The 461373-nt window shown below is 57.6% G+C and carries 426 protein-coding genes, 6 tRNA genes and 2 pseudogenes (2 of these 434 running past the window's edge); 231 read left to right on the top strand and 203 right to left on the bottom strand.

What is annotated here, in order from left to right; all coding sequences use genetic code 11:
* The 47 genes from LKE65_RS11915 to LKE65_RS11685 form a co-directional block, all read left to right on the top strand.
* A protein-coding gene (locus tag LKE65_RS11915; protein WP_278741462.1) for a DNA recombination protein RmuC crosses the window boundary here: on the top strand, positions 1 to 664 show its 3' portion. The gene continues 608 nt to the left of window position 1, outside the view; only the last 664 of its 1272 coding nucleotides appear in the window; the start codon falls outside the window, past its left edge; it ends in the stop codon at positions 662 to 664.
* Between the two features lie 21 nt (positions 665 to 685).
* Positions 686 to 1399: a response regulator transcription factor gene (locus LKE65_RS11910; protein WP_086647116.1), complete on the top strand. Its 714-nt coding sequence runs from the start codon at positions 686 to 688 to the stop codon at positions 1397 to 1399.
* Entirely contained in the window at positions 1386 to 2759 is a 1374-nt protein-coding gene (locus tag LKE65_RS11905) for a sensor histidine kinase (protein WP_086647117.1), read from the top strand. The genes LKE65_RS11910 and LKE65_RS11905 overlap by 14 nt, the downstream gene beginning before the upstream one ends.
* Before the next feature lie 119 nt (positions 2760 to 2878).
* Positions 2879 to 6052, top strand: coding sequence for an efflux RND transporter permease subunit (locus tag LKE65_RS11900; RefSeq protein ID WP_278741459.1), 3174 nt, complete (start codon positions 2879 to 2881; stop codon positions 6050 to 6052).
* The gene (locus LKE65_RS11895; RefSeq protein ID WP_095348980.1) at positions 6049 to 7362 is read left to right on the top strand and encodes an efflux RND transporter periplasmic adaptor subunit; all 1314 of its coding nucleotides are present in this window, start codon (positions 6049 to 6051) and stop codon (positions 7360 to 7362) included. Before LKE65_RS11900 ends, LKE65_RS11895 begins: the two co-directional genes overlap by 4 nt.
* A gap of 41 nt (positions 7363 to 7403) precedes the next feature.
* Positions 7404 to 8972 carry an efflux transporter outer membrane subunit gene (locus LKE65_RS11890; RefSeq protein WP_278741861.1) on the top strand — a complete coding sequence of 523 codons (1569 nt, stop codon included), beginning with the start codon at positions 7404 to 7406 and terminating at the stop codon, positions 8970 to 8972.
* A 106-nt stretch (positions 8973 to 9078) separates the two neighbouring features.
* Positions 9079 to 9513 (top strand): 50S ribosomal protein L11, encoded by a 435-nt coding sequence (rplK, locus tag LKE65_RS11885; RefSeq protein ID WP_095348979.1) that lies wholly within the window; start codon positions 9079 to 9081, stop codon positions 9511 to 9513.
* Between the two features lie 4 nt (positions 9514 to 9517).
* Positions 9518 to 10210, top strand: a complete 693-nt coding sequence (gene rplA / locus LKE65_RS11880) for a 50S ribosomal protein L1 (protein ID WP_086647121.1) — start codon at positions 9518 to 9520, stop codon at positions 10208 to 10210.
* 282 nt (positions 10211 to 10492) lie between these two features.
* On the top strand, positions 10493 to 11011 hold the full coding sequence (gene rplJ, locus LKE65_RS11875) for a 50S ribosomal protein L10 (RefSeq protein WP_048852972.1): 519 nt from the start codon (positions 10493 to 10495) through the stop codon (positions 11009 to 11011).
* Between the two features lie 98 nt (positions 11012 to 11109).
* Entirely contained in the window at positions 11110 to 11484 is a 375-nt protein-coding gene (gene rplL / locus LKE65_RS11870; RefSeq protein ID WP_086647122.1) for a 50S ribosomal protein L7/L12, read from the top strand.
* A gap of 213 nt (positions 11485 to 11697) precedes the next feature.
* A complete protein-coding gene (gene rpoB, locus LKE65_RS11865; protein ID WP_095348977.1) occupies positions 11698 to 15870 on the top strand; it encodes a DNA-directed RNA polymerase subunit beta in 4173 nt (1390 codons plus the stop codon).
* A 93-nt stretch (positions 15871 to 15963) separates the two neighbouring features.
* On the top strand, positions 15964 to 20139 hold the full coding sequence (gene rpoC / locus LKE65_RS11860) for a DNA-directed RNA polymerase subunit beta' (protein WP_278741457.1): 4176 nt from the start codon (positions 15964 to 15966) through the stop codon (positions 20137 to 20139).
* Positions 20140 to 20477: 338 nt separating this feature from the next.
* A complete protein-coding gene (rpsL, locus tag LKE65_RS11855; RefSeq protein WP_003622698.1) occupies positions 20478 to 20849 on the top strand; it encodes a 30S ribosomal protein S12 in 372 nt (123 codons plus the stop codon).
* A 14-nt stretch (positions 20850 to 20863) separates the two neighbouring features.
* Entirely contained in the window at positions 20864 to 21340 is a 477-nt protein-coding gene (rpsG, locus tag LKE65_RS11850; protein WP_059023537.1) for a 30S ribosomal protein S7, read from the top strand.
* A gap of 90 nt (positions 21341 to 21430) precedes the next feature.
* Complete coding sequence (tuf, locus tag LKE65_RS11845) at positions 21431 to 22621, top strand: elongation factor Tu (protein ID WP_086647124.1); 1191 nt, start codon at positions 21431 to 21433, stop codon at positions 22619 to 22621.
* 105 nt (positions 22622 to 22726) lie between these two features.
* Positions 22727 to 23035 (top strand): 30S ribosomal protein S10, encoded by a 309-nt coding sequence (rpsJ, locus tag LKE65_RS11840; protein ID WP_007282720.1) that lies wholly within the window; start codon positions 22727 to 22729, stop codon positions 23033 to 23035.
* Positions 23036 to 23045: 10 nt separating this feature from the next.
* A complete protein-coding gene (gene rplC / locus LKE65_RS11835) occupies positions 23046 to 23726 on the top strand; it encodes a 50S ribosomal protein L3 (RefSeq protein ID WP_086647125.1) in 681 nt (226 codons plus the stop codon).
* Between the two features lie 4 nt (positions 23727 to 23730).
* Positions 23731 to 24345: a 50S ribosomal protein L4 gene (rplD, locus tag LKE65_RS11830; protein WP_048852978.1), complete on the top strand. Its 615-nt coding sequence runs from the start codon at positions 23731 to 23733 to the stop codon at positions 24343 to 24345.
* Entirely contained in the window at positions 24342 to 24677 is a 336-nt protein-coding gene (locus LKE65_RS11825; RefSeq protein ID WP_048852979.1) for a 50S ribosomal protein L23, read from the top strand. The genes rplD and LKE65_RS11825 overlap by 4 nt, the downstream gene beginning before the upstream one ends.
* A gap of 16 nt (positions 24678 to 24693) precedes the next feature.
* Positions 24694 to 25524 carry a 50S ribosomal protein L2 gene (gene rplB / locus LKE65_RS11820; protein WP_278741454.1) on the top strand — a complete coding sequence of 277 codons (831 nt, stop codon included), beginning with the start codon at positions 24694 to 24696 and terminating at the stop codon, positions 25522 to 25524.
* A 13-nt stretch (positions 25525 to 25537) separates the two neighbouring features.
* The gene (gene rpsS, locus LKE65_RS11815) at positions 25538 to 25816 is read left to right on the top strand and encodes a 30S ribosomal protein S19 (protein WP_012812769.1); all 279 of its coding nucleotides are present in this window, start codon (positions 25538 to 25540) and stop codon (positions 25814 to 25816) included.
* Positions 25817 to 25824: 8 nt separating this feature from the next.
* The gene (gene rplV / locus LKE65_RS11810; protein WP_086647127.1) at positions 25825 to 26235 is read left to right on the top strand and encodes a 50S ribosomal protein L22; all 411 of its coding nucleotides are present in this window, start codon (positions 25825 to 25827) and stop codon (positions 26233 to 26235) included.
* Positions 26236 to 26238: 3 nt separating this feature from the next.
* Entirely contained in the window at positions 26239 to 26916 is a 678-nt protein-coding gene (gene rpsC, locus LKE65_RS11805) for a 30S ribosomal protein S3 (RefSeq protein ID WP_086647128.1), read from the top strand.
* Between the two features lie 17 nt (positions 26917 to 26933).
* A complete protein-coding gene (gene rplP, locus LKE65_RS11800; protein WP_025826957.1) occupies positions 26934 to 27350 on the top strand; it encodes a 50S ribosomal protein L16 in 417 nt (138 codons plus the stop codon).
* A gap of 1 nt (position 27351) precedes the next feature.
* Positions 27352 to 27588, top strand: a complete 237-nt coding sequence (gene rpmC, locus LKE65_RS11795; RefSeq protein WP_086647129.1) for a 50S ribosomal protein L29 — start codon at positions 27352 to 27354, stop codon at positions 27586 to 27588.
* A 13-nt stretch (positions 27589 to 27601) separates the two neighbouring features.
* Positions 27602 to 27871, top strand: a complete 270-nt coding sequence (gene rpsQ, locus LKE65_RS11790; protein WP_086647130.1) for a 30S ribosomal protein S17 — start codon at positions 27602 to 27604, stop codon at positions 27869 to 27871.
* Positions 27872 to 27889: 18 nt separating this feature from the next.
* Positions 27890 to 28258 carry a 50S ribosomal protein L14 gene (rplN, locus tag LKE65_RS11785; RefSeq protein WP_025826951.1) on the top strand — a complete coding sequence of 123 codons (369 nt, stop codon included), beginning with the start codon at positions 27890 to 27892 and terminating at the stop codon, positions 28256 to 28258.
* A complete protein-coding gene (gene rplX, locus LKE65_RS11780) occupies positions 28258 to 28578 on the top strand; it encodes a 50S ribosomal protein L24 (protein ID WP_086647131.1) in 321 nt (106 codons plus the stop codon). Before rplN ends, rplX begins: the two co-directional genes overlap by 1 nt.
* Before the next feature lie 10 nt (positions 28579 to 28588).
* A complete protein-coding gene (rplE, locus tag LKE65_RS11775) occupies positions 28589 to 29158 on the top strand; it encodes a 50S ribosomal protein L5 (RefSeq protein ID WP_048852987.1) in 570 nt (189 codons plus the stop codon).
* Positions 29159 to 29229: 71 nt separating this feature from the next.
* Positions 29230 to 29535 (top strand): 30S ribosomal protein S14, encoded by a 306-nt coding sequence (rpsN, locus tag LKE65_RS11770; RefSeq protein WP_025826945.1) that lies wholly within the window; start codon positions 29230 to 29232, stop codon positions 29533 to 29535.
* Between the two features lie 9 nt (positions 29536 to 29544).
* Positions 29545 to 29943 carry a 30S ribosomal protein S8 gene (gene rpsH, locus LKE65_RS11765; RefSeq protein WP_086647132.1) on the top strand — a complete coding sequence of 133 codons (399 nt, stop codon included), beginning with the start codon at positions 29545 to 29547 and terminating at the stop codon, positions 29941 to 29943.
* 10 nt (positions 29944 to 29953) lie between these two features.
* Positions 29954 to 30487 carry a 50S ribosomal protein L6 gene (gene rplF, locus LKE65_RS11760; RefSeq protein WP_086647133.1) on the top strand — a complete coding sequence of 178 codons (534 nt, stop codon included), beginning with the start codon at positions 29954 to 29956 and terminating at the stop codon, positions 30485 to 30487.
* Positions 30487 to 30849, top strand: a complete 363-nt coding sequence (rplR, locus tag LKE65_RS11755) for a 50S ribosomal protein L18 (RefSeq protein WP_086647134.1) — start codon at positions 30487 to 30489, stop codon at positions 30847 to 30849. Before rplF ends, rplR begins: the two co-directional genes overlap by 1 nt.
* Positions 30850 to 30864: 15 nt before the next feature.
* Positions 30865 to 31440, top strand: a complete 576-nt coding sequence (gene rpsE, locus LKE65_RS11750; protein ID WP_048852990.1) for a 30S ribosomal protein S5 — start codon at positions 30865 to 30867, stop codon at positions 31438 to 31440.
* Positions 31433 to 31618 (top strand): 50S ribosomal protein L30, encoded by a 186-nt coding sequence (gene rpmD, locus LKE65_RS11745; protein WP_086647135.1) that lies wholly within the window; start codon positions 31433 to 31435, stop codon positions 31616 to 31618. Before rpsE ends, rpmD begins: the two co-directional genes overlap by 8 nt.
* Position 31619: 1 nt before the next feature.
* Positions 31620 to 32108, top strand: a complete 489-nt coding sequence (gene rplO / locus LKE65_RS11740) for a 50S ribosomal protein L15 (protein ID WP_086647136.1) — start codon at positions 31620 to 31622, stop codon at positions 32106 to 32108.
* A 140-nt stretch (positions 32109 to 32248) separates the two neighbouring features.
* Positions 32249 to 33601 (top strand): preprotein translocase subunit SecY, encoded by a 1353-nt coding sequence (gene secY, locus LKE65_RS11735; protein ID WP_278741452.1) that lies wholly within the window; start codon positions 32249 to 32251, stop codon positions 33599 to 33601.
* On the top strand, positions 33598 to 34266 hold the full coding sequence (locus LKE65_RS11730; RefSeq protein ID WP_086647138.1) for an adenylate kinase: 669 nt from the start codon (positions 33598 to 33600) through the stop codon (positions 34264 to 34266). Before secY ends, LKE65_RS11730 begins: the two co-directional genes overlap by 4 nt.
* 121 nt (positions 34267 to 34387) lie before the next feature.
* On the top strand, positions 34388 to 34765 hold the full coding sequence (gene rpsM, locus LKE65_RS11725) for a 30S ribosomal protein S13 (RefSeq protein WP_086647139.1): 378 nt from the start codon (positions 34388 to 34390) through the stop codon (positions 34763 to 34765).
* A 63-nt stretch (positions 34766 to 34828) separates the two neighbouring features.
* Positions 34829 to 35221 carry a 30S ribosomal protein S11 gene (gene rpsK, locus LKE65_RS11720; RefSeq protein ID WP_025826926.1) on the top strand — a complete coding sequence of 131 codons (393 nt, stop codon included), beginning with the start codon at positions 34829 to 34831 and terminating at the stop codon, positions 35219 to 35221.
* 110 nt (positions 35222 to 35331) lie between these two features.
* Positions 35332 to 36351, top strand: coding sequence for a DNA-directed RNA polymerase subunit alpha (locus LKE65_RS11715; protein WP_025826924.1), 1020 nt, complete (start codon positions 35332 to 35334; stop codon positions 36349 to 36351).
* Positions 36352 to 36382: 31 nt separating this feature from the next.
* Positions 36383 to 36808 carry a 50S ribosomal protein L17 gene (gene rplQ, locus LKE65_RS11710; protein WP_025826922.1) on the top strand — a complete coding sequence of 142 codons (426 nt, stop codon included), beginning with the start codon at positions 36383 to 36385 and terminating at the stop codon, positions 36806 to 36808.
* 195 nt (positions 36809 to 37003) lie between these two features.
* Entirely contained in the window at positions 37004 to 38044 is a 1041-nt protein-coding gene (locus LKE65_RS11705) for an ABC transporter substrate-binding protein (protein ID WP_278741450.1), read from the top strand.
* 65 nt (positions 38045 to 38109) lie between these two features.
* Positions 38110 to 38805 (top strand): ABC transporter permease, encoded by a 696-nt coding sequence (locus LKE65_RS11700; RefSeq protein WP_278741859.1) that lies wholly within the window; start codon positions 38110 to 38112, stop codon positions 38803 to 38805.
* Positions 38793 to 39608: an ABC transporter ATP-binding protein gene (locus LKE65_RS11695; RefSeq protein ID WP_278741449.1), complete on the top strand. Its 816-nt coding sequence runs from the start codon at positions 38793 to 38795 to the stop codon at positions 39606 to 39608. Before LKE65_RS11700 ends, LKE65_RS11695 begins: the two co-directional genes overlap by 13 nt.
* 85 nt (positions 39609 to 39693) lie before the next feature.
* Positions 39694 to 39927, top strand: coding sequence for a hypothetical protein (locus tag LKE65_RS11690; RefSeq protein ID WP_086647141.1), 234 nt, complete (start codon positions 39694 to 39696; stop codon positions 39925 to 39927).
* Positions 39928 to 39980: 53 nt separating this feature from the next.
* Positions 39981 to 40157 (top strand): DUF1328 domain-containing protein, encoded by a 177-nt coding sequence (locus LKE65_RS11685; RefSeq protein ID WP_086647142.1) that lies wholly within the window; start codon positions 39981 to 39983, stop codon positions 40155 to 40157.
* An 82-nt stretch (positions 40158 to 40239) separates the two neighbouring features.
* Here the strand turns inward: LKE65_RS11685 and LKE65_RS11680 are convergent, their stop codons facing one another.
* The 5 genes from LKE65_RS11680 to LKE65_RS11660 form a co-directional block, all read right to left on the bottom strand.
* Positions 40240 to 41793, bottom strand: a complete 1554-nt coding sequence (locus tag LKE65_RS11680) for an efflux transporter outer membrane subunit (protein ID WP_278741447.1) — start codon at positions 41791 to 41793, stop codon at positions 40240 to 40242.
* Positions 41794 to 45096, bottom strand: coding sequence for an efflux RND transporter permease subunit (locus LKE65_RS11675; protein WP_278741446.1), 3303 nt, complete (start codon positions 45094 to 45096; stop codon positions 41794 to 41796).
* The gene (locus tag LKE65_RS11670; protein ID WP_253527293.1) at positions 45093 to 48272 is read right to left on the bottom strand and encodes an efflux RND transporter permease subunit; all 3180 of its coding nucleotides are present in this window, start codon (positions 48270 to 48272) and stop codon (positions 45093 to 45095) included. The genes LKE65_RS11675 and LKE65_RS11670 overlap by 4 nt, the downstream gene beginning before the upstream one ends.
* Positions 48269 to 49477: an efflux RND transporter periplasmic adaptor subunit gene (locus LKE65_RS11665; RefSeq protein ID WP_278741444.1), complete on the bottom strand. Its 1209-nt coding sequence runs from the start codon at positions 49475 to 49477 to the stop codon at positions 48269 to 48271. Before LKE65_RS11665 ends, LKE65_RS11670 begins: the two co-directional genes overlap by 4 nt.
* Positions 49478 to 49655: 178 nt before the next feature.
* On the bottom strand, positions 49656 to 51050 hold the full coding sequence (locus LKE65_RS11660) for an MFS transporter (protein ID WP_086647147.1): 1395 nt from the start codon (positions 51048 to 51050) through the stop codon (positions 49656 to 49658).
* Positions 51051 to 51162: 112 nt separating this feature from the next.
* Between LKE65_RS11660 and LKE65_RS11655 the strand changes: the two genes are divergently transcribed.
* The 3 genes from LKE65_RS11655 (at position 51163) to LKE65_RS11645 (ending at position 53322) form a co-directional block, all read left to right on the top strand.
* On the top strand, positions 51163 to 51468 hold the full coding sequence (locus LKE65_RS11655) for a DUF883 family protein (RefSeq protein ID WP_165925029.1): 306 nt from the start codon (positions 51163 to 51165) through the stop codon (positions 51466 to 51468).
* Between the two features lie 124 nt (positions 51469 to 51592).
* Complete coding sequence (locus LKE65_RS11650; protein ID WP_095348972.1) at positions 51593 to 52222, top strand: ribonuclease HII; 630 nt, start codon at positions 51593 to 51595, stop codon at positions 52220 to 52222.
* Positions 52219 to 53322 (top strand): site-specific DNA-methyltransferase, encoded by a 1104-nt coding sequence (locus LKE65_RS11645; protein ID WP_086647149.1) that lies wholly within the window; start codon positions 52219 to 52221, stop codon positions 53320 to 53322. The genes LKE65_RS11650 and LKE65_RS11645 overlap by 4 nt, the downstream gene beginning before the upstream one ends.
* An 89-nt stretch (positions 53323 to 53411) precedes the next feature.
* On the opposite strand, the gene LKE65_RS11640 is transcribed toward LKE65_RS11645, so the two are convergent.
* The 5 genes from LKE65_RS11640 to LKE65_RS11620 all read right to left on the bottom strand — a co-directional run bounded on the left by LKE65_RS11640 (position 53412) and on the right by LKE65_RS11620 (position 60992).
* Complete coding sequence (locus tag LKE65_RS11640) at positions 53412 to 54005, bottom strand: hypothetical protein (RefSeq protein ID WP_095348970.1); 594 nt, start codon at positions 54003 to 54005, stop codon at positions 53412 to 53414.
* A gap of 70 nt (positions 54006 to 54075) precedes the next feature.
* On the bottom strand, positions 54076 to 56226 hold the full coding sequence (locus tag LKE65_RS11635) for a VWA domain-containing protein (RefSeq protein WP_278741442.1): 2151 nt from the start codon (positions 56224 to 56226) through the stop codon (positions 54076 to 54078).
* A complete protein-coding gene (locus tag LKE65_RS11630) occupies positions 56223 to 58973 on the bottom strand; it encodes a DUF4159 domain-containing protein (protein ID WP_278741441.1) in 2751 nt (916 codons plus the stop codon). Before LKE65_RS11630 ends, LKE65_RS11635 begins: the two co-directional genes overlap by 4 nt.
* A complete protein-coding gene (locus LKE65_RS11625; RefSeq protein WP_278741439.1) occupies positions 58970 to 59968 on the bottom strand; it encodes a DUF58 domain-containing protein in 999 nt (332 codons plus the stop codon). The genes LKE65_RS11630 and LKE65_RS11625 overlap by 4 nt, the downstream gene beginning before the upstream one ends.
* Before the next feature lie 4 nt (positions 59969 to 59972).
* Entirely contained in the window at positions 59973 to 60992 is a 1020-nt protein-coding gene (locus LKE65_RS11620) for an AAA family ATPase (RefSeq protein WP_086647154.1), read from the bottom strand.
* 191 nt (positions 60993 to 61183) lie between these two features.
* On the opposite strand from LKE65_RS11620, the gene LKE65_RS11615 reads away from it, so the two are divergent.
* The 5 genes from LKE65_RS11615 (at position 61184) to LKE65_RS11595 (ending at position 67684) form a co-directional block, all read left to right on the top strand.
* Positions 61184 to 61693, top strand: a complete 510-nt coding sequence (locus LKE65_RS11615) for a DUF1285 domain-containing protein (RefSeq protein ID WP_233129198.1) — start codon at positions 61184 to 61186, stop codon at positions 61691 to 61693.
* Positions 61680 to 62903 (top strand): CCA tRNA nucleotidyltransferase, encoded by a 1224-nt coding sequence (locus tag LKE65_RS11610; RefSeq protein ID WP_278741437.1) that lies wholly within the window; start codon positions 61680 to 61682, stop codon positions 62901 to 62903. The genes LKE65_RS11615 and LKE65_RS11610 overlap by 14 nt, the downstream gene beginning before the upstream one ends.
* Before the next feature lie 46 nt (positions 62904 to 62949).
* Complete coding sequence (locus LKE65_RS11605) at positions 62950 to 64734, top strand: ABC transporter ATP-binding protein (protein ID WP_278741436.1); 1785 nt, start codon at positions 62950 to 62952, stop codon at positions 64732 to 64734.
* 167 nt (positions 64735 to 64901) lie between these two features.
* Entirely contained in the window at positions 64902 to 66110 is a 1209-nt protein-coding gene (locus LKE65_RS11600; protein ID WP_165925022.1) for an HlyD family secretion protein, read from the top strand.
* Complete coding sequence (locus LKE65_RS11595; RefSeq protein ID WP_086647159.1) at positions 66107 to 67684, top strand: DHA2 family efflux MFS transporter permease subunit; 1578 nt, start codon at positions 66107 to 66109, stop codon at positions 67682 to 67684. Before LKE65_RS11600 ends, LKE65_RS11595 begins: the two co-directional genes overlap by 4 nt.
* A gap of 130 nt (positions 67685 to 67814) precedes the next feature.
* On the opposite strand, the gene LKE65_RS11590 is transcribed toward LKE65_RS11595, so the two are convergent.
* The 9 genes from LKE65_RS11590 to carA form a co-directional block, all read right to left on the bottom strand.
* Positions 67815 to 68321, bottom strand: coding sequence for an RNA pyrophosphohydrolase (locus tag LKE65_RS11590; protein WP_095348964.1), 507 nt, complete (start codon positions 68319 to 68321; stop codon positions 67815 to 67817).
* A complete protein-coding gene (locus LKE65_RS11585) occupies positions 68321 to 69436 on the bottom strand; it encodes a divergent polysaccharide deacetylase family protein (protein ID WP_165925020.1) in 1116 nt (371 codons plus the stop codon). The genes LKE65_RS11590 and LKE65_RS11585 overlap by 1 nt, the downstream gene beginning before the upstream one ends.
* 26 nt (positions 69437 to 69462) lie before the next feature.
* Positions 69463 to 70911, bottom strand: a complete 1449-nt coding sequence (locus LKE65_RS11580; protein ID WP_086647161.1) for a S41 family peptidase — start codon at positions 70909 to 70911, stop codon at positions 69463 to 69465.
* A 182-nt stretch (positions 70912 to 71093) separates the two neighbouring features.
* A complete protein-coding gene (locus LKE65_RS11575) occupies positions 71094 to 72539 on the bottom strand; it encodes a murein hydrolase activator EnvC family protein (RefSeq protein WP_278741434.1) in 1446 nt (481 codons plus the stop codon).
* Positions 72540 to 74078, bottom strand: coding sequence for a 2,3-bisphosphoglycerate-independent phosphoglycerate mutase (gene gpmI, locus LKE65_RS11570; protein ID WP_278741433.1), 1539 nt, complete (start codon positions 74076 to 74078; stop codon positions 72540 to 72542).
* 171 nt (positions 74079 to 74249) lie between these two features.
* Positions 74250 to 75446, bottom strand: a complete 1197-nt coding sequence (locus tag LKE65_RS11565; protein ID WP_086647164.1) for a threonine ammonia-lyase — start codon at positions 75444 to 75446, stop codon at positions 74250 to 74252.
* Between the two features lies 1 nt (position 75447).
* On the bottom strand, positions 75448 to 75921 hold the full coding sequence (gene greA / locus LKE65_RS11560) for a transcription elongation factor GreA (RefSeq protein WP_025827198.1): 474 nt from the start codon (positions 75919 to 75921) through the stop codon (positions 75448 to 75450).
* Between the two features lie 143 nt (positions 75922 to 76064).
* A complete protein-coding gene (carB, locus tag LKE65_RS11555; RefSeq protein WP_278741432.1) occupies positions 76065 to 79319 on the bottom strand; it encodes a carbamoyl-phosphate synthase large subunit in 3255 nt (1084 codons plus the stop codon).
* A 16-nt stretch (positions 79320 to 79335) separates the two neighbouring features.
* Positions 79336 to 80742 (bottom strand): glutamine-hydrolyzing carbamoyl-phosphate synthase small subunit, encoded by a 1407-nt coding sequence (gene carA / locus LKE65_RS11550; protein WP_278741431.1) that lies wholly within the window; start codon positions 80740 to 80742, stop codon positions 79336 to 79338.
* A 181-nt stretch (positions 80743 to 80923) separates the two neighbouring features.
* Here carA and LKE65_RS11545 point away from each other — a divergent pair, with 181 nt between their 5' ends.
* The 8 genes from LKE65_RS11545 (at position 80924) to LKE65_RS11510 (ending at position 88793) form a co-directional block, all read left to right on the top strand.
* Positions 80924 to 81379, top strand: coding sequence for a GatB/YqeY domain-containing protein (locus LKE65_RS11545; protein ID WP_278741430.1), 456 nt, complete (start codon positions 80924 to 80926; stop codon positions 81377 to 81379).
* A 24-nt stretch (positions 81380 to 81403) separates the two neighbouring features.
* A complete protein-coding gene (gene dnaG / locus LKE65_RS11540; RefSeq protein WP_278741428.1) occupies positions 81404 to 83239 on the top strand; it encodes a DNA primase in 1836 nt (611 codons plus the stop codon).
* 155 nt (positions 83240 to 83394) lie between these two features.
* A complete protein-coding gene (gene rpoD / locus LKE65_RS11535; RefSeq protein WP_095348957.1) occupies positions 83395 to 85380 on the top strand; it encodes an RNA polymerase sigma factor RpoD in 1986 nt (661 codons plus the stop codon).
* Positions 85370 to 85948, top strand: a complete 579-nt coding sequence (locus tag LKE65_RS11530; protein WP_341461197.1) for a GNAT family N-acetyltransferase — start codon at positions 85370 to 85372, stop codon at positions 85946 to 85948. The genes rpoD and LKE65_RS11530 overlap by 11 nt, the downstream gene beginning before the upstream one ends.
* A gap of 157 nt (positions 85949 to 86105) precedes the next feature.
* Positions 86106 to 86561, top strand: coding sequence for a 30S ribosomal protein S6 (gene rpsF, locus LKE65_RS11525; protein ID WP_086647171.1), 456 nt, complete (start codon positions 86106 to 86108; stop codon positions 86559 to 86561).
* 5 nt (positions 86562 to 86566) lie between these two features.
* Entirely contained in the window at positions 86567 to 86842 is a 276-nt protein-coding gene (gene rpsR / locus LKE65_RS11520) for a 30S ribosomal protein S18 (protein ID WP_025827191.1), read from the top strand.
* 11 nt (positions 86843 to 86853) lie between these two features.
* The gene (rplI, locus tag LKE65_RS11515) at positions 86854 to 87444 is read left to right on the top strand and encodes a 50S ribosomal protein L9 (protein ID WP_086647172.1); all 591 of its coding nucleotides are present in this window, start codon (positions 86854 to 86856) and stop codon (positions 87442 to 87444) included.
* A 122-nt stretch (positions 87445 to 87566) separates the two neighbouring features.
* Positions 87567 to 88793, top strand: coding sequence for an SAM-dependent methyltransferase (locus LKE65_RS11510; protein WP_278741423.1), 1227 nt, complete (start codon positions 87567 to 87569; stop codon positions 88791 to 88793).
* Here the strand turns inward: LKE65_RS11510 and rsmA are convergent.
* From rsmA to LKE65_RS11480, 6 genes are all read right to left on the bottom strand, one after another.
* Positions 88790 to 89614 (bottom strand): 16S rRNA (adenine(1518)-N(6)/adenine(1519)-N(6))-dimethyltransferase RsmA, encoded by an 825-nt coding sequence (gene rsmA / locus LKE65_RS11505; RefSeq protein WP_278741856.1) that lies wholly within the window; start codon positions 89612 to 89614, stop codon positions 88790 to 88792. The two genes, LKE65_RS11510 and rsmA, sit on opposite strands and share 4 nt — an antisense overlap.
* Before the next feature lie 2 nt (positions 89615 to 89616).
* On the bottom strand, positions 89617 to 90987 hold the full coding sequence (locus LKE65_RS11500; RefSeq protein WP_086647175.1) for a peptidylprolyl isomerase: 1371 nt from the start codon (positions 90985 to 90987) through the stop codon (positions 89617 to 89619).
* A gap of 81 nt (positions 90988 to 91068) precedes the next feature.
* On the bottom strand, positions 91069 to 93396 hold the full coding sequence (locus LKE65_RS11495) for an LPS-assembly protein LptD (protein WP_278741422.1): 2328 nt from the start codon (positions 93394 to 93396) through the stop codon (positions 91069 to 91071).
* Between the two features lie 6 nt (positions 93397 to 93402).
* Entirely contained in the window at positions 93403 to 94515 is a 1113-nt protein-coding gene (gene lptG / locus LKE65_RS11490; protein WP_086647176.1) for an LPS export ABC transporter permease LptG, read from the bottom strand.
* Between the two features lie 16 nt (positions 94516 to 94531).
* Positions 94532 to 95680 (bottom strand): LPS export ABC transporter permease LptF, encoded by a 1149-nt coding sequence (gene lptF, locus LKE65_RS11485; RefSeq protein ID WP_086647177.1) that lies wholly within the window; start codon positions 95678 to 95680, stop codon positions 94532 to 94534.
* 91 nt (positions 95681 to 95771) lie between these two features.
* Positions 95772 to 97481, bottom strand: a complete 1710-nt coding sequence (locus tag LKE65_RS11480; RefSeq protein WP_253527321.1) for a porin — start codon at positions 97479 to 97481, stop codon at positions 95772 to 95774.
* 492 nt (positions 97482 to 97973) lie between these two features.
* On the opposite strand from LKE65_RS11480, the gene LKE65_RS11475 reads away from it, so the two are divergent.
* Both LKE65_RS11475 and LKE65_RS11470 read left to right on the top strand, forming a co-directional pair.
* Entirely contained in the window at positions 97974 to 99896 is a 1923-nt protein-coding gene (locus LKE65_RS11475; RefSeq protein WP_278741420.1) for an ABC transporter ATP-binding protein, read from the top strand.
* The gene (locus LKE65_RS11470; RefSeq protein ID WP_086647180.1) at positions 99893 to 100585 is read left to right on the top strand and encodes a GntR family transcriptional regulator; all 693 of its coding nucleotides are present in this window, start codon (positions 99893 to 99895) and stop codon (positions 100583 to 100585) included. The genes LKE65_RS11475 and LKE65_RS11470 overlap by 4 nt, the downstream gene beginning before the upstream one ends.
* A 132-nt stretch (positions 100586 to 100717) precedes the next feature.
* Here LKE65_RS11470 and minE read toward each other — a convergent pair whose 3' ends face one another.
* The 3 genes from minE to minC form a co-directional block, all read right to left on the bottom strand.
* Positions 100718 to 101002: a cell division topological specificity factor MinE gene (gene minE, locus LKE65_RS11465; RefSeq protein ID WP_086647181.1), complete on the bottom strand. Its 285-nt coding sequence runs from the start codon at positions 101000 to 101002 to the stop codon at positions 100718 to 100720.
* Positions 100999 to 101814: a septum site-determining protein MinD gene (gene minD, locus LKE65_RS11460; RefSeq protein ID WP_086647182.1), complete on the bottom strand. Its 816-nt coding sequence runs from the start codon at positions 101812 to 101814 to the stop codon at positions 100999 to 101001. Before minD ends, minE begins: the two co-directional genes overlap by 4 nt.
* 149 nt (positions 101815 to 101963) lie before the next feature.
* On the bottom strand, positions 101964 to 102659 hold the full coding sequence (gene minC, locus LKE65_RS11455; protein ID WP_086647183.1) for a septum site-determining protein MinC: 696 nt from the start codon (positions 102657 to 102659) through the stop codon (positions 101964 to 101966).
* Positions 102660 to 102844: 185 nt separating this feature from the next.
* On the opposite strand from minC, the gene LKE65_RS11450 reads away from it, so the two are divergent.
* Entirely contained in the window at positions 102845 to 103513 is a 669-nt protein-coding gene (locus LKE65_RS11450; protein WP_095348950.1) for a glutathione S-transferase family protein, read from the top strand.
* Between the two features lie 28 nt (positions 103514 to 103541).
* Positions 103542 to 104720, top strand: a complete 1179-nt coding sequence (locus LKE65_RS11445; protein WP_086647185.1) for an NAD(P)/FAD-dependent oxidoreductase — start codon at positions 103542 to 103544, stop codon at positions 104718 to 104720.
* Between the two features lie 44 nt (positions 104721 to 104764).
* On the opposite strand, the gene rsmI is transcribed toward LKE65_RS11445, so the two are convergent.
* Positions 104765 to 105730: a 16S rRNA (cytidine(1402)-2'-O)-methyltransferase gene (gene rsmI / locus LKE65_RS11440; protein WP_278741418.1), complete on the bottom strand. Its 966-nt coding sequence runs from the start codon at positions 105728 to 105730 to the stop codon at positions 104765 to 104767.
* Between rsmI and LKE65_RS11435 the strand changes: the two genes are divergently transcribed.
* A complete protein-coding gene (locus tag LKE65_RS11435; protein ID WP_341461211.1) occupies positions 105718 to 107175 on the top strand; it encodes a penicillin-binding protein activator in 1458 nt (485 codons plus the stop codon). The genes rsmI and LKE65_RS11435 overlap by 13 nt on opposite strands.
* Before the next feature lie 71 nt (positions 107176 to 107246).
* Here the strand turns inward: LKE65_RS11435 and LKE65_RS11430 are convergent, their stop codons facing one another.
* The 3 genes from LKE65_RS11430 to LKE65_RS11420 form a co-directional block, all read right to left on the bottom strand.
* Positions 107247 to 108845 carry a tetratricopeptide repeat protein gene (locus LKE65_RS11430; protein ID WP_278741415.1) on the bottom strand — a complete coding sequence of 533 codons (1599 nt, stop codon included), beginning with the start codon at positions 108843 to 108845 and terminating at the stop codon, positions 107247 to 107249.
* A 139-nt stretch (positions 108846 to 108984) separates the two neighbouring features.
* The gene (locus LKE65_RS11425) at positions 108985 to 109575 is read right to left on the bottom strand and encodes a CarD family transcriptional regulator (protein ID WP_086647188.1); all 591 of its coding nucleotides are present in this window, start codon (positions 109573 to 109575) and stop codon (positions 108985 to 108987) included.
* A gap of 66 nt (positions 109576 to 109641) precedes the next feature.
* On the bottom strand, positions 109642 to 110517 hold the full coding sequence (locus LKE65_RS11420; RefSeq protein WP_086647189.1) for a bestrophin family protein: 876 nt from the start codon (positions 110515 to 110517) through the stop codon (positions 109642 to 109644).
* A 156-nt stretch (positions 110518 to 110673) separates the two neighbouring features.
* Here LKE65_RS11420 and fghA point away from each other — a divergent pair, with 156 nt between their 5' ends.
* Complete coding sequence (gene fghA, locus LKE65_RS11415; RefSeq protein WP_278741414.1) at positions 110674 to 111534, top strand: S-formylglutathione hydrolase; 861 nt, start codon at positions 110674 to 110676, stop codon at positions 111532 to 111534.
* Positions 111535 to 111552: 18 nt separating this feature from the next.
* On the opposite strand, the gene LKE65_RS11410 is transcribed toward fghA, so the two are convergent.
* The 3 genes from LKE65_RS11410 to LKE65_RS11400 are packed head-to-tail and all read right to left on the bottom strand — an operon-like array spanning position 111553 to position 113785.
* Complete coding sequence (locus LKE65_RS11410) at positions 111553 to 112161, bottom strand: YdcF family protein (RefSeq protein WP_086647190.1); 609 nt, start codon at positions 112159 to 112161, stop codon at positions 111553 to 111555.
* Positions 112161 to 113108: a cell division protein FtsX gene (locus LKE65_RS11405; protein WP_165925010.1), complete on the bottom strand. Its 948-nt coding sequence runs from the start codon at positions 113106 to 113108 to the stop codon at positions 112161 to 112163. The genes LKE65_RS11410 and LKE65_RS11405 overlap by 1 nt, the downstream gene beginning before the upstream one ends.
* Positions 113105 to 113785: a cell division ATP-binding protein FtsE gene (locus LKE65_RS11400; protein ID WP_278741413.1), complete on the bottom strand. Its 681-nt coding sequence runs from the start codon at positions 113783 to 113785 to the stop codon at positions 113105 to 113107. The genes LKE65_RS11405 and LKE65_RS11400 overlap by 4 nt, the downstream gene beginning before the upstream one ends.
* Before the next feature lie 266 nt (positions 113786 to 114051).
* Here LKE65_RS11400 and LKE65_RS11395 point away from each other — a divergent pair, with 266 nt between their 5' ends.
* Positions 114052 to 115110: a zinc-ribbon domain-containing protein gene (locus LKE65_RS11395; protein WP_278741412.1), complete on the top strand. Its 1059-nt coding sequence runs from the start codon at positions 114052 to 114054 to the stop codon at positions 115108 to 115110.
* A gap of 56 nt (positions 115111 to 115166) precedes the next feature.
* Here the strand turns inward: LKE65_RS11395 and LKE65_RS11390 are convergent, their stop codons facing one another.
* A complete protein-coding gene (locus LKE65_RS11390; protein ID WP_278741411.1) occupies positions 115167 to 115580 on the bottom strand; it encodes a hypothetical protein in 414 nt (137 codons plus the stop codon).
* Positions 115581 to 115837: 257 nt separating this feature from the next.
* On the opposite strand from LKE65_RS11390, the gene LKE65_RS11385 reads away from it, so the two are divergent.
* From LKE65_RS11385 to LKE65_RS11365, 5 genes are read left to right on the top strand one after another with little or no spacing between them, the layout of a single operon-like run.
* Complete coding sequence (locus tag LKE65_RS11385) at positions 115838 to 117634, top strand: ATP-binding protein (protein WP_278741410.1); 1797 nt, start codon at positions 115838 to 115840, stop codon at positions 117632 to 117634.
* Positions 117618 to 119612: a response regulator gene (locus LKE65_RS11380; RefSeq protein ID WP_086647194.1), complete on the top strand. Its 1995-nt coding sequence runs from the start codon at positions 117618 to 117620 to the stop codon at positions 119610 to 119612. Before LKE65_RS11385 ends, LKE65_RS11380 begins: the two co-directional genes overlap by 17 nt.
* Positions 119613 to 119657: 45 nt before the next feature.
* Positions 119658 to 120257 (top strand): ATP-dependent protease subunit HslV, encoded by a 600-nt coding sequence (hslV, locus tag LKE65_RS11375; RefSeq protein ID WP_086647195.1) that lies wholly within the window; start codon positions 119658 to 119660, stop codon positions 120255 to 120257.
* Entirely contained in the window at positions 120257 to 121570 is a 1314-nt protein-coding gene (hslU, locus tag LKE65_RS11370) for an ATP-dependent protease ATPase subunit HslU (protein WP_086647196.1), read from the top strand. The genes hslV and hslU overlap by 1 nt, the downstream gene beginning before the upstream one ends.
* Positions 121570 to 122010, top strand: coding sequence for a SufE family protein (locus tag LKE65_RS11365; protein WP_095348939.1), 441 nt, complete (start codon positions 121570 to 121572; stop codon positions 122008 to 122010). Before hslU ends, LKE65_RS11365 begins: the two co-directional genes overlap by 1 nt.
* 143 nt (positions 122011 to 122153) lie before the next feature.
* Here the strand turns inward: LKE65_RS11365 and LKE65_RS11360 are convergent, their stop codons facing one another.
* The 3 genes from LKE65_RS11360 to LKE65_RS11350 are packed head-to-tail and all read right to left on the bottom strand — an operon-like array spanning position 122154 to position 126302.
* Complete coding sequence (locus tag LKE65_RS11360; RefSeq protein WP_165925004.1) at positions 122154 to 124484, bottom strand: xanthine dehydrogenase family protein molybdopterin-binding subunit; 2331 nt, start codon at positions 124482 to 124484, stop codon at positions 122154 to 122156.
* Positions 124477 to 124953, bottom strand: coding sequence for a (2Fe-2S)-binding protein (locus LKE65_RS11355; protein WP_278741408.1), 477 nt, complete (start codon positions 124951 to 124953; stop codon positions 124477 to 124479). The genes LKE65_RS11360 and LKE65_RS11355 overlap by 8 nt, the downstream gene beginning before the upstream one ends.
* Before the next feature lie 20 nt (positions 124954 to 124973).
* The gene (locus tag LKE65_RS11350) at positions 124974 to 126302 is read right to left on the bottom strand and encodes a c-type cytochrome (protein WP_095348937.1); all 1329 of its coding nucleotides are present in this window, start codon (positions 126300 to 126302) and stop codon (positions 124974 to 124976) included.
* 546 nt (positions 126303 to 126848) lie between these two features.
* Here LKE65_RS11350 and rpmI point away from each other — a divergent pair.
* The 5 genes from rpmI (at position 126849) to pstS (ending at position 132178) form a co-directional block, all read left to right on the top strand.
* The gene (gene rpmI / locus LKE65_RS11345; protein WP_048853984.1) at positions 126849 to 127049 is read left to right on the top strand and encodes a 50S ribosomal protein L35; all 201 of its coding nucleotides are present in this window, start codon (positions 126849 to 126851) and stop codon (positions 127047 to 127049) included.
* Between the two features lie 14 nt (positions 127050 to 127063).
* On the top strand, positions 127064 to 127423 hold the full coding sequence (gene rplT / locus LKE65_RS11340) for a 50S ribosomal protein L20 (protein WP_025824929.1): 360 nt from the start codon (positions 127064 to 127066) through the stop codon (positions 127421 to 127423).
* A gap of 154 nt (positions 127424 to 127577) precedes the next feature.
* Entirely contained in the window at positions 127578 to 128648 is a 1071-nt protein-coding gene (gene pheS, locus LKE65_RS11335; RefSeq protein ID WP_086647200.1) for a phenylalanine--tRNA ligase subunit alpha, read from the top strand.
* A 4-nt stretch (positions 128649 to 128652) separates the two neighbouring features.
* Positions 128653 to 131112, top strand: a complete 2460-nt coding sequence (gene pheT, locus LKE65_RS11330; protein WP_278741407.1) for a phenylalanine--tRNA ligase subunit beta — start codon at positions 128653 to 128655, stop codon at positions 131110 to 131112.
* Between the two features lie 28 nt (positions 131113 to 131140).
* Positions 131141 to 132178, top strand: a complete 1038-nt coding sequence (gene pstS / locus LKE65_RS11325) for a phosphate ABC transporter substrate-binding protein PstS (RefSeq protein WP_253527344.1) — start codon at positions 131141 to 131143, stop codon at positions 132176 to 132178.
* A gap of 83 nt (positions 132179 to 132261) precedes the next feature.
* Here the strand turns inward: pstS and LKE65_RS11320 are convergent, their stop codons facing one another.
* From LKE65_RS11320 to LKE65_RS11310, 3 genes are read right to left on the bottom strand one after another with little or no spacing between them, the layout of a single operon-like run.
* Complete coding sequence (locus tag LKE65_RS11320) at positions 132262 to 133989, bottom strand: ABC transporter substrate-binding protein (RefSeq protein WP_278741405.1); 1728 nt, start codon at positions 133987 to 133989, stop codon at positions 132262 to 132264.
* Positions 133976 to 134149, bottom strand: coding sequence for a hypothetical protein (locus LKE65_RS11315; RefSeq protein ID WP_158093064.1), 174 nt, complete (start codon positions 134147 to 134149; stop codon positions 133976 to 133978). Before LKE65_RS11315 ends, LKE65_RS11320 begins: the two co-directional genes overlap by 14 nt.
* Entirely contained in the window at positions 134139 to 134396 is a 258-nt protein-coding gene (locus LKE65_RS11310) for a hypothetical protein (RefSeq protein ID WP_233129195.1), read from the bottom strand. Before LKE65_RS11310 ends, LKE65_RS11315 begins: the two co-directional genes overlap by 11 nt.
* Before the next feature lie 252 nt (positions 134397 to 134648).
* On the opposite strand from LKE65_RS11310, the gene LKE65_RS11305 reads away from it, so the two are divergent.
* Positions 134649 to 137291 (top strand): cation:proton antiporter, encoded by a 2643-nt coding sequence (locus LKE65_RS11305; RefSeq protein WP_095349160.1) that lies wholly within the window; start codon positions 134649 to 134651, stop codon positions 137289 to 137291.
* Between the two features lie 32 nt (positions 137292 to 137323).
* Here LKE65_RS11305 and LKE65_RS11300 read toward each other — a convergent pair whose 3' ends face one another.
* On the bottom strand, positions 137324 to 137854 hold the full coding sequence (locus LKE65_RS11300) for an HdeD family acid-resistance protein (RefSeq protein ID WP_086647205.1): 531 nt from the start codon (positions 137852 to 137854) through the stop codon (positions 137324 to 137326).
* 302 nt (positions 137855 to 138156) lie between these two features.
* Here LKE65_RS11300 and rpsD point away from each other — a divergent pair, with 302 nt between their 5' ends.
* From rpsD to LKE65_RS11280, 4 genes are all read left to right on the top strand, one after another.
* Complete coding sequence (gene rpsD, locus LKE65_RS11295; protein ID WP_025824941.1) at positions 138157 to 138774, top strand: 30S ribosomal protein S4; 618 nt, start codon at positions 138157 to 138159, stop codon at positions 138772 to 138774.
* Positions 138775 to 138873: 99 nt separating this feature from the next.
* Positions 138874 to 140421, top strand: a complete 1548-nt coding sequence (locus tag LKE65_RS11290) for a peptide chain release factor 3 (RefSeq protein ID WP_095348932.1) — start codon at positions 138874 to 138876, stop codon at positions 140419 to 140421.
* Positions 140422 to 140436: 15 nt separating this feature from the next.
* Positions 140437 to 141342: a LysR family transcriptional regulator gene (locus LKE65_RS11285; protein ID WP_278741403.1), complete on the top strand. Its 906-nt coding sequence runs from the start codon at positions 140437 to 140439 to the stop codon at positions 141340 to 141342.
* Between the two features lie 115 nt (positions 141343 to 141457).
* The gene (locus LKE65_RS11280) at positions 141458 to 143377 is read left to right on the top strand and encodes an FUSC family protein (protein WP_242005675.1); all 1920 of its coding nucleotides are present in this window, start codon (positions 141458 to 141460) and stop codon (positions 143375 to 143377) included.
* 80 nt (positions 143378 to 143457) lie between these two features.
* On the opposite strand, the gene LKE65_RS11275 is transcribed toward LKE65_RS11280, so the two are convergent.
* The 4 genes from LKE65_RS11275 to LKE65_RS11260 form a co-directional block, all read right to left on the bottom strand.
* Positions 143458 to 144489, bottom strand: a complete 1032-nt coding sequence (locus LKE65_RS11275; RefSeq protein WP_086645832.1) for an isocitrate/isopropylmalate dehydrogenase family protein — start codon at positions 144487 to 144489, stop codon at positions 143458 to 143460.
* Positions 144490 to 144587: 98 nt separating this feature from the next.
* Positions 144588 to 146369, bottom strand: a complete 1782-nt coding sequence (locus LKE65_RS11270) for an aminopeptidase P family protein (RefSeq protein WP_278741400.1) — start codon at positions 146367 to 146369, stop codon at positions 144588 to 144590.
* 84 nt (positions 146370 to 146453) lie between these two features.
* Positions 146454 to 147368: a 50S ribosomal protein L11 methyltransferase gene (locus tag LKE65_RS11265; protein WP_165924999.1), complete on the bottom strand. Its 915-nt coding sequence runs from the start codon at positions 147366 to 147368 to the stop codon at positions 146454 to 146456.
* Positions 147368 to 149593, bottom strand: a complete 2226-nt coding sequence (locus tag LKE65_RS11260; protein WP_278741399.1) for an ATP-dependent helicase — start codon at positions 149591 to 149593, stop codon at positions 147368 to 147370. The genes LKE65_RS11265 and LKE65_RS11260 overlap by 1 nt, the downstream gene beginning before the upstream one ends.
* 45 nt (positions 149594 to 149638) lie before the next feature.
* Here LKE65_RS11260 and LKE65_RS11255 point away from each other — a divergent pair, with 45 nt between their 5' ends.
* Entirely contained in the window at positions 149639 to 150400 is a 762-nt protein-coding gene (locus LKE65_RS11255) for a JAB domain-containing protein (protein WP_278741398.1), read from the top strand.
* Positions 150397 to 151110: a JAB domain-containing protein gene (locus tag LKE65_RS11250; RefSeq protein WP_278741396.1), complete on the top strand. Its 714-nt coding sequence runs from the start codon at positions 150397 to 150399 to the stop codon at positions 151108 to 151110. Before LKE65_RS11255 ends, LKE65_RS11250 begins: the two co-directional genes overlap by 4 nt.
* 32 nt (positions 151111 to 151142) lie before the next feature.
* On the opposite strand, the gene LKE65_RS11245 is transcribed toward LKE65_RS11250, so the two are convergent.
* The 3 genes from LKE65_RS11245 to LKE65_RS11235 all read right to left on the bottom strand — a co-directional run bounded on the left by LKE65_RS11245 (position 151143) and on the right by LKE65_RS11235 (position 153115).
* The gene (locus LKE65_RS11245) at positions 151143 to 152315 is read right to left on the bottom strand and encodes a 5-(carboxyamino)imidazole ribonucleotide synthase (protein ID WP_278741394.1); all 1173 of its coding nucleotides are present in this window, start codon (positions 152313 to 152315) and stop codon (positions 151143 to 151145) included.
* Entirely contained in the window at positions 152312 to 152785 is a 474-nt protein-coding gene (gene purE, locus LKE65_RS11240) for a 5-(carboxyamino)imidazole ribonucleotide mutase (protein WP_434734881.1), read from the bottom strand. The genes LKE65_RS11245 and purE overlap by 4 nt, the downstream gene beginning before the upstream one ends.
* Before the next feature lie 123 nt (positions 152786 to 152908).
* Positions 152909 to 153115, bottom strand: a complete 207-nt coding sequence (locus LKE65_RS11235; protein ID WP_025824960.1) for a YdcH family protein — start codon at positions 153113 to 153115, stop codon at positions 152909 to 152911.
* 230 nt (positions 153116 to 153345) lie between these two features.
* Here LKE65_RS11235 and LKE65_RS11230 point away from each other — a divergent pair, with 230 nt between their 5' ends.
* Entirely contained in the window at positions 153346 to 153510 is a 165-nt protein-coding gene (locus LKE65_RS11230) for a YdcH family protein (protein WP_086646044.1), read from the top strand.
* A gap of 60 nt (positions 153511 to 153570) precedes the next feature.
* On the opposite strand, the gene LKE65_RS11225 is transcribed toward LKE65_RS11230, so the two are convergent.
* The 3 genes from LKE65_RS11225 to rpmE all read right to left on the bottom strand — a co-directional run bounded on the left by LKE65_RS11225 (position 153571) and on the right by rpmE (position 155319).
* Positions 153571 to 154161, bottom strand: a complete 591-nt coding sequence (locus LKE65_RS11225; RefSeq protein WP_086645837.1) for a DUF1013 domain-containing protein — start codon at positions 154159 to 154161, stop codon at positions 153571 to 153573.
* A 204-nt stretch (positions 154162 to 154365) separates the two neighbouring features.
* On the bottom strand, positions 154366 to 154914 hold the full coding sequence (locus LKE65_RS11220) for an Hsp20 family protein (RefSeq protein WP_278741391.1): 549 nt from the start codon (positions 154912 to 154914) through the stop codon (positions 154366 to 154368).
* Between the two features lie 174 nt (positions 154915 to 155088).
* Positions 155089 to 155319: a 50S ribosomal protein L31 gene (gene rpmE / locus LKE65_RS11215; protein ID WP_086638545.1), complete on the bottom strand. Its 231-nt coding sequence runs from the start codon at positions 155317 to 155319 to the stop codon at positions 155089 to 155091.
* A 302-nt stretch (positions 155320 to 155621) separates the two neighbouring features.
* On the opposite strand from rpmE, the gene mscL reads away from it, so the two are divergent.
* Together mscL and LKE65_RS11205 are read left to right on the top strand one after the other, a co-directional pair.
* The gene (mscL, locus tag LKE65_RS11210) at positions 155622 to 156113 is read left to right on the top strand and encodes a large conductance mechanosensitive channel protein MscL (RefSeq protein WP_086645838.1); all 492 of its coding nucleotides are present in this window, start codon (positions 155622 to 155624) and stop codon (positions 156111 to 156113) included.
* Positions 156114 to 156200: 87 nt separating this feature from the next.
* Complete coding sequence (locus LKE65_RS11205; protein WP_253527361.1) at positions 156201 to 156599, top strand: hypothetical protein; 399 nt, start codon at positions 156201 to 156203, stop codon at positions 156597 to 156599.
* 66 nt (positions 156600 to 156665) lie between these two features.
* Here LKE65_RS11205 and secF read toward each other — a convergent pair whose 3' ends face one another.
* The 3 genes from secF to LKE65_RS11190 are packed head-to-tail and all read right to left on the bottom strand — an operon-like array spanning position 156666 to position 159384.
* The gene (gene secF / locus LKE65_RS11200; RefSeq protein WP_086645840.1) at positions 156666 to 157613 is read right to left on the bottom strand and encodes a protein translocase subunit SecF; all 948 of its coding nucleotides are present in this window, start codon (positions 157611 to 157613) and stop codon (positions 156666 to 156668) included.
* A gap of 17 nt (positions 157614 to 157630) precedes the next feature.
* The gene (secD, locus tag LKE65_RS11195) at positions 157631 to 159190 is read right to left on the bottom strand and encodes a protein translocase subunit SecD (protein ID WP_165924993.1); all 1560 of its coding nucleotides are present in this window, start codon (positions 159188 to 159190) and stop codon (positions 157631 to 157633) included.
* A 2-nt stretch (positions 159191 to 159192) separates the two neighbouring features.
* Complete coding sequence (locus tag LKE65_RS11190; RefSeq protein ID WP_278741388.1) at positions 159193 to 159384, bottom strand: hypothetical protein; 192 nt, start codon at positions 159382 to 159384, stop codon at positions 159193 to 159195.
* A gap of 69 nt (positions 159385 to 159453) precedes the next feature.
* Between LKE65_RS11190 and LKE65_RS11185 the strand changes: the two genes are divergently transcribed.
* The 3 genes from LKE65_RS11185 to LKE65_RS11175 all read left to right on the top strand — a co-directional run bounded on the left by LKE65_RS11185 (position 159454) and on the right by LKE65_RS11175 (position 163657).
* Complete coding sequence (locus tag LKE65_RS11185) at positions 159454 to 160434, top strand: Gfo/Idh/MocA family protein (RefSeq protein ID WP_278741387.1); 981 nt, start codon at positions 159454 to 159456, stop codon at positions 160432 to 160434.
* 191 nt (positions 160435 to 160625) lie between these two features.
* Positions 160626 to 162563 (top strand): ribonucleoside-diphosphate reductase subunit alpha, encoded by a 1938-nt coding sequence (locus LKE65_RS11180; RefSeq protein WP_086646045.1) that lies wholly within the window; start codon positions 160626 to 160628, stop codon positions 162561 to 162563.
* Positions 162564 to 162640: 77 nt separating this feature from the next.
* Positions 162641 to 163657 (top strand): ribonucleotide-diphosphate reductase subunit beta, encoded by a 1017-nt coding sequence (locus tag LKE65_RS11175; RefSeq protein ID WP_086646046.1) that lies wholly within the window; start codon positions 162641 to 162643, stop codon positions 163655 to 163657.
* A 20-nt stretch (positions 163658 to 163677) separates the two neighbouring features.
* Here LKE65_RS11175 and LKE65_RS11170 read toward each other — a convergent pair whose 3' ends face one another.
* Entirely contained in the window at positions 163678 to 164433 is a 756-nt protein-coding gene (locus LKE65_RS11170) for a tRNA1(Val) (adenine(37)-N6)-methyltransferase (RefSeq protein WP_341461195.1), read from the bottom strand.
* Positions 164434 to 164534: 101 nt separating this feature from the next.
* On the opposite strand from LKE65_RS11170, the gene LKE65_RS11165 reads away from it, so the two are divergent.
* Positions 164535 to 165605: a polyprenyl synthetase family protein gene (locus LKE65_RS11165; protein ID WP_278741383.1), complete on the top strand. Its 1071-nt coding sequence runs from the start codon at positions 164535 to 164537 to the stop codon at positions 165603 to 165605.
* Positions 165606 to 165698: 93 nt separating this feature from the next.
* Here LKE65_RS11165 and LKE65_RS11160 read toward each other — a convergent pair whose 3' ends face one another.
* Both LKE65_RS11160 and LKE65_RS11155 read right to left on the bottom strand, forming a co-directional pair.
* Positions 165699 to 166562 (bottom strand): glutamate racemase, encoded by an 864-nt coding sequence (locus LKE65_RS11160; protein WP_278741381.1) that lies wholly within the window; start codon positions 166560 to 166562, stop codon positions 165699 to 165701.
* Between the two features lie 4 nt (positions 166563 to 166566).
* Positions 166567 to 167319 carry an orotate phosphoribosyltransferase gene (locus LKE65_RS11155; RefSeq protein WP_086645846.1) on the bottom strand — a complete coding sequence of 251 codons (753 nt, stop codon included), beginning with the start codon at positions 167317 to 167319 and terminating at the stop codon, positions 166567 to 166569.
* Positions 167320 to 167588: 269 nt separating this feature from the next.
* On the opposite strand from LKE65_RS11155, the gene LKE65_RS11150 reads away from it, so the two are divergent.
* The gene (locus LKE65_RS11150) at positions 167589 to 167828 is read left to right on the top strand and encodes a hypothetical protein (protein ID WP_086645847.1); all 240 of its coding nucleotides are present in this window, start codon (positions 167589 to 167591) and stop codon (positions 167826 to 167828) included.
* Positions 167829 to 168023: 195 nt separating this feature from the next.
* Here LKE65_RS11150 and gltA read toward each other — a convergent pair whose 3' ends face one another.
* The 4 genes from gltA to LKE65_RS11130 form a co-directional block, all read right to left on the bottom strand.
* A complete protein-coding gene (gene gltA, locus LKE65_RS11145) occupies positions 168024 to 169334 on the bottom strand; it encodes a citrate synthase (protein ID WP_086645848.1) in 1311 nt (436 codons plus the stop codon).
* Between the two features lie 150 nt (positions 169335 to 169484).
* The gene (locus LKE65_RS11140) at positions 169485 to 170030 is read right to left on the bottom strand and encodes a SixA phosphatase family protein (protein ID WP_278741380.1); all 546 of its coding nucleotides are present in this window, start codon (positions 170028 to 170030) and stop codon (positions 169485 to 169487) included.
* A gap of 14 nt (positions 170031 to 170044) precedes the next feature.
* The gene (locus LKE65_RS11135; RefSeq protein ID WP_369823018.1) at positions 170045 to 170365 is read right to left on the bottom strand and encodes a chorismate mutase; all 321 of its coding nucleotides are present in this window, start codon (positions 170363 to 170365) and stop codon (positions 170045 to 170047) included.
* Between the two features lie 69 nt (positions 170366 to 170434).
* Positions 170435 to 171178 (bottom strand): metallophosphoesterase, encoded by a 744-nt coding sequence (locus LKE65_RS11130; protein WP_095349157.1) that lies wholly within the window; start codon positions 171176 to 171178, stop codon positions 170435 to 170437.
* Between the two features lie 308 nt (positions 171179 to 171486).
* On the opposite strand from LKE65_RS11130, the gene LKE65_RS11125 reads away from it, so the two are divergent.
* Positions 171487 to 173004, top strand: coding sequence for an acetyl-CoA hydrolase/transferase family protein (locus tag LKE65_RS11125; RefSeq protein ID WP_095348916.1), 1518 nt, complete (start codon positions 171487 to 171489; stop codon positions 173002 to 173004).
* 130 nt (positions 173005 to 173134) lie between these two features.
* On the opposite strand, the gene LKE65_RS11120 is transcribed toward LKE65_RS11125, so the two are convergent.
* The 8 genes from LKE65_RS11120 to LKE65_RS11085 form a co-directional block, all read right to left on the bottom strand.
* On the bottom strand, positions 173135 to 173845 hold the full coding sequence (locus LKE65_RS11120; protein WP_233129075.1) for a hypothetical protein: 711 nt from the start codon (positions 173843 to 173845) through the stop codon (positions 173135 to 173137).
* Between the two features lie 52 nt (positions 173846 to 173897).
* Positions 173898 to 178445: a chromosome segregation protein SMC gene (locus LKE65_RS11115; protein ID WP_278741378.1), complete on the bottom strand. Its 4548-nt coding sequence runs from the start codon at positions 178443 to 178445 to the stop codon at positions 173898 to 173900.
* A 47-nt stretch (positions 178446 to 178492) separates the two neighbouring features.
* Positions 178493 to 179113 carry a DsbA family protein gene (locus tag LKE65_RS11110; protein WP_165924985.1) on the bottom strand — a complete coding sequence of 207 codons (621 nt, stop codon included), beginning with the start codon at positions 179111 to 179113 and terminating at the stop codon, positions 178493 to 178495.
* Between the two features lie 70 nt (positions 179114 to 179183).
* On the bottom strand, positions 179184 to 180131 hold the full coding sequence (locus LKE65_RS11105) for a hemolysin family protein (protein ID WP_278741376.1): 948 nt from the start codon (positions 180129 to 180131) through the stop codon (positions 179184 to 179186).
* Entirely contained in the window at positions 180128 to 180670 is a 543-nt protein-coding gene (gene ybeY / locus LKE65_RS11100; protein ID WP_278741374.1) for an rRNA maturation RNase YbeY, read from the bottom strand. The genes LKE65_RS11105 and ybeY overlap by 4 nt, the downstream gene beginning before the upstream one ends.
* Positions 180654 to 181751 carry a PhoH family protein gene (locus LKE65_RS11095; RefSeq protein WP_369823019.1) on the bottom strand — a complete coding sequence of 366 codons (1098 nt, stop codon included), beginning with the start codon at positions 181749 to 181751 and terminating at the stop codon, positions 180654 to 180656. The genes ybeY and LKE65_RS11095 overlap by 17 nt, the downstream gene beginning before the upstream one ends.
* A complete protein-coding gene (gene miaB / locus LKE65_RS11090) occupies positions 181748 to 183133 on the bottom strand; it encodes a tRNA (N6-isopentenyl adenosine(37)-C2)-methylthiotransferase MiaB (protein WP_278741373.1) in 1386 nt (461 codons plus the stop codon). The genes LKE65_RS11095 and miaB overlap by 4 nt, the downstream gene beginning before the upstream one ends.
* Positions 183134 to 183338: 205 nt before the next feature.
* A complete protein-coding gene (locus LKE65_RS11085) occupies positions 183339 to 184427 on the bottom strand; it encodes a lysophospholipid acyltransferase family protein (protein ID WP_408744067.1) in 1089 nt (362 codons plus the stop codon).
* Between the two features lie 319 nt (positions 184428 to 184746).
* On the opposite strand from LKE65_RS11085, the gene LKE65_RS11080 reads away from it, so the two are divergent.
* Together LKE65_RS11080 and LKE65_RS11075 are read left to right on the top strand one after the other, a co-directional pair.
* Positions 184747 to 186612, top strand: coding sequence for an autotransporter assembly complex protein TamA (locus LKE65_RS11080; RefSeq protein WP_408736151.1), 1866 nt, complete (start codon positions 184747 to 184749; stop codon positions 186610 to 186612).
* Positions 186612 to 190850 carry a translocation/assembly module TamB domain-containing protein gene (locus tag LKE65_RS11075; protein ID WP_278741372.1) on the top strand — a complete coding sequence of 1413 codons (4239 nt, stop codon included), beginning with the start codon at positions 186612 to 186614 and terminating at the stop codon, positions 190848 to 190850. Before LKE65_RS11080 ends, LKE65_RS11075 begins: the two co-directional genes overlap by 1 nt.
* A 184-nt stretch (positions 190851 to 191034) precedes the next feature.
* On the opposite strand, the gene LKE65_RS11070 is transcribed toward LKE65_RS11075, so the two are convergent.
* The gene (locus LKE65_RS11070) at positions 191035 to 191796 is read right to left on the bottom strand and encodes a class I SAM-dependent methyltransferase (protein ID WP_278741370.1); all 762 of its coding nucleotides are present in this window, start codon (positions 191794 to 191796) and stop codon (positions 191035 to 191037) included.
* Between the two features lie 185 nt (positions 191797 to 191981).
* Positions 191982 to 192782 (bottom strand): exodeoxyribonuclease III, encoded by an 801-nt coding sequence (locus LKE65_RS11065; protein ID WP_253527382.1) that lies wholly within the window; start codon positions 192780 to 192782, stop codon positions 191982 to 191984.
* A 116-nt stretch (positions 192783 to 192898) separates the two neighbouring features.
* Between LKE65_RS11065 and LKE65_RS11060 the strand changes: the two genes are divergently transcribed.
* From LKE65_RS11060 to LKE65_RS11035, 6 genes are all read left to right on the top strand, one after another.
* Positions 192899 to 193981, top strand: coding sequence for a dipeptidase (locus LKE65_RS11060; RefSeq protein WP_278741369.1), 1083 nt, complete (start codon positions 192899 to 192901; stop codon positions 193979 to 193981).
* Positions 193982 to 194228: 247 nt separating this feature from the next.
* A complete protein-coding gene (gene uvrC / locus LKE65_RS11055; protein WP_278741367.1) occupies positions 194229 to 196142 on the top strand; it encodes an excinuclease ABC subunit UvrC in 1914 nt (637 codons plus the stop codon).
* A 121-nt stretch (positions 196143 to 196263) separates the two neighbouring features.
* Positions 196264 to 196833 carry a CDP-diacylglycerol--glycerol-3-phosphate 3-phosphatidyltransferase gene (pgsA, locus tag LKE65_RS11050; RefSeq protein WP_086645862.1) on the top strand — a complete coding sequence of 190 codons (570 nt, stop codon included), beginning with the start codon at positions 196264 to 196266 and terminating at the stop codon, positions 196831 to 196833.
* Positions 196834 to 196903: 70 nt separating this feature from the next.
* Positions 196904 to 197437: a hypothetical protein gene (locus LKE65_RS11045; protein WP_095349153.1), complete on the top strand. Its 534-nt coding sequence runs from the start codon at positions 196904 to 196906 to the stop codon at positions 197435 to 197437.
* A gap of 72 nt (positions 197438 to 197509) precedes the next feature.
* Complete coding sequence (gene moaD / locus LKE65_RS11040; protein ID WP_165924975.1) at positions 197510 to 197773, top strand: molybdopterin converting factor subunit 1; 264 nt, start codon at positions 197510 to 197512, stop codon at positions 197771 to 197773.
* Positions 197774 to 197780: 7 nt separating this feature from the next.
* Complete coding sequence (locus LKE65_RS11035; protein ID WP_278741366.1) at positions 197781 to 198245, top strand: molybdenum cofactor biosynthesis protein MoaE; 465 nt, start codon at positions 197781 to 197783, stop codon at positions 198243 to 198245.
* 34 nt (positions 198246 to 198279) lie between these two features.
* On the opposite strand, the gene LKE65_RS11030 is transcribed toward LKE65_RS11035, so the two are convergent.
* Positions 198280 to 199551, bottom strand: coding sequence for an adenosylmethionine--8-amino-7-oxononanoate transaminase (locus tag LKE65_RS11030; RefSeq protein WP_278741364.1), 1272 nt, complete (start codon positions 199549 to 199551; stop codon positions 198280 to 198282).
* Between the two features lie 58 nt (positions 199552 to 199609).
* Between LKE65_RS11030 and LKE65_RS11025 the strand changes: the two genes are divergently transcribed.
* Genes LKE65_RS11025 through bioD form a run of 3 tightly spaced genes read left to right on the top strand, consistent with a single transcriptional unit; the run spans position 199610 to position 202910 of the window.
* The gene (locus tag LKE65_RS11025) at positions 199610 to 200824 is read left to right on the top strand and encodes an aminotransferase class I/II-fold pyridoxal phosphate-dependent enzyme (RefSeq protein ID WP_278741363.1); all 1215 of its coding nucleotides are present in this window, start codon (positions 199610 to 199612) and stop codon (positions 200822 to 200824) included.
* Complete coding sequence (locus tag LKE65_RS11020; RefSeq protein ID WP_278741362.1) at positions 200821 to 201513, top strand: alpha/beta fold hydrolase; 693 nt, start codon at positions 200821 to 200823, stop codon at positions 201511 to 201513. The genes LKE65_RS11025 and LKE65_RS11020 overlap by 4 nt, the downstream gene beginning before the upstream one ends.
* Positions 201510 to 202910, top strand: a complete 1401-nt coding sequence (bioD, locus tag LKE65_RS11015; protein WP_278741360.1) for a dethiobiotin synthase — start codon at positions 201510 to 201512, stop codon at positions 202908 to 202910. The genes LKE65_RS11020 and bioD overlap by 4 nt, the downstream gene beginning before the upstream one ends.
* A 69-nt stretch (positions 202911 to 202979) precedes the next feature.
* On the opposite strand, the gene lexA is transcribed toward bioD, so the two are convergent.
* A complete protein-coding gene (gene lexA, locus LKE65_RS11010; protein ID WP_095348904.1) occupies positions 202980 to 203633 on the bottom strand; it encodes a transcriptional repressor LexA in 654 nt (217 codons plus the stop codon).
* Between the two features lie 85 nt (positions 203634 to 203718).
* Complete coding sequence (locus tag LKE65_RS11005) at positions 203719 to 204990, bottom strand: molybdopterin molybdotransferase MoeA (RefSeq protein WP_278741359.1); 1272 nt, start codon at positions 204988 to 204990, stop codon at positions 203719 to 203721.
* A gap of 69 nt (positions 204991 to 205059) precedes the next feature.
* On the opposite strand from LKE65_RS11005, the gene rpmG reads away from it, so the two are divergent.
* The gene (gene rpmG / locus LKE65_RS11000; protein ID WP_003623017.1) at positions 205060 to 205227 is read left to right on the top strand and encodes a 50S ribosomal protein L33; all 168 of its coding nucleotides are present in this window, start codon (positions 205060 to 205062) and stop codon (positions 205225 to 205227) included.
* Positions 205228 to 205339: 112 nt separating this feature from the next.
* On the opposite strand, the gene LKE65_RS10995 is transcribed toward rpmG, so the two are convergent.
* Both LKE65_RS10995 and eno read right to left on the bottom strand, forming a co-directional pair.
* Positions 205340 to 205669 carry an FtsB family cell division protein gene (locus LKE65_RS10995; RefSeq protein WP_086645870.1) on the bottom strand — a complete coding sequence of 110 codons (330 nt, stop codon included), beginning with the start codon at positions 205667 to 205669 and terminating at the stop codon, positions 205340 to 205342.
* Positions 205670 to 205846: 177 nt separating this feature from the next.
* Complete coding sequence (gene eno, locus LKE65_RS10990) at positions 205847 to 207127, bottom strand: phosphopyruvate hydratase (protein WP_086645871.1); 1281 nt, start codon at positions 207125 to 207127, stop codon at positions 205847 to 205849.
* 180 nt (positions 207128 to 207307) lie between these two features.
* On the opposite strand from eno, the gene LKE65_RS10985 reads away from it, so the two are divergent.
* The 5 genes from LKE65_RS10985 to LKE65_RS10965 all read left to right on the top strand — a co-directional run bounded on the left by LKE65_RS10985 (position 207308) and on the right by LKE65_RS10965 (position 210464).
* Complete coding sequence (locus tag LKE65_RS10985; protein ID WP_278741358.1) at positions 207308 to 207784, top strand: DUF3429 domain-containing protein; 477 nt, start codon at positions 207308 to 207310, stop codon at positions 207782 to 207784.
* A 106-nt stretch (positions 207785 to 207890) separates the two neighbouring features.
* Positions 207891 to 208859 carry a glycine oxidase ThiO gene (gene thiO / locus LKE65_RS10980; protein WP_086645873.1) on the top strand — a complete coding sequence of 323 codons (969 nt, stop codon included), beginning with the start codon at positions 207891 to 207893 and terminating at the stop codon, positions 208857 to 208859.
* 20 nt (positions 208860 to 208879) lie between these two features.
* Positions 208880 to 209077, top strand: a complete 198-nt coding sequence (gene thiS, locus LKE65_RS10975; RefSeq protein ID WP_086645874.1) for a sulfur carrier protein ThiS — start codon at positions 208880 to 208882, stop codon at positions 209075 to 209077.
* Positions 209078 to 209082: 5 nt separating this feature from the next.
* Positions 209083 to 209859: a thiazole synthase gene (locus LKE65_RS10970; RefSeq protein ID WP_165924968.1), complete on the top strand. Its 777-nt coding sequence runs from the start codon at positions 209083 to 209085 to the stop codon at positions 209857 to 209859.
* Entirely contained in the window at positions 209856 to 210464 is a 609-nt protein-coding gene (locus tag LKE65_RS10965; RefSeq protein WP_278741355.1) for a thiamine phosphate synthase, read from the top strand. Before LKE65_RS10970 ends, LKE65_RS10965 begins: the two co-directional genes overlap by 4 nt.
* A gap of 42 nt (positions 210465 to 210506) precedes the next feature.
* Here LKE65_RS10965 and recG read toward each other — a convergent pair whose 3' ends face one another.
* Positions 210507 to 212654 (bottom strand): ATP-dependent DNA helicase RecG, encoded by a 2148-nt coding sequence (gene recG / locus LKE65_RS10960; RefSeq protein WP_278741354.1) that lies wholly within the window; start codon positions 212652 to 212654, stop codon positions 210507 to 210509.
* A 68-nt stretch (positions 212655 to 212722) separates the two neighbouring features.
* Between recG and LKE65_RS10955 the strand changes: the two genes are divergently transcribed.
* Both LKE65_RS10955 and mfd read left to right on the top strand, forming a co-directional pair.
* Positions 212723 to 213052: an FAD assembly factor SdhE gene (locus LKE65_RS10955; protein WP_278741353.1), complete on the top strand. Its 330-nt coding sequence runs from the start codon at positions 212723 to 212725 to the stop codon at positions 213050 to 213052.
* Between the two features lie 50 nt (positions 213053 to 213102).
* On the top strand, positions 213103 to 216579 hold the full coding sequence (mfd, locus tag LKE65_RS10950) for a transcription-repair coupling factor (protein ID WP_278741351.1): 3477 nt from the start codon (positions 213103 to 213105) through the stop codon (positions 216577 to 216579).
* 65 nt (positions 216580 to 216644) lie between these two features.
* On the opposite strand, the gene LKE65_RS10945 is transcribed toward mfd, so the two are convergent.
* Positions 216645 to 217571 (bottom strand): hypothetical protein, encoded by a 927-nt coding sequence (locus LKE65_RS10945; RefSeq protein WP_278741350.1) that lies wholly within the window; start codon positions 217569 to 217571, stop codon positions 216645 to 216647.
* Between the two features lie 65 nt (positions 217572 to 217636).
* On the opposite strand from LKE65_RS10945, the gene LKE65_RS10940 reads away from it, so the two are divergent.
* Both LKE65_RS10940 and LKE65_RS10935 read left to right on the top strand, forming a co-directional pair.
* The gene (locus tag LKE65_RS10940) at positions 217637 to 218617 is read left to right on the top strand and encodes a bile acid:sodium symporter family protein (protein ID WP_278741349.1); all 981 of its coding nucleotides are present in this window, start codon (positions 217637 to 217639) and stop codon (positions 218615 to 218617) included.
* A gap of 51 nt (positions 218618 to 218668) precedes the next feature.
* The gene (locus tag LKE65_RS10935; RefSeq protein ID WP_278741348.1) at positions 218669 to 220144 is read left to right on the top strand and encodes a pyridoxal phosphate-dependent decarboxylase family protein; all 1476 of its coding nucleotides are present in this window, start codon (positions 218669 to 218671) and stop codon (positions 220142 to 220144) included.
* Here LKE65_RS10935 and cobT read toward each other — a convergent pair.
* From cobT to LKE65_RS10920, 3 genes are all read right to left on the bottom strand, one after another.
* Complete coding sequence (gene cobT / locus LKE65_RS10930) at positions 220141 to 222051, bottom strand: cobaltochelatase subunit CobT (protein WP_086645882.1); 1911 nt, start codon at positions 222049 to 222051, stop codon at positions 220141 to 220143. The two genes, LKE65_RS10935 and cobT, sit on opposite strands and share 4 nt — an antisense overlap.
* Before the next feature lie 30 nt (positions 222052 to 222081).
* Positions 222082 to 223089 carry an AAA family ATPase gene (locus LKE65_RS10925; protein ID WP_278741347.1) on the bottom strand — a complete coding sequence of 336 codons (1008 nt, stop codon included), beginning with the start codon at positions 223087 to 223089 and terminating at the stop codon, positions 222082 to 222084.
* A 66-nt stretch (positions 223090 to 223155) separates the two neighbouring features.
* On the bottom strand, positions 223156 to 223767 hold the full coding sequence (locus LKE65_RS10920) for a J domain-containing protein (protein WP_086645884.1): 612 nt from the start codon (positions 223765 to 223767) through the stop codon (positions 223156 to 223158).
* 51 nt (positions 223768 to 223818) lie between these two features.
* On the opposite strand from LKE65_RS10920, the gene LKE65_RS10915 reads away from it, so the two are divergent.
* Positions 223819 to 224157, top strand: coding sequence for a BolA family protein (locus LKE65_RS10915; protein WP_086645885.1), 339 nt, complete (start codon positions 223819 to 223821; stop codon positions 224155 to 224157).
* Positions 224154 to 224711 (top strand): LolA family protein, encoded by a 558-nt coding sequence (locus LKE65_RS10910; RefSeq protein WP_278741346.1) that lies wholly within the window; start codon positions 224154 to 224156, stop codon positions 224709 to 224711. The genes LKE65_RS10915 and LKE65_RS10910 overlap by 4 nt, the downstream gene beginning before the upstream one ends.
* Here the strand turns inward: LKE65_RS10910 and lipB are convergent.
* The gene (gene lipB / locus LKE65_RS10905) at positions 224689 to 225399 is read right to left on the bottom strand and encodes a lipoyl(octanoyl) transferase LipB (RefSeq protein ID WP_278741345.1); all 711 of its coding nucleotides are present in this window, start codon (positions 225397 to 225399) and stop codon (positions 224689 to 224691) included. The genes LKE65_RS10910 and lipB overlap by 23 nt on opposite strands.
* Before the next feature lie 74 nt (positions 225400 to 225473).
* On the opposite strand from lipB, the gene LKE65_RS10900 reads away from it, so the two are divergent.
* The 4 genes from LKE65_RS10900 (at position 225474) to moaA (ending at position 229348) form a co-directional block, all read left to right on the top strand.
* Positions 225474 to 225559 (top strand) — tRNA-Leu (locus LKE65_RS10900).
* A 336-nt stretch (positions 225560 to 225895) separates the two neighbouring features.
* On the top strand, positions 225896 to 226780 hold the full coding sequence (galU, locus tag LKE65_RS10895; protein ID WP_086645888.1) for a UTP--glucose-1-phosphate uridylyltransferase GalU: 885 nt from the start codon (positions 225896 to 225898) through the stop codon (positions 226778 to 226780).
* Positions 226780 to 228189 carry a phosphoglucomutase/phosphomannomutase PgmG gene (gene pgmG / locus LKE65_RS10890; protein ID WP_278741344.1) on the top strand — a complete coding sequence of 470 codons (1410 nt, stop codon included), beginning with the start codon at positions 226780 to 226782 and terminating at the stop codon, positions 228187 to 228189. Before galU ends, pgmG begins: the two co-directional genes overlap by 1 nt.
* Positions 228190 to 228331: 142 nt before the next feature.
* On the top strand, positions 228332 to 229348 hold the full coding sequence (moaA, locus tag LKE65_RS10885; protein WP_278741343.1) for a GTP 3',8-cyclase MoaA: 1017 nt from the start codon (positions 228332 to 228334) through the stop codon (positions 229346 to 229348).
* Between the two features lie 30 nt (positions 229349 to 229378).
* On the opposite strand, the gene LKE65_RS10880 is transcribed toward moaA, so the two are convergent.
* A complete protein-coding gene (locus LKE65_RS10880; RefSeq protein WP_278741852.1) occupies positions 229379 to 230245 on the bottom strand; it encodes a methyltransferase domain-containing protein in 867 nt (288 codons plus the stop codon).
* Positions 230246 to 230308: 63 nt separating this feature from the next.
* On the opposite strand from LKE65_RS10880, the gene LKE65_RS10875 reads away from it, so the two are divergent.
* The 4 genes from LKE65_RS10875 (at position 230309) to LKE65_RS10860 (ending at position 232582) form a co-directional block, all read left to right on the top strand.
* Entirely contained in the window at positions 230309 to 231091 is a 783-nt protein-coding gene (locus tag LKE65_RS10875; RefSeq protein ID WP_278741342.1) for a double zinc ribbon domain-containing protein, read from the top strand.
* 76 nt (positions 231092 to 231167) lie between these two features.
* Complete coding sequence (grxC, locus tag LKE65_RS10870) at positions 231168 to 231428, top strand: glutaredoxin 3 (RefSeq protein WP_086645892.1); 261 nt, start codon at positions 231168 to 231170, stop codon at positions 231426 to 231428.
* A 42-nt stretch (positions 231429 to 231470) separates the two neighbouring features.
* Positions 231471 to 231950 carry a DUF1178 family protein gene (locus LKE65_RS10865; RefSeq protein WP_095348891.1) on the top strand — a complete coding sequence of 160 codons (480 nt, stop codon included), beginning with the start codon at positions 231471 to 231473 and terminating at the stop codon, positions 231948 to 231950.
* 113 nt (positions 231951 to 232063) lie between these two features.
* On the top strand, positions 232064 to 232582 hold the full coding sequence (locus tag LKE65_RS10860) for a DUF2147 domain-containing protein (RefSeq protein ID WP_278741341.1): 519 nt from the start codon (positions 232064 to 232066) through the stop codon (positions 232580 to 232582).
* Positions 232583 to 232633: 51 nt separating this feature from the next.
* Here the strand turns inward: LKE65_RS10860 and ubiG are convergent, their stop codons facing one another.
* Positions 232634 to 233374 carry a bifunctional 2-polyprenyl-6-hydroxyphenol methylase/3-demethylubiquinol 3-O-methyltransferase UbiG gene (ubiG, locus tag LKE65_RS10855; RefSeq protein ID WP_278741340.1) on the bottom strand — a complete coding sequence of 247 codons (741 nt, stop codon included), beginning with the start codon at positions 233372 to 233374 and terminating at the stop codon, positions 232634 to 232636.
* A gap of 172 nt (positions 233375 to 233546) precedes the next feature.
* Here ubiG and LKE65_RS10850 point away from each other — a divergent pair, with 172 nt between their 5' ends.
* The 6 genes from LKE65_RS10850 to prfA all read left to right on the top strand — a co-directional run bounded on the left by LKE65_RS10850 (position 233547) and on the right by prfA (position 240899).
* Entirely contained in the window at positions 233547 to 234800 is a 1254-nt protein-coding gene (locus LKE65_RS10850) for an aspartate kinase (RefSeq protein ID WP_086645896.1), read from the top strand.
* The gene (locus LKE65_RS10845) at positions 234793 to 235881 is read left to right on the top strand and encodes an NAD(P)H-dependent flavin oxidoreductase (RefSeq protein WP_095348888.1); all 1089 of its coding nucleotides are present in this window, start codon (positions 234793 to 234795) and stop codon (positions 235879 to 235881) included. The genes LKE65_RS10850 and LKE65_RS10845 overlap by 8 nt, the downstream gene beginning before the upstream one ends.
* 37 nt (positions 235882 to 235918) lie before the next feature.
* A complete protein-coding gene (locus tag LKE65_RS10840; RefSeq protein ID WP_278741339.1) occupies positions 235919 to 237172 on the top strand; it encodes a helix-turn-helix domain-containing protein in 1254 nt (417 codons plus the stop codon).
* Positions 237173 to 237310: 138 nt separating this feature from the next.
* Positions 237311 to 238471: a flavodoxin-dependent (E)-4-hydroxy-3-methylbut-2-enyl-diphosphate synthase gene (gene ispG, locus LKE65_RS10835; protein WP_086645898.1), complete on the top strand. Its 1161-nt coding sequence runs from the start codon at positions 237311 to 237313 to the stop codon at positions 238469 to 238471.
* 122 nt (positions 238472 to 238593) lie between these two features.
* On the top strand, positions 238594 to 239841 hold the full coding sequence (gene hisS, locus LKE65_RS10830; RefSeq protein WP_278741337.1) for a histidine--tRNA ligase: 1248 nt from the start codon (positions 238594 to 238596) through the stop codon (positions 239839 to 239841).
* Entirely contained in the window at positions 239841 to 240899 is a 1059-nt protein-coding gene (gene prfA / locus LKE65_RS10825) for a peptide chain release factor 1 (protein WP_165924952.1), read from the top strand. The genes hisS and prfA overlap by 1 nt, the downstream gene beginning before the upstream one ends.
* Before the next feature lie 5 nt (positions 240900 to 240904).
* Here prfA and LKE65_RS10820 read toward each other — a convergent pair whose 3' ends face one another.
* Positions 240905 to 241249 (bottom strand): hypothetical protein, encoded by a 345-nt coding sequence (locus LKE65_RS10820; RefSeq protein ID WP_373321578.1) that lies wholly within the window; start codon positions 241247 to 241249, stop codon positions 240905 to 240907.
* Positions 241250 to 241408: 159 nt separating this feature from the next.
* Between LKE65_RS10820 and prmC the strand changes: the two genes are divergently transcribed.
* Positions 241409 to 242287 carry a peptide chain release factor N(5)-glutamine methyltransferase gene (gene prmC, locus LKE65_RS10815; protein ID WP_278741336.1) on the top strand — a complete coding sequence of 293 codons (879 nt, stop codon included), beginning with the start codon at positions 241409 to 241411 and terminating at the stop codon, positions 242285 to 242287.
* A 93-nt stretch (positions 242288 to 242380) separates the two neighbouring features.
* Here prmC and LKE65_RS10810 read toward each other — a convergent pair whose 3' ends face one another.
* Positions 242381 to 242521, bottom strand: a complete 141-nt coding sequence (locus tag LKE65_RS10810; RefSeq protein ID WP_165924879.1) for a hypothetical protein — start codon at positions 242519 to 242521, stop codon at positions 242381 to 242383.
* A gap of 38 nt (positions 242522 to 242559) precedes the next feature.
* On the opposite strand from LKE65_RS10810, the gene LKE65_RS10805 reads away from it, so the two are divergent.
* Positions 242560 to 243003: a DUF4167 domain-containing protein gene (locus LKE65_RS10805; RefSeq protein ID WP_086645904.1), complete on the top strand. Its 444-nt coding sequence runs from the start codon at positions 242560 to 242562 to the stop codon at positions 243001 to 243003.
* Between the two features lie 159 nt (positions 243004 to 243162).
* Here LKE65_RS10805 and LKE65_RS10800 read toward each other — a convergent pair.
* A tRNA-Met gene (locus LKE65_RS10800) sits at positions 243163 to 243237 on the bottom strand.
* Between the two features lie 96 nt (positions 243238 to 243333).
* Positions 243334 to 243792: an MlaD family protein gene (locus LKE65_RS10795; RefSeq protein WP_095348883.1), complete on the bottom strand. Its 459-nt coding sequence runs from the start codon at positions 243790 to 243792 to the stop codon at positions 243334 to 243336.
* A 130-nt stretch (positions 243793 to 243922) separates the two neighbouring features.
* Between LKE65_RS10795 and LKE65_RS10790 the strand changes: the two genes are divergently transcribed.
* Together LKE65_RS10790 and LKE65_RS10785 are read left to right on the top strand one after the other, a co-directional pair.
* The gene (locus LKE65_RS10790) at positions 243923 to 244771 is read left to right on the top strand and encodes an undecaprenyl-diphosphate phosphatase (RefSeq protein WP_086645906.1); all 849 of its coding nucleotides are present in this window, start codon (positions 243923 to 243925) and stop codon (positions 244769 to 244771) included.
* Between the two features lie 12 nt (positions 244772 to 244783).
* Complete coding sequence (locus tag LKE65_RS10785) at positions 244784 to 246328, top strand: amino acid permease (RefSeq protein ID WP_278741334.1); 1545 nt, start codon at positions 244784 to 244786, stop codon at positions 246326 to 246328.
* On the opposite strand, the gene LKE65_RS10780 is transcribed toward LKE65_RS10785, so the two are convergent.
* Positions 246318 to 247388 (bottom strand): ATP-binding protein, encoded by a 1071-nt coding sequence (locus tag LKE65_RS10780; protein WP_194301251.1) that lies wholly within the window; start codon positions 247386 to 247388, stop codon positions 246318 to 246320. The genes LKE65_RS10785 and LKE65_RS10780 overlap by 11 nt on opposite strands.
* An 8-nt stretch (positions 247389 to 247396) precedes the next feature.
* Positions 247397 to 247963, bottom strand: a complete 567-nt coding sequence (locus tag LKE65_RS10775; protein ID WP_278741332.1) for a DedA family protein — start codon at positions 247961 to 247963, stop codon at positions 247397 to 247399.
* 234 nt (positions 247964 to 248197) lie between these two features.
* Here LKE65_RS10775 and LKE65_RS10770 point away from each other — a divergent pair, with 234 nt between their 5' ends.
* Genes LKE65_RS10770 through LKE65_RS10735 form a run of 8 tightly spaced genes read left to right on the top strand, consistent with a single transcriptional unit; the run spans position 248198 to position 255995 of the window.
* A complete protein-coding gene (locus tag LKE65_RS10770; protein WP_278741331.1) occupies positions 248198 to 249178 on the top strand; it encodes a lytic murein transglycosylase in 981 nt (326 codons plus the stop codon).
* Positions 249179 to 249231: 53 nt separating this feature from the next.
* A complete protein-coding gene (locus LKE65_RS10765; protein ID WP_278741330.1) occupies positions 249232 to 250026 on the top strand; it encodes a septal ring lytic transglycosylase RlpA family protein in 795 nt (264 codons plus the stop codon).
* Between the two features lie 3 nt (positions 250027 to 250029).
* Complete coding sequence (locus tag LKE65_RS10760; RefSeq protein ID WP_278741851.1) at positions 250030 to 251241, top strand: D-alanyl-D-alanine carboxypeptidase family protein; 1212 nt, start codon at positions 250030 to 250032, stop codon at positions 251239 to 251241.
* Between the two features lie 3 nt (positions 251242 to 251244).
* Positions 251245 to 251883 (top strand): dTMP kinase, encoded by a 639-nt coding sequence (tmk, locus tag LKE65_RS10755; RefSeq protein WP_095348877.1) that lies wholly within the window; start codon positions 251245 to 251247, stop codon positions 251881 to 251883.
* Positions 251876 to 252835, top strand: a complete 960-nt coding sequence (locus LKE65_RS10750; RefSeq protein ID WP_278741329.1) for a DNA polymerase III subunit delta' — start codon at positions 251876 to 251878, stop codon at positions 252833 to 252835. The genes tmk and LKE65_RS10750 overlap by 8 nt, the downstream gene beginning before the upstream one ends.
* Positions 252832 to 254370 carry a methionine--tRNA ligase gene (gene metG / locus LKE65_RS10745; RefSeq protein ID WP_278741328.1) on the top strand — a complete coding sequence of 513 codons (1539 nt, stop codon included), beginning with the start codon at positions 252832 to 252834 and terminating at the stop codon, positions 254368 to 254370. The genes LKE65_RS10750 and metG overlap by 4 nt, the downstream gene beginning before the upstream one ends.
* A gap of 11 nt (positions 254371 to 254381) precedes the next feature.
* Complete coding sequence (locus tag LKE65_RS10740) at positions 254382 to 255170, top strand: TatD family hydrolase (RefSeq protein ID WP_278741850.1); 789 nt, start codon at positions 254382 to 254384, stop codon at positions 255168 to 255170.
* An 18-nt stretch (positions 255171 to 255188) separates the two neighbouring features.
* Positions 255189 to 255995, top strand: coding sequence for an MBL fold metallo-hydrolase (locus LKE65_RS10735; protein ID WP_278741327.1), 807 nt, complete (start codon positions 255189 to 255191; stop codon positions 255993 to 255995).
* A 30-nt stretch (positions 255996 to 256025) separates the two neighbouring features.
* Here LKE65_RS10735 and LKE65_RS10730 read toward each other — a convergent pair whose 3' ends face one another.
* Together LKE65_RS10730 and pdxH are read right to left on the bottom strand one after the other, a co-directional pair.
* Entirely contained in the window at positions 256026 to 256904 is an 879-nt protein-coding gene (locus tag LKE65_RS10730) for a universal stress protein (RefSeq protein ID WP_278741326.1), read from the bottom strand.
* 66 nt (positions 256905 to 256970) lie between these two features.
* Positions 256971 to 257609 (bottom strand): pyridoxamine 5'-phosphate oxidase, encoded by a 639-nt coding sequence (gene pdxH, locus LKE65_RS10725; protein WP_165924938.1) that lies wholly within the window; start codon positions 257607 to 257609, stop codon positions 256971 to 256973.
* Between the two features lie 190 nt (positions 257610 to 257799).
* On the opposite strand from pdxH, the gene fabI reads away from it, so the two are divergent.
* Both fabI and aroC read left to right on the top strand, forming a co-directional pair.
* A complete protein-coding gene (gene fabI / locus LKE65_RS10720; RefSeq protein WP_086645918.1) occupies positions 257800 to 258639 on the top strand; it encodes an enoyl-ACP reductase FabI in 840 nt (279 codons plus the stop codon).
* Between the two features lie 8 nt (positions 258640 to 258647).
* Entirely contained in the window at positions 258648 to 259721 is a 1074-nt protein-coding gene (aroC, locus tag LKE65_RS10715) for a chorismate synthase (protein WP_086645919.1), read from the top strand.
* A gap of 6 nt (positions 259722 to 259727) precedes the next feature.
* On the opposite strand, the gene LKE65_RS10710 is transcribed toward aroC, so the two are convergent.
* Entirely contained in the window at positions 259728 to 260162 is a 435-nt protein-coding gene (locus LKE65_RS10710) for an OsmC family protein (RefSeq protein WP_165924937.1), read from the bottom strand.
* Between the two features lie 279 nt (positions 260163 to 260441).
* On the opposite strand from LKE65_RS10710, the gene LKE65_RS10705 reads away from it, so the two are divergent.
* A complete protein-coding gene (locus LKE65_RS10705; protein WP_255375215.1) occupies positions 260442 to 261941 on the top strand; it encodes a malate:quinone oxidoreductase in 1500 nt (499 codons plus the stop codon).
* A gap of 60 nt (positions 261942 to 262001) precedes the next feature.
* On the opposite strand, the gene LKE65_RS10700 is transcribed toward LKE65_RS10705, so the two are convergent.
* From LKE65_RS10700 to bioB, 4 genes are read right to left on the bottom strand one after another with little or no spacing between them, the layout of a single operon-like run.
* A complete protein-coding gene (locus tag LKE65_RS10700) occupies positions 262002 to 262523 on the bottom strand; it encodes a 6-pyruvoyl trahydropterin synthase family protein (RefSeq protein WP_278741323.1) in 522 nt (173 codons plus the stop codon).
* Positions 262516 to 263244, bottom strand: a complete 729-nt coding sequence (queC, locus tag LKE65_RS10695) for a 7-cyano-7-deazaguanine synthase QueC (RefSeq protein WP_278741322.1) — start codon at positions 263242 to 263244, stop codon at positions 262516 to 262518. Before queC ends, LKE65_RS10700 begins: the two co-directional genes overlap by 8 nt.
* Before the next feature lie 2 nt (positions 263245 to 263246).
* Positions 263247 to 263885, bottom strand: coding sequence for a 7-carboxy-7-deazaguanine synthase (gene queE, locus LKE65_RS10690; RefSeq protein ID WP_278741321.1), 639 nt, complete (start codon positions 263883 to 263885; stop codon positions 263247 to 263249).
* Positions 263886 to 263895: 10 nt separating this feature from the next.
* Entirely contained in the window at positions 263896 to 264894 is a 999-nt protein-coding gene (gene bioB / locus LKE65_RS10685; protein WP_086645924.1) for a biotin synthase BioB, read from the bottom strand.
* A 195-nt stretch (positions 264895 to 265089) separates the two neighbouring features.
* On the opposite strand from bioB, the gene LKE65_RS10680 reads away from it, so the two are divergent.
* The gene (locus LKE65_RS10680; protein ID WP_086645925.1) at positions 265090 to 265368 is read left to right on the top strand and encodes a putative hemolysin; all 279 of its coding nucleotides are present in this window, start codon (positions 265090 to 265092) and stop codon (positions 265366 to 265368) included.
* A gap of 16 nt (positions 265369 to 265384) precedes the next feature.
* Positions 265385 to 265849: a nuclear transport factor 2 family protein gene (locus LKE65_RS10675; RefSeq protein ID WP_165924933.1), complete on the top strand. Its 465-nt coding sequence runs from the start codon at positions 265385 to 265387 to the stop codon at positions 265847 to 265849.
* Positions 265850 to 265881: 32 nt separating this feature from the next.
* Here the strand turns inward: LKE65_RS10675 and LKE65_RS10670 are convergent, their stop codons facing one another.
* Entirely contained in the window at positions 265882 to 266946 is a 1065-nt protein-coding gene (locus tag LKE65_RS10670; RefSeq protein WP_278741320.1) for a YeiH family protein, read from the bottom strand.
* Between the two features lie 86 nt (positions 266947 to 267032).
* Between LKE65_RS10670 and LKE65_RS10665 the strand changes: the two genes are divergently transcribed.
* From LKE65_RS10665 to LKE65_RS10585, 18 genes and pseudogenes are all read left to right on the top strand, one after another.
* A complete protein-coding gene (locus tag LKE65_RS10665) occupies positions 267033 to 267929 on the top strand; it encodes a LysR substrate-binding domain-containing protein (RefSeq protein WP_434734879.1) in 897 nt (298 codons plus the stop codon).
* 163 nt (positions 267930 to 268092) lie between these two features.
* Complete coding sequence (locus LKE65_RS10660; protein ID WP_095349146.1) at positions 268093 to 269052, top strand: threo-3-hydroxy-L-aspartate ammonia-lyase; 960 nt, start codon at positions 268093 to 268095, stop codon at positions 269050 to 269052.
* A gap of 86 nt (positions 269053 to 269138) precedes the next feature.
* Positions 269139 to 269468, top strand: a pseudogene (locus tag LKE65_RS13580) (hypothetical protein); the annotation flags it as partial.
* Positions 269445 to 269840, top strand: coding sequence for an RNase A-like domain-containing protein (locus tag LKE65_RS13575; protein ID WP_408744102.1), 396 nt, complete (start codon positions 269445 to 269447; stop codon positions 269838 to 269840). The pseudogene LKE65_RS13580 and the gene LKE65_RS13575, both read left to right, overlap by 24 nt.
* 840 nt (positions 269841 to 270680) lie before the next feature.
* On the top strand, positions 270681 to 271379 hold the full coding sequence (locus tag LKE65_RS10650; protein WP_341461192.1) for a phosphoadenylyl-sulfate reductase: 699 nt from the start codon (positions 270681 to 270683) through the stop codon (positions 271377 to 271379).
* Between the two features lie 60 nt (positions 271380 to 271439).
* Positions 271440 to 272234, top strand: coding sequence for a sulfate adenylyltransferase subunit CysD (cysD, locus tag LKE65_RS10645; protein ID WP_048853880.1), 795 nt, complete (start codon positions 271440 to 271442; stop codon positions 272232 to 272234).
* Positions 272235 to 272260: 26 nt separating this feature from the next.
* A complete protein-coding gene (gene cysC, locus LKE65_RS10640; RefSeq protein WP_086645930.1) occupies positions 272261 to 274141 on the top strand; it encodes an adenylyl-sulfate kinase in 1881 nt (626 codons plus the stop codon).
* A 121-nt stretch (positions 274142 to 274262) separates the two neighbouring features.
* On the top strand, positions 274263 to 275114 hold the full coding sequence (gene cysT, locus LKE65_RS10635; RefSeq protein WP_086645931.1) for a sulfate ABC transporter permease subunit CysT: 852 nt from the start codon (positions 274263 to 274265) through the stop codon (positions 275112 to 275114).
* Positions 275111 to 275914, top strand: coding sequence for a sulfate ABC transporter permease (locus LKE65_RS10630; protein WP_086645932.1), 804 nt, complete (start codon positions 275111 to 275113; stop codon positions 275912 to 275914). The genes cysT and LKE65_RS10630 overlap by 4 nt, the downstream gene beginning before the upstream one ends.
* The gene (locus tag LKE65_RS10625) at positions 275911 to 276975 is read left to right on the top strand and encodes a sulfate/molybdate ABC transporter ATP-binding protein (protein ID WP_095348861.1); all 1065 of its coding nucleotides are present in this window, start codon (positions 275911 to 275913) and stop codon (positions 276973 to 276975) included. The genes LKE65_RS10630 and LKE65_RS10625 overlap by 4 nt, the downstream gene beginning before the upstream one ends.
* 81 nt (positions 276976 to 277056) lie before the next feature.
* Positions 277057 to 277404, top strand: a complete 348-nt coding sequence (locus LKE65_RS10620; RefSeq protein ID WP_095349145.1) for a DUF2849 domain-containing protein — start codon at positions 277057 to 277059, stop codon at positions 277402 to 277404.
* A 23-nt stretch (positions 277405 to 277427) separates the two neighbouring features.
* Positions 277428 to 279119 (top strand): nitrite/sulfite reductase, encoded by a 1692-nt coding sequence (locus tag LKE65_RS10615; protein ID WP_278741317.1) that lies wholly within the window; start codon positions 277428 to 277430, stop codon positions 279117 to 279119.
* Positions 279106 to 279597 (top strand): DUF934 domain-containing protein, encoded by a 492-nt coding sequence (locus LKE65_RS10610; RefSeq protein ID WP_086645935.1) that lies wholly within the window; start codon positions 279106 to 279108, stop codon positions 279595 to 279597. Before LKE65_RS10615 ends, LKE65_RS10610 begins: the two co-directional genes overlap by 14 nt.
* Positions 279598 to 279601: 4 nt before the next feature.
* Positions 279602 to 281593, top strand: a complete 1992-nt coding sequence (locus LKE65_RS10605) for a glycosyltransferase N-terminal domain-containing protein (RefSeq protein WP_278741316.1) — start codon at positions 279602 to 279604, stop codon at positions 281591 to 281593.
* Between the two features lie 2 nt (positions 281594 to 281595).
* Positions 281596 to 282573 (top strand): tetraacyldisaccharide 4'-kinase, encoded by a 978-nt coding sequence (lpxK, locus tag LKE65_RS10600; RefSeq protein ID WP_408744101.1) that lies wholly within the window; start codon positions 281596 to 281598, stop codon positions 282571 to 282573.
* Positions 282570 to 283481, top strand: coding sequence for a lysophospholipid acyltransferase family protein (locus tag LKE65_RS10595; protein ID WP_278741314.1), 912 nt, complete (start codon positions 282570 to 282572; stop codon positions 283479 to 283481). The genes lpxK and LKE65_RS10595 overlap by 4 nt, the downstream gene beginning before the upstream one ends.
* A 176-nt stretch (positions 283482 to 283657) precedes the next feature.
* Entirely contained in the window at positions 283658 to 284458 is an 801-nt protein-coding gene (locus LKE65_RS10590; protein WP_095348857.1) for an inositol monophosphatase family protein, read from the top strand.
* A gap of 88 nt (positions 284459 to 284546) precedes the next feature.
* The gene (locus LKE65_RS10585) at positions 284547 to 285383 is read left to right on the top strand and encodes a lipid-binding SYLF domain-containing protein (RefSeq protein WP_278741313.1); all 837 of its coding nucleotides are present in this window, start codon (positions 284547 to 284549) and stop codon (positions 285381 to 285383) included.
* A gap of 46 nt (positions 285384 to 285429) precedes the next feature.
* On the opposite strand, the gene mltG is transcribed toward LKE65_RS10585, so the two are convergent.
* The 8 genes from mltG to LKE65_RS10545 all read right to left on the bottom strand — a co-directional run bounded on the left by mltG (position 285430) and on the right by LKE65_RS10545 (position 293014).
* On the bottom strand, positions 285430 to 286464 hold the full coding sequence (mltG, locus tag LKE65_RS10580; protein WP_278741312.1) for an endolytic transglycosylase MltG: 1035 nt from the start codon (positions 286462 to 286464) through the stop codon (positions 285430 to 285432).
* Positions 286454 to 287722: a beta-ketoacyl-ACP synthase II gene (gene fabF, locus LKE65_RS10575; protein ID WP_278741311.1), complete on the bottom strand. Its 1269-nt coding sequence runs from the start codon at positions 287720 to 287722 to the stop codon at positions 286454 to 286456. The genes mltG and fabF overlap by 11 nt, the downstream gene beginning before the upstream one ends.
* A gap of 105 nt (positions 287723 to 287827) precedes the next feature.
* A complete protein-coding gene (locus tag LKE65_RS10570) occupies positions 287828 to 288067 on the bottom strand; it encodes an acyl carrier protein (protein WP_025825175.1) in 240 nt (79 codons plus the stop codon).
* Positions 288068 to 288356: 289 nt separating this feature from the next.
* Entirely contained in the window at positions 288357 to 289097 is a 741-nt protein-coding gene (fabG, locus tag LKE65_RS10565) for a 3-oxoacyl-[acyl-carrier-protein] reductase (RefSeq protein WP_278741310.1), read from the bottom strand.
* Positions 289098 to 289113: 16 nt separating this feature from the next.
* The gene (fabD, locus tag LKE65_RS10560; RefSeq protein WP_278741309.1) at positions 289114 to 290058 is read right to left on the bottom strand and encodes an ACP S-malonyltransferase; all 945 of its coding nucleotides are present in this window, start codon (positions 290056 to 290058) and stop codon (positions 289114 to 289116) included.
* Between the two features lie 381 nt (positions 290059 to 290439).
* Positions 290440 to 291699: a class I SAM-dependent methyltransferase gene (locus tag LKE65_RS10555; RefSeq protein ID WP_278741307.1), complete on the bottom strand. Its 1260-nt coding sequence runs from the start codon at positions 291697 to 291699 to the stop codon at positions 290440 to 290442.
* Positions 291700 to 291713: 14 nt separating this feature from the next.
* Positions 291714 to 292463: a glycine betaine ABC transporter substrate-binding protein gene (locus tag LKE65_RS10550; protein ID WP_086645945.1), complete on the bottom strand. Its 750-nt coding sequence runs from the start codon at positions 292461 to 292463 to the stop codon at positions 291714 to 291716.
* 194 nt (positions 292464 to 292657) lie between these two features.
* Entirely contained in the window at positions 292658 to 293014 is a 357-nt protein-coding gene (locus tag LKE65_RS10545) for a hypothetical protein (protein WP_086645946.1), read from the bottom strand.
* A gap of 810 nt (positions 293015 to 293824) precedes the next feature.
* Between LKE65_RS10545 and LKE65_RS10540 the strand changes: the two genes are divergently transcribed.
* Positions 293825 to 294514: a cold-shock protein gene (locus tag LKE65_RS10540; protein WP_086645947.1), complete on the top strand. Its 690-nt coding sequence runs from the start codon at positions 293825 to 293827 to the stop codon at positions 294512 to 294514.
* 121 nt (positions 294515 to 294635) lie between these two features.
* Here LKE65_RS10540 and smpB read toward each other — a convergent pair whose 3' ends face one another.
* The 4 genes from smpB to LKE65_RS10520 are packed head-to-tail and all read right to left on the bottom strand — an operon-like array spanning position 294636 to position 297674.
* Positions 294636 to 295133 carry an SsrA-binding protein SmpB gene (smpB, locus tag LKE65_RS10535; protein ID WP_086645948.1) on the bottom strand — a complete coding sequence of 166 codons (498 nt, stop codon included), beginning with the start codon at positions 295131 to 295133 and terminating at the stop codon, positions 294636 to 294638.
* 2 nt (positions 295134 to 295135) lie between these two features.
* Positions 295136 to 296026 (bottom strand): 4-hydroxy-tetrahydrodipicolinate synthase, encoded by an 891-nt coding sequence (gene dapA / locus LKE65_RS10530; protein ID WP_095348852.1) that lies wholly within the window; start codon positions 296024 to 296026, stop codon positions 295136 to 295138.
* Between the two features lie 11 nt (positions 296027 to 296037).
* Positions 296038 to 296934: a prephenate dehydratase gene (locus tag LKE65_RS10525; RefSeq protein WP_086645950.1), complete on the bottom strand. Its 897-nt coding sequence runs from the start codon at positions 296932 to 296934 to the stop codon at positions 296038 to 296040.
* Between the two features lie 5 nt (positions 296935 to 296939).
* The gene (locus LKE65_RS10520; RefSeq protein ID WP_278741845.1) at positions 296940 to 297674 is read right to left on the bottom strand and encodes a 3-deoxy-manno-octulosonate cytidylyltransferase; all 735 of its coding nucleotides are present in this window, start codon (positions 297672 to 297674) and stop codon (positions 296940 to 296942) included.
* Between the two features lie 108 nt (positions 297675 to 297782).
* Here LKE65_RS10520 and LKE65_RS10515 point away from each other — a divergent pair, with 108 nt between their 5' ends.
* From LKE65_RS10515 to LKE65_RS10500, 4 genes are all read left to right on the top strand, one after another.
* Positions 297783 to 298301, top strand: coding sequence for a c-type cytochrome (locus LKE65_RS10515; protein ID WP_278741306.1), 519 nt, complete (start codon positions 297783 to 297785; stop codon positions 298299 to 298301).
* Positions 298298 to 299089: an inositol monophosphatase family protein gene (locus LKE65_RS10510; RefSeq protein WP_278741304.1), complete on the top strand. Its 792-nt coding sequence runs from the start codon at positions 298298 to 298300 to the stop codon at positions 299087 to 299089. Before LKE65_RS10515 ends, LKE65_RS10510 begins: the two co-directional genes overlap by 4 nt.
* Positions 299090 to 299196: 107 nt before the next feature.
* Positions 299197 to 300456 (top strand): phosphoglycerate dehydrogenase, encoded by a 1260-nt coding sequence (serA, locus tag LKE65_RS10505; protein ID WP_086645954.1) that lies wholly within the window; start codon positions 299197 to 299199, stop codon positions 300454 to 300456.
* 22 nt (positions 300457 to 300478) lie between these two features.
* Positions 300479 to 301972, top strand: coding sequence for a YifB family Mg chelatase-like AAA ATPase (locus LKE65_RS10500; protein ID WP_278741303.1), 1494 nt, complete (start codon positions 300479 to 300481; stop codon positions 301970 to 301972).
* 3 nt (positions 301973 to 301975) lie between these two features.
* Here LKE65_RS10500 and metC read toward each other — a convergent pair whose 3' ends face one another.
* Both metC and LKE65_RS10490 read right to left on the bottom strand, forming a co-directional pair.
* Positions 301976 to 303187, bottom strand: coding sequence for a cystathionine beta-lyase (metC, locus tag LKE65_RS10495; RefSeq protein WP_278741302.1), 1212 nt, complete (start codon positions 303185 to 303187; stop codon positions 301976 to 301978).
* Complete coding sequence (locus LKE65_RS10490; RefSeq protein WP_278741300.1) at positions 303184 to 304032, bottom strand: sulfurtransferase; 849 nt, start codon at positions 304030 to 304032, stop codon at positions 303184 to 303186. Before LKE65_RS10490 ends, metC begins: the two co-directional genes overlap by 4 nt.
* A gap of 216 nt (positions 304033 to 304248) precedes the next feature.
* On the opposite strand from LKE65_RS10490, the gene LKE65_RS10485 reads away from it, so the two are divergent.
* Together LKE65_RS10485 and LKE65_RS10480 are read left to right on the top strand one after the other, a co-directional pair.
* Positions 304249 to 305337, top strand: a complete 1089-nt coding sequence (locus LKE65_RS10485; protein ID WP_095348846.1) for an AI-2E family transporter — start codon at positions 304249 to 304251, stop codon at positions 305335 to 305337.
* Entirely contained in the window at positions 305334 to 306041 is a 708-nt protein-coding gene (locus LKE65_RS10480) for an endonuclease/exonuclease/phosphatase family protein (RefSeq protein WP_095348845.1), read from the top strand. The genes LKE65_RS10485 and LKE65_RS10480 overlap by 4 nt, the downstream gene beginning before the upstream one ends.
* On the opposite strand, the gene cls is transcribed toward LKE65_RS10480, so the two are convergent.
* Positions 306032 to 307459, bottom strand: a complete 1428-nt coding sequence (cls, locus tag LKE65_RS10475) for a cardiolipin synthase (RefSeq protein WP_408744065.1) — start codon at positions 307457 to 307459, stop codon at positions 306032 to 306034. The two genes, LKE65_RS10480 and cls, sit on opposite strands and share 10 nt — an antisense overlap.
* Positions 307460 to 307529: 70 nt before the next feature.
* Here cls and LKE65_RS10470 point away from each other — a divergent pair, with 70 nt between their 5' ends.
* Entirely contained in the window at positions 307530 to 307910 is a 381-nt protein-coding gene (locus tag LKE65_RS10470; protein ID WP_306460208.1) for a YraN family protein, read from the top strand.
* A gap of 56 nt (positions 307911 to 307966) precedes the next feature.
* Here LKE65_RS10470 and LKE65_RS10465 read toward each other — a convergent pair whose 3' ends face one another.
* The 9 genes from LKE65_RS10465 to purB form a co-directional block, all read right to left on the bottom strand.
* Positions 307967 to 308284 (bottom strand): hypothetical protein, encoded by a 318-nt coding sequence (locus LKE65_RS10465; protein WP_086645960.1) that lies wholly within the window; start codon positions 308282 to 308284, stop codon positions 307967 to 307969.
* 70 nt (positions 308285 to 308354) lie between these two features.
* The gene (gene grxD / locus LKE65_RS10460) at positions 308355 to 308693 is read right to left on the bottom strand and encodes a Grx4 family monothiol glutaredoxin (RefSeq protein WP_086645961.1); all 339 of its coding nucleotides are present in this window, start codon (positions 308691 to 308693) and stop codon (positions 308355 to 308357) included.
* Positions 308694 to 308732: 39 nt separating this feature from the next.
* Positions 308733 to 308963 (bottom strand): BolA/IbaG family iron-sulfur metabolism protein, encoded by a 231-nt coding sequence (locus tag LKE65_RS10455; RefSeq protein WP_025825210.1) that lies wholly within the window; start codon positions 308961 to 308963, stop codon positions 308733 to 308735.
* A 15-nt stretch (positions 308964 to 308978) separates the two neighbouring features.
* Positions 308979 to 311183: a phosphoribosylformylglycinamidine synthase subunit PurL gene (gene purL / locus LKE65_RS10450; protein WP_278741298.1), complete on the bottom strand. Its 2205-nt coding sequence runs from the start codon at positions 311181 to 311183 to the stop codon at positions 308979 to 308981.
* On the bottom strand, positions 311180 to 311881 hold the full coding sequence (gene purQ, locus LKE65_RS10445; RefSeq protein WP_086645963.1) for a phosphoribosylformylglycinamidine synthase subunit PurQ: 702 nt from the start codon (positions 311879 to 311881) through the stop codon (positions 311180 to 311182). The genes purL and purQ overlap by 4 nt, the downstream gene beginning before the upstream one ends.
* On the bottom strand, positions 311878 to 312249 hold the full coding sequence (locus LKE65_RS10440) for a Rap1a/Tai family immunity protein (protein WP_278741297.1): 372 nt from the start codon (positions 312247 to 312249) through the stop codon (positions 311878 to 311880). The genes purQ and LKE65_RS10440 overlap by 4 nt, the downstream gene beginning before the upstream one ends.
* Positions 312246 to 312488 carry a phosphoribosylformylglycinamidine synthase subunit PurS gene (gene purS / locus LKE65_RS10435; protein WP_086645965.1) on the bottom strand — a complete coding sequence of 81 codons (243 nt, stop codon included), beginning with the start codon at positions 312486 to 312488 and terminating at the stop codon, positions 312246 to 312248. The genes LKE65_RS10440 and purS overlap by 4 nt, the downstream gene beginning before the upstream one ends.
* A gap of 28 nt (positions 312489 to 312516) precedes the next feature.
* Positions 312517 to 313284, bottom strand: coding sequence for a phosphoribosylaminoimidazolesuccinocarboxamide synthase (gene purC / locus LKE65_RS10430; RefSeq protein WP_086645966.1), 768 nt, complete (start codon positions 313282 to 313284; stop codon positions 312517 to 312519).
* Positions 313285 to 313436: 152 nt separating this feature from the next.
* Positions 313437 to 314786, bottom strand: coding sequence for an adenylosuccinate lyase (purB, locus tag LKE65_RS10425; protein ID WP_086645967.1), 1350 nt, complete (start codon positions 314784 to 314786; stop codon positions 313437 to 313439).
* Between the two features lie 162 nt (positions 314787 to 314948).
* Between purB and LKE65_RS10420 the strand changes: the two genes are divergently transcribed.
* From LKE65_RS10420 to LKE65_RS10405, 4 genes are all read left to right on the top strand, one after another.
* Complete coding sequence (locus LKE65_RS10420) at positions 314949 to 315557, top strand: YjbE family putative metal transport protein (RefSeq protein WP_253527523.1); 609 nt, start codon at positions 314949 to 314951, stop codon at positions 315555 to 315557.
* Positions 315558 to 315640: 83 nt separating this feature from the next.
* Positions 315641 to 317617, top strand: a complete 1977-nt coding sequence (locus tag LKE65_RS10415; RefSeq protein WP_278741296.1) for a lytic transglycosylase domain-containing protein — start codon at positions 315641 to 315643, stop codon at positions 317615 to 317617.
* On the top strand, positions 317614 to 318096 hold the full coding sequence (locus LKE65_RS10410; RefSeq protein WP_278741295.1) for a phosphatidylglycerophosphatase A family protein: 483 nt from the start codon (positions 317614 to 317616) through the stop codon (positions 318094 to 318096). The genes LKE65_RS10415 and LKE65_RS10410 overlap by 4 nt, the downstream gene beginning before the upstream one ends.
* A gap of 12 nt (positions 318097 to 318108) precedes the next feature.
* The gene (locus LKE65_RS10405) at positions 318109 to 318624 is read left to right on the top strand and encodes a CinA family protein (RefSeq protein WP_278741294.1); all 516 of its coding nucleotides are present in this window, start codon (positions 318109 to 318111) and stop codon (positions 318622 to 318624) included.
* A 4-nt stretch (positions 318625 to 318628) separates the two neighbouring features.
* On the opposite strand, the gene LKE65_RS10400 is transcribed toward LKE65_RS10405, so the two are convergent.
* The 13 genes from LKE65_RS10400 to LKE65_RS10340 all read right to left on the bottom strand — a co-directional run bounded on the left by LKE65_RS10400 (position 318629) and on the right by LKE65_RS10340 (position 332389).
* Entirely contained in the window at positions 318629 to 318925 is a 297-nt protein-coding gene (locus LKE65_RS10400) for a hypothetical protein (protein WP_278741293.1), read from the bottom strand.
* A gap of 51 nt (positions 318926 to 318976) precedes the next feature.
* Entirely contained in the window at positions 318977 to 319468 is a 492-nt protein-coding gene (locus LKE65_RS10395; protein WP_278741292.1) for a type II toxin-antitoxin system RatA family toxin, read from the bottom strand.
* Positions 319468 to 320442 (bottom strand): lipoyl synthase, encoded by a 975-nt coding sequence (gene lipA / locus LKE65_RS10390; RefSeq protein WP_095349144.1) that lies wholly within the window; start codon positions 320440 to 320442, stop codon positions 319468 to 319470. The genes LKE65_RS10395 and lipA overlap by 1 nt, the downstream gene beginning before the upstream one ends.
* A gap of 140 nt (positions 320443 to 320582) precedes the next feature.
* On the bottom strand, positions 320583 to 321995 hold the full coding sequence (lpdA, locus tag LKE65_RS10385) for a dihydrolipoyl dehydrogenase (RefSeq protein WP_165924901.1): 1413 nt from the start codon (positions 321993 to 321995) through the stop codon (positions 320583 to 320585).
* A gap of 30 nt (positions 321996 to 322025) precedes the next feature.
* Positions 322026 to 323288 (bottom strand): pyruvate dehydrogenase complex dihydrolipoamide acetyltransferase, encoded by a 1263-nt coding sequence (locus tag LKE65_RS10380; RefSeq protein ID WP_278741291.1) that lies wholly within the window; start codon positions 323286 to 323288, stop codon positions 322026 to 322028.
* Positions 323289 to 323299: 11 nt separating this feature from the next.
* Positions 323300 to 324658: a pyruvate dehydrogenase complex E1 component subunit beta gene (locus LKE65_RS10375; protein WP_278741290.1), complete on the bottom strand. Its 1359-nt coding sequence runs from the start codon at positions 324656 to 324658 to the stop codon at positions 323300 to 323302.
* 7 nt (positions 324659 to 324665) lie between these two features.
* A complete protein-coding gene (pdhA, locus tag LKE65_RS10370) occupies positions 324666 to 325676 on the bottom strand; it encodes a pyruvate dehydrogenase (acetyl-transferring) E1 component subunit alpha (protein WP_086645977.1) in 1011 nt (336 codons plus the stop codon).
* A gap of 132 nt (positions 325677 to 325808) precedes the next feature.
* Positions 325809 to 326285: a cyclic pyranopterin monophosphate synthase MoaC gene (moaC, locus tag LKE65_RS10365; RefSeq protein ID WP_278741289.1), complete on the bottom strand. Its 477-nt coding sequence runs from the start codon at positions 326283 to 326285 to the stop codon at positions 325809 to 325811.
* A 2-nt stretch (positions 326286 to 326287) separates the two neighbouring features.
* A complete protein-coding gene (gene trpC, locus LKE65_RS10360) occupies positions 326288 to 327154 on the bottom strand; it encodes an indole-3-glycerol phosphate synthase TrpC (RefSeq protein WP_086645979.1) in 867 nt (288 codons plus the stop codon).
* Positions 327151 to 328281 (bottom strand): anthranilate phosphoribosyltransferase, encoded by a 1131-nt coding sequence (gene trpD / locus LKE65_RS10355; RefSeq protein ID WP_278741288.1) that lies wholly within the window; start codon positions 328279 to 328281, stop codon positions 327151 to 327153. Before trpD ends, trpC begins: the two co-directional genes overlap by 4 nt.
* The gene (locus LKE65_RS10350) at positions 328274 to 328870 is read right to left on the bottom strand and encodes an anthranilate synthase component II (protein WP_278741286.1); all 597 of its coding nucleotides are present in this window, start codon (positions 328868 to 328870) and stop codon (positions 328274 to 328276) included. The genes trpD and LKE65_RS10350 overlap by 8 nt, the downstream gene beginning before the upstream one ends.
* 58 nt (positions 328871 to 328928) lie before the next feature.
* A complete protein-coding gene (trpE, locus tag LKE65_RS10345; RefSeq protein ID WP_278741285.1) occupies positions 328929 to 330464 on the bottom strand; it encodes an anthranilate synthase component I in 1536 nt (511 codons plus the stop codon).
* Between the two features lie 8 nt (positions 330465 to 330472).
* Positions 330473 to 332389, bottom strand: a complete 1917-nt coding sequence (locus LKE65_RS10340) for a peptidylprolyl isomerase (RefSeq protein WP_278741284.1) — start codon at positions 332387 to 332389, stop codon at positions 330473 to 330475.
* A gap of 232 nt (positions 332390 to 332621) precedes the next feature.
* On the opposite strand from LKE65_RS10340, the gene tpiA reads away from it, so the two are divergent.
* From tpiA to kdsA, 4 genes are all read left to right on the top strand, one after another.
* The gene (tpiA, locus tag LKE65_RS10335; RefSeq protein ID WP_278741283.1) at positions 332622 to 333362 is read left to right on the top strand and encodes a triose-phosphate isomerase; all 741 of its coding nucleotides are present in this window, start codon (positions 332622 to 332624) and stop codon (positions 333360 to 333362) included.
* Between the two features lie 27 nt (positions 333363 to 333389).
* Complete coding sequence (gene secG, locus LKE65_RS10330; RefSeq protein WP_278741282.1) at positions 333390 to 333734, top strand: preprotein translocase subunit SecG; 345 nt, start codon at positions 333390 to 333392, stop codon at positions 333732 to 333734.
* Between the two features lie 143 nt (positions 333735 to 333877).
* The gene (locus LKE65_RS10325; protein ID WP_278741281.1) at positions 333878 to 335512 is read left to right on the top strand and encodes a CTP synthase; all 1635 of its coding nucleotides are present in this window, start codon (positions 333878 to 333880) and stop codon (positions 335510 to 335512) included.
* Entirely contained in the window at positions 335509 to 336345 is an 837-nt protein-coding gene (kdsA, locus tag LKE65_RS10320; protein ID WP_278741280.1) for a 3-deoxy-8-phosphooctulonate synthase, read from the top strand. The genes LKE65_RS10325 and kdsA overlap by 4 nt, the downstream gene beginning before the upstream one ends.
* Before the next feature lie 79 nt (positions 336346 to 336424).
* Here kdsA and gyrB read toward each other — a convergent pair whose 3' ends face one another.
* The 6 genes from gyrB to mutM all read right to left on the bottom strand — a co-directional run bounded on the left by gyrB (position 336425) and on the right by mutM (position 344411).
* The gene (gyrB, locus tag LKE65_RS10315; RefSeq protein ID WP_086645986.1) at positions 336425 to 338863 is read right to left on the bottom strand and encodes a DNA topoisomerase (ATP-hydrolyzing) subunit B; all 2439 of its coding nucleotides are present in this window, start codon (positions 338861 to 338863) and stop codon (positions 336425 to 336427) included.
* A gap of 93 nt (positions 338864 to 338956) precedes the next feature.
* Positions 338957 to 340090: a DNA replication/repair protein RecF gene (gene recF, locus LKE65_RS10310; RefSeq protein ID WP_278741844.1), complete on the bottom strand. Its 1134-nt coding sequence runs from the start codon at positions 340088 to 340090 to the stop codon at positions 338957 to 338959.
* Between the two features lie 50 nt (positions 340091 to 340140).
* Positions 340141 to 341265: a DNA polymerase III subunit beta gene (gene dnaN / locus LKE65_RS10305; RefSeq protein ID WP_095348826.1), complete on the bottom strand. Its 1125-nt coding sequence runs from the start codon at positions 341263 to 341265 to the stop codon at positions 340141 to 340143.
* 117 nt (positions 341266 to 341382) lie between these two features.
* A complete protein-coding gene (dnaA, locus tag LKE65_RS10300; protein ID WP_165924890.1) occupies positions 341383 to 342822 on the bottom strand; it encodes a chromosomal replication initiator protein DnaA in 1440 nt (479 codons plus the stop codon).
* A 341-nt stretch (positions 342823 to 343163) separates the two neighbouring features.
* Positions 343164 to 343433, bottom strand: coding sequence for a 30S ribosomal protein S20 (gene rpsT / locus LKE65_RS10295; protein WP_086645988.1), 270 nt, complete (start codon positions 343431 to 343433; stop codon positions 343164 to 343166).
* 138 nt (positions 343434 to 343571) lie between these two features.
* Positions 343572 to 344411, bottom strand: coding sequence for a bifunctional DNA-formamidopyrimidine glycosylase/DNA-(apurinic or apyrimidinic site) lyase (gene mutM, locus LKE65_RS10290; RefSeq protein WP_278741279.1), 840 nt, complete (start codon positions 344409 to 344411; stop codon positions 343572 to 343574).
* A gap of 29 nt (positions 344412 to 344440) precedes the next feature.
* Between mutM and LKE65_RS10285 the strand changes: the two genes are divergently transcribed.
* The 5 genes from LKE65_RS10285 to LKE65_RS10265 are packed head-to-tail and all read left to right on the top strand — an operon-like array spanning position 344441 to position 350088.
* Entirely contained in the window at positions 344441 to 345223 is a 783-nt protein-coding gene (locus tag LKE65_RS10285; RefSeq protein WP_086645990.1) for a class I SAM-dependent methyltransferase, read from the top strand.
* Positions 345224 to 345229: 6 nt separating this feature from the next.
* Positions 345230 to 346456: a bifunctional phosphopantothenoylcysteine decarboxylase/phosphopantothenate--cysteine ligase CoaBC gene (gene coaBC, locus LKE65_RS10280; protein ID WP_278741278.1), complete on the top strand. Its 1227-nt coding sequence runs from the start codon at positions 345230 to 345232 to the stop codon at positions 346454 to 346456.
* 39 nt (positions 346457 to 346495) lie between these two features.
* On the top strand, positions 346496 to 346975 hold the full coding sequence (dut, locus tag LKE65_RS10275) for a dUTP diphosphatase (protein ID WP_086645992.1): 480 nt from the start codon (positions 346496 to 346498) through the stop codon (positions 346973 to 346975).
* Positions 346972 to 348717 (top strand): ABC transporter permease subunit, encoded by a 1746-nt coding sequence (locus LKE65_RS10270; RefSeq protein ID WP_278741277.1) that lies wholly within the window; start codon positions 346972 to 346974, stop codon positions 348715 to 348717. Before dut ends, LKE65_RS10270 begins: the two co-directional genes overlap by 4 nt.
* A 15-nt stretch (positions 348718 to 348732) precedes the next feature.
* A complete protein-coding gene (locus LKE65_RS10265) occupies positions 348733 to 350088 on the top strand; it encodes an ABC transporter ATP-binding protein (protein ID WP_278741276.1) in 1356 nt (451 codons plus the stop codon).
* Here the strand turns inward: LKE65_RS10265 and msrA are convergent, their stop codons facing one another.
* The 5 genes from msrA to LKE65_RS10240 form a co-directional block, all read right to left on the bottom strand.
* Positions 350089 to 350631 (bottom strand): peptide-methionine (S)-S-oxide reductase MsrA, encoded by a 543-nt coding sequence (gene msrA, locus LKE65_RS10260; RefSeq protein ID WP_278741274.1) that lies wholly within the window; start codon positions 350629 to 350631, stop codon positions 350089 to 350091.
* A gap of 62 nt (positions 350632 to 350693) precedes the next feature.
* A complete protein-coding gene (locus tag LKE65_RS10255) occupies positions 350694 to 353390 on the bottom strand; it encodes a valine--tRNA ligase (protein ID WP_278741272.1) in 2697 nt (898 codons plus the stop codon).
* Positions 353391 to 353526: 136 nt separating this feature from the next.
* Positions 353527 to 354147 carry a DUF2497 domain-containing protein gene (locus tag LKE65_RS10250; RefSeq protein WP_278741271.1) on the bottom strand — a complete coding sequence of 207 codons (621 nt, stop codon included), beginning with the start codon at positions 354145 to 354147 and terminating at the stop codon, positions 353527 to 353529.
* A 30-nt stretch (positions 354148 to 354177) separates the two neighbouring features.
* Positions 354178 to 355617 carry a TolC family outer membrane protein gene (locus tag LKE65_RS10245; protein WP_086645998.1) on the bottom strand — a complete coding sequence of 480 codons (1440 nt, stop codon included), beginning with the start codon at positions 355615 to 355617 and terminating at the stop codon, positions 354178 to 354180.
* A gap of 125 nt (positions 355618 to 355742) precedes the next feature.
* Entirely contained in the window at positions 355743 to 356411 is a 669-nt protein-coding gene (locus LKE65_RS10240; RefSeq protein ID WP_278741270.1) for a protein-L-isoaspartate O-methyltransferase family protein, read from the bottom strand.
* A 195-nt stretch (positions 356412 to 356606) separates the two neighbouring features.
* Between LKE65_RS10240 and LKE65_RS10235 the strand changes: the two genes are divergently transcribed.
* Positions 356607 to 356680, top strand: a tRNA-Cys gene (locus LKE65_RS10235).
* 131 nt (positions 356681 to 356811) lie between these two features.
* Here LKE65_RS10235 and LKE65_RS10230 read toward each other — a convergent pair.
* Positions 356812 to 357309 carry a peptide deformylase gene (locus tag LKE65_RS10230; RefSeq protein WP_278741269.1) on the bottom strand — a complete coding sequence of 166 codons (498 nt, stop codon included), beginning with the start codon at positions 357307 to 357309 and terminating at the stop codon, positions 356812 to 356814.
* Positions 357310 to 357588: 279 nt separating this feature from the next.
* On the opposite strand from LKE65_RS10230, the gene LKE65_RS10225 reads away from it, so the two are divergent.
* Positions 357589 to 358920, top strand: a complete 1332-nt coding sequence (locus LKE65_RS10225; protein ID WP_086646001.1) for an Nramp family divalent metal transporter — start codon at positions 357589 to 357591, stop codon at positions 358918 to 358920.
* A 30-nt stretch (positions 358921 to 358950) separates the two neighbouring features.
* Here LKE65_RS10225 and LKE65_RS10220 read toward each other — a convergent pair whose 3' ends face one another.
* The 4 genes from LKE65_RS10220 to LKE65_RS10205 all read right to left on the bottom strand — a co-directional run bounded on the left by LKE65_RS10220 (position 358951) and on the right by LKE65_RS10205 (position 363314).
* Positions 358951 to 359787: a transporter gene (locus LKE65_RS10220; protein ID WP_086646069.1), complete on the bottom strand. Its 837-nt coding sequence runs from the start codon at positions 359785 to 359787 to the stop codon at positions 358951 to 358953.
* 379 nt (positions 359788 to 360166) lie between these two features.
* Positions 360167 to 361288 (bottom strand): acetoin dehydrogenase dihydrolipoyllysine-residue acetyltransferase subunit, encoded by a 1122-nt coding sequence (locus tag LKE65_RS10215; RefSeq protein WP_278741268.1) that lies wholly within the window; start codon positions 361286 to 361288, stop codon positions 360167 to 360169.
* 3 nt (positions 361289 to 361291) lie between these two features.
* Positions 361292 to 362323: an alpha-ketoacid dehydrogenase subunit beta gene (locus LKE65_RS10210; protein ID WP_278741266.1), complete on the bottom strand. Its 1032-nt coding sequence runs from the start codon at positions 362321 to 362323 to the stop codon at positions 361292 to 361294.
* 25 nt (positions 362324 to 362348) lie between these two features.
* Positions 362349 to 363314, bottom strand: a complete 966-nt coding sequence (locus tag LKE65_RS10205; protein WP_086646004.1) for a thiamine pyrophosphate-dependent dehydrogenase E1 component subunit alpha — start codon at positions 363312 to 363314, stop codon at positions 362349 to 362351.
* A 237-nt stretch (positions 363315 to 363551) separates the two neighbouring features.
* Here LKE65_RS10205 and LKE65_RS10200 point away from each other — a divergent pair, with 237 nt between their 5' ends.
* Positions 363552 to 364493, top strand: coding sequence for a helix-turn-helix domain-containing protein (locus LKE65_RS10200; RefSeq protein ID WP_278741265.1), 942 nt, complete (start codon positions 363552 to 363554; stop codon positions 364491 to 364493).
* A gap of 107 nt (positions 364494 to 364600) precedes the next feature.
* Positions 364601 to 364708 (top strand): helix-turn-helix domain-containing protein, encoded by a 108-nt coding sequence (locus LKE65_RS10195; RefSeq protein WP_278741264.1) that lies wholly within the window; start codon positions 364601 to 364603, stop codon positions 364706 to 364708.
* Here the strand turns inward: LKE65_RS10195 and LKE65_RS10190 are convergent, their stop codons facing one another.
* From LKE65_RS10190 to LKE65_RS10180, 3 genes are all read right to left on the bottom strand, one after another.
* Complete coding sequence (locus tag LKE65_RS10190; RefSeq protein WP_278741262.1) at positions 364709 to 365914, bottom strand: acetate/propionate family kinase; 1206 nt, start codon at positions 365912 to 365914, stop codon at positions 364709 to 364711.
* A gap of 27 nt (positions 365915 to 365941) precedes the next feature.
* The gene (locus LKE65_RS10185) at positions 365942 to 366925 is read right to left on the bottom strand and encodes a bifunctional enoyl-CoA hydratase/phosphate acetyltransferase (RefSeq protein ID WP_278741261.1); all 984 of its coding nucleotides are present in this window, start codon (positions 366923 to 366925) and stop codon (positions 365942 to 365944) included.
* A 77-nt stretch (positions 366926 to 367002) separates the two neighbouring features.
* Entirely contained in the window at positions 367003 to 368121 is a 1119-nt protein-coding gene (locus tag LKE65_RS10180; RefSeq protein ID WP_278741260.1) for a L,D-transpeptidase, read from the bottom strand.
* A gap of 70 nt (positions 368122 to 368191) precedes the next feature.
* On the opposite strand from LKE65_RS10180, the gene LKE65_RS10175 reads away from it, so the two are divergent.
* The 5 genes from LKE65_RS10175 (at position 368192) to LKE65_RS10155 (ending at position 370928) form a co-directional block, all read left to right on the top strand.
* Positions 368192 to 368437 carry a hypothetical protein gene (locus LKE65_RS10175; protein ID WP_278741259.1) on the top strand — a complete coding sequence of 82 codons (246 nt, stop codon included), beginning with the start codon at positions 368192 to 368194 and terminating at the stop codon, positions 368435 to 368437.
* Between the two features lie 134 nt (positions 368438 to 368571).
* The gene (locus tag LKE65_RS10170) at positions 368572 to 368784 is read left to right on the top strand and encodes a hypothetical protein (protein WP_278741258.1); all 213 of its coding nucleotides are present in this window, start codon (positions 368572 to 368574) and stop codon (positions 368782 to 368784) included.
* Positions 368784 to 369065: a hypothetical protein gene (locus tag LKE65_RS10165; RefSeq protein ID WP_278741257.1), complete on the top strand. Its 282-nt coding sequence runs from the start codon at positions 368784 to 368786 to the stop codon at positions 369063 to 369065. The genes LKE65_RS10170 and LKE65_RS10165 overlap by 1 nt, the downstream gene beginning before the upstream one ends.
* The gene (locus LKE65_RS10160) at positions 369058 to 369357 is read left to right on the top strand and encodes a hypothetical protein (RefSeq protein WP_278741256.1); all 300 of its coding nucleotides are present in this window, start codon (positions 369058 to 369060) and stop codon (positions 369355 to 369357) included. The genes LKE65_RS10165 and LKE65_RS10160 overlap by 8 nt, the downstream gene beginning before the upstream one ends.
* On the top strand, positions 369354 to 370928 hold the full coding sequence (locus LKE65_RS10155; RefSeq protein WP_278741255.1) for a PepSY-associated TM helix domain-containing protein: 1575 nt from the start codon (positions 369354 to 369356) through the stop codon (positions 370926 to 370928). Before LKE65_RS10160 ends, LKE65_RS10155 begins: the two co-directional genes overlap by 4 nt.
* Positions 370929 to 370991: 63 nt before the next feature.
* On the opposite strand, the gene LKE65_RS10150 is transcribed toward LKE65_RS10155, so the two are convergent.
* The 7 genes from LKE65_RS10150 to LKE65_RS10120 all read right to left on the bottom strand — a co-directional run bounded on the left by LKE65_RS10150 (position 370992) and on the right by LKE65_RS10120 (position 376227).
* The gene (locus LKE65_RS10150; RefSeq protein ID WP_278741254.1) at positions 370992 to 372101 is read right to left on the bottom strand and encodes an S-(hydroxymethyl)glutathione dehydrogenase/class III alcohol dehydrogenase; all 1110 of its coding nucleotides are present in this window, start codon (positions 372099 to 372101) and stop codon (positions 370992 to 370994) included.
* A 15-nt stretch (positions 372102 to 372116) separates the two neighbouring features.
* A complete protein-coding gene (locus LKE65_RS10145) occupies positions 372117 to 372392 on the bottom strand; it encodes a metal-sensing transcriptional repressor (RefSeq protein WP_086646015.1) in 276 nt (91 codons plus the stop codon).
* 128 nt (positions 372393 to 372520) lie between these two features.
* Positions 372521 to 372808 carry a hypothetical protein gene (locus tag LKE65_RS10140; RefSeq protein ID WP_278741253.1) on the bottom strand — a complete coding sequence of 96 codons (288 nt, stop codon included), beginning with the start codon at positions 372806 to 372808 and terminating at the stop codon, positions 372521 to 372523.
* A complete protein-coding gene (locus LKE65_RS10135) occupies positions 372801 to 374246 on the bottom strand; it encodes a PepSY-associated TM helix domain-containing protein (protein ID WP_278741252.1) in 1446 nt (481 codons plus the stop codon). The genes LKE65_RS10140 and LKE65_RS10135 overlap by 8 nt, the downstream gene beginning before the upstream one ends.
* Positions 374243 to 374503, bottom strand: coding sequence for a hypothetical protein (locus LKE65_RS10130; protein ID WP_278741251.1), 261 nt, complete (start codon positions 374501 to 374503; stop codon positions 374243 to 374245). Before LKE65_RS10130 ends, LKE65_RS10135 begins: the two co-directional genes overlap by 4 nt.
* Before the next feature lie 227 nt (positions 374504 to 374730).
* Positions 374731 to 375300, bottom strand: a complete 570-nt coding sequence (locus LKE65_RS10125; RefSeq protein ID WP_278741250.1) for an NADPH-dependent FMN reductase — start codon at positions 375298 to 375300, stop codon at positions 374731 to 374733.
* Between the two features lie 57 nt (positions 375301 to 375357).
* A complete protein-coding gene (locus tag LKE65_RS10120; protein ID WP_278741249.1) occupies positions 375358 to 376227 on the bottom strand; it encodes a pirin family protein in 870 nt (289 codons plus the stop codon).
* 112 nt (positions 376228 to 376339) lie between these two features.
* Here LKE65_RS10120 and LKE65_RS10115 point away from each other — a divergent pair, with 112 nt between their 5' ends.
* Positions 376340 to 377281 (top strand): LysR substrate-binding domain-containing protein, encoded by a 942-nt coding sequence (locus tag LKE65_RS10115; RefSeq protein WP_278741248.1) that lies wholly within the window; start codon positions 376340 to 376342, stop codon positions 377279 to 377281.
* Positions 377282 to 377290: 9 nt separating this feature from the next.
* Here LKE65_RS10115 and LKE65_RS10110 read toward each other — a convergent pair whose 3' ends face one another.
* Both LKE65_RS10110 and hmpA read right to left on the bottom strand, forming a co-directional pair.
* Complete coding sequence (locus LKE65_RS10110; protein ID WP_086646020.1) at positions 377291 to 377524, bottom strand: hypothetical protein; 234 nt, start codon at positions 377522 to 377524, stop codon at positions 377291 to 377293.
* A 366-nt stretch (positions 377525 to 377890) separates the two neighbouring features.
* Entirely contained in the window at positions 377891 to 379105 is a 1215-nt protein-coding gene (gene hmpA / locus LKE65_RS10105) for an NO-inducible flavohemoprotein (RefSeq protein ID WP_278741247.1), read from the bottom strand.
* A gap of 204 nt (positions 379106 to 379309) precedes the next feature.
* Here hmpA and LKE65_RS10100 point away from each other — a divergent pair, with 204 nt between their 5' ends.
* The 4 genes from LKE65_RS10100 to LKE65_RS10085 all read left to right on the top strand — a co-directional run bounded on the left by LKE65_RS10100 (position 379310) and on the right by LKE65_RS10085 (position 384447).
* Positions 379310 to 380527, top strand: coding sequence for a cation:proton antiporter (locus LKE65_RS10100; protein WP_165926130.1), 1218 nt, complete (start codon positions 379310 to 379312; stop codon positions 380525 to 380527).
* A gap of 137 nt (positions 380528 to 380664) precedes the next feature.
* Positions 380665 to 381858 (top strand): MFS transporter, encoded by a 1194-nt coding sequence (locus tag LKE65_RS10095; protein ID WP_278741245.1) that lies wholly within the window; start codon positions 380665 to 380667, stop codon positions 381856 to 381858.
* Between the two features lie 22 nt (positions 381859 to 381880).
* Complete coding sequence (locus LKE65_RS10090; protein ID WP_341461210.1) at positions 381881 to 383227, top strand: amidohydrolase family protein; 1347 nt, start codon at positions 381881 to 381883, stop codon at positions 383225 to 383227.
* A 68-nt stretch (positions 383228 to 383295) separates the two neighbouring features.
* Positions 383296 to 384447 (top strand): L-dopachrome tautomerase-related protein, encoded by a 1152-nt coding sequence (locus tag LKE65_RS10085; protein ID WP_278741243.1) that lies wholly within the window; start codon positions 383296 to 383298, stop codon positions 384445 to 384447.
* A gap of 26 nt (positions 384448 to 384473) precedes the next feature.
* Here LKE65_RS10085 and fdhD read toward each other — a convergent pair whose 3' ends face one another.
* Together fdhD and mobA are read right to left on the bottom strand one after the other, a co-directional pair.
* Positions 384474 to 385304: a formate dehydrogenase accessory sulfurtransferase FdhD gene (gene fdhD / locus LKE65_RS10080; RefSeq protein WP_408744100.1), complete on the bottom strand. Its 831-nt coding sequence runs from the start codon at positions 385302 to 385304 to the stop codon at positions 384474 to 384476.
* Entirely contained in the window at positions 385297 to 385935 is a 639-nt protein-coding gene (gene mobA / locus LKE65_RS10075; protein WP_278741241.1) for a molybdenum cofactor guanylyltransferase, read from the bottom strand. Before mobA ends, fdhD begins: the two co-directional genes overlap by 8 nt.
* Positions 385936 to 386034: 99 nt before the next feature.
* Between mobA and mobB the strand changes: the two genes are divergently transcribed.
* On the top strand, positions 386035 to 386562 hold the full coding sequence (gene mobB, locus LKE65_RS10070) for a molybdopterin-guanine dinucleotide biosynthesis protein B (RefSeq protein WP_278741842.1): 528 nt from the start codon (positions 386035 to 386037) through the stop codon (positions 386560 to 386562).
* Between the two features lie 17 nt (positions 386563 to 386579).
* Here the strand turns inward: mobB and LKE65_RS10065 are convergent, their stop codons facing one another.
* The 7 genes from LKE65_RS10065 to aspT all read right to left on the bottom strand — a co-directional run bounded on the left by LKE65_RS10065 (position 386580) and on the right by aspT (position 397211).
* On the bottom strand, positions 386580 to 387842 hold the full coding sequence (locus tag LKE65_RS10065) for a molybdopterin molybdotransferase MoeA (protein ID WP_278741240.1): 1263 nt from the start codon (positions 387840 to 387842) through the stop codon (positions 386580 to 386582).
* Between the two features lie 19 nt (positions 387843 to 387861).
* On the bottom strand, positions 387862 to 388782 hold the full coding sequence (gene fdhE / locus LKE65_RS10060; RefSeq protein WP_278741239.1) for a formate dehydrogenase accessory protein FdhE: 921 nt from the start codon (positions 388780 to 388782) through the stop codon (positions 387862 to 387864).
* The gene (locus tag LKE65_RS10055; protein ID WP_086646029.1) at positions 388782 to 389435 is read right to left on the bottom strand and encodes a formate dehydrogenase subunit gamma; all 654 of its coding nucleotides are present in this window, start codon (positions 389433 to 389435) and stop codon (positions 388782 to 388784) included. The genes fdhE and LKE65_RS10055 overlap by 1 nt, the downstream gene beginning before the upstream one ends.
* Positions 389435 to 390370, bottom strand: a complete 936-nt coding sequence (gene fdxH, locus LKE65_RS10050; protein WP_086646030.1) for a formate dehydrogenase subunit beta — start codon at positions 390368 to 390370, stop codon at positions 389435 to 389437. Before fdxH ends, LKE65_RS10055 begins: the two co-directional genes overlap by 1 nt.
* 9 nt (positions 390371 to 390379) lie before the next feature.
* Positions 390380 to 393433 (bottom strand): formate dehydrogenase-N subunit alpha, encoded by a 3054-nt coding sequence (gene fdnG / locus LKE65_RS10045; RefSeq protein WP_095350100.1) that lies wholly within the window; start codon positions 393431 to 393433, stop codon positions 390380 to 390382.
* Positions 393434 to 393902: 469 nt separating this feature from the next.
* On the bottom strand, positions 393903 to 395495 hold the full coding sequence (locus LKE65_RS10040; protein WP_278741237.1) for a bifunctional aspartate transaminase/aspartate 4-decarboxylase: 1593 nt from the start codon (positions 395493 to 395495) through the stop codon (positions 393903 to 393905).
* Positions 395496 to 395528: 33 nt separating this feature from the next.
* Positions 395529 to 397211: an aspartate-alanine antiporter gene (gene aspT, locus LKE65_RS10035; protein ID WP_278741236.1), complete on the bottom strand. Its 1683-nt coding sequence runs from the start codon at positions 397209 to 397211 to the stop codon at positions 395529 to 395531.
* Between the two features lie 328 nt (positions 397212 to 397539).
* Here aspT and LKE65_RS10030 point away from each other — a divergent pair, with 328 nt between their 5' ends.
* Positions 397540 to 398445 (top strand): hypothetical protein, encoded by a 906-nt coding sequence (locus LKE65_RS10030; protein WP_233129088.1) that lies wholly within the window; start codon positions 397540 to 397542, stop codon positions 398443 to 398445.
* A 64-nt stretch (positions 398446 to 398509) separates the two neighbouring features.
* On the opposite strand, the gene LKE65_RS10025 is transcribed toward LKE65_RS10030, so the two are convergent.
* The 3 genes from LKE65_RS10025 to LKE65_RS10015 form a co-directional block, all read right to left on the bottom strand.
* Complete coding sequence (locus LKE65_RS10025) at positions 398510 to 400009, bottom strand: globin-coupled sensor protein (RefSeq protein WP_278741235.1); 1500 nt, start codon at positions 400007 to 400009, stop codon at positions 398510 to 398512.
* Positions 400010 to 400127: 118 nt separating this feature from the next.
* Positions 400128 to 402311 carry an EAL domain-containing protein gene (locus LKE65_RS10020; RefSeq protein WP_278741234.1) on the bottom strand — a complete coding sequence of 728 codons (2184 nt, stop codon included), beginning with the start codon at positions 402309 to 402311 and terminating at the stop codon, positions 400128 to 400130.
* A gap of 664 nt (positions 402312 to 402975) precedes the next feature.
* Positions 402976 to 403049: transfer RNA gene (locus tag LKE65_RS10015), tRNA-Gln, on the bottom strand.
* Positions 403050 to 403243: 194 nt separating this feature from the next.
* On the opposite strand from LKE65_RS10015, the gene LKE65_RS10010 reads away from it, so the two are divergent.
* The 13 genes from LKE65_RS10010 (at position 403244) to LKE65_RS09950 (ending at position 416344) form a co-directional block, all read left to right on the top strand.
* On the top strand, positions 403244 to 404374 hold the full coding sequence (locus tag LKE65_RS10010) for a Ppx/GppA phosphatase family protein (RefSeq protein WP_278741233.1): 1131 nt from the start codon (positions 403244 to 403246) through the stop codon (positions 404372 to 404374).
* Positions 404371 to 405156 carry an RlmE family RNA methyltransferase gene (locus LKE65_RS10005; RefSeq protein WP_086646038.1) on the top strand — a complete coding sequence of 262 codons (786 nt, stop codon included), beginning with the start codon at positions 404371 to 404373 and terminating at the stop codon, positions 405154 to 405156. The genes LKE65_RS10010 and LKE65_RS10005 overlap by 4 nt, the downstream gene beginning before the upstream one ends.
* 70 nt (positions 405157 to 405226) lie before the next feature.
* Positions 405227 to 405460 (top strand): sulfurtransferase TusA family protein, encoded by a 234-nt coding sequence (locus LKE65_RS10000; RefSeq protein ID WP_095350597.1) that lies wholly within the window; start codon positions 405227 to 405229, stop codon positions 405458 to 405460.
* Between the two features lie 87 nt (positions 405461 to 405547).
* Entirely contained in the window at positions 405548 to 405802 is a 255-nt protein-coding gene (locus LKE65_RS09995) for an exodeoxyribonuclease VII small subunit (protein ID WP_172793731.1), read from the top strand.
* 1 nt (position 405803) lies between these two features.
* Entirely contained in the window at positions 405804 to 406739 is a 936-nt protein-coding gene (locus tag LKE65_RS09990) for a polyprenyl synthetase family protein (RefSeq protein ID WP_278741232.1), read from the top strand.
* A 4-nt stretch (positions 406740 to 406743) separates the two neighbouring features.
* The gene (gene dxs, locus LKE65_RS09985; RefSeq protein ID WP_278741231.1) at positions 406744 to 408735 is read left to right on the top strand and encodes a 1-deoxy-D-xylulose-5-phosphate synthase; all 1992 of its coding nucleotides are present in this window, start codon (positions 406744 to 406746) and stop codon (positions 408733 to 408735) included.
* 4 nt (positions 408736 to 408739) lie between these two features.
* Positions 408740 to 409480, top strand: coding sequence for a TlyA family RNA methyltransferase (locus tag LKE65_RS09980; RefSeq protein ID WP_095350293.1), 741 nt, complete (start codon positions 408740 to 408742; stop codon positions 409478 to 409480).
* 144 nt (positions 409481 to 409624) lie between these two features.
* Positions 409625 to 410212, top strand: a complete 588-nt coding sequence (locus LKE65_RS09975) for a hypothetical protein (protein ID WP_278741230.1) — start codon at positions 409625 to 409627, stop codon at positions 410210 to 410212.
* 119 nt (positions 410213 to 410331) lie between these two features.
* A complete protein-coding gene (gene rlmN / locus LKE65_RS09970; RefSeq protein WP_086646754.1) occupies positions 410332 to 411546 on the top strand; it encodes a 23S rRNA (adenine(2503)-C(2))-methyltransferase RlmN in 1215 nt (404 codons plus the stop codon).
* Between the two features lie 118 nt (positions 411547 to 411664).
* Positions 411665 to 412906 (top strand): argininosuccinate synthase, encoded by a 1242-nt coding sequence (locus LKE65_RS09965; protein ID WP_086646755.1) that lies wholly within the window; start codon positions 411665 to 411667, stop codon positions 412904 to 412906.
* 42 nt (positions 412907 to 412948) lie between these two features.
* Positions 412949 to 413449 carry an FKBP-type peptidyl-prolyl cis-trans isomerase gene (locus LKE65_RS09960; RefSeq protein WP_086646756.1) on the top strand — a complete coding sequence of 167 codons (501 nt, stop codon included), beginning with the start codon at positions 412949 to 412951 and terminating at the stop codon, positions 413447 to 413449.
* Positions 413450 to 413783: 334 nt separating this feature from the next.
* Positions 413784 to 414785, top strand: a complete 1002-nt coding sequence (gene trpS / locus LKE65_RS09955; protein ID WP_086646757.1) for a tryptophan--tRNA ligase — start codon at positions 413784 to 413786, stop codon at positions 414783 to 414785.
* Between the two features lie 128 nt (positions 414786 to 414913).
* On the top strand, positions 414914 to 416344 hold the full coding sequence (locus LKE65_RS09950; RefSeq protein WP_278741229.1) for a tetratricopeptide repeat-containing glycosyltransferase family protein: 1431 nt from the start codon (positions 414914 to 414916) through the stop codon (positions 416342 to 416344).
* A gap of 234 nt (positions 416345 to 416578) precedes the next feature.
* On the opposite strand, the gene LKE65_RS09945 is transcribed toward LKE65_RS09950, so the two are convergent.
* Positions 416579 to 416746, bottom strand: a complete 168-nt coding sequence (locus tag LKE65_RS09945) for a hypothetical protein (protein ID WP_278741228.1) — start codon at positions 416744 to 416746, stop codon at positions 416579 to 416581.
* Positions 416747 to 416846: 100 nt separating this feature from the next.
* Between LKE65_RS09945 and LKE65_RS09940 the strand changes: the two genes are divergently transcribed.
* On the top strand, positions 416847 to 418163 hold the full coding sequence (locus LKE65_RS09940) for an MFS transporter (protein WP_253531176.1): 1317 nt from the start codon (positions 416847 to 416849) through the stop codon (positions 418161 to 418163).
* A 191-nt stretch (positions 418164 to 418354) separates the two neighbouring features.
* Here LKE65_RS09940 and fumC read toward each other — a convergent pair whose 3' ends face one another.
* On the bottom strand, positions 418355 to 419800 hold the full coding sequence (gene fumC, locus LKE65_RS09935) for a class II fumarate hydratase (RefSeq protein ID WP_278741227.1): 1446 nt from the start codon (positions 419798 to 419800) through the stop codon (positions 418355 to 418357).
* A gap of 390 nt (positions 419801 to 420190) precedes the next feature.
* On the bottom strand, positions 420191 to 421657 hold the full coding sequence (locus LKE65_RS09930) for a mannitol dehydrogenase family protein (RefSeq protein ID WP_278741226.1): 1467 nt from the start codon (positions 421655 to 421657) through the stop codon (positions 420191 to 420193).
* A 209-nt stretch (positions 421658 to 421866) separates the two neighbouring features.
* On the opposite strand from LKE65_RS09930, the gene LKE65_RS09925 reads away from it, so the two are divergent.
* Both LKE65_RS09925 and LKE65_RS09920 read left to right on the top strand, forming a co-directional pair.
* Positions 421867 to 422913 carry an aldo/keto reductase gene (locus LKE65_RS09925; RefSeq protein ID WP_278741225.1) on the top strand — a complete coding sequence of 349 codons (1047 nt, stop codon included), beginning with the start codon at positions 421867 to 421869 and terminating at the stop codon, positions 422911 to 422913.
* A 101-nt stretch (positions 422914 to 423014) separates the two neighbouring features.
* A complete protein-coding gene (locus tag LKE65_RS09920; protein WP_278741224.1) occupies positions 423015 to 423494 on the top strand; it encodes a Dabb family protein in 480 nt (159 codons plus the stop codon).
* 13 nt (positions 423495 to 423507) lie between these two features.
* Here LKE65_RS09920 and LKE65_RS09915 read toward each other — a convergent pair whose 3' ends face one another.
* The 4 genes from LKE65_RS09915 to LKE65_RS09900 all read right to left on the bottom strand — a co-directional run bounded on the left by LKE65_RS09915 (position 423508) and on the right by LKE65_RS09900 (position 428437).
* Positions 423508 to 424476 (bottom strand): helix-turn-helix domain-containing protein, encoded by a 969-nt coding sequence (locus LKE65_RS09915; protein ID WP_095350285.1) that lies wholly within the window; start codon positions 424474 to 424476, stop codon positions 423508 to 423510.
* Positions 424477 to 424629: 153 nt separating this feature from the next.
* The gene (locus LKE65_RS09910) at positions 424630 to 425520 is read right to left on the bottom strand and encodes a transporter (RefSeq protein ID WP_095350284.1); all 891 of its coding nucleotides are present in this window, start codon (positions 425518 to 425520) and stop codon (positions 424630 to 424632) included.
* A gap of 70 nt (positions 425521 to 425590) precedes the next feature.
* Positions 425591 to 428047 carry a membrane-bound PQQ-dependent dehydrogenase, glucose/quinate/shikimate family gene (locus LKE65_RS09905; protein ID WP_278741223.1) on the bottom strand — a complete coding sequence of 819 codons (2457 nt, stop codon included), beginning with the start codon at positions 428045 to 428047 and terminating at the stop codon, positions 425591 to 425593.
* 313 nt (positions 428048 to 428360) lie between these two features.
* Positions 428361 to 428437, bottom strand: a tRNA-Ile gene (locus tag LKE65_RS09900).
* Positions 428438 to 428851: 414 nt separating this feature from the next.
* Between LKE65_RS09900 and LKE65_RS09895 the strand changes: the two genes are divergently transcribed.
* On the top strand, positions 428852 to 429697 hold the full coding sequence (locus LKE65_RS09895; protein ID WP_278741840.1) for an energy transducer TonB: 846 nt from the start codon (positions 428852 to 428854) through the stop codon (positions 429695 to 429697).
* 230 nt (positions 429698 to 429927) lie between these two features.
* Here the strand turns inward: LKE65_RS09895 and LKE65_RS09890 are convergent.
* Positions 429928 to 430002, bottom strand: a tRNA-Val gene (locus LKE65_RS09890).
* 122 nt (positions 430003 to 430124) lie between these two features.
* Between LKE65_RS09890 and LKE65_RS09885 the strand changes: the two genes are divergently transcribed.
* Positions 430125 to 430859, top strand: coding sequence for a YoaK family protein (locus LKE65_RS09885; RefSeq protein ID WP_278741222.1), 735 nt, complete (start codon positions 430125 to 430127; stop codon positions 430857 to 430859).
* Between the two features lie 81 nt (positions 430860 to 430940).
* On the opposite strand, the gene LKE65_RS09880 is transcribed toward LKE65_RS09885, so the two are convergent.
* The gene (locus LKE65_RS09880) at positions 430941 to 431648 is read right to left on the bottom strand and encodes a response regulator transcription factor (RefSeq protein ID WP_086646772.1); all 708 of its coding nucleotides are present in this window, start codon (positions 431646 to 431648) and stop codon (positions 430941 to 430943) included.
* Positions 431649 to 431793: 145 nt separating this feature from the next.
* On the opposite strand from LKE65_RS09880, the pseudogene LKE65_RS09875 reads away from it, so the two are divergent.
* Both LKE65_RS09875 and LKE65_RS09870 read left to right on the top strand, forming a co-directional pair.
* Positions 431794 to 432297, top strand: a pseudogene (locus LKE65_RS09875) (L,D-transpeptidase family protein); the annotation flags it as partial.
* 103 nt (positions 432298 to 432400) lie between these two features.
* A complete protein-coding gene (locus LKE65_RS09870) occupies positions 432401 to 432619 on the top strand; it encodes a transposase (protein ID WP_408744099.1) in 219 nt (72 codons plus the stop codon).
* 701 nt (positions 432620 to 433320) lie between these two features.
* On the opposite strand, the gene LKE65_RS09865 is transcribed toward LKE65_RS09870, so the two are convergent.
* The 5 genes from LKE65_RS09865 to LKE65_RS09845 form a co-directional block, all read right to left on the bottom strand.
* Positions 433321 to 434424, bottom strand: coding sequence for an asparaginase (locus LKE65_RS09865; protein ID WP_278741221.1), 1104 nt, complete (start codon positions 434422 to 434424; stop codon positions 433321 to 433323).
* A 122-nt stretch (positions 434425 to 434546) separates the two neighbouring features.
* A complete protein-coding gene (locus LKE65_RS09860; protein ID WP_278741220.1) occupies positions 434547 to 436364 on the bottom strand; it encodes a cation:proton antiporter in 1818 nt (605 codons plus the stop codon).
* 131 nt (positions 436365 to 436495) lie between these two features.
* The gene (locus tag LKE65_RS09855; protein ID WP_278741219.1) at positions 436496 to 437794 is read right to left on the bottom strand and encodes an RsmB/NOP family class I SAM-dependent RNA methyltransferase; all 1299 of its coding nucleotides are present in this window, start codon (positions 437792 to 437794) and stop codon (positions 436496 to 436498) included.
* A gap of 9 nt (positions 437795 to 437803) precedes the next feature.
* Complete coding sequence (guaB, locus tag LKE65_RS09850; RefSeq protein ID WP_086646776.1) at positions 437804 to 439282, bottom strand: IMP dehydrogenase; 1479 nt, start codon at positions 439280 to 439282, stop codon at positions 437804 to 437806.
* A 240-nt stretch (positions 439283 to 439522) separates the two neighbouring features.
* Complete coding sequence (locus LKE65_RS09845) at positions 439523 to 439732, bottom strand: hypothetical protein (protein ID WP_095349895.1); 210 nt, start codon at positions 439730 to 439732, stop codon at positions 439523 to 439525.
* A gap of 285 nt (positions 439733 to 440017) precedes the next feature.
* Here LKE65_RS09845 and LKE65_RS09840 point away from each other — a divergent pair, with 285 nt between their 5' ends.
* Positions 440018 to 441709: an ABC transporter substrate-binding protein gene (locus LKE65_RS09840; protein ID WP_278741217.1), complete on the top strand. Its 1692-nt coding sequence runs from the start codon at positions 440018 to 440020 to the stop codon at positions 441707 to 441709.
* On the opposite strand, the gene LKE65_RS09835 is transcribed toward LKE65_RS09840, so the two are convergent.
* Positions 441701 to 442786: a zinc-binding metallopeptidase family protein gene (locus LKE65_RS09835; protein ID WP_278741216.1), complete on the bottom strand. Its 1086-nt coding sequence runs from the start codon at positions 442784 to 442786 to the stop codon at positions 441701 to 441703. The genes LKE65_RS09840 and LKE65_RS09835 overlap by 9 nt on opposite strands.
* Before the next feature lie 55 nt (positions 442787 to 442841).
* Positions 442842 to 443681, bottom strand: a complete 840-nt coding sequence (locus tag LKE65_RS09830; protein WP_278741215.1) for a transglutaminase family protein — start codon at positions 443679 to 443681, stop codon at positions 442842 to 442844.
* Between the two features lie 264 nt (positions 443682 to 443945).
* Between LKE65_RS09830 and LKE65_RS09825 the strand changes: the two genes are divergently transcribed.
* The 4 genes from LKE65_RS09825 (at position 443946) to LKE65_RS09810 (ending at position 448458) form a co-directional block, all read left to right on the top strand.
* Positions 443946 to 445418 (top strand): circularly permuted type 2 ATP-grasp protein, encoded by a 1473-nt coding sequence (locus tag LKE65_RS09825; protein WP_278741214.1) that lies wholly within the window; start codon positions 443946 to 443948, stop codon positions 445416 to 445418.
* On the top strand, positions 445400 to 446431 hold the full coding sequence (locus tag LKE65_RS09820) for an alpha-E domain-containing protein (RefSeq protein WP_278741213.1): 1032 nt from the start codon (positions 445400 to 445402) through the stop codon (positions 446429 to 446431). Before LKE65_RS09825 ends, LKE65_RS09820 begins: the two co-directional genes overlap by 19 nt.
* Before the next feature lie 65 nt (positions 446432 to 446496).
* A complete protein-coding gene (locus tag LKE65_RS09815; protein ID WP_278741212.1) occupies positions 446497 to 447081 on the top strand; it encodes a peroxiredoxin in 585 nt (194 codons plus the stop codon).
* Between the two features lie 72 nt (positions 447082 to 447153).
* Complete coding sequence (locus LKE65_RS09810) at positions 447154 to 448458, top strand: lactonase family protein (protein WP_278741211.1); 1305 nt, start codon at positions 447154 to 447156, stop codon at positions 448456 to 448458.
* Between the two features lie 48 nt (positions 448459 to 448506).
* Here the strand turns inward: LKE65_RS09810 and LKE65_RS09805 are convergent, their stop codons facing one another.
* The 6 genes from LKE65_RS09805 to sodC form a co-directional block, all read right to left on the bottom strand.
* Positions 448507 to 449541, bottom strand: a complete 1035-nt coding sequence (locus LKE65_RS09805; protein WP_086646784.1) for a sulfate ABC transporter substrate-binding protein — start codon at positions 449539 to 449541, stop codon at positions 448507 to 448509.
* Positions 449542 to 449569: 28 nt separating this feature from the next.
* Entirely contained in the window at positions 449570 to 451252 is a 1683-nt protein-coding gene (locus LKE65_RS09800; RefSeq protein WP_086646785.1) for an OprO/OprP family phosphate-selective porin, read from the bottom strand.
* Positions 451253 to 451464: 212 nt separating this feature from the next.
* A complete protein-coding gene (locus LKE65_RS09795; RefSeq protein ID WP_086646786.1) occupies positions 451465 to 451674 on the bottom strand; it encodes a hypothetical protein in 210 nt (69 codons plus the stop codon).
* 246 nt (positions 451675 to 451920) lie between these two features.
* On the bottom strand, positions 451921 to 452931 hold the full coding sequence (locus LKE65_RS09790) for an MBL fold metallo-hydrolase (RefSeq protein WP_278741210.1): 1011 nt from the start codon (positions 452929 to 452931) through the stop codon (positions 451921 to 451923).
* Between the two features lie 95 nt (positions 452932 to 453026).
* Positions 453027 to 454055: an MYG1 family protein gene (locus tag LKE65_RS09785; RefSeq protein WP_278741209.1), complete on the bottom strand. Its 1029-nt coding sequence runs from the start codon at positions 454053 to 454055 to the stop codon at positions 453027 to 453029.
* A gap of 231 nt (positions 454056 to 454286) precedes the next feature.
* Positions 454287 to 454811: a superoxide dismutase[Cu-Zn] gene (gene sodC, locus LKE65_RS09780; RefSeq protein ID WP_253529582.1), complete on the bottom strand. Its 525-nt coding sequence runs from the start codon at positions 454809 to 454811 to the stop codon at positions 454287 to 454289.
* Positions 454812 to 455288: 477 nt separating this feature from the next.
* Between sodC and LKE65_RS09775 the strand changes: the two genes are divergently transcribed.
* Positions 455289 to 457037 carry a Na+/H+ antiporter gene (locus tag LKE65_RS09775; protein ID WP_278741208.1) on the top strand — a complete coding sequence of 583 codons (1749 nt, stop codon included), beginning with the start codon at positions 455289 to 455291 and terminating at the stop codon, positions 457035 to 457037.
* Between the two features lie 21 nt (positions 457038 to 457058).
* On the opposite strand, the gene LKE65_RS09770 is transcribed toward LKE65_RS09775, so the two are convergent.
* The 4 genes in view from LKE65_RS09770 to LKE65_RS09755 are tightly spaced (at most 16 nt apart) and all read right to left on the bottom strand, a layout consistent with a single transcriptional unit that may run on beyond the window.
* A complete protein-coding gene (locus tag LKE65_RS09770) occupies positions 457059 to 457790 on the bottom strand; it encodes a hypothetical protein (RefSeq protein ID WP_278741207.1) in 732 nt (243 codons plus the stop codon).
* Positions 457791 to 457799: 9 nt separating this feature from the next.
* The gene (locus LKE65_RS09765) at positions 457800 to 459323 is read right to left on the bottom strand and encodes an efflux transporter outer membrane subunit (RefSeq protein ID WP_278741837.1); all 1524 of its coding nucleotides are present in this window, start codon (positions 459321 to 459323) and stop codon (positions 457800 to 457802) included.
* A 4-nt stretch (positions 459324 to 459327) separates the two neighbouring features.
* Complete coding sequence (locus LKE65_RS09760) at positions 459328 to 460404, bottom strand: HlyD family secretion protein (RefSeq protein ID WP_278741206.1); 1077 nt, start codon at positions 460402 to 460404, stop codon at positions 459328 to 459330.
* 16 nt (positions 460405 to 460420) lie between these two features.
* On the bottom strand, positions 460421 to 461373 hold the 3' portion of the coding sequence (locus LKE65_RS09755; protein ID WP_165925803.1) for an MFS transporter. Its footprint extends 685 nt past the window's final position; the window shows 953 of its 1638 coding nt (coding positions 686-1638); its start codon lies beyond the right edge, outside the window — the gene reads right to left on this strand; it ends in the stop codon at positions 460421 to 460423.

The following is a 461373-nucleotide window of genomic DNA, read 5'->3' as shown; positions in this document are numbered from 1 at the left end:
GCGGCTGGGACCGGGGAATGATGTGGTGGAGTTCGCCATTCGCATGCCGGTCAAAACCCAGACACCCCCCCTTATGCCGGTGGACAGCAAGTTCCCGACCGAAGCGTACGAAAAACTGCTCAACGCGGCAGAAGAGGGCGATGTGGTGGGTGAAAAGGCCGCCCGCAAGTCTTTGGAGAACACTGTGCGGGTGGAAGCACGCAAAATTGCCACGAAATACATTCAGCCTCCCGCAACTGTTGAATTCGCAGTGCTTTATCTGCCAACTGATGGGCTTTACACGGAAGTGGCCCGCATTCCGGGTTTGATAGATGATGTCGGGCGGCAGTACCGGGTTATGGTCATGGGGCCAGCCCTTATGCCTGCCATGCTGCGTACCATTCATCTGGGCTACGTGACTCTGGCCCTGGAAGAACGGACGGAAAGCATTGCCCGCCTGCTGGGTGCAACCCGGCAGGAAATGCTGAAAATGGACGGAGTGCTGGACAAGCTGGCGCGGAATGCGCAGGCTATGTCGTTCTCAATTGAGGAGGCCAGACGGCGCACCAGAGTGGTTACCCGCAAGCTCAAGGAGCTTGATAACCCGGTTGCAAGTGAGGACGAAGGCGAAGAGTCTGAAATTGAATTTAGTGGCCATATCAAGGGTAGCACTGCAACAGGGTAGAACACGAGCAAGAGGGCAGGTATGTCTGAAGATGATACACTACCCCCTTTTCTGGAAGGGCGGACGGTTCTCCTTATCGAGGATGACGGCAGGATTGCCGAGGAAATTGTAGGGGAACTCACAGGGCGCGGCTTTAACGTCCATCATGAGGAAACAGGCAACGCCGGGCTGGATGCAGCCGTAAAAGGCGAGGCCGATGTGATGGTGGTGGACCGGCTTTTACCCGGGTGTGATGGGCTTTCTGTTATAGAAGCCATGCGCCAGCAGGGGATTCGCGTGCCTGTGCTGGTCCTGTCTGCCCTGTCTGCTGTGGATGACCGGGTCACGGGTCTTAAGGCTGGGGGGGATGACTACCTGACCAAGCCTTTTGCCATGGAAGAGCTTGTTGCACGGATTGAAGCGCTGCTGCGGCGGCCTGATGATACGCGCAACACCAAGCTGCGTACCGGCCCGCTGGAAATGGACCTGATTGAACGCCGCGTCTGGCGGGATGGCCGCGAGATTGACCTGCTCCCGCGTGAATTCCGGCTGCTCGAATACCTTATGCGCCGCCCCGGACAGGTGCTGACGCGCTCCATGCTGCTGGAGGATGTCTGGCAGTACCGTTTTATCCCGCGCACCAACCTGGTTGATGTGCATATCGGCAAGCTACGCCGGAAGGTTGATGCTCCGGGCGAGGAACCGCTTATCCAGAGCATTCGTGGTACGGGGTTCCAGTTGCGTGTTTCTGACTGAGGTTTTTCGGACAGCCACATTCCGGATCACCCTTATGGCGCTGGCGGCTATGGCTGGTGTCATGCTCATGCAGTTCGGGCTGGTTTACGCCCAGATGGAGGCGGTGGAATCCCGCCGCTCCACCGAACTGCTACAGGGGGAGGCGGAACTGCTGGCCCAGATGTCGCCCGAGCATCTGGAATATGTTATCCGCCGCCGCGCAACGGATGACCTGCGCCTGATCATCAACAGTGCCGGGCTGTTTGACGCCGGGCATGCGCTAATTGCGGGTGACCTGCATACCTGGCCCCGTGGGCTCAAGGCAGATGGTAAGCCCCATAATATCGAGATTTACCCCGAGGAAGGGGCTGCTTACCCCCTGCGCCTGCTGGCGGTGACCTTGCCAGACCACACCATTCTGGTGCTGGGGCGCAGTTTTCATCTGCTGGCGGAGCAGAAGTTCATGCTCCGCCATGCCATGCTGGTGGCGGCGGTGCCCACGTTTTTGTTCGCGCTGTTCCTTGGGGTGGCACTCAGCCATCGTGCCCTCTCCCGCGTGAAGGAAATGCACGAGGCCATAGACCGGATTATGGCGGGCGATATTCATGAACGTCTGCCAGCCAACCGTGAGCGGGATGATCTGGAGCGGCTGGCGGGGAGCGTGAACCGCATGCTCGACCGGCTGGAACATCTGATGGACGGCATGCGTGCGGTGGGTAATGATATTGCCCATGACCTGCGCACCCCGCTCTCCCGCGTGCGGGCAAAGCTTGAGCGTGCCCAGTCGGGCGAGCGTGATCCGGAGCAGCTTGAAGCCGCCATAGGTCGCGCGGTGGATGACCTTGATCAGTGCCTAGGTATTATTACCGCCCTGCTCAGGATTGCCGAGATAGAGAACAGCCGCCGTATGGCTGGTTTTGCGCAGGTAAGGCTGCGTGAGTTGATGGATGATGTGTTCGACCTTTACGAACCCATTGCCGAAATGGAAGATAAAAAACTACAGGCTCTGCCCTCTGCGGATGAGGGGCCAGTATGGGGGGATCGGCATCTTCTGATCGAACTGCTCGCTAATCTGGTTGATAATGCTATCAAATTTACTCCTGAAGGCGGTAGTATTGTGCTGGATGTGCAACAAAAGGATGATGCGGTCCTGCTGATCGTGACCGATACGGGCACGGGCATTGCCCCTGAGGAAAGACAGAATGTGTTGTCCCGCTTCTATCGCTCGGACAAGAGCCGGCATGTGCCCGGCAGCGGTCTGGGGTTGAGCCTTGTTTGCGCCATTGCGCATCTGCATGACGCAAACGTTAAGATAGAGAGCGGCCCCAATGGCAGGGGTACATGCTTCAGCATTGCTTTTCCGGTCCCGGTACTGGGCTAGAGCAATGGTTTGTAAAGATAATGTCACAAGCGGGAGAGGGATGTGCGGGTATCTACTGGCAAAATGACGACCATTTCCAGAATGATGACCGGACCCGTTTTCAGCCAAGGGTCAGGTGAATGAACCAGATTGTTCTTATAGCACTCAAAAAACCGTACACTTTTGTTGTGCTGTCCATCCTGATTCTTGTTTTTGGAATTAAGGGTATTTTCTCAACCCCGACGGACGTTTTCCCGAGTATCCGCATCCCTGTTGTGGCCGTTATCTGGCAATATACAGGGCTGATGCCCGAGGATATGTCTGGCCGTGTGGTCTATTATTACGAGCGCGCACTTACCGCGACCGTGAATAATATCGAACACATTGAAAGCCAGTCCTATTACGGGCGCGGGATTGTTAAGATCTTTTTCCAGCCCGGTACAAACACATCCGTTGCTCAAACCCAGATCACCTCTGTCTCCCAGACCGTGATCAAGCAGATGCCTACCGGCTCCACGCCGCCACTTGTTCTGGCGTATGACGCATCCTCCGTGCCGGTCATTACGTTGCAGGTCGCATCCACGTCCATGACGGCGTCCGAGATTTATGACATGTCCTCCAACCTTATCCGGCCTGCGCTGGTGTCGGTTGCAGGGGCGGCCATTCCCAACCCGTATGGGGGTAAGCCGGGTAACGTCATGGTCGATCTGGACCCGGTCAAGCTGCTGGCACACAGTCTTTCTCCGGTGGATGTCTCCCGCGCACTGAACAGCCAGAACATTGTGCTGCCTGCGGGGGACCAGCGTATTGGCCCGTTTGACTGGATGGTGCAGACCAACGCAGCCCCGCGGGAGCTGGATGAACTGAACGATATTCCCATCAAGCAGGTCGGGCACGCCGTGGTCCGCCTGCGCGACGTGGCGTGGGTGCATCAGGGTGGTCCACCGCAGACCAACCTTGTGCTGGTCAAGGGCCAGCAGGGTGTGCTGATCGTGGTCATGAAGAGCGGGGATGCCTCAACACTGGATGTGGTGGCAGGCATTAAAAAACTGCTGCCCGGCATTGTGCAGACCCTCCCGCCGGGTGTGAGCATTCGCGTGCTCAATGACGCCTCGACCTTTGTTAAGGAGTCCGTGGAGGACGTGGTGCGCGAAATGATAACCGCCGCCTTCCTGACCGGGCTTGTCGTGCTGCTGTTCCTTGGGTCGTGGCGTTCTACGGTTATTATTGCCACTTCCATTCCGCTGGCCATGCTGTGCTCGATCATCGGGCTGGGCTGGGCCGGGCAGACCATCAATGTCATGACTTTGGGCGGGCTGGCGCTGGCCGTTGGTATTCTGGTGGATGATGCCACGGTCATGATCGAAAACATTGATGCACATCTGGAAATGGAAAAGGATCTGGAAACCGCCATTGTGGACGCGGCCAACCAGATTGTTATTCCAACCTTTGTTTCCACGCTGTGTATCTGCATCGTGTGGATGCCGCTGTTCCAGCTGACCGGTGTTGCTGGCTGGCTGTTCATGCCCATGGCCGAAGCCATTATTTTTGCCATGCTGGCATCGTTCATTCTCTCGCGCACGCTGGTGCCAACCATGGCCAAGTACATGCTGGCCGCACAGGTGGCCGCCCATGCGCACGGTCCGCAGGAGCCCAAAACGGTTTTTGGCCGTTTCCAGCGTTCCTTTGAGCGTGGGTTTGAGACCTTTCGCCACCGCTACCACGCCCTGCTCACGTATCTGATTGAGGTGCGGGGGACGTTTATTCCGGTATTCGTGCTGTGCTCGTTCGGGTCTTTGGGGTTGCTGTTCTTTGTCGGACAGAACTTTTTCCCCGAGGTCAATTCGGATGTTATCGCCCTGCATATGCGCGCACCTATTGGCACGCGGCTGGAGGAAGCCGGCAAAATTTCCCAGCTGGTGGATACGGAGGTCGAGCGCACGCTGTCCGGGCAGGTGGAAGGAATTGTCAATAACTGCGGTCTGGCGTTCAGCCCGCTCAACATGGCTTATATTCCAACCCCCACCGTGGGTACGCAGGATTGCGACATTACCATTTCGCTCAAGGATGAAGCCGCCCCTGTTGCGGAATACCGCCGCCTGCTGCGCCGCAACCTGAATGAAAAATTCCCCGGGACCCAGTTCTCCTTCCTGCCGGGGGACCTGACAGCCAAGATCCTGAACTTCGGCCTGCCATCCCCGATTGATGTGCAGGTGGTCGGGCGTGACCTGCCAGCCAACTTCCGATTTGCCAACCGCATTGCAGAGCGGCTGCGGCATGTAACCGGGCTGACCGATATTTCAGTGCAGCAGCCCATGACCACGCCAACCCTGCGCGTGAATGCACGCCGCATGTACGCGCTGGGCACGGGTATCCGCGAGGCGGACGTGGCTGACAACGTGCTGGTTTCGCTTTCGGGCAGTTCGCAGGTCGGGCAGGTTTACTGGCTGGATACCAAGACTGGCGTCTCGCATCTGATCGACATCCAGACCCCGGCCTCCTTCCTCCAGACCATGAATGATCTGGAGATCACCCCGATTGATAAAGGGGATGGTAATCCCAGCGGGCAGACCCCGCAGATTCTGGGCGGGCTGAGCCAGATCGAGCAGGTCGGGACCCCGGCCGAGGTTGCGCACTACAACATCATGCCCGTGTTCGATATCTATGCCTCAAACGAGGGGATCGATCTGGGCACCGTCTCGCGCGAGGTGGAGCGGATTGTGGATGAACTCCGGCCCGACCTGCCGCGCGGCGCATCGCTGACCGTGCGCGGGCAGGCCGTGACCATGAACAGTGCGTATGTGCAGCTTCTGGCCGGGCTGGCTATGTCTGTTCTGCTTGTTTACCTACTGATTGTGGTCAACTTTCAGTCCTGGCTGGACCCGTTCATTATCATCACGGCGTTGCCCGGCGCGCTGGCGGGTATTTCGTGGAGCCTGTTCCTCACACATACAACCCTGTCTGTTCCAGCGCTTACGGGTGCGATCATGTGCATGGGCACGGCCACGGCCAATGCCATTCTGGTTGTGGCCTTTGCGCGTGAGCGGCTTGATGAGCATGGAGATGCCATTCTGGCAGCGCTTGAGGCAGGCTTTGAGCGTATTCGCCCGGTTATGATGACGGCTTCCGCCATGATTATTGGCATGTTGCCCATGTCTTTGAGCAACTCGCAGAATGCGCCTTTGGGCAAGGCGGTCATGGGGGGGCTGCTGGTGGCAACGGTGGCTACGTTGCTGTTTGTTCCCTGCGTGTTTGCAATGTTGCACAACAAAAAAGAAGTGCCGACGACAAAAGAAGAGGAAGCTGGCGTATGACCCCGGAACACGACAATACGGGTGGCGTGGACGCCAAGGTAAAAGCTGCGGCAGCTGCCCGTAAAAGAAAAATGGGGTTTGCTATTGTCGCTGGCGTGGCAGGCTTTCTGGTTATCATGGGGCTTGTGCAAAGGCATTCGGCCTATGTGCAACTGGCGCAGGAAACAGCCCATGATGCGGTGCCCGTTGTGCAGGTCATTTACCCGCAGCACGCCCCCGATGAGCGCGAGCTCTCGCTACCTGCCAATATTGCGGCATGGTACCAGGCCCCGATTTACGCTCAGGTCTCGGGCTACGTCAAAATGTGGTACAAGGATTTTGGCGCGCGCGTAAAAGCAGGGGACGTGCTGGCCGAAATTGACACACCGGGGCTGGACGCCCAGTACGCCGCCGCCAAGGCCAACTACAACGTGGCACTGGCCCGCTACAAGCTGGCCCAGATTACCGCACGACGCTGGAAGGCGTTGCAGGGCACGCAGGCTGTCTCCCAGCAGGAGGTGGACGTGCAGGCCGCCAATGCCGAGGCCCAGAAGGCGCAGGTCGAAGCCGCCCAGCATGATGTGGAACGCTACGCCGCCCTTGAAGCGTTTAAAAAGATCGTGGCTCCGTTTGATGGTATTGTCACATCCCGTATGGCCGATGTGGGGGATTACGTTAACGCCGGACGGGGCGATGTGGATTCCCGCGGGAATGCCACGGAACTGTTCAGCGTTGCGGACGTGCACGCCATGCGTGTGTTTGTAGCTGTGCCGCAGGACTACGCGGATATTATCTCACCCCGCCTGCAGGCCGATCTGATTGTGCCGCAATACCCCGAGCGCACGTTCAAGGCGCGTTATCTGGCAACCGCAAGCGCCTTTAACCCCAACACCCGCACGGTTACGACCGAACTGGTGTTGGATAACAAGAGCGGCGAGCTGTGGCCTAATTCCTATGCCACGGCCACCTTCCGCGCTCCGGCCGACCCGGACCAGCTTATTCTGCCTGAAGGCGCCATTGTGTTCCGGCAGGAAGGAACGCAGGTCGCGCTGGTGGATGACAGCAACCACGTGCATCTGGTCAACGTAGCCCTTGGGCGCGATCTGGGCACAACGGTGGAAGTGCAGCGTGGGGTTAAAAAGAGCGACAGGGTCATCAATAACCCATCCGCCGGCCTGCTGGACGGGCAGCTGGTACGGATTGTTAAAGGCACTCCCGGTTACAATATTCCCCCAGCCCCCCCCGCAAAGGCTGCAGGCGCAGGCAAGAACGATACCCGCGCCATGCCCGAAGATAACCGGCCCATGCCGGAATCCGGGGGGCGTCAATGAAGGGCAGGGCGCAGGGTAGCCGGGTTTTTGCCGCACGCTTTATGCTGGGGAGCTGCCTCCTGTCCGTTCTGGCAGGGTGCGACATGGCGCCACGCTATAAGCCAGCCAGGTTTATCTACCCCGACAACTGGCAGGGTGGTGGCGTTATGCAGCCCGCAGGTGGGGTGGATACAACATTAAACCCCAACTGGTGGACTGTGCTGGGAGACCCCGTACTGAATGATCTGGAGGAACAGGCCATGCGCCTTAACCCCGATCTTCAGGCGCAGGCGGAGGCTTTCCTTCAGGCGCGGGATCTGGCCATGGAGGCCAAATCCAAGCTCTACCCACAAATTGGCGGTATGGCTGGCGGGGCAAAATACAAAGGGTCGGACCATCGGCTGTGGCGTGGGGCCGGCTCCACCGGGCCCATGTATATGTCCTCCGAGCAGTATTCGGGTTCTGCAACGTGGGAGCCGGATTTCTGGTCCGCCATTCGTAACAAAACACGCATGGCCAAGCAGAACGTGCAGGAGCGCGCGGCAGACTATGCCGCAGCAAGGCTGAGTTTGCAGGCCGAGCTTGCCAGCGATTACGTTGTGCTGCGTGGGCTGGATGCGCAGGGCGCGGTTTACCGGGATTCCATCCGCTACTACAAAACAGCTGTGCAGATTACCAATATGCGTCTGGCAGGGGCCATTGCGCCGGGTATGGATGTCTCCCGCGCTCAGGCACAGCTTTATGCCACGCAGGCGCAGGAAACCGACATCCGCACCCAGCGTGACGTTATGGAGCATGCCATTGCGGCACTGGTTAATCAGGCCCCGGCCTCCTTCCACATTGCGCCGGTGGATACACTGAACTTTGCACAAGGCCCGTTGCCGGTTGCCCTGCCATCCACACTGCTGGAAAGGCGGCCCGATATTGCTGCGGCAGAGCGGCGCATGGCGCAGGCCAACAGGGCCATAGGCGTGTCCCGCGCAGCGTTCTACCCGCATGTGACCTTTAACGCCACGACCGGGTTTATGGATAACGGGTTCGATCTCGCATCGCTCTCCAACTCCATGTACCAGTTTGGTGCGCAGGCACTTCTTCCGCTCTTTCAGGGTGGGTTGCGGCGTGCGGACCTGCAACGCAGCTGGTCGCAGTACCGCGAGAAGGAGGACCTGTACCGCAGCACGGTGCTAGACGCCTTCAAGGAGGTTGAGGACGGGCTGACCCGGGTCAACAGGCTCAAGGTGCAGGTGGGGCAGCAGTCTAACGCAGTAGATGCCGCATTGCGCACACAGGGCATGACCATGGCGCTGTACACGGGTGGGCTTACCAATTATCTGGATGTCGTGGTGGCACAGGTTGCAGCCCTGAATGCCCGGATCGCACTGGTGCAGACCGCCACGCGCGCCATTGATGCCCGCGTGGAGCTGATTCGCGCTCTGGGTGGCGGGTGGTCCCGTGGTCAACTGCCTACGGGTGAAAGTGTGCTCATGCCCTTCAAGCCCTTGCAGTACAGCAATCTGCGTCAGGCACCGGCTGCGGGCGGCATTACAACCGTGCGTGACCCTGCCAGCACGGATCTGAGTGGTAGCACAAAAGCACGTGCCCCTCTTGACAGCCATGCTGCGCACAGGTAAGCGCGCCTTTCCTGATCGGAACGCGGGAGGTTTCTGCCAACACCTTGTGTGCAGGCTGGAATCGTTAAGAACCGCGGTCCGGGTACATTTTTGAGGAGTCCCGGATATGGCCAAAAAAGTTGTTGGCTACATCAAGCTTCAGATTCCCGCTGGTAAAGCAAACCCTTCGCCGCCGGTTGGTCCGGCTCTGGGTCAGCGCGGTCTGAATATCATGGAATTCTGCAAGGCATTTAATGCCAAGACCCAGGGCCTTGAACCTGGCATGCCGATTCCTGTGGTGATCACTGCCTATGCTGACCGTACGTTCAGCTTCATCACCAAGACCCCCCCGAACACCTACTTCCTGCTCAAGGCCGCCAAGATTTCCAAAGGCAGCCAGACAGTTGGTAAGGGCGGTTCCGTGGGTAAGGTAACCATGGATCAGCTGCGTGAAATTGCTGCCCAGAAGCAGCAGGACATGAACGCAAACGACATTGATGGCGCTGTACGCATGCTGGTGGGTTCTGCCCGCTCCATGGGTCTTGATGTGGTGGAGGGCTAAGATTATGGCTCAGAACAAGCGTCTTGCAGCTGCTCGCGCCAAGGTTGTTGCCGGTAAGGCATACGGTCTGGACGAAGCTGTTTCCCTCGTCAAAGACAATGCAACTGCAAAGTTTGACGAAACGGTTGAAATCGCCCTGAACCTGGGTATCGACCCGCGTCATGCTGACCAGATGGTTCGTGGTTTTGTGTCCCTGCCCAATGGCACGGGCAAGACCCTGCGCGTTGGCGTGTTCGCACGTGGCCCCAAGGCTGAAGAAGCCAAGGCTGCCGGTGCTGACGTTGTTGGTGCAGAAGATCTGATGGAGCAGGTGCAGGCTGGCGAAATCGCTTTCGACCGCTGCATTGCAACCCCGGACATGATGGCTCTGGTGGGTCGTCTGGGTAAGATCCTCGGCCCGCGTGGCCTGATGCCTAACCCCAAGCTGGGTACCGTGACCATGGACGTTAAGGGTGCCGTTCTGGCAGCCAAGTCCGGTCAGGTTGAATACCGCGCTGAAAAGACCGGTATCATCCACGCTGGCGTTGGCAAGGCTTCCTTCGGTGCAGACAAGCTGGCTGAAAACGTACGTGCATTTGTTGATGCCGTGCAGAAGGCTCGCCCGACTGGCGCCAAAGGCACCTACCTGAAGAAGGCTGCCCTGACCTCCACAATGGGTCCGGGTGTACAGCTGGACGTCTCTGCCTTCGCAGGCTGAGCAAGAATGTTGCCGGGCTGGCCCTTGTGGCTGGTTTGGTGCATAAGGGAGTGGTTTACCACTTCTTATACCTGTCCGAGACCACACGTGAGTTTGCTCTTAATCGGCCTTTCGGGGCCGGCGCGTGGTAAGACGGGGATGCTGGTTGCAGGCTGAGAATTTTCGGCAGTGCCAGATATTCCGTTTATCAAGGACAGGCGAGCGGGTTCTGTTTGTTGCAGAACCTAAAGGGCAACCCGTTCTGTCAGGTTTAGATCTGATGGAACAAGACGGAGACGGGATTTGGACCGTACGGAAAAGAAGGCCCTTGTTGCCTCTCTGGCCGCCGTGTTCGCCGAAACGTCCATGGTTGTGGTTACCCGTAATAACGGGTTGACCGTGGCTGATGTGACGGATCTGCGACGCAAGGTGCGGGCAGCGGGTGCAAACTACAAGGTTGCCAAAAACCGGCTGGCAACTCTCGCCCTGGATGGGACCCAGTTCAGCGGCATCGCGCCGTTGCTGACGGGACCGACCGCGCTTGCGTGGGCGGACGAACCTGTATCAGTGGCGAAGGTGATCGTTGAGTTCGCCAAAACCAATGACAAGCTTGAGCTGCTTGGTGGTTCTCTTGGTTCTCAGGTACTTGATGTAGCTGGGATCAAGGCTCTCGCCGAGCTGCCGTCGCTCGACACGCTGCGCGCGCAGCTCGTGGGTCTTATCTCCACGCCCGCTACGCGCATCGCCAGTGTTGTTCAGGCGCCGGCTGGCCAGCTTGCTCGTGTTTTTGGGGCCTATGCCAAAACGGGTGAAGCTGCCTGACCACACGCTCCCATATGGGGGTGTGTACAAGAAATACGCGTAGCCTCTGTGTAGAGGTTGCGTTTTGCTAACCAGTGTTTATATTAGGAAGTCTGACTATGGCTGATCTTGCTAAGCTTGTTGACGAACTGTCCGCTCTGACCGTTCTTGAAGCTGCTGAACTTTCCAAGCTGCTCGAAGAAAAGTGGGGCGTTTCCGCTGCTGCTCCTGTTGCAGTTGCTGCTGCTGCTCCGGGCGCTGCTGCTGCTCCTGCTGAAGAGCAGACCGAATTCACGGTTATTCTGGCCGCCGCTGGCGAAAAGAAGATCAACGTGATTAAAGAAATCCGTGGCATCACGGGTCTGGGTCTGAAGGAAGCTAAGGACCTGGTTGAAGGCGCTCCCAAGACCGTTAAGGAAGGCGTCAGCAAGGACGAAGCTGCCAAAATCAAGAAGCTTCTTGAAGATAACGGCGCAACCGTCGAAGTTAAGTAAGATTGCCTTGATCCCGCCCATATGTGGTGGGGTGAAGGAAATTGAGGTTCTCGGGTGGGGGTGTATGCCTCCGCCCGTTTGCCTGTTTCAGGTTGATCTGAGGCAGGTGGCCGGGTAAATCCGGTATGGTTTTGGCCGAAATAGGTCGGACCATCAGGCTCGCGGCAGACCACGAGCCTGATGGTCCGAGATAAGGGCGGGGCAGGAGCGACGATGAACGCAATCACCAAATCGTTCACAGGACGGAAGCGGATTCGCAAGAGTTTCGGGCGGATTCCCGAAATCGCCCCGATGCCGAACCTGATAGATGTGCAGCGCGCGTCTTACGAGACGTTTCTTCAGGCCAATGTGTCGCCTGATGCGCGCACTCCTACGGGTTTGCAGGAGGTATTCCGCTCCGTATTCCCGATCAATGACTTTGCTGGTCGTGGTCGTCTGGAATTCGTAAGCTACGAATTTGAAGATCCGAAATACGATGTTGAGGAATGCATCCAGCGTGGCCTCACGTTCTCCGCACCGCTGAAGGTCATTCTGCGCCTTATCGTGTGGGATGTGGACGAGGACACCGGTTCGCGCTCCATCCGCGACATTAAAGAGCAGCCGGTTTACATGGGCGACATGCCGCTCATGACCGATAACGGGACCTTTATCGTTAACGGCACCGAGCGCGTTATTGTCAGCCAGATGCACCGCTCCCCCGGCGTATTCTTTGACCACGACAAGGGTAAAACCCATTCGTCGGGCAAATACCTGTTTGCTGCGCGCGTTATTCCTTACCGTGGCTCCTGGCTCGATTTCGAATTCGACGCCAAGGATCTGCTGTACGTCCGTATCGACCGCAAGCGTAAACTGCCCGTCACCACGCTCCTTTATGCACTCGAAGGTGCTGCCTCCGCCGCTGCGCGCAAAGCGAAGCTGGCTGAAGGTGGGGATGTGGATGCGCTGGATATTCATGGCATGGATGCCAATGAAATCCTCGGCTACTTCTACGACACAGTCACTTTCACCAAGTCTGCCAAGGGCTGGGCGCGTCCGTTCGATGCGGACTCTTTCCGTGGCCTCAAGCTGCTGGCGCCGCTGGTGGATGCCGAAACCGGCGAAGTTGTGGCTGACGCTGAAACAAAGCTGACGGCACGTCTGGTTCGCAAGATTGCTGAAAAAACCCGTGAAGTGCTGGTGGGTGAAGTTGATCTGATCGGGCGCTTTATCGCCCACGACATGGTCAACATGAACACCGGTGAAATTTACGGTGAAGCCGGTGAGGAAATCACCGAAGCCCGTCTGGCTGCGCTTGAAGAAGCCGGAATTACCGAACTGCCGGTTCTGGCTATTGATTCCGCCAAAGGGCCGTGGATCCGCAACACGCTGACCGTTGATAAAAACAGCGGCCGTGATGAAGCGCTGATCGACATTTACCGCGTCATGCGCCCCGGTGAACCGCCAACGGCGGAAACGGCGGAAGCCATGCTGCAGGGCCTGTTCTTCGATGCAGACCGCTACGACCTGTCGGCTGTTGGTCGTGTGAAGATGAACATGCGTCTGGACATTGATGTGCCAGACACCGTGCGCGTTCTGCGTAAGGATGACATCCTGCGCACCATCAAGGTTCTGTGTGACCTGAAGGACGGCCGCGGTCAGATCGACGATATTGATAATCTGGGTAACCGTCGCGTGCGCTCCGTGGGCGAACTGATGGAAAACCAGTACCGTATCGGCCTGCTGCGTATGGAACGCGCTATTCGTGAGCGTATGGGCTCGGTCGATATTGATACGGTCATGCCGCATGACCTGATCAACGCCAAGCCTGCTGCTGCTGCTGTGCGTGAGTTCTTTGGCTCTTCCCAGCTCAGCCAGTTCATGGACCAGACCAACCCGCTGTCCGAAGTCACGCATAAGCGTCGTCTTTCAGCGCTGGGTCCGGGTGGTTTGACGCGTGAGCGCGCAGGCTTTGAAGTCCGTGACGTTCACCCGACCCATTACGGCCGTATCTGCCCGATTGAAACACCTGAAGGCCCGAACATCGGTCTGATCAACTCGCTGGCCACATACGCCAAGGTGAACAAGTACGGGTTTATCGAAACGCCGTATCGTCTGGTCAAGGACGGCGTGCTGCAGGACGGCTGGAAGTACCTCTCCGCCATGGAAGAGGAAAAGCTGGTTGTTGCTCAGGCTGACGCCAAGGTGAACGACGAAGGGGCGCTGACCAGCGACCTGATATCCGTCCGCCGTAACGGTGACTTCCGTCTGGTGCCCCCGACCGAAGTAACGGCCTGCGACGTATCGCCCAAACAGCTTGTTTCTGTTGCAGCAGCGCTCATTCCGTTCCTTGAGAACGATGACGCGAACCGCGCACTCATGGGCTCCAACATGCAGCGTCAGGCTGTGCCGCTGGTGCGCTCGGATGCGCCGCTGGTTGGTACGGGTATGGAAGCTGCTGTTGCACGTGATTCCGGTGCAACCATTGTTGCCAAGCGCAACGGTATTGTGGACCAGATTGACGGTGCACGTATTGTTGTGCGCTCGACGGATGCCAGCGGTGCCACACAGGGCGTCGATATCTATCGTCTGCGTAAATACTCACGCTCCAACCAGTCCACCTGCATTAACCAGCGTCCGCTGGTCCATGTGGGCGATCAGGTCAGCGCGGGTGATATTATTGCTGACGGTCCTTCCACGGAGCTGGGTGAACTGGCTCTGGGCCGTAACGTGCTGGTCGCGTTCATGCCCTGGAACGGTTACAACTTCGAAGACTCCATCCTGATTTCCGAACGGATTGCCAAGGATGACGTGTTTACCTCGATTCATATCGAGGAATTCGAAGTCATGGCCCGTGACACCAAGCTGGGTCAGGAAGAAATCACCCGTGACATCCCCAACGTTGGTGAGGAAGCTCTGCGCAACCTCGACGAAGCCGGGATTGTCTATGTTGGTGCCGAGGTTAACCCCGGCGATATTCTGATCGGTAAGGTTACGCCAAAGGGCGAAAGCCCGATGACGCCGGAAGAAAAACTCCTCCGCGCCATTTTTGGTGAAAAAGCATCTGATGTGCGTGACACATCCCTGCGTCTGCCGCCCGGCACAACGGGCACCATTGTTGATGTGCGTGTGTTCTCCCGCCGTGGCGTGGATAAAGACGAACGCGCAATGGCCATTGAACGCGCAGAAATTGAACGTCTGGCCAAAGACCGTGATGACGAACGGGCCATTCAGGAGCGTTCCTTCTACAGCCGTCTGCGTGAAAAGCTGCTCGATCAGACTGCTGGCGCTGGCTACAAGGGTATCCGCTCCGGCACGGTGATCACGCAGGAAGTTCTGGACGAACAGCCCCGTGCTACGTGGCGGCACATTGTTGTAACATCTGACAGCGTTATGGCTGAGCTTGAAACCCTGCGGCGCGAGTTTGATGCGGCTATTGCCCGTATTCAGGCCCGTTTTGAAAGCAAGGTTGAAAAACTCCAGCGTGGTGATGAACTGCCGCCTGGCGTGATGAAAATGGTCAAGGTGTTTGTCGCGGTTAAGCGTAAGCTTCAGCCGGGTGACAAAATGGCCGGTCGTCACGGGAACAAGGGGGTTGTCTCCCGCGTGGTTCCGGTTGAAGACATGCCGTTCCTGGAAGATGGAACGCCGGTTGATCTGGTTCTGAACCCGCTTGGCGTGCCATCGCGCATGAACGTCGGTCAGATTCTGGAAACGCATCTGGGTTGGGCATGTGCCAATATCGGCCGTGGTATTGGCGAACTGGTGGACGACTACCAGCGCACGGGCGAAAAACGTCAGGACCTGCTGGACCGTCTGAAAGACGTGTATGGCGACAAGGTCTATGATGACGCCATTGCGAACATGAACAACAACGAACTGGTGGAACTGGCCAATAACCTGCGCAAGGGCGTGCCTATTGCGACCCCGGTGTTTGATGGCGCTTCCATCCCCGATATTGAAGCCATGCTGGAAAAGGCTGGCGTTAACAAATCGGGCCAGTCGCAGTTGATTGACGGGCGGACAGGCGAACAGTTTGAGCGCAAGACGACTGTCGGTTACATTTACATGCTGAAGCTGCATCACCTTGTCGATGACAAGATCCATGCCCGTTCCATTGGTCCATACTCGCTTGTTACGCAGCAGCCGCTGGGTGGTAAGGCGCAGTTTGGTGGCCAGCGCTTTGGGGAAATGGAAGTGTGGGCGCTTGAAGCCTACGGTGCTGCTTACACGCTGCAGGAAATGCTAACCGTGAAGTCGGATGACGTGTCTGGCCGAACAAAGGTTTATGAAGCGATTGTACGCGAACAGGATGACTTTGAAGCCGGTATTCCGGAAAGCTTCAACGTGTTGATCAAGGAACTCAAGTCCCTTGGCCTCAATGTGGAGTTGGAGCAGGGGGCAGACTAACGGTGATTTTCCCCGCCACAATCCGTACTTATTTCAAGAAGGAGGCTGGAGCCATTGCTCCAGCGCTCCATTTCCCTTTGGGGGCTTCTGCACATGAATGAACTCATGAAAATTCTTGGCCAGACCGGCCAGGCAATGACCTTTGACCAGATCAAGATCCAGCTTGCATCGCCTGAGCAGATCCGGTCCTGGTCTTTTGGTGAAATCAAGAAGCCCGAGACCATTAACTACCGTACGTTCAAGCCTGAACGTGATGGCCTGTTCTGCGCTCGGATTTTTGGCCCGATCAAAGACTACGAATGCCTTTGCGGCAAATACAAGCGGATGAAGTTCCGCGGTATTATCTGCGAAAAATGCGGCGTTGAAGTCACACTGGCCAAAGTCCGCCGTGAGCGCATGGGTCATATTCAGCTTGCCAGCCCTGTTGCGCATATCTGGTTCCTGAAATCCCTGCCAAGCCGCATCGGCCTGATGGTCGATCTGACGCTCAAGGATCTGGAAAAGGTTCTGTATTTCGAGAACTATCTGGTTCTTGAACCGGGCACGTCTCCCCTCAAGCAGTATTCTCTCCTGAGCGAAGAGCAGTATCTCGACGCAATGGACGATTATGGCGAGGAAGGGATTGAAGTCGGGATCGGTGCCGAAGCGATCAAGAAGGTTCTTGAACGCATTGAGTGTGATGCCGAAAAGGTAGAGCTGCGTCAGGCGCTCAAGGAAACCACGTCCGAAGCCAAACGCAAGAAGCTCGTCAAGCGCCTCAAGCTGGTCGAAGCTTTCTCGGAAAGCGGTGCACGCCCCGAGTGGATGATTCTGGACCTGGTTCCGGTTATTCCGCCTGAACTGCGCCCGCTTGTGCCGCTTGATGGTGGGCGTTTTGCAACGTCCGATCTGAACGATCTGTATCGCCGCGTTATCAACCGTAACAACCGCCTCAAGCGGCTGATGGAACTGCGCGCGCCCGATATTATCGTGCGTAACGAAAAGCGCATGTTGCAGGAAGCTGTGGATGCCCTGTTTGATAACGGTCGTCGTGGCCGTGCGATTACAGGTGCCAACAAGCGTCCGCTCAAGTCCCTGTCTGATATGCTCAAGGGCAAGCAGGGTCGCTTCCGTCAGAACCTTCTGGGTAAGCGCGTTGACTACTCTGGCCGTTCGGTCATCGTGGTCGGGCCGGAACTGAAGCTGCATCAGTGCGGTCTGCCCAAAAAGATGGCGCTGGAACTGTTCAAGCCTTTCATTTACGCCAAGCTGGAAAAGTATGGTCATGCCACGACCATCAAGGCCGCAAAGCGGATGGTGGAAAAAGAACGTCCCGAAGTCTGGGATATTCTTGAAGAAGTTATTCGCGAACATCCCGTCCTTCTGAACCGCGCACCGACCCTGCATCGCCTTGGTATTCAGGCGTTCGAACCTGTGCTGGTTGAAGGTAAGGCCATTCAGCTGCACCCGCTGGTCTGCACCGCCTTTAACGCGGACTTTGACGGTGACCAGATGGCCGTGCACGTACCGCTCAGTCTGGAAGCCCAGCTTGAAGCGCGCGTGCTGATGATGTCGACCAACAACATCCTCAGCCCCGCCAATGGCAAGCCGATTATCGTGCCGTCTCAGGATATTGTTCTCGGGCTGTATTACCTCAGCCTGGAAACGCCTGAATTCAAGGTTACGCCGGATCGGAACGAATACGACGAAACAACGGGTGAACTGGTTAAAGCCGGTGCAGCATCTTTCTCTTCCATCGGGGAAGTGGAATACGCGCTCAATGCCGGGGCTCTCAAACTGCACGACAAGATCCGGGCCCGGTTTGAGCAGATTGATGCAGATGGCAAGCGCGTCTATGAAACAGCCGTGACCACACCCGGTCGTGTGCTGATCGCGCAGATCCTGCCCAAGCATGAAACCATTCCGTTCTCTCTGATCAACCGTCAGCTGACCAAAAAAGCCGTGTCTGACGTGATTGATACGGTTTACCGTCACTGCGGCCAGAAAGAAGCTGTCATTTTCTGCGACCGTCTGATGGCGCTTGGTTTCCGCCATGCTGCCAAGGCGGGTATTTCCTTCGGTAAGGATGACATGATCATCCCCGCTGAAAAGAAAGAACTGGTCGATCGCACCGCAGCCGAAGTTAAAGAGTTTGAACAGCAGTATCAGGATGGTCTGATTACGGCGGGCGAACGCTATAACAAGGTGGTCGATGCTTGGTCACGTTGCACGGACGAAGTGCAGGCTGCCATGACCAAGGAAATTTCCCGTCAGGAAGTTGGCAAGCCCATCAACTCTGTGTGGATGATGAGCCACTCCGGGGCCCGTGGGTCGCCGGCGCAGATGAAGCAGCTTGCTGGTATGCGTGGTCTGATGGCCAAGCCGTCTGGTGAAATTATTGAGCAGCCGATTATTGCCAACTTTAAGGAAGGCCTGTCGGTTCTCGATTACTTTACGTCTACCCATGGTGCACGTAAGGGTCTGGCCGATACCGCGCTGAAAACTGCAAACTCCGGTTACCTGACCCGTCGTCTGGTTGACGTGGCGCAGGACAGCATCATTATCGAAGAAGATTGCGGTAGTGAGCGCGGTCTGACCGTGCGTGCGGTGATGGATGGTGGGGAAGTCGTTGCCTCCCTGTCCGAACGTATTCTGGGCCGCACACTTGCGTCCGACGTTGTGGACCCCACGACTGGCAAGGTCATTGCAGCGCGCAACCAGCTTGTTGATGAAGCTGATGCGGAACGTATTGAAGCCTCCGGTGTGGAAGTTATCCATATCCGCTCCGTGCTGACCTGTGACAGCCGCGTTGGTGTTTGCGGTCGTTGCTATGGGCGTGATCTGGCACGTGGTACGCCGGTTAACATCGGTGAAGCGGTTGGTGTTATCGCGGCGCAGTCCATTGGTGAGCCTGGTACCCAGCTGACCATGCGTACCTTCCATATTGGTGGTGCGGCGCAGCGTGGTGCTGAACAGTCCATGATCGAAGCATCCCGCGATGGTAAGATTGTCATCCGCAACCGTAACGTGGTGCAGAACAGCCAGAACGTGCCAATTGTCATGGCCCGTAACTGTGAAATCCTGCTGACAGACGAAAAGGGCGTGGAGAAATTCCGCTACCGTGTGCCTTACGGTGCGCGTCTGCTCACAACGGAAGGCGCTACCGTGGCACGTGGCCAGAAACTGGCCGAGTGGGACCCCTACACCCTTCCGATCATCACGGAAAAAGCCGGTAAGATCGAATATCTGGACCTCATTGATTCCATCACGCTTGTCGAGCGTATGGACGAAGTGACCGGCCTGACCTCCAAGGTGGTGGTTGACTACAAGCAGGCAGGTAAGGGCGTTGATCTGCGTCCTCGCGTGCAGCTTAAGGATGCCAACGGCGAAGTGGTGAAGCTGGATAACGGTGGTGAAGCCCGCTACTTCCTGTCACCTGAAACACTGCTTTCGATTGAAAACGGTGCGGAAGTGAATGCGGGTGACGTGCTGGCACGTCTGCCGCGTGAAGGTTCCAAAACGCGTGACATTACCGGTGGTCTGCCGCGTGTGGCCGAGCTGTTTGAAGCGCGTCGTCCCAAAGATCACGCTATTATTGCGGAAATGGAAGGGCGCGTTGAATTCGGCAAGGATTACAAGTCCAAGCGTCGGATTGTCGTGAAGAATGATGAAACCGGACATGAGCAGGAATACCTGATCCCCAAAGGCAAGCACATTTCCGTTCAGGAAGGTGACTTTGTGGAAAAAGGCGATCCGCTGGTCGATGGTCCCCGCGTTCCGCACGATATTCTCAAGGTCATGGGGGTCGAGGCTCTCTCTGATTACCTGATCAACGAAATTCAGGATGTTTACCGTCTGCAGGGCGTGAAGATTAACGATAAGCACATTGAGGTTATCGTTCGTCAGATGCTCCAGAAAGTGGAGATTCTGGAACCGGGTGATACGACCTACCTGATCGGTGAGACGGTGGATCGGCTTGAGTTCGATGTCGAGAACACCAAATGCCTCAATGCGGGTGAACGCCCTGCGCTGGCTATGCCGGTGCTGCAGGGGATTACCAAGGCATCGTTGCAGACCCAGTCCTTTATCTCGGCCGCATCCTTCCAGGAAACCACGCGTGTTCTGACCGAAGCCGCAACAGCTGGTAAGGTTGATAAGCTCATGGGCCTGAAGGAAAACGTGATTGTGGGTCGTCTGATCCCGGCAGGGACGGGGAGCGTCATGAAGCGCCTGCGCGCCATTGCCGCAGAACAGGACAAACAGCGCGTGAGCCGTACGGCTGCTGAATAAACTCTTTATTATAAAGAGTTGGAAAAGGCCGGGGCATTGCTCCGGCCTTTTTTGTGGCTCCTGAGTGTGTGCAGTAGAGAATCGCCGGGTAAAGCTTGACTTCTGGTAGGGGGGGCTGTAGTTAGCAGCCCTCAGCTTTGTTTATCTTTATTGATGAGCAGGGCACTCAGGTTCTCTGTATGAGTTTTAGCATGCGGTTGGCTTCCGGGGGGAAGCGGAGCCGGATGCCAATATAGCCCCATCCGGGTTGTTGCCTGATGGGATCTTTTTAATGAAAGTCGGCTAGCCGCAGAAGATGCAGCTGGTCGACCGAACTGTGTAAGGATCGGGAAAGGCGCATGCCGACCATCAACCAGCTCATTGCCAAAGGGCGTAAGCCTGCAGTCAAGCGGAACAAAGTGCCCGCTCTGCAGGGCTGCCCTCAGAAGCGCGGCGTTTGCACCCGCGTTTATACGACGACACCGAAAAAGCCTAACTCCGCACTGCGTAAAGTTGCCAAGGTGCGTCTGACGAATGGCTATGAGGTGGTTAGCTATATTCCTGGTGAAGGTCACAACCTTCAGGAACATAGTGTTGTGCTTATCCGCGGCGGTCGTGTGAAAGATTTGCCGGGTGTTCGTTACCACATCCTTCGCGGTGTTCTCGATACGCAGGGTATCGCCAAGCGGCGTCAGCGTCGTTCGCTGTATGGCGCCAAGCGTCCGAAATAAGAGGAAGTTAAGGTATGAGTCGCCGTCATCGTGCTGTTAAGCGCGAGATCCTTCCCGATCCGAAGTTCGGAGATGTCGTCATTACGCGTTTTATGAACGCGCTGATGTTCGACGGTAAGAAGTCCACAGCCGAAAAGATTGTCTATGGTGCGATTGACGCCATGGCCCGTCGCAATGGTGCAGCATCCGATCCGATCGCGCTGTTCCATAACGCTCTGGATAACGTAAAGCCGGCCGTTGAGGTCCGTTCCCGCCGTGTTGGTGGTGCGACCTATCAGGTTCCGGTCGAAGTGCGCACTGACCGTCGTCAGGCTCTGGCTATCCGCTGGGTCATCGATGCAGCACGCAAGCGTGGTGAAAACACCATGCAGGACCGTCTGTCCAACGAACTTCTGGATGCCGTGAACAATCGTGGTGCGGCTGTGAAGAAGCGTGAAGACACGCATCGTATGGCTGAAGCCAACAAGGCATTCAGTCATTATCGCTGGTAATCCGTGAAAGTTCCGCTTTCCCTCTTGTCGAGGGATTGGGGCGCTTATAACAACTGCATCCCGGACATTTTTTGGGGCATGGAGTAAACAATGGCTAAGGCTAAATTTGAGCGGAATAAACCGCACTGCAACATCGGCACCATTGGTCACGTTGACCATGGTAAGACGTCTCTGACGGCTGCTATTACGAAGACCCTGGCAAAGACCGGCGGCGCTGAGTTCAAAGCATACGACATGATCGACGCCGCTCCCGAAGAACGCGCTCGCGGCATCACCATTTCCACCGCTCACGTGGAATATGAAACCGCAAACCGTCACTACGCGCACGTCGACTGCCCCGGACACGCTGACTATGTGAAGAACATGATCACCGGTGCGGCTCAGATGGATGGTGCCATCCTCGTTGTGTCCGCTGCTGACGGTCCGATGCCGCAGACCCGTGAACACATCCTGCTTGCTCGTCAGGTTGGTGTGCCGGCTCTGGTTGTCTTCTTGAACAAGGTTGACCAGGTTGATGATCCTGAACTGCTTGAGCTGGTTGAAATGGAAGTTCGTGAACTTCTGTCTTCCTACCAGTTCCCTGGCGACGACATTCCGGTAATCAAGGGCTCCGCTCTGGTTACTCTGGAAGACGGCGACCCGGAAGTTGGTGAAAACCGCGTTCGTGACCTGATGGACGCAGTTGATGCGTACATCCCGCAGCCGGAACGTCCGGTTGATCGTCCGTTCCTGATGCCGATCGAAGACGTGTTCTCGATCTCCGGTCGTGGTACGGTTGTGACCGGTCGTGTGGAGCGTGGTGTTGTCAACGTGGGTGACGAAGTTGAAATCGTCGGCCTGAAAGACACCATCAAGACCACCGTTACGGGCGTTGAAATGTTCCGCAAGCTGCTTGACCGCGGCGAAGCTGGCGACAACATCGGTGCTCTGGTGCGTGGTACGAAGCGTGAAGACGTTGAGCGTGGTCAGGTTCTGGCTAAGCCCGGCTCCATTACGCCGCACAAGAAGTTCAAGGCTGAAGCCTACATCCTGACGAAGGAAGAAGGTGGTCGTCATACGCCGTTCTTCACCAACTATCGTCCGCAGTTCTACTTCCGTACGACTGACGTGACGGGTGTTGTGCACCTGCCCGAAGGCACGGAAATGGTTATGCCCGGCGACAACTGCGCCATGGAAGTGGAGCTGATCGCTCCTATCGCCATGGACGAAGGTCTCCGCTTCGCTATCCGCGAAGGTGGCCGTACCGTTGGTGCAGGCGTTGTTGCCTCCATTATCGAGTAATCGATAAAGGATTAGAGACTGAGTGGCCCCGACCGATTATTCGGTTGGGGTCTTACTTGGCGGCCGGGTTATCCCGGACAAGTAAAGTGTTGGACTAAGAAACAGATGGACAACCAGAACATCCGCATTCGCCTGAAAGCGTACGATCATCGGGTGCTTGATAACAGCACGAAAGAGATCGTGAATACGGCGAAGCGTACGGGTGCGCGGGTTCGGGGTCCTATCCCGCTGCCGACGCATATCGAACGGTTTACGGTTAACCGTTCTCCTCACGTTGACAAGAAGAGCCGCGAGCAGTTCGAAATTCGGACTCATCGTCGTTTGCTCGATATTGTTGAGCCCACTCCGCAGACCGTGGACGCTCTCATGAAGCTCGACCTCGCCGCTGGCGTGGATGTCGAGATCAAACTTTAAGGTCCAGACGATGCGCACCGGATTGATCGCAAAAAAGTTGGGCATGTCCCGACTGTTCAAGGAAGACGGCACTCATGTGCCTGTCACCGTTCTGCACGTTGATGACGTGCAGGTGGTAGACGTTCGTACTCAGGAGCGTGATGGTTACGTAGCCGTCCAGCTGGGTATGGGCAACGCCAAGGTGAAAAACGTAACAAAACCCAACCGTGGCCATTTTGCCCGCGTGAAGGTTGAACCCAAGAAAACAGTTCGTGAGTTCCGTGTGGCCGATGACGCTACGCTGGAAGTCGGTGCTGCTCTTTCTGCTTCCCACTTCGTTGTTGGCCAGAAGGTTGACGTGACGGGGACGAGTAAGGGTAAAGGGTTTGCTGGCGCCATGAAGCGCTGGAATTTTGCTGGTCTTGAAGCCTCGCATGGTGTGTCCATTTCGCACCGTTCGCATGGTTCGACCGGTAACCGCCAGGACCCTGGCAAAACCTTCAAGAACAAGAAAATGGCTGGTCATCTGGGTGATGAACGCGTGACCACCTTGAATCTGGAAATCGCAGCGGTCGATCCGGAAAAGAATCTGATCATGATTCGTGGCTCCGTTCCGGGAGCAAAGAATGGTGTCGTTCTCATTCGTGATGCGATCAAGAAAGCCCGCCATAGCGATGCGCCGTACCCGGCAGCTGTGAAGGCGGAGGCCTGAGATCATGGAAATCGAAATCAAGACACTTGATAACGGCACGGCTGGTTCAGCTACGCTTCCGGAAGAACTTTTCGGCGCAGCACCCCGGGCAGATGTAATGGCACGCGTTGTGCACTGGCAGCTGGCAAAGCGCCGCGCTGGTACGCACAAGGTCAAGGGCATGGGCGAAGTGTCCGGCACGACCAAGAAGCCGTATCGCCAGAAGGGCACGGGTAGTGCACGTCAGGGCTCCCTGCGCGCTCCTCAGTACCGTACTGGTGGTGTTGTGCACGGTCCGGTTGTGCGTGATCACGGCTATGACCTGCCTAAAAAGGTGCGTCGTCTGGGCCTGATCTCTGCTCTGTCGCAGAAGGCTGCTGAAGGTAAGCTCGTTGTTCTGGACGCGGCTTCGGGCGTGACCAAGACCAGCGAACTGGCCAAGAAGCTGCAGGGGCTCGGCTGGGGCTCGGCTCTGATTGTGGACGCATCCGTGGACGAAAATTTCGTGCGCGCTGCTCGCAACCTGCCGAAGATCGACATTCTGCCGACCATTGGCGCGAATGTTTATGACATTCTGAACCACGAGGTGCTTGCCATCACGCAGGCAGGCCTTGAAGGACTGAAGGAACGCCTGGCATGACGAATATTCTTGCTATTCGCAAGAAAGCCGAGCGTCTCTCTCGGGAGGCTCTGTACGACATCGTGCGGACGCCTGTCATTACCGAGAAGGCGACTGCGCTTTCTGAAAAAAATCAGGTTGTTTTCAAGGTCGCAATGACGGCTAGCAAGCCTGAAATCAAGGTTGCGGTGGAAACGCTGTTCGGAGTCAAGGTTGTTGGCGTCAACACCCTTGTCCAGAAAGGTAAAACCAAGCGCTTTAAAGGGCGTATTGGTCAGCGTTCTGACGTTAAGAAGGCGTTCGTTCAGCTTGCAGAAGGTCAGTCCATTGACCTGACCGCGAAGCTGGCGTGACCAAGGGTAGAAACTAATGGCACTGAAGCACTTTAATCCTGTCACGCCGAGCCTGCGTGGTACGGTTCTGATTGATCGTGCTGACCTGTGGAAGGGCAAGCCGGTCAAGCAGCTTACGGAAGGTAAGAACAAGTCGGGCGGCCGTAATAATAACGGTCGTATCACGTCTCGTTTCCGTGGCGGCGGTCATAAGCAGTCCTATCGTTATGTGGACTTCAAGCGGCGCAAATTTGATGTGCTGGGCACTGTGGAACGTCTTGAATACGATCCCAACCGCACAGCCTTCATCGCGCTGGTGAAGTACGAAGACGGTGAACTGGCTTACATTCTGGCACCCCAGCGTCTGAAGGTTGGTGACAATGTCATCGCTGGTGCGCGTGTGGACATTAAGCCAGGCAATGCTATGCCGCTTGCTGCTATTCCGGTGGGTACGATTATCCATAACATCGAACTGAAGCAGGGCGCTGGCGGCAAGCTGGCCCGTTCCGCAGGGATGTATGCGCAGTTGGTTGGTAAGGATTCTGGCTACGCCCAGATCAAGCTGCAGTCTGGTGAATTGCGTGTTGTTCGCGGTGAATGCATGGCAACCGTTGGTGCCGTGTCCAATCCGGACAACATGAACCAGCACATGGGTAAAGCTGGTCGTTCCCGTTGGCTGGGTCGCCGTCCGCATAACCGCGGCGTGGTGATGAACCCGGTTGACCATCCGCATGGTGGTGGTGAAGGCCGCACATCTGGTGGTCGTCATCCGGTTACGCCGTGGGGCAAGCCCACCAAAGGTTACAAAACTCGGGTCAACAAGCGGACGGACGGTCTGATTATCCGTCGCCGGAAGACCGGCAAGTAAGGGGCAATAGAAGATGGCACGTTCCGTCTGGAAAGGTCCGTTCGTCGACGGGTATCTGCTGAATAAAGCTGAAGTATCCCGCGCATCGGGTCGGAATGAAGTGATCAAGATCTGGTCGCGTCGTTCAACGATTCTTCCGCAGTTCGTTGGTCTGACGTTCGGTGTTTATAACGGTCAGAAGTTCCTGCCCGTGCAGGTGACAGAGAATATGGTTGGCCACAAGTTTGGCGAATTCTCTCCCACCCGTACGTTCCACGGGCATGGTGCTGACAAGAAGTCTAAGCGGGGCTAAGAGCACAGATGAGCAAGCCGAAGCATCCGCGCACGCTCGCGGAAACAGAAGCGCAAGCTATCACGCGTAACATCCGGGTTAGCCCCCGCAAGCTGAACCTTGTGGCAGGCCTGATCCGTAATAAACCTGCATCTCAGGCAATTGCGACGCTGACATTCTCCAAGCGCCGTATCGCTCAGCAGGTTAAGAAAACGCTGGAAAGCGCGATCGCTAACGCTGAAAACAACCACCAGCTCGATGTTGATCAGCTGGTGGTCAAAACGGCCGAAGTGGGTAAGTCCATTGTCATGCGGCGTTTTCACGCACGTGGCCGCGGTCGTTCCGCACGCGTCGAAAAGTTTTTCAGTCACCTGAAGATTGTTGTAGCCGAGCGGGCCGTTGTGTCTGACACGGCTTCTTCCGAGCAGAAGGCGGCCTGAGCTATGGGGCATAAAGTCAATCCGGTCGGGCTGCGGCTCGGCATCAACCGCACCTGGGACAGCCGCTGGTACGCAGATGCAGACTATTCCCGTCTGCTGCACGAAGACCTTAAGCTTCGTGCATTCCTGCGCCGCAAGCTGGCTGGGGCAGGCGTATCCCGCGTAGTGATCGAACGCCCGGCCAAAAAGCCGCGCGTTACGATTTACGCAGCACGCCCTGGTGTTGTCATCGGCAAGAAGGGTCAGGACATCGACGCTCTGCGCAAGGAACTGACCCGCATGGCGGGTACGGAAGTTGCGCTGAACATCGTTGAAATCCGCAAGCCGGAAATCGATGCGACTCTGGTTGCTGAAAACATTGCCCAGCAGCTTGAACGCCGCGTAGCCTTCCGTCGCGCCATGAAGCGCGCCGTGCAGTCTGCCATGCGTCTGGGTGCCCAGGGTATCCGGATCAACTGCTCTGGCCGTCTGGGCGGTGCTGAAATCGCACGTATTGAATGGTATCGTGAAGGTCGTGTGCCCTTGCACACCCTGCGCGCCGACATTGATTACGGCACGGCAACGGCGAAGACCACCTACGGCACCTGCGGTGTGAAGGTATGGATCTTCAAGGGTGAAATTCTTGCTCATGATCCGTTGGCACAGGATCGCCGGGCGGCCGAACAGGCTCCTCAGCGCTGAGGAGAGGATAAAAAACAATGCTTTCCCCTAAGCGGACAAAATTCCGCAAAGCTCATAAAGGTCGTATTCACGGCCTTGCTAAAAGCGGTACCACACTGAACTTTGGTACGTTTGGCCTTAAGGCTCTGCAGCCGGAACGTATTACGGCGCGCCAGATCGAGGCCTCCCGTCGTGCCATTACCCGCGCCATGAAACGTGCGGGTCGTGTCTGGATTCGGATTTTTCCGGATATTCCGGTCTCGACAAAGCCTGCAGAAGTGCGTATGGGCTCTGGCAAGGGATCGCCTGAATTCTGGGTGGCCCGTGTGAAGCCTGGTCGTATTTTGTTTGAGATCGAAGGCGTACCGCCCGAACTGGCGCGCGAAGCGCTGGCTCTTGGTGCTGCCAAGCTGCCGATCAAGACCAAATTTGTGACCCGAATTGGAGATGCGTGAGATGGTAAAGGCAGTAAAGCCAGCTGATTTGCGCGCTAAAACACCAGACGAGCTTGAAGCCCGTCTGGTTGAACTCAAGCGTGAACAGCTCAACTTGCGTTTCCAGCAGGCCACCGGCCAGACAGAAGCGCAGAGCCGCGTCCGTGTGGTCCGCCGTGAAATTGCGCGCATCAAGACAATTGCTGCGCAGAATGCAAAGAATGCAGCAGGTGCAAAAACATCTGCTGCCAATGCCTGAGGAGAGGTAGCCGATGCCGAGGCGCGTCCTGACCGGACGTGTGACGAGCGACAAGATGGACAAGACCGTTACGGTTCTTGTCGATCGTCGCGTCATGCATCCTGTGTATAAGAAGTTCATTCGTCGCTCCAAGAAGTATGCGGCGCATGATGAAGAAAACATCTGCAAGATCGGTGATTCTGTGCGGATTGTTGAATGTGCGCCTATTTCTCGGCGTAAGACGTGGACCGTGATTTCCCGCAACGGTGAAGCCGTGGGCGTGGAACAAACCGCGTCGGCCTAACGTAAGGATTTCTAGGTTATGATCCATCCCGAGACCAACCTCGATGTGGCCGACAATTCCGGTGCACGTCAGGTGCAGTGCATTAAGGTGCTGGGCGGTTCCAAGCGGAAGTCTGCCTCGGTCGGCGACGTGATCGTCGTTTCCGTCAAGGAAGCCATCCCCCGTGGGAAGGTGAAGAAGGGCGATGTTCACCAGGCCGTTATCGTGCGTACGTCTTACCCGGTTCGCCGTCCCGATGGCAGCGCTATCCGGTTCGACCGCAACGCTGCCGTGCTGATCAACAAGCAGCAGGAACCGATCGGCACCCGTATTTTTGGCCCGGTCGTGCGTGAACTGCGTGCTAAGAAGTTCATGAAGATCATCTCTTTGGCGCCGGAGGTGCTGTAATGGCTGCCCGTATTAAAAAAGGCGATACGGTTGTCGTCATCACCGGCTCTTCCAAGGGTGTGCAGGGTGAAGTTCTGGAGGTTCGTCCTTCCGAAGATCGCGCTGTTGTCCGTGGTGTTGCAATTGCCAAACGTCACCAGCGCGCTAGCCGCATGGGGCAGGAAGGTGGAATTATTGCCCGTGAGGCAGCGGTTCACCTCTCCAACCTGAAACTGGTTGACCCGGCCTCCAAGAAGCCGACCCGCGTTGGCTTCCGTGTGCTGGAAAACGGCAAAAAAGTTCGCGTTGCCAAGGCGACTGGCGAAGTGATTGAAGGTTGAGAGGCCAGGTATGAGTGCGAATCAGGAAGGGCGTTCCCTCCCGCGCCTTCACCAGCGCTATGAGAGTGAACTTCGTGCCAAGCTGCGTGAGCAGTTTGGGTATAGCAACGAAATGCAGGTGCCGCGGCTTGAAAAAATCGTCCTGAATATGGGCGTTGGTGAAGCCGCTGGTGACCAGAAGAAGCTGGATGCAGCCGTTGCAGAAATGACCCTTATCGCAGGTCAGAAGCCGGTCAAAACGGTTGCTAAAAAAGCAATCGCTGGCTTCAAGATCCGTGAAGGGCTGCCGATTGGCTGTAAGGTCACGCTGCGTCGGGCTCGGATGTACGAATTTCTCGATCGTCTTGTGACGATTGCGATGCCGCGCATCCGCGACTTCCGTGGTCTCCCTGCGACAAAAGGCTTTGATGGTCGTGGCAATTTTGCCCTTGGCCTGAAAGAGCAGATTGTTTTCCCTGAAATCGAATACGACAAAGTGGACGAAGTCCGCGGTATGGATGTTGTGTTCGTGACCAGTGCGAAAACGGACGCAGAAGCTAAGGCTTTGCTGAAGGCATTTGATCTTCCCTTCTTGGGATGATACAGGCTGCTTTATTGTGTGATCTTGGAAAACCGTCGAAGGTTTTCGAAGGGTTCCGGAGGTAATGTTGTATGGCTAAAACATCTGCCATCCTGCGTAATGCTAAACGCAAGCGCATGGCGGCACGGGATAATGAGAAGCGTACCGCTCTCAAAAACATCGTAATGGATCGGTCTTTGCCCGTGGAAGATCGGTTCGATGCGTCTCTCAAGCTGGCAGAACTGCCGCGTAACGGTTCCCGTGTACGCGTGCGTCTGCGTTGCAAGCTGACAGGTCGTTCTCGCGGTAACTACCGTAAGTTTGAGCTGTGTCGTATCGCTTTCCGTGATCTGGCTTCTGATGGCCAGATTCCGGGAGTGGTGAAAGCTAGCTGGTAAGGGCTCGAGATGTCGCTTTCAGATCCTTTGGGTGATATGCTCACCCGTATTCGCAACGCTCAGCGTGCACGTCACAACTCTTGTGTTGCTCCGGCATCCAATCTGCGTGTGAACGTGCTTGAAGCTCTGCAGCGCGAAGGTTACATCCGTGGTTACAAGCGCGAAGAAGTGCGGAAGGGTATTTCCCAGTTGCACATCGAGCTGAAATACGCGGAAGGTGAACCGGTTATTCGTGAAATCCAGCGTGTTTCCCGCCCTGGCCGCCGCGTCTATTCCAAAATTAAAGAACTGCCGCGTGTGTGCGCCGGTCTGGGTGTTTCCATCCTGTCCACGCCGCGTGGTGTTCTGTCCGATGTAGAGGCCCGCGCCGCCAATGTTGGTGGTGAAGTCCTTTGCCGCGTATTCTGAGGAGGGATAAATGTCACGAGTAGGCAAGTATCCCGTCGAAGTTCCGGCAGGGGTTACAGTTTCCATCGCGGACGGTGTTTTTAAGGCCAAGGGTAAGCTGGGTGAGCTTTCTCTGCCCATCTCCAGTCATGTTACGGCTGAAGTGAAGGACAATTTGGTTGTTGTGCAGCCAAATGGTACCGAATCTCAGGCACGCATGATGTGGGGTACAACACGCGCACTTATCGCTTGTGCGGTCAAAGGTGTTTCTGACGGGTTCTCCAAGACCCTGGAAATTACCGGGACAGGTTATCGTGCTGCAGTGCAGGGTTCTAACCTCGTTATGAACCTCGGCTTTTCTCACGACGTGATCTATCCGATTCCTGCTGGCATCAAGATTTCTACCCCGCGTCCTACCGCGATTGTGGTGGAAGGGATTGATAAGCAGCGTGTTGGCCAGGTGGCTCTGGATATTCGTAGCTATCGCAAGCCTGAGCCTTACAAAGGCAAGGGTGTTCGTTATGATACGGAAACCATCCGCCGTAAGGAAGGCAAGAAGAAATAATGAGCACTCAGCAGGAATTGCGGAATCGGCGGCGCGCGCGTCTCCGTTTTCAGCTTCGCCGCAAGGCTGGTGGCCGTCCTCGTCTGTCGGTTTTCCGGTCTGGTAAGAACATCTACGCTCAGGTGATTGATGACGCGCAGGGGGTTACCCTTGCTGCAGCATCGACGCTGGATAAAGAACTGCGTGAAGCCCTGAAAAACGGCGCAACGCGGGAAAGCGCTGGTGCGGTTGGTAAGCTGGTTGCCCAGCGTGCTGTTGCGGCTGGTGTGTCTCAGGTCGTGTTCGATCGGGGATCTTATCTTTATCACGGGCGCGTCAAGGCCCTGGCGGAGGCGGCCCGTGAGGGCGGTCTCTCCTTCTGAGGAAAGGATCACGCAATGGCTCGTGAACCAAGAGAAGGCGGTCGAGGCGGCCGTGAGCGTGAACGCGAAGGCGATGAACTGGTTGATAAGCTGGTAACCATCAATCGCGTTGCAAAGGTTGTTAAGGGTGGTCGGCGCTTTGCGTTTGCTGCTCTGGTTGTGGTTGGTGACCAGAAGGGTCGCGTGGGCTACGGCGCTGGTAAGGCCCGTGAAGTTCCTGAAGCGATCCGCAAGGCCACCGAACGCGCCAAGCGTGGGATGATTCGCGTTCCCATGAAAGAAGGGCGCACGCTGCACCATGACGTTGCTGGTCACTTCGGTGCTGGTAAAGTTGTGCTGCGTTCGGCTGAAGCCGGTACGGGGATCATCGCTGGTGGTCCGATGCGTGCCGTGTTCGAAAGCCTTGGCATTAACGACGTTGTTGCCAAGTCCTTGGGGACCCGGAACCCGCATAACATGGTCAAGGCGACTTTTGACGCCCTGACACGTTGTGCCAGCCCCCGTGCTGTGGCAAACCGCCGCGGCAAGAAAGTGGCGGAAATCTTTGGCAAGCGCGACCAGGCTGCTGGTGCGGAGGCTGCAGATGTCTGATAAAAAAACTTTCAAGGTGACACAGATTGCGTCCGGTAACGGACGTAAGCCGGGTCAGCAGGAAACCCTGATCGGGCTTGGTCTGAACAAGATCGGGCGCGAAAAGGTTCTGGAAGATACCCCGTCTACCCGGGGTATGGTCCGCAAAGTGGCCCACCTGGTGAAGGTGGAGGACTAATATGAGACTCAACGAACTTCGTGATAACGAAGGTGCTCGCTACCGCAAAAAGCGGCTCGGGCGCGGTATTGGTTCCGGTAAGGGCAAAACGTCCGGTAAGGGTGTGAAAGGCCAGAAGGCACGTGAGGGTGTTTCCCTCAACGGGTTTGAAGGTGGTCAGCTCCCGATTTACCGTCGTCTGCCGAAACGGGGCTTTAAAAACATCTTCCGCAAGGTCTATGCACCAGTGAACCTTGGTGCAGTAGAACAGGCACTGGCCGATGGTAAGCTGGAAAACGGCGTGACTATCACCGAAGAAGCGCTGAAGAAAGCTGGTCTGGTCGGGACCGGTAAGTACGCAGGGGTTCGCATTCTGGGTGAAGGCGAACTGACAAAAGGCGTTTCTTTTGAAGTGTCTGGCGTTTCTGCTTCTGCTAAGGCTGCCATTGAAAAAGTTGGCGGCAGCATCAAGCTGCTGGTGACGGCACCTGTGGAAGCTAGCGCCTCCTGATTGGCGTGGGGGAGAGAGCAGTGGCAGACCCTGTTCTCTCTTCCGTGTTTAAGTCAGAACAGCTGTCTGATATTTTTCAGGCAATCATGCCAGCGTCTCCACTTTGTGTGGCGGCGCTGTTTGTGTGGAAGGACGGATGCATGGCTTCCGCGGCCGAACAACTGGCTGCCAATTTTAACGTAGGCTCCTTTGCCAAGGCGACGGAACTCAAGAAGCGGATCTGGTTTACGCTAGGCGCGCTGATTGTTTACCGTTTGGGAACGTATATTCCTGTGCCCGGTGTAGATGCTACGGTTATGGGGCAGCTTCTGGCGCAGCATCAGGGCGGCATTCTTGGCATGTTCAATATGTTTTCGGGGGGCGCTCTTGGGCGTATGACCGTCTTCGCGTTGAACATCATGCCCTATATCTCTGCGTCCATTATCGTGCAGTTGATGTCTACGGCGGTGCCCTCTCTTGAAGCCCTCAAGAAAGAGGGTGAGCAGGGGCGCAAAAAGCTCAACCAGTACACGCGTTACCTGACCGTGCTGATTGCGGTTTTTCAGGCCTACGGGATTGCGATCGGGCTTGAGAATGTTCAGAGCGGCGCTGCTGTTGTGAATCCGGGTCCGCTTTTTCTGGTCACCTGTGTAACAGCACTGGTGGGCGGAACAATGTTCCTGATGTGGCTTGGTGAGCAGATTACGTCGCGCGGTGTTGGTAATGGGATTTCTCTCATTATCTTTGCCGGTATCGTGGCCAACCTGCCGCATGCCTTGGTGAGCCTTTTCCAGTTGGGGTACACGGGCGCTCTGTCGTCCTTCTTTGTGCTTCTGTTCCTTGTGCTGGCTGGTCTGACCATCATGTTCATCGTGTTCATGGAACAAGCACAGCGGCGGGTTATTATCCAGTATCCCAAGCGGCAGATGGGGCAGCGCATGTTTGGTGGAGACACCACGCATATGCCGCTCAAGGTGAACACGGCAGGGGTTATCCCACCGATTTTTGCCTCTTCGGTGCTGCTGATTCCTGTTACCCTAGCAGGGTTCATGAACGGTAAGTTATTGCCGGGCTGGTTATCATTTCTGGGTGAAGAACTGGGGCAGGGGCAGCCTCTGTATCTGCTCTTTTACGCATTGATGATTATCTTTTTCTCGTACTTCTATGCTGCGGTGACCTTTAACCCGGCAGAGACGGCAGATAACCTGCGTAAGCAGGGTGGGTTCATTCCTGGCGTGCGGCCTGGTGCTTCCACTGCATCGTACTTTGACAAGATCCTGACGCGTCTGACGACCATTGGCGCGGCTTATATGGTGGCAGTCTGTCTGTTGCCGCAGATACTGATCAGTCGCTATAATGTGCCCTTCTACTTTGGTGGGACCAGCCTGATCATTATTGTGTCGGTTACGATTGATACGGTTACTCAGGTGCAGTCACACTTGGTGGCGCATCAGTACCAAGGGCTTATGCGTAAGTCTCGTGGTGGCAGGAAGCAGAGGATCATCAGACGATGAATATTATTTTTCTGGGCCCGCCTGGGGCCGGAAAAGGTACGCAGTCCAAGCTTCTGGAAGAACGCCACGGACTGATCCAGATTTCCACCGGGGATATGCTGCGTGCCGAAGTGGCGCGTGGCTCCGAGGTTGGTAATCAGGCAAAGGCATTGATGGTCGCGGGCAAGCTTGTGCCCGATGCCCTGATTATTGCCATGCTCAAAGACCGGATTGCCCAGCCGGACTGCCAGAATGGGTTTATTCTGGATGGCTTCCCCCGCACTCTGGGGCAGGCTGAAGAGCTGGATGCCATGCTCGCAGCGGATGGGAAGAGCATTGATGTCGTGCTGTTTCTGGACGTGAATGAAGAGATCCTTGCAGATCGTATTTCTGGACGTTTTACCTGCGCACAATGTGGGCAGACATATAACGAAGCGTCCAACCCGCCTGTAAAGGAAGGGGAATGCGATAGCTGTGGGAGTCATGAGTTCAAGCGCCGGGCAGACGACAAGCGTGAGACAGTTGTTGAGCGCCTGAAAGAATACCGCAATCTGACCGCGCCGATTCTGCCGTTTTATGAAAAAACGGGGCGTTTGCGTAAGGTAAACGGCATGCTTTCGACTGCTGAAGTGACAGCAGAAATTGAAGCAGCGCTTAAGGATAGCGGCGTGATCACGAAGAAGTGATCAGTTTTCGTTGACTTGTAACGGTGGTCGGTATATTTCGCGGCCACCAAGTGAAATCCGCCCAGTCAAGACAGGGCTATGAGCCGTTCGCTGTAAAAGCGGGCGAACAGGAGTATAAGGCGTGGCACGTATTGCCGGCGTGAATGTCCCGACAAACAAGCGGGTTGTGATCGGGCTTCAGTATATTTATGGAATTGGCGCATCTAAGGCGGCAGAAATCTGCAAGTCCTTGGAGATTCCGGAAGCAAAGCGGGTTAACGAACTCAGCGACGATGAAATCATGAAGCTCCGTGAGCTGATTGATGGCACCTATCGCGTTGAAGGCGACCTGCGTCGTGAAATTGCGATGAACATTAAGCGCCTGATGGATCTTGGTTGCTACCGCGGCCTGCGTCATCGTCGTGGCCTGCCGGTGCGTGGCCAGCGGACGCACACCAATGCCCGTACCCGTAAGGGTAAGGCAGTGGCTATTGCCGGTAAGAAGAAAGCAACCCGTTAATCCAATCCGCTAAGGCGCCCAGCCTGCAAACGCAGGCTGGGCAGGGACTGAGGTAGAAAAGACATGGCGAAAGCCGCAACACCGCGTGTTCGTAAAAAAGAGCGTAAGAACATTATTTCGGGCGTGGCGCATGTGCTCTCCACGTTCAACAACACCATGATCACCATCTCTGATGCTCAGGGGAATGCTATCTCCTGGTCTTCTGCTGGTGCGCAGGGCTTTAAGGGCTCGCGGAAGTCTACGCCTTATGCGGCGCAGGTTGCGGCTGAAGATGCAGGCCGCAAGGCCCGTGAACACGGCATGGAAACGCTGGAAATTGAAGTTTCCGGTCCTGGGTCGGGGCGTGAAAGCGCACTGCGTGCCCTGCAGGCTGTTGGTTTCACGATCACTTCCATTCGTGATATGACACCAGTCCCGCACAATGGCTGCCGCCCGCGTAAGCGTCGCCGCGTCTGAGCTTACGAGCGGAAAGGCTGCCTGATAACAAGCCGCCTTTCCATTTGTTGTGTCCACTTCAGAGAAATCGCTGCGCAAGCAGTGGTTTTTCGTATTGAAAGGCCGGTCCATTGGTCCTTCAGAAAAACTGGCAATCTCTGATCAAGCCCGAAAAGCTTGAAGTTGAATCCGGAGTGGAGCCCGCTCGTATCGCAACCGTAGTGGCTGAGCCGCTGGAACGCGGTTTTGGTATGACGCTCGGTAACGCCCTGCGTCGGGTTCTGCTGTCTTCTCTTCAAGGTGCTGCGGTCACGGCAGTTCAGATTGACGGCGTTCTGCACGAGTTTTCGTCCGTTGCCGGTGTGCGGGAAGATGTGACTGACATCGTCCTGAACATCAAGCAGCTGGCGTTGCGCATGCACGGTGAAGGGCCGAAGCGTATGGTGCTGACGGCCACTGGCCCCGGCGAAGTGCGCGCAAGCCAGATCCAGACAGGTCATGACATTGAAATCATGAACCCTGATCTGGTCATCTGCACGCTTGATGACGGCGTCAAGCTGGGCATGGAATTTATTGTTAATACCGGAAAAGGCTATGTTCCTGCGGCGGCTAACCGCCCGGAAGATGCCCCGATCGGCCTGATCCCGGTTGATGCAATCTATTCGCCCGTCAAGCGCGTGTCCTATAAGGTGGAACCGACCCGTGTTGGTCAGGTCACCGACTATGACAAGCTGCTGCTTACGGTCGAAACAAATGGTGCGGTAACGCCCGAAGATGCAGTGGCTCTGGCCGCGCGCATTCTGCAGGATCAATTGCAGCTCTTCATCAACTTTGATGAGCCGCGTCCTGTACAGGCTGAAGAGCCTGAGGATGATCTGCCGTTCAACCGTAATCTGCTGCGCAAGGTGGATGAGCTTGAATTGTCTGTTCGTAGCGCAAACTGCCTGAAGAACGACAACATCATCTACATCGGGGATCTGGTTCAGAAGAGTGAGCAGGAAATGCTGCGCACACCGAACTTTGGCCGTAAATCCCTGAACGAAATTAAGGAAGTCCTGACCTCCATGGGGCTGTCCTTGGGTATGAATGTCCCGGCCTGGCCGCCGGAAAATATTGAAGAGTTGGCAAAGCGGCTTGATGAGCCGTTTTGATTTGACTTTTCCCGATACTAGGAACTGAACCATGCGTCACCGGATTGCCGGCCGAAAGCTCGGCGTTACCTCTTCTCACCGTGCAGCCATGTTCCGCAACATGGCTGTGGCTTTGATTAAACACGAGCAGATCACCACCACGCTTCCCAAAGCGAAGGAACTGCGCCCGTTTGTTGAAAAGCTGATCACCCTTGGCAAGCGTGGCGATCTGCATGCACGTCGGCAGGCATTTGCTGTGCTGCGTGATGATGTGATTGTTAAAAAGCTGTTTGCAGCCGTGGCAGAACGCTACAAGGCCCGCAACGGTGGCTACACACGCGTCCTGCGCGCTGGCGTGCGTTATGGCGATGCCGCTCAGATGGCCGTGATCGAACTGATCGACCGCGATGTGAGCGCAAAAGGGCAGGACAGCGGTCCGCGCCCGGAAGTGGAAGATAAGCAGGATCTTGCTGCTTAATCTTTTGCTCGCAAGTGCGATGAAGGAAGCTGGCTCTCAGGAGCCAGCTTTTTTTATGTCCTGTGTGCGTGCCACGATGTGATGCAAATATGCGTGGAATAAAAATATTTCATGCTTGTGCGTGAGTGATTGACAAAGACAAGAATATATCCACTATTATTTTTGATAAAATATTTCAGTGAAAGAGATAACGTCATGAAACGTGCGTTGCTAAAAATGCTAACGCTTGCCACCGTGGCATTGGGTTGGGCTGTAAGCCCGGCACAGGCAGCGGACAGCATTCGTATTGGCTATATTCCCGTTCTGGGCTCTTCCGCGCTGTTTGTGATTGATGGGGAAGGCTGGGCCAAGCAGGCAGGGCTGGATGTGCAGCTTGTCCGCTTTACCTCTGGCCCGCAGGCTATTCAGGCACTCGTATCTGGGCGGATTGACGGCTACGTAGCAGGGGTGCTGCCCTTGTTGCAGGCACGCGCGCATGGCGTGGATGTTAAGGTTGTCGCCACCGCCTCAATCGAGGAACTCTCGGTTATTGCGCGCGGCGCACTGGCAGAGGGCCTGAAGCCGGATAGTGAGGCCGGGCTGACGCCAGATGCGGTGAAGGACATTTTTGCGCGGTTCAAGCAAGACCAGAAGCGTCTGCCTCGTCTGGCAGCCCAGCCTGCCGGTTCGGTGCCGGACACACTGTTGCGCTACTGGCTGCAAAAGCAGCTTGGTTTTGCGCAGGTCAATACCGTGGCCTCCATTGTCGGGGTGGATATTGATGCGGCACAGCAGGCATTTCTGGCAGGTGCTGTGGATGGCGCGGTTTTGAGGGAACCAGCCCTGACAGTTGTTAAAACCCGTCTGCCGGACGCCCGCATTCTGGCTTCGGGTCATAGCATGATGCCAGACCAGCCGGGCTCCGTTCTGGCAATTGTCAAGCCTGATGCACCTGAGCACAAGGCATGGGCGGGAACACTGACCAGCCTGTTTGTGCGCGCCACAACTTTGCTGGCTCAGCACCCGGATGATGCTGTGCCATTTGTGCAAAAAGCGCTTGGCGGTGGTATGCTGAATGATAGTGTGATGAAAACCGCGCTGGAGCATTCTGCTTCCCGTTTTGTCAGCGACCCGGCGCGCATTGTGGAAAGTGTCAAGCAGTTGCAGGAATTTGAAGTGGCCGAAGGTCTGTTGCGTAAGGCAGAACCTGTTGAAGATCTGTTTGATACGGGTCTGTGGCAGCAGGCCAAGCCGTGAGTGTAAAATTGTCTGGACCCGCTCGCCTGGGGCTTGGGCTGGCGGGGCTTGTTCTGTTCTTTGGCATGTGGGAAGCAGCAGTCCAGTCGGGGCTGCTGCCATCTGGCATGGTGCCAGCACCTTCCTCCCTTGGTCCGGCCTGGCTGGATGAGGTGCGGGGAGGGTTCTGGCAGCAAGCCATTGTGGATAGTCTGAACCATTACCTGTTGGGCCTGCTCATTGGCTCCGTTCTGGGGGCCGGGCTTGGCATTCTGTGCGGTATGCTGGGGCTATTGGATAGTCTGCTGGAAGGCGTTGTTCGCCTGCTGCGGCCTGTACCGGGGCTGGCCTGGGTGCCGTTTGCCATTCTCTGGTTTGGGTTGAGCACGGCTGGGGCCACCTTTGTTATTGCCATATCGGTTTTCTGGATCAATTTTTACGCAGCCCACAGTGCCGTTCGTGGGGTGGACCCCGAGCTGTATGAACTGGCTTCCGCCTTTGGCCATGGTAGTTTTGTGGGGCGGTTGGTCAAGATTGTCCTCCCGGCTTCCGCGCCGGGCATTATGGCCGGGTTGCGTACGGGGCTGGGGCAGGGGTGGATGTCCGTTGTGGCGGCGGAACTGTTTGGCGTGCCGGGTATTGGTGCCCGCATGATGCAGGCTTCCAGCCTTCTGGCGACCGATGTTGTGGTGGTTTACATGCTGACCATGGCCATGCTGTATGCCATTACCGATTTTCTTTTTGGGTTTGTGCGGAAATGGGTTCTCAGGTGGCAACCATGAGCAAGGCGGATGTGGTTGCCTCCTTGCATGATGTTGGCCTCTCTCACGATGGCGGCGCCCATTTTGTGCTGCGACATGTCAGCCTGACGCTGGAGCGTGGGGAGTTTGTTGCACTTCTGGGGCCGTCTGGTGTGGGTAAGTCCACGCTTCTCAGGGTTCTGATGGGGCTTATGCACCCAACGGAAGGGCAGACAGGAGGTTCGGCCTGTGTGGCGGATGCCGGGGCACATGCTACGCGGCGGAGCCGGGCTATGGTGTTCCAGGATGCGCGGCTTCTGCCGTGGCGCTCGGTGTTGCGGAATGTCATGTTCGGGCTGGAAGGCCTACACCTGAGCAAGAGCGAAAAAATAGCCCGTGCGCGGGAGGCCCTGCGTCTGGTCGGGCTGGAGGATGCGCAGGACCGGCTCCCGCGCCGTTTGTCTGGTGGGCAGCGGCAGCGTGTGGGGGTTGCCCGCGCCCTGACCGTGGACCCCGACCTGTTGCTGATGGATGAGCCGTTTGGGGCGCTGGACCCCATTACCCGCACCAGCCTGCAGGAAGAGTTGCAGCGGATATGGCAGCAGACACACAAAACAGTGCTGTTTGTGACGCATGATATTGAAGAGGCTCTTCGCCTTGCCACACGTGTTGTGGTGCTGGCCGGTGGGCCCCCTGCGGGGATTACGGGCGAAATTGTGCTGGATATGCCGCACCGCAACCCCGATACTCCTGCCTTCAGGACCTATGCCGCGCGCTTGCGCGCCATGATTGCAGGTGAGCCTGATCCGGGTGGGGAAGCCTACTGGCGCTCGGCTGAAATCTAGTCTTGAGCAAAAAAATCGTTCACATAGGCATCTTTAGGGGTGCAAGGCGCGTTACCCCTTAATCCAGTATGGAGGACATCCTCGTATGAGTGATGAGAGCAAGGCAGATTTTGGTCTTGAGGATGGTATTGGCAATCTTCAGGACGGTGCCGATGGTTTTTTTGGCAAGGTGTCCAGTTACGATGCCCTTAATCCGGGCAAGCGCAGCACCGCAGTAGAAGCTCTGCGGGATGTTGTTATTGACCAGCCATTGTTGACCGTTGCTACGGCAGGTGTTGTCGGTCTGATTATTGGGATTTTTCTGCGGCGCAGAAAATAAGTTGGCAAGAGCCTTCCGGCTCTGGTCAGGATTGAAATGCAAGGGAGTGCGTTATGCTGAAACTGGCACTGTTTTTTCTGGTTGTTTCACTTGTTGCAGGGCTGTTTGGTTTTGGCGGAATTGCCTCTGCCTCGGCTGGTATGGCTAAAATCCTGTTCTTTATCGCCATTATGCTGTTTGTTGTTTTTCTGGTTGTGGCCCTGCTGGCTGGTCGTGCGGTCATGAAGTAACGGCGCCTGACCACTTTGCAAACGGTATAAAAAAACCTCCGGGGCCAGCGCTCCGGAGGTTTTTTGTTGGGCGGTGGTCCGCCTAGTTTTTGTCTTTTTGAATAAAGGAGGGCAGGAGCGGGTTGTCTGTCTGCATGGAGTTTTTGCTGGGGAGTTCGGAGGCATTCCACCCTCCGCCAAGGGCTTCCACCAGACTGACAGAGTCCAGAATACGGCTTTGCTGGATTTGCAGTGCGGTCTGCGCGTTGGACATGGCCGTCACCTCGGCGGTAATCACGGTCGTGTAAATCTGGGTGCCTGCCATATACTGGTTGAATGCAACCGTAACGGCCTTGTTGGCGGCATCCAGCGCAACATGCTGCTGCTCTGCCTGATCAGCCAGAATACGCAGGTTGGAAAGCTGGTCTTCCACCCCCTGCAGGGCTGTCAGTACGGTTTGCCGGTAGGTGGCCACATAGGCGTTGTAATTGCTGTCGGCCTCATGGACGGCAGCAGTTCTTGCGCCCCCGGCAAACAGTGTTTCCGTAGCCGAGGCGCCAAGGGTCCAGATGCGGTTTGCAACCTGCACAAGAGAGCCAACAGGGTCCCCGCTATAGGAGTATGTCGCCGTGAGTTTGACATCGGGGTAGAACGCCGCCATGGCCGCGCCAATCTGGGCGTTGTATTCCTCCATCCGGCGCTCGGCCGCCGCAATATCGGGGCGGCGCTGGAGCAGACTGGCCGGAACCATAACCGGAATAGCCGGAATGGCCCGTGGCAATGCGCCATGGGGGATGGAAAGGTCCGCAGGGGCTTTACCCATAAGAACAGCAATGGCGTGCTCATACTGTGCGCGGGCTATGCCGGTTGCGGTGGCCTGAGCGCGGGTCTGTTCCAGCTGTGTTTTGGCCTGCAGCAGGGTGGTCGGGTCTGCCGTGCCTGCATCATACTGGTTTTTGGTGATCTGGTACGAGCGTTCATAAAACGCCACGTTTTTGGTCAGCAGGTCATACAGGCTGTCCTGATACCGCAGGTTGAAATAAGCCGTGGCCAATTGTGCCTGATAAGACAGGCGTGCATTGGCAAGGTCTGCGGCTGTGGCCTGTGCTTCTGTAACCTGAGCCTGAATCTGCCGCCTGATCTTGCCCCATAAATCCAGATCCCACGAAACACTTGGCCCCGTGGCATAGGTGTTTTCGGTCGAGTTGGAGGGGGTTGCGCTCGTGCTGCTCGAGCCATCGGAGCCATAATTGATAATGGTGCCGCTGGAGCGCGACCCACGGCCCGAACTCTGTCGGTTGAAGGAGAGCGCACCGCTAAGCGTTGGGTAAAGCTGTGCCCGGATGGAGTTAATGGTGGCCCGGGCGTTACGGTAGCGTGCCTCGTACTGAATGATATTCTGGTTGTTGATGTCTACCTGAGCTTCCAGAGCATTCAACTGCGGGTCGTTATAGATTGTCCACCATGAACCTTTGGGCAGGCTGGCCAGCTGTGGGGTGGCGTACTGCCAGCCCGGTGCCGGACGCAGTTCCTTGAAGGTGGGCGAGATAATGGGCGTAGGCCGTTTGTAATCCGGTCCGACCATGCACCCGGCCAGAACGGCAGGTGCCAGCAGCAGGGACAGGCGAAGGGAAAGGAAGGGACGATAAAAAGGCATTCAGCGGTCCTGCCTGAAGCTGCGGGAAAACGATAACGAGCGGATAAAAGACCCGGCACGGGCCTGCCAGGCATCGAACATCAGATAAATAACCGGCGTTGTATAAAGGGTAAGGGCCTGGCTCACGATCAGCCCGCCAACAATGGCAATGCCCAGAGGGTGCCGCAATTCGGCCCCGTATCCGTTGGCGACCATAAGCGGGGCAGCCCCCAAGGCCGCTGCGACCGATGTCATCATGATCGGGCGGAAGCGGAGCAGGCAGGCGGTGCGTATGGCATCATGGGCGGACATACCCTCTTCGCGTTCGGCCATAATGGCAAAATCCACCAACATGATGGCATTTTTTTTCACAATGCCAATCAGCAGGATCACCCCGATCATGGCAATGAGCGAGAACTCCTCCCCAGCCAGTTGCAGGGCCAGCAGGGCCCCCACACCAGCCGAGGGCAGGGTGGAGAGAATGGTCAGCGGGTGTACGTAGCTTTCGTACAGAACACCCAGTGTAATATAGACGGCCACAAGGGCTGCCAGAATAAGCAGGGGTTCGTCGCTGACCGCTTTCTGGAACTGCGCGGCATTGCCAGCAAAACTGCCGTGGATGGTATTGGGCATATGCAGCGCGACCTGTGCGGTGTTGATGATCTGCGTGGCCGTGCCCAGAGAAACTCCCTTGGCCAGATTGAACGAGAGCGTAGCCGCAACCGCCAGCCCCTGATGGTTGACCGAAAGCGGGGTGCGGCTTGGCACCAGATGAGTAACCAGTGTGAGTGGTACCATGGCTTCGGATGAGGTGCTGACTGCTGAACCATTGGACGCACCAGCCCCCCCGGCCAGCGCATTGGCAATCTGGTTTTTAAAAGACAGGGAACTCTGGCTGGCCTGCGTGCTGGTGGAGCCGGTGCTGGAGGCATTGCGCACCCGAATGGTGTTGGAGCGCGTTCCCCCACCAGCCGAGCCCCCGGCAACGCTTATCCAGACCTGCATCAGACTTTCCGGGTTGGACCAGCTTTTGGGGTCGGCCTCCATGATCACGCGGTACTGGTTGAGCCTGTTGTAGATGACCGAGGCCGCGCGCTGGCCAAACGCATCGTACAGCGTGTTGGACAGGAGCTGGGGGGTAATGTTGACACGGGCGGACGTATCCCGGTCGATCTGGGTGCTAATAGCCGAGCCACCCAGCTGCACGTCGGAGGAAAGGGTTGTCAGTTCCGGGTGGCGGCGCAGCTCTGCCAGTAGGCGGGCGGTCCAAGTGTAGAGCTCGGATGAGTTTTCACCCTCTAGCGTATACTGGTACGCCGCATTGCTCTGCCGTGCGCCGGAACGGATGGCACCGGGCTGCATCAGAAAAAAACTGGCTCCGACCAGATTACGCAATTTGCGGTTAACACGGGCGATCAGGTCGGTCGGGGTATCGTTCCGGGCAGCTTTATCCTTGAGCTGCAAAAACACCCCTGCCTCGTTGGAGGAGCCTCGCCCCCCGATAAAGGAGGATACGCTCTCCACATCGCGGTCGTGCAGCAGCACTTTCTGCACTTCGGTCAGCTTTTTGGCTAACGCCCCGAAGGAGATTGACTGGTCCCCCTGCAGGCGCCCCATGAGCATGCCCGTGTCTTCCACCGGGAAAAACCCCTTGGGCATCAGCATGAACAAGGCTGCCGTAAGGGCCAGTGTAAAGGGCAGGCTGAGCAGGACGGTCTTGTGGTAGCGCAGGGCAAGGTCGAGCGAGCGGGTATAACCGGCCTGCATATGGTCCAAAAATGCAGTCATGGCGGCAATGGCGTGGCGCATCAGGCTGCCAGAACCCGCAGGGGCCGTGCCTGCCGTATGGGGCACAAGCAGGTAAGCCGCCATCATGGGGGTCAGGGTCAGGGACAGCACCATCGAGATCAGGATGGTGATGGAAACTGTCATGGCGAACTCATGGAACAGGCGGCCAGCCAGCCCCCCCATGAGCAGAATGGGCAAAAAGACGGCAATCAGGGAAATGGAGATGGAAATAACCGTAAAGGCCACTTCCGCACTGCCTTTTATGGCGGCATCCCGCGGGGGGAGGCCCTGCTCTATGTAGCGGGCTATGTTTTCCATCACCACAATGGCGTCATCCACCACAAAGCCGGTGGAAACCGTAAGCGCCATGAGCGACATGTTATCGAGCGAAAAACCAAGCAGGCGCATAACGCCAAAGGTCGCCACAATGGAGGTGGGCACAACCACGGCGGGAATAAGCGTCATGCGGAGCGAGTGCAGGAAGAGCAGCACCACCAGCACCACAAGTATGACCGAGATCAGCAGGGTCAGTTGCGTATCCACCAGCGCTGCACGAATGGTCAGTGAGCGGTCAAGCCCCACATGCAGGGCCACACCACCGGGCAGGGCAGATTTAAGCAGGGGCATTTCCGCATTGATCTGGTCCACGGTGTGAATCACATTGGCCCCGGCCTGGGGGAACACCACCGCAATAACCGATGCCTGACCATTATAGTACCCGGCGTTGCGCAGATCTTCCACGCTGTTCTGCACCTGCGCCACATCGGCCAGTCGCACGGGGCGGTTATTGCGCCATGCAATAATCAGGTCACGGTAGTCCTGCGCCGTGCGGACCTGATCATTCGTGTCCAGCGTGTAGCGGACGCCGTTCTGGTCAATAATCCCTTTGGGGGTGTGGGCATTGGCAGAGGCAAGGGCTGCGCGTACGTCCTCAAACCCGATACCGTATTTGAACAGGGGCAGGGGGTTTATTTCCGCCCGGATGGCGGGCAGCGCACTCCCGCTGATTTCCACCTGACCCACCCCCTGTATGGCGGACAGATGCTGCATCAGCACGTTGGTGGCGTAATCATAAAGCTGGGGGCGGGTGTGGGTGTCCGATGTCAGGGTGAGAATAAGGATCGGCGCGCCGTTGGGGTTGGCCTTGCGGTAGCTGGGGTTCTGCCGCAGGGAGGAGGGCATGTCCGCATGGGCGGCCTGAAGGGCGGCCTCCACATCCCGCGCGGCACCGTTAATATCGCGCGAGAGCGCGAACTGGAGCGTAATGCGTGTGCTGCCTTCGGTGGATTGGGATGTCATTTCCGTAACATCGGCAATCTGCCCAAGGTGCCGCTCCAAGGGGGCGGCCACGGCACTGGCAATTTCCTCCGGGGAGCCGCCAGCCTGCCGTGCCTGCACCTGAATAACCGGGAAGTCCACGTTAGGCAGGTCGGCAACAGGCAGGCCACGGTAGCCCAGTAGCCCCCCAAGGAACAGGGCTATGCTTAGCAGGATGGTGGCAACAGGCCGGTCAATAAAAATCCGGCTGATATTCACGGCACGGGTTGCCCGCTAGGGGGGGATGCAGAGCCGGGGGTGCGCAGCCCGCGCCATTTATGCGCCCATGTGTCCAGCGTAAGGTAGATGACCGGTGTGGTGAACAGGGTCAGCAACTGGGAGAGGGCAAGCCCGCCAATAATGGCCAGCCCCAGCGGATAGCGCAGTTCGGACCCCGTACCATGCGAGAGCACCATGGGTACAGCCCCCAGCATGGCTGCCAGTGTGGTCATGAGAATGGGGCGAAAACGCAGTGTGGCCGCCGTGCGAATGGAGCGCAGGCTGTCCATTCCATGTTCACGCTCCGCCTCCAGCGCGAAGTCGATCATCATGATGGCGTTTTTCTTGACAATGCCAATCAGCAGCACAATGCCGATAATGCCCATGATGTCGAGGTTAACCCCCGCAACAATCAGGGTCAGCAACGCGCCAATGGCGGCCGAGGGCAGGGTGGAGAGAATGGTAACCGGGTGGATAAAGCTTTCGTACAGAATGCCCAGCACAATATAGACGGCAATAATGGCGGCAGCGACCAGAAACAGTTCGTTGCTGAGTGAGCCTTCAAATGCCGCTGCTGTTCCCTGGAAAGATGTCTGGAAAGCTGCGGGGAGGTGGATGTCCGCCTCCACCCGGCGGATGGCGGCTGTGGCATCCCCCAGCGCATAGCCGGGTGCGAGATTGAACGAGATGGTCGTGGCCGGGAACTGCCCGAAATGGGTGAGCAGCAGGGGAGCCGTTTCCTGCGTGACTTTTGTCACCGCTGGCAGAGGCACCAGCCCGGAGGTTGGCGAGCGCGTGGGGCCGGATGTGCTCTCCCCCGTATTACCGCTGATACCGGGCAGGTAAAGCTGGTTGAGCGAGGACATCTCTTTTTGAAAGCGCGGTTCGGCTTCCAGAATAACGCGGTACTGGTTGGACTGCGTATAGATGGTGGAAATCTGGCGCTGGCCAAAGCTGTCATACAGCACGTTATCCACGGTCTGGGGGGTAATCGAGTAACGCGCACCTGTGGGGCGGTCGAGCGTTACGCGTGCGACCAGCCCTTCGGCCTGCAGGTCGGAGGTGACATCCGCAAGAGAAGGTTCCTGCCGCAACCGTTCGATCAGCTTGGGCACCCATGTTTTAAAGGCGTCGTAATCGGGGTTTTCAAGCAGGAACTGGTATTGTGTTGCCGATACGGTTGTATCGAGCGAGAGGTCCTGCACGGGCTGGAGGTAGAGCTTTATCCCCGCAACCTGCGCTGTTTCCTGCTCCAGCCGTGCTGCAATTTCGGTGGCGGAGGAGGAGCGGCTGTCATGCTCTTTCAGGTTGATCAGGAAGCGGCCCTGGTTAAGCGTCGCATTCTGCCCGTCCACCCCCACAAAGGAGGAGAGGGAGGCCACATCGGGGTCCTTCAGGATCACTCTGGCCAGTTCCTGCTGATGCACCTTCATGTTCTCGAACGAGATGGACTGCGCCGCAACGGAAATACCCTGAATGACCCCCGTATCCTGCACGGGGAAAAACCCTTTGGGAATGTACCAGCCCAGCAGGCCGGTCAGCACCAGTGTCCCCACGGCCACGCCCAGTGTGAGCTTGCGCCATTCCAGCACCACATCGAGCATGCGGTCATAGGCCGCAATCAGGCGTTCGGTTGCCACTTCCATCCGTGCGGACCAGCGCAGGAACGGGGTGGCAGCCGTGCCTGCGTCATGCGGGCGCTCGGAAAGAATACGGGCGCACATCATGGGAACAAGTGTGAGCGACACCACAGCAGACAGGATGATGGTCGTGGCCAGCGTAAGGGCGAATTCGTGGAACAGGCGGCCCACCACATCGCTCATGAACAGCAGCGGAATAAGCACGGCAATGAGCGATATGGTCAGCGAGATAATGGTAAAGCCAATTTCCCCCGCCCCCTTGAGCGAGGCGCTCATGCGGTCCTCGCCCGCTTCCACATAACGCGAGATGTTCTCGATCATCACAATGGCATCATCCACCACAAAGCCGGTGGCGATGGTGAGAGCCATGAGCGAGAGGTTATCGAGCGAGAAGTCGAGCAGGTACATAATGGCCAGCGTGCCGATAATGGAAAGCGGCACGGACAGGCTGGGAATAATGGTGGCGGGAACATTGCGCAAAAAGACAAAAATAACCGCCACAACCAGCACAAGTGCGAGAAACAGCTCGAACTGCACATCGGCTACGGAGGAGCGGATGGTGGTGGTACGGTCTGTCAGGGGGATAATATCAATCCCCGGTGGCAGGGTCTGGCGCAGGGTGGGCAGGGTGGCCTTGACGTTGTCCACCACGGCAATCACGTTGGCACCCGGCTGGCGCTGCACGTTCATGATCAGGGCCGGGGTCTGGTTGGACCACGCGGCAAGCTGTGTGTTTTCCGGCCCGATTACAACCGTAGCTACGTCGCGGATGCGGACTGGCCCGCTGCTCTGGTAGGCAATGACCTGATTGAGCAGCATTTCCGGGCTGGTAATCTGCCCGTCCACCCGCAATGTGGCCGAGCGCTGTGCTCCATCAAACGTACCCGTGGGGGAGTTGACGTTCACATTGCCAATGGTGGTACGCAGTGTGTCCAGATCAATGCCGTAGGAGGTCAGCTTGGGCACGTTGACCCGCACACGGTAAGCCTTGCGGTTGCCGCCTGAAAGCGTAACCAGCCCCACGCCCGAAATCTGGCTGATTTTTTGTGCCAGACGGGTGTCCACGTAATCTTCCACTTCGGGGAGCGGAATGGTGGCCGAGGTAATGCCCAGTGTGAGCACAGGGGTATCTGCCGGGTTGACCTTGGCGTAAACCGGGGGGGCGGGCAGGTCGGTTGGCAGCAAGGAGTTGGCCTGATTAATTGCGGCCTGCACTTCCTGCTCCGCCACATCCATGGACATGGACAGGTCAAACCGCAGGGTAATGACCGACGCCCCGCCCGATGAGCGCGATGTCATCTGGTCCAGACCGGGCATCTGGCCAAGCTGTGTTTCCAGCGGCGCAGTCACAGAGGTGGCCATAACATCCGGCCCCGCACCGGGGTAGAAGGTTTCCACCGTTATGGTGGGGTAATCAACCTGTGGCAGCGCGGAAATGGGCAGAAAATGGTAGCCCAGCAACCCGGCCATAAAAATGGCCAGCATCAGCAGCGTAGTTGCAACGGGCCTGCGGATGAAAATGGCAGATGGGTTCACGGCGTGGCATGGTCCGGTGCTGGGGTGGGAGCCGTGGTGGGAATGCTCACCTTGATTCCGGCGCGCAAATGGTCTGTGCCGTCCGTAACCACCCTGTCGCCTTCCTTCAGCCCGGAGGTGACAACGCTGAGCGTACCGTTGGAAATGCCGGTGGTTACGGGCTGGACGCTGACCGTGTCATCATCCTTGACAACATATACGAACAGGCCGGAGGGGCCGGTCTGCACAGCGGTTGTGGGCAGGAGCAGAACGTGGTCCAGCGTTTTAACCAGCAGACGTGCGTTAACAAACTGGTTGGGGAAGAGGTGCTCGTCCTCATTGGTAAAAATGGCGCGCAGGCGCACGGTGCCGGTTGCCGTGTCAATCTGGCTGTCCAGCGTGCTGACCGTGCCATCGGCTATTTTTTGTGTGTTGGAACTGTTCCAGGCCGAAACAGGGAGCGATTTGCGCGCCTGTAGCTGGGCAAATACTTCGGGCAACTGGTCCTGCGGCAGCGTGAAAATGACCGAGATGGGCTGCATCTGTGTCAACACCGCCAGCCCGCCGGACTGGCCGGCCGCCACGTAGTTGCCCTGATCCACTGCACGAATGCCAATGCGCCCATCCACTGGCGCAATAATGTGGCAGTAGATCAGTTGCAGCTTCTGGTTATCCACCAGTGCCTGATCAGCCTTGACCGTGCCTTCAAGCTGCTGAACCGTAAACTGCTGGTCGCGTGCGGTTTTGGCGTCAATACTGTCCTGCTTGATCAGGCGCTGGTAGCGCCCGCTGTCAACCCTTGCCTGTTCAAGCTGTGCCTTGTCCTGGGCAAGCTGGCCTTCATACTGCTCCAGTTGCACCTGATAGGGGCGGGGGTCGATCAGGGCGAGCAGGTCGCCCTTATGCACATGCTGGCCTTCGGTAAAAAGCACCTGCATCAGGTAGCCTTCCACACGGGTCTGCACGGTTACGTTGGTAATGGGGACAACCGTGCCCAGTTGGGTCAGTTCCACGGGCATACTGCCGGCGTGCACTGTCTGTACCGCTACAGGCTGGCTCTGGCTGGAATCAGCCGTGCCGTGGTGCGTTTTGTGGCCTGCCTGCGGGCGCAGGAAGGCAAAGCCCAGAATACAGGCGGCCACCACGGCACCACCCGTCAGAAGCAGGCGCTTTTTGGAGGAACGCGGCTTGGCGGGGGAGGCGGAGGGCGGAGAGTTATCGTCCATGAGGTGCGCTGTTCGTTAACCTAAGTTGCGTCAGAAAATGCAGGGGAACGCTGTGCATAGGGGCACCCTGTTTACAGAGGGAACTGTGCTGAACTCTTTGTCCAAGTGCAAGCCTCCTCATTGAAACCGTGCATAAAATAACATTTCGCTATGTAATTTGTGCGTTAAAAGCGTGCGCTTAACGGCGGTTACCGCTCATGTTTGCCCCTGCAGAAGGCGAAAGTGCGGCGCATAGCGGCACGGCCAGCAGGGATATGCCGCCAGTCACAACAAAGCCGAGTGCAAAATCGGTCATGTTTGCAGGGGTGTTATGGTGCAGCCTGCTCAGCACGGTCAGGGTGCCTGCGGCAATGCAGATTCCGGCCGAAAGCATGATCTGCTGCATGGTGGAATACAGGCTGGTGGCCGCACTCATCCGGTCCTGCGGAATGTCGGCATAGGCAACGGTGTTATAAGCCGAAAACTGGAGCGACTGGGCCGCCCCGGCCAGTGTGAGCACAAGCGAGAGCAGCCATAAAGGGTAGCTCGGGCGGAAAAGGGCGATCAAGGCAAAGACCAGTGCCGCGGATGAGCCATTGGCCATGAGAATGGTGCGGAACCCCCAGCGCTTGAGCAGTGCCGGCACAAAGGGGCGCATGGCAATGGCCCCCAGTGGAGCCACAAAGGTGACAAGCCCGCTCTGTGCCGCGCTCAGCCCCGCCCCGATCTGCAGGAAGGACGGGAGCAGAAACGGCAAGGACCCCACCGCAATGCGTGATGCCGCTCCCCCAAAAACGGAAATGCGAAAGGTCTGGAAGCGCATAAGCCGCAGGTCCAGGAGCGGAAAAGACGTACGCCCTGCGTGATGGGTGTAAATGCCCAGCAGCAGCAGGCCTGTGCATAAAAGGGCCGTAACAAGTGCAGGCGAGCCTGTACCGTGGCTGAACAGTTCTGCAAAAACAGACAGCACCGCCAGCCCGCCCCCTGCCAGAAACAGGCCTTTGAGATCAAACGGAGGGGGGGAGGGTTCGCGTACTTCGGGGATAAAGCGGTAGGTCAGGAACAGCCCGACCACACCGACAGGAATATTCAGGTAAAAATTCCACCGCCATGTCAGCCAGGAGGTAATATATCCCCCCACCACAGGCCCCAGCAGGGGGCCGAGGGTGGCTGGCAGCATCATCCATGTCATGGTGCGTACAAGCTGGTCCGCTGGGGTGCTGCGAATAACCGCCAGCCGCCCCACGGGCACCATAAGGGCACCACCAATGCCCTGTATGGTGCGCATGATGGCCAGAAACAGCAGGGAGTGGGCGGTACCGCAAAAAATTGAACTGCCCACAAAAATGCAGATTGCCACCATCAGGATCGTGCGGCTGCCCAGACGGTCAGCCAGCGCACCAGATGCGGGAATAAAAATGGCCAGCCCGATAATATAGGACGTCAGGGCAACAGACGTGGCGACCGTGTCCACATGCAGGCTATGGGCGATGGAAGGCAGGGCCGTTGCCAGAATGGTGCCATCAAGCTGTTCCATAAAAAACATGGAACCAACAATGAGCGCAGTCAGTTGTGTGGACGTCGGAGAAGGCATGCCTAGTCAGAGACGCGTTTTTGCGGTCTGATGCAACAGGCGATCGTGCAGATCTCCGGTCGCTTCCATGCGCGGGCCGTTACGGAATGGTTCAAAAAAGGAGAAAGTCGTCATGGCTAAAGATAAAATCGACATCATCGAAAACAAGATCGATGCCAAGGTTCGGGACGTTCAGGGACATGTCAAGGATGCCGCTGGTGGTCTGACCGGCGATATCGGTCTTCAGGCGGACGGAAAGCTCGACCAGTTCACCGCACACATGCAGGAAGATTTTGCCGATCTGTATGAGGAAGGTGAGGGCGTGGTTGAAAAGGCAGTGACTTTTGTGCGGGATAAACCCTTGCTTTCATTGGGTATTGTCTCGGTTGTGGGTGTTCTGCTCGGCTGGCTCTTCTTCCCCCGTCGTAGCCGTTCCTAAAAATCATTTGACCGGGACTCTTGCGCACCCGGGTAAAAAAATGCTTTTCCTTCCCTACGGAGTCGCAATTGCTGCGACTCGGTAATTTTAACCGAGTCGTTTCAAGCGGACGGGAAGGGATGCAATGCCGGACTTTAGGCGGGAACAACAGCATGGCGGCTTGGTCGCCGGAGTGGATGAAGTGGGCCGTGGCCCGCTTGCCGGTCCGGTTGTGGCCGCCGCCGTGGTGTTTGCCCGTGGCGTGCCGGATGATCTTGCTGCCGTTATTGATGATTCCAAAAAATTAAAACCCGCATTGCGTGAGGCCATTGCCGAGCGTCTGCCCCATGTGCCCGGTGTGGCCATTGGCGTGGGTGCCGCCTCCACGGCGGAAATTGACCGTATCAACATCTACCATGCGTCCCACCTTGCCATGCAGCGTGCAGTTGCCCGCCTGCCGGTCCGGCCTGACCATGTGCTTGTTGATGGCAACAAAATTCCGGATTTCGGGTGTAGTGCAGAGGCCATCGTGGGGGGGGACGGGGTGAGCCTGTCCATTGCCGCGGCCTCCATTATGGCCAAGGTGGTGCGTGACCGCATCATGGCGCGGCTGAATGTGCGCTGGCCCGATTATGGATGGGAAAAAAATGCAGGTTACGGCACGGCGGTTCATCGCCGGGCTCTGCTGCAAACGGGTGTAACCCCGCACCACAGAAAAACATTTGGCACCGTACGCCAGCAGCTAGAACATTTGAAAACGGAGACCCGGGCATGAGCGGCGCAAAAGCAGTTTCCATGGACCTCCCCCTAGACGAAATCCTGCGGGGTGAATGCGTGGAGACCATGCGCACCCTGCCTTCGGGCTCAGTGGACTGCATTTTTGCCGACCCACCGTACAACCTGCAGCTTCGGGGGGAACTCCGCCGCCCGGACGACAGCGTTGTTGATGGCGTGGATGATGACTGGGACAAGTTTTCCGACCTGCAGGAATACGACCGCTTCACGCGGGAATGGCTGAGCGAAGCCCGCCGCCTGCTGCATAAGGATGGCACAATCTGGGTGATTGGTTCCTACCATAACATCTTCCGCCTCGGGGCTATTCTGCAGGACCTTGGGTTCTGGATCCTGAATGATGTGGTCTGGCGCAAGTCCAACCCCATGCCCAACTTCCGTGGCCGTCGCTTTACCAATGCGCACGAAACGCTCATCTGGGCTGCCCGCAGTCAGGATAGCCGCTACCGCTTCAACTATCAGGCCATGAAGGCGCTGAATGATGACGTGCAGATGCGCTCGGACTGGTATCTGCCGCTCTGCACAGGCAATGAGCGCCTGCGGAACGAACATGGGCTGAAGCTCCACCCCACCCAGAAGCCCGAAAGCCTGCTCCATCGTGTGCTGCTGGCGTCCACCACGGTCAATGATGTGGTGCTTGACCCGTTCTCCGGCTCTGGCACTACGGCCGCCATGGCCCGCCGCCTGCGCCGCCATTTTGTAGGCATTGAGCGGCACCCGGATTATGTGGAAGCCGCCAGAGCCCGCGTGGCCAGCGAAGTGCCCCTGGATGATGATGCCATACAGACCACGCAGGATAAGCGCGAAGCCCCGCGTGTGCCTTTTGGCAGTCTGGTGGAGCAGGGCGCGCTTGTGGCCGGAACAGTGCTGAGTGATAAAAAACAGCGTATTCAGGCTACAGTTGCCGCAGATGGCACGCTGATCAGTGGCGCCAAGCGTGGTTCAATCCATAAAATGGGGGCCATGCTGACCAACGCACCCTCATGTAATGGCTGGACATTCTGGCACTTCGAGCGTGAAGGCGTGTTGCTCCCGCTGGATGTGCTGCGGCAGGAAAGTCTGGGGGCTACAGTCGCGCTGTAAAGCCTGACGACATAGCTTGAAGTTATAAAAAAAGGGGCACTTCTGGTGCCCCTTTTTTTATGTGTAGTCCGGCAGGGCAGGCAGGTGGCCTAGCTGCCACCAAACCCCAGAAAGCCGATGGACGGCTGGGCAGCCCCGCCCGTGCGGTCATAACGCGGGTCATGCGTTTTGCTTTTGGTATCGTCTTCCATATCCACGCTGCTGCTGCCTACGTGCAGGTCGGATGTGCTGACCGTTCCCACGCTATCACTCCCCTGCAGGCTGCTGGAATTGCGCAGAGACAGAAGCAGGAAGGTAATGGGGTTACGGTTCAGGTCGATGGACATATCAAGCGGTGTCTGGCCCAGAATATTATGCCCGTTCAGGTCCGCACCACGGTTAATGGCATCACGCGCGGAGGAAACACTCCCCCGGTTTATGGCCTCGAACAGTGCAACCGTGGGTTCCACATCCTTGTTGGGGTGGCCACCGCCCTCCCCTGCTTCATCATCGCTGCCATCGGCACCGGGAATGGCCGTGGGAGGGGCCGCGCGTTTGGCGGCCTTGGCGCTTTCCGATTTTTCGGCGGATTCCGCCGCCGCAGCCTGATCTTCGGCATCATCAGCAAAAGCCGGAACCGCAGCAAACATGGCAAGGCTGCTGAACAGCAGAGCGGATGAAACAAGGCGTGGAAAACGGGTCATTGTCTGTCCATCAATACAGGAGCCTCTAACGTATCACAGCCCATGGGAGCGGAAAAGACGCTCTGGGGGCCTATCGGGTCCGTCCTTCCCGCCACCATGCGCCAAACAGCAGCAAAAGGGCGAGCGCCATGGCTAGAGGAGCGGGCAGGAGGGGTATGGGTGTTCTGCCCGTTACCAGATGTGCATCGCGCCGGGCAAAGCCCAGCCAGTCCGCCCCGTGCAGTGCGCCTGATGCAACCAGTCTTGGCGTGGGGGCATGCAGGCTGGTTGTGCTGTCACCGAGCCAGAAAATACCCCCGCCACTCTGTTTGACCACATCCGCCAGACGGGTTGCGGTCGCGCGCAGGTCGGTTAGCTCACGCGTGTTTTCTGGCTCGGGTGCCGCATAGGTTGTGCGTGTGCCATCGGAAATACGCCAGATACCGGACTCCGTTATGGGCAGTTGTGCTGTCCGGGTGCCTTCCTGCGCGGATGCGTGCATGGGCACGGTGCTGCTCTGCCCGGTGGGGGAGGTCAGGGTAAGGGTGGTGGCCGCAGGTGTGCCCACACTGTGGCGGGTAATGTGGAGCGTATTGGCGCTTATGCTGGCTGTAAGCTGCTCCTCTTCCAGCTCCGGCTCTTTCATCAGCCAGTGCGAAATGCGGCGGAGCAGTTCGGCCTGTGGGCCGCCGCCATCCTCCCCGCGTGACCACAGCCATATCTGGTCAGACAGAAGCAACGCAATCCGGCCCTGATCAACCCGGTCCAGCACCAGCAGGGGGCTGTTATCTGGCCCATTCATCAGTACCTCACCATGGGTGCTGTCGGGGTGCAGGGCGCGGTACCACGGCCCCCACAGGCCCGGTACGGCCGTAGCACTGTTGACCTGCGCACCCGCTTTTGGCGCGCCGGGAAGTGATGCCGTAACAGGGTGCCTGCGCCCGGTATCGGTCAAGGTGGGGCGGAAGCGGCTGACGAGCATGCTGCTCTGGTCAGGGGTTACGTGGGCGGGCAGCACGTCCCCCACCGGAGTATCCTGCAAGGAGCCGGGGCCAATAAATTCGGGGCCCGCGGTCAGGAGCAGGCCACCCCCGCGGCGGACAAAGCCTGCAATGTTTTCCAGATAACTGTGCGGCAGAATATGCCGGTTTTCAAACCCATCAAGGATGATCAGGTCAAACTGGTTGATCTTGTCCTGAAACAGCTCGCGCACGGGGAATGCGATCAGCGCAAGGTCGGACAGGGGGGTGCCATCGTCCTTTTCGGGGGGGCGCAGAATGGTAAAGTGGATCAGATCAACCGAAGGGTCCGCCTTGAGCAGCCTGCGCCAGACCCGCTCCCCCTGATTGGGTGTGCCCGAGATCAGCAGCACCTTCAGTCGGTCCCGTATGCCGGTAATATGGGCTACGGTCTGGTTGTTCAGTTCCGAGACTTCCCCCGGCATGGCCGAGGCGGACAGGCTGACCAGCAGTGGCCCCGGCTGGGTTACGGGCACGGTAATTTCCTGCGGCATCCCGCTCAGGACAGAAATATGCTGCGGTTCTTCCCCATTCACCCGGACCGTCAGCTCCGCCGGTGTGCCTGCCTGCGTGCCCGGTCCCATGTCATCCACCTGCACGCGCAGTTTGGCGTTCTGGCCTGCAATGGCGTAGGGGGGAGCCTGAAGGATGCTCAGCTTGCGGTCTTTCTGCTCCGTGCTGGCGGTGAGCAGAACGTGCAGGGGCAGGGTTGTGCGGCTGCCATTGTCCTGCATGGGGCGCAGGCGCTCGGGCAGGGTAGTGGGAACATCGCTGACCTCTCCATCAGTAACCATCATGGCCCCGGCAAACTGGGCGGGGGGAATGTCGGCTGCGGCCTGATCCAGCGCGTCAAACAGTTTTGTGCCATCACGTGCTGCACCACGCACGGTTACGGTGCGGAGGTTCAGCCCCTCTACCTTGGCCTGTGCCAGTGCGTCCGCCACCTGCCGGGCAATGGCGGCACGCTGGTCCAGCGCCATGGAGGGGGACTGGTCCACTACCAGAAGTGCAGTCTGGGGGAGTGCGCGCCGCTGCTCGTGGTAACGTTGTGGCCCGGCCAGCCACAGCAGCACCATACCTATGGCGCACAGGCGCAAAATGGCTCCCCCCGTGCGCTGGAACAGGCTCCACCCGCACAGGCCCAGTGCCGCAACGCCCAGTATGGCCAGCAGCCACAACGGCAGCAAAGGTGCAAACCCAAAGGAGGCCAGAAGAGTGCTCATGGTTTGTCCTCCAGCCGTTTGAGCAGCATGGGAACATGCACCTGATCAGCCTTGTAGCTGCCTGTTAAGGCGTAAATAACGGTGTTCAGCCCAAAGCGGTACGCCTGCAGGCGCTGGTCACTGCCTCCGGGGATAACGGCAAACGGGGTATTGCCCGCACTGTCCACCGCCCAGGCGTGCGCCCAGTCTGCCGAGCCGATGATAACCGGGCTGACATCATCGTTCTCGGCGTCTCCTTCCTTGGCGACCCAGATCGGCAGGCCTGCATACCGGCCCGGAAAGTCGTGGAGCAGGTAAAAGGTATGTGCCAGCAGGTGGTGGTCGGTCATGACCACCAGTGGTGGCACCGCAAGGCCTGTTGTAACCCGGCGCAGGGCTGCGGCCGTGCCGGGGGCATCGGCGGTAAAGGTGGTGTCGGTTGTGCTGGAGCCTCCGTCCTGCCCCTGTGTGTCAATCAGCAGAATACCACCGTGGGCCATAAAGGTGTTCAGCGCTGCCGTCATGGCCGGCGTGGTGGTGGCGTCTGCGGTAATCGGCCAGTAAAGCAGGGGGTAGTAGGTCAGGTCATCCGTGCCGGGGTGGACGGCATCGGGGTGCCCCATAACAGCGGAGGTGCGGGCGTTTACAAAGTCGGACAGGCCCTGCAACCCCTCGCGGGAGGCGGTGTCCACGTCCTCATGCCCGGTTACAATATACCCCAGTCGGGTTTCCAGCGCTGCGGCGGGAACTGCGGGTGGCGTGCTCAACTCCTGTGCATGCAGGGGGGATGTTAGCGCACCAAGGGTGGCCACCAGCGCAAGCAGGGTAAGGGGCCGTGGTGCAAACAGCCTGCCTGTGCGCATAAGGCCCACAACCACGCCATCGAGCAGTAAAAGCAGAATGGCGGCCAGCAGGCAGTAACGCCCAAGTGGCAGGTCCGGCTTCTGGCCCGAAGCATCCATAATGGTGCCAACAGGGGGAGCTGGTCGCAGGCTTTGCACACCCGCTGCGGTATTGAGTGCGCGGCGTCCATCCGTGGGGCCATACAGGCCGGGCGGGTGGATGGGGGAGGCAGGTGTGGTGGCAAACACATTGCCCTGTATGCCCCGTGCGGTTGGCGGCGGCGGGCCTGCAATGCCCTCGCCGTCCAATGTCAGGGCTGGGGAGAGCAGTATATTTTCGGCCGGAATGTTCAGCCCGTTGGCGTGTTCGGTCAGGCGTTGCAGCATGGCTACAAACAGGCCGGACAGCGGCAGGTTGGACCAGTCCGCCGTGCTGCTGACATGGAACAGAATTACCTCACCCTTGCCCAGTTCGGCATGGGTGACCAGCGGCGTGCCATCAGCCAGCCGTGCCCATACATGCGTGCCCAGATCGGCCGAAGGGCTGGCCAGCACCTGGCGGGAAACCGTTACATCGGTAGGAATATCCAGCCCCCGGAAAGGAGATTCCTGTTCAAAGGGTGCAAGTTTTTGCGGTGTGCCCCATGTCATGGACCCACCGAGCTGGCGGGCTCCATCCAGCAGGGCCACGGGCAGCAGGTTCCGTGCCGTGTCGGCCGGGTCGGAGGGGCTCGTATCCTGCTGGCTGCCAGCAAGTGCCGGGCCTGCAAAGCGAATGAGCGTGCCGCCGTTTTTTATCCATTCCATTACGGTTTTCTGGCTTTGCGCGCCGGCCAGTGTGCCATCGGGCGCGATCAGCACGGACAGAGGGCGGCTGAGCAAGGCGTCCAGTGTTCCTTCATGCAGGTCTGACAGGGGAGCCAGTGCACGGCGGAGGTAAAAGACAGAGCCAATCAGGGGGGTATCGGCCCCACCGCTGGAAAGCAGGCCAACTGGGTGCAGGCGTGTGTTTTCGTCCAGCAGAACGGTTGTGGCGGCACTCGCAATGCCCTGTACGCTCAGCGTATCGATCCGGTTGCGTACGGTTATGGGCAGGTTGATGCGTACATCCGCCTGTGTGGCATTGGCCGCTACGGGCACAGGGATCACGGCCAGCGTTCCCCCATCTGTCGCGCGGGCCACAACATGAACAAGCCGGGGCTGCGCCGATGGGAGTAGGATCAGGCGCGCCATGGTCCCATCCGACGTGGGGGCAACGGGGGCAAGCACCATGCCTGACTGGGAGGAAAAGCGGATTTCCTGCACGGCACCCCGTGCCCGCAGGGCTTGGGCAAAAGCGTTATCCCCGCTCTGGGCAACGCCATCAGCCAGATAGACAATGCGGGCAAAGGGAAGGGCTGGCAGTTGCCCGATCTGCCGGGCAGCCTGTGCCCGGTCCACACTCCATGGGCTGGGGTGGAGACTGTTCAGCATCCGCCGCACAGTAGCGGCTGGCTGTGGCGCAGGCGGTATTGCGGAAGCCTCCGCCTGTGGGGCGGTGGTCAGGAGCTGCAGGCTGGATTTTGTGCGCTCTGCATCGTCCACAATGGTTTGTGCGGTGGTCAGGCGGTCGGTCCAGTCCGCGGCACTGAACATACCGTCATCCACCACCAGCAGAACCGGGCCGGGGGTTTGTGTACTGTCCCTGCTGCCGGGAATAAACGGGCGGGCAAAGCCCGTAATCAGCAGGCCCACAGCCAGCAGGCGCAAGAGCAAGACCCACGGGGGTGAGCGCGCGGCTTCGGTTTCCTTCGGGCGCAGGCGGGCGAGGAAAGCAATGGGGGGAAAAACCTGCTGGCGCGCGCGCGGTGGCGTGGCACGCAGCAGCCACCACACCAGCGGCAGGCAGAGCAGGGCAAACAGCAGGGCAGGGAACTGGAAAATCATACGCGTTGGCTCATCTGGGCATGGAGCGCCAGCAGCGTGGGGAGGGGGGACTGATCGGTTCGGTGGTGTGCCAGCGTGTGGCCGCAATGGCTTGTGGTTTGTTCAAGCCACTGGCTGCGCGCTGCAACAAGGGCTGCGTAGTCCGTGCGCAGGCTCTGCACATGGGGCAACTCCAGCGGGGGCTCGTGCTCAAGCCCGCAAAACTCGGTGCGGCCGGTATAAGGGAGCGTGCTTTCCGCCGGATCGCTAACATGGAGCACATAGGCCCGCGCCGGGTGTGCGGCCAGCTGGTGCAGGCAGTCATGGATATGGGTGTCAGGGCAGAGCAGGTCACTGGCCAGCAGCAGGCGTGCGCGCCGGGGTACAAGGGCGGGCGGGGGGAGTGCTGCATCCATGGGGCTGCTATTGGCTGCCAGCTCGCACAGCCCGAGTGCCAGCCGCTCCAGCGCGTTGGGGGCAGGGGGCAGGGACACAATACCGGAAGGAGAAAGCAGCAGAACCCGCTCGCCATTGCGCAGCAGCAGGGCCGCCATGCTGAGCAGAAGCAGGATGGCGCGGTCCAGCTTGCCGGGCAGGGTATTACCGGAGCGCCATTGCATGGAACCGGAAAAATCGCACCATAGCAGGACTGTCTGCGCCGCTTCGGCTTCGGTCTCACGCACATGGGCGCGGGCTGTGCGGGCGGATTGCCGCCAGTCTATGCGGTTGACCGGTTCACCGGGCTGTGCCGGACGGTACTGCCAGAATGTGTCCCCCCATCCTGCGCGGCGCTGGGGGTGCCTGCCTGCTGCCAGTGTGGTGGCAATGTGGCTGGCATGGAGCAGCAGGTCCGGCAGGCGGGTGGCCAGTGTTTGGGCGGCACAGGCCATGTCCGCCGTAGCGGAAACCGGGGGGCTGGGCGTGGCCGCAGGGCTGAATGGCGCCCCCGCCACGGGCTGGTCCCGGCCCAGAAACCGGCGCAACAGGGTGGTTGGGATCGGTCGGAACCGGCTCACAGGGTCAACCCAGGGTCTTGAGCAGTCGGGTTATAATATCATCCGTGGTGACCCCCTCGGCCCGGGCGGCAAAGGTCAGTGCCATGCGGTGGGCCAGCACCGGGCGGGCCAGTGCGGCTACGTCATCCAGACCGGGGGAGAGCCTGCCATCCAGCAGCGCGCGCGCACGGCTGGCCAGCATAAGCGTTTGTGCTGCACGTGGGCCGGGGCCCCAGGCAATCTGCTCGCGCAATGTGGCATCGGACGTGCTCTGGGGGCGGGCCGCGCGGACAAGGTTTACAATGGCATCGAGCACTTTTTCACCCACAGGCATGCGCCGGACCAGTGCCTGCGCCTGCATAAGGCTTTGCGCGTCCATGACCTGCTGGGCCTGTTTGTTCTGCGCGCCGGTTGTGGCCAGCAGCATGGCGCGCTCGGCCGCAGCATCGGGGAAGGTCAGCCCGATCTGGAGCATAAAGCGGTCAAGCTGGGCTTCGGGCAGGGGGTAGGTGCCTTCCTGCTCCATGGGGTTCTGGGTTGCCAGCACATGAAAAGGCTCGGGCAGGGGGTATTCCACCCCGGCCACGCTCACGCGGTGTTCCTGCATGGCTTGCAACAGGGCAGACTGGGTGCGTGGGCTGGCACGGTTGATTTCATCCGCCATCAGCAACTGGGTAAAGACGGGGCCGTGCACAAAACGGAAGCTGCGGTGCCCGGTTGCATCCTCGTCCAGTATTTCACTGCCGGTAATGTCGGAGGGCATCAGGTCGGGGGTAAACTGCACGCGGCGGGCGTTCAGCCCCAGCACGGTGCCAAGGGTCGTAACCAGCAATGTCTTGCCCAGACCCGGTGCCCCGACCAGCAGGGCATGCCCGCCAGCCAGAACGGTGGTCAGTGTCTGGCGGATAATCTGGTCCTGCCCGAAAATGACGGTTGAAATTTCCTGCTGGACGGCGGCAAGCCGTTCACAGATACGATCTGCCTCCCGCACTTCTGGGGGGGAGGAAGGCTGTTGTGCCGGGAACGGTGCGTCTGATGTGGTCATGGATCCAGTCTGAATTACATGCAGGGCTTACATCAAGCGGGGTAAGCTCCCTATATCATTGTGCACAACACAAGGACACGTATTAACAGGATGGTGAGTCAGTGAAAGGTGAACAGGAAAGCGGCGCGCAGGCCCTTTCGTGCCACGATAAGCACGAGACCGATACCCCCGATACGGCGGAAAACAGGCGTTTGCCGTTTTTGGTCAGGCGGGATGGCGTGTGGCTGTACCGTGGGTCCGAGATCAAACGCAAGGCCATGTCCTGCCTGTTTGGCTCCCTGCTCACGCGGAATGCGCAGGGTGCCTACCTGTTGCGCACACCATTCGAAAGCGGGCTGATCGAGGTTGAGGACGTTCCTTTTCTGGCGGTGGAACTGGACTGGACCGGCATGGGCCGCATGCAGCGGCTGAGTTTTCGCACCAATATGGACGAAGTGGTGGTGGCCGATTCCGAACACCCGATTCGGACTGTGTGGGACATCCCGCCCGAAGCCTGCCCGGAGGGGTGCCCCCCGTACCTGAGCGTACGCGCGGGGGAGGGAGCCTACCCGCTGGAAGCCCGCCTGTCCCGCGCAGTGTGGTACGAACTGGCTGCTCTGGCCGAGCCCGGAGCCTGCCAGGGAGTGCCCTGCATGGGCGTGTGGAGCTGCGGCTGCTTTTTTCCCATAGCGCGGATGGCGGTGGACAATGGGGGCGCGTGACACGCTCATAAACGGGCTGGACCCATCCCGGCAGGCCGCTCTGGCGCGGTTGTGGCAGGTTCTGCCTGCCATGCGCCTTGTGGGCGGGTGTGTGCGCGACCTGCTGGCGGACCGTCCGATTGCCGATATTGATCTGGCTACCCCCGAACCTCCCGAGCAGGTCATGGAGCGTTTGCGCGCATATGGGGCGCATGTTGTGGCGACCGGCCTGCAACACGGAACCGTAACCGCCGTGCTGGACGGCGCTCCGTACGAAATCACCACCCTCCGGCGTGATATGGAAACAGACGGGCGGCACGCCGTTGTCCGCTGGACGCAGGACTGGCAGGCGGACGCACAGCGGCGGGACTTTACAATAAACGCCATGTCGGTCGATCAGGCCGGGGTCCTGTATGATTATTTTGGCGGGCAGGCTGATCTAGCGGCTGGGCATGTGCGGTTTGTTGGCGCGCCCGCATTGCGGATTAAAGAAGACGCTCTGCGTATCCTGCGATTTTTCCGGTTTTATGGACGTTACGGGCACGGCGCGCCAGACCAGCAGGCCGTGCAGGCCATAACCTGCGGCGTTGCCCTGCTTGATGGCCTTTCTGTTGAGCGGATATGGATGGAACTGCGGCGTATTCTGGCTGGCCCCAATGTGGCAGCCATTCTGCGCCTTATGGACAGCACGGGCGTTCTGGCCCGCATTTTGCCAGAAGGGCATACGCTGGACCGGTGCGTACGCCTGCTGGATGATGGTGCCCCGGCAAACGCATTGCTGCGGCTGGCAGGGCTGACAATGCACACCGCAGCCGTAGCCCGCCGCCTTAAACTCTCCCGCGCCGAAACCGGGGCGCTTGCCGCCTTGAGCAGAGCAGCCCCCCTGCCTGACGTGAGCATGAGCGAGGTGGCACTGCGCCGCCTTGTGGCGGAAGAACCGGCGGATGTGCTGGCCGGGCGCATATGGCTGCATCAGGCCGCCCAGCCGCGTACGGCGGAGGAAAAAGCGACATTTGCACAGCTTAGGCACAGGGTGTGCGGGCTGACTGTTCCGGCTTTTCCCGTTGCGGGGCGGGATGTTCTGGCCATGGGGGGGCAGGCCGGGCCGGAGGTCGGGCGTATTGTGGGCCTTGTCCGCCAGTGGTGGCTGGATGGCGGCTGCCATGCGGATGCACAGGCATGCCGGGCACAGATCGCACTGTATCTGGGCACAAAAGCGGCACAAAGCTGAGTTCCGCCCCTTACATGCAGGGCCGGGAGGCTGGTAGAGACAGGGTATGACGTCCCAGCCCCATGCCCCCCGGCCCGCATCCCGCCCGCATCTGCGCCCTGATGATACGCGCACCCTGCTCATGCGGCTGTGGCGAACCCAGATCAGCCGTTACCCCGCCCGGATAGTCACCGTTTTTGTCTTTACGGTGCTTATGGCGGTGTTAACAGCGCTGTACCCGCTGGTTATCCAGCGTGCGCTGGATATGTTTGCCACGCGCGACCCGCGCATTCTGTCTCAGGTCCCGTTGCTGGTGGTGGCAATTACCTTGGCAAAGGCTCTGGCCCAGTATGGGCAGACACTGGCAACTCACGGGCTGGTGCTGCTGGTGATCCGTGGCTTGCAGGGGCAGATGTTTGACCACCTTATCCAGACCGACATCGCCCATGTGGAGCGGGAGGCCCCGGCCAAGCTGGCTGCACGGTTTACAACGGATGCCGTTATTATCCGCGATGCCATGATCCGCGCCGTAAGCGGCATAGGGGACGTGGTTACGGTTGTGGGGCTGATTATCTCCATGGTGTACATGGACTGGGAACTCAGCCTGATAGCAGCAGTGCTGTACCCCATAGCGGCTGTTCCCCTCCAGCGGCTGGGCAAGCGGGTACGCCGCGCCTCCAGCGGCATGCAGGAACGGGTGGGGGAAACGGCTGCCTTTTTAACCGAAAGTTTTGCGCAGGCGCGCACGGTGCGTGTTTACAGGCTGGAGGAAAGCGAGGGCGCGCGGGCGGCTCTGTCGTTCAACCATCTGTATCAGGCCATGCTGCGGATTACCCGTGGCCGAGCAAGGGTGGAGCCCATGCTGGAAACGCTGGGTGGTGTGGCCGTGGCCGCAGTGCTGGGCTTTGCTGGCTGGCGGGCTACCATGGGTGGGGCCACGCTGGGGGATTTTTCCGGCTTTGTGGCGGCTTTGCTGCTGGCCTCGCGCCCGCTGCGTGCCCTTGGTTCGCTTAATGCCGCCTTGCAGGAAGGGCTGGCCGGGCTGGTGCGCATATTTGCCGTGGTGGATGACCCACCAGCCGTAACCGACAGCCCGCAGGCCCGCCCGCTCCCCGCTGGTGGTGGGCACCTTGTGTTTGAGAACGTCCGCTTTGTTTATGCCGATGGCCGCGTGGGCCTTGAGCATTTAAGCTTTGATGCCCGGCCGGGTAGCACGGTTGCGCTGGTCGGCTCCTCTGGGGCGGGTAAGTCCACTGCATTGTCCCTTGTGCCTCGCCTGCATGATGTTTCTGGCGGTCGTATCCTGCTGGATGGAATGGACCTGCGGGATGTGCAGCTGGAAAGCCTGCGGAACAGCATGGCGTATGTTAGTCAGGACCCGCTGCTGTTTGACCTGTCTGTGCGCGATAATATTCTCATTGGTCGGCCGGGAGCTTCCGATGCGGAGGTCGCTGCTGCCGCACAGGCTGCGGCGGCGGAGCAGTTTATTCAGGCCCTGCCCAACGGGTATAATACGGTGGTCGGCCCGGGTGGGCAGCGCCTGTCGGGCGGGCAGCGGCAGCGGGTGGCACTTGCACGGGCCTTGCTGCGCAACCCCCGCCTGCTTTTGCTGGATGAAGCCACGAGTGCTCTGGATAGTGAGAACGAAGCACTGGTGCAGGATGCGCTGGCCACGCTGCGCAAGGGGCGGACAACACTTATTGTAGCCCATCGCCTGTCCACCGTGCGCTCGGCGGACATGGTGGTGGTCATGAAGGATGGGTGTGCCGTGGAGTGCGGCACGCATGATGAACTGATGCAGCAAGATGGGCTTTATGCCCGTCTGGTGAGAACACAGGGGCTGGACCGCTAGAAAACTGCTGGCGGTTTTGCTGGTATAAACGCAAATTATGGGCATGGGGGCCTATGTGGCGCTTGATGCAGGGATATGAACGTGGCACATACTGACCGAACTGGTCGGTCAGAGCATCTGACCGCAAAAATGCCGCGCAGGATGTGTTAGAGAGGGCAAGGAACAGAATGGCCGACGACCATAACGAGCAGTCTTTATCATCCCCCCCTGCGCCGGAGCAGAATAGTGCTGCGGAACAGCCATCGGCCGATAAGCCGCAGGCCAAAAAGAGCAGCCGGGGCAAGGTTATTCTTTCCGGCGTTATTGGCTGTCTGGTTGTGGCAGGCGGGCTATACTGGTTCATGACCCGTAATGAGGTGGAAACGGACGACGCCTTTACCGCAGGGCGCTCCATTACCATTGCACCGCATGTGGGTGGCTACGTAACCGAACTGCTGGTGAACGATAACCAGTTTGTGCGCAAAGGCCAGATTCTGGCCCGCATTGACCCGCGTGACTGGGTGGCGGAAAAAGACAAGGCCGCAGCGCAGTTGGCCAATGCACAGGCCGCCGCACAGGCGAGTGACATGATGCACCGCGTGGCGCTGCTGGAATTCCCCGGTAAGCTGTTGCAGGCGCAGGGCCAGCTGGCGGATGCCAAGGCGCAGCTTTTCAAGGCGGAAACAGACTATCGCCGCCAGCATGGTGTGGAACGTGCCGCAACGTCCCAGCAGGATATAGATTATGCCAAGGCTGCGCTGGAAGCAGCACAGGCACGGGTCATGGCATCCGAAGGTGCGGTGCAGATGGCCCAGCCCGTCCAGCCGAATATTGAAAACGCAGCCGTGCAGATTTCGCAGCAGGAAGCGCAGGTCAAGGCCGCGCAGGCCAGTCTGGTTTCTGCCGCGCTGAACGTGGAATGGACCGTTATCCGCGCCCCGCATGACGGCTGGATTTCCCAGCGTAACATCGAGCAGGGCAATTACGTCCGTCAGGGCCAGAGCCTGTTTGCCATTGTGGAGCCCGAAGTCTGGGTTGTCGCCAACTACAAGGAAACGCAGATCACCAGAATGCGCCCCGGCCAGAAGGTGGACATCCGGGTGGATGCTTACCCCAGCCTTAAACTGCATGGGCATATTGATTCGCTGCAAAAAGGCACAGGGGCGACCTTTAGCGCCTTCCCGCCCGAAAATGCGACCGGCAACTACGTCAAGATCGTGCAGCGTGTGCCTGTTAAAATCCTGATTGATGATGGCCTGAACCCCGACCAGCCACTGGCCCTTGGCCTGTCGGTTGAACCAACGGTGCATGTGGATACGCAGGGCCATTCCGATGCCCCTCCGTCCGATGCGCCTTCCAGCGCAGGCGTGGGTAACGGCGGGCAGACCGCTCCATGAGTGCACAGGCAGGGGCTGTGTCGGCCGGGTGGAAGCCAAAGCATAATCCATGGACCGTTGCGTTTGTGGTGACCATGGCAGCGTTCATGGAGATTCTGGACACCACCATTGTCAACGTGTCTCTGCCGCATATCGCGGGTAGTCTTTCCAGCACGTATGATGATTCAACGTGGACGCTCACAGCCTATCTGGTGGCCAATGGCATTGTGCTCACCATTTCGGGCTGGTTGGGAAAAGTGTTTGGCCGCAAACGCTATTTTCTTATCTGTATTGTCATGTTCACGGTCTCGTCCTTCCTGTGTGGTATGGCGACCAGTCTGGGTGAGCTAGTTGTGTTCCGGCTTATGCAGGGGTTTTTTGGTGGTGGGCTACAGCCCAACCAGCAATCCATTATTCTGGACAGCTTCCCCCCCGCCAAACGCGCGGCAGCCTTTGGGCTAACCGCCATTGCCGCGGTTGTGGGGCCGGTTATTGGCCCAACCCTTGGGGGCTGGATTACCGATAACTTCTCATGGCGGTGGATCTTTTTCATCAACGTGCCATTCGGGTTTTTGACCACCGTAGGGGTCATGGCCGTGGTGGAAGACCCGCCATGGGCACAAAAGCAGAAAGCCCCGGTGGATGTTATTGGCATCAGCCTGATTACTCTGGGCTTTAGCTGCCTCGAGGTCATGGTGGACCGTGGGGAGGATGCAGACTGGTTTGGCTCCACCTTTATCCGCATTATGGGTGTTCTGGCTTTTCTGGGCCTGACAGGCGCTGTTTTCTGGCTGTTGCGTACCGATAAACCCGCTGTGGACCTGCGTGTTTTCAAGGACCGCAATTTTGCCGTGGGCACGGCCCTTATGGGGGCCATGGGGGCATTGCTCTATGCTTCGGCCATTGTGGTGCCGCAGTTTGCCCAGCAGGTTATGGGGTACACGGCAACCTTGTCCGGGCTGCTGCTTTCCCCCGGTGGTATTGCCGTTATCGTGCTTATTCCCGTGGTGGGTAAGCTGATGACACTGACCAGCGTGCGCAACGTGATTGCCATAGGCTTTACGCTTATGGGGGTATCGTTGTTCTATTCAGCCCAGTTGCTGCCATTGCTGGATTTCAAACACCTCATGCTGTATCGCATGAGCCAGACGGCATGCCTGGCTTTTCTGTTTGTGCCGCTTTCCACCATTGCGTATTCCACTATTCCCGAACGGCTGAACCCCGATGCTTCGGCCCTGTTCAGTATGGCGCGTAACGTGCTGGGGTCTTTGGCTATTTCCGGCGCAACAGCCATGCTGACCGAGCGCAAACAGGCGCATCAGTCCTATATGGTGCATTGGATGACGCCGTTTCATCAGCCGTTCAATGAGTATCAGGAACAGGTGCGGCAGGCAGCCATAGCGCGTGGCGCGCCAGAGGGGCTGGCCGATGCGGCAGCACAGCATACCCTGTTTCAGGAATTTTCGCGTCAGGTGGCCATGTTGTCTTATAACGAGGTCTTCATGATTCTGGGCATTGGCGCATTTTTGTGTGTGCCACTCTGCTTTTTGCTTTCCCCCCTTCGGGGTGATGGAAAAGCCAAAGGTGCGCACTAACGCCCATAGGGTGTAAGACCAGCATTAAAAAAAGCCATTGGTTGGAAATGTTTTATTCCAGACCAATGGCTTTTTTGTTTTTGGGGCGTTCAGCTCTGCTCAAAGGTGCAGAGAGTGCAAAGCTTGTGGTTCAGCCTGCCACGGCGTAGCGGGCAAAATCCCTGACCAGTTGCTCGTAAATCGGCTTTTTAAAACCGACTGAACAGTTGGGCAAAGTTTGCAGGTCAATCCACATCCATGCATCAAATTCGGCAGGCAGGTGGCTGTCCAGCTGAATGTCGGCTTCGGTGCCGGTAAAGCGCAGGGCAAACCACTTCTGGGTCTGGCCACGGTAGCGCCCACCAAGGGCATGGCCAATGAGTGCGGCTGGCAGGTCGTAGGCAATCCATTCCGGGTGTTCGGCCAGAATATGGACGTGACTTGTGCCTAGCTCTTCCCCGACTTCACGCAGGACAGCGGTGCGGGGGTCTTCCCCTTCATCTATCCCGCCTTGTGGGCATTGCCATGTTCCTTGCGAAAGCGGACCACCTGCGCCGGGCATGTCGGTCCTGCGGGCAATAAGCACCTGACCTTCGGCATTAAAAATCAGTGCCCCGACATTGGGGCGGTAGGGCAAGGTGTTTGGGTCAACAGGCATTAGTGGCTGCCTCCCATCATGCGGGGGGCCGGGTTGGTCAGGTTGACGTGCATCTGGCCGTTGCTGGCAGGCTGGGGCAGGCTGGCTGGGTCCGGGGGCTGGATCAGCTGGCTGACTGGTACCAGCGTTATGCCCACATCCTTGAGGTGGGGCAGCCATGCCCGCAGGCAGGCCAGAGCAACAGGGCGCAGGGGGCCAAGCACACCAATGGCACGCCCGTTCTGGCGGGCAAGCTGCTGGAGTTTAAGCAACTGGATGTCGATATTTACAATGTCTTCGTCGGTGTTGATGCTTACATCAGCGGTGCCGACTGCATTGCTGCTCTCAATACGGGTATCGGGGCTTGCGTTCAGGTAAAGCAGGCCGCGCTGGTCCAGAGCAGAGAGAATGGATTTGAACCCGCTGGAATTGGGGAACCCGCCACCATTCTGCCCGTCAAAGGCATTGGTAACCCCGACATAGCCCGCCAGATGGGACAAAGACCAGTTCAGGTTTTCCATGTTCTGCTGGGCAGAAAGTAGAACCCCTAATGCTTTGGGGCCTTCGCTGTCGGCCGCGGCATCCTTGCCTGCATCGGCTGTTTTTGCAGCATCCCCCTGCATGGGGAGCGAGAGCAGCAGTTCATGCTGGTGCTGGCGGGCTGCCTCCATAATGGCATCCGGGTCCGCCACATAAGGGGAGACGGCAAGAGATACCTGACCGGGCAAGGCGGCAATGGCTTCTTTTGTCAGGTCTTCAGACTGGCCGACACCATCCACCAGTAGTGCCACCATTGGGGTGCCGGGGGGCACGTCTACTGTGGGGGCTGCGTAAACCTGCCGTGGCAGGGCACCATGTGGCCCCCGCTTGGGTAGGGGAAAGCCGCCCGGTCCAGCGCTCTTGTCCAGCAGCCCGGCCTGCGGAGGGGGAATGTTGACAAGGTGGGCACCAGTGCCGGTTTTGTTGCCCGGTTCTGCCACGGTATCAATATCGTCCCCACCGGCAATCAGGTGGGGTGGTCCCATCATCTGGAGGGCCAGAGCCAGAACAGCCGTTGCAGCAAAAGCCCCCCCCCAAAAGCGGATGAACAACCGGCCATTGGCCGGCAGTTGCTGCCATAAGGGGGGTGTCTGCATGACCACTGCCTTGTACCTGCTACGCGTTAGTTATGGGCTGAACAGTCGGTTTTGGCCGCTGGCTTGACCGGGGGCAGGGATGCCGTGGGGTCGGGGGCAGGCAGGCCAGCCATGGAGCGTACAACACGCAGGCCTTCCTGTAGCTGGAAGTCTGTGTTGGGCTTGTTGTATTCAAACTCCGGCCAGTTGGCGGGTGGCTGGTCGGGAATGATCTTGGCAATGGCGGGCAGGTCCGTACGGGGCTGCGCCTTGGTCTGGTTGCCGCCCTGATTTTTAAGGATATGCTCAAGGTCCGCTTCGCGCAGGCTGAAGGCGGGGTCTTCTCGCGTTTCCTTGACCACAATATCAGGCGTAATGCCCAGTGCCTGAATGGAGCGGCCCGAAGGCGTGTAGTAACGCGCGGTGGTCAGGCGTACGGCCCCGTTGCCGGGAATGGGAATAATGGACTGCACGGAGCCCTTGCCAAAGGTGCGTGTGCCAATAAGCACGGCGCGGTGGTGGTCTTGCAGTGCGCCGGACACAATTTCCGATGCGGAGGCCGAGCCACCGTTGATCAGCACCACCATGGGCAGGCCGTCTGTAATATCCGTACCATGCGCATCCCAGCGCTGGCTGTCCTTGGCGTGGCGCGCACGGGTGGAAACAATCTCGCCCGAGCGGATGAAGCTGGAGGAAACCTCTACCGCCTGATCAAGCAGGCCGCCGGGGTCGTTCCGCAGGTCCAGCACCAGACCGCCAAGCTTGCCACCGGCCTGCTGCTTGAGGGTGTTGTAGCCCTTGAGCAGCTCTTTTTCCGTGGTTTCATTAAACTGGGCGATGCGCAGGTAGCCAATCCGGTCGTACAGAGCGGATTTAACCACGTCGATATGAATGATCTCGCGCGTCAGGGTAACCGTAATGGGCTTGGGGGTTTTTTCACGCACAAGGGTCAGGGTGATTTTGGTATTGGCCTTGCCGCGCATTTTTTTAACCGCTTCATCCAGCGGTGTGCCGTCTATGGTGTGGCCGTCCACGGCAATAATGTAGTCGCCCGGCTTGATCCCGGCGCGAAAGCCCGGTGTGCCATCAATGGGGGATACAACGCGGATGTGGCCGTCCTGCTGCTGGAGTTCCAGCCCAAGGCCGCCAAACTCGCCCTTCATCTGCACCATCATGTCATCATACTGCTTCTGGGTCATGTATGAGCTATGGGGGTCCAGACCGCTGAGCATGCCATTCAGGGCGTTGGTGATCAGGTCCCGGTCGGAAACAGGCTCAACATAATCCGCCCGCACAAGGTCCAGCACCGTGCCAAACAGGGTCAGCAGGCGGTAGGTTTCCGCATGGTTGGTGGTGGGGGAGGCGTCCGGGGTGGTGCTTTCCGCCTGAGCCGGTGTGCTCAGGAACCCAGCGCCATTGTGGTATCCGGGGTGAAAAGTCAGGGCAAGGCCGGTCATGGCTGCGGCGCCGAGCATCAGACCTGTGCGGAACTTCATGCGATCTTGTCTCCTGTCGCAGGGCTTTGCCCGTGCGCTTGTTCTTCCTGTCTTTTCAAATGCGCGCACCAACCATGGTCGGGTGCGTTGCGCGCCGTGCCGGAGCATGGCGGCATATTGCGCAAGACTAGCGTGTTCCGCAACAGAGGGAAACAGCCTGAGCGTGCAACCCGCCTCTCTCTTTACAGAAACGGAGCGGGGTTGACGGTTTTTTGTCCGTTACGCAGTTGAATGAAAAGTGTGGCGGAACTGCCTGCTGCACTCATGTGTCCCACGGGTGCGCCTTTTGTCAAACTCTGTGCCGTGTCCACACTCAGTTCGGAAAGTCCTGCCAGAACAAAGCGGTAATGCCGCCCGCAGTTTAAAATAACCATCTGCCCGTAGCTGCGGAATGCTCCGGCAAAGTCCACGCTGCCAGAACAGGGGGCCCGTACACTTGCCCCCGGTGGGGTGCGGTACGTCATGCCGGTTGTGGGGCCGGAATCGCTGGCAACCCCCCAGCCCGAAACCAGTTTGCCCGCCACAGGTTGTGAGCCCGTGCCTGTGCTGTGTTCAGCCAGACCCGGCCCCTGGTTCTGGCTGAGTGTGGCCTCCTGCTGGCGGGCGGCCCGTACCCGCTCGGCCTGATGGGCCTGCTCGGCGGCGGCAATTTCGCGCTGTAGGGCGGCGCGGGCGGTATCTTCCAGCGCGTCCAGCCGGGCAATCGCATCCTGCAGGCTGGAGGCGCGCTGGGTTGCGGCAAGCAGTTGCTGTGCGGTGTTTTGCGCCAGTTTGCTGGCCTGTTGCTGGGTTATGCGGGCACGGGCAGCCTGCTGGCGTACGGTATCACGCTGCTGGCGCTGGTTCTGCTTTAGCCCCGCAAGGGTTGCGTACTGGGCGGAAAGGTCCGCATCCACAGCACTCAGGCGCGCCTGCTGGGTGCGCATGCCCTGTGCCTGCACTTCCATCTGGCGAGATAACCCCCGCAGGATCAAAAACCCGGTTACGGCCTCCCCCTGTGGTACAGGGGCTGCGAGCAGGGTATCGGACGGGTAAAGGGATAAGCGTTCAGCCAAGGGCAGAATGGGGGCAAGGGCCTGTGCGCTGGTGCGCAGGGCGTTTTGCAGGTTCCGTTGTTCATCCCGGATTGCGTTAATGCGCTCGCTCAGGTCGGAGATCTGCTGTTCCGTATCATGCAACTGGCTGGTTGCGGCCACGGTTGCCGCAGACAGGGCAAGCGCCTGATTTCTGGCCTGCATGGCCGCTGCCTGTGCGGCTTCGTTTTTAAGGCGTGATGCCTCTATGGCTTCTGCCTGCCGTTTTTTTTCCTGCTCCATGGCCAGATGCTGCGCGCGGGCGGCTTCTACCGCCGCCTGAGCCTGCAAAACGGAATGCCCCACCTTGCCGTGGGCTGGGGGGCGCGCATTGGGCAGGGTATCCGGAGCTGGTGTGCCCTGTTGGCTGGCATGCTTTTTTTTGTGCGCGCTGGTGGCGCCGGCCTGCCGGGCGTGGTGTGTGTGCTCTGCTCCCCAGACTGCCTGTAAGGGGCAGAACAGGCCCACCCCCAGCAGCAATGCTGCCCCGACCAGTGTGCCACCTGTTTTGGCAGAGGGGCCTGTGGCGTAAAAAAATGGCCGGGGAGTGCTCATTCAGTGCGCAAGCAGGGACTGGCCTGTCATTTCGGCGGGTTTGGGCAGGTTGAGGGCATCAAGCAGGGTCGGGGCCAGATCAGCCAGTTTGCCGCCATCATGCAGTTTTGTTGCGCTGGCACCGGCAACAATAAAGGGCACAAGGTTAAGCGTATGGGCGGTGTGCGGGCCGCCTGTCTGCGGGTCTTTCATGGTTTCGCAGTTGCCGTGGTCGGCTGTTACCAGCAGGATTCCGTGTTCTTCCTCCAGCGCGCGGGCAATGCGGCCCAGACCGGTATCCACGGCTTCCACGGCGGTAATGGCCGCGGCCAGCACCCCGGTATGGCCCACCATGTCCGGGTTGGCAAAGTTGAGTACGATCAGGTCGTATTCCCGGCTTTTAATGGCGGCTACGGCCTTGTCGGTCAGTTCCGGTGCTGACATTTCGGGTTGCAGGTCGTAGGTGGCCACTTTGGGGGAAGGCACCAGAATACGGTCTTCGCCTTCAAACAGTTTTTCGCGGCCACCATTCATGAAGTAGGTGACATGGGGGTATTTTTCCGTCTCCGCCATACGGAGCTGGCGGAGACCTGCCTGCGCGACTACCTCGCCCAGCAGGTTGGTCAGTTCTTCCGGCGGGAACAGAACGGTCATGCGCCCTGCCAGTGCATCGCTGTAGTGGGTCATGGCCAGAGCTGCGGCAAAATGCACCGTTTTGCTGCGGGCAAAGCCTGCAAAATCCGGCTCCAGCAACGTATCCATTAACTGGCGGATACGGTCTGCCCGGAAGTTGAAGGACAGAATACCATCCCCATCCTGCATGCCCGTATAGCCTGCCAGCACGGTGGGGAGAATGAATTCGTCCGACACATCCTGCGCATAGGCCGCGTCCACAACTTCTTCCGGCGTATTGGCCTGCGGGCCGGTGGCACTGACCAGAGCGTTGTAGGCTTTTTCCACCCGGTCCCAGCGTTTGTCGCGGTCCATGGCGTAATAGCGGCCCGATATGGTGGCAAGCTGCACACTGGCAGGCAAAGCCGCGCGGAGCTGTTGCAGGTAGGTGTGTGCCGAGCGGGGGGCTGTATCGCGGCCATCGGTAAACAGGTGCAGGGCTACGGGTATGCCTGCGTCACTGACAATGCGGGCAAGGGCTGCTGCGTGGTCCTGATGGGAATGGACCCCACCGTTGGAAATCAGCCCCATAAGGTGGCAGGTGCCACCGGTTTTTTTGAGCGTGGCAATAAAATCAGTCAAAACCGGGCTGCGCGCCAAGGACCCGTCCTCAATGGCGGTAAAAATACGCGGCAGTTCCTGCATGACCACCCGGCCTGCGCCAATATTGAGGTGCCCGACTTCCGAATTGCCCATCTGCCCCGCAGGTAGGCCCACGTCCTCCCCGCTTGTGCGCAGGAAGCTGTGCGGGTTGGCCTGCCACAACTGGTCAAAGTTGGGTGTTCTGGCCAGTTGCACCGCATTGTCTGACGAGTCTTCGCGCCAGCCAAATCCGTCAAGAATGACCAGCATGGCAGTGCGCTTGGGGGACTGCGGGGTGGATGGCATGGTGTTGGACCTCATTTTTATGTTTTTTTTGGTTCTGCATGAATAATGCCACCAAAACGTGGGGAAGATAAAGAGGTCGCGCAGCAGGGTAGGCGGGTGGATACAAAAACGGGGTGGTGGAACTGCTTCCACCACCCCGTTCAGGGTTTATTCCAAAGTGCAATAAAGCCTTCAGGCCCTGCGTACGATGTAGGTGCGTTCCAGCGCCTTGGTAATAAGGGCTGCGTGTTCGGGGTCACGCGCTTCTATCATCACCTCAAGCTGGGCAGCCTGCACGGAGGGAGCGGCAAAAAGCCTCTGGTGCGAGACTTCTATAATATTGCCACCAGCTTCCCCGATGGTTTTGGAAATATCGGCCAGCACGCCGGGGCGGTCGGGAATTTCCATAACCAGCCGCAGGATGCGCCCGTCGCGCAGCATGGCGCGCAGGAGGGTGTTGGCCAGAATGCGGCTGTCAATGTTCCCGCCAGAGATGGGAAGAGCCACCTTTTTACCCCGGAACAGGTCGGGGTAGGTCAGCACAGCGGCAAGAGCAGCGGCTCCGGCCCCTTCGCTCACCTGTTTTGCACCTTCGGCCAGCAGGGTAATGGCGTTTTCAATCGCGCATTCGGAAACAACCAGAACCTTGTCCACCTGCTTGCGAATGACCACATCCGTCTGCTTGCCAATCTGGAGTACGGCAATGCCTTCGGCAATGGTGGAACCACCATTGGGGTGTGTGGCCGGGCCGGGGAAAGCCGCAAGAGAATCGTACGATTCAACCTGCACGCCAATCAGCTCCATGTTCGGGCGCAGTGCGCGCGCAGCAATGGAGCAGCCCGCCAGCAGGCCGCCACCCCCAATGGGGGCTACCAGCATGTCCAGCTCGCCCGCATCTTCCAGCAGTTCCAGTGCGCAGGTGCCCTGACCTGCCATAACGGCGGCATCATCATACGGGTGCACAAAGGTCCGGCCTTCGCGCGCCTGCATGTCCTGTGCAAACATCAGGGCTTCGGCAAAAGTTTCACCTTCCAGTATCACGCGCGCACCCCAATTGCGGGTGCGTACCACTTTACCGGTGGGCGTGAACTTGGGCATGACAATAACCGCGTCAATGCCCAGCAGGCTGGCATGGCGGGCCACACCCTGTGCATGGTTGCCAGCAGATACGGCAATAACACCGCGTGCGCGTTCCTCCGGGGTCAGCAGAGCCAGCTTGTTGGCGGCTCCGCGTTCCTTGAAGGAGCCAACGGCCTGAAGGTTTTCCAGCTTGAGCGTAATATCCGCCCCCGTTGCGCGGGAGAGCGCGTGGGAGGGCAGTGTTGGCGTGCGGATAACCTTGCCACGAATGCGCTCGGCCGCGGCGGTGACATCTTCGAGGGAGATCATGTCAGATAAATTTGACGGACAGGATTTCGTAAGTCCGGTCCCCGCCGGGAGCGGGCACGGAAACGGTGTCACCTTCCTGCTTGCCAATCAGGGATTTGGCGAGCGGGGAGGAAATGGAAATCTTGCTCTGCTTGATGTCCGCCTCGTGCAGGCCCACGATCTGGTAGGTGATTTCCTTGTCCGTATCTTCGTCAACAAGGCACACGGTCGCACCGAACTTGATATGACTGCCAGACAGGGAGGAAGGTTCGATCACCTCGGCGGTGGAGATCAGTTCTTCCAGTTCCTGAATACGCCCTTCAATAAAGGACTGGCGCTCGCGCGCGGCATGGTATTCAGCGTTTTCCGAAAGGTCGCCATGGCTGCGGGCTTCCGCAATGGCGCGGATAACAGCTGGGCGTTCTTCTGATCTCAGCTTGCGCAGCTCGTCTTCAAGCTGAAGCAGACCCTTGCCCGTCATTGGAGTTTTCTGCAAGACGTGTCCCCAGAATAAAAGCTGCCGGGCCTGCTGGCCCGGCGCAGTAGTTACACAATAATCGCGTCGGGTGACGCCTCACACTCGTGGGGTTTGGCCCGGCATGGAACGGATGGGGCAGCCCTAAAGGCTACCCCGTGCGCTCAGAACGAACCGCTAAAGTATGACTGAAGTGGCGCAACATCAAGCGGTCCTTCACGCATTGCCGCAATCGCATGGATTGCCGCACGCGCGCCCGCCATGGTGGTGTAGTGCGGAATGCCCAGTACAAGGGCCGAGCGGCGGATGTCAAAGCTGTCTGCCACCGACTGCGCACCCTGTGCGGTGTTGATGACCATCTGCACCTCACCGGAGCGAATGGCATCCACGCAGTGCGGGCGGCCTTCAAGCACCTTGTTGACCACGCTGACCTCAATCCCGGATTCACGCAGTTTGCGTGCCGTGCCCCGTGTGGCCACGATCTTGAAGCCCATGGAAGCCAGCAGGCGGCCAAGTGGCGGCAGCTGGGGCTTGTCGCTTTCCCGCACGGACAGGAACACCGTGCCGCTCATGGGCAGGCGCACGCCAGCCCCAAGCTGGGACTTGGCAAAAGCCCGCTCGAACGAAGTATCCAGCCCCATGACTTCACCCGTGGAGCGCATTTCCGGCCCAAGGATGGTGTCCACTTCCGCAAAGCGGTTGAAGGGGAACACCGCTTCCTTGACGGCCACATGCGGCACCACGGCGCGGTCGTCCAGATTAAAGGTGTTCAGCTTGCTGCCTGCCATAACCCGTGCGCCAATCTTGGCGACCGGCACACCCGTTGCCTTGGCCACAAACGGCACAGTGCGCGATGCGCGAGGATTGACCTCGAGCACAAAGATCTCCTGATCCTTGATGGCGTACTGGACGTTCATCAGCCCCACAATGCCAAGCTCGCGGGCCATGGCTTCGGTCTGGGCCTTGAGCTCGGTCACAATGGCGGGGGAGAGGGTATAGGGCGGCAGGGCGCAGGCACTGTCACCCGAGTGAATGCCCGCTTCTTCAATGTGTTCCATAACGCCGGCGACGTACACATCCGTGCCATCGGCAATGCAGTCCACGTCTGCTTCAATCGCTTCGTTCAGGTAGCGGTCGAGCAGGATCGGGCCGGAGGAAATCTCATGCCCGGCAACCCGCAGCACGTCACGCATGTAACGCTGGAGGGAGGCGCGGTCATACACGATTTCCATCGCCCGGCCGCCCAGCACGTAAGATGGGCGGACAACCACGGGGTAGCCTACGCGCTCGGCTACGCTTTCGGCTTCTTCGGGGCTGCGGGCAATGCCGTTTTCGGGCTGGCGCAGGCCAAGCTTGTGCAGCATGGCCTGGAAGCGTTCACGGTCTTCCGCACGGTCAATGGCATCTGCCGGTGTGCCCAGCAGCGGAATGCCAGCGGCTTCCAGCGCGCGGGAGAGCTTGAGCGGGGTTTGGCCGCCATACTGTACAATGCAGCCCTTGACCGTGCCGTTACGCTGTTCGCAACGGATCAGGGCAATTACGTCCTCGGCGGTCAGGGGTTCAAAATACAGGCGGTCGGAGGTGTCGTAATCGGTGGAGACCGTCTCGGGGTTGCAGTTGACCATAATGGTCTCATACCCAGCCTCACGCAGGGCGTAGGCGGCATGCACACAGCAGTAGTCGAACTCGATACCCTGACCGATACGGTTGGGGCCACCGCCGAGAATAATGATCTTTTCGCGGTCCGTCGGGTTGGATTCACAGGTCGGGGGGGCAAAATGCCCTTCGTAGCTGGAATACATGTACGGCGTTGCGGAGGCGAACTCACCCGCGCAGGTATCAATCCGGCGGTAAACGGGGGTAACGCCCGCTTTTGTGCGGAGCTGGTCCACTTCTTCAGGCTGCGTGCCCGACAGGCGGGAGAGCTGCACATCAGAAAAGCCAAGGGCTTTCAGGCGGCGTAGGCTCTGCGCATCCTTGGGCAGGCCGTGGTGTTCGACTTCCCGTTCCGCATGGATGATTTTTTCCATCTCACGCAGGAACCACGGTTCAAACTTGCAGGCTTCGTGAATGGCTTCAACCGACAGGCCAGCCCGCAGCGCCTGAGCTGCCATGAGAATACGCTCCGGCCGCGGCTGGGAGAGCGCTGCACGGAAGGCATCTTCCCCACCGTCGCCGGGGGCTTCCACGGGGTCCAGCCCATGCAGCCCGGTTTCCATCGAGCGCAGGCCCTTCTGGAGCGCTTCGGAGAAGGAGCGGCCAATGGCCATGGCTTCCCCGACCGACTTCATGGAGGTGGAGAGCAGGGCCGGTGCGCCAGGGAATTTTTCAAACGTAAAGCGCGGGATCTTGACCACAACGTAGTCAATGGTCGGCTCGAAGGAGGCCGGGGTTGTGCGCGTGATGTCGTTTTTCAGTTCATCAAGCGTGTAACCCACAGCCAGCTTGGCTGCGACCTTGGCAATGGGGAACCCCGTAGCCTTGGAAGCAAGGGCCGAGGAGCGCGAGACGCGGGGGTTCATCTCGATCACCACCATGCGGCCGTCGGCGGGGTTTACGCCAAACTGCACGTTGGAGCCGCCCGTTTCCACCCCAATGGCGCGCAGGCAGGCCAGGGAGGCATCGCGCATACGCTGGTATTCCTTGTCGGTCAGCGTAAGGGCGGGGGCTACGGTAATGGAGTCACCCGTGTGGATGCCCATGGGGTCGATGTTTTCGATCGAGCAGATGATAATGCAGTTGTCCGCGGTGTCGCGCACAACTTCCATTTCGTACTCTTTCCAGCCCAGAACGGACTCTTCAACCAGCACTTCCGTGGTGGGGGACGCATCCAGCCCCGAGAGGATGATCCGCTCGAACTCCTCCCGGTTATAGGCGATGCCACCGCCGGAGCCGCCCATGGTAAAGGAAGGGCGGATAATGGTGGGGAAGCCAATCTGCTTGAGCGCTTCGTGCGCTTCGGCCAGCGTATGGGCAATAAAGCTGCGCGGGCTTTCAATGCCAATGGCATCCATGGCCTCGCGGAACTTCTGGCGGTCTTCCGCACGGTCGATCACGTCGGCCTTGGCGCCGATCAGCTCAACATTGTGCTTTTCCAGAAAGCCCGAGGCATGCAGCGCCATGGCCGTGTTCAGGGCCGTCTGCCCGCCCATGGTGGGCAGGACTGCGTCTGGCTTTTCCTTGAGGATAATGCGTTCGACCACTTCTGGCGTAATGGGCTCCACATAGGTGGCATCCGCAAGGCCGGGGTCGGTCATGATGGTGGCGGGGTTGGAGTTGACCAGAATAACCCGGTACCCTTCTTCCCGCAGGGCCTTGCAGGCCTGTGCGCCGGAATAGTCGAATTCGCACGCCTGACCGATAACAATGGGACCGGCGCCGATGATGAGGATGGAGCGGATGTCTGTCCGTTTGGGCATGATGCGTTCGGTCCTGTTAGTGCTTGACGCCGTTGGTGTCGATCAGGGTGACAAACCGTTCAAACAGATAAAAGCTGTCTGACGGGCCGGGGCTTGCCTCGGGGTGATACTGGACGGAAAAAGCTGCGTATTTGTCGGATGCCAGCCCTTCGTTCGAGCCGTCAAACAGGCTGACATGGGTCACATGCGCGTCGTCGGGCAGGGTTTTGGCATCTACGGCAAAGCCGTGGTTCTGGCTGGTAATTTCCACCTTGCCGGTTGCAAGGTCCTGCACGGGCTGGTTGGCGCCCCGGTGGCCGCGTTCCATTTTGTAGGTCTTGGCCCCAAGAGCCTGTGCCAGAAGCTGGTGCCCAAGGCAGATGCCAAACAGCGGTATGCCTGCTTCCAGCACGGTGCGGATGGCAGGAACGGCGTAGGTGGCCGTGGCTGCCGGGTCCCCCGGACCGTTGGACAGGAACACACCTTCGGGCTTGAGGGCGAGGATCTGCTCACCCGTGGTGGTGGCGGGGACTACGGTCACATCACAGCCAGCACTTACAAGGCAGCGCAGAATGTTGCGTTTTGCCCCGTAGTCCACCGCAACAACCTTGCGGCGCTTGCCGGTGGGGGCTGCGGTGTTGTCTGGCCATGACCACACACCTTCGGACCAGTCATAGGGTGCTGCACAGGTGACTTCCTTGGCAAGGTCCATGCCTTCCAGCCCCGGCCATGCGGCAACTTCTGCGGCAATGGCGTCCAGATCGAACTTGCCATCGGCAGGGAAGACAAGGGCTGCGGTCTGTGCACCGCCGTCACGGATTTTCAGGGTCAGGCTGCGGGTGTCCACGCCGGCAATGCCGGGGGTGCCGTGCTGCTTGAGCCACGCATCCAGGCTGCTGGTTGCGCGCCAGTTGGCCTGCTCGGTCGGGTCTTCCTTGACCACAAGCCCAAGGGCTGCGGGGCGTACGGCCTCATCATCCAGCGCGTTCGTGCCAACATTGCCGATATGCGGGAAGGTAAAGGTAATGATCTGCCCGGCAAAAGAGGGATCGGTCAGGGTTTCCTGATACCCGGTCATGCTGGTGGAAAAGCAGATTTCCCCAATGGCGGGTTTGGGTGTGAAGGCGCCAAAGCCTTTCCCCCACAATACGCTGCCATCAGCGAGAACAAGAGCGGCGGTCGCGCCATCCGGGCGGGCTTGAGGCATGGATGATCCTGTCTGGCTGCCTCCCGCAAGCGGGGAGGGTCTGTCTGTAACTGCGGGTGCGGGCTGGAGGTCCTGAAGGGAAAGACCCGTGGCCTGTGCAATGGCTGGCCAATGGCGGGAGGGAATGGCCTGCGCCTGCCGCCATTTGCGAATGGCCTCGGTGCCAACGCCGGTCAGCCGCGCCGTGGCGTCTGCTCCGCCAATGCGGGCTATAATGGAGTCGATTGACATGGGCATGTGCAAAATGGTTCCTCCCGGAGCGCTCTTCTAGCAGCATGTCAGTAAGGTGGGAAGAAATTTCCCACCCGCAAAAACCGAACGCGTGGCGTGCTGGGAAGTTTTTTCCCGTAAAGCTTTTTTCCGTGCCGGGTGGTATGGTGCGCAGCGATTATAAACACATATGGAGCGTAGAAGAAGCATGACCCTTCGTGAAAGCCTGATGGCAGACCTGAAAACCGCAATGAAGGCAGGCGAAAGCGCGCGTGTTGCAACCATTCGCATGGTCACGGCCAAGCTCAAGGATGTGGAAATTGCAGGCCGCGCCAAGGGGCATGAAGGGCTGAGCGAGGAGGAAGGCATTTCCGCCCTGCGCGGTATGATCAAGTCCCGCACGGAATCCGCTACCCTGTACCGGGATGCCGGGCGCCCCGAACTGGCTGAAAAGGAAGAGGCCGAAATTGCCGTGATCCGTGGCTACCTGCCGCCTGAACTGGATGAGGCAACCCTGAGTGCCGCCGTGGCAGAAGCCGTTGCTTCCACCGGTGCTGCATCCATGAAGGATATGGGTAAGGTCATGGGTGTGCTCAAAGGTCGGTTTGGCGCTACCTTGGACATGAGCCGCGCAAGTGCTGCCGTGAAGGCACTGCTGGGTTGAGGCTCGGAGCAGTATAGGCACCCCATGGCCATTGATTCCAACTTTCTGGATGAACTGCGTGCCCGTACGCCCATAACATCCGTCATCGGGCGCAGGGTCAAACTCGCGCGTTCGGGACGAAACTGGAAAGGGTGCTGCCCTTTCCATGGAGAAAAAACCCCTTCGTTTTATGTGTATGACGACCACTTCCATTGCTTCGGCTGTGGTGTGCATGGGGATGTCATTTCCTTTGTCATGCAGATGGAGGGCAAAAACTTCCCCGAGGCGGTGGAGGAACTGTCCACCGCCGCAGGGATGGAAGTGCCAAGGGACACCCGCGCCACGCGTGAGGAGGTGGCCCATGTTCGCTCGCTGGAAGATGTTCTGGAGGCCGCTCAGGCCGTGTGGTCCGCCGCCCTGTACAAGCCCGAAGGGCGTGCAGGGCTGGACTACCTGCTCGGCCGTGGCCTGACGCGTGAGACCATAACGGCTTTTGGGCTGGGCTGGGCCAGTGCGGGGCGTGGGCATCTGGTGGAGGCACTCGCCCCACAGGGCATAACCCCCGAGCAGATGGCGCAGGCCGGGCTCATGCGGGTAGATGAGGATGGCAGGCCAAAGGGCGAGCTGTTCTGGGGGCGTGTGACATTCCCCATCCGTGACCGCAAGGGGCGGCTTGTCTCCTTCGGGGGGCGTATTCTGGGGGATGGGCAGCCCAAATACCTGAACGGGCCGGAAACACCGCTTTTTTCCAAGCGCAGGCTGCTGTTCGGGCTGGACCGCGCCCGTGCGGCCGTGCGGGCGCCAAGGCCCAAAGGTGTGGTGGCCCCGGACCTGATTGTGGTGGAAGGGTATATGGATGTCATAGCCCTGCATCAGGCGGGCTTTACCGGGGCTGTGGCCCCCTTGGGCACCGCCCTGACACCTGAGCAGATGGAAGTGCTGTGGCAGGTCGATCGGGCACCCATATTGTGTTTTGATGGCGATGGTGCAGGCAGGCGGGCTGCCGTAAAAGCGGCGGAAACCGGCTTGCCCCTGCTTGCCCCCGAGCACACGCTGCGCATCTGCCTGCTGCCTGATGGGGAGGACCCCGATAGTCTGGTCCGCCAGCGGGGAGCCGCCTTTGTGGCGGAGTTTTTTGCCGGGGCTTCCCCCTTGTCCAGCGTGCTGTTTGACCTGCTGGCCGCCGGGGTTACCAACCCGGGGCCGGAGGAACGTGCCGCCCTGCGGCGCAGGCTGACCGATGTTGCCGCCCTTATTCCGGACAAGGCTCTGGCATCGGAATATCGCGCGACATTGCTGGACCGGTTTTTTGCCACCTTCCGCCAGCAGGGGCGGGGGAAGGCAAAGTCCGGGGGAGGGAAGTCTGCTTTTGCCAGCCCCGGTGCCGTGCAGGATTCGTACACGGTCAATCTGGACCAGACGCAGGAGCTGCAACGCCTGATGCTGCTCCTGCTGGTGGAGCACCCCCAACTGGTGGCAGAAATGGAAGAAGCCTTGTGCCGCCTTGACTTACCAGTGGATTTTGCGCCATTGCGTGGTGTGCTGCTGGATCTGTCGGCCGATGGTTGTCTGCCCCAAACGGAGGATGACCTGCGGGCATGGCTGAAGGCACACGGGCAGGAGGCAACTCTGGCGCCGCTCATGCGTGTTGATGGCGCAGGCCTGAGCCATGGCGACGTAGAGATTGTTGCTGCCAGAACACGATGGTGGCATTTTTACGGCTTGTTGTACCGTGACCATTTCATACGCGAGGTTATGGACGACGCGGCCCGTTTTTGTTTGGAAAAAACGGGAGATACCAGCCAATGGCAGAGATTACAGGCGCGGCTGGAGGCCATGGAGCGCCTGCGTCGTGGTGGACTGGATGAGGCAGATATCTGAGTAGTGGCTGAATGTTCCTGAGGGTGTTCCTCTTGACTTCGCGCTCAGTATATCCCACGTCCTGCCCGCCCCGAATAACGTGAACAGTGTAGTGTGGTAAACTGGTCGTTCTGTATCCTGTCCGGGATACAGATGGGGGGAGGAGCAGGTCTGGCATGGCGACAAAAACGGCATCAACGAACGCAGCGCAGGAACAGGATGGTGATTCCAGCCTGTTGGATACTCAGTCATCCGCGGTCAAAAAGCTGATCGCAAAAGGGCGCGAGCGGGGATGCATCACGTTTGATGAGCTGAATGCCGTTCTGCCGCAGGATAAAATGTCCTCCGAACAGATCGAGGACATTATGGCCGTCCTGTCCGAAATGGGCATTCAGGTGGTCGAAAGCGAAGAGAGCGAAGAAGGCGAAGCCCAGAAGCCTGCCGAAGACGATGAAGAATCGGATGAGGAAGAGCCCGAAGCCGAGGCCGATGCAGAAGGCCCGGCGGCCGGGAATGTGAACGAAAGCGCAGGCCGCACGGATGACCCCGTCCGGATGTACCTGCGCGAAATGGGCACGGTTGAACTGCTCTCCCGCGAAGGCGAAATCGCCATCGCAAAGCGGATCGAAGCAGGCCGTGATGAAATGATCGGCGGCCTGTGCGAAAGCCCGCTGACCTTCCGCGCCATTATCTCCTGGCACGAGAAAATCCTGAACAATGAAATGCTGCTGCGTGACATTGTGGACCTTGAAGCCATGCAGAGCGGCGGGCCGATGGAGGAAGGGGCTGAGGGTGCCGAAGGCGGAGCCTTTGCCGAATCCGAGTCTGAAACCGAAGAGGCCGAAGAGTCCGACAGCGAATCCGAAGGCGATATTGAAGGTGAAGGCAGCGGCCTGTCACTTTCCGCGCTGGAAGAAAAACTCAAGCCAGAGATTCTGGCCCATTTTGCTGAAATCGAACCCCTGTACGAGGCCCTGCGCAAATTGCAGGTGCACCGGATTGAAGCCCTGACATCCGGTGAGGATGTGGATGGTGCGTTCGAGGACAACTACATCGCATTGCGCGACCAGCTTGTGAGCAAGGTTGAGCAGGTTCACCTGCACAACAACCGGATTGAAGATCTGGTGGCCCAGCTCAAGCAGATGTTCCAGCGCCTGAACGTGCTGGAAGGGCGCATGCTGCGTCTGGCTGAAAGCTGCCGTGTCTCCCGCGATGATTTCTTGCTGAAATACCGTGGCCGCGAGCTGGATCCGGGCTGGATGGACATGGCCTCCGCCCTGCCGGGCCGCTCATGGAAAAACTTTGTGGCCAAGCACGCAGCAACGGTTATTGACCTGCGGAACAACGTTGCTGGGCTGGCGCAGGAAACCGGTTTGCCAATTGGTGAGTTCCGGCGCGTGTATGCAACGGTCGCCCGTGGTGAGCGTGATTCCGCCCGTGCCAAAAAGGAAATGATCGAAGCCAACCTGCGGCTGGTTATTTCCATTGCCAAAAAATACACCAACCGCGGTCTTCAGTTCCTTGACCTGATTCAGGAAGGCAATATCGGCCTGATGAAGGCGGTGGACAAATTTGAATACCGCCGTGGCTACAAGTTCTCCACCTACGCCACGTGGTGGATCAGGCAGGCGATCACCCGCTCTATTGCGGATCAGGCGCGGACGATCCGTATTCCTGTGCACATGATCGAGACCATCAACAAGCTGGTGCGCACCTCGCGCCAGATGCTGCATGAAATCGGGCGCGAACCAGCCCCCGAAGAACTGGCCGAAAAGCTGGGCATGCCGCTGGAAAAAGTGCGCAAGGTGCTCAAGATCGCCAAGGAGCCAATCTCCCTCGAAACCCCGATCGGGGATGAGGAAGACAGCCACCTTGGGGACTTCATCGAAGATAAGTCGGCTGTTATTCCGCTGGATGCGGCTATCCAGACCAACCTGCGCGAGGCAACAACCCGCGTTCTGGCCTCCCTCACCCCGCGTGAGGAACGCGTGCTGCGCATGCGCTTTGGTATTGGCATGAACACCGACCATACGCTTGAAGAAGTCGGTCAGCAGTTCAACGTTACCCGCGAGCGTATTCGCCAGATTGAAGCCAAGGCGCTGCGCAAGCTCAAACACCCCAGCCGGAGCCGCAAGCTGCGTTCCTTCCTGGATGATAACTGATCTAGGCTTGTTGGAACCGGTCACACGCATGCAGGTGCAGGTCACCTTCATGCGTATGGACCGGCCCCCGGCAGCGCCTGCTCTGGCCTTGCCGCCGGGCTGGGTGCTTGATGATGATGTACACCTGTCTGTCAGCCAGTACCGGACCCTGCATTTTGGTGTCGGGCGCAACTGCTGCTGGTGGATGCGGCAGGTTCTGTCAAACAAGGCTTTGGCCCATCTGCTGGCGACAGCTCCCATAAAAGTTGGCCTGCTGCGTGAGCATGAGCATATTCGCGGCTTTTATGAGCTTAATCTGGGTGACCCGCAAAACATCAATCTGGCCTATTTCGGGCTGCTGCCCGAAGCCATAGGACTTGGTGTTGGCCGGGCTTTTCTGGATGGAGTGTTGCGCCGTGCATGGGCTTATGGCCCGCAGAGCGTGCGGGTCAATACCTGCACGGCAGACCACCCCCGCGCCCTGCCACTCTACCGGCAGATGGGGTTTGAGGTGATCCGCCGTGTTGATGAGGAATGGGACGTGCCAGACCGCCTTGGGCTGGATATTCCTGCGCATCTGCGCTGCTAAATATCTTGCATTTTCGGGCTGGGTGTGGTTGACACTCCCTTTCCCTGCCGGGCTCAGGCATTGGTCCGGCTATACCCTCGCTTTCTGGCCAGTTCAGAGGCTCCGCTGCCGAAAGGGTTCGGCGTGGATGGGTTGATTGTATCCGAAGGGAGCAAACATGCCACTTTACGAAAGCGTGCTTATTGCACGTAATGATATTTCTCAGCAGCAGGTAGACGCTATTCTGGACGGCATTGCCGCTCAGATCGAAGCAGACGGCGGTGCCGTTCGCAAGCGTGAATACTGGGGCCTGCGCAGCCTTGCATACCGCATCAAAAAGAACCGTAAGGGCCATTACGCTCTTCTGGGTCTGGAAGTGCGCTCCGAGCTGCTCAAGGAAATTGAACGCCAGCTGTCCCTCAATGAAGACATCCTGCGTCTGCTGACGCTGCGGGTGGAAGAAATTGACGAAGCACCGTCCCCCGTTCTGTCCCGCAAGGGTGAAGATCGTGGCGAACGCGGCAGCTTCCGTGGCGGCGCCAAGCCGGCCGGTGGTCGTTTTGAAAGCGGCCGTGGTGGCCGTCGCGGTGGCGACGACCGGGTTGCTGACCAGCCTGAAAACGCAGCGGAGTAATTCAGATGTCTGAAACAACAGAAATCAACCCCGCCGCCCGTCGTCCGGCTGTTGGCGCTCGCCGTCCGTTCTACCGTCGTCGCAAGTCCTGCCCGTTCTCCGGCCCCAACGCGCCGAAGATCGACTACAAGGACGTGCGTCTGCTCAGCCGCTTCCTTTCCGAACGTGGAAAGATCGTGCCGAGCCGTATTACGGCGGTTTCCGCAAAAAAGCAGCGTGAGCTGGCACAGGCTATCAAGCGTGCCCGCTTCCTGGCTCTGCTTCCTTACGTTGTGAGCTGAGGGGAACAACCATGGCTGCTACAGAAGTAATCCTGCTCCAGCGCGTAGCGCATCTGGGTCAGATGGGTGATGCGGTAAAGGTTCGTCCGGGTTATGCCCGTAACTACCTGCTGCCGCAGGGCATGGCTATTCGTGCGAACGAAGCCAACCGCGCCCGTTTTGACCGTGAACGTGCACAGCTTGAAGCACAGAACATCAAAAACCGCGAAGAAGCAGAACGTCTGTCCGAACGGATGGAAGGTCTGGCGGTTGTTCTGATCCGTCAGGCTGGTGACAGCGGCAGCCTGTATGGCTCCGTGAGCACCCGCGACGTGGCACAGTCCGTAACGGAAGCTGGTTTTACCATCTCCCGCCAGCAGGTCTCCCTTGCTCACCCCATCAAGTCCCTCGGGCTTTATGAGGTCAAGGTTGCTCTGCACCCGGAAGTTGTCGTGTCTGTTATCGTTAACGTTGCCCGTTCGCAGGAAGAAGCTGAACGTCAGGCACGTGGCGAAGCGACCTCCGTGGAAGAAGAAGCCACTCTGGCCGGTGACGAAGCCTTTGTTGAAGGTGAAATCGTTGCTGACGCTGAAGAAGTTGAAGCTCAGGACGCAACGGCCTGATTTTTCGCTTTTGCGAGAGTGTGAAAAGAGGATCGGCTTAGGCCGGTCCTTTTTTTTTGTCGGTTTGTCCGTTTCGTTCTATGTATTTGCTTAATTATTTTTAAGCATAGGGAAACGTGGACATGAAGCGCGTTCTGGGGCCGATCTTGCGGCATTTTGTGGAATCTGGCTCCCTGCGCGTGTTATGGCCAGACGCGACAACCACTGTTTACCATGGTGCAAAACCCGGCCCGCAGGTTGGCGTGCATTTAAAGAATGCAGCTGCCGTTAAATCCCTTGTGCTCAACCCCGGTCTGGCCTTTGGCGAAGCCTATATGGATGGCTTTCTGGAGCCGCTGGACTGCACCCTGTACGACCTGCTGCACCTGCTTATGCTGAATGCCATGAACCCCTCTGGCCACATTGCAGAGCAGCTTTCCGCAGCATTACGCTATGTGCGGCGCGGCTGGATCCAGTTTAATTCCACCTCGCGTTCCAAGCAGAATGTGGCCCATCATTATGACTTGGGGAACAGCCTGTATGAGCTGTTTCTGGATAAGGACTGGCAGTATTCCTGCGCCTACTTCCCCACTGGGGAAGAAACGCTGGATGAAGCACAGGAAGCCAAAAAACACCACATTGCCGCCAAGCTCAAACTCGACCGGCCCGGGCTGGAAGTGCTGGATATAGGCTGTGGCTGGGGTGGCATGGCCCTGACACTGGCCAAGGATTACGGTGCCCGTGTTACGGGGATTACCCTCTCGGAAGAACAGCTGGCTTTTGCACGCCAGCGTGCGCAGGATGCGGGGCTTGCCGGGCAGGTAAGTTTTGAGCTGCTGGATTACCGCCACCTCAAGCGCAAGTTTGATCGGATTGTCTCGGTTGGCATGTTCGAGCACGTTGGGGTCGGGCATTACAAGGCGTTTTTTGAAACCATCCGCAATGCCCTTACCCCCGATGGCATAGCGCTGATTCACTCCATAGGCCGGAGTGATGAGCCGGGTACAACCAACCCGTGGATGAATAAATACATCTTCCCCGGTGGGTATTCCCCTGCATTGAGCGAGGTTTTTTCTGCCGTGCAGCAGACGGGCCTATGGGTAACGGATTGTGAAATCCTGCGCCTGCATTACGCTAGAACCATTGCCATCTGGCGTGAGCGTTTTGCCGCACGCCGCCCCGAAGCCGTAGCCATGTATGACGAACGCTTTGCCAGAATGTTCGAGTTTTATCTGGCTGCAGCCGAGCTGGCTTTCCGTGTACAGGGGCACATGAACTTCCAGTTGCAGCTCTCCCCCTCCATAAGCGCTGTGCCTTATACCCGCGACTATATGGTGGATGCAGAGCGGACCAAAACTGGCGCGAACTAACCCAGCGCCAGATGGGCGCGGGCCAACTGGTCGAACTCTGCAATGCTCAGGGTTTCGGCCCGGCGGGTGCCGTCTATATTGGCGGCATCCAGCAGCTTTGCACCGTTCAGGCTTTTGAGCGAGCCACGCAGCATTTTACGCCTTTGGCCAAAAGCCGCAGCAGTAACGCGCTCCATGGCTTTGAACAGGGCAGGGGTAGGCTGCTCGCGGTGGGGCGTAATGCTGGCCACAGCGGACCAGACCGCCGGGGGAGGCGTAAAGGCCCCCGGTGGCAGCTTCATCACCACGGCGCAATCCGCACACCACTGGCTTAGCACGGCAAGGCGACCGTAATGTTCGCTATCGGGTGCAGCGCAGATACGCTCTGCCACTTCCAGCTGGAACATAAGGGTCAGCCGTCCCCATGCCGTACCCTGCCGCAACCAGCCCACAAGCAGGGGAGTGGCCACATTGTAGGGCAGGTTGGCGATAATCTGCCGGGGGGCAGGGCAGAGGGCTGTCAGGTCCTGTTTCAGGGCGTCAGCCTCGACCACGCTCAGGCGGTCGGGGTAGAACTGGGCCAGCTCCTGAATAACCGCCACAGCGCGGCTATCCAGTTCCACTGCGGTAACGCTGGTAGCCCCAGCCGCCAGCAGGGAGCGTGTTAGCCCCCCCGGGCCGGGGCCAACCTCCACAACATGTTGCCCGTCCAGCGCGCCTGCAAGGGCTGCAATGTGGTCGGTAATGCCGGGGTCGAGCAAAAAGTGCTGGCCCAGCGCCTTGCGGGCGTCCAGTTCATGCCGGCGAATAACGTCGCGCAGGCTTTCCAGTTCGGGAGGCAGGGTTACGCCCCTTTCAGTTTAACGTGCAGGTCGATCATGGCGCGGCGGTGCAAGTCGCTATCCAGCTGGCGGGCAGCCTGTTCCACACGCTCGTTCATCAGCTGGTCAGCAATTTCGCTCGGGGAGCGGTTGGAAAAGTTCTTTTCCGTTTTGGAGCAGACCATCAGCAGATCAATCCCCTCGCGCGAGACCATGGGGCGCGAAACCTGACCAATGGGAAGTTCCGCCAGCACAGACTGCATTTGCGGGTTCAGGCGTTCCAGCGGCAGTTCACCGGGGTTGCTGGGGCGTTTTTCCCCTTCGCCCTTGTTGGCAGCTTCCATTTCCGTGCAGCTATGGGTTGTCTGGGCTATGTGCATGGCCTTCTGGAGAGCAGCTTCCTGCTGGGGGGTCACATGCTGGGGGTCGAGCGGTGTGTCAAACCCGACAAAAACCTGACGGACATCAACCATATGCCCCATTTCCTTGCCCACAACCCGCTTGCCGTTCAGTGTGACAATCAGGAACCCGCCGGGCACGGTAATGGGGTTGGAAACAGCGCCGATGCCCACAGGCATCCGGCGGACAATATCGACCACGCTGGGGTCCAGCTCATCTTCCTGCACCCAGCCCATGGAGCCACCGTCAAGCGCTGTCTGGCTTTGGGAGAACTGGGCTGCAACAATGGGGAAGGGCGCGCCTTTGTGCAGTTCGTCAATAACCGTATTGGTGAAGGCGAGCTCTTCCTCCGCATGGCGGGGGTCGTCCACCTTGACAAAAATTTCGCTGATTTCGTATTCCGTCCGGCCTTCTTCACGCTTGAGCGCGGCCTGTCGCTGCGCAATATCACCAGCGGAGACGCGCGAGCGTGGGCCAAGCTCCTGCCGCAGGACCTGAATCCAGCCGATCTGGACGCGCAACTGGTCGATCAGCGTGGTCAGGGAGACACCATCCTTTGCAAGATGGTTGCGCAGGGTGCCTTCGGGCATGCCATTGCGTTTTTCAATATTGCCAATGGCGGCGGCAATCTGTTCAGGCGCAATATTGATGTGGCGGCTCAGGATTTCCTGCGTGCGCAGCTTTTCATCAATCATCTGGCGGATAATCTGCGGGCGCAGGCGGGCCATCAGGTCATCGGATACGGGCAGGCCGGTGGAAAGGGCAAACAGCTTGCCGCGGTTGTCCACGTCTCTCTTGGTGAGGGGAATGCTGTTGACGACCGCAACGATCATGTCATCCGGTTCGGGCTGTGCCTCGGCAGCAGGCGCCTGCGCGGATTTGGCGGCAGATGAGTGGTGGTGGGTGGCCGCTGCCGCGTGGGGAGCCGCCGCACAGACCGGAAGAGCCAGCGCGGTAAGAGAACAACAAGCCAGTGTTAAGGAGCGCAGACGCATACGGAACGGTCTTTCAGCTTTCTGCCATATCAGAACGATCTGTTTGTGATACCGGAGATGGCACTATTTTTGAAGCGGTTCTTACTTGAGCCCGAAAGCCCCCAGGGTTTTAAGGCTTACCGTGACCAGATAGGTCGAGTTACGCTGCTGCCCACCAATGGTGCTGTATTGCTTCAGATACATGAAGTCGATAGCGAAGCAGTCATTATCATACCCAAGATCCCCGCCGAGAGAGACGAAGTTCTTGCGTGAGAGGCTGCGCCGCGAAAAGCCAGAAGCGTGCCAGTTCTGCCAGTCCACGGAGACCCCGCCACTGAGTTCGCTGGTCTGTGTCGTGTAAAGCTGGTTGGGGGAGTAGGCGCGGTAGTTGGTGGCAAAGTAGTAGTAGGGCGTTACGGGCTCGTAAATATAACCACCACGAATGCGGAAGTGCGGCACACCTGCGCTGAAGAGCGCATCACCAAAGTTGATTTTGGTCTTGTGCGGGTCCAGGCGCATGCGGGCCGTGAAGTCAAAATACTGGCTGGGAATAACGCGTGCGCGTGCCACTACATCCGACGCATGGTGATCCAGCCCGGAGTAGGGGATCATGTCATGTGTAATGTGCTGCTGAAAACTTTCGCCCGCCAGCAGGTCCACAATATGCCCGTCCCATGTCCAGTTGGCATGCACACCCACGTTGCCGCGTAGCCCGCCGTCCAGCCTGTCCGTGCCCTGATACCGGTTGAGGGCAAACAGCGTGCTATCGGTAAATTCGTAGCTCATGCTGTCTTCGTTGGGGATCATGTCGTTGCCGTTGTTGCCGGTATTGGGGGCGTAAATGCCCTGCACAATCGGCTCGATCAGCTGCGTGCCCCGGCCGTGCTCAAAAGTCCGCACAAACGGCCAGTTGGTTTTAAGGGCTATGGTTGGCAGAACCTGCCCGGTTACGGAGGTATGGGACGTATTATAATAGGTTGGCTGCTGGTACAGTTTGCGGGCGCGATAGACCATTGAATCCAGCCGCAGGGTCAGCAGAAACTGCTGGCCCATTTTGGTGTGGAACGGGCGGTTCCAGTTCAGCTGCAACTCGCCACGCTGGTCGGAAACCCCGTTATCGCGCTTTACATTGAAGTCTGTTGTGTTGACGCTCAGACGCCCACCCAGCATGTCGGGCTGGCCGGTAAAGCTGTAGGTATAGCGGGGCAGCACAAGAGGCAGGTCCCTGTTGTGAATGATCCCCTGGTTCAGCCCTTCATAGTACTGCCCGTCCAGCCGGTTGTAGGAGCCGGTGCCAAACCCTTCCAGGTAGGCGTTGGAGTTCAGGGTATCTGCCCCATAACCCTGCACACGGTAGTCACGCATGTAGTTGGCGGAGCTGGTGTAGTTGATGTTCGCACCCGCGCGCCAGTATTTGTTGATGGAGAAGTTGCCGCTGATGAACACATGGCCTTGCAAGCCATGGTTGCCGCCGCTTTTTTCCTGATGGCCGAAGTTGTTGGTATACATTTCGGCCCTGTGCGTATCGTAGGCTACGCCTGCACGCACGCTCAACTGGCCAAAGTTCAGGCGGTTGCGGTAAAGCCCGCTTAGCTGCGGCCCCGTTTTGGTGGCAAACAGCCCCTGTATGTTCATGTCCGACTGCTGGTTGATCACCCAGTAGTAGGGAATGGTAACATAGGTGCCCAGGTAACGGTCATGCGGGGTAAGCCCGGGCATAAGAAAACCGCTGCGCCGCTTGGCCGAGGGGTCGGTCATGGAAAAATAGGGCAGGTAGACGACTGGCACGCCCAGAATATCCAGGTAGGCATCACGGAAGTCTATTTTCTGGTGTTCAAGGTCCTGCGTCGCGTTAAAGGCGCGGAACTGCCAGAAGGGCGGGCGGGTTTTATCTTTTTCACAAATTTCGCAGGCCGTGTACACGGCGCGGCTCATGTCGTTGATCTTGCCGCCGGTGCGCCGCATGCCGTTGGCGGCCAGTTTGGCGTTATCTGGCATGGTGGAGTTCACATGCAGCATGATCCCGTCCTTCATGCCGCCTGTCAGCTCGGCATAATGGGCGTATATGACCGAGCCATTGGGCTGGATCGTGGCCACATTCCCGCGCGCGGCCATAAGGCCTGAATCCCGGTCGTACACGATCTTGTCCGCACGCAGGACGCGGTCGCCCTGCCATACCTGCACGTTGCCGGTCCAGGTTACGGTGTGTTCCACATCGTTGTAATCGACCTTGTCAGCCTGAAAGGTGGCCGGGTCGTTGGGGGATGTCCGCTGCTGGGAGTTGACGTGCATGGACCGGGGCTTGAACTGCGCAAAAGCCGCTTTGGGCTGGCTGATCACCAGACACGCGGCAACGCTCCCCAGCGCTGTTGCAGCACTCAGGGTGGAGCGGCGGCGCAGCAGAGCGCAGCAAAAGGGCCGGAGCGCCACGATCAATCAGCCATCCTCCAGATGAAGAAGTAGTGCAACAGCCAGACAAAGCCCGGCAAGGGTAGGTGCCCATGCAGCCAGAACGGGGGGAAGCGCTCCTGACTTTCCTAACTGCTCAGCGACTTTGGATATGGTGAAAAGCAGAAAACCCGCCGCAACACCAGACCCAACCATTTTGGCAACGCCCCCCCGCCGTGACGGACGCATGGAAAAACCGGCGGAAACCAGTGCCATGGTGCCAGCCAGTATAGGTAATGCCAGAAGAGACTGGAAATGAATACGGTGGCGTATGGATGAAAAACCTGAATGATCCAGCAAGGTTATAAAACCCGGCAGCGCCCAGACGGAAAGCGTGTCGGGCGAGGCAAAGCTTTCCTGCACCCGATCAAGGGTCAGGCTTGTGGGGAGGACGATGACGCCAACAGGCGTTAGAATGTTGTTGGGCCGGACCACAGATGCCTCGGTAAGCTCCCACCCTGCGTTTTTCAAAGCCCCTCTGGGGGATTCGATTCGCATGATCAGCTTGTCTTCATGGTCGAGCCGAAACACGCTGATATCGCGAATATGCAGTTGCCCCTGAGTTACCTGTACGTCCCCCGCATGCAGCATGGTTACGCCGTGCGGGTCGTATTGTGTGTCTGCCTGACGCAGCCACAGTGAACCGCCTGAAAGGCTGAGAGGCCCTCCGTCGGAGCGGAGGTACTGCTGGTCCAGATCCGCAGCGCGGCGGTACATGACGGAGGAAAGGGGGGAGATCACGCATGTGGCCGTAATGCCAAGCAGAATGGCGCAGGCCAGAGGTGCTGCCAGAAACTGCCAGACCGAAAGCCCCGCCGCACGCGCGACTATGAGCTCGGATGAGCGCGTCAGCCGCCAGAAACACACAATGCCGCCCAGCAGAATGCCAAACGGCAGAATTTCCATGGCAAAATAAGGTACGTGCAGCCCGGCAATTTCCGTCACGATGTTGGAGGAAACTTCAGGGCGGGAGGAAACCCGGCGGAACAGGTCAATCAGGTCAAACAGGCAGATAATACCCGTCAGGGCCGCAATCATGGTCAGCACGCACAGCAGGAACTGCCGCGCAATATAACGCGAGAGGGTGACGGCAACGATCATGCGTTCGGGCGTCCTCTCATGCCTGCTGGGGCTGGCGGCGGTTGGCTTTTATTTCCGGCATGAACAGCAGATAGGCACAGACCAGCCCGGGCAGCGTGGCAAAGAGCGGAATAAGGGGAATAAGCCGCATGTTGCGCCCGGCCAGATTTTGCAAAAGCATGGTTACGGCCAGCAACCCGACAACACACAGCACCGCTACAAGCGGGCGCGTTACGCTGCCATGGCGCGAGAATGCGCCCCGGAGCATGGCAAACATGCCGATCATGGCAAAGGAAAAACAGGTTAGCGGGGAGGTCAGGCGCCGCCAGCCTTCCACCTTGAACTTGCCCGTATCCCGTGCCGAGACAGCACTTGGGTCGGGGGAGAGCAGCTCGGAGAGGGACATCTCGGCTGAATCACGCAGATGCTGGCTTGATGGGTGTGCGGTAGAAAAATCCATGGTGTCCTGTTTGAAAACCAGCATGTTCAACCGGCCGGTTTTGCGGTCGAGAACCTGACGGGACCCATCATAAAGCACAACGCGCGGCACGTCATTGACCATGACCATATTGCCGTGGCTGGCCAGAATTGTGGCATGGTTGTCGGGTTGCCGGTCATCTTCCACCAGAATACCCCACAAAACCCCGTTCTGGTCGCGCGAGCGGATATAGACGGTCATGGTGTTTGATACTTTTGTAAAAACACCATCCTGCAGCATAAAAGCCGCCATCTTGTTCCTGATCTGGAGCTCGTACTGGCGGAACGCATGGTAGGAGGAGGGGACAATCCACACGTTGAGCACAAATACAATCAGGGTGGAAAGTGCCGCGCAGATCAGCCCCGGCCGCGCCAGAGAGAAGGGGGAAAGCCCCGCAGCCTGCATGACCGTAAGTTCACGGTCGCTGGCCAGACGCTGGTAAACAAACAGGCTGACAATAAAGGTGGTAATGGGCATGACCACCGCCACAAAGGACGGCAGCAAAAGACTGGTCAGTTCTATGAACACACGCAGGGACAGGCCCCTGTCCACAACCAGCGACACAAAATGCAGGGACTGCATAAGCCAGATCAGTGCCGCCAGCCCGCCCGTAGTGGCTGCCAGCGCCACCAGCAACTGGCGCAGCACGTAGCGGTCCAGCGTTAAAAAGTGGTGTTGGAGCCACAGAAGAAGGGAGCGGACAGTCATGCTCTCGGTTATCTACCTCCGTGGTGTCAGAGGCAACAGCCCGGGCTGTAATCGGTCTATAAAATAGAGACGACAGAACCCCTTGACCGAACTAGAACATCAGCATGACACCGCCAGATGCGGTGTTGTCGCTCTCCTTGCTGCCCCCATGTGCGGAGGAGGACGTGTGGGAATATTCGCCAACCACGGTCAGCCAGTCGGTCATCTGGTAATAGGCGGCCCCGACCTCGGACTGGTTGCGGCGCACAAGCCCCGCAGAACCGGCCTGACTTTCCAGAGCCGTATTTTCCCCACCAGCCAGATACAGGTTGCTTACGCCATAGCTGCCAACCAGACGGAATTTTTTGGTAATATGGTAGGCACCCTGCACGTAATACCCTTCCGAGTCACGTTTGCGGCCACTGGCATCCACACCATCAAAGAACAGGCCGGTCGTGCCCAGCCCGCTGCCACGGTAGTAGTAGGCAACGCCTTCAAGCGGACCATAGGTGACCTTGGTGCCAATATCCCCCGCTTCCACCATCGCGCTGTGGTGCTGATCGGAGCTGAGCAGGGGTGTTTTGCCATCTGCCTGCAGGCTGCTAAGCCCCTGCATGTGCTGGATCAGGAAGCTGGCCCAGATGTGGAACTGCACATCGGAGACGGAAAAATCATACACGGCGCGGCCCTGCACCATGGGGGAGGAATGCTGGGTGGACCCGGCCGAATACTGGCTGGCAGCGGAGGCCGCGGTGGGGTTTGTGGCATCGGCGTAGCCAAATTCATCCAGCGGCTGGAAAATACCCACTGACCCCTGAAAACCGCCCAGCTTGGGGGAGGTATAGGAGATCTGGGGGATCCAGTCCGCGTACACATAACCCACGCCAATACGGCCCAGCGATGTATTGGCAGGGGAGGCATTGCTGCCTGTGGAACCAACACTGAGCAGGGTTGCATCGTTCATGATCGCGTCGCTGGCGAACAGGGCCAGATCACGACCGATCTTGAAGGTCCCCATGTCCTTGTTGCCAAAGGTCATGTACACCTGACGAAGGTCGATGCCTGCCGTGCCCAGCCCAACGGGGCTACCGCCGGAGTTGGCGTTAAAGGCGGCAGGTTTGGCGTTGTCCAGCCCCGGATACATGCCCAGAACAGCGGAAATATCCATACCCTGCTGCACGGTGTTCATTTTGAGAATAAACCCGGCAGGCAGCAGCCCGTTCCTGACTGCGGAGGAATCAAAGCCCGAAGACCCGGAGGAAACACCACCGGCAACAGGGCGGCCACCCGCAGGGCTGTTATAGGTGTAAAAACCGTTCACAAAGCCTGAAAGGTTGATGTCTATGGGGCCAGCTTTAAAGGTCAGCCCCTTGCCCGGCACATATTTGGCAACGCGTACAAAATTGCCGCTATCCAGCGCTTTGGCGGCTTCCTGTGCGGAGCGTGCGCTGGCTTCTGCCCGGGTGGCGGCATCTTCCGCTCGCAGGGATATGTCGTTTTCACCCGCGCCGGGGTCAAAGCGGATACCTGGCTCATAGCCCGATTGCGCACCACGGGCTGCATGCGCCATGGCCGTGCGCGTGCCGCCGGAAGCTACATGGGCCGGGCGTGCCGCACGGGGTTCAGCCGCAAGGGCGGCATGGTGGACATGCTTGGCCAGAAGTGTGTCATATTCATGTCTGGTCAGGCTGCCCTTGGCACGCAGAACATCCAGCAGGTCTGCGTAGTCATCCGCGTAGGCAAGCGTGGGGAGCATATAAGGCACCCCGGCAACTGATGCAGCCATGACAGTAGCCAACAGTGCCTTTTTTCGCGATGCCATGAACTGTGTACTCCCTTGAATTCTCATGTTCTCTGTGGAAGCCAAGGCTTGCTGTCGTCAATATGTGGATAATGGGCGGCAAGGCTGCGCAGGCGGTGCGGTTGCTCCCCGTTTTTGGGCGTTCTGATATGCACGCATTGGGTGGCGTGTGCCCCGGTTGTGTGTGGGGCCCGCTGGATGCTGCGTTATTTCAGTTAAAATAGTGTAATATTTTCAGGGATTTATATAATTTTTAGCATATGTGGGCCGGGAAAAATTCTGTTTGGAGATGAGCCAGCACCGGATAGCCCGCGCCACAGAACGGGGTGGAAAAGTTGAAAAACAGGTGAAGAATGGTTGCCTCGGGTCGTGGCTCATCACGCAATGTTTATCGTTATAACAAGGGGTTCTGGCGCTTCCGGTTGGTTCGGAATCATAACGGGCATGGCGTAGGCCGCGTGTTGGTATGCGTTAAAACCTGTTTGGGATAAGCCGGAAAGACACGTAATGTGGATGCAATACCCGACTGCGGCAGGCAGGATGGGTGCTGTTCCGGTCTGGCTGTTGGGTCAGGCGTATTCTGCCAGGGAAGAAAACCAGAGCGTGTTGGTGGACGACAAAAACAACAAGACCGACGGGGCTAACCCCGTATCCGCCCATGTAACCGTACCCGATGAAGCCTTGCCCGCCTATGCCGGCCGGCCGGTACGCTTTTTGCTGCGCTACATGCGCGCAAGGCCTGTGGGGCACGCACTGGTTTTTGGGGCCGTGGGTGGAGCCATAAGCTGCATTGTGCTCTCCTCCTACGGTATTCGCCATCTGGTGGACCTGATGACCAGCCACTCCGGCGCGGCTGCGGTTTCGGGCGTATGGGCCGCCGTGGGGGTGCTGATCGGGCTGATCGTGGCGGACAACATATGCTGGCGTATTGCAGGCTGGTTTGCCGCCCGGACATTTGTGGCGGTTACGGGGGATATACGGCAGGACCTGTTCCGGTTTTTAACGGGCCACTCTCCAGCTTATTTTGCTGATCGTATGCCCGCATCCCTTGCCGCGCGTATTGCAACGGCGGGGAATGTCAGCTTCACCATTGAGAATATGCTGGCATGGAACGTGCTCCCGCCCAGCCTGAATGTGCTGCTCTCTGTGGTGCTCATGCTCTCGGTCAGCCTGACCATGGGTGGGGCGACCGTTCTGCTGGCTGGCGGTTTGTGCCTGATCATGTTCCGTTTAGCGCTCAAGGGGCGCAGGCTGCATGGGCATTACGCGGTAGCCGCCGCCGGGCTGGAGGGCGAGACACTGGATGTTATGGGCAATATTGCCCTTGTCCGTGCCTTTGGTATGCGCAACCGCGAACGCCAGCGCTTTAATGCCCTGACCGAGCGGGAGATGGGAGAGCGGCTCAAATCCCTGCGCTATATGGAACAGCTCCGTATGATCCATGCGGGCATGACCGCTGTGCTCACGACGGGCCTGCTGGTCTGGGCCGTTCTGCTGTGGCAGTGGCAACAGGCCAGTGTGGGGCAGGTGGTTATGGTGATCACGCTGGGCTTTGCCATTCTGCACGGCACGCGCGATCTGGCTCTGGCACTGGTGGAAACCATTCAGCACAATGCGCGCCTGTCCGAGGTGCTGTCCTCCCTGCTGGTACCGCATGACATGCCCGACCCACAGGTTGCCGCCGACCTGCCCAGTCCCGTGCGGGGTGATGTCCGTTTTGGCGATGTAACCTTTGCCTACCCCGGAGGGGAGCCGGTTCTGGCGCATTTTAACCTGCACATTGCCGCAGGGAGCCGTGTGGGGCTGGTGGGGCGTTCAGGCTCGGGCAAAAGTACGGTGCTGGCCCTGTTGCAGCGCATGCGCTTTGTGCAGTCCGGCTCCATACTGATCGACGGGCAGGACATCCGGGAACTGACAGATGACGCCCTGCGGGCCTGCCTGTCTGTTGTGCCGCAGGATGTCTCGCTTCTGCATCGCAGCGTGATGGAGAACATCCGCTACGGCCGGCCCGATGCGAGTGATGAGGCCGTGCGTGCCGCGGCCGCGGCCGCCGGATGCGCCACGTTTATTGATGCCCTGTCCGAAGGGTTTGAGACAATTGTGGGGGATAGGGGGGTCAAGCTCTCGGGCGGGCAGCGCCAGCGTATTGCCATTGCGCGGGCTTTTTTGCGCAATGCCCCTATTCTGATCCTGGACGAAGCAACCAGCGCGCTGGATACGGAAAGCGAGGAGCACGTCCAGCGCGCACTGGACCGGCTTATGGTCGGGCGCACGGTTATTGCCGTGGCGCACCGCTTGTCCACCCTGCGAAACTTTGACAGAATCGTTGTTATGCAGGATGGCAGAATTGCAGAGGACGGCTCTCCTGCGCAACTTGAGCAGCAGAATGGTCTCTACAGTCAGTTTCTGAACAGGCAAATGGCACATGCGCAATGACATTTAACACCATCACCATTCCAGCGCAGGGTGAGAGCAGGCCCGAAGGGCGGGGCGCTCTGGCGGCGTATGCCTACCAGCAGATCCGCGACCAGTTGATTTATTGCCGGTATCAGGGTGGGGAGCGGCTGGTGCTGCGCCCACTGGCTGCATCGCTGGGCTTAAGCCCAACTCCTGTGCGTGAGGCCCTGCTACGCCTTGTATCCGAGCAGGCACTGGTGCTGGATGAGCGCAATACGGCGTGTGTCCCGCTGACTTCCCGCCCTGTTTTTCTGGATATTCATGGGGTGCGCGAAGTGCTGGAAGAGCGCGTAACCCGCGATCTGGCCGCCCATATCACGCCCGAGCAGATTGCCGTGCTTGAAGAAAAGCACGCGGCGTTTATTGCCGCTTATGAAGCGGGTGAACCGCATGCAACGGCCATAACCAATGTGTATTTCCATAGCACCGGGGCTGGTTTTTCAAGGCTGTCGGTTACTGTGGGGCTGATCCGGGGGCTATGGACCCGCATGGGACCAATTTATGCCGCCGCCAATGGCCTGCCTACCATAAGTCCTGCCAACCCCGACCACCCACATCTGCAACTGCTTCAGGCCTTCCGGGCGGGGGACGCGGATGCCGCGGTAAAAGCTCTTAAACGGGACTTCATGCAGGCTAAGGAATGGCTGGAGCCTCTTCTGCCCGGCTAAGGCGCTTTTATGGCTTGTGTATAAAAAACGCCCTGTTCGCACCATACCAGAGATATGGCGCGAGCAGGGCGTTTGCGTACTGGCAGAAAACAGACCGCCTGGGCCTGCTATGCTGGGGCATAATAGGTGCTGTCAGTCTTTTTTGGCGTTTTCGGCCCTGTCGGTCAGGCCGGGAACTTCCACATCAATTTCCAGCACCGAACACTGCGCGCCACGGTCCATTTTAATCTGAACCTTGTCCTGATCAACCGCGACATGCCGCTTGATCACTTCCATGATCTCACGGTGCAGTTTGGCAAGCAGGTCATCCTTGCCATCACCAACAGCAATACGTTCGTGCGCCAGCAAAATCTGTAGCCGATCGCGCGCAACCGGCGCCGAGGAGCGGCGCTTGAAAATGCTGGAGAGGAATGTCATGCGACTCTCCGTTTGAACAGCCAGTCAAACAGGCCCTTGCGTTCTGTGGGAATGGTGACTTCCACCTTCTCTCCCATCAGGCGGCGAGCGGCTTCGGTATAAGCGCGGGCTGGCGCGCTATCCGGTTCTGCAATGGTTACGGGCGCACCCACGTTGGATGCCTTGAGCACATCTGCGCTTTCGGGGATAATGCCCAGCAGCGGGATGGACAGAATTTCCAGCACATCGTCCGTGCCCAGCATGTCGCCACGGGCGGCACGCTGCGGGTCGTAGCGGGTGATCAGGAGGAACTTCTCCATTTTCTCACCGGCTTTGGCTTTTTCCGTTGTGCTGTCCAGCATGCCGATAATGCGGTCACTGTCACGCACGGAGGAAACTTCGGGGTTGGTCACGATCACGGCCATGTCGGCGTGGTGCATGGCCATTTGTGCGCCGCGCTCAATCCCTGCGGGGCTGTCACAGATCACCCAGTCAAACTTTTTGCTCAGGTCGGCAATAACCTTGGCCACACCTTCTGGCGTCAGGGCGTCCTTGTCGCGCGTCTGGGACGCGGGGAGGAGGGAGAGCGTATCAACCCGCTTGTCCTTGATCAGGGCCTGAGCAAGGTTGGCGTCCCCCTGAATAACGTTGATCAGGTCAAACACCACGCGGCGTTCGGCCCCCATGACAAGGTCGAGGTTACGCAGACCAACGTCAAAATCCACCAGAACCACGCTCTGGCCAGCTTTGGCCAATGCTGCCCCAAGAGCTGCGGTGGTGGTGGTCTTGCCGACACCCCCTTTGCCTGACGTGACGACCAGAACCTTTGCCATCAGTCTTCCTCTTCCTTATGCAAGCCGGTAAAGGCGCGCGCTTTATGCCACGGCCCAATCTGGGTGAGACATTACAATCTGTGCGCGAAAATGAAACGTATAATGTGACATTAATACGGCTTTTGTAGCATGTTTTATTCAAACCCGCATCAGGGTAGGGGTTTGAATACCAGAGTTTCCCCCGCAAGCATGACCTGTGTGGGTTTGCCGGTGCATTTTGCGTCCATTTCTTCCGCCGTAGCGTAGAATCCGTCTATGGCAACAAGCTCGGCGGCAAGGTTGCGGGTAAAAATCCGGGAGTCCGCATTGCCGCCAATGCCAGCAATGGCGCGGCCCCGCAGTGCGCCATAAATATGCACGGACCCGCCAGCCGTGACTTCCGCCCCTGAGGACACGGCCCCCAGAATAACCACATCCCCATCAGGCCAGATAATGTGCTGGCCGGAGCGCACGCTTTCTTCCACCACAAGGGTAGGGGCCAGTGTCGGGGTTTTTTCCCCTTCCGGGATGCTGACCGGGCCGGAGGCGCGCCCACCCATCGGGCTTTCCGGCCATGCCCAGTCGGCCACGGCAGGCCAGGACCTGTCTCCCCCTTCTATGCCCAGCACGCGTATGCCGCGTTCTTGCAGGGCGGGTAGGAGGTGGGGCAGGTCGGGTGTGTCTGCCTGCATGAGGCTGAGGTCCAGAATAACAGGCTTGCCCGCAAAAAAGCCCACTGCGCGCTGGATCTGGTGGTCCAGTGCGGCCAGCCAGTCCACCAGCGGTGTTTCCGGTGTGAGGGTCAGGGCCAGAAAGGAGCGCCCAGACATACGGATGCGGGAGGAATTGGAATGTGTGCCGGACAACGAACAGATGCTCTCTCAAAAACAGGAACGCCAGTTAGCGTGTAGAATAACAGGGTTGTATTGCAACAGAGAAGTTTGTGTTGCGGGTTAGTTTTTGCCGCACAAAAGGAATATGTGGAAATTGATAGGCTCTGCCCGGTTTTCCCTCTGGCGTGGCTGCATGCAATGGCATAAAGCACTAGGGTATGCGTACCCTGTTCCATTTCCCCCTTTCTCCAGCCAGCCGCACGGTGCGCCTTGTGCTGGGTGAAAAACGCCTGCCGTTTGAAGCCATTGTTGAACGCCCGTGGGAAAAACGCCCCGAGTTTCTGGCGCTCAACCCCGCGGGTGATGTGCCCGTTCTGGTGGAAGATAACGGATTGATCGTACCCGATGTGTACGTGATCAGCGAATATCTGGAAGAGGCGTATGCCGATATTCCTCTGCTGGGCCGCACACTGGCCGAGCGGGTGGAAGTGCGCCGTGTTGTTGCGTGGTTTGAAACGCTGTTCGCCCGCGAAGTCTCTGGCCGGTTTATTGATGAACGGGTGATGAAGCGCCTGAGCGGGCGCGGCAACCCCGATGGCGGTGCCCTGCGTGAGGCCTATGCCTCCATGCGTCCGCTCATGAAATACGTGAACGACCTGGCCGAAAACAGGAGCTGGCTGGGGGGGCACTTTTTATCCCTTGCCGATTTTACGGCCGCTGCACACCTGTCCTGCCTCGATTTTATTGGCGACATAGACTGGGCCAAGGTGCCCGCCGTGCGTGACTGGTACGCCAAAATGAAGTCCCGCCCGTGCTTTCGCCCACTGCTGAACGACCGGGTTTCCGGCATTACGCCGCCTGATTACTATACCAATCTGGATTTCTGATATTTTGACACAAAAAAACGTAACGCCGATGTTTGATGTTCTTGTCATCGGTGGGGGAGCGGCCGGGTTAATGGCCGCCCTGACGGCAGGCCAGCATGGCCGCAGCGTAGCAGTGCTGGAGCATGGGCCGGAAGTGGGGCGGAAAATCCTTATTTCTGGTGGTGGGCGGTGTAACTTTACCAACCAGACCATGCGGGCCGACCGGTTTTTGTCTGCTAACCCGCATTTTGTAAAATCGGCCATCAGCCGGTATCAGCCCAGCCATTTTCTGGACCTGCTGGCCAAACATCGCATTGCCTGGCACGAGAAAAAACTCGGCCAGCTTTTTTGCGATAATTCCGCACATGATATTGTGCAGATGCTCCTCAACGAGTGTGCCGCAGCCCGTGTGCGGATCCTGACCGATGTGCGGGTTTATGATGTCAGCAAATCCGATGTGTTCCGGGTCCAGACCTCCCGGGGGGATATGACCGCCCGTTCCGTGGTGCTGGCAACGGGTGGGCTGTCCATTCCCAAACTGGGGGCCAGCCGCTTTGCGTATGAAATGGCGCGGCAGTTTGGCCTTGCTGTCATTCAGCCCGAACCCGCTCTTGTTCCGCTGACCTTTGGTGGGGAGAGCGAGGAATGGGTGCGCTCACTGGCCGGGCTTTCGCTCCCCGTGCGGGTCACATGTGGCAAAACCACGTTTGAGGAAGCCCTGCTGTTCACGCATCGGGGCATGTCTGGCCCGGCCTTGTTGCAGATTTCCTCCTACTGGTCTGCGGGGCAGCCCCTGTTTGTGGACTTTCTGCCGGGGCAGGATATTGCCGCCCTGCTCATGAAGCTGAAAAAGGAAGGCTCCAAAGCCAGGGGCGCCGGGGCACTGGCACGCTGGCTGCCGCAACGTCTGGCCCACGCCATGGTGGAACTGGGTGCACCCGAGCGTACACTGGCGGAGTGGGCCGACCGGGACATCCGGCTTATGGCGCAGCGGGTCCACAGCATGGAGCTTAAACCGCAGGGGACGGAAGGCTTTGCCAAGGCCGAGGTCACGCGCGGAGGGGTAGATACCAAAGCCCTGTCTTCTCGCACCATGGAGGCGCAATCCGTGCCGGGGCTGTATGTGGTGGGCGAAGCCGTGGACGTAACGGGCTGGCTGGGGGGCTACAACTTCCATTGGGCATGGGCCAGCGGCCATGCCGCAGGCGAGGTTGCGGGCGCGCTCTAGCCTGCCGCGGCATCCCGGCCCGCAAGGGAGCCGGGGTGTTTTTCTTATGCTTCTTTTGCTTCTGCCGCCAGTTCCAGTGCGCGCGCATAGACCGTGCGTTTGGGCAGGCCCGCTGCTGCGGCTGCCAGTGCTGCGGCATCCTTGACCGAATGCGTGGCCAGCAGGGCGCGTAATGTGGTGTCCAGATCATCAGCGGACGTTTCAACTTCCGGGGCCGGGCCGAGCAGTACGGTAATTTCGCCCCGTGGTGGGGTCTGGGCATAAAACGTGGCCAGTTCTTCTGCCGTGCCGCGCTTGACCTCCTCAAACCGTTTGGTCAGCTCCCGCGCTACGGCACAGGGGCGGTCGGGGCCGAATACGCTGGCCATGTCTGCCAGTGTTTCCGCCAGACGGTGGGGGGCTTCATGCCAGATCAGCGTTGCGCTCAGCCCGGCGCGTTCGGCTGCGTGCAGCCGGGCGAATGTTTCTTTCCGTGCGGCGGAGCGGGGGGGCGGAAAGCCCACAAACATATACGGGTGGGGCGGCAGGCCGGACAGGACAAGGGCCGTCAGTGCCGCGTTGGGGCCGGGGACAACGGTTACGGGAATATCGGCATCAATGGCGGCGCGCGTCAGCCTGAATCCGGGGTCCGAGAGCAGGGGCATACCTGCGTCGGATACAAGGGCAATCTGTGCCCCTTCGCTTAAGCGGCGGATCAGGTTGGGTACGCGCTGGCGCTCATTATGTTCATGCAGGGCTTCTGTCCGGACAGAAATCCCCCGATCCGCCAGCAGGCGGGCTGTCATGCGGGTATCTTCACACAAAACCAGATCGGCCCGGGCCAGTGCCTCCGCCCCTCTGGGGCTGAAATCCCCCAGATTGCCAATAGGGGTCGCAACCAGCACAAGCCCACCTGAAAAACGCGCATGACTTGGCGCATGTCCTTCGGTATGCAAAGGTTCGATCCCATTGGAAGACGGTGCCTCGGACGGGGTGTTGGTAGAGGATGATCTGGATGATGACGCGTGCATACTCGCTCCTGTCAGGGCTTTCCCGTCAAGGTCTGGCGGCAAACCGGGCATTGTGCAAGACCGGAGTGGCTGCCCTTGGCGTAACAGGGCTGATCCTTGCTGGATGTGCCGACCAGTCCGGAACATCCGGTATGGGTGCGGTGAGCGCGCCAGCCACGCAGGCCACCAGCCACAAGGTTGGGGTGCTGCTGCCGTTAAGTGGCAATAATGCAGCCCTTGGGCACGAACTGCTTGCCGGTGTGCAACTCGCCCTTGGGGGGGAAGGACTGCCCCCCGATATGCAGATGGATGTGCATGATACGGCAGCCATAGGGGGCGCTGCTTCGGCTACGTCTGCCGCCTTGCAGGCCGGGGATGGTATTCTTCTTGGCCCGCTGACCAGTGGAGACACCGCAGTAGCGGCCCCCGCAGCGCAGGCGGCAGGTATTCCCGTGCTGGCCTTTACCAGCGACATTACGCAGGGGCGGCCCGGTGTGTGGGTTATGGGCATTACCCCCGAGGAGCAGGTGCAGCAGCTTGTTGCGCAGGCCAAGCGGGACGGGCGGCAGCATTTTGCTGCCCTGCTGCCCGATAATGCTCTGGGCCACGCTATGGGGAATGGTCTTGTCAGCGCCTGCCGTGATCAGGGTCTGGCAGCACCCACCATAGCCTACCATAACGGCACGGCAGACGGGATTACCCAGACGCTGCGCCAGCTATCGGGCTATGATGCGCGCGTTGCCGCAGTCAAGCAGGCCATGCCTGCAAACCCCGTACCCGGTGCCACCACAACAAGCGGTAACCCCAGTGAAGTATCCGGCCTGACCGAACTGCCAAAGGTTGCGCAGTTGCCTGCCAGTCTGGCAGCAGCCCTTGGGCAGGACCCCAACCAGCCTGCGGCCCCCATTGCCCAGCCGGGGCAGGCACCCAATGGTGCAGCAACCCTTGTAGCTCCGGCAGCCCCGCAGGTTACACTGGGCGCTCCGCCGTTTGATGCCCTGTTGCTGGCCGATATTGGGCTGGGGCTGAAAAACGTGCTGGATGCGCTGGTTGTTACGCAGGTTAATATGCCTGATGTCCGCATTATGGGGCCGGGGTTGTGGGCATCTTTTGCCTCCAAGCTCGGGGCGATCAAGGGGGCGTGGTATGCGGCACCTGACCCCACCTCCCGTCAGGCTTTTGTCACGCGCTTCATGGCGCGTAATCACCACATGCCCAAGCCACTGGCTGACATGTCTTACGATGCGGCAACCGCAGCGCTGACCGTGGCCCGCAGCGGCGTGCCCGGCTACCCCGCTGAATCCCTGACACGCCCGAGTGGTTTTGCCGGGGTGGATGGCACGTTTACCCTGTTGCCGGATGGGCGCGTACGCCGCGCACTTGGGGTGTTTGAGGTTATCGGGAACGGGAGCGACGCCCGTATGATTTCAACCCCGGTGCAGGCACGGACCGGAACATCCGGCTAAACCGTTCCAGCCAGAACAGACCAAAAAAGGCGGCCCGGCATATGTGCGGGCCGCCTTTTTTGTTGGATGGCTCAACGCCGCTGTGCGGCCATGTCTGCCAGCGCCTGCGCGACGCGTACCATAACATCATCCCACTGGCGGGGTGTGGTCTGGCGGATAATGCGTAGGGTTGGGTACCATGGGGTATCCTCCCGCCCATGCAGCCAGCGCCAGCAGTTATCGTAACGGTCCATCAGCAGGACGGGTTTGCCCAGCGCCCCGGCCAGATGAACAACCGAGGTATCGACCGTTACCACCACGTCCAGCCCCATGATCAGGGCTGCCGTGTCATCCAGAGTGTGCAGGCTGTCCGTCGGGTCGTAGAGCATCATACCTTCTGGTGGGTCCATCATCTGTTCAGCGTAAGGGCCTTTTTGCAGGCTGATCAGATTAATGCCCGGTATGGCCCCTAATGGAGCAAGGGTGTGCAGGCTCATGGAGCGTCTGCGGTCGATCATATGGGCAAAGTGGGAGGTCGGGCGTGGCGCACCTCCCCAGACCAGCCCTACATTCAGTTTACCATTCATGGGCAAAAGCGGGGCCAGTGCAGCAACCTTGTGGCTGTTGGCCCGGATATACGGCACGGGGGCACCCCATGGCTGCGATGTTGCGGCAAAAACCCGCGGCAGGCTGATAAAGGGGCAATGCCAGTCATAGGCCGGGGTGGTGCCGCCAACCTGCACCGTGTGTACCCCCGGCATGTTGCGGCACAGGTCCGCCAGTGCTTCTGGCACCCACAGGTGGGTTATGGCGCCACGTTCGGCCAGTGGGCGAACATAGCGCGCAAACATGAGCGTATCCCCCAGCCCTTCCTCGTGCGTGATCAGGATACGCTGGCCGCTCAGGTCGGTGTTGGGGCCAAGGGTTGGCAAAAGGCGTTCCATGGGCAGGCTGGTGTGCCCGGGGAGCTGGAAGCGCCATTCATGCTCGCGCCAGCCCTGAGCGTACTGGCCAGCCTTGAGCAAGGCAACGGAGTGGTTAACCCTGATCCGGGCATCCTGCGGGCGCAGGGCCAGTGCTTGGGCAAAATAGCCAAAAGACTGCTCTATCTGCCCCTGTGCCGCCAGAACGGAGGCAATATTGGCCAGAGTGGGTACATCTTTGGGGGTATGGGGCAGGCATGCCATGAGGCATTGCAGGGCAGTGTCCAGCGCCCCGCTTTCGGTATACGCCATGGAGAGCAGGTTATGGGCAAGCATGTCCTGCGGGTGCTTGGAAGTTGCTTCTGTTAGCGTGGTTATGGCGGCTTCGAACTGGCCTGTCTGGACCAGCAGATCGCCCAGAGCCGTGTGTATGCGTGTGTCTGCCGGGGCAAGCCGGGTTGCCGCGCGGCATACGGCAATAGCGGCAGGGCGCTGGTCCAGAGCAGCCATGATCTCGCTCAGGTCCTGTAAGGGGTGCTGGCTGCTGGGGTTGCGCAAGCCAATGTCCGCCAGAATCTGGGCGGCTGCGTGGCTGTCTCCCTCCCCACACAGGCAGAAGGCGTGCAGGATCAGGGCCTGTTCGTTCTGTTGCGCCACAAGGGGGGCCAGCAGGGCACGGGACTGGCTGAACTGGCCTGCCTGAATGGCCTGCATGGCGTGGCGCAGTGTTGTAAGTTCCGTGCCGGGTGTTGTGGAGGGCGGGCGCATGGTTGTGTTCCGCATGGTTATGGGGCGGGCGGTAAAAACACACGGTTTCTGGCGGGGTATAAAAAACCCGGCAGGGCTGTGTGCCATGCCGGGTCAGGGTAAACTGGACCAGAAGAAAAACGCGCTTTGGCCAAAAAGCTCAGGCGGCTTTCATGACCGCGGTCAGCTCTTCCAGAACCGCGTTGGGTTCTTTCTTTTCCAGCACGGCAACTTCCGCCACAAAACGCTCCTGTGCGGCTTCGAACAGTTTGCGTTCGCTAAAGCTGCCATCCAGACTATCCACGTTGCGGCGCAGGTCACGCAGAACTTCGGCAATCTGTACCAGATCACCGGAGTTGATTTTTTCCTGATACGCAACAGCCCGACGGGCCCACATGCCTTTGCTGACATGCGGCTTGCCTTTGATGATGGACATGGCTTTGTCCACAATCTCGCGCGAGACAATCTTGCGCAGGCCAGACTTGCGGGCCTTGGAAAGCGGGATACGCAAGGTCATCTGGTTGCCGGGGAAGGAAATCTGGATCACTTCCAGCTTTGTCCCGGCAATTTCGTCAATCCCGATCCGGTCTACACGCCCGACGCCGTGAGCGGCATAGACAATGGAATCCCCTTCCTGAAAAGGGTCTTCGTCTTTCACCTTGGTTTTGGCCTGGGCCGCAGTGGTGGCGGCAGCGGTGCGTGCCATTGCATCTGTCACGCCGCCTTTTGGAGGTGTTCTAAACGTGTTCATGGTCAAGACCTGTAGCATAAAATGCGCTGTTTGTCTGCAATATAAAGAATAGGGGCGGCAATGCTCTTATTGCTGGACGCCGTTTTGTGTCTGCAGGGGTGGTGCGGTCTGGTCACCCGTGGGCTGGACCACATCAATTTCAATATTACGGGCCATGGTTGCCATGGGCAGCGCGTGCGGAGTGCCCGAAAAAGGATTTTGCAGGTCGTCTGCACTCTTGTCCAGAATAAGGAACAGGCACCCCACAAGCGAGGACCCAAGGGGGGTAATCCATTCCAGCGTCTGCACCATGGAAAGGGGCAGAACAATACAGAAAATATTGACCAGCGCGCGCGGCAGGGCGGAAAACTGCATGGGCAGGGGGGTGTTGCGAATACGCTCCAGCCCGCCCTGTGCGTTGGCAATGTCGGACAGGATGCGGTCAATCTGGCCATGAACGGCGCCATCTATGCCCTTGCGGGTGACTTCCTCTGTCACGCCCAGACCAATCTGGTAGAGAATGGCGTTGGGTTTGTTGCGGTATGGCTCAATGGCTTTGAGCATGTGGGGGGGCAGCAGGCGCTCCACATCCGCGCTGGCATCAACCGGGCCAAGCGCCATGCGCAGGGCGTGGGGGTAGGCGGCAATGGCGTACATCAGGTCATGCCGGTCGCCTAGCAATGTGCCGGCCTGCCGGCCAAAGGAGCGGCAGTTATTGGTAATGGCGCCCCATAATGTGCGCCCCTCCCACCACCGCGCATACGCACTGTTGGAGCGAAAGCCCATGAACAGCGCCAGTGCCGAACCAATAAGGGAGACGGGCAGGCTGGGCTGTTCCATCCATTCCTGATGGAAAATCTGAAAAAGAATGACAACAACCAGATCCCACGCAGCCATAAGCAGGATGACCATAAGGATTTCCCGCGTGATAATGCGTAAGCCGACCTTCTGGTCAACGATCATTCAAAAATCTCCGGTCTCTGTGTCACTGGGCGGAATGCCCGGTGCCATTTTAACACACAATACATCGCAGGGTTGCCAGTGCGATTATGGTTTGTGCATGCTGGGTAATGGTAAGCATGAGCACGTATGGCTGACCAGATGAAAAGGGTCGTTGGGATGACGGAAACAACAGGGCTGACACTGCTGGAAGAACACCGGGCGCATGGTGGGCGCGTGATGTTTTACGAACATGCCTCCAACGTGCTGGGGTTGCCCGCGCGTTTTGGCGTGTTTTTGCCACCAGCGGCAGAACAGGGTGGCAAAGTGCCGGTTGTGTATGCTCTGGCCGGGCTGACCTGCACACAGGAGACTTTTCTGATCAAGGCAACCGCACTGGCCGAAGCCGCCCGGCTGGGCGTGGCTCTGGTTACGCCAGATACCTCCCCCCGTGGTGCAGGTATTGAAGGTGAGAACACGGACTGGGATCTGGGAACAGGTGCGGGCTTTTACCTGGATGCAACCCGGCAGCCATGGGCGCAGCATTACCGTATGGGCAGTTACATAGCACAGGAACTGCCTTTGCTGGTGGAAGCCGCCCTGCCACTGGATGGTGCAAGGCGGGGGATCATGGGGCATTCCATGGGTGGGCATGGTGCACTGGTGCATGGTTTGCAGGCCCCCCTGTTCTGGAAGTCCATTTCCGCCTTTGCGCCGGTTGTGCACCCTTCTGTTGTGCCATGGGGTAAAAAGGCGCTCTCCACTTATCTGGGGCCAGACCACGCGGCATGGCGCGCGCATGATGCCGTGTGCCTGCTGGAGGATGGCTATACCCATCCCGCTCCCATTCTGGTGGATACAGGGCTGGCCGACCAGTTCCTGCAACGCGAACTCCAGCCGTGGCACCTAGTAACCGCAGCAGAAAAGGCCGGGCAGGCCCTGATCTGCCGCGAGCATGAAGGGTATGACCATTCCTACTGGTTTGTGCAGAGCTTTGTGGCCGACCACCTGCGCCATCATGCGGGGTTGCTGGGAGCATAAGCTCCCGGCTCTGCCCCTTTAAACCTGAAGTGAGGGGTTGTGCTTCATGCCCGCCAGTGCGCCCAGCCACTTCATGTATTCCATGCCCATCAGCCGCAGGGTGGACAGCCGCCACGGGTGGTCCATGGCAGGGGGCATGACCGGGTAAGGTGTTAAGGCAACATCGGGCAATGTGCGCCCGAGTTCGAGCATGGCGCGGCGCATATGGTAGCCTGCGGTAACAATAATCAGGCTGTTGATATGGTGGTCCGCAACCCACGCGGCAGTTTCGGTTGCGTTGCCAATGGTCGAGCGTGCCTGATAGCCCAGTGTAATGCGGGCGGCCATGTCTGGCGGGGTGGAGGCTGGCAGTAATGCGCGCACCGATGTCTGAAGGTCCACGCCGGAAATAAGCAGGCGAGCATCGGGGTTGCTGGCCAGCAGGCGGAGGGATGTTTCCACCCGCCCTGTGCCCCCGGTCAGGGCCACAATACCATCGGCATGCATGGTGGAGGCCGGGGGCTGGCGCGCATCATGGACAAACCAGACAAACCCGGCCAGCCAGAACCCGGCGGCCAGCAGGCAGGTTTTTTGCACCAGAGGCAGGAACCGCCGGCTCAGGCGGGGCAGGGGTGTGGCGTTGCGCATTATGGGAGGCGGAGCAGCCACAGGCGTACCATGACCTGAGTTGTAAACCAGCAGATAAATGCCGCGGCAAAAGGCAGAAGTGCCAGTGCGCACAGCATGTCTGACGGTATGGTGTTTGCCAGTGCCTGCCAGTTCTGGGGCAGCAGCCGGTCGGGCGTGGTGAGCGGCGCACTGGCAAAAGGGGCTGCCATCTGCAGGAGCAGCAACAGCGGCAGGCAGGCCATAAGGGTGCCGCTTAGTCCACCACCAAAGCCAAGGGTTGCGGTCCGCCATGCAAAGCGACCGGCAATATAACTGTCCGACGCCCCAAGCCCGTGCAGGGTTTTAATAATATCCTTGCGTGTGGCAAGGCCGGTGCGTGTGGCAAGGCCTGTTATCATGGTGGCAATGCCGCCCACACTCAGCAGGGCCAGCCCCGCGCAGGCCAGCAGGCTGTTGGCCAGTGCCCGCAGGCGTTCGCCCCAGCGGGCGTTATGCTCCATAATGGTGCCGGGAACATGGGTGCCCAGTGCCTGCTCCAGTGTGGCAGGTACACTGGCGTCCGGTGGAAGTTTAACGCGGATAATTGCAGGCAGCGGCAGGGCAGAGCTATCTGTTTCCCCCAGCCACGGTTCCAGCAGGCGGGCCAGTTCGGGTGGGGTCAACTGGTGTACTTCCGTGCCGTCTGGCAGGCTGGCAAGGTCTGCCAGAACGGCCTGCACACGGGTTGTGGTGGCGCTGCCACCACCTTGTGCGGGCAGTGGGGCATTTGCATCTGGCACCTGAATGGTGAGCAACTGGGCAGCTCCCCCAGACCAGCGGGCGGAAAGTGCCCGCGCACCACTGGCCCCGGCCAGAGTGAGTGCGGCCAGAAAGCCCATCATGGCCACCAGCGCGAACAGGCTGCGATCCGGCAGGGCTTCGGAGAGGGAGAGGCCATCCTTACGGCCGGAAAAAGGCCGCGTCATACCTGTGTATCTCCCTCATCCACCAGCCGCCCACGTTCAAGGAACAGAAAAGGCCGTTCAAGCCTGCGCACCAGAGATTCGTTGTGGGTCGCCACAATAACCGTGGTGCCCATGGCGCTGAGTTCGGCAAACATATCAAGCAGGCGGCAGGCCTGACTTTCCTCCAGTGCATTTGTCGGTTCGTCTGCCAGAATAAGACCCGGTCGGTGGATAATGGCGCGCGCAATGGCGGTGCGCTGCTGCTCCCCGCCTGAAAGCCGGGTGGCGGGAACATCCAGGCGCTCGCCCAGCCCCACCCATTTGAGAATGGCGTGAACCTCGTCCTGAATTTCGTCCTCGGGGCGGTTTTGCAGGCGCAGGGGCAGGGCCACGTTATCGGCCACGGACAGATCGGGCATGAGCTGATAGTCCTGATGCACCATGCCGATTCTGTGGCGCAGGCGCACAAGAGCTGCACGCTTTTCGTCCTGTGCAACGGTTTTACCCAGAATGGTCATCTGCCCGTCGGTGGGCAGGTTTTCAAGATGCAACAGGCTGAGCAGGCTGCTCTTGCCCGCCCCGGAAGGCCCAAGCAGCCAGCGGAATCCGCCCTGCGGCACCGCAAAGGATAAATGGGCCAGAACAGGCCCGCTATCCTTTTTGCCCCGGCGCCAGGATACATTGTCCAGACGAATCATTTACCGCTTTCCGGGCAAAAAGCACAAAGATAAGGCAGCTTAGTCATCCCCCAACTGTAGCGGATTGTTCCGTGCACTGTCGATTGAGAAGCACCATTCAGTGCTGAATTGAAAAAGGCGCTCCGTGCCTTTAGGATCGGGGGCTGGCACGGATTGCCTTTTCCTGTGATAGGAAGGGGGGTTACGTTTGTCTTTCGCCCTGATGCCTAGCCTGCCGTTCCAGCCAGACCGGGGCAACAGGGAGAGGCCCTGCTAAGAGAGTGTTCATGAAGATTGTCTGTCCTTCCTGCGGTGCGGCATATCAGGTTCCCGAAGCTCTTCTGGCTAAAAGGCATACGCTCAAATGTTCGGCTTGCGGCGTTAAATGGCGGCTGACCCCGCCTGATGCACCCGAATATGGCCCAGCAGGCACAATAGCCCCCGCAGCAGCACCCGACGCCCCTCCCGCAGTAACAGCTGCACCTGTTGAGAACACTCCGGCAGAACCGCAGGCTCCATCACTGCCAGCCCAAAGTGATCCGGGTACACCAGAACACACCCCAGAGCCGGCGGATAACAAGGTAGAGCCGGTTGTGGCTCCCTTTGCCGCCCCTCAGGCAGAAGCCAAAAGTGCGCAGGTTGAACCGCAGGAGCCTGTTACCCCCGCTCCTGCACCTGCTCCCTTGGAGGACGAAGCAGCCGGGGAGGAGGATAACGCCAGCGCCCCCCCGATTGTTCCCGCACCATCTGCGCCACAAGGGGATGTGCCCCTTGCATCCTCCCCCGTTCAGGCCGAAATCCAGCCAGAGCCAGAGCCAGAGCCAGAGCCAGAGCCAGAGCCAGAGCCAGAGCCAGAGCCAGAGCCAGAGCCAGAGCCAGAGCGGGAGCTAGAGCCAGAGGTTCCGGCTCCCGCTCCAGTGCCCCCCGCTGCACCGCCGGTTGCGCCTCCCGCACCCGCAACGCCTGTGCCAGAGGTTCCTGTGGCCGAGAGTGCAGCACCAGCAGCCCCTACACCGTCACGCACAGTGCAAACGCCGGGCAGGCTGCCGCTGCGTGCGGAAACAGGCAAAAAAGAGAGCGCACCACTCGCGGCCCATATTGCACGCCCGGCTTATAAGCTGGGCACAGGCTCGGCCTTGCAGATGGTGCGCGAAGCGGTTGCCGGCGTATCCAAACGGGTTGCCGGTACGGATATACGTGCCCTGCTGCAAAGCGAGTTGTTCTGGCGCAGGGCCTGGATTGCGAGTTTTGTGCTGGCTGCACTGGTTGTGCTGGGGGCGTGGCACTGGTGGGCGGCCATTGTGGACGCATGGCCTGCCGCGGCCCGGCTCCACCAGCCGGGCTAACACCGTTTGATGCCCCGCAGGCCGTGCGGGGCAGGTGGAAGCGTGTGGGTGGGCGCTTAAAGCTTGCGGCCGACCAGCATGGCCAGCGTGGCACCTGCCGCGGCCACGGCCATAAGCCCCAGACCATCGCAGATCAGCCCGCTGGCGGTCAGTTCGTGCCCGGCAAGCACAATCTGTTCGGGAATGGCGTTGGCAACGCTGGCAATGGCGTCATGCGCCTGCGGGTCGGCTGATGCGGTGGTGCGGGTCAGGGTTTTGACCAGTGCTGGCAGTGCCGCCCATGCGGCCCCTGCAATGAGCAGGAGAGGGGCAAACAGTTCAGCCATCTGCTGCACAAAATAGAAAACAAAATAACAGGTGGCTCCAATGGCCGTACGCAGCACCCGCAGCCCGGCAGAGGCCGAAGTGTTCTGGCGGGAGGACATGGCAAGAGGTTGCTGGGAAGCGGGTATAGGTGTGCGCGTGTCCATGAACCTGTGTTCCTTCAGGTAATCCGAGGCGGAAATGTCGGTCAATCTGCCAGTGGGGCAGGCTGCTCAAGTAAAGAGCTGCCTTTATACCGTTCTTGTGTGTGTCTTGCCACCATGCTTGCAGCGGGGCAGATGCAGGCAGCAGGAGAGGTAACGCATTCGCGAGCAGACGGCGGATGTTTTTGTTTGGTATGGGTTTAAAATCGGATTTAAGCGCAAAAAGGATGGGCCTAGGCGTCCAGCTATAGGCGGAATTTATGGATTTTCTTTCCTGCTCCATCCTGTTCGCGGGTGTGAATGCAACGTGCGAACAACAGCTTGTGGCCGAGCTGGACAAACGTGGCCTGGGTGTGCGCGTAGCCGCAGATGGCCGCGCGGTTTTTGCCGGGTTTGATACCGAACTCCCAAGCCTTCTGGTGGTGCAGGACCACCTGCCCGATATGTCTGCCGCCCAGCTATGCCAGCGCTTGCGGCTGACATCGGCCACGCGGGGCATACCCGTGGTTGTGCTTGTAGATGAGCATGATGCCGAGCAGGAGCGGGAAATTCTGGAACGTGGGGCAGATGCCTGCTTTTGTGCGACGGATGACCCGGTTTTTCTGATTTTTCGCATATGCGCACTTCTGCGCGAGTTCGGGGATGAAACCGCCGAGCGTGAAGGGGCTGTGTTCCGTCAGCCGCGTGTTTCTGTTGTGACCGCACCGGGGGGCGTTTTATGGGCATGGCCCGATGGGGCGAGTGTTGGCAAAACGCCGCGCCTTGTCCAGATGCTCCGCCAGAATGGCGAGGACGCAACACTGGTGGAAGACCCCGACAGGCTTGAACTCTCCAATGTCAGTGCCGGGCGTATCCAGCCCGACTGCATTGTGGTGGATCTGAGCTGCCCGGCCTTTAACGGCCTTGCTCTGGCACAGACAGTTGCTGCCTTCCGGCGCAGGAGCCGCCAGTGTACGCGAGTGCTGGGGGTGGTCGAACATGGCCAGCTCACGGCCGAAAAAATACGGCTGGCGTTTAACGCCGGTGTGGATGACCTGACGGACTCGGACATAGCCCCCGCACTGCTGGTTGCCCGCATAAGCAGCCTTGTGCGCCGCAAAACCTTGCAGGATGAAGCCCGGCGTGAGGAAGCGCATATAGAAAGTGCCCGCGCCCGTATGGCACTGGCCGATGCCCTACGCCGTGTTAATGCGGATCTGGCAGCGGCTAACCGTAAGTTGATTGATGCACAGGTTAAACTGGTGCAGTCGGCCAAAATGGCGTCTCTGGGGGAGCTTGCCGCAGGTATTGCGCATGAGTTCAATAACCCGCTGGCCTTTGTTCTGGCGCATGAAAACACGGTCAAGCGCAGTATGGCGCAGGCTTTGCAGGCAGTAAGGCAGAACGATATTGGCGTGGCCGAAGCCGCCCTGACCAAAGGGGCCGAGCGTCTGGCCTCCTCCCTTGTCGGGTTATCAAGGCTGCGTGAGCTGGTGGCCAGCCTGCGGCGTTTTTCCCGTCTGGAGGAGGGCGAGTTCCGCCGTCTGGACGTGCCCGAGGCCATTGCCATGGTGCTGACACTTCTGGCCCCCAAACTTGGGCAGGAAATAGCGGTAGAGTGCCGCCTGAAAGCACCGCCGGAACTGGTCTGTCAGGCAGCACTGGTTAATCAGGTGGTCATGAACATTGTCAGCAACGCAGCTGACGCCATTCTGGAACAGCGCGAAACAGCCCGCAAACAGGGTGGTTCTGCACCGGCCAGAGGCAAGGACCAGATTTTGATCGCCTCTTTTTTGGAAAAGGCAGAGGCCGAAGGGGCCGAAAACTACGTGTTGCAGATATCGGATACAGGGCCGGGGGTGCCGCAGGAATTGCAGGAACGCGTTTTTGAACCGTTTTTTACAACAAAACCTGTAGGCTCGGGGACCGGGCTAGGTCTGGCAACGGCATATGGGGTTGTGCAGGCCCATGGCGGGAGTATTGTTATAACAAACTCGGGAGCCTTGGGTGGTGCCTGCTTTACCATTCGTGTGCCCTATAAATCAGGAGAGGAGAGGCGCGGTGAGCACGTTATATGAACCAACACAGCGCCCTTTTGTGCTCGTTGTGGATGACGAGCCGGAAATTCTGGTCGCACTGTCCGACCTGCTGGAAAGTGCCTACACGGTCCTGACCGCTTCCTCGGGGGAGGAAGGGCTTGAGCGCCTGCGCAGTAACCCCGGTGTTGCTGTTATTGTTTCCGACCAGCGCATGCCGGGCATGACGGGCGATGTCTTTTTGGCCCATGCGCGTGACCTGTCTGCGGCGGGGGCAATCCTACTCACGGGGTATGCGGATATTTCCGCCGTGGAAGCAGCCCTTAACCGGGGCCAGATTTCCTTTTTTGCGTACAAGCCGTGGGATGATGAAACCCTGCTGTCCATGGTCGGGCAGGCGGCTGCGCGGTATTTTCTGGAAAAAGAGCTGGAGTGCGAACGCCTGCTTCTGCGCGGGCTGCTGGATAACCTGCCCTTTGGTCTTGCAGTCAAGGATCAGGCGGGCTGCTTTGTGCGGCTTAACCAGCAGATGGCAAGCCAGCTGGGCCACACGGTTGCGCAGTGCATTGGCCAGCGCGAAGAGGATCTGGTGGATGGCCCACGGCTGGAAAGCCTGAAGGAAGCACAGGGCCAGCTTGCCCAGACCGGGCGCGACCAGCAGGTGCTCCAGCTTCCGGCACAGGATGGCCCGGCCCGCTGGCATGACCTGACGCGCGTCAGGCTGGATAGCCTGCGCAACACTCCTGTACAGTCCTCCATGCTCTCGGATTATTCCATCCTGATCGACCGGGATGTGAGCGAGCTTTTAAGTCTGGAGCAGCGGCTGCGGCAGGCGCAAAAAATGCAGGCCATTGGCACATTGGCCGGTGGCATTGCGCATGACTTCAATAACCTGCTCACGGCTATTCAGGGTTCTCTGGAACTGGTGCAGGACCTTGAGCCTCCAAAGGAGGCCTCGGTCGTCCGGCTGTATGAGAACGCCATGGAAGCCGCCCGACGTGGCGCGGTGCTCACCCGCAAGCTGCTGGACTTCAGCCGCCCGAGGCATCTGGTCTGCCAGCGGGTGGATATGCATGATGTGCTGGAAAACCTCCAGACCTTCATGAAGCAGGGCAAAGTACCCGAGGAAATCCGTGGCGCGCTGGATGCATCCCGTCTGGAGGGCATGAGCCGCTTTAGCAGCGTGCGCTTCAATATCCCTCAAGAGCCGCTGCCTCCGGTCTGGACAGATGCCGTGCAGCTTGAACTGGCGGTCTTCAGCCTGTGTGTCAATGCGCTGGATGCCCAGTCGGAAGGGGGCGAAACCTGCGTTTCTGTCCGTCAGGTTGCGCGCCTGCTGGGGCGGCATGTGGGGCGTGAGCATGCCGGTGCATGGGTGGTCGTGCAGGTGACCGACCGCGGCATTGGCATGACGGAGGACATACGCGCCCGTATTTTTGACCCGTTCTTTACCACCAAGGGAACAGGGCAGGGCATGGGGCTTGGCCTGTCCATGATCTATGGCTTTATCAGCCATTGCGGGGGAGAAGTGCGGGTGGATAGTGCCCCCGGTGGAGGGACGTCCGTTGAGCTATGGTTCCCCGCCATGGATCAGGAAATGGCCGCCGCCATTCCCGCCGTGCCAGCCAACACGGTGCAGACCATAGCGCGTGTTCTGCCAGAAAACGGGGCAGGCAGCACCATTCTGGTCGTGGATGACGAACCGGGTGTGCGCGCGGTAACCAGCGGCTTTCTGCGCCGTGCCGGGTATGAGGTCATGGAGGCGGCAAGTGGCGCCGAAGCCGTGGAAAAAGTGCAGTCCACCCCCGGCATTGCCCTTGTGGTCATGGATGTGATGATGCCGGGCATGAACGGGGGCGAGGCCGCACGACGCATCCACGATGTGCGTGCAGACCTGCCGGTTCTGTTTGTTACCGGCTATGCGGATTTTGGCGTGCTGCCAGAAGGGGTTGCCGTTTTGCACAAGCCCTACACGCGTGATGCGTTACTGGGAGATGTAAGGGCTATGCTGGCAGCATAGCCCACCCCCTTGTGTCCTGCGCCAGAACGCCTATTTCTTGGTGTTATGGATAGTTTTCATTCTGCTTCGTCTTCGCATGATCCCGTCGGCTGGCACGGGACCACCATTCTTTGTGTGCGCCGTGGCGCGCAGGTTGCCATGGCGGGGGATGGCCAGGTGACACTGGGCAGCACCGTGATCAAGGGCAACGCCCGCAAGGTCCGGCGCATTGGCCCTTCCGGCACCATTCTGGCGGGGTTTGCCGGTGCTACGGCAGATGCCTTTACCCTGCTGGAGCGGCTGGAAGCCAAGCTGGAGCGCTACCCAAACCAGCTGGAGCGCGCCTGTGTGGAACTGGCAAAGGACTGGCGCACGGACCGCTACCTGCGCAGGCTGGAGGCCATGATGGCCGTGGCCGATGCCGAACACTCCTTTACCCTGACCGGCAATGGCGATGTGCTTGAACCCGAGGACGGTATTATTGCCATTGGTTCGGGCGGGAACTACGCCCTTTCGGCAGCGCGGGCACTGTTGACGGTAGAAGGTCTGGGGGCGGAGGAAATTGTAACCCGCGCCATGAAGATTGCAGGCGATATCTGCGTCTATACCAACCACTCCGTGCGGATAGAAACGCTGGATGCCAAAACGGCGGGAGACAAAGCCTGATGCAAGCCCCCCATCTTTCCCCGCGTGATATTGTTGCCGAGCTTGACCGCTACATTGTAGGGCAGGGCGATGCCAAACGTGCGGTTGCCATTGCCATGCGCAACCGCTGGCGCAGGGCGCAACTGCCAGAAGCCATGCGGGAGGAGGTCGTTCCCAAGAACATCCTCATGATCGGCCCGACCGGCTGCGGCAAAACCGAAATTGCCCGCAGGCTGGCCAAACTGGCGCAGGCCCCCTTCCTTAAAGTGGAAGCCACAAAGTTTACCGAGGTCGGTTATGTTGGCCGGGACGTGGATAGCATTGTGCGCGATCTGGTGGATGCTGCCATTGTCATGCTCAAGGACATGCGCCGCAAGGATGTGGAAGAGCAGGCAGCTCAGGCGGCGGATGAGCGGATTGTCAACGTACTGGCAGGTGAGGGCTCCTCGGCCGATACCAAAAGCAAGTTCCGCACCATGCTGCGCAGCGGTCAGCTTGAGGATAAGGAAATTGACATCGCCATAACCGATCCCGCCCCCACAGGCCCGGCAGATATGCCGGGCATGATGCCGGGGAGCGTGATCAACATTGGCGATATGATGAAAGGGTTTATGAACCGCGCCCCCAAGCAGAAAAAACTCCGGATTTCCGATGCCCGCAAACAGTTGCAGCGGGAGGAAGTCGAGCGTCTGCTGGATAGCGAGAGCCTAACGCGTGAGGCCGTAGCTCATGTGCAAAACAACGGCATTGTCTTTCTGGATGAGATCGACAAGGTCTGTGCCCGTTCATCCGAGAGCGGAGTAAAGGGGGGCGATGTCTCGCGCGAGGGGGTGCAACGCGACCTTCTGCCCCTTATTGAAGGCACGACCGTTTCCACCAAGCACGGGCCGGTCAAAACCGACCATATTCTGTTTATTGCTTCTGGTGCGTTCCATCTGGCCAAACCGTCCGACCTGCTGCCGGAATTGCAGGGGCGTCTGCCTATTCGTGTGGAATTGCAACCCCTCTCACGCGATGATCTGCGGCGTATTCTTACCGACCCGGAACACTCCCTGCTCAAACAGTATACCGCCTTGATGAAAACCGAAGGTGTAAACCTGACCTTTGCCGATGATGCCGTGGATGCGCTGGCCGAACTGGCTGCGGACATTAACGAACGGGTGGAAAATATAGGCGCGCGCAGGCTTGCAACAGTGCTGGAAAAACTGCTGGAAGATATTTCCTTCACCGCACCCGAGCGTGGGGGCGAAAATGTTGTTGTGGATGGCGCCATGGTGCGGGACAAGGTGGCCCCACTGGCCCGCAAGGGCGATCTGAGCAGGTTTATTTTGTAATGGAAGCACCTTTTGTAACCCCGCAGGAAGACACTGCGGCAGAAGCCATCGAAGCCATTGGCGACGAACTGGACGTGTTTGATGACTGGATGGAACGCTACCAGTACATCATAGAAATGGGGCGCAAGCTGCCACCATTCCCACCAGAATGGTGCAATGATGCGCACCGTGTGCCCGGTTGCCAGAGCCAGGTCTGGCTGGAGGCGAAGGAAGCTGATGGCAGGCTCTACTTTGCGGGCCTGTCCGATGCCGCCATTGTCAGCGGGTTGGTGGCACTTCTGCTGCGTGTGTATTCTGGTCGCACGCGGGAGGAAATTCAGGCAACGGACCCCGGCTTCCTGCGTGATCTGGGGTTGGTACAGGCTTTGTCCACCAATCGCGGTAACGGGGTTGAAGCCATGGCCCGCGCCATGCGCTCGGCTGCTGCCGTATCTGCCTGATCAGGCCCGGTTGTCTGTGCCCCCTGAACCTGTCTGTTACAGGCAGGTTTGGTAAGGGGGAATGGAATGCAGGTGCTCAGGCACAAAAAAGCCGGCCCCCATGTGGAGGGCCGGCTTTTTTTAGTGTGGAAAGCCCGGTGCCTTCAGGCGTTCCCTTTTTCCTTCAGCGCTTTCAGCACATCCGCCGGGCGGATGGGCAGGTGGCGCAGGCGCACACCTACTGCGTTGAAAATGGCGTTGCCCACGGCAGGTGCAATGGTTGTAACGCCCGGCTCACCCAGACCCATGGGTTTTTCCGTGCTGGGCAGGAACTCAACATCCATTTCCGGCACATCCGCAATGCGCAGGGGGGTGTAGGTGTTCAGGTTACGGTCGCGCACGTTGCCGTCCACAATTTCCGTTCCTTCAAACAGGGCCATGCTCAGCCCCCACAGGGCACCGCCCTCGGTCTGGGCAGCGGCCCCGTCGGGGTCGATAATTGTGCCAGCATCCAGCACCAGCCAGATTTTCTGGCAGGTTACAACGCCTGTCTTGCGGTCAACATGCACCTGCACGGCACCAGCCGTCCATGTTGGCATGGCGCGTTCCTGCCCAAAGGTGGTGGCAATGCCAATGGCTGTATCCGCAGGCAGGGAAACCTTGCCATAGCCACATTTTTCCACCAGATGCCTGAGCACATTGGCCTGACGGCTAGCCCCACCCACGGAGTTGGGGGCGCTGCCTGCATTGCGGCCTTTGCTGTCCAGCAGGCTCAGGCGGTAGTCCACCGGGTCCAGCTTACGGGCATAGGCAATTTCGTCCAAAAAGCTCTCATGCGCCCATGGGGTCCAGCCGGAACTGACCGAACGGAGCCAGCCGGGGCGGAAGGTTTCGCTTGCCAGTTCATTGTCCAGCGCGCGCACCAGCATGGGGCCGACATCGTACCAGTGGTCGGCACCTGCAATGGCAAACTGGTCATAGGGTTTGCCGTCCGCGCCTTTTTCCATGAACGCGCTGGCCATAACACGGGTTGGCCAGCCAGCGGAGGCATGGTGCTGCCACGCAGTAATTGCGCCGTCCTGCCCCAGTGCCGCACGGACCGTCTGCACGGAGGGGGAACGGATGGAGTCAAACAGCACGTCATCCGAGCGGGTAAAGATCAGCTTGACCGGCTTGCCCCCGATGGCCTTGGAAATAAGGGCCGCAGGCACTGCGTAGTCCCCGTTCAGGCGGCGGCCAAAGCCCCCACCCAGCAGGTAGCTGCGCATGACCACTTCGGATTCAGGCACCTGGAGCGCCTTGGCAATAACGGGCAGGAACAGGGTCTGCCACTGGTTGCCGCAATGCACTTCCCACTTGCCTTCGTGCTGGCGGGCCAGCGCGTTCATGGGTTCAAGCTGGTAATGCAGTACGGAGGAGCAGGTATAGGTCTGCTCCACCACCTTGGTGGCCTTGGCGAATGTTTCGTCCACGCCGGGGTCGTTGAACACGCACGAACCACCGGCTTTGTTTGCAATCTGCTTGCGGCCGTAGTCCAGAATGTCCTGCTCGGTTACGTTGGCGGTCTTGCCCGGGGTCCAGACAACCTTGAGCGCATCCGTTGCGCGGATGGCCGCAGGGTAGGAGGAGGCCAGAACCGCAACCCAGCCCGGTACGGTATCGGACGGGTCTTCGAGCACAATGTAGCGGATGTACCCCTTGACCTTTTTGGCCTCGCTGTCATCCACCGAGACAACTTTGGAGCCATAGCGCGTGGGCGGCAGTTTGGGGCGGGCGTACACCATGCCCTCAAGCTTGGCGTCTATGCCGTAAATGGCGGTGCCGTTGGTTTTGGATGGAATATCCAGCGCCTTGACATCCTTGCCAATCAGCCGGTGCTCGGATGCAGGCTTGAGCGGCAGCTTGGCCATTTCTTCTGGCGTGTAGGTTTTGGTCGGGTGCGCACGGCTGACAATATCGCCGTAGCTGATCGACCGGCCGCCAGCAATAACCTGCCCGTTGCGGGCAATACAGGCAGCGGGGGAAACCCCCAGCAGTTTAGCACCCTGTTCCACCATGACCGTGCGCGCAGCAGCCCCGGCCTGACGGAACTGGTCCCACGTCATCCACACGGACCAGGAGCCACCTGTTACCATAAGGCCCCATTTGGGGTCTGTATCCACATAGGTAATGCGGACCTTGTTCCAGTCGGCTTCCATTTCATCCGCAATAATGCGGGCAAGGGCCGTGCCAATATGCTGGCCCATTTCCGCACGGATGATGTTCACATTCACCCAGCCATCGGGGGCAATGGAGCACCAGATCGTGGGTTCAAAGGCGGCGGCTTCCTTCAGGGCTTCCGGTGCGCCCTGCGGGTAAACCTGCGCTGCCTTGCCCTGACGGGCAAACCCGAACAGAAAGGCAGAGCCTGCTGCGGTGAGCAGAAAACTGCGGCGCGAAGGCCCACGGCCCGCAGCCCGGTCCTGCTGTGCGGCAATACGTTCGAGCTTACCCATTGGATGCCTCCTCCTTGCGCAGGGCGGCAGCTGCTTTTTTAATGGCTTTGCGAATACGGACATAGGTCATGCAGCGGCACAGGCTGCCGCCCATAACACCATCAATTTCCTCATCCGTGGGGTCCGGGTAGTCCTTTAACAGGCTAACGGCCTGCATGATCTGACCAGACTGGCAGTACCCGCACTGCGGAACCTGAATGTCCTTCCAGGCTTCCTGCACGGCATGTTTGCCATTGGGGTCCAGCCCTTCAATGGTGGTAATATCAGCCCCTTCCAGCGAACTGAGCGGAGTAATGCAGGAACGGGTTGCCCGGCCACCAACCAGAACGGTGCAGGCACCACACTGGCCTACGCCACAGCCAAACTTTGTGCCTGTCAGGTCCAGATCATCACGCAGCGCCCACAGCAGGGGGGTGTCGTCCGGCACATCGACAGAAACGTCACGGCCATTGAGTTTGAATTTTACCATCTCGTGCTCCGTGGTCCGTCTTAGTGCGATGAATTGACAGGAATGGTGGTAATGGTCTTGCGCACTGCGGCTGCTTTCTTTTCCAGGTCCGTCCATGGTGGCAGGGTGGTGCGGGTGCGGCGCAGGTAAGCGGCAATCCGCGCCATATCCTGATCGGACAGGGCATTGTAGAAGCTGGGCATGGCTACGCCGGACTGGCCTTCTTCCGCTGTCAGCCCATGCAGGATGACCTGATAGAGGTTGGTGGGTTCATCCAGCCAAAGCGCGTTGTTCAGCGCCAGATCGGGGCGGCCCAGTACGGGGGAAGGGGCTGCATTGTAATGGCAGGCCGCACAGGCCCCCTGATAAAGCTTGGCGTCGGGGTCCACGGTCGGGCCGATCAGGTCGATCTTGGACTGTTCCATGGCGCGGGCAAGGGCGGCCTTGTCGTGCTTTTCACGCTCGGCGGCATGGTCCACATCGGCAAAATAATGCGCGATGGCGTGTACATCTTCTTCCGGTACGGTGGAGAGGAAGCGGTGCGGCACGGGGGACATGGGGCCACCAGCAGGCCCATGGAGCGGTGCCACCCCATAACGCAGGTACTGGAACAGCTCGTCTTCCGTCCACGTGGTGGGGGTTGGGTTATGCTCGTTCAGTGGGGGGGCAATCCAGTTGTCCACCACTGCGCCATCGTAAGGAGCGCTCTTTTTTTCCGCCCCCATGAAGTCACGCGGGGTATGGCATGCGCCGCAATGGGCGTTACCTTCAGACAGGTAAGCCCCACGGTTCCACAAGGCATCATGCCGCGGATCGGGTTTGTACACGCCGGGGGTGAAGTACAGCAGCTTCCAGCCGGCCTGCAGAATACGCAGGCTGAGCGGGAAGGGCAGCTCGTTGGTGCGGTGCGTCATGTGCACGGCAGGGCGTGTCATCAGATAAGCATAAAGATCGGAGACATCCTGCTCGGTCATTTTGGTAAAATGATCAAACGGGAAGGCCGGAATAAGGTGGACCCCCTTGCGGGAAACCCCAAGGTGCATGGTGCGCTGGAAGGCTTCTTCCGACCAGTTGCCTATGCCGGTTTCGGGGTCTGGTGTAATATTGGAAGAATAGATGGCACCAAAAGGGGTCTCCATCTTGTAATCGCCAGCCAGTTCCGGCCCACCGCCCATGTCTGTGCGGGTATGGCACTCTGCGCAGTATCCTTCGGCGGCAACAATACGGCCACGTTCGATCTGCTCGGCAGAAAAACTGCTGCGGTCAGGGGGTTCCACGGGTTCTATGGGGGGGTACCAGGCGTAATAAAGAAAACCCAGGCCACCCACGGCACCAATGGCGGCTGCTCCTGCTAAAAGACGTTTGATCACTCTAATCCCCACCTTATGTGTAAACGTCCCGTCTGACGGGCAGATGGATCAAGTCTGCCCAACACAGCCAGAGGAACAGCATCTGCGGTCTGTCGTTGATTGAGATCAATCTTATCTGGATTTCTGTCACAGATAAACGCATAGAAGCCGCGTTATTACACGACAAAGTGTATATGATTTATCTATATCGCAAGAATATTACAAAAATCGGCCTTTTTTGGTTATTATCTATATTCTGTAAAATATAGACAGGTGAAAATTTGCATGTGCGGCATGCATTTTGCTCGGGCAAACAGAGGGGCCTACCTTATATATGTATGCGGAACAGGCGCTTTGCGTTGCACAGAATCCGACCGGTCGAAGAATCGATTGCCCCTTGTGGAGCAGATTTGTTGCAAGCAAAGGCTTGAAAGCTGCCCCCCTTTCTTTTAAGGAAGCGCATTCGCGCACGCGTCCGGGCCTGTGGGGCATGCCCGGCCGTGCAGAAGCCACTTTATTCCTTCGGGGGTAGGGCGGTTATGTCCAGCGTATTTCAGGAGTAATGAAATGCCCAAAATGAAGACCAAATCGTCGGTCAAGAAGCGGTTCAAGATCACCGCGACCGGCAAGGTGCTCTCCGGCCCGTGCGGTAAGCGTCACGGCATGATCAAGCGTACCCAGAAGATGAAGCGCTCCGCTCGCGGCACGCAGGTTCTTCAGCCGCAGGACGGCCGTACGGTTAAGCAGTGGGCCCCCTACGGGCTGTAAGGAGCATCTAAGATATGGCACGTGTTAAACGCGGTGTAACCACACTCGCTCGCCACAAAAAAGTTCTGGAACTGTCCAAGGGTTACCGGGGCCGGTCTTCCACCAACTACCGCATTGCTCTGGAACGCGTTGAAAAGGCGCTCCAGTACGCATATCGCGACCGCCGCAACAAGAAGCGTGAATTCCGCGCTCTGTGGATCCAGCGTATTAACGCCGCTGTGCGTGAACACGGCCTGACCTACAGCCGTTTCATTAACGGTCTGGCCAAGGCAGGGATCGAGATTGACCGCAAGGTTCTGGCCGCCATCGCATTTGATGACGCAGCAACCTTTGCCGAAATCGTCAAGAAGGCACAGGCCGCTCTGGCAGCCTGATTGCCGGTTCTGACAGATCCGGTATACAAGAAGGCCGTCCCTTACCGGGCGGCCTTTTTGCTTTTTGGCGGATGGTTTTTGGGCCTAAGGGCTTTTCTCCCGGGGCGGGAGATTGTATCCGCCGGGTAGTATTTTTTCCTCAGCGCGGGGTTCCATGAGCGACGATCTAGAAACTCTTCGGCAGGATGTCCTGTCCGAACTGGCTGGTGCCACAGACCTGCGGGCATGGGATGCCGTGCGCGTTGGCACTCTGGGTAAATCCGGCCGCCTGACCGGTTTGCTCAAGGCGTTGGGGAAAATGCAGCCCGATGAGCGCAAGGCGCGGGGTGTTGCCCTGAACCGCCTGCGTGATGAACTGACCCAGGCGGTAGAAGCCCGCGGCAAGGAGCTGGAAGCCGCTGCCCTGCAGGCCCGCCTGATTGCCGAAAAACTGGACGTAACCGTACCCCCGCCGGCAGAGGCCGCAGGCTACATCCACCCGATCAGCCGCACGATCGAGGAAATGACGGCCATTTTTGGTGTCATGGGTTTCCAGGTTGCTGAAGGGCCGGATATCGAGACTGACTGGCACAACTTTTCGGCCCTGAACACGCCCGACCATCACCCCGCCCGGACTGACCACGACACGTTTTACCTCCCGCCTGCGCCGGGGCTGGATGTAACCCGCGTCCTGCGGACCCAGACCTCGGGCGTGCAGATCCGCACCATGCTGGGGCAAAAGCCGCCTATCCGCATTATTGCGCCCGGCCGGACCTACCGCGCTGACCACGATGCAACGCATTCCCCCATGTTCCATCAGTGCGAAGGTCTGGTTGTGGGGCAGGGCATTACTCTTGGGCACCTCAAGGGCTGCCTGATCGAGTTTTTGCGTGCATTTTTTGGCAAGCCGTCCCTGCCAGTGCGTTTCCGCTCATCCTACTTCCCGTTTACCGAGCCGTCTTTGGAAGTGGATATTGGCTGGTCGCGCAAAACGGGTGAAATCGGGGCCGGGGAGGACTGGCTGGAAGTGCTGGGCGCAGGCATGGTCCATGCCCGTGTTCTGGCCAATTGTGGGCTGGACCCGCGTGTATGGCAGGGTTTTGCCTTTGGTATGGGGGTCGAGCGCCTGGCGATGCTGAAGAACGGCATCCCCGACCTGCGCTCGTTCTATGAAAGCGATATCCGCTGGCTGCGACATTACGGGGCAGACCCGCTCGCACCCGCACTGCTGCACGAAGGGGTGTGAGAGTATGAAATTCACGCTGTCATGGCTGTATGAGCACCTGGAAACACAGGCAACGCTGGCCGAAATATGCGCCATGCTCAACCAGATTGGCCTGGAGGTGGAAAGTGTCGAGAACAAGGGCGCCGCTCTCGAACCGTTCCTGACCGCGCGTATTCTGGACGCCCAGCCCCACCCCAATGCTGACCGCCTGCAGGTTTGCCGGGTGGATGCCGGTCCCGGCTTTTCGGATGTGCAGGTGGTGTGTGGTGCCCCCAATGCCCGCAAGGACCTGGCGGTTATCTTTGCACCGCCGGGCGCTTACGTGCCGGGGCTGGATATTACCATCAAAGCAGGCAAGGTGCGGGGCGAACTCAGCGGCGGCATGCTCTGCTCCCTGCGTGAACTGGGGCTGGGGGAAGAAACCAGCGGCATTGCCGAACTGCCAGCCGACACGCTGCCCGGCCAGTCCTACCCCGATTTTGCCGGGCTGGATGATGTGGTGATCGACATTGCCATAACCCCCAACCGGGGCGATGCACTGGGTGTGCGTGGCATTGCGCGCGATCTGGCTGCTGCCGGGCTTGGCACGCTGCGCCCGTGGCTGGCCGAAACGGTGGAAGGTACGTTTGCCTCCCCCGTGGAATGGGCCATTACCTACCCCGAGGCCTGCCCGTGGGTGCTGGGGCGGACCATCCGTGGGGTCAAGAACGGGCCAAGCCCGGAATGGCTGCGTAACCGGCTGGAAAGCATTGGCCTGCGCCCCATTTCCGCACTGGTGGATATTACCAATTACTTCTGTTTCGACCTTGGGCGCCCGCTGCATGTGTTCGATGCGAACACAATTGCCGGTGGCAGGCTGACCCTGTGCCGTGGCGCGGGGGAAACCTTCCGCACGCTGGACGGGCAGGATTGCACCGTAACGGCGGAAGACTGCGTTATTGCGGACCAGAACGGCGTGCAGTCCCTTGCCGGGATTATGGGCGGGGAAGCCACAGGCGCTACTGAAGCCACAACGGATGTGTTTGTGGAATGTGCCCTGTTTGACCCCGTGCGTGTGGCCCTGAGCAGCCGCAGGCTCGGCCTGTCGTCTGATTCGAGCTACCGCTTTGAGCGCGGTGTGGATCAGGCGCTCCCCATAGCCGCTCTGGAAGCGGCCACCCGCATGATTATTGACCTGTGTGGAGGGGAAGCCAGTGAGGTTGTCTCCGCCGGGGAGCAGCCTGCATGGCAGCGCACGGCAACGCTGCGCTTTGACCGGGTGCGCGACCTTGGCGGGCTGGACGTGCCGGCTGATGAGAGCGTCAGCCTGCTGGAAAAGCTGGGCTTTGAAGTGCGCGGGCGGACCGCCGAGCAGGTGGAACTGGGCGTACCTTCCTGGCGGAATGACGTGGCGCAGGCCCCTGTTCTGTCGCAGGGCAAGGACCTGCCCGCCGATGTGGCAGCCCTTGCAGCACAGGGCGTTGCAGGCATTGAAGCTGAGAGCGATCTGGTGGAAGAGGTTCTGCGCCTTAAAGGGCTGGACGCTGTTCCCGCTGTGCCGCTGCCCCCCATCAGCGTGGTGCCCGGTGCATCGCTTACTCCCGCACAGGCCCGTTTTGCGCTGGCACGCCGCGTTCTGGCCGCCCGTGGCCTGACTGAGACTGTGGGCTTCTCCTTTGTCTCGCACGAGGAGGCCATGCATTTTGGCGGCGCACCGGAAAGCTTGCGCCTGCTAAACCCCATTGCTTCTGATCTGGACCAGATGCGCCCGACCCCGCTGGTTAATCTGGTGGCGGCCATCCGGCACAACAGCGTGCGCGGGTGGGGGGATATTGGACTGTTTGAGATTGGGCCGGCCTTTGCCCAGTCCGCACAGCAGACGCTGGCAGCGGGTGTGCGCTCGGGTTCCACGCAACGTTACCCCGGTGTGCCCGGGCATGCGGTGTCGCTCTGGGCCGCCAAGGCGGATGCGCTGGAGGTGTTGCGGCAGTTTGGGGTTAACCCCGATGCCATAACCACCACAGCGGACGCCCCGGCATGGTACCATCCCGGCCGTTCGGGTGTGCTGCGGCAGGGACCCAAAAACGTTCTGGCGTATTTTGGTGAGTTGCATCCTTCCGTGCTTCAGGCTGCGGGGATTGATGTGCCGGTTGTGGCCTTCGAAGTGTTTGTCGAAGGCGTGCCTCAGCCCAAAAAGAAGAAGAAAAGCGCGCCTGTTCTATCCGCCTTCCAGCCGGTGCGGCGTGACTTTGCGTTTGTGCTTGCGCAGGATATTCCAGTGGAAAGCGTGTTGCGTGCGGTACGTGGTGCGGACCGCCAGCTTGTGGCCGATGTCAGCTTGTTTGACATTTATACAGGGCCGCATGTGGCGGAAGGCACACGCTCGGTCGGGGTGGAGGTAACACTCCAGCCTACCGAGAAAAGCCTGACAGATGCCGAACTCGAAGCTGTATCCGAGCGTATTGTGGCTGCTGTCAGCAAAGCAACCGGGGCTGTCCTGCGCTAAGGGCAGGCTGCGGTAGAAGGAGCAGGTCATGGCATGTTATTCCCCCGCCCATGTAAACCGTTGGGTTAAGGCTGGTTTTGCCGCTGTGCTGCTGTGCGGTGGGTTTGCCCTGCCGTATGCCGCACGGGCGGACGAAATTACAGGGGCAGGCTCCAGCTTTGCCGCGCCGCTGTATCAGGCATGGTCCGCGGCGGCTCCTTCTGGCGTGGACGTGCGGGTGAACTACCAGACCATAGGTTCGGGGGCCGGGCAGAACCAGATTCTGGCCGGTACGGTGGATTTTGGGGCATCCGATGCCCCAATGGGTCATGCGCGTCTGGTGGCTGGCGGGCTGGTGCAGGTGCCCACAGCTATTGGCGGTGTGGTGGTAACGGCCAATGTTCCCGGTGTGGCTGATGGTGCCCTGCGCCTGAGCGGGCCTGTGCTGGCTGCCATTTACGCAGGCACCATAACCCAGTGGAACGATGCCCGGATTGCCGCCCTTAACCCCGGAGTTAAGCTGCCAGATCAGGTTATTGCCCCTTTGCACCGGGCGGATGGCTCGGGCACGACCTATGTTTTTACAGATTATCTGGCCCATGTATCCCCCGAGTGGAAAAACGGCGTGGGCAAGGGCACATCTGTGGCATGGCCGGTGGGTGCTGGCGCGCGTGGTAATGACGGCATTGCCGCGTATGTGCAGAATACGGCGGGCAGCATAGGCTACCTTGAATATGCCTATGCCGCACGCAACCATCTGGCTCTTGTGCAGATGCAGAACCATGATGGTTTTTTTGTAAGCCCATCCGCCACAAGCTTTGCGCAAGCAGCCCAGTCCGCACAATGGGATGAGGCCGACCTGACCGCAGCCCTGAGTGATGTGGAAGGGGCGCAAAGCTGGCCCATTATTACCACCACCTATGTACTGTTCCCGGCCACGGCCACCGCCGATAATCAGGGGCAGGCCGTACGGCGCTTTTTCCGCTGGGGGCTGGTTGGTGGGGAGGCCGTGACCGGGCAGCTTGATTACGTGCCGCTGCCTGAGCAGATCCGTGCCCGTGTTCTGCGGCGGCTTGGCGGGGAGTGAGCCATATGCGGGGGTTATCCCGCGCTCATTCCAGACTTGTCCTATATTTCATCCACAGATTCTGTGGATAACCGCCCCGGTGGTTAATGCAGCCAGACCTGAGAGAACAGGATCTGATTGACCTCGGTATAAAAAAAGTTCCGAACACGGGCGGATGTCAGCACCACGTTGTCTTTTTCAATCATGGGAGCGGCGGGTGCCTGCTCCATGATCAGCCTGTTGGCTTCCATCCAGAGCTGGTCGCGCTGGGTTGTGCTCAGGCTGGTATCCGTTTTGGCTCGCTCCATGACAGACTGGGCATGGGGGTCACAAAACCCCGGTATGTTAATCGAGCTGTCGGAATGGGGGTGAAAATTCTCACACCCGAAGAGCGCGTCCACAAAGTTGGAGGCCGAGGGGTAATCGGCTGACCAGCTCGTGAGCGAGATTTGCACATGGTTATCCGTATTCTGGATATAGGGCAGATGCAGGCTGCTGCTTATGGGGCGCAACATGGCCTGATAACCAAGGGATTGCAGCATGTCGCGCACCCAGGCACCCATGGCCATGTCCGCGCTGGTATTGTCCACAACCAGCGTAACCTTCTGCCCCGCAGTGCCACTTGCGTGGACCAAATTACGCGCCACCTGCATGTCTGGCGCAGACCATTGCTGTGCCGGTGCGGTGGGTGATGCCCCGCGTGTATAGGCGCAGTTCTGCCCCGCAACATCCAGAGCAGACGGAACAAGCCCGCATAACGGGCGGGCAATACCCGGTCCACCGTACAGAATAACCAGCGCTTTGCGGTTGAGAGCATAATTAACAGCCTGACGCACCCTTATGTCCGTAAAAGGAGGTTCATGCATGTTCATGGGTAAAAAGTAGATCGAGGGGTGGCGCATGACATGCGTCCGCCCCGCAAAGTGGCTGCCAAGTTCCCCCAGCCGGTCGAGGGGGATGGTATCGGCCATCCAGTCATACTGCCCGTTTTCCACCGCGGTTACGGCGGCCTCTTCGGGAATGCCAAAGGTATATTCAATCCGGTCCGGGTAGCCTGCGGGCTGTGCCTGCGGGTTCCAGACATGGAATGCGGGATTGCGGGCAAGATACAGAAAATTGTTGGGGTCGTAGGCTTCCAGCCGGTAGGGGCCGGTGCCGGGCAGGGGGGTGTTGCCCGTATCGTGGTCGGGGGTGCTGGCTGGCAGAATAACGGCGTGGGTAAAGGCCAGCTTTTGCAGGAACTCGGTATCGGGGTGGGTCAGATGGAAGGTTATGCGCCGGGTGGCTGCATCGGCTTCTATCCCATGTTCGAGTGTGCAGTGTGCAGGGGTACGCAGGCAGGCATCCGCTCCGACAAGAGCGCCATAAAACGCCCCCGCTGTTGGCGCACCAATACGGAAAAGGCGCTGGAAGGAGGCAACAACATCCGCCGTGGTCACGGGCTGGCCGTTGGAGAAGGCAATGTTGGGGCGCAGCGTAAACGTGTAACGCAGCCCGCCATCCTGCGGGGCTGGCAGGGTTTCTGCCAGATCGGGCACGACCTCCTTACCCGCAGGGCCTGTGACCTTACGAAAAGTGGTGAGCCCATCATACACATTGGCAAAAAGGTTTATGTATTTGCCAGTGTAGTTGATCTGGGGGTCCAGTGTGCCGCCAGAAGCAGAGGCAACCAGCCGGAGCGTTCCGCCTGCATGTTCGGGCAGGGGGAGTTCGGGGGGAGGTGCCGGAGGGCTCGCGCATATTCCTAGGGGAATGGGGGAGCCCAGCAGCCCTGCCAGCAGCCCCCCTGCAAGCCGACAGTAAAAAGAAGGGGACTTTTTAGCGGGGCGCATTCTGGCCCATGGTCTGGGCGGGCTGCCCGGGCATGGGTTGGCCGGTCATAAGGGCGGCAAAGCCGGAATACATGGTGGTCAGGACAATAATGCCAACCATGATAGCCCCGGCAATAATGCCCAGACGCACAACTTTCTCCGTCTTGTCATTATCGGTCATATTGAATGCCTTGTGGGGAGCCAACGGCCTGTTTTTCATAGAGCATTGGCGCTTTTTTGTATTTGAAGGTGTTTTGCGGCGTGGCAGGTGGCCTGTACCAGTCTGGTGCTGCCTGCCCCTTGTGGGTGCGGGCATGGTAGTAATGCGCATTGGGGTCTTCCGCACAGGCCGAAAGACCTGTGAGCATCAACACAAGCATGGCAAGCCGGGTGCAGGAGCGCGTGGGTGTTTTCATGGTATGGAGCATACTCTCAATCCTTGTGCCAGAAAAGTCTTGCCGGGTGTGGGTTACACTCATGCCTTGTGGGGCCTGTAAGTTCCGCAAAATACATAGTCATGCGCTGTGTGCATGTTCCTGACCTGTGCTTGCGGGTGTGGCATGGTTGCCTCGGGCCTGTTAAAAGCGGAGCCAAAGAGCAGAGTCTGCCATTTCCTTGCCTTATCATTGTGTTAGCAAGGAAGGAATCAGACAGGTTTTGGCAGTAAAAGGGGCATGAGTATGGCGGTAACAGGGCTGGCTGCGATACTGCTTGTTATTGCGCTTTTGCTGGTTGTGGTGAGTGCGGTACAGCCCATTGCCCGCAAGCTTGAACTTTCCGAAACCGTTCTGCTGGCTATTGTCGGCATTATTATTGGTTCGCTGGCAGATTTTGCGCTGCGCACGTCCTATGCCTCTGCCCTGAGCGGGATAGCCGAAACCCTGCTGGATTTTCCCATAAGCAGTGAGTCGTTCCTGCTTATTTTTCTGCCCGTGCTGGTTTTTCAGGGCGCGCTGGCCATTGATGTGCGGCGTCTGGCGCATGAGGCCGCAACCGTGTTGCTGCTGGCCGTTGTGGCTGTGGCGCTCTCCACCGCCCTTATTGGTTTTGCCCTTATGCCCTTTGCGGGCATGCCGCTTGTGGTCTGCCTGCTGCTTGGCTCCATTGTGGCTACCACGGACCCGTCCGCCGTGGCCGGGATTTTCCGCGATATTGGGGCCTCCACCCGCCTGACCCGGCTGGTGGAAGGGGAAGCGCTGCTCAATGACGCTGCCGCCATTTCCATTTTTTCCATTCTGCTGCCATCGGTTACGCTGCACCGCGCCATCCATCCGGGGGAGGCGGTTGTTTCGTTCGTTGTCTCCTTTGCCGGGGCTGTGGTGGTTGGGGTGCTGTGTGGGCGGCTGACACTGGCCATGATGTCGGCCATTGGCAGTTCCGCTGCCGAAATTACGCTCAGCGTTGCGCTCCCCTATGTTGTTTATATTATTTCAGACGAGTTTCTCGGGGTGTCCGGCGTGGTGGCCACTGCGGCTGCGGGGTTGACGCTCTCAGTTTACGGGCCATCCACCGTGCGGCCACAGACATGGCTGTTCCTTAACCAGCTCTGGCAGCAGCTGGTGTTCTGGGCAGGGTCCTTGGTGTTTGTGCTGGCGTCCATGCTGGTGCCGCACCTGCTGGTGGGCATGACCCGCTGGGACTGGGTACTGATCCTGATCGCCAGTGTGGCCGGGCTTACCGCGCGTGCAGCCGTGGTGTTTGGCATGCTGCCGCTTCTGGCGTGGTCACGCCTTTCTCCCCCCGTGCCAACACCGTTCAAGGTAACCATGGTCTGGGGTGGGCTGCGTGGGGCCATTACGCTGGCGCTTGCTCTGGCCGTGACAGAGAACGAGCACGTGGCAACGCCCATTGCCCACTTTATTGGTATTATCGCCACCGGCTTTGTGCTGATCACCCTGCTGGTCAACGGCACCACATTGCGCTCGCTTGTTCTGTTTTTGAAGCTCGACCAGCTTTCTCCCATTGATGAGGCCATGCGCCATCAGGTGCTGGGCATTGGTCTGGGGAATGTGCGTGAGCGGGCGGAGGAACTGGGGAGCGAACTCGGCTTTAGCGCGGATGCCACGCGCCCCGTGCTGGACCAGATCGAGCGCCGCTCGGAGGAGGAGCAGGCTGCCAATGTATTCGACCAGGCTTTGTCGGATACCCAGCGCGTTAATCTGGCCCTGATCACCATAGCCAGTCAGGAACGCTCCTTACTGCTGGACCTGTTCCGTATGCAGGGGTTGTCCCGCCGGGTGATGGAAACGTTGCTGCGTTCGTCCGAAGCGGCAATTGATGGGGCAAGGTTGGAAGGGCGTCTGGGGTATGTGCGCGCGCTACGGCGGCGGCTTAGCCCTTCCTTCCGGTTTGATCTGGCGCAGTGGGTGCATAATTACCTGCGCTGGGACCGGCCGCTGATGCTGTGCATGGCCGAGCGGTTTGAAATGCTGATGGTGGCGCACTTTATTTCCATCTCGCTGACCCGCTTCATGCGTGAACGACTCGAACCCACGCTGGGCAGCCGTATTGGGGAAATTGTGGCCGAGGTGCTCTCCCGCCAGCGCAAGCTGCTGGATGAGGCGCTCGAAACCCTGCGCCTGCATTACCATGGCTACGCCGAGGCGCTGGAAAACCGTATTTTCCGCCAGATATCCCTGCGTCTGGAAGGGGAGGAATATGACACCCTGCTCGCGGAATCCCTGATCAGTGATGAACTGAACCGTGAGCTGCTCAAGGAACTGGAGCGCCGCAGGCACCGCCTGAACAAGCGCCTGAGCTTTGACCTGCGGAGCGGGATTGAGGACCGGATTAAAAACGCAGCCGTATTCCGTGGGCTGCCGGGCGCGGAGCTACATGATCTGGCGACCACCACATCCCTGCGCTTTGTTGCACCGCAGGAACTGCTGTGCCGCAAGGGGCAGAAGATGCGCTACGTCTATTTTATCAGCGCCGGGCTGGTGGAGGCGCATGTGGCCGGGGTGGATGAACTGTACGGGGCAGGGGACCTGCTAGGCGCGCAGGAAGCTCTCCAGCGCTGGCGTTGTGTTGGCAACGTGCGGGCCGTGCAGTTCGGGCACTTCATGGCGATCAAGGCATCGCGTTTCCGCCGTCTGGTAGATGACTACCCGGTGGTCATGCAGAATATAGAAACCATTCTGCGCAAGCGCGAGGCAGGGGAGCGCCCGACATCGCTCCTGCCAAGGCAGAAAATAGCCGCTATGGATGAGGATGGTCTGGCGGCCAGAGCCCTGCTTGCCCCCGAGGGGGATGTGCTGGCCCTTATGCCGCCGGAAAAGCCCGATGCAGACGCATCAGACGATAAAGAGGCAGGCAAGGCGTAAGCCGCCCGCCTCTTTGGGTGCGCTCAGGCGCTTTAGCGCAGGTTGCTCTGGCGCAGAGCAAGCCCGAACTGCACCCAGCCAATGCCGCTTGCTATCAGTTCAACGGCAATAAAGGTGCCAATCAGCCACAGGCCGGACCAGGGCAGGCTAAGGTACAGGCAAATACCCACCACAAGGCTGATCAGCCCGCTGCCCAGAATAATGCCCCAGCCTGGCAGCCCACGGTACTGGAGCGCCATGACCGAGCGCAGAACGCCCACCACAACAAAACAGACCGAGGCAAACACCGTAATGGCCACGGAGCCGGAGACAGGCTCCTTGATCAGCAGGGCGCCGGCAATAATATAAAGCCCGCCGCAGAGCAGGGAAAACAGAAAGCCCCCCCAGTCCTTGACCGCAAGAGCATGCACGCCCTGCATGATCCCGGCAAAAATAAGCAGGCCACCAATAAACATGGTGCTGGCGAGGGTAACAGACACCGCATCAAGGCAGGCAACAAAGCCCAGTATGACCAGCGCAACGCCCAATCCGACAAAGAGGGCCCATTTGTGTGCAAATGGCATGGAGTATATCCTTGCGTCCCAGAGTGAAGAGTAGTGCTGTCCTGATAGTATGTTGCCGCGTGTTAATACAAAATAAAAACAGCTACAGACGCTTCCTGCACCCCACCCACATGGCTTTTGTTGACAGGCCGGTGACGTTCTCGTAAACCCTGCGACCATTGCCGGGAATGTGGACAGACCGGCCAGCGTCTTTTTGCTGGTAATGCGGTGTGCGCCCGCTCCGATCCGTGGTGGACGGAGACTACCGGTGTAATGACGGGCTGTTTCTCCCAGCCCGCCTGTTGAGAGATGAAGAGCGCACTATGAGCAAGCGCCTTGAGAGCAAGTACAAAATCAACCGCCGCCTTGGCGTAAACCTGTGGGGCCGTGCAAAGTCCCCCGTTAACCGTCGTGAATACGGTCCGGGTCAGCACGGTCAGCGCCGCAAGGGCAAGCCTTCTGACTTCTCCGTGCAGCTGATGGCCAAGCAGAAGCTCAAGGGCTACTACGGCAACATCACGGAAAAGCAGTTCCGCCGCTACTATCAGGAAGCCGTGCGTCGTAAGGGCGATACGTCTGAAAACCTGATCAACCTGCTCGAACGTCGTCTGGACGCGGTGATCTACCGCATGAAGTTCGCGATCACGCCGTTTGCTGCACGTCAGTTCATCAGCCATGGCCACATTCTGGTCAACGGCCGCAAGCTGAACATCCCGTCCTACATCGTTAAGGATGGTGACGTGATCGAAGTGCGTGAAAAGTCCAAGCAGCTTGCCATCGTTCTGGATGCAACTCAGTCCGCTGAGCGTGACGTGCCGGAATACATGGAAGTGGATCATCGCCAGATGAAGGGCACGTTCCTGCGTGGCCCGCAGCTTTCCGATGTGCCGTATCCGGTGCAGATGGAACCGAACCTGGTGGTCGAATTCTACTCCCGTTAATCGGGAACTCCGGTTCGACCTGTGGACGCCGGGTGGAGGGTTTTCTCTCCATCCGGCGTTTGCCGTTTTTATTCATGCCAGAAGCCCCGGAACTGATTTATGTCTGATACCGCCAATCCTGAACTGGGTAAGGAAATTGTCCGCCGTCGTACGTTTGCGATCATCTCGCACCCCGACGCCGGTAAAACCACACTGACCGAGCGTATTCTGCGCGCGGGTGGTGCCATTCAGCTGGCGGGGAACGTGCGGGCCAAAGGCGAGCGCCGCCGCACACGTTCGGACTGGATGGCCATTGAGCGCGACCGTGGTATTTCGGTTGTCAGCTCGGTCATGACGTTTGATTACGGCGGGTGCGTGTTCAACCTGCTCGACACGCCGGGCCATGAAGACTTCTCCGAAGATACGTACCGGACCCTCACCGCCGTTGACTCGGCCGTTATGGTGATTGACGCCGCCAAGGGGATAGAAGACCGGACACGCAAGCTGTTCGAAATCTGCCGCCTGCGCGATATTCCCATTGTAACCTTCATCAACAAGATGGACCGCGAGGCACAGGACCCCTTTGCCCTGCTGGACGAAATTGCCTCCTCTCTAGCACTCGATACATGCCCCGCCACCTGGCCGGTTGGCCGTGCGGCCACGTTTGTTGGCACGTATGACCTGCTGAATGGCAAGCTCAACACGCTCACACCGCTGGCGGAGGACGATGCCCGTCTGGTGCAGATGCGTGAGGAACTGGAACTGGCCGAGGCCGCCCTGCCGGAGTTTGACCGTGCCTCGTTTGATGCCGGGCACCTGACCCCCGTGTTTTTCGGGAGCGCAATCAAGGAAATCGGCGTAACCGACCTGTTGGACGCGCTTGTGGCCTTTGGTCCATCCCCCCGTGCGCAGGCAGCAGAAAACCGCACAGTCACGGCGGATGAGCCGGGCATGACGGCTCTGGTGTTCAAAATTCAGGCCAACATGGACCCCAACCACCGTGACCGCATTGCCTTTGCGCGCATATGCTCCGGTCGTTTAACGCGGGGTATGCGGCTCAAACACACGCGCACAGGCAAAAGCTTTGCCGTGCACACGCCCCAGTTCTTTTTTGCGCAGGACCGGCATCTGGCGGAAGAAGCCTTTGCGGGTGACGTTGTGGGCATTCCCAACCACGGCACCCTGCGTATTGGTGACACACTGACCGAGGGGGAGGACATCCGCTTTACCGGTGTTCCCCATTTTGCCCCTGAAATCCTGCGCCGCGTGCGCCTTGATGACGCCATGAAGGCCAAAAAGCTCAAACAGGCTCTGGTGCAACTGGCGGAGGAAGGGGTCGTGCAGCTCTTCAGGCCGCAGGATGGCGCGCCCCCCATTGTGGGTGTGGTGGGCACACTTCAGCTTGATGTGTTGCAGGCTCGGCTGCGGGCGGAATACGGCGTGGGCATCGGGTTTGATTCCACACCATTCTCCCTTGCCCGCTGGATAACCGGACCGCGGGATAAAATTGAGGCATTTGCCGCCTCCAACCGCTCTGCCATGGCGGATGATCTGGATGATGACCCTGTTTTTCTCGCAACGTCGGGCTTTATGATGCGCCGGACAGAAGAACAGAACCCCGACATCAAGTTCCACGACATTAAGCAGATCGGGATCGAAATCGGCTAAGGGGCGCGCGTACAGGTGTTTTTGCGGCAACTCAGTTACCTGATCGCGCTGGACCAGCACCGCCATTTTTCGCGCGCAGCACAGGTGTGTGGGGTGTCCCAGCCCGCACTTTCCTCTGCAATCAGGCAGTTGGAAAACGAGCTGGGTATTACCATCATCAACCGCAACCGCCGGTTTTTCGGGCTGACGGAGGAAGGCCAGCGTGTGCTGATCTGGGCCCGCCAGACCTTGGCGGATCTGGACAGCCTGCGGCAGGAGGCCGCTTTTGCACAGGATGTGGCGGGCGGGTTTGTCTCCATTGGTGTTATGCCTCAGGGGGTGCAGGTTGTGCCTCTGCTGCTGGAGCATTTTCGCAGCGCCGTGCCCGCTCTGCGGGTTGAGGTTACCGTTTACCCTAATGCGGAAATCCTGCATCAGCTCAGGGAACAGCGTATTCAGCTGGGGTTAATGTATCTGGAGCAGGTGCCCAAGGATGGACCGTTTGAGGTCCAGCGCCTGTACGCCGAGCATTACGTGCTTATTGCAGCCCCTTCCATTCCATTGCCGGCGGAGCACAGGTGTGGCTGGGCAGAGGCGGCTACCCTGCCGCTGGGGCTGCTCAACCGCAACATGCACAGCAGGCAACTGGTGGATGCCTGTTTTGCACAGGCTGGCGTGGTGCCGCAGGTTATGCTGGAAACCAACGTGCTGGAACTGCTGCACGCGGAAATCATGGCAGGCAAGGTTGCGGGTATTATGCCCATATCCGCCTTGCCTGAACGTACGGGCCTTATGCCACCATTGCAGGTGTGCAGGCTGGACCCGTCCCCAGCGCCAGATGTTGGCGTGCTTAGGCTGAACCAGCCTAACTCCACCGCGCTACTTACCCGTCTGTGGCATGTTGCCAGCACTTTGGAACTGGACAGTATTTATACCGTTTAGCGGATTGTGGGTTCATCATAAATTTTGCTTATGATGTGATCAGAACAAACGCTTGGACTTATGCGGGCGACCTGAACATCGTGCGGTTTTTCCGGCTGGCTGAGTACAACACACCATGAGCAATATGGACCCAGACGCAGGCATGCCCGTTGTCCATCGGTGGGGGGGCATGCAGCTGCTGGCTGCGTGGCAGGCTTTGAGCGCGCAATGGGCGGGCAAGCTTAAATGGCTCGTTGCCCCATCCTACGGGGATGTTGCCTTTGCTGTGCGCTCGGCGCTTGCTGCCGGGTTGTCCCTTGTTATCGCCATGGCCATGGAGCTGGACAGCCCCCAATGGGCACCGCTGACCGTGTGGGTGGTTGCGCAGTCCTCCCGGGGGGAGAGCTTATCCAAGGCGCGCTGGCGTATTGCGGGTACAATTCTGGGCTGTTGTGTGGCGGTTGGGCTTATTGCCGCTTTTCCGCAAAGTCCTGCCCTGTTTTTTGGCGTGCTGGCCTGCTGGATTGGCCTGTGCTGTGGCATGGCCACGTTTTTGGAAGGGTATAAAGCCTACGGGTTGGTCCTGACCGGCTTTACCTCCGCCATTGTGGCCACCGGGGCCATTATGCAGCCTGATCAGGTGTTTGACATCGCCATGGCGCGCGGCACGTATATTGTGCTGGGTGTAGTGTGCGAGGCCCTGCTGGCCCTGCTGTTTATGCCCGGCTTGCAGGCCCATGCGCGCGCCCGGCTTAAAACCCGGCTGGAAAGCGCACAGGCACTGGTGCGCAAGCGCGTGACCTGTCTGGTAGAAGGGCACCCGACAACCGAACTGGACCAGAGCCCACTGCTGGGCGAACTGACTGCCGCAGGCAGTCGTATTGAATACGATGCGCTGGAAGCCGGGGGGTATGGCCATATGGCCGACCATGCCCGTGCTGCACTGGCGGGGCTGCTGGTTATGCTGGCCCGGGCAGAAGGGCTGGCGACCCTTAAGCTACTGCCTGCCAGCAAGGTACCAACGTCCATCCGCAAGGATGAGCGCAGTATTGACGAACACGTGCAGGCCTGCCTGACCCACCGGCGGGGGGACCATTTCCGGTTTCGTATCCGGTCGCGCAGGCATACGCTGGAAGCGGTGGAAAACGGTGTGCGCGCCTGTGCGGGTATTCTGGTTGGCTGGTTGCTGTGGGAGGTCACGGCATGGCCCGCAGGGCCAACGTTTATGTCGCTGCTGGCACTTGTGTACGGCCTGCTGGCCACGCGGGAAAACCCGGTTGTGGCTTCGGCTCCGTTCTTTCGAGGGGCTGTGTGGTGTGTGCTTGTCGCCGGGATTTACGTAACGCTGGTGCTACCCGCGCTCAGCACGCCCGAACTGCTGGTACTGCTGCTTATGGTGCCCATGGTTATTGGCGGGCTTGCCGCGCGCAACCCGGCTACGGCGGGCTATGCGTTTTCGTTCAACATGTTTCTGCCTGTTCTTATGGGGCCGAATAATCAGGGGCGGTATGATGAGGTTTCGTTCCTTAATACCGCACTGGCATTTTTGGGGGCTGTGCTGGTGGCGGGGTGGACTTACCGCACGGTTCTGCCGTTCCGCCCCGATTCCCACATGCAGCGCACGGCACGTTGGACCAGCAGGCAACTGCGGGAGCTGGCCTCTGCCAATAACCGGGTTTCGGTTTATCAATGGTTGTCGGGTAATGCGGATAGTCTGGTGCGGATTGTGCGTAATGCCCAGGGTATTGCCCTGCCGCAGCGCAAAGCATTTGCCCGCCAGCAGTTCTCGGGCATGGTGAGCGGAATGCATGTTATTCTGCTGCGCGAGCTTGCTCTGGCCCCCACCACGCCGCGCAATGTGCAACAGGCGTTCCGGGCTTTTCTGCGGCACTGGGAGCAGGATGATGGCGTGGTGGTAACCCGGCAGGCAGCCATAACCGCCCGTTGGCTTGGCAGGCAGGTTGCGCAGATGCCCCCCCAGCAGCAGGAAATATTTGACCACGCTTTGCTCAGTCTCCAGCTTCTGGCCTGCGCGCAGCCTATGGAACTGCCATAAAAAAAGGGGATGCCGGAGCACCCCCTTGTGGTCACCCTCCGCTACCGGGCCTGCCCGTGGCGGAGGAGGTGGCCTGTAACTTAGGCCAGACCCTGCTTGAGGGCTGCCGTCAGTTCCTTGGATGTGGCATTGCCGCCCAGATCCTTGGTGCGGACGCCGCCTTCGGTGATCACTTTTTTGATCGCGGCATCAATCCGGTCAGCCTGCTTGTCGTGGCCAACATGGCGCAGCATCATAACCGCAGCCAGCAGCAGGGCCAGCGGGTTGGCAATGCCTTTGCCAGCAATGTCGGGTGCAGAGCCATGGACGGCTTCAAACACGGCGGCTTTTTCGCCAATATTCGCGCCCGGTGCCATGCCCAGACCACCCACCAGACCAGCGGTCAGGTCGGACAGGATGTCCCCGAACAGGTTGGTGGTCACAACCACATCAAACTGCCATGGGTTGATGACGAGCTGCATGGCGCAGGCGTCTACAATCCGTTCGTTAAAGGCGATGCGGCCTTTGTATTCCTCGGCAACCTTGCGCCCTTCTTCAAGGAAGAGGCCGGTCAGCAGCTTGAGGATGTTGGCCTTATGCACGATTGTAACCGTCTTGCGGTTGTTTTTTACGGCATAATCAAAGGCGTATTTGACAATCCGGCGGCATTCCGCGCGGGAGGTAAAGCCGGAGCTCAGAGCAATACCCTTGGGGTCTTCACCCACGGGAATGTAGTGCTCCATGGCGGCATAATAGCCTTCCAGGTTCTCACGGAAGAGAACGAGGTCAATGTCCTCAAACCGGCCACCGGGGACAATGGTCTTGGTGGGGCGCAGGTTGGCGAACAGGCCGAATTCCTGCCGGAGTGTCACATTGATGGACTTGAAGCCACCACCAACTGGTGTGGTCAGCGGGCCTTTAAGGGCAAGGCCCGTACGGCGGATGCTCTCAATGGTCTGCTTGGGCAGTGGGTCGTTAACCGCATCTACACCAGCCATGCCGGCCAGCTGACGGTCCCATACAAACGGGGCGTCAACCGCGTCCAGAATTTCTATAACCGATTCAACAATTTCAGGGCCAATGCCATCACCGGGAATAAGTGTGGCGGGAATGGTCTTGCTATGTGCTGTCATTCTGAGAAGCTCCCTTTCAACTTCGGTGCCTGTTCTGCGCCTCTTTGGGCGCTCAGGCGATTCCCATTTACGTGACCATTGGTGGCTAGAGCCTGCTATCACGCCTTGTTGAGAGGCGCACAGGCTGTTTGCAGCCAATTTTTTGCATCTGCGGGCAGGTGCGGGCCAATCTGGTGCAAGATTTCTGCATGGTAGCTATCCAGCAGGGCGGTATCTGCTTCTCCCATAAGGGAGAGGTCGATCAGTTTCCGGTCGAACGGGGCCAGGGTCAGGGTTTCAAACTCCAGAAAAGACCGCGTGGAGTCTGCAACTTCGGCCGGGCGGACCAGAACAAGGGTTTCCAGCCGGATACCGTAAGCACCGGGCAGGTAAAAACCCGGCTCGTTGGACAGGACCATGCCCGCCTGCAGCGCAATGGCGGAAACAGCCTTGGAAATACGGGCAGGTCCTTCATGCACCGATAAAAAGCTGCCAACGCCATGGCCGGTCCCGTGGTCAAAATCCAGCCCGGCCTGCCACAGGTCGTACCGTGCCAGTGCATCCAGCGCGTGGCCTTTTGTGCCCGTGGGGAAGCGCGCATGGCCAAGGCGCAGGTTGCCCTTGAGCACGCGGGTAAACGCGGCTTTTAGCGCTGGCGGGGGTGTGTTGGGGCCACACCAGAGCGTGCGGGTGACATCGGTTGTGCCATCGGGGTACTGGCCACCGCTGTCGATCAGGTAAACGTCATTGGCGGCTATGGCGCGGTTGCTCTGCGGGGTTACGCTGTAGTGGATAATGGCCCCGTTTGGCCCCGTGCCTGAAATGGCCGTAAACGAGTCCTCCACATAGTCTGCCGCGGCCCGCCGGAATGTGGCGAGCTGTTTGGCGGCATCCAGTTCGGTTGTGGTGGTGGCGTGGGTGTCCATCCAGTGCAAAAAGCGGCACAGGGCCACGCCGTCGCGCAGGTGGGCTGCGCGCATGCCCTGCTGCTCAACCGGGTTTTTGCAGGCTTTGGGCAGCAGGCACGGGTCGGGCGTGGTGGCAACGGTTGCGTTATGGCGGCCCAGTATTTGTGTAAACCACACGGCATTGCTTGCCGGGTCCACCCCCACGGTGCGCCCGGCCAATGAGGCCAGCACCTGCTCCAGCTCTGCGGGGGCATGGATACGCACCTCCGCCCCCAGCCATGCACGCACGTCTGCGGGAATTTTGTCGGGCTGGATAATCAGGTCAACACTTGCATCGGCATGGATAATGGCAAAAGCCAGCACAACGGGGGTGCAGGGAATATCCGCCCCACGGATATTGAGCAGCCAGGCAATGGAGGCTGAATCGCTCAGCACGGCGGCATCCTGCCCCAGATGGCGCAGGTCGTGCGCAATGCGCTCGCGTTTGCTGGCCGAACTTTCACCTGCATAACGCAGGGGGTGTATAAACGCGGGGCCAGCAGGCAGGGCAGGGCGGTCCTGCCAAAGTGCATCCACCAGATTATGCGCGGTGGGGGTAAGGCAAAGCTGCTCATGTTGCAGGTAGGGGGCCAGTTCCGCGGCACTCATAATGCGTGGGTCGTAGCCAATGCTGGCATCGGGCCGGGCGTTGGCGGCCAGCCACGTGGCGGGGGGCACCTGCCCGCCATGCACACGCTCCCAGCACGCGCCATCCACCTGCTGGTCCATTTGGGTGATGTAGCGACCATCGGAAAAAACGGCGGCCTTGTCTGCCAGCACAATGGCTGTGCCTGCGCTGCCGGTAAAACCGCTTATCCATGCCAGCCGCTGTGCGCAGGCCGGGGTGTACTCCCCCAGAAACTCATCGCCATGTGGAATAATCACGCCATCCAGCCCGTTCTGGCGCAATACGGCACGTAGCGAGGTGAGTCTGCTCATGGATAAGGAAGCCAAGGTACTACTCCGCAGATTTGGGGCTAAGGTCTGGCACAGGGTGGCCCAAGCATAGGCTACCCTGCGCAAAGGTGTGGCAAAAAATCAGGCGGGGCAAGAACCGCCGGGGCGGCGCAGGATCAGGGTTGCCCAGTCTCCTTCGGTCAGGACCTGCTCAAGCACCAGCCCCTGCCTGCGGTGGGCCGCCAGCACCATGCGGATTTGCGTTTGCAGCAGGCCTGCCAGAATAACCGTGCCGCCGGGGGCCAGTGCCTGTGCCAGATCCTTGGCCATAAGGCACAGCGGGCGGGCCAGAATATTGGCAAAAACCAGATCATACGGTGCGTTCTTGCGGATGGCGGGCGTTTGCCAGCCATTGCCAAGGCGGCAGGTAAGGGCACGGTTCAGCCGGTTACGCCGCGCATTCTGGGCGGAAACACGGACCGACCACGGCTCAATATCCACCGCCAGCACCTTCTGGTGCAAAAGGGCTGCTGCGGCCATGGCCAGAATACCCGTGCCACAGCCAAGGTCCAGAATACGGCGGGGGTGGCGGTGGGCAATGCGTTCCAGTGCGCGCAGGCAGCCACGGGTGGAACCATGCTCGCCCGAGCCAAAAGCCACGCCTGCATCCAGCGTGAGCACAATGCGGGTTGCCTCGGGGGCATCGGGCAGATGGGTGCCGCGCACCACAAAGCGTTTGCCCACCTTCTGTTCGGGAAAAGCCTCATAAGTGCGGGCAAGCCAGCCTTCGGCTTCGGTTGCTGCGCGTTCCAGCGGGGCGGATACGCCACTGGTCAGTTCGGCCAGCATAAGGGCCAGTGTCAGTTCGTCTTCACGGTGGCCCGTGTCTTTTACGCCCTCAACCCGCCACTGAGTGCCTTCGGGGTTGGCCTCAAAAATACCAACCGTGGTGCAGACGCTGCCAATGGCGTTTTCGTAAGCTTCCACCGCAGCTTCGGGTACGGTGACAGAAATGGTTTCCAGGCTTGTAGCGTGGCGGCGGGGTGTGGGGGCCATTATAGTTTCTCGATAAAGGAGGAAAGAAGTCGTTTTGTGCCCGCGTCTTCAAACGCGATTTCCAGATGGTTGCGGTCAGCCGCAATAACGATGCCCACACCAAAACGGGGGTGGCGGACCTGCTGCCCCAGTTCAAAGGCTGGTTCCGCTTCGGGCGGGCGTTTGCGGCGGGCCACAACGGGGCCGCTGTCAAACAGGCTCTGTTCGGCAAACAGGCCGCGGCGGGCGGAGCCGCCTTCGTTTTTGCGGCTGATGTGCTCCTCTGGCAGTTCATCCAGAAAGCGGCTGGGCATGGAAGGCTGCCAGTTGGCGTAAATGCGCCGGCTCCCGGCATGGAAGATCATGGCCTGTTTGCGTGCACGGGTAATGCCCACATAGGCCAGACGCCGCTCCTCCTCCAGCCCTTTAAGCCCGCCTTCATCCAGCGTGCGCTGGGAGGGAAAAACCCCTTCCTCCCAACCGGGGAGGAACACCGTATCAAACTCCAGCCCTTTGGCTCCGTGGAGTGTCATGATCGAGAGTTTGGAATCCTGCGCTTTTTCGTCCGTCTCCATGACAAGGGAGACATGCTCCAAAAACTCGCCAAGCGTGCCAAAATCGGCTAGAGCGCGCACAAGTTCCTTCAGGTTTTCCAGCCGTCCGGGGGCTTCGGGCGAGCGGTCAAGGCGCCACATTTCAAGGTAGCCGCTCTCTTCCAGCAGGTGTTCAACGGCCAGCACGTGTCCTTCACGGCTTAGAATATCCCGCGTGGTGTTCAGGGCATTGGTGAGTGTGCGCAACTGGTCGGCCATTTTGCCCTTGAGCTGGCCGGTTTCGAGCATGGTCTGGGTTGCAACACTCACCGGAGTATTGGCAAAGCGGGCCGCCTCGCGCAGTTTTTGCAGGCTGGCCGGGCCAACGCCGCGCTTGGGCACGTTGATGATCCGCTCGAACGCCAGATCATCCGCCGGTTGGCTGACCACGCGCATATAGGCCAGTGCATCGCGGATTTCGGCCCGCTCGTAAAAGCGCACACCACCAACAATGCGGTAGGGCAGGCCGGTCTGTACAAGCCGCTCCTCAAATGCACGGGTCTGGAACCCGGCGCGGACCAGAATGGCCATTTCCGCCAGAGACTGTCCCTTGTGGTGCAGGCGCTCGGCTATGTCGCACACGCTGCGGGCCTCGGCGTCCGAATCCCATACGCTGGTGACCAGCACTTTTTCCCCATCCGAGGGGTCATCCCGCCCCGAGCGCAGGGTTTTGCCCAGCCGTTCCCCGTTATGGGCGATCAGCCCCGCGGCGGCACCCAGAATGTGGCGGGTCGAGCGGTAGTTCCGTTCCAGCCGGACAATTTTTGCGCCGGGAAAATCTTTTTCAAACCGCAGAATGTTTTCCACTTCCGCACCACGCCAGGAGTAGATGGACTGGTCATCATCCCCCACGCAGCAGATATTGGCCGTGCCATCGGCCTGTTTGGCCAGCAGGCGCAGCCACAGATACTGCACGGTGTTGGTATCCTGATACTCATCGACCAGAATATAGCGGAACAGCCGGTGGTACTGGGCCAGCACATCGGGGCGGGTCCGCAGGATTTCGGTCACGTGGAGCATCAGATCGCCAAAGTCGCAGGCGTTGAGCTGTATCAGGCGGGCCTGATAAGCCTCGTAAATGGCGCGGGCGTGATGATTGGCAAAGTCCGTATCTTCGGACGGGGTGACACGCGCAGGCGTTAACCCCCGGTCCTTCCAGCGCTGGATAACCCCAAGCAGGCCGGGGGCGGGCCAGCGTTTGGTGTCAATCTGCCAGGGTTCCATAACCTGTTTGAGCAGGCGGAGCTGGTCGTCCGTGTCCAGAATGGTAAAGCTCTGGGTCAGCCCCACATATTCCGCGTGGCGGCGCAGCATGCGTGCGCACAGGGCATGGAAGGTGCCAAGCCACAGCCCCTCTGCCGGTGCGCCAAGGAGCAGGGCAACACGCTCGCGCATTTCCCGCGCGGCCTTGTTGGTAAAGGTTACCGCCAGTATCTGCCACGGCTTTGCGCGCTCGGTTAGCAGGATATGGGCAAAACGTGTGGTTAGCACACGGGTTTTGCCGGTTCCTGCACCAGCCAGAACCAGCAGCGGGCCATCTGTTGTCTCAATGGCCGCGCGTTGCTCCGGGTTCAGGCGCGCAAGGTAGGAGGAGCCGCTCTGCGGAGCAGCATCGGAGGTGGGGTGAGAAGGGGGCTCGAATGTCGTCACCATTCTCTTATATAGTGATGTCCGCCTCAGGCCAATCGGAGCAATAGGATGGCGAAAACAAAGATGCCACCGCCCCCGGCTTCTTCCGTTCAGGAAGGGGGGAGCGTGTTTGCATCAACCGGGCCTGTGGGGCATCGCAAACGTATGCGTCAGCGGGTGCTGGCCCACGGTGCGGGCGGGCTGGCTGATTACGAATTGCTGGAAATGCTGCTGTTTTACGGCGTCCCCCGGCGCGATACCAAACCCTTGGCCAAAAGCCTGATCAACCAGTTCGGGTCTTTTTCCGCTGTGCTCGATTCCGCACCTGCGGTGTTGCAGGGGGCGGGGGCGCCACGCGGTGCCGCAGCTTTGTGCGCACAATTGCCGGATGTGGCAGCCTGTCTGGTGCGCGATGGCGGCAGTAACCGTGCCTATCTGGGTGATTGGGACAGTCTTTTGCTGTATTGCAACACGGTTTTGCGCGCGGCGGAGAGGCCGCAGATGCGCATGCTGCTGCTGGATAGCCGCAATACCCTGCTGGCGGACGAGCAACTGGCATGGGCCATGCCAACCGCAAAAGCCGAAGCAGAGCGTGTGCAGCAGGCTGTGGCCCATGTTCTGCAACGCGCGCTGGAGGTGCAGGCGAGTGCGGTTGTGAGCGTGTATCTGGCCGAACCGGGGCAGGACGTGCAAACCCTGCTCCAGAATTGCACGCCTTTTGTTGCGAGCCTGCGCAAAGCTGCGCCTTTGCTTGCGGTGAGTGTGCATGACCATATGGTGGTTGGGGCGAGTGCATGGGCAAGTGCACGCCAGATGGCAGCAGACTGGTGAGCCGCCCCCACACCCTACCGGGCATGGCCGATGGCATGGCTTTTCTAACAAGGCCGCCAGAAGGGCTGGTGCCAGGGTTGCCTCAGGCTAAAGCTGTAGGGCCGGATGATAGGCAATGCCTTGCCGCATTGCTCGGGGCGGCAGGTATGGCCCAAGCACAGGCCATTGAGCAGGCTGAAGCTTTGATGGGGGAATACGCAACCCTCTCTGCCGTGCTGGCAGCAGCGGCACAGCACGAGGGGAGTGTAAGCCTGCTCCCCGAAGCTGCGCGCGTGTTGTTAATTCTTGCGCGTGAGAGTGCGTTCCGTCTGCACCGTGCGCGTTTGCAGCAGGGGAGTGTACTGCTCGAACGCCCGGCCCTGAATGCGTATTTGTCTGCCCTTATGGCGCATGAAAAAACCGAGCAGATGCGCGTAGTGTTCCTTGATGCAGCCAATCGGCTTGTGGGGGAGGAGGTTATGGGGCGCGGTACGGTGGACCATGCTCCCGTTTACCCGCGTGAGATTGTCAGGCGCGCACTGGCTTTGCGGGCGCGTGGTTTTGTGCTGGTACACAACCACCCAAGCGGCGATGTTATGCCCTCTGCCGAGGATATGAGCATGACCGCGCAGATCATTGCCGCCGCCCGCGTTGTGGGGCTGCACGTGGCGGACCACCTGATTGTAGGCCGGGAGCGGGTCCTGAGCATGAAGGAGGCAGGGCTGCTGTAGCCGCGCCTCTTCTGCTCAGGCCGTGGAGGTGTTCAGTCTTCGTCCGCAGGTGGGGGGGAGGCACATTTGGTTGCCAGCGGGCCAAGAGCCGCCTGTATGCCCCAGTCCCCGGGGAGTGCGCCGTATGGGAACAGAATATTCACATGCCCCATCTTGCGCCCTTCACGGGCCTCTTTTTTGCCGTACAGATGCGGAATATGGCCCGGATTAGCCAAAATGGCGGGCCACAGGGCCATATCTTCGGGGCCTACAAGGTTTTTCATCACCGCATCCGAATGGCGGGTGGCGTGGGGCAGGGGCAGGCTCGCAACTGCGCGGATGTGCATGTCAAACTGGTCCTGCGCGCAGGCATCCATAGTCCAGTGGCCCGAATTATGGGGGCGAGGTGCGACCTCGTTCACCATGAGTGAGCCATCGCGCACAAGGAACATCTCCACGCCCATAATGCCAACCAGATCAAACCGCTCGGCAATAAGGGCGGCCAGTCGGCCTGCTTCTGCCGCAACGCTTTCAGGCACGGGGGCCGGGGCGAGTGTCAGGTCCAGAATGCCGTGCCAGTGGTGGTTGAGAACCGTGTCAAAGCACCGGGTTGTACCATCTGTGCCGCGGGCGACCATAACGCTCAGTTCGCAGGCAAAATCGACCATGCCTTCGGCCACCAGCGGGTGCGGCGCGAGTGCAGCAAAGGCTTCATCCAGTTCCGCAGCACTTTGCACACGGCGCTGGCCCTTGCCATCATACCCGTTGCGGGTGGTTTTGAGGATAAGCGGAAAGCCCAGCCGGTCTGCCGCTGCGTGCAGGGAGGCATGGTCCGTTACCGCATGCCACGGTGCCAGTGGTACCCCGGCTTCTGCCAGAAAGGTTTTTTCCGCCAGCCGGTCCTGGCTGATGCGCAGGATATTGCCCGACGGGCGCACAGGGCAGTGCCTGCTCAGCCTGTCCAGTGCATCGGCACTAATGTTTTCAAACTCGAAAGTGACCACATCAACCGCTTTGGCAAAAGCGTCCAGTGCTGCGGGGTCATCATACGCACCAAGGGTTATGGCGCTGCAAACCTGTGCGGCCGGGCCATGTGCGTCCTGAGTAAGAATATGCGTTTTATAGCCCAGTCGGGAGGCTGCAACAGCAGACATGCGGCCAAGCTGCCCCCCACCCACAATGCCAATAACGGCATTGGGGGCCAGAGCTGCGTGTGTATGGGTCATTCGTTTTCTGTCACGGGTGTATCGGCAACCGATGCGGTCTGTACCGCGCGCCAGGCTTCCAGCCGTGCGGCCAGTTCGGGGTTTTGCAGGGCCAGAATGGAGGCCGCCAGCAAAGCTGCGTTCTTGGCCCCGGCCGAGCCAATGGCCAGCGTGCCAACGGGTACGCCACCGGGCATCTGCACAATGGAGAGCAGGCTGTCCATGCCCTTGAGTGCGCGGGATTCCACAGGCACTCCCAGCACGGGCAGGCGGGTCCATGCCGCGCACATGCCGGGCAGGTGGGCTGCGCCCCCAGCCCCGGCGATAATAACAGACAACCCCCGATCCGCCGCCGTACGGGCGTATTCCGCCAGCCGGTCCGGTGTACGGTGGGCAGAGACAATGCGGGTTTCGTGCGGGATTTCCAGCGTGTTCAGAATGGCATCGGCATGGCACATGGTTTCCCAGTCTGACTGGCTGCCCATGATAATGCCAACCTTGGGGGGCGCGGCCGCTGCGCTGTTATCTGCAGCGTGGGAGGTGGTGGTCTGGGGGGCTGTTGTGTTCACAGGGGTAGGGTATCCGGTCTTGCTAATGCTGGTCCTGTTGCAAAGTCAGGCAATATTGTCGGGTATCAGCTGGCTTTCAACCCGTGTTATGCGGTCTTTGAGCAGTAATTTCCGTTTTTTCAGCCGCTGAAGGTACAACTGGTCGATAAAGGTTGTCTCATTGGTCATTCTGTTGATGACCGTATCCAGATCACGATGCTCGCTTCGCAGCTCAAGAAGCTGCCCCAGTAGTGACTCGCGGTCTTGCATCATGGCGCTGGTTCTCCCTGTGTGCATCTGACTCGTGCATTCAATCGGATTACTCCGTTGTTGCATTTATGGCGCTCTTTACCAACCATGCATTGCGCGACCAGCTTGCGCAAACGGGAAAAAGTTCCATGTGCACAGCGCATATCGGCATGCAGTGGAATATGAAATTAACATGAAATTTCTGGCCGTCTGTACGCTAGCGTAAAAGAGTCACTAACCGAATGGAGGCAGCCATGGCGCGCCTAGCAAGGATAGAGTCTCTCAAACACCGCCATTCCCATATTGACCAGAAGATTGCTTCCGAAGGGGGTAGGCCCAGACCGGATGAGCGCGTTCTGATGTGCCTGAAGCTGCAAAAGCTCAGGATCAAGGAAGAAATTGAACGGCTGGCGGGCTAAAAACGCAGTGCGGATTTATCTGCCGCATATGTAAAAGCGGCAGATAAATCCGGCAGGATTTTATTCAGCAGAAAAATCAAGATCGCCTGCATCCAGTGCAGGTACGGGAATTTCCGCCCCTTCGCGCTCAAGCCGGGCATTGGCATCGGCTACGGCTGCGTTCAGGTCTGTCTGGCTGCACAGGCCAACGGTCACCGGGTCACGCGGTTTGATGTTGGGTGTGTTCCAGTGTTGCTTGTCGCGCACCTTGGCAATGGTGTCCTTGGTGGTGCCAAGCAGTTTTACAATCTGCTGTTCGCTCAGCTGCGGGTAGTTGCGCAGCAGGAAGGCAATACCATCCGGACGGTCATGGCGCTTGGCAACCGGCGTGTAACGCGCACCCTTGGAGCGGCGGCGCACGGGGTTGTTGGTGGCCAGAATTTTAAGCCGCGCCGTAGGTGTTGCTTCGCAACGGCGGATTTCTTCAAGTGCAAGCTGGTGGTTGGCAACGGGGTCGTAGCCAACAATGCCCTGAGCGACTTCACCATCGGCAATGGCCTGCACTTCCAGCGGGTGCATCCCACAAAAAGCGGCAATCTGTTCAAAGCTGAGCGCGGTCTTTTCGATCAGCCACACAGCGGTTGCTTTTGGCATCAAGGGTAAGGTCGTCATTTGGCTTCTATCCTGTCGTCGGGCGGCGCTCACGCAGGCACCGGTAAATTGACGGCCTGGAACCTCTTCCGAAGCCTGCGTGCCTGCCGACGCGCATCTATGCCCCCGATATGGAGGGAGCAGCCCGTTCAGGTCAAGCTGCAAAAATACAACAAAAGGGAGCGGAACCGGAGTTCCACTCCCTTTTGGGGCTGCAAGGCGGGTTCAGGCCGCGTTTGGCACGCTCTGGTTCTGGGGGGAGGCATGTGTTGCCAGTGTGGAAGTGGACGCAAAGGGAGTATGGGCCTGTTGAGGTGGCGTGGGCACCTTAGCCACGCCATGTGGCCCTTCCGTCTGGCCTGCATTAACAGGAATACGCCGTGGCTTGAGCGCTTCTGGCACAATCTGGCGTACACTGATGCGGAGCAGACCGTTATTCATATCCGCCCCTGTAACCTCAACATGGTCTGCCAGTGCAAAGCGGCGTTCAAAGGCGCGGCGGGCAATACCGCGGTGCAGCACTTCGCCCTCGTCCTGTGGGGCGCTGACCCGGCCGGAGACAACAAGCGTGCTGTCCTGCACCAGCAGTTCAATATCATCCGGGGCAAAGCCTGCTACGGCCATGGTCAGGGCGTAACTGTCGCTCCCGGTCTTGGCAATGTCATAGGGAGGGTAGCTGGGGGTGCCCGTGCTGCGGGCTGCGGTGTCCATTACCTGTGCTAGCCGGTCAAAGCCGATGGCGGTACGGAATAGGGGTGCAAAATCGTAAGTCATGTGGAACCTCCTCGTTCGGCAAGGTTCTGCCGTGCAGCAGGCCCCATAAGGCGGCCTGTGTGGCAGGTCTTTCTGGCTAACCCCCGTGGGGCATCAGCCATGCTCCAAACGTGGAAAGCCCCGCCTCCTTTTTCAAGAGGGCGGGGCCAAAAGCACACGGTAAGGCTAGAAAAATCAGCCTTTGGAACGGGTGCCGATCCCAGCAAAGCGCTTGTTGAACTTGGCGACCTGGCCCCCGGTGTCCATGATGCGCTGCACGCCGGTCCACGCCGGATGGGACTTGGTGTCAATGTCCAGACGGATGGTGTCACCGGCTTTGCCGTAGCAGGAGCGGGTGGTGTATTCCGTGCCGTCGGTCATGATGACGGTGATTTCGTGGTATTCGGGGTGAATGCCGGACTTCATGGGACAGGTCTTTCTTTACAGCAGACGAAGGCCCGATACCGACCGGGCCGAATTGCCGTGCATATAACGGTATGCGGCAGCAGGATCAACCGTTGATTATGCACCTTTTGCCTGCAACTGGCGTTAAGGCCACAGCCCAATGCGGGGTAACGTCCTGAATAGTCTGCACCAATAACGGCGCGGCGGGGGCAGATATGGCAAAGATTTTTGGTTATTCCAATAATAACGCTTGAGAAATAGCCAGCCACACGGATACAGAACAGTATCTTTGCAGAAAACCTTTTAAACAGGACACCGAATTTATGGTTGATCTTAAAACTGATCTTAAGGCCCACGTGCGTACACCGGGCTGGGTGGGCGAGTTCCGCTCCTTCATCATGCGCGGCAATGTGGTTGATCTGGCTGTTGGTGTGGTCATTGGTGCGGCGTTTACAGGGATTGTGAACAGCCTGGTCAAGGATGTGTTCAACCCCGTTATTGGTCTGCTGGTCGGCGGGATTGATTTTTCCAACCTGTTTGTCACCCTTAAAGGCCCGCACGAGGCAACGCTGGACGCCGCGCAAAAAGCTGGCGCGGTTACGCTTAACCTCGGCCTGTTCGTGAACGCTGTTATCCAGTTCCTGATCGTGGCTATGGCCATTTTCTGGATGGTCAAAGCCCTGACCCGCCTGCATGTGCGTGAGGAAGCCAAGCCCGCAGCACCGCCCGCACCAACCCAGACGGAAATCCTGCTGACCCAGATCCGTGATGAACTTGCCGCGCGCAACACGCAGCAGACTACACCGCAGGGCTAAAGGCTGGGCCGTGGGCAGGCGCTGTGGCGTATGCCCCTGGCAAGCACTGTGTTTTCGACAGGCGGAATATGGAGTAGGCTCTCAACCATGAAGCCCTCTGTATTCCGCTTTTTTTATAAAGTGCCTCCGTTTGCCGCCCTGCTTGCCCTTGTTGGCGTGGCGGGGTGCCAGAGTGTGCCGTATCAGCTCAAGGTGGAGCAAACGCCCAGCACGTTGCTGTATAGTTACGCCATAGCCAATGGCATGGCACGCGGGCAGTTGATGAGTGGCGGCCTGAGCCTGCCGCAGATTGTACAGATCGTTACCGCCGACCGGGAGGCGCTGGCCGCCATTCTGGTTTTTCGGGACCATCCGGGCAGCAATACGCTCAAGGTGGCAGGGCTTAAGGTGGAGGCTTTTCTGGCAACCATTGATGAACCTGCCCCATTAGGGAACAGCATGCTGGTGTTACCCAATGGTGTGCCTGTTCCACTCTCCCGCCATTAAGGCGTAAAAAAACGGAGCAGTCAGACTGCTCCGTTTTTTTGTGTCAGTCGTAATTGTCGGGGGGCTTCAGGCCGATGGCGCCGTAGCCTTGCCACTTTTAGCGCCGCGCTTGAGACGACCTTCCCCCATGAACAGCAGCAGAGGTGCTGCGATAAAGATGGAGGAGGACGTGCCAACAACAATGCCAAACAGCATGGTCCACGCAAAACCGGACAACGTGGCGCCTCCCCACAGGGCCAGCGGCAGGGATGCCAGAAAGACCGTGGAGGACGTGCCCAGCGTGCGGTTGAGTGTTTCGTTGATCGAAAGGTTGATCAGGTCGATCAGCGGCATGGTGCGGTATTTGCGCAGGTTCTCACGCACACGGTCATAAACCACCACCTTGTCGTTGGTGGAGTAGCCCAGAATGGTCAGGATTGCGGCAACCATAACCAGATCGAACTCAAAGCCGGTCAGGACCAGAAAACCCACGGTCTTGGTCAGGTCGAGTACAAGTGTGATCACCGCACTCAGGGCGAATTCCCACTCGAACCGGAACCAGATGTAACCCAGAATCATGGCAAGGCTGAGAGCCAGAGCCAGCATGCCGTTGCGGAACAGCTCGGCCGAAACCGAAGCCCCGACCGCATCGGCCCGCAGGATGGTGGTGCCGGGCAGGGATTCGGCTACGGTGTGGCGCACCTTGTCCACAATGGCCTGCGTATCCTGCTCCGAGCCCGCATCCAGCCGGATCAGAACATCATTGGCAGCCCCGAAGGACTGGAAGGAGGCGTGCGATACCCCATGCTCGGCCAGAGCTGCGCGGATTTTGGCAAAATCAGCCGGGCCGGGGGTCTGGGCTTCCACCACAATCCCCCCCCGAAAATCCAGGCCCAGCGTAAGGCCGGGATGGAAGAACAGAACAAGCGATGCGATCGAAAGCACGGCCGAGACAATCAGCCCCATGAAGCGGCCGCGCATGAAGTTGATGTGCGTATCCTTGCGGACAAAACGCAGGAGAGGACGTCCGAACATAAGTAGCGCCTCGTTCTTCAAACAGGCAGGCTGGTCGGGCGCGTACGCGCGTACCAGCGGGCCATGAGCATGCGGGAGAGCAGCAGGGTGGTGAACAGGGTGGTCACAATGCCAATGGTAATGGTGAGTGCGAACCCACGGACCGGACCTGTGCCAAAAACAAACAGCATCACATGGGCCAGCAGGGCCGTGGCGTTACTGTCGATAATGGTGGAGGTCGCTTTTTCAAACCCTGTCTGCATGGCTGCCAGCGGGGTGCGCCCACGGGCAATTTCCTCGCGTATGCGTTCGTTGATCAGAATGTTGGCGTCCACCGCCATACCCAGTGTGAGCAGCATGCCCGCCATGCCGGGCAGGGTGAGTGTTGCCTCAAAAAGCGAGAGAATGGCCACCATGAGCACAAGGTTGGCCAGTAGGGCAAAGTCCGCGTACCAGCCAAAACGGCCGTAGAACAGCACCATAAAGGCCACGACCATAATAAAGCCGACGCCAAGGCTGATCATGCCCGCGCGAATGGAATCCGCCCCCAGTGACGGACCAATGGAGCGCTGCTCAATAACGCTCAGCGGGGCGGGCAGGGCGCCTGCGCGCAGCATAAGGGCAAGGTCGGTTGCCTTTTGTGCATCAAACCCGCCGGTAATCTGGCCATTGCCGCCTGTTATGGGGCTCATGATCACGGGTGCTTCGATAATCTTGTTATCCAGCACAATGGCGAATCGCTTGCCAACATTGGCCTGCGAAACAGCAGCAAAAGCATGCGTGCCGATCGAATCGAAAGAGAAGCTGACTGCCCATTTGCCGCTCTGCTGGTCAATGACCGCACCGGCGTTGGTCAGGTCCGAGCCATCAACATCCACATGGTCAAAAACGGGGAGGGGGCCACCCTCAGCCGGGTCGGCCATTGGCAAAAGGCTGACACCCTGCGGCGGGTAGGTTGCGTGCAGCGGGTTGGCATCGACCAGATGGAAGCTCATCTTGGCCGTGGTGCCCAGCAGTGCCTTGATCCGCTCAGGGTCACTAATGCCGGGCAGTTCCACAACAATGCGGTCGTCACCCTGACGGGTAATTTCGGGGTCAACTGCCCCCGTTCCGTCAATGCGGCGGCGCACGATCTCAATGGACTGGGTTACGGCTTCACGCGCACGGGTGCGAATGGATTCGGGAGCCAGAACAAGGGCTATGCTGCCATCTTCACGCTTGCTGACGCTGAACTCGTTGGGCACTGCACGGGGCAGGGCGTTCAGGGCCGCTATGTCTGCCTCGGTTTCCGCGGCGGAGCGCGGCATGAACGAGATGGTGCCTTTGGCGGCATCCACCGCAATGTTCTGGTAGCCCAGATGCGCGTTCAGCAGCGCATCACGCGTGTTTTCCGAGAGGGTTTGCAACCTGTCATGGGTCAGGCTTTGCAGATCCACCTGCATGAGCAGGTAGGAACCACCCCGCAGATCCAGTCCAAGGTGGATCTGTCGCCATGGTATGGAAGGGAGCGGCTTGCGCATGCCGTTGGGCAGGCACAGCAGCAGGCCTAAAAGGCATACGCCCAGTACCGAGGCCAGTTTGAGGCGGCTGTAATACATTCTTACCTGATCGCTTGCAGTTTTGCTGCCCGGAACATGCCGCTCAACCCTGACAGATGCAACCCGTTCGCGTGCTTATGGGTGGAATGCTTTGCTTTTTCGCTCATTCTGCGTGGCTCAGGCGCATCACCCAGCCGTAAATGGTAGGTGGGCATGGCTGGTAGCGCACGCTCAGGGGCGGGCCTTGTTTGCATTCGGGGGTGGGGCTGCTACCCCTTGGGGGGAACCAAAACACAGGCCAGATCAGGCAGGGGCTGTAACACATGAGCACAACGCTGCGCGTAGGGGTTATCGGGGCAGGGCATTTTGGACGGTACCACGCCCTGAAAATACGTGACGTGCCGGGGGAGAGCCTGTCCGGCCTGTTTGACCCTGACCCCGCCCGCGCCCAGCTGGTCGCGCGCGAGGCCGGGTGCCCGGTTATGGCGGATGTGGACAGCCTGCTTGCCCAGTCCGATGCGGTGGTGGTGGCAGCCCCGGCAGAGTTTCATTTTGAGCTGGCCGTGCAGGTCCTGCGGGCAGGGCGGCATGTGCTGGTGGAAAAACCGGTAGCGGCTACGCTGGAACAGGCAGACATGCTGGTAACGCTGGCGCAGCAGAGCGGGCTGGTCTGCCAGGTCGGGCATTTGCTGCGCTATTCCGCCGAGCACGCCGCCATAAGCGCGCGCATAACCCGCCCGCTCTATATAGAGGCCACGCGCATTGCCCCATACAAACCGCGCGGAACAGACGTGTCGGTTATTCTGGACCTGATGATCCATGATCTGGACCTGGTTCTGGCCCTTGTGGACAGCCCGATTGCACAGGTGGATGCACTGGGTGCTGCGGTCAGTTCCGCGCATGAGGATATTGCGAATGCGCGGGTCCGGTTTGAAAACGGGTGCGTGGCCAGCATTACCGCAAGCCGCATATCGCTCAAGACCGAGCGGCGGATGCGCCTTTTTTCCGAGGAAGGGTATCTGTCGGCTGATTTTGTGAAACGTGAGCTGAGCATGATCGGGCGCGAGCGGGGGCTGCCCCTGCCGGGCACCGGTGGATTCCGGCGTGAGGGCATAAGCTGGGCTGAGCATGATTCGCTGTTCGCGGAGCATCAGGCTTTTGTGGCGTCGTGCGTGCAGGGAGCGCCTGTTGTGGTGGACGCGGTGGCCGGGCGGCGCGCTCTGGCGGCGGCTTTGGCGGTGGCAGATGGAATCACCACCTCGCGTAGTCTTATGGAGCAGTCCGGGCTGATCCGTGGAGGCTGAAAAAAGACACCTTTGAGGAAGCGGGAAGAATCAGCCATTTTTTGGATAAGCAAGTCTAAAATCACGCATTCCGGGCAAAAAAAATCCTAGATATGGGGGCAAAGTAAGGTAAGAAGCGCGATATATGGTGTATGCGGCGGCATCAGCCACATACCAACATGATCGTTCGCAAAAACCGGAGAGTAAGCGCCATGAGTCTGATTGACGTGCATGAGAATGACGTTCGTCGTTCCCATTCAGGAGTATCAGGCTCGGCTGAAGAACCGGACCTGTTCGGCGCTGAGCAGATGCAGGATATGGTGCAGCTCCCCGGGCACCATCAGGTGCGCGTTGACCGCTCGCGCGATGCGCTGCTGACCCCCTTTGGCAAAGCCACGCTTGATAACCGCTACCTGCTGCCTGATGAGAGCTATCAGGACCTGTTCGGGCGTGTGGCGTCCTATTACGGGGCGGATGCGGAGCATGCCCAGCGTATTTACGACTATATCAGCCGCCACTGGTTCATGCCCGCAACCCCGGTGCTGTCCAATGGTGGCACAACGCGCGGTCTGCCTATTTCGTGCTTTCTGAACGAAGCCAATGACAGCCTCAAAGGCATTGTCGATCTGTGGAACGAGAATGTGTGGCTGGCCAGCAAGGGTGGGGGCATTGGCTCCTACTGGGGCAACCTGCGCTCCATTGGCGAGAACGTGGGCCGCAACGGCAAAACCTCGGGGGTTATTCCCTTCATCCGCGTGATGGACAGCCTGACACTGGCTATTTCTCAGGGGTCTTTGCGTCGTGGGTCAGCTGCGGTCTATTTGCCGGTCTGGCACCCCGAGATTGAGGAGTTCATAGAACTCCGCCGCCCCACAGGGGGGGATCCCAACCGCAAGGCGCTCAATCTCCACCACGGTATTCTGGTATCTGACGCATTCATGCGCGCGGTGGAAGCAGATGACGAATGGGCGCTGCTCTCCCCCAAGGATAACTCGGTTATCCGCAAGATTTCAGCGCGTGGGTTGTGGATTCGTATCCTGACCGCACGCATGGAACAGGGCGAGCCTTATATTGTTTACTCCGACCATGTGAACAACGCCCGCCCCGAGCACCACAAACTCGCGGGGCTGGAAGTCAAGACCTCCAACCTGTGCTCCGAAATTACGCTGCCAACGGGCATAGACCATCACGGCAAGGCACGTACGGCAGTGTGCTGCCTGTCCTCCCTCAACCTTGAGACATGGGATGAATGGTCGGATAATCCCCAGTTCATCGAGGATGTGATGATCTTCCTCGATAATGTTCTGCAGGACTTCATCGACCGTGCGCCAGAGGACATGGAGCGGGCCAAATACGCCGCCATGCGCGAGCGTTCCGTAGGACTGGGGGTTATGGGGTTCCATTCCTTCCTTCAGGCCAAGAACGTGCCGTTTGAAAGCGTGATCGCCAAGGTCTGGAACCGTAAGATATTCAAGCACATTCGCGCACAGGCGGATGCCGCCTCCCGCCATCTGGCCGAGCTGCGTGGCCCTTGCCCCGATGCCGAAGAATACGGGATCAAGGAGCGTTTTTCCAACAAGATGGCCATTGCGCCCACGGCGTCCATTTCCATCATTGCGGGGAATGCCAGCCCGGGTATTGAGCCCATTGCTGCCAATGTATTCTTGCAGAAAACCCTTTCCGGCTCCTTTACGGTACGCAACCGGCACCTGCTGAAGCTGCTGGTGGAAAAAGGGCAGGACACGCCGGAGGTGTGGTCCTCCATTACCACCAGCAAAGGCAGCGTGCAGCATCTGGACTTTTTGACCCAGCAGGAAAAGGACGTGTTTAAAACCGCGTTCGAGCTGGACCAGCGCTGGGTGGTGGAACATGCGGCCGACCGGCAGCCCTTTATCTGCCAGGCGCAGTCGGTCAACCTGTTCCTGCCCGCGGACGTGCATAAGCGCGACCTCAACCAGATTCATTTTCAGGCATGGAAGAAGGGGCTGAAGTCCCTCTACTACTGCCGCAGCCTGTCCATCCAGCGGGCGGATACGGTGAGCAACGTGCTCGCCAAGTCCGAGGTGCTGGGGGCAGGCGTTGCCGAACAGGCCGCCGCAGAGCAGGCCGCCGGTGGCAACAATTATGACGAATGCCTGGCCTGCCAGTAAGGGCAGGCTGGTCCGCATCAGTTTTGTAAAAAAGTCGAGAGGCGGCCTCCCGGGTGGTGCCGCCCGATGGAGGCATCATGAGCGAGCATAAAGCTGGCGAGCAGCCGCAGGAAGAACGTTTTGACCTGCTAACAGCCAACCCGGTGTACAAGCCGTTTCGGTACCCGTGGGCGTATGATGCGTGGCTGACGCAGCAGCGCGTACACTGGCTGCCCGAAGAAGTGCCTCTGGCTGATGACGTAAAAGACTGGCACCGCGTGCTCAACGAGAGCGAGCGCCACCTTGTGACCCAGATTTTTCGCTTCTTCACCCAGTCGGATGTGGAAGTGAACAACTGTTACATGAAGCACTACAGCCGGGTTTTCAAACCGACTGAAGTGCTGATGATGCTCTCGGCTTTTTCCAATATCGAGACCATCCATATTGCAGCCTACAGCCACCTGCTGGATACGCTCGGCATGCCCGAGGAAGAATATTCCGCATTCCTTAAGTACAAGGAAATGAAGGATAAATACGATTACATGCAGTCCTTCAATGTGGACAGCAAGCATGAAATCGCAAAAACACTGGCAGCTTTTGGTGCGTTTACCGAAGGGCTACAGCTGTTTGCTTCCTTTGCCATCCTGCTCAACTTCCCGCGCTTTAACAAGCTCAAGGGCATGGGGCAGATCGTGTCCTGGTCGGTGCGGGACGAAACCCTGCATTGCCTGTCCATTATCCGCCTGTTCCGCGTGTTCATTCAGGAAAACCCGCATATCTGGACCGACAGGCTGCGGCAGGAACTGACCGAAATCTGCAAAACCATTGTGGAGCACGAAGAGGCCTTTATTGATCTGGCGTTCGAAATGGGGCCGGTAGAAGGGCTGGATGCCGCACAGGTTAAAACCTACATTCACTTTATTGCTGACCGCCGCCTGACCCAGCTTGGGCTGGATCCGGTTTACAACACGACCACCAACCCGCTGCCCTGGCTGGACGATATGCTCAATGCAGTCGAACACGCCAACTTCTTTGAAAACCGCGCGACTGAATACAGCCGTGCTTCCACCTTGGGCACGTGGGAAGAAGCGTTTGAAAGCTCTGTCTTCTCGTAATATCGGGCAGGTGGAGCGGTTTACAGGCCCGGCAGGGCCGTGCCGTTTTCCAGCACATCACGCGCCTGAGGGGTAAAGGCTCCGTCCGCTTCGTGTAGTGTCAGGCCAGACAGCACGCGGGCGGGGCTTTTAACGCCCAGTTTGGCCTGAATAAGCAGGATGCGTGCCTCCCGGCCTGTTTTGGGCCAGAAGGGGTAAAGGGTTACCCCCCCAAAGCCATGGGCGCTCAGCTCCGCTATGGCCCTGTCGGTCAGGGCTGTGGGGAGAGCGAGCGTCAGGCTGCCTTTGTGGCGCAAAACGGCAGCAGCTCCCTTAATCCAGAGTGGCAGGGTCTGTATGTCCATCCTGCGGGCAAGGTCCCGGCGCGGCTCGGGCGAGGCTGTGCCTGTGGGGGTATGCCATGGCGGGTTGGTCATGCAGTGGTCAAACCGCAGGAGCTCAGGCACCCCTTCGGGGAAAGATGCTGTAATTACCGATGCTTGCACTTTTTTGTTGGCCAGCAGGTTGGTGCGGGCGAGTGCCGCTGTTTCGGAGTCTTTCTCCACCCCTGTTCCGTGCAGGTCTGGTACGCGGTGCATCAGGCATAACAGCCCTGCACCGGCTCCACAGCCGATTTCGAGCACGTGCTGGCCCGGGCGTGCGGCTACGGCCGCAGCCATCAGAATGGGCTCAAGCCCTGTGCGGTAGCCTTGCTGGAACTGGCTGTAAGCGATACGTCCACGCAAAAGAGTGCCTTGCGAGGTCGGTGGAAGGTGGAGAGATGGGGCTTGCTGCATCGCTGTATCTGGCTGGCTTGAATGTGTTGGTGCTTGACCGTTTTTCAGGTGCCTCGCATATAAGAGGACGTCAACTCATCCCGAGGCTGGGGGAATAGCATTTGGGTGTTGCAGTCAGTCTGTCGGAAATGGACAGTGCCGCGAGCCAGGATGGATCTGGAGTTTCTGTGAGTAAACCAGGGGAAGCTGGCCTAAAGGCGCTGGCTGATTATCTCGCTGCGGATATGCAGGCATGTAATCAGGTCATTGTGGACCGCATGCAAAGCTCCGTAGCGCTTATTCCGCAGTTAGCTGCGCATCTTGTGGCCGCTGGCGGCAAGAGGCTGCGGCCACTGCTCACGCTCGCCTCTGCGCGGCTGTGTGGCTACAACAATCAGGACGGGCGCATGCGGCATGTGGAAATTGCCGCCTGTGTCGAGTTCATTCATACAGCAACACTGCTGCATGATGATGTTGTGGACGACAGCCAGCTACGGCGCGGTCTGGCCAGTGCCAACGCCATTTTTGGCAACAAGGCTTCCGTGCTGGTGGGGGACTTCCTGTTCGCCCGGTCGTTCCAGATCCTTACGGCTGATGCTTCGCTGGATGTCATGGCGATTCTCTCCGCTGCATCGGCTACGCTGGCGGAAGGCGAGGTTATGCAGATGACCACGCAGAATGACCTTTCCACCTCTGTTGAGCAGTATCTTCAGGTTATTTATGGCAAAACAGCGGCGCTGTTTGCCGCCGCATGCGAATCTGGTGCTGTCATAGGGGATGTAACTCCCGCCGACCGTGAAGCCCTGCGTGTGTACGGTGCCAATCTGGGCATGGCGTTCCAGCTTGTGGATGATGCGCTGGACTACTCGGCAGATCAGGCCGTGCTGGGTAAAGAGGTCGGGGACGACTTCAAGGAAGGCAAGGTTACACTGCCGGTGCTGGCAGCATACGAGGCAGGCAGCGAGCAGGACCGTGTATTCTGGCGGCGTGTGATTGAGGAGTGCGAACAGCAGCCAGAAGATCTGGATGCCGCACTGGTTCTTATCGCCCAGACCAATGCAATTGGCGTGACCTTGGCCAAGGCGGAAGAATACGCAGCATTGGCCCGTCAGGCGTTGCAGGGCTTCCCTGACAATGACCTTAAAGCCCTGTTGCTCGAAACCGCGAGTTATTCCGCCAGCCGCGCCAGCTAAGCTGGCCTGTGGCCGTTTTGGCAGGATCGGCAAAAATGCTGATTGTAATGCTGAAACGGCCTTTATCTGCCCGCCAGAGCTAGCTCCCGGAGCTCAGGCCGTGCAGGCGGGTTGCTGGCTTGCCTGCTCGGGCCATAATGTAATCTGGTTAAAACCAAAAGCAGGCAGATGCACGCGTAGGGCGTCTGCGTCGGTTGGCATGGCCGTAAACCACGCCTGCTCTGGCTGTGTGCCTAAACCGGGCATGGGGGGCAGAGCTTGCAAAACCGTGCAGGTCTGCCGCGCAACGGCATCTGCCGGGTCCAGCCATACCATACCAGGCGGGGCTATCCTGCGTAGCTGATCAAGCATGAAAGTGTAATGGGTGCACCCTAGGCCCACGGCATCAAGCCGTGCAGAGTCCGGGTGGCTGAGCAGACCTTCAATATCTTTATAAACAAGATCATCAGGTACGGAGCGCCCGCGAAAAACCTGTTCGGCATAGCTTGCCAGATGTGGTGCCGCATGGGCGATGAGCGTGCATTCCGGCGCATAAAGCGTGTGCAGGCGGGACAGGTAGGGGCGGCGGATGGTTGCCCGGGTGGCCAGCAGGCCAATAACGCCGGTTTCTGTCTGGCGTGCCGCCCAGCGGATGGGGGGCACACAGCCAATAAACGGCAGGCTGGGGCATGTGGTGCGCAAGGCATCCAGCGCCAGAGTGCTGGCCGTGTTGCAGGCAATAACAACTGCCTGAGGCCGCAGGCGTTCAACCGCGTGGGAAAGCAGGGAGATAATGCGTTGGGTCAGGACCGCATCATCCTGCTCACCGTAAGGAAAAACGGCGGTGTCGGCCAGATAGTCCACCTTGACCGATGGGGCATGTGCCCGAATGGCCCGCACAATGCCTAATCCACCAATGCCTGAATCAAACGCCAGAACACGGTAGGGACCAGTCAGTGCGGGGCCAGTCGTCTGCACGGTGTTATTTGTCCTTGCGTGCCTTGAATGCGGCGGCTTCTTCAAGGCTGCCTACGCCGCCACGGCGGGCGGACCAGCCACAGGGGTCTTCCAGAAAGCGGCGAACTTCAGATGCCGCTTCTTCGGAAAAGTAGGGGCGGCTCGCGCAGGCTTCAAGCACATCCCACCACGTGCACAGGGAGTGCAGGGCTACGTTCATGTCTGTCAGCGTCTGCTGGGCACCGGGGAAAACGCCGTAGTAGAACACCACAAAGGCGTGGTTCACAATGGCGCCTGCATTGCGCAGGGCATTGGCAAACTGCACCTTGGATGCGCCATCCGTGGTCAGGTCTTCCACCAGCAGGGTCCGCATGTTTTCGGGCACGTCGCCTTCAATCTGGGCGTTGCGGCCAAAACCTTTGGGCTTTTTGCGCACATAGGCCATGGGCAGCAGCATGCGATCAGCCATCCATGCGGCAAACGGAATACCGGCTGTTTCGCCCCCTACAATGGCTTCCAGGCTTTCGTAACCAACGTGGCGGCCAATTTTTTCTACGCCCAGTTCCACAATTTTTGCGCGTGCGCGGGGGAAGAAAATAATCCGCCGGCAGTCAATATAAACAGGGGACTTCCAGCCAGATGTCAGGGTGTAAGGGTCTTCAGGGCGGAAATTGACTGCCTTGATTTCAAGCAGCAGGCGTGCGGTGGTGAGGGCGGCATCACGATCCCATTCGCTGGTCTCTCCGGTGGGAGAGGCAATGCCTGCTGGCGACATCATGGCAGATTCCTTGAAGTTATGGTGGTTAAAGCTGGATTGGCATACCGCTAGCCGGGCCGAAAATCCATGCCCATCTGCCTGATATATGTGATTTGCTGCGTAGTTTTGGCCGGAAAAGGGAGGATTTATGCACAATACAGAAAAACGGCGAATATAAGCAGGTTGTGATTTTATGTGTAAAGTAAAATGGAACTTAATCCTTGCGTTGGGGCTGGATGTGGCGTTTAATTGCGCGAGTTGAGATTGGTTATCAGTTAAGGGTAAATGTCGTGGCTATAGAAGCAAGTCGGATCGCACGGAAATGCGAGCGGGCCGTCATCACGGCTTACACGGAACTACGCGAAGTGGGTACGGCAGACGTAACCGCGTTTAACGCCTGTACCACCCTTTACCGTATCCACCACCCCGAATCGTCCTTGAGCGAAGCGCGCATGCTAGTTTCCGAATGGATTGACCACCATATGGTTCGCAAGGATGATGGCCCGACAGCCGGGTGTAACTGCGGCTGAATAACCGATTTTTACCGGCCAGCAAGTTTAGGCCGGTAGCACCAGACAGTTCTGGCGGATGCTCATGGTCAATGAGCATCCGCTTTTTTTATGGCTGATAACGGCGCAGTATTTATCTGGTTTTGACTGCCGCAAAAAAAAACTGGCCCGCGTTACCACGGACCAGTTTTTTACAAACAACAGGGCAGTCAGCTTTTAGCGTTTGCTGAAGGGGACAAAATCCCGCTCCGTAGCACCCAGATACAACTGGCGTGGGCGGCTGATGCGCTGGCCCGGTTCCTCAATCATTTCTTTCCACTGGCTTACCCAACCGGTGGTGCGGGCAACCGCAAACAGCACGGTGAACATGCTGGTGGGAATGCCCATGGCCTTGAGGATAATGCCGGAATAGAAGTCCACGTTGGGGTAGAGCTTGCGCTGCACAAAGTAGTCGTCGCTGAGCGCAATGTTTTCCAGCTCAACAGCCAGATCAAGCAGCGGATCATCCTTGATGCCCAGTTCCTTGAGAACTTCGTGGCAGGTCTGCTGCATAATTTTGGCGCGCGGGTCGAAGTTCTTGTAAACGCGGTGGCCAAAGCCCATGAGCTTGACGCCGCTGTTCTTGTCTTTGACCTGAGCGATAAAGGCCGGAATGTTTTCTTTTTTGCCAATATGGGCCAGCATTTTCAGCACGGCTTCATTGGCCCCACCATGGGCAGGCCCCCACAGGGCGGCAATACCTGCGGCAATACAGGCAAACGGGTTGGCCCCGGTGGAGCCTGCCAGACGCACGGTGGAGGTGGACGCGTTCTGCTCATGATCTGCATGCAGGATCAGGATCCTGTTCATGGCGCGGGCCAGAACGGGGTTGACCTTGTAGGGTTCGGACATGCGCGCGAACATCATGGACAAAAAGTTTTCCGCGTAGTTCAGGTCATTCCGCGGGTAAATAAAGGCATCGCCCTGCGTGTACTTGTAAGCCCAGGCCGCAATGGTCGGGATTTTGGCAATCAGGCGCATGGCAGCCAGTTCCCGGTTTTCGGGAATGGCGATGTCGCTGGCATCGGGGTAGAAGGCAGAAAGAGCGCCAACCGTGCCACACAGAATGGCCATGGGGTGGGCGTCACGCCGGAAACCGTTAAAGAAGTTACGGATCTGCTCATGGAGCAGGGTGTGGTTTGTCAGCGTGGTGGAAAAAGTATCGTACTGCGTCTTGTTGGGCAGTTCGCCATTGAGCAGGAGGTAGATCACCTCTTCGTAGGAAGCATTTTCCGCCAGCTGGGCAATGGGGTAGCCACGGTGTAGCAGAACGCCCTTATCGCCATCAATAAAGGTGATCTTGCTGTTGCAGGAGGCCGTTTCGCCGTAACCGGGGTCAAACGTAAACACGCCCAGTTCTGAGGGCAGTTTACGAATATCAATAACATCCGGTCCAAGGTTGCCAGAAAGTACGGGCATCTCGGCGGTTTTGCCACCGATCGAAATGGTAGCGGTGGACTGCTTACCCTCGTTCTGCGACACGCTCATGGTGTTTCCTTTTGCATAATGGGGTCACGGTCGCGGCTGCGGCCTGCTGTTTGAGTGTTGTCTCCCATTCAGGAGCAAACAAAAAGGTTCATCCCGATAAACCGCGCGTTATCACGCGTGCACACCGGCAGAAAACCAGGGTTTTTTCTCTCAGGGTCGCGTGAATGTGTGCAATGTAAGGCTCATGCTGTCGCAGTTTGCCCAAGTGGTCGGGTCCGGAACAAGGTCGCTTCCGATCATCTCGAAGACCGCGAGAGAGGCCGGAGCGAATCCCTGATCGAGCTTTTCGTTCCTGCTATCCAGCCAGCGCGCAAACTCTGAAATACCGGGATTATGCCCGACCAGCAGAACCGTACGGGCCTGTGGGGGAGCCTGCCGGAGCGCATTGCTGAGCGCGCCAAGAGCCGCCTCATAGATTTCGGGGCACAACAACACGGTGTCTGGGCTGGCGGGGGGGAGAGCGCTCTGCACGCCTGCAAGGGTCTGCTGCGTTCTTACCGCCGGACTGCACAGGACTGCATCGGGGGTTAGCCCGTTCTGGTGGAGCCACATCCCGCACCGCATGGCGGCACGCTCGCCATTGTGGGTCAAGGGGCGCGCCATGTCTGACTCGACAGAAAAATTGCCCGGATCAGGTGGCACCGCTTCCGCATGACGGAGCAGAATCAGGCGGCGGGGTGTGGGGAGAGCGGGCATAAGATCACATGATGTTATGGGGAGGAGGGGTGAGGAGCCGATTCAAGCGCGATGGCTTCATGGTGGCGGATCACCTCATGGATAATGAAGTTGAGGAACTTCTCCGCAAAGTCGGGGTCAAGGTGTGCATCTTCCGCAAGGCGGCGCAGGCGCGCGATCTGCTGAGTCTCACGCGCGGGGTCCGCGGGGGGGAGCTTGTGGAGAGCCTTGAGTGCCCCCACGGCCTTGGTGCAGCGGAAGCGTTCTGCCAGCATGGCCACAAGAGCTGCGTCAATATTGTCTATGCTGCGGCGGAGGTCCTGCAGGGCTTCCGGGGGGCACGGCTGATTTGTCACGGTGATCAAGGTCTCTGGCTGCTGGAAAAGAACATTATGGGAGCGTTATAAACGCGTAACGCCCTGACGTTAACAGACAAAAAGTTTTTCTTCCACAGGCGGGTAAGGCAGGTCCACCCACGCCAGATGTCCGCCTTTGCCTGCACCCGTATCCACAAATATGGCGCGCCCGCCAGCCCGGCCGGGTATGGTCAGGGGGCAGCCATTGGTCGAACGCTGGTCGTGGCCACAGTAAACCGTGTAGCCGTTGGGAATGTGGTTGACCCAGTTAAGCGTGCGCTCGGGGTAACCATCGGCCTGCACGCGGCTCGTTGTTTCGCCAAACAGTGCGCGTGAGAGCAGGTAGGTTACGCGGCCCAACGGTGGGGGCGGGGGTTCGTTCAGCATGTGCGGCTCAAACGCACCGTGCACAAAAATGGTTCGTCCCATGACCAGCCATGCCGGAGCCTGCTCCAGTGCTGGCAGCACGTCATGCAGGACATCCACGTTATCTGGTGCACTCAACTGGGCCAGTGTTTCATCCAGATGGGGGGAGGAGCGGAGCTTCTTGCCCATAAGCGCACGGCCGAGTTTGCGGTCGTGGTTACCAATAAGGAACAGGCCGCGCCCTTCGCGCTGGACCTGGAGCATCAGGCGCAGAACACCCGCGCTATCTGGCCCGTAATCCACCAGATCACCCAGCTGGATGATAAAACGATCCGTGGCCACGGCATGGCGGAATGCTTCTAAATCCCCATGCACATCGCCCACAATGCGGAGTCCTTTTCGCATTGCGTTCTTCACGTTTTCGTCATGCCTGGTATCCGTGAACATGCCATCCATACCCGTTCTTTCCTAACCTTCATGTAGGCTTTTCGAGCGAAAACAGGAACGGTGCTGGCAAGTTTTTTTTGAAGGGGGCATACACATGCACAAGTATGTGACGCGCCAGAGGCTTCTGTTTGCGCATAGGGTGCAAGAACTTTCAGGGGCGGAAACAAGCCTGAAAATGCGAAAGCAGGGCAGGGCCATTGCCAGATGGCGCACAGCTCCGGACCGGGGCGTGGCGCAGGAACTCTGTGGTGGTTTGCAGCTTTTGTATGTTCGGAACAGTTTGAGAAGAAAAAACAGGAAGGCCTCTCATGACAGAGCGCATTCGGAACGTCGCGCTGCGTAGCAAGGTTTGCCCGGCAGAGGCCGCGGCAAAGCTGATCCGAAACGGTGACGTAGTGGGCACCAGCGGTTTTACTGGCGCAGGCTACCCCAAGGCCGTGCCCATGGCCCTGGCCCAGCAGATGGAAGCCGCCCATAACAATGGGCAGGAACACCGGATCAGCCTGATTACGGGCGCATCCACCGGCCCGCAGCTTGATGGCGAGCTGGGCAAGGTGAACGGTGTTTACTTCCGCTCCCCGTTCAACACCGACCCGGCCATGCGCAACCGCATTAATGCTGGCGAGACGGATTATTTTGATAACCATCTCGGGCAGGTGGCCCTGCGTGCGGCTCAGGGCAATTACGGCAAGTTCGATGTTGCCGTGGTGGAAGCTACCGCCATTACGGAAGAAGGCGGCATTGTACCGACCTCCTCCGTGGGCAATTCGCAGGCTTTTCTCGATCTGGCCGACAAGGTCATTATCGAAGTCAACGAATGGCAAAATCCGGGGCTGGAAGGCACGCATGACGTCTGGGATGGCAACAGCTATGGTGCCGCCCCGCGTGATATTATTCCGCTCTCCCGTGCGGACCAGCGCATTGGCCGCACCTTCCTCAAGGTTGATCCGGCCAAGATTCAGGCCATCGTCCGCACGAATGACAGCGACCGCAACGCACCTTTTGCCGCGCCAGATGGCACAGCAAAAGCTATTGCGGGCTACCTGCTTGATTTTTTTGAGCACGAAGTCAAACAGAACCGCCTGCCGCCCTCCCTGCTGCCGTTGCAGTCCGGTGTTGGCAACGTTGCCAATGCCGTGCTTGATGGCCTGAACGAAGGGCCGTTCGAAAATCTGGTTGGCTTTAGCGAAGTTATTCAGGATGGCATGCTCGCCATGCTGGATTCGGGGCGTATGCGTATTGCCTCGGCAACCTCGTTCTCTCTCAGCCCCGAAGCGGCGGAAGAGATCAACAACCGGATGGACTTCTTCCGCTCCAAGATCATCCTGCGCCAGCAGGACATCAGCAACAGCACGGGCGTTATCCGCCAGCTAGGCTGTATTGCCATGAACGGCATGATCGAGGCGGATATTTACGGTAACGTTAACTCCACCCGCGTCATGGGTTCCAAGATGATGAATGGTATTGGGGGTTCGGGGGATTTTGCCCGTAACGCCTATCTGTCCATCTTCCTGTCACCGTCCACAGCCAAGGGTGGCAAAATTTCTGCCATTGTGCCCATGGCAGCCCATGTGGACCACATCATGCAGGACACCCAGATTTTCGTGACCGAGCAGGGGCTGGCCGATCTGCGTGGGCTTTCGCCCGTCAAGCGCGCCCAGACCATTATCGAAAAATGCGCACATCCGGATTACCGCCCGATGTTGCAGGATTATCTGGACCGTGCATGCCGGGAGTCCTTCGGCAAGCATACACCACATCTGCTGACCGAAGCCCTGTCCTGGCACCAGCGGTTTATTGAAACAGGCTCAATGCTTCCCGCGTAAGCGGGTTGCATCCTACGGCCACGAGGCCCCTGCTCCTGTAATAAAGGGCAGGGGCTTTTTTGTTGGGGCGTTTAAAACGGCAAGCCGACCCGCTACCCGGTTGCAAGGAGCAAAAGGTTAGGGGCAGATGTTATTCGGAATGTGTGGTGGAAGACCCGGGCACAGTAAGGGATGTGGTCAACTGGTACGGTTGGTGGGTAATAACAATATCAACCGGCCTGTTTGCCAGAAAATCCGCCGTAGATATTTTGGCCGAAGGGGTGTCGGTAATAATGGCTTCGGCATCGCGGTGAACCAGAGAGAACAGGCTGGGTGCCGCAGTGGGGGAAAGGTAGGCCGCGTAGGGGTGGCGCCCGGCCATGCGGTGCGCGTTATAGGCATCCCGCTCGGAGTTTATGGGAATGGCCACCATAACCTTGGAATCGGCTTTTAGGGCTGCTGCGGTGCTTTTGTAATCGGCTGGTACAAAAATCACCCGGTCACGCATATGGGCCTTGCTGACCTCATGCGCCACTTCCTTGGGGTCTGCTCCATGCAGGTCAAGCATCAGCAGGGTGTTGGAGTGGCTGGCCGTGTCCAGAATGGTCGCAAGCGTGCTGCTGCCCGGTTCTACGGCAACCTGCCCGTCTGCTCCGCTGGTCAGGCTCAAACGTACCATGCCGGGCCTCCCCATGGAGGAAATGGTCGCTGCCTGTGCCACGCTCTGTGTGCCCGTATTGCTGGCACAAACAATAAGCCCGTGGTGAATGCGTGCCATAATACCACTGGTTTTGGTGTGGTGGATGGCCAGCACGGCGACGGATGCAGCGCATAGGGTTGCTGCAAAGGCAATTTTTTTCAAACACCTGTGCGAGGTGGTGGCACCGCAGCAAACAGATATGTCAGCTCCCTTTTCAGGATGTGACATCAGTGGGTTCCTTGTCCTTCTGACCGACCATGGAGGCCGCTTTAGCCAGATCAACAGAAAGAACGCGGCTCACTCCGCGTTCCTGCATGGTTACACCAAAAAGCTGGTCCATATGGGCCATGGTGAGCTGGTGGTGTGTCACGACCAGAAAACGCGTACCGGCTTCTGCAACCATGTCGCCCAGCAGGGCGCTAAAGCGGCCCACATTGGCGTCATCCAGTGGGGCATCCACTTCGTCCAGTACGCATATCGGAGCAGGGTTACAGCGGAACACCGCAAAAATCAAGGAAAGCGCGGTTAAAGCTTGTTCACCTCCGGACAGGAGCGAAAGTGTGGCCAGCTTTTTGCCCGGTGGCTGGGCATAGATTTCCAGCCCGGCTTCCAGCGGGTCATCACTCCCGACAAGGCCAAGATGGGCGCGTCCACCGCCAAACATACGGGTAAACAGGGACTGAAAATGCTGGTCCACCTGTGTGAACACCGCCATAAGCCGCTCACGCCCTTCCTTGTTGAGCGAGCCTATGGAGCCGCGCAGGCGGTTTATGGCTTCCTCCAGATCACTCATTTCCGCCCCAAGGGTCTGGGCCTGGGTGGAGGCTTCCTCCGCTTCCAGTTCCGCCCGCAGGTTGACCGGCCCCATATCGTCCCGCTCGCGGGTCAGGCGGGCAATCTTGCGGCGCAGGGAGGTTTCGGCCCCTTCTGTCAGGTCGGAAACGGGTTGTCTGGGCGGGTTAGGGGTTTCTACCAGCAACTGGTCCAGAATGGCCTGAGCCTGCTCGCTCTTGCCTTCCGCCTTCAGCAGGTTTTCACGCGCGGTGGCCAGTTCGCCTTCTGTTTTGCGGCGCAGTTCGTGGGCGGTGGTCAGGGCTGCTTCGGCTTCGGCCCGCAGGCGGTCGGTCTGGGCAAAGTGTTCCTCGGCATCTTCCAGCGCCGCCAATGTGCTGGCTTTTTGCTGCTGTGCCGCTGTGGGAAGTTCGGCCACCTTGTTGTGGTTGGCCCGTGCCGCTTCCAACCGCTGGAGGGCATTTGTGGTGTCTGTCCGGGCAAGGCCCTCACGCGCACTCCACTCGGCCTGTGCGGTGTTGAGCGTGTTAATCCGGTCTGCCTGCGTGGTGGATTCGGCCTGCAGGGCTGCACGGAGTTCGCGCGCGGCATCAAGCCTGCCCAGCAGGTCGGCTTTCTGGGCGTGCAGGTTGTCCAGTCTGGCCTGTGCATCTTCTGGCACTGCGGCGCAGGCGGCTTCCAGCGCGGCTTGTGCTGCAAGCAGGTTCTGCTGGGTGTCAGTATGTTCACTGTGTAGTTCGACCTGCCGTGGGGCCAGCCCCGCCAGACGGCTGCGCAGGGTAAGGGCCTGCTCGTGCAATGCGCGGCTGGTCTGCGCAGTTGCGGCCATCTGCGCATCGGCCTGCAAGGTGGTCTGGGTTGCAGCCTGTAGGGTCGTGTTGGCGGCGTTCAGCTTTTCCTGCGCTGCGTGCAGGGCATTCTGGGCCTGCTGCATGGACTGGGCAGAGGCCAGTTTATCTTCCATCTCTGCAACGGTTGTGGATTCCGTTGCTAGATTATGGCGCAGGCGTTCAAGCTCGGGGGTGAGCGTTTCCAGTCGCGTTGTGGCGGAGGCATGCTGCTGTTCGGCGCGGGCCAGTTTGTCCCGGGCCGTTTGCAAGGCCGCCTGTGCTTGCTTGAAGGCGGTGTGTGCCTGCTGCTCGGCGGTTTGTGCTGCGGTGTTTCTCTCACGCGTGGTGGCAAGGGCGCGCTGGGTGTCCTGTAAGGATGGCAGGCTCTCATGCGCGAGCCGGGCTTTGCTGAGTGTGGCCTCGGCTTCGGCTAGAGCAGCCTGTGCGCGCTCATGCTGGGGGAGTGTGGCATCCAGCCTTGCGCGGTAGGAGGCGTAGCGGCGTTCTGTTTCGGTCTCATGCGCGCGGGCCTTCTGGAGTGCTTGTTCCTGCGTGTGGCGGCTGCTGCGCAGTTGCCTGAGCAGGTCCTCATTGGTCTGTACGGCGGCAGCACAGCTTGCAACGCCTGCCTGTATGGCGGGCAGGTCGGCCTGCAGCACGCTCAGGCGGCTTTGGGTTTCGCGCAGAACACGGCGTTGGGCCAGCCTGCGCGCGGCCGTGCTGGTTCCCCCTGCCTGAGTGTAAAACCCGTCCCATCGCCACAGATCCCCTGCGGTGGAGACCAGGCATTGCCCCGGAGCCAGCAAGGGCTGAAGTGCTCGCCCATCCGCACCTTCGGACAGCAGCCCGGTACAAAGCAGAACCCTGTCCAGCTCCGGTGGTGCCGTAATGTGGTTTTTGAGCGGCTGTGCGCCGCCGGGCAGGGCAGGCAGGGATTCAGGCGGGAGGTGCCGCCAGCCTTGGGGGGCATCGGGGGCTGCTGGTGCGTCCAGCCCTTCCGCCAAAGCCGCTGCCAGAGCGTTTTCGTATTCTTCGGGAACGGTAATCTGGGCGGAAACCGGGTTTTCCGCCACAGCACTATCCTGCCCCAGAGCCTGATCCAGCCCTTCGGCCTGTGCCTGCAGGCGGGTCAGTTCGGTCTGGAGTGTGGTCTGCTGGTCCTGGGCTGTTGCGTACTGGGCTTTATGCACACTTAGCGTGTGTTCGGCCTGCTCCAGTTCGGCGCCGGTCTGGGCCAGCGCATTTTCCTGCTGGGTGCGTGCCTGTCGGGCGCTGTCCAGAACCGTGTCAGCAATGGCTTTGGCCCGCACCTTGTCCAGTTCCCGCGTAAGGGTCTGTGCTTCGTGCTGTGCGCGTTGCTGCGTAGTGCTGGCCGTGCGCAGGGCTTCGGCAGCACTACGCTGGTGTGCTTCGGCTTCCTGCGCAGCGCGGCTGGCCTCGGTAAAAGCGGTGCTGGCGGCGCGGCGTTCGGCCTCGGCTTTTTCCTGCGTTTGCGTGGCCTGTTCCAGCGTGGCGGCTGCCTGCTGGCTGCTGGTTTGGAGCGCATCCAGCACATCGGGGCTGATGAGCGCCTCCAGCGCTTCGGCATGGCGCTTTTCGGCCCCATGCAGTTCAGCCTGTAGGGCTGTCAGGCGTTGTCGGGCCTGTTGCAGGGCTTTTTGTTGCTCGTTTTGAGCGGCCTGTGCGGCCTGTGCGTTATTTTTGGCAATGGAGAGGTCAATATTGCATTGCGCACAAAGGCGCTCGGCTTCCTCCTGCGCGGCTTTGGCTGCCTGCTGGGCCTGTGCGGCCTGCTCTGCCTGCTCCTGCGCCATAGCCAGTGCCTGCTCGGAGGGGAGCTGGCTTTCCAGTTCCGCCAGTTCGGCCTGAATGGTGTTGAGTGCGAGAGCAACCCGCTCGTGCCGTGTGCGGGCGTTGTTCAGGCTGTCTTCGGCCCGTTCCTTGCCTGCGCGGGCTGCACTCAGCTCGGCTGTCAGGCTGGCAAGGGCCTGTTCGGTTTCGGTCTGCTGGGTGCCCAGTTGTTGTATCTGCTGCTCGGCCTCGGCTGTGCGGGTGGGGAGCGATGTCTGGGCGGCCAGCACCTCGGCCATATCCGCCTTAAGGCGTTCGAGCGTGTCCAGCACGTCCTGCAGGCGGGTCTGCGCGGCCTGTGCGTCGGCCTCGTGCTGTTGCAGCAGTTCGGCTGCGGCTTGCGCCTGAGCGGCTGCGCGTTCTTCTTCCTTGACCACGCCTTCTGCCAGAACACGGCAGCGTTCCAGTGCCGTGCGGGCGGCATCGGCTTTTTCGCGCAGGGCGGGGAGGGCTTTGGTGGCTTCAAATTCGGCCAGAACAGCGTTTTCGGCCGCTTCTTCATGCGTCGTCAGGGTTTTGCGGGCCTGCACGGCAGCATTTGCCGCGCGCTCCACGGCCAGTCTGGCCCGTGCGTGCAGGACTGCCAGCAGCTCGGTTTCCGCCTCCCGCAGGGCCGCCGAAATTTCGCGGTAGCGCGTGGCCTCGCGCGACTGTTCGGCCAGACCACTCAGCCGTTCGGTCAACTGCACACGGCGGTCTTCCGCACGGGTCAGGTTGCCTTCGGTTGCACGGAGCTTGATCTCGGCTTCGTGCCGGCGGGCATGCAGGCCGGTAATGCCTGCGGCTTCTTCCAGAATGCTGCGCCGCTCTTCCGGGCGGGCACCGACCAGCATGGCCACCCGGCCCTGACTGACCATGGCGGAGGAGCGCGCACCAGATGCCAGATCGGCAAACAGGGTCTGTACATCCCTTGCGCGAACGGGGCGGCCGTTAATGCGGTAATCGCTCCCGGCACCGCGTTCTGCCCGGCGGGTAATCTGGAGTTCATCCAGATCGGCAAAGGCTGCGGGGCCAAAGCCCTTTGTGCCTTCCAGCGTTACGGTGACTTCCGCCAGCGAGCGGGCGGGACGCCCGGCTGTGCCTGCAAAAATAAGGTCATCCATTTCCCCCCCACGTAGGGAGCGGGCGGAGGATTCCCCCATAACCCAACGGAGTGCTTCCACCACGTTGGATTTGCCGCATCCGTTAGGGCCAACAACGCCGGTCAGACCGGGGAGCAGCTCCACGGTTATGGGGTCGGCAAAGCTTTTGAACCCCACAATGCGGAGGCGAACAAAACGAACCGTCATACAGATCTGTGTTTTTCTGGTCGGGAGGGCTGACTGTTAAAAAACAGTCAGCTTGCCTTGTTCAGATATTTAACAAAGTCATCGTAGGAGAGGGCGCTGGACACCTGCTCCTTGTTGTTGAAGCGGAAGGTGGGGGTGGACTCAATGTTGTATTTGTCCTGCGCTTCGCTCTGCTCGGTCATGATGAACTGGAGCAGCTTCTGGTCCGTTACCGCTTTTTCAAACGTTTCGGGTGGCATGCCGGCAAAGGCCGCCATTTTTTGCAGCTCGGCCTTGTGGTCGGCCTCGTTGTTGTACGCCCACCGATCCAAGCTGGAGAGCACGGCCGAGCAGAAGGGCTCGTACCGTTCTTCGGGCAGGGAGCGCGCGACCATGGCAGCAAGCGTTGCAAGCTGGTCGGTGGGGAAGTCATGAAAAACGTAACGGATTTTGCCCGTATCGATCAGGTTTTTCTTAACCTGCGGGAAGGTTTCTTCCGCAAAATGCGCACAGTGGATGCAGGTCAGGGAGAACCATTCCTCCACCACCACCTTGGCGTTGGGGTTGCCCAGCACGCGCGGGGTAAAGCGCGTATCGGCTGCATCGGCCGCAAAAGCCAGCCCGGGGAGTGAACTGGCGGTGAGGGCGGCGCCCGTAGCGACAAGAAAAGAACGACGTGTAAAGGACATGAGGAACCAAGCCTTCCCGATCAATGGACCAAAATGCTGCGAACAGGGATGGCGGCAGAAAGAACTGCCGTCAACCTGTTGTTGTAGGCAGACCTGCCTGAGCCGGTGGATTGGAGGTGTTTTCTCCCTCGCTACCCAGCTTGCGCACCCGCACCCGGCGGATATGCCGTGCATCCGCATCAAGCACGCGGAACAGATAACCGTTTTCGTGCGTCAGCACCTCGCCGCGTGTAGGCACATGCCCGGCCATACGAAAGACAAGGCCACCAATGGTCTCGATTTCGGCTTCTTTTTCGCTATCGGTCAGAATCGGGCCAATTTTTTGCTCGAACTCTTCCACCGGGCAGCGGGCATCCACGTCATATGACCCATCGGGGCGGGGGGTAATCAGCACCGCCTCGGGTTCATCATGCTCGTCGGAAATATCGCCCACAATGGTTTCGATCAGGTCTTCAATCGTTACCAGACCATCAATGCCGCCGTATTCATCAATAACAAGGGCAAGGTGCATGTGGCGCTGGCGCATTTGCAGCAGCAGGTCCAGCACGGGAATTTGCGGGGCAATAAACAGGGGCTGGCGGAGCAGGGGTTCCAGATTGAACGCCTCGCTGGTGCCAACATAGGCAATAAGATCCTTTACGTGGATCATGCCAACAATGTCATCAAGCTGGTCGCGGTACACGGGCATGCGCGAGTGGTTTTCGCGTCGCATCATGGCCAGGGCCTCGTCCAGAGAGATGGAAACCGGCATGGCCACAATATCGGCTCGGGGCACCATTACGTCATCGGCCGAAATATTGCGCAGGCGCAGGATATTGGCGATGAGCGCACGTTCCTGCCTGTCCAGTTCAGGTTTTTCGCCGTCCGGGGCGCTTTCATCTCCTGCTTCGGCGGCCTGCTGCACAAGGGCGGCAATAGAACTGCGCAACCCGCCCGTAGGCTTTTTGCGATGAAAAAACGAAAACAGGCTTCGCCCGGAAGGCTCCGCCCGCTCGGCTGACGTATCGTGTTCGCTCATGACCGGGTCTTCCACGGGTTAGGCACTTTCATGCGGGAAAGCAGGCGGGATTCCAGCATTTCCATTTCCCGTGCTTCGCCTGGGTGGTGGTGGTCATACCCAGCCAGATGCAGGCTGCCATGCACAACCAGATGCGCCAGATGGTGGCTGACTGGCCGCCCAGCCTTACGGGCCTCACGCACAACCGTTTCCAGCGCCAGAATAATATCCCCCCCGCCATAGCCGGGTGGGGGTTCAAAAGTCAGTACGTTGGTGGGTTTATGCTTGCCCCGGTGCCTGCCGTTGAGCAGCCGCACCTCCCGGTCGCTTGCCAGCACAACACTGCCGGGTTCAAGCCCATACCGCGCGCAGGCCGCCAAGGCGCGGCGCACGGTTTTTTCGGGTGCGGGGGCGTAGGAGCGCCAGCGTGCGTCCCGGATAAGCACATCCGGGCCATCCTGCGTCAACTCATCATGAAACCCTGTTGGATACGGGTCCGTATCCACAGGGTCGGCCACGTCCTGCGTCAGGACAGGGCCAAGGCTACTTCGCGGTTCCATTGTTCTCCTGACGGCCCTTGTGGCGGGAGTGCCCTTTTTTATCAGCCGTCGTCGTTTTTGCATCATAAGCTTCAATAATGCGCGCGACCAGCTTGTGTCGCACAACATCAGCCGCTTCAAAACGGCAAATGGTAATTCCCTTGACGTTTTCAAGCGTATCTACCGCATCCTGCAGGCCCGAGGGTGTGTCATGCGGCAGGTCAATCTGGGTCAGATCCCCCGTTACAACCATGCGTGAGCCCGGCCCAAGGCGGGTCAGGAACATCTTCATCTGCGCGATGGTGGTGTTCTGGGCTTCGTCCAGAATAACATATGCGTGCGAGAGCGTGCGCCCGCGCATGAAGGCAAGGGGGGCGACTTCAATCTCACCCGCACTCATGCGGCGCATGACCTGATCACCGGGGAGCATGTCGTGCAGTGCGTCATAGAGAGGGCGGAGGTAGGGGTCGATCTTGTCCTTCATGTCCCCGGGCAGAAAGCCGAGCCGTTCGCCCGCTTCCACCGCAGGGCGGGAGAGAATGATCCGGTCAATGGAGCCTGCCAGCAGGAGGGAGACCGCCTGAGCTACCGCAAGGTAGGTTTTGCCCGTACCCGCAGGGCCAATGCCAAACACAAGCTCCTTGGTGGCAAGGGCGCGCATGTAGCTGGCCTGTCCGGGGGAGCGGGGCTCTATGTTGCCCTGACGCAGCCGGATAACGGGCAGTGTGGGGTCCTGATTGGCAAAGGGCGTTGCCGGAGCAACAGACAGGGGGAGGGTAGGTCTGCTTTCATGTACTCTGGACATGCGTATGGCCGCCTCTACTGCGCTGATGTCTATGGTCTCGCCTGCTGCCAGTTTCTGGTACAGCAGGCTCAGGGTCGTGCGGGCAAGGGATGTGGTTTCTGGCAGACCCCGGATGGAAATGCGGTTGCCGCGTCGCGCAACGTCCACTTCCAGCCCTTCTTCCAGGCAGCGCAGGTGCCTGTCGTGGTCTCCGACCAGTCGGGCAAGCAGCGCGTTGTTTTCAAATTGCAGGGTTACGGGCTGAGCCAGCTCCGCAACCGCGACGGAAGGAGGGGGGGACGTGCGCGTGGTATTCAAGCGTATACATTCTCCTCTTCCAGAATACCGCCCAGCGAGTTTGTCAGGCGTTCTGTTATGCGGACTGGCACCGTCTGGCCGATCAGGCGGTCAGGGCCGATCACATGGACCGGCTGGAGCCAGGGTGAGCGTCCTGCAATCTGCCCGGGCTTGCGCCCTTTGCCAGTAAACAGGACGGGCACGGTCTTGCCAACCATGGATGCGTTAAACGCATCCTGCTGTTCGCGCAGGAGTTTCTGCAGGGCTTGCAGGCGGGCATCCTTTACGTCCTCGGGCACCTGCAGGGGCGCGCCCGCTGCCGGGGTGCCGGGGCGGGGGGAGTATTTAAAGGAATAGGCCAGCGCAAACCCCACATCGCGCACAAGCTGCATGGTGGCTTCAAAATCCTCATCCGTCTCGCCCGGGTGGCCGATAATAAAGTCGGAGGACAGGGCAAGGTCCGGCTTGGCCGCGCGCAGGCGGTGCACAAGGTCGCGGTATTCATCGGCCGTGTGGCCACGGTTCATGGCGCGCAGAATACGGTCGGAGCCGGACTGTACGGGCAGGTGGAGGAACGGCATGAGCTCTGGCAGGTCGCGGTGGGCTGCGATCAGCGCATCGTTCATGTCCCGCGGGTGGGATGTGGTGTAGCGGATGCGGGACAGACCGGGAATTTTCGCCAGCGCATAGGCCAGACGGGTCAGGTCCCATACCGTGCCGTCAGGGCCTTCGCCGTGATAGGCGTTGACGTTCTGCCCCAGCAGACTGATCTCGCGCACGCCGCTTTGGGCCATGCGGCGGGCTTCGGCCAGAACGGACTGCACGCTGCGGCTGCTTTCCGCCCCGCGGGTGTAAGGGACCACGCAGAAGGAGCAGAACTTGTCGCACCCTTCCTGAATGGTCAGGAAGGCTGTGTAATTCCCCGGTGTCTGCGGGGCTTCGGCTTCGGGCAGGAAGTCGAATTTCTGTTCGGTGGGGAAGTCGGTTTCAATAACGGCATTCCCCGCACGGGCCGCGCGGGCCACCATTTCTGGCAGGCGGTGGTATGTCTGTGGGCCAAGAACGATGTCCACATATGGTGCGCGGGCCAGAATTTCCTGCCCTTCGGCCTGCGCCACACACCCGGCCACGGCAATAATGGTGTGCTGGCCTTCCGCCTTACGGGCTTCCTTGATCAGCCGCAGACGGCCGAGTTCGGAAAAAACCTTTTCCGCCGCACGGTCACGGATATGGCAGGTGTTAAGGATGATCATATCTGCCGTATCGGGCGTATCCACCGGCTGGTAGCCCAATGGGCGCAGCACATCCCCCATGCGTGCACTGTCATACACGTTCATCTGGCAGCCCCATGTAATCACATGCAGGGCGCGTGACGGTGCTGTTTGGTCGGGGGTTCGGGTCATAATGGCTGCCACTCCGCTCTACCGCTGGCCCATTCCATGCGGCGGAAAGAGGACATCAGGCGTGCGGGGGCGCAGGTCAAGCCTCTTTTCTCACGGCTTGGAGGGGCGTGGTCAGGAATGGTGCGTAATAAGAGCCATGCCGTGCCGGACAGAGTGGCCTCCCGCCGTGAACAATATGCCGGCCGATTGGGGGCGGCCGCGCTGGTTATGTCCTCTTTTTCAATGAAGCAAAAAATGAGGCCGTTCTGTCAAGCAGCAGTTTTGTTTTCTTCACATGTGCGGGTAAAAAATTGGCGGGCAGGGATGCCGCATTGAACCGGCCGGGCTGCACACGTGGCTCACGGTTCTGTCGCAGGTCGGCGCAGCCATCAGCCACGGCTTGCCATGCGGCCTGTGCCAGCGCCTTGCGGCTGGGGAACAGGTCGGGGTCCAGTGGTTCGTGCAGCACAACGGTTACGCGCGAGCGCTTCCACTGCAAAAGCTGCCAGACATGTGGGCCCAGATCCATATCCCCGTACCATGAGAAAATAGGGCGACGGAACCGGCTGATCGGCAGGCCCTCCAGCTCGTCATAAACAAGGGAGACAGGCTGTATAAGGGGCACCATGCCGGGCTCGTAGGTTACCGGCAGCAGGCTCTTGTCCATGCCATCCTTGAGCTTGGGTAGTTTAGCAATGGCAAAAAAAGCGGACATGAACGGCAGAACGCGCGACCCATCGGAGGATGTGCCCTCGGGGAAGAGGACCAGATTATCCCCGTTCACCATACGCTGGATCATCTGGTCGCGTTCGCGCCCGGTGGTGCTGCGCTGGCGGCTGACAAAAATGGTGCGGCCAATATGGGAGATAAGCCCCATGACCGGCCATTTTTCAATATCCCCCTTGGCCACAAAAACAGAGGGTAGCAGCGTGCCCAGCACAGGCACATCCAGCCATGACATGTGGTTGGAAATATAGATAACAGGCCGCTCACCCCGTTTGCGGGCCTTGATGCCCCCAACCGTGCCCACCCGTTTGCCCACAACGGTAATATGCAGGCCAATAATGCGGCACAGCACACCCCAGATAACCCGCGTCCAGCGGATTTTGGCCGTGCCGGGCACGGGCAGCAGGCAGGCTTCAAACCCGACGGAAAGCGGCACCCATACCAGCAGTCCGGCCAGACGTATGGCCGAGCGGGCCTGCCCCGCACGGCGGAACAGCATATCTACCCATGACGGAAGGGGAGAGATCGGAGCGGTGGCAGGCGTGCCCTGGGGCAGGGACTGCGTAGGTTGGTCAGGCTTGGTGCGCATGGTCCTGCTTCTGCCAGAGGCTGGCCGGTTGGGCCAAGGAGCGGGCAGCAATGTGGAAGAAACACATAAACATGCGTTCTCATACCGCGAAGAGGGGGGAGGGGACAATCCACCGTGTGAGAAGGTTTTTTTGGGCGGAATACCTAATTTTTGTCATGGTATGCTTGTAGGCCGGGAGAAACATGTAAAAATAAGCCCCGATAACGGGCCACATAGCCTACATGCAGCAACAGACAGACAGGACAGAGTGGCCGTTTACAATCGCAACATACTTGGCAGGTTTACTGGTACCGCGAATCGGCTTCTGGCTGGAGCGGCGCTGTGGAGCGTTTTAACATGTGGCGCGCGGGCAGCAGACCCACAGCCCTATGTGACAAACCTCGACCCAACCGGGCAGAGCGATCTGGATACCGCGCTCAAGGCTTCGTCCGACCTGTTAAGCCTGCAATCCACGCGGGCGGTTGGCCCGTTTGCGCTGGCCGGGCGCGTGCGCAACGAATATGACCGCCTGCGCGGCGCGCTGGAAAGCTGCGGGTATTACGATGGCACGGTGCATATCATGCTCCGCAATGGCAAGCAGGGCATTGCCATGGATGGGATGTCCAACGCCCTGGCATCATGGATTGGGACCGTGCCGGAGCATGACAAGGTGGATATTACCGTTAAGGTTGATAAAGGCCCGCTTTTCCACCTTGGTTCGGTCAAGCTGGTGGAAAGTGCCACTGGCGTTGCCCCGCAACTTACCCCCGAACAGCAAAAAGCGTTTGGCCTGCACACAGGTCAGCCTGCCATAGCTGCAGATGTGCTGGCCGCAGGTGGCCGCCTGATGGATGCTTTGCGTGAGAGCGGGCACGCGCTGGCACAGGTTGACAAGCCCATGGCCTACCTGCGCCCGGGCACCAAAACAGTGGATATTGTGTATCCTGTTGTTCCCGGTCCTATACTGGATATTGGCAGGATCAACCTGGAAGGACTCAAGCGGGTGCATCAGTCGTTCGTGCGCAGGCGGCTGACCGTGCATGAAGGGGAACTGTACCAGCCATCCCGCATAGAAGCCGCACGGCAGGACCTGACCACCTTGGGTGTTTTTTCCAATGTTACGGTCAGGGATGCCTCCAACAAGGCGGTTAATGGCACCATGCCGCTGGATTTTTCCTTTCAGGAAGGTAAGCGCCACTCCATTGGGGCAGAACTCGGATACTCCACGGACCTTGGTGCCCGCGTGGGGGCCATGTGGACCCACAACAACCTGCTCGGCAATGCCGAGCGCCTGCGCCTGACAGCCCTGATCACCGGTCTTGGCGGGTCTGCCCAGCAGGGGTTGGGGTATGATGTGTATGCAGATTTTTTCAAACCTGACTTTCTGGAAAGCAAACAGAACCTGAATGCCCGCATAGAAGGCCTGCGGCAGCTCTTCTGGTCCTACCGGCAGACGGCATTGCTGTTGCGTGGGGGCATAACCCGCCCACTGGCCAAGAACTGGAACGGTAATTTTGGCCTTGCCGCAGAGCAGGAAAGAATTGAGCAGTTCGGCGTTTCGCGCAGTTACACCATTCTCTCGGCACCGCTTTCGGGCATGTATGACAATACCGGGGTGGGCAACCCCATAGAGCCCGCAACACATGGCGTGCGTGCGAGCATTAACGTGACCCCCTCGGTCTCTCTGGGGAGCAAGGGGGCGGGTACGTCGTTCTTTACAATCATGAATGCAACAGCCTCCACCTACGTGGACCTGCACAAGCTGGGCATAAGCCGCCCGGGGCGGAGTATTCTGGCGTTCCGTGGAACTATTGGCAGTATTCAGGGTGCAGGCACGTGGGACATTCCGCCTGACCAGCGCATGTACGCGGGGGGGAGTGCTACGGTGCGTGGTTATCGCTGGCAGGGCGTTGGGCCGCAATATGGCCATACCAAATATGCCATTGGTGGCACCTCGCTGGATGCGGGAACGGTGGAATACAGGCAGCGCCTGTTCAAGAGCTTTGGGCTGGCTGCTTTTGCGGATGCCGGGCAGGTGGGGAGCAACAGCATGCCCTTTACCGGAACCCTGCGTGTGGGTGCTGGTGGTGGTGTGCGGTATTATACACCTATTGGTCCGGTCCGGCTGGATGTGGCCGTGCCGCTTAACCGCGCTCCACGTGGGGATTCGTGGGACTTGTACATCGGGCTGGGGGAAACATTCTGATGCCAGAAGCCACACCCGCGCCCCCGAGCACACCCGCGCCTCCACCACCGCGCAGCCTGTGGCGGCGCGCAGGCCGTTTTGTGCTGATAACCGCAGGCTCGCTGGCTGGTATTGGCGCATTGGCGACAACCGTTCTGCTCATAGGTGCCAATACGGGGCCGGGGCGGCGGATGCTGGTGCGCCAGACCGCATCCCTGACCGGGGGCATGGTTACGCTGGATGGGCTGTCTGGCCGTTTTCCCGATAACCTGCGTGTTAAAACGCTGGCGATCCATGACCGGCAGGGAGCCTGGCTAACACTGCATGACGTGCGGTTTGACTGGTCGCCCATGGCCATGGTGTGGCGGCAGGCCCGCATTTATGTGTTTAGTGCAAGCGTGCTGGATATTCCGCGCCTGCCTGTGTCCGACCCAACTCCACAGCCTGCCCAGCCGACCTCGTCCTCCCCTTCTGCCCTGCGTATGGGGGTGGATATTCGCAAGCTGGAGGTCGGGCAGATTAATGTGGGCGCGCCCCTTGCCGGGCAGGCAGCCAGTTTCCGGGTGAGTGGGCATGGCAAGCTTGCCAATATTGACCCGGTTATTAACGGGCTGAGTCTGCCAAAACTCCCCCGTTCCGACATTGCCATACAGGTTACACGGCTGGACCAGACCGGGCAGATCAGCCTGTCCACGGCAACGGGGAAGGGCAAGCTGGCCCTGCACCTGAATGCGAGCGAAGGCGCAAATGGTGGGTTTGTGGCAACCCGGCTGGGCATGCCGCAACTGGCCCCTATAGCGCTCAAGCTGGATATGCAGGGGCCGGTTACGGCCAACACTCTGGCCTTTTCGGCCTCCGCCGGAGCAGTAAGCGCGCAGGCACGTGGTACGCTGGACCTGCTTGCGCAGCAAATGGCCCAGCTGGAGGTTTCGGCCCAGTCACCCCAGCTTGCTCTTACGCCCGAGATCGGGTGGCAGGCCGTGCGCCTTGCTGCCCGGCTGAATGGCAAAATGGCGGCTCCCCATGGCACGGCGCAACTGGATGTGGACCAGCTTGCCGCTTCTGGCGTGCAGGTGGGCACTTTGCGTGTCCGCTTTGCGGGGGAGGGTGGTAATGCTGCCGCACTGGCTGAACAGCTCCACCTGATGCTCACGGCCGATGGGCTGCGCCTGCCGGGTAAAGCCCCCACATTGCTGGCGGCCGCCCCGCTCAAGCTGGATGTTGTGGCCAAGCCAGCCGTGCCGGGGTTGCCGGTGGTCTTTACCCTTGAACATCCTGTTATTGCCCTGTCGGGTTCTGTGCAGGCAGCCGCACCACAGCGTGGCACACTCAGCCTGAACGTGCCTGACCTGCTCCCCGTGGGGGAGGCCGCAGGCGTGCCTCTGCGTGGGCATGCAAGCCTGAATGCCCAGTTTGACCGCCCCCGCGACCCGCAGGGCGAGACACATCTGGCGACCGACGGCCAACTGGCCATAACGGGTGGGCAGGCGCAGGCCGCAGGGCTTATTGGCCCGGATGGGCATTTGGCCCTTGCTGCAGCCATGCACCCGCTGCCAGCGCAGGCGGGTATGGCTGCCGGGCAGCAGATTGACCTGTCCTCACTCACCCTGTCGGGGCAGGCGCTGGATGCCAAGGTGCAGGGCCATGTGCAGACCGGCCGCAATGTGGATATAACGGCCAATATCGGCCTGCCCGCACTGGAAAAACTGGCCCCCACCTTGCGGGGGGATACCAGTATTGCGCTCGCCCTCAAGGGGCCATTGCAGGACTTTGTTGCCACATTGGGGGCAAAGGCCAATCTGGGTACTGCCTCAATGCCCAAGGGAGCTTTGGCGCTGGATGCCTCTGTTGCCCACCTGCCAGTGGCTCCTCAGGGCACACTTGCTCTGGAGGGCACGCTGGATCGCGCGCCCGCGCAACTGGCTGTGGCATTTGGGCAGGCAGCCGATGGCACGCGCCATCTTGACCTGCAAAAACTGGCCTGGAACAGCACCAAAGGGGAAGGCGCGCTTACACTTGCCCCCAAAGAGGTGGTGCCACAGGGGAACCTGGACCTGACAATTGGCCGGCTGGCGGATTACAGCCCTCTGGTTGGCCAGAAAATAGCGGGCTCACTGGCCGCATCGGTCAATACTACCACGGCCGAGGACAAGCCGGTGGTGGCCCTCAAGCTCAAGGGGAATGTGCAGACACCCACATTCAAGGTGGGGTCGATTGCGCTGGCGGGTTCCATAACCGACCCGGTTGCCCACCCCACGCCAGACCTGACCCTGCGCCTTGGCGGGCTGGCTGCCGCCGGGGTAAGCGGGCAGGCGCAGCTGAGTGCTAAAGGGCCGGATACAGGCATGGTGCTGGCCGCGCAGGTGGGGCCAGCTAGCTGGATGAACAGCCCCCTGATGCTGAACACACAGGCTGTGCTGAATCTGCCGGATAAACAGCTTAAACTCCAGAAGCTGAACGCCACGGCAAAGCAGGAAACCCTGCGCCTGCAAGCGCCTGTGCTTGTCTCGTTTGGGGATACGCTGGGAATCGACCGCCTGCGAGCGGTACTGACCACGCCGGGTAGCCAGCCTGCTACGCTGGATGTGGCCGGGCGGATAAAGCCCAGCCTGTCGGTTACTGCGGATATTCGCAATGTAACCCCGGCACTGGCACACCCGTTTATGCCGGACCTGAACGCCACGGGTGTGGTGTCTCTGAACGCCAAACTCTCTGGTGCGCTGGATAAGCCAGAAGGCAAGGTGCAGGTCAGGGGCAGCAACCTGCGTATGGCAGATAGTTCTGCTGCGGCCTCCGTTCCTGCAATGGAGGTGGAGGGTACGGCCACTTTTGCCCGCACGCAGGCACAGGTGCAGCTTGATGCTTCCGCCGGAAGCAAAATGGGCCTGCAGGTGCGTGGCAGTGCGCCCCTGTCCAAAACGGGGCCGCTGGATTTGCGGGCCAATGGCAATCTGGACCTGAGCATCGGCAACGGCATACTTGGCGCGCAGGCCCGGCAGGCGCAGGGCAAGGTGCAACTGGCCCTGCAGGTGCGTGGCACGCCGGCTTCTCCCGCCATTATGGGGGCGGTTGACCTGATTAATGCAGATTTTCAGGATTTTGCGCAGGGGTTCCATCTGAGCGCCATTAACGGTCGTGTGGTCGGGGCGCGGGACCGCATTGTTATTCAGACACTCAGCGCAAAAGCAGGGGATGGCACACTGGGGGCAAATGGCTTTGTGGGTGTTGCCATGCCGGGCATGCCCATAGACCTGCATCTGTTTGCCAAGGATGCACGCCCGGTTACGAGTGACTTGCTGACTGCGGTGCTCAATGCCGACATAACCGTGCGCGGGCAGGTACAAACCCGTATGGATGTGAGCGGTGGGGTCGATCTGCGGCGCGTGGAAATCAATATTCCCAATTCGCTCCCGGCCTCTGTTGCGCGTCTGGACATCATACGCCCCGGCGAGGAAAAAAAGCGGGTGGAGGAAGCCATGGCCGCCTCCACGCACCAGTCGGTTATCGGGCTGGACCTTAAGCTGACATCTCCGGGCAAGTTTTTTGTGCGTGGGCACGGGCTGGATGCGGAAATGGCAGGCCGCCTGAATGTAACGGGCACGGCACAGGCCCCCGTTGTAACTGGTGGGTTTGACCTCAAGCGCGGTAATTTTGATCTGGCGGGGATCTCGCTCAACTTCACCAAGGGCCGGGTTGGCTTTAATGGGTCGGGCGTTGGACACAAGCTTGACCCAACGCTTGATTTTGAAGCCGACCGGGCGGTGGAAGGCCAGACAGCCATGCTGAAGGTAGGGGGCTATGCCAGCGCTCCCAAGATCAGCTTTGATTCCATACCTTCCCTGCCGCAGGATCAGGTGCTGGCCATGCTGCTGTTTGGTACGGATGCCCGCTCGCTTTCTTCCACCCAGATGGTGGAGGTGGGCACAGCGCTGGCAACCCTGACCGGGCTGACCACCTTTGACCCCATGGGCACCCTGCGTAAAACCCTGCATCTGGACAGGCTGGCCGTTGGCGGCGGTTCAGGCGTTGGTAATGGTGGTACCAGCGTGGAAGCCGGCAAATATGTCATGAAAGGTGTTTACGTAGGTGCCAAGCAGGCGACCTCTGGCTCCGGCACGCAGGCGCAGGTGCAGGTGGACCTGACAAACCACCTTAAGCTCAACACCACGGTAGGCACGGGTGGCTCCGTAACGGGCTTTACCACGCCCGAAAACGACCCGGGGAGCAGCGTGGGGCTGGTCTGGCAGTATCGCTACTAGGGTGGGGGTATTTGCGGCACATGGGGCCTCTGGCGGGGCTGTATTGGCTGCGGCGGAGTGTCTTCAGGCCGCAAAGTATGCGTCACTCACAAGACGCGCTCCGCGAGGGGGGCTGTTGTGAGTGACGATAGGCTTTTAAGGGCTGGGGGCGAATGTATGCAGTCGCATGGAATAGGCCAGGATCTTAAATGATCTTGACCGCAACGTGCCCTTTTTCTGATGAAAAGCCGATGTATTCGTATTTTATTTTTGTGTCGGCAACAAATTCCTGAAAAGCCTTGAATTCGTTTTCTTTCCATCCGGGGTAGTTAAAGTATTCATCGAATACTATTACGGTTCCGGATTTTATTCTGTCTTTGGTCAGATCCAGCAGAATTTTTGTTGATTCGTACGTGTCACAATCAACGTGCATATAGGCAATGCTGTTGTCTGTCTGTTTTAGAAAAACAGGAATAACGTCATCAAACCAGCCAATGTGGAGCTGAACATTAGGGCGCACTTTGGGGGGAGCCTTGTTCATATTGAACGCTCCTTTTGTTTCCATCGTGCCTTTCCAGTCGGTCGGGAGGCCTTCAAAAGAATCGAACCCGTGAACGGTCTGCTGGGTAAGGGAGGCTAAGTAATTGATTGAGGCCCCTTTTTCGACGCCAAATTCAAGTATTAGTCCTTCTTTGTCGGCATGTTGGAAAGCGTATTTTAGCAAAGAGTAACGGTCTTTGGAGACAATGGCGCGACCCATATTATTTAATATGTAATCTACAGTTTCCTTCTTTGCATTTATTTTCAAATCTATCCATAGATCATTTGAGTAGTATTTATGTAATAATTTTTTATATATATGGCATAGAATGCCTCTATTATCAAAAATAGACATCGCGACCTTTTTTGAGTGAAAGAAGTTGCCTGTTTGTAAAATAATAGTGGCACTTCTGGCATAAAACGACATTGCCGCACAATTTAAATTTATGCTTGCCGTGCATGGTTCTTGGTCAGCTTATCGGCCCCTTGCGCATGTGTTTCCGCGCAGGTGGCCCGGGTATTTTGCAGGCGGCCTTGGTCGGGCGGCGGGCAGGTGCATCGTGCGAGCACTAAGGGGGCATGAATATAATAGCCCCCTGAGCCTGTTTTTGTTCAGGGCTGAGGGTGAATGTCCATGACCACAGGCACATGGTCGGAGGGGGATGGCCAGTCTCTGGCCTCTTCCAGCACGGACATGCTGGCCAGTTCCGGCACCAGATCGGGGGTGACCCATATGTGGTCCAGCCTGCGGCCCCGGTTGGACTTGCGCCAGTCCTTGTTACGGTAAGACCACCATGTGTACAGCTTGTCGGTGGGGGGTACAAAGCGGCGCATGGCATCCACAAAGCCGGTCTGCTGCCATTGGGTCAGGCGCTGGGTTTCCGGTGGTGTGTGGCTGACAATTTTCAGCAGTTGCTTGTGGCTCCACACATCATGCTCAAGGGGGGCAATGTTCAGGTCGCCTACCAGCACCGTACGGGCTGGTTTTTGCTGAGCAAACCACTGTGTGGCTTCGTCCACAAAGGCAAGCTTGTGGGCAAACTTTGGGTTGGTTTCCGGGTCTGGTTCATCCCCACCTGCGGGGACGTAAAAATCATGCAGGGTGATGTCCCCCCCCGGTGCATGGACGGTGGCGGCAACATGACGGCAGTCTTCCTGAGCGTACCATGTTGGCGTGTCCACAACCGGGCTGAGCGGCAGGCGCGAGAGAATGGCCACGCCGTTATACCCCTTCATGCCCTTGTAGTGCAGGTGTTCAAACCCAAGGGCACGCACGCTCTCATGCGGGAAAAGTTCGTCTGTCACCTTTGTTTCCTGCAGGCAGACAACGTCTGGTTGCAAGGCGGTGGTCAGTTTTTCCAGCAGCGGCATACGCAGGCGGAGGGAATTGATGTTCCATGTCACAAGTCGCATGGGCAGGGCATGGCGTATTGTGTGGGGGAGCGCAAGCAAAAAGACAGGCACCTCCATGAACACAGGGGTGGGAGGAGTCTTGCAATTTCTGGCAACCGCACCATGATATTAGAAGCATGGATACCCAACGCCCCCAGCCAGCCCCCCCGCAGGATGCCGTAGCCCTGCACCGCGCCCTCCTGACACTCGATAGCCATATCGACATTCCATGGCCTGACCGGGCCGATGCGTTTGAGGACACCCCCCAGCGCAAGGTGGATATGCCCAAAATGCAGCGTGGCGGTATGTCGGCAGGCTGCTTTGTAGCCTACACGGCACAGGGGCCGGTTACAGCGCAGGCGCACGCACAGGTGCAGCAGGAATGTCTGGCCATGCTGGACGCCATCAACACCATGCAGGGCACCCATAATGGGGTTACGGCCCGGGTGTGCTCCCGCGTGGCTGATATTCGGGCAGCTCACGCCCAAGGTGTGATCGCGGTTATTCCCGCTGTGGAAAATGGTTATGGCATGGGCGAGGACCCGGCTCTGCTTGGCGCATTTGCCCAGCGCGGCGCGCGGTACGTTACCCTGACCCATAACGGGCATAACGCTCTGGCGGATGCGGCCATCCATCGCCCCAGTCTGGGGGATACACCGCAAAAACACGGTGGGCTTTCCACCCTTGGGCGTGAGGCCGTGCGGGAGATGAACAGGCTTGGCCTGCTGGTGGATGTGTCCCACGCCTCCAGGCAGACCATGTTGCAGGCTGTTGCGGCTTCGGCCACGCCAGTTGTTGCCAGCCATTCCTGCGTGCGCACATTGTGCGATCATCCGCGCAACCTGGATGATGAACAGCTTGATGCACTCGGGGCCAGCGGCGGGCTGATCCAGATAACCGCCATGCCGGCCTTCCTCAAACCCAAACCGGAGGAGGGGCGGCGTTCTGCTGGTGTTGCTGACCTTGTGGACCATATTGACTATGTGGTGCGCAGGCTTGGCCCCGCTTATGTCGGGATTTCCTCCGATTTTGATGGCGGCGGCGCACTGGCGGACTGGCAGGATGCAACGCAGGGTGCCAACATTACCGCCGAGCTGCTGCGCAGGGGTTATGACCGAAGCGAGATAGCGGCCTTCTGGGGTGAGAATTTTTTGCGGCTGCTGGAAAAGGCAGAGCAGGTGGCAGAACAAAGCGGGACTACAGCCCACGCTGCGGACTGAAAATTTTGTCCACTATTCCTCTTGACACGCCCTATTTTCAACAAAGAGTTCAAAAAAGCAAAGATGGGTTAAGGGTGCTTGGGAGTAAAATCCTTTTAAATCAATGGCATGATGTGTTTGATTAAAAAATATGCAATCCGTTGGAAGGGCTGAAAATCTGCGGTTTGCACCCTTTCCGCCCCCCATCGTCCACAGACTTATCCACAAAAACGGTGGATGAAATTGATTGCCCCCCAAAGAGCGCCAGATGACTGCACAAAATTCGCCACAGGATAACGCGGAGGCCCAGACCAACGCCCAGCCTGACCTTCCGGCCAAGGGGGTGGAGGTCATACGCCATGCCCTGCGCACCATGCCTTTTGCTCCTGGCGTTTACCGCATGCTCGGGAGCAAGGGGGAGGTGCTGTATGTGGGCAAGGCGCTCTCGCTCAAAAAACGTGTCACGTCCTATACGCAGGTTGGCCGTCTGCCCGAACGCCTGCGGCGCATGGTGTCAGAAACCGCCTCCATGGAGATCGTGACAACCCATACCGAGGCCGAAGCCCTGCTGCTGGAGGCCAATTACATCAAGCGGATGAAGCCCCGCTTCAATATCCTCCTGCGTGATGACAAGAGCTACCCGTGGCTGATGCTGACCGACGGGCAGGCCTTCCCCCAGATTGCCAAGCACCGGGGCAAGGCGGTCAAGGGGACCAGCCTGTGGGGGCCTTTTGCTTCCGCATGGGCGGTCAACCAGACGCTGAACCTGATCCAGCGGGTATTTTTGCTGCGCTCTTGTGCGGATTCCGTTTTTAACAGCCGCAGCAGGCCGTGCCTCCTGTTCCAGATCAAACGCTGTTCCGCTCCGTGTGTGGAGCGCATAGACCAGCAGGCTTACGGGCAACTGGTGGAACAGGCGCGGGATTTTCTGTCCGGCAAGGACACCGCATTGCGTGAGACACTGGGCGCGGACATGAACCGTGCGGCGGAGGAGATGGATTTCGAGCGCGCGGCCGTACTGCGCGACCGTATCCGCGCGCTGGCGCAAATGCAGGAGTCTAGCGTGATCAACCCCGCGTCCTTGCAGGATGCGGACGTGTTCGGGCTATGGCAGGAGGCCGGGCAGACCTGCATTCAGGTCTTTTTTGTGCGTGGCGGGCGCAACAATGGCAGCCGCTCGTTTTTTCCGGCCCATGCGCAGGATGAGGCCGCGGCTGATATTCTTTCCGCTTTTATCGTCCAGTTTTATGATGACAAACCTTGCCCGGCGCAGATTCTGGTCAACCATGCTCTGGCGGAAAGCCCGCTCATGGCCGAGGCCCTTGCCCTGCGGCGCGGCAAAAAGATGGAGATTCTCAACCCACAGCGCGGTGAGAAAAAACAGGTGGTCGATCACGCCGTAACCAACGCGCGGGATGCGCTCAACCGCAGGCTGGCCGAAACAGCAGGGCAGGCCAAGTTGCTTCAGGGTGTTGCGGATGTGTTTGCGCTGGATGCCCCGCCTGAACGCATAGAGGTGTATGACAACAGTCATATTCAGGGCGCGCATGCCTATGGGGTGATGATTGTGGGCGGCCCGGAAGGGTTCAACCGCAAGGCGTACCGCAAATTCCGCATTAAAGGCCCCATCACACCGGGGGATGACTTTGCCATGATGCGTGAAGTGCTGGAGCGCCGCTTTGGCCGTGCCCTGCGGGAAGCGGAGGAGGGAGATACCTCCAACTGGCCCGATGTGCTGCTGATAGATGGTGGCGCAGGCCAGTATTCCGCCGTGCGGGCCGTGCTGGATGAGCTGGGTGTAACAGGCGTCAAGCTCGTGGGGATTGCCAAAGGGCCGGACCGGGATGCAGGGCGGGAGTGGTTTTATACCGACCATACGGAGCCTTTCCAGCTCCCCCTGCGCGACCCGGTTCTGTATTACCTGCAAAGGCTGCGGGATGAGGCGCACCGCTTTGCCATTACCACGCATCGCTCGGGGCGCTCCAAGGCACTTGTGACATCTGAGCTGGATGACATTCCCGGCATTGGCCCTGCGCGCAAAAAAATGCTGCTCAACACCTTTGGCTCGGCCCGGGCGGTCAAGCAGGCGGGGCTGGAGGCACTGGAGGCGGCTCCGGGGGTTAGCCGGGAGCTGGCACGGGTGGTTTACGGGCATTTTCACCCCGGTTGGTCACCAGACTAAACGGGGTAAGCACTTTTTTACGTGCCGATGGCAGCCCTGCAACCAAATTGTGGATGGGTGACGACTTTGCGATAGGTCAAACCATTCCAGTTTGGTGGAAAATGCGCTAGCATGCATCGCAATGCTGACAGACCTGCCCAACGTCCTGACACTTTCGCGCATTGTGGCCATTCCCATCGTGGTTGGATTTGCCGCATGGGGAACGCCGCAGGCGGATGCGTTGGCCTGTCTGCTGTTCATACTGGCCGGTATTACCGATTATTTTGATGGCAAACTGGCGCGCTCGCGGCATCAACTATCCGATTTCGGGCGTATGTTTGATTCCATAGCGGACAAACTGCTGGTAGGGGCCTGCCTTATGGTGCTGGCGGGCTTTTTGCGCCTGCCATACCTTAGCCTGTGGCCTGCCATTATCATTCTGTGCCGCGAAATTCTGGTATCTGGCATGCGTGAGTATCTGGCCGAGCGGCGCGCCAGCCTGCCCGTAACCCGGCTGGCAAAATGGAAAACCGGATTCCAGATGACCGCCATAGGCTTTTTGCTGGCGGGGGATGGAACGGGCGCGCTGCTGGGTATTCCCTGGCTGCCTGTTGCCCTGATTGGTGCGATACTGCTCTGGATTGCCGGTGTGCTCACAATGATTACCGGCTGGGATTATCTGACCAAGGGTTTGCAGCACGTCGATCTGTAGTAGCCTTTGCGCCAGAATGGGCAGCATTGGTCCTATGGCAGACAATACTGGCGGAATGCGGAGTCTGGGTATGCGAAAAGCCGCTCTTCTTGGAGTGTGCGTGATGATGAGCGGATGTGCTGGCTTTGAAAAAGTCATGTCCGACACCATCTCCCTACCCGGCGAAAACCCCAATGCCCCGGCTGGCTCGGACCTGAACATGCGGCGTGTGCAGGGGCAGGCCACAAAGGAAGTGCCTATTCTGCCCCAGGGGGGCAATATATGGCCCGGTCCGCCAGACCCGCTGCCAACGCTGGAAGATGTCGCCAAAGGCCGCATGAGCAGCCAGACAGGCGCAGAACTGCCAGCAACAGGCCCACAACTGCCAGATGGGCAGGAAATCAGTCTGGGCGAGCAGGAGAGCATCCACAAAGGGGTTGTCAGCCCGACCCGGTACGCTGCGCCAGAACTGGGACACACCAGTGCGCAACCCGCAAACGCAGGCAAGCCCGTGCCTGCACCTATTGAAATTCCCAATGGGGATGGCACAACAACCCTTGTTCATTCGGATGGTTCCATCAGCACCATTGGCACACCCAGCCGCCTGAGGCTGCCTGTGCATTGATGTCAGGCAGGTTCCGCAGCGCAAGCGGTGCACAGGACCTGCTGGTAAGGTAAAAGGTTGGTAAGGCGGATTATGGCAGACCGGGTAACAGTTTTGTTTTTTGCAGCACTGCGTGAGCAGATCGGTCAGGAAAGCCTGAGCGTGACCATACCCGCATCCGGGGTCACGGTTGCCGCCCTGCGTACCCAGATTGAAGGGGCAAACCCCACCATTGCGCAGGCATTGGCGGACCAGCCCAAACTGCGCGTTGCCGTGAACAGAACACTCAGCACATTTGAGCAACTGGTTACGCCGGGGGATGAAGTTGCCTTTTTCCCACCCATGACGGGGGGCTGAGCGGGCCATGGTGGTGCATGTTGCGGTGCAGGCTGCTCCATTTGACGTAGGGGTGGAGACTGAGCGCCTGAGTGCGCTTTCTCCGCTTACAGGTGGGGTGGGGCTGTTCGTCGGGCAGGTGCGTGGCGGGCAGGGACTCCGTGCCATGACGCTTGAACACTATCCGGGCATGACCGAAGCAACCCTGCATGCGCTGGCGCAGGAAGCACTGGCACGGTTTGACCTGACAGGCTGCACCGTAATCCACCGCGTGGGGCGGCTGGAGGTAGGGGCGGGCATTGTCTTTGTCGGGGCCGGGGCTGCGCACCGGGGTGCGGCACTTATGGCCACCTCCTTTTTGATCGACAGGCTAAAAACCGGCGCACCATTCTGGAAGCGCGAAGAATATGACGATGGCCGCACTATCTGGGTCGATGCGCGCGAGACGGATGAAGAGGCCGCCCGCGCATGGATGAATAACCCGACCGCCTGAGCGCGCCCCTTCCTGCCCGGCGTATAAGCCGGGCTTATTCTGCCAGCACGGTATGGATTGTGCGGCACAGGAACCGCAGGTCTGCCTCGGTTATGGTAAAGGCCGGGGTCAGGTACACAATATTCCTGAAAGGCCGTATCCACGCGCCGTGTGCTATCAGCTTCTGGCGCAGCTTGTCCGGGTTGCCCAGTGTTTCCAGCTCCACAACGCCAATGGCACCAAGTGTGCGCACGTCCCGCACACCGGGGAGCGTGCGGCATGGTTCCAGTGCTTCGGTCATGATCGCATTGATCGTGGCAACCTGTTCCAGCCGTGGTTCTGTTTCAAACAGGTCAAGAGCTGCATTGGCACAGGCGCAGGCCAGCGGGTTGGCCATAAAGGTGGGGCCATGCATCAGGGCATGCTCGGGGTTATCGGACAGGAACGCCTCAAACACATGCCGCCGTGCAACGGTCGCGGCCAGGGCCATGGTGCCGCCCGTAAGGGCTTTGGACAGGGTGATGATGTCTGGCGTAATACCGGCCTGCTCGCAGGCAAACAGGGTGCCGGTGCGGCCAAACCCTGTAAAAATTTCGTCCAAAATCAGCAGTACGTCATAGCGGTCCGCTGCCTGGCGGACTGTGCGCAGGACTTCTGGCGCATGGAACAGCATGCCCCCGGCCCCCTGCACCAGTGGTTCCATGATAATCCCCGCCAGTTCATGCGCATGGCGTGCAAGGAGCGCTATAAAAGCCTGTGTGCTGGGGGCATCTACTGGCAGGGGGGCTATAACGTGCTCGGTCAGTGCGGGGCCGTACAGGTGGTGCATGCCTTCCTCGGGGTCGCATATGGCCATGGTGGCCAGTGTGTCCCCGTGGTAGCCGCCCCGAAAAGCCAGTAATCGGGTGCGCTGGCGTTCGCCCCTGTTTAGCCGGTACTGGATGGCCATTTTCATGGCGACTTCCACCGCGACCGAGCCGGAATCGGTAAAAAACACCCGTTCCAGATCGCCGGGCAGTAGCGCGCATAATCTGCTGGCAAGGCGCAAGGCGGGTTCATGCACCATGCCACCAAACATGACATGGGGCATGGTCCCGAGCTGCTCCGTAACAGCCTGGCGGATATGGGGGTGGTTATAGCCGTGGCAGGCCGTCCACCATGCGGCAACACCATCCACCAGCACGCGTCCATCGGTCAGGGTGATGTGGCTGCCCTGCGTGCTCCGTGCCGCCAGAGGCGGGGAGGCTGTTTGCATCTGGCTGTAAGGAAGCCAGATATGGGGCAGGCCCTGCTGGTACCAGTCGGGCATGGAGGCGGGTGCGGACATGCTGTGGTGTTCCTGTAGATGATTGACCCGGAGGGCTGGCTCCGGCACCACAGATGTCATGACGCGGTTTGACAATCTTTTCCAGCAGGGGCTGGCCGGTTTTGCGGAGCAGGGGCGTATGCGCTCCTGCAAACAATGGCATGCGGCAGGCCCCGGCCTTTTGCAGCGCCCCGATACGGGTGCTGTTCTGGTTGATTTTTCGTCCAATGATTATCTGGGTCTGCGCACCCACCCGCGCCTGCTTGAGCGGGCCATTGCATGGGGGCAGGCAGAAGGGAGCGGGAGCGGGGCTTCACGCCTTGTTACGGGCACTCCACCCCAGACCATGGCGCTGGAGCAGCGACTGGCTACGCTTAAAGGCATGGAAGCAGCCCGCATATTTTCCTCCGGCTGGCAGGCCAATGCATCCGTGGTGCCTGCTCTTGCCCGTTTTTCTGCTCAGGTTATGGGGGCGCGGGCCGTTATTGTGGCGGACAAGTTCATCCATGCCAGCCTCTACCATGGGTGTGCTGCCGCAGGGGTAACGCCCAAACGCTTCAGACATAACGATATGGCGCATCTGGATGCCCTTCTGGCGCAGGATGCAGGGGCTGGGCTGAAAATTGTCCTGACCGAGAGCGTTTTCAGCATGGATGGGGACCGGGCGGACATGGCCCAGCTCCGTGCCATAACCCAGCGGCACAATGCTTTTTTGTGTGTGGATGAAGCCCACGCCACGGGTATTCTGGGCACGCAGGGCAAGGGGCTTGCCAATGGGCAGGCGGACCTTGTTGTTGGAACTTTCAGCAAGACGCTGGGCGGAATGGGGGCTTTTGTCGCGGCATCCGATGCTGTGTGCCGTTGGCTGGATAACACGGCCTCTGGCTTTATTTATTCCACGGCACCTTCGGCCATGGTGCTTGGGGCTGTGGATGCCGCACTGGACCTTCTGCCCGATATGGAAGAGGCCCGCACACATGTGGCGGAGCTTGCCTGTGGGTTCAGGCAGCGCATGGGGCAGGCAGGGCTGGAGGTTGGCCCCTCCACGACCCAGATTGTTCCCGTTGTGGTGGGGGCGGAGCAAACGGCGCTCGCACTGGCGCAGGCTGTTGAGCAGGCTGGTTTTCTGGCGGTTGCCATTCGCCCGCCAACGGTGCCACCGGGTGGCTGCCGCCTGCGGGTTGTTTTTCACGCTCACCATACGCAGGAGCAGATGCACGCTCTGGCTACCGCCATTATCAGTGCTGCGGCGCAAAATGGCATTTTGCAGGAGCATGGAGCCTTGGGCGCATGAGCCCGGTTAAACCCGTATTTGTGCATGGCTGGGGGTTTGGTCCGGAATTCTGGGCACCGGTGGTGGATGCTCTGGGGTGGACGGATGCGCTGATTCTGGACCTCGGTTTTCTGGAAGGTTCAACTTCCGCATCCCCAATGCTTGCTGCGCAATTATTGCAGGCCGTGCAGGTGCCGGGGGAGGCATTGCTGGGGATTGGCCACTCGCTGGGTTTTTTGTGGCTGGCCGAGCATATGGCGCTCTCCCCCACAGACCGGTTGGTGGGGATTAACGCTTTTGCCGCCTTTGCTGCGCGGGGGAGCTTTGCCTCTGGCGTGCCTGCCCGGGTTTTGCAGCGTATGCTCAAAGGACTGTCAAACACGCCGGAAAAGGTTCTGGCCGATTTTTACAACCTTTGTGGCGCATCTGGCTCCAGCAAGGTGCCATGTGTACCTAATCTGCGCGACGGGCTGGACCTGCTGCTGGCAGGCGATGCCCGGCCCGCACTGGCAGCCAAGGCCGGTCAATACGGTATTCTGGCTGCCCGGCAGGACCCGGTAGCCACCCCCGCCATGACGGAGCAGAGTTTTGCCGGGTGCGCAGCCGTGCAGTGGGTGGACGGCGGGCACCTGCTCCCGCAAACGGATGTGTCAGCCTGTGTGACGTTCCTACAGGCTGTGCGCAGAACAATGGAACAGGACGTACAATGACAGACCCGCAGCACAGGGAGCGGATACGCCGCAGTTTTGACCGAGCCGAAGGGTATGATGGTGCCGCAACGCTGCAACGCCTTGCCGCCCACAACCTTGCCGCACGGCTTGTCCGTGCGCTGGACGGCAGAAAACCCACCCGTATTCTGGAAATAGGGTGTGGCACCGGCCTGCTGACTGAACTGTTGGCCCGGAACTGGCCGGAAGCACAGATTGTCGCAACCGATTTTGCCCCGCAAATGCTCGAACGCGCCAGATGTCGCGCCATCCCGCGGACAGAGTTCAAACTCATGGATGCTGCCAACCCCACGGTTGAAGGCCCGTTTGATGTGGTCTGCGGTAATCTGGTCATGCAGTGGCTGGAGCAGCCTGAGCAGGTAATGGAGCGGCTGGGTGGGCTTTTGGCTCCGGGTGGCGTGCTGGCGGTTTCTACCCTGCTGGACGGGACATTCGCGGAGTGGAAAGCCGCCTGTGCGAGCGAAGGTGTGCAACCCGCCACACCGCATTACCCGCAGGCCGGGCAGATACAGGCATGGACGCCATGGCTGTTCGCAGGTCTGTGGGAGAGCGAGAGCTGTGTGCAGGCTTTTGGCTCCGGTCTGGAGTTTGTCAGGCACCTCAAGGCAACGGGTGCTTCTGTTCCACAGGCCGGGCGTAAACCAATGGGGGGGGCAGCGCTCCGGCGGGTTGCGCGTAGGCTGGACCACTCCGGAGCCGCCATAACGTGGCAACTGGCCTATGGCTGTTTTCGCAAGCCGCTAGTTGCGGGGGTGTTTGTTACGGGTACGGATACGGGGGTGGGTAAAACCCTTGTTTCCGCCTGTCTGGTCCGGCGCTGGCAGGCCATATACTGGAAACCCCTGCAAAGTGGTCTGGCAGATGAGGCAGGAGATACCACCACCGTTGCCCATCTTGCGCAGGGGGCTGAGTGTTTGCCACCCGCTGGGGCGTTTCAGGCTTCGCTTTCCCCTCAGGCTGCAGCCGAGGCCGAGGGCGCGCATGTAAGCCGCGCCCAGCTTGCCTTGCCGGAAGTTGAGGACGGCAGGCTGCTGGTGGTGGAAGGTGCTGGTGGGGTGATGGTTCCCGCAACGGATGAATTGATGATGCTGGACCTGGCCGCAATATGGGGGCTGCCGGTTGTGCTGGTGGCCCGCAGCGGGTTGGGCACACTCAACCATACACTGCTTAGCCTACAGGCATTGCGTAGCCGTGGCGTAGCCGTGGCGGGGGTTGTGCTGAATGGCCCGCCTAATCCGGCTAATAGCCGCACCATTGCGCAACTGGGCAAGGTCCGTATTCTGGCAGAAGTGGGGCATATGCCTGCACTGTCCTCCGCTTCCGTAGCAGAGGCGGCCGCCACATTCCCGGCGTGGGAGGCCGTTTGCACAAGGCCTTGACGGCATGTGAGTGTTTACAGGCAGGAAAATCACAAAGGCCACGTCCTAATCAGGCGTGGCCTTTGGTGTTTAGTACTGGCGGATCAAACCAGCCAGATGGCCCTGAATAACCAGCCGTTCAGCGGGAACAATGCGGGTTTCGTAGCGGGCATTGGCGGGCTCAAGGGCGATCATGTTGCCTTTGCGGCGCAGGCGTTTGAGTGTGACTTCCTGCCCGTCAATCAGGGCAACGATAATCTGCCCGTTTTCGGCCTGATCCGATTTTTTGATAATGACCTGATCGCCATCCAGAATCCCGGCTTCGATCATGGAATCCCCGGCGACTTCCAGCGCGTAATAATCCCCCGACCCCAGCATGTCCGCGGGGATGGAGAGGGAGTTGGACGTATCTGCCAGTGCTTCAATCGGCAGCCCGGCGGCAATGCGGCCATAAAGCGGGATTTTAACCGGGTCCTGCTTTTGCCGGGTAAAACTGCCACGAATGACGTTGGTTGGCAGTTCCTCCTCCATTTCGGGGAGCTGGATGACTTCCAGCGCGCGGGCACGGTGGTGGTGGCGGCGCAGAAAGCCGCGTTCTTCCAGCCCCGAAATCAGGCGGTGGATGCCGGACTTGGAGCGCAGGCCCATGGCCTCACGCATTTCGTCAAAAGAGGGGGAAAAGCCGGTCTGCTTGAGGTGCGAATCAATAAAAAGAAGAAGCTTGTGCTGTTTTCGGGTCAGCATGTCGCACCTCGAGCTGTCTGTTTGTAATGGAACATCAATCTTATGGTTTGTTCTATGTAAGTTCTTGTTTTTGTCAATATCAAAATCAGGGCAGGGGCATAATCTGGCACGCTTTGCCTGCTTTTTGGGCGGGGTCGTGGGGAGGGCGTATAATCAGCGCCTGACTTTTGGACAGAATGTTCAGCTGTGCAGAATCCTGCGGCCCAAACGGGGTGGCAACAAGCTGGCCTTCCTGCGTGGTCTGGAGTGTGGCGCGCAAAAAATCCTGCCGTTGGTCATTTTCGGGCACATCTGCACCCAGGAGTGCGGTCTGGGTTGGCATGGTGTTAGCCACGGTAATGCCCATAAGCTTGTGCAGGGCTGGCAGCACAAACACCAGACTGCAAACCAGTGCTGCCACGGGGTTGCCGGGCAGGCCAAGCACAGGCATGCCGTGGAGTGTGCCAGACATGAGCGGCTTGCCCGGACGCATGGCAATTTTCCAGAAGTTCTGGACAAGCCCGGCTTTTTCCAGCGTCGGGCGCACCAGATCGTAAGCACCTACACTGGCGCCGCCAATGGTGATCAGCATGTCCAGATCACGGGTATGGGCAAATGCGTTGGAGAGCGATGTGGCGTTGTCACGCGCAACGGGCAGCACAATGGAGTCTGCCCCATTCTGCCCCAGCAGGGCTGCCAGCATGAAGGATGCGGAATTGAAAATACCATCAGGCGGGGCAGTGTCACCGGGCAGGAGAATTTCATCCCCCGTAGCCAGAATCCCCACACGGGGGCGGCGGAACACTGGTAGCCAGACCAGCCCGCCGGCGGCTGCCAGACCTATATCCCGCGGGCCGAGTCTGCTGCCTGCGCTCAACAGCACGGCACCTTGGGCAAAGTCCTGCCCCTGCCGGCGAATAAACTGCCCTGCCTTGGCAGCCTGCGTTAGCGTGATCTGCTGGCCTGCTCGCTGGGTGTTTTCCTGAATAATAATGGCATCTGCCCCGGCTGGTATCTGGCTTCCCGTAAACAGCCGGATACATTCACCCGCAGCCACGGTGCGGGCAGACGGTCTGCCTGCGGGGGCCTCGTCTATAATCTGCAATACAGCGCCGGGCCGGGTATCTGCCGCTCTTACGGCGTATCCGTCCATTGCAGACACACAGACCGGTGGGTTGGCCCTGCGTGCATGCACGTCCTGGGCCAGAATGCGGCCGCATGCAGCACTCAGGGCGACGGTTTCCTGCCCGCACGGCAGCAGATTTTCCAGAATTCTGGCCCGCGCGGTTGCCACATCCAGCATGAATTCGTCTCCTTTTGGCGTCCGTGGCGCCATATTGATGTAAGAAAGCTTGACCTTTTGCCTTTGTATGCGCATTTTGCCGCAACTTGAACACCGCCGGAGCCGTATGGACCGGCTCTGTAAATATGTTCTGCTGAGGAAGTCATGGCCAAGACCAACGTCATCAAGATCCGTCTCGTCTCGACGGCTGACACCGGTTACTTCTATGTGACCAAGAAAAATGCCCGCGCTCACACGGGTAAAATGGAACTGAAGAAGTACGACCCGGTTGCACGCAAGCACGTCGTATTCCGTGAAGCCAAAATTAAGTAATTCTGGCCAGATCGGTATCTTATAAAAAAACGGCGCCATCGAGCGCCGTTTTTTTATGCGGGCATACAGGCTCACGCCCGCTTAACCCGGCTTGGATATATGTTGGGTAGGCTTAAAAAAGCGGATCGCGCCGGTCGTAGGGGATAACCACATCATTGCGGTTGGCCATGTTCAGCATGGCACGGGCGCGTTCATCCAGAATATCTGTATCCAGCGTGTTTTCACGCAGGCCATTGACGCGGCGCTTCCATGCGTTCTGTTCGGCCTGCGCATCTGTACGGGCCTGCTTGGCCTGTTCAAGCAGGCCAAGCTGCTGCTGGTAGGCCTGCATGCCGTGATCGCCCTGTGTGGCGTTCCAGCCAAAATAACCGGCAATGCTTAAAAACGCCAAAGGTGGCACCACGGCGCGTACAACGCGGCGAAAGAAACGGCCAATCTGCACTTTTGGTCAGCTCCTTGCCAGAGTCGTGGTTACCAAGAGACATGAATACAGAGTAATCTGTAGCCCATGTTACGCCAGATGGGGAAGGGCGTTGCATACAAAAAAAGCCGGCCCCAAAAGGGACCGGCCTGATCTGACGTGGCACAGGGGCAGAACAGGCTGCCCGCGGCACAGTTTTTAGCTGTTTTTAAGGATCGTACGGCCTGCATACTGGGCGGCTGTAACCAGTTCCTGCTCAATACGGATGAGCTGGTTGTATTTGGCAGTCCGATCGGAGCGGGAGAGCGAGCCGGTTTTGATCTGCCCGCAGTTGGTTGCAACGGCCAGGTCGGCAATGGTGGAATCTTCCGTCTCACCCGAGCGGTGGCTCATAACGGCGGTGTAGCCCGCCCGGTGGGCCATTTCCACAGCCTGAAGGGTTTCGGTCAGTGTGCCAATCTGGTTGACCTTGACCAGCAGGGAGTTGGCAATGCCAGCCTTGATCCCGCGGCTGAGGCGTTCGGGGTTGGTTACAAACAGGTCATCGCCGACGAGCTGCACTTTTTTGCCCAGTGTCTGCGTCAGCAGTGCCCAGCCTTCCCAGTCATCTTCGGCCATGCCGTCTTCAATGGAAACAATCGGGTAGCGGTTGACCAGATCTTCCAGATAAGCGGCCATGCCTGCGGAATCGAGGCTCTTGCCTTCACCTTCCATGACGTACTGGCCGTTTTTGAAGAATTCCGTGCTTGCGCAGTCCAGTGCAAAGGTTACGTCCTGCCCGGGGCGGTAGCCTGCGGCTTCCACGGCGCGGGTAATAAAGCCCAGTGCTTCATCAGCAGATTTAAGGGCCGGGGCAAAGCCACCTTCATCACCAACATTGGTGTTCAGGCCCGCAGCGCTCAGCGCTTTTTTGAGCTGGGCAAAAATTTCAGACCCCCAGCGAATGGCGTCCGCAACGGTTGGCGCACCCACGGGCTGGATCATGAATTCCTGAATGTCGATCGGGTTGTCCGCGTGCTGGCCACCGTTGACAATGTTCATCATGGGAACAGGCAGGATGTGGGCAAAAGACCCGCCAACATAGCGGTACAGGGGTACTTCCTGCTCTGCCGCCGTTGCCTTGGCCACAGCGAGTGAGACACCCAGAATGGCGTTGGCCCCCATGCGGCTTTTGTTGGGTGTGCCATCCAGATCAATCATGGCGTTGTCGATGTCGATCTGGTCAGAGGATTCTGCACCCTGTAAGGTGGGCAGGATTTCGCTCTCAATGTTTTCAATGGCGCGGAGTACGCCTTTGCCACCATAGCGCCGTGCATCACCATCGCGCAGTTCCACGGCTTCATGTGCGCCGGTTGACGCGCCAGAGGGAACAGCCGCGCGGCCTTTGGCACCGGATGCCAGTTCCACGTCCACTTCCACGGTGGGGTTGCCACGGCTATCCAGAATTTCACGGGCGATAATGTCAACAATGGCGCTCATGGTGTTTGTTCCTGCTTGTCAGTGGCACTGGCTGGGGCCGGTGCCGTCGTTTCTTATTCTTGATCTATGACGCAACCTGCATGGAGCTTTTCCTCCACGCGGTTGCTAGTGGCAGCGTCTTGGGCTTTTCTGTCAACACTGAGAACAAGAAAATACAGAGAAAAGGGTGTCTGTTCCCCTATGAAGAAGCTTCCGTTTCTGGGTGTGGTTCTGATGCTGGCAGGGGTTGTGCCCTATGTCTTATGCACATGCGCCATAGTGTTTTACGATTCCCGCATTCCCGTGCCCAACCTGCTTATGGCCGAACTGTTTTACGGGGCCATCTCCCTTTCCTTTATTGGTGCAGTGCACTGGGGGCAGGCGCTGGAGATGGAACGCACCATTATTGTGGCATCTGCCGCACGCACGGACCATGTGCGTCTGCTGGTGGGTGTTGTGCCCGCCCTGCTGGGCTGGGTTGCAGCCTGCACGGGGTTTATGTGGCAACCATTGGCCGGGATTGCCGTGTTGATAGTTGCATTCGCGCTTGTTGCCGTGGCTGAGCGCGCGGCATGGCGGCGCGGCTGGGTGCCGCCGGGTTATATGGGTGTGCGCTGGATTGTAACGGCGGTTACGGAGTGTTGTCTGCTTATGGTGCTGCTGGTTCGTTTTTTGTGAATGGCAGACGCTGGACCGGTGCGCTAAAAGTTACGCCGGGTATGTTATAACACGCAGGTATCGCATTAAGGCGCGCATATCAGTCAGGAAGTGGAAAGCAGGGCTTATGAACGGCAAACCGCGCATTCTGGTAAAAGGTGCTGGTGTGGCGGGGCTGACCGCCGCCGTAACACTCGCGGAGCGTGGCGGGGTTGTAACCCTGTATGACTGCGCGGAGCGGGTCGGGGCTGGTGCATCGTGGATGGCGGGCGGCATGCTGGCCCCATGGTGCGAGGCGGAATCGGCCCCGGCGGAAGTTACTGCCCAGTCGGTCGATTCGGTGGACTGGTGGGCAACCCATGTTCCCGGTGTTGTGCGGCAGGGCAGTCTGGTTCTGGCCCCCGCGCGTGATGTGGGGGAACTGGCCCGCTTCGGGCGACGTACCTCGCACTACGAAACCGTGGGTGAGGCCGATATTGCACGGCTGGAGCCGGACCTTGCCGGGCGTTTTCAAAAAGGCCTGTTTTTTGCGGATGAAGGGCATGTGGACCCACGCAAGGCTCTGCCTGCACTGGCCCATGCGCTGGAGCAGATGGGAGGGCAGGTTCTGGTGGCTCCCGAGCCAGCCCCGGATGAGGCCGGGTTTGACTGGGTGGTGGACTGCACGGGTCTGAGGGTAAGGGATCAGCTCGACCACCTGCGCGGTGTTCGTGGCGAAATGCTGCTGCTCCATTGCCCGGATGTTATTCTGCACCGGCCCGTACGCATGTTGCACCCGCGTATTCCGGTTTACATCGTGCCGCGTGATAACCATGTGTTCATGGTCGGTGCGACCATGGTGGAAAGTGAGAATGCAGGCGGCATGACCGTACGCTCCATGATGGAGCTGCTCAATTCCGCATGGACCCTGCACCCCGGCTTTGCCGAAGCGGAAATTCTGGAAATGGGAACAGGCCTGCGCCCATCCTACCCCGATAACATGCCCCGTGTGGTGCGGCAGGGACAGCATATTTATGTTAATGGCATGTACCGTCATGGTTTTCTGCTCTCCCCCGCTCGGGCACGGGAGGCCGCAGATCTGGTTTTTGGGTCCTAAACCCCAAGGAGTAATGCCCGATGAAAATAACCGTCAATGACGAGGCACAGGACGTGTCCGCCACAACCCTGGCAGGGCTGATTGATGAGCTGGGATACGCCGGTGCGCGGATTGCCACCGCGCTGAATGGGCAGTTTGTGCCAAAAACCGAGCGCGAGCGTGCAGCACTCGCAGCCGGTGCGCGGGTGGAAATTGTCGCCCCCATGCAGGGGGGATAAAAAGCATGACGGCATTATTTTACGGGCAGGCACTCTCCTCCGCCCTTATGCTGGGCACAGCGCAGTACCCATCCCCTGAAATCCTGCGCGATGCCGTTCTGGCCGCGCGTCCGGGGGTGTTGACCGTATCCCTGCGCCGTGAGTCCGCGGGGGAGCGGGCCGGGCAGGCGTTCTGGTCTTTGGTGCATGAGCTGGGTGTGCCCGTTCTGCCCAATACGGCGGGGTGCCACACGGTCAAGGAGGCCGTAACAACCGCGCATATGGCGCGCGAGGTGTTTGGCACGGACTGGATCAAGCTTGAGGTGATCGGTGAGGCCGATACACTCCAGCCCGACGTGTTCGGGCTGGTGGAGGCCGCACGGATTTTGAACGAGGAAGGGTTTAAGGTTTTCCCCTACACCACGGAAGACCTTGTGGTGGCCGAGCGTCTGCTAGCCGCAGGGTGTGAGGTGCTTATGCCGTGGGGGGCGCCCATAGGCTCGGGCAAGGGGCTGAACAACCTGTTTGGCCTGCGGGCCATGCGGGCACATTTTCCCTCCGTGCCGCTGGTGGTGGATGCAGGTATTGGTGTGCCCTCCCACGCCGCTCAGGCGTTGGAACTGGGGTATGATGCCGTGCTGATCAACACCGCCGTAGCCAAGGCGGGGGACCCCGTGCGCATGGCGCAGGCTTTTGGGCTGGCTGTGCAGGCCGGTATGCTGGCACGTATGGCCGACCCGATGGAAGCGCGCGATATGGCTGCCCCATCCACCCCCGTTGCAGGAAAGGCATTTTTGGGATGAGCGCACTACCACAGAAGTTCTACCCGGTTGTGGATCACGCCCAGTGGGTCAAGCGCCTTGGCGCTGCGGGTGCGCGTTTTATTCAGCTACGGCTCAAGGACCTGCCGGAGGAGGAACTGCGCGCACAGGTGCGTCTGGCGCGCACATATGCGGCAGAGCATGACGTTTGTCTGGTGCTGAACGACTTTTGGCAACTCGCGCTGGAGGAGGGGATTTCCTACATCCATCTGGGGCAGGAAGATCTGGATACGGCAGACATGCCGGCTATTCGCAAAGCGGGGCTGCGCGTGGGCATAAGCACGCATTGCCCGGAGGAACTGGAGCGTGCTCTGGGCCTGACCCCCGATTATGTGGCGCTGGGGCCGATATGGGAAACCCGGCTCAAAAAAATGGCGTTTGGCCCGCAAGGTGTGGATAAACTGCGTGAGTGGAAGCAGCGTATCGGCACCATGCCATTGGTTGCCATTGGCGGCATAACGCTTGAGCGTGCGCCGTTGTGCCTTGCCGCCGGGGCGGATTGCGTTTCGGCCGTATCCGCCTTTACCCAGCACGCGGACCCGGAAGGGCAGGTCCGGGCATGGCTGGAGGCCACCACAGGCGTGTGATGCCAGCGGTGGTGCACCGCTTGCCCGCGCGGTGGGTGCGCCTTAACCGCCGCTAAAAATGCGGGAGGCATCCGCCTTGCCAAAAAGGGTCAGCAGCACACGGGCCGAGGCCCGGAGCCGGTAGGTGCCGGTTGGTCTGGCCCCTGTGTCGGGCAGAATACGCTGGGCTTCGGCGTGGGCGGTGTCGAGCAGCAGGTCAACCAGAATTTCCGGGGCCATGCGGTATTCGGGTAGGCCCGACTGCCTGCGGCCGGTCGCTTCCCCCCCGCCACGTAGGCGAAAGTCCTCATCCGCGATCAAGAAGCCATCTTCCGTCTCGCGCAGGCAGGCCAGCCTGCGGCGGGCTGTCTGCCCCAGCCCGGCATCATGCAGCATCAGGCAGTAAGAGGCCTTGGCCCCCCGGCCCACGCGCCCGCGCAACTGGTGGAGCTGGGCAAGGCCAAAGCGTTCAGCATGCTCAATGACCATGATGGTTGCACTGGGCACATCCACCCCGACTTCGATTACGGTTGTGGCGACCAGAATACGGGTGCGGCCATTGGCAAAATCCTGCAAGGCCTGTTCGCGTGTGTTTGTGTCCTGCCGCCCGTGGGCGATGCCCACCAGATCACCAAACCGGTCGATCAGAGCGGCCTGCCGGGCTTCGGCTGCCGCAATGTCGAGCGCTTCGCTCTCGGACACAAGCGGGCAGACCCAGAATATCTGCGCCCCGGCATCAAGGGCGCGGCTAATGCCGTCAAGCACATCGTCCATGGTGTTCAGGCTGTGCAGGGAGGTGCGGATAGGCTTGCGGCCAGATGGTTTGCCCTCCAGACGGCTGACCTGCATATCCCCAAACTGGGTGAGCAGCAGGGTGCGCGGTATGGGGGTTGCGGTCATGACCAGCATATCCGCCTTGTGGCCTTTTTCTACCAGTGTCAGGCGCTGGTCCACGCCAAAGCGGTGCTGCTCATCCACTACGGCCAGCCCGAGGTCTGCAAATTTTACGCTCTCCTGCACCAGTGCATGGGTGCCGACCACCAGCTTGGCAGTGCCATCCGCCATATCTGCCAGAGCCTGCTTGCGGGCCTTGCCTTTGACCGAACTGCATAAAAACGCAACCGGCACGGGGGACAGGCGCGTAAAAGTTGCAGCATGCTGGCGGGCCAGAATTTCGGTCGGGGCCATAATGGCGGCCTGTGCGCCAGCCTCCACAGCCCGGAGCATGGCCAGCAGGGCAACCAGTGTTTTGCCGGCCCCCACATCACCTTGCAGGAGCCTGCTCATGCGGTGGGGGGCGGCCATATCGGCCTCTATCTGGCGCAGCACATGCGCCTGCCCGTGTGTGAGCGGGTGCCCGAAGGCGGCAAGAGCCTGTTGTTGCAGGTGCCCATTACCCTGCATGCTACGGCCTGGGCGGCTGCGGGTGGCCTGCTGGGCAATGCGCATGGCAAGCTGGTCGGCCAGCAGTTCGTCACAGGCCAGACGGGTCTGTGCGCGGGAGCGTTCTGCCTGCCAGTTGGTGCCTGTGTGGCTGTCGGGAATACTGTCTGGCCTGTGCATCCATGTGAGTGCAGTGACAAAATCGGGCCAGTTTTTTTGTGCGATCAGGGCTGGGGCATGCCATTCGGGCAGGTCCGGGGGGAGCAGGGCCAGCGCTGTGGTCATGGCTTGGCGGACCTGCCCGGCAAACAGGCCCGCAGTCAGCGGCCAGACCGGGTCCAGCAGGGGAATGCGCTCAATCTGGCGGGCGGGAAGCAGGTAGTCGGGTGAGGTCATGCACAGCCGCTCACCAAACCGTTCGATTTTGCCCGATACGGCAATCTCCGCTCCGGTGGTGGCCTGTTTGGCCTGCCATGGGGAGAAAAAAGCAATTTCCAGCAGCCCGGTCCCGTCCGAGAGCGTGGCCCGCCACGGCTGGCGGGTGCGCGGGGCAGGGGCGCGCAGGTCCTGCACCGTGCCGCAAACTGTTGCAATTGTGTCAGCCCTGAGTTGTGCCACAGATGGGCGCAGCCGCCTGTCCGTTACACTTTCGGGCAGGCAGAACAGCAGGTCCGTGACCCTGGACCCACCGGCAATTCTGGCCAAAAGCCGCGAGCGGGCGACATTAACGCCGCTCAGGCTATCGAGCGGGGCAGTCAGGGCCTGCAGGGCAGGCACGTTTGCCCATTGCGGAACCGAAGCGGATGTGAAGGATGGGGGGCTGGACACGGACGGTATACAGGCCTCTGTTTGCAGGCTGACAGACAGGAACAGCCCCGGTATAGGACAGCAACGCCATGCAACACAATTTTACAACGTCTTCGCACACGCTTCCCTCCAATGCATCTGCCGGGGAGGAAGAACCTCTGGCGGCCCGCCGTCGGCGGCTCAAGTTCCGTGCCAACCATCGCGGCACGTTTGAGACCGATATCCTGATCGGTGGCTTTGTGGAGGATACAGCGGATAGCCTGAACGCCGCAGAACTGGCGGATATGGAATCCATACTCGAAATGCCCGACCCCGACCTGACCGACTGGCTGTTTGGCCGTCTGCCCTTGCCGGAGGAAAAAGCAACCCCCATGTTGCGGCGCATGGTTGAGGCATGCCGCGCAAGGTGCGGAAAATAAAATTTTCTTTCCGTAAGGGAAGAGCAGGCAGAACAAGAGAAATAGGGCCTATGACAGCAGACACAGGTGCAGCACCAGACCGTCGGATTGCCACTATTTGGGGCGTGCCGGAGGGGTACGATGCCCTTTTGCTTGCCCGGCGCGCGCGTGAGCATAAGGGGCCTTTGCTGCACATAGCCCGCAACGATGCCTCCATGGCGCGGCTGGCCGAAACGCTGGCTTTTGTTGCGGCCGATGTGGACGTGCTGCGTTTTCCCGCATGGGACTGCCTGCCATACGACCGGGTTTCGCCCAACCCGACAATCGTGGCCGAACGGGTGGCCACACTGACCCGCCTGCTCGAACCCTCGGGGGGGAAGCCGCGCCTTGTGCTGACCACGGTTAACGGCGCAATCCAGCGCGTGGCTCCGCGCAAGACCTTTAAGGGGCAGTCCCTCACTATCCGCACGGGGGAAAGCCTTGACCAGTCCCTGCTGATCGAACTGCTGATCGCCAATGGCTACACCCGCACCGATACGGTGATGGAGGCAGGGGAATTTGCAACACGCGGCGGTATTTTTGACCTGTACCCCGCAGGTGCGCCCGAGCCTGTACGCCTTGATCTGTTTGGGGATGAGGTGGAGAACATCCGCGCCTTTGACCCCGGCACCCAGCGCTCGACCGATAAGCGGGACGGGTTGGTGCTCTGCCCGGTATCCGAATTTTCGCTCGATGCGGCCAGTATTTCCCTGTTCCGCACCGGCTGGCGGGATGCGTTTGGCCCCGCCGCGGCGTCCGACCCCCTGTACGAACATATTTCCGACGGACGGCGTTACCCCGGAATCGAACATTGGCTGCCTCTGTTCCATGAGCAGATGGAAACCCTGTTCGATTACCTGCCCGGCGCTGCACTCTCACTCGACTATCAGGTGGAAGACGTTCTGGCCGCCCGGCTGGATATGATTGCCGACCATTATCAGGCCCGCAAAATGCCTGTGCGGGAGGGGGAAACACCTTACCGCCCGTTACCACCACACCTGCTGTACATGGACCTTAAAGGGTGGGAAGCCTCCATTGCCCGCCTGCCTGCCGTGGCATTCAGCCCCTATGCGCAGCCCGATGGCGCGGCGGGCATGGATGTGGGTGGCAGACCGGGCAAGATGTTCTCCAAGATTGTGCCGGGTGCGCAGCGCGAGCAGGTGTTTACCCTGCTGGGCGAGCAGGTGCGGGAATGGGCGCAGGTTAAACGCCGGACCTATGTGGCCGCATGGAGCAAAGGCTCGCGCGAGCGGATTGGCGTGCTGCTGCGCGAACACGGTGTGGCAACAGATACGTTTGAGACATGGGAGCAGGCGAGCAAGGCCAAGGCTGGTCCCGTAGGGCTGCTGACCCTTGGGTTGGAACGTGGTTTTGTGGCCGAGGATGTGGCGTTTGTGTCCGAGCAGGATCTGCTGGGCGAGCGCATAGGCCGCCCACCACGCCGCCGCCGCCGCGCGGATGAACTGATTGCCGAGGCCAGTGAACTGTCTGCGGGGGATCTGATTGTTCATCAGGACTACGGCATAGGCCGGTATGACGGGCTGGAAACAGTGAGCGTAGGCGTGGCCCCGCATGACTGCCTGCGTCTGTTGTACGATGGTGGGGAAAAGCTCTACCTGCCGGTAGAAAATATTGAACTGCTCAGCCGTTTTGGCTCGGATCAGGCCGGGGTATCGCTCGACCGTCTGGGCGGGGTCGCTTGGCAGAACCGTAAATCGCAAATGAAAAGCCGCATCCGCGATATGGCGGGTGAGCTTATTCGCACCGCAGCGGCCCGCGCGCTTAAGGAGGCGCCTGAACTGCTCCCGCCCGAAGGAATGTGGGACGAGTTCTGTGCCCGCTTCCCCTTTGTGGAAACAGAGGACCAGTCCCGCGCCATTACAGATGTGCTGGAGGATATGTCCTCCGGCCGGCCCATGGACCGGCTGGTGTGTGGGGATGTGGGCTTTGGCAAAACCGAGGTTGCCCTGCGGGCTGCGTTTGTTGCCGCCATGTCCGGCGGGCAGGTGGCCGTGGTTGTGCCCACCACCCTGCTGGCCCGCCAGCACTACCGTACCTTTGCCGCGCGCTTTGAGGGATTCCCCATCAAGGTGGCCCAGCTTTCACGCATGGTAACAGGCAAGGAAGCCACGGAGGTCCGCAAAGGGCTGGCCGATGGTAGCGTGAATGTGGTGATCGGCACCCATGCCCTGCTGGCCAAGACAATCAAGTTCGCAGCCCTTGAACTGCTGATTATTGATGAAGAGCAGCATTTTGGCGTCTCGCATAAGGAAAAGCTGAAGGCCCTGCGCGAGGATGTGCATGTGCTCACCCTTTCCGCCACACCTTTGCCCCGCACACTCCAGCTCTCGCTCTCCGGTGTGCGGGAGATGAGCCTTATTGCAACGCCGCCTACGGACCGCCTTGCCGTGCGGACCTTCATTATGCCGTTTGACAGCGTGGTAATCCGCGAGGCCATACAGCGTGAGCGTTTCCGCGGCGGGCAGATTTTTTGCGTAGCCCCCAGAATTGAAGACCTGGACCAGTTGGCCGAACGCCTGAGCAGCATTGTGCCCGATGCCCGGCTGGTACAGGCCCACGGCCGCCTGTCTCCCACGGAGCTGGAACGGGTGATGACCGAGTTCTCCGATGGGCAATACGACATCCTGCTCTCCACCAATATTGTGGAAAGCGGGCTGGATATGCCTGCGGTTAACACGTTGATCATCCACCGGGCCGATATGTTCGGCCTTGGCCAGCTTTACCAGCTCCGTGGGCGTGTGGGGCGTGGCAAGCAGCGTGGCTACGCGTACCTCACATGGCCGCAGACACACACATTGTCCGCTTCGGCGGAAAAGCGGCTCGAGGTCATGCAGACGCTCGACACACTGGGCGCTGGCTTTACGCTGGCCTCGCACGATCTGGACCTGCGTGGTGCGGGCAACCTGCTGGGGGACCAGCAGTCCGGCCATGTGCGTGAGGTGGGCATTGAGTTGTACCAGCAGATGCTGGAAGACGCCGTAGCCGACCTGCGTAGCGACAAGGGGCGGAGTACGGAAAACGACCGGGACTGGACCCCCAATATTGTTATGGGGCTGCCCGTTCTTATCCCCGATGCATATGTGCCTGACCTGCCAGTGCGTCTGGGACTTTACCGTAGAATCAGTGCTCTGGCGTCTGATGCTGAGCTGGAGGCTATGGAGGCGGAACTGGTGGACCGTTTTGGTACGGTTCCCGAGGAAGTTAAAAACCTGCTCGATATTGTTGATCTTAAAAGACTTTGCAGGCAGGCGGGTGTGGAGCGGGTGGAGGCAGGCCCCAAGGGTATGGTGCTCCAGTTCCGCAACAACAGCTTTGCCAACCCCGGTGGCCTTGTGCAGTGGATGGGCCGCTGGAAAGATGGGGTGGTCCGCCTGCGGCCAGACCATAAAATGGCTGTTGTGCGGGAATTGACCAACGTGCAGCGGATTGACCTAGCCCGTAAGGTGCTGCGTGAACTTGCCAATCTGTGTGAGCGTGAAATGGCCTGACGGAACACCCCACCAGTTGAGTGCCCAGTGCCCTCCGCACGGAATAGCCCATGCGGAGGATGTGGTTATTTGATGGGGAGGGGAAAACCGTTAACTGTAAGAACGCCACCTTCCCATGTGGTGTCCCACGTATTCTGCTCGCCCGCGCGGTGGCTGACCAGCCTGCCCAGCACAAGGCCTGCGGCCAGTTTCATCTGATGTGCAGCGCGGGCTTTTTCTATCAGTTCCTCCAGATTGGAAATTTCCAGATGTCCGGAGGCGGATGTGGCTGCAACATCCCCTGTTAGCGTGGCTTGACCATGCCCCTGTAGCTTGACCGTGCCTTCGGATGCTTCAAAGCTGCTTATGGTGGCATGCACGGCGGGGGCTGCGGTACTCCGCCCGCCTATGGCGCTCATAAGTGCCGGCAGTTCCGATGTGGGGAGCGCAAACGCCGCATGGGCCTCAGTAGGCAGCAGTTGCTGGTTAAGCACGTTGTGGAAGGATAACCCGCTCATGCTCAGGGTTGCTGCACTGGTCCGCGGGGTGGCGGCACCCTGAATCTGGTAGTGCGCCATTGTGGCGTTGACGTGTGCTGCACCCTGTTCAACCGTGGCGTTGTTCCATGTCAGGTCATAATGCCCGCCGGACTGGAGGCTGCTGGTCACCAGTCTGCCCTGTTCCATAAGCCACTGGGTGCAGGCTGCATTGTGGTGCCCGGTCATGGCGGAAACCAGCAGCAGGGATGCTGCCTGCGCCAGATCCTGCGTGGCCTCCGGGCTGGATGCCTGACCGGTAAAGACCAGTTTTTTAACATGCAGGCTGGTTGTGCCACTGGGGGCGCGTACGCTCAGGTCATGGTAAATCAGGCCTTTGGGTGTGTCTTCCTCCGCGCTGGCGCTTACGGTTGCGCATGCGGTGGGAGGGGCGGCTAGGGCGGTTTCTGCGGTGGCGATGGTGCAAAGACTCACGACCCCGAGAAGATGGAGGGAAAAAGGAGAGTTCTGCTTCATTTCATCATGAAGGTGCCGTAAGTAAAAATTGCAGGCAACAAGATTATCATGGAAGAGCCCCAACCGTGCGCTTTTTGAAAATTGACCCCTTTTTGCTGGGGCTGCTGGCCTCTGTTCTGCTGGCAACGCTTGTGCCGTGCCATGGGGCCGCGGTGCCGGTTTTTCACTGGCTGTCTGTCGGGCTGATTGCGCTCATGTTTTTTTTGCAGGGTGCGCGCCTGTCACGCAAGGCCGTGCTGGATGGTATGGTGGCATGGAAGCTGCACCTGCTTATCCTGAGCTGCACGTTTATCCTGTTTCCGCTTTTGGGGCTGGCGGCACATGCCCTGTTCCCCGGTCTGTTGCAGCCGGATATATGGATGGGTGTGCTGTTCCTGTGCTGCCTGCCGTCCACGGTACAGTCCTCCATTGCGTTTACCTCCATTGCCGGGGGTAACGTGCCTGCCGCCGTGTGTGCGGCCACGGCGTCCAACGTGTTTGGTATTTTTATTACCCCCGTGCTGGTGGGGCTGGTGCTGAGCCAGCACGGTCAGGCCACAGGTAACCCGCTGGATATTGTTTACCAGCTGCTGCTCCCGTTTGTTCTGGGGCAGGTGTTGCAGCCATGGCTTGGGGCATGGGCGCACCGGAACAAGAAAATACTGTCTTTTTCCGACCGGGGTTCGGTTCTGGTCGTTGTTTACGCGGCTTTTAGTGATGCGGTCATGCAAGGGCTATGGCACCGCCTGCCCATGGCCGAGCTGGGTATGATTGCCATTGCGGATTCAGTTCTGCTGTTCAGCGTGTTGGGCCTGACCATTTTTGGTGGCCGCCTGATTGGCCTGCCCCTGAAGGACGAAATTGCCGTGGTGTTCTGCGGCTCCAAAAAAACGTTGGCATCTGGTGTGCCCATGGCCAACGTTCTGTTCCCGCCTGCCTCCGTGGGGGTTATTGTTCTGCCGCTCATGCTGTATCACCAGATTCAGCTTTTTGTCTGTGCCGTGCTGGCCCGCAGGTTTGCCCGGCTCAGTCAGGAGCACGATCATGCATCCACAACGCCAGCGTAGCAGTCTGGCGAGGGCGCATTTGTTGATATTATGCAAGAGGAGAGCAAGGTTGTGGCGGGTCTGGATCCTGAAGACTGGGAAGAACTGAAAGCTCAGGGGCACCAGATGCTGGATGATATGCTGGAAAATATCCGCCATGTCTCGCAAGGCCCCGTCTGGCAACCTATGCCTGCTTCTGTGCGCGAGGGGTTCAGGGATGCCCCGCTCCCTGCCAGTGGGCAGGAACTGGGGGCACTGTACCAGCAGTTCACACAAACCGTGCAGCCCTATGCCGTGGGCAACCGGCACCCACGCTTTATGGGCTGGGTGCATGGGGGTGGCACCGCACAGGGTATGCTGGCGGATATGCTGGCCGCAGGGCTAAACGCTAATCTGGGCGGGCGTGACCATGCACCTGTAGAAGTCGAGCGGATGGTTATCCGCTGGGCCGCGGAAATGTTCGGTTTTTCTCCCCAAGCCACAGGGCTGCTGGTAACCGGTTCCTCCATGGCCAACTTTATTGCCATCCTGACCGCCACCCGCAATGTGAGCGGAGGGCAGGACCTGCGGCAGCAGGGGGTTGGTGGCCGCAGGCTGGTGGGTTATGCGGGCGAGAGCGCACATGGTTGCGTAGCCCGTGCGTTTGACATGGCAGGACTGGGCGAGCAGGCCTTGCGCCGTGTGCCAATGGACAGCGCATTCCGCATGGATATGGCAGCCCTTGAGCGCATGATTGCGCAGGACAGGGCCGCCGGGTTTGAGCCGTTTCTGGTCGTTGGTACGGCAGGGACGGTGGATACGGGCAGCATTGACCCGCTGAATGCACTGGCCGATCTGGCTGCGCGGGAGGGGCTCTGGTTCCATGTGGATGGGGCTTTTGGTGCGCTGGCCAAGCTTGCACCTGACCTGGCCCCTTTGCTTGCCGGTCTGGAACGGGCCGATAGTCTGGCCTTTGATTTTCATAAATGGGCACAGGTTCCATACGATGCAGGCTGCGTGCTGGTGCGCGAGCCGGGCAGGCAGGCGGCGGCTTTTGCGCAATCCCTCGCATATCTCTCACGCGAGGATAGGGGGCTTGCTGCAGGTGCCCCATGGTTTTGTGATCTGGGGCCGGATCTCTCACGCGGGTTTCGGGCACTCAAGGTCTGGTTTGCGCTGGCAGGGTTTGGCACCCAAAAGCTGGGGCAGGTAGTAACCCAGTCCTGTGCACTGGCGCAGGAACTGGCACGGCAGGTGCAGGCCACGGCCCAGTTGCAACTGCTGGCACCTGTAACACTGAATGTTGTGTGTTTCCGTGTGGCGGCACCTGATGTGGAGGACCTTGACCGTTTGAATGGGGAACTGGTCAAGGACCTGCAACTGAGCGGCGTAGTCGCGCCATCCACCACCCGGATCGGGGGTGTGCTGGCTATTCGTGTGGCACTGGTTAACCACCGCACGACCAAGGCAGACATCGCTATTCTGCTTGACGCCGTACATTCCTTTACGGAAGTGCGTCTGGCGCATGTGAAGATGATGAAAGAACTGGCGGGTGCGCCGCAGGCTTAAGCCCGCTTGCGCATCCGTTTTTCATCAAACAGGGCGGAAAGGGACTGGAGCATGGTTCCGCCCAGTTCCTCCGCATCGGTAATGGTAACGGCCCGCTGGTAATAGCGGGTTACGTCATGGCCAATACCTATGGCGCTCAGTTCCACCGGGCTGCGGTTTTCAATCATGCCGATCACCTCGCGCAGGTGGTCCTCCAGATAGGAGGCTGGGTTGACGGACAGTGTGCTGTCATCCACCGGAGCGCCGTCCGAGATCACCATAAGAATCTTGCGGGCCTCGGGCCGGCTTTTAATACGTCGCCATGCCCAGAGCAGGGCCTCGCCGTCTATGTTTTCCTTCAGCAGCCCTTCACGTAGCATCAGGCCCAGATTGGTGCGTGCGCGCCGCCACGGTGTGTCCGCACCCTTGTAAACAATGTGGCGCAGGTCGTTCAGGCGGCCGGGGTTTTCGGGCTTGTTGTTCTGTACCCAGAGTTCGCGGCTTTGCCCGCCTTTCCATGCACGGGTGGTAAAGCCCAGAATTTCCACTTTTACACCGCAGCGTTCAAGCGTGCGTGCCAGAATATCCCCGCAGGATGCGGCAACGGAAATGGGGCGACCGCGCATGGAGCCGGAATTGTCGATCAGCAGCGTGACCACTGTATCGCGGAACTCCGTATCTTTTTCCTGCTTGTAGGAGAGGGACAGGCGCGGATTGACCACAATGCGCGACAGCCTGCCTGCATCCAGCATGCCCTCTTCCAGATCAAACGACCAGGAGCGGGTCTGTTGCGCCATAAGACGGCGCTGGAGCCGGTTGGCCAGACGGGAGACAACCCCGTGCAGCGTGGCTAATTGCAGGTCAAGCTGGTGCCGCAGGCGGGAGAGTTCCTCGGGGTCGCACAGGTTTTCGGCCAGAATTTCTTCATCAAAACTGGTTGTGTAGGCGTGGTAGCCTTTGGCGGTCTGGCCCGGTTCTATCTCTTTACGGTTGCCCGGTCCTGCGGCATCCCCCGTGCCTTCGGCAGAGCCGGATTCCTGCTCTACCTCTGGGGTATTGTCGGCTGCATCCGCACTACCCGCCATAAGCTGGGGTTCGGACACCGCATCGGACATATCCGGTGCCGCGCCGGAGGTTTCGTCCTCCTGCTCGGGGGGGGGCTGTTCGCTCTCATCCTCGTTGGTGTCTGGCGCATTGCCCGAATTTTCGTCCTCTTCCTCCTGATCAGAGAGGGAGTCGTCATCGGTTAACGCGCAGGCGGCGAGCAGTTTGCGGGCCGCGCGGGAGTAAGCTTTCTGGCTATCCTGGTCAGCGGCCAGCGTATCCAGTGCGGCCAGTGCGTCTTCCGGCAGGCTCTGCTTCCACTGCTCCATAATGGCACGGGCTGATTCGGGCAGGGGTTCGCCTGTCAGCTTTTCACGTGCCAGAAGTTCCAGCCCTACAACGGGGGAAAGCTGGGCGGCATCGGTCATATGGTCCAGACCAGCGGCGCGGATTTCCTGCTCCAGCCTGTGGCGCAGGTTGGCGGCAACGCCTTTCATGTGGCGGGCCCCTACGGCTTCCACACGGGCCTGCTCCAGTGCGTCATACACTTCGCGGGCAATGGTGTCTGCCGGGCGGCGGGCGGCGTGCAGGTCAAAATCGTGGTGTTTCAGCCGCAGGGCCTGTGCGTCTGCCGCACCACGCAGGCGCTGTGCTTCTTCCTCATTCAGGTTGAGGGAGGGGGAGGAGAGGCGAATTTTCTCCCCCAGACTGATCGGAGCCATGGGCATGTTGCCGCTATGGAAGGAGACATTGGTCTCCTTCCGCCCGCCAAGGGCGCGTAGCGTTGCCTCGGTTGCCTGTTTAAAGGCATCGGCCCGCTTTTCCGCCTCCTCGCGGGAGAGGCGGATGGACGGGTTGCCCGTGTTGTTTGCCTGATCAGCCATAACGCCCCCTGTCTATGTAGATTATTTCTGTCAGGCAGGGCGCTTGGGCAGGGGGCTGCTGTTAAAACAACGCTGGTAATATTCCGCCACCATGCCGCGCTCGGCCTCGTCACACTTGTTGAGGAATGTTACGCGGAAGGCAAAGGCCAGATCCTTGAAAATAAGGTCATTTTCTGCCCACGCGATAACCGAACGGGGGGACATGACAGTGGACAGATCCCCCGCCATGAACCCTGCGCGTGTCAGCCCGGCCAGAGCCACCATATTGCCAATTTTTTCACGCTCGGCCTTGTCGTCCGCCGCAATGCCCAGACGGGAGCAGACAATGCCGACTTCCTGCGCATGGGGCAGGTAGTTGAGCGAGGTCACGATGTTCCAGCGGTCCATCTGCCCCTGATTGATCTGCTGGGTGCCATGGTACAGGCCAGTAGTATCGCCCAGCCCCACAGTGTTGGCCGTGGCAAACAGGCGGAACCACGGGTTGGGGGTAATGACGCGGTTCTGGTCAAGCAGGGTCAGCTTGCCTTCGACTTCCAGAATACGCTGGATAACGAACATGACATCCGGACGCCCGGCATCGTATTCATCAAACACCAGTGCGCAGGGGCGTTGCAGGCACCATGGCAGCAGCCCTTCCTGGAACTCGGTGACCTGCTGGCCATCCTTGACCACAATGGCATCCTTGCCCACCAGATCTATGCGCGAAACGTGGCTGTCCAGATTGATGCGGATGCACGGCCAGTTCAGGCGGGCTGCAATCTGCTCCACATGGGACGATTTGCCCGTACCATGGAAGCCCTGCACCATAACGCGGCGGTTAAAGGCAAAGCCTGCCAGAATGGCCAGCGTTGTATCGTGGTCAAACAGGTAGGCCGTATCAATCGGGGGGACATGCTCGGCACGCAGGGAGAAGGCGGGAACCTTCAGGTCGGAATCGATCCCGAATACCTCACGGACGCTGACTTCCGTATCCGGTACGGAAACCGCCGAAATGGGCGGAAGATCAAGAACTGCTGTCTGGGGGCTGGAATCCGTCATGATTATCCGTCTGATCGTAAGGGGTTCAAAACAAAACCGGCGGGCATACCGGAGCAGGATACATGATCAGCCTGCTTTTTCGAGTTCTTCCGTCTGCAAATGTGCCTTCACAATAGTAAAGGCAACGTTGATCTTTTTCAGACGTTCCTCAGCCGCAAGGTCTCCCTGATTGGTATCAGGGTGATGTTTGCGGGCAAGGGCGCGGTAATGCGTTTTGGCATTTGCCAGCGTAACCGGCCAGTCCAGTCCCAGAACGGCGAGTGGTTCGCGCAGATGGGCAGGAATCCGTGGCTCGGCCTGTGCGCGGGCCCGGTCGGCGCGGGCGCGGCGGTTCTGGCCCAGTATGTCCAGCGGGTCCAGAATATCTTCTTCGTTCGGCATGGTGCGTTTGCTCTGGCCCGGACCCTGGCCAAACGTCCATGTTGGCCGGTCCCAGCTTATATCGGCCCGCAGATGTGCTTCTATCTGGCCGGGAGACATGCCTTTGTAATAGTCCCATCGTGCATTGTATTCACGCACATGCTCCAGACAGAACCAATAATACTGGTTCAGGCTATCGCGGGAGCGGGGCGCGCGGTATCCTGCCGGGCTTGTGCAGTCCGGCATGTCGCAGCAGCGCTGCGGCGCGTTGGGATCAGGATCAAACGCGCGGGGACGGGTGTTCCTTCGCTTCATCATTCATCGTTATTTGCGTTGCAAATGCTTTGGTCGCAAGAGGTGAGTTGCCATATGACCAGTCTTTCAGGCCCAACATCATCCTCCATATCGGGTGCCACGCGCGCCGTACGGGTACGCAAAGTGCTGGAAACAGCGCTTTTTCCGACCAGATTGGACATACAGGACGAAAGCCACCGCCATGCCCACCATGTGGAGCAGACGCGCGGCCCCAATGCCGGTGCGACGGAAACGCACTTCCGCCTTTATATTGTCTCACCTGTGTTTGAAGGCATGAGTCGCGTTGCACGCTCACGCAAGGTGCATGACCTGCTGGCCCCCGAACTGGCCGATGGCCTGCACGCACTGGCGCTAACCCTGCGCACCCCGGCGGAAGAAGAGGCAACTGTATGAGCAAGGGGGGTTTCAGCCGTCGTTCCCTGTTTGCCCTTGCGCCACTTGTGCTTGCCGCCTGTGCAACGCAGCAGGTGGGGGGAGGGCCACAAAACGCCACGGTCAACCGGGTGGAGGCATATTTCCGCACGGTTAACCTGCAGGATGCGCCGTTTACGCAGATATGGCCCAATGGTGCCAGTGGCAGCGGGCTGATCACCTACCGCCCCGGTTATCTGGACATGCGCTTTACCACCCCGCATGAGATGGAACTCAAGGCATCCGAGCGTTCAGCCGTGTTTACGGATGCCGCCAATGGGTCGGTCACTCATATCGGGCTGGGCCATAGTGCGTTGGGAATGTTGTTGAGCAACCCGGTGCGCCTGTCTGGCCCGGTTATGGTTTCCGACGTTCAGCAGCAGCGCGGCCTTGTCCAGATTTCGCTGACCAGAGCGGATAATCCCTCGCAGGGGTTGATCACGCTCCGGTTCAGGGACGAACAGGGCGCTTTAAGCCTGTATGACGTGCGCATTCTGGACGCACAGCGCAAGCTTACGCAAATTCGACTGGACTAGGTGCCAGATCAACAGGTGTCAGGGCAGATGGCGTGCTGCCAAATACGGTGTGCCACGCCGCTGCCAGAGCAAGGTCCAGCTCCTGCATGCTGGCTTTGATGCCCAGTTTTTCAAAACTGGTCACGCCGTATTCCCGAATCCCGCAAGGTACAATGCCCTCAAAGTCAGGCAGGGCAGGGGTCAGATTAATGGCTACGCCATGCCAGCTTACCCAGCGGGAGACGCGTACACCTATGGCTGCAATTTTTTCTTCTATCCCTGTCTGCGGGTTGGTAACCCACACGCCCACCCGGCCTTCCCGCACTTCTCCACGCAGGCCAAAACTGGCGAGTGCGGTAATAATCCACGCTTCCAGCGCCTGCACATAGGCCCGCAGGTCGCGCGCGGGGGTGTTGCCATGGGCGCGTTGCAGGTCAAGCATGACATAGGCCGTGCGCTGGCCCGGCCCGTGGTAGGTCCACTGTCCGCCCCGGCCTGCATGGTAGGTGGGGTATCCCGCAGGGTTGAACAGGTCCTCCGCCTTGGCAGATGTGCCGGCTGTGTACAGGGGGGGGTGTTCAAGCAGCCATACGCGCTCGGCGGCCTCTCCCGCCCTTATGTCTTTGGCAATCTGTTCCATTCTGCTCAGGGCCGCAGGGTAAGGCACCAGTTTTTTGCTTATTTCCCATAAAATTTGTTCTTTGGTCATTGCCGCCTGCTTATGGTTCGGTTATAGGGCTTCCTAACACACGGTATCGCCTTTTTTGATACCGTTTGTCACGTGCGGTCGTGGCGGAATGGTAGACGCGCAAGCTTGAGGTGCTTGTGGGGGAAACCTCGTGGAAGTTCGAGTCTTCTCGACCGCACCATTTTTCTTTCATGACAAAATGTTATGTTATGGACGGCAAAAGGCTAACGCCTTGAGCCGTTTTTTTTTCGTTTACACGCGTTTTTTCTGCAAATTGGGCGGAAGTTGTCATATTCACGCCGTTCTTTTGCGGTCTGTTGCGGTGTAGAAGCATGGTTGTGATTATGTAAAAAAGACTATGCAATCGGCCACGGATACAAGGCACAATGTCAGCTAGCACTGTCGGCCGCCTTGATCTTTTTCCGGCGCAGGCGGGTATTGGGGTGGATGCCTCCATGCTTTGGCCAGGTCAGGTCGGATGGTCTCAGGTTTAACTTGATTTAAAGGTGTTATATTCGTGTCCAATCCCAAGCCTTTACGTAAAGCAGTCCTGCCAGTTGCGGGGCTGGGAACGCGCTTTTTGCCTGCCACCAAGGCCATGCCAAAAGAAATGCTGCCGGTCGTGGACAAACCCCTTATCCAGTACGCAATTGATGAAGCACGCGCCGCAGGCATTGAGGAATTCTGCCTGATTACCGGCCGCGGCAAAGATTCCCTGATCGACTATTTCGATATTGCCTATGAGCTGGAAAGCACGCTCAAGGAACGCAACAAGGTTGATTGTCTGGAGGCGCTGGAACCCAGCAGCATTCAGGCCGGCTCGCTTATTGCCGTGCGCCAGCAGGAGCCGCTGGGGCTTGGGCATGCCATCTGGTGTGCACGCTCCTTTATTGGCAACGATCCGTTTGCCATCCTGTTGCCCGACGACATGGTGATGTCGCAGAAAGGCTGCCTGAAGCAGTTGGCTGAAGCTTATTACGAAACCGGGGGCAACGTGGTTGCCGTGTCCGAGGTGCCGCGTGAGCATACCAACCGCTACGGTATTCTGGACATTGGCAAGGATGATGGCCGCCTTGTGGAAGTTAAGGGGCTGGTTGAAAAACCCAAACCCGAAGATGCGCCGTCCAACCTGTCCATTATCGGGCGTTATATCCTGACCCCTGATGTCATGCCGCATCTGGCCAAGCTGGAAAAAGGCGCCGGTGGTGAAGTGCAGCTGACAGACGCCATGGCCAAAACCATTGGCCATGTGCCGTTCAATGGCCTGCGGTATGAAGGCGTGCGTTACGATTGCGGTAACAAGCTCGGCTTTCTGGAAGCCCAGATCGCCTTTGCACTCGAACGCCCTGAACTGGCCGAAGGCGTGCGCGAATTCCTCAAGAAGTATGAGGGGCAGAACTAATGTCTTTTGCGCATGACTTTGAAGCAACAAGCCTGCGGGAATACGATATCCGCGGCATTGTTGGCAAAACACTGAGCGCTGAAGATGCGTTTGCCATCGGCCGCACATTTGGCAGCCTTGTCCGCCGTAATGGCGGCAAAACGCTGGTGGTCGGGTATGATGGCCGCCTGTCTTCCCCCATGCTGGAAGAAGCCCTTGTAAAAGGGGCTCTGGAGTGTGGTCTGGATGTAACCCGCGTTGGGCGTGGGCCTACCCCCATGCTGTATTATGCATCAGCCACGCTTAATGCGGATGGTGCCATTATGGTGACGGGTAGCCACAACCCGCCCAACTATAATGGCTTTAAAATGATGCTGGCGGGCAAGCCGTTCTTTGGTGCCCAGATCCGTGAACTCGGGGATCTGTCGGCCAAGGGGAATGTGGTCGCAGCAGAACAGGGCACCGTACGCACGATTGATGTGCGTGATGACTACGTCAAACGCCTTGTAAAGGATTATGACGGCGGTACGCGTAAGCTCAAAATTGTCTGGGACAACGGCAATAGCTCCGCAGGCGAAGTGCTGGAAAAAATGGTCGCGGCCCTGCCGGGCGAGCATATTGTGCTCAATGCCGCCATTGATGGCACATTCCCTGCCCACCACCCGGACCCCACGGTTGCCAAAAACCTTGAGCAGCTTATTGCCGCGGTAAAGGACAACCACGCCGATCTGGGCATTGCCTTTGATGGGGATGCAGACCGAATCGGGCTGGTGGACAATAAGGGCGAGATTTTGTGGGGCGACCAGATTCTGGTCCTGCTGGCGCGGGATGTGCTCAAAAGCCATTCCGGGGCAACCATTATTGCCGACGTCAAAGCCAGTCAGGTGCTGTTTGATGAGGTCGCACGCGCTGGCGGCAAGCCGCTCATGTGGCGTACGGGGCATTCGCTCATTAAGTCCAAAATGGCGGAAACCGGCTCCCCGCTGGCGGGCGAAATGTCCGGGCATATCTTCTTTGCCGATAAATGGTACGGGTTTGATGATGCACTTTACGCCGGTGTGCGTGTGCTTGGCATTGTAGCGCGGTCCTCAGAATCGCTTGCCGCATTCCGTGAGGCCCTGCCTGCAACGCTTTCCACGCCGGAAGTCCGCTTTGACTGTGATGACCACCGCAAGTTCAAGGTGATTGAGGAAGTTGCCGAACGCCTGCGTAAAGCTGGCGCTGACGTGTCCGAAATTGATGGCGTGCGTGTTAACACAACCGATGGCTGGTGGCTGCTGCGTGCATCCAACACACAGGCGGTGCTGGTTGCCCGTGCAGAAGGGCGCGACAGCGCAGGACTGGAACGGCTGAAGGATGCTCTGGTGGAGCAGCTTGAGCACTCCGGCCTCTCCAAGCCTGACTTTTCAGGTAACAACGCGGGGCACTAACCTCCGTTTTTTCAACTTGCCTGCTGCATACGGCCCGCTTAAAGCGGGCCGTATGTTTTTTAAGGGCAGGGTGCTGTTTCTGCTGCGCCGGGGTGCTCTTTTGCATTTAAAGCCGTAGAGGTTTCTGATATAAAGTGTACCTATGTTGTCCTCTTTAACGGACCCCGCCGGAAGGCGGATTTCCTACCTCCGTCTTTCTGTAACCGACAGATGCGACATGCGGTGTGTGTACTGCATGTCCGAACAGATGTCGTTTTTGCCACGGGCGGATGTTCTGGATTTTGAGGAACTTCTGCGTCTGAGCCGGGTCTTTGTAATCCACGGCGTGCGCAGGCTGCGCATTACGGGGGGGGAGCCTCTTGTGCGGCGCGACATCGGGCTTTTCTTCAAAGAACTTGGGACATGGTTGCGCCATCCTGAACAGGCAGGGCGGCTGGATGAGCTGACACTAACCACCAATGGCAGCCAGTTGGCGCATTACGCTCCCATTCTGGCGCAGGCTGGGGTCCGGCGTGTGAATGTCAGTCTGGATTCTCTGGACGAGCAGCGTTTTGCCAGGCTGACCCGCCGTGGCAGGCTGGCCGCAACGCTGGAAGGTATCCGCGCTGCCCGTGCGGAAGGGCTGGCCGTGCGTATTAACACCGTGGCCATGGCGGGTGTGAATGATGATGAGTTTGATGCCCTGCTCGCCTGGTGCGGAGAAATCGGGGCCGACCTCTGCCTGATAGAAACCATGCCGATGGGGGAAACAGGGGAAGACCGTGCCGCGCAGTACCTCTCGCTCGACGCGGTACGGCGGAGCCTGTCTCAACGCTGGACGTTAGAACCTCTGGCCTACCAGACCGGAGGGCCCGCGCGTTACGTGCGGGTGGCGCAAACCGGGCAGCGTCTGGGCTTTATTACGCCCATGAGCCACAATTTTTGCGCGACCTGCAACCGCGTCCGCCTTTCCTGCACCGGGCAGCTTTATACCTGTCTTGGGCAGGAGGAGGGGGTGGACCTGCGCCACCTCATGCGCGAGGGGGCAACAGATGCCGCACTGGAAGTGGCCATACAGCAGGCCATAGCCCGCAAACCCGTAGGGCATGATTTTCTGCTGGATGGGCAGACAGGTGCTGTATCCGGCCCGCAAAGGCATATGAGCGTAACCGGGGGCTAACCTAGGCCCGGCTGGGTTGTGGGGGCGAGATTAAGCGGGTGGTTCCTGCGGGTTCAGGGCATCATGCAAGGAGTGCTGGAACTGGCCGGGCTGTAAGGGTACAGGTTGGGTTGGAGCTGGTGCCCAGCCGGATAAAACAGCCATATGCAGGGGCATGGCAAAGCTGTCTGCCCCCGTTTTTTCCAGCTCGGCGGCGGCAGCAGCAAACATCATGCGTGGTGGTATGGTGCGTGTACGCTGGGTCAGGGCATTTGTCTCACCCGCAGCACGCAGGTCGGCCATAAGCGCGCTGAGCGAGCGGTAGCGCAGGTCCAGACATTCGGTATCAATAACAGGAAGGGCAAACCCGGCCCGCTGCATAAGCTGCGCACAGCTCTGCTGCGTGGGAAAGGGCGATACACGGGGCGATACGCCATCGCACACCGCCAGTTCGGCGGCTTCCAGCGCCGTGCGCAGGGGGCGCAATGTGGGGAGTATGGGCATGCTGGCCAGAAAAAGCCCATCGGGCCGCAGAACATGCCGGATCTGGGTAAAAACACCGGGCAGGTCGTTCACCCAGTGTAGGGACAGATTGGCAATGACCAGATCAAAGCTATGCGGGGCAAACGGCAGCCATTCCTCATCCGCACAAACACGCATTCCTCCGGAGCGGGTGACGAGTCTGGGGGAGAGGTCCATGCTGGTAGTGGCAATGCCCCGCGCGGCAAGGCGCGGGCTAATGGCACCACGCCCGCCTATATCCAGTGCCGCGGAAAAACTGCGCACCATATCGTCCAGTCGGTCGAGCAGCAGGTCGGCGGTAATGTCCAGCACGGGCATAATGCCATCCAGCCTGCGTGCCGCACGGTCCCTGTGCTGCCTGACGGCTTTGCGGTCAAAAATAACAGGTGTATCCATAAAGGCAGATGTGCGCGTATCCACACTTTTTGCCAAGCCGCCAGCCATGACAAACCTGTGTTTATGCTAGGCGTGCGCGCTGTAGCGCAACTGCGCGCCCTTGGGCAAATGGGGTTGGGGGTTCTTTACCCGCCCGCCTGCCTGCATTGTGGGGCGGATGTTGCGCAGCATGGCCTGCTTTGCGCTACCTGTTTTGCGCATGTGCGGGTTGTTGTTGCACCATTTTGCAAGGCGTGTGCTGTACCGCAGGTAAGTGCCGCAATGCTGGGAGTGAATGATCTGTGCCCGGCATGCGAGCGGCATCCTCCCGTATGGGGGCAGGCGCGTGCTGCCTTTGTGTACGAAAGCGTGGCAAGGGAGCTGATTTTAAAGCTTAAATATGCCGATCAGACGGAAAACACATCTTTTCTGGCCCAGCAGATGGTGCGGATAGGGCAGGATATTGTGTGTGGTGATGCGCTGGTGGTGCCCGTACCCGTGCATCGCTGGCGGTTGTTCAGGCGGCGTTATAATCAGGCAGCGTTGCTGGCGCACGGTGTGGCCAAACTGGGCGGCCTGCATTGCCTGCCCGATGCTCTGGTTCGTGTCCGCTCCACGGTGCCTCTGGCGTCTTTTTCCCGTCAGGCGCGGCGGGATGAGGTTGCTCAGGCCATGAGTGTGCGTCGCACGCGTGCACACGGGGTGCGGGGGCATGATATTGTGCTGGTCGATGACCTGCTTACAACAGGCGCGACTGCTACAGCCTGCACCAATGCGCTGTTACAGGCGGGTGCGCGCACTGTCAGCCTGCTGGTGGCCGGGGTCGTGCCCGCCCGCCCGGAGGTGGATATTGACCAACCCGGCTAGACAAGGCGCATGAAGCCCATAACATGGCCAGCAAAAGCTGATTGAATCCATAACCCGGAACCAGTAAGGACAATCTATGCCTGAAATCAAAATCTATACCCAGCCCGGTTGCCCCTACTGCATGCGTGCAGTTGCCCTGCTGGAGAGCAAAAAAATTCCGTTTACCGAGATCAATGCCCCACGTGGCACGCCCGAGCGGGACGAGGCCATAAACCTGTCCGGTGGGCAAACAACCGTGCCCCAGACCTTTGTGGATGGCAAAGCCCTTGGCGGGTGTGATGACCTGATGCGGCTTGAACGCACGGGCCAGCTGAATGGCCTGCTCGGGCTGGGCTGAGTATTCATAACGACCAAAGGGTATCTGCCAGGGTAATACACTATGATCTGCTATCGTCTGCGTTGCGCCCATGACCATGTGTTTGAAGGCTGGTACAAAGACAGCAGTACATTTGCCATGCTCAGGCAGAAGAACCTTTTAAACTGCCCCGAATGTGGCACGTCCAGTGTGGATCAGGCCCCCATGGCTCCGGCCATTGTGGGGCGTGCGCCTGAGCGTTTGCCACAAAGTGATCCCACCCCCACACCAGATATGGCAGCGCCCCCGGCGCCCGTAGCAGGCCAGATGCCCCCCGGCCTGCCGGATGCCATGCTGAGTGCCCTGCGTGACGTACGGCGCACAATTGAAGAGAATTGTGAAAACATGGGCAACCGATTTGCCGATGAAGCCTTGCGCATTCATTATGGCGAAGCCCCCGAACGCGGGATTTACGGTGAAATGTCCCAGTCCCAGAGAGAAGAGCTGGAAGAAGAAGGGGTTGCGTTCCAAAACGTGCCCTGGGTGCGGGATACGGATAGTTGAATGTCTGGGCTGACCATATACAAATGGGGGTGGTGCGTAAGAAGGTGATCCCCCACATCTTGGAGGGCTAGGCGGGCAAGCCAGACCGCCGCCCGCTTGAGGGAGAGGCAGATATGACAAAGAACGGAACACGCGGCGCAGTGCATAAAGCCAAGGTGGGGTTTGCTGCCCTGCTGGCTATTTTGCTGGCTGGTGCGCACGTTGTACCTTCATCTGCCGCAGAACCGCCGGTGTCGAACGCTGCCACCTTAACGGGGTACTGGCTTAGTCAGGACCATGACGGCGTGTTTAAAATTGATCGCTGCGGGCAAAATCTGTGCGGCCATCTGGTTGGCCTGCGTTACGATGGTACGGATGTACCCCGTGGGCATGATGGCAAATCCGAGTGTAACCTGCTGATGTTAACGGATTTTCGTCCCATGGGCGAAAGTAATGCAGGGCGCTGGGCCGGACATATTCTGGACCCCGATACGGGGCACCTCTATGATTCTCAAATCTGGCTGGCGCAACCTGATGTGCTCAAGCTGCGTGGCTATATAGGGCTGCCTATTTTTGGCGAAACCCAGACATGGACCCGCTACAATGGCCCCGCCATGGGGCCTGTGTGCAAAATTCCCGATTCAGTCAAATAGGAGGCTGGTCTGGAGTGACTGTAAGCCTCCAGACCATAAAAAACTTTAAAATCAGTATCTTGTAAACGCCGCGATGTAGTTGATGCCGAGGTCGCGGGTTTCCTTCCAGCCCATTGGGCCGGGTGCCATGCCTGCTATCGCGGTCATGCGCAGGCCCGCCGCACGGGCATACTGGCCCAGTTCGGATGGCTGGATAAACTTGCGCCATTCGTGTGTGCCTACGGGTAGCAGCCGCAGAATATACTCGGCGCCAATCTTGCCAACCGCAAGGGAGCGCAGGGTGCGGTTCATGGTGGAAACAATGACCGTACCCTTTGGTCCTGCAAGCTGAGCCAGCATGTCCATAAATGCCGCAGGATCAGTGACATGCTCGATAATTTCTAACGCCACAACCGCGTCAAACTCGCAGCCTTCAGCCACAAGGTCTTCGGCGCTGCCATTGCGGTAGTGCAGTGGCCCCGCATGTTCGGGCAGCGGGCAGGTGGCCAGATGCTCCCTGGCGGCGGCAATACCGTTGGCTGAGGCATCCAGCCCCAGCACGTCGTAGCCTGCTTTGGCCAGGGCTTCACTCGCAAGCCCCGCGCCACATCCGATGTCCAGAATTTTTGCGCGGCGTGTGGTGCGGCCACGCAGGGGCAGGTGGCGGCTTGCCCAGTCTATGCGCAATGCATTCATGGCGTGCAGTGGGCGCATGGGGCCGGAAGGATTCCACCACTGCTCCGCAAGGGCGCTAAACCGTGCGATTTCTTCATCAGAGACGGATGAGGGCGCGTGTGGAGTGGTGGCGTTCATGCAACAAAATCCTTTCCTGCTGGTCTCCCCGCTGGACGAAAGGGGGCCGGGAAGGTTATGTGACGCGCCTTGTAAAGCTGTGCAACCATTCCTGTTCGTCTTTTCTGGCAAAGCTGGGGTCGAACTGGAGCTGGTGGCATGTTCTGCGGCTTGTCTGGTGGAGAATAAAGCTATGTCCGGTTCCGCACCCCGGATTGTCATGAAATTCGGCGGAACGTCTGTCGGCGACCTTGATCGTATTCGAGCCGTGGCCGAGCGCGTCAAAAAACAGAAAGACGCAGGATGTGATGTTCTTGTTGTCGTTTCCGCCATGGCGGGGGAGACAAACAGGCTTGTCGGTTTCTGCCAGTCCCTCTCTCCCCTGCATGACCCCAAGGAATACGATTCCATCGTGGCCACGGGTGAGCAGGTGACCAGCGGCCTGCTGGCCATTGCGCTGCAAAAGCTCGGTGTGCCCTCACGCTCGTTCGCGGGGTGGCAGGTTCCCATTCTAACCGATTCGGCACATGGCAAGGCCAGTCTGGATACAATTGATGGCACAAAGCTGCTTGGCTGCATGGCCGAGGGTATGGTGCCGGTTGTTGCGGGCTTTCAGGGCGTTGCGCCAGACGGGCGTGTTTCCACCCTTGGGCGTGGCGGGTCCGATACCTCGGCCGTAGCTCTTGCCGCAGCAATCAAGGCAGATCGGTGCGATATTTATACGGACGTGGACGGGATTTACACAACCGACCCCCGTATTGTGCCCAAAGCGCGCAAGCTTGATAAAATTACCTATGAGGAAATGCTGGAGCTGGCATCAGTCGGTGCCAAGGTGCTGCAAACCCGCAGCGTAGGGCTTGCCATGCGCGAAGGGGTGCGGGTGCAGGTGCTTTCCAGCTTTGCAGATGGTCCGGCAGTTATGGAAGGGCACCTTCCCGGGTCTTTGGTGGTGGATGAGGACGAAATCGTGGAAAAGAAACTGGTTACCGGCATTGCCTACTCGCGTGATGAAGCCAAGCTGTCGGTCCGGCGCATTCCGGACCGCCCTGGCATTGCCGCAGCAATTTTTGGTCCCATGAGCGAAGCGCATGTGAATGTGGACATGATTGTGCAGAGCACAGGCGCAGACGGCACCACCAACATGACCTTCACAACCAGCAAGAGCGACCTGCCGCAGGCGATCAATGTGCTGGAAAGTGTTCGGGACTCCGTGCAGTACGAAGAACTGGCAACAGACCCGGATATTGTTAAGATCAGCGTTGTTGGCACGGGTATGCGCTCGCATGCCGGTGTGGCCAGCACCATGTTCCGCACACTTTCGGAACGCTCGATTAACATTCAGGCCATTTCCACCAGCGAAATCAAGATTTCGGTGCTGGTGGCGGCGGAATACGCAGAGCTTGCCGTGCGGGCCCTGCATACCGCATATGGGCTGGATAATGTCTGAGCAGAACAACACGGTTGCCGTGACCGACGCCCCCACCCAGCCCGAACTGCAACGCGCGCGCAAGCGGCTGGATGCGTTGTGGCGGCGTGGGACCGACTTTTTGGGAACACAGTACGCCATTCTTGGCGGGGCCATGTCCTGGGTGAGCGAGCGCAATCTTGTGTCCGCCATTTCCAACGCAGGCGGGTTTGGCGTTATTGCCTGCGGGGCTATGGAACCTGCGCGTCTGGCGGAGGAAATTCAGGCAACCCGCGCCCTGACCGACCGCCCGTTTGGCGTAAACCTGATAACCATGCACCCGCAGCTGACCGAGCTGGTACAGGTCTGCCTGGATGCAGGCGTTGGCCATATTGTGCTGGCTGGTGGCATTCCACCCGGTGCGGCCATCAAGGCCATCAAGGATGGCGGGGCAAAGGTTATTGCCTTCTCTCCGGCGTTGGTTCTGGCCAAGCGTCTGGTCAAAATGGGCGTGGACGCGCTGGTAATTGAAGGGGCAGAAGCAGGCGGGCATGTTGGCCCTGTTTCGCTGACCGTTCTGGCGCAGGAAATTCTGCCGCATATCCAGAGTGTTCCGGTTTTTGTGGCCGGTGGTCTGGGGCGCGGGGATGCTCTGGTGTCTTATCTGGAGCTTGGGGCTTCGGGGGGGCAGCTGGGTACGCGCTTTGCCGCGGCGGAAGAAAGTATTGCTCACGAAAAGTTCAAAAAAGCGTTCGTGCGTGCCGCCGCGCGGGATGCCGTAACGTCCGTGCAGCTGGATGACCGTTTTCCAGTTATTCCCGTACGTGCCCTTGGTAACGAAGGTGGGCGGCAGTTTGTTACCCATCAGGCCGATGTGATCCGCCGCTTTCAGTCGGGGGAACTCACGCGTGAGGCTGCCCAGCTGGAAATTGAACATTTCTGGGCTGGTGCGCTGCGCCGTGCGGTTATTGACGGCGATGTTGAACAGGGGTCTGTTATGGCAGGCCAGTCTGTTGGTATGGTAACGTCAGTCCAGCCTGTGGCGCAGATCATTGACGATCTGGTGGAACAGGCGACTGTGGCTTTGGTACGTCAACAACGTCGTATGGATGCGGATGGCTGAATACGCCCAAGGTTCTGATCAAGAGCAAGGCTCGCTTTTGCCTCCGCTTCCCGATGTGGAGGTGCTGGGGGTAGGCGAAGCTTTGCGTAAACGCCGCGAGCAACTTGGCTGGAGCATCGGGGATGTTGCGGCCTGGCTGCGGATTCGCAGCGTTTATCTGGAAGCGCTGGAAAATGGGAATGCCAGCGTATTACCAGCAGAGGTCTATGCTCTGGGCTTTTTGCGGGCATATGGGCAGGCTCTCGGTTTCAATCCCGACCAGATGCTCAAGCTTTATCGTCAGGAAGGGCGGCTGGGTACGCGCAAGCCGGATCTGGATTTTCCCGATCCGCCGCCAGATCGCCGCCTGCCGCCTGCCGTTAGTATTTCCCTTGGGTTGGTCGTTATTCTGGCAAGCTATGTGGGGTGGTACTGTTTTGTGGGGCATGCCCCACCTGTGCCCGAACGCGTGCCGCCCGTTGCAACCCTGATGCCTGGTGAGAGTGCAAAGAATGCGCCCTCGCCACAGGTTGCTTCTATCCTGCCTGATCACAACATGGCGCAGCTTCCTCCCTTGCCGGTGGCCCAGCCTGCACCGGCACAGAGCACCCCAGTGGTGCCCACAGGGGCAGATGCGCCCGCACCAGTTAATGCGACCGGTGTGTCGGACGCACCGATGCCACCACAACCGGATAAGCCGGTTGCAGGGGAAGCCCCCGCCGTTCCTCCTGCGATTGAGCCGCCAACTGCAAGTGTGCCAGAAACGGCCAGTGCCAGTGCCAGTGCCAGTGCGGATGCGCCTCTTATGCTCAAGGCGCAGGCTCCAAGCTGGGTGCAGGTCAGGAATGCGGCCGGTAAGGTCGTGTACGACCATATTCTGCAACCCGGTGATGTCTGGACTGTTCCTGCCGATAACGGGCCGTACAGCCTGACTGTTGGCAATGCAGGCGGTGTAGCTTTTGCCCAAGGGGACATGACAACCCCGCCATTGGGGCGGAATGGTGCGGTTCTGCGGCACATTGCCCTAACGCCGGAAGTGGTTCAGCAGGTCCAAGCCGGTGGGGGAGTAAGTGCCACAGGAGCACCAGTGGTTGTGCCGTCACCTGCCGGGGCGGCTGTGCCTACCAGAACCAGCACGGTTGCAATGCCTGCGGCTGATGCGCCTGTAGCACCAGAAAATGGGACAGGGCATGTTGCCCAGCCTGCGCTCGAGGTGGCCAAACCACCACCGCACCGTCAGGCACCACCGCCTGCCGAACCAAGTGCGGATGACCTGAATGCCCGCCAGTTGAATGGGGCTGGCGCGCACTGAATGGCTCTTTCCATGCTTTATGTGTAGCCAACCGGACTTGATTTTGGCAGGAAAGCACCAAACCTAGAGCGGGAGACACCGCAGCGCCGAACTGCGGCCAGACCTCCCCCAACTGTCGTTTCGACAAAAGGATGCAAGATGAGCGGCTACCGGCCTTACCAGCATATCGAGCGTCGGAAATCTCGGCAGATCCACGTCGGCAAGGTAGCCGTCGGTGGTGATGCCCCGATTTCCGTCCAGACCATGACCAATACCCTGACCAGCGATGCACAGGCGACCATTGAGCAGATTCGTCGTGCCGAACTGGCTGGGGTGGATATTGTTCGTGTTTCCTGCCCGGATGAGGATAGCACGGCAGCACTGGCGGAAATCGTAAGGGAAGTGAACGTGCCGATCGTGGCCGATATTCACTTCCACTACAAACGCGCCATTGAGGCCGCCAAGGCCGGGGCTGCCTGCCTGCGTATTAACCCGGGCAATATCGGCAGTGCCGAGCGTGTGCGTGAGGTGGTTCAGGCTGCCAAGGATTACGGCTGTTCCATTCGTATTGGCGTTAATGCCGGATCGCTGGAAAAGCACCTTCTGGAAAAGTACGGTGAGCCCAACCCCGAAGCACTGGTGGAAAGCGCGCTCGAACACGCCAAGATTCTCGAAGATCATGACTTCCGTGAATTCAAGATCAGCGTAAAGGCATCGGACGTGTTCATGGCCGTTGCGGCTTACCAGCAACTGGCAGATGCGTGCGATTACCCGCTGCACATTGGCATTACCGAAGCTGGCAGCAAGCGCGCAGGTACAGTCAAGTCCTCCATCGGGCTGGGTAACCTGCTCTGGGCTGGCGTGGGCGACACCATGCGTGTTTCCCTGTCTGCCGCCCCGGAAGAAGAAGTGCTGGTCGGGTGGGATATTCTTAAATCCCTTGGCCTGCGGCACCGTGGGGTTAAAATTATTTCCTGCCCGTCCTGCGCACGTCAGGGCTTTAATGTGGTGGAAACGGTGCAGACTCTTGAAGATCGTCTGGCCCATATCAAAACCCCGCTTACGCTTTCCATCATCGGTTGCGTGGTCAATGGTCCGGGTGAAGCCCTTATGACCGACCTTGGGGTGACCGGGGGCGGTTCTGGCCGCCACATGGTTTATTCCGCCGGTAAGCAGGACCATACAATTGCTGCGGATGACATGATCAACCATGTTGTTGATCTGGTTGAAGAGCGTGTGGCTGCCATTGAGGCAGAAGAAGCGCGCGCAAAGCAGGAAGGGGCTACCCCAGAACTGCCGGATATGGCGTCCGCCAACTAAGTTCGCCTATCACCCGCCACGCGCTCCGGGCATGTTCGGGGCTGTGGCGGGTTTTATTTGCCCAATAGACAAAGATCAGGGAGCAGCCCGCAAGGTGCCGCTTCAATCAGGAAAAACAGGCCGTGAGCAGCATTCAGCCCGTAAGAGGAACGCACGATCTTATTGGAGAAGAGCAACGCCGCCATGCGCGCGTGGTCAATACCGCACGCCATATTGCCGGGCTCTACGGGTTTGATGAGTGGTCTACCCCCATTTTTGAAGAAACCCGCGTATTCTCCCGCTCTTTGGGCGATACATCGGACGTGGTTTCTAAGGAAATGTATTCCTTCAATGACCGTGATGGGGATAGCCTGACCCTGCGGCCAGAAGGTACGGCTGCCGTCTGCCGTGCGCTGGTGACCAATGCACTCACCCAGTCACTCCCCCAGAAGGTGTTTTATACGGGGCCCATGTTCCGGCATGAGCGGCCACAAAAAGGGCGTTACCGCCAGTTCCATCAGATTGGTGCAGAACTGCTGGGCGCGGCCGAACCTCTGGCCGATGCAGAAGCTATTGCCCTGGGTTATGCGGTGCTTGAAGCTCTGGGTGTTGCCCAGTACGTAACACTTGAGTTGAACACGCTGGGTGATGCCGCCAGCCGGGATGCATGGCGACAGGCGCTGGTAACGTATTTTTCCGCCCATAGCGCCAGACTGTCTGAAGATAGCCGCATCCGGCTTGAAAAAAACCCGCTGCGTATTCTCGACAGCAAAGATCAGGGTGACCGTGAGCTCGTGGTCAACGCGCCCCTGATGGAAGAGTTTCTGACCCCAGAGGCCCGGACATTCTGGGAGGAACTGCGCCACAAGCTCGACCTCTTTGGCATTGCCTACACGGTTAACCCCGCCATTGTCCGTGGGTTGGATTACTACAACCACACGACGTTTGAATTTGTAACCAACCGCCTTGGCTCGCAGGGTACAGTGCTGGCCGGTGGGCGGTATGATGGTCTGGTCAAGCAGATGGGTGGGCCGGAAGTGCCCGCCATTGGCTGGGCCGCCGGGGTGGAACGCCTTGCCATGCTGCTTGAAGAGGCTCCCTTGGCCCCGCGTTCCGTGGTGCTGATTCCGGTAGGCGCGCCGGATGAAAAAGCCGTGTGCCAGATTTTGCAGGCATTGCGCCAGCAAGGTGTGCGGACCGAAATCGGCTACAAGGGCTCGCTGCGTAAGCGTATGGAGCGGGCAGGCAAGCAGAACGCAAGCCATGTGCTGTTTCTGGGCGAGGATGAACTGGCCCGCGGTGTGTTCCGTGTCAAAAGCATGGAAACCGGGCAGGAAAACGAAGTGGCGACACAGGCGCTTCTTTCTGATGCGCGGAGCATTTTTGCGTAATGAACCTTGATGAACGGCTGGACCGGATTGCCAGTCGCGCGCTTGAACTGGAAGCGCTTCTGGCGAGTGGCCTGAGTGGGGATGCCTTTACTCAGGCATCCCGCGAATATGCGGAAATTGAGCCGGTTGTAAGCTGCATTAACGGCCTGCGTGCAACAGAAAAGGGTATTGCTCAGGCAGAGGCCCTTATGGCCGACCCGGAAATGCAGGAACTGGCGGGGGAAGAACTGGCAGAACTGCGTGAGCAACTGCCAAGGTTGCAGCGCGAAGTGCGGCTGGCACTGCTCCCCAAGGACGTAGCGGACGAGCGCAGCGCCATTCTGGAAGTGCGCCCCGCCGCTGGTGGGGATGAAGCAGCTCTGTTTGCGGCTGAATTGTTTGATCTGTACCGGCGGTATGCGGACCTCAAGGGGTGGCGCTTTACCGTTATGGATTATGACGAGAGCGAACTCGGCGGCCTGCGCTGCGGCATTGCCGAAATTAACGGCAAAAGTGTTTTTGCGCGGCTTAAATACGAATCCGGTGTGCACAGGGTGCAGCGCGTTCCCGCAACAGAAGCGCAGGGGCGTATTCACACATCCACGGTTACGGTAGCTGTTCTGCCAGAGGCGGAAGAGGTGGATGTGACCATTAACGAAAGCGAACTGCGCATAGACGTTTTTCGGGCGTCAGGGGCCGGTGGGCAGCACGTTAACAAAACTGAAAGTGCGGTGCGGATTACCCATCTGCCGACCAACATTGTTGTGTCCATGCAGGAGGAAAAAAGCCAGCACAAGAACCGTGCTAAAGCGATGAAGATCCTGCGGGCCCGCCTGTATGAACGCGAGCGGGAGCAGGCTCATGCCAATCGTGCGGCAGACCGGCGCTCTCAGGTCGGTACGGGGGATCGGTCCGAGCGGATACGCACGTATAACTTTCCGCAAGGGCGGGTTACGGACCACCGGATCAACCTGACCCTGTATAAAATTGATCGCGTTATGCTGGGCGAACTGGATGAGTTTGTGGATGCGCTTGCGCAGGAAGAGCAGGCCGCTCTTCTGGCGGATGCGGGGTTCTAGCGTTTTCAGCTAATCGGGGCGGAGCAGACTTCGCCCCGACCGGGGAGCCGCTCTGCCACCTGCGGAGCCTGTGGGTCCAGTAGAAAGAAATCCTTAAATCCGTATGAGCCAAAAGCATAAAAGTGGTGGCCATCGGGATTGTGCAAAATACCGTTACTGCTCACTTCGTGCGTTTCTGTCCGGCCATCCGCAGTGCGAATGGTAATTTCCCCGCACAACGTATAGGTGTGGTCCACACGGCCCAGTGGGGTAGGGATACGCACGGTTTTGTGCCGCGTGGCATCATCAAGCCGGAACTCGGATACGAGCTTGCCGTCCAGATAAATGCGTGAGACTTCGGAAATTTCCATGTCAGCTTTTCCATCCGTTACCGTAAACTCGCCAGCCAGAGCCGGGCGCAAGGGCACCGCCACAGCCAGCAGGCTTATGGCGCTCAGCAGCACAGCAGTCGGGAGAGTGAATGAAAAGCGTGAAGCAGACATGGATATTGGGTCGGGTGATTTGTTGAAATGACGAGTTCGAGCAAAGCAGAAAAAACCGTACACCACCAGTCTCTACACGACCTGCTGGCCAGTGGTGCGCAACTTTTGCGTGACGCGGGGGTGGAAAACCCCCGGCGGGAAGCACGTCTGCTCTTGCAGCATGCTCTGGGCATAACGCCCGAGGCGCTGTTGGGTCTTTCCCCGCGTGAAGAGGTGGCTACCGAACCGTTTTTGGGCTGGGTTGCCCGCCGGGCAAGGCACGAGCCGTTTGCCTATATTACGGGTAACAAAGGGTTCTGGAGCCTTGATCTGGCAGTCTCTCCGGCGTCCCTTGTGCCAAGGGGGGACACGGAAACCCTGATTACCGCCCTGCTGGACGCTTACCCGGACCGCAATGCACCTTTGTCGTTTCTGGACTTGGGAACGGGGTCTGGCTGCATTCTGTTAGCAGCTCTGGCGGAGTACCGGCAGGCTTGGGGTGTTGGGGTGGATGTTAATCCGGCTGCTGCCAGCTTGGCCCATGCCAATGCCCGGCGCTGCAATATGGCTGATCGTGCTCTGGTTATGGCAGCCCGGTGGGGAGATGCGCTGGCTCCCCAGACCCGGTTTGATGTTGTGTTCAGCAATCCGCCCTACATTCCCACACCAGACCTTGACGGGCTGATGGAAGAGGTAAGGGCGCATGAGCCCGTGCGGGCATTGGATGGCGGGAGTGATGGCCTGGACGCCTACCGCGACCTGTGTGCCCGACTACCTTTGTTGCTGCGTGATGGCGGGGTTGGTATTTTTGAAATCGGGGTAGGGCAGGAGGAGGCCCTGCGGGACATAGCCGCGCAGAACGGGTTGGGTGTGGTGCGTGTACTGGCCGATCTGGCCGGAATAGCCCGCTGTGTTGTGCTGCGTTAAGGGCTGCCATAAGCCGGAATATAAAAAAACCGGTTGGCTTTGTGGTTGTGCGTTGTTATTGTCGTCTGGCTCAGTCCTGCGGCAGTATTCAGATTAGCCAGATCTGCCTCGGTGGATGAGCGGTAAGGGCCTTTCTTCCGGCAATAAAAACAGATTGCCGCCAAAAGCCCATTCCGAAAAAACAATTCGGCCTTCATTCAGGAACATGCCTTTTGTATCGGACTGTTTCTTCATGCAAAGTGCCATGAACAGGAAAGCACTGTGATAAACCCATGAATGTAAAACGGATGCGTACCAGACACCATCGCTCCAACGGGAGCAATGGAGCGTCCAGGCAGTTGAATGGCCAGATTCCAATGAACCGGAATCATGTTTTTGACAGTCATGGCCCCGATGTACGGGTCAGAGGCACAGCACAGCAGCTTTTTGAAAAATATCTCCAGCTCGGCCGTGATGCGACGGGGAGCGGTGACCGCGTGGCGGCTGAAGCCTATTTCCAGCATGCCGAACATTATTTCCGTATTCTGAACGCCATGGCGCAGGCTGCGCAGCAAAGCCAGCAGGAGCGTGCGGAACGTCAGGCCGCCCGCCAGCAGCGTGTTACGTCCAATGCTTCCGAGGACGAGGAAGACGATCAGGCAGAAGCCGAGAACGAAGCTGTGGCCGAGGTCAAGGACCTGTCGAGCGAGCCGCAGCCCGAACTGTCCGAAGGTTAATCCGGCGCTTCGCTACCCTGCATTCGCCCTGCTGACCACGGATGTGGAGCAGGGTGGAGCAGGTTTGCTTCCGTGTGCATATGTACGCACATGTATAACAATGCCTGTTTGGTCTGTTTGACCAAAAGGTAAAGTTAACGCTTTGATTTTTAGGGAATTTGGTAGCGGCGGAAGGATTTGAACCTCCGACCAAGGGATTATGATTCCCCTGCTCTACCACTGAGCTACGCCGCCATTGGTTGGTGGCGGTTATGTATCTGTTCCCGGGGGGGGCGTCAATCCATCTTGTCAGATTTTTTTGAAAAAACTGATTGGTTGGAGGCAATTGGCTTACTGCTCCAGATTGCCCGCGCCAAAAATGTAGTTGCTTACCTGCTGTTCAAGGCTTGAGGGTTCAAGTGTGTGGGTCATTACCTGCCCGGACTGGGCGAGGGTTGTAGCTTTTCCCGGCTCGATCATCAGCGCATTTTCGGAGGAGAGGGTACCGCTGCCAATGGTCAGGGTGCTATCGGTTGGCAGGTGGAGTGCGCTATCCAGCCGGAAACGGACAATAGCCATCTGGGAGGCGGGGTCGAGCACAATGCTGGACACGCGACCAACCTTGACCCCGGCAATATCCACATCTGCCCCGCGCGCCAGACCGTTGGCAGAAACAAAGCGGGCTGTAAGTTCGTAGGATGATTTGCCCGGTGTTTTCTGGGTATTGATCGCGTACATGCCAAACCCTGCTGCCGCAGCCAGAACCAGAGTGCTGCAAATAATAGCGCCTATGTGGTTTTGTCGGCTCATGGTTGGCTCAGGCCCTTATCAAAAAGTGTGCTTGCGCAAAAAGTTAAACAGGACGAAATCCTTGCAGCACTTAGGCGCATGGTGCAAGGACAGCAGTCAGATAACAGACCGTTTGGAACGCTAAACTTACATGTCCCTTTTTCAGGCACTTATCATGGCGCTGCTACAGGGCGCTACAGAGCTTTTTCCTGTCAGCAGTCTTGGGCATGCTGTTGTCCTGCCGTCTTTGCTGCACTGGTCGTATGATCTGCATGACCCGACCTTTCTGCCATTTCTGGTCATGCTGCATATGGGGACATCCGTCGCCCTGCTGATTTTTTTCTGGCAGGACTGGCTGGCCTTGGGCAAAGGGGCGTTTGGGGCGTTCGGGCATCGTATCCAGCTGGAAAGCCTGCATATCCTGTGGCTGATCTGCCTGGCAACTGTGCCTGCGGTTATTGTTGGTGGTCTGTTCGAGCACTGGTTGCGCAGTGTGTTTGGCTCCGCTTCCTCTGCCGCATTATTCCTGTTCCTTAACGGGGTGCTGCTGCTGGTGGTTGAAAAACTGCGGAACCGTGTTGTCCGCAAGGATGTCCGGTATCTGGCCAGCCTGACATCGCGCGATGCGCTGTTTATCGGTTTTTTCCAGTGCTTTGCCTTTTTCCCCGGCCTGTCGCGCTCGGGCGCAACCATTTGCGGGGGGCTGCTGCGCGGACTGCACCATGATGCAGCGGCGCGTTTTTCGTTCCTTATGGCTCAGCCGGTTATTATTGCCGCAACAGTGCGCGAAGCCTTTAAAATGCGCCATACCCCCATTGACCCGGCCCAGATGCATATTGCCCTGTTGGCGGCGGTTGTGTCGGGGGTAACTGCTTTGGCGAGTACGGCTTTTCTGATGCGCTATTTCCGTAAGCATGACAGTTGGGCAATGTCACCTTTTGCATGGTACTGCATGGTGGTTGGCGGGACTGCGTTTCTGATCTTCCATTTCGCACGGTAAGTGGTGGGCGGGATGAAACGGGTGCGTGCTCCCTTGCTGCGCAAGTCACTGGCCAGAATAGAGCTGGAAAACGGGCAGCAGCGCCTGAAAAAAACGCTGGGACCATTGCAGTTGACCATGCTGGGCGTGGGCTCAACCATTGGTGCGGGCATTTACGTCATGACCGGAACTGCCGCCGCCAATTACGCTGGCCCCTCCATTCTGCTGTCTTTTATTATTGCGGGTATTGCCTGCCTTTTTACGGCTCTGTCCTATGCGGAGCTGGCATCTGTTATGCCGGTATCGGGGTCAGCCTACACGTATGCCTACGTATCCATGGGGGAAGGGTGGGCATGGGGCGTTGGCTGGCTGCTGTTGATGGAATACGGTATTTCCTGCGCGGGTGTTGCCGCCGGTTTTTCGGGGTACGCTGCCAGTCTGCTGGAAGATCTGGGGGTGCATGTTCCGCCTGCTTGGCACACGACAACCCTGGAAGTGGTTTCTCAGGGGCTTAACCGGCATATTGCAGGCCATTGGCAATGTGACCTGCTGGGAGCCTTGTCCATTGCGATCGTGACCGGGCTTCTGGTCGTGGGTGTGCGGGAATCCTTTAAAATCAATTCACTCATTGTGGTGCTTAAGGTGGGTGTACTGGCGGTTTTTGTGGCTCTGGGTGTGTGGCAAATGCACCCGGCTTACTGGACGCCGTTCATTCCGGCGTATCAGGGTGGTTTTCGTTATGGTGTTCCCGGTATTTTCCGGGCGGCGTCGGTTATCTTTTTTGCTTATGTCGGGTTTGAGGCCGTTTCTACCGCAGCAGCCGAAGCCAAAAACCCCAGACGGGACGTGCCGGTGGGGATTGTGCTGTCACTGGTGGTGTGCACGGCGGTATATATGGTGGTGGCTGCCGTGCTGATAGGTGTTGTGCCATGGCAGACGCTGGATGTGGCGGACCCACTGGCTATTGCGGTTAATGCCATGCATCAGCCATGGCTTGCCCTGTTTGTTAAAATTGGTGCGGTCGTTGGCCTGTGTTCGGTACTGATGGGTCTGTTATACGCCCAGAGTCGAATCTTTTTTGCCATGGCTGAAGATGGTCTGCTGTTTTCCGTTTTTGCGCGTTTGCACACGCGTTACCACACGCCATGGCTTGGCAGCATCATGCTGGGGAGTGTGGTCGCTCTGGCGACTGCCGTTCTACCAATTGATATTATTGGTGATCTGGTCAGCCTGGGCACGGCAACAGCGTTTGGCATTGTCTGCTTTACCGTAATATGGATGCGCAATACGGCCCCGGACTATAAACGCGCTTTTGTTGTGCCGTTTGGCGGGTTTGTGCTGCGCGGCGTATGGGTTGGGTATGTGCCGTTGCTCGGCATGGTGTTCTGCGGGTTTATGGTTGCCCCGCTCTGTTGGGAAATGGTGTTGTCCCTTATGGGGGGAGACCCCGTACCTGCTCTGCTGCTGGCGGTTTATGCGTTGTGTGGGTGGGGGTGCTACCGCTTTTACGGGCGGCGTCATTCCCGTCTGGCGCAGGAGCACCGGGCTGCAATGGCGCAGGATGCGCTCAGTCATTAAGCGGGTAGGACGCCAGCAGTTTTTTCTGTTCGCGCCACAGGCGTAACCCGTACCACAGGTTTGTGGGTTTCCAGCCTGCGGCCTTGTTTTTGGCCCCTATGCGGTAGCTTTCTCCGTAATGCAGGAACTGTGCCGCATAGGCCTCGCGCAGGGTTGTTCTGGCATCCCAGATATGGATGGCTTCCGCGCCAACACCGTTGATTTCTATGATCTCAAAATTCTCGCCGCGGGCGAGGTCTTCCTCACACCGGAATTTCAGGTCAATGCGCCCGAAATAAAAGTCGGGAATATCCTGCATGATCTGGTCGATCCGCTGGGTCAGTTCCGGCGTAATGTCGGCTATGCCATTGCGAAAAACCGCCCCTTTGCAGTGATTGCCTGCAAAAACCAGATCAATCCTTTCCCCCTGCTCGGGAATGGTGTGCAGGCGGTGCTGCAGGCGTGGGGTGTAAATATGCAGTACCTTGCTGGTGCGGGCGTCCTGTTTGAGCAGTTCCAGAACGGTATTCCGGCCATTACCGATCAGGAAGGGGATGTCCTTGTATGTCAGGGATGTCAGACGGCCTGTGGGTTCATCCGGGTGGCGGATGTAAAACAGCCCGGCTTCATGCGGCCATGTGATCAGTTTTTGAATAACAAGTTCCACATTGCGCGGGAATGATGCACAGACCTGTGCCAGTTCCTCCTGCGTATGTACCAGCTTGACCCCCGTGCCGTTGCACCCGATGTCGGGTTTGACAACAACAGGGAATGCCAGCTCCTTGGCGTGCATGGCCTGCGTGGCCTTGGCCAGATCGTTCTCGCCAGTGGTTAACGTTGCGTATGGCGCAATCCATTGGGTGGCATATGGGCCAGCCATGTCCAGCAGGTCGCTTTTCTTTTCCCCGCACAGGCCACCGGTGGTTATACGGGGGTTGGCGGCGGTGGGGAGTGTGACATCCCTGTAGCGCAGGCCAAGCAGGATCCAGTAAGCCACAACGGGTGTGTAAAATACCCAGCGCGGCCAGAACTCGAAGAGTGAGAGAGGGTTAGGTTGCTTGTCTTGCTGGGAGGGGGGCATGGATAAGGTCATATCTTGTGTTTTTGGGTGCGCGCAACAAGCCGCCCCACCAGAATGATGGCGGCCACAAAGCCCGCCACGCCAACCCAGCGCCATGCGCCAAGATGGGCCAGAAGCGCTCCCCCCACACGCAGGGAGAGCATAAAGAGTGCTGTTGTCCACAACAGGGTGGCGCAGAAGGTGGCTGCCGTAAAAACAGCCAGCCCGGCCCGGAAAAAACCACAGGCCGTATAAAGGGGCAGACGTGAGCCCGGAATAAACCGGCTGACAAATACAACCACGAACAGGTTCCTGCTCAGCCATGCCTGCTGTGTCTGGGCGGAGGGAACGTTAACCCAACGCTGTGCGGGGGGCCATTTGGCGGCTAACGCGCCCAGAGCGTAAAGCCCCACATCGCCCAGAACAATGCCCGCGTACAGGGCGCCCAGGGCCACGGGAATACTGATTGTATGGAGATGAACCTGAATAGCCGTAACAACGGTTGCCGCGTCTTCCAGCACAAAAGTTGCCAGAATAACAATCAGAACCTGCAAAAGAGGTTGTGTGGCAGTCAGTTCCAGAAAATGGTCAAGCACAACGGAGCCTGCTCTCCAACACGGCAGATATGGTCCGGCTTGCGCACAGAACCTGCGGCAACAGGCTCTTTTACGCGTCTCCTGTCAAGTTTTGGGGAGATGCGTATAAAAACCGGCATTGCATATGGTTAGCCGGAGTTCTGGCATGGATTAAAGCGGACAACACGGCCTGACAGGCATGCAAAAGCAGGATAGTGTATTTGCCTGTGTCGTCTGCAAAGCGGATCGTGCCTCATGTTACGTAGAAAACTTTTGCTTGGGGGGGGCGCTTTGCTGGTGGCCTCACCTGTTTGTGTGCGCAATGCAGCGCAGGGTGCGACCGGCAGCTATGCTGCGTTTTTGGCCGGGGTCAGGCGGGAGGCTGTGGGGCAGGGTGTTTCTGCCTCCGTGGTTGCGCAGGCGCTGGCGCCGTTGCATGCCCCGAACCCCAAGGTTTTGCAGGCGGACAGGCACCAGCCGGAATTCACCCTGACATGGGCGCAGTACAAAGACCGCGTTCTGAGCGAGAAAAAACTGAATGATGGTCTGGCCGCCATTCAGCAGCGCGCAGAGCTGCTGGGGCGGATCAGCCGGCTTTACGGTGTTGCTCAGGGCGCTATTGCGGGCATATGGGGGCTGGAATCCGCTTATGGCACCCGCATGGGTACGTTCTCGGTGATCGATGCGCTGGCAACGCTGGCGTATGATGGCCGCCGCGCCAGCTTTTTCCGCACCGAACTGCTCAAGGCGCTCCATGTGGTGGAACAGGCCGGAGTGGCTCCGGCCCATATGCTCGGCAGTTATGCGGGGGCCATGGGACAGCCGCAGTTTATGCCCAGTGCCTATATGCGTTACGCCGCCAGTTACCCCGCAGGTGGGCGGGCGGATATCTGGCATAATGAGGGCGATGTTTTTGCCTCCATTGCCAACTATCTGGCCCGGTGTGGCTGGCAGGCCGGGCAGCCATGGGGGGAGGGCGTTGTACTGCCCGATGCTCTGGAGCAGTCCCTTCTTGGCCGCAACCACGTAAGACCGCTTGCATGGTGGGAGCAGCACGGAGTAAGGCCCCGTGCTGGGGAGTTTGATGCCTCCGTGCAGGAAGGGGCGGTGATCCGCCCTGATGGGCCGGGGGGCGAGGCCTTTATTGTTTACCACAATTTCAACGTGATCCGACGGTACAATCCATCAGATTTTTATGCATTGGCCGTAGGGCTTCTGGGTGATGCCATAACGTGAAAAAAGTCGTTTTCTGGGGCTGTCTGCTGCTGGCGTCGTGTACTCCGGCACCTATGCCCCATTCGGATGTGCATTATACGGTTGGGGCCGCGTGGCATGTGCCGGGCCAGTGGTTTTACCCGCGGGAGGAGTTTGCCTGGCAGGGAACCGGCCTTGCCATACGCCAGGATGGGCGTGAAGGGGAGCTGACCGCCGATGGTGAGGTGCGCAGCATGGCCACAATGACGGCCAGCCACCCCACACTCCAGTTGCCTGCCATTGTTACCGTGACCAATCTGGAAAACGGGCGGCAGGTGCGTGTAAGGGTAAATGACCGTGGCCCTGCGCAAATGGGCCGTGCGCTGGCTTTGTCCACGCAGGCGGCCAATCTGCTTGGCATGGGGGCAGCGCCAGCACAGGTTCGGATTGTGGAAGATGAAGTTGCCAGCCGCCAGTTGGCGGAAACCCTGCCCGGTGGGGTTGCCCTGCAAATTGCGGCAGCGCCGCGCGAGCAGGTTGTTCAGTCCAGCCTTGGCGGGAATGGCGGTGTTTCGGTCGTGGCCGTAGGTGGTGGGGTAGAGAGTGCCCCTGAATCCACTGGCGTAAAGCTGGCGGATCTGCCGGTGGCTTATGCGCAGGGTTATGCGGCTCCGGGCATGCTTTGGGTAGAGACAATGGATTTTACATCCCGCTCCGCTGCGGTCATGCAGGCTGGCGGCCATGGTGGTGTGGTCAGGCCCGTTATGTCTGGCCAAAGCATGATGTGGGCTGTCCGGCAGGGGCCGTTTGCGACTATAAGTGCCGCAGACGCAGCCCTTAAGCGGGCGCTGGCAAATGGTTTTAATGGTTCTCACATCGTCGTCGAATAGGGAATAGCTTTGCAGACTCGACGGTTTTTACTCGCAGGGGGCGCTGCCCTTTTTTCTGGTAGCTTTGTAGGGGGTGCGGTGGCGCGCCCCCGGCACGGGGCTGCCCCTTCGGCCGCGCCCGAGGCACCCGCCGCTACCGTGCCCGAAACGCCAGCCACCACGCCCGTAGGGCCGGTGGATACAATGGCGCGCTGGGCCTGTATTCTGGATTATGGCAGCGGTGCTGCCGTGCTGGAAAAAAATGCGGATGAGCGCATGCCGCCCTCTTCCCTGACCAAGATGATGACGGCTTATGTCACATTTGGCATGCTGCGCGCAGGGCGGCTCAAGCTCGACCAGATGCTGCCGGTTAGCGAGCGCGCCTGGCGCATGCAGGGGTCTAAAATGTTCGTCCCGCTGGGGCAGAGCGTTGCGGTGCAGGACCTTATTCAGGGCATGGTTATCCAGTCCGGCAATGATGCGTGTATTGTGCTCTCCGAAGGGATTTCCGGTTCTCAGGAACAGTTTGTTGCGCTGATGAATGATACGGCCGCCAAGCTGGGGCTGACCAATTCGCACTTCATGAACGCAACCGGCTGGCCTGCGGAAAATCATTACATGTCCGCGCGGGATGTAGCGTATCTGGCGTTGCGCCTGATCCATGATTTTCCCGAATATTATCATTTCTTTTCGGAAAAAGAGTTCGTTTTTAACAAAATTCATCAGGAAAATCGCAACAGTCTGGTGGTCAAAGGTCTGGCTGATGGCCTTAAGACCGGCCACACGGATGCTGGTGGGTTTGGTCTGTGCGCCTCTTCCGAGCGGGATGGGCGGCGGGTTGTCATGGCTATTAACGGCCTGCCGAGTGATGGCGCCCGCGGGCGTGAAGGAGAGCGCCTGATGGGCTGGGCATTTGCGAATTTTGAAACCGCCCAGATCATCAACAAAGGTGAGATCGTAGAGCAGGCCCCTGTCTGGATGGGGGCGAGCCAGACCGTGCCTCTGGTTGCTGCTCAGGAGTTCAAGATGCTGCTGCCACATGGCTGGAAAAACAGCACGCATGTGGCCATAGACTATGACAGCCCACTTATTGCCCCTGTAAGTGAAGGGCAGGTTGTCGGGCAGTTGAGCGTGGTTCTGCCCGGCGGCAGAAAAGCCAGTATTCCGCTTGTGGCAGGGCAGGCGGTGCCTGCTCTTGGCCTGCTCGGCCGGGCGGCCCGACGGCTGCACCTTTAAGCCATGCAGTCTGGTCTGTTCATAACGCTTGAGGGCGGGGAGGGCGTTGGCAAGTCCACGCAGCTCCGCCTGCTCAGGGATGCCCTGCAATCGCACGGGTACAGGGTGCTGGCTACGCGGGAACCTGGCGGTTCCGCTGGTGCGGAAGACTTGCGGCAGTTGCTGCTGTTTGGCAAAAACCCCCTGTCCCTCCGTGCCGAGATACTGACGCATTTTGCCGCACGGTTTGACCATGTGGATACGGTTATCCGCCCTGCCCTGGCAGAAGGGCAGATCGTGCTGTGTGACCGTTTTACGGACTCGACCATGGCGTATCAGGGCTACGGTCGGGCGGAGGGGCAGCCTGCTGTTCTGGACCTGATCGCCGCGTTGCAGGCCCAGTTGGGGCTGATGCCGGATATGACCTTTCTGCTGCAGGCACCAAGGGAGATCACACGGCAGAGGCTGGCCGTACGCGGGGTACCCACAGACCGCTACGAAAAGGCAGATGAAGCCTTTCACGCCCGTATTGCCGCAGGGTTTATGGCAATAGCGGACCAGCAGCCTGAGCGCGTAAAGTGCATTACAACCGCCAATCATAGTCAGGAGGCCGTGAGCAGCCTGATCATGAAGGAAATTTTGCCCAGATTGCCCCATGTCTGATGCGTCCGGCCTGTCCCCCCGCATAGCTTCGCTTCAGTTGCAGGGGCATGAGGCTGAACTGGCATTGTTCAGGGGGGCTCTTGCCAAAGGCCGTATGCCCCACGCCTGGTTGGTGAGCGGGCCGCCCGGTGTTGGCAAGGCTACGTTTGCTTTTACCCTGGCCCGTATCCTGCTGGGTGGCATGGAAGCGGAAAACCCGGTTGCCCGCCGTATTTCTGCCGCCAGTCATGCCGATCTGCTGGTGGTGGAGCGCGGGTATGATGAAAAAAAGCAGCGCTACCGGCAGGAAATTGTTGCCGATGATGTGCGCCCGATTAACGCTTTTTTGCGCCGGACGGCAGCCGAAGGGGGCTGGCGTGTTGTTATTGTGGATGGCGCGGAATGGATGAACCGCAGCGCGGCTAACGCTGTGCTGAAAATTCTGGAGGAGCCGCCGCCCGCCACTGTGCTGATTCTGACCAGTTCCGCACCGGGGCGGCTGTTGCCAACCATCCGTAGCCGGTGCCGCAGGCTTGAGCTTTCCCCCCTGCCAGATGCGGCTATGCAGCGTGTGCTCCAGCTTTTGTGGCCGGACCTGCCCACGCAGGATTTTGCACGGATTGTGTCACAATCACATGGAGCGCCGGGCAAGGCTGTGGCATTGTTGGTAGACACAGGCGGTAACATGGCCGCTCTGGTTGCCGAGGTGTTACAGGGAGTGCCCCCCCTGCGGGGTTACGAAATTGCAGAGGCCGTTTTACGCAAGGATTACGGTTTCAGCCTTTTCTTTGCCCTGTTGGCGGACCAGTTGCAAAGCACGGCACGCCATGCCGCAAAGGCAGGAAACCGCCAGTGTATGGCCCTTGCTGCTGCATGGGAGCAGATTATGCGCGTTCACACCGAGACGGAACGCTTTAATCTGGATAAACAGGAAGCCCTAATTGAAGCCATGACGATTGCGAGCCCAGAATGACCCGTCGTTTCTATGTGACTACCCCTATTTATTACGTGAACGGAGCACCGCATATCGGCCACGCCTACACGTCCATTGCAGCGGATGTTATGGCGCGTTTTCATCGTCTGGCGGGGGATGATGTCTTTTTTCTGACGGGCACGGACGAGCACGGGCAAAAAGTGGAGCAGGCCGCGCAGGTGGCAGGCGTTGCCCCCAAGGAATTTGCGGATAACGTTTCGGCCAACTTCCGCGCCATGGCCGATGCCATGGCCATTTCCTACGATGATTTTATCCGCACGACCGAGCCCCGGCACATTGCCAGCGCGCAGGCCCTGTGGCGCAAGGTTGCGGATAACGGCGCCATTTATCTGGATGCGTACGAGGGCTGGTACGCCCTGCGTGATGAATGTTTTTATGGCGAAGATGAACTGGTCGCAGGGCCGGACGGTAAAAAGGTTGCCCCTACCGGCGCGCCGGTAGAGTGGCTCAAGGAGCCATCCTACTTCTTCCGTCTGTCCGATTATCAGGACCGTCTGCTCGAACTGTATGAGCAGCACCCCGAGTTTTTAGGCCCGCATGGTGCACGCAACGAGATCATCAGTTTTGTCAAACAGGGTCTGCGTAACCTGTCCATCAGTCGCACCAGCTTTAAATGGGGTATTCCTGTTCCCGGTGATGAGCAGCACGTCATGTATGTGTGGTTTGATGCGCTGGCCAATTACCTGAGTGCGCTGGGCTACCCGGATGCAGATGCCCCCCGCATGGCATACTGGCCTGCCAGCCTGCATCTTGTAGGTAAGGATATTGCACGCTTCCATGCCATTTACTGGCCTGCCTTCCTTATGGCTGCGGGTATTGAACTGCCCAAAAAGGTTTTTGCCAACGGCTGGTGGACCATCGAAGGCCAGAAGATGAGCAAGTCTCTGGGCAACGTGGTGGACCCCAGGGAACTGGTTGCAGAGTTCGGGCTGGATGCGGTTCGCTTTTTTGTACTGCGAGAAGTCCCCTTTGGCGGGGATAGCGATCTGTCCCGCAAGGCGCTGATCACACGCAATAACGTGGAACTTGCCAACGATCTGGGGAATCTGGCGCAGCGGACTCTCTCTCTGGTTGCGCGGAACTGTGGCGGTATTCTGCCAGAACGCCGGACGCTGACGGAAGAGGATGAAAAGCTTCTGGGGCAGGTTGTGGTTCTGCCGCAACTGCTGGCCGCGCAGTTTGAGCGCTGTGCGCTCACCGATGCGCTGGAAGATGTGTGGAAGGTCATTCGCGCCTGTAACGCCTATATCGACCATCAGGCCCCATGGGCGCTGCGCAAGACCGATGTGGAGCGCATGGCGGATGTTCTGCGCGTTCTGCTGGATGCCCTACGCGGAATTGCCACCGTGCTCCAGCCCTTTATGCCGGACAGCATGGCCCGTATGCTCGACCAGCTTGGTGTGACGCAGGACGAACGGACATTCGCAGCCCTTGAGGTGGCTCTGCCCGGTGGGCGGCAACTGCCCGCCCCGCAGGGTATCTTCCCCCGTTATGTTGAGCCGGAACAGTCATGAGCGATGTCACCATGCCCGGGCTGATCGACTCCCATTGTCATCTTGATCATTTTTCGGACGAGGAACTGCCCGCCCTGCTTGATGCCGCCCAAGAGGCGGGGCTGGGCGGCATGGTTACCATTGGCACACGCCTGTCCAATGCGGGGGAGCAGAAGCGCCTGACGCAGTTTGCCCGCCCGGATATGCGGATATGGTGCACAATTGGCACGCACCCCGACCATGTGGAAGAAGCCCCGGTACCGCAGGTGCAGGATATTGTAACACTGGCCGACACCCCCGAAGTGATTGGCATAGGGGAGACAGGGCTGGACTACTTCCATGGGCAGGAAGGAGTTCGTCCGCTCCAGCAGGAGAGCTTTCGCAGGCATATTCAGGCTGCCCGTGCGCTGGAGATCCCCGTTATCATCCACGCTCGGCAGGCTGATGCGGATGTGGCGGCCATTCTGGAGGATGAGAGCGCTCAAGGTGCTTTTCCCATCCTGCTCCACTGCTTTGCCTCTGGCCCCGAGCTGGCCAGCCGGGTGGTGGCCCTTGGTGGGTATGTCAGTTTTTCCGGTATTGCGACCTTCCCTAAATGTGAGGAAATCCGCAGTGTTGCGCGTGACCTGCCCATAGAGCGTATTCTGGTGGAAACAGATGCCCCCTATCTGGCCCCTGTGCCGCAGCGGGGTAAACGGAACCAGCCTGCTTTTGTGGCGCATACAGCGCGCCGCATTGCGCAGGAGCGGGGGATGGATGTGGCTGCATTTGCCGAGCAGACAACGCGGAACTTCCACAGGTTGTTTCGTAAGGTGCGTTAAAGCGGGAGTAAGCCGGGTATGAAGGTCAGTGTGCTTGGGTGTGGTGGGTCATCTGGCGTGCCTGCACTCGGTGGGCCAGACGGGCATGGCCAGTGGGGCGCGTGCGACCCGGCTGAACCCCGGAACAGGCGTAGTCGTGCATCCATTTTTTTGCGGATGGAAGATGGATGCGGCGTTCTGGTCGATACCGGGCCAGACCTGCGCGCCCAGTTGCTTGCACATGGTATTAGCGCGTTTGAGAACGTAATCTACACCCATACTCATGCGGATCATGTTTCTGGTCTGGACGAGTTAAGGGGCATTAACCGCCAGATTGGTAAGGCCATTACCGCATACGGTACCGCGGAAGTGCTGGGGGAGTTGCAGGAGCGGTTTGCTTACGTTTTCAAACCCCACACAACGCCGTATTTTTTTCGGGCGGTGCTGGATGCCCAACCCATTCTGTGGGGAGAACAGGTCAATATTGGCGGATACGCCTTTACCCTGTTCGAACAGAACCACGGTTACGTCACGTCCACAGGGCTACGGTGTGGGACGTTTGCCTATAGTACGGATGTGGTGGAACTGCCCGAACAGTCTGTCGCATGTCTGCGTGGCGTCCGTACATGGATGGTGGACTGTTTTCAAAAAACGCCCCATGGCGCGCATGCCTGGCTCGACCGGGTGCTGGAATGGAAAGCCCTGATTCAGCCAGAGCGCGTTATTCTGACCCATATGGGAGCTGAAATGGACTGGGGCTGGATGCGTGAACACCTTCCCCCCGGGGTTGAAGCCGCATGGGACGGCATGAGCTTCGAACTCCCTGACCCTCCCCATGCGGGGTGAGGAGGGTAGGCTGCTTTACACAGGAGCGGTCTAGCGGCTCATCAGCACTGTAATGTCAGCGCTTTCCAGCACGTGGCGGGTAACACCGCCCAGAATGAGCTGGCGCAGGCGGGAGTGTGAATAAGCTCCCATAGCCAGCATATCGGCATCAAACTCGCGGCAGGCTGCCAGCAGCCCTTTCCCGACATCACGCTCGACGGGCTGGAACTCAACGGCATCGGCCTTGATGCCGTGGGCTGCCAGATACTCCACCACGTCTTTTGCGCTGGGGCCACGGCGCTGGTAGTCCCCGCAGTGCAGCACCCGCACGGCTTCGGCCGTTTGTGCCCAGGCCAAGGCACCACGCAGGGCGGAGGAGGACTCAGCCGTGCCATTCCAGCCAATACAGACACGCTTGATCAGCCCGACCGGAGCGGTACGGGGGGCCATTACCACGGGGCGCCCGCTATCGAACAGCACAGCATGTAGTGTTTCGGAAGAGGATACCTCATCACCGGAATCGGGGTGTGGCACCAGAGTGAAGTCCGACAGGCGAGCCTGCGCGGGAATGATCTCGCTTTCCGCACCACGGACCACGGTAAAGCTGATGCTTGGGGCATCCTCGGGGTAGGCGCTGTGCAGGGGCACAACCTTTATGTCGGGGTTGGCGGCGGTGTAGCGCTCGAACAGTGTGTGCACGTCATGGGCATGGCGAGCACTTTCGTGGTCAGCCGAGCGCATCAGGTCTTCCACCATGGCGCCGGACATGCCCTCACCGGCCAGTGGAGCAATGTCCCGCCCATCGGGGCGTACGTGCAGGACGGCAAGGTGCGCGCCAAAGCGGCGGGCAAAATTGCCGCCACGTACCAGAGCGGCCTCGGCATTGGACGTGCTGGGGAGTGGAAGCAGAATTTTGCGGACGTCTTTCATTGTGTCGCTCCTTTAAATATCTGTGCGCGCGGCGCGCTGAAGGGTGCAAAGATTCGGCGTGATCGCTTATGGATATAACCGCGTTACGTCCCATCCGTTCCCGTGGTGTTCCCATATGGCCCGATCATGCAGGCGGTATGGGCGTTCCTGCCAGAATTCAAAATGCTGCGGGCTGACCCGGTAGCCCGACCAGTTCGTGGGGCGGGGAATGGGGCCGTTGCCAAATTCCTTTTCTGCGTTTTTCAGGCGCTGTTCAAAAATGTCACGGTCGGCCAGCGGGCGGGACTGGTCGGAGGCAATGGCCCCAAGCTGGGACATACGGCTCCGACTCGCAAAATAGGCGTCCGCTTCTTCGGGGGAGACCGGTGTTATGTTCCCTTCGATTCGGATCTGGCGGCGCAGGCTCTTCCAATGGAACAGCAGGGCCGCACTGGGGTTGGCCTCAAGCTCGCGCCCCTTGCGGCTGAACATGTTGGTGTAAAAGACAAAACCTCTGTGGTCATGCCCTTTAAGCAGAACAATCCGTGCGGAGGGGCGGCCATCGGCTGTGGCCGTGGCGAGCACCATGGCGTTGGGGTCACAGGGTTCTGATTTTTCGGCGTCTTGCATCCATGCGTCAAAGAGTGCGAACGGGTCTGCACTCAGGTCGATCAGAGGATGATCAACAAAGGGGACAGTGGGGGCGGCTGGGTCTGTTTCCGGCATGGTTCGGACTCTTGTCTAAATGTCATGGAAAGGGGCTGCGCGCGCTTTCCTGTGTGATTCCATACTCCTGCCGGATACGAGTTTAAAGCGTGTCCATGCGTGTTTGGGCTTGTTTCACGCGCCGGTGTATGCGACCACGCCTACAGAAAACCCAGAATTTTTTCCGAAACAAGTAGGTTGAGGTTCCCACATGTCTTCTCCCAACGCCGAGCTGCCCGCAAAAGGTACGCTGATGAAGGGCAAAAAAGGTCTGGTGATGGGTGTTGCCAATGACCGCTCTCTTGCATGGGGTATTGCATCCGCAGTGGCCGCACAGGGGGGCGAGCTGGCATTTACCTATCAGGGCGAGGCGTTGGGCAAGCGCGTACAGCCTTTGGCAGAAAGTGTTGGTGCCAAGCTGGTTCTGCCATGCGACGTGACCGATGATGCCGCCATAGACGAAACATTCGCCACGATCGAACGTGAATGGGGCGAGCTTGACTTTGTTGTTCATGCCATTGGCTGGGCAGACAAGCAGTTCCTGCGCGGGCGCTACGTGGACACCCCCCGTGCCGCATTTCTGACCGCGCTGGATATTTCGTGCTACTCCTTCACAGCAGTTGCACGCCGCGCCGCAGGGCTGATGAAGAACGGCGGCTCGCTGCTGACGCTCAGCTACCTGGGGGCAGAGCGTGTTATGCCGCATTACAACGTTATGGGTGTGGCCAAGGCAGCGCTTGAGGCTTCCGTGCGTTACATGGCTGCGGATCTTGGGTCGGATGGTATTCGCGTGAATGCTGTTTCCGCCGGGCCGGTTAAAACGCTTGCCGCCAGCGGTATTGGGGACTTCCGGTATATTCTGAAGTGGAACCAGTACAACGCACCGCTCGAGCGTAATGTGATGCTTGAAGAAGTGGGCGGGGCAGGGCTTTATATGCTCTCCGACCTCTCCCGCGGTGTTACGGGTGAGGTGCACCATGTGGACTGTGGTTACAATATTGTGGGCATGAAAAACCCGACCGCTCCCGATATTTCTGTTGCTGGAGACTAAACACAGCCGTGTCCTACAATACTTTCGGGCATATGTTCCGGGTTACGACGTGGGGCGAAAGCCATGGCCCCGCGATTGGCTGTGTTATTGACGGTTGCCCACCACGCATTGCATTGAGCGAGGCTGATATTCAGCCTTTTCTCGACCGCAGGCGGCCCGGGCAGTCGGCTTTTACCACACAGCGGCAGGAGCCTGACCAGGTTCGTATTCTGTCCGGTGTGTTTGAAGGGCAGACAACGGGGACACCCATCTCCCTGATGATCGAAAACACGGACCAGCGTTCGCGCGATTATGGGGATATTGCCCAGACCTATCGCCCCGGCCACGCAGACCTTGTTTATGACCTGAAATACGGTATCCGCGATTATCGTGGTGGTGGCCGCTCTTCCGCGCGGGAGACGGCTTGCCGCGTTGCTGCGGGGGCTGTTGCCCGCAAGGTGCTGGGGGATGGCGTGCGTGTACGCGGGGCTTTGGTCCAGCTTGGCCCCAAGGATATTGACCGCACCCGCTGGGACTGGGCGGAGGTGGAGCGTAACCCCTTCTTTGCTCCCGACCCCGGAGTGGTGGAAGACTGGGCGGCCTATCTGGCAGCCATCCGCAAGGATGGCTCATCCATTGGTGCCGTGATCGAGATTGTGGCCGAAGGTGTGCCTGCCGGACTGGGTGCCCCCATTTACGGCAAGCTTGATGCGGATATTGCAGCAGCGTTCATGAGCATTAACGCCGTTAAAGGGGTGGAAATAGGCGACGGTTTTGCCTCTGCCTCCCTAACGGGGCCAGAAAATGCCGATGCCCTGTTCATGCGCAACGGCACGCTGGAGTTTGGCTCCAACCATGCCGGAGGCGTGCTGGGGGGTATTTCCAGCGGTCAGCCCGTAGTGGCCCGCTTTGCCGTCAAACCCACCAGTTCCATGCTAACCCCCGTGCCCTCCATTACCAGAGATGGGGTGGAAACACAGGTTATTACCAAAGGCCGGCATGACCCGTGCGTGGGTATTCGGGCTGTTCCTGTGGGGGAAGCCATGATGGCCTGCGTGCTTGCGGACCATCTGCTCCGCCATCGTGGGCAGGTAGGGGGCTAACGCCTCCTACCCGATCAGGGTGGCATCCAGCGTAATGGGTGCCCTGAAGAGCTTGGAAACAGGGCAGCCTTCCTTGGCTTTGTTGGCCAGTTCTGCAAACTGCTGTTGTGTTGCGTTGGGCACTTTGGCCTTGAGGGTCAGGGCGATGGACGTAATTTCAAACCCTCCATCCTTTTTGCTCAGGCTGACATCTGCCTGAGTATCAATGCTGGTGGCAGTGAGCCCCGCATCCCCCAGAATGAGCGACAGGGCCATGGAAAAACAGGCCGCATGGGCAGCGCCCAGAAGTTCTTCAGGGTTTGTGCCGGGTTGCCCTTCAAAGCGGGTATTAAAACCGTAAGGCTGCTGGTTTAGCGCACCACTCTGGGTGGAAACGGTGCCCTTACCGGTTTTGATTGCACCTTCCCAATGGGCGCTACCATGTTTGATAATGCTGCTCATATGCGCTGTATCCGTCTTTATGTTCGCCTGAGTGGTGGTGCAGGCATCGTATTGCACGAACGCCGGGGCGGTAGATAAAGTTCATGCATGGCTGCCTGCTCTCGCAGAGATGAAAAGGCGTTTTGGGCGGAATGTGCCTATACTGCATTTAACAATATGGCTGTGAACGCTCTGTAAAGCCTTGCAAGCAGGGAGGAGTAGGGGCATTCCGGCTTATTATCTTTGGCCCCGTTTCCATGCGCAGACGCGGCGGCGGGCGAGGCTGATAACGCGGAGACCATAATGAGTTCCACCACGACCGATACCGCTTCTTCTGTTGATGTTGTCCTGATCGGCGGCGGCGTCATGAGCGCTACGCTTGGGACATTGCTGCGTCAGCTCCAGCCGGAATGGAGCATCAGCGTTTTTGAGCGTCTGGGCAGCGTTGCGGAAGAAAGCTCCAACGCGTGGAATAATGCAGGGACCGGCCATTCCGCTCTGTGCGAACTGAATTATACCCCGCAGGGGGCCGATGGCACGGTGGATATTTCCAAGGCCGTGGGGGTAAACGAACAGTTCCAGATTTCCCGTCAGTTCTGGTCCTATCTGGTAGAACGCCAGATTATTGTTTCCGCCAAAAACTTTTTAACGCCCGTCCCGCATATGAGTTTTGTGTGGGGGGAGGATAACGTAGCCTTCCTGCGCAAGCGCTACGAGGCACTTTCCCAGCATCCGCTGTTCTCCGGTATGGAATACACGGAAGATACGGCCCAGATCACACAGTGGGCACCGCTGATTATGCGGGACCGCCCTGCCGGGCAGAAGCTGGCTCTGACCCGTAGCCTCAAGGGGACGGATGTCAACTTTGGTGCATTGACCCGCCTGCTGTTTACCTACCTTGCCAGCACCCCGGCCTGCACGCTGCATACGCAGCACGAAGTGAGCGACATTACCCGCAATGGCAGTGATGGCTGGCGGCTGAAAATACGTGACCTGCGGCAAAATACCCAGCGTGAGGTCAATGCCCGCTTTGTCTTTATCGGCAGTGGCGGGGGAGCCCTTTCCCTGCTGCAAAAAACGGGCATACCCGAAGCGCGTGGCATTGGTGGTTTTCCGGTCAGTGGGCAGTTCCTGCGCTGCACCAACCCGGACCTGATTGCCCAGCACCATGCCAAGATTTATGGCAAGGCATCGGTCGGCGCACCGCCCATGTCCGTGCCGCACCTTGATACGCGCATGATTGACGGCAATCCGGCGCTGCTATTTGGCCCGTATGCTGGCTTTTCCACACGCTTTTTGAAGCAGGGCTCTCTTATGGATCTGCCGCTCTCGGTGCGGGCGGATAATATTGGCCCTATGCTGGCCGTTGCGCGGGATAACTGGGCCCTGACCAAATACCTGATCGAGCAGGTCATGCAGACACAGGGTGCGCGGATTAAAGCCTTGCAGGACTTTATTCCCAACGCGCAGGCCAAGGACTGGGAACTGGTTGTTGCAGGCCAGCGGGTGCAGATTATCAAAAAGGACGCTGCCAAAGGTGGTGTTCTGCAATTTGGTACGGAAGTCATTGCCAGTGAGGACGGCTCCGTTGCCGCATTGCTGGGGGCATCTCCGGGCGCATCCACTGCGGCCCCGATCATGCTGAATGTTCTGCAAAAATGCTTCCCCACCAAAATGCCGGAATGGACGGATAAGCTGCGCGAGATCATCCCCTCATTCGGGCAGAAACTCTCCCGGCATCCCGACATGTGTGAGGAAATTTTTGATAAGACAACGCAGGTGCTTGGCCTGACCCAGTAAACTGCGCCCATCCCCCACATGCTGTTTATGTGGGGGATGGCAAGCTTAAAAGCTGCGGTGTTAGTCGGCTATGCTCATATCCGCCCGGTTCCACCAGTTCTGCTGTAAGCTGGTGTTGGGGATAAAGTCAGCCGGGTTGCCTGCAAAACTGACTGTGTTGGTGGGTGTTTCCTCAATACTGAGTTCCGAGCAGCGTAAAACGCCTCCTTCGGCCAGCAGGAAGGCATTGATCTTGGCCATGAGCAGGCAAACCATCAACTCGGTGGTCGGGTCTCCGGGGGTCACCACAATACGTGCGGCGCGTGCGGGCTCATGTGTTTTAAACCACGCCAGAAGCGGGTCGTCCCCGGCTAGCTGGAGCGCGTGGTCCAGTCGTTCATCCACAAAGCGGTGCCAGGTCTGCTTGGCTTTTTGAAACGAGACAGGCATGTTCCCGCGCCCATCCAACCGGGCGAGGCTGGTGGGTTCAAGCCTTACGGTAACAAATTCGTTGTGACCATGGGGCAGGGCGCAGCTTTCGCTGGCACCGTGAATAAGGCGGTGCCCCATGGAAAAGCGGCGTGTAAAAACAAGGTCAGGCATGTTGGTCTTCTGCTATGTAAGCGTCCCATCCCGCGCGGCGGAGCTGGCAGGCGGGGCAGGTACCACAGCCATACCCCCATGCGTGGCGCACGGTACGGTCCCCCATGTAGCAGGTATGGCTCTCATGGTTGATGAGCGTCACCAGAGGTTCCCCGCCCAGTTCGTCTGCTAACGTCCAGGTTTCGGCCTTGTCCAGCCACATCAGGGGAGTGTGCAGGACGTAACGGCTGTCCATACCCAGATTAAGGGCAACCTGCAGGGCCTTTATGGTGTCATCGCGGCAGTCGGGGTAGCCGGAATAATCGGTTTCGCACACACCGGTTACAATGTGGCGCATGCTCCTGCGGGCTGCGAGAGCCGCAGAAAACGTTAAAAAGATCAGGTTACGGCCGGGCACAAATGTATTGGGCAGGCCGTTCTGGGTCATGGCAATTTCGGCATCGCGTGTGAGTGCCGTATCGGAAATATCATTCAGGGCATGCAGGGGGAGCGTATGGTCTGGCCCCAAGCGCTCCTTCCATTGCGGGTTCAGGGCTGCAAGGCCTTCGCGTATGCTCTGGCGGCATTCCAGTTCAATGGCGTGGCGCTGGCCGTAATCAAAGCCCACGGTTTCCACATGTTTGAAGCGCGCCAGAGCCCACGCCAGACAGGTTGCGGAATCCTGCCCGCCGGAAAAAAGCACAAGGGCGGATTCGGTCTGTTCCTTGGAGGACTGGGGCATGATCAGGGTATTCCCGTCAGCTTGTGGGTTTGCAGGGATAACGCCCATCTGGGGTTTTGCAGGCAGTAGGCAATAGCGGCCTGCGTATTGGCTGCCTGCTCCGGGCCATCCATGGGCTGGAGCCAGAAATTGGTAAAATCCAACCCAGCCAGATCCGCCGGGTCAAGCCCGGGCTGGGGGTAAACCAGCTTGAGTTCGGCCCCGCTGGTTTGCACAAGTGGCGCGCCCGCCTTGGGGCTGACGCACAGCCAGTCGATCCCTTCAGGTGCCAGCATGGTGCCGTTACTTTCCACCGCAATTGCAAAGCCTTTGTCGTGCATGGCGGCAATAAGAGGGGCATCAAGCTGGAGCAGCGGTTCTCCCCCGGTAAACACCACAAGGGGGCGCCCGGGAGAGGCGGATGCAGGCCAGAACCCGGCAATGCGTGCGGCCAGATCCGCCGCATTGTGGAACCGGCCGCCCCCGGTCCCATTGGTGCCAATAAAGTCCGTATCGCAAAACTGGCAAACGGCCTGGGCCCGGTCTTCTTCCCGGCCGGACCATAGGTTGCAACCAGTAAAGCGGCAGAACACGGCCACGCGCCCTGCCTGCCCGCCTTCACCTTGCAGGGTAAGAAAAATTTCCTTGACCGAGTAAACCATTTGTAAAGTCTTACAGGCCAATCCCGATCGTATGCATGCCCAGGCTGTCCAGCAGGGCACGGTCACGCTGTGCCTGCGGGTTGGGGGTGGTCAGCAGCCGTTCGCCATAGAAAATGGAGTTGGCACCGGCGAGAAAACACAAGGTCTGTGTTTCATCATTCATGTTCTCACGCCCCGCGGCAAGGCGTACGCGGCTTTTGGGCATGGTAATGCGGGCTGCCGCAATCATGCGCACAAAGTCCAGAGGCCGGACTTCGTCTGCCTTGGCAAGCGGTGTGCCTTCCACGCGGACCAGCAGATTGATGGGTACGCTCTCGGGGTGGGCGGGCATGTTGGCTAGTGCGGCAATCAGGCCCGCGCGGTCAGTCTCGTTCTCGCCCATGCCGACAATGCCGCCACAGCAGACATTGATCCCTGCATCGCGCACATTGGAGAGAGTATCCAGCCGTTCCTGATAAGTGCGGGTGGTGATGATCTGGCCGTAATATTCGGGCGAGGTGTCGATATTATGGTTGTAAAAATCCAGACCTGCCTGCTTGAGCCGCTGGGCTTGGGAATCATCAAGCATTCCAAGCGTTACGCAGGTTTCCATCCCCAGTTCTTTAACGCCTTCAATCATGGCGCAGACTGTTTCCATGTCCCGTTCTTTGGGGGTTCGCCATGCCGCGCCCATGCAAAAGCGGCTGGCCCCTGCGGCCTTGGCTTTTTTTGCTTCGGCCAGCACGTTTTCAATGGCCATAAGCTTTTCAGCTTTTACGCCATCTTCGTGCAGGGCGCTCTGGGGGCAATAGGCGCAATCTTCCGGGCAGCCACCTGTCTTGATCGACAGAAGGGTGGAGATCTGTATCTCAGTCGGATCAAATGTCGCACGGTGTATGGCTTGTGCCTGAAACATCAGTTCCGGGAACGGGAGGTCAAGCAGCGCCTGCACTTCGGCAACGCTCCAGTCATGGCGGATGTCCATTGCTGGAGTGGCAGGGCGGGAAAAGGAGGGCGAACCATCAGGCATGGAATGTGAACCGAACCAGATATGCTAGAGGGAAGTGCAATGCAGCATATCGTGTTTGTACCGTCAAAGCCAGTTTTTAGCAGAGGGACAAAAGGTGCCCGTATGCGCGCCCCATCTTCACACTTCACAACAGGCGCAAAGTGCTTCCATAGTGGCGCCAAGTTCGTTTGAAGACAAAACCCAAGGGTGAACAAGATGACAAAAAAGAACTCGGTTGTAGGGCTGGTGCTGGCCGTGGGTGCGCTGGGAACACTGGGGGCGTGTGAACAACATTACCCGCAGGAGCGCTCGGGCCGTGGGGTCGGGCTTTTGCGTATGCCCAACCCGGCTTCTGTTTACTGCGTGAAAAAAGGCGGTGAACTGAAGATGGAAATGACCGACAAAGGGCAGGTCGGGTACTGCCACCTGCCAGATGGCCGCGTGATTGAGGAATGGGTTCTGTTCCGGCAGGATAATCCGCGGCAGGGGAACTGATTAAGGCTTAAAGCAGATGTCCCGCCCCCCGTTCCCCCCGTTTGATGCCATAAGTGCTGCATCCAAGGCCCGCATGGCTGAAGATGCATGGAACTCTCAGGAGCCGGAAAAAGTGGCTCTGGCGTACACACCGCAGAGCATATGGCGCAATCGGACCGACTTTGTGCATGGCCGGGCAGAAATTATTGCTTTTCTGGCCCGTAAATGGACGGAGGAACTGGATTACAGGCTGATCAAGGAGGTCTGGGCCTTCAAGGATAACCGTATTGCCGTGCGCTTTGCCTACGAATGGCATAACGCGGCGGGGCAGTGGTTTCGGTCTTATGGTAATGAGAACTGGGAGTTTGATGCCGCCGGGCTGATGCAGAACCGGCATGCCTCCATTAACGATCTGGCCATTGCCAGTGCGGACCGCCTGTTCCTCTGGCCCAAAGGCCGCAGGCCGGACGGGCATCCCGGCCTGAGCGAACTGGGGCTGTAGGCCGTAAGGCGCTGCAAAAGCTTTGGTCAGGCTTATGCTCCAAACAGGAGCCTGACCAGTATCAGGCTGGCCCCGACCAGCCCGAGCAGGGACAGAAATACGTTCAGGGCCAGTGGCCTGCCTGCATGCAGCACAGCCCGTAACTCCACGCTCAGGCCAAGTGCCGCCATGGCCATGGTGGTCAGGCAGGTGGCGGTAGTGCTCAGGGGAGTCAGTGCAACATCTGGCACAAGGTCGCATGAGCGGGCGGTCATCATGGCGGCAAAGCCGGTAATATACCAGGGCACCAGCCGGGCGAAGGAGGCGCCATGCGTGGTGGCCTGCCGGGTCTGGCTTGGTTTTGCACAAAACACAGCGAGGGCAAGGCAGACCGGCCCCAGCATGAGCACGCGCATAAGCTTGACCAGTGTGCCAACATGGAGTGCCGTCTGGCCAAAAGGCGCTGCTGCGGCAACAACCTGTGGCACAGCGTAAACGGTTAACCCTGCCAGAACGCCCTGTGCATTGGGGCTGCCCAGCAAGGCTGGTGCCAGCAACGGCAGGCCCAATACCACCACAAGCCCGCCTGCGGCGGTAAAGGCAATGGTGGTGCCTATATCTTCCTCCTTTGCGCCAATAACGGGGGCTGCGGCCATTATGGCGGAGTTTCCACAAATGGCGTTACCGCAGGCAACCAGCAGGAGCTGATGTGTGGGCAACCCCATTGCGCGGCCAATGAGCAGCGTAAAAACCACGCTGAACAAGACAATCCCCATTACCCCTAAGAGCAGCGCGGGACCGGCGCAAAAAACGGCATGCAGACTGAAGGACGCGCCCAGACAGACAATAGCTACGTTTAGCAGAGGCCTGGCGCATAGTCTGATCCCCCCTGTCCATATGGGGCCGGGCGTTTTGATCGCTCTGATCAACACCCCGAGCAAAAGAGCCAGATTAAGGCTTTCCAGCCAGGCTTTGCCCAGCAGATATGTTTCCGCTGTTTCAAGACATATGGCCAGCCCCGAAGCCAGCAGGCAGAGCAGAACACCCGGCCCGGATGCGCGTAAGAAACTGATAAGCTTGAGGGGACGCATACAGTTGGGGGCGGGGTGTGCTGTCATGGTGTTTTTCCTTCTGTCCACCAGAACTTAGGGAAAACCCAATCCATCAATCCAACTCATAGTTTTTGTTATTCTGATCGTAAATAATGATTGGTTATGTTAGGCAATACGGCATGACACTGGAGCAACTCCGTATTTTTGTGGCGGTGGCCGAGCGGGAGCACGTTACGGCCGCCAGCCGCGCCTTGCACGTGACGCAGTCAGCCGTATCCGCCGCCATTGCCGCATTGGAAGAGCGCCATGGTGTCAAGCTGTTCCATCGGGTGGGGCGTGGAATAGCGCTGACAGAAGCCGGGCGACTGTTTCTGCCCGAAGCCCGTGCGGTTCTGGCTCGCGCCACTATGGCGCAAACCGTGCTGGAGGAGGTGGGCGGGCTTAAACGGGGCAAACTGCGCCTTGTCGCCAGCCAGACCATTGCCGCTTACTGGTTGCCGCCCATTCTGGTCACATTCCGTCGGCTTTACCCCGATATTGAGGTGGAACTGGCAATCAGTAACACTCTGGACGCCGCAGCCCGTGTGCGGGATGGAGACGCGGAACTTGGAGTTGTTGAAGGTCTGGTGGACGACCCCGCTCTGGCGCAATGGCCAATAGGGGAAGACCACCTGACAATTATTCAGGCTGATGCGGAGCTTCCCCACAAAATCAGTCGGGACTGGCTTTGCGCCGCGCAGTGGGTCATGCGGGAGGAGGGATCTGGCACCCGTGCGGCATTGGAGGACTACCTCGCACAGTTCGGGGTTGCGCCGCAGGATATGACCATAAGCCTCGTTCTTCCCTCGAACGAAGCAGTCCGTACAGCCATAGAAGCCGGGGCAGGGATAGGGGCGTTGTCCTCGCTGGTTGTCGCTCCCGCGTTGCTGGCGGGCACGCTCCATGCTGTGCCGCAGGACGTGAAACCCCGCTCATTTTACGGTCTGCGGCATAAGGAACGCTACCGGAGCCGTGCCGCAGATGCTTTGCTGGACCTTATCAAGCAGTAACACGCAATGGAATGACTGCTGTAGGCAGGGGTGTTTTTAGGCGAAATCAGTCGCCCCAACCTGTTTTGGGGCATAACGGTGGGGACATATCTGTGCTAGGTAAGCGTCGTCTCCAACTACCCCGCGTATGCGCATTGCGGTGGATGAAACCGGAAAATTGAAGATGACAGCTCTGCCGACTTTCAGTGATGTGGTTGCGGCTTCGGCCCGGATCAAAGGGCAGGCTCATCGCACACCTGTTCTGAGGTCACGCTACCTGAATGCGCTGAGCGGTGTTGAACTGTTCTTTAAAGCCGAGAATTTCCAGCGGGTTGGGGCCTTCAAGTTTCGGGGGGCCACAAACGCGATTTTGGCTCTACCCGAAGATGTGCGGCAGAAAGGCATTATTGCGTTTTCGTCTGGTAACCATGCTCAGGCCATAGCCTGCGCCGCGCGTGAGGCCGGAGTGCCTGCCGTAATTGTCATGCCCGAAGATGCCCCCGCCGTAAAACTGGCCGCAACGCGGGGCTACGGCGCGGAGGTTGTGACCTATGACCGCTATTCCCAGGACCGGGAAGAAATTGCGGCACGCCTTGTGGCCGAACGGGGTGGAACGCTGCTGCCATCTTTCAATCACCCGGACATTATTGCCGGGCAGGGCACGGCAGCACTGGAACTTATGGAGGAAACAGGACCGCTGGATGCCTTGTTCGTGCCTGTTGGGGGCGGCGGTCTGGCTTCGGGCTGCGCGCTTGTCGCGCATGAAGTGGCACCCGATTGTGCGGTAATAGGGGTGGAGCCTGCAGCGGGGGATGATGCCCGGCAATCCATGGCCGCGGGGCATATCGTAAAAATTGCCGCACCGCGTACAATTGCAGATGGCGCGCAAACAACAAGCGTGGGTAACATAACATTTGCACTCATGCAGCGCTATGTCCGCGACATTGTGACGGTGGACGATGCCGCTTTGGCCGCCACCATGCGTTTGCTGGCAGAGCGGATGAAAATTATAGTGGAACCCACTGGCTGCCTTGCTCCGGCAGCGGCCCTTGCCGCAGCCCCGCAATGGCAGGGGCGGCGTGTGGGTGTACTTTTGTCGGGCGGGAACATCGATATTACCCGATTTGCCCAGCTTGTAGGTTAAGAGGCATGGATATAGAACTTGAGCCTTGGTTAAGGTCGTGCACCACAATAGTATTATCGCATCACACCGATGACGATATTCTTGATATGTTCCCGCGCCTGAAAAACCTTGGTGCGAGCGCATTTGGTGAAGATGCCGATACTTTTGGTGAAACGCTGTACGATGTTATTCACGATGAACCGTACACGCGGGATCTGACGTTTAAAGTTCAGACAGTTCACGAATTAAAGACATTGCTGGCATACAGCAAAGAGGACTTGCAGCGGGTCAGTTCGGTTGTGCTGGGTATAGACCCGACAGCTAAGGTTACAGATCCCCCTGACTGGGGTGATTTGCCCAACCTGTGGGCATTCTGGTGTGCGGTCCTGTTTAGTTTCCAGAATGATCCTGAAGTGGAAGCGGGAAAAGAGATTGATCTGGAGCCGCTCAACCACTTGGGGGCGGGTGGTTATGTGCTGTCCAACCATGTTGCTCTGTCGGATGAACGCATCGCATATCGCTTTACCGTGGAAAAACGGCCGGCTGTCTCATGCTTCGCATCGGCGAAAGAAGCGGAGGATGTGATTGGCCGGGTGCTCCATGAAAACGGCCATAAGATTGATAATTGGCTCAAGACCGCGAGAAAGGGAGCCAAGCTGGAGGTCGAAGGGCGCGTCTCGGAAGAAGGGGCGTTTATTGTCCGTGCCACAGACCGGGAGCGCAGGCGCGCACGATCCATACAAATTGTTATAGTCAATGAAGAATGGAACGGACTGGTCTATTATATCCACACGTTTAGGCTTTATTAAGTCTGGTATTTTCCTGTTTTGCTGGTGTTTGAGGCTGATGTGGTCAAAGGATATTGAAAAGTCTGACCACATTGGAAATTCAGGGCAGGAAGATGCGGAGCAATCCCATGGGATGGGTAGTCCTGCACACATTTGAATCTGCTTCCCAAGATAAACTGTGACGAAAAAATCAGTCCTAACGAGGGGAGGAGGGGTATCAGTGCGGGAGGGGGGCTGTGGATCTGGTCTTTTTGTTCCATTTTGGGCAATCGCAACCTCGCAATTCCAGCAGCTTATGCCTGTGATGGCTTTCCGGTGCAGGATGATGCGGAGTGAGGCTATGGCAGGAAGGATATTTCCGCCCCGCAAAATGGGATTGTCCAAATTTTATGCGCACAGCCAAATATCGCATAAGATATATTATGCCAACAAAAATGGGTGCGCAAATGGGATACTGCGGATCGTTTGTGGTGTTCATGTATGCACATCAGATAGGCCTGAAAACCCGGAATTTGGCGTCGAGTATCCTGTCTTTTGGCTTAACTCTGCCCTGATAAGTGATCGTTCCGATGGATTGAGAGGCATTTCAATTGTTGTTGGCGGTGTACTGGCCGAGATTTGGCCATATCAAGCGTCCAGACAATGTCCTCGCCCTTGCTGGTGAATAAGCCGTGGTTGCAAGTTGATGGTGCGTTGTCCGGTTAGCGTCCCGGAGCAGGCTTGAGGGCGCCAATTGCACAAAATAAAATAGTGCAATGTGGTGCGTGATGGGGAGGATTGTCTATTTTTATATGTTGTTTTTGCGGAAATATATCTATAAGGAGTAGTTATATAAGGTTCTGTCATTCACTGTGATGGGTTGTGGATATTTTGTCTTCTGACAATACAGGTGTTATCGAGCAGTTGCGTGCCGTGCAGGATGACCCCGTTCGTCTGCTGCGCACGGCCCATGCTCTGCTGGGGGACCGGCTGGCGGTTATGTCGTCCTTTGGTGCGGAATCCGCCCTACTGCTCGCCTTTGTAGCGGAGGCTGAACGCGACATGAGGGTGCTGTTCCTTAATACGGGCAAGCACTTCCCCCAGACACTCACATACCGGCGCGAGCTGGCCGACGTGTTGGGGTTGAGTAATGTTGAGGATATTGGCCCGTCCCCCGAACAGGTCAGCGATCGTGACCCAACGGGAGAGCTCTGGGCCTTTGACCCCGATGCCTGCTGCAAACTGCGCAAGGTAGAGCCGCTGAATGTTGCCTCCTTGCCGTACGACGTGCTGGTAACCGGCCGCAAGCGTGGGCAAGCCGCAACACGCGCGGCAATGGAGATTGTGGAAGAGCGTGGCGATGGCCAGATCCGCATCAATCCGCTGGCCTTCTGGAGTGCGCAGGATATTGCTGCAGAAATGCAGCGCCGCGCCTTGCCACCGCACCCGCTGGTGGCCGAGGGATATTTATCCATTGGGTGTGCGCCATGCACGCGTCCGGTGGATGGGCATGAAGATGCCCGGTCAGGCCGCTGGTCTGGCCTGAACAAAACCGAATGTGGGATTCACGTCGCAGGATAACCTGCCGTGCCGCATTCTAAAACATCAGCCTTACCCGTTAAAACTACAGGGTCGTGGAACATGGATCATCTTGATCAACTGGAAGCTCAGAGCGTTTTTATTCTGCGGGAGGCTTATCGTAAGCTAAAGCCGCTTGCCATGCTGTGGTCATTGGGGAAGGACTCCAATGTTATGGTCTGGCTGGCCAAAAAGGCGTTCCTCGGGCGCGTCCCCTTCCCTGTCATGCATGTGGATACGGGTAAAAAATTCCCCGAAATGTACCAGTTCCGGGACGAATATACCAAAAAATGGGAACTGGACCTGCTGCTGGGTGATTGCCCGCCGGTAGAGGAAATGGACCCCTCCCTGCCGCCTGCTGCCCGTTCTGCCGCCCGCAAGACCGCTGGTCTTGCCGCCATGATCGAAAAGCACAAATTGCAGGGTGTTATTGCCGGTATCCGCCGTGATGAGCAGGGCACCCGTGCGAAGGAACGCGTGTTCAGCCCGCGTGGTGCAAGCCATAAATGGGATATTCGCAACCAGCCGCCCGAATTCTGGGACCAGTATGCCACCCCGCACGAGGAAGGTATGCATATCCGTGTGCATCCGCTCCTGTCCTGGCGCGAGATTGACATCTGGCGTTACATTGAGCGTGAAGGCATTCCGCTGGTTGACCTGTATTTTGCTAAAAACGGCAAGCGTTACCGCTCTCTGGGTGATGCGGACATTACCTCCCCCGTGGAAAGCAATGCCGCAACTCTGGCAGAAGTTATTGCAGAGCTGGAAACAACCAAAACGTCTGAGCGTTCGGGCCGGGCCATGGACCATGAATCCGAAGATGCCTTTGAACGCCTGCGCGTGGCTGGTTATCTCTGATAGAGCGTGGATCGGAAAAAACGAAAATGAGTGATACGATTTCTTCCTCTCAGGATGCCGCAACCCCTATCGTTATCGTGGGGCATGTTGACCACGGCAAATCCACGCTTATCGGGCGTCTTTTGCATGACACGGATAACCTGCAGGACGGCAAGGTTGCCCAGATCATTGAATCCTCCAAAAAGCGCGGCCTGAAGATTGAATGGAGCTTCCTGCTCGATTCCTTGCAGATCGAGCGTGATCAGGGCGTTACGGTTGATTCTACCCGTATTCCCTTCCGGCTTGGTTCGCGCGAATACGTTATTGTGGATGCTCCCGGCCACCGCCAGTTCCTGCGGAACATGATCACCGGTGCGGCCGATGCAGAGGCCGCCGTGCTGGTGGTGGATGCCGTGGAAGGTGCGCGTGAGCAGACCCGCCGCCACGCCATGCTGCTGCACCTGATCGGGATCAGGCATGTTATTGTTCTGCTCAACAAGGTGGACCTGCTTGAGTTCGATCAGGCCAAGGTTGAAGCTGTTGAGGTTTCGGTTAACGAACTTCTGGGCAAGCTGGGGCTGGAAGCCGCCTATTTTGTTCCTGCCTCCGCCCGGGATGGGGACAACATTGCCAGCCGCTCCGACCGTATGCCCTGGTACAACGGCCCAACCCTGACCGAAGCACTGGCACGTGTGCCCACGCCCGCTTCCCGCTCGGAACTGGCGCTGCGCCTGCCCGTGCAGGACGTTTATCGCTTTGGGGATAAGCGTTACGTGGCTGGCCGTATTGAGCGTGGCCGGGTGCGTGTGGGCGATACGGTTGTTATTGGTACCCAGAAAACCCCTGCCCGCATTGCCTCGATTGAAGGCTGGCACACTGCCCCGCATGTGAGTGCTTCGGCAGGCCAGTCCATTGCGGTTACGCTGGAGCCGGACGTTATTCCCGATCGGGGCGATCTGCTGCACCATGTGGACACCCCGCCCACTCAGGCATCGCGCGTGCGGACCCGCCTGTTCTGGCTGCGGCAGGAGCCTTTGCGTGTGGGCGAGAGCTTCCGCCTGCGGCTGGCCACGGCCGAACATGCGGTGACTGTCACCAGCATTGAGTCCGTTGTTAATCTGGACGACCTGACCATGCACCCCGGCACGGAAGTGCCACCCGAAGGCTTTGCTGAAATCACGCTTGCCGCAGCAGAGAACATTCAGTTCGATGCCTTTGCTCCGGGCACGCCGGACGGGCGTGGTGTTCTGGTGGACCTGCAGCAGCGCATTGTAGGGGGTGCTCCCCTTATTGGCCCGGCAGAAATTGCCGTGGGCGATAAAGCCATTCACCCAAGTGCTAGTGCTGTGACCACGCAGGACCGCCAGCGCGTTAAGGGCCATAAAGGCAGTGTGTTCTGGCTTACCGGGCTGTCGGGTGCAGGTAAAAGCACGCTGGCACGGGCTGCAGAAAATGCTCTGTTTGCCGCAGGTGTGGACGTGAGCGTGCTGGATGGGGACACACTGCGTGCAGGGCTGTGCAAGGACCTTGGCTTTGCCGAAGCCGACCGGACCGAAAACGTGCGCCGTGCGGCAGAAGTTGCGCGTATTCTGCGCGATGCCGGGCAGGTGGTGCTGGTTGCCCTGATTTCCCCCCTGCGCTCGGACCGCGAACTGGCTCGCCAGATTATTGGTGAAGGGTTTGAGGAAGTGTTTGTGGATGCCGATCTGGGCACCTGCGAACAGCGTGACCCCAAAGGCCTGTATGCTGCGGCCCGTGCAGGGAAAATTAGCGGCTTTACCGGCATTGATGCTCCGTATGAAGCCCCACAGGCCCCTGCCCTGCGTGTGGCAACCGGCAATGGGAGCGTGGAAAAAGCGGTCTCCCAGCTTGTTTCCTTCGTGGAAGGCAGTGTGCGTTCCGGTGGCAGCGCCCGCGCACGGTCCTGATATTATAGCAAGAATGGCCGCTGCGGCATAAAGGTCGTGGCGGCCACTTTTCAGGCGCTCTTGTTCGCCTGTAAGGTACGATTTTTAAAAGGTGGGCAGGCAGATATATGAGTGCCATGTCATGACTCTGTCGCGTCTTGCTTTTTTTAGGGCTGGCGGCTCTGCCCTGCCCGGCTACAGGCTGTCGCTCACGCTAACATTGGCGTGGACGGGCTTTTTTATCATTCTGCCTCTTTCTACCCTGCTGGTTTATCCGTGGCAGGGTGGCACAGGCTCCATGCTGTCTGCCTTGCATGACAGTCGCATGCTGGCGGCATTGTGGACGAGTTTTTCGTGCGCGGCTATTGCCGCAGCATGCAACATACCATGCGGGTTGCTGCTGGCCTGGGCTCTGGCGCGGGGTAACCTGCCGGGGCACCGTCTGGCAGATGCGCTGATCGACCTGCCGCTGGCCCTGCCTACGGCCGTTTCAGGCATTACGCTTGCAACGCTCTATGGGCCGCACGGGTGGCTGGGGTCCCTGCTGGCGGTTTTCGGGGTCAGTGTTTCCTACAACAAGGCTGGCATTGTGCTGGCGCTTATGTTCGTGGGGCTGCCCTTTGTGGTGCGTGCAGTGGAGCCGGTCCTGCGCAACCTGCCGCAGGAACTGGAGGAAGCTGCACATCTGCTGGGGGCAAGGCCATGGCAGATTTTTGTGCGCATTATTGCCGCCCCCGTTCTGCCCGCGCTCATAACCGGGTTTGGTCTGGCTTTTGCCCGTGGCATTGGGGAATACGGGTCCGTTATTTTTATTGCGGGTAACCAGCCGTTTAAAAGCGAAATCGCACCTCTGCTGATCGTGGTCAGGTTGCAGGAGTTTGATTATCCGGGTGCTACCGCCATTGCCCTTGTGCTGTTGTGCGTCTCACTTCTTTCGCTCGCACTGATCGGTGGTGTGCGCCGTCGCTTTGCCGTGTGGAGTGAACCAGCATGACCCGTTATGTGGTATGGGCTGCAAGCTGGCTTTTTATTCTTGTCGTGCTTGTGACCCCCCCGGCACTGGTGCTGACCGAAGCGCTCAAGGATGGCGTTGGGGCCTCTCTGGCCACGTTGTCCGACCCCGATGCACAGGCTGCTATCTGGCTGACACTGCGCGTGAGTGTTGTGGCTGTTGTACTCAATACCCTCTTTGGTATTCTGGCAGCGTGGGTGCTGGTCAAGTTCCGCTTTCCGGGGCGGCAGTTCCTGCAAATTCTGGTGGAACTGCCGCTGAGCATTTCGCCCGTTGTTTCGGGGCTTGTCTGGTTGCTGCTGTTTGGTGCCCAGGGGTGGTTTGGGCCGCTGCTGGAGCGGTGGAATATCCATATCGCTTTTGCCGTGCCGGGTATTATTCTGGCCACATTGTTTGTAACGCTGCCTTATGTCGTACGCACGGTCATGCCGGTCATGGAGGTGCAGGGGCGAGATGCGGAGGAAGCTGCTGTTCTGGCGGGAGCCGGGTTCTGGCAGGTTCTGTGGCATGTCACCCTGCCGGGTGTACGCGGGGCTCTGCTTTCCGGCGTGTTGCTGACAACTGCCCGTGCTCTGGGGGAGTTCGGGGCGGTATCAGTCGTGTCCGGCCATATCCCGGGTGAGACGGAAACCATGCCGTTGCATATTGAAAATCTTTATAACGGCTACCAGTCGGTCGCGGCCTTTACCATGGCCGCTTTGCTGGCGCTTATGGCCATGAGTGCGGTTCTGCTCAGGTCCGCACCGGAATGGCTTGCAAGGTTGCAGGAGAAAAAGGCGTGAGTATTGAGGTCTGCAATCTGGTTCGTCTGGTTCCGGGCGCGCGGCAGCCATTGCTGGATAACGTGTCCCTCAAAGTGCCCGATGGCGCGTTTGTTGCTCTGGTCGGGCCTTCGGGGGCTGGCAAAACAACCTTGCTGCGCGCCATAGCCGGGCTGGATAACTGCAGCAGTGGGTCCATCCTGCTGGATGATAACCCCATGACCAGCGTAAAGGACCGTGCGGGCCGCATGGGGTTTGTGTTCCAGAACTATGCCCTGTTCCCGCATATGACGGTCGCGCGCAACATTGCCTTTGGGCTGGATGTGCAACCCCGTGCGGAGCGCCCTGCCCGCGCCCAGATTGCCCGGCGGGTGGAAGAACTGCTGGAACTGATGCAATTGCAGGGCATGGGGGGCAAGCACCCTGCCAAGCTGTCGGGTGGTCAACGGCAGCGTGTGGCACTCGCGCGCGCGCTGGCAACAGGGCCGCGTGTTCTGCTACTGGACGAACCTTTTGGTGCGCTGGACCCCATTGTACGCCGTTCTATCCGGACATGGCTGCGTGAACTGCATGATACGCTGGGCCTGACCACCATTCTGGTCACGCATGATCAGGAAGAAGCCCTTGAGGTGGCGGACCGTATTGTGGTCATGCAATCCGGTAGAATTGTGCAGGATGCCTCCCCCATGGATCTGGATGAGCAACCCGCGACTGAATTTGTGATGGAGTTTCTGGGGGAAGCCGTGTCTTTCTCCGGGGAAGTCCGGCATGGCCGCATGATCCCGGATGACGCGCTGGTCCTGCCTTTTGCCGTTCCCGAGGGTGTGACAGACGGTCCTGCCGTTGCCATGATCCGCCCGTATGAAATGAACATACAAAAGCCGGCATCGGAACAGGATGTGCTGAGCATTTACGCAGCCCCCCGGGGTACGCGGAATGGCTACAGGCATTATACGCTCCAGCTTGGGGAGCGGGTTGTGCCGTTTTATCGCCCGGTGGATGAGGCCGATGTGCAGGTGCAGGGTGTCGCGCTGGACATCAGCCGTTCCCGCCTGTTCCGTCAGGGACTATTGTGTGCATGATACGCGTCTGATGCGTGATATGTTGATAAAGACGAAAATTTATGTAATTTTCTGTCGTGGAATACGCGGAAAGGTATGAGCGTGGATCGCAGGAATAATCGTCGTGATACTGAAGGCTGTAGTGTTGTTACAGCCAACCGTCTGCTTGATGGCCGGATTGTCTGGCTGGATGCGCAGGGAAAATGGCAGTTGACCATTGGTCAGGCATGCCTGTTCCCCAATGATGGAATGGAAGACCTGCTACGTTCCCAAAATGCCCGTGCAGGGGCGGATAATGTGGTGGGGGTTTACGGTGTGCAGGTGGAAGAGACCGCGCACGGGCCGCGCCCCCGCACTACGCGCGAGCGTATCCGTGCCGCAGGCCCGAGTGTTCATGCTGAATTTACGCCCCTCTGGCAGCCCGCCCCCGCAGCTGCAAGTGGCTCCTGAATAAAACCCGACGGACCAAAACCATGCCCCACTCTCCCCAGCCCCCAGCAGACGTCGGCCGGTATGCGTATGACGCGGTTGACCGTACATTTCTCAAACAGCGGGTCGAACAGTTCCGTGATCAGGTGCAACGCCGGATTTCTGGCGCCCTGAGCGAAGATGAGTTCAAACCCCTGCGCTTGATGAACGGCCTTTACCTGCAACTGCATGCCTACATGCTGCGGGTGGCTATTCCCTACGGTATTGTCAGTGCCAACCAGATGCGCACGCTGGCCCATATTGCCCGGCGGTATGACCGGGATTACGGGCACTTTACCACGCGCCAGAATATCCAGTTCAACTGGATCCGGCTGGAAGATACGCCTGATATTCTGAATATTCTGGCTGACGCGGAAATGCACGCCATCCAGACCAGCGGAAACTGCATCCGCAACGTCACATCCGACCAGTTTGCCGGTGCTGCCCGTGATGAAGTTCTGGACCCGCGCGTACATGCGGAAATCCTGCGCCAGTGGTCCACCCTGCACCCCGAATTTACGTTTTTGCCGCGTAAATTCAAAATTGCCATTTCCGGCAGTGCGCAGGACCGTGTTGCCACCCGTTTTCATGATATCGGGCTGCTCGCACGTAAGGGGGAAAATGGGCGCGCGGTATTCGAGGTCTATGTTGGCGGCGGTCTGGGGCGTACCCCGGTTATTGGCGTAAAACTGCGCGATGACCTGCCAGAAGAAGACCTTATCGCGTATCTGGAAGCTGTTCTGCGCGTCTATAATGCGTACGGGCGGCGCGATAACATTTACAAGGCCCGGATTAAAATCCTTGTGCAGGCTCTGGGCCTTGGCGCGTTCCGTGATGAGGTCAATGCCGAGTTCATGGCCATGGATCGCAGCCGGTACCGTTTGCAGCCCGAAGTCGTGGCTGCCATTCGCGCCCGCTTTGCCACCCCAGTGTTTGAGGATGCCTCTGCCGGTACTGCCCAGCTGGCAGCCCAGACCAAGGTGGACCCAGCCTTTGCCGCATGGGTAGGCACCAATACCCACCCGCATCAGCAGGACGGATATTGCAGTGTAACCATTTCGTGCAAGCCTGCTGGTGGTATTCCGGGGGATGTTACATCTGCCCAGATGGACCTGCTGGCAGATCTGGCGGACCAGTACAGCTTTGGCGAGCTGCGGATTACACACCTGCAGAACGTGGTGCTGGGGCATGTGCGCAAGGATAGCCTGTTCGCGCTGTGGCAGGTGCTCAGCGCCAATGGTCTGGGCACGGCCAATATCGGCATGATAACCGATATTATTGCCTGCCCGGGGCTGGATTACTGCGCACTGGCCAATGCCCGTTCCATTCCCATTGCCCAGAAGCTGAGCCAGCGCTTCTCCAACGCAGCCCTGCAGCAGGAAATTGGCGCGCTGCGGCTGAATATTTCAGGCTGCATCAATGCCTGCGGTCATCACCACGCCGGGCATATTGGTATTCTGGGTGTTGATAAACGTGGAGAAGAAGCGTTCCAGATCACTCTGGGCGGTAATAGCGGGGAAGATGCTTCCATCGGCCAGATTATTGGCTCGGCCATGTCTGAGGATGAAACGGTTGATGCAATTGCCAGAATTGTTGATACCTATCTGGTCCAGCGCAAGCCGGGCGAACGTTTTATTGAAACCTGCCGCCGCCTAGGCGCCGCGCCATTCAAGGACGCAGCTTATGCCACTGCTTGAGAACGGTCAGATTGTACAGGATGGATGGACGCTGGTTGAGGATGGCCAGCCCCTACCTGATGGCGACATTCTGCTGCCTCTTTCCCGGTTGTCCGAAGGGCTTGGGCGGAATGGCAAAGGGCGTCTGGGCATTGTGCTCAAGCCTGACGAGCGGGTGAGCGACCTAAAGGAAGCCCTGCCCCGCCTTGACCTTGTCAGCCTGAACTTTCCTATTTTCCGGGATGGGCGGGCATTTACACAGGCCCGCTCCTTGCGCGAGCATCTGCATTTTGCCGGTGCCGTGCGTGTAACGGGGCATTTTCTGCCGGATCAGTATGAGTTCCTGCTCCGCTGTGGTGTTAGCCAGCTTGTTATTCCCGAGCAGAGCGATCTGGCGGTGTGGCAGCAGGCGCATGAGCGGATAACGGTTGCTTACCAGCCGTCCGTTCTGAACGAACGCCCGGAAGGATTTGCATTCAGGCGGTTCCTGACTCCCTGAGAGTATGGCTGTGCCACGGGTGTGGAAGAGTGCAAGCGGGCTTTTTCGATCCATTGTTGTGGGGGCCATCCGGGCCTACCTCGGGTTCGCATTGCGGACCACGCGATGGACCTTTAAAATTGACCCGCAATCCTACCTTTACCTGACCAGTCAGGAGGGGCGGACAGCCGTTGTGGCTTTCTGGCATGAGGTGCTGCCCCTAACTCCCGCCCTGTGGTGGTGGGCTGAGCGCCAGAATCCTGCAGTGCATCTGCGGGTTCTGGTGAGCCGCAATAGCGATGGCCGGGTGATAGCCGATGTGGTTGCGCCGTGGCGGATCTGGTCCATAGCCGGTTCATCAAATACAAGAGGTAAAAGTAAGGGGGGCGCTGCGGCCATGCTGCGTATGCGCGCCAGCCTGCTGCATGGCTGCCTGGTTGCCATTACCCCCGATGGACCATGTGGGCCACGCAGGCAGACGCAGCAGGGGGCCGAAGCGCTGGCGCGGCTGGTGGGCAAACCTGTCATTCCCATGGGGGCATCCTGCCGGGCCATACGGCTTAAATCATGGGATAAAATGTTTTTTCCCCTTCCTTTTGGGCGCGGTGTGTTTGTGAGTGGTGCACCTTTGTGGCCTACCCCGGATTGCCAGATGCAGGATCCGGCCTTTAACCTGCAAACCCACATGAACAACCTTATGGAGCAGGCTCAGGTGGAGCAGCAGCACGCAGCCGCCGGGCATATTGCTCTCAGGCCGCAGGTCACATGCCCTTCGCATATATGGAAAGGTGTGGGGGCGTTGCTGGCACCAGCCCTTCCGCTTTATCTGCGCTGGCGGCAGAGCAAGGGGAAGGAAGTCGCCGGCCGGGTGCGCGAAAAAATGGGTTTTGCCACCTGCCCTCGCCCGTCTGGCAAACTCTTGTGGTTTCATGCCGCCAGTGTGGGAGAGGCTTTGTCTATTCTGCCGCTGGTGCAGGCTTGTTTGCGGCAGAACGCACATATTACTGTACTGGTGACAACGGGCACGGTTACAGCCAGCACCATTGTGGCGCAGCGCTTTGCGCACGACCGGGTTGTACATCAGTTCATGCCCTTGGATGTGCCAAGGTGGTGCCAGCGGTTTTTAAACCATTGGGCACCACAGGCCGCTGTTTTTACCGAGAGTGAGTTGTGGCCCACGGTACTGGGGGCATGCCACGCCCGTAACCTGCCTGTAGTGCTGGTCAACGGGCGGATGTCTGCATCGTCCTTCCGGTTCTGGCAGCGTGTGCCCGGTGTTGCGCAGCGGATGTTGGCCCCGTTCGCATGGGTTTCTGCCCGGACGGAGGAGGATGCACAGCGCCTGCGGTCTTTGGGAGCGCTCTCACAACTCTCTCCGGGAGACCTGAAAACCGCGGCTCCTCCTTTGCCCGTGGATGCTCAGGCTCTGGCCGATTTGCGGGTAGTTATAGGGGAACGCCCCGTATTTGTAGCCGCCTCCACCCATGCGGGGGAGGAGGGGGTCATAACGCGTGCAGCACACATTATTCGCCAGACATACCCCAACCTGCTGAGCATTATTGTGCCGCGCCACCCCGAGCGCGGGGCAGACATCGCATCCCGTTTAAACTCAGCGCCAAGGCGGGCGCAGAATGCTCTCCCCACAGAGCGGGATGCTTTTTGGGTGTGTGATACGCTGGGCGAACTGGGACTATTCTTCAGGCTGGGGGATTGTACCTTTATTGGCAACAGCCTACCGGTCTGCCCCGGTGGAGGACATAACCCGTTTGAGCCCGCACGCCTTGGCTGTGCTGTAGTAACAGGCCCGCGGGTCCATAATTTTGAGGAGGCCTATCAGGCACTGCATGAGTGCGTGCAGGTTGTGCACGATGAGCAGTCTCTGGCCGCATGGGTTGTAAAGATGCTCTCCTGCCCTGATGAGCGGGCTGTGCTGGCACAGCAGGCACAGGTCGTGGCAACGGTTAACGCAACCCTGCCCGATGATCTGGCCCACCAGATTCTGGAACTCATATGGTAAGGCTGACCCCTCCTGCATTCTGGGGCAATCCTCAGGCCCGCTTCTGGCCCACGCTGCTCGCGCCCCTGGCATGGGGTGTTGCGGGTATTGCGCGCAGCAGAATGCGCAGGCCGGGCCGGCAGGCTCCCGTGCCGGTCTTGTGCTGCGGCAATGTGAGTGTGGGGGGCGTGGGCAAAACCACGGTGGTTATTGATCTGGTGCAGCGCCTGAGCGCGCGGGGGCGTAACCCGCATGTGTTGACGCGTGGTTACGGTGGGCGTGAGGCCAATGGCATCCGGGTTAACCCTGCCCGGCACACTGCGCGGCAGGTGGGAGATGAGCCGTTATTGCTGGCGGAGTATTGCCCTGTCTGGGTTGGTGGGGACCGTAGTGTTACCGCACGCCATGCCGTGCAGGCCGGGGCAGATTGCCTGATTATGGATGATGGGTTTCAAAACCCGTCTTTGCAGAAAACCTTCTCGCTTCTGGTTGTGGATGGGGCAGTGGGGTTTGGGAATGGGCGCGTCCTCCCTGCAGGCCCACTGCGTGAGAGGGTCGGGGATGCTATGGCCCGAGCCGATGCACTGCTGGTGATCGGGGCGGACCAGACCGGAGCTGTTGAGCATACGGCTGTCCTGCCCGTTTTATGGGCTGATCTGGAACAGTGTGCTATTCCACCAAGTGTTGTGCACCGCCCATGTGTGGCGTTTGCAGGCATTGGCCGACCGGAGAAGTTTTTTAAGGGTTTGCAAGGGGTTGGTTTAAGCCTTGCCCGCGCCCTTCCTTACCCCGACCATTACGCGTATAAACGGCGTGATATAGAGCGGCTTCTGGCATTGGCCAACCGGCTGGACGCACAACTTGTTACAACCCCCAAGGATGCCATGCGCCTGCCCCCCGATTTTCGTAAAAATGTGGCTGAGGTTGGCGTGCGGCTGGTCTGGCAGGACCCAACGGTGCCTGAACGCCTGCTGGATATGTTTCTGGCCGCCCCGGCATGAAGGCCCGGAGCGTGGCCGTACGTTATCGGCTGGAAGCCTGGGTAGCATTTGCCCTGCTGTGGCTGCTGGAGCGTTTGCGGCCTGACCATTCTTCCAGCCTGCTTGGCCTGTTGTGCCGGGCTCTTGGCCCGTGGCTTCCTACATCGCGGATTATCAGACGTAATCTGGAGCTGGCCATGCCGGAACTGGATCAACAGGACCACAAGCGCATTGTACGCGGTGTGTGGGAAAATCTGGGCCGGACCATAGGCGAACTGCCGCATCTTTCTGCCTTGCAGGAGAACACTCCCGCAGGGCCGGGGTTTGAGGTGCAGGGGGCGGAACATCTGGCGCAGCAGGCATTGCGGGGTGGGCCTGTTCTGTTTGTATCAGGCCATATTGGTAACTGGGAAATGCTGCCCCCTGCCGTGGCGCGGCATGGCACGCCTTTTGCATCGTTTTACCGTGCTGCGGCTAACCCGCTGGTTGACGCCCTACTCCGTTCGCTGCGGAACAAAGCCATGGGCGCTACGCCTGTTCCCCTTTTTGCCAAAGGGGCAAAGGGTGCTCGGGGAGCCTTGGCCTATGTGTCTGGCGGAGGGCGTGTGGGCATGCTGGTGGACCAGAAAATGAACGACGGGATTGAAGCCACATTTTTCAATCGCCCGAGCATGACTGCCCCAGCCCTTGCCGCCATGGCGTTACGTTACCGCTGCCCGGTTATTCCCGGTTATGTGGAACGTCTGGGGCCTGCCCGCTTGCGTATTGTTGTGGAAGCGCCGCTGGAACTCCCCGATACAGGGGATAAACGGCAGGATTTGCAGATACTGGTGCAGATGGTGAATAACCGCTTAGAAGAATGGATCCGTAAAAATCCATCAAGCTGGCTCTGGTTGCACAGGCGCTGGGCTAAAGAGCTGTACCGTTAAGAGACATTGCCGCAAGCTCGTGCAGTTCGGGTGATTGCTGCCATAGATGGGCTGCCACAAAAGCTGTTTATAAAAATATCAGACATGCAAACGGATGGCGCATAAAGCGGGTCGCCCTGCCACGGGCTTGGCGGTATGGTGGCCGCATGTGAATTTTTGTTGGAGTAGCCATTTCCATGCCAGCCCTCCCCAGCCCCGCCCTAGCCTACCGACTGGAAGCCGCCCGGGCTGTTGTGCATGATGCCGCCCGCCTGGCCATGTCCATGCGGCCACCGCCGGGCGGACCGCAGGGGGAGCTGAAGTCCGCACAGGACTGGCTGACGGAAACAGATGGTGCAGTCGAGGCCTTTATTGCACAGCGCATGCAGGCCCTTTTTCCCGAAGATGGCTTTCAGGGGGAGGAAGGTGGCGTAAGCCGTACAGGGAGCCTGCGCTGGGTTGTGGACCCGATTGATGGTACGTCCAATTACGCCCGTGGCCGTTGCCGGTGGTGTGTCTCCCTCGGCCTGATGGACGGGGACGAACCCGTGGCCGGTGTTATAGATGCCCCGGCATTGGGCGAGGTTTATACGGCATTACGTGGGTACGGAGCATTTTTGAACGGGAAGCCCATCAAGGCTTCCCCCATAAAAGACCCCGCCCGCTCCATGATCGAAATGGGGTGGAGTGGCCGCGTGCCCAAACCCGTGTTCATGGACAAGATGGATGCCATTATGGAACTGGGCACCATGCCCCGTTCTGGCGGGTGTGGCGCGCTGGCACTGGCCGATGTGGCCAGCGGTCGGCTTGATGGATACATTGAAATTGTTATCAACCTGTGGGACGTGGCCGCCGCCCTGCCCCTGCTGGCCGAAGCCGGGGCAGTTGTTTCCCCCTTCCTGCAAAATGGCGGGTTAACAGGTGGGGCGACCATTCTGGCAGCCAACCCGCATATTGGTCCTGTACTGGCCAAGGCTGTGTCCATTCCGCTGGAATAAAAACAAAACAAAAACTGGCCTTTCTCGCGCCACAAAAGCATGCTTTTTTAAACGCTAATTTACCGGACTTATCGTGGAGAAACCCGGAATGCATTTATTTAAACGGCTGTCTTCAGTTTCTCTGGTTCTGGCCGCAACCATGCTGGCTCCCGGCGTGGGGGCGTGTGCGCAGGCAGCGGATACTGCGCAGGCTACTGTTGATAAAGCAGCCCTGACTGTGCAGGATATTTTTCTGGGCGCAACCGGCCAGAGCGCCTTGGTGAGCAATCTGGCCAAGGCGCGTGCGGTTATGGTCTGCCCGTCCATGTTCCGGATGTCCATCGCATTTGGCGGTGCACATGGGGAATGCGTGCTGCTGGCAAAAGATGCGCGTGGTTCCTGGTCTGACCCCGCCTTTTACAAACTGAGTTCTGCTTCCTTTGGCATCCAGTTTGGCGTCCAGAGTTCCCAGATCGTTTTCTTCATCATGACGGATCGTGGCCTTCAGGCACTGCTGGACAGCCAGTTCCAGTTTGGTACCAATGCGGGTGCCTCTTTTGCCAACATGAGTTCTGCTGTTGCCAGTTCCAATGCTGGGGCCAGCAATACGGATATTCTGGTGGCACAGAAGTCTCAGGGCGTTTTTGCCGGGGCATCCCTCGGTGGGAGCAAACTGACTGTTAACAGTGATGAAAACCGGGCGTATTACAAACAAAGCGTTGGCCCGGAAGATATTGTTGTGAGCATGCGCGTTAACAACCCGGATGCAGACCCCCTGCGCAGCATTCTGATGCGTTATGCCCGCAGAGCGCAGACAGCTACCACAACAGCCCCTCGTGCAGCCGCTACAACGGATGCCATTGATAGTGACAGCACGGGTGCAACCGCTCCAAGCGGCGGGATTGTGCAGGAAAATCTTTCCCCTGCCCGTTCAGGCTCCCGCTAACAACATACTTGCGCAGATTGCACCAGCCACTTTACGCCTTGCGGTATTAGTGGCTGGTTTTTTGTTTGCGTAACAACAAAACATTATGGTTGTGGTCACCCAGTGTGGCCGCAAAATTATGCCCGCCCGCTCCATTCGCCACAAAATACAGCATATCGCCTTTTGCAGGATGAGCAGCAGCTTCCAGCGCAGCTTTGCCGGGGGAGCAGATCGGCCCCGGTGGCAGGCCAGTATAAACATAGGTGTTGTAAGGGCTGGCCGTCTGGAGGTCCGTGTGGGTCAAGGGTCGGTCCAGCGGTGGTTTTCCCTGCGTTATGGCGTAGATTACCGTAGGGTCCGTCTGCAGTTTCATGTTCTTTTGCAGGCGGTTGTAAAAGACACGGGCGACCGATGGCCGTTCATCTGGCAGGGCTGTTTCTTTTTCAATAACAGATGCCAGCGTAACCAGCTCTTGCGGGTTGCCAAGCGGTAAACCACTCTCTCTTTCTGCCCAGACCTGTTTTAATGTCTGCGCCATGCTGGTTTGCATATGGGCCAGCAGGTCCTTGCGCGAACTGTTGCGCAGGTAGGTATAGGTCTGCGGGAGAGTGCCCCCTTCCTCAGGTAGAGGGGTGTCCCCCGTTAATAACGGCGCAGCTTGGACCAGAGCTTGAATCTGCCATGCTGTCAGCCCTTCGGGGATGGTCAGCTTATGCTGGACAGGCTTCCCGTGCCGCAAAATCCATAATGTCTGTGCAATGGAGGCATAGGCGGGGAAGTGCAATTCCGCCGCATGCAGTTGTCCATCCCGGCGGGTCAGAGCAACAGCACTTAAAAAAACGCGACCGCTCCACCAGTTTGTGGGAACAACGCCAGCATTTTGTAGGGAAGATAAGGTCGTGGCATAGTTGCCGTGCGGGACCACAATATCCTGATCAGTGGATAACGGTCCGGGGCAGGTATAGCTTTGCCAGCCTAAAAAGGCGGTAAGCCCCATGCCGGCCGCAAGAACAAAAACGCCTCCTCCAGACCACTTGAGAAAACAGGAAAGTTTACTGCGGCCTGAAGGAGGGGAAGATGTTTTTTTACGCTTAGACGCCACGCACGATCAGGCTGGCATTTGTCCCGCCAAACCCAAAGCTGTTGGACAGGGCAATGTTGATCGGACGCTGCTGCGCTGTATGCGCCACGCGGTCGATCATGCTCTCGCGCGAGGGGCTGTCCAGGTTAAGCGTGGGCGGTGCCACGTTATCCCGGATGGCAAGAATGGAGAAAATTGCCTCCACAGCACCAGCCGCCCCGAGCAGATGCCCCGTAGCAGATTTGGTGGAAGACATGGCCAGCTTTTTGGCGTCATCACCAAACAGACGTTCCACAGCTTCCAGCTCAAGATCATCTGCCATGGTCGAGGTGCCATGAGCATTCACGTAGTTGATGTCGGCCGTGGTCAGGCCTGCACTTTGCAGGGCAGAGCGCATGGCGCGGTAAGCACCGTAATGCCCTTCCGAGGGTGCCGTAATATGGTACGCATCGCCGGACATGCCGTAACCGATGACTTCACCATAGATTTTGGCACCACGGGCTTTGGCGTGCTCATATTCTTCAAGCACAACAATGCCCGAGCCTTCGCCCATGACAAAGCCATCACGGTCTTTGTCCCACGGGCGGGAAGCCTGCTGCGGCGTTGCGTTAAAGCCGGTGGAAAGGGCGCGCGCAGAGCAGAACCCGGCAATACCCAGCGGGCAGACCGTGGCTTCAGCCCCACCGGCAACCATAACGTCAGCATCGCCAAACATGATCAGGCGGGCTGCATCACCAATGGCATGAACGCCGGTTGCACAGGCAGTCACAACCGAATGGTTGGGCCCCTGAAAACCGTATTTGATGGAAACGTGCCCGGATACAAGATTGATCAGGGCAGAAGGAATGAAAAACGGCGACAGCCGCTTTGCACGCCCTTCATGCACGGTAATGGAGGCGTCATAGATGGTTTGCAGGCCGCCAATGCCAGAACCGATCATAACACCGGTGCGGCATTTTTCTTCTTCGGTCTGAGGTTTCCAGCCGGAATCCTCAACCGCTTCCGTTGCGGCAACCAAGCCCATATGGATAAAGCGGTCCATCTTGCGCTGGTCTTTGGTTGGCACCCACTCGGATAGCGTGAGTTTACCTTCCTCCCGCGGTCCGTTCGGGACCTCCCCTGCAACCTGTGCAGGTAGATCACTCGCATCGAACTGCGTGATTTTACCAATCCCGCTCTCGCCTGCGATCAGACGTGACCATACGTTTTCGACACCGAGGCCGAGAGGCCCGACGATGCCCATGCCGGTGACGACAACGCGTCTCCGTCCAGAATTCATTCCGGCCGAAAGCAACAAACCAGCCCGCTCCCCATTCGACACATATCTGGTCCCTCAGCCATCTGAGGGACCATAACCCTGTAATTTAAGGCAGATGGCCTGAAATCAGGCGGCTTTCTGCTTTTCGATATAGTCGATGGCGTCTTTCACCGTGGTGATTTTTTCAGCGGCATCTTCAGGGATTTCGACATTGAAGGCTTCTTCAAACGCCATCACCAGCTCAACGGTGTCAAGGCTGTCAGCGCCCAGATCGTCAATGAAAGACGCTTCCGGAGTGACCTTGCTTTCCTCGACGCCGAGATGCTCGACCACGATTTTCTTAACCTTATCAGCGATTTCGCTCATCTGTCTTTCTATCCCATATGCCTGCCTACCGAAAATGGCAGGTTGTTCAGGTGTTTAATCCGCGATGGACCTTGTCGCTGGTAGAGAACCAGGTGGGTAGATGCCCGCCCCATTCCGGTCCAGCAGTAAGGTGTTGCGCGCGATTAGCACGTTTTATCTCTCCACGCCAAGGCAAACCGGACAAATACATCTGTCGTAAGCCCAAAACAGCGTGGTTGCGCTGCATGTGTGGCACATCTTAAAGCATTTTGCACCACCTGTTCTAGCGGTGCATATGCTTTTCGTGTGCTCAGGCCATCACCATGCCGCCGTTAACATGCAGCGTAGCGCCGGTTACCCACCGCGCTTCGTCCGATGCCAGATACAGCACGGCGGACGCAACATCTTCCGGCTGGCCAAGGCGCGCAAGCGGAATGGAGGACAGGAGCTTTTCCTTCTGTGCATCTGGCAGCACGTCCGTCATGGGGGTGACAATAAAGCCCGGAGCCACCACGTTGACCGTGACCCCGCGCGAGCCTGCTTCCTGCGCCAGAGATTTGCTCATGCCCACCATGCCAGCTTTGGCCGCGGCATAATTGGCCTGCCCGGCATTGCCGGTTGTGCCAATAACAGAGGCGATATTGACAATGCGGCCTGCCCGGCGGCGCAGCATACCCTTGAGTGTGGCCCGGCAAAGGCGGAATGGGGCTGCCAGGTCAACATTAAGAACCTGATTCCAGTCCTCGTCCTTCATGCGCAGGGCAAGCGTGTCACGCGTAAGGCCTGCGTTGTTGACCAGAATATCCAGCGGTGCGCCGGCAATTTCTTCTGCTTTTGCAATCAGGGCATCTGCTTCTGATGGCTCGCTCAGGTTGGCAGCGGCATAAAACGCCCCTTCCCCCAGTTCTTCCGCCAGTTCGCGGATAACGGCTTCACGCGTGCCAGACAGAACAACTTTGGCGCCCTGAGCATGCAGTGTTTTGGCAATGGCGCTGCCAATGCCACCGGAAGCACCCGTTACGAGTGCGGTTTTTCCATCCAGTCGGAACATGTTGTGTAAACCTGCTTTAGAGGGATTTCAGAAAGGTTTCGATATCCGCCGGGGTGCCGATGGAAAGGGTCGAAACTTCGGGGTCAATGCGTCGTACCAGACCGGACAGAACCTTGCCTGCCCCGATTTCTACAAACGTATCAACGCCCAGACCGGTCATTGTGGCCACGCTTTCACGCCAGCGGACGCGTCCGGTTACCTGCTGGACCAGGTTGTTGCGAATCGTGTCTGCATCAGTTTCACGTTCTGCGGTCACATTGGCGATCACGGGCACAACCGGTGCTGCAATATCTGCCTTGGCCAGTGCTTCGGCCATGGCGTCCTCAGCGGGCTTCATGAGCGAGGAATGGAATGGAGCAGAAACGGGGAGTTTGACCGCGCGCTTGATCCCCATTTCCTTTGCTATGGCAATGGCGGCATCAATCCCGGCCATTTTGCCCGAAATTACAATCTGGCCGCCGCCATTGTCGTTGGCAATTTCCGTGCTGCCGCTCTCGCTCGCGCGGGTGCAGACCTCTTCCGCCTGAGCCAGCGTGACACCAATAAGTGCGGCCATGCTGCCTTCCCCCGCGGGGACTGCGCGCTGCATGGCCTGCCCGCGCAGGCGCAGCAGCCGGGCTGCCTGTGCAACATCAAAAGCCCGACCAGCCGCCAGAGCTGCGTATTCGCCCAGTGAGTGCCCGGCAAGCAGGCTTACGCGGCCCGCCAGATCCAGCCCACCATCCTGTTCCAGTACGCGCAGAACTGCCATGGAAACAGCCATGAGTGCAGGCTGGGCATTTTCGGTGCTGGTCAGGGTTTCTATCGGACCTTCAAAAATCGTTTTTGACAGATGTTCGCCCAGAGCATCGTCAACTTCCTGAAAAACTGCACGTGCGGCGGGAAAAGCTTCAGCAAGCTCCTGCCCCATGCCAACGGACTGGCTGCCTTGTCCGGGAAAAGTAAATGCGTAAACGGCCATGATACTCACTGTTTCAAAAACGACGCCCAAAGGCGGACAGATTGCAAGGAATGGAAGGAAAGAACGCGGCAAAAAGCGGGCCATCTGTGCCGTGGTGGCCGCATGCTGCCCAGTGGTTCTGCCCTTCCGGCAGGCAAAAGTGCGGGCAGAATAGGGCCTGCGTTAACTGGGCACAATACGCCAGACCTGAAGGAGCCGCACAACCCACGGAATTGCAAAGGTTTTGCTCGTGCTGCAGCACGGTTTTGTGCGCAGGGTTCAGGCAAACCAGCCGGGCTTGGAGTAAAATGGTGCGGTGCGCGCAGGCCGGTAGTGCTGGCGATAGTAGCAGTGCAAGAGTGTGAGCGTATGTGACGGGTAAAGTTATGTGCTCACATACGCTCAGGCTGGAGAGCGGAGCAGAACACGATTCAGCCGTTCCAGAATACCAAAGCTTTCCTGCCAGACATGCTTGAACTTTTCTGCGTTCACGCCGCGTGTGGCCAAGATCTCTGCCAGTTCACCCACGGTTCGGTCTCCATCAATCAGGGGGAGAATACCACGGGTCTGGGGTGGGAGCGGAATAGGCACAACAAGCGTACCAAAGTGGAAGGGCAGCATGTTATCAGGCGTCATCTGCTTGGCCAGTTCCGCGCCCGGAATTTCGCGCATGATCGGCACTGCCTCTGGGTTCAGTGGATCAGGTTTTTCGGGGGCTGCATGTTTGCGTACGACATAGGCAACATGCGTTGCCATGTTGCCAGCAAGGTCCTCGGCAATGGCGGCCTGAGTCTGCCAAGGCAGGGTGGACAGGCGTGCACGCAGGCGTGGGTCGGGCAAAAAGAGACCCGGGTCGTACCGTGCTGGTTCCATAAGGGCCGTGGGTTCAAGCCCGGCCTGATCCAGCAAGGCCAAAAAATCGGTAATGGTGTAGGAGCGGTCTCTGGGGTTGAGGAGCAGATCGTAAAGTCCAGCATCCCCGCCAGAGAGATGATCCCCAAAATTACCGTTCTGGTGTAGCCATGCCGTTGCTGGCAGGGTGCGCATGACGCGGCGGGCCACGTCCAGCCGCTCCTGTGGTGACTGTGCGAGTGGTGCCAGTTTTTCCAGTGCGTCCTGCACCATGTACACGCCGGTACGGCCATAGGGCGCATAAACCATTAGCCCCATGCCGCCATGGGGGGCAAGGTGGTGCTCCAGAGTCTGGAGTGCCGCGACCGGGTCTGGCAGATGGTGCAGTACGCCGCAGCAATCAATATAATCGAATAGTCCCAGTTCAAGCGATTCCAGCTCGGTCAGGGAGCCCTGAACAAACCGGATATTGTTCAGTGAACGGGCTTTGGCACGGGCCTGCGCAATGGAAAGAGCTTTTTCTGAGCGGTCCAGACAAACAACTTCCGCCGGGCGCGCAACCCGTGCCAGCTGCGTTGCCAGCATAATTGCCCCATCGCCCGTGCCGCACCCGGCCACCAGCACCCGCAATGCCTGACTGCGGGGGCGTTGTGCGCCAAAAACCCAGTAATCTACTTCTCGCAGGTGGCTAGGGCTGCCAATGAGCAGCCGGCGGTTTTCGTCCTGTGGGTCGCGCTCCGGGTATGGGTATGCCTCGTACTGGGCGGCTAGCCCGGCATCGCGGTCATCTGCGGCTGTGTTGTGTGTCATGGGCCGGCACCTTTTTAGCGTGGCAGAAGCTTACCGCGCTGCCATGCTTCGGCAGCTTCATCAGCGCTCATGCCTTCCACCCGCATGGCGTAGTCCATGGCGCTGATGATTTTGGCGCTCAGCATCAGCTCATCCAGTTCGTCCACCAGATCTGTTTCCAGCTCATCGCGCAGCCCATCGCGGAGCAGAAGGGTTGCTTCCATCTCCCCGCCCATGGCTTTGTGGGGGTCGTTCAGAATACGCAGCCCCCCCTGATGGAACAGAAAACAGGGCTGGAACAGGGGCAGAAGGCTGGGCTGCTCGGCAGCAAGGGCGGCATTCAGCCTTGCCAGGGCTTCTTCATCCGGGAGTACCTCAAGGGTAAAACCTGCCTCTGCCAGATTGTAGGTGCGCAAAACCTGTTCCATGCGTTTGGCAAGGGACTGGGGCGTTACAATCGTGCGGGCAATGCCCTGCCCTGCCTGCGCCAGATCGCTCAGGGATGTGAGGGTGCTGTTCTCGTCCGAAATGCAGCAGCAGGCTTCGGGCTGGAACAGCCGGCCCAGTTGCGTGGTGCCAGCGCCAAGGAGGTCGGAATCCTCATCCGGCAGCCATGCGGCAACATAGATGTCGATTTCCCCTTTGTGCAGCAGATCAGCCAGAGCCTGCTTGGGGCCGGTTACAATTTCGGGCTCAATATCGTTGGCCTCGAGAACCCGAATGATGGTGGCCGCCGTCGCCTCATGAATGGTGGACTCAGGATAGGCGAGTGTCAGGGATGTCATTTCGGGTTCCTCTGGATCAGTCGGGACAGCAAGATGTCTGCCCTGTCCTTGCCGCACGGCAAAGTGCAGTGGCAATCCCTCAAATGGAAATATCTGCTTCCATCGGGTATTTTGTCAGGCTCAGGATAAAGAAAAACCGCCACCCCGGTAAGGGAATGGCGGCGGAAAAGCACCAGAAAATGGCTTGGGGGCGTTTAGGCGGCAACAATATCCTGTTTGATCGGCAGAACGGGGCGGATCATGTTCAGGGCATCGGCAAAAGAGGCAAACTGGCCCAGAGTATTGTCACGCACGGCGTCCATAACAATCCAGCGGTTGCCGCGGGAATAAACCTTGTAGGCAGGGTTTGATGTTTCGCGCACCCACACCAGAACGTAACCGGATGAAACGCCAGCCTGTTTTTCTTCAGCAGGGAAAATATCGGCGTCGCAAATGCCCATGGGCTGGCTGGCCGCAATCCAGCGGTCCAGATAGTCGCGGTGGCGACACATGATTTCCATCTGGAACGGGATGATCTGACAGACGTTCTGTGTTTCCGACTGGCGCAGCATAAGTTCTGTATCCCCTACATCAAAACCCGGTGGCTCTTTCTGATTTTGAGAGTAAGGGCGAAACTCCTTACCGCGCTATAGGAAAGAGAGGTCTTTCGCCTCATAAACGGGCAGGTTGATAGGGTAGTGACGAAAAAAACACAGAAACGCACGGTTTGATAGGAATTTATGCACAAAAATAAATCTTCTGATTAAAAAATAGGCACGATTTGTGACGAGATAGCGTTACCCTGTGAGTTCTAATTAAACATAAAGCCTGAATTGCAGGCGGGTTGCCTGCATTATGCGCCTACTTATTTAAGCGAATGGTCCAACTTGCCAGACAGCCTGATGTAAAGCGCGCGGTGCGTTATGTGCACCTCACTCTATATAAGGCGTCCGCGCTGCCGCTTGGGATGTGTGGGAGCATAGCGCAGATCGTGTTCGATTCTGCGTATGATGTTCATGCCTGCTTTTTAAACTTGGCTGGATAATCGATAAGGTTGCTCACCGCAGCGTTACGGAATTATGTCATGCGCGCATCAGTTGTGGCGGTGCGAGGGGGTATTCTGGCGGGATGGAAAGGCTTCGGTATCACAACTTTGTGATACGAAGAAAAGTGCGTGAAGCAGGCGCGGTTTTCATGCTTTGCTGTAGCAGCACACTCATGACTGTGCTACGCATGCGTTGGGCATGTTTGCAATATTCAGGAGGGGGAATGATGGGCTTTTTGTTCAAAGCACGTAATCCTGTCAACCCATTCTGGCAGTTTGCCCGTTTTTCAATATCCGGAGAAGTTTCCATCTTCTCCGCACTCCAGGATCAAGACCGTTGAAAAGTAACAGGACCGACCGCAGCCCCCGTTCTCCTCGCCGCGGCGGATTTGATGACGACAATTATATGTCGATGCCTTCTTTCGGTGAACGCCCCTCTTATGGTGGTGGTGACCGTGGTGGGTTTGCTCCGCGTCGCCCCGCTGGCGGTCCGCAGGTTATCGCTTCCGGCCCGGAAGTGGGTGCATCCGTTAAGTGGTTCAATGGCGAAAAAGGCTTCGGCTTTGTCGAACTCGCTGATGGATCGGGCGATGTGTTCCTGCACGCCAACGCGCTGTCTCAGGCTGGTGTTCAGGGTGTAAACCCCGGCGCTACGCTGGTTGTGCGCATTGGTCAGGGCCCCAAGGGGCGCCAGGTTGCCGAAGTCATCTCTGTTGATGAAAGCACGGCTCAGCCGGAACGTCCGCGTAGCCCCGCTGGTGGTCGCCCTGGCTTTGGTGCGCGCCCTGCTGCTCGCCCTGCTCCTGACCTGTCTGATGCTGAAGATACGCGCGGTACCGTTAAGTGGTACAACGCTGTTAAAGGCTTTGGCTTCATCACGCCTGAAGGCGGCGGCAAGGACATCTTCATCCACGCTTCTGCTCTGGAACGTTCCGGTCTGCCGGGCCTGAATGAAGGTCAGGGCGTGAACGTTAAAGTTGTTCAGGGCCAGAAGGGTCCGGAAGCTGCTGAAGTGACCTCTGCCTGAGGCACTGCTTTTTAGCGGTAAGTAAGAAAAAAGCCTCGGTTATAAAACCGAGGCTTTTTTTATGACCGTTTGTATCTGACAAAGTTGCGCAGAGCTGTGCGTATGTAACAGCCGGGGCGGGTTAGTAGTCGCCCTTCCCCTTGTTGCGGATCAGGCGGGCCTTGTCGCGCTGCCAGTCCCGGTCTGCTACGGTCTGGCGCTTGTCTACACTCTTTTTACCAACGCCCAGACCAAGGGTGACCTTGGCTAGTCCGCGGTCGTTGAAGTGGATATCCAGCGGAACAAGGGTCGCCCCCTGCTTGGCAATGGCCCCCATAAACTTCTGGGCCTGCTTGCGGTGCATAAGCAGCTTGCGGGGCGCGCGCGAATCAAAGCGGGACAGCACTCCGCCCTGATATTCAGGGATGTAACTGTTAAACAGCCAGAGTTCACCGTTACGCTCACCAGCAAAGGCCTCGCCAATTGTTGCGCGGCCCAAGCGCAGGCTTTTTACTTCCGGCCCTTTAAGTACAAGCCCGGCCTCGACCGTTTCCTTGATGGTGTAGTTAAAGCGGGCCTTGCGGTTCTGTGCGACCATGCCGTGCGAGATCATGGTGCTTTTGCTGGACTTTGCGGACATGATCAGCCCAGCAACCCGACATCAACCAGAGCCTGCCGGACTTTGTGGCGTGATTCATCGCTCAGGGGAGCCAGTGGCAGGCGGCAGGTTTCCCCCGCAAGGCCCAGCAGGCTTGCCGCGTATTTGGCTGGAGCGGGATTGCTCTCGCAGAACAGGGTGTCATGCAATGGGGTCAGCCGGTCCTGAATGGCAATGGCTTCCTGCGTCTTCCCTGCTTTCCATGCGCTCTGCACGGCAGCACACAGGGCGGGAGCAATGTTGGATGTCACACTAATGCAGCCATCCCCACCGGCTGCGAGAAAAGCGACGGCTGTGCCATCTTCGCCCGAGAGCTGGTTAAAAGGCTTGTCCACGGCCCGGCGTACCTGCAGAGGGCGGAACAGGTTTGCTGTTGCATCCTTTACCCCAACAATATTGCCGTGCTTTGCCAGACGGGCCGTTGTTTCCACATTGATGTCAATAATGGAGCGGCCGGGAATGTTGTACAAAATCACCGGGATGGAAACAGCATCTGCCACGGCCATGAAGTGCCGGTACAGGCCTTCCTGCGTAGGTTTGTTGTAATACGGAGCCACAACAAGGGCGGCGGCTGCCCCGGCCTGCTCTGCATGGCGTGCCAGGTCAACCGCTTCGGACGTGCTGTTGGAACCCGCCCCGGCAATAACCGGTACGCGGCCGTTGGCAACTTTTATGGTGCGTTCAACAACAGCGTGGTGTTCCGTGTGCGACAGGGTTGGACTTTCCCCCGTTGTGCCTACGGCACACAAGCCTGCGGTGCCTTCCTTGATCTGCCAGTCCACCAGTTTTTCAAACGAATCAAAGTCCAGGCTTCCGTCCCGGTTCATGGGGGTGATGAGTGCAGTAATGGAGCCGGAGAAGAATGTATGAGGCATGGAGCGGTCACTTATCCTGGAATGGCATCTGCTGGAGCGGAACGCGGGGTGTCCTGCCCTTGGGTGGAAGCCTGGTGCCTGAACGGCGATTGTTGATAGACGCCTAGAATTGTGGCGTTTTTGGAAAAAAATTCAAGTTCTGCCAAGGCTTTGCCTAGGCGGGAATCGCCGGGGTGGCCCTCTACATCCATCAAAAAACGTGTAGCGGCAAATGTTTCGCCCGACATGTAGCTTTCCAGCCGGGTCATGTTGACACCATTGGTGGCGAACCCCCCAAGCACCTTATACAGAGCGCCGGGGCTGTTTTGCACACTAAAGAGCAGCGTGGTCATGACATGGGGTGTCTGTGGTGTGGGCACCTGCGGTGTGCGCGCGGTAATATAGAACCGTGTCGTGTTGTGGGAGGCGTCTTCCACATTCCGCTGCAGGATTTCCAGCCCATATAGTTCCGCAGCAAGGGCGGAGGCTACGGCAGCCTCTTCGGGCTTTTGCCAAAGTGCGACCAGTTCTGCAGCACCTGCCGTATCAAACTCGGTTACGGGCGTCAGATTATTGTTTTTGAGCAGATTGCGGATCTGGGCCATGGCCACAGGGTGTGTATGTACTCGGCGGATCTGCTCCATGCGGGTGCCGGGCACTACCAGCAGGCAGTGTTCAACACGCTGGAAGTGCTCACCAATAATATGCAGCCCCGCTGCGGGCAGGAGCGAATGAATGTCGGGCACACGGCCTGCCAGACTGTTTTCGCATGCCAGCATGGCCTGTTCGGCCTTGCCTGCATGTACTGCATCTATGGCATCTGCAAAGCTGTGGCATGGCAGGGTGGTCCAGCCGGGCCGCGCTGCGCGGCAGGCCATGTCGGAATACGCACCGTGCATGCCCTGAAAGGCTATAACTTTGTCCATCATGGCCTTTAAGCTCCAAGCAGGCGGCGTGCCCGTTCCAGATCCTGTGGTGTATCAACCCCAAAGGGCGCGATTGCAAGACGTGCGCAGCCAATACGCATACCATCCTCCAGCGCTCGGAGCTGTTCCAGACTTTCACGCTGTTCCAGACCAGATGGAGGAAGCTGGACAAAGCGGGCCAGAGCCGTCCGCCGCCATGCGTAAATCCCGACATGGTGCCATAGAGGCCCCGGCCCTGAGGGAATGGGCTGGCGGGAAAAATAGAGGGCAACTGCATGGTGTGCGGCCTGCGCAAAGTGGCATGCAACCTTGACAACAGAAGGAGCTGTTGCCTCCTCTTCCGTACTAACGGGGGCGACAAGCGTTCCAATATCAAACGCAGGATTATCCATGACCCCGCACACCGTATGCAGGGCATCTGGTGCCAGTGTAGGCAGGTCCCCTTGCAGGTTGATGATGGTGGAGTATTGCCCTTGTGGGTCCAGCGTCTGCACGGCCTGCCAGACCCGGTCCGAACCGGAAGGCAGGTCCGGGTTGGTCAGTACGGCTGTCCCGCCCGCGTTGGTAACAACATCACAGATTTCGGGTTCAGCCGCGGCGACCACAACCGGGCCAATTTCGGCCTTGAGTGCGGCGTTAAGCACATGCACGATCATGGGCAACCCAGCAATATCCGCCAGGGGCTTGCCGGGCAGCCTTGTTGAGGCAAGTCTGGCGGGTATGACAACAAGGGGCGGCATGATCAGCTTGCTCCAGAATACAGCGCGGCTTATAGGCGTGGAAAAGCGCCGCGCAGTCTAGAAAAGCTGCAATGCAAACGCAACCAGTGATCAGCAGGGGCAGAAGTGCGGATGGATGGCAGGTTCCTGAACAGGGTGGCGGTTTCGGTGCTGATAAGTGTGGTGGCCATGGGCGGTGCTCTGGTGGCGGCACGCTCTATTGTGCCGGACACGGCCCCTGCGGCCCCGGTTTTTCGTCTGCCGGACCTGCGGGCGGTTTCTATTGAGCCTTATATGCCGCGTGCCAGTCTGGCCCATGGCACGCTACTGGCCGGGCATATTTGTGCCCAGTGCCATGGCTTTGCCCTTGGGAGCGAAGGCAATGCAGGCCCTGTTCTGGCTGGTGTTGTGGGGCGGAATATCGCCACGCTTCCCGGCTACGCCTATTCCGCAGCGTTGCGCCAGCATGCAGTGCAGATATGGGATGATCAGAAATTATCTGACTGGCTTATGGCTCCTGCCAGATATGCACCCGGTACGCGCATGTCTTTTGCAGGTCTGTCTGACCCGCAGGACAGGGCGGATGTGATCAGCTATTTGCACACACTGCATACCCCTGCCCCCACCCCAATAACAGGAGCACCCAGATGACCCCACAGATAACAGACCAGTTTGTGGATGTGGCAACCATGCTGGCGGATACGGCGCGGAGCGTTGTTCGGCCATGGTTCAGGCGCGGTGTGGGGGTGGAAAGCAAAAAAGATGCAAGCCCGGTTACGGTCGCGGACAGGACGGCAGAACGGGTCATGCGGGCTATTCTGGCAGAACGTCTGCCAGAGCATGGTGTGTTTGGTGAAGAGTTTGGGCAGGACAACGCTCAGGCGGATTACCAGTGGCTGCTGGACCCGGTGGATGGCACGCGGGCATTTGTAACCGGGCGCCCCCTCTTTGGCACCCTGATTGCCCTTTTTTACAAAGGGGAACCTGTGCTTGGTATTCTGGACCAGCCAGTTCTGGGCGAGCGCTGGGTTGGGGTAAAGGGACGTGCAACCGTGTTTACTTCCTCCTTGGGGGGGCAGGCCCACACGCGGCAGGATGTTGCGCTGGCTGAGGCTGAAATGTCATGCACATCGCCCGAAATGCTGGAACTGGCCCCGCATGACCGCTGGAAAATGCTCAAGCAACAGGCCCGCCGCATGACATGGGGGGGGGATTGTTACGCCTATGGGTTGCTTGCTCTGGGCCAGATTGATCTGATTGCCGAATGTGACATGAACCCCTGGGATTGGGGAGCACTTGTGCCCATTGTGCAGGGGGCTGGCGGCGTTATGAGCGCATGGGATGGATCCCCCCTGCGGATGGATGGAGATCGCACGGTTCTGGCGGCCGGTTCCCCTGCCCTGCACAGCGAGGCAGTGCGCATTCTGCAGGCGGGTTAACAAGATTTATTGGTGGGAATAGTGCCAAATCTGGTGGCCCAGACTATGCACTGCCCCTGTTTTGCGATAGGTCTGCGCTTCGGTACAACAGCGATGGTCAGTCCAATATGAGCACGAGCACGCACCTGTCCCTCTCCAAGGACAAGATCCGTATTCTTCTGCTGGAGGGTATCCACGATAGTGCCGTCGCCCTCCTCAAGGCCTGTGGTTACGAGAATGTCGTACGCCACAAAGGCGCGCTTGAGGGCGATGCGCTCAAAAAAGCGCTGGAAGGTGTGCATATTGTTGGCATCCGCTCGCGTACGCAGCTGACCAAGGAAGTGCTTGAAGGTGCTGATCGCCTGATGGCCATTGGCTGCTTTTGCATTGGCACCAACCAGGTTGATCTTGAAACCGCGCGCCTGAACGGGATTCCGGTTTTCAACGCACCGTACAGCAACACACGCTCCGTGGCCGAACTGGTCATGGGGGAAATTGTGATGCTGATGCGTCGGATTTTCCCCCGCTCGGTTGAATGCCATAAAGGTGAGTGGACCAAATCTGCTGCCAATAGCTGGGAAGTGCGTGGCAAAACCCTTGGTATTGTGGGTTACGGCTCCATTGGCTCGCAGCTTTCCGTTCTGGCGGAAGCCTTTGGTATGCGGGTTGTCTATTACGATGTGGTGGACAAACTCGGCCACGGTAACGCCCTGCCGGTGGACACGCTGGATGACCTTCTGGCCCAGAGTGACGTGGTCAGCCTGCACGTGCCCCAGCTGCCAACCACGGCAAACCTGATGGGCGCAGAGCAGATCAGCAAGATGAAGAAGGGCTCCTTCCTCATCAACAATGCCCGCGGCAATGTTGTTGATCTGGATGCGCTGTCCAAGGCGCTGGAAAGCGGGCATCTGCTGGGTGCCGCCATTGACGTTTACCCCAAAGAGCCCAAAGGCCCGGGTGATCTGCTGTCCACCCCGATCATGGGGTTGGATAACGTTATTCTCACCCCCCATATCGGCGGTTCCACGGCGGAAGCTCAGGAACGCATTGGCGTGGAAGTGGCGCGTAAGCTGGTGGAATATTCGGACGTTGGCTCCACCTTTGGTGCGGTCAACTTCCCCGGTGTTCAGCTGCCGCAAAGCCCGCGTGGCACGCGCTTCATGCATGCACACCATAACATCCCCGGTGTTATGATGAAGCTGAATGAAATCTTCCTGCGCGAAACCTGTAACGTAACGGCTCAGTTCCTCCAGACCGATGGAGAGATCGGTTATGTGGTGATCGAAGCCGATACAGGTGGGGATACCGATCTGGACGATCGTCTGCTCAAAGCCCTGCGTGAACTTGATGGCACGGTTCGTGCCCGCCTGATTTACAAGGGTCGCTAAGCATGGGCTGCGGAGCGCGGGAATGATCTATTCCCGCATCCGCAGTTTTGCTTTTTCGGGTATCGAGGCCAGACCCGTATGGGTTGAGGTGCAGGTATCCTCCGGTTTACCCGCATTTCTGATTGTGGGTCTGCCCGACAAAGCGGTGGGTGAAGCGCGCGAGCGCGTTCGGGCCGCCTTGACGGCCATAGGGTTAGCGCTTCCCGCAAAGCGTATTCTTGTTAATCTTGTTCCTGCGGATCTCCCCAAGGAAGGGTCGCATTTTGACCTGCCTATTGCGCTGGCCCTGCTGGCTGCCATGGGTGTGATTCCTGCGGAGGAAGTAGGCCGTTATGCAGCCCTTGGCGAACTCTCGCTTGATGGGCGGCTTAACCCTGTTTCGGGCGTGCTTTCGGCTTCTCTGGAGGCGGCCTCCATGGGGCTGGGGCTTGTATGCCCAGCCCCGCAGGGGGAAGAGGCCCTGTGCGGTGGTGATATTGCCATTCTCGCAGCCCCGGACCTGCTGGCGCTGATCAATCATTTTACGGGTCTGCAAATCCTCAGCGCTCCGGTTTTTTCCAGTCCTGAGCCTCCCTCTGCTGGCATTGAACCTGACCTTGCGGACATCAAGGGGATGGAAATCGGGCGTCGGGCGTTGGAAATTGCGGCTGCTGGTGGGCATTCCCTTCTGCTCTCCGGCCCGCCCGGTGCTGGCAAATCCATGCTGGCGGCCCGGTTGCGTGGGTTATTGCCTGATCTGCTGCCATCGGAAAGTCTCGCTGTTTCACGCATTTACAGCGCGGCCGGGTTATTGCCGGATGGCAGGCCCATCCGCAGGCCACCTGTTAGAGATCCACACCATTCTGCCAGCCTGCCAGCTCTGGTGGGGGGTGGTGCCCGTGCCAGACCGGGCGAAATTAGTCTGGCGCATCATGGTGTGCTGTTTTTGGATGAATTGCCCGAATTTTCGCGCGCAGCACTTGAGGCTTTGCGTCAGCCGCTGGAAACAGGGCAGGTCAGCATCGCGCGTGCCGCCGTGCATGTCACCTACCCTGCCCGCTTCCAGCTGATTGCCGCCATGAACCCCTGCCGGTGCGGGTATCTGGGCGATGCACCGCGCGAATGTAGCAAAGCGCCCCGTTGTGGGGCGGATTATCTGGGGCGGCTGTCCGGCCCGCTCATGGACCGTATTGATCTGCATGTCGCCATGCAGCCGTATGAACCTCTTGGTTATATGACGCAGGCGGATGGGGAGAGCACAGCAACTGTTGCCCAGCGCGTGGCGCAAGCCAGAATGCGCCAGACGGAGCGGCAGGGTGTACAAAAAAATGCCGAGGCAGCGCTGAATAGTCTCTCGCTTACCAAGGACGCACAGGAACTGGCGCAGGCTGTGGCGGAGCGGTTCCGTTTTTCTGCGCGTGGCTACACCCGTCTGCTACGGGTTGCCAGAACCATTGCCGACCTGGCTGCTGCGGCAGATGTAGAGCCACAGCATATTGCCGAGGCTGCTACATTCCGCGCCCGCGCCGCTTCGTAAGGCTTACGCTGTGTGGTGCAGCGCGTTAAAAGCCTGATCCAGATCATCAATCAGGTCCTGCGCATTCTCCAGACCGATCTGTAGCCTGAAAGCGGGGGATTCTGGCTGTTCTGCGCCAAAACTCCGGGTTATGCCCCCCGTGGTCGGGAGTACCAGACTTTCATATCCCCCCCAGGACGCACCAATACCAAACAGACGCATGGCGTTAATCATGCGTTCCATGTTCTGGCATGTGTAGGGGGCGTTCAGGACCACGCCAAACAGGCAACCTGCTCCTGTAAAGTCACGCTTCCACAAGTTATGGCCCGGGCAGTCTGGCAGTGCGGGGTGCAGGACCTGTGCCACTTCGGGACGCTGTTTAAGCCATGTGGCAACCTGTAGGGCGCTGCGGGCCTGCTGCGCCAGACGCACCCCCATTGTGCGCAGGCCGCGCAGGGTAAGCCAGCATTCATCCGGCCCGGCAACCTGACCAAGCTGGATGGAAGCATCGCGCAGGATATGCCAGCTTGCCTGATCCGCCACGGTGATAGCCCCGGCAATAACATCGGAGTGGCCGGAGGGGTATTTGGTCAGCGCCTGAATGGAAACATCCACGCCATGTTCAAACGGGGCAAAAATGCCAAACCCCCATGTGTTGTCCAGAAAAAGACGCGCACCATGCTGGTGGGCAACTTCGGCCAGCATGGGAATGTCCTGCACTTCAAACGTGTGGCTGCCCGGGCTTTCGGTAAAAATAATGCGGGTGTTGGGCTGAATGTACTCTTCCACCTCGGCGCGGCTGGCACAGGGAGGAAAGTAGGAAATATCCACACCAAAGCGCCTGAGCATATTTTCAGCAAAGCGGCGGGTTGGGCCATAAACGCTATCTGCCAGCAGGCAGTGATCACCGGCTTTTAAAAAAGCCAGCAAAGGTGTGGTGCACGCTGCCAGACCAGAGCTGACAATCTGGCAGTCTGTGCCACCTTCTATACGTGCAATCAGTTTTTCCAGCTCATGCTGGGTGGGAGAACCCATGGCACCGTAAATGCTGGTGTGGTCATAACGTTCCTGCCCCTTGCGGTTCATGCTCTTGAGTGAGGGAAAGAGCACGGTGGACCCCCGTTCCAGCGGCGGGTTGACGTATGTACCTGCCTCGGGTGGGGTAGCCCTGCCTGTATGGGTCAGGGATGTGCCAAGTTTGTGCCATCCGGCATCAACACTGTTGCGGTCTGTCATGGATTTTGTCCGTTTGTGATCGGCATATCGGGTGTGCTGCCCCATTCGGCCCAGGAGCCGTCATAAAGCGCGTTGGAGGGAAAACCGGCCAGTTCCAGCGCAACGTTCAGAACTGCGGCGGTCATGCCGGAGCCGCACGTAGTAATGGGGTGCGTGGTGGCAGAAACTCCTGCTTGCACAAACAGGGCTTGCAACTGCGTGGCAGGAAGGAACAAGTCAGCTTCGTCCAGCACGGTTTTGTAGGGAATGTTGCGCGCGCCGGGCATGTGCCCGGATTTTACGCCGGCACGCGGCTCTGGCGCTGTGCCATAAAACCGCGCAGCACTCCGGGCATCCAGTATGGGGCGGTTTTGTAGCCGGACATGTTCCAGCATGTCCCCAAGACCGGCCAGACGGGAATATTCTGTTCTGGGGTAATAGACCTGTGGAGCGTGCGATGCGCCCTCCCCTTGCTCCACGGGCAGGTTCTGCTGCTGCCATGCGTTGAGGCCGCCATGGATGATCTGGGTTTTTTCATGCCCGAACAACCGTGCCATCCACCAAGCCCGGCAGGCAGAAGCCACATTGCCCTGATCGTAAAAAACAACATGGGTTTGCGGTGTAATGCCCATCTGCCCGAACAGATGGGCAAAGCGTGCAGCAGACGGCACGGTATGCGGCAGAGTGCTCTGTGGATCTGAAAAAACAGAGATGTCAAAATACTGGCTGCCCGGAATATGGCCGGCTCTGAACTCAGCCTGCGGGTCAAATGTCTCTCCCGGCAAAGGCGTTGAGGCATCCAGAAAACGGATTGTGGTGTCCTTGGCAAGTGCGGGGAGCAGACTGCCGGGAATGAGAGGAGACATGACCAAAAGCCTCATGGAGTTTTTTTAGCAGGGCAACAACGATCACATAGTCCTTCGGAACTGGCAAATGGGTTATGATATGTGAAGGGAGCTGCACAAAGCCTTTATCCGAACCGACTGGAAACTCGGTGCGGAATGCGCCATACCATAAAGCGGATACGCCATGTTCTTGTAAGCGGAACACAAAATTAAGGCGTTCGGTGGTTTGTTGCGCGCATGACATATGGTCACACATTGACGGCTGAACGTATTCTCCGGTTTTTACTGCTGGCAGGAATTGCATATGGCTGCATAGCCGTGCTGGTTCCTTTTTCCTCTGCCCTGCTTTGGGCGGGGGTGCTGACCTATACCACCTGGCCTCTTTTCCAGTATTTGCGGCGGAGCATGGGGGCCAATGCGGCCAGCCTGATCATGACTGTCCTGTGCGCTGTATGCGTGGTGTTTCCGCTTGCACTTTTAGCATCGGCCTGTGTGGCGTCTGGCCCGCGCTGGGCCGCACAGTTGACTACCCTGTTCGGGCAGGTCAACCAGTTACCGCCCCTGCCGCGCTGGCTGGATAATTTGCCTGTTTTTGGGCCGGATATTCATCACCGCTGGGCATTATGGAGCCGTAACCTCGGGCTTGCTGCGGCCGAACTGCGGCCGTATGCGGGGGGCATTATCCAGTCTGTTCTCAGTGTGCTCATGCAGATGGCCAGCGGGGCGTTGCACCTTGTAACGGCTTTGTTCATTTCCTTCTTTTTCTGGATCAGTGGCTCCATCCTGTGGGATACGTTGCAGGCTGTTATCCTGCGGATTGCCGGGCCACAGGCCGGGCGGCATCTGTCCATCATTGCCAGTACGGTGCGCGGTACCGTGTATGGTATTCTGGGCACCGCCATTATTCAGGGTATTCTAACCGGCTTCGGGCTGTGGTTTTTTGGAGTGGCCGAGCCGGTTATTCTGGGCGGCATTGCAGCCTTTCTGGCCGTATTCCCGGTTGGTGCGCCACTGGTATGGATACCGGCTGCCGTGTGGCTGTTTGCAACGCATCACCAGCTCAAGGGTATTTTGCTTATTGTGTATGGTGTTGCATTTATTTCCGGCGCGGACCATCTGATCCGTCCGCTGTTTATCGCACGCGGGTCCAAGCTGCCTTATCTGCTGACCGTGCTGGGGGTTATTGGTGGGTTGCTGGCTTTTGGGGGCGTAGGTATTTTTCTGGGGCCGGTCCTGCTTGCTATTGGTTTTACGCTCACCATGGAATTTGCGCAGGGCGAACAGGCGCGGCCACCATTGGATGATACAAGGAACATGGTACCATGAAGCGCCGTCTGGCCCGGTTTGTTGAGCTTGCATCCAAAGGGCGGCGCAGGCATGTGGCTGCCAATGATACGCCCGGGGTCCGTATTATCAGCTGGAACCTGCTCCGCCGTACAGGAGCGACCGTGCATGATGTGGCCGCCCTGATTGAGGCGGAACAGCCGGACATCCTGCTCATGCAGGAAGCCACGGTGGAAATAGACGTGCTGCCAGATGTGATTGGTGGCCACTATGCCCGCTCCCCCCTGCCGGGGCGTATTCACGGTGTAGCGTGCTGGAGCCGCCTGCCTTTTGCGCGGCCGCCACGGGCATGCACCATTCCATCCGGGCCAATTGTCAAACGGCATGCCCAGATAATAGATTATCCCCAGTTTTCCTTGGCTAATGTCCATCTTTCGCATGGGCAGATGCTTAACCGCAGGCAGCTACGGCGGATTGCCTCCCTGCTTTCTGCGCCCTGCGCTATTCTGGGGGATTTTAATCTGGTGGGGCCAACCCTTGTGCCGGGGTTTGCCGATGTAGGGCCTAAAGCTCCAACGCACCGGATGGTTGACCTGCTCCCCATTCGTCTGGACCGCTGCCTGGTAGAAGGCATGGTGTGTTCTGATGCACAGGTCCTTCCTGTTTTTGCCTCTGATCATCGGCCAATAGCGGTCACTCTCCAGCCAGAAATTGGCCGGCGCACACTGGCAAGTGCTTACAGGTAAGGCATGAACAGTCTGGCAAAGGAATCCCTTATGCGGGTGGGGAAGTTCCGGTTGTCCAGATCATAATGCGTTAGCCGGTGGTTACGGTGGTGGCATATGAAGTCATCCATGATTTCCGCCATGGTGACGTCATATGTCTCCATATTGATCTCAAAGTTCAGGCGCAGGCTGCGAATATCAAGGTTTGAACTGCCGACAAAAGACCACGCCTTATCCACCACCATGAGTTTGGAATGATTAAAGGGCGGGTTGGCGTGCCAGACCCGTGCCCCCGTATCCAGCAGAGGGGAGATATTGGCCGCACAGGCCCAGTCCAGCGGACGGTGGTTGCTGCGGAGCGGGATAATAATATCCACCTGCACGCCGCGTAAGGCTGCCAGCCCCAGTTCGGATAAAAAGCGCGCTCCCGGTAAAAAATAGGGGGTCATCAGCCGTATGCTTTTGCGAGAAAGCGTAATGGCCTGCAGCATGGTGTATTCAATTTTTTCCAGATCCGTGTCCGGGCCTGCTGTGACAATCCGGGCCAGAGAACTCCCTTTACTGGCATGTTCCTGTAAAAAGAGATCCCGGTTCAGCTGTTCCCCGGTTGTAAAATACCAGTCCCATGCTGCAACCTGTGCCAATTGGTGCACAACAGGCCCTTCAATCCGGAAATGCGTATCGGACACAGGGTGCCGGGGTTTGCGCGCGACCAGATTGTTATCGGCAATGTTGAGCCCCCCCATAAACCCCACGCTGCCATCCACAACCAGAATTTTCCGGTGGTTCCGCAAATTAAGGAACGGCATCCGCCATGGAAGGAGCGAATGCATGAAGCGTGCACAGGGCACCCCTTCCCTTTTCAGGTAACGGTAGATGGGGGATAAAAAATATCCGCTGCCAATACCGTCCACCAGTACACGGACATTGACGCCCCTTTTATGTGCGGCAATCAGCCTGTCTGCAAATAACTGGCCACTGGCATCATGCCGGAAAATATACGAACATAGCAGAATGCTTCTGGTCGCTTTTTCTATGGCGTCCAGCATATGCGGGTATGCACCATCGCCATCATGCAGGCAGGTAATACTGTTATTGCCCACAACGGGGCGGGTTGTCAGTTTGCCCACCATCAGTGCCAGAGGTGCAAACTGGCCATCAAGTTCCCTGTTCCATGAGGAAAGGTCCGCACCATCCGGTCTGTGTGCCGTTCGGTCCCCCACCAGCTTTTTGGCAAGGCGGGTGACACGGTTGATCCCGAACATGAGGTAGAGAGCTGTCCCCAGAAACGGCATGAGAACACATACGCCAATCCACCCGATGGCGGATGCTGTATTCCGTTTTGTAAGCAGAATATGCAAACTTACGCCCGTAACAAGGCTCAGGCGCATACACGCAACTATAAAGGCTGTTGTGGAAAACTGGAGATCAAAAAACATGGTGGAGAGAAGGCTTTCACAACAAGCGGCTGACGTCCACAACATAGCGAATAAGTGTTCTGCACAACAGGTGCCTGCCTCTGCCGCAAAGCGGGCCAGAGGGTATGAATCTTATAAGAGAGGTCTGGCGGCGGAAGAGGCTGTCTGTCAAAGGCTGCGGGCAGCAGGCTGGAGCATTCTGCTCCAAAGAGCAAAAACACGCAGGGGCGAGATAGATATTGTTGCCCAAAATGGTGCAACCATCTGTTTTGTTGAAGTTAAACAACGGCAGACATTGCGGGGAGCTGCGGAATGTCTTTCCGTAACACAGTCCCGGCGGTTGTACAGGGCTGCGGAGTGCCTGCTACAGAGCCACCCCTATTGGCAGTATGAAAACCTGCGCTTTGACCTGTTTATGCTGGACGCACAAGGCCAGATGGAGTGGCTGGAAGATATTATCCGTCAGATGTAAGTCAGGAGCAGGTTACTCTGCCCAAAGGGCAGAACCCGCATAAAGCCAGACGGTAATCAGGTACGGTGGTGGTGCTTGTTGCTGTGTACCACGGTATGCGCGCTAGGGTGGTAGCTAACCAGATGCACCATTTTACCATGCGGAGCAGAGGCCAGAATGACCTTGTGCGAGGCATGGTTTGTTGTGGCTGCATGGCGCACAACATGGCGAACATGCACAACAGGAGGGGGAGCAGTCAGGGAGGCAAAGGTTAACTTGCTGGCTTCCAGGTCGGAAAGAACGCGTTCCGCATGCACTGAAGAACTGGTGGCCATTACACTCAGACCGATACCGGCCAGAGCAAAAAGCCCGCGTACAAACGGAACTCGCGTCATTAACCTTAGCCCCCTGATCTTATGTCTGCCTGAAACTATACAAAGCAATTGCAGGCTGACAACCTATAATTCAGGCGGATGCGTTGCAGGCGATGTTTTTTTCCTGCAGCAGTTTTTGCAGTTCACCGGTCTGGTACATTTCGGTCACAATGTCGCACCCACCAACAAACTCACCTTTGACGTAAAGCTGGGGAATGGTGGGCCAGTTGGAATAGTCCTTAATGCCCTGACGCAGTGCGGAATCTGCCAGAACATTGGCGGCTTTGAACGGCACACCAATCTGCTGCAGAATCTGCACTACACGGGCAGAAAAGCCACACTGTGGGAAATCGGCATCCCCCTTCATGAAAAGCATGACAGGGTTGGAATCAATATCCTGCTGGATGGTCTGTTTGATGGAATCAGTCATCTGTCTGTTGTCCTTGGTCGTATGGAAGCCGGGTTCTGGTCAGGGAGCAGATGTACGGAGGGCCAGCGCATGCAGCTTGCCCCCCATGTGTCCTTCCAGCGCATTGTAAACGAGCTGATGCTGCCTGACGCGCGGAACATCACGAAAAGCTTCGCTTACAATTGAACAGGAATAGTGATCCCCATCTCCTGCCAGATCATCAATCTTGATCTGGGCATCGGGGAACGCCTTCAGAATATAAGCTTCAAGTTCTGTGGCGGACATGGCCATGGTGCTGTCCCTTCCCTATTGGTCCATCAGCGCAGGAAAAAAGGTTTCATGCGCTGATTTAAGGCGTGCTGCAGATATGGTGACGCCGCTGGGAAGAATCAAATCATTTCCACCGGAGCGACCCATCAGGCGTGCAGGCACCCCGGCCTGTGCGGCTTTGGTACAAAAAGACTGGGCATCGGCAACGCACACAAGGTAACGGGCCTGATCCTCACCAAACCAGAAGGCTTCCGGGCGGATGCCGGAATCCGGGCTTTCCAGTTCGCAACCTGTGCCGGATGCCATGACCATTTCGGCCGCGGCAACCAGAATACCGCCATCGGCAATATCGTGGCATGCGCTAATCTGGCCTGCCTGAATTTCGGCCCGGACAAAATCCCCGTTCCGCTTTTCTGCTGCCAGATCAACCGTTGGTGGTGCGCCTTCTTCACGCCCCAGAATCTCGCGCAGCCAGATGGACTGGCCAAGTTCACCCTTGGTCGCGCCAATCAGCACCAGGTCACTGTCAGGCTGCATACCAAGACCCACGGCAGAGGACACATCATCAAACACACCAAGCCCACCAATAGCGGGAGTTGGCAGAATGGCCTGAGTTGTGCCGTCGGGCATACGGGTTTCGTTATACAGGGAGACGTTACCGCTCACGATGGGGAAGTCGAGAACCTTGCAGGCCTCTCCCATACCCTTGAGGGCCGCAATGAACTGGCCCATGATCTCCGGCTTTTCAGGGTTGCCGAAGTTCAGGTTATCCGTCACCGCCAGAGGGCGTGCGCCGGTTGCCGTAATATTGCGCCATGCTTCAGCCACGGCCTGTGCGCCACCTGTGCGCGGGTCCGCCTGACAGTAGCGCGGCGTGCAATCCGTTGTCAGTGCAAGACCGAGCTGCGTATCTTCCACCTTAACAATGGCGGCATCCGCAGCGCCGGGGCGGCGGACGGTCTGGCCCCCAACGGTGCTGTCATACTGGTTCCAGACCCATGCGCGCGACGCCAGATCGGGCGAGGCTACAAGCTGGAGCAGCATGGCATCAAGCGAGAGCGGTGCGTGAACACTGCCTAGCTCTGCGGGTTTTTCCGGGGCGATGGAAGGACGGTCATAAACCGGCGCTTCATCCGCCAGAGGTTCAAGCGGAATGTCAGCCTCAAGCTGGCCTTTGTGCTTGATCACAATATGGCCGGTTTCGGTCAGGTGACCGATAATGGCAAAGTCCAGCTCCCACTTTTCAAAAATCTGGCGTGCCAGTTCTGTCCGGTCAGGGCGCAGGACCATGAGCATGCGTTCCTGACTTTCAGAAAGCATCATCTCATATGCGGTCATGTTGGGTTCGCGCTGGGGCACGGCATCGAGGTCAAGCTCGATACCCACGCCACCTTTGCCAGCCATTTCCACGGCGGAAGAGGTCAGGCCTGCTGCACCCATATCCTGAATGGCAACAATGGCATCTGTTGCCATCAGTTCCAGACAGGCTTCGATCAGCAGTTTTTCAATGAAGGGGTCGCCAACCTGCACGGTCGGGCGCTTGGAAAGCGCGTCTTCATCAAACTCGGCGGAGGACATGGTGGCACCATGGATACCGTCCCGCCCTGTGCGTGAACCAACATAGACAACAGGGTTGCCAACACCGGCTGCTGCGGACAGGAAAATACGGTCCTGTCGGGCAATGCCCACGGTCATGGCGTTAACAAGCGGGTTGCCGTCATATGCCGGGTGGAAGTTGATTTCCCCCCCGACTGTCGGCACACCCACGCAGTTGCCATAGCCGCCAATCCCACGCACTACGCCATCCACAATCCGGCGGGTAATGGGGTTTTCAGGGCTGCCAAAACGCAGGGCGTTGAGGTTGGCAATGGGGCGCGCACCCATGGTGAACACGTCACGCAGAATGCCGCCAACGCCTGTAGCTGCACCCTGATAGGGTTCGATAAAGGAAGGGTGGTTATGGCTTTCCATCTTGAAGATGGCGGCATAACCCTGCCCGATATCCACAACGCCTGCGTTTTCACCCGGCCCATGGATAACCCAAGGGGCCTTGGTGGGCAGGCCACGCAGCCATTTGCGGGAGGATTTGTAGGAGCAGTGCTCCGACCACATGACGGAAAAAACCCCCAGTTCTGTCAGGCTGGGCGTACGGCCCATGATAGACAGAACACGGCCGTATTCTTCGCCCGTCAGGCCGAATTCACGCGCCAGGGATTCATCAACGGTTACAGGCTTATTCACCGGACCAGAGCCTCCACCAGACCTTCAAACAGCGGCAGACCATCCTCGCCCCCCATCAGCGGATCAACCAGATCCTCGGGGTGGGGCATCATGCCGCAAATACGTTTGTTTTCGCTCAGAACACCGGCAATGCTGTTCACGCTGCCGTTGGGGTTGCTTGTTCTGTCATCCGCGCACACACGGCCCTTGGCATCAGCGTAGCGGAATGCAACGCGGCCTTCGCCTTCAAGCACGGCAAGGGTCTGGGCATCGGCTGTGTAGTTGCCATCCCCATGTGCCAGCGGCGTGCGGAAGATGTCGCCCTTTTTCCAGCGCCGGGTAAAGGGAGTGCCTTCAACCTCCACGCGCAGATGGCAGTCCTGCGAGAGGAACCGCAGGTCCGCATTCCGCAGGAGTGCGCCGGGGAGCAGGTTGCTCTCGGTCAGGATCTGGAAGCCGTTGCACACGCCCAGAATATGCCCGCCTTTGGCGGCAAAGTCGCGCACGGCCCCCATGATGGGGGAATGTGCGGCCATTGCGCCACAACGCAGGTAGTCACCATAGCTGAAGCCACCGGGCAGCACGACCAGATCCACACCGCTCAGATCTGTCTCATGGTGCCAGATCATGCGAGGGGCCTGCCCGGTTACGCGCCGCAGGGCAATGGCCATATCTCGTTCCCGGTTCGTGCCGGGAAATACGACAATCGCTGCTTTCATTTTTTCACGTCACACGGATAAGAGTCATGCAGGGCGGTAAAAACGCTCTCGCCCACTGGTTTGCCCAGAGAGACGGAATGCGCTTTCAGCCAGGTGAGCACCTTGGTGCGGATGGCGGCAATGTCTTCGCTTGCCGGCACACAAAAGCCCGTGGGGGCGGAGGCATCACCCGTATTGTGCGCGTTGATCTGGGCAAGGGTCACGCCATCGGTCAGGCCGCTCAGATAGGCATCGCACGCGGTGCGTGAGGCCGAACTGGAGCACATCTTGCCAAGTGCGCCCGCCTTCATGGGGGCCAGCCGCTGGGCATGTGCCAGAGTGGGGACCGCCAGCACACCGGCAAGGGCGATCAGGGCGAGGCGCTTCATGCCACAACCTCTACCGAGTAGTCCTCGATAACCAGGTTGGCGAGCAGGTTGCGGGCCATTTCGCCCGCTTTTTCGTGCGCTTCTTCTGCTTTTACACCATGCAGTTCCAGCTCTATGACCTTGCCAACGCGCACATCCTGCACGCCTTCAAAGCCCAGTGTGTGCAGTGCGTGACCAATGGCCTTTCCCTGCGGGTCCAGAACGCCGTCCTTAAGCATGACGGTTACACGTACTTTCATTCTCAAACTCCCAAAGTACCCGTAGGGGTTACTGAACTGTTTCTGGGCCTTTCATGTCACCCCCGGCGCCGTTTTCCGGCAGGATGCCCATGCGGCGTGCAACTTCCTGATAAGCTTCCTTCACGTTGCCCAGATCGCGGCGGAAGCGATCCTTGTCGAGCTTTTCGTTTGTGTGAAGGTCCCACAGGCGGCAGTTATCAGGCGAAATTTCGTCAGCAAGAACAATACGCATGTCCTCACCTTCCCAGCACCGGCCGAACTCGAGTTTAAAGTCCACGAGCTGGATGCCAATGCCGCTGAACAGGCCGCAGAGGAAGTCGTTCACGCGCATGGACATGCCCGTAATATCTTCCAGGTCGTGCGGGCAGGCCCAGCCAAATGCAATAATGTGATCTTCCGATACCAGCGGGTCACCGAGTTCGTCGTTCTTGTAATAGAACTCAACAATCGGGCGCGGCAGGCGCTGGCCTTCGGGGATGTTGAAGCGCTTGGAAATGCTGCCAGCGGCAACATTGCGGATGACCACCTCAAGCGGGATAATCTCCACTTCCTTTACCAGCTGCTCACGCATGTTAATGCGGCGGATAAAGTGGGTGGGGATGCCGATTTCCTGCAAACGCAGCATCAGGTGTTCGCTAATGCGGTTGTTGAGCACACCTTTGCCGGTAATCACACCGCTTTTGGCACCATTGCCAGCCGTGGCATCGTCCTTGAAGTATTGCACAAGGGTCCCCGGTTCCGGACCTTCAAAGAGGATTTTGGCTTTACCTTCATAAAGCTGGCGGCGACGGGCCATAATGATCCTTACCTGTCGAAATGTGTGCGGGTGGTTGGGTGACCACCCCAAAAAACGGGGGAACCAGACTGGTGGTTCACCCCTTTATTGCTCCCGTGTTCATAGCAGGCTTCCCGCGTGGAGGATACAGCCTGTGCAAACCGGGCTGACGGTTACTGTTTGGGGCCAGTTTCACCGAAGATTTTTTCAAACTGGAAGTCCAGTGCTTTCAGGTGCTGGCGGCTGTCCATGGCGGCATCCAGCACATCGGCGGGAATGCGGCCCGAAATTTCGGCATCATCAGCCAGATTTTCGCGGAACGTTTTGCCTTCGGGCGTACCCAGCTTGGTCCATGTTGCCATCGCGTTGCGCTGGACAATACGGTAGGCATCTTCGCGCGACAGGCCGGCTTTTGCCAGTGCCAGCAGAACTTCGCCCGAATGGACCACGCCGCCAAGGCTTTCGATATTCGCGGCCATACGGTCGGGATACACCACAAGCTTGGAGATCATGCCGGACAGGCGGGCCAGGGCAAAGTCCAGCCCGATGGTGGCATCGGGGCAGATGTTGCGCTCGACCGAGGAGTGGCTGATGTCACGCTCGTGCCACAGAGCCACGTTTTCCAGTGCCGGAATAACCGCTGCGCGCACCAGACGGGCAAGGCCGGTCAGGTTTTCGGTCAGCACGGGGTTGCGCTTGTGCGGCATGGCGGAAGAGCCCTTCTGCCCCGGATGGAAGAATTCCTCCGCTTCGCGCACTTCGGAGCGTTGCAGGTGGCGGACTTCCGTTGCAAGCCGCTCAATGCCGCTGGCAATAACGCCAAGAGCGCAGAAGAATGCCGCATGGCGGTCACGCGGGATAACCTGGGTGGAAACCGCTTCGGCCTGCAGGCCAAGGCGTTCGGCCACGTAGGCTTCCACACGCGGGTCAAGATGGGCGTATGTGCCTACAGCGCCGGAAATGGCACAGGTGGCAATTTCGGCCCGTGCGGTTTCAAGGCGGGTTCTGTTCCGGGCGAACTCGGCGTAATGACCAGCAATCTTGAGACCGAAAGATGTGGGCTCGGCATGAATGCCGTGGCTGCGGCCAATGGTCAGGGTGTGTTTGTGTTCAAACGCACGTGCTTTAAGGGCGGCCAGAGTTTCGTCCAGATCCTTGAGCAGCAGGTCGGTGGCCTGCACAAGCTGCACGGCAAGGCAGGTGTCCAGCACGTCCGAGGAGGTCATGCCCAGATGGACAAACCGGCTTTCGGGGCCAACCTTTTCTGCCAGCCATGTCAGGAACGCAATAACGTCATGCCGTGTTTCGGCTTCGATCTCGTCAATCCGGGCGAGGTCTGCATCGCAAAAAGCAGCCATGGCGGCGTTGCCTTTTTCGCGGACCACTTTGGCGGCTTCCTTGGGGACCGTCCCGTATTCTGCCATGGCCTCACAGGCCAGAGCTTCGATCTCGAACCAGATTCGATAGCGGTTTTCAGGGGACCAGATTGCGGCCATGACGGGGCGGGTATAGCGCGGCACCATAACGCGAATTCCTTAACCAGAACAGTTTAAACGTCAGACAGGTGGCGCCTCTCTAGCGGATTTCGCGCATGTCGTCTGCCCGCAATGCGGAAAACTTTGACATTTTCTGCCGTGTGCCAGAAATTCGCGTCATTCAATGCGTGTTCTGGAATCGGAGTTATTGTGGCCAACCTATTTGATTCTGCCAGTTTTCCGGCAGTTGCCGCCCTCTTGCAGGTTGTGCTGATTGATGTGACTCTGGCCGGGGACAACGCAGTTGTCATTGGTATGGCCGTACGCTCCCTTGGCGGGGCACAGCGGCGCAAGGCCATTTGGGCCGGTGTGGGGCTGGCTGCGGTCATCAGGGTGCTGCTGGCACTTGTAGCGGTCAAGCTGTTGAGCATTGTTGGCCTGACACTGGCCGGCGGCCTGCTCCTGCTATGGGTCTGCTGGCGCATGTACCGCGAAATGCAGCACGCCAATACTGCTGATGGGGCAGCGGGTAGCGCACCGGGCAGCCTGCGTTCGGCCATTATCAAAATCTTGATCGCTGATTTGTCCATGAGTCTGGATAACGTGCTGGCCGTGGCCGGGGCTGCACGTGAGCACCCCGGTATTCTGGTCATGGGGCTGGCCCTGTCTGTTGTGCTTATGGGGCTTGCGGCTTCCCTGATTGCGCGGCTGCTTGAGCGTTATAAGTGGATTTCGTGGGTGGGGCTGCTGGTTGTGCTGGGCGTTGCCGTAGAACTGATTGTTAGTGGCGGCGGAGAGGTTTGGGGCCACCTGTCCTGAGCCTGACGCAAGTGTGTCAGGCAGGCCGCCCCTGCCTGACAAAAGAACTTGCTAAATTGTAAAAAACCCGTTGAATTTCGGGTATGACCCGTTCTTACCCTTCATGGCGGCGGCAGCTTGTTGCCGCAGTATCTCTGGTCGGGTTTTCCCTGACCGCCTGCTCCGGTCCATCTGCCCAGCAGGTATCCGCTTCGGAGGAAAGTGCCGGAGCAAGTGATGGTGCGCCCACCCGCAATGCCTTGCCGGTAGGTAACCTGAACGATCGGCTGGATACATGGCTCCGTCTTGTCGGGCCTGCACATGCAAGTGCTCAGGATTATGCCGATTTTTTACAATCTGGCAGTGTGTGGCCACGCTGGTCGGTGCTGGTCCTGCGCCTGCAACAGGCTCTGGCAAACGAGACAGATACACAGGTGTTGGCCCGTTTGTGCCACACCCAAAAACTGACTTATGCTCCGGCATTGGTGCAGTGCGCTACGCAACTACCAGATGATAAACCCCTCCAGCAGCAGCTTGCGGCCGAGGCCGTAACCGCATGGACCAATGGGAACGACACACCTGTAGCAGCAACTACGCTGGCCAGCACGTTTGGGGCAAGCCTTACCCCCCAGAGTTCATGGTTACGTTTTGACCGGGAGGAACGGTCTGGTCTGGTCAATGCTGCCCAGCAAACCCAGCCTTATCTTTCCGCCAGCAGGCAGCCGTTGGCGCAGGCCCGGCTGGCATTAAGAAACAATGACCCAACGGCACAATCCCAGTTTGATGCCCTGCCCTCTTCCGCGCGTGCCGACCCGTGGCTTGTGCTGGATCTGGCCCGCTGGCTGCGCAAGCAGCAGCGCTATGACGAAGCCGTTGCTCTATGGAAAGCAGGAGCCGTTGAGGCCGAGCGGACAACCCGCTCCAAGCTGTTCTGGCGCGAGCGGGATGGGCTGGCCCGTGAGCTGATCCAGCAGAATCGAGCTGGGGATGCCTTTGCCGTGGCAAATGACACAATCGCCCAGGGTGAAAGCCGTCTGGACGCTGTGTTCCTGAGCGGGTGGATTGCTCTGCGTATGCAGCATGATGCCGCAACCGCAGAGGACTTTTTTCGTCAGCTTACAGAATCTTCGTCGCTCATTACACGTAGCCGTGGGTTTTACTGGCTTGGCCGTGCCCGGGCTTCTGTAGGCAATATGGCCTCGGCTCAGGCAGACTGGACGCGTGCTAGCGCTTACCCCGGCACCTATTACGGTCAAATGGCAGCAGCAACGCTGGCAGGTCAGGCCAATGCCCTGCTGGAACCGGAACAGGTGCCTGCACTGATCGTGCAAAACCTCAGGAGCGCGGATAACGGACTGCCCCCGTCTTCTGAAGAGACACTGCCAACAGGCAATGACCTGCTACTGGCGGCTCTTCGGCTGGCAGCTATGGGGGATAAAGACCATACGCGCGATTTTTTGAATCTGTTTGAAAAACAGGTCACACAAACGCCGCAACGTCAGGCGCTTTCATCTCTGGCGTTGCGTCTGGGGGTGCCCGATATTGCCGTTACCGTAGCACGCCATGCCGGGCGGGATGGTGTATTTATGCTGCGTTCCGGCTGGCCCCTGCCCTACACGCCGCCACAGAGCAGTTTGCCCCAAGATTTTGTTATGGGCCTCATGCGGCAGGAGAGCAGCTTTAACTCCGATGCCGTAAGCCCATCCAATGCAATCGGCCTTATGCAGATCAAGCCTTCCACTGCGGCGGATATGGTGCGGGCTGCCGGGGTAGCACCATCTGCCGCTACGGCTGTGGGGCTGCGGGATGCACAAAATAACATGCAACTGGGTACGGCCTACCTGCTCCATTTGCAGGATCGGTTTGGCCCTATAGTGCCTTATATGGCTGCCGCCTATAATGGAGGGCCTACCCGGTTGGCCAAATGGCTGACCACGGCAGGCGATCCCGCCCATAATGGGGGGCAAATGGAGCAGATGATCGACTGGGTGGAAAACATTCCCTATGCCGAAACACGTAATTACGTGCAGCGTGTATGGGAAAACATGATTGTTTACAAAGCATTGGGAACACCGGAATGACCCCTGCCCGTTTGATCGCAACATTTGGAGGCTGTGGCCTGTCTCCCCGTGCCCCCGGTACCGTTGGCTCCTTTGCTGCCTTGCTGGTTGGACTACCTTTGCTAAAGCGGCCCCGCACGCTGGTCTGTGCTGCTGTGGCGGCAACCGTTGTGGGGTGGTGGGCCACAGCACGGGCGGGCAAAGGGGAAGACCACAGCTGGATTGTGATTGATGAAGTGGCGGGTATGTGGATCGCCCTGCTGGCCTGTTTACCCGATAGTGATCAGAGCGAGGAAGCAACCAAAGCCACGCACCGGTTGTTATGGCCCATTGTGGCGTTTGGGCTGTTCCGCGTGTTTGATATTACCAAGCCCGGCCCCATAGGCACGCTGGACAGGCGGCATGATGCCATTGGCGTTATGGGGGATGATGTGCTGGCCGGGGCTGCCAGTGCAGGCTGTGTGCACGCACTACGCAAAGTATGGGCGGCACGGAACTAAAAAGGGTTGAACATGCGCGAACAGACAGAAGGATATGGCCCTGCGGTTCTGGCCGAAGCCGAACGTGTTCTGGCTCTGTTGCGCGCAGCAGAACTGCGGGTTGTTACGGCTGAAAGCTGCACAGGCGGGTTGGTCGCGGGGGCATTAACGCATTTTGCCGGGTCATCAGATGTAACCGAAGGTGGCTTTGTCACCTACTCCAACGGCATGAAGCAGGCAGTGCTGGGCGTACAGGCCAGCACATTAGCTGCCCATGGCGCGGTGAGTGCACAAACGGTAGAGCAGATGGCTGAGGGCGCGTTGAACGCCTGCTCCAGTGCCGGTGTGGCTGTGTCTATTTCCGGCATTGCGGGGCCAGGAGGCGGGAGTGTGGACAAGCCTGTGGGGCTGGTCTGGTATGCCACGGCGCTGCGTGGAGGCCCAACACGCGCAGACCAGCAGATATTCTCCGGGGATCGGGTACAGGTGCGCGAGCAGGCCGTGTTGCATGCCTTAAGGCTTGTTTCTGCCCGCTTGCTTCATTTGTAACGGGTTATCGTCTGTCTGCCGGGTTATAAACAGGGGCTTCCTGTAAATCTGGTGCCATAACCCCTGTGCCTTTGGCTATGGTACCATCTGGCAATGCAGGAGTGGCGGCCGGTTGGGCAGGCTGGGTGCGCTGTATATGCGCCAGACTTTGAGCGTTTAACGCATCCGCTGTTACGTTCCCGCCATGAGGCTGATCCGTAGGGGCTGTGCGCTCTGTTTGTTTTGGCAGTGTGTCTGCCATAGTCTGTGCAACTGGTGCCAGTGTTCCACCAAGCAGAAGCAGATAAAACAGTATGGGCATGCGGTTGTCCCCCGTGTTCAAACTCTGGGTTCTGCGTGATGGAGGTATGGTTCAGGTTGCCGTTTTCTGGCCCGAAAGAGCGGCTGGAGTGGCGGTGCCAGCCTGTAGTACGGGAGGGCCGTAAACCTCTTTGGCACGCTTGATAAAAGCGGAAACCATAAGACGGGTTGCCTCGGTAAAGACCACACCAATAGCCGCTTGCAGAATGCGGGAGTTAAACTCGAAATCGACAAAAAAATCGACCTGACAGCCGTTGGCATGGGGCGTGAACTTCCACACATTACGCAGGTAGCGGAACGGCCCGCGCTCGTAACGCACGGTAATGATGGACGGACGGTCCAGTGTCACACGGGAGGTAAAACTCTCCCTGAACGGACCAAAGCCTATGGTCAGGTCGGCAACAAGTTCTGTTTCGGTGCGGCTGCGCAGGCGTGCGGCAACACACCAGGGTAAAAAGGCGGGGTAGTGTACAACGTCCGCAACCAGATCAAAAATCTGGTCGGGGCGATAGGGCAGAACACGCGTCTCTGCGTGTTTAGGCATTACAGAGCCTCCTTCAGGCGCTTGTTGCGTGCTTCGCGCAGCTGCGCAAAATCTGTGTCGGCATGGTAGGAAGAGCGCGTAAGGGGGCTGGAACTGACCTGCAAAAACCCTTTTACGCGCGCCATGGTGCCGTATTCCTCGAATTCTTCCGGTGTTACAAAGCGCGCAACGGCAGCGTGCTTGACCGTGGGCTGCAAATACTGCCCCATTGTGATAAAATCCACATCAGCAATGCGCAGGTCATCCATGACCTGAGCGAGTTCCATTTTTTCTTCACCCAAACCCAGCATCAGCCCGGATTTGGTGAAAATGGAAGGGTCAAGCTGCTTGACCCGGTCCAGCAGACGCATGGACTGGTAATACCGCGCGCCGGGCCGGATGGTGGGGTAAAGGCGTGGCACGGTTTCCAGATTATGGTTGAACACGTCCGGGCGGGCTTTAACAACCACTTCCAGAGCCTTGTCTTTACGCAAAAAATCCGGTGTCAGGATTTCAATGGTCGTGTCGGGGGATGTCGCGCGTATGGCTGCAATGACACGCGCAAAATGCTGCGCTCCCCCATCGGCCAAGTCATCCCGGTCGACAGAAGTGATCACCACATGGCGCAGGCCCAGCTTGGCTACGGCTTCTGCCACACGTTCAGGCTCGCCTTCATCCAGAGCATGAGGCAAGCCGGTGCTGACATTGCAGAATGCACACGCACGGGTGCAGATTTCCCCCATGATCATCATGGTGGCGTGGCGCTGTGACCAGCACTCCCCTATGTTGGGGCATGCGGCCTCCTCACACACAGTGACCAGCTTGTTGTCACGCATGAGGGTTCGTGTTTCGTGGTAAGTCGGGTGGTTGGGTGCTCTAACCCGTATCCACTCCGGCTTGCGGGCAATGGGGTTGTCCGGCCGATGGGCTTTTTCGGGGTGCCGTATCCGGCTTGTCCCACCTTTTCGATGATCAATCTCGACACGAGTAGACATGACTTCGCCCATTTATACCCAAAGAGTGCAGATAGAACTGGAATGCCCCTGCATGCACGTCAAGGTGTTGGAGAGGCGATAACCGGGAATGGGGCATCAAACCCGCGAGATTGATGCCCTACCCTTTTGAAAACAAAAGACTAAAAGTGCAAAGCGCCATCATAGGCCGCAAGAACGGCCTCATGCATGGATTCAGAAATGGTGGGATGCGGGAAAATGGTTTCAGCCAGTTCCGCTTCCGTCAGCTCCCCTGTGCGGGCAATAACATAACCCTGAATCATTTCAGTCACTTCCGCGCCAATCATGTGCGCGCCAAGCAGCTCGCCAGTCTGGGCATCAAAAACCGTTTTGATCAGCCCGTCCGGTTCACCCATGGCAAGGGCTTTACCATTGGCAATAAGCGGGAAGCGGCCAACACGTACCTTGTAACCAGCCTCCAGCGCCTTTGCTTCCGTGTAACCAACGGAGGCAATTTGCGGGCGGCAGTAGGTGCAGCCGGGTATTTTGGTCGGGTCGATTGGGTGGACTTTTCTACCCGCAATGGCTTCTACACACATCACGGCTTCATGGCTGGCCTTGTGGGCAAGCCATGGCGCACCGGCCAGATCGCCAATAGCGTACACGCCGGGCTCGCCCGTGCGGCAAAGCGCATCTGTGACCACATGCGTCCGATCGACCTGGATTTTGGTCCCTTCCAGCCCGATTTTTTCCACATTGCCAACAATACCAACGGCAGAAATAACCCGCTCGGCAACCAATGTATCGGCCTTACCATTGACGGTAACGGGAATGCTGACCCCGGTTGCCGTTTTCTGCAACGTGCCGATCTTGGCGCTGGTCAGCACCCGAATGCCCTGTTTTTCAAAGGCTTTGCGTGCAAGCTGGCTTATTTCAACATCTTCTACGGGCAGAATGCGCTCGGCAACTTCCACCAGCGTTACGTCCGCACCCATGTTGCGGTAGAAGGATGCAAACTCGGTGCCGATAGCGCCAGAGCCAATAACTACAAGGCTTTTGGGCATGGTTTCTGGCACAAGGGCTTCCTTGTAGGACCAGATGAATTGACCATCCGGCTCCAGCCCCGGCAGCACTCGTGCGCGTGCACCAGTTGCCAGAATAACGTGCTGGGCGGTGAGCGTGGTGGGGGCTGCCCCATCCTTGCTGACGAGCACTTTGCGGCGACCGTTGGCCAATGTGCCATCCAGCTTGCCGTGGCCGTCAAAAACCGGAACCTTGGCCTTTTTAAGCAGATGCGCAACCCCTGCGGACAACTGCTTGGAGACAGCCCGGGAGCGGGCAACAATTTTTTTAAAATCAAAGCTTACGCCATCGGCCTTAAACCCATAGGCCGGCAGGTCGTGCAGCAGATGATTGATTTCCGATGCCCGAAGCAGCGCCTTGGTGGGGATGCACCCCCAGTTAAGGCAGATGCCACCAAGATGCTGGGCTTCAACCACCGCAACGGAGAGTTTAAGCTGGGCAGCGCGCAGGGCGGCAACATACCCACCCGGCCCGCCACCAATGACGATCACATCAAAATCTGTCTGGCTCATGATGCCAAATTTCTCCCGCAAAAGGCTGCGTTACAGAACAAGAGCCAGAGGTGCCTGCACAATGTTACGGAAGGCCGAGAGCCACTTGGCCGCCATGGCCCCATCCACCGCACGGTGATCGACCGAGAGTGTTACAGTCATGACTGTTGCCACTTTAATCTCGTCACCACTCACAACAGGCTGCCGTTTGCCAGCAGCAATGGCCAGAATGGCGGCCTGCGGGGGGTTCACAATAGCTGCGAATTCCTTGACGCCGAACATCCCCATATTGGAAATGGAGAACGTACCGCCCTGAAACTCTTCGGGCTTCAGCTTGCCTGCTCTGGCGCGGGAAACCAGAGATTTGGCCTCCTGACTGATCTGCTTGAGGCTTTTGCGGTCAGCAGCCCGCACAATGGGGGTAATCAGCCCATCATCAAGGGAAACCGCCACGGAAATATCCGCATCTTCATGCAAGATCATGGCGTCTTCCGTAAAGGAGGCGTTGACTTCGGGCACCTGCTTGAGCGCAAGAGCCGCCGCCTTGATCAGCATGTCATTAACCGACAACTTGAACGCGTCCTGCCCTTCATCATGAGACAGGGCATTGAGCTGTGAGCGTAATGCCATAAGCGCATCAAGCTCCACATCCATGGAAACATAAAAGTGCGGAATGGTCGCCTTGGATTCACTCAACCGGCGGGCAATCACCTTGCGCATGGTGGTGTGCGGCACCGTACGGCTTGCGCCCGTGGGAAGAGGTGCATTTGCCTGCTGGCCGGGTTTGGGAGCGGCCGCTGGCTGCGCGGCAGCCGCTTCCACATCGCGTTTGACAATGCGCCCGTTAGGCCCTGTTCCCTTGAGCGTGGACAGGTCCACATTTTTTGCAGCGGCAATGCGGCGAGCCAGCGGGGAGGCAACAATGCGGTTGGCCGGGCGTGATGCCTGCAATGCAGCTGCCGGTGCAACCGGTGCACTGGCTGGTGCGGCGGATGGTGCTACAGCACCCGCCTGTGCGGGGGCCGGTGCTGCGCTGGTGGCGGGCGGTGCGGCAGAGTCCGGCACAGCCTCCCCTTCTTCCACCATAATGGCGATGGGCGTATTGACCGCAACACCCTCGGTCCCTTCGGGAACAAGGATGCGGCCGAAAATGCCATCTTCAATGGCTTCTACTTCCATTGTGGCCTTGTCGGTTTCGATTTCGGCCAGCACATCGCCATTGCTAACCGTATCGCCCTCTTTTTTCAGCCAGCGGGCAATCTTACCCTCTGTCATGGTGGGAGAGAGGGCGGGCATCAGAATTTCAATTGCCATCTTTCATCACCTCAAATCAGGCTGCGCACGGCTTTAACTACGTGCTCAGACTGTGGCAGGGCCAGTTTTTCCAGATTGGCTGCAAATGGCATGGGCACATCTTCACCGGCAACGCGCACGGGTGGTGCATCCAGCCAGTCAAAGGCATGTTCAATAACCTGCATGGCCACTTCGGAGCCAATGCCAGCAAACGGCCAGCCCTCTTCCACCGTGACAAGGCGGCTGGTCTTTTTCACGCTGTTGACAATTGTGGCTGTATCCAGCGGGCGAATGCTGCGCAGGTTGATCACTTCGGCCTCAATCCCCTGCTTGGCAAGTTCGGCCGCCGCATCCAGCGCTGTACCTACGGCAATGGAAAAAGCAACGATGGTGACATCGGTGCCAGCCCGTTCGATCTTTGCCTTGCCAATGGGCAGAATGAAATCTTCATCAATCGGGCAAGGGAACTTTTGCCCGTAAAGAATCTCATTTTCCAGCACGATCACCGGGTTCGGGTCGCGGATAGCAGCGCGCAGCAGCCCCTTGGCGTCCGCTGCGGACCACGGGGCAACAACTTTAAGTCCTGGCACATGGCCGTACCAGCTTGCGTAACACTGCGAATGCTGGGCACCCACGCGTGCGGCAGCGCCGTTAGGACCACGGAACACAATGGGGCACCCCATCTGCCCGCCGGACATATACAGCGTTTTGGCAGCGGAGTTGATAATGTGGTCAATGGCCTGCATGGCAAAGTTCATGGTCATGAACTCGACAACAGGTTTAAGCCCGGTCAGGGCTGCGCCAACGGCCATGCCGGTAAAGCCATGCTCGGTAATGGGCATGTCCAGCACGCGTTTTTCGCCAAACTCCTGCAATAACCCTTGGGAGATTTTGTAAGCACCCTGGTATTCGGCGACTTCCTCACCCAGCAGGAACACGTCTTCATCGCGGCGTAGTTCTGCTGCCATGGCATCGCGCAGGGCTTCACGCACGGTAATTTCCCGCGTTTCACCCCAGTCCTGCTCTGGTTCGGTCGGGCTCAGGGGTGTTGCGGGCGCGGTTGCAGGGGATGCCGTGCTGGCTGCTGCCGGTGCGGGAGCGCTGGTGGTGGGCACATCGCTTACGGTGTCGGCTTCGGACACGGCTTCACCGTCTTCAACCACAATGGCTATGGGGGTGTTGACGGCAACACCTTCAACCCCTTCGCTGATCAGCACACGGCCAAGAATACCGTCTTCAATGGCTTCAATTTCCATTGTGGCCTTGTCGGTTTCGATCTCGGCCAGCACGTCACCGGTGGTAATGGTGTCCCCTTCCTTTTTCAGCCAGCGGGCAATTTTGCCTTCTGTCATGGTGGGGGAAAGGGCGGGCATTAAAATTTTAGTCGCCATAATCTGCTCAGGCCTCCAGCACAACGTCCGTATAAAGTTCAGAAGGATCAGGTTCCGGGCTGGTCTGCGCGAATTCGGCTGAGTCGTTCACGACGGCTTTAATTTCGGCTTCCATGGCTTTGAGCGTGGCTTCTTCAACCCCGGCGTCCAGAAGGATATGCTTGACGTGTTCAATCGGGTCACGCGTCTTGCGGACCAGATCAACCTCTTCACGCGTGCGGTATTTGGCTGGGTCGGACATGGAGTGACCACGGTAGCGGTAGGTCATCATTTCCAGAATGTAAGGGCCTTTGCCCGCGCGGCAGTGTGCCACGGCCTGAGCTGCGGCGGCATGCACGGCAGCAACATCCATGCCATCCACCTGCACGCCGGGAATGCCCCAAGGCTCGCCATTTTTGTACAGGTTATGGGAAGCCGAAGCCCGCTCGATTGCAGTACCCATGCCGTATTTGTTGTTTTCGATGACAAAAATACAGGGCAGCTTGTGCAGGGCGGCCAGGTTGAAGCTTTCGTAAACCTGCCCCTGCCCGGCTGCGCCATCCCCAAAATACGCGACAGAAACTTCATCCGTGCCGCGATATTTGTTGGCGAAGGCCAGACCAATGCCAAGTGCTACCTGTGCACCAACAATACCATGCCCGCCATAGAAGTTCTTCTCGCGCGAGAACATGTGCATGGAACCGCCCTTGCCATGCGAATAGCCCGTGGCGCGGCCGGTCAACTCAGCCATAACGCCCCGCGGGGTCATACCTGCGACAAGCATCTGCCCATGGTCGCGGTAGGAGGTGATCAGCTTGTCCCCGTCCTTGAGGCACATCTGTATGCCAACCACAACGGCTTCCTGCCCGATGTAAAGGTGGCAGAACCCCCCGATCAGCCCCATGCCGTAAAGCTGCCCGGCTTTTTCTTCAAACCGGCGGATCAGCAGCATGTCGTGATAAGCTGTTAGAAACTGCTCCCGGGTCAGTGATGGGCCGTTGCCACCGACTGCGCCGACCTGCTCAGATGTTGTTTCCATGTATGGACCCTCTACGATACATAGGTAAATGCGTCTTATAACGTAATGTCTTGGCGGCCAGGGGACTGGTCGGTTCGAGCATTTTATCGTGTTTTTTGCATAAAAAAATGCCGTCTGATCAGGGCACCTTGGTTATTTGGCGTTATATTCTCCTGATCTGCCACCGCTTTTGTGCTGTAGCCGGATATTGTCGATGCGCATGCTACGGTCAACGGCCTTGCACATGTCATAGAGCGTGAGGGCCGCGACAGATACCGCAGTCAACGCCTCCATTTCCACTCCGGTTGCATCTTTTGTTGTAACAGCCGCAGTGATCTCGATTTTGTCATCTGTAGCGACAAGATCAAGCGTGACAGATGTCAGGCGCAACGGGTGGCACAGGGGGATAACATCAGCCGTTTTTTTTGCGGCCATAATCCCCGCAATCCGGGCTGTTGCCAGCACATCCCCTTTGGGCATGGAGCCCGAGACAATCAGATCCAGCGTGTGGCGCTGCATATGCACTTCTGCTACCGCAATGGCCTTGCGGAAGGTCTCGTCCTTATCGGATACATCCACCATCCGGGCATGCCCGGATGAATCCAGATGGGTCAGGGGCTGTTCGCGCACTGTTACTTCAGTCCGAGCAATGTGCGTGCAGCAGCTCCGGGGTCTGGCTGGCGGAGCAGCGTTTCACCGACCAGAAAGCCTGTGACCCCAATAGAGGCAAGCTGGGCAATTTCCTCGTGTGTTTTAATCCCGCTTTCGGAGATGATAATCCGGTCAGGCGGCACCAGAGGGGCAAGCTGGCTGGTGGTGTTGATGTCTGTTGTCAGGGTCTTGAGGTTACGGTTGTTAATACCGATCAGGAACGTGTCCAGCGCCAGTGCGCGGTTCAGTTCGTCCTCATCATGTACTTCCACCAGAACGTCCATATCCAGACCCTTGGCGTGATCAACCAGTTCCAGCGCCATTTCATCTGTCAGAATGGACATGATCAGCAAGATGCAGTCAGCACCGATCATCCGGCTTTCGTAAACCTGCCACGGGTCGAGAATAAAGTCCTTGCGCAGGACTGGCAGCGCACAGGCGGCCCGGGCTGTTGCCAGGTCCTCGTTTGCACCGTGGAAGCATGAGCTTTCCGTCAGCACGGAAATGCAGGCTGCTCCGGCCTGTTCGTAGGCAAGGGCGATCCGCGCGGGGTCGTATTCTTCCTGCAAGATACCGGCAGAAGGAGATGCCTTCTTGATCTCGGCAATCAGGCCCACGGCGCGGTCAGCGGCTTTTTCCTTAAGCGCACGACCGAAGCCCCGAGGTGCTTCCTTGGTTTCCTGCGCTTTGGCTACAACTTCCTTTAAGGGGTGCAGCGTGGAGCGATGTTCCACTTCCAGCCGTGTCCGCGCACAGATGCGGGCCAGAACATCTGGCAGTTCATCTACTTTGCAGTCAGGTGTGACGGCAGCGGAAGCTACAGTGGACGTGGAGGATGTATCGTTCATGATTGTCCTGTCATGTCTCCGGCGTGTGCATCCGAACGTGATGCACGTAAACCATTAAGCACCGCAAGGGCAGTGCCGTTGTCGAGTGAGCGTGCGGCGGTTGCCACACTGTTCCTGAGGCTGGCCGGGTCAATCCGGCCATTGTGCAGGACAGTCTGTTGACCGGCAACATGCAGCGCAAATGCCGCGTTCAACAGAACCGTATCACGGTACGCCCCGTGTGCGCCACGCAGGAGTGCTTCCAGCGCCTGCGCGTTATGCTGGGCATCGCCCCCTTTAATGGCGGATACGGGGGCGTAAGGCAGGCCCGCCATGTCCGGCTCAATCAGGTGGGACTGAATCTGCCCGTTTTCAAGCGCTACAGCCTGCGTGGGGCCTGCCAGTGTTATTTCGTCTATCCCGCCCTGCCCGTCCTGCGGCTGGCCGCAGACCGTCCACACACATTCCGACCCCAGACGGGCCAGCACTTCCGTAACGGGACGGAGCCACTGGGTAGAATAAACCCCCATAAGCTGGCGTTTGACACCAGCAGGATTAACCATGGGACCGACCAGATTGAACAGCGTGGGCAGCGCCAGCACTTTTCTGGCGCCCGCCGCATGCCGCATGGCCGGGTGGTGGTGCGGTGCGGCCATAAACACCACATGGTGACGCGCAAGCTGTTCGGCAAGAACCTCTGCGTTGGAAGACAATGGCACGCACAGAGCCGCCAGCACATCGGATGCTCCGGCGAGGGAGGAAATGGCTCTGTTGCCATGTTTGGCTACGGGCACCCCAAGGGCTGCCAGCACAAAGGCGACGGCGGTGGAAACATTCAGCGTGCCGTAATTATCTCCCCCCGTACCACAGACATCAATCGTGTTGTCGGGAGCGTTGGGGACAGGGTACATCCGCTGCCGTAGGGCCGTTACAGCGCCAAAAAGCTCATCCTGTGTTTCCCCGCGCACGCGTAATGCCATTAAAAAAGCGGCAATCCGTTCGGGTGGAACATTGCCATCCATAATGCTGCCAAATGCGGATTCGGCCTGCGCAGCACTCAGGCTTTTACGCTGTGCAAGCGCATGCAGAACCCCGGAAAAAAAAGCAGGGTCTTCCGTGCTGCCAATCGTAGTGGCGGGCTCAGGCATGGAGCAGGCCCGCTGTCCATGCCCGTGCGTGGGTCAGAAAATTGCGGAGCAGATCATGCCCATGTTCCGATGCAATGCTCTCGGGGTGGAACTGTACGCCCGAGATGGGGTGCTGCTTGTGCCGTACGCCCATAACCACCCCATCGGTTGTCCATGCCGTAACTTCCAAGTCATCTGGGATGCTGGAAGGTTCAAGGGTCAGGCTGTGATAACGGGTCGCATTGAACGGGCTGGGGAGCCCTTCAAAAACGTCCGTCCCGTTATGGAAAACAGGGCTGATCTTGCCGTGCATGGGGGTTGGAGAGCGCACAACCTGCGCTCCAAACACCTGCCCGATGGACTGGTGACCAAGGCAGACACCAAAAACGGGTATCTTGCCAGCAGCGGCGGCTATCAGATCACAGCAGATCCCTGCCTCGTTCGGGGAACAGGGCCCGGGGGACAGAACAATGGCGTCCGGGGCAAGAGCCATGGCTTCTGCTACGCTGAGCGTATCATTCCGGCGGACGTCGCACTCCTCACCCAGTTCGCCCAGATAATGGACCAGGTTGAAGGTAAAGCTGTCATAATTGTCGATCAGTAGGATCATGGCGGAATGATGACCTTTTCGTGCGCACGGGTCAAATGACGTGTCGGAAAGGCGCGGTTTACCCGCGGCCTGTCCGTGCCATTATCAAGGCTTCCTCGGCTGCGCGGAACACGGCGCGGGCTTTGTGCTGGGTTTCCTCATACTCTGATTCCGGCACACTATCCGCCACAACCCCACAACCTGCCTGCACGTGCATGGCACCGTCTTTGACAACGGCCATGCGCAGGCCAATGCAGGTGTCCATATCCCCCCCTGCACCAAAATAACCTATGCAGCCGGCATAGGTGGCGCGGCGGGTCCGTTCGACCTCGTCAATAATTTCCATGGCGCGGATTTTGGGGGCGCCGGTCAGGGTTCCTGCGGGAAAAGCCGCAACCAAGGCGTCCAGCGCTTCCAGATCAGGCTTGAGCGTGCCCTCCACATTGGAGGAAATATGCATGACGTGGCTGAACCGCTCGATCACAAACCGCTCTGTGACCTTCACGGAGCCGGGGGAGCATACGCGCCCGACATCATTCCGGCCCAGGTCAATCAGCATCAGATGCTCGGCGATTTCCTTCTGGTCGGCCAGAAGATCCTGCTCAAGTGCCAGATCCTCAGCCGCGGTTTTGCCGCGCGGGCGTGTTCCCGCCAAAGGCCGCACAGTCATTTTGCCGTCTCTGAGCCGCACAAGGATCTCGGGAGATGACCCGACCAGCGAGAAGCCCCCAAAATCCAGATGGAACAGGAAAGGGGCTGGATTTATGCGCCGGAGCGCACGGTAGAGGGAGAGTGACGGCAGCGCAAAAGCTGTTGAAAAACGCTGGCTTGGCACAACCTGAAACGCATCGCCCGCAGCGATATAGTCCTGAATACGGGTGATGGCGGCGCAAAAATCGTTATGTGTGAACGTGGATGTGGGTTCGACAAAGGCTGGAACATTCGCCGGAATGTCTGCCGATGGGAGTGCCCCGCTCAGGCAGTCTCTGGCACGTTGGAGCAATGCCTGAGCGCGCTCCCATGCTTCTGGTGCTGTGTCGGCCGCATTGGGGCGGACGGGGGTCGCCAGAATAAGCTCGTCCGTTACCGTATCAAAAACAGCAAACAAACCCGGGCGCATCAGAATGGATTCTGGCAGGTTCAGGTCGTCTGGTGGTGCGTCTGGCAGGTGTTCCATCTGGCGCACCATGTCGTACCCCAGATATCCGAACAGGCCACCAATCATGGGGGGGAGTTCGGGCGGGAGGTCCATGCGGGACGCGTGGATCAGGGCACGCAGGCTGGCCAGTGGTGCAGTACCTTCGTCTGGTACAGCTTTTGCGGGTAGGCCGTTATGGCATGTGCTGGTGCTGACCTTGCCGTTATGGCAGGTCCATACCAGATCTGGCCGCAGGGCAATAACAGAGTAGCGACCGCGGGTGACGCCGCCCTCCACACTTTCCAGCAGCAAGGTATATTGCCCTGTGCCACCTTCCAGATGTGCCAGCCGCATATAGGCAGAGACCGGGGTCAGCAGGTCGGCAGGTTCCACAGAATAAATAATGGACCCCCTGCCCGCTTCCCATGCCGCAATGCAGTCCTGTTTACTGGGGGATGCCGCCGTGTGCGCCTTCATGCCCGGGTTCACTGGACTGGTCCCCCAAATCCGGCGGCAGACAGGGCCGCCTGAATGGCGGCGTTGTTAATGTGCGGGGGCAGCCGCTTGTTAAGGTCCTGCACATAGCTGGCCGCCAGATCATCACCATAGGCCTGTGTCAGGTTGTTTTTCAGCTTTTGCAGAACATCAATGGGTGCCGGAGGATTGGGTACAAAAACCTTGGTCACCACAGCGACAAAAAAAGTATCTGCATTTTCAGCCATAACCGCCTGCCCCGCCTTCATACGGGGGATGTAGCTGGCAATTTCGGGCGGTAGGGTCTTGCCGGGGTTGGTGAAGGAGAATGGAATGTCACGGGTAACCTGAATGCCAGAGGCCGTCTGGCCCGCAATGCTTCCTTTCTGGCGGGCTGCCAGAAACAAGGCCGTTGCCTGCTGGTCTGCCGTGTGGTGGCGGGCATCGGCTTGCCATGCAGCCAGCACGTCGTTCTTTGCCTGCTCAAACGAGCGGGGGGTGGCGGGTGTTATGGAATCAACCTCAACTGCAAACCAGCTGTTATCCGGGCCTTCGAGCAGATTAGGCGGATCTCCGGCTTTCTGGGCAAAGACCTGATGCACAATGGCATCGCGCAGTTTGCCCGAAGCCGGAATCGGAGCAGGCTGTTTTTCTGCCGTATTGCCCTGCGCGTCCAGTGAGCCGGAAATGGCAGCGGCACCAATTGTATCCGGAATGGCGTCCAGCCCTTTGCCAGCAATGGCGTCTTGCAGCTGCCGGCGGCGTTCGGTCACAACAGACGGTGCGGCCGCAGTCCGGTATTGCTGCAAAATTTCCTGCCGGGCATCTGCAAAGGAGGTGCTGTGCGCGGGCAGGATTTTGGTCACGCGGAAAACAGACCAGCCCATTTCGGTTTTAACCGGCCCCGTAACCTGCCCTTGCGGTGCCTGAAACAGAACCTGCTTGAGTACGTCAGAAGGAATGGTCGAGGGGCGAGCGCCCGGCATTTCCACCGATGCAGCGCCTTTGACGGCACCTTGCGCAGCCTGCCAGCTCCCTTTGAGCTTCCATGCATCGGCAATTTTCTGGGCGTCAGCTTCGGATGTGGCTGTGATCAGCTGAATATCGCGGGTTTCTTGCATGTTGTAGTGGCTGCTTTGTGCATCATACGCGCGCTTGAGCTGCGTATCATCCATTGTAATCGTATCCGACACGGTTTGGGGGGACAGGACCACAATGCGTGCATGCCGCAATTCCGGGGTGCCAAACAGCCACACATGGTTCGTATAATAGCGCTGCAAGGTTGCCGTATCCGGCGCGGGAGGGGCCGGCTGTGCTGCAACGGGAATGCTGATCAGGTCCACCATGCGTGTGGTTGCGCCGTAATCGACCAGAGTTTTGAGCAGGATGTTGGAAACCCGGCTCCCCTGCGCCATGGGTTGCAGCAGGGTGCGTACGGTCAGGTCGTCGCGGATCATGTCCAGCACCTGCTGTTCACTTAACCCCTGCGCACTCAGGCGCTGGTTGAACACGGCGCGGTCAAACTGGCCAGTAGGCCCTTTGAAGTATGGGAGGGAAAACACTTCTTCCCTGATAGCGGAATCCGGCACAATGATTTTAAGCTGGCGAGCGGCTTCAAGCAGTTCGGCCTGTGCAATCAGGCGCTGTAAAATCTGGCGCGCAATCTGCCCCTGCATGATGGGAGACAGGGCAGAAGGGTCTTTGACCCCCATCTGCTGGGTGATTGTCGGCATTTCAGAGCGCAGGGCCATGGCTAGGTCACGCGTGGGTATGCGGTGCTGGCCAACCCGGGCCACCACATCCGTCTCTTCGCTCATGAAGCCAATAACGTCGCCAATACCCCAGCTGACAAAGGCCAGAAAAATAACAATGGCAACAACGCGGCCCAGCCACGATTCAACAAGTACTCGGCGCAGGTAGGAAATCATGACCCTATGGATCCACAGCTCATCATAAATGGTTTATGCTGATTGCAGCACATCTTGGGGCGGCACCATAAGCGGAGGTGTGCCGCTTGACCAGACTTAACCGTTGTGGGGCAGCAATAAGGTATAAACCCTCTCTTGCGCCTGAGTGTGCGTGTATGGTTTAGCCTGTTGCCAACAGTGCCATGGCAGACGCACATGCAGCGCGTGGCAGCACAGGAACTGGAGGAAGGGTATGAGCAGGCAGATTATTGTCGGCAATTGGAAAATGAATGGTACACGCCAGGACGCACAGGCGCTGGTACAGGCGCTGGTAAGCGGCCTGCCCGCTACTGCGCCGGATGTGGTTGTCTGCCCCCCCTTTACGCAGCTGGCACTTGTGCAGCCAGCGCTGGATGCCTCCCCTATCGGCCTTGGTGCGCAGGATTGCCATAAGGATACTGCCGGAGCGCATACGGGCGATATTTCCCCCACCATGCTGGCAGACCTTGGCGTCGGCTACGTGATTCTCGGTCATTCAGAGCGGCGGCAGGAACACGGTGAGCTGGACGAAACCGTACGTGAAAAAGCCGTGGCTGCTACCAAGGCGGGCCTGACCCCGATTGTCTGTATTGGCGAGACGGAAGATCAGCGTGAAAGCGGTGAGTACGAAGATGTGCTTGGCTGGCAGATCAAGGGCTCGCTTCCCGATGGTTTTGCCGGTATTGTGGCTTACGAACCCATCTGGGCCATTGGGACGGGGCTTGCCGCGACAACCGACCAGATAGCCCAGACCATGTCTTTCCTGCGTGCCGAATTGGTCCGACAGTTTGGTGAGGCTGGAAAAACTATCAAAATCCTGTATGGAGGGTCCGTAAACGCCGGGAATGCTGTTTCCGTTCTTTCCATTCCCGAGGTTGCGGGCGCACTGGTTGGTGGCGCGAGCCTTAAGGCGGATGCATTTCTTTCTATTGTCAACGCAGCATCCGCTGCCTGACATTGCTGCTTTGATCTGGAACCCGACATGACGACAGCCCTGCTGATCCTGCATTTCTGTGTCACCATTGCTCTGATTGGCGTTGTGCTGATTCAGCGGAGCGAAGGTGGCGGCCTTGGTATTGGTAACAGTCAGGGTATGGGCGCCTTTATGTCCGGCCGCGGGACGGCCAACCTGCTGACCCGCACAACGGCCGTTCTGGCAGGGCTGTTCATGCTGCTCTCTCTCCTGCTCGCCATGCTCTATAAAGGTGGCGTAACCGGTGCCGGGCACGATATTCTGGCCCAGCCCCCGGCGGAAACCGCCCCCGTGGCAACTACGGCTCCGCCCGCAGTCCAGACTCAGGCGCCCGCTGCGGCTCCCAAGCCCTGAAAAATGCTGACATCCTTCTCTGATATCCGGTTGGTTTGCAGAGAAGGTTATGAGTTTTTGTCCCCCGCATGCAGCAATGCATGCGGTGGATTGTGTTTGTTTATCCTTCTCCACCCGCTCCAGTCCGTGTAGGAATTCTGCTCATGACACGCTTTGTCTTTATTACTGGTGGTGTGGTGTCCTCTCTAGGCAAGGGCATTGCTTCAGCCGCTCTCGCAGCGCTTTTGCAGGCGCGTGGCTACAAGGTCCGCCTGCGCAAGCTGGACCCCTACCTGAACGTGGACCCCGGCACCATGAGCCCTTACCAGCATGGTGAGGTGTTCGTAACTGATGACGGAGCGGAAACGGACCTCGACCTCGGGCACTACGAGCGTTTTACAGGTGTTAACGCCACGAAAGAGGACAACGCGACAACCGGGCGCATTTATTCTGACGTGATCGTGCGTGAGCGGCGCGGAGATTACCTGGGGGCCACCGTGCAGGTTATCCCCCATATTACAGATGCCATTAAGGACGTGGTGGTTGCCAACACGGATGATCTGGACTTTGTTCTGGTCGAAATTGGTGGAACCGTAGGGGATATTGAAAGCCTGCCGTTCCTTGAAGCCATTCGCCAGTTGCGGAATGATCTGGGTATGGACCAGACCATGGTGGTCCATCTGACGCTGCTGCCGTGGATTCCTTCTGCCGGGGAGCTTAAAACAAAGCCGACCCAGCATTCGGTCAAGGAATTGCAGAATGTAGGCCTTCAGCCGCAAATCCTGCTCTGCCGCTGTGATCGCCCGATCCCCCCGACCGAGCGCCGCAAGATTGCAAACTTCTGCAACGTTCGCCCCGAAGCGGTTATTGCCGCACGGGATGTGGATACGATTTACGCCTGCCCCCTCTCCTACCATGCGGAAGGGATGGATACGGAAGTTCTGCGCTACTTTGACCTGCCTTATGCTGAAGAGCCCGATCTCTCCAACTGGCAGAACATTGTGGACGCCCTGCGCCACCCCGCAGGGGAAGTGCGCGTGGCTGTGGTGGGTAAATACACAGCCCTGCTCGATAGCTACAAATCCCTGAATGAGGCCATGTTGCATGGGGGGATTGCCCATCGTGTTAAAGTGACACTCGACTGGATTGATTCTGAGCAGTTTGAAAAAAATCCTGCCACGTTGGAAGAAAAACTGGGCCATGCAGATGCCATTCTGGTGCCCGGTGGTTTTGGCGAGCGTGGTTCTCAGGGTAAAATTGAAGCCATTCGTTATGCGCGCGAAAAAGGCATTCCGTTCCTTGGCATCTGTTTTGGCATGCAGATGGCGGTTATCGAGTGCGCCCGCAATCTTGCCGGTTTGAGCGATGCATCCTCCACCGAATTCGGCCGGACAGAAGAACCGCTGGTCGGCCTGATGACCGAGTGGGCACGTGGCAATGAACGTTTGCGCCGGAGCGAAGGTGGGGAACTGGGCGGCACCATGCGTCTGGGAGCTTACCCGGCCACTCTGGTGCCCGGCTCCCGTGTTGCGGAAGCTTACGGAACCAACACCATCCGCGAGCGTCATCGCCACCGGTATGAAGTGAATATCCATTACAAGGATCAGCTTGAAAAAGCAGGTCTGCGTTTTTCCGGCCTGTCCCCAGATGGTATTCTGCCAGAAGTGGTCGAATACCCCGATCACCCATGGTTTATTGCCGTGCAGTATCACCCTGAACTTAAATCCCGCCCCTTTGCGCCGCATCCCCTGTTCGCCGGGTTTGTGGGGGCTGCTGTTGCCAAGGCAAAACAGGCATGATCCCGGCCATTGGCGCACCAGTTGAAATTGGTGGGCTAAGTATTGGGAATAATTTGCCTTTTGTGCTGATCGCAGGACCATGCCAGATTGAATCGGCTGCCCATGCCATGGAAACAGCCGCAGCTCTTAAAGAGATCTGTCAGGCTGCTGGTGTGGGGCTGATTTATAAAAGCTCGTTTGACAAAGCCAACCGTACCAGCCTCTCCAGTACACGAGGGGTTGGGCTAAAGGACGGGCTGGCTATTCTGGCCGATATTCGCCAGACATACGCTCTGCCGGTTCTGACAGATGTGCATACGGCAGAGCAATGCGCTCCGGTGGCGGAAGCCGTGGATGTGCTGCAAATTCCTGCTTTTTTGTGCCGGCAGACGGATCTGCTTCTGGCGGCAGGTAAAACCGGTGCGGCAGTCAATATTAAAAAAGGGCAGTTTCTTGCCCCGTGGGACATGCAGCACGTTGCCGCCAAGGTTGCTTCAACCGGTAACCAGCGCGTGCTGCTGTGCGAACGTGGGACCAGCTTTGGCTACAATACGCTGGTGAATGATATGCGGGGCCTACCGATTATGGCCCAGACTGGCTTCCCTGTGGTGTTTGATGCGACACATTCGGTGCAACAGCCGGGTGGCATGGGGACTGCAAGTGGTGGGCAGCGTGAGTTTGCCCCCATTCTTTCCCGTGCAGCATTGGCCATTGGTGTGGCCGCACTGTTCATAGAAACACATGAAGACCCGGACAAAGCGCCGAGTGATGGGCCAAACATGTTGCCCATCAGCCAGTTGCCCGCCTTGCTCAAACAATTCCGGGCCATAGATAGCCTGATCAAAGGGCAGTAACAGCCACAGGCATTACGCATAAAAAAAGACGCCACGGCATTCAGGCCATGGCGTCTTTTTTGTAAGCAGGTGGGACGTCTTAGACGTCCAGATTGGCGACCTTAAGCGCGTTACCCACAATAAAGTCACGGCGTGGCTCAACCACATCGCCCATCAGGGTTGTAAACACATCTCCGGCTTCTTCCACGTCCCCAACGCGTACCTGCAAAAGGGTACGCATGGCGGGGTCCAGTGTGGTTTCCCAAAGCTGTGCATCGTTCATTTCGCCAAGACCTTTAAAGCGGTTAATGGCAAGGCCACGGCGGCCCTGTGCAAGCAGACGCGTAAACAGGTCAGACGGCCCGTTCAGGCGGTGTTCCGTGGTTTCAAACTTCAGTACAACGCCGGTTTCAAAGTCTTTCTGCAACCGTGCCAGTTGGGCTGTCAGCCAACGTGCATCCGCGCCTGCCAGTGTGGCGGGGTCTATGCGGTACATTTCCCCAACGCCGCGTACATTGCGTGCGAGTTCTACACCATCCACGCTGGCAACGGCCTTCCATCCCCGCTCGGTGGTGGGAGACGCGGCATCCAGCCGCTGCTGGAGTGCGGGCATGCGCTGCTGGAGCTGTTCAAGGTCAGCGCTGAGCGCACCAGCAAGAGCAACCTGCTCGACAATCCACGCGGGAATGCGTGTGGAAATGCGGGAAATAGCCTGACACGCCTGCCGGATAAACGGCAGATCAGCCTCCAGCTCCGTATTGCTGACCGTGCGGCCATCGGCATAGACAAAGCTTGCATTGCTGAGCGCTTTATCCAGCAGATATTGCTCCAGTGCCGCATCATCCTTCAGGTAGGTTTCTTCATTCCCGCGCTTGGCCCGGTATAGGGGGGGCTGGGCAATGTAGAGGTAACCGCGTTCGATCAGTTCAGGCATCTGGCGGAAGAAGAAGGTCAGTAGCAGGGTACGAATGTGGGACCCGTCCACGTCAGCGTCAGTCATGATGACAATGCGATGGTAACGGAGCTTTTCTATGGAAAAACCACCCTGATCGACTTCCCCACGGCCAATGCCTGTGCCTAGAGCGGTGATCAGCGTGCCAATTTCAGCCGAGCCAAGCATGCGGTCAAAACGGGCACGTTCGACGTTCAGGATTTTACCTTTGAGCGGCAGAATAGCCTGAAAGCGCCTGTCCCTGCCCTGTTTTGCCGTGCCGCCTGCGGAATCCCCTTCCACAATAAACAGTTCAGCTTTGGCGGGGTCGCGGGCCTGACAATCGGCCAACTTACCCGGAAGGGACGAAACATCCAGAATGCCTTTGCGGCGTGTCAGTTCACGCGCCTTGCGTGCGGCCTCACGCGCCGATGCAGCGTCCAGCACCTTGGAAACAACAGTCTTTGCTTCCTTGGGGTGGGTTTCAAACCAGTGGGCAATAATATCGGCTGCAGCCGCGTGCACCACAGGCTGCACTTCGGAGGAAACAAGCTTGTCTTTGGTCTGGGACGAAAATTTGGGGTCCGGCACTTTAACCGACAGAACGGCGGTTAAGCCTTCACGCATATCTTCACCCTGAAGGGACTGGGCGTCTTTTTTGGCAATGCTTTCGGCATATTTGCCAACAACACGGGTCAGAGCCTGGCGGAAACCTGCCAGATGCGCCCCACCATCCCTCTGAGGAATATTGTTGGTGAAGCAGAGCATGGTTTCATGGAAACTGTCATTCCAGCTCAGTGCAAATTCAACCTTGATCCCATTATCCGGGTTTTCCAGACTGCCGGTAATTGGCGGGGTGATCAGGGATGTGCGTGAACGGTCAAGCCAGTTTACAAAGGCTTCCAGCCCGCCCTCATAGTAGAATGTTTCTTCCCGCACAGGGGTAACGCGGGCGTCCCGCAGAACAATTTCCAAGCCGGAGTTCAAAAACGCCAGTTCGCGGAGCCGGCGTTCGAGAATGGTAAAGTCGAACTCGATCTTTGGGAAGGTCTGCAGGCTGGGCTTGAAGGTGACCTGTGTGCCGGATTCTTCAGCTGACGGGCCAACAACCTCAAGCGGGGCATCGCGCTCACCATCATGGAAGCGGATGCAGTGTTCATGGCCATTGCGCCAGATGCGCACTTCCATCCATTCCGAAAGCGCGTTCACAACGGCCGCACCCACGCCATGCAGCCCGCCAGAAACCTTGTAGGAGTTCTGGTTGAACTTGCCGCCTGCATGCAGGCGGGTCAGCACTACTTCGGCGGCACTGATACCTTCCTCGTGGTGCATATCGGTCGGAATGCCGCGCCCGTTATCACGAACAGTTACGCTGCCGTCTGCATTAAGGGTGAGAACACAGCGCGATGCAAACCCGGCCTGCGCCTCGTCCACCGCGTTATCAATGATCTCGAATGCCATGTGGTGCAGGCCGGAACCATCATCAGTATCACCGATGTACATTCCGGGCCGTTTGCGGACAGCATCAAGCCCCTTCAGCACAGAGATAGACGCGGCATCATACTCTTCGGTACCAGCAGATGGCGTAGGCTGAGAGAGGTCTGTCATAAGAATGCTGCACTCCGCAAAAAAAGAATGGAAGCCATTGTGGTCTTATACTCCGCCCATGGCATTGCGACCAGCGCCCGAAGGCCCCTTTTGTCAGCAGATCGACAAAAAAGCGCCCTGCCGGAGCGTTGCAAACTCGGCATGTCCCTGCAATGGCGCAAACGGCGCTTGGTCCGTGCCGGTTATGAGCACAGTACTTTGCAAATTTTGTAGAATTTTTTGCAAAGATAACCGGCGCTGTTCGTCCAGATGGACCAGAGGTTCATCCAGCAGTAACAGCGGTGCTGTTCCTCTGTGGTCGCTAACCAGACGGGCATGGGCCAGAATAAGCCCGATGAGCAGAGATTTTTGCTGGCCGGTGCTGGCCAGTGCTGCAGGAAGCTGTTTTTTAAGGTCGGTAAGTGCGAAGTCGCTCTTATGCACGCCAAGACTGGTGCGCCCTTTTTCTCGGTCCATCATGCGCGATGTGGCGAGTTGTTCCTTGAGCCAATCTTCCACATGCAAGGCAGGATGCTGCTCAAGCTTGTCCGCTATGGCGCAGAGCAGTTTGATCTGCACAGCAGGAAAGGCATCCATATCCTGCTGGGCATAGAGGTTGATCTGGCGGACGGTCTCGTTCCGTGCCGCAGTGACCGATGCTCCATGCCGCGCCATGGCGGCCTCCAGCCCGGATAACCAGACGGGTTCATTGGCGCGGGTTTGCAGAAGGCGGTTTCTCTGGCTCATGGCGCGGTCATACGCTGCCAGTTCGCGCGCATGGTGGGGATAAGCGGCCATGACCAACCGATCCAGAAAACGCCGTCGGCCAGATGCGCTTTCGCTGAACAGCCGGTCCATCTGTGGGGTTAGCCACACAGCGGCCAAAGGGTTTTCCCATGCGTTCTGGTTACGAAGGGGTTTGCCGTTGAGCAGAAAAATGCGGCGTGGGGCATCGGTCCCGGGCTGAAGCCCCGTACCAAGTTCCATGGGGTCGCCGTCAACCATAATTTGGGAGGCAACACCCCAATGGGCACTTCCGTTCTGGCCAAACTGGCCAAGGGATGCGCCGCGCAGGCCGCGACCGGGCGTGAGGAGCGAAGCCGCTTCGAGCAGGTTGGTTTTCCCGCTGCCGTTTTCCCCCGTCAGCACAACAATGGGGGCCTGGGGGCAAAGGGTGAGCTGGTCGTAGTTCCGAAAGCGGCAGAGGGTCAGTCTGGCCAGTTGCAACCGTGTGGAAGGTTGCCCCACCTTGCTGGCGAACAAGGTGGGTGATGTGTGCAGGCGTGGTGCGGCGCTTGTCACACGCGCATCGGCATCAGAACATACAAGGCCGACGGGCTATCCACATCCCGGACAATGGTGGGGGATGCGCTATCCGCAAAGCAGAACTCGACCTCTTTTTCCACCTGATCGGTAATATCGTTCAGGTAGCGGGCCTGAAAGCCGATTTCCAGCGATTCAGCATCATAGGAAATCCGGTTGTCGTCCAGTTCTTCCTTGGCGGTTCCCTGCTCTGCGCTGCTGGCGGAGAGGGTAAGCAGGCCGGGTTCGAGCATCAGCTTAACCGGGCGGGAACGTTCCTGGCTAATGGCAGCCACACGCGCCACGGCATCGGAGAAGTCTTTTTTGCCAACGCGCAAAATACGCGTGTTATTGCGCGGAATAACACGTTCGTATTCGGGGAAGGTGCCGTCTATCAGTTTGGAGGTTAGGGTGATCGGCCCAACCGTGAACTGAATTCTGGTTTCAGAAAGGGCAACGGCAATGTCTTCCGGTGCTTCATCAATCAGCTTGCGCAGTTCTGCCACGGTTTTACGCGGGATGATCACGCCGGGCATGCCTGCGGCACCTGCGGGCATTTCTGCTTCTACCCGTGCCAGACGGTGGCCGTCCGTGGCAACGGCGCGGAGTAGCGGTTTGCCGTCAATGTCTGCGGCATGCAGGAAAATGCCGTTCAGGTAATAGCGTGTTTCTTCCGTGGAAATGGCAAAGCGGGTGCGGTCGATCAGCGAACGCAGAACAGCACCATTCAACTGGAACTTGTGCGGGAAGTCCCCTGCCCCCATGGACGGAAAATCGTCAACGCTCAGCACATTCAGGTGAGTGGCATAGCGGCCTGCGCGCAGGTGGAGCTGGCCATCGCTGTCTGTCTGGTCGAGCTCAACTTCAACACCATCAGGCAGCTTGCGCACGATTTCGTACAGCACGGATGCCGGCGCAGTCGTGGCCCCTTCCCGTGTGATGGTGGCTGGTACGGTTTCAACCACCTCGATTTCCATGTCGGTGGCCTTCAGGCATAGCTGCCCGTTTGTAGCCTGCATGAGCACGTTGGCGAGAATGGGAATGGTGTTACGCTTTTCCGCCACGCTCTGGATATGAGCCAACGCTTTAAGGAGCGTTGCGCGCTCTGCCGAAAACTTCATGTATCCCTCTTTCCTGCACAGCAAGTTCTGCACTCCTGAGCGGAGATGGAACCCGTCTTATCCATTCTAAAACTAACAGGCCGCGTTTATCCGTCAATCTTTTTGAAGGTGCTGGTTCTAGCTCTCCAGCATGCGGCGCATCAGTTCCACATCTTCTGCAAATGCTGCGTCACGTTCCATCAGTTCCGTTACGCGATTAACCGCGTGCATGACTGTGGTATGGTCACGATTACCAAACTTGCGGCCAATTTCGGGTAGCGAGCGGCTGGTCAACTGCTTGGCCAGATACATGGCCACTTGGCGCGGGCGTGCCACGTTACGCGCACGGCGGGCGGAGGACATGTCCGTTAAGCGGATATTCCAGTGTTCAGCCACTTTTTTCTGGATTTCCTCAATGGTCACACGCCGGTCGTGGGCCTTGAGAATATCGTGCAGCACATCCTGCGTGGCTTCGAGCGTGACCGGTCGGCCAAACAGGTTGGCGTGGGCGATCAGGCGGTTCAGTGCGCCTTCAAGTTCACGCACATTGGATGTGATCTTGTGTGCAAGGAACTCAAGCACCTTTGCGGGAACCACCACACCGGATGCAGCTGCCTTGGCTTCCAGAATGGAAATGCGCAGTTCAAATGTTGTGGCGTGAATATCTGCCACCATGCCACAGCCCAGACGGGTGCGGAGCCTATCCTCCAGCCCGGACAGGTCCGAGGGGGACTTGTCGGCCGAAACCACAATCTGGCGCCCGGCATCCACCAGAGCGTTAAACGTATGGAAGAATTCTTCCTGAGTATTGTCCTTACCGATCAGGAACTGAAGATCGTCGATCATCAGGACATCCACGGAGCGAAGCTGCTCCTTGAACTCGATCGTGGACTGGGAGCGAATGGCCGCAATAAAGCGGTACATGAACTTTTCGGCAGACATATAGGCCACCGAGACATTGCCGCTTTTAACCAGTTCCGCACCAATGGCGTGCATGAGGTGCGTTTTACCCAAGCCGACGCCACCGTACAGGAAGAGCGGATTAAAGCCGACGCTGGAGGGCTTTTCAGCCACCCTGCGCGCGCAGGCATAGGCAAATTCGTTGGGTTTGCCGACAACGAACGTGTCAAACGTAAATCGGCTGTCCAGCGCGGTTACGAGGTCGCTGCGCACTTCGGCAACCGGGCGGCTTGCCGGGCTGTTGTCTTCCGTGGGGAGGGGGGCGGCACTTGCTGGTGCAGCGGCAACTTCAGTGACGGGTAGCGGAGCCGGGTCACCCGGGCGGGCAACCTGCAATTCAACCCGCCGAATGGAGGGAATCTCGTTATGCCACAACTCGTTCAGGCGGTCTCCGTACTGGCTACGGACCCAGTCGCGCAAAAAGCGGGTGGGCAGAAGGAGCGTAATTTCGTCGCCATCAATCGGCCCTAGGGCAATCTGGGTTAGCCAGGTGCGGTATTCAACCTCCCCGACCTCACCTTTCAGGCGGCCACAGATACGCAGCCACGATTCCGCAAGCCCTTTATTGTCTTCCAGTCGGGAAAAGGCGCTTTCGTCATCGTCCACTCCGATTGTCATTTTTGCTCCCGAGCGGTCATTAAAGGCGCATGTGCTGCGCAAAAAATTCAACGGCTTCCGTGTTCTAACACAGGCTGCCGGCGCTAGTTTATCCTGATGCGTATACCTTGCCTCAGCAGGACCGTGGATACTCTTTTTGGTCTGGCTTGCTCAAGGGCATTCCAACCAAGATAAAGCAGTGTCATGCCCGCGGGCAACGAAAAAGCATTTCCCGGTCGCAGGGCAGGATTGTGGCAGGGAATGGCCACATACAAAAAGCAAAGCCGAACCATCGGCCTGATGATTCGGCTTTGCTGCAAACAATCGCATAGGCGCTCCTTACGGAGCGCCCGATCGCTTGATTACGCTGCTGCCAGCGCCTTGATACGGGCAGACAGGCGGGAAATCTTGCGGGCAACCGTGTTGTGGTGTGCAACGCCTTTGCTGGCTGCACGCTGGATTTCCGGCTGTGCAACGCGCAGGGCTTCACGAGCGGCTGCCTGATCCCCGGATTCAATCGCGGTTTCCACTTTCTTGATGAAAGTGCGCATGCGGGATTTGCGGGCCGTGTTACGGGCAGTCCGCTTCGCGGTCTGCCGGATGCGCTTACGCGCCGAAGCGATATTCGCCATGAGTTTCTATTCTGTCCAGCACTAAGAAAAAGTAAGGTGCCAACGCGCCGCAATGGCCCATCAGCACAAAGAGTAAGCGGTGCTGTAATGCACGCATGCGCTTTCAGTCAAGCATGTTCCGCTCCAAACGCTCGAATTTTACCCGTTTTTCTGATGTTGCGGACAGAAGAAGGTCGTGCGGCCGGCTTGTGTCATATGTTGCACACCGGCGCATTTGGGAGTGCCAGAGCACTTGGGGCACGGCTGGTTCTTTTTGCCGTAAACCTGCCATGCGTGCTGGAAGTAGCCTAGCCCGCCCTCTGGGCGCACGTAGTCCTTCAGGCTGGACCCACCTGCGGCGATGGCATCTTGCAGAACGGCGCGGATGGCGCGGACCAGTGCCCCCGCTGCTTTGGGTTTGAGGTCGCAGGCCGGCATGGTTGGTGCGATGCCTGCACGGTAAAGGGCCTCGCACACATAAATATTGCCCAACCCGGCCACCACATGCTGGTCAAGCAGGAAAGGCTTTATGGTGGTGCGTCGCCCCTTGCCCGCCTCCAGCAGGGTTTGCGGGCTGAACTGGTTGCCTAATGGCTCAGGCCCCATTTTTACAAAAGCACGGTAGGTGTCTTCTTCGTGGGTGGGAACAAGGTCCATCATGCCAAAACGGCGCGGGTCTATGTATCCGCAGCGTTTGCCGTCATCGGTTATAAAAACCACATGTTCGTGTGGTTGGGGTGTTTTGGGAGAATCGAGCAGCACCCGTCCTGACATGCCCAGATGCAGCACAATCGACTGGCCACAGGACAGGCGGATAAGAATATATTTACCCCGCCGATAAAAGCTCAGGATTGTGGAGCCCGTAACCTGCTGTGAAAAATCGGCAGGAATCCGCCATCTCAGGTCATGGCGACGGATAATGGTCTGTTCAATAACGCGATCTTGCAGGGCTATCTGCATGCCGCGCATCACGGTTTCTACTTCGGGGAGTTCCGGCATGGCTATAAAGCAGGGTATAGAGGAAACCCATGACCGACAACTCTTTTGCGCCCTCCCCCGCTCCTTCTGACGTAACTGTGGAAGAAACGGATTTTGGCTTCCGCTCCGTCAGGAAGGAAGAAAAGAAAAACCTCGTCCGCGGCGTGTTCGACAGCGTAGCCGGACAATACGACGTGATGAACGACATCATGTCGCTGGGTATCCACCGAATATGGAAGCGCATATTCGTAACGGAACTCGGCCCCCAGCCCGGCCTGACACTGCTCGACCTTGCTGGTGGTACGGGCGATATTTCGTTCGGCTGGCTCAAGGCCGGTGGCGGTCCTGTTGTTATGACCGACATCAACCGCAGCATGCTCTCTGTCGGGCGTGACCGGGCTCTGAACCGTGGTCTGGTGTCCGATCTTTCCTTCTGCGTTGTGGATGCCGAGGCTATTCCTGTGCGCGATATGTCTGTGGATCGCGTTTCCATTGCCTTCGGTTTGCGTAACTGCACGGACAAGCTGGCCGTGATCCGCGAGGCGCGCCGCGTGCTCAAACCCGGTGGGCGCTTTTTGTGCCTGGAGTTCTCGCGTGTGCAGGTTGCCGCGCTGGCTCCCATTTACGATGCGTGGTCCTTCAAGGTGTTGCCTGCCATGGGCGGGATGGTCGCCAAGGACCGCGAAAGTTACCAGTATCTGGCGGAAAGCATACGCATGTTCCCGGATCAGGAAACACTGGCGGATATGTTCCGTGAGGCTGGTCTGTCCCATGTGCGTTATCAGTCCCTGTCTGGTGGGATTGCGGCTATCCATTCCGGCTGGCGTATCTGATCCGGCATGTCTGCTTCCTTCCCTGCCCGCTCGGTTCTGCTGATTATTGGCGGTAGTATTGCCGCCTTCAAAGCCCCGGAACTGCTGCGTCTGCTACAGGCTGAAGGCATGCAGGTCCGGTGCGTGCTGACCGAAGGGGGGAGCCAGTTTGTAACGCCTCTCACGTTACAGGCCCTAAGCGGGCAGCCGGTGCACACGGACCTGTTCTCCCTGACTGCTGAGCAGGAAATGGGGCATATCGCCCTTTCACGCTCGGCGGATCTGGTGCTTGTGTGCCCGGCATCGGCTAATTTGCTGGCGCGCATGGCCAGTGGTCTGGCGGATGACCTTGCCGGGGCGTTGCTCCTTGCAACAGATGCCCCAGTTATGGCTGTGCCTGCCATGAACGTGCGCATGTGGGAGCACCCCGCAACACAGGCCAATGTGGCATTGCTAACCGAGCGGGGTGTGCGCATCCTGCCGCCTGCCAGTGGCCCCATGGCCTGTGGCGAGTTTGGGCCGGGGCGTATGCCTGAGCCTGTTGAAATTAAAGATGTAGTTCTGGCTTTTTTCCGCCAGCAGCAATGCCAGGCAGGGCCGCTGGCGGGGTGCCGTATTGTGGTTACGGCGGGGCCAACACATGAGCCACTGGACCCCGTGCGTTACCTTGCCAACAGGTCGTCCGGCCAGCAGGGCTTTGCCCTTGCCTCGGCTCTAGCTGACATGGGAGCAAGCGTTACTCTGGTGAGTGGCCCTGTATCCCTTCCAGCTCCTGCTGGGGTGACGTATCTGGCGTGCGAAACCGCGCGGGAAATGCAGGCTCTTGTTATGGGGAGCGGCCCGTTTGATGTGGCAGTATGCACTGCCGCGGTGGCCGACTGGCGGCCTGAGCACGAAGCCGGGCAGAAAATAAAAAAGACCGGCGGCTCCGATACGGCCCCTGCCATAAAACTTGTGCCCAACCCCGATATTCTGGCCGAACTTTCCGCTCCGGGTGCGGGCCGCCCCCGGCTGGTGGTGGGGTTTGCGGCTGAGACGGAAAATGTCATCGCGCACGCTACCGCCAAACGCCAGCGCAAGCAGTGCGACTGGATTGTAGCGAATGACGTAAGCCCCCAGTCCGGCAATATGGGTGGGGTGAATAACGAAGTTGTGCTGATAACCGCGAGTAATGTTGAGCACTGGCCCAGAATGAGCAAGGCAGACGTGGCAAAACAGCTTGCCGCGCGTATAACGGACTGGCTTTCTGAATAACCTTGATACAATATCTGGTTCAAATCCAAGGAGTAGTGCATGTCCGTCTCTGAAAAAACGTCCGGTACCGTAGGTATAAAGGTTCGGCGACTTTCTCATGGACTGGACCTTCCCCTGCCAGCATATGCCACGCAGGGGGCAGCGGGCATGGACCTTCTGGCTGCTCTTGATGCTCCTCTGCGGCTTGAACCCGGGCAGAGGGGGCTTGTCCCAACCGGGTTGAGCATCGCTCTCCCCGCCGGGTATGAACTACAGGTACGCCCCCGCTCCGGGCTGGCCCTTAAACATGGAATTGTCCTGCCAAACGCGCCGGGAACCATTGACGAAGATTATCGTGGCGAGATCGGCGTGATTGTCATGAACGCAGGGCAGGAAGCGTTTGTTGTAGAGCCCGGCATGCGTATTGCGCAGGCTGTGATTGCGCCCGTTATCCGTGCAACCTGGATTGAATGCGACAATCTGGATGAAACCGAGCGCGGGGCGGGAGGGTTTGGCAGTACGGGAACGGGAGCGTCATGAGCGACCGGCAGCAGGAATTTCCATTTTCTCCTGAGTTATGTTCCTCCCTGCCCGCATCCTGCGGCAAAAGGCATGGGAGCTGGCTTGCCGGGTTTCTTGTTTTTTCTGTTATCCTGTTATGTGTTGCGTATCTTCCGTCCAATCTCACCGTGTTGTCTGGTGCTGTGGAAGCCTTGCCGCTAGGGCTTGTGTACCTGCCTGACTACGCGGTGCAGACCATAGGCCGCATGCTGCTTGGGCTGGGCTTGTCCCTTGTTTCGGTTTTGTCGTGTGTAGCGCTTATCTTCCGCAGCCGCTGGGCCGCCAAATGTCTGCTACCATTGCTGGATGTTGGGCAGGCTTTTCCTGTTCTGGCTATTCCGCTGCTTGTTCTGCCCTTTGTGCAAAGCCACATGCCAACACAGGCTGTAGGGGCCGAGGTTGTGGTGATCATGACCATCTGGTGCAGCCAGTTCTGGGGCATGGTGCAGGTTCTCTGCCAGCGGTTTTATGGTGTTCCGGCTGAACTGGAAGATGTGGTCTGCTGCTTCGGGCTGACATCGTGGCAGAAGTTCTGGCAGCTGGAAGTGCCTTTTGCCATCCCTGCGCTGGTGCGCAAAACCATGTTGTCCATGGGGGGGAGCTGGTTTGCTGCATTATATGCCGAGAGCGTAGTGCTGGATGGCCATAACTGGCTTTTTGCAGGGATCGGCTCTTATGTCCGGCAGGCGGCGTGCGAGCGCAATGTAGGCGCTTTGCTGGCAGCGCTTGCGTGCATGCTGGTGATTATTGTTGTTTTTGACCAGATTCTGTTCCGCCCGCTGTCGGCCTGGGCGGTGCGCTTTCAACCTGGCAAGGTTGGGGAGCCGCACCTCGCGGAACCTTGGTTTCTTAAACTTTTGCGGCGTACGCACCTGTTTCGTCTGTGTGTGCTGTTCTGTGTCAATGCCGCGCGCAGGTTCAGCCGCCTGCCTATAGGTGCGCGTTATGTGCAGGAACATACGGTTGACGGAAACACACAGTGGGGTGGTTGGCTTGTGGCGGCTTTAGCCGTTGTGGTCGCGCTGTTTGCTGCTGTTACGGCGTGGCCCTTGCTGTATGCCACCTGTGGTCTGCCTGTTCTTTTTTCTGTTATCCTGTGTGGCGGCATAACCGGGCTGCGTGTTTTTGTTATGGTGGGGCTGGTATCCCTTATCTGGATCCCTCTTGGTGTCTGGCTGGGGTTAAAATCACCTTATGCCGGGCGGATGCAGCGGCTTATTCAGTATTGCACTGTTTTTCCTGCCAACCTGCTGTTTCCATTATGGGCGGCTGGTTTGGTGGCTTGTCCGTTTGTGCCCACGTTCTGGCAATCCCCGCTTATTGTGCTGGGTGCGCAGTGGTATATTGCTCTGGGTGTTCTGGCTGGTGCGAGTGCTTATCCGTCTGACCTGCTGGAAGCGGCCCGTAACCTGAATGTTACAGGTAGCCTGTGGTGGCGCAAGGTACTGTTGCCCGGGATTTTACCGTACTATCTGGCGGGTCTTGTGGCGGCAACCAGCAGCGCATGGAATGCCGCCATTGCTGTGGAATGGCTCCAGTGGGGGCAGGCCACGCTGAGTGTGCACGGTCTTGGCAGCTTTATGGCCATGGCCGCTGCCCGGGGGGATGTAAGTGCCGTAGCCCTTGGCGCGGTTGCTATGTGCCTGTTTATGATGGCCTTGAACGCTTTTTTATGGCGCCCTTTGTCTGACTATGTTTCTCGCCGTCTGAAACTGAATTGAACGGATTAACCTGAAATGGTCTTTCCCTCTCAACCTGGGCGTACTCCGCCGCAACAGACAGTTCTGGCGGAGCTGCGCAACGTCCGGCAGTTCTATCATAAGGATAGTACCGCGGATGTGCAGGTGCTTGATGATGTGAACCTGACGATCCATGCGGGTGAAATTGTTGGGCTGCTGGGGCGTTCCGGGTTGGGTAAATCCACGTTGTTGCGGATTATTGCCGGGTTGCTCCCCCCTACCTCGGGGGAGGTGCTGTGGAAGGGGGAGCCTCTTAAAGGGCCAACACCCGATGTTGCCATAGTTTTTCAGTCCTTTGCGCTTTTCCCGTGGATGACCATTGAAGAAAATGTGGCTCTTGGCCTGGATGCAAAGGGTGTGCCTGCTGCCGAGCGTGATCCGCTGGTGGAAAGTGCAATCGACCTGATCGGCCTTGGTGGGTACGAAAATGCATGGCCCAAGGAACTTTCTGGGGGCATGCAGCAACGTGTGGGGCTTGCCCGGGCACTTGTGGTTAATCCGGCCCTGCTGCTGATGGATGAACCGTTCTCCGCACTGGATGTTCTGACCGCGGAAAACCTGCGGACCGATCTGGTCGAACTTTGGTCAGACAACAAACTGCCCGTGCAGAGCATGCTGATTGTGACACACAACATTGAAGAAGCCGTGTTGATGTGTGACCGGATTGTGATTTCATCTTCCAATCCCGGCCGTATTGCCCATGTGTTGCCTGTCCCCTTCCCTCACCCGCGGAACCGGGAGGATGCGGGCTTCCGCCAGTTGGTCGATCATATTTACGCACTGATGACGCAGCGCGCGCCAATTATCTCGGAAGCAGATCTGATGCACCGCTCCTCGGCGGCATCTTCCGTGGTGCCGGGGTTTCGGGCTTTGGTGCCTGTGTCCATTACCATGATGATCGGCATGATGGAGGCTCTCGCCGCCCCCCCCCTGAACGGGCGAGCGGATCTGCCGGTTCTTGCAGAAAAATTGCAGCTTGAACTGGATGATCTGTTCCCGCTTGGGGAATCTCTGGAGCTGCTGGCTCTGGCCGAACTGGAGGATGGAGACATCCTGCTGACCAACGAGGGCGTTCATTTTGTATTGAGTGATCTGGATGAGCGCAAAGCCATTATGGGCCACGCGCTCAGGCACCATGTGCCGCTGGTTAAAATGATTTGTGCCCTGCTGGATGAACGTCCGACGCATAGCGTTAAAGCCGAGCGCTTCCGTGACGAATTGGAAGCCTGCATGTCCCCCGATTATGCGCGGCAGACACTCCAGACCATTATCGGCTGGACCCGTTTTGCAGAACTGTTCGACTATGATGAAGAGAGCGACCGTTTTTTTCTGCCAGATGACAGCCGCGAGTAGTTATTCCCCTGCTTGTAACATCATGTCCCCCAGAGCCTGCCGGGCTTTGGTGACTTTGGGCGCAATAACAGCCTGACAGTACCCGGCATACGGGTGCTTGGCATAGTAATCATGATGTTCGGGTTCGGCTGGCCAGAATGTATCCAGTGGCAACACTTCTGTTACGGGTTTTGCTCCCCATAAATTGCTATTTGTGATGCCGCTTATGGCTTCCTGAGCAATGTCGCGCTGCTGTGGGGACGTATAAAAAATGACAGACCGATACTGGCTTCCAACGTCGTGTCCCTGTCTGTTCAGGGTTGTGGGGTCATGGAGTGTAAAAAAGCAGTCCAGTATCTGGCGGTAATTCAGCACGGAATGGTCCCACTCCAACTGCACAACCTCGGCATGCCCCGTTTGTCCGGAGCAGACCTGCTGGTATGTGGGGTGTAAAACCGTGCCTCCCGCATAACCGGGAACAACTGAGGTTATGCCACGCATCTGGCGATAAACGGCTTCCAGGCACCAGAAGCAACCTCCCCCCAGCACTGCTATTTCCGCCATGTGTATGTTCCCCTTCAGTCAGGTAGCCCCACGAATATGTTGGGTTCGTGGGGCCTGTTTGTTCAGGCTATGCGGGACAGGGCCGCTTTAAGACGTACGCATTCACCCTGCTGGCTTTCCAGACGATCGCGCATTTCCTGCACGATTTCTGGTTTGGCGCGGCTGACAAAGTTTTCGTTCCCGAGCTTTTTTTCGGTCTTGGCGACTTCATCTTCCGCTTTGGACAGTTCTTTTTTCAGCCGCTCGCGTTCAACGGACAGATCAATCAGCCCTTCCAGCGGGATAATGACCGTAGCTTCATCCACAACAGCCTGAGCGGAGCCTTTGGGAATATCCCCGGCAAGCGAGCTTGTCTGTGTTACGCGGGCCATGCGGCAAATGGCTTCCTGCCACCGGCCAATGCGTTCCAGCGTTAGTGGCGCTGCATCCTTGAGAAGAACAGGGGCAGTTTGTGACGGCGGAACGTTCATTTCCGCCCGAACGGTGCGGATTTCCGTAATCAGGCGAATAATCTGCTCGCATTCTGCCATGGCTTCGTCTGCGCCGGTGGGGGCAATGGGTTCAGGCCATTGCGCGGCTATCAGGCTGCCTTCCTCACCAAAGCCGAATTCATGCCACAGTGTATCTGTTACAAATGGCACAACAGGCTGCAGCAGGCGCAGGATCACGCCCAACACATGGCCTGCAACGGCGCGGACTTCTGCTGCTTCCTGATCATTGGCGGAATTAAAGACCGGCTTGGCAAATTCTAAGAACCAGTCACAGAAGCGGTTCCAGACAAAGCGGTAGCAGGTCAGTGCGTATTCATCAAAACGATAGGCATCCAGCGCACGGGTTGCCTCGGCAATGGCGGTTGCGGCTTCGGCTAGAATCCAGCGGCCAAGAGGGGATTGGACCTGTGTGGGGTCAAAGTTGACCGGGGCTCGTACGCCATTCATTTCGCAAAAGCGGGCGGCATTCCAGAGCTTGGTAATAAAGGAACGATAGTCTTCCACCCGTTTGCGGCCGAGTTTGACGTCCCGCCCAATGCCGGTCAGGGCGCAAATGGTAAAGCGCATGGCGTCTGCGCCGTAATCCTCGATCAGCTCCAGCGGATCAATGCCGTTGCCCTTGCTTTTGGACATCTTCTGCCCGTGCTCATCGCGCACCAGACCGTGGATGAAGATGTTGCGGAAGGGCACGTCGTGCATGAAGTGCTGGCCCATCATCATCATTCTGGCTACCCAGAAGAAAATGATGTCGAAGCCGGTTACCAGAACATCCGTTGGGTAATACCGGTCGAGTTCGGGTGTTTTGTCCGGCCAGCCAAGCGTTGAAAACGGCCATAGTGCCGACGAGAACCACGTATCCAGTACGTCTTCGTCCTGTGTCAGGGGTTCTGCCTTGCCGTAATGCGCCTGAGCCTGTTGCTGCGCGTCCTCACCGTCATGGGCAACAAACACATGACCGTCCGGCCCATACCATGCGGGGATGCGGTGCCCCCACCACAACTGGCGGGAAATGCACCAGGGCTGGATGTCACGCATCCATGCAAAAAAGGTATTTTCCCACTGTTTGGGAATAAAGCTGGCCCGGCCAGAAGTAATGGCCTCAATGGCAGGCCCCGCCAGTTTGCCAGCATCGCAATACCACTGGGTGGTCAGGCGGGGCTCAATTACAGCTCCCCCGCGTTCCGCATGAGGAACCTGATGCCGATGGGGTTCAATTTTTTCCAGCCAGCCGGTTTCTTCCAGCTTAGCGACAATAATCTTGCGTGCCTCTTCTCGCGTGGTGCCAGCAAGTGAGCGAACAAAGGCGGGGTCGGCCAGACCATCCTGCGCGCTGAGTTCTTCTTCTATCTCGTCCAGCACAATGCGGGCCTGCTCGTCCAGAATGCTGAGCATGGGGAGCTGGTGCCTGCGGCCGACTTCAAAGTCATTAAAGTCATGCGCAGGCGTAATTTTGACCGCGCCGGTCCCTTTTTCCGGGTCGGAGTGTTCGTCCGCCACAATCGGGATCAGGCGGCCTGTCAGGGGCAGGCGAACAAATTTGCCAATCAGGCTCTTGTAACGTTCATCTTCGGGATGAACAGCTACGGCCGTGTCGCCCAGCATGGTTTCGGGGCGAGTGGTGGCAACAGTAATGGTTGCGTCGCCCTGCCCTTCAACCGGATAGCGGATGTACCATAGGTTGCCTGCGACATCCTTGCTTTCCACCTCCAGATCAGAAATGGCGGAGCGGAATGCGGGGTCCCAGTTGACCAGCCGCCTGTCCCGATAAATCAGACCATCCTTGTAGAGGGAAACAAAGACTTCCTTGACTGCGCGGGAGAGGCCTTCATCCATGGTAAAGCGCTCACGCGACCAGTCGAGCGATGCACCAAGGCGGCGCAGCTGGCGGGTAATGCCCCCGCCGGATTCTTCCTTCCACTGCCACACGCGCTCAATAAAGGCATCGCGGCCCATATCCTGCCGGGTTGTTTTGCCCTCGGCTGCCAATGTGCGCTCGACAACCATTTGCGTTGCAATGCCGGCGTGGTCCGTGCCGGGCTGCCAAAGGGTGTCAAACCCCTGCATGCGCTTCCAGCGGATCAGGGTATCCTGCAAGGTCATGGTCAACGCATGGCCCATATGGAGGGTGCCGGTAACGTTGGGTGGCGGGATCATGATGGTAAAAGGTTTTTTGTCGCTTGCTGGCTGGGCAGAGAAAGCCTTCTTGCTTTCCCACAGTTCGTACAGCCGGTTTTCTGTTTGTGCAGGCTCAAAAGTCTTGTTCAGCATATTTATCCAACCACACCACGTAAAAAAGGCGGAAGGCATCTAGCCCCCGCCTTTGCAAAGCAATTAACAGACCACAGGATTCCCCTCCATTGGCCTGCCCCCATAGGGTTACAGGCCAATGGAGGGGAAGAAAACCTTACAGACCGCGCTGCGTCAGGCGTTCAACTTCCTTGCGTACAGCAGCCTGCACAATGCTTGCCAGATGGGCATCAAGCCATTTTTTGAGGAAAACGCGCACTTCCTGGCGCACGATGTCTTCAACCGTCAGAGACCCTTCATGCGTGACAGCCACTTTTCTCTCCTCATGTTCTCTAAGATATTTTTCCTGCAGGCTTTTCTGCAGCACGGCAAATGAGTTGGCGGTATCGGAAACCGTTTCGTCATTCAAAGGGATGGGCAGTGGACCAGACATGGTATGTTCAGCCTTTTTGTTAAGTTCGATCTGCCTGAGATCCGTTACAGATAATACTTCATCATGATCCACGGTCCGCGGTTGCACAAGGTCGGCCTTGCCGGCTGCCTGAGCTGTATCCGTGGTACGGGTGGGGGCAGCGGGAGCCTCTTTTTCCCCCTGCTGCGCAGAGTCCATCATGGATGGAGAGAGGACAAGCACATCGTCGTCCTGTTCATCCTGCGGCTCCGGGGCATGTTCTGCTGTAGCCGAGAGGTGCTCATCATGCAGTACCTGCCGAATGGAAGACAGGGTATCCGCTACGGATTTACCTGTTTCTTCTGATGAGTCCTGAGGCGACACCATACAAACATCCCTGCCACTGCTGGCTTAACATTATCGACCCGGCTGGTTGAGCGCGTAATCGTTCAACCCCCATAACCGATCCTTTACCGCGTTATAGTATGCTTTGTCATCATAAAGGGGAACATTCAGCTTCAGATCAACAGCAGTCAGGCGTCCAATGGCGGCTGCCACGTTGTAAGAGGACAGGACCATGTTGCTCAGGCTCTGCACAAGGGCCACCTGAGCCTGCAACAGACTCTCCTGCTGCTGCAGGACGGAAAGGGTTGTGCTGGTGCCAACCATGGCCTGCCGCTCTACACCCCCCAGTGCTACGGTACCCGCTTTAATCGCAACCCGATTGCTTGCGATGGACGCCCGGTAAGTGACCAGCTTCTGCCAGTTGGAAACCGCATCCTGTGCCGCTGCACGGCGCTGGACGTCCACCTCCCGGTGTGCCTCCTGCGCAAGCTGCTTGGCCTGACGGACCGCCGCATACTCCGATCCCCCCTGATAAATGGGGATATTGAAGTTGAGAGCCGCGTATTTACTGTCATTGATCTGGTTGTTCAGGGCCTGATTAACCTGATGCTGATACCCCATTGTCGCGGACACTTTGGGGAGAATGGCAGCCATGGCAACGCCCACGGAATCCTTGTGCGATGCCTCGGTAAAAAGTGCGTGAATAACATCGGGGTTATTCCTGACCGCCAGTGCGGCGGCGGTCTGCTCATTTTTAACGGGCAGGACCAAGGGTTGTGGCGGCACCAGATTAGGGGGCGGTGCCATGCCAATAACCTGCATGTAGGTTGCCTGAGCAGTCTGCAATGTGCCCTCAGCCTGCTGGCGTGCGGCTTGTGCGGACGCGTAGGCGGCTTCCGCCTGAGCAACGTCGGTCCGGGTAATTTCCCCTACCCTGTAGCGTTCACTGGTTGCGCGTAGCTGCTGCTGCAAAACCCGTTCATTGTTAATGTTCAGTTGCAGGAGCTGTTCGTCTTCAATCACGCCCACATAGGCACTGACGACCTGTTTGAAGACCTGCTGTTCAACCGAAATCAGGTGCGCACGCGCGGCCATGACCTGATTAACGGCCTCATGCGTAGCGGCTGTGGTTTTGCCCCCGGTGTAAATTGGCTGATTGATTGCAACACCCGCCGAATATCCCGGTGTATCGTAACGGCGCAGGGACTGGTGCGTGCGGGGATGCCCGACCCCCTGATAATCATTGATCCCGTTATAGTAAGAAAGGCCGACCTGCCCGGTTACTGTGGGGTGCCAGCCTGCAAGGGCGGTTGGTACACTCTCGTCCGTGGCGCGGAGCGAAGCGCGTGCCGCTTGCAGGGTCGGATTGGTCAGATACGCGGCGGCCAGAGATTCCTGCAGTGTATGCGGGATAAAGGAGGGGGAGCCGCTTCCATCGTATTTTTGCGCCCATGCGGTTGTGCCGCACAGTATGACCGCCAGGCTCAGGCCGGTTTCGCAAATACGCCGCATGAGGCTGCTCCCGCTTGCAGTTACCGCAATAGGTTTGCGGCACTGTTCCTTGCCATGATGCGAGATTAAATTCCATTTTATAGTTTGTGACGGATTGAAAATGAGACGCCCTTCTGTGCCTTTTTTTAAAAGGAGAATGCGTGTTCAGGCACCATACCGGGCAGGAGTGGCGCTTGCGCTTCGAACAGGAATGTCAGCCTGAATGGCTTGGAATATCCGGGTTCCCTGACCGCACTAAAGGCTTCCGGGAGGGATGACCCACTTTGTAGCAAACCTACAATGCGGCCTTTGGCGGAAAGCTGCCGGTCACAGAAGTCAGGAAGTGTTGCAATGCAGCCATCAAAATAAATCAGGTCATAAGGAGCCGAGTCTGCCGCCCCTCCGGTCAGAGCGCCTTGTTGCCAGACAACGTCCGGGGCCTGAGCCTGACAGAACCCCTGCCCGATCTGTGCCAGTTCGGAATTGGGTTCGAGTGCGGTCACATGCAGGCCAAGCCGTGCAAAAAGGGCAGCGGTGTAACCGGTGGAGGCTCCCACAACCAGAACACGCTGCCCGGCTAATGGTTCTGCCGCTTGCACAAGGCGGGCAGTCAGGAGGGGCTGTGACAAAACACGGCCCTGCGCCAAGGGCAGGCTGGTATCTGCATAAGCCGCATTGCGCAGGTCGGGGCGAACACAGTGCTCACGCGGGAGGTGGCGCATGATCTCCAGAATACGCGAATCGGTAATCTCGGATGGGCGCAACTGGTCGTCCACCATCAGGTTGCGTGCTTGGGCATACAGGGTTGCATCCATTGACTGTTCTCCTTGAAGCATGGCGGTGGCCGTATGGGCATTCATGCTGCGTACACTCCTGATTGGCCATCTACCCGGTTGACCCGCGCCGACCATGGGCAGGAGTCTGTCTGACATACTGTTTTAAAATTGGCACAACACAACGGCTTGACCAATTTGAAAGAAAAGGACATAACGCTCCCACCATACACCGTTGGTCCGGTGGCAGAATGGTGATGTAGCGGACTGCAAATCCGCGTATGTGGGTTCGATTCCCGCCCGGACCTCCACTCCTCCTCAAAATGTTAAATGTATGTTTCCAGCGCAAGTTGTTGCGTCAAAGGGCATACCAGCACTGGCTAATATTTTGGTGCAGATGTGTACTCGGGTGTAGCTGACTAGTCGCTCCTTGCTATCCGGCTCATGGCTGCTGGAGTTTTCTGTACCGTGCCATAAGGCGGTTACGCCGGAGGCTGGAGAGCTTTTGCAGCCAGAAGACGCCATCCAGTTGGTCAATCTCGTGCTGTAAGCAGACACTACGAAGGCCATCAGCCTCCCTCTCCTGCATATGGCCATTCAGGTCTGCATACCGGACCTTCAGCTTTGCCGGACGCATAACTGTGGCGGATATACCTGGCATGGAGATGCTGCCCTCTTCATTCATGACGGTATCTTCGGATAGCCAGATAATTTCTGGATTAATGTAGGTTTCCGGTTCATCGCAATCTGGCAGATCAAGAACAACCACGCGCTGGCCAACGCCAATATGTGGGCCGGTTATGCCTAGCCCCTGAACAGCGCGGAGTGTGTCCAGCAGGTCCGTTGCAAGGGTGCGCAATGTGCTGTCAAACGAGGTAACTGACACGGCGACTTCACGCAAACGCTGATCGGGGAAAAGGACAACAGGCTGTACGGTCATGGCGTATCTTCTGACAGAATAAAGCAGTTCGCTTGCGGTCGGGCGTGACCTGTAGCGCGTTAGTATACACGGCATAAACCTTGGGAGCACAGCCCGGCTGGATTTTACAGGTGAACCGTTGTGTTCAAGAACGCGTTGGGGGCTTGCCCAATGGCAGATCTGTTGCCACAGTCCTGGAATGAGGACCAATAAAGTACTTATTCCCGAAATCTGGTCTTGTGCCTCTGGGCATGGCATCGCCTGTGCCACACAAGCTGGATTGCCTGAGTGCCAGAAATAATGCAGCCACCTGTCTTTCATCCCGATCATGCCGATAGCCGGCATTCCTTGCCGGAGGCCTTCGCCAGTATCCGTGTGCCGAGGGATGATACCCATTGGATGCGGCGCTTTTTAAGCTACGTAGGGCCGGGGTATATGGTGTCCGTCGGGTATATGGACCCCGGCAACTGGGCAACGGACCTGCAAGGTGGGGCGCGGTTCGGCTACGTATTGCTATCTGTTATCCTGTTATCCAATTTCATGGCTATTTTATTGCAGGCTCTTTCTGCCCGTCTGGGTATTGCAACAGGGCTTGATCTTGCTCAGGCTTGTCGGCAGCGTTTTCATCCCGCGCTTAATGCGTTGCTCTGGGTTGCCTGCGAGCTGGCTATTATTGCGTGCGATCTGGCGGAGGTTATCGGCACCGCGGTTGCATTGCAGTTGCTCTTCCATATTCCCCTCCTTGGCGGTGCGTTAATTTCCAGCCTTGATGCCTTGCTGGTGCTGTTTCTCATGAACCGTGGGTTTCGGTATCTGGAGGCATTCATCATTGGGCTTTTAAGCATTATCGCCCTGTGTTTTGCCGTGCAGCTTATAGCCGCGGCTCCCCCATTGGCGGCTGTGCTGGCTGGTATGAAGCCTTCGCTCTCAATCCTGACCAATAGCGAAATGCTCTATATTGCCATTGGCATTATAGGGGCGACCGTTATGCCCCATAACCTGTACCTGCATTCCTCCATAGTACAAAGCCGGGCGTATGAGCGGACGGAACGTGGCCGCAAGGACGCCATACGCTGGGCCACATGGGATAGTTCAATCGCACTTATGCTGGCCCTGTTTATTAACGCCGCCATTCTGATTGTTGCTGCCGCAGCCTTCCATACAACAGGGCATCAGGATGTGGCGGAAATACAGGATGCCTACCACCTGCTCTCCCCTCTTCTGGGGCTGGGGGTTGCTTCTACCCTGTTTGCGCTGGCTCTGCTGGCTGCGGGCACAAATTCGACCATTACGGGAACGCTTGCCGGGCAGATTGTGATGGAAGGGTTTTTGCATCTCAGACTGCCACACTGGGCGCGGCGGCTTTTAACCCGTGGGCTGGCAATTGTTCCGGTCATGGTCGGCATTGTGTTGTATGGTAACGCCAGTGTTGGTCAGTTGCTCATGGCCAGTCAGGTTGTGCTGTCCATGCAATTGCCCTTTGCGGTCATTCCTCTGGTTCTGTTTGTTTCAGACCGCAAAATGATGGGCTCTTTTGCCATTTCCCGCCCCTTTGCGGTTCTTTCCTGGTTTGTCGCCGGGGTTATTCTTATCCTGAACTTTAAACTACTTTACGACACACTTGCGCTGTAATGTCCGGAACAAGTCTGCTGGTATTCTGTACTATGGCCACAGGTAGAGGAACTTCACGTAGTAAGCGTTTGTTTCCGGCGTGTTGCGGCCTTCTATGGAATGTGCGTAACGCGTGGTGAAACTGATTGTCCGGCTGATATTGAACATAACGCCCAGCCCGGGGGCTATTTCCCGGCTGTTGGAGTTGCTCAGGTCTGCATGAATGCTCTGGTCATAGGTTCCGCCAACGTTCTGCCAGTCAAAGGCAAAGTATGGCTCGATCAGTTTTGTTGCTTTCCAGCTAAAGCGTAAATTGCTGTAAAAAACGACGCCGGGCGAATAGCTGTGTTGGCCGGTTTTATGTTTTGTTGAGCCAACAACAGTGCCTACATCGCCGTCAAAGCTAAAATGCTTCCATTCATAATCAAAAATAATGCTTGAGATATTGGCCCAGTAACCCGTGGCCAAAGTATCCCGCGTGCCAGAAGGTGTTTGCAGGAATGTCTGAAAACCAAGAGTGCTGTGTGCATTGGGTTTAAACCACGCAGCAGGCCCTACAATGGTCCCCCCTAGCCCGCCGTAATTTGTGCCGCCTGCCAGAGTATAGTTTTCAGATTGGATGACCTCAAAAGCAAAGCCAACATGCGGGAGCGCATCAAATGTGCGAAAATGCACGTATTTGGTAAGCCCGGACCATGTGTGGCTTCCTCCATGGGCAGGTACGCGCTGGCCGGTGCTGTTATAGGTGTTGCCCGATGCATTCCCATTCCCATACTGGACCAATACGTTAAATGGCTTGTAGTCCACAGGCAGGTCATATTCATGTGGACCAATGATCCCCAGAGTAATATCCGCCGCATAGGCGAGCCCGGGTGTTAATAAAGGCATGCTGGCGCCACACAGACTTAAGGTCAGCAGGAGCCGTTTCGGCTTTTTGCCAAACAGCATGAGGGATCTCCATCAAGGAGGCTGCCGTTGTAAAAACAGGCGCAGCGTGTTGGGGTTATTGAATAATCAGTTCTGATCGCCAACCGTTACGCTGCATGGGGTTGGGCTTTTGGAAGAGATATATAAAATAAGCAGATATAATATAGTTGAAAAACGCATGAGTTCACGTGGCTGTGTCCTCAAGCTATAAAAACTGTCTCATTCCCGGAACAGAATGCTCAGAGCACGTGTTGTAAGAAACAAGCTATGGCAGGGTTTTAAAAGGCTGGCCAAAATCCCTTGCAGCAAAATGGAGCTGCAAGGGGAAAGACGCTGTGACTTATTTTGCTAGCTTTATGAGTGCTGCATTTACGTCCGCTGCTTTTTCCAGTTGTGGCATATGGCCAGTCTGGGGGAGCAGGGTTACGGGTATGGTATCCGGCAGGTTTTTGGCATCATTGGGTGAGATAACCTCGTCCGCCTCCCCCCAGATAATCTGGGCTGGCCCAGCAAAACTGGTCAGAACGGGCCGAAGGTCCTCCGCCTGCCTGCCATTGGGGAAGCAGGCTTTGGCAATTGTCTGCAAGCCCTGAAGCGCTCCATCCAGACGTTTGAAGCGAATAATGTCTTCAATCATCTTGCGAGAAATCAGGGTTTTGTCATGCACCAGATAATTCAGGACAGGCTCAAGGGTTTTGCGACGATCTGCGGAGATAAACCCTTCAATAAAATCCATATTAATGCCCTGCCCCAAGCCCGCAGGAGCAATGAGGGAAAGGGAGGCCACTTTTTGCGGGCAGGTTTTGGCAAGCTCCAGTGCAATAGCCCCTCCGAGCGAGTGACCAACAACATGAACGCTCGTTATTTCCAGCTTATCCAGCAAAGCCGCAGTTGTTGCCGCAAAGCCTGCGGGGGTTCCATCTCCCACGTTTTTGGATGACCCTCCGTGGCCGGGGAGGTCAAAAGCGACCGTGCGCCGGTCGGTGGAAAGAGCATTCTGGTTGAGCATCCAGTTGCCCAGGTCCCCACCAAAACCGTGGATGAACAGGACAGGCGTAGCATCGCCCTGCCCGGCTTCCTGCACACGGAGTGTCAGATCCCCAACGCTGACCATAATGGGTTCTGCGTGATCAGCCTGCGTGTCAGCAGCACTGTCGGATGAAAAATCAGCCTGAAACTTGGCAATGAATGCATCAATATCCGCATCGCTCACGGCAGGTTCGGCCAGAACACCCAAAAGAGCACCTACGGGCAGGGTTTCTCCCTCCGTTGCAATCTGGCGGCGCAGCGTGCCAGAGGCCGGGCTTTCGTAACCATTGGTGATTTTGGTGGTTTCTATGTCTGCAATTTCCTGCCCGGCTTCTACCTGCGCGCCGGAGGGAATGTTCCAGCTTGTAATTTTTCCCTCGGTCATGGCCAGACCAAACTTGGGCATTGTGATTGGGGTGATAAGGTCTGTCATTGCTCAGGCATCCTGCTTTGCTTTTTTATAGGCCATGACGGAGCGAACCGCCGATTCAATGCGGGCCGCATCGGGGAGGTAGAGTTTTTCCAGCACGGTTGCGAAGGGGACTGGCGTGTGCGGGGGCACAACCTGGCGTATGGGGGCCTTGAGCGCGTCAAACGCCTGTTCCGCTACCAGTGCGGCCACATCGGTTGCCATGTTGCAGCGCGGGCTTGATTCATCAACAATGACCAGCCGCCCCGTATCTTCCACACATTCCAGTATGGTGGCGCTGTCCAGCGGGGATGTGGTGCGGGGGTCTATAACCGTGCAGCTTATGCCGTCTTTTTCCAGCCTGTCGGCTGCTTCGTTGGCAAAATTGACCATACGGCCAAAGGCAACAATGGTTACATCATCGCCTTCCCGCGTCAGGTTGGCTTCCCCGAACGGGATGGAATATGGCTCATCGGGCACTTCCTCTTCATCATCGTACATGACCTTGTTTTCAAGGAAGATAACGGGGTCATCGTCCCTTATTGCCTCGATCAGCAGCCCTTTTGCTTCGTAAGGGGATGAGGGGACAACAACCTTAAGCCCCGGAATATGGGTAAAAAGCGGGTAAAGCGCCTGACTGTGCTGTGCCGCTGCATTAAAGCCCGCGCCATACATGGCCCGGATAACCAGTGGTGTGCGGGCCTTACCACCAAACATGTAGCGGAATTTGGCGGCCTGATTCATGATCTGGTCGAGGCAGCAGCCTACAAAGTCCACAAACATCAGTTCAGCCACCGGGCGCAGGCCGGTGGCGGCCGCCCCAACGGCTGCCCCGATATAGGATGCCTCGGAAATGGGGGTATCAAACACCCGTTCGGCACCAAATTCGGTATAAAGCCCTTTGGTAACCCCCAGCACGCCGCCCCATGCGTCTACCACGCTAGCAGAACCACCCTGCCCGCCAGCAATGTCTTCCCCCATGAGAATAACGCGTGGGTCACGCTGCATTTCCTGACGCAAGGCTTCATTAATGGCCTGACGGAAGCTTTTTTTGGACATGAGAATACTCCGTATTGCGCGTGGCTCAGTAAGAAACGTAAACGTCTGCCTGCAGGTCGGCAGGTTCAGGCAATGGGGCGTTTTTGGCGGCTTTTACGGCGGCCTCGATTTCGTCCTTCACGCTGGTATCAATGTCATCCAGTGCGGACAGGTCGAGCAGGCTGGTCTCTGTTACATGCGTGCGGAACTTCTGCAGGCAGTCACGCTCGGCCCTTTCTCTGGCTACCTCACCATTGGCGCGGTAGGTCATGGCGTCGCCTTCAAAATGGCCGTACCAGCGTGCCAGATGAACATGCAGCATTACCGGGCCGTGGCCAGCGCGCGCATGGGCTATGGCCTGCCCGGCGGCCTCATGCACGGCAAAAAAATCTGTGCCATCGCAGTCAAAATACGGCATGCCAAAGCCTGCGGCGCGCGCTTTTTGTGTGCCTGCGCAGGCGTAGGATGCTCCCGTTGCCTCGCCATAGCCGTTATCTTCGCAGACAAAAACGGCGGGTAGCTGCCAGACCATGGCCAGATTCAGGCTTTCCAGCGTTGTGCCCTCATTGGAAGCGCCATCACCGTAAAACGCGACGGCAACGCCACCATCCTTGAGCACCTTGTGCGAAAGGGCTGCACCGCAGATCAGCGGCGGCCCTCCCCCAACAATGCCGTTCGCACCGAGCATGCCCAGAGACAGGTCCGCAATATGCATGGACCCGCCTTTGCCGTGGCATACCCCGGTTTTGCGCCCATAAATTTCGGCCATCATGCCCTCTACGCCAACACCTTTGGCAATACAGTGGCCATGACCGCGGTGCGTGCTGGCAATTGTATCCGTGTCGCTCAGATGAGCGCAGACACCCACGGCGGATGCCTCTTCACCACAATACAGGTGAACAAATCCCGGAATTTCTCCGGTTGCGAACTCTACATGAAGGCGTTCCTCAAAATCGCGGATGGTCCGCATGGAACGGTAGGAACGCAGAAGAATATCGTGTGCAATCTGCATGTCTGCCCCCGGGCAATACTGCCGTGTGGGTTGGAAGAAATAACGGAATTATTCCGTCCCATTCCGCACGAAAAAACAGAGCGAAGCGGGTATGCGCTCAGTTATGGGGAGATATGCCAAAGGGTGAACCCAACGGATAATTCGGCTCACGTGTATTTGAGAAGGCAGAATGCGAAGTGTCGCATATCCGAAACGTAATACACGCCAGAGACATTTTTTGTGGATGGACAGGCGCACATGAACTCACTCATTTTGTCCCCCGGCGTGTGGTCCGGATTATCCCCCCTTCTCCGCAACTCGTGGCGTCGTTGCGCCGAGCAATATGCCATTCCCACGGATACAACGCTGGATACGGATATTCTGTGCTCGGCCGAACTGCGGCAGGCACGCGAGCGCATGGGCGTGACCATGAAAATAGCCGACCCGGAACTGGACCGGCTGCATGGTATTGTTTCCACGCTGGATTATAACGTGCTGCTGGCTGACCCGGCGGGGATTGTCGTCGCCCGCCGTGGTGCGCCACCGTTTGAAAAAGGGTGCCGCCGTTGGCACCTTTGGCCCGGCGCCAATTGGGCAGAAGCCGTAGCCGGCACCAACGGAATAGGCACCTGTCTGGTAGAGGGGCAACCGGTAACCGTCCACCGGGACCAGCACTGGTGCACAAAACTACGATACCTTACCTGCTCTGCCGTACCGTTTTATGGGCCTGACGGTTGTGTTGCCGGGGCGCTGGATGCCAGCTCCATCCGTTCGGACCCTTCTGGCCGTGTAGCACTGATGATGGAAGCCGTGCTGGTTGATGCCGCGCGCAGGTTGGAGCGACGGAGTTTTCTGGAAGCCTTCCGGAACAGGACAGTCTTGCTGCTGGGTGAAGGGAACGGCATATCCCTGCCCATGATCGCTCTGGATGACAAACGCATTGTGGTAGGGGCGACCTACGCTGCCCGCTCCATGCTTGGAATAGCCAGCCCGGAGGTGGCCAGTGTCTGCTTTGATCTGGGAGCCAGAGCTGCCGGTGTGCCGGATTTTCAGGAGGCGGAAAGAACGGTCATAGAAGGTGCTCTGGCTATGGTGCAGGGCAAAATTGCCCCCGCCGCCCGCCTGCTGGGTGTAAGCCGCTCCACCCTTTACCGAAAACTGAAGAACCTGTCCCCTGCTCCGGCCCCCATAACCGGGTAGTTATGGGGTGTTCTGCACAAAGGGCAGGACGTTCTGGCAGATGACCAGTTCCTCATGGGTTGGTTCTACACGCACGCGGATTGCACTATCGGGGCTGCTGATGATTGGTGCAGGGCAAAATTGCCCCCGCCGCCCGCCTGCTGGGTGTAAGCCGCTCCACCCTTTACCGAAAACTGAAGAACCTGTCCCCTGCTCCGGCCCCCATAACCGGGTAGTTATGGGGTGTTCTGCACAAAGGGCAGGACGTTCTGGCAGATGACCAGTTCCTCATGGGTTGGTTCTACACGCACGCGGATTGCACTATCGGGGCTGCTGATGATTCTCGCATGGTTCTCATTGGCCTTATAGTCCAGCTTGAGACCCAGCCAGCCAAGAGCGAGACAGACATCCTGACGTAAAAAGGCATCGTGTTCGCCTATGCCTGCGGTAAAGACCAGACCATCCAGTCCGCCCATAATAGCAGCAAGAGCGCCAACTTCTTCCACAATCCGGTAGGCGGACAAGGCAAGAGCCTGCTGAATATGTTCTTGCAATGCGGGATCTTGCTCCGTGCCCATATGCTCGCGCAAAACGCGCATGTCAGACGACACGCCAGAAACCCCAAGTAGCCCGGACTGGTGGTACAGGGTATTGACCATAGTGTTCCAGTCCGCTTTTTCTTCCCGCAGCATGTAGAGCAGTACGCCGGGGTCTATCATTCCGCAGCGGCTGCCCATCATTAATCCATCTAGGGCGGAAAAGCCCATTGTGGTTTCAATACTTCTGCCCCCCTTTAATGCACACAGGCTGGCACCACTGCCCAGATGCGCCAGAACAGTGCGGCCCTTTGCCAGTGTGGGGTCTATCTGGTGCAGGCGTTGGGTTAGAAAATCGTAGGAAAGACCATGGAAGCCATACCGGCAGATGCCTTTTTCTCCATACCGGCGAGGGAGCGGTAAAAGTCGGGCGATTTCTGGCATGGTGCGGTGGAAAGCCGTATCAAAACAGGCAATCTGGAGCAGGTTTGGCCGGTAAGCCATGATAGCATGGACCGGGGCAAGGGTTTGCGGCTGGTGGAGTGGCGCAAAGGGTGTCAGGGCTTCCAGTTGGCGCAGGATTTCTGGCGTAACCTGTATGGGAGCTAGAAAATCTGGCCCTCCATGCACAATCCTGTGGCCAACCCCTACAATGTTGTGCTGGCCCTGCTCATGGTCGGCCAGCCAGTCCAGAAGGTACTCGAGTGGTTTTTTCTGGCTGAGTGGGTAGGTTGCGCGGTCAAGGAGCTGGTCGTTCTGGTCGGATGCGAAAAAATGGAATGTGTCCACATCATACTCAAGCCGCCCTTTGATCAGTTTTTGTATGGCCGGGTTCTGGCCGATCTGAAAAACCGTGAACTTGAGACTGGATGACCCGGCATTAAAAACAAGAACAACGTCTGACATGGGTGGTTTTCCGCAAAGCTGGGCGACTTAAAACGCGGTATTCTGTTGTGCCAGATGTCTGGCATACAGTGCGCCTATCGCGGCGGATGCCAGGCGGGCCTGCACGCTGTCTGCCCGGCTTGTCAGCACAATGGGAACCTTGGCACCAAGTGCTATGCCCGCAGAGTCCGCCTGAGCCATAAAGATCAGGTTTTTGGCCAGCATATTGCCTGCCTCCAGGTCCGGCGTGACCAGAATTTGCGCCTGCCCGGCTACGGGGGATGATAGGTTTTTTATTCTGGCCGCTTCTGGGTCTATGGCATTGTCCATACCCAGAGGGCCATCGAGTATTCCCCCTGTTATCTGTCCGCGTTCGGCCATTTTGCACAGGCTTGCAGCATCCACTGTGCTAGGGATTTTTGGGTTGATCACTTCCACAGCGGAGAGAATGGCCACTTTGGGCACTCCCAGCCCAAGCCCCGTATGCAGGTCTATGGCGTTCTGGACAATATCGCGCTTGGTTGAAAGATCGGGGAAGATGTTAATGGCGGCATCGGTCACAAAAAGCAGTTTTTCATAGCCTGGCACAGCAAGCAGAAAAACATGGCTGATCCGGCGGCTAGTGCACAAACCATTGGTGGGAGAAACCACGGCATGCATGAGTGTGTCGGTATGCAGGCTGCCTTTTATCAAGCCCTGCACATGCCCTGTCCGGGCCAGCTCCACAGCTTTTTGGGCGGCGGCTTCAGGTGTTGGTGCAGGTATGATCTGGTAGGGGCTTAGGTCTATCTGGTTTTTGCACGCTATGGCCTGAATACGTGGCGTATCCCCGATCAGAACAGGCAGGATAATCCCTTTTTGTGCGGCATCCAGTGGCCCTGCCAGAGCGTGGTCCTCGCATGGCCAGACAAGCCCGTAAGGCACCGGTTCATGCGTCAGGGCGCGGTTTATCAGATCTGCAAAAAGCTGGTGGGATGTTGGCTGGCGTGGTGGAGGCATGGCCCCTGCAAAAAGGGGGGAAGTGTGTCTCATATCAGGTATGGCCCGCTCCGTGTGTTCCACCAGTTTTGCAACATGGCTGAAAAACGCGCCATTCGGCTACGTTCATCCTAATGAATAGGCGAATTGGGTATTCTGGCAGATACAAGATTGGGTGATGGCGTGCGGGCTGGTGCCGTGCTGGGTGGTGGGGCGCTGTCCACCACAATAACGGCCATTCCGGCAAGGGAGGATGGTGTCCTGTCTGTGCGTAGAAGAGCACGAAAACGCTTGTCGGTTGCGGCCTTGCGCTCGTATTCCACGTCCAGCAGGCCGTTTTTGTCGATATAGATATTCAGTGCCGCCGGGATACGAATACACCCGGCCGAAGCCATATGGCCTAGCTGGCGTTCCAGAAAAACAGGGTCGGTTGCGTGCATTTCCAGCCGTATGGGGCCTTGTTCACGGCTGGGGAGCCACCCTTTTTCAGCAACCTGCCAGCCAAAATCCCAGACACGCATGCCTTTGGTGCCATTCCCCATGATCCCGTTTTCGTTTTTGGTGCCCTGTGCCCGGTAGCCTAGCCTTTCTGCCGTATTGGTAAAAATACCAACGGGCGTAATGTAGTGATGCTTACGGCCGATTGTGCCGGTGGATATGCGTGTGCAGCCAATAATGGTCCATTCTGGCGTATCGGGGCGGGCCACAATAACGCAGGCACGTTGCACGGAGGGATTGCGGTCTGCAACCACCACGGCCTGGGGTGTTTGAACAACGTAGCCGGATTGGCTGATCTGCTGGCGCGCCAGGGCTAGCCATGTGTCTTTCTGGGTAATGGTTGGGGTAAATGCGGCGGGTACGTCTTTTTGGAAAAGAATCCGAAGCCGGTCTATTTCCGCTTGTACCTGCTTCTCATCCAACTCTACGACTGCTGGTGCTGGTGCTGGTGCTGGTGCTGGTGCTGGTGCTGGTGCTGGTGCTGGTGCTGCGTTATCAGGCACAGGCGGCTTGGCCAGAGGGGCAACAGATGCAGTTTTAACAGGGTTTGCCGGTGTCGCTTTGGCCTGCGGAGCCGCAGCAGGAGCCTTTTTGGCGGGCGGAGTATGCAGGGGTGCAGCTATGTCCCCATTGGGGAAAAAAACGTGAGGCGAGGACTCTCCTACAGCCTTGGAGAGTTCTTCTGCAAAATCCGCACTAGCAGAATACGGTGCTGCCTGAAGAGTTTGAGCGGCAAATAGGCAGCCAAACATAATCGGAAAGATTAAATGTCTCGCCGCGTACACCGGGTTCTGTTCTCCTGTTTTTTAAGTGCTGGTAACTATGGCACTTCTTGCTGGCAAGCGGAATATCCAAGATGATGGGTTTATTACCACTATGCTGCATGCAAGGGCTGCGCTTGAGTTGAGCCTTGGTGTTAAAAACCAAGGAAAATTGAGTATATCAAGCAGAAGAACTGGCAGTTTGCCACGGGTTGTGGGTGGAGAGGGCCTGAACACCCCGGCGGCCGATCCGGCCGTGAACGACGGCATCCCCTTCCCTCAGCAAACTCAGGTTGGGGCAGGTTGAATAGAACTTGCACTGGATTGTGACCTAAACACAACAGGATGGTTTAACCACAGGTTATCCGGCATGGATGTTATTGACAGTAATTATTAATTGCATATACCTCCGCTATTCACATGATGTGGTGGAATAGACCTATGAGCCACATGACCTTGCTGGCCCGTTTTGTTAGGCCGGACATACTGCTATGCCAGCACCCGCTCTCCTGCTTTGCCGGGGCTCTGTTGTTTTGTGCGCAGGTGGTTGGTCTGGCCAGCAGGTATGCTCCGCTGCATAGCTGGGTAAAAACCGTGGGTGATTACCAGTTGTATGCCGCTTTGCCGCTGAAACTGGCGGATGGAGGAAAGTGATGTCTGCCCTGCTTCTGCTTGGCGCCGGAGGCTGCACTCTGCTGTGTGGAGTGCTGTTTTACCTTTCATCCAAAAACCAGCGTATTTTTACGCGTAGACCTCATGCACGGTTTTGCCGGTCTGCCGCCATGGGGCTGGGTGTGCTGGCTGTGTGCATGCTTGTAGGTGTGGAAAGCACGATGAGTGCCTGTTTTATGGTCGTGCTCCTTCTCATGGTGGTTTGCAGTTTTTTTCCGCTGGTTATGGCCATGCTCCAGTCTGGAAAAAACGGTCATGACTGACTTGCCGCTCACTAACAGGCAGTGGCTTGCCAAGCTGGTGGCCGGCATTGTGCCGGGAATAATGTTCTCCTTTGGCTGCATGGCGGTAGTGGGGTTGCTGTGCGGCACCACGGGGGAGCCGCGGACGGCTTCTGCCCAGTTTTTAATGTGGCTGGCCGTTCTGGTGTGGCTTGGCGTTATGGGGAGTTGTTTCCTGTTTCGTTCTGGTCTGCGCGCATGGGTCGTACTGGGCGGAGCGGCCATGCTTGTCTGGGGTCTGTTTGAAATACTGGCGAAAGTTACGACGGCATGAAAATCCGCCCCGATATTGTGCAGGTTTACCGGGAAGTTCATAGCTGGGTCGGTATTCTTTGTAGTCTGTTCCTGTTTGTGGCGTTTTATGCCGGCTCCATAAGCATGTTTGAACAGCCCTTACAGGTCTGGCTTACGCCCGCTCCCTCTTTGCCCCAACCAGTGGACCTGGCGGATACGCCCCAGCTTTTGCAAAAAGCCTTTGCCGAATACCCGGATGCAAGCAGCCATTATACAGTAGTTGTTAATCCGGATAACGCACGCCCTGCCCGTCTTATGTGGCCACAGGATCCAACGCATAGGGGCCACGGTCCGCAGGATTATGTGCTTGCCGCGCTCTCGCCGGATGGGGAGTTGCACACGCTTGTCAGCCGTCCATCAGAAATCCCTTTTTTTATTGACCAGTTGCATGAACAGATCGGTCTGCCTTTGCCGCATACGGCAGCGCGTTACACGATGGGGTGTGTGGCTGTAGGCTATTTTCTGGCACTGGTGTCCGGCGTGATCGCATTTTTGCCAGCACTCAAAAAAATGCTGTTTGCCCTCAGGTTCGGCAGTGCAACGCGCAAGGTCTGGCTGGACCTGCATAATCTTGTTGGGGTCTTTTCACTGCCTTTCCATTTTATTATTGCGGCAACAGCCGTTGTCTTTGCGTTTCATGAGCCTATTTTTGCCCTGCAAGGCAAACTGTTCCAGCAGGGGCAGCCGGTGGCACATGCTCCTGCGCAACAGCATGGTCACGCTGGGGATAGAAGCAAAGGCAACGGAACTCGCACCGTAAACTTTGAGGGGCAGATGCCACCAGAAGCCATTCTGGTAGAATTACAGAAGCAGGCCCCCGGTTTTTTTGCCGATACGCTGGAGTATACAACGCAGTCCAACAGAGGAAAAAGCCGAACAACGCTCAGAATCACAGGGCATGATGAGCGTTACCCTACGCGCGGAGCCTCGAATGGTTTTGCTGTGGTGGATCCGGCCAGTGGCAAGGTGCTATCGGCAGATTATCTGCCGGGCCATCAGTCTACTGGATTTGCGGCACTGACCGCGTTTGTCGCCCTGCATTTTGGGAGTTATGGCGGCCTTCCCGTACGCTGGGGGTACTATTGCCTTGGGCTGGGTGGAGCCTTTTTGTTTTATACTGGCTGCCGGTTGTGGATTATTGCGCGGCAAAAACGCGAACAGCAGGCAGGCAACCCGCAAACGCGTGCCACGTGGCTGCTCTCTTGCCTGACAACCGGATGTATTACGGGGTGCATAACAGGCATTGCCATTTTACTTCTATGTGCACCATTCTGGCCCTTGGGGGGCACTTATGCTCAGGCATCGCTCGTATATTATACGGTGTTTTTGTTATGTATGAGCCTGGCTTTTCTCCTGCGTGAAAACCAGCGTGATCCATTACTGTTCTGTGTGGCGGGGTGTGCCAATATTGCCATTGTCCCGGCCGTGCTTATTGCCATGGTCGAGGGACGGGCAATTTTACCCTCTCTTGGGGTTGGCGTGGTGGCGCTGGTGCTGGGCTGTTTTTTGCTGCGCTCGGTCAAGCGGTCCACGTGCAGGCTGTCTGCCTGACCAGCATGATGTTTCTCCCTCAGTTTCGTAAGAAATAAAGGGAGAAACAGGGACGCGATAAACTTAGTAAATAATAACGGACCGGATGGATTTGCCATCATGCATCAGATCAAATGCATGGTTAATATCTTCCAGCCCCATTGTGTGGGTCACAAAGGGTTTAAGGTCGATCCTGCCTTCCATGGCATCTTCCACCATGCCGGGTAGCTGGGTGCGGCCTTTAACACCGCCAAAGGCTGTGCCTTTCCATGTACGCCCGGTAACAAGTTGGAATGGGCGGGTGGAAATTTCCTGTCCTGCGCCAGCAACACCAATAACAACGGATTGCCCCCAGCCACGGTGGGCACATTCAAGTGCAGCACGCATGACATTTACGTTGCCAATACATTCAAACGTATGGTCCACCCCCCACCGCGTTATGTCCACAATAACCTGCTGGATGGGTTTGTCGTAGTCCGCCGGATTCAGGCAGTCTGTTGCCCCCATGGAAGTGGCGAGTTCAAACTTGTCCGGATTGGTGTCTATGGCAAAAATCCGGCCAGCCTTTGCCTGCCGTGCGCCCTGAATAACCGCAAGCCCAATGCCACCCAGACCAAAAACGGCAACGCTGTCACCCGGCTGCACCTTGGCCGTGTTATGTACAGCGCCAATACCGGTTGTTACACCGCATCCGAGCAGGCAGACATGTTCGTGGTCAGCATGGGGGTTGATCTTGGCAAGTGAGACTTCAGCCACAACTGTATATTCACTAAAAGTGGAGCAGCCCATGTAATGGTACAAAGGCTGGCCGTTGTATGAAAAACGGCTGGTACCATCGGGCATGACCCCCTTGCCCTGTGTTTCGCGCACGGCAATGCACAGGTTGGTTTTGCCTGAAGTACAGAACTCACACTTCCCACATTCAGCCGTATAAAGCGGAATAACGTGGTCTCCGGGCGCGACGGAGGTCACGCCTTCGCCAACCTCCACAACCACGCCTGCTCCTTCATGCCCTAAAACGCAGGGGAACAGACCTTCGGGGTCACTGCCCGAGAGGGTGAACGCATCCGTGTGGCAAACCCCTGTGTGGGTAATACGGACCAAAACTTCCCCCTTTTTGGGAGGAGCGACATCAATTTCCACAATTTTCAGGGGCTCACCGGGAGCGAAGGCAACAGCAGCACGGGATTTCATGATCGTTCCTTGTGGTTATTTCAGATAGGTGCGTACGAGGGACAGAATGGTGTCGATGCTTTTCTTTTTTTCCGCATTAAGGTCTTGGGCCGAACCAAACTCCTCATGCACATACATCCCCATGACTTCGGACATGAGGCCGTTAACCGCGCCGCGTATTGCCGCAAGTTGCTGAAGCACGGGAGCACAGTCCGACCCAGCCTCCAAGGCCCGTTCCAGCGCGTCGCACTGCCCACGGATCCGCCGCAGGCGGGTAAGCGCTTTTTTCTTATCTTCTGGTGTATGGGGCATTCTGCATGTTCGTCCTTTTACTATAGGGGAGTATAGTATCCTGCCGCGCAGTTGGCTATGGCTTTGTGTTGTGCTGCATGGCCACCGTATGGGGAGCGCCCCTGCATGTTGGTTTTTACGGCTTGGAATTATCGTTTTTTTTCAAGAAAGCAGAAAATAACTGCAAAGATGACGCTGTTTACGGAGAGCAGCATAATACAGACTGCCAGCGCAGGAACCGCTGAGGCCGCCAAACTGACTTTGATTGCACAACCGAATGTGATCAGGGCAAACAGACGTAACGCAACACTCTGGTTTTTGGGCAGAAGGCTGCGGGTAAATCCCAGTCTGTTCCGCACAAAAGCAAGGCTACAGGCCCAGAGCATACAGGCGGCAACAATTATGCTCTCGGTCAGGCCCAAAACTGTTTCAGTCATGGCTGCGCCAGACGGGCAGAAAGCGTAAACTCCCCATGGCGCTTAGCCCCGTTAGCAGGAACATGCCGTTAACAGTCAGGTGCAGCATGGACCCCCACGCCTGTAAAGGTACGGTCAAACCATCAATGACCGGGAGCGCAAGAGCTATCAAACCGGTTGCCCAGGCGATTATGCGCACGCTTTTGTTAATGGGTATGGCCATAACCAGCAGGAGGCCGCTCGCCCATACGGCAAAAAAGCCAGCCACTTCCAGCGCGGCACGGGCCTGCCACTGGACGGGGATGAGCCTGTTCAGCACAAAAAAGCTCAGGCAGGCGGTAATAAGCCCTCCGAGCAGTGCAATGTTCAAACGCTTTGCCAGACCAAAGGCATGTGTGGTCTGTTTTTTCTGCCTTGCTGTATAATAGACAAGGCCACTGGCCACCATAATGCTGGATGCCAGACCGCCGGCAAACCAGAGCCAACGCAACAGTAGCCCCATACTGCGGGCAAGGTGCAGGCCGTTCAGGGTATAAAACGCATTTTCGATAGGTGATGGCTCTTTGCTTTGGCTCAGGAACTCTCCCGTTTGGCTATCGAACTCGGCCGACAGATCATTTGCATTCAGGCTATCGTGCTGAATGGCGGAGAAAGTGGTTTTGCCATCATCAAACAACACATAAGACGGCATTGAACCCAAATGGGCCTGTGCCTGCTGGAGCATGACCGCCAGAGAGGCCTGTGGCGCCCAATGCGTGGAACTTTGCTGGGGAGCTTCAGCTTGTGTCGGTGGTTCCTGCTCAAGCTGTAGGACGGGTAGTGCATTTTCCGCCGTTAAGATCAGGCCGGACCATGTGATCATGATATGGAAAGGGAGCATGGCACTCCCTGTAAGAACATGCAGGTCCAGCAGGCTACGTGGCAGGGCTGCTTTGAGCCGGAGCGTAAAATAATCTGGCACAAGGCGTTTAAGATGCAGCAGAACACCAGAAAGCACCAAGGCAGCAAACGCAAAGGCGATCATTGCAACCAACCGCTCACCCCACGGGTTTGGCAGGTGCAGCGTATAGTGGAAGTTAAAGAAAAAATTCCCCCCTTCTGTCTGCCGAACAGGAATTGGCCGGCCTGTGTGCGGGGCCAGAACCGGTCCAACAAAACTATGACCATCATAATGCAGGACGCGTAATGTGGGGTCACGCGCATCTGGTAACAGTAAAAAAGAAGGCGGCGCACCTGCACGTTCATCATCACGCAGGATTTGCTGCGCATGCTCTATGGCGGTGGGAGTGAGCGAGGTTTTGTCGAGAATAATCGCGGTTTCTGGCTGCATCCAGCGCGTTAATTCGGTGTCAAACAGTGCGAGCGTGCCTGTCAGGAAAATAGCAAAGGCTGCCCACCCACTTACAAGCCCAGCCCAGCGGTGCAGCCATGCCAAGCGGGAGCGGCGTGCGGGGGTCATGCGTGCAGCACCAGAAAAAGCCCGCCACAAGCTGCAAGCCCGGTACTCCCACACAGAGCATAAAGGGGGCTTTGAACCCAAAATGCCCATACCATGCCAAAAGGCGCCAGCGCGCTGGCCAGAACACGATACCCCGGAATGGTGGCTGGAGACATTGCTGGGGACAAGGCCACAAGGGCAGACCCCCACAGCACCAGAGCAAGCCAGACCAGCAGGGCAGCCGTAATGCGGCAGGCATAAGCGTGGGAGTTTTTCACACGCTTGTCCATAAAATACCTGCCTGGCCCCCTGCCCTGTTCCATGTTGCGTGTGAGGACACCATAAAGCGCGCTCTGCGTGAGCGAGGTGGCATTAAAGGCGCGACAGGCATGGGTGGCGGGCTTTCCTTATCTGGAACAGATCCGAATGCACCGCCTTGTAATGCGAATTACTCTCACCCTCAAGCGTGTGAGGGGTATGTTTGGCTCGACCGCCATATAAAAAACTACCGCTGTAGTGTTCGGGCCAGATCCGCCAGTGCGCTAATCTGCCGTGTCAGGAACTCACGGGTGGGTTCATCTGTCAGGGCCAGTGTTTGTGGGTCAATTTTGCTTGTGGCAAGCCCGATCATGGCTTCAGGTTTGTTCAGAACAAAAGCATCCAGAAAAACAAGGCTCTGGCGTAAATGATACTGCGCCCGTGCGCCCCCAATCTGCCCGGGTGATGCGGTTTGAATGGCAACGGGCTTTTTGGCAAAAGGCTGGGGCGTTACGCGTGAGAGCCAGTCTATGGCGTTTTTGAGCACACCGGGTATGGAGTAATTATACTCAGGTGTCACAATGATTACGCCATCTGCAGCCTGAATCTGCTCTGCCATGTTCAGCACCGCAGGGGGGAAACCCTTCTCCTGCACGTCCTGACTGTAATGGGGAAAATCGGCAATGCTACCCAGTGCGGAAATGGATACCCCTTCTGGGGCAAGTTGGGGCAGGCTACGGGCAATGGCCGCGTTAAGGGAAGCGCTGCGTAGGCTCCCCAGAAGCGTTACAAAATGCAGGTTTGCAGAAGGGGTCATGCGATTTGTCCTTTTTTGCAAAGCAACGGAGTGTTTTTGGCCAAGAGTGAAGGCCGCCTAGCTGGGGATTCCGCCAAAACGGCCATTGTTGAAGTCTTCAATAGCCTGCCGGATTTCTGCACGGGTATTCATGACAAAAGGACCATACCCTTCGATGGGTTCGTTAAGGGGGGCTCCGGTCAGTACCAGCAGGCTGCTTTGCACATGCGCATGAATGCTCACCTCTGTCCCTTTGTGTTCCAATAGAACGAGTTGCGCACTGCCAAGTTCCTGTGCATCATTAATACTGAGCTGCCCTTCAAGGGAGACAACGGCCGCGTTATGCCCTTCCGGCAGGGACAGGGTGACCGATGCCCCCTGTGCGAGTTGCACGTCCCATACATTCAGCGGGGAAAACACCTGGGCTGGCCCCTGAGTGTGCCCATATTCGCCCGCAATAACGCGCAGGGACCCAGCGCCATCAGGTAACTCCTCTGTGGGAATATCCTTGGCCAGTAGAGTCTGGTACGCTGGGGGAGCCTGTTTGTCCTTTGCCGGAAGGTTAACCCAGAGCTGGACCATCCTGAACGCACCTCCGGTGGCAGCATAGGCCGGGGAATGAAATTCCTGATGTACAATACCGCTGCCTGCGGTCATCCATTGTACATCGCCGGGGCCGATGGTGCCGCCTCCACCTGAGGAATCCCGGTGTTCGACCTCCCCATCATAAACGATTGTGACGGTCTCAAACCCCCGATGCGGGTGTTCCCCTACCCCGCGGCGCTCTTCTGTTGGCTGGAACTGGTGCGGACCAGCATAATCAAGCAGCAGGAACGGGCTAAGATGCTGACCCAGAGTGGAATAGGAAAAAAGGGAACGGACGGGAAAACCATTTCCCACCCAATGCCCGCGGTCGTTGCCGTAACGCCCCAGAACCTTTTTGTGCATGGTTTTCCTCCTGATGTTGGAACAGGCGGCAATTCCCGTCCCTTGTTGCTTATCTTCAACATAGAAGTCGTGTAATGTTCTATAAAGAGTTACGAATGAAACATTGCGTTGCATGAGCAGGACGATGCGAGACCTCAACGACTACTATTATTTTGTGCAGGTTGTGGACTATAGGGGCTTCTCATCTGCCGCTCGGGCAATTGGTGTGCAAAAATCGCTGTTAAGCCGCCGGATTGCTGCGCTGGAAACGTTTTTGAACACCAGATTGCTGCAACGCTCTTCCCGTCATTTTTCCCTCACTCAAACTGGGCTGCGGTTTTACGAGCACTGCAAAGCCATGCTGGCTGAAGCGGAACTGGCGGAGCAGTCCATTGCACAGCTGCAAGCAGAGCCGTGCGGTTTAATACGTATGAGTTGCCCTGTGGCATTACTCAATTTTCAGTTCGGGGCTATTTTATCCCGGTTTCTGGTGCGTTATCCCTCCGTTACCTTGCAACTGGAGAGCACAAACCGGCGGGTTGATATTCTGCAGGAGGGGTATGACCTTGCGGTGCGGGTGCGGTTTCCCCCCATTGCTCCATCCGATCTTGTCATGCGGGTCTTGGATACCAGTACGCAGTGTCTGGTTGGTGCGCCTGACATACTGGCGGCACAGTTGGCAACTCCTGCCGATCTGGCTGCTTTCCCCAGCATGGACTTTCATACCAACCCCGCAGAACACTGCTGGAGTTTGGAAAATGAGCGGGGGCAGTCTGCCACGGTCTTTCATACACCACGGCTGGTAACGGATGATCTGGCCGTGCTGCGGGAGGCCGCGCTGGCAGGCGTTGGTATTGTGCAGCTTCCAACGATTATGGTGTGGAAGGATGTTCAGGCCGGACGGCTTATGCAGGCTCTGCCGCAGTGGACACCCCGTGCAGGCCTTGTGCATGCGGTTATTCCATCACGCAAAGGCATTATGCCAGCAGTGCGGGCCTTGCTTGACTTTATGGCAGAGGAATGTCGCCAGCAACGGCACATGGCGACTTCCACCTTTCTGGCCCAGAACCCGTGAGGGGTTGAACTATTTACTGCGGTAATAAATGCCGGTGTTGTCACACTGATAAATGGTTTGGTCAGATGTAAAAAATCCAGTGGACGGCTGCGTTCCGGTAATGACGCAATGGTGTTCCAGAACAAACTGGTCCCACTGTTGCTGGCGGTAATTATGCAGGACCTTAGAGCCGCCCCACATGATCCCACCAACAATCAGAAATGCTGAAAACCACAAAATAAATTCTTTTGTGCTCTTGCTCATGTTTCATATCCTTGCAGGATGTATTTGGTTCAGGCACTTGGTTTTGACCTTCGCCCATATGAAACAGAGCGATAAACGCTATCTAATTACTTTTTAGCTATGTGGCAAATAGCGTATTGATGTCGGGCGTAGAGGTAATGATTATCCTATTTATTATTTTTATTTATAATTCAACGCAGGGCCGTGCTGAAAGTTTTTCACGGTTGTTGCCGCCGCACATTGTTGTGTCCCTGATGGCGGCAAAGCACGGATATTTTACCGTGCAGGTAAGGCAGGCCCACAAGGCAACAGGGCTGCCCACATAAACAAATGTGTGGGCAGCCCTGTTATAAACATTTCAGCAACGTGTATTGCGTGCAACCCGCTTTAGGCGGCGGCGAGCAACTGCGCATCCGATGCAGAACCAAAGAACTCGTAATGAATCTGTGCCGGGGCAACGCCCTGCGCTTTAAGCGCCAGAATAGTATCCAGCATGAACTGCTCAGGCCCGCAGATCCAGTAATGCGCATCTGGCTGAACTTGCGTTGCCAGCCATTCGGCTGTTACCCGACCAGAGTGCAAAGCCAGTCCGGGCAGTGGAGATGTTTCTGCCGGTGCGCCAGCACTGTAAAAAATATCGGCCTTGATAACACCTTCAGCTACCAGTTTTTGCACATAGGGGGCAAAAGCCTGCGTGTCGGGGGCATGCGCACCATGTACAAAGTGAATCGGACCGCGGGGAAGTTTTTCAACTGCGCCCAAAGCGGAAATAAAGGGTGTCAGCCCAACGCCCGCGCTGATGAGCACGTTCTTTGTGTTTGGCTCAGATGTGAAAACAAAATCACCCGCAGGGGCAGAAACCTGCAATTCGTCCCCTTCCCTGACCGTGTCATGGAACCAGGAGGAAACCACGCCACCATCGGCCTTGCGGATGCTCAGGCGATAATGGTCGGATGCCGGGGCGGATGAAATGCTGTAGTTGCGGCGCTGGGACCCATGGCCGGGAATATCAAGCTTGAAGCTCAGATACTGGCCGGGTTTGTGCTGCATAACGGGCTTATTGTCGCTTGGTACGAGTTCAAACGAGCGGATTGTGCTGCTTTCCACCACAATCTTGCGCACCGTAAAGCTGCGCCATCCGGTCCAGCCTCCGGGAGTGTCTGCGTGTTCCTGATAAATCTGCTTTTCCCGGCCGATCAGAACATCCGCCAGAAACCAGTATGCCTTGCCCCATGCATCCATAATTTCGGGCGTTGCGGCATCGCCCAGTACGTGGGCAATGGCACCCAGCAGGGCTTCCCCTACAAAAGGGTAGTGCTCTGGCAGAATGTTAAGGCCAACGTGTTTTTCGGCAATACGTTCAACCATGGCGCCAAGTGCGCCCAGATTATTGATATTGCGGGCATATGCCAGTACGGCAAGGGCAAGGGCCTTGGGCTGCTCCCCATCCTTTTGGTGTGACATGTTGAATAAATCACGAATTTCCGGATTAGCCAAAAGCCTCCGGTACATTTCGTGCGTTATATCCAGCCCATGGGCTTCAAGGGCGGGAACGCAGGCGGAAACAATTGACCGGGTTTTGTCATCAAGCATTGTGCTCATGGGACGCATCCAAAAGATGTAAAATACAGATACCTTTAGTAAGGCTGATTACATAAGGTGTCAACAAAATACATCTTATGTTTGATGAATATGTTCAGCCAAAGCCATGAGTGCTATGAATAAAAAGCACCTAGGCATGCAAAACTTGCATATCGTGCGGGTAATCCGTTACAAGGGACAAAATTCAACAAAAAAGGATGCAATATGGCAAATTTGACAGCGCTTTTGACCGACGCCGCAATCTTTGTGTTTTTCCCTTGGGCTCTGTGGCGGCTCATGCAAAAAGCGCTGCCAATAGCCGTGTTGCCCATTCTTGTGGGTATTGCCCTTGCCGTATGGCATGTGCCCGTGCAGCAAATGGGTATTCCCTCCGTTTACGGGAACACAATTGGCTGGGTTGCCGTGCTGGTGCTGGCTTTTACCGCCGGGCTGGAAATGTGGCAGCATCCCGGTGGGGAACCTTCGGGGCAGGACTTTGCACAGCCTACAATTGGTCGGCTGTTTGGTGGAGCTGCCGTAGCACTGGGTATTCCCTTTTGTGTCGGCACGTTTCTGGCTTACACGGTTTTTCTGCATCTTCATGGCTGGCAGGCACCGGACGCAACACCTTGGGTAGCGGCGGCATCTATTGGCCTGTGCATTGCAGTGAGCGCCCTGCCGGTTCTGATCGGCGTTGTGCGGGAGCTTGATACCGCCCAAAAACCTTTGGGGCAGTTAGCACTCAAGCTGGCCGTTGTGGATGACGCAGCATTGTGGATCGGGCTGGCGGCCCTGCAGTTTGCCGCCCGTGGTTCTGCCGCCCTGCACGGCTGGACAGGGCTGGAAGCGCTGGCTGTTCTTTTGCTGGTGGGGCTGGCTGCCGGGGGGTACTGGGCTTCTCACCATTTCCGTCATCCGCCATTGGTGGTTATCTGGCTGGCCGTACCGGTTTATCTGGCGGCTGGGTCCTGGGCGAGCATGCAGCTTGGCCTGCATGAATTGATCGGTGCCTATTTTGCCGGTGCGATCATGCCACCGAGCTGGGTGCGCCGCCTGCCGGTGGAGGCCGTGGGAACGTTTGCCCTGATCTGGTTCGCCCCGATGTTTTTTGGCCATAGCGGGCTGCATATTAACGGGGATGCCTTAACATGGCCCTCTGTTGTGGCATCCCTGTCGCTGGTTGTTATTTCCATGGTGACCAAAATTGCAGCCGTTTATATTTACCCACCCGCGGCCGGCCTTAAACCAAGGCAGGCGCTGGGCGTTGGTGCCCTGCTCCAGTGCAAAGGGCTAATGGAAATTGTGGCCGCAACCATTTTACATGGTCAGGGTATGCTGTCGGACTTCGGGTTTGCATCCCTTATGGTTCTGGCCGTTATTTCCACCACACTCACGGGTCCATTATTCAGGCTGTTTGCTCCTCGCAAATCCGGAGCTGCGTGACAGGCGGGGCCAATAGCGCCACTCACAGCATTGTCATGCAGACAGGTCTTGGCAAAAAGCCTGACTTGGCCAAGACCTGAACAGGGTTAAAGGCCGCGCACAGGCACGGCCAGTATGGCGAAGGAGCTGGAACCTTAATGCCCAGCGCTCCCACAGCAGAACAGGACAAGGCACCGCGTTTGCTGGTGTGGCTCGCGGTTGCGCTTTTTCTGTCTTATCTGGCTGTTGCCATGTCTATGCCCACAACCTCGGTTTATGTGGCAACATCGCTGCATATGGGCAATGCCCTTGCTGGGCTGGCGGTTGGTGTTGCGTTTGTCTCCACCATTCTGACCCGTGGTTTTGCCGGCCGGTTTGCTGACCATAAAGGCGGCAAGCGCTGCATGCTGTTTGGTCTGGCGTTTTATGCCGTAAGCGGTGTTCTGGCCCTTATGGTTTCCTGGCTGCCAGCGCCGTGGGCCGCTTTTGCCATGCTTATGCTGGCAAGGTTGATGCTGGGGCTGGGGGAAAGCCTGACTGTTGTTGGCCTGCTGGCATGGGGGATTGGGCTGATGGGGCACCAGCGCTCGGGGCGGGTGCTGTCCATTGTGGGAATGGGGATGTATGGCTCTCTGGCGGCTGGTAGCCCAGTAGGGTTGGCCCTGTACGATCAGGGAGGCTACGCGCTGGTTGCCCTTGCCTGCATGGCTACGCCGCTGCTTGGGTTTGCCATGGCTGCACCAGTGGTAGCTGTGCCTCCCCATGGGGGAGAGCGGCAACCAATTGGCCGGATTATCAACAAAATTTCCGACCTTGGTCTGGTGGTCTTTCTTCAAGGAATTGGGTTTGCGGCCATAGGTGCCTTTATGCCGCTTATGTTCCTGCACAGGCATTGGCCCCATGCTGCTCTGGGGCTTACCTTTTTTGGTGTAGCTTTTGTGCTGGTCCGGGTTCTGTGCAGCCATCTGCCAGATAGGCTGGGGGGAGCGCGTGTCGCTTTTGTGTCCATGGCGGTGGAAACTGGTGGGCAGATTCTACTGTGGCAGGCCTCCGGCCCAAGCGTTGCGCTGGCTGGAGCTTTTTTAACTGGTTGTGGCTGTTCCATGATTTTCCCCTCCATGGGGGTGGAAGTTGTCCGGCGGGTATCTCCGCAAATGCGGGGAACAGCCATGGGTGGCTTTGCAGCTTTTCAGGACCTTGCCTATGGGGCCACCGGCCCCCTGACCGGCCTGCTGGCCGAATGGGCGGGAGACGGTGCCATTTTTATGGTCGGGAGCATGGCCGGGCTTGGTGGGCTTCTGCTGTCTGCCCGTCTGGCCTGGCATGAGCGCGCCGCAGTGGCGGCGGACTAGAAACAACAGGATGGATATGCGTATGAAACCCCGCGTTATAGTCGCCGCCTTTTTTCTTGGCTTGCCCGTAGCAGGTCATGCCCAGACTGCGCCTGTGGCGCTGACCCATATCCGGATTATAGAAGGCACAGGTGCCCCCCCGGTTGAGAATGGAACTGTTCTCATGCAGGACGGCGCAATTGTTGCAGCCGGTCGGGATATACCTCTTCCCCCAAATACCCGTGTTCTGGATCGTTCGGGCATGAGTGTCTTACCCGGCCTAATTTCCGATCACAGCCATATCGGTCAGTTGCAGGGGGTGCAGACAGGGCCGCAGTTTTATACGGCAGATACCATTACAGCCGAACTGGCGCAGTACCGGCGTTATGGGGTGACTACCGTTACAGCGCTGGGGAATAATGTCCCGCGCGTGTTCGACCCTATGCGCAAGGACGCCCATATGGGGCTGCTGCCAGCAGACCTGTTTGGGGTTGATCAGGGTATTGGTGTGCCTAAGGGGGCCCCACCGGTTCATGTTGCTCCGGATCAGCTCTTCCGGCCTCGCACGGAGGCAGAGGCCCGGCAGGCGGTGGATACCATGGCAGCCGAAGGTACGGACCTGATTAAAATATGGGTGGATGATTTTGACCACTCTCTTCCCGTTAAAATGGACCCGGCCATTATCAAGGCCGTTGTGGATGAAGCGCACCGAAAACACCTGCGCGTGGCCGCCCATATTCATGACCTGGACGATGCGGAGCATGTGGTAACAGCCGGTGTTGATATTCTGGCCCATGGTGTGCGTGACAGGTTTGTGCCCCCATCTTTTGTGGCCATGCTCAAGGAGCGGGGAATTTGGTACATTCCCACACTGGAGCTGGATGAAGCCACAACAGCATGGGCTGACCAGCCTGCATGGGTGAAAACCCCATTTGTTGAGGCTGGCCTGTCTGCCCCCTTGCAACAGCAGATCAATAATCCCGCCTGGCAACAGGAAAACAAAGCCGGTGGCAAAGCCGATTTTGCCCGTACCTCCCTTGCAACCAACCTGCAGAACCTGAAAATATTGTGGGACGCAGGCGTTAAAATCGGCTTTGGCACGGATAGTGGGGCAACACCGTTGCGGGTTGCCGGGGTTGCGGAACACCGGGAACTGGCACTGATGGTGCAAGCTGGCCTGCCCCCGCTACAGGCTCTGCACATTGCAACGGAAGAAGCCGCAGCATTACTCGACCTGCATGACCGAGGCGTTATTGCAGCAGGTAAAAGGGCTGATCTGCTGGTTGTGGCAGGCAATCCCGCCAATGTAATTTCTGATACCGACCGTGTGGTGGAAACGTGGGAAAATGGCTCTGCCGTAGCCGGCCCCATACCGCTCACAACCCGGTAAGGACCGTCGGATACCAAATTACGCTAGGAAACAGGTAGGTTAGGCACACAGAGCGGGAGGATGCAGGAATGAACAGAGTGGGACCTTTTTTGCTGGCTGCCGGTTTATGGGCAGGCCAGTTGTTCCCCACGCCCATGCAGGCGCAGACCATAACAGATAACAACGACCCTGCTTTTGGCCGTAACGGGCAGGTCCAGATTATTGCCAGCATACCCACGCCAGATCCCTCTGGCATTGCTGTAGTGAATGGACGCTTGTTTTTGACCTTTCCCAAGCATGATGGTGACCATACAGGTCCGGTGCTGGCAGAATGGAAAGATGGGCGTCTGGTTCCTTTTCCCACAGCCACGTTTTCCGCTGCATCAAGCGGGGCACCACAGGCACGGCTGATTTCGCCCCATGGAATGACAACAGACACCAAGGGAAACCTGTGGGTTATTGATGACGGCAAAATTAAAGGGCAGCCGATTCCAGCTGGTGGCGCCAAGGTGGTTGGGATCAACCCCATAACAGGGCAGATTATTGCCAATGTGCCCCTGACAACTGCATTGCTGCCCCAAAGCCATATGAACGACCTGCGTATAGACCTGACACACGGCGCAAAAGGCACTGCATACATTACGGATAGTTCGTTTTACGGGCACCCGGCTCTGGTGGTGCTGGACCTTGCCACAGGTAGGCAGCGCCGCGTGCTGGAAAATACGGTCTCTGTTCTGCCTGATCCGGGGTACCAGACTGTGCTGGACGGACGCGTGCTGCATTATGACCCGGCACACCCGACTTTTCCCGCGGGTGGGGCGGATGGCATTACTCTGTCTGCCGGGTCTGATCGTGTTTATTATGCGCCTTTGGCCAGCCGACGGTTATATAGCCTGCCGACGGCAAAACTGGCTGATTTCTCCCTCACTTCCGCTCAGTTAGCGGATCTGGTTGTAGATGAAGGAGAAAAAGGGGCAGCGGATGGGTTGGCAACCGACCCATGGAACCGGATTTACACCACAGCAGCCGACCATGATGCCGTGTTCCGTCGCAACCCGGATGGCACGTTTGAACTGCTGGCCTCGGACCCACGGTTTGTCTGGCCCGATGGCATTTTTGCAGATCATCAGGCCGTTTACGTGGTTTTAAGTCAGTGGAACCGCCTGCCCCGTTTGCATAATGGGCAGGACATGCGCAAACCGCCTTTTCTGGTTGCCAGAATCCCCATTACTGCCCCCTAAAAAAAGTAGCGATTGTGGGAGCTGTATCAGATTTCCTCCGGTGATGGGGAGAGAAGGCACATGTTGTCTGGCCTGGCGGGAGAGATAAGCGTAAGCCCGGCGTGCTGTGCCGTTCTGAGCGCCATGGCCGTAGGGGCGGAAAGCGAGACAAGGGCGCGCATGCCTGCGGCTATGGCTTTGCTGGCCATTTCGTAAGAACAGCGGCTGGTGAGCAGACAAAACCCGTTTGCAAAACCCGGAGTGTTTTTAAGGCCATGGCCGATAAGCTTGTCGAGCGCATTGTGCCGCCCCACATCTTCCCGGATTGCTGTAATGGACCCATCAGGGGCACACCAGGCAGCAGCATGGAGCATCCCTATACCAGCATTCAGTGTCTGGTGGTCCCGCAGGTGCCGTAATGCGTGGCGTATGGCAGATAGGTCCGGTGTATAAGCCTCAACTGTGTTCTGGTCGCGGGCGGCAATGCTGCTCATGTCAGACCCACAGATGCCACAGCCAGTGCGCCCTGCAATCGGCCGCCTGCTGCGCGCCAGAACCGTGCGGAGCGCATCAGCACTTATGCGCATATCCACCTTTAACCCACCGGGTATAGAAGATATGGCGATATGCCTGATTTCGGAAACGTTTTTAACAAGACCTTCCGTTATTGAAAATCCGATAGAAAAATCATCAATATTCTGCGGAGTTATCATCATAACGGCATAGTCTATACCGTTATAGACCAGAGAAAGTGGCACTTCTTCTGCCAGATTTAATGTCTCATTTACGGTCTGAGGCGCGCAGTCCTGCGCATTTTCCCAGATTATTCTTTTGACATGACAGGGTTCTGAAACGGCAAAAGATGTTTGCTCATGCACCATGGCAGTTACTCCCGGACTGGGCCTGCCCTAGTGAACGGACTTCATGCAGGTCTTCGGGGGTATTGATGTTTACAAATGGATCTGACGGATAGAGGTGAGAAAAATCTATTGCCTGAGCATTCAGGGCATAAGCCAGCGTGCAAACCCGTGTTGTCTGTTTTCGGTTCTGTTCTGTTACGCTGGCCAATTGTGCGGCCAACACTGCACGGGCTTGGGTAACGGGCCATAATGCGACCAGAGAATGACGCTGCTCCGCATAAACTGCATAAGATGGCGCGGGCAGCAGAGTGCCAGCCAGATTGTGCGGGATAAAGGGCGTATCAACTGGCACACTGAGCAACGCATCAAACCCTGCGGCTTCAGCCCATTCCAGACCACTTAACAGCCCGGCCAGAGGGCCTACGTCAAAATATGTGTCAGGCAGAACCGGGTAGTGCCAGGCGCTAAACCTTTGTGGGTTGCCATTGGCACTTATGGCTATGCCGCTGCATTGCTGTTCAAGGCGGGTAATAACCCAGTCGATGCAGGGTTTATGGTCTATGTCCATAAAAGCCTTGTCAGCATAATGCATACGCCTGCCCTGCCCGCCTGCCAGCACTAGTCCTGCTATTTTTAACGTATGTTGCATAATAAGCTGTGTCTCTACCCGTTTGTGCTGGTTATTGTGCGTGTGTCCGCTTAAAAAGCAACGGCTCATTTCAACACAGTATGGACTGGCCTGCTCGTGATATCCCTTTACCGCAAACAACGGGTTTTTGGCATTATCGGGCGGAGTGGTTCGGGTAAAACGCACCTTGTTAGCCGTCTTATTTCTTGTTTTTGCCAACGCGGGCTAAGTGTTTCCACAATCAAACATACCCATCATGGGGTGGATATGGATACACCGGGAAAAGATACATTCCAGCATAGGCAAAGTGGGGCGGCGGAAGTTATGCTTGCAACACCTGCGCGCTGGTTTTTACAGCACCAAAGCCCGACCCCACCCAAGCTGAATGACCTGCTCAAGGCCATGCAGCCAGTTGATCTGATTTTGGTGGAAGGGTTCCATGCCGACGTTCCGGCCTGTGTAGAAGTCTGGCGCCCTATAACTGGGAAAGAGCCGCTATTTATCAATAACCCTCATATTCAGGTTATTGCTACAGATAATATCCCTATGAAAAACCCAGAAGAAAAAAAGGTTTTTCTTCCCTTGGATGATACACAATCTATTGCTGATTATATTGAGAGTAATACTTTTTTGTGGAATATAGCGTAAAAATACGCAGTCACATTCTATACACTGCAAAACAGTGTTGCGGAACACCAGTCTCCAATTTCTATAGCTTGCCCGGGAGGAACTTGCAGAATCCCATCAGCGCGGGAAAAACAGAGAACATCAGATGTACCTTGTGAAGGCACAAGAGAGAACACCCCTTCCTTACCACTTTGGGCGTAGGTAACCGGCATAAAGCCAGTTGCATCTGACAGAGCAGAAAAAGAAAAACTGCTTCTTCCCTGTATGGTTGGGAAGAGTGCGAGGGTTGGTCTGTGCTCCGTCCATGAGCGGAGGAATGGCAGAACAAAAACCTGCGCACATATAGTCGTAGCCCCCGGATTGCCGGGTAGGCAAAATACGGGCACCGGGCCTAGCCGCATAAGAGTAAACGGTTTGCCCGGCCGGATTTTGGCACGCCGGAACAGGCAGGCTGCGCCAAGCTGTTCCATAACCGGTAGCACATTATCTGTCTGCCCAACAGAAATACCCCCGGTGGTAACCAGAATATCCGAGTGTTCTGCCAGTTCAGATATGGCCGCTTGCAGGTCCTCACGGCTGTCAGAACGCACAATGCGGCTTGTTACAGTTGCACCCTGCCGCGTTAACATTGCATGGAGCAGTGGGGTATTAATTTCCGCCCGGCTATCCGGGGCGGAGAGAGCAAACTCGGCCCCACTGGCAATAACACCCACCCGACAAGGCCTGTAAACCGGAACCTGTTTGATATTCTGGCTGACAAGAAGTGCTATATGCCGCCAGTCAAGCTTCTGGCCAGCGGTAAGCAGGGTAGAACCAGCGGCAAACTCTTCCCCCACCCGGCGGATGTTTTTGCCAACGGCTATGTCTGACAGGGCAAGATGGAGCAAACCGTCGTGCACTTCCACCCGTTCACGCGCGATTATGCAGTCTGCCCCTGTGGGGAGGCGGGCACCTGTTAGAATGGTCGCGGCAGTGCCTTTATTGTGGGGTGCAGGCTGGTCCCCGGCAACAACGTAATCCCGCAAGGGAATGGTGCAGCGCGCCTGGCCGGTATCCACAATATCAGCACAACAGAACGCATAACCATCCATGGCGGAAATATCGGCTTCTGGCCGTGGAGACACCGCATGCAGTGCTGTGGCCAGAACGCGCCCATCGGCCTGATGGATGGGGACGTATTCAACTTCCGGGGCTGGCAGCGTTGTAACCAGCGCCGATAAAATACGTTGCGCGTGCTCGTAGCTTACCATGGCCGGGACAGGTGTGTGTTCAGTAGCAGCCGATGGTTGAAGTAAGTGCACGCGACAGTCCGTAACGTTGTTATGCAGGGAAGGAGAACGGGTTAATACCTACACGCATAAAGCCTTCTGTTTCCATAGCACTGTCCAGCAGTAAGCTCCCCAGATCATCAGCCACGGCTTCCAGTTCCGGGTCATAATCCAGACGGAGCGTTTTAATGTAGCTTTTGCAGTCCCCGCAGGTTTCGATCTGGATAGCAGATTTTGCGTCATCCAGCGTCCAGTGATCCATCTGCCCGCTGGCGTCACAGGCTACACAAACAGCTCGGACCCGGTGCCAGCGTACTTCGCACAGGCTGCATTGCAGGTAGCGTAACCCTTCGCGCGCGCCGCCCATAACAAGGCTGGCAACTGGCGGGGCATGGCAGCATGGGCAGTGTGTGGCATGCGCCAGAGGTTGTGTAATGCCCTCCCCTTGCTTGCGTGCAACAGCCTGCGCCCAACAGGTAGAAAGAGCTGCCCACAGCACAACGGCAACACCGGCATCAACCTGTGCATAATCGGCCCGCAAAAGGTGCGTGGCGGCTTTGACAAGCTCCGTTTTGTCGGCAGACAGAGTGCCAAGTGCCTGAGCCACTTTTTGCGGAAGCATGGGCGTAAGCTGTGTCGCGAGTGTTGCGTAGGCAGCCTGCCAGCACTGTATGTTGCCAAGGCTGTGTTCGAGTTGTGTTGTGTCGGAAATGCCCTGTTTGAGCAGGTTATGAATGGCCTCTACATCAGCCTGCTCAAGAGGTGCTTGCGCAAGACTATCCCGCTGGGCCTGCACCAGATGCGTTAGAAAACGAAAATACTCTCCGTTCTCGCCCTGCAAAAGAGCCTGTGCCTTCAACCGTTCAATACGGCGGGCATAAAGCTTGTCCAGCATGGGGTAAATGGCTGGATCAATCGCCACAACCCCGGGGGTGCGTTTATCCGGGGCGACAATATCTGAACTGCTCAGCATCAGCCATGCCTTTTGGATGGCAGGGGTTTGGTCGGCGCGACTTCTTCTTCATACCAGCGGTCATGATGCTGCCGGGCCCATGCGCGTGAGACATAGCCACTGATCATGCCGCCAATGGAGCCACGTACCCAGATGCCCATGTAAATATGCCCGATAACCAGCAGGATAAGTGCCAGCCCGGCAACGGAATGCGCCAGAAGTGCAAGGCGGAGAACAGGGATGGGAAACAGCGCGGCAAAGTACGCCCGCCAGATCATCAAACCGCTAACAAACAGCAGACTGATCAAGGACATAATGCCCCAGAACAGGATCTTCTGCCCCGCATTGTATTTGCCGATCTGGAGTTTTTGCCCGTGCTTGTTCAACAGCACATCCACAATATGCTTGAACCATGTCAGGTCCGTGCGCACAAAAAGGTTGTGGTGCACAAAACGGACAAACATGCACATAAGCAACCCAAAAACAGCAATGCCTAAAAAGGGATGCAGCACACGGGCAAGCTGTGGCGGGCCAAGCACATAACCCAGCCAGTTCAGGCTCGGGAAGAACCAGGACAGCCCTGAAAGAGCGACCAGCATAAAGCACGACACCATGCTCCAGTGGAACAGGCGGTCAATAAGCTTGGTACGTAAGACCAGATTGCTGTTGTCCATTATGCATCCCTCCCGTTGTCGTTCGGGCCCTGCCCTGCATCTTCCAGTTCTTTTTCTGGCTCAGCTGGCGGTGTTTCGTCTGTCGTGTTGGCACCAACGCCCATATAGTGGGCAAAAGCCCCGGCCAGAGTTGCAATAAACCCAAGCGCGCCTACGGGTTTAAGCCACTCTTTCCAGCCACGGACAACGGGGCTGATATGCGGGTCATCTGGCAGGCGGTGGTACAGGCTGGGCTGGTCCGCATGGGTGAGAACATACATAACATGCGTGCCCCCCACACCGGCGGGGTCGTAAAGCCCTGCGCCTTCATGGCCACGCCCTTTGAGTTCTTCTACCCGTGTGTCCGCAAGGTCGATCATCTCGGCTTTGGAGCCAAAGGAGATTGCACCAGTCGGGCAGGTTTTAACGCAGGCAGGCTCCTGTCCCACGGCAACCCTGTCTGCGCAGAGAGTGCACTTGTAGGCCCGGTTGTCTTTTTTGCTGATGCGGGGAATATCAAACGGACAGCCCGCAACGCAGTAACCGCAGCCGATGCACTGTTCGGACTGAAAATCCACAATGCCGTTGGCAAACTGCAAAATGGCCCCCGGGCTCGGGCATGCCTTCAGGCAACCCGGCTCGGCGCAGTGCATGCAGCCTTCCTTGCGTAACAGCCATTCCAGTTTGCCCGCTTCATCCTCACGTTCATCAAAGCGGATAACGGTCCAAGTTTCCGGCGTCAGGTTGGCAGGGTTGTCGTACACCCCCACGTTGTGTCCGACCTCATCCCGCAGGTCATTCCATTCCGAACAGGCGACCTGACACCCCTTGCACCCGGTGCAAAGGGAGACGTCAATCAGCTTGGCCACTTCCTGTTCATGACTGCGGGCCTGTGGCAGCGGCGTCAGTCCGTTGGTGGCGGAGCGGCGGATAATGTCTTGTGACTGCATACCCATCAGCGCACCTCAGACTTTCTCAACATTAACAAGAAAAGCTTTAAATTCAGGCGTCTGGGAGTTGGCATCCCCAATAGCCGGAGTAAGCGTGTTTGCCAGATACCCCTTTTGGGTCGCGCCCTTGAAGCCCCAGTGGCACGGCACACCGACCTGATCCAGATCCTTGCCCATAACACTCAGGCGCTTGAGCCTTTTTGTGACCACGGCTTTGGCCTCGATATACCCCCGGTGGGAGGAAACGCGCACCATATCACCCGCAGCAATGCCAAGCTTGCCTGCCAGTTTGTCTCCAATTTCCACAAACTGTTCAGGCTGCATGATGGCATTCAGTCTGGAGTGTTTTGTCCAGTGCCGGAACAGCTCCGTAATGGAATATGTCGTGGCCACATACGGATACTGGGCCGGGTCGCCCATACGGGGCTTTTCGTCCGCATAAAAGCGTGCAGCCGGGTTGCGGAGCGTGGTTTTACCCAGCGCAGAGGACAGAACCGGGGTTTCGGTTGGTTCGTAATGTTCCGGGAATGGCCCATCAACCAGCTTGTCACCACCGGCAAACAAGAGGCCAACGCCTTCACTGTGCATGATAAACGGCCCAACACCGCTATTGGGTGGAGACGTGACGGGGTAATCCGGCACATCGCCTCCCCCCCAGCGCTGTCCGTCCCAGGCAATAATCTGCCGCTTGGGATCCCATGGACGCCCCTGTACGTCAAGCGAAGCGCGGTTATACAGGATACGGCGGTTGGCAGGCCATGCCCATGCCCAGCCGGGCGTGGTGCCCAGACCAGTATCGGTATTGTCGCGCCGGGCCATCTGGTTCCCTGCTTCGGTCCAGGAGCCGGCAAAAATCCAGCAGTAGCTGGCTGTGGTACCGTCATCTTTCATGACCGAAAAATCAGGCAGCAGTTCGCCCCTGCGCACAACAACCCGCCCCTTGTCGTCCGTTATGTCGGCCAGTGCGTAGCCATTGGCTTCCTTGGCGACTTCTTCAGGAGTCGGGTCTTCGGGGTCCTGATAGTTCCACTGCATATTCAGGACAGGTTCGGGGCTTACGCCGCCTTCCTTGGCATACAGCGCCCGGAGCTTGGTAAAAATGGTGCCGATAATACGGCCATCGTTCCACGCATCGCCCGGTGGTCTGGCGCCTTCGTAGTGCCATTGCAACCAGCGCGCAGAATTGACGATAGACCCGTTTTCCTCCGCAAAGCAGGATGCAGGCAGCCTGAAGACTTCCGTCTGGATGTCCTCAGGCTTCACATCATTAAAGGTGCCTTCATTCTGCCAGAAGTTGGCGGTTTCCGTATCCAGCGGGTCCATGGTGATCAGGAACCGGAGTTTGGAAAGCGCATCACGCATGCGGTTTTTATCCGGCATGGCGGCAAGGGGGTTAAAGCCCTGCGCAATGTAACCGTTAACCTTGCCCTGATGCATCATTTCAAAATAGGCCAGCATATCGTAGCTGCGGTCCCATTTTGGCAGCCAGTCGTAACCCCAGTTGTTTGTGGGTGTTGCGTGGTCACCCCACAGGGTTTTCATCAGGCTGACAAAGAATTTGGGCGTATTGTGCCAGTAATTGACCTGCCCCGGTTCGTCCGCATGCGGGGTTACGGCTTGCAGGTAGGTATCCAGCGTCTGCTGGCTGTCCTTGGGCAGGTTCATATAACCCGGCAGGCGGAGCGACAGCAGCCCGAGGTCGGTATAACCCTGGATGTTGGAATGTCCGCGCAGGGCATTGAGGCCACCACCGGGCATGCCAACATTACCAAGCAGAAGCTGAATCATGGCGGCGGTGCGAATGATCTGCGTGCCGTTGGTGTGGTGTGTCCAGCCCAGTGCGAACAGGATGGTTGACGTCAGGTCCGGTGCGCTGGTCGCTGCAAGGGTTTCGCAGACATGCAGAAAGTCTTTTTCTGGCGTGCCGGTAATCTGCGTTACCACATCGGGTGTATAGCGTGCGGCGTGCTCGCGTAGCAGGTTGATGACACAACGCGGGTTCTGCAACGTTGGGTCGGTAACGGCATATCCTTGCGCGTCACGCTCATAGGCCCAGGAAGACTTATCGTAGCTCCGCTTTTCAGCGTCGTAACCGCTAAACAGCCCTTCATGGAAGCTGAAGTCCTCACGCACCACAAACGATGCATTGGTGTAGGACTTCACATACTCATGCTGGATCTGGTCATGGGTGAGCAGGTAGTTGATCACCCCCAGCAAAAATGCGCCGTCCGAACCTGCGCGGATGGGGGCATAAAAGTCTGCTACGGCTGCACTGCGGTTGAACCGGGGGTCCACCACCATAACCTTGGCGCCGTTGCGGATTTTGGCTTCCATGACCCATTTAAAGCCAACCGGGTGCGCTTCAGCCGGGTTGCCGCCCATAATCAGCACAACGTTGGCGTTTTTAATGTCCACCCAGTTGTTGGTCATGGCGCCGCGGCCAAGGGTTGGACCAAGGGCAGAAACGGTGGGGCCGTGGCATAGGCGGGCCTGACAGTCCAGAGCCAGCATGCCCATGGACCGGGCGAATTTAAAATCCAGCAGACCGGTTTCGTTGCTGGCTGCGGAGGACGCCAGCATACCCGTTGTGAGCCAACGGTTAACGGTTTCGCCTTTTTCGTTCTTCGCTATGAAGTTCTTGTCACGATCATCCTTGAGCAGGCGGGCAATACGGTCCGTAGCCTCTTCCCAGCTGATCCGGGTCCATTCCTTGCTGCCGGGGGCACGATAGGAAGGATAATGCAGGCGGCCTTCGCTGTGAATGAAATCCACCAGCCCAGCCCCTTTGGGGCATAGGGAGCCACGGCTTACAGGATGGTCTGGGTCGCCTTCGATATGGAAGATGCTGGGCTTGGCGTTTTTGGCACCGTCACCCAGAGAATACATGAGCAGCCCACAGCCAACCGAACAATATGTGCAGTTGTTCCGTGTTTCCTTTGCACGTAGCAGCTTGTACTGCCGCGTTTCCTGCGCAAAAGCCTGTGGTGGGGCAAAACCAAGGGCAATGGCGCTGGCTCCCCCCACGCACGTTCCTGCACTTTTTAAAAACTCTCTGCGCCCCAGAGCCATCTGAACCATCCCGGTTTTGTAAAGAAATAGTAATACTGAACCTGTATATATACTTTGCAAATTAAAGCATTGATCAGGATCACATTGGCGTGCTTTACCGCCAGATATTCGTGCTTTTATGCATAAATGCCGGGGAGTGTGGCACAATTGCAAGCACGAAACGTGCCAACTGCCCCCGAGGCGGGCAAAATATAGCAGTTATCTATATTTGGTCGTATATAGATATATGGCGGGATATTTTTAAATTATACTTAATCTGCACAATGGCACTGCAATCCCAGAAGCGACTTCCCTGCTCTTCATGATGTGGAGGGATGGAAGGAGCCAGCCATCAGATTATTCATTGCTAGAGCAGGCGATGGATAGAACATGTAAAAATAGTGTGGCGCAGTAAAAATGCACCACACTATTGTATGAAAAGAGTTCCCAATACCTAGAGAAAAATCATCTCGTCTCTAGGTGTTTGGAGTTATGCGTCGCTTTTCAAAAACTCTTGGTAATATTCGTCTGCCATCTTGCGCAAAGAACGCCCGATGGCTGCATACTGATATTCGCTCAGATTCGCCAAAGATGCACGGGCTGCGGGCTTTTGCACCCCAAAGCCTTCACCGGGCAGAAGAACAATGCCGGTTTCATCAGCTATGCGGAACAGCATTTCGCCCGTGCTGGCACGCTTGAGCATCCACTTGGCGAACTTTTTACCATACAGCTCACGCGCAACCGTTTCCAGGTCGATGAGCGTATAATAGTCAACTGCGTTGGCGTCTTCCTTGGGTTCAACACCAAGTTCGCGGTAGAGCGTTGCTTCCCTGCGACGAATAACTGCCTTGAGAGAAGCCTTGTAGTGGCTGGTTTCGTCCATCAGGGCAAAGAGGGCGAACAGCACCATCTGCACCTGCTGGGGGGTGGAAAGGCCGGCTGTATGGTTCAGGGCGACTGCACGGCTGTCTGCCACAAGACGATCAATGAACTTGAGTGCGCCGGCATCTGTTGTCAGGCTGGAATAACGCCGCCCGAGGTCTTTGCGCACGCCTTCGGGAAGAGCGCGGAGCAGGCCATCAATGGCGTTGTCCTTGTGAACGCCAATAACGCCCAGACGCCAGCCGGTTGCCCCAAAATATTTGGAGAAGGAGTAAACCAGAATGGTGTTGGCCGGACACACCGCATAGAGCGAGCGGAAGTCATCTGCAAAAGTGCCATACACATCATCAGTTAGGATCATCAAGTCAGGACGATCATTTTTGACAATGGATGCAATCAGTTCCAGCGAGGTGTCATCCATTTTAACGGATGGCGGATTACTGGGGTTGACGCAGAAGAAGATTTTAACCGCCGGGTCCTTCAGCTTTTCCAGCTCAGAAGCAGGATACTGCCAGTTCATGCTCGGGTCGGCATGAATGGAAACCACTTCCAGCCCGTATTCGTCCAGCTGTGGGATTTCAATGTAAGGCGAGAAAACGGGTAGACCGATAGCGACTTTATCTCCCTTCTTCACCAAGCCATTCTGCTTGAGCGTGTTGAAGATATAAGCCATGGCGGCAGTGCCGCCTTCGGTTGCAAAAAAGTCCGTGCTTTCAACCGGCAGGGCGCTGCCCACCATTTCACGCAGCACGTAGTGGCCTGCAATCTGCTCGCTCATGCTCAGCATGCGTGGTGGGGTCGGGTAATTGCACCCCAGGATGCCCTCAACCATTTCATGCAGGAAGGCGGAAGCGGAAAGCCCCATTTGGTCGCGCACATAGCTGAGTGCCCGACCCAGAAAGAAAATGCCGCTTTTGTCACGGTTGTCAGCCAGAAAACGCTCAAAGCGTTCTTCAATGCCTTCAACACGTGCCTGACCGCCCACGCCAGCCGTCATGTAGGAAAATGACAGTTCAGATTCCGAAACGGCAAACTGACCAAGGTGGAAAAAAGCCGAGCGAGGGAGCGTGGCCAAAAAATTCGGGTTGCCGCGGCCAGCATTCAGCATGGCGCGGTCTGTATGGCTGGATGCCAGACGAATGAGTTCGTCTTTCAGCTCAAACGGGCTGAGATCTTTGAACTTGGCGTAATCAATAGCCATCGTGTTCTCGCTTTCAGAAAATGCAAAACAGGGTCAGGAAAAAGCAACAACCAAAGGCCCGAGCAGGGTCAGCAGCACGTTTGCCACGGCATAGGTAATGGCAAAGGGGGTTGTTGGAACAGAATTGCCAGCTTTGTTCAGGACTTCCCCAAAAGCCGGATTGGCACTGCGTGAGCCAGCCAGAGCACCTGCAAAAATGGCGGTATTATCGTAACGCAGCACATAACGGCCGAACAGCATGGTCAGCACAAGCGGCACAAGCGTTACAACAACCCCGAGCATGAACAGCGTAACGCCGTGCTCGACAATGGTTGCCACAGCCTGCTGGCCGGTTTGCAGCCCAGTGACCGCAACAAAGCCGGAAAGGCCAAGGTCCACCAGCAGAGCGGAAGATGCCACGGGCATATTCCCTTTTGTGCTATGTTTGCTCTGGTACCAGCCAAACAAAAGGCCGGATAGCAAAGCGCCCCCACCACTGCCCAAAGTCAGGGGAACAGAGCCCAGACGCACAACCACCAGCCCCATCAACAGGCCCAGAACCAAGCCGCAGCCATGGAAAACAAGGTCGGTTTTTATGCTGCTGGTCAGGATTGGCCCCAACTGGGCTGCAACGCGCTGTACGTCCTGACTAGTGCCATAGAGCGAGATAATATCGCCCGATACGGCACGCAGGTCAGCATTCAGGGGAACGGGCTTTCCGTTCCGGCTGACACCCATCAGGTAAACGCCATGCCGTGCGGATGCTGCGAGCTGCTGCACACATTCTGGCATCGTCTTGCCAAAAAATGCCTTGTTGGTCAGGGCGATGTCGCGACGCACCATGGTGACATCCATGCCGTCTGCGTTGCGCATTTCCTTGCCCAGCGTCTGCCCAGCAGCAATAACATCGGCCCGGTGCCCAAAGAGCAGGATAACATCCCCTGCGGCAAGCTGTGTTTCTGGCGCAAGACCGAGGATACTGCCGTTGCGGCGTATCTGCTCCACGGTAACTGCGGGTGTTTCTATCTGGCTAACCGTTTGCCCGCTTTGCGCAACGGTAAAAATACGCCCGACCAGTTCCGGCAACGCAGATTGTTCACCGTCTGCATAAATATGCACACCGCCCATCTGTGCGGCTTCGGCCTTCAAGGCGTCTTCACGAATGCCGCGCTTGGTGAGCCAAGGCAGAATATTAACGCAAAGAATAATGGGGCCCAAAGAGCCAAAAATATAGGTAACCGCGTATCCAACCGCGACATTCCCCTGCATCTGCTGGACCTGAGCAAGCGGAAGCCCCATTTTTTCCAAGGCGGAACTGGCTGTTCCAATAATGGCGGACTGGGTGAGGCCACCTGCGGCAATGCCAGCAGCCAGCCCTTTGTCCAGATGGAAGATACGGGCAACGGTTACAACAGTCAGCAGGCCACTTACGGCCAGAACAACAGCCATAAGCACTTCCCGCATGGATTGACGCCCCAGCGAGCGAAAAAACTGCGGACCGCTTTGAAAACCAACGGCATAAATAAAGAGTGCAAACAGCACGGCCTTAATGCCGGAATCAATGTGAATACCAATTTGACTGATTGCAACAGCGGCAAGCAGTGATCCAGCTACCCCACCAAGCTGGAAGGAACCAAAGCGGATTTTTCCTATAGCGTAGCCAATTGCAATGGCCAGAAACAGCGCAATTTCTGGGCATGAATTGAGCAGCGTTTTAACAAAATTCGTTATTTCCATGCAGTAGGAACTTCGCTTCTCTGGTTTTCAAAGCCTACATTTCTGTTGTGACAGGCTGTGCTGTCAAGTGACTCTTTCAGGGATTGCAAATATTGCCACGAACAATAGTTGCAATCCCGGATTGTTACGGTATGCCTACAAAGTAAATATTCGTGTTTTAATCGGTATTATTTCCATACTGTATGGATTTTTCCGTTGGCCGATGTTATACGGGCGGCCCCCATATGATCTGTATTAAGTGCGGCAAAGAACGATAAAAATGATAGGTAGAACAACAAAAAATTATCAGAAATTGCTTGCTGCATCAGGGGTCCTGCTGACTTTTTACATGGGAACAGCGCGCGCGGCAGATGGGCAGTGGTACACAGGCTCACTCGTCTCCCCTTCCGGGGCAGAAGCGCATGCGGGTCTTATTGGTATTGAACCCTATTATAGCTACACACAGCCGATTGGCCGCTTTGCGTCGGATGGTACCAGCCATCCGCAGCATCCGCGGCAACAGACGTTTAGCAACTCCACCATGTGGAAGTACGGTATTACTGACCATATCAGTATTCAGGCACATACCGTGGTTAATTACGGCTGGGAGCGTGGGCAGGGTCACTCTTCCGGGCCTAAATTCGGCGATTTTCCAGTAGATATGGTCTGGCGGTTTGTGGACCCTAATCCTAAAAAATACATTCCGGCCTTTAACCTTTTTGCCGGGGTGTATTTCCCTACGGGGGATTATAACAAACTACAGCACAAACAGGACAGTAGTGGTACGGGGGCCTATGTGTTCCGTATGGCCATTACTGAGCAATCTACTTACGTTATAAATGGTGGCCACGCCTTGCGTTTGCGCACATGGGGGTGGTTCCGCCATGCGCTTGCTTCTACACATCTGGAAGATGTGACGAGCTATGGCACTGGCAACGGCTTCCATGGTCGTGGTCGCCCTGGAATGAGTGGGCAGACTGGCTTTTCTCTGGAATATGGGCTGAACCATTCGTGGGTTCTGGCCATGGATCTGGCGCGAGACTGGGCAAACGGTTCTCGCATATGGGGCACCAACGCTACGGGCAAGCATGTTGACCGCATTGCCTCCAGCAGTGGTGACTGGCAGATCGCGCCTGCTGTGGAATATAGCTGGAGCCCTCGTTTTGGGGTCATTGTTGGCTCTGCAATCTATTATGCTGGCCACAATACAGGTGTTAAAGTTTCGCCGCAGTTTGCGGTGAACATGATTTACTAAAAATAAAAAAGGCATCTCATTACGTAAATGAGATGCCTTGGTGCGAGCCAGAGAGCCGAGCGAATTACGCCAGCGTAAATTCGTTCAGCAATCCTTTAAGCTGGCGGGCCTGTTGTGCCATGCCGGAGCTTGCTGCTGAGGTTTCTTCCACCATTGCCGCGTTCTGGCGAGTGCCCTGATCAATGGTGGAAACTGCATTATTGACTTCCTGCAAAGCCGTAGCCTGTTCGGAGGCTGCTTCTGCAATGGCTTTCAGGTGATCGCCAATATCCGCCACGCTTGAGATAATGGTGCTGATGGCGTGCCCCGCTTCTTCCATGATTGTAACACCGGACAGAACCTGCCCACGGGATGTTTCGACCAGTTCCTTGACCTCCTTGGAGGCATTCCCTGCCCTGTTGGCAAGATCACGGATTTCCTGAGCCAGAACGCGGAACCCACTCCCCGCCTCACCTGCCCGCGCTGCTTCTACGCCGGTATTGAGCGCGAGCAGGTTGGTCTGGATGGCAATGTTGGACATAACATTGGTAATTTTGCTGATAGCCTCGGAGGAGCGCTCAATTTCAGACATCGCGGCCGTTGCGCGATTGATCATGACCCCGAACTGTTCAGTAATATTCTGGCAGTTGTTCACAAAAGCATTGGCTTCTGTCACGCGTGCTGCTGTGGAAGTTACGGTTACTGTAATCTGTTCAACCGCAGCAGCTGTTTTTTCAACCGAGACAGCCTGCTGTTCAGTCCTGTGTGCCAGATCCTGTGCTGCTGTATTGATTTCACCTGCCGTAATATCGATTGTTTCTGTTGTGTCGTTAACAATCCCGAGGGTTTCACGCAGGGATTCAATGGCACCGTTCAAATTATCGCGCAACGGGATGTAAGCGGAAGGCAGTTCCTTGTCCATTTTCTGGGACAGATTGCGCTCTGCAACTTCGCTCAGGATAATCCCAAAGCTGTCCGCCACAAAAGTCTGTTCTCTCAGGATCACTTCATCCCGTGATTTCTGGCGGGCCTTTTCAGCTTCTTCCAGATAAACGGAGATAGTTAAATCCATTTCAAGCATGACCGCCTTGCACAGGCTGGCAATGGCTTCCCCCATTTCTTCTGTGGAAATGGTTGCTTTTTTGGCAAAAAGACCGGTTTTTGGCGTCAGATCAGAGACAATGCTCCGGATCAGGTGATCCAGCACAATAGTGTAGCCGCCAATGTACCAACGCGGCTCTAAGCCAATCCGTGCATGGACACTGCCAATGGTATGCACTTTTTCTGCATATTTCTGATCAAAATTGGCAGAGGAAATATTTTTCCAATGTTCCTGCTGGGCATGTTTTGCATGCGCAATTTTTGCTTCTGTTGGAAAAAAGGAGCTGGTTTCAGGTGTCTTGCGAACCTGCTCGTAAAAAATGTCCAGTGCAATTGGCAGTTCGCGATCAATAATATCCTTGATCAGGCGAATGGAGGCGCAATCCTTGTCCGTTAACTGCATGAATTTGCGACGATATTCCAGGTCTGCAAAATCCTGCGCACGATTTTGTGAATGTCTTATTTCCGTAGAGATGCTATTCATTTTTATTCTCCTACTTCTGTTTTTCTGAGGTTCCTTTTCTGGTCGGGAATGCCCTCCCGGCCAGAAGATGCCTCGGTAATTTAGATAACGTTTTTGAAGAACAGGTATGGACGCCAGACTATGGCGCAAAGGCTGGTCGGGTCTGCATCCAGTGCAGAAGGTCACCCGGGGGCATAGGACGGGCAAACAGGTATCCCTGCATAACGTCGCAGCCCATGGTGCGTAGTCGGGCTTCCTGGAACGTATCTTCCACGCCCTCTGTCACGACATGCACGCCAAGCCGTTTGCCGATATTGATCGCCGCTTCCGTGACGATAAGAGAACTGACGTCTTTTTCGAAATTGATGATAAAACTGCGGTCGATCTTGATTTCGGTCAGTGGCAGATGGGAAATGCGCGACAGGGATGAAAACCCCGTGCCAAAATCATCAAGCGACAAACCAACGCCAATTTCACGCAGGGCGGTAAGCGTTGTCATTGTCTCAATGTTCTGTTGCATCATACCGCCTTCCGTTATTTCAATGGTCAGGCGGTTGGCTGCAAGGTTGTAACGCGCAAGCAGATTGACAATCTGTTCTGTCAGGCTTGGGTTGCTAAAGTGCGCGGCGGACAGGTTTACGCTAACAATGGGAACGTGCAGCCCGGTTTCATCCCATTTCACAAGCTGAATGCAGGCCTGCTCCAGTGACCACAAGCCAATGGCTTCGATCTGGGCAGTTTCTTCGGCAATGGGAATAAAGCGTGAAGGCGGAATGGTGCCTAATGTTGGATGATGCCAGCGTGAAAGCGCTTCCACCCCATACAGCATGTTGTTTTTAATGCTGATCTGGGGTTGGTAAAACAACTCGAGTTCAGAATCCTGAATGGCCTTGCGCAAAGCCGAACCGATGATAACGCGTGCCCGGACATCATCATTGGCAATGCTCCCCAAAAGCCGGAAGCTTTTACGCGCCGTCTTTTTGGCCTCAAGCATGGCCATCTCGGCCCGGTTCAGAATATGCTCGATTTCAAGGCCATCATCCGGGTACAGGCTTATGCCAATACTCAACGAGATGATAATTTCCTGATTATTGATAACAACCGGCTCACGCATTGCCGCAGTCAGATTATCAGCAAAGGTGTTGGCTATGTCATGGTCCCCGTTGGGGATGATCACAACAAAATCGTCACCACCCAGTCGGCCGATTATGAAGTTGCTTCGGCATTGCGAGGTAAGGCGCTGGGCCATGGTTTGTAAAAGGGCATCCCCTTTGTCATACCCCATCAGGTTGTTGATGTCTTGGAACAGATCAACATCCAGCACGAGCAAGGCGAATGGAGAGCTTGCAGCCTGAAGGGTCATATCCTTCAGGATTGTTGTGACGGCATTACGGTTGAGTAGTCCTGTTAGCGCGTCATAGCGATCCAGGCGGCTGAGCTGCAAGCGGGTTTTGCCGCGCTCGATAATAGCAGCGCAGGAGGGCACGCAACCCGCAACAATTTTTTGAGGCCAGTTGGTTATTTTGTCCCGATTACGCGAATAAAGGGCAAAAATGCCAATCAGCTCCCCTGCCCCGTTGCAGATGGCAGAAGCCCAGCAATCCAGAAACTCGCTTTCATACCCGCCGCCAGATTCAGCGTTCCAGACAATGGCGCGTGCTTCTTCAGGGGCTTGGGTTAGCGCTATTATATCCGCGTCAGTCAAGACAATGCGCATAAGCATTGCAATTTTTCTGCGCGATAAGCCCTCCCCGGAGAGAATCTCAAGATTTTGTTCAGAGTTTACCTGTAAAAGAACAGCAACACTGTTGGGGACAAGCTGTTCAGCCTCTGAGCAGAGCATGTCCGCGATGTCCTGTTCTGGAGATTCACCAGAGAGTTCATGGAAAACACGGTTCTGGAGGTCCAGTATTTTTCTGCGATGGCTTTCCTCGGTCACCCCTTTAAGAAAAGCCATGTAATAGCGCTGCCTGTCCGGCCCGATGATGGCGGTGGAAATCGACATTTCAGCCGCGACATAATCGCCATTGGTGCGGCTGAACACAACCTCGCGCGAGGTGCCGACAATATGATTAACGCCAGTATTGCGGTTGTGGTTAATGTAGCCGTCATGCTGTGCGCGATGTTCCATCGGCACAAGGCAGTTCACGTTCTTGCCAATTACGTCTGCCGCAGAACAGCCCCAGAGTTGCTCGGCTGCAGTGTTGAAAAACACAATGTGATTAAGCTGGTTAATAATAACAACGCCATCGGCTGCCTGCTCAAGCATATCAAAATATAATGTCGTGTCGTGAGACAGAGTGAGAGATTCTGAATTGAGCATTGTTAAGCCTTGAATGCGTAAAGGACTATGCAGTGTTTCTGGGCGCAGGCGTTATTTGGGAGAAGGTGTAGCCGACTGACCTCTATTGCGATTACTAATTCCGCAAGCATGGTCCCTGCGGTGAACAACCCGAGGTTTAGTCATTGTTAAACAATGACAACCTCAAAACCTCTTGTAAGTGTACGAAATAACAACCCCGCGCAGCCATATCGAAGTCCTTGTAACTGCGATACAGAGCTAGAATATCAAACGCATCACCTAATTTTTATTCATTTACGCTGCCACAAAAGAATAATTTTTTGATAATATCAAGCCCGTTTAGGGTTTGTTAACAGAATTTCACTCGATTTAGCGTGTCGTGGCTCTGGATGAATGCCTGAACGGCAGAAGAGTATGCTTTATTCGAGTAATGCTTTATTTATTCTCAATTCAAATAAATAAATCCATCTTATTCTTTATGTGATGATTCTGTTCTCGTTTCACTAAACTCGATAGATTCTCGCTCGGATTCAGTGCCGATGTCGCGGGGAGGTTGTGAGATCATTGTGGAAGTTGCAACAGGCGGCAAACGACACATAAGCTGCCACTTTTGCTCGTTCTGCATCGCTCATGCAGGCAAATGCTCTGATAGCTAATGTAGAATTTTATATTTTACGGGAAAAAGTGGCTGGGGGACCTGGATTCGAACCAGGGCTGACCGGGTCAGAGCCGGTAGTTCTACCGCTAAACTATCCCCCAGCAGGACGACGCTTTAGAAGTGTAAAACACCACTTCCTTGCCGGTGACGCTCTACTAGCACCGTCATATTGGGCTTGCAACCCCATCCAACAAAAGAATTTTGTTTTGGGCGCATATTTATCTTGTCCCCAGGCGTCGTGGTCCCCAGAATAAGAGAAGATTCAGTGCAACCCTAACAACCAAGGACCGGACAGATGGATCACCCTCTTCCCTGGACCGGCCCCTCGGTCAACAGGCTTTTCCCCCCTTCGCAGGGTATGAGCGGGGATCCGGATCTGTTTGGCGCTCTTGATCTGGGTACTAATAATTGCCGCCTGATGATTGCAGCGCAAACCGCCGGGGGCTTCCGGGTGGTGGACAGCTTCACCCGTACTGTACGGCTGGGGGAAGGCCTGCATCATACAGGTCGCCTGAGCGAGGACGCCATGGGGCGCACGGTTGAAGCGCTGCAAATTTGTGCAGACCGACTGGCGCGGCGGAATGTGGGCATGTTTCAGGCGGTCGCAACAGAGGCCTGCCGCCGGGCGGTAAATGGGCAGGATTTTATTGAGCGTGCTCAGGCTGCTGCCGGGTTTGATATTCATATTATCTCCGGCCGGGAAGAAGCTACTCTGGCGGTCGAAAGTTGCGCAAACCTTATTCATAATCCCCGTTTCGGCTTACCTCGGAACCGGGCTCTGCTTTTTGATATTGGCGGCGGGTCTACGGAAGTGGCGTGGATCCGTAGCGATACTGCGCAGCAAACGGAATCCCTGATCGGCTACCTTAGTCTGCCTGTGGGCGTGGTCACCCTGTCGGAGCAGTTTGGGCCGATGGAAGATCTAACGCCAGAGCGCTACCGTGCCATGGTGGACTACACCCGCTCATTCCTGAATGACTTTGAAGCAGTTCACCGTATCCGCTCAGAGATCCGCCGCAATCAGGTGCGGCTGATTGGTACGAGTGGCACGGTCACAACCCTTGCCAGTCTTATTCTTAACCTCCCGCGCTATGCCCGGGCTGCGGTTGACGGGTCACTGCTGCCTGCCAGCAGCGCGCGGCTGGCCATGCGCAAGCTGCAGGATATGGGGTTGAGCAATATTGAGAGCCATCCGTGTATTGGCCCTGACCGTGCTCCCTTTGTCCTGCCCGGCTGTGCTATTTTTGAAGCTATTCATGATATATGGCCAATGCAGGATATTATTGTTGCGGATCGTGGGTTACGAGATGGCATGATTCTTCGCATGCTGCGTAAAGTCTCTCCCATGTCACGCCGCTCTGCGCGGTCCCATCATGCCAAGCAGGCTCACTCCACACAGAATTTGATTCAGGCAACAGGTTTATGAGCGACAAGAAACCCCGTTCGTCCGGGCACTCTTCCACACTGCGTGTTCCAGGGCGCGCGCGTAAAAGCAGCGCAACCCCCGGTAGTAAGCTGGCAAAGGATGATTCCGATGCCCCGCAGCGGATGCGTACACAAACAGTGTCCCTCAGGACCGCGCGGGGGCGGACGACAGCCCAGCAGAAATGGCTGGCCCGCCAACTGAACGACCCATATGTGCAGGCCGCTCACAAGCAGGGGTGGCGCTCCCGCGCTGCGTTCAAGTTGATTGAGCTGGATGACAAGTTCCGCCTGATCCGCCCGGGCATGCGCGTGGTGGATCTGGGGGCCGCCCCCGGGGGGTGGACACAGGTGCTGGTCAAGCGTGGCGCGGCTCAGGTGGTGGGGGTTGACTTGCTGCCGGTTGACCCTGTGCCCGGTGCTGAAATCATAGAAGGGGATTTTACCGACCCCGACATGGCCTCCACTCTAACAACCATGCTGGGTGGCAAGGCGGATCTTGTTGTCTCGGACATGGCGCCTAATACGACCGGGCATGGGCCGACTGATCACATCCGCATTATTGGTCTGACAGAAGAAGCCCTGCATTTTGCGTTTGAAATTCTGGCCGAAGGTGGCGGTTTTGTCGCCAAGGTGTTTCAGGGTGGGTCTGAAAAAGCCATGCTGGATACCTTGAAACAGGCGTTCTCTCTTGTGCGCCACGCCAAGCCCCCGGCTAGCCGCAAGGATTCGGCGGAACTCTATGTTGTGGCAACAGGTTTCAGGCCGCACAGGCTCAAGGACTGAACATGCCGCATGGCATGCAGGCAGCATGTTCGATTGGGGTGCCTCTGAATCTACGGTATGAAGTGTGATCATGAGTGAGACTGTTCTTGATGTCAGGGGGTTGAGTTGCCCCCTGCCCGTCCTCAAAGCCAACCGTGTTCTTCGTGACTTGCCCGAAGGGGCGCGCCTGCGGGTTTTGGCGACTGACCGGGCCTCAGTATCCGATTTTCAGGTGTTCTGCAGGGAGACTGGGCATGCCCTTGTCTCCTTTGCAGATGAAAACGGAGTTTTCGCCTTTACGATCAAACGGCGTGCGCAAGGCTGATAATTTTCAGTCATAGCTGAAATTCCACCAGTCATTGACAAGCAAGGCTTGGCAGAAGGCCCCTACTCGCGCTATTGGCTGCCCTTCATGAAGGATAGGGACGCCCGCACGATGCCGGACAACATCACTTCGCTGTCTTTTGAAGAAGCGCTTTCCGAACTGGAAAAAATTGTGCGCGGCTTGGAAGGCGGCCAGATGAAGCTGGAAGATGCCATTAAGGCATATGAGCGCGGTGCGGCCCTGCGGCAGCATTGTGAGGCCAAGCTAAGTGAAGCTGAAGCCCGCGTGCAGGCGATCGTGCAACGGTCCGACGGGTCGTTGGACATGAAACCGATGGACTGAGATGTCGATGACTGAGCCGACACAAACCACAATCATTCGCGCAACTGATGCTGCGCTCCTCAAACAGGACATGGGCGCACGTGCGAGCGTGATAGAAAGCACGATCGACGCTCTGCTTCCGCCTACAAAGGGGGGCGATGCGCGGCTGATAGACGCCATGCGCTACGCCACTTTAGGTGGCGGCAAGCGCCTGCGCGGCTATCTGGCGGTTACAACCGCCAGCCTGTTCGGCGTGCCGGAGAGCCAGTCCGCCAGAGTGGCCGCTTCCGTTGAGATGCTGCATGCCTATTCCTTGGTGCATGATGACCTGCCCGCCATGGATGATGATGACATGCGCCGCGGTCAGCCCTCCACGCATCGCAAGTTTGACGAGGCAACGGCCATTCTGGCCGGGGATGCCCTGCAGACCAGAGCGTTCGAAATTCTTGCCGCAGCCCACACGCATGCAAGTGCGGATGTGCGCATCGACCTGATCCAGAGCTTTGCGGAGGCCTCCGGTGCCGCTGGCATGGTCGGCGGGCAGATGATCGATATGGAAGGTGAAGGGCGCGCCCTGCCGCTGGACGAAGTCCGCCACCTGCATGCGCTGAAAACTGGCTGCCTTATCCGTTACTCGGCTGAGGCCGGTGCCATTCTGGGACAGGCTTCGGCTGATCTGCGCAAGCGCCTTAGGGCATATGGCGCAAATATCGGCGCAGCATTCCAGATAGCGGATGATGTGCTGGACGCCACAGCCACAGCCGAAGAACTTGGTAAAACTGCGGGTAAGGATGAAGCCTCCGGCAAGTCCACGTTTGTGGCGCTCCTTGGGATTGATGGCGCAAGAAACGAGGCTGCACGCGTAACTGAAGCCGCGATTGCCGAACTCGCACCTTTTGGTGCGCAGGCTGACCGGCTGCGAGATCTTGCCTACTACGTGATCGAACGGAGAAACTGAGATCATGGCCGACCAGAACGCCGCGTCACCGATTCCCACTTTTGGCCGTTTTCCTGCGCTGGATCGTGTTCGGGTTCCTGCGGACCTGCGCAACCTGTCTGTTGAGCAGCTCAAGCAGCTTGCGGACGAACTGCGGGCCGAAACTGTGGACGCGGTCTCCACCACCGGGGGGCACCTTGGGGCCTCGCTTGGTGTTGTGGAGCTGACCGTAGCCCTGCACGCGGTGTTCGACACGCCCGATGACCGGGTGATCTGGGATGTGGGCCATCAGGCCTACCCGCACAAGATTCTGACCGGACGGCGCGAGCGCATCCGCACCCTGCGCCAGCCGGGTGGGCTGTCGGGCTTTACCCGCCGCTCCGAGAGCGAATACGACCCGTTTGGCGCGGCCCATTCCTCCACGTCCATTTCCGCAGGGCTTGGCATGGCGGTGGCACACCACCTGCGCGCCGAGGATGACCCCTCCTACCGTGAACGCAATGTGATTGCGGTGATCGGCGATGGCTCCATCTCTGCCGGCATGGCGTATGAGGCCATGAACAACGCCGCAGTGGCCGGGCCGGGCGCTGAACGCCTGATCGTGATCCTCAACGATAACGAGATGTCCATTGCTCCGCCGGTCGGGGCCATGTCCAACTACCTCTCGCGCCTCATGTCGTCGCGCAAGTTCATGGAACTGCGCGAACTGGCGGGCAAATTCGTCAAGAAGCTGCCCGCTCCGGTGGAACGTACCGCCCGCAAGGCGGACGAATACGCACGCGGCATGATTACCGGCGGCACACTGTTCGAGGAGCTGGGCTTTTACTACGTTGGCCCGGTAGACGGGCACGACCTGCCGCAGCTGGTCAATATCCTGCGCAACCTGCGCGATACGGATAAAGGCCCCATCCTGCTGCATGTGATTACGGAAAAAGGCCACGGCTACCGCCCGGCAGAAAACGCGGGCGACAAATACCACGCCGTAGCCAAGTTCAACGTCATTACCGGTGAGCAGAAGAAAGGCCCCGCAGGCCCGCCCAGCTACACCTCGGTTTTTGCACGTGAACTTGTCCGCCGTGCCCAGACCGACAAGCGCCTGACCGCGGTCACCGCCGCCATGCCGTCCGGCACCGGGCTGGATGCGTTTGCCAAGAACTATCCCGACCGCTTTTTTGACGTAGGCATTGCCGAACAGCACGCGGTTACCTTTGCCGCGGGCATGGCCACCGAGGGTCTGCGCCCGTTCTGCGCCATTTACTCCACCTTCCTCCAGCGTGCGTATGACCAGGTCATGCACGATGTGGTGCTCCAGAACCTGCCGGTCCGCTTTGCCATTGACCGCGCAGGTCTGGTCGGGGCCGATGGTGCAACACATGCCGGGTCGTTTGACATCGCCTATCTGGGCTGCCTGCCGGGCATGACCATCATGGCGCCTTCAGACGAGCTGGAACTGCTGCACATGACAGCCACAGCTGCTGAGTTTGATGAAGGCCCGATTGCCCTGCGTTACCCACGCGGCAACGGGCTTGGGCTGGACCTGCCTGCCGAAGGGCAGGTGCTGGAAATTGGCAAGGGCCGCATTATCCGCGAGATGGGGCGCCAGTCCGGTGCGCAGACGGGTGGCATTGCCATTCTCTCGCTCGGGCCAAGGCTTGGGGCCTGCCTGCAGGCAGCCGACATGCTGGCGGCACAGGGCCTGCCCCCGACCGTGGCCGATGCCCGCTTTGCCAAGCCGATTGATACGGCTTTAGTGGAAAACCTTGCCCGCAACCATGCGGTGCTGATCACCATTGAGGAAGGGTCCGAAGGTGGGTTTGGCACACAGGTCTGCCACCATCTGGCCCGCACCGGGCTGCTTGACCGGGTGCGCTTCCGCCCCATGACCCTGCCCGACCGCTTTATCGACCACAACACGCAGGACGCGCAGTATGACGAGGCCGGGCTCTCCGCACCCCACATCGTCGCTACCGCCCTTAACGCACTGGGTGTTAACCTCACGGAAGAACGGACGGCCTGAAGGCATGGCCCGGCGTCGTGCAGATCAGATTCTGGTCGATCGTGGGTTGGTCGAGAGCCGCACAAAAGCTCAGGCTCTGATTATGGCAGGGCTGGTTTTTAGCGGCTCCAAGCGCGTCGCCAAAGCGGGAGACCAGTTGGCGGAAGATGCCCCTCTGGAACTCAAGGGGCAGGAGCATCCATGGGTTTCACGCGGGGGATGCAAGCTGGCGCACGCTCTGGAGCATTTTGGTCTTTCCCCGGCCGGGCGCCAGTGTCTGGACGTTGGTGCTTCTACCGGTGGCTTTACGGATGTGCTGCTGACCCATGGCGCGGAGCATGTTTATGCAGTGGATGTCGGGCATGGACAACTGGCATGGAAGCTGCGGTCAGATCCGCGGGTGAGCGTGCTGGAAAAGTGCAATGCCCGTTACTTGGATACCACGCTTATTCCAGTCGCGCCGGAAGTCATTGTGTGTGATGCCAGCTTTATTGGCTTGCGCACTGTCCTGCCCGCAGCCCTTGGTCTGGCGGCGGATAATGCTTGGGCCGTAGCGTTGATTAAACCCCAGTTTGAAGCCGGGCGTGAGCAGATTGGCGCAAAAGGCGTTGTGCGCGATCCTCTGGTGCATGAAAGTGTGTGCGCCACCATTCAGGAATGGTGGTCTTCCTTGCCGGGGTGGGAGGTGCTGGGTATTGAGCTTAGTCCCATTACTGGGCCGGAAGGTAACAAGGAATTCCTGATAGCTGCACAGCGAAAGGCATAAACCGCAGCGGCTGTGTGTAAACCTTAAATTAAATTTTCAGGTTGCTTCCCGATTTTTGCATGGCAGATGGTCAATTTTTTTGCCACAATTCTCTGAGAGAAAGCAAAGATCAGTTCACCATTGTAAGGGAAGCAACACAGAATCATGCGCAAGATAGCGACACTGTTTGGCGCCGCCTTCCTTTTGGCTTCCAGCTCATATGTCTGGGCCGCTCCGGCTTATCATCCATCTGCGGCATCACACCCGGCGACGGAAACCGGGAGTGTTCTGCTGCGCGGTTATGAGCAGGATGGGTTGCTGCTGCAGGATGATATGCAGGCTGGTGTGCTGACGATCAAAGCGGACCCGGCAACCCTGCATGTGGAGGGTAATGCTGGCACGGCTGATCTGTATCGCCAGACGGTCAAGGATGTGCTTTCTGCCGCGGCTACGTACGCTTACCTCTATTTTGGGCAAAATCTGGAAGCAACCAAATTGTCGGTTGTCGCTGATATACAGGAAGAATCACCCGCGCCGGCCGCCATGAACGTTGGTGACGACAAGCCCGCACCGCCTGCGTTGACCATTGAGATTACCCGCCCCTCCTTCCCTATTTCGGCCGATACAAAGCCTGATGCGTATTCCGCGCAAACCATTGGTATGATCTTGGATAATGTGGATACGTCCAAAATGACAATGGCCACGTGGCTCCAGAATGCCCTTAAAGGCCAGAACCAGCCTGCCGCCCAGTAAGGGGTAAAAAGCGCCATATTCTGAGCAGATGACGGTTGGTGAAAGAGGCTGGTATCTGTCAGCCTCTTTTTTTGTTATGAACCCTTCTCTCCTCATTTTATGAAACAGTGCATACCCTCATGTCGTCTCCCGTTCCCTCTGCCTCAATTCCTGCTGATGCCGCCGCTGTTACCGCACTGAATGCCGAGGAGCGCACGCGCATTCTGGCTAAGGCTGCCCTGTTCAGCCCTCCTTCTGCGGTTACGGCAGATGGGCGGCGGGACATTGTTGGCCTGTCACGCGAGGAACTGACCGAAATTTTGGTCGAAATTGGTGAAAAACCCTTCCGGACCAAGCAGTTGTGGCACTGGATTTATCATCAGGGTGTTACTGATTTTTCGCTTATGAGCAGCATTGCCAAGCCGCTCCAGCAAAAACTGGCTGAAAAATTCATCATCGCACGTCCTGAGCCGACAACCGTGCAGACTTCGCAGGATGAGACCCGGAAGTTTCTCTTCCGCTTCCGTGATGGGCAGGAGGCAGAAACCGTTTATATTCCTGACCGGCGAGAAGACCGTGGTGCTGTGTGTATCTCGTCTCAGGTTGGGTGCACATTGTCATGCACCTTCTGCCATACCGGCACCCAAAAGCTGGTGCGCAACCTTGGTGCGGCCGAAATTGTGGGCCAGTTCATGGCTGCGCGGGATTCCTATGGTGAATGGCCAAGCCCCAAGGGGGACACCCCTCGCCTGCTCTCAACCATAGTGCTGATGGGTATGGGCGAGCCTCTGTATAACTACGAAAACATAGCCAAAGCCATGCGCATTATCATGGACGGCGAAGGGATTGGCCTTTCCCGCAGGCGTATTACACTTTCCACATCCGGTGTGGTGCCGCTTATGGACCGCTGCGGGGATGAACTGGGGATCAACCTTGCGGTCTCCCTGCATGCCGTGCGGAACGACCTGCGTGATGAAATTGTCCCTCTCAACCGCAAATACCCGATTGAAGAGGTTCTGGCCGCGTGCCGCCGTTACCCAGCAGCGAGCAATGCGCGCCGCATCACCTTTGAATATATCATGCTGCGCGGCGTAAACGATAGCGAAGCCGATGCGCGGGAACTGGTCCGGCTGATTTCTGATATCCCTGCCAAGGTGAACCTGATCCCATTCAACCCCTGGCCAGGCAGCGACTACCGCCCCTCCACGCGCGAACAGCAGAACAGGTTTGCACAAATTGTGATGGATGCAGGCTTTGCCTCCCCCATTCGCACGCCGCGTGGTCGCGATATTCTGGCTGCTTGTGGGCAGTTGAAAACGGCCAGTGAGAGAGCAAGAAACACGCCATCTGCATAAAAACATACTTTTTTCCGGCCAGAACGCGGCTTCATCAGGAAAGCGCTCTGGCTCCGGGGCTTTCTCGGTGATAGGAGAAAGGCAAACCTGTTATTCAGAGTGATCAGGAGATTGGTGCATGGGCGCGACTTCCGCCAAAAAAGACGTTAAAAAGGTTGTTCTGGCTTACTCGGGCGGGCTTGATACGTCCGTTATCCTGAGATGGCTGCAAAAGACCTATGGCTGCGAAGTCGTGACCTTTACAGCCGATCTTGGGCAGGGCGAGGAACTGGAACCCGCCCGCAAAAAAGCCGAGATGTTCGGGGTTAAGGAAATTTTTGTGGAAGACCTGCGCGAGACATTCGTGAAGGATTTTGTCTTCCCGATGTTCCGCGCCAACACCCTGTACGAAGGCCAGTACCTGCTGGGCACATCCATTGCCCGCCCCCTTATTGCGCAGCGCCAGATTGAAATTGCTGAAGCTGTTGGCGCAGATGCCGTTGCCCACGGGGCTACGGGCAAGGGTAATGATCAGGTCCGGTTTGAGCTGGCTTATTACGCCCTTAAACCCGACATTACGGTTATTGCACCTTGGCGTGAATGGGACCTGACCTCCCGTACCCGTCTTCTGTCCTTTGCTGAAGAAAACCAGATCCCCATCGCCAAGGACAAGCGCGGCGAAGCCCCGTTCTCGGTTGATGCCAATCTGCTGCATTCTTCCTCCGAAGGTAAAATGCTGGAAGATCCGGCTGTTGCACCCGAGGAAATTGTTTTCCAGCGGACCATTGCACCAGAAGCAGCACCTGACCGTGCGACAGAAATTACCATCGACTTTGTAAGCGGTGACCCGGTAGCCATTAATGGTGAGGCTCTTTCCCCCGCAACGTTGCTAGCCCGTTTGAATGAACTGGGCAAAGCCAATGGTATCGGTCGGCTTGATCTGGTGGAAAACCGCTTTGTGGGCATGAAGTCCCGCGGTGTGTACGAAACGCCCGGCGGCACAATTCTGCTCACAGCACATCGGAGCATTGAGTCCATCACTCTGGACCGTGAAGCCATGCATCTTAAAGATAGCCTGATGCCGCGCTATGCTTCCATTCTGTATAACGGCCTATGGTTCTCCCCTGAACGTCGTATGCTCCAGGCTCTGATTGATGCCTCCCAGCATTCCGTAACCGGGCGGGTCCGGCTGAAGCTGTATAAGGGCAATGTGATTTGTGTGGGTCGTGAAAGCCCCAACAGCCTGTATGATACCCGCGTTGTGACATTTGAGGACGATGAAGGCGCCTATAATCAGGAAGACGCTCAGGGCTTTATCAAGCTGAACGCGTTGCGCCTGAGACTGGGAGCACAGATCGGCCGTAAAGGTGGCGCGCTCTAAGCGCCACTTTTTCTGAATTTTGTAAGGGAGCACATCAGTACCATGTCCCGTCGATTTTCTCTTGTTCCAAGCATACTTGCGGCCAGCCTGGCCTTTTCGCTCACCGCCTGCGGTGGCCATAAGGCGGAAGAAGCAGAACTGACGCCAGCGCAGCAGATGGCAAAGCTGCGCTCGCAACCGGGCGTTACGGTGCTAAAAGATGGCTTGGCTTATAAAGTGCTGGAATCCGGCCCCAAGGATGGTGAACAGCCCCGTAAAGGGGATGTGATGATGCTGATTTACGAAGGCCGTCTGCCTGATGGCTCCATCTTTGACGGCTCTGACCAGCATGGCAACGGTGCCTATATGCAGATGCCGCTGGACGGTCTGGTGCAGGGCTGGATGGAAGCTCTACCGCTGATGCATGTGGGGGATACCTGGATGCTGTATGTGCCGCCGGAGTTGGGCTATGGGCACCGGTCCATGGGGGTTATTCCCTCGGATAGCCCTCTGGTCTTCCGCATTCAGTTGCTTGGGGTCGAGCATACGCACAATACGCCGTAATATTTGGTATGCATTGTGCCGTGCCTAGGGCGTTTTCTTTCTCTTGTGGTGTATTCTACTGAGAGGGAAGGCTTTTGGGGCAAGGTGGAGCGGGTTTTTACAGCAGGAAAGCCCCTCCCCTCCCGGCTATGATTGCCCATGGGGTGTTAGTTGCAAAACTGGTGCAATACTATGGGTTTTGATCAGGCGGCTATATCACTTTACACAAAGCAAAAACGCATAAGCCATTTTGTGGACTAATCTACTTTTGTCGCCTTGTTCCTGTATTTTGTAAAAAATGCAGCGTACCGAATGGCTTTTCTTTTCCCTTTACAGACAGTAGCGATAACTCCGTATGCAACGTATTTTTTCTGGCATTCAGCCCTCGGGTGTTCCTCAGCTTGGCAACTATCTGGGAGCAATTCGGAACTGGGTTAACCTGCAGGCTGATCATGAATGTGTATTCTGCCTTGTGGATATGCATGCCATTACGGTTTGGCAGGAGCCCGCCAAACTACGCGAACATACGCTTACGCAGGCAGCCATTCTGCTGGCATCCGGTATTGATGCCCAGCGCCATATTCTGTTCAATCAGTCCGCTGTTTCGGCGCATGCGCGTCTGGCGTGGATTTTTAACTGTGTCGCTCGGCTTGGCTGGCTGAACCGTATGACGCAGTTCAAGGATAAAGCAGGTAAAGACAGGGAAAACCATTCTGCCGGTCTTTATGTTTACCCTAACCTGATGGCTGCCGACATTCTGGCTTACAAGGCAACCCGGGTACCCGTAGGTGAGGACCAGAAGCAGCATCTGGAACTGACCAATGATATTGCCCAGAAGTTTAACCATGATTATGGCGTCGAATTTTTCCCACAGGTAGAAGCGCTTATCCCGCCAGAGGCTGCGCGTGTCATGAGCCTGCGCGATGGGACCAAAAAGATGTCCAAGTCGGACCCTTCAGCCCAGAGCCGGATTGAGCTGACCGATGATGCAGACACCATTGCGTTAAAAATCAGGCGTGCCAAAACGGATACTGGCGTACTGCCAGAAGACCCTTCTGGTCTGGCAGACCGTCCGGAAGCCAGAAACCTGGTTTCCATTTATGCCGCTTTGTCTGGTAAGACCGTGCAGCAGGTTCTGGATTTGCATCAGGGGCAAGGGTTTGGTCCGTTCAAAGCGGCTTTAACAGAGGTGGTTGTCAACGAGATTGCCCCGATTGCGCTAAAAACCAGCCAGCTTTTGCAAGACGAAACGCATCTGGTGCAAATGCTGCATAACGGTGCACAGCGTGCACAAGCTATTGCTGAACCAATTGTTGCTGAAGCAGAAAAACTGGTCGGGTTTGTAAAGCCGCTCTGACTATTCTCCTCTGCAATAGGCCTGTGGAGCCATATTGCAGAGAGCTGTCTTGTGCATGTCTGTGATCACGTGGTGATCTGGCGCATTAGGGTTTGTGTCGGTTTTAATTAAAACTGGGTTGGATGATCATGCCAGAGCATTCTTTTTCTGAACCATCCGCTTTGTCAGATGCTCAAGTTATGGATGCTGTGGCGCTTCAACGTGCCAATCGTATGCACGAAGCGGTTGCCGCGTATAAAGTGGCGCTAGAACAAGACCCGGACAATGCTTACGCCCTGAGCAATTATGGTGGGCTGTTGTGTGCGTTGGGGGAGTTCCAAACAGCCAAGCCCCTTCTTGCCCGTGCCGTGCGTATTAAACCGGATATGCCTGATGCGTGGTCAAACTTTGGGAATGTCCTGTTTGAATTGCAAGATTATAGCGGTGCCATTGAAGCTTATAAACAGTGTCTGACACTGCAACCCCAGCATGCACTCGCGCTCAGTAACCTGGGGGTGGCGCTGGATTGCCAGGGGCGGCATGAACTTGCCTTGAACTTTCATAACGCGGCTATTCAGATAGAGCCAGAAAACGGACAAAACCGGACCAATCACGCGCTCTCCCTTCTGGCGCACGGAGATTATCAGGAAGGTTTTAAGGCGTATGAATGGCGGTGGAACAGCAACATCATCGGCAAGCATAACCTGCAAGGCCCGGTGTGGAATGGAGAGGCTTTTGTTGGCAAGACTCTGCTCATCCACACGGAAGGTGGGTTTGGAGATATGCTGCATTTTGTACGCTTTGTTCCGTATGCAGCCCAACGGGGCGGTAGCATTATTGTCAAAGTCCGCAGGGAGTTATTGACCCTTCTGCAGCGCTCATTCCCCGAGCAGCTGTTTATTACCGTCGATGATGTAGCCCCTCCCCACGATCTGGAATGTTCGGTTGGGAGTTTGCCATATCTGCTGGGCACAACGCTGGATACAATTCCGCTGGCCAGCGGTTACCTTACTCCTGACCCAACTAGAGTTGCTGACTGGAAGGCTCGTCTGGATAAAGACCTGTTCTTTATGTCCGCGTCACCCACACTAAAAATTGGTCTGGTATGGGCAGGCTCGCCCCACCGGGAGGTTCGTTACGTGGAGTTTGTGGATCAGCGTAGGTCCATAAACCTGCAAAGCATGGCTCCCTTGGCACAGGTGCCCAATATTCTATTTTACAGTTTGCAGGTTGGGGAAAAAAGCATTCAGGCCAAAGCCCCGCCTGCGGGCATGAAATTGGTTAACCATGCCAATCTTCTGCATAATTTTGATGATACAGCAGCGCTGATTGCTAATCTGGATATGATAATCTCTGTTGATACATCCGTTGTGCATCTGGCAGCAGGATTGGGTAAGCCAGTATGGATGCTCTCACGTTTTGACCAGTGCTGGCGTTGGCTTTCCGGCCGAACAGATTCGCCGTGGTACAGTAATCTGCGTATCTACCAGCAGCCACAACCATTTGACTGGACTACCCCCATTAATAAAATGGTTTCCGATTTAATGAAATTGGAAGAAAAAACTCACAATTTAAAGTAGTTGTTTTTTATTTCTTTATTTGAATTGTAAAAAATACACCGCAGCCTCTCTTATTTGGATGGAGGGAGACACGGCTGCGTTATCTTTTGCTCCTATGTTTTTTGGCGATGTCAAAAAAAATCAATTCGACTTTCAAAAATTCATTCGCACGTTAATCAATAAAAACATAGGCATTTACTTATAGTATAATTCATTATAATTGTCATATCGAATGATTATTGAAAATAATATTATTTATTTGCATATGTATTTATAAAAAATATCTTGAAACGATAGTGTGCTGCCGTTATAAATTACTGCAACAGAACGCAACTGTGCTTTTGTCCCCGTGATGCGCGATCTCGTTTTCGTGCCCGTATCTTCATAGCCCGTTGAATTATATTCCGGGCCAGCATCACGCATGCCTGCTTCCCTTGCTTCTTAGGGTGTAGCTCAACCATAGCAGGCTGCAAAAATTATATAAGGAGAGAGCGTCTTGCCAGAGACAAGCCCTCAGTCATCCATGCAATCGCGTGGTCTTGCCGCCTTTTTGGGCATACCTAAACCACTCTTTTTTGGTTTTGTCGGTCTGCTTCTGTTTATGGTCGGCGATGGCGTGGAAGCCGGATACCTTGACACGTACATGCTCCACCATGGGCACAGTCAGGGTGATGTGAACCTTATGTTCACAACGTATGGTGTTACCGTCATGCTCTCTGCATGGTTGGCGGGGCCATTATCCGATCTGTTTGGGCCACGGCGTACCATGTGGGCAGGCCTGCTGCTCTGGGCATTGCTGGAAGTGGGTTTTCTGTCTTTGGGGCTGGGGCCGGATAACCTGTCCATGACCCTGCTGTTCTATACGCTGCGTGGGTTTGCCTATCCGCTGTTTGCGTATGGGTTTCTGGTCTGGATTGCGGCTGCTACTCCTGCGCGGATGCTGGGTTCTGCTGCGGGCTGGTTCTGGTTTTCCTTTTCTGCGGGCCTGCCAACTCTTGGGTCACAGTTTGCGCGCTATACCATTCCTTACATAGGGGAACTGGCGACTTTCTGGTGCTCTTTGGGCCTGGTGATTATTGGTGGTCTGATAGCCCTGCTGCTGGTTAATGAGCCCATTGGCTCCAAACCGTTGGTTGCTGCCAATGCCGATAAAAAGCAGGTTTTCTTCGGATCTGTCAGCATCATGTGGCGTGAGCCCAAAACGCTGGTTTCCGGCATTATCCGAACCATTAACACATCATCCGAATATGCCTTTCTGGCTATTATGCCCGCCTTTTTTGTGGATCAGCTTCACTTCTCCCAGTCGCAGTGGCTGGACCTGCTTTCGCTGATCTTCCTTGGCAACATTCTGTTCAACCTTGCCGCCGGGATGTTGGCAGATAAGCTTGGCCACCGGTTTGTTATTGCCATTGGTGGGTGTGTTGGTTGCTGCGTGACCATTCCCCTCTTTTATTATGTGCCGTTGTGGTACCCCGGTAACTTCACACTGGCGGCAATTGCGGGCTTTGTTTATGGGGGCACCGTTGCTGCATTTGTGCCTATGTCCGGCCTGATGCCCCTGATCTGCCCAAAGGAAAAGGCTGCGGCCCTGTCCATTCTGGGGTTGGGCGCTGGTGCTAGCACCTGGGTTGGGCCTGCGGTTGTCAGCGTTTGTGAATCCTGGTTCGGGATGGGGCTGGAAGGCGTGATCTGGAGCTTTTCTGGTCTTTATCTCTTGGCGGGGGTGCTGACCCTGTGCCTGCGTATTTCGCCCGAAGCGCACCGGCATACTGAAATGCTGGAAAAAAAGAAAAAACAATCCAGATCGGCCGATTTCCACGGTGCCCAGCAAACAGCCTGATTACAGGTTAAAAAGCATCGAACACAAAAAGAAAGGGAGGCTCTACACCTCCCTTTCCCACTTCCGCCAAGAAGTTTTGTCTTTCAACAAGGCCGAAGTTGCTCCCCAGCACGATCACACCGCAATGATATGCATCAAGCTTTGGTGATTTAGGTAGCCAAGCCGTTTGACCGTGCTGTTACGAGCAGATTTTAAGCCCCAGCAAGGCCATTCCCGACCATTTTGCTCGGGTCCACAGTCTGATTAAAAACTGTTTCACTTACGCCTGAAGCCAGGGCTGCTTCTTTAAGTGTCTCATTCCGCGCCATGGCCCGGTGAGCAATGGCAGATGCTTTGTCGTACCCGATAACGGGGCTGAGTGCTGTCACCAGCATCACCGAGACTTCCACGTAATGTTTGATGTTGCGTTCGTTCAGGGTTGTTCCTTCTACGGAAAAGACCCTGAAATTTTTGCAGCCATCAGCTAGAATGCGGATCGCATGCAACACATTTGCGGCAATGACCGGCCGCATGACATTTAACTCAAAATTGCCTTGAGCACCCGCAAACGCAACCGTTGCGTCATTCCCCAACACCTGCGTTGCAATCATGATCAGGGCTTCACATTGTGTGGGATTAACCTTGCCGGGCATGATGGAAGACCCGGGTTCATTTTCCGGTAGGTTAAGCTCTGCCAGCCCGCACCGCGGACCGGAACCGAGCCACCGCATATCATTGGCAATTTTCATTAACGCTACGGCAAGGCCACGCAGCCCGGCCGATGCGCGCACCATGGCGTCCAGCCCGCCCAGAGCGGAAAATTTATTGGGGGCTGTTACAAAGGGCTTGTCGGTCAAAACCGCAATATGTTCGGCAATTGCCTTGCCAAAGCCCTTGGGGGCGTTCAGGCCCGTACCAACAGCCGTGCCACCGGCCGCCAGTTCAGCCAGATCCGCTCGGGCTGCACGGAGCGTATTCAGCGTGGTTTCAAGTTGCTGTGCCCAGCCAGACCATTCCTGCCCTACCGTTAGGGGCACGGCATCCTGCAAGTGGGTTCTACCCATTTTGACTACGGCGTTCCACATATCGGCTTTGGCCCGGATACTGGCAATAAGCGCCTCTACCTGCGGGACAAGGGTATTTTCTATTTCAAGCAATGTGACAACATGCATGACTGTGGGGAATGAATCATTGCTCGACTGCCCCATATTCACATCATCATTGGGGTGCACGGGCGTTTTGGAGCCAATCTGCCCACCTAGGAGCTGAATGGCCCTGTTGGCAATAACTTCATTCACATTCATATTTGTCTGAGTGCCCGAGCCTGTCTGCCAGACAAAAAGCGGGAACTCGGCATCTAGCAGGCCAGAGCTTACCTCATCCGCTGCCTGAATAATTGCGGCGGCCTTCCAGTTGGGGAGCCGGTTATCTGCCAGATTGACCTGTGCAGCAGCTTTTTTGACAATGCCATAAGCACGGCAAAGCTCTATGGGCATCCGGTCCTGCCCAATGGAAAAATGCACCAGACTGCGCTGTGTCTGCGCCCCCCAGTAATGGTTGGCAGGCACATCAATTGTGCCCATGGAATCAGTTTCCTGTCGCGTGCCGGTCGCGTCTATGCCAATGCTTATGTCTCGCAGCGTGTAAGTTTCTGTCATCTTCTGCCGCTCCCACTGTAACGTTCCAGACAAACAGCCCCTTTGGGGTGATATGTTTTCATTGTTTTTTTGAAGCGTGATGCCAGCCATATGCCACGCGGCACCGCGGGGACATACCGAAAGTCCACCCCCTATATGTGGTGGAGAGAGTGCATTGCTCTGGCTTCGATTGGCATGAAGGGGCGTTTGATACATGCCCCCCCAACGGCCTGCAAATCAGGCGGTTCCACGGTATAACGCGAATGTGGGAACCCTTGGAAAAAGGTTATCTATGCATTTTGGGGGCTGACGCGAACAGAGGGAACACTCCGTAAAAAAGGTTCTCTCTGTCCGCCAGTAGTCTGCTGTGTATGCGTTAAACCGCACACACAGGCTTTGCTTATGCGGGCGTTAGGTGGGCAATGTTGCCAGAGCCGCCAGAACACCCTGAATGCGTATAATTTTACGCAGCTCAATGACCTTCTGATCCAAGGCAGAACTCTCCAAATCCCTCCATGCATCGAATGCAGGCAGCTTTAAGCCTGCGGCATAATCATCAGAATGCACAAGGGCTTCCTGTTCTGCCATGTAGGCTGGTTCAGACGTTGTATAAGTCTGCCCCTGCGCATTGATGCCTCGCAGCATTTCCAGATACGCGGCCATGCCAAAAGCAATGCGGGAGCAGTCTTTGTGGCCAAGGAGCAGATCGCGGACTGTCTGTGTCCAGAAAACCTGAATTTTTGCACAGCCATCACTGGCAATACGCAAGGTCTGATCGGCCATGGCGGGGTTGGAAAAACGGCTTAGGACACTTTGCATATAATGCTGCAAGCTTACACCGGGCGGCGCTTTGAGCGTTGGAATAACATCCCGGGTTAAAAAGTTTTCCACATTCTGCTTGAGTGCGGGGTCTTTTACCGCCTGATCCACGTGCGCATAACCCAACAGAATTGCTGGGAAACTGAGCATGATATGAGAGGCATTGAGCATGCGGATTTTAACGTGCTCATAATCCGTAACATCGGTTACAAACTGCACGCCGGCTTTGGCCAGGTCTGGCCGTCCATTGGCAAAGTTATCTTCCAGCACCCATTGGTGGAAGTCCTCCGCCACCACAGGTAGATCATCTTCCAGCCCGCTGGCAGTATTTAGGGCTTTGGCAATATCTGCTGTAACGGTTGGGGTAATGCGGTCCACCATGGCATTGGGGAACGTGGCATTCCGCGCAATCCAGTCGGCCAGTTCCGGGTCACGCGCCTGAGCAAAACCAAGAAAAGCCTTTCGGGCAACATCGCCATTATGCCGCAGATTGTCGCAGGACATGATGGTAAACGCTTTTGTTCCCGCAGCGCGCCGGCGGCGCAGACCTTCCACAACATACCCAAAAACGGTTTGTGGATTTTCGGGGTTTTGCAGGTCGCTTTGCACGTCCGGATTGCTCAGGTCGAACATGCCGGTGGTTTCGTTAATATTATAACCACCTTCAGTTATGGTCATGGACACGATGCGGATATCGGGATTGCTTAAATGCTCCAGCACTTTTTGTGGATTTTGAGGGGCAAGCAGGTAATCCCGCAATGCGGCAATGATCCGCACGGTACGATCCCCCGTTGGAGCGCATTCGGTCAGGGAATACAGGCAATCCTGCGCATGGAACAACGCGGCTTTTTTGCTGGAATGGTCGCCTTTTGTCAGGCCAACGCCGATAATGCCCCAGTCTGGTTCTGTCTTGAGGATTTTATCAATATAAAATGCTTCATGCGCCCTGAAAAAATTACCAACACCAAAATGAACAATACCTGCCTTAATATCCAGCGGGTTATAGTCTGGTAAATGCACAGGAGACTTCACATTGCCAAGACATTCAAGAGTGAGCATGCGTTCCTCCAAAATATTTACAATCAGAACGGCAACTGTAATTGGTCTGATCTCAAATTTCAACACGGATATTAATTTATTATAATATTCTCATTACTCATTGCGTAATTTTTAATATTTATTTTCATTATGCTCCCCTCCCCTTGTTCTGGCGCATGTTATCTTCCATGATGCCAAAATCATTTTACCCTCTATCCAATAGGCATAACATGAACAAACGCGAACTTGGCCGTACTGGCATTATGGTGAGTGAACTCTGCCTTGGTACAATGACCTTCGGCCAGCAGAACACGCAGGCTGAAGGGCATGCCCAGCTTGATCTGGCACTGGAGCGGGGTATCAATTTTATCGACACAGCCGAACTTTACGCCATTCCACCGCGGGCCGAGACATATGGCGCAACGGAAACCATTATCGGCAACTGGCTTAAAGCCCGGGGCGGACGCGATAAACTGGTTATTGCCAGCAAGGTTGTGGGGCGTTCATCATCCCCGTGGTATCGGCCGGGTGGTGAGCAGGCGCGCCTGACCCCCCGCCAGATCCGTTATGCTCTGGAAGGTTCCCTGCGTCGCTTGGGCACAGATTATATTGACCTGTACCAGCTCCATTGGCCCGACCGTACCATTGGCCTGTTTGGAGAAGGCGGGACCACGTTCAAGGACCTCCCGCCAGATGATTCCGTGCCGGTGGAGGAAACACTGGGCGTGCTGGGCGACCTTGTGGCTGAAGGGAAAATCCGCCATGTCGGCCTTTCCAACGAGACAGCATGGGGTGTTGCCAGTTTTCTGGCTGCTTCCAAAACCGGTCTGCCGCGTGTTGCATCCATTCAGAACGCGTACAACCTGATCAATCGTACTTTCGAAATCGGGCTGGCAGAAATGGCTCTGCGTGAGCGTGTGGGGCTTCTGGCCTATTCCCCCCTCGCCCAAGGTTACCTGACGGGCAAATATCTGGATGGTGCCAGGCCGCCCGGTGCGCGTACGACCCTTTTTAATCGCGCTCAGCGTTACGAAAAACCCGGTGTGGACGAGGCAATCCGTGCCTACATGGACCTCGCCCAGCAGGAAGGGCTGAACCCGGCGCAACTGGCTATTGCTTTTGTAACAAGCCGGCCATTTGTTACGTCCAATATTATTGGCGCAACCAGCATAGAGCAGCTTGAAACCATTCTTGGTTCTCTGGATCTGGTAATTACTCCTGAATTGGAAGCAAAAATAAACGCAATCCATCAGGTTCACTCCAACCCGGCTCCCTGATTGCTCTGTAATTTATGATGACTGTGTGCCGCACGAGATTAAAAAGCAGAATAGCGCGCTTGGCGCTGAGTGCCAGCTTTGCGTCTTTGGCGGCATTCGGTATGTCGGCACGGCCAGTTCTGGCCGCGCCAGAGTTGAGCAAAGCGGCGCAGCAAATCCGTAATGAAGCGCATATAACCGGCGCAGCCCGTTTTACTGCGCCGGACTTCAAGCCCGGTTTAGTGCGGCATATGGTTATGTTCCGCTTTAACCCACATACAACACAGGCCGAGCGCAATGAGGTTACAAAACGCTTCATTGCACTGCGGCACCTTTCCCACCGTTCAGATGGCTTAGCGCCAGTTTTCTCGATTGAAACCGGGCCACAGGTCAGTGGAGAAAATGCGGATCTTGGCTTGGAACAGGCTTACCTGGTGACCTTCCGGTCCGAGGGAGACCGTAATTTTTACGTAGGGCGGCCGATTGTAACCGATCCACGTTATTTTGATCCTGCGCATGACGCCTTTAAAGCGTTTGCCGCACCGTATCTGGAAAAAGTCGTTGTTTTTGACTTTCCCGTAGAGGCAAGCGGGCTGCACTGAACACTACACAGAGCTACTGAATGTGCAGCCCCTTCATTTTGCGGTAAAGGGTCGCCCGACTAATACCCAGACTACGGGCTGTGGCGGCCACATTGCCGTGGCTAGCCGCCAGTGCGGACCTGACAACGCTTTCTTCCGCTTTTTGCAGGCTTATTTCGGAACCTGATTCCAGCTCTGTCAGCAGGTTGGGGTGGTCTTTGATCATGTCATCCGTCCATCCCATCAGCCGGCGGGCGGCATGTGTTGCTCCGGTCACATCTCCATCGCCATTCAGGGCGACGAGCAGAGAGGAGCATCCTTCGGCTGGACCAAGGGTCAGGATTTTCTGGCCTGCATAATGTTCACGAAAAAGGTGTTCTTCTATGCGGCGGCCTGACTGCAGCAGAGTATCCATGACCAGCGCGGCGTAGGGTTTGGTGCTGTTTCCACTGGGGGCCGCCAGATTTAGGGCTCCCGCTACATGCCCCTGAGCATCAAAAACCGGAACCGCATAGCTCGCCAGAAGTGAAAAGCAGAACCGCCAGTGTTCCCCCTGCCCCAGAAATATAGGACATTTCTCCTTTACACATGTGCCAACACCATTCGTGCCTGCGGCGGATTCATGCCAGATGGCTCCTTTGCGCAAATGGAGCCTGCGGCAGACTGACAAATGGGTTTCGTCTACGCAGCGGGCCAGAATGGTTGCATCCGGGTCTGCCAGCAGCACCATAAGACCCATGCCCTGAACCAGCTCAAAAAGCCGCCGCATCTCCCCCATGGCAGATTTTAGCAAGAGGGATGAACGTCCACTGACCTGCCTGAATTCTGCCCCGGATAACACATCGGCTATCCACCCCTGTGAGGGGTCCAGATTATAGGCAGAGGCACATCGCTCCCATGACTGCTGGATACAGGTATCGCTTGTCGCTGGAGTTCTCTCGTGCACCGGGTGTGGCAGAATATCGTCTTCCGCTATTCTTGCCCTGCTCTGGTTGCCATTCATGCAGTCTTCCACCAGTTAACCCGTACTATCCTTTGCGTGTGCGACAAAGATGTGAGGCCTGAACCCGGTCGGCATGATACTGCACATTATAACAAGATTTAAAGAAAATTTTACCTCAACGTGAAAGAGTGGGATGTTGCTTATGCATTTCTTTTACCAAAGGTAGACAAACTTCACATAATACGCGTTGGTTTCGGGCGTATTGCGCGCCTCGAGGGAGTGCGAATAACGGCCAGTCACCGAAAAATGCTTGGAAATGTTATACATCAACCCCAGCCCCAATGTTGTTTCCCTGCTATTGGAATCATCAAGGTAGCGTTTGGCCGAATTGTCGTATGTGCCGGTTACATTCTGCCAGTCAAACGCAACAAACGGTTCCAGTTTTTGAGTTGCTTTCCAGCTGAAGCGTAAATTGGAGTAAAACACCACGCCGGGTGAATAACTATGGGCACCCTTTACATGTTTTGTTGAGCCTACAACGGTGCCGGCATCCCCATCGAAGCTGAAGTGTTCCCATTCATAGTCAAATATAAAGCTGGAAATATTGGACCAGTAATGAGGGGATGTTGCATCACGGGTCCCTTCTGGCGTCTGCATAAAGGTCTGTATGCCAAAGGTGCTGTGCGCATTGGGTTTGAACCACGCAGCCGGCCCTACAATGGTTGGCCCCAGCCCCCCATAATCCGTGCCATTCGCCAGAGAATAACTCTCGGACTGGATCAGCTCAAAAGCAAAGCCTACGTGGGGAATGGCTTCAAAACTGCGGAAATGCACATATTTGGTCATGCCCGCCCATGTATGGCTGCCACCACGGGCTTGCCGCTGGCCCAGGCTGTTATATGTGCTGCCCGCAGCGTTTCCATCCCCATACTGCACCAGCACGTTAAAGGGTTTGAAATCGACCGGCAGATCATATTCGTGCGGGCCAATAATGCCGAGTGTCACATCCGCAGCGTAAGCGGGAGACGCATAAACCAGAACCACACCGGGTATGACGAGGCGAAGCAAAGAGCGCAGCCGCTCCGGCTTTTCTGTCAGACGCATCAGAAGGATTTCCGTATTCAAAAAAGAAACGGGGCTCCAGAAAAATCAGGAGCCCCGCATGGAAGGCGCGTTACTGGGCTTTGGAGCCCTGTGCGCCATCGATCGTGTAGGCGATGATATAATCACCGCTACGGGTACCAAGGCCCCCATGGCCGCCTGCAGCAATCACAACATACTGCTTGCCGCCTGCCTCATAAGACATGGGGGTTGCCTGACCACCTGCTGGCAGACGGTCCTGCCAGATGACCTGACCTGTGGAGAGGTCAAAACCACGCAGGTAATCGTCTGCTGTGGCGCCCATGAACACCACGCCGCCTTTGGTCACAATGTTCCCGCCAATGTTATACATGCCTGTAGGCAGTGGCAGGTTGTTGTGGGTGCGGAAAGGCCCTGTATCCCGCGTGGTGCCAACCGGATGCTGCCAGACGATCTTCTTGGTGACAAGGTCAATCGCGGTCAGCGTGCCCCAGACCGGCCCTTTGCAGGGGATCTGCAGCGGATTCAGCCAGGGGTTGGTGTAGGCAATGTACGGCGTGCCATAGTCAGGCGAAACAGATAGTGCATCGCCTTTGGCAGCGGGTTCCTCGCCTTTACCGTCCCATTTCGGCAGGGTGCCGGGGCCTTCCAGCGTCTGGCGTTTTTCCAGACGGATACGGAACGGCAGGTAGCTTGCATTGGCCAGCAGAAGCTTGCGCTGCGGGTCAATGGTAATACCCTGCCAGTCCACAACGCCATAGAACGCGGGATAGACAATGGTGGTCTGGCCCAGATGCGGCGGCGTAAACTGCCCATCATAAGCAGACTGACGGTACTGAATGCGGCAGATCATCTGGTCCAGCAGGGTTGCGCCCCACATGTCAGATTCTTTCAGATCCGGCGGCGTAAGGGAGGGCATGGCCGTGGGGTATGGCTGGGTGGGCGATACGCGGTCATCTGCCACATGCCCGGCCGTGGGTACGGGTTTTTCCGCAACCGGATAACCGGGAACAGGCTGGCCCGTACGGCGGTCAAGCACAAAGAATTCCCCACGCTTGGTGCTCTGGACCAGAGCGGGAATGCTTTCCCCATTCGGGCCGGGCAGGTCCACCATGGATGGGCCGGAAGGAATATCCATATCCCACAGGTCATGGTGCACGGTCTGGTAAATCCAGCGACGTTCACCGGTTTCAATATCCAGAGCAACCGTGGCGCTGGAAGAGGCATCGTCAAACGGACGGCGCGAGCCCCCCCAGTTGTCTGGCGGAGAGTTGCCGGTAGGAATGTAAACCAGCCCCAGATCAAGGTCAGCCGTGTAAACGCCCCAGGCATTCGGGGTGTCACGCGTCAGCACATCATTCGGGCCGGGTTTCCATGTTTCGGGGTTGTGGCCAACGTCCCATGCCCATTCAATGGCACCTGTAGTGGCGTTGAATGCGCGAATGGCACCGGAAGGTTCAAAATTGGCCTGGTTATCAAAAATCCAGCCACCGGTAATCAGGCGGTTTTTGGCCACCATGGGGGGCGATGTCACAAAGTGGAAACCATGCGGCACGTGGCCAAGGTAATCCCGCAGGGAGATAAAGCCATGGTCGCCGAAATCATCACACGGCTGGCCGGTTTCGGCATTCACAGCAACCATACGCACGTCTGCCACGGGGGAGTAGATGCGGTTGCGGCAGCTGGTCTGAATTTCGTCCGGGACATGGTAGTAGGAAACACCACGGCAGGCCAGATACACGTTTTTATCCAGATCAGCCGTTGCAGGCTTGGGGTCAAACTTCCATTTGACCTTCCCGGTCAGGGCATCCACAGCCATCACCCAGCTATGGGGGGTGCACATGTAAAGTGTGTCACCCACCTTGATCGGGGTCAGTTCCAGATTGAACTCATGCCCCTGATCCGGCCCGGCAACGGTGCCCTCACCATCCTGCTGCACGTCGCCCGTACGGGTCATCCATGCACGTTTGAGATGGCTGATATTGGCGGGAGTGATCTGCCCGATGGGAGAGTAGCGGTCCCCCCCAACAGTGCGGCCATAAGCTGACCAGTCTGCATCTGCCACACCATTGGCAGCAAGATCAGTCTGCCCCTGCGCGGCCATGCGATCAGCCGGTACCGTACCGTTAATGGAGTAAGAAGCAAAGCAGCTAGCCACAACCACAAGAGTGGAAACGGCAACTGCCCCCAGCACTTCACGCTTGTCGGTCAGCCAGTCTGCCCCTGTACGCCAGACCCATGGCAGCAGGAGCCATGCCCCGAGGCCAATGAGCGTAAACAGCCGAACTTCCAGCCCCCAGATATTGAAGCCGACTTCAATAAGGGACCAGACCGTTGCTACCAGCAGCAGGGCTGCGTACAGGCGGCTGGCAAGCTTTGGGTTTTTAAAACCACTAAAAGCTGCCGCCAGCATAACGCCGCCCGCCAGAATATAGAACCAGGATCCGCCCAGAAAGAGCAGTTCCGCCCCACCCAAAAACAGGAAAAGCCCGATCAGAGCCAGTAAGGCTGAGGTTATAATTGAAAATAACCCCTTATTACTCTCTCGCATGTTGTGTGTCTCTCTGAATGTGTTCAGTCGGCCCGAAACATGGAGGGCAGGCCGCTACACCGCCCCTGTCCATAGCCAATTTCGTTTGATGAACAGGAAGCACCCAGAAATTGCCACAGTTGATATGGCCGTGCTCACAGATGTTTGTAGCAAAAAACCTAACCTGTTTCAGATATGAGACAGGTTAGGCGAACCAGAGGTATTTTGAGGCGAAAGAACCGGTCCAATGCCGGCGGAATGTGGGCCTTAAGCGCCTGTCCGATAAAACGGAAAATAGATGCATGGTGCCAGATACAAAAACCGAATGAAAATATGGTGCGCCGGGCAGGACTTGAACCCGCGACCAAGCCGTTATGAGCGGCCCGCTCTAACCAACTGAGCTACCAGCGCACGATATTGTAGGCGTTACCCCGGATTACCATGGGCATGCCTTCTGCCTTAGCCATACAGATCATCTTGTAAGCTGAAAAGACATGCTGGCATATTTTTCAGGCTATATCCGGTCTCCGCGTTGTTATTAACATGTGGAACCCAAGCCGGCCCGCCAGATGGCGAGCCAGCTATGCGCGACAAAACGGGTATTCAAGACCGCTACAGTGTTATTTATTGGGCCTTAGTGGATATCATGCCACAAACTGATAAAGGCTCATCCCGCTGACGCAGCGTTGTGGGATATGAGCATTGAATGCATATTTCACATATCGTCATCCCATGCCGCAGGGGATTATTTTCTGGCACAAGGAGTGAGTAAAGATATTCATAATGTGAAAGGTTAAAATCAATAGGAATATAGATTGTGTGTTAATGAAAAAATATAATAATTTTATTTTCAAAATTAATAATAAACGCAAAGAATTTTATGATATGAAATACAACTTTAGAAATAAAACGTTTATAAAAACGGCATTATTTTGTTTTATTTTTTCGGAAACATCCTGTTCTCCCTATTGGAATCCCGATCCTATGCGTCCGGAGCATTTATCTGCAGTTCTGGAAGCAGGTACATTATGTCAGTCCATCCAACACTCCCGGCATGAATCAGAGTTTATACGCCAGCAGATGCAAATATTTGTTACGAATAGTCCTGCGTTTAATAAGCGAACACACCACCACCCTATTGTAAATCAGCCCCACAAAGAACCAGACGGAGTGGACGAAAAAGATGCGCGCTGTCCAGTTCATACAAAAGTTAAGGGGAAAAAATTTCTTATTATTTATAATCTGGAAAAAATAAAACACGTTAATACAGATGGAAAAGTTCAGAATATTTATTATGAATATTTGGCTATAGCTTCGAATTATTTTTATAAGCTCAAGTACCCGCAATTGCCAGCGCATCACCACAAAAAAACGACACCAACAATTAGTAAACCTCAACCCCAAACCCCTTTGGACTTATGGATGTCAGAGCAGATATATTATCCTATGGAAGCAGCCAGAAGTGGCATTGAAGGCTATACAACAATGAAAATTTGGATTGGTCCTCAGGGAAAAATTCAATCCGTACGTTTTTCCAAATCATCCGGTAGCATTCTTCTCGACAATGCAGCGATGGGTATGTTTGTGGGAAAAACTGTACCAAATCTATCTCATAGTAAAAAGACGAAGAAAATTACGGAAACAATAAAGTATATATTGGTACACAATTAATATTATTAGAATTATTATGGTCCAACTTGTTTTGTAGAGAGAGGCGTGTTGTTGGCAGAGGGAATGCTTTGCTCATCCCCTCCCCCATCTGCAAAGAATGGAAAGAAAATAAAATGCTCGAAGTCGATCGAACCAAGTGGCGCGGACTGCTATGGTCCGATATAAACCGATAGCGCACTTATTATTTTGTGGATTGTTTTCTGTAACCCGCAGAAAACTAGGGCAAACCGTGGTGGGTGCGACAGGGATTGAACCTGTGACCCCCGCCGTGTGAAGGCGATGCTCTACCGCTGAGCTACGCACCCGGTTTGTGAGGGCTAGATACATCTATCACGAAGGGTTTGGCAAGAGGTGATTTGCCATTAAAATCAAAAAAATCAAATATTTTGCAACCGGTCTTCACTGCGGGAATGAATAAGGAGAAACCATGCTCTTTCAGGAGCAGGAAAAACGGAATTTTGTCACCAACCGGCGGTTGGGCAGTTCTCTGGCTATGATCGCCGGAGCCATAAATGTCGCTGGTTTTATGGATTTTGGATATTACTGCGCCAACATGACGGGCAACGCCTCTGCAATGGCTCTGAATTTGCAGGATGGAAAGCTCCTTGATGGCTTTCGTGCCATGGAACTGAGCGGGAGCTTTGTTCTGGGGGCCATCGTGTGCACATTTTTGGTCAACCGTGGGCGCAGGCGACACTGGCATGCGACTTATGCCTTTAGTATTCTGCTGGAAGCCGTCATGCTCGCCTTACTGGGGCTGGCCAGCGCTTTTATGCTGTTTGGCCCGCACAGCTTTATTCCTGCGTTAACGCTCTGTTTTCTCATGGGTTTGCAGAACGCAACCGTTACCCGCATTTCGGGCTCAGTTGTGCGGACAACGCACATTACCGGCATGCTGACGGATCTGGGAATGGAAATTGCCGACTGGCTGGATGCCTGGCGGCACAAGATCGGGCCAGAACACCGCTATACCATTACCCAAAGGTTACGGCTGCATACGCAGATTATCTGCTGCTTTATTGGCGGAGGCGTTGTCGGAGCCTTTGTTTATCACGTCTGGCCCACATATTTTTTGTTTGTAACTGCGGCTTTGCTGGCATCGTGCGCTTTGCCCGGTATGGTCGCGAACTCGCTCACCAGCTTTGCAAAAAGACAGACATAACCCACTGGCAGAGCCTTGCTCTGCCCATCTGGTTGGCTTCTCTCGTATATACAGCTGACCAGATGGGCAAAGGCTGGAGTTTTAAGCCAGCACTTCCGGGTTCAGGCGGTAGCCACCGCCTTCGGTTACCAGGAGGGATGCATGGGCCGGATCGGGTTCGATTTTCTGCCGCAGGCGATAAATATGGGTTTCCAGCGTGTGGGTAGTGACCGCCGCGTTGTAACCCCATACCTCGTTCAGCAACACCTGCCGTGGAACCGGGCGTGTGCCTGCACGGTAAAGGAACTTCAGAATGGCAGTTTCTTTTTCCGTCAGCCGGATACGGCGGTTTTTAACCGGTTCCAGCAGCAGCTTGGCAGACGGACGGAAAGTGTACGGGCCGATCGAGAAAACGGCATCTTCGCTATTTTCAAATAGGCGTAATTGCGCGCGCAGTCGGGCCAGAAGCTCGGCAATCCGGAAGGGTTTCGCAACGTAATCGTTGGCACCAGCATCCAGACCACGCACGATGTCGGCTTCATCATCCGAACCGGTCAGCATGATCACCGGCATGCGCAGCCCTTCCTTGCGCAGCTCCGCACAGAAATCTCTGCCATCGCCGTCCGGTAATGAGACATCAAGCAAGATGGCATCACACCGGGCATCCGGGCCTTTCATTTTCTCGCGTGCTTCTGCCAGCGTGGCGGCTTCCTGAACCAGAAACTCACCATCAACCTGTAGCTGTTCCGTCAAAGCGCGGCGGATAACCTGATCGTCGTCAACAACCAAAATGGGGCGTGCACCCGTCATGTGGTTCCATCTCCTTGTGTCAGCCTTCTATAAGTGGCTGCCTGACCTATTCTTTTGCTATCGTGCCACGAATCTTCACGCAACGTAAGCAGCGACATGATACGTGAACCGCATGGCAGGCCATGAACAGAGGCAAGATATTGGAATGATAATACACGTGTGGCCCATGCCTGACAGCCGCAGCTACGCAAAACTGCATTGCGGGCACATAATAATGGATGCGGTGATCGGCAAAAACGGCGTTACTCTTCATAAGCATGAAGGAGATATGGCCACTCCGGTGGGCCAGTTCACTCTCAGAAAAGTGTATTATCGTGCCGACCGAACTACCCGCCCCCACTCTGTTTTACCCACGGAAGCGCTAAAACCTGACGATGGATGGTGTGATGACCCCACGTCCGAGGTGTATAACCAGCACATCACACTGCCCAACGCGGCCCGGCATGAAGATTTGTGGAGAGAGGATGACCTATACAACCTTGTGATTGTTATAGGCTACAATGATACCCCTGCCCTACCCGGAAAAGGCTCTGCCATCTTCATGCACCTGCAACGCCCCGACCGCACACCAACGGAAGGATGCGTTGCCCTGACAGAGCAGGACCTGCGCACTGTTTTACAATCCGGGGCCACGGCAATTGTCATTCATGCCGTGGAGGGTACTCCCGGCTGCGCTTCCTGGGACGCGTTGTCAGTTGGTGCACGGTACCATAAGGCCTGTAATGTCATTTGATCCGTGATGTTTCCTCTCCATTTTTCGAGAAGACGGGCAGATCCCACCGGCTATTCCATCAAGGAGAAACCGATGCTATCCACGGAAAATCAGCTTCTTATTCTACAAAAAGAGAAACGAAATTGAACGGTTCTTCGCCAGTCTGAAGTGGTTCAGAGGCATTGTGATACGATACGACAAGCTGAAATCAATATTTCTCGCAGCAGTGCAACTCGTCTTCGCTATCACCGGACATTAACTGACGACACGTCCTAGATTACATACTCAACGATACACATAAAACGATTAACAACGGAAACAGATTGGGAGGAAAAGATGTGATAGCAGATAACACGGTCGACGAGCACGCTTCGATGCTGAAGATATATTTAGAGGTTTTCTAAAATATGAAGGTTAATTTTTGTGGGTCAATAATAGAAACAAAAATATTTAGTGATTCTGAATATAGCAATCTAGTTTGTGAGATATATATTGACGGATTATATATATGTCTTTTGTCTGCGGACGATGGAGTAGATCAAATCAGCATAGTATTCCCAGACTGTGAGGAGGAGTGTAAAAAAAACAAAGTGAGATATGACATATTCGTCTTCGCATTATCTCTCGCAAAAAAAGATATTTTAAAATAAGTTCTAAATTTTTCCGACTTTATTCAAGAAAAGTGTGGGGAAGGAAGTAACACCGACCTGATCTCAGTGAAGTCCAATATTGGGTTTGATCTTGAGAAGTCGACCGCGACAGCCACCAGACAACGCCGGAAGGATCGCAGCGTCTGCATGGAATATGCTGGTCGTGGATAGCCCAGACGCCCTCGCCAACGCTGCGGGCACGACAACGCTGGACGGGGCGGAGATCAGTGGAAGTCCATCAAAGGACTGACGTTTCTCACCGCGCACTAACTAACGACCGGCCCTAACTCAACAGATTCGGTTTATCGACTTACAAACCTGCCTGAAAAGCTAACTGAATATCTTCTGGTTTTGTTTTTCCGTTAGCGAGTAAAAGCTGAAGGAGGATTCGTGCTTTTTGTGGATTGAGGTCCATAGAGGCGATCAGACCATATCGGTCATCATCAACTTCCACATTCCGGTTCGTCATGCCACTACCGACGCGCGTGGAACGCACGACAATGACGCCGGCTTTTCTTGCCCGCTCAATGCCTGCCAAAGCGGTATCAGAAACATTTCCGTCTCCCATCCCGGCAATGACGATACCACGCGCACCATCCTTCATAGCATCATCAATCTGCTGTGCATCCATATCCGCGTGGGCATACACAATTTGTACCTGCGCGAGGGTGTGATCTGCCGGAAGAGCAAGAGGCTGGCGTGGTTGGGCGGCGGTAATAAAACGCACAGATGCCGGGTCAACATAACCAGCCGGACCAAGATTGGGAGAATGGAATGTTTGTAACTCTGTGGTGTGCATTTTGCTCACACCACGCGCAGACTGGATTACATCATTTAAAACAACCAGAACACCACGCCCGCGGGCCTGCGGATCTGCCGCGACCTTCACGGCTTCATACATGTTGGCAGGACCATCCGCACTGATGGCCGTGCTGGGCCGCATGGCGCCAGTTAAAATTACGGGGCGGGAATCTCCGATAACATTATCCAGAAAGAACGCCGTTTCCTCCATTGTATCGGTTCCATGTGTAATCACAATGGCATCTGCTTCATTGTTTGCAAATGCCTTCCGGATCCGCTCTGCAAGTTTGAACCATACCTGGCTATTCATATTCTGGGAGGCAATGTTGGAAATCTGCTCAACCTGTAATTGGGCGAGTTTTTCCACGCCCGGCACGCCTGCAATCAATTGCTCGCCAGTCACTGCACCTGCATCATAACCAATGGCAGAGCGTGTATTTATTTTTCCAGATATTGTGCCCCCGGTTGCCAAAACCAACACACGCGGCAAGGCGTCCTGCTTATGCACTGTAGCTGTGGAAGCTTCTACCCCTGCTGTATGAGCAAAAGCGGATTGGATATTCACTGCGCTCAGAATTGTACCGAGAAGAGACAGGACACGCACAGAAACCATAAAATCAGTCTTTCCAGTAAAGAGTGATAACAGGCTACTCAAGCGCCCCTGCCTCACCCATTAAAAATGAATAGGCTGGCTGGTAGAAGATTACTCTTTTCCCAGCCTCGTCTGTTATAAGTTTAGGCAGCCTCCTCCTGCTTAGGGGGAGGCATAAGGCCAATAGCCACCAGCCCTACCCAGAAGGGTGGAGAGGCATCATCTTCCAGAGAGACAACGGTGATGGCAGCACCTTTCTGGATCATCAGAAAAATCAGGAAATCGCTATTTTCCTTTAAAAGCCGTTCTTTGTTCTCTTCCGTAATGTTTTTGGCCACAAAGCGCCAACCCTGTGCAACCAGAGTTTCCAGCAAGGTAAAGTTCCATCCCGGTTGCCCAAGGACCTTCCCCCTCGCCTCGCGGCTGAGGCCCCGGTATTGGTCCAGACGGGCAATGCCGGGGCTGACCTGATACACGCGCTGGTGGCCAAAATGGGGGGCCAGATGCGCGCAGACCAGCCCGTTATAAATTGCATCGGGTGTGGCTGTAATCAGGTAGTCTGCCGGACGTTCCTCCAGACTTTCAGCCCCTTCCTCCGAGAGAACCTCGGCGCATAACACGGGGACGCCTGCTTTTTGGGCGAGAGCGAGATCTCTTGCCGAACTGTCCACCAAAAGCACAGGGGTGCCGACTGCATGCACAACCTGTGCCAGTTGTGTGGACCACTCACTGGCCCCCACAATGGCCAGCGCAGGCTGGTTGGAGAGAGTCAGGCGCAGTTTGCGCCCGAGCGGGATAAGCGAAAAGCCATGCAGGATCATGGTAGAGGCAATAATGGCGAATACTGCAGGCATAACCAGCCCCGCACCGGGGTAGCCGGCATCCTGCAACCGAACACCGGCAATACCGGCCACGGCGGCAGCAACAATGCCGCGCGGGGCAATCCAGCCAACAAAAAACCGCTCAGCCCAGCTCAGGCTGGTGCCGATGGTTGCCAGCCAGATTCCCAGCGGGCGGACCAGAAACAGAACAGCCAGTGTTAACCCACCAATAGACCATGAAAGGCTGGTCAGTTCGTGGCGTTGCAGGTCTGCGGCTAAAAGTACGAACAGTACGGAAACAATAAGAACAACCAGCGCTTCCTTCATGCGCTGGAGTTCGCTCATTCCCGGAATACGCAGGTTGGCCAGCCCCATACCAAACACGGTAGAGGCCATGAGCCCTGCCCCATCCATGCTTAACGTCCCGACCACATAGAGCATGAGCGCTAAGGTAATGAACAACGGCATCTTCATGATGTCGGGCAGCATATCCCGCACACAAATCCATTTTACGCACCATGCTGCTCCAATGCCTAACCCGATCATTAAGGCAGCACTGGCAAGCATATGTGGGACAATGGCCATGAACACTGTGCCCGATCCTTCATCGGGGCGCATGAGCAGCACTTCGAGCACCAATGTTGCCAGAATGGCTCCCACCGGGTCGTTTAGAATGGCCTCCCAGCGTAAAAATGCGGCTATCCGGGGTTTAAGCTTGGCATGCCGCAGCAAAGGCAGCACCACGGTGGGCCCCGTTACCACGACAATCGAACCAAACAGGAATGCGGGGCCCCACCCCATGCCACCAATATAATGCGCAGCCAGACTGCCCAGCAGAAAGTTAATGGGTAAAGCCACCAGCGTCAGTCGCAGAACCCCTTCCCCGGCCTCTTTGAGCTGCCGGAAATCAAGTGCCAGACCACCTTCAAAAACAATCAGGGCCACGGCAAGTGACACAAGGGGATGAAAAGCCGAGCCAATCATTTCTGACGGGTGCATAACCTGCAGGACAGGCCCGTAAAGCAAGCCGAGTGAGAACAGCAATACAATAGCGGGCAGCCGGAAGCGCCATGCCGTCCATTGCGCGAGCATACTGCCGCCCAACACAAAAAAGACGAAAATAATTACACTATCGGTCATGCGGGTCTATCTCGGGGTCAGATGTGATCCATGCTCTTTTGTGCTTAAAGCATAAAGGCATGAAAGTTATACATCAAACTCACAAGATAGACCGCAAAAGCAGCCAGATAATAGTTTTGTGTAAAAAACAATCAGTCGTTCTGTAACTGCCGTTCCAGAACTGCGGCAAAAAATCCGTCTGTTTCGTCCCGTGCCGGGGTCAGGCTGATCATGGTCATTTCACGCAAGCGCTCCGGGAGTGCGGGAGAGCCAGATGCAACAAGACGGAACTCCGGATTACGGGCGACAAACTGCTCGACCTGTCCGGCATTTTCGGCCTTGAGGAGAGAGCAGGTTGCATAAATCATGCGACCACCGGGTTTAACCAGTGCTGCTGCCCGGTCCATAATAGCGGCCTGCTTGACTAGCAGTTCCTCCAGATCGACCTGCGTGGTACGGAAGCGTGCATCCGGGTTACGGCGCCATGTTCCCGTGCCGCTGCAAGGTGCATCGACCAGAACCCGATCAAACGAGGCAGCACGCCTTTTGGCCCACTTATCCCCTTCGGTCAGCAGGTGGCGCTCCACGTTATGCACCCCTGCGCGGCGCAGTCTTTTAACAGCACCTTCCAGCCGCACGACAGAAACATCACATGCAACAATATGCCCCTTGTTTTCCATCATCATGGCAAGGGCCAATGTTTTGCCACCGGCACCCGCGCAATAATCCAGAACACGCATGCCGGGATCAACACCCGCCATGGCGGCAACAAGCTGGCTGCCTTCATCCTGAATTTCTACCAGACCATCACGGAACGGCTTGCTGGCGGTTACAGGCTGGCGGCCTTCCAGCCGCAGCCCCCAGGGAGACAGCTTTGTTTCTTCCGCATGCAGCCCTTCGCGCGCAAGCGCGTGCATGGCTTCCGTGCGGGTTGTGCGCAGCATGTTAATGCGCAGGTCCAGAGAGGCAGGTTCTGCCATGGCCTTGATTTCTGCCTCAAGGTCCGCCCCAAAGGTTTCTTCCAGCTTGGGGAGTAGCCAGTCGGGCACTTCAAGCCGTACAGCCCTTGGCATATCCGCGCACTCAAGCTCCTTGCCGATCAGGGCGTTCAGCACCGCCTGTTCAGACTCGTTTAGTGCGCCCGCGGCAAAGCGGCCTCCGCCGTAAATGGATGCCAGCTTTTCCATAGGGGTGCGATCAAACACCAACTGGGCACCAGCCAGCATGCGGGGGCTGGCAGTGCCCCCGTTTTGCTCAAGCCACCAACCCAGCTTGCGCCAGTTGCGCATGATGTCCCACACCAGGCCGGAAATGGCACGCCGGTCACCGCCGCCAATATAGCGTCTTTCCCTGAAAAAGCTGTTGGCAACGGCATCCGCTGGTTTGCGTGGTGCCGCCTCCATAGCCGCAAGCAGGTCAATGCTGGCGGCAAGTCTGGCTGTAGGTGTCATAAAGGCAGATCAGTCCTGACGATAGTTGGGGGCTTCACGCGTGATGGACACGTCATGCACATGGCTTTCACGCAGACCGGCACCGGTAATGCGGCGGAACTTGGCACGGACCTGCAGATCACTGATTTCGCGCGAGCCGGTGTAGCCCATGCCAGCCTTCAACCCGCCAACCAGCTGGTGAATAACGGCAGACATGCTGCCTTTATAGGGTACGCGGCCTTCAATCCCTTCCGGGACAAGCTTGAGCGTGTCTTTGACTTCCTGCTGGAAGTAGCGGTCTGCCGAGCCGCGCGCCATGGCGCCAAGGCTGCCCATGCCACGGTAGGATTTGTAGGAACGTCCCTGATACAGGAAAACCTCGCCCGGTGCTTCTTCCGTGCCAGCCAGCAGCGAGCCGATCATAACCACGTCGGCCCCGGCACCAATGGCCTTTACGATGTCGCCCGATGTGCGGATACCACCATCGGCAATGCAGGGAACGTCCATTTCCTTACAGGCCAGAGACGTCTCCAAAATAGCAGAAAACTGCGGCACACCCACACCAGCTACAATGCGCGTGGTGCAGATGGAACCCGGTCCAATGCCAATTTTAACGCAATCTGCCCCAGCCGTAACCAGTGCGCGCGCGGCTTCCGGCGTTGCAACGTTGCCGGCAATAACCTGAATATCGTCATCCAGCGCTTTCAGGCGCTCGACCGCGGCCAGCACACCGGCGGAGTGGCCGTGGGCGGTATCGACCACCAGAACATCCACGCCGGCATCAATCAGCAGTTTGGCGCGGCTAAAGCCGTCTTCTCCCACACCGGTTGCTGCGGCACAGCGCAGGCGCCCCATGCTATCCTTGATTGCCAGAGGGTGGGCTACCGCTTTGTCCATATCCTTGACGGTAATAATCCCGACGCAACGGTCGGCATCATCCACAACCAGCAGCTTTTCAATCCGGTGCTTGTGCAAAAGCTGGCGGGCCGTATCCGGGTCAACACCATTCTTGACCGTAACCAGACGATCCTTGGTCATGAGTTCGGAAACACGCTGGTTGGGGTCAACCGCAAAGCGGGCATCGCGGTTGGTCAGAATGCCAACCAGCTTCTGGGTGCCGGGCTGCACAACAGGCAGGCCGCTAATGCCATGCCGGTGCATGATCTCGCGCACTTCTGCCAGTGTCTGGTCCGGACCAACCGTAACCGGGTTGACCACCATGCCGGATTCAAACCGCTTGACCCGGCGCACATGCTCGGCCTGCTCTTCGGGCTTGAGGTTTTTGTGAATAACGCCAAGGCCACCCTGCTGCGCCATGGCAATGGCCATACGCTCTTCCGTTACCGTGTCCATGGCGGAAGAAATAAGAGGAATGTTAAGCTCGATAGAGCGCGTCAGATGCGTACGCACCATGGTCTGACCTGGCACGACATCGGAAGCAGCCGGGACGACAAGAACATCGTCAAACGCCAGAGCTTCAGTAACACGGCTGTATGGAGAGGAAGTCATGCAGCGGGCACCCTTGCTGAATTACAACGTGGCGGGTTTACCCTGTAGCAAATCACTGCCGCAGGTCACCCGACCTTTGGCGCTTCCTCTTATGACTTTGGCCGGGTAAACGCAAGCGCTCAAGGCCATTATTCACCATGTTTTTTAAAAAAGCATCTTTTAAACGCGATATGCACAGGCCACATCCAGCAAGCGCGAACCTGCTGGATGTGGCCTGATATACGAACAGGAGCGGAAAAATTACTTACAGGCTGCGCTATTACGGAGCATGCGGGGCTTCTGGCGCAAAAACACCAGCTGAGGAGAGCAGGCTCTTGCCGTGCCGTCTTCCACCAGAGCATCCCGCTCCCATGCGCTCAGCAACGTAACGCGCCAGCGTTCACGAACAGCCTCACGCCAACGATCCGAGGTTTTTGCCTGCGTTGCCTGCACAACCTGATGAATATGCATGTTCGCCTCCCCTCTGCTGTAATCTGACACTACACGCAAAAAAATCAGTTGAGGCATGACTGTTTTGTGAAAGGTCAAAAAAACATGCACTCTGATTTGCAGCACTGAACACCCTGCACGCAAATGAGAAAAAACATAACGAGATTGCCCCTGAAAGGCCTTGTCTCTCACGCGGTCACTTGCTCAGTTTCAAGCCGCCCGGGGCAGCGTAGGGCAATGAGGGATTAGCAATGCCCCGCCCATTTCCAATTTGAACAGGACAGCAAAGCACGCCATACTTTGGGCATGACCCAACGGATGCCTTTTTTGCTCTCCCACCTGATGGCTTTTGGCCTGCTGGCCTGCGCCACACCCCCCGTATGGGCCACAAATGGGCAGCCAGATGCACATAAGGGCGGCACGCTGCGTATTCTCGCACAAAGTGATGCAGGCACACTCGACCCGCAAATATCTTACATTGCCCTGACCAAAGTGCTTGAAACACCAGTGTATGACACACTGTTGACCTACCCCAAGCTTTCCGGTCCCGGTGCGCATCCGGTCATTGCTAATCTGGTGGAGGCTGTACCAACCCCCGAGGATGATGGACGCACCTACCGCCTGACCCTGCGGGACGGGCTATATTTTTCCAACGGCAAACCCGTTACGGTGGACGATGTGGCAGCGTCTTTTCGTCGTCTTTTCAAGGTGGGGAGCCCAACGGCTGGGCCATATTACGGGGCCATTGTTGGTGCTCGTGCCTGCTTGCAAAACCCCACCACATGCACATTGGTCGGTGGTGTGGAAACAGACGCCCACACGCGGCAGATAGTCTTCCATTTAGAGACACCAGACCCGGAGTTCCTGGACCGGCTGGCATGGATGCACGCCGCCATTCTGCCAGCAGACACCCCAGTGCATGACATGGGCAACACCCCCATACCCGGAACAGGCCCCTACCGTATTGCGGAGTATGACCCGACTACTCAGTTACGTTTGGAGCGTAATCCTTTTTTTCACGAATGGTCACATCAGGCACAACCCGCAGCCTACCCGGATGCGGTTCTGGTTTCCTTTGGTCTGGACGGAGAAGCGGCCGTTACCGCCGTGGAAAATGAGCAGGCGGACTGGATGTACGAAAATGTTCCGCTGGACAGGTTAGGAGAAGTCGGGAGCCGTTACGCCAGTCAGGTGCATCTTTACGCCCCGCTTCTGTCATACTTTGCCATGCTCAACGTGCATGAACCACCATTTACATCACTCAAAGTTCGGCAGGCTCTGAATTACGCAGTGAACCGGCACGCCATGATTATTTACCGGGGCGGCCCGGCCGTGGCGTCCCCCCTATGCCAGATTTTGCCGGATGGCACGCCGGGGTATGAGCCGTTCTGTTTTTATACCCAAGGAGCCTCCCCGGCACACCCCGCACAAAACTGGGTTAAACCGGATATGGATGTCGCCCGCCAGCTCGTGAAGGAAAGCGGCATGGCGGGGCAGAAAGTGACCATTATTGTTCCATCCGAACAGCATGGCAGCGCCACGGCGGACGATATTCGGAATACGCTGGATATGCTCGGCTTCAAGGCAACGGTTCGCACCATAAGCCCTGCCATAGCGTTTACTTACATCCAGAATACACAAAACCATTTTCAGATTGCTCTAGCCGGCTGGAATGCCGATTACCCTTCGGCTTCCAGCTTTTTGCAAACCCTGTTTTCCTGCGAAACCTTCCACCCCAACTCTGACAACTCCCCCAATTATTCAGGGTTTTGCGACGCCAAGATTGACCGGAAAATGCAGGAGGCCGCGATGCTGGCTTTAACCGACCGGGAGGCGAGCAACCACGCATGGTCCGAAGTTGACCGGGAAATTATGGCGCAGGCCCCTTTTGTGCCCCTCTCACAAACCCAGAGGGTGCTTCTGCTTTCCCGCCGCGCCAAAAATGTCATTATTACTTTGAATGACGAAATTCTTTTTTCACAGATTCAGCTACAATAAACCGAATGGCTGGTCTGCCGTCTGCTGTACCTCACGCACAACATCATGAATAAAACGTAGCTTTGCACGCACACCCGCCGTGAGCACAAAAGGGTAAAAATCGGCCAGTCCCATAGACCTGTTCAAGCTGTTGACGGCATATGTCAACGGCAGCCAGGCCTCTATGATGTCATCAAACGGCATGTGCAGGTAAGGGTCGTTCCTGTGCGTAAGAACAGGCTTGCCATCAACCGTTGGGCCTATGGTCATGTCATAAGACAAGGCCGTTTCCAGCGTGGACACTATATGAAAATAATGCGCCCATGTTTCGGCAAAATCCTCCCAAGGATGGGACATGGCATAGTGGCTGACATAGTGTTCCCGCCAGTTGTCCGGTGCTGCACTGGCGTAATGTTTTTGCAATGCGCTTTGGTAATCTGCCCGGTCATCCCCAAACATGGCCCTGCACTGCTCCAGACGGCCACCGTCACGGATAAGAACATTCCAGTAGTAATGGCCAATTTCATGCCGGAAATGCCCTAGAAGAGTTCGGTAATACTCTCCCATTTCCACACGCATATGCTCCCTGTAGGCATCATCGGCCTCTTTGGTTGCTATGGTAATGACGCCATTATTATGGCCTGTCATGATTGGTGGCCAGCCTTGGGGTGGATCGTCCAGAAAATCGAACACCAGCCCTTCCTGCGGGTCTGGCTGCCGGTTTTTAACAGGAAGCCTAAGCCGGAGAATTGTATAAACCAAGCGATGTTTGGCAAACTCCAGCTTGCGCCAGCGTTCCGTATTGCCCGGAATATTCAGGTTGGGAATAACCCGGTTAAACTGGCAGGCAAAGCAGAACGTGCCTTTTGGCTGCAACGCTGGAGCCAGCCAGTTACACACATCATACGCATGGTTGGCACAAAAAGCGCGGGGCTCTTCGTTCTGCCCTATCGGGTGGTAAAGCCCACCTGCTTCAGCCGCCAAGGCGGCAAGGTTGGCTGCTTCGGGCATATAACCCAAGGGAGCATGGCACTGGTTGCAACGGGTGTTTTCAAAAAAAACCGGCTGCCCACAGGACTGGCATGTAAAACGCTTCATCCTGCACCTTTCTTTACACCCAGTGGCTCAAAATATGATTTTTAATGTCTGCTTATCAGTTAAACAGACGTTCGACCTTCATGCAGACATTAAAGGTTGCCTCGCACCTGTCCAGCAGGCCGGAAACAGGAGCGGCATTTTCAGGGCTAGCAGCAACTGCAAGGGGGATATGCCCTTGCCCAGCCAGCAGGCCAGAAGTGGTATCAAACCCCAGCCACCCACGCTGGGGAATAAAAATCTGTGCCCATGCATGCAACTCCCCGGTCAGCACTTCCTCTCCGTCTGCCGTGTTCACACTTTGAATAAGATAGCCCGAGACAAACCGCGCAGCATGCCCCAGATGCCGGGCTATATTGACAAAAAGCCATGCACTGTCGCGGCAGGAACCAGCACGGCGGTGTAGAGTTTCCTCCGGGGACCATACACCGGGTTCCAGCCTGTGCTGGTAGCCGACTGTGCGGGCAATACCACGGTTTATGGCCATCATATGCCCCAGCACATCCCCCCCTACGCCAACCGGGTAGCGGGAGAGAAAATCCCTTACCTCTTCCCCACATTCAGGTGGAATTGCATGCTCCTCCTGCGGCAGGTCGGTATGATCATCGGGGGCTAAGGTTTGCAGGAGCGGGTCATAAGTGGTCATGTCTGCAACCAGAGACACCTCAATATCAAAATGTGTCAAGCGGTCGGGAAAACCAACACAGGCCACATCATTCCCGCACGAATCACGCTCCCATTTCAGGTTAAAACCTTCTGGCTGAATATGCAGGCCATATGCCTCAATGGGCGTGCGGCAGGCTTCCATGGGGCGTAGTCGTATTGTCTGGGTTCCCAAGGCTACGGGGCGGTCGTAACGGTAGCAGGTCCGGTGCAAAAGCGTTACCTGTGAACTCATCAGAAATACGGCCCTGCTCGTGTTGCAGCCCAATGCCGTGGGCTGCGGATATCTGTTTGGTATCAGAACAATAATTCAGCGCAAAATCATATCATTCCGTGCAAGGCATGCAAGGGACCCATGCGGGTTTGTGCAAACAAAATGTGAGCACGTATTTTGTGCTTGGCAAACGCCGGAAATCCTGCTCCGTTAATGCGTATTCGAAACGTTTTGGCAGGCAGGACCAGCTTTTCTTCAGTCCCGAATGCCAGAAGGGAGGCTTTTATGACGAACGCCCTACACCTTGCCCCTCCCCTAACACGCGGACTGCTGGACAACTACGCCACTCCTGATTTTTTTTGCGAGTTAATGAACCGCAAATCCACTGCTACACCCATTATAGATTGCGTAAAAAAGCGTCTGTCTGCTTTGCAGATACAGGAACTCCAGAACAGAACTGCCTCTGCCGAAGCACAGCTTTACAGAATGGGCATTACCTTTACTGTTTACACGGACCGGGAAGCCATTGACCGCATTTTGCCTTTTGATGCCATTCCACGGATTATTACAGCAGAAGAATGGCAACATATTGAACGCGGAGTTCAACAGCGTATTCAGGCCATTAACCTGTTTTTGCATGATATTTATCATGAACAGCATATCCTGAAGGATGGCGTGGTTCCAGCCGAACTCGTGCTGCAAAACGCCAATTACTGTCAGGCTATGGTTGGTTTGGACGTGCCCGGTGGGGTTTATGTCCATATCAATGGAACAGACCTTATCCGTGACCAGCAGGGTCGTTTTCTGGTCCTCGAAGATAACGCACGCACACCTTCTGGCGTATCCTACGTCATAGAAAATCGCCACATGATGCTCAGGCTCATGCCAGATCTGGCATCAGGCCTGCCTATACGCTCGGTGGAGGAATACGGCCCACGCCTGCATAATGCCTTGTGTGAGGTCGCCCCCGAAGGTGTGGACGACCCACAGGTTGTTCTGCTCTCCCCCGGCATTTATAATTCTGCTTACTTTGAGCACGTGTTCCTGTCGCGCGAAATGGGGGTTCCTCTGGTCGAAGGCCGCGACCTGTTTGTGGAGAACCACAAGGTTTTCATGCGCACCGTTATGGGGCCAAGGCCTGTCCACTCCATTTACCGCCGCCTCAATGATGAATTTCTTGACCCAATTGCCTTTAATCCTGACAGCTTGCTGGGAGTGCCCGGTCTGGTCGAGGCTTACAGGCGCGGCAATGTCACACTGGCCAATGCGCTGGGCACAGGGGTTGCGGATGATAAAGCCGTTTATGCCTATATGCCCCGTATTATCCGTTATTATCTGGATGAAGACCCTATTCTGGAAAGTGTGGAAACACATATCTGCGCAGAACCGGAGGGGCTGGCATACACCTTGGCAAATCTTGACAAGCTTGTTGTCAAACCCGTTGGGGAATCAGGCGGTTACGGGCTGCTGATTGGCCCGCAGGCAACGCAGGCGGAGCTGGACGACTTCAGCCAGAAATTACGCCACAATCCGGGCAATTACATAAGCCAGCCAACCATTGGCCTGTCAGTTACGCCAACCCTTTGCGGGGATACGGTAGAAGCCCGCCATGTTGACCTGAGACCCTTTGCCGTTACGGGCCGTTCTGTCTGGGTGCTGCCTGGCGGCTTGTCCCGCGTTGCCCTGCGCAAAGGCTCGCTGGTTGTTAACTCATCCCAAGGGGGTGGTTCAAAAGATACATGGGTCATGGCATCATGATAATTTTTTCCCCCACCCCCCTTCTCTCGCGCTACGCGGAATGCATGATGTGGCTGGCACGCTACATGGAGCGCATGGAAAATCTGGCGCGTTTGCTGGAAGTTACGGAAACCTTTGTTCGTAATGCCGAAGGGCAGACAGCCTGGGATTCCATTCTGGCTATTAACTCGGATGAAAGCCTGTTCCAGCAGATACATAATACGACACAACACACGGAAATTGTACCGTTTTATGTCACGGAAACCCGTAATCCTTCATCACTGGTTTCGCTCGCGCAGCAAGTGCGGGAAAATGCGCGCGCTGTCCGGCCGCTTGTTTCAATCGAGCTTTGGACACAACTCAATGTCTTTTCGCGGAACCTGCTTAATCTCAAAAACGGAGATATGGCAGAGCATAATCTGGCCGAACTCTGCACCCGCGTAAGGCAGGACTGCCAAACCCATTTTGGCATTGCAGAAGGCACATTGTACCGAGATCAGGCGTGGCTGTTCTACCGGCTGGGCAAAGCTCTGGAGCGGAGCGACCAGATTACCCGGTTGATAGACATCCGCTACCATATGCTGCTGCCGCAGTCCGAAGCACCGGGGTCCGATATTGATCTGACGCAGTGGACATCCGTATTACGCTCGGCAGCCGCGTACCATGCTTTCCGGCGGTTACTTCCGGTAACCCTGACACCTGCCAATATTGTTGGCTTCCTGCTCAAAAATGATGGTTTCCCGCGTTCACTAAGCACCAACCTGCGCCAAATTGATGAAACGCTTACGCTTCTGGCAACGCATGACAATCTACGCCAGTTCTGCTCACCTTTGCTGGAATGTGTGGCCGAACTCCGGGCCAGCCTGCAGGACCAAACTGCAGAGGAAATTATTATCCGCGGTTTGCATGACTATATGAGCTGGATACAGACCCAGCTCATGGATTTACAAAACGCCATAGCCGCAACATTCTGGCCTGTAATTATACCGCAGGAAGCCACTCTTACAAAAATGGCTGAACAAGAGCAGAACTAGGTGTAAGCTTGCAGACACAGTTTAAAGCTCTCCCCTGCGGGAGTGCAAATATATGGGGTGCTAGGGTGATCAAAAAGACAATGTTTTTAAACGCCGTATCTGGCTTTTTGGTCACGCTTTCTGTCGCGGCTGGCGCATGTCTGGGCTCGGGAACGGCTCATGCGGCGTTATCTCAGGGAGCAAGTGCTCCCGACTTTACCCTGCAAGGGGCTCTGGCTGGCAAGCCTTTTACATTTTCGCTCAAGTCGGCCCTCGCACAAGGGCCTGTTGTTCTCTATTTTTTTCCCGCAGCGTTTACGACAGGTTGCACGCAGGAAGCACATGACTTTGCCGAAGCCGCAGAGCAGTTCCACGCCGCCGGGGCCACGCTTGTTGGTATAACGGCGGGAAATACTGATCGGGTTGCTGAGTTTTCGAAGGTAGAGTGCCGGGATAAATTTGCGGTTCTGGCCGACCCGGGGGCTTTGACCGCCATTTTGTACCACTCCGTTAATACGGAGCACCAGACTTTGCTCTCACAGCGCACATCTTATGTGATTGCGCCAGATGGCACTATTCTGCTGAGCTTTACCAGCAACAACCCGGAACAGCATGTTGTGGAAACTCTCGATGCCCTAAAAAAATGGCATGCAGGCAAAAGACAGAAATAAACGGGACAATTACGCAATATCAGAGTTTAAAATTTATTTGATCATCCCAGCATAGCTCATGATAATAGGGCTATGAACAATAAACATAATATGATGGGCCGCAGGATTTTTGGCTTTTCTATCATGGGGTTAGGTCTTACCTCCCATTTTGGAAAAGCCTTTGGGGAGAATGCTCCTCCCCCTGCCCCTATTCCCAAAGCAGCATTACCCAAAGCCAGCCCGGAAAAGGCTGCAAAAAAAACTGGGCCGCGGATTTTATGTTATGTTGGCGGCTACACACGTTCCGGCCCGCCCGAGAGTAATGCAACGGGCATAACCTTGTTTGAAATGAACCCGGAGAGCGGTATTCTAACCCAACTGGGCCACGTAACACCTGCGGACAATCCTTCTTTTCTGGCATTATCACCCGACCAGAACAGCCTGTACACGGTTAATGAAATCAGTGATTTTGAAGGTGGACACACCGGATCAGTCACGGCTTTTCAGTTAGATCGCCGTACCGGGGTGCTTACAAAGTTAAATGTTATGAGTAGTGGCGGAGCAGACCCTGCGCATTTAAGTGTGCACCCATCGGGCAAATATCTGTTTATTGCCAATTATACCGGCGGGAGTGCTGCTGTCATGCGCATTCAACCGGATGGTAGCTTGGGTTTGTTAACCGACCTTATCCACAATACCGGGCCTAAAATGCCAGAACGGGCAGCAGACAACCCGCCTGGCAATTATGCGGTGAGCGATCACTCCGGCTCGCATGTGCATATGATTCAAGCCGATGTGAATGGTAAGTTTGTTCTGGCCTGTGATGCAGGGCTGGACAGGGTTTACGTGTGGCTGTTTGATATGGAAAGCGGCACCCTAAAGCCGGCGGAAAAACCATGGCTGAGCATGGAGCCGGGTTCCGCGCCTCGTCATTTCTGCTTCAGCCATGACGGGAAGGTTATCTATATTCTGGGGGAACAGGATTCCCGCGTAGTTGTTGCTGATTATGACACCCAGACAGGTGCCATGCAGGTCAAGCAGACAGCCTCCACGGTAACTGCACAATTTAGGGGAAGCACCCTTGCCGCTGAAATTATTTTGCACCCAACGGGGAAATTTCTCTACGTCACCAACAGGTTAGGCAATGCCATTGCCTGTTTTAGAGTGCATGAAGATGGCTCTATCACCCTGTTTGATGAAGTCTGGGTACACGCTGATTACGGGCGGGCTTTAAGTTTTGATCCGTCGGGGAAGTTTGTGTTCGTTGCCAATCAGCGGAGTGATTGCATTACATCCCTGCGCGTCAATACAGAAACCGGTGTGCTCGATTTTACATGGCACTTTGTACCAATTGGCACACCAACATCTTTTGCATTTACTGTCATTGATTCTGTCTAGTTGTTAAAAAACGCGTTGCACATTCATGTGCAACGCGCCACTTCTGCTTTACTTATAAAGGCTGTCAAACACGCCGCCGTCAGAAAAATGTTCTTTCTGCAGCTTGGTCCAGCCACCAAGACTCTTCACATCAAACGTATCCACTTTGGGGAAGAGTGCCTTGTTTTCTTCCAGAATGGCCGGGTCAACAGGGCGGAAATAATGTTTGGCCCCAATCTTCTGCCCTTCAGGCGTAAACAGGAAGTCCAGATACGCTTTGGCAACAGCTTCCGTTCCATGCGCCTTGACGTTTTTATCAACCAGAGATGCTGGCGGTTCCGCAAGGATGGTCTGTGACGGCACAACAATCTCAAACTGGTCCGGCCCAATATCACGCGTGGCCAGCAGTGCCTCGTCTTCCCATGCAAGCAGGACATCGCCCAGATTACGCTGCACAAAGCTGTTTGTGGCGCCGCGTGCACCTGTATCAAGCACGGGCACGTGTTTGAACAGGTTTTTCAGGTAAGCCTTAGCTGTTTCCGGGGTACCATCCTTCTGGTGCAACGCCCAGCCCCATGCCGCCAGATAGTTCCAGCGCGCACCGCCAGATGTTTTGGGGTTAGGGGTAATAACCTGCACGCCATCCCGGATCAGATCCGGCCAGTCATGAATGTTTTTGGGGTTACCTTTGCGGACCAGAAACACAATGGTGCTGGTGTAAGGGGTCGCATTGTGCGGCAGCCTGCTTTGCCAGTCAGCTGCAATCAGGCCGTGCTGTGCCAGCAGATCAATGTCATAGGCCAAGCCAAGTGTTACCACATCTGCCGGCGCGCCTTCCAGCACGGAGCGTGCCTGTGCCCCGGAGCCGCCATGCGCCGATTTGACACTGACTGTGTCTTCCGGGTGGTTTTTATGCCACTGGGCAGAAAAAGCTTTATTCACATCGGCATAAAGCTCACGCGTTGGATCGTAGGAAACATTCAGCAGGTGGTATGATTCCGCATAGCTTGCTGTCGCCTGCAAGCCTGCCAGAAAAGAAACACCCAATACCGCCGTTACTTTGAGAACGGCACGGCGAACGTTAAAAAAGTTTTCCTGTTTCATAAGCCTGTTCCTTAATCATAATGTCAGATCAGAATGCTGCCTGCACGCGGCCAACAACAGCGTTGCCACTGCGCCCAAAGAAATTGGCATCCGTTGATTTTGCACCATTGTAGCTGGAAACACTAAAGTGCGTGTAATCCAGCATGACCTTGATGTGCTGGTTGGGGTACCAGTTCAGCCCACCTTGCCATACAGTCTGTTTATTGCCTGTTTCCCCTGCGGTATTAATAACTGTTCCTGTCATTTTAGTGGTGCCAGACGTCCGCAGGTCGGTCACACTCCAGCGCCCGCTAACTTCCAGTGCGCCCCAGTGCCCTTTTGCGGGGTCAAAGTCATATTCAACACCCGGAGTTGTAAACGCGGCAATTTTTTCATTATAGCCACGGCCATGCCCAAACAGGGTATAGTTTGCAGCAACATACCAGCCATCAAAGCCAATGGCGGGCGGGTTTATGCTGGCGGCTACGTTATCGTGCTGCACCCCAACATGATAATACTCACCCTTGAGCAGGAATTTTTTGTAACGGAAACCAAACTGCGGCCCCGCTGCCCAGATCTGGGAAATATTTGTTAGTGCACCGGATGTCAGCAATTGTGTTTCGCCCAGAGGAACTTCAACATTGTCCTTAAATGTTGTGGTTCTTCCCGTGCTGGACTGGTTCACTTTAAATGCAGCCGTTGCCCCAACGCCGACATGCACATCAATATCCTTGGAAACATAAGGACGGCCTGCCGCACGGAACACAGCCCCGGTCTGGCTGTCTGTTATGGTTTTGTCGGTTGTGCGATCACCATATTTCTGCCCTGTAAAATACCCTGCAACAAGCCAGCGTTTTTCGTAATGCTCACCACCAATGCTAAAGCGGGCCACACCACCGGCAATATTACGAACCAGATCAACAATGGTCGGGCGTTCCAAAAACTCAAATGCCCCTGAACGCTCTGCGCTGTCTTCTTCCATGCGCGGCTGAAAATACCCGACGGTCAGAGTTGTGTTGTGCAGGCCGGTATAGTTCAGGTTGGCTTCAAACAGGCTAACGGTGCCGTCACTGTTATTAGCACCAAAGTCTGGGGTTACGTTTACTACCCAGTCTTTGTAGCGCCAGGACATGTAAATGCGCAGACGCCGTGCATTCTCGGTAAACTTGTTGAAGTTGCCGGCACTTTCCTTTCCGCGCTGACCAACCCCCATAAAGCCACCAAAGTCTTCCTGCGCCAGAAGGCCAATGGAAAATGCGTAAGCCTTATCATCCGACGCAATGGTTGGGCGGCCTTTGGGGAAACCTATTTTAATGCCGCCAATATCCACGCTTTCATCCTTGGCGGAAGCCGCCTTGAATGAACTCCAGGACTGTACCGGCCCTTCCGGCAGGGCAATGCGGCTATCATTGGGGCTGCGCGGGCCATGGTTGGCGGGCGGAACAACCGGGTCTTCACGGAATTGAGGCTGCACATCATCCGGCCCAGCCGCCGTTAACGTGCGAGGAGCATGACCAATTTTGCGGCTTTGCAGATTGGAAGTATGCTCATACTTGTCCACCCGTGCCTGCAGGCGGTGGATTTCCCCCATCATTTCCCGGTGCATTGCAGCGATCTCGCGCCGTAATGCTGCATTTTCTGCATCCGATGTGGCTGCCATCGTCACATATGGAAAAAAAAGGCTTGAAACTGTTGTTGTTAACAGAACACTCGCCCGAACAGACACCGCCATAAGTTCCCCCAAACTTAAAAATTTTTATTTTAATATGGTGTAATACCATAAAACAAAGATGATTATGTTTTGACCCCGAACCATTCAAAACACAACAAACGCCCCACTACCTACATTTTGCAGATAATGTTCAACACAACCAATATGAATTACGAAAACTGTGTGATGCCAGAGGCATCATGCCAAACGATTGCAGGCCCCTGCTGGCGCGGTTAAACCGCGCTCAGGTTATGTTGTGCAAAAGTGGTTTTGAATTTGCGAATAACAGATGTCCGCAAATCCTGCCCGTCCGGGTAGCGCTTGTTATGCAAGCTCTGCACGCTTTCATGCGCCGCATAAAAACGGCGGGTCCGGCGATCTTCTTCAAGAATAATGGCACCAACAAAAGTACCGTTAATTTCAATAATACGCGATTCAAACATGACTTTTCCCTTCCAGGTAATAACTGACCCGGAAGGCAATAAAACCCACAGGTCAGGCGTTAGATATTTTAACGTCGTAACATCGGCCCAGCCGACACATTCGACCCCACAGGTTTTGCATCTTCTATGCGCTCCTCATGTGCCACGCGCTTAACGTGTGATTGTGTATCACCCATATTTCCACGGCAGTCAATTATATAATTTTAAAAATAGTTGTTTTTTTATATCACGATAATTGTTGTTATTTTATGAGTAACTCTCTTGGCAGCTACCAAACTGATAGACCTGCCCGGGGCTTGCGGCCCTAAACCGCTCTACGTTGCAATTTCCCGCCAGAAGAGCGGCTTGCAGAGCTTTTTCTGGTGCTCGGATACCTTCATCCGTAAGCTGAAAAGTGCCCCAATGAATCCCTATGGCCTGCTTTGCCTGGGTATCCTTGTAAATACACACCGCTTCATGTGGATTAACGTGCTGCCCTGCCATAAACCATCTTGGTTCGTAAGCACCAATTGGAATAATAGCCACATCCGGCGCACCATACCGGGTGTGTAAAGCACGGAATAATGTTCCATCGCCATAGGCTGTATCTCCGGCAAACCATAGTTTTTGGCCTCCGATATTCAGCCAGAACCCAGCCCATAGGGCCATCCGCCGGTCAAAAATACCTCGTGCAGACCAATGGTATGCGGGTGTCAGCGTTACACTCAGTGCCGGGGCAATAACGTGTTGGTCATACCAGTCGCCTGTAAGAATACGGGCTTGTGGAATAGCTTTTTTAACAATGTGATCATTCCCTAATGGCATGATCATCAAAGGGTTATGCTCGGCCTGCAACCGCCTGAGTGTAACCAGGTCAAGGTGATCATAATGATTATGGCTGATGAGCAATGCGTCAATCGGTGGCAGGTTTTCAAACGCTACACCCGGTACATTAACCCGTTTGGGGCCAGCCCAGCGCAATGGGCTGGCCCGCTCTGACCATACCGGATCGGTCAGAATATTGAGCCCCGCTGCCTGAATAAGCACTGTAGCGTGGCCAACCATGGTAATGCGCAGGGCATCCACGCTCTTTTCAGGTATAGCTGTTGTTATGGGAACAGAATCCGGCCATGGCGCACGATGTGATGTGCGCCTCCAACGCCACAGATCGCGCAAGGAGCGGTCTGTGGAAGCTTGCCCGGGATTAAAAAAACGGGTTCCATCAAAATGGTCAGTTACAGGCCCGGCATAGTATTTATTACGTGCCATAAAAACCATGCATGGCTCCTCTCCCCGCCAACAAAACTGTGCGTGGTGCGTTCAAATACAAACGCACCATGCATAAAGCGGGAGGCAGTTGTTTGGTCCGATGTTTAGCTTTGCTGCGACTTGAGCTCTGCATCAATCTTCAAGGCCTGCTGAGCCATGGCTAGTGCCCCTTCCCGGCTTGCCGCACCACAAATAAAGCGTGCAGGGTGCGCAAATACCGCATCGGCAACACCACATACTGCAGCAAGGTCTTGCCCGTTCAGGCCGCCCCATGCTTCTGGCAAGGAGATCCGCTGGCCAAAGGCCCCGCGTTCGGGGGGCACAGCTTTAACATTCCATTGCCCACTACCTGTGGGGGAAACCACGTAAATAACGGGGAGATCATGCTCAAAAATAACCTTTTCGGTTGGCATGCCCGTTTCCATCAGCAGAATGTGCTTGTCCTGTGCATTTTTATAAGCGGACAGAACACGGTCCGTTGCTTTCAGGCTGGCACGCACACGATCGACCGTGTTGACCAGATGGGAAGCCACTGCGGTTGCCGCATTGGCAAAGCCTAGGGTTTCCCGCCGCTTGGCTTCTTCCGGGCCGTGGAGCTCCGCCGTGTCCCACGGTGGGCTACAGGCCGAAACAATATCCGCCAGTGACAGCTTGCCCATCTTGGCTACGCCGTTATCATCCTGATCAATCGGCACGACCAGTGATTTATCAATACTCTGCCAGATAGCCGTAATTGTGGCATCGTCAACAGTGGTGCGCACCAGATTACGCACAGCCGCCTTACCGTAATCTTTCCACAGCAATCCGGCGGCACTGTATGGAGTGCCATCTTCACGCAGGGGTTTGTCTTTCATGTGGTGGTCGTAACGGCCTTTGGGCGGGTCATAAATCCCCCCCACATCGAACACGATATCTGCTGCCTGAATACGTTCCGGGTCACGCGAGCGGAAGAACTTCAGGCAGTCCTCGGGGCCTTCGCCCAGAATACGGGCGCGCAGGTCACCCATTGGAGCCAGCGCATAATGGAGCACAACATACCCAAGTGTTTCATCAACATGGAAGTTGCCCGAATGGGTCAGTGCGGTTGTGATGGTTGCCTCATGACCGAGACCAATAGGGGTATGTTCAGACATTACGATGACCTGCTGCAAACTGAGGATGAACTTTCATAAGCCCCCTCATGCCGCACGCTCTGGTATCAGACAACCGGCTTCAGCAGGATATATGCACATAATCCGGTTTTTCCCGCCTTATACATAAGAGCGGAGATACGCGTGCACTCTAAAGCGCCGTGTGCGCCACCCCACAGGCCTTGTGGAATGACGCACAGGATAGAAGCCCGGGTTATGCCAGAGCGCCTTGGTTTATTTGATAACCGCGCAGGCTACCCGGTCCCCCGCCCCACCAATTGGCTGGCTCTGGTAATCATCAGGGTGGGCATGGATGACCAGTGACGAACCATCCGCATCCAGCAGGGCAGGCTTATCCTTGCCAGCCTTAAGCGCGACCAGAGGAGAGAATACCTCTACCGTAGCTGTGCCGTCAGCCCCGACAAACACGTTGGGCAGATCACCTGCATCGTTCGCGGTGGGGTTAAGCAGACCATGCACAACAGGCGTCGTTGCATGCACATGGGGCCCAGCCGTTGTAAACTTAGGCCCTTCACATACGCCCTTGTCGTGGAAGTGCATGCCGTGCCAGCCCGGTGTGAGCCCTTTTGCTTCTACCCGCAATATAACCCCTTTGGGGGCATCGGTAATGGCAACATTACCGTGTGCTGCGCCATCCGTGCCCACCAGAGCGCCGGAGGCGGTGTCTGCCGCACGGGCCAGAGATGGCAACAGAGCCATTGTGCAGGCCAGAAGAACCAAATGCTTTGAATGAACCATGGCGCATGCCCTTTCAGTTAAAAAACGAGGGGCTAGGCCCCTTGTCGCATCGTAAAATACTGATCACGGGAGTTTAATCCGTGCCCACCCGAAAACCTTAGTGCATCGCGTAACAATCCACCACGCCCGATTGAGGATGCAAAACATTCCCACATCCACACCCCGGCATGGCTCAGCCTGCGCGACCATGAAAATCCTGACAAAAACGCACGCTACTGCGGCAGGTTCCCATAACGAGCCTAGGATACCGGGCAAAAATTGGGTTTGTAGCCAGTAGGTGGGTGACGAAAATTTGAAAATTCCACAGGTGCCAGAGGCCAAAATACAGGTTGCAATACCACCGGTCTGCAACCTGCCACTCGGTGTTTTTCTGGCCATTCCCGCGCAACCCTGTGATGGTTCAGGCTTTATGAACAGGCGGCATTTTTATCAAGAATATCGTTCATAAAATAATATCAGGCAGGTCGGGTTACATTAATGCATATGACATCTGTAGTGCTTCTACTTTTGCTGATAACGGCAGTAGCAGGGCCTGCTGCCCGGCTGCTGCGCCTGCCACTCCCACTTTTATTGATAGCCTGTGGTATTGTGGCATCGCTTCTGGGCTTTCACATCGATTTTGAGCCTGAAACCTTTTTACTGCTTTTTATTCCCCCTCTGCTTTTTTCAGACGCGTACCTTATGCCGTTGCACAATTTTCGTGAGTTGCGCTGGCCGATCCTGCTTCTGGCTGTCGGGCTGGTTATTTTTAGCACGATTATTGGCGGGTATTTTATTCATTGGCTGCTTCCTATGGTCCCCCTTGCTGCAGCCTTTGCGCTCGCTGCCATTCTCTCCCCCACCGATGCCGTAGCCGTGGGCGGTATGATTGATGAAGAGCGCGTGCCCAGACGGTTCCTGCATATTCTGCAAGGAGAGGCCCTGCTGAATGATGCCTCCGGCCTTGTCTGCTTCAAGTTTGCCGTGGCAGCCAGCCTGACTGGCACTTTTTCCGTCATGCATGCGTCTTTGGGGTTTGTGCTGGTAGCGGTAGGCGGCATTTTAATTGGCATGGCGCTGACATTTGGTTTTAATTTTATCAACCGCATTCTGTCCCGCCATGGTTTTGACGAACCCACCACACAGATCACACTCATGACCCTGCTGCCTTTTGCGGCTTACCTGCTGGCGGAACATCTGGAGGCATCGGGCATACTTGCGGCAGTCAGTGCGGGGTTAAGCCTTAACCAGAGCAGGGTATTCGGCTCAGCCCAGACTGCCACCCGCCTGCGTGGCAGTGCGGTATGGGAGATGATTACCTTTGTTTTTAATGGTCTGGTCTTTCTGCTGCTTGGGCTGCAATTGCCAGATATTGCAGCACAGGGAATTAGCACTGCCAATCAAGCGGGGGACAGTACTTGGTCTTTGATTGGCACCATTGTCCTGCTGACCAGCATGCTGCTTCTGCTCCGTCTGGTCTGGGTATTTTTAATCAGCAGCACACGCTACCTGATTGCAAAATTACGAGGGCATAAAACCGGTAGAGTTTCTGTTACGGAAACAGCGGCCATGACCATAGGCGGTGTGCGCGGAGCGGTAACACTGGCGGGTATCCTCTCCCTCCCCATTGCGGAAAATGGCTTGCCTGCATTCCCCATGCGGGATCTGCTGGTAACTTTTGCCGCCGGTGTGATTATGACATCTCTCCTGATCGCGGGACTTGTATTACCCCCGCTAAGCCGCTCCCTTCGCCATGATGGCGGAGACCCGGTTAACCGCGAGGCAGATGAAGCCCGGCGCCTGCTCGCACTAGAAGCCATTGCGGAAGTGGAGCGCCAGTCCGCCCTTGTTACCAAGCAGCTGGATGAAAATACTGCACAGCAACGCGCAGAAGTAACCGCAGCCTTGATAGCCGAATACCGCTTCCGGCTACGGCTTTTGGAAGATGCCCCCGATGACAAACTCAAGGCCGAGGAATACCAGAGCCCTGATGCCCTGCACCGGGATACGGCTTTGGCAAGGCGACGGTTTGAAGCCGCCCTGCGCCTCCACCTGCTCCGCACAGAGCGCAAGGCTCTGGCGCGTATGCGGCAGGAAGGACAGGTGAGTGACGAAATAGAACGCCTTTTAACCCATGACCTTGATCTGGAAGAAACAGCCCTTTCGGGCAGTGCCCGTGCCTTGCCAAGACATCTGCACTACACGGACGGCCCCAAAATGTGCAGCCCGCTCATTTATACAGGCTGAATACCGGTTTGTGCGCCACATTCAGGCTGCAATATCGGTTAAAAGCACAACGGCTTCCTGTGTCGCCATAACAACCGCACGTTCAGTCTGGCTCAGCATTGCACCATCCCCCGCTGCCAAAGCCGCACCGCACAGGGTAATGGCACCACGAACCACCAGCACATGCAGGTCCCGGCCCTGTGTGGTCTGGTAAGCCGCACCCTCCCCTGCCGGAATGTCAGCATGCAATAATCTGCTGCGTGCACTCAGCGTTACAGGCGAGCCGTCGTCTATTACCTCCGTCATTTCCGGGTCATCTTCAGGGAAGCCTGAAGCAATTATTCTAAAACCACCATCTTCCAGTTTTGGAAAAGCTGGCCGCGCCTCCTGCGTGGGGCTACCACCTTCCGTGTCGGCCAGAAGCCAGAACTGGATGAAGGAAGCCCCATCCGCCCCAGCCTGCCACGCCATGCTTGGCACCCCTGCCCCGGTGCCAAGCAGATGCAGACCGCCTGACTGTATGGTTTCTGTAGGGAACCCTTCAGCACTGGTTTGCAATGCCCCCGAGCACAGCCATGTTACAATATCTACATTGGCTTCTGGGCCCAGATGGTAGCGACCTTGCGACGGAATTGTACCAAGGTTGATTGCCCTCAGCCTGCCCTCATGCTCGTTCTGTGGTGCCAGATAATCCGCAAAAGCAAAATGGCAGCGCAGGGTGAGTGTATCGGAATGGGCCAGACCCAGACTATCCGCCCGACGGATGGTTATCATGGCGTGTTCTCACACATGTTTAGGGGTTTCTTGGGCGTCAGGGTACAGTGTTTCCCAGCCACCTCCAATGGCACGGTAAAGCTGTGTAACCGACCCCGCCACATGGGCGGTGGCTTCAACCAGCGCGCTTTGCGATGCCAGCAGGGCGTTCTGTGCGCTCAGCACATTCAAAAAATCAGAGGCACCCTGCACATACTGCGCCTGGGCAACATTCAGGGCTATTTCGTTCTGTTGCACGGCCTGTACCAGTTCATCCCGCCTTTTCTGGGCGGCAGTAAAGTTGGCCATGGCATCGTCAATCTCCTGCCAGGCCTTAAGCACCGTGCGCTGGAATAAAACGGAGGCTTCCTGCTGCTGCGCCTTGCGCAGGTGGAGTTGCCCGGTCAGTCGCCCGCCTTCAAAAATAGGCAGTGTGGCAGTTGGGCCAAACCCATACTGGCGGGACGCCCATGACCCAAGCCCACTAAACTGGAGGGCTTGCACGTCCAGACTGCCAGAAAGAGTAATCCGCGGGAAAAAATCGGCCACAGCCACGCCAATACTAGCCGTAGCTGCGTGCAGCCGGTCTGCTGCCATCCGGATATCCGGCCGCCGCTGCGCCAGTTCCGAAGGCAGGCCTACGGGCACAGAATCAGGCACTGGCGGCACAGCCGCTGGCTTACCCAATGTGGCATCAAGGGCACCGGGCTCACGCGCGACCAGAAAGCTCAGGCTATTCAATAAATGTGTGGCCTGCGCCTGCAGCGGGGCTGCACGGGATTCAAACATGTGTAACTGCCCCGTAGCCTGTGCCACATCCAGCCGGGTTGCTGCCCCCTGCTCCAGCCGCATGGTGGTCAGCTGGACACTATGGCGGGCAATGGCAATGTTGTGGTCCAGAATACCAATCTGCGCCTGTGTGGCACGCAGGTCTATGTAGGTTTGGGCTGTTTCAGCCATAAGGGAGACGAGTATATCACGCCGGAGTTCTTCCGTAGCGTGCACGGCAGCTGTTGCCGCCTCCACCTGCCGGCGCACATGCCCCCACAGATCTACCTCCCAGGAGGCATTCATGCCGTATTGTGGAAGGTTAAAAGAGGGGTTGCCCACACTCCCCGGTAGTGCTGCGGGGCCAAAACCCTGAGTGCCATTGGCAATACTCCCAGCCCCGGCCTGCTCCATGTTGCCCATTAGCCCCAGAATACCGTTGCTGCTCGCCCGTTCCCGCGCGTAGGAGGCATTGGCTTCCATGTGGGGGAGCTGGGCTGCACTGGCAATGCGCCGCTCCGCCCGGCTTTGCATCAACCGCAGGCTGGCCGCCTGCAGGTCCAGATTGGACGCTGCAACGTCCTGCTCCAACTGTGACAGGGCAGGATCTTTAAAAAGGGTCCACCAGGCCGGGTCGGTCGATGCCGTGCTGATCCGGCTTTGTGCTGGGGGCTGCGTTGACCGCCACGTGGCTGGCGCGCTGACCTTGGGCTTGTGGTAATCTGGCCCCACATTACAGCCAGTAAGAGCGAGGGCTGAAAAACCAGCCAGCAACAGATACTTCATGCCATTACTGCCAGATATAGCGTGCATCATGCGCATGCGCCCCTTCGGGTTTGGAAGCCGTATCAATATTCACTTCCACAGACATACCAACCCGGACCTTGGCCGCCATGGGCTGGCCGGGGTCAAACGTCAGCTTGACCGGAATACGCTGGACAACCTTGGTAAAGTTACCCGTGGCGTTATCTGGCTGAATGGGAGCAAAAGCTACGCCAGTGGCGGGGGCCAGTGAATCCACATGGGCCTTAAGTGGCTGGCCGGGGAACGTATCCACCCAGACTGTTGCCTGCTGGCCCGCCTGAACACTGGTGAGCTGGGTTTCCTGAAAATTGGCAAGCACATAAGCGGCCTGTGTAGGCACCACCGCCAGAATTCCCGTGCCCGGATGCACATAAGCCCCAACCCGAACACCTCTCTCCCCCACTACACCATCCACTGGTGCGGGAATGGAGCAGTAGGACAGATCAAGTTCAGCCTGTTTGGCAGCGCCTTGCGCATGCAACAGAACACCCTTGGCGTGTTCAAGCTGCGCCTGAAGCACGGCAACCTGGCGGATAGCCGCATCCACCCCGGCCTGATCACGGGTTATGGCGGCCAGTGCTTCTTTTTCATGCGCCTCAGAAGACTGTTTCTGCTCAATGGTGCCGGCCCCACCGGATGAAAGGTTGCGATAGCGTGTGGTGTTCTGGCGCGCGAATATCAGGTCGGCCTGATCTGCCAGAACAGCTGCGCGGGCTTGTGCTATAAGAGCGTCCTGCCGGGTCAGTTCCGCGCTCAGGTTTGCAACATCGCCTTCAGCAGCCAGCACATTGCCTTTGGCAACGTCCAGAGCTGCGCGGTAATCATCATCCTCTATATGCGCAAGTTCCTCACCTGCGTGCACACGCTCGTTGTCCTGAGCAATAACGCGGTCTATGCGGCCTGCAACCTTGGGGGCTACGGTTGTAAAATCAGCCGTAACATACGCATCATTTGTGTACTGATTAACGCCATCCCCATTAACCAGACGCGCGCCCCCCCATGCGGCAAGGGCAAGCACACCGGCAGCGCATCCGGCATAAAGCAGAGGTTTTTTGTAAATCATGGTCTGTTATTCCGGTTTAACGGGCAGGAGTGTTGGGGGAAGGTGCACGCGGTGGATACACACGGTGCGGTAGAACAAGATTCATGGCGGCATACGCAAGGCAGACCCAGATCAGCGCATAATACAGGTCTGTCAGGGCCAGAACGAGCGACTGTTCGTGCACAAAGGTATGGAAAACCTGCAACCCGTTCCAGGCCACATGCGCACCATCAGCCGATGTGCCGCCAAGTTGCTGCTCAATTGGATTACCCATACCCTGCAACGCCAGTTGGTGCGTGCCGTGGTGGTCTAGCAGCATGGTGGAATGGTATTGCTCCCGCCTGCGGGTGGCGGCGGAAAAAAGGGCAAATGCGACCGCATTGGCCAACCCTTTGAGCATGTTCACCATGCCGGAAATAAATGGCCCATCGGCCGGCCCCATGGCCATTGTTGCCAGCATAAGGGTGGGAATAACAGTCATGGGCTGGCCAAATACCTGAAGTATCTGGAGCAGGTAAAAATTGTCCCGCACCCAGTCGACCGTCAGCCACGTGCCTAACCAGGCGGAACCGGCAAGGCACAGCATGCCGCCTGCCAGCACAAAGCGGCAGTCCACCTTGCGGTTATTACAGACCCAGGCGATCAGCGGGAGCATGACCAGTTGAGGCAGAGCCACAACCAGAGATACCGGTGCCGTTTGTATGGGTCTGTACCCCCGCACGGATTGCAGGTAAGTAGCCGGGATTTCCGCCATAATGGAACAGATGGCCAGAATACCAACCAGCGATAGCAGGGATGCCTGAATATTGCGTGAGCGCCAGTACTGAATTCTAAAATACGGGCTGGGGTGAAAAGCCTCGTTGATCACAAAGACAATAAATGCCGCCACGCCCCAGAATGTAAGATTGGTGATGATAGGGGAGCGGAACCAGTCCAGCCTATCCCCCTGATACAGCACAATGACCAGAGAGCATATGGCAGGCAGCCCGA

The organism is Acetobacter fabarum (assembly GCF_022483405.1).
Taxonomy (GTDB): domain Bacteria; phylum Pseudomonadota; class Alphaproteobacteria; order Acetobacterales; family Acetobacteraceae; genus Acetobacter; species Acetobacter fabarum.
This window is presented reverse-complemented; position numbering and strand designations above follow the sequence as displayed.

Coding starts and splice junctions, on each gene's coding strand:
- lpdA (WP_165924901.1), bottom strand. CDS start 321,995: ATGAGCCAGACAGATTTTGATGTGATCGTCATTGGTGGCGGGCCGGGT.
- LKE65_RS11225 (WP_086645837.1), bottom strand. CDS start 154,161: ATGACGACCTTACCCTTGATGCCAAAAGCAACCGCTGTGTGGCTGATC.
- LKE65_RS10145 (WP_086646015.1), bottom strand. CDS start 372,392: ATGCCCCATACACCAGAAGATAAGAAAAAAGCGCTTACCCGCCTGCGG.
- LKE65_RS10915 (WP_086645885.1), top strand. CDS start 223,819: ATGACCAGTCTTTCAGGCCCAACATCATCCTCCATATCGGGTGCCACG.
- LKE65_RS09920 (WP_278741224.1), top strand. CDS start 423,015: ATGTCGGCACGGCCAGTTCTGGCCGCGCCAGAGTTGAGCAAAGCGGCG.
- LKE65_RS09830 (WP_278741215.1), bottom strand. CDS start 443,681: ATGAGTTCACAGGTAACGCTTTTGCACCGGACCTGCTACCGTTACGAC.
- cls (WP_408744065.1), bottom strand. CDS start 307,459: ATGTTTTTTGATCTCCAGTTTTCCACAACAGCCTTTATAGTTGCGTGT.
- dapA (WP_095348852.1), bottom strand. CDS start 296,026: ATGCCTCATACATTCTTCTCCGGCTCCATTACTGCACTCATCACCCCC.
- dxs (WP_278741231.1), top strand. CDS start 406,744: ATGGCCGACCAGAACGCCGCGTCACCGATTCCCACTTTTGGCCGTTTT.
- LKE65_RS11275 (WP_086645832.1), bottom strand. CDS start 144,489: ATGACAGCACATAGCAAGACCATTCCCGCCACACTTATTCCCGGTGAT.
- LKE65_RS11680 (WP_278741447.1), bottom strand. CDS start 41,793: ATGCCTTTTTATCGTCCCTTCCTTTCCCTTCGCCTGTCCCTGCTGCTG.
- LKE65_RS11650 (WP_095348972.1), top strand. CDS start 51,593: ATGCCGGACTTTAGGCGGGAACAACAGCATGGCGGCTTGGTCGCCGGA.
- LKE65_RS10375 (WP_278741290.1), bottom strand. CDS start 324,658: ATGGCGACTAAAATTTTAATGCCCGCCCTTTCCCCCACCATGACAGAA.
- lptG (WP_086647176.1), bottom strand. CDS start 94,515: ATGATCGTTGCCGTCACCCTCTCGCGTTATATTGCGCGGCAGTTCCTG.
- LKE65_RS11900 (WP_278741459.1), top strand. CDS start 2,879: ATGAACCAGATTGTTCTTATAGCACTCAAAAAACCGTACACTTTTGTT.
- LKE65_RS10150 (WP_278741254.1), bottom strand. CDS start 372,101: ATGAAATCCCGTGCTGCTGTTGCCTTCGCTCCCGGTGAGCCCCTGAAA.
- LKE65_RS09840 (WP_278741217.1), top strand. CDS start 440,018: ATGACCCAACGGATGCCTTTTTTGCTCTCCCACCTGATGGCTTTTGGC.
- LKE65_RS11125 (WP_095348916.1), top strand. CDS start 171,487: ATGACAGAGCGCATTCGGAACGTCGCGCTGCGTAGCAAGGTTTGCCCG.
- LKE65_RS10110 (WP_086646020.1), bottom strand. CDS start 377,524: ATGAGCAAGAGCACAAAAGAATTTATTTTGTGGTTTTCAGCATTTCTG.
- LKE65_RS11575 (WP_278741434.1), bottom strand. CDS start 72,539: ATGAGCACTCCCCGGCCATTTTTTTACGCCACAGGCCCCTCTGCCAAA.
- rpsQ (WP_086647130.1), top strand. CDS start 27,602: ATGCCGAGGCGCGTCCTGACCGGACGTGTGACGAGCGACAAGATGGAC.
- rpsT (WP_086645988.1), bottom strand. CDS start 343,433: ATGGCGAATATCGCTTCGGCGCGTAAGCGCATCCGGCAGACCGCGAAG.
- fabI (WP_086645918.1), top strand. CDS start 257,800: ATGTCTTCTCCCAACGCCGAGCTGCCCGCAAAAGGTACGCTGATGAAG.
- LKE65_RS10265 (WP_278741276.1), top strand. CDS start 348,733: ATGGTCTTTCCCTCTCAACCTGGGCGTACTCCGCCGCAACAGACAGTT.
- rpsJ (WP_007282720.1), top strand. CDS start 22,727: ATGGACAACCAGAACATCCGCATTCGCCTGAAAGCGTACGATCATCGG.
- LKE65_RS10010 (WP_278741233.1), top strand. CDS start 403,244: ATGGATCACCCTCTTCCCTGGACCGGCCCCTCGGTCAACAGGCTTTTC.
- rplL (WP_086647122.1), top strand. CDS start 11,110: ATGGCTGATCTTGCTAAGCTTGTTGACGAACTGTCCGCTCTGACCGTT.
- LKE65_RS10820 (WP_373321578.1), bottom strand. CDS start 241,249: ATGGAAATTTCCGAAGTCTCACGCATTTATCTGGACGGCAAGCTCGTA.
- LKE65_RS11910 (WP_086647116.1), top strand. CDS start 686: ATGTCTGAAGATGATACACTACCCCCTTTTCTGGAAGGGCGGACGGTT.
- LKE65_RS10845 (WP_095348888.1), top strand. CDS start 234,793: ATGTCTGAGCAGAACAACACGGTTGCCGTGACCGACGCCCCCACCCAG.
- LKE65_RS10085 (WP_278741243.1), top strand. CDS start 383,296: ATGAACAGAGTGGGACCTTTTTTGCTGGCTGCCGGTTTATGGGCAGGC.
- LKE65_RS10155 (WP_278741255.1), top strand. CDS start 369,354: ATGAAAATCCGCCCCGATATTGTGCAGGTTTACCGGGAAGTTCATAGC.
- LKE65_RS10180 (WP_278741260.1), bottom strand. CDS start 368,121: ATGTTTGGCTGCCTATTTGCCGCTCAAACTCTTCAGGCAGCACCGTAT.
- LKE65_RS10255 (WP_278741272.1), bottom strand. CDS start 353,390: ATGCTGAACAAGACTTTTGAGCCTGCACAAACAGAAAACCGGCTGTAC.
- LKE65_RS09760 (WP_278741206.1), bottom strand. CDS start 460,404: ATGATTTACAAAAAACCTCTGCTTTATGCCGGATGCGCTGCCGGTGTG.
- LKE65_RS11645 (WP_086647149.1), top strand. CDS start 52,219: ATGAGCGGCGCAAAAGCAGTTTCCATGGACCTCCCCCTAGACGAAATC.
- LKE65_RS10455 (WP_025825210.1), bottom strand. CDS start 308,963: ATGGCCATGTCCGCCACAGAACTTGAAGCTTATATTCTGAAGGCGTTC.
- LKE65_RS11060 (WP_278741369.1), top strand. CDS start 192,899: ATGGATACCCAACGCCCCCAGCCAGCCCCCCCGCAGGATGCCGTAGCC.
- dnaG (WP_278741428.1), top strand. CDS start 81,404: ATGGCCATTGATTCCAACTTTCTGGATGAACTGCGTGCCCGTACGCCC.
- LKE65_RS10240 (WP_278741270.1), bottom strand. CDS start 356,411: ATGGATGCAACCCTGTATGCCCAAGCACGCAACCTGATGGTGGACGAC.
- rplO (WP_086647136.1), top strand. CDS start 31,620: ATGAGACTCAACGAACTTCGTGATAACGAAGGTGCTCGCTACCGCAAA.
- fghA (WP_278741414.1), top strand. CDS start 110,674: ATGACGGAAACAACAGGGCTGACACTGCTGGAAGAACACCGGGCGCAT.
- LKE65_RS10020 (WP_278741234.1), bottom strand. CDS start 402,311: ATGCTCAATTCAGAATCTCTCACTCTGTCTCACGACACGACATTATAT.
- pgmG (WP_278741344.1), top strand. CDS start 226,780: ATGTCTTTTGCGCATGACTTTGAAGCAACAAGCCTGCGGGAATACGAT.
- LKE65_RS11220 (WP_278741391.1), bottom strand. CDS start 154,914: ATGACTTACGATTTTGCACCCCTATTCCGTACCGCCATCGGCTTTGAC.
- LKE65_RS10675 (WP_165924933.1), top strand. CDS start 265,385: ATGTCCCGCCCCCCGTTCCCCCCGTTTGATGCCATAAGTGCTGCATCC.
- hslU (WP_086647196.1), top strand. CDS start 120,257: ATGCAAGCCCCCCATCTTTCCCCGCGTGATATTGTTGCCGAGCTTGAC.
- lipA (WP_095349144.1), bottom strand. CDS start 320,442: ATGTCTACTCGTGTCGAGATTGATCATCGAAAAGGTGGGACAAGCCGG.
- LKE65_RS10860 (WP_278741341.1), top strand. CDS start 232,064: ATGACAAAGAACGGAACACGCGGCGCAGTGCATAAAGCCAAGGTGGGG.
- LKE65_RS10850 (WP_086645896.1), top strand. CDS start 233,547: ATGTCCGGTTCCGCACCCCGGATTGTCATGAAATTCGGCGGAACGTCT.
- LKE65_RS11005 (WP_278741359.1), bottom strand. CDS start 204,990: ATGCGCATACAAAGGCAAAAGGTCAAGCTTTCTTACATCAATATGGCG.
- miaB (WP_278741373.1), bottom strand. CDS start 183,133: ATGACCCGAACCCCCGACCAAACAGCACCGTCACGCGCCCTGCATGTG.
- LKE65_RS10090 (WP_341461210.1), top strand. CDS start 381,881: ATGAAACCCCGCGTTATAGTCGCCGCCTTTTTTCTTGGCTTGCCCGTA.
- LKE65_RS09785 (WP_278741209.1), bottom strand. CDS start 454,055: ATGTCTGAACATACCCCTATTGGTCTCGGTCATGAGGCAACCATCACA.
- ybeY (WP_278741374.1), bottom strand. CDS start 180,670: ATGGAACCGCGAAGTAGCCTTGGCCCTGTCCTGACGCAGGACGTGGCC.
- LKE65_RS10510 (WP_278741304.1), top strand. CDS start 298,298: ATGACCCCACAGATAACAGACCAGTTTGTGGATGTGGCAACCATGCTG.
- LKE65_RS11255 (WP_278741398.1), top strand. CDS start 149,639: ATGGCGAAAACAAAGATGCCACCGCCCCCGGCTTCTTCCGTTCAGGAA.
- LKE65_RS10485 (WP_095348846.1), top strand. CDS start 304,249: ATGACATATGGTCACACATTGACGGCTGAACGTATTCTCCGGTTTTTA.
- LKE65_RS10055 (WP_086646029.1), bottom strand. CDS start 389,435: ATGGACAACAGCAATCTGGTCTTACGTACCAAGCTTATTGACCGCCTG.
- dut (WP_086645992.1), top strand. CDS start 346,496: ATGTCCGTCTCTGAAAAAACGTCCGGTACCGTAGGTATAAAGGTTCGG.
- LKE65_RS11360 (WP_165925004.1), bottom strand. CDS start 124,484: ATGGGTAAGCTCGAACGTATTGCCGCACAGCAGGACCGGGCTGCGGGC.
- metG (WP_278741328.1), top strand. CDS start 252,832: ATGACCCGTCGTTTCTATGTGACTACCCCTATTTATTACGTGAACGGA.
- LKE65_RS11185 (WP_278741387.1), top strand. CDS start 159,454: ATGAGCACAACGCTGCGCGTAGGGGTTATCGGGGCAGGGCATTTTGGA.
- LKE65_RS11470 (WP_086647180.1), top strand. CDS start 99,893: ATGACATTTAACACCATCACCATTCCAGCGCAGGGTGAGAGCAGGCCC.
- LKE65_RS10250 (WP_278741271.1), bottom strand. CDS start 354,147: ATGGTGTCGCCTCAGGACTCATCAGAAGAAACAGGTAAATCCGTAGCG.
- rpmG (WP_003623017.1), top strand. CDS start 205,060: ATGGCCAAGACCAACGTCATCAAGATCCGTCTCGTCTCGACGGCTGAC.
- purB (WP_086645967.1), bottom strand. CDS start 314,786: ATGGTGCCGCGCTATACCCGCCCCGTCATGGCCGCAATCTGGTCCCCT.
- thiS (WP_086645874.1), top strand. CDS start 208,880: ATGAAAATAACCGTCAATGACGAGGCACAGGACGTGTCCGCCACAACC.
- mfd (WP_278741351.1), top strand. CDS start 213,103: ATGACAGCAGACACAGGTGCAGCACCAGACCGTCGGATTGCCACTATT.
- LKE65_RS09940 (WP_253531176.1), top strand. CDS start 416,847: ATGCAATCGCGTGGTCTTGCCGCCTTTTTGGGCATACCTAAACCACTC.
- fdnG (WP_095350100.1), bottom strand. CDS start 393,433: ATGGCTCTGGGGCGCAGAGAGTTTTTAAAAAGTGCAGGAACGTGCGTG.
- LKE65_RS11045 (WP_095349153.1), top strand. CDS start 196,904: ATGCGAAAAGCCGCTCTTCTTGGAGTGTGCGTGATGATGAGCGGATGT.
- purQ (WP_086645963.1), bottom strand. CDS start 311,881: ATGAAAGCAGCGATTGTCGTATTTCCCGGCACGAACCGGGAACGAGAT.
- cysD (WP_048853880.1), top strand. CDS start 271,440: ATGGATCATCTTGATCAACTGGAAGCTCAGAGCGTTTTTATTCTGCGG.
- LKE65_RS09765 (WP_278741837.1), bottom strand. CDS start 459,323: ATGAAGTATCTGTTGCTGGCTGGTTTTTCAGCCCTCGCTCTTACTGGC.
- LKE65_RS10660 (WP_095349146.1), top strand. CDS start 268,093: ATGACAGCTCTGCCGACTTTCAGTGATGTGGTTGCGGCTTCGGCCCGG.
- LKE65_RS10700 (WP_278741323.1), bottom strand. CDS start 262,523: ATGCCTGACCTTGTTTTTACACGCCGCTTTTCCATGGGGCACCGCCTT.
- LKE65_RS10605 (WP_278741316.1), top strand. CDS start 279,602: ATGGCTGTGCCACGGGTGTGGAAGAGTGCAAGCGGGCTTTTTCGATCC.
- gpmI (WP_278741433.1), bottom strand. CDS start 74,078: ATGCCATCCACCCCGCAGTCCCCCAAGCGCACTGCCATGCTGGTCATT.
- LKE65_RS10225 (WP_086646001.1), top strand. CDS start 357,589: ATGCAGCCACCTGTCTTTCATCCCGATCATGCCGATAGCCGGCATTCC.
- rpsC (WP_086647128.1), top strand. CDS start 26,239: ATGGGGCATAAAGTCAATCCGGTCGGGCTGCGGCTCGGCATCAACCGC.
- LKE65_RS11585 (WP_165925020.1), bottom strand. CDS start 69,436: ATGCAGACACCCCCCTTATGGCAGCAACTGCCGGCCAATGGCCGGTTG.
- prmC (WP_278741336.1), top strand. CDS start 241,409: ATGACGAGTTCGAGCAAAGCAGAAAAAACCGTACACCACCAGTCTCTA.
- LKE65_RS11590 (WP_095348964.1), bottom strand. CDS start 68,321: ATGCCTGTTGACCCAAACACCTTGCCCTACCGCCCCAATGTCGGGGCA.
- pgsA (WP_086645862.1), top strand. CDS start 196,264: ATGCTGACAGACCTGCCCAACGTCCTGACACTTTCGCGCATTGTGGCC.
- tuf (WP_086647124.1), top strand. CDS start 21,431: ATGGCTAAGGCTAAATTTGAGCGGAATAAACCGCACTGCAACATCGGC.
- LKE65_RS11655 (WP_165925029.1), top strand. CDS start 51,163: ATGGCTAAAGATAAAATCGACATCATCGAAAACAAGATCGATGCCAAG.
- LKE65_RS10395 (WP_278741292.1), bottom strand. CDS start 319,468: ATGCCTAAACACGCAGAGACGCGTGTTCTGCCCTATCGCCCCGACCAG.
- LKE65_RS11315 (WP_158093064.1), bottom strand. CDS start 134,149: ATGACCGATAATGACAAGACGGAGAAAGTTGTGCGTCTGGGCATTATT.
- LKE65_RS10730 (WP_278741326.1), bottom strand. CDS start 256,904: ATGAAAGACGTCCGCAAAATTCTGCTTCCACTCCCCAGCACGTCCAAT.
- LKE65_RS09995 (WP_172793731.1), top strand. CDS start 405,548: ATGAAGGATAGGGACGCCCGCACGATGCCGGACAACATCACTTCGCTG.
- LKE65_RS11155 (WP_086645846.1), bottom strand. CDS start 167,319: ATGATGTCGCCAGCAGGCATTGCCTCTCCCACCGGAGAGACCAGCGAA.
- carB (WP_278741432.1), bottom strand. CDS start 79,319: ATGCCCAAACGGACAGACATCCGCTCCATCCTCATCATCGGCGCCGGT.
- LKE65_RS10040 (WP_278741237.1), bottom strand. CDS start 395,495: ATGGCTATTGATTACGCCAAGTTCAAAGATCTCAGCCCGTTTGAGCTG.
- LKE65_RS11205 (WP_253527361.1), top strand. CDS start 156,201: ATGAAGCCCTCTGTATTCCGCTTTTTTTATAAAGTGCCTCCGTTTGCC.
- LKE65_RS09975 (WP_278741230.1), top strand. CDS start 409,625: ATGCGCAAGATAGCGACACTGTTTGGCGCCGCCTTCCTTTTGGCTTCC.
- cobT (WP_086645882.1), bottom strand. CDS start 222,051: ATGGCTGATCAGGCAAACAACACGGGCAACCCGTCCATCCGCCTCTCC.
- LKE65_RS10985 (WP_278741358.1), top strand. CDS start 207,308: ATGAAGAAGCTTCCGTTTCTGGGTGTGGTTCTGATGCTGGCAGGGGTT.
- LKE65_RS11395 (WP_278741412.1), top strand. CDS start 114,052: ATGAAGATTGTCTGTCCTTCCTGCGGTGCGGCATATCAGGTTCCCGAA.
- LKE65_RS09990 (WP_278741232.1), top strand. CDS start 405,804: ATGTCGATGACTGAGCCGACACAAACCACAATCATTCGCGCAACTGAT.
- LKE65_RS11030 (WP_278741364.1), bottom strand. CDS start 199,551: ATGTCCGCACCCGCCTCCATGCCCGACTGGTACCAGCAGGGCCTGCCC.
- LKE65_RS11355 (WP_278741408.1), bottom strand. CDS start 124,953: ATGGTAAAATTCAAACTCAATGGCCGTGACGTTTCTGTCGATGTGCCG.
- LKE65_RS10285 (WP_086645990.1), top strand. CDS start 344,441: ATGACCGACAACTCTTTTGCGCCCTCCCCCGCTCCTTCTGACGTAACT.
- rplQ (WP_025826922.1), top strand. CDS start 36,383: ATGCGTCACCGGATTGCCGGCCGAAAGCTCGGCGTTACCTCTTCTCAC.
- dnaN (WP_095348826.1), bottom strand. CDS start 341,265: ATGAAGTTTTCGGCAGAGCGCGCAACGCTCCTTAAAGCGTTGGCTCAT.
- gltA (WP_086645848.1), bottom strand. CDS start 169,334: ATGAGCGTGTCGCAGAACGAGGGTAAGCAGTCCACCGCTACCATTTCG.
- LKE65_RS10970 (WP_165924968.1), top strand. CDS start 209,083: ATGACGGCATTATTTTACGGGCAGGCACTCTCCTCCGCCCTTATGCTG.
- LKE65_RS11405 (WP_165925010.1), bottom strand. CDS start 113,108: ATGACGCGGCCTTTTTCCGGCCGTAAGGATGGCCTCTCCCTCTCCGAA.
- LKE65_RS09980 (WP_095350293.1), top strand. CDS start 408,740: ATGGCCCGGCGTCGTGCAGATCAGATTCTGGTCGATCGTGGGTTGGTC.
- LKE65_RS10480 (WP_095348845.1), top strand. CDS start 305,334: ATGAAGCGCCGTCTGGCCCGGTTTGTTGAGCTTGCATCCAAAGGGCGG.
- LKE65_RS11265 (WP_165924999.1), bottom strand. CDS start 147,368: ATGGCCCCCACACCCCGCCGCCACGCTACAAGCCTGGAAACCATTTCT.
- tmk (WP_095348877.1), top strand. CDS start 251,245: ATGCAGTCTGGTCTGTTCATAACGCTTGAGGGCGGGGAGGGCGTTGGC.
- LKE65_RS09895 (WP_278741840.1), top strand. CDS start 428,852: ATGAAAAAATATAATAATTTTATTTTCAAAATTAATAATAAACGCAAA.
- LKE65_RS09950 (WP_278741229.1), top strand. CDS start 414,914: ATGCCAGAGCATTCTTTTTCTGAACCATCCGCTTTGTCAGATGCTCAA.
- LKE65_RS11300 (WP_086647205.1), bottom strand. CDS start 137,854: ATGCCATTTGCACACAAATGGGCCCTCTTTGTCGGATTGGGCGTTGCG.
- LKE65_RS10400 (WP_278741293.1), bottom strand. CDS start 318,925: ATGCCCATACTGTTTTATCTGCTTCTGCTTGGTGGAACACTGGCACCA.
- rplB (WP_278741454.1), top strand. CDS start 24,694: ATGGCACTGAAGCACTTTAATCCTGTCACGCCGAGCCTGCGTGGTACG.
- LKE65_RS10115 (WP_278741248.1), top strand. CDS start 376,340: ATGAGCAGGACGATGCGAGACCTCAACGACTACTATTATTTTGTGCAG.
- LKE65_RS09960 (WP_086646756.1), top strand. CDS start 412,949: ATGTCCCGTCGATTTTCTCTTGTTCCAAGCATACTTGCGGCCAGCCTG.
- rplC (WP_086647125.1), top strand. CDS start 23,046: ATGCGCACCGGATTGATCGCAAAAAAGTTGGGCATGTCCCGACTGTTC.
- purC (WP_086645966.1), bottom strand. CDS start 313,284: ATGGCCCGTCGCCGCCAGCTTTATGAAGGTAAAGCCAAAATCCTCTTT.
- sodC (WP_253529582.1), bottom strand. CDS start 454,811: ATGGTTCATTCAAAGCATTTGGTTCTTCTGGCCTGCACAATGGCTCTG.
- LKE65_RS10780 (WP_194301251.1), bottom strand. CDS start 247,388: ATGCCCCCCTCCCAGCAAGACAAGCAACCTAACCCTCTCTCACTCTTC.
- LKE65_RS09855 (WP_278741219.1), bottom strand. CDS start 437,794: ATGACACCTACAGCCAGACTTGCCGCCAGCATTGACCTGCTTGCGGCT.
- LKE65_RS10135 (WP_278741252.1), bottom strand. CDS start 374,246: ATGACCCCCGCACGCCGCTCCCGCTTGGCATGGCTGCACCGCTGGGCT.
- LKE65_RS10765 (WP_278741330.1), top strand. CDS start 249,232: ATGCCCCATTCGGATGTGCATTATACGGTTGGGGCCGCGTGGCATGTG.
- LKE65_RS09820 (WP_278741213.1), top strand. CDS start 445,400: ATGGGTCATGGCATCATGATAATTTTTTCCCCCACCCCCCTTCTCTCG.
- fabF (WP_278741311.1), bottom strand. CDS start 287,722: ATGAATTCTGGACGGAGACGCGTTGTCGTCACCGGCATGGGCATCGTC.
- LKE65_RS10875 (WP_278741342.1), top strand. CDS start 230,309: ATGCTAGGCGTGCGCGCTGTAGCGCAACTGCGCGCCCTTGGGCAAATG.
- LKE65_RS10165 (WP_278741257.1), top strand. CDS start 368,784: ATGTCTGCCCTGCTTCTGCTTGGCGCCGGAGGCTGCACTCTGCTGTGT.
- LKE65_RS10550 (WP_086645945.1), bottom strand. CDS start 292,463: ATGACATCCCTGACACTCGCCTATCCTGAGTCCACCATTCATGAGGCG.
- LKE65_RS10100 (WP_165926130.1), top strand. CDS start 379,310: ATGGCAAATTTGACAGCGCTTTTGACCGACGCCGCAATCTTTGTGTTT.
- rplK (WP_095348979.1), top strand. CDS start 9,079: ATGGCCAAAAAAGTTGTTGGCTACATCAAGCTTCAGATTCCCGCTGGT.
- smpB (WP_086645948.1), bottom strand. CDS start 295,133: ATGTCCGCAAAGTCCAGCAAAAGCACCATGATCTCGCACGGCATGGTC.
- LKE65_RS09925 (WP_278741225.1), top strand. CDS start 421,867: ATGAACAAACGCGAACTTGGCCGTACTGGCATTATGGTGAGTGAACTC.
- hmpA (WP_278741247.1), bottom strand. CDS start 379,105: ATGAGCACAATGCTTGATGACAAAACCCGGTCAATTGTTTCCGCCTGC.
- LKE65_RS11410 (WP_086647190.1), bottom strand. CDS start 112,161: ATGCGCAACGCCACACCCCTGCCCCGCCTGAGCCGGCGGTTCCTGCCT.
- bioD (WP_278741360.1), top strand. CDS start 201,510: ATGACAGACCCGCAGCACAGGGAGCGGATACGCCGCAGTTTTGACCGA.
- rpsN (WP_025826945.1), top strand. CDS start 29,230: ATGGCTAAAACATCTGCCATCCTGCGTAATGCTAAACGCAAGCGCATG.
- lexA (WP_095348904.1), bottom strand. CDS start 203,633: ATGCTGACCCGAAAACAGCACAAGCTTCTTCTTTTTATTGATTCGCAC.
- rplX (WP_086647131.1), top strand. CDS start 28,258: ATGGCTGCCCGTATTAAAAAAGGCGATACGGTTGTCGTCATCACCGGC.
- grxC (WP_086645892.1), top strand. CDS start 231,168: ATGCCTGAAATCAAAATCTATACCCAGCCCGGTTGCCCCTACTGCATG.
- LKE65_RS11035 (WP_278741366.1), top strand. CDS start 197,781: ATGGTGGTGCATGTTGCGGTGCAGGCTGCTCCATTTGACGTAGGGGTG.
- LKE65_RS09805 (WP_086646784.1), bottom strand. CDS start 449,541: ATGAAACAGGAAAACTTTTTTAACGTTCGCCGTGCCGTTCTCAAAGTA.
- mutM (WP_278741279.1), bottom strand. CDS start 344,411: ATGCCGGAACTCCCCGAAGTAGAAACCGTGATGCGCGGCATGCAGATA.
- LKE65_RS10945 (WP_278741350.1), bottom strand. CDS start 217,571: ATGAAGCAGAACTCTCCTTTTTCCCTCCATCTTCTCGGGGTCGTGAGT.
- LKE65_RS10350 (WP_278741286.1), bottom strand. CDS start 328,870: ATGATCCTACTGATCGACAATTATGACAGCTTTACCTTCAACCTGGTC.
- LKE65_RS10785 (WP_278741334.1), top strand. CDS start 244,784: ATGAAACGGGTGCGTGCTCCCTTGCTGCGCAAGTCACTGGCCAGAATA.
- LKE65_RS11825 (WP_048852979.1), top strand. CDS start 24,342: ATGACGAATATTCTTGCTATTCGCAAGAAAGCCGAGCGTCTCTCTCGG.
- rpsD (WP_025824941.1), top strand. CDS start 138,157: ATGAGCAAGCGCCTTGAGAGCAAGTACAAAATCAACCGCCGCCTTGGC.
- LKE65_RS10490 (WP_278741300.1), bottom strand. CDS start 304,032: ATGTCTCCTCTCATTCCCGGCAGTCTGCTCCCCGCACTTGCCAAGGAC.
- LKE65_RS11620 (WP_086647154.1), bottom strand. CDS start 60,992: ATGACCACATCAGACGCACCGTTCCCGGCACAACAGCCTTCCTCCCCC.
- LKE65_RS10405 (WP_278741294.1), top strand. CDS start 318,109: ATGCGCGAACAGACAGAAGGATATGGCCCTGCGGTTCTGGCCGAAGCC.
- LKE65_RS11385 (WP_278741410.1), top strand. CDS start 115,838: ATGGATTTTCTTTCCTGCTCCATCCTGTTCGCGGGTGTGAATGCAACG.
- LKE65_RS11175 (WP_086646046.1), top strand. CDS start 162,641: ATGAGCGAGCATAAAGCTGGCGAGCAGCCGCAGGAAGAACGTTTTGAC.
- rplT (WP_025824929.1), top strand. CDS start 127,064: ATGGCACGTGTTAAACGCGGTGTAACCACACTCGCTCGCCACAAAAAA.
- LKE65_RS11260 (WP_278741399.1), bottom strand. CDS start 149,593: ATGGTGACGACATTCGAGCCCCCTTCTCACCCCACCTCCGATGCTGCT.
- LKE65_RS09915 (WP_095350285.1), bottom strand. CDS start 424,476: ATGAATGGCAACCAGAGCAGGGCAAGAATAGCGGAAGACGATATTCTG.
- LKE65_RS11170 (WP_341461195.1), bottom strand. CDS start 164,433: ATGCAGCAAGCCCCATCTCTCCACCTTCCACCGACCTCGCAAGGCACT.
- LKE65_RS10415 (WP_278741296.1), top strand. CDS start 315,641: ATGACCCGTTCTTACCCTTCATGGCGGCGGCAGCTTGTTGCCGCAGTA.
- LKE65_RS11020 (WP_278741362.1), top strand. CDS start 200,821: ATGAGCCCGGTTAAACCCGTATTTGTGCATGGCTGGGGGTTTGGTCCG.
- LKE65_RS11605 (WP_278741436.1), top strand. CDS start 62,950: ATGACGTCCCAGCCCCATGCCCCCCGGCCCGCATCCCGCCCGCATCTG.
- LKE65_RS10555 (WP_278741307.1), bottom strand. CDS start 291,699: ATGACACACAACACAGCCGCAGATGACCGCGATGCCGGGCTAGCCGCC.
- LKE65_RS10525 (WP_086645950.1), bottom strand. CDS start 296,934: ATGATGGACAAAGTTATAGCCTTTCAGGGCATGCACGGTGCGTATTCC.
- rpoB (WP_095348977.1), top strand. CDS start 11,698: ATGAACGCAATCACCAAATCGTTCACAGGACGGAAGCGGATTCGCAAG.
- LKE65_RS10585 (WP_278741313.1), top strand. CDS start 284,547: ATGCATTTATTTAAACGGCTGTCTTCAGTTTCTCTGGTTCTGGCCGCA.
- LKE65_RS09845 (WP_095349895.1), bottom strand. CDS start 439,732: ATGCATATTCATCAGGTTGTGCAGGCAACGCAGGCAAAAACCTCGGAT.
- LKE65_RS10270 (WP_278741277.1), top strand. CDS start 346,972: ATGAGCGACCGGCAGCAGGAATTTCCATTTTCTCCTGAGTTATGTTCC.
- trpD (WP_278741288.1), bottom strand. CDS start 328,281: ATGCCTGAGCCCGCCACTACGATTGGCAGCACGGAAGACCCTGCTTTT.
- LKE65_RS11230 (WP_086646044.1), top strand. CDS start 153,346: ATGGCGCGCCTAGCAAGGATAGAGTCTCTCAAACACCGCCATTCCCAT.
- LKE65_RS09825 (WP_278741214.1), top strand. CDS start 443,946: ATGACGAACGCCCTACACCTTGCCCCTCCCCTAACACGCGGACTGCTG.
- trpC (WP_086645979.1), bottom strand. CDS start 327,154: ATGAACGATACATCCTCCACGTCCACTGTAGCTTCCGCTGCCGTCACA.
- metC (WP_278741302.1), bottom strand. CDS start 303,187: ATGACAGACCGCAACAGTGTTGATGCCGGATGGCACAAACTTGGCACA.
- fabD (WP_278741309.1), bottom strand. CDS start 290,058: ATGGCCGTTTACGCATTTACTTTTCCCGGACAAGGCAGCCAGTCCGTT.
- coaBC (WP_278741278.1), top strand. CDS start 345,230: ATGTCTGCTTCCTTCCCTGCCCGCTCGGTTCTGCTGATTATTGGCGGT.
- LKE65_RS11180 (WP_086646045.1), top strand. CDS start 160,626: ATGAGTCTGATTGACGTGCATGAGAATGACGTTCGTCGTTCCCATTCA.
- LKE65_RS11500 (WP_086647175.1), bottom strand. CDS start 90,987: ATGCGTCTGCGCTCCTTAACACTGGCTTGTTGTTCTCTTACCGCGCTG.
- LKE65_RS10795 (WP_095348883.1), bottom strand. CDS start 243,792: ATGAGCCGACAAAACCACATAGGCGCTATTATTTGCAGCACTCTGGTT.
- LKE65_RS11595 (WP_086647159.1), top strand. CDS start 66,107: ATGAGTGCACAGGCAGGGGCTGTGTCGGCCGGGTGGAAGCCAAAGCAT.
- rpoD (WP_095348957.1), top strand. CDS start 83,395: ATGGCGACAAAAACGGCATCAACGAACGCAGCGCAGGAACAGGATGGT.
- secF (WP_086645840.1), bottom strand. CDS start 157,613: ATGTTCGGACGTCCTCTCCTGCGTTTTGTCCGCAAGGATACGCACATC.
- cysC (WP_086645930.1), top strand. CDS start 272,261: ATGAGTGATACGATTTCTTCCTCTCAGGATGCCGCAACCCCTATCGTT.
- LKE65_RS10095 (WP_278741245.1), top strand. CDS start 380,665: ATGCCCAGCGCTCCCACAGCAGAACAGGACAAGGCACCGCGTTTGCTG.
- LKE65_RS11435 (WP_341461211.1), top strand. CDS start 105,718: ATGACGCGTGCATACTCGCTCCTGTCAGGGCTTTCCCGTCAAGGTCTG.
- LKE65_RS10325 (WP_278741281.1), top strand. CDS start 333,878: ATGACACGCTTTGTCTTTATTACTGGTGGTGTGGTGTCCTCTCTAGGC.
- LKE65_RS09965 (WP_086646755.1), top strand. CDS start 411,665: ATGGGCGCGACTTCCGCCAAAAAAGACGTTAAAAAGGTTGTTCTGGCT.
- LKE65_RS10740 (WP_278741850.1), top strand. CDS start 254,382: ATGCCCGGGCTGATCGACTCCCATTGTCATCTTGATCATTTTTCGGAC.
- rpmI (WP_048853984.1), top strand. CDS start 126,849: ATGCCCAAAATGAAGACCAAATCGTCGGTCAAGAAGCGGTTCAAGATC.
- LKE65_RS09930 (WP_278741226.1), bottom strand. CDS start 421,657: ATGCTCACTCTTGAATGTCTTGGCAATGTGAAGTCTCCTGTGCATTTA.
- LKE65_RS11660 (WP_086647147.1), bottom strand. CDS start 51,050: ATGCCTTCTCCGACGTCCACACAACTGACTGCGCTCATTGTTGGTTCC.
- LKE65_RS11070 (WP_278741370.1), bottom strand. CDS start 191,796: ATGTCGTTTTATGCCAGAAGTGCCACTATTATTTTACAAACAGGCAAC.
- LKE65_RS10215 (WP_278741268.1), bottom strand. CDS start 361,288: ATGACAGACCTTATCACCCCAATCACAATGCCCAAGTTTGGTCTGGCC.
- LKE65_RS11665 (WP_278741444.1), bottom strand. CDS start 49,477: ATGGACGATAACTCTCCGCCCTCCGCCTCCCCCGCCAAGCCGCGTTCC.
- pstS (WP_253527344.1), top strand. CDS start 131,141: ATGGCATGTTATTCCCCCGCCCATGTAAACCGTTGGGTTAAGGCTGGT.
- rpsK (WP_025826926.1), top strand. CDS start 34,829: ATGGCGAAAGCCGCAACACCGCGTGTTCGTAAAAAAGAGCGTAAGAAC.
- rsmI (WP_278741418.1), bottom strand. CDS start 105,730: ATGCACGCGTCATCATCCAGATCATCCTCTACCAACACCCCGTCCGAG.
- kdsA (WP_278741280.1), top strand. CDS start 335,509: ATGATCCCGGCCATTGGCGCACCAGTTGAAATTGGTGGGCTAAGTATT.
- serA (WP_086645954.1), top strand. CDS start 299,197: ATGAGCACGAGCACGCACCTGTCCCTCTCCAAGGACAAGATCCGTATT.
- LKE65_RS11635 (WP_278741442.1), bottom strand. CDS start 56,226: ATGAGCACTCTTCTGGCCTCCTTTGGGTTTGCACCTTTGCTGCCGTTG.
- LKE65_RS11450 (WP_095348950.1), top strand. CDS start 102,845: ATGCGTACCCTGTTCCATTTCCCCCTTTCTCCAGCCAGCCGCACGGTG.
- LKE65_RS11075 (WP_278741372.1), top strand. CDS start 186,612: ATGCCAGAAGCCACACCCGCGCCCCCGAGCACACCCGCGCCTCCACCA.
- LKE65_RS10025 (WP_278741235.1), bottom strand. CDS start 400,009: ATGAATAGCATCTCTACGGAAATAAGACATTCACAAAATCGTGCGCAG.
- LKE65_RS11310 (WP_233129195.1), bottom strand. CDS start 134,396: ATGCTCCATACCATGAAAACACCCACGCGCTCCTGCACCCGGCTTGCC.
- LKE65_RS11565 (WP_086647164.1), bottom strand. CDS start 75,446: ATGATCTCCCTCGAAGATGTCACCGCCGCGGCCGAGCGCATTCGTGGC.
- LKE65_RS11130 (WP_095349157.1), bottom strand. CDS start 171,178: ATGTTCACGGATACCAGGCATGACGAAAACGTGAAGAACGCAATGCGA.
- LKE65_RS11390 (WP_278741411.1), bottom strand. CDS start 115,580: ATGGACACGCGCACACCTATACCCGCTTCCCAGCAACCTCTTGCCATG.
- fdxH (WP_086646030.1), bottom strand. CDS start 390,370: ATGGGTATGCAGTCACAAGACATTATCCGCCGCTCCGCCACCAACGGA.
- LKE65_RS09795 (WP_086646786.1), bottom strand. CDS start 451,674: ATGTTTGAATCGCGTATTATTGAAATTAACGGTACTTTTGTTGGTGCC.
- mobA (WP_278741241.1), bottom strand. CDS start 385,935: ATGCAACATACGTTAAAAATAGCAGGACTAGTGCTGGCAGGCGGGCAG.
- rplR (WP_086647134.1), top strand. CDS start 30,487: ATGAGCACTCAGCAGGAATTGCGGAATCGGCGGCGCGCGCGTCTCCGT.
- LKE65_RS10205 (WP_086646004.1), bottom strand. CDS start 363,314: ATGCAGATTGCACACGATATTCTTCTGCGTTCCTACCGTTCCATGCGG.
- LKE65_RS09880 (WP_086646772.1), bottom strand. CDS start 431,648: ATGACGGGTGCACGCCCCATTTTGGTTGTTGACGACGATCAGGTTATC.
- rpsF (WP_086647171.1), top strand. CDS start 86,106: ATGCCACTTTACGAAAGCGTGCTTATTGCACGTAATGATATTTCTCAG.
- LKE65_RS11085 (WP_408744067.1), bottom strand. CDS start 184,427: ATGCGCACCAAGCCTGACCAACCTACGCAGTCCCTGCCCCAGGGCACG.
- LKE65_RS10245 (WP_086645998.1), bottom strand. CDS start 355,617: ATGCGGCGTATTTGCGAAACCGGCCTGAGCCTGGCGGTCATACTGTGC.
- LKE65_RS11280 (WP_242005675.1), top strand. CDS start 141,458: ATGAGCAATATGGACCCAGACGCAGGCATGCCCGTTGTCCATCGGTGG.
- rplV (WP_086647127.1), top strand. CDS start 25,825: ATGAGCAAGCCGAAGCATCCGCGCACGCTCGCGGAAACAGAAGCGCAA.
- LKE65_RS11115 (WP_278741378.1), bottom strand. CDS start 178,445: ATGACGGTTCGTTTTGTTCGCCTCCGCATTGTGGGGTTCAAAAGCTTT.
- LKE65_RS10440 (WP_278741297.1), bottom strand. CDS start 312,249: ATGAAGCGCCTCGCCCTGATCGCCCTTGCCGGTGTGCTGGCGGTCCCC.
- rpmC (WP_086647129.1), top strand. CDS start 27,352: ATGGTAAAGGCAGTAAAGCCAGCTGATTTGCGCGCTAAAACACCAGAC.
- LKE65_RS11445 (WP_086647185.1), top strand. CDS start 103,542: ATGTTTGATGTTCTTGTCATCGGTGGGGGAGCGGCCGGGTTAATGGCC.
- LKE65_RS11235 (WP_025824960.1), bottom strand. CDS start 153,115: ATGATGCAAGACCGCGAGTCACTACTGGGGCAGCTTCTTGAGCTGCGA.
- LKE65_RS10000 (WP_095350597.1), top strand. CDS start 405,227: ATGAGTGAGACTGTTCTTGATGTCAGGGGGTTGAGTTGCCCCCTGCCC.
- LKE65_RS10005 (WP_086646038.1), top strand. CDS start 404,371: ATGAGCGACAAGAAACCCCGTTCGTCCGGGCACTCTTCCACACTGCGT.
- hslV (WP_086647195.1), top strand. CDS start 119,658: ATGGATAGTTTTCATTCTGCTTCGTCTTCGCATGATCCCGTCGGCTGG.
- LKE65_RS10185 (WP_278741261.1), bottom strand. CDS start 366,925: ATGAGACACACTTCCCCCCTTTTTGCAGGGGCCATGCCTCCACCACGC.
- rpsL (WP_003622698.1), top strand. CDS start 20,478: ATGCCGACCATCAACCAGCTCATTGCCAAAGGGCGTAAGCCTGCAGTC.
- LKE65_RS10230 (WP_278741269.1), bottom strand. CDS start 357,309: ATGACCGTACAGCCTGTTGTCCTTTTCCCCGATCAGCGTTTGCGTGAA.
- LKE65_RS11420 (WP_086647189.1), bottom strand. CDS start 110,517: ATGATCGTTGACCAGAAGGTCGGCTTACGCATTATCACGCGGGAAATC.
- purS (WP_086645965.1), bottom strand. CDS start 312,488: ATGAAAGTACGTGTAACCGTCATGCTTAAGGACGGCGTTCTGGACCCG.
- LKE65_RS11730 (WP_086647138.1), top strand. CDS start 33,598: ATGAATATTATTTTTCTGGGCCCGCCTGGGGCCGGAAAAGGTACGCAG.
- LKE65_RS09885 (WP_278741222.1), top strand. CDS start 430,125: ATGCTCTTTCAGGAGCAGGAAAAACGGAATTTTGTCACCAACCGGCGG.
- LKE65_RS10590 (WP_095348857.1), top strand. CDS start 283,658: ATGCCAGCCCTCCCCAGCCCCGCCCTAGCCTACCGACTGGAAGCCGCC.
- rplD (WP_048852978.1), top strand. CDS start 23,731: ATGGAAATCGAAATCAAGACACTTGATAACGGCACGGCTGGTTCAGCT.
- LKE65_RS11305 (WP_095349160.1), top strand. CDS start 134,649: ATGGCGGTAACAGGGCTGGCTGCGATACTGCTTGTTATTGCGCTTTTG.
- LKE65_RS09800 (WP_086646785.1), bottom strand. CDS start 451,252: ATGGCGGTGTCTGTTCGGGCGAGTGTTCTGTTAACAACAACAGTTTCA.
- LKE65_RS10925 (WP_278741347.1), bottom strand. CDS start 223,089: ATGACGGATTCCAGCCCCCAGACAGCAGTTCTTGATCTTCCGCCCATT.
- rplI (WP_086647172.1), top strand. CDS start 86,854: ATGGCTGCTACAGAAGTAATCCTGCTCCAGCGCGTAGCGCATCTGGGT.
- pheT (WP_278741407.1), top strand. CDS start 128,653: ATGAAATTCACGCTGTCATGGCTGTATGAGCACCTGGAAACACAGGCA.
- queE (WP_278741321.1), bottom strand. CDS start 263,885: ATGGTTTACTCGGTCAAGGAAATTTTTCTTACCCTGCAAGGTGAAGGC.
- uvrC (WP_278741367.1), top strand. CDS start 194,229: ATGACTGCACAAAATTCGCCACAGGATAACGCGGAGGCCCAGACCAAC.
- LKE65_RS09860 (WP_278741220.1), bottom strand. CDS start 436,364: ATGACCGATAGTGTAATTATTTTCGTCTTTTTTGTGTTGGGCGGCAGT.
- msrA (WP_278741274.1), bottom strand. CDS start 350,631: ATGGCGGAAATAGCAGTGCTGGGGGGAGGTTGCTTCTGGTGCCTGGAA.
- LKE65_RS09775 (WP_278741208.1), top strand. CDS start 455,289: ATGCATATGACATCTGTAGTGCTTCTACTTTTGCTGATAACGGCAGTA.
- LKE65_RS11140 (WP_278741380.1), bottom strand. CDS start 170,030: ATGCCCGCTCTCCCCACACCCCGCCGCCTGATTCTGCTCCGTCATGCG.
- LKE65_RS11685 (WP_086647142.1), top strand. CDS start 39,981: ATGCTGAAACTGGCACTGTTTTTTCTGGTTGTTTCACTTGTTGCAGGG.
- rpmE (WP_086638545.1), bottom strand. CDS start 155,319: ATGAAGTCCGGCATTCACCCCGAATACCACGAAATCACCGTCATCATG.
- LKE65_RS10965 (WP_278741355.1), top strand. CDS start 209,856: ATGAGCGCACTACCACAGAAGTTCTACCCGGTTGTGGATCACGCCCAG.
- LKE65_RS11190 (WP_278741388.1), bottom strand. CDS start 159,384: ATGCAAACAAGGCCCGCCCCTGAGCGTGCGCTACCAGCCATGCCCACC.
- LKE65_RS10140 (WP_278741253.1), bottom strand. CDS start 372,808: ATGACTGAAACAGTTTTGGGCCTGACCGAGAGCATAATTGTTGCCGCC.
- LKE65_RS10170 (WP_278741258.1), top strand. CDS start 368,572: ATGAGCCACATGACCTTGCTGGCCCGTTTTGTTAGGCCGGACATACTG.
- LKE65_RS10710 (WP_165924937.1), bottom strand. CDS start 260,162: ATGAGCAGCATTATCAAACATGGTAGCGCCCATTGGGAAGGTGCAATC.
- tpiA (WP_278741283.1), top strand. CDS start 332,622: ATGAGCAGGCAGATTATTGTCGGCAATTGGAAAATGAATGGTACACGC.
- LKE65_RS11480 (WP_253527321.1), bottom strand. CDS start 97,481: ATGGCATCGCGAAAAAAGGCACTGTTGGCTACTGTCATGGCTGCATCA.
- rpoC (WP_278741457.1), top strand. CDS start 15,964: ATGAATGAACTCATGAAAATTCTTGGCCAGACCGGCCAGGCAATGACC.
- gyrB (WP_086645986.1), bottom strand. CDS start 338,863: ATGACAGACCTCTCTCAGCCTACGCCATCTGCTGGTACCGAAGAGTAT.
- LKE65_RS10220 (WP_086646069.1), bottom strand. CDS start 359,787: ATGCCTTTATTAACACCCGGGCTCGCCTATGCGGCGGATATTACTCTG.
- LKE65_RS10160 (WP_278741256.1), top strand. CDS start 369,058: ATGACTGACTTGCCGCTCACTAACAGGCAGTGGCTTGCCAAGCTGGTG.
- secY (WP_278741452.1), top strand. CDS start 32,249: ATGGCTTCCGCGGCCGAACAACTGGCTGCCAATTTTAACGTAGGCTCC.
- LKE65_RS10810 (WP_165924879.1), bottom strand. CDS start 242,521: ATGAAGAAACAGTCCGATACAAAAGGCATGTTCCTGAATGAAGGCCGA.
- LKE65_RS09790 (WP_278741210.1), bottom strand. CDS start 452,931: ATGGTTTTTATGGCACGTAATAAATACTATGCCGGGCCTGTAACTGAC.
- carA (WP_278741431.1), bottom strand. CDS start 80,742: ATGCCCATGTCAATCGACTCCATTATAGCCCGCATTGGCGGAGCAGAC.
- lipB (WP_278741345.1), bottom strand. CDS start 225,399: ATGACCAAAGAACAAATTTTATGGGAAATAAGCAAAAAACTGGTGCCT.
- ispG (WP_086645898.1), top strand. CDS start 237,311: ATGAGCGGCTACCGGCCTTACCAGCATATCGAGCGTCGGAAATCTCGG.
- pdxH (WP_165924938.1), bottom strand. CDS start 257,609: ATGCCGGAAACAGACCCAGCCGCCCCCACTGTCCCCTTTGTTGATCAT.
- prfA (WP_165924952.1), top strand. CDS start 239,841: ATGAACCTTGATGAACGGCTGGACCGGATTGCCAGTCGCGCGCTTGAA.
- LKE65_RS10880 (WP_278741852.1), bottom strand. CDS start 230,245: ATGGATACACCTGTTATTTTTGACCGCAAAGCCGTCAGGCAGCACAGG.
- LKE65_RS11105 (WP_278741376.1), bottom strand. CDS start 180,131: ATGAGCGAACACGATACGTCAGCCGAGCGGGCGGAGCCTTCCGGGCGA.
- LKE65_RS11290 (WP_095348932.1), top strand. CDS start 138,874: ATGTCTGATACCGCCAATCCTGAACTGGGTAAGGAAATTGTCCGCCGT.
- LKE65_RS11400 (WP_278741413.1), bottom strand. CDS start 113,785: ATGATTCGTCTGGACAATGTATCCTGGCGCCGGGGCAAAAAGGATAGC.
- LKE65_RS10665 (WP_434734879.1), top strand. CDS start 267,033: ATGATTGGTTATGTTAGGCAATACGGCATGACACTGGAGCAACTCCGT.
- LKE65_RS11895 (WP_095348980.1), top strand. CDS start 6,049: ATGACCCCGGAACACGACAATACGGGTGGCGTGGACGCCAAGGTAAAA.
- LKE65_RS11630 (WP_278741441.1), bottom strand. CDS start 58,973: ATGATTTTCCAGTTCCCTGCCCTGCTGTTTGCCCTGCTCTGCCTGCCG.
- LKE65_RS11700 (WP_278741859.1), top strand. CDS start 38,110: ATGTGGGAAGCAGCAGTCCAGTCGGGGCTGCTGCCATCTGGCATGGTG.
- LKE65_RS09910 (WP_095350284.1), bottom strand. CDS start 425,520: ATGCGTCTGACAGAAAAGCCGGAGCGGCTGCGCTCTTTGCTTCGCCTC.
- rpsR (WP_025827191.1), top strand. CDS start 86,567: ATGTCTGAAACAACAGAAATCAACCCCGCCGCCCGTCGTCCGGCTGTT.
- LKE65_RS11640 (WP_095348970.1), bottom strand. CDS start 54,005: ATGACCCGTTTTCCACGCCTTGTTTCATCCGCTCTGCTGTTCAGCAGC.
- rpsH (WP_086647132.1), top strand. CDS start 29,545: ATGTCGCTTTCAGATCCTTTGGGTGATATGCTCACCCGTATTCGCAAC.
- LKE65_RS11320 (WP_278741405.1), bottom strand. CDS start 133,989: ATGCGCCCCGCTAAAAAGTCCCCTTCTTTTTACTGTCGGCTTGCAGGG.
- LKE65_RS09835 (WP_278741216.1), bottom strand. CDS start 442,786: ATGAAGCGTTTTACATGCCAGTCCTGTGGGCAGCCGGTTTTTTTTGAA.
- secG (WP_278741282.1), top strand. CDS start 333,390: ATGACGACAGCCCTGCTGATCCTGCATTTCTGTGTCACCATTGCTCTG.
- LKE65_RS10610 (WP_086645935.1), top strand. CDS start 279,106: ATGCCACTGCTTGAGAACGGTCAGATTGTACAGGATGGATGGACGCTG.
- LKE65_RS10545 (WP_086645946.1), bottom strand. CDS start 293,014: ATGCTGCGCCAGTCGGAAACACAGAACGTCTGTCAGATCATCCCGTTC.
- rplE (WP_048852987.1), top strand. CDS start 28,589: ATGAGTGCGAATCAGGAAGGGCGTTCCCTCCCGCGCCTTCACCAGCGC.
- LKE65_RS10750 (WP_278741329.1), top strand. CDS start 251,876: ATGTCTGATGCGTCCGGCCTGTCCCCCCGCATAGCTTCGCTTCAGTTG.
- grxD (WP_086645961.1), bottom strand. CDS start 308,693: ATGACTGATTCCATCAAACAGACCATCCAGCAGGATATTGATTCCAAC.
- minE (WP_086647181.1), bottom strand. CDS start 101,002: ATGACATTCCTCTCCAGCATTTTCAAGCGCCGCTCCTCGGCGCCGGTT.
- LKE65_RS10670 (WP_278741320.1), bottom strand. CDS start 266,946: ATGACAGCACACCCCGCCCCCAACTGTATGCGTCCCCTCAAGCTTATC.
- LKE65_RS10910 (WP_278741346.1), top strand. CDS start 224,154: ATGAGCAAGGGGGGTTTCAGCCGTCGTTCCCTGTTTGCCCTTGCGCCA.
- LKE65_RS11600 (WP_165925022.1), top strand. CDS start 64,902: ATGGCCGACGACCATAACGAGCAGTCTTTATCATCCCCCCCTGCGCCG.
- rpsS (WP_012812769.1), top strand. CDS start 25,538: ATGGCACGTTCCGTCTGGAAAGGTCCGTTCGTCGACGGGTATCTGCTG.
- LKE65_RS10680 (WP_086645925.1), top strand. CDS start 265,090: ATGACAAAAAAGAACTCGGTTGTAGGGCTGGTGCTGGCCGTGGGTGCG.
- LKE65_RS10200 (WP_278741265.1), top strand. CDS start 363,552: ATGAACTCACTCATTTTGTCCCCCGGCGTGTGGTCCGGATTATCCCCC.
- LKE65_RS11365 (WP_095348939.1), top strand. CDS start 121,570: ATGGAAGCACCTTTTGTAACCCCGCAGGAAGACACTGCGGCAGAAGCC.
- LKE65_RS10955 (WP_278741353.1), top strand. CDS start 212,723: ATGCAACACAATTTTACAACGTCTTCGCACACGCTTCCCTCCAATGCA.
- rpsG (WP_059023537.1), top strand. CDS start 20,864: ATGAGTCGCCGTCATCGTGCTGTTAAGCGCGAGATCCTTCCCGATCCG.
- LKE65_RS10030 (WP_233129088.1), top strand. CDS start 397,540: ATGGGAACAGCGCGCGCGGCAGATGGGCAGTGGTACACAGGCTCACTC.
- moaD (WP_165924975.1), top strand. CDS start 197,510: ATGGCAGACCGGGTAACAGTTTTGTTTTTTGCAGCACTGCGTGAGCAG.
- rlmN (WP_086646754.1), top strand. CDS start 410,332: ATGTCGTCTCCCGTTCCCTCTGCCTCAATTCCTGCTGATGCCGCCGCT.
- LKE65_RS11545 (WP_278741430.1), top strand. CDS start 80,924: ATGACCCTTCGTGAAAGCCTGATGGCAGACCTGAAAACCGCAATGAAG.
- LKE65_RS10595 (WP_278741314.1), top strand. CDS start 282,570: ATGAAGGCCCGGAGCGTGGCCGTACGTTATCGGCTGGAAGCCTGGGTA.
- LKE65_RS10920 (WP_086645884.1), bottom strand. CDS start 223,767: ATGATGAAGCGAAGGAACACCCGTCCCCGCGCGTTTGATCCTGATCCC.
- LKE65_RS09865 (WP_278741221.1), bottom strand. CDS start 434,424: ATGGTTTCTGTGCGTGTCCTGTCTCTTCTCGGTACAATTCTGAGCGCA.
- LKE65_RS11530 (WP_341461197.1), top strand. CDS start 85,370: ATGATAACTGATCTAGGCTTGTTGGAACCGGTCACACGCATGCAGGTG.
- cysT (WP_086645931.1), top strand. CDS start 274,263: ATGACTCTGTCGCGTCTTGCTTTTTTTAGGGCTGGCGGCTCTGCCCTG.
- LKE65_RS11890 (WP_278741861.1), top strand. CDS start 7,404: ATGCTGGGGAGCTGCCTCCTGTCCGTTCTGGCAGGGTGCGACATGGCG.
- lptF (WP_086647177.1), bottom strand. CDS start 95,680: ATGACTGTCCGCTCCCTTCTTCTGTGGCTCCAACACCACTTTTTAACG.
- bioB (WP_086645924.1), bottom strand. CDS start 264,894: ATGCCTGATGGTTCGCCCTCCTTTTCCCGCCCTGCCACTCCAGCAATG.
- LKE65_RS10500 (WP_278741303.1), top strand. CDS start 300,479: ATGATCTATTCCCGCATCCGCAGTTTTGCTTTTTCGGGTATCGAGGCC.
- LKE65_RS09810 (WP_278741211.1), top strand. CDS start 447,154: ATGAACAATAAACATAATATGATGGGCCGCAGGATTTTTGGCTTTTCT.
- rplN (WP_025826951.1), top strand. CDS start 27,890: ATGATCCATCCCGAGACCAACCTCGATGTGGCCGACAATTCCGGTGCA.
- LKE65_RS09770 (WP_278741207.1), bottom strand. CDS start 457,790: ATGATAACCATCCGTCGGGCGGATAGTCTGGGTCTGGCCCATTCCGAT.
- guaB (WP_086646776.1), bottom strand. CDS start 439,282: ATGACTTCCTCTCCATACAGCCGTGTTACTGAAGCTCTGGCGTTTGAC.
- LKE65_RS09905 (WP_278741223.1), bottom strand. CDS start 428,047: ATGCGAGAGAGTAATAAGGGGTTATTTTCAATTATAACCTCAGCCTTA.
- LKE65_RS10175 (WP_278741259.1), top strand. CDS start 368,192: ATGGCACTTCTTGCTGGCAAGCGGAATATCCAAGATGATGGGTTTATT.
- LKE65_RS11705 (WP_278741450.1), top strand. CDS start 37,004: ATGAAACGTGCGTTGCTAAAAATGCTAACGCTTGCCACCGTGGCATTG.
- secD (WP_165924993.1), bottom strand. CDS start 159,190: ATGTATTACAGCCGCCTCAAACTGGCCTCGGTACTGGGCGTATGCCTT.
- trpS (WP_086646757.1), top strand. CDS start 413,784: ATGCAACGTATTTTTTCTGGCATTCAGCCCTCGGGTGTTCCTCAGCTT.
- eno (WP_086645871.1), bottom strand. CDS start 207,127: ATGAGCGCCATTGTTGACATTATCGCCCGTGAAATTCTGGATAGCCGT.
- LKE65_RS10570 (WP_025825175.1), bottom strand. CDS start 288,067: ATGAGCGAAATCGCTGATAAGGTTAAGAAAATCGTGGTCGAGCATCTC.
- LKE65_RS10465 (WP_086645960.1), bottom strand. CDS start 308,284: ATGACGCGAGTTCCGTTTGTACGCGGGCTTTTTGCTCTGGCCGGTATC.
- LKE65_RS10190 (WP_278741262.1), bottom strand. CDS start 365,914: ATGTCAGACGTTGTTCTTGTTTTTAATGCCGGGTCATCCAGTCTCAAG.
- LKE65_RS10770 (WP_278741331.1), top strand. CDS start 248,198: ATGTTACGTAGAAAACTTTTGCTTGGGGGGGGCGCTTTGCTGGTGGCC.
- rpmD (WP_086647135.1), top strand. CDS start 31,433: ATGTCTGATAAAAAAACTTTCAAGGTGACACAGATTGCGTCCGGTAAC.
- ubiG (WP_278741340.1), bottom strand. CDS start 233,374: ATGAACGCCACCACTCCACACGCGCCCTCATCCGTCTCTGATGAAGAA.
- fumC (WP_278741227.1), bottom strand. CDS start 419,800: ATGACAGAAACTTACACGCTGCGAGACATAAGCATTGGCATAGACGCG.
- LKE65_RS10340 (WP_278741284.1), bottom strand. CDS start 332,389: ATGATTTCCTACCTGCGCCGAGTACTTGTTGAATCGTGGCTGGGCCGC.
- trpE (WP_278741285.1), bottom strand. CDS start 330,464: ATGAAGGCGCACACGGCGGCATCCCCCAGTAAACAGGACTGCATTGCG.
- LKE65_RS11510 (WP_278741423.1), top strand. CDS start 87,567: ATGAAGCGCGTTCTGGGGCCGATCTTGCGGCATTTTGTGGAATCTGGC.
- LKE65_RS10410 (WP_278741295.1), top strand. CDS start 317,614: ATGACCCCTGCCCGTTTGATCGCAACATTTGGAGGCTGTGGCCTGTCT.
- LKE65_RS10615 (WP_278741317.1), top strand. CDS start 277,428: ATGCCCCACTCTCCCCAGCCCCCAGCAGACGTCGGCCGGTATGCGTAT.
- LKE65_RS11610 (WP_278741437.1), top strand. CDS start 61,680: ATGGGGGCGCGTGACACGCTCATAAACGGGCTGGACCCATCCCGGCAG.
- fdhE (WP_278741239.1), bottom strand. CDS start 388,782: ATGCTGAGCAGTTCAGATATTGTCGCCCCGGATAAACGCACCCCCGGG.
- LKE65_RS10515 (WP_278741306.1), top strand. CDS start 297,783: ATGGATGGCAGGTTCCTGAACAGGGTGGCGGTTTCGGTGCTGATAAGT.
- LKE65_RS10380 (WP_278741291.1), bottom strand. CDS start 323,288: ATGGCAATTGAAATTCTGATGCCCGCCCTCTCTCCCACCATGACAGAG.
- rplP (WP_025826957.1), top strand. CDS start 26,934: ATGCTTTCCCCTAAGCGGACAAAATTCCGCAAAGCTCATAAAGGTCGT.
- rplF (WP_086647133.1), top strand. CDS start 29,954: ATGTCACGAGTAGGCAAGTATCCCGTCGAAGTTCCGGCAGGGGTTACA.
- LKE65_RS10865 (WP_095348891.1), top strand. CDS start 231,471: ATGATCTGCTATCGTCTGCGTTGCGCCCATGACCATGTGTTTGAAGGC.
- LKE65_RS10120 (WP_278741249.1), bottom strand. CDS start 376,227: ATGCACAAAAAGGTTCTGGGGCGTTACGGCAACGACCGCGGGCATTGG.
- LKE65_RS11690 (WP_086647141.1), top strand. CDS start 39,694: ATGAGTGATGAGAGCAAGGCAGATTTTGGTCTTGAGGATGGTATTGGC.
- dnaA (WP_165924890.1), bottom strand. CDS start 342,822: ATGACAATCGGAGTGGACGATGACGAAAGCGCCTTTTCCCGACTGGAA.
- LKE65_RS10125 (WP_278741250.1), bottom strand. CDS start 375,300: ATGACCCCTTCTGCAAACCTGCATTTTGTAACGCTTCTGGGGAGCCTA.
- LKE65_RS10630 (WP_086645932.1), top strand. CDS start 275,111: ATGACCCGTTATGTGGTATGGGCTGCAAGCTGGCTTTTTATTCTTGTC.
- LKE65_RS11065 (WP_253527382.1), bottom strand. CDS start 192,782: ATGCGACTTGTGACATGGAACATCAATTCCCTCCGCCTGCGTATGCCG.
- LKE65_RS10805 (WP_086645904.1), top strand. CDS start 242,560: ATGAATGTAAAACGGATGCGTACCAGACACCATCGCTCCAACGGGAGC.
- fabG (WP_278741310.1), bottom strand. CDS start 289,097: ATGTTCCGACTGGATGGAAAAACCGCACTCGTAACGGGTGCTTCCGGT.
- LKE65_RS11245 (WP_278741394.1), bottom strand. CDS start 152,315: ATGACCCATACACACGCAGCTCTGGCCCCCAATGCCGTTATTGGCATT.
- queC (WP_278741322.1), bottom strand. CDS start 263,244: ATGCCCCAGTCCTCCAAGGAACAGACCGAATCCGCCCTTGTGCTTTTT.
- LKE65_RS10735 (WP_278741327.1), top strand. CDS start 255,189: ATGAAGGTCAGTGTGCTTGGGTGTGGTGGGTCATCTGGCGTGCCTGCA.
- rpsE (WP_048852990.1), top strand. CDS start 30,865: ATGGCTCGTGAACCAAGAGAAGGCGGTCGAGGCGGCCGTGAGCGTGAA.
- LKE65_RS11430 (WP_278741415.1), bottom strand. CDS start 108,845: ATGCGCCCGCCCTCCACAACACCCGGCACGGAACTTACAACACTGCGC.
- mscL (WP_086645838.1), top strand. CDS start 155,622: ATGGTTGATCTTAAAACTGATCTTAAGGCCCACGTGCGTACACCGGGC.
- LKE65_RS11475 (WP_278741420.1), top strand. CDS start 97,974: ATGCAATACCCGACTGCGGCAGGCAGGATGGGTGCTGTTCCGGTCTGG.
- LKE65_RS10210 (WP_278741266.1), bottom strand. CDS start 362,323: ATGTCCAAAAAAAGCTTCCGTCAGGCCATTAATGAAGCCTTGCGTCAG.
- moaA (WP_278741343.1), top strand. CDS start 228,332: ATGTTGTCCTCTTTAACGGACCCCGCCGGAAGGCGGATTTCCTACCTC.
- LKE65_RS09945 (WP_278741228.1), bottom strand. CDS start 416,746: ATGCGTGATGCTGGCCCGGAATATAATTCAACGGGCTATGAAGATACG.
- pdhA (WP_086645977.1), bottom strand. CDS start 325,676: ATGGAAACAACATCTGAGCAGGTCGGCGCAGTCGGTGGCAACGGCCCA.
- minD (WP_086647182.1), bottom strand. CDS start 101,814: ATGGCAAAGGTTCTGGTCGTCACGTCAGGCAAAGGGGGTGTCGGCAAG.
- pheS (WP_086647200.1), top strand. CDS start 127,578: ATGAGCGACGATCTAGAAACTCTTCGGCAGGATGTCCTGTCCGAACTG.
- aspT (WP_278741236.1), bottom strand. CDS start 397,211: ATGGAAATAACGAATTTTGTTAAAACGCTGCTCAATTCATGCCCAGAA.
- LKE65_RS10790 (WP_086645906.1), top strand. CDS start 243,923: ATGTCCCTTTTTCAGGCACTTATCATGGCGCTGCTACAGGGCGCTACA.
- LKE65_RS11110 (WP_165924985.1), bottom strand. CDS start 179,113: ATGTCCTTTACACGTCGTTCTTTTCTTGTCGCTACGGGCGCCGCCCTC.
- thiO (WP_086645873.1), top strand. CDS start 207,891: ATGAACGGCAAACCGCGCATTCTGGTAAAAGGTGCTGGTGTGGCGGGG.
- LKE65_RS11580 (WP_086647161.1), bottom strand. CDS start 70,911: ATGAAGTTCCGCACAGGTCTGATGCTCGGCGCCGCAGCCATGACCGGC.
- LKE65_RS11425 (WP_086647188.1), bottom strand. CDS start 109,575: ATGAACACGTTTAGAACACCTCCAAAAGGCGGCGTGACAGATGCAATG.
- rplA (WP_086647121.1), top strand. CDS start 9,518: ATGGCTCAGAACAAGCGTCTTGCAGCTGCTCGCGCCAAGGTTGTTGCC.
- LKE65_RS11025 (WP_278741363.1), top strand. CDS start 199,610: ATGACGCGGTTTGACAATCTTTTCCAGCAGGGGCTGGCCGGTTTTGCG.